A 433,982-nucleotide genomic window follows, 5' to 3' on the forward strand; every position below is an offset into this window, starting at 1 on the left:
TGCAACATTTGATGCAGACATTCCCAACACAGATCCTAAAAAAGTTATCCAAAGTGGCAATTACATTCCCGGAATTGCAAAAAACCAAGCCTTTGTATCTTTCGGCTGGTTGCCTGAGCAGGGCTTTAATGCAGGTGTCGATGTTCGATATATGGATAAAATCTATGTAGACGATCTCAATACAGATACTGCACCAAGTTATACAGTAACCAGTATGAATGTCGGTTATATCTGGAAAAACAACGATTGGAAAGTGCGTAGTTTTGCTCGAGTTGATAATTTATTCGATAAAAATTACGTCGGTTCAGTCATTGTGAATGATGGTAATAGTCGATTCTTTGAACCTGCTGATGGTATTAACTGGAGTGCAGGACTCAGTGTCACCAAACAGTTCTAATTCATTGGGAAAATAATTTATGTCTGCTCAACCAAAGTTATTTGAATCTATTCAATTTGGTTCACTCTCACTCAGCAATAAAATTATTATTGCGCCAATGTGTCAATATTCGGCAACAGATCAAGGTGAAGTGACCTATTGGCATGAACAGCAATGGGCAAATTACGCTTTGTCAGGTGCGAGCTTATGTATTATTGAAGCAACAGCGGTTCAAGCCGAAGGGCGGATCAGTTATGCCGATGTAGGACTTTGGAATGATACGCAACGGGATCAAATCAAAGCTTTACTCAATAAGGTAAAAAGTATTGCTCCAACACCTTTTGCTATTCAGCTTGCGCATGCAGGCCGTAAAGCTTCGACTGAAAAGCCTTGGTTGGTCAAGCAGGGGAAAGGTCAGATTGCGCCAGATCATGAACATGGATGGCAAACTGTATCAGCCAGTGATATTGCTTTTAGCCCGAATGATATTGCCCCGCATGAATTAACCATTGATGAAATTAAAATAATTATTCAAGACTTTGCACAAGCGGCGATTCGTGCTGTAGACGCTGGTTTTTCACTGATTGAAATTCATGCAGCGCATGGGTATTTACTGCATCAATTTATGTCGCCGTTGTCTAACCACCGAACTGATGAATATGGTGGAAGTTTTGAAAATCGTATTCGTTTTACACTAGAAGTTTTTCAAGCGATTCGAGCAGTTGTACCAACTGACTACCCTGTAGGTGTACGTATTTCTGCAACTGACTGGATGGATGCAGAAAATAGCTGGAATGTTGAATCAAGTATTGGCTTATCAAAAGCTTTAGCGCAACTTGGTGCTGTTTATATCCATGTATCCTCTGCGGGATTACATATTCAACAAGATATTAAAGTGGGTGCAAATTACCAAGTGCCTTTTGCAAATGCGATTAAAAAACAGGTGAATATTCCTGTAATTGCAGTAGGCTTAATTACCGAAGCTGAGCAAGCTGAACAGATCCTTCAACAAGGCGAAGCAGATGCAATTGCATTGGCAAGAGCGATTTTATATGACCCACGCTGGCCTTGGCATGCTGCAGCAAAATTGGGTGCGAAAATCTCGATTGCACCACAATATTTACGTTGTCAGCCGCATGGAATCAAAGATTTGTTCTCAGCATATTGATGGCATAACAGTTTTGATTCACTCATTATTCTTTAAACGTATTTAAACTGAATAAAGATATATTCTAGGATATATCTTTATTTGTATGATCTGGAAAAGGAACGGCTTGAATGATTTTTTCGGTAATTTTTCCAGTATTTTTCCTGCTATTTTTGGGTTTTATATCTGTCAAAATCCAATTGATCTCTAAAGAGCAAATTACTGCAATTGGTGCTTTTGTAATCAAAATTGCATTGCCTGCTTTATTACTTCATGCACTGGCTGCAAAAGATTTACATGAGATTTGGTATCCTGCTTATTTCTTTGTTTATGCAGGCGTCACTTTTAGTCTATTTATTTTGGCCTTTATTTTAGGGCAAAAGCTTTTTAACAACCATTTTACCCATGCTTCTGTATTTTCACTAGGCGCATCAATGTCCAATACTGGGTTACTGGGCGCAGCAATTTTGACTTTGCTGATGGGTAGTGAAGCCATGATTTATATTTCACTGATTGTGATCATTGAAAGCGTATTTCTTGTACCGCTGATGTTAACCTTGGCAGAAATAGGGCGACAAAGACAAGCCAATTTAGCCGCTATTTTAAAAACAACATTTCTGACTTTATTAAAAAACCCATTATTCTTGTCAGTGATGATTGGCATGAGCTGTGCGATCTTCGAAATTCAAATTCCACATGTATTAGACCAAGTATTTGCCTTGTTAGGTCAGACTGCCTCACCTTTAGCGTTATTTATTATTGGTGGCGGGATGGTTGGGATTACGATTCAATCACTTAATCTGCAAACTATTTATTTGGTGGTTTCTAAAAATATCTGTATGCCGATATTGGTTTATTTAGGCTTGACTCATTTAACCGATTTGGATCAAAAGATGATTTATGCAGGTACCTTGATTGCCGCTTTGCCTATGCCTTCTATATTTGGAATTTTTGGGCAAGTCTATGGTTTAAATGAAAAAGCACTGACACCATTGATGATTAGTACTTTATTGAGTTTTATTGTGGTGAGTGTTTTGATTGGTGTTTGGTGGTAAAAAAATACTCTCTTGCGAGAGTATTTTTTTAAGAGCTGCTTATTTTTTTGCTGGTGCTGCTGGAGCAGGTGTTTTGCCTTTTTCAGCAATCAGTTTGTTTACAACATCCAAAGACTCTTTTGCCTTAGGCACATTATTTTTAGCAAGTTCTGAGAAAATCTTTTGTGCTTCTGGTAGATTTTGATCAATGATATTGCCATTGGTCAGCATATTTCCGACAGCCATTAATGCTGGGATATATCCCTTTTTAGCTAAATCTTGGATTGATTTTAAACCTTGATTAACTGCTGCTGCATTCTTCTTCTTTAAACCATCGGTGATGTCATACAGCGCTTTCGCATGAATTGCAGGTGCAAAATCTTTTTTGACTAAAGGATCAAGTTTTTGTAAGCCAAGCTTGTCAGATGCGGGTGTGCCTTCAGCAAATAGTAAAACCGCAAGTTCCACTGTAGCATCATCAAATCCTTGAGCAGAGGACTTTTCTAAGTATTCACGAACTTTCTTTTCGTCTTTGGCTAAGCCCAATTGACCTACCGCATAGCTTTGCGCCAAGACATAACTTGCAACAGGATAGCCTTTTGCTGAAGCATCTTGATAATATTTCAAAGCTTTCTTATCGTCTTTGGTTGTGCCTTGTCCCGTTTGGGTTAAATAGCCTAAGTTATATAAGGCTTGCGCATTGCCAGCTTTTGCAAGACGCTCAAGTTCTTGATACGCTGCAGGATAGTTTTTTGCTTGAATCAGCTCTTGTGCTTTGACAAATGCAGGGTCAACGTTACTTTTAGCTGTATCTGCTGCAAATGCAGAAATACATGAAAAGCTGAGTAGTGTAGCGAATAGAATTTTTTTCATTTTGACGATATACCTTGTTTTAATTTCAACATAATTCCATTTATGGTGTGAGAACATTGTTGAGGACGTTTTTATCATAATTTGAAAATTATAAATGTAAACATGCCTATTGTATAAGTTAGTGTATTTAAATTTTAATTTATTTATAAATAAGAAAGAATTAAGGGTATTTTAACAACATTAAAGCCTAGAGAAATTTTTTATTCTCTAGGCTGTGGGCTGTTATTTTACTGCTTTGAGGAGTAATTCAATTTCGCCTGCTTCACGTGCGCCTGAAATACGGGTGCCATCTTGTAAGAAGAATGTTGGTGTACCATCGACTTCGAGTGATTTTGCTAAAGCAATATTTTTCTCAATTGGGTTCGTACATGACTTGTTTGAAGTCGGTTGTTTCTTATCAATTAAATAGTCTTCCCACGCTTGGTACTGGTTTTTAGAGCACCAGATTTGCTGTGAAATACTTTCAGCATTTGGATGTAAACGGGTAATTGGGTATAAAAATAAGTAAACGGTTAAGTTGTCGATATTTTTTAATTCTTTTTCAAGATGTTGGCAATATGGACAGTCAGGATCACTAAATACGTAGATTACACGTTCACCTTTACCTTTGACATGCTTAATGGCTTGTTTCAACGGTAATGATTTTACATCAATACTTTTTAGCGCTTGCATACGTTCTTCGGTCAGATTTTTTTGTTCTTTAAGATCAATTAAATTGCCGACAAAGAAATATTTTGCTTCTTCATTGGTATAAACAATACGCCCACCCATATAGACTTCATAAACATCTTTAATTGGTGAGTTTTGTACCGATTTCACCTGAATCTCAGGATATTTGTTTTTTAAGTTTTGCTGCAAAGTTTGAATATCTGCATGTGCAGAAGAAAAGCTAAAAAGACCCAAAGTCAGAAGAGATAACCAGATTTTCATGTTAAAGCTCAAAATAATAATGTGGATATTGTGCACTCAATAATGATCAAAAATATATTGAGATCATGTAATTGCCAATGTGATATTCAGTTGATACCACGCTTAATTTCGTATTGTATTCTGGATACCATGGCGTGTTAACTTATTTCTGAGTTGTTGGATATATTGATTTAATTCTACTTGTGAGTCACTCCGTAAGCGTAATTGCGTACTAAAATTAAAGATTCTGCTACGTTTTCCATTGCGCTGTAAAATTTGAAAGTGCCCAATATAACCGCCATTTGCTGTTGTCCTATGGGTACTAAATTCAACGCATGTGACCTGATCTAAAGGGTAAGAGGTCATCATCAAATTACTGACGATCAGTTTATGATTGCGTATATAAAATGGGGCAAAACTTAAATTAAACCGTTTAAATATCCACATCAGCATACTCAAAAAAGTTACGAAAATGATCGGAACAAACAAGCCCCAATATTTGTCTGAGTGGTTAGTTGTCTCTACTTCGAGCAATTCTGTGTGTTTGGCTTCAACCATCTTTTGCTCATCAATCCATTGTCGAATATCGTCAGTGCGTGGTTGCGTTCTCAGTAAATTTTGAATCGTTTGTGGGTCGCGAATATGATAAATCGTGGCCTTAACCAGTTGGCTATTTCCTAACTGATCAAAATAGTAAAACGCATTGCCATTTTTCCATACACTGCCATAGTTGTAATTTACATCCCCAAGTTTTTGCCATGAGGAATGAAGTTGTTCAGCTAATTTTAGAATATGGGTGGATTTGGAAGAGGCTGATCCTTTATTGCTGCGATATTCACTGGCTTGTAGATAGAGAAGCTGTGTGCCATCAGAAAAAATCAGCGGTGCGATTTCTTTAAATGCTTTGCCTAAAAATGGACTATCACCTACGCGACGCATTTTTTTCTTGTTCAGATCAAAATAATAAATCCCTGTGTCGTTGTAAAACAAAGCATGGTTAATGTGAGCGCCATGTTCGCTTAAGAGATGATAAGGCGCGTATTGCGGATCAAAGGCAAATTCGTTGACATAGACCATACCATCGACAGGATTGAGCAAATAATATTGGTTATTTAAACCGTCTATTTCAATACTATAAAGCTTTCCATTGTCTTTTAAATCGAGCAGGGTGTTGTTGTAATAGACGTTTTTTCCATCCGCTCGATAGGCATAGTTATGTTCACCTAAGACAAGTTTGAGTTGGTCTGGATTGGCTCCTGAAAGTAATTTCCCTTGAAAATAGGTGAATGTCCCATTACTTGCCGTATCATTTTCGGAATTGACACAATAAGGCAGATTGCCTGATCCAAGTTTAAAATAGGGGTAGAGATAACTTTGTGGTTTTGAACCTATGGCAAAATTTTGTTGCATGATTTGCCACACTTCTCGAAGCGCACTTAAATCCTTATTTCGTTCGGTGGAGGGGGAGCAATACCAAGTGTTTTTTCCAGCAGTAAAATAACCATCCCCAATAGTTTTCACCTGTTGAGGTTGCACACCTTTTAGGATGATATTGCCACAATAGACATGCAGTTTATCTGCACCTAGTTGTCGGTATTGGTAATCATCATTGGGTAAATAAAAACTTTGAACATCTGCTTCTGGGATCAAATAATCACCATTGCTGGGTACAGCGGCATAGATTTGGTTGTTATATTTTTCAAATATCCCAAGTTTTTCTGTAGTCGCCGTAAAAGGAATCTCATCTGAATTTGAGTCAGAAAATCTAAATATAAAACTAAAGCTGAATAGAAACGCGCATATCACCAAGATAAGCGTAAAGGTTTTAATGATAGAAAATACTTTTAGTGGATTCTGCATCATTTATTTTATTGTTAAATATTGATTGGATTGAGCTATGGCAATTTAAGGTTATTTTGTCATCATTTTAGTGATGAATTGTTCGTGTTGATTGATGACAAGGTCTTTATCATTTAAGGCAAATAGGGTTGCATGGTCTCTGTTAAAATTTCAATTAATTCTTCATCCATATAGTGATAATCGTCTGGAATATCCAATACCATGACTTTTTTATGCTGTAACTGGTTGGGGAATTTCTCTTTGATATTTTGTTTATGTTTTTGCTCCATGACAAAAATCATATCTGCCCACGCAATATCTTTGGCAGAAATACCATGTTTGGCGTGTTTACTTGTTCCCGCGGAACGTGTGGAAATGCCATAGCCCACTGCAAAGACACGCTCGGCAGTGGGACTACGCCATTGGTTACGACTACAAATAAAAAGGGTGTTCAATCAGCAGTCTTCCAAAAATCATATTGTGCTTGTTTTCGTCTTTTGGCAGAAGAAATACGTGGATATTCAATTCTTAATTGTTTCGAGCGAGATCTTTTTAACGATCTGTTCCAAAGTAATTTCCAGTCTTTTTCTGGTTTCCAAAGGGTTGAAGTATTTCTGCAATCTCGACCACGGTGTAAATAATTTACCTTACGTCTCCAAGCGCGATTGCGGTTTAATTCATTTTCAAAATATTGTTGTGTAATGTCCATAGATAAAACTCATGAGTTGATCGGGTTCAGCAGCCGCGATAACACATGATTGGGCTATTTTATAAGTATTTATCGGGGTAAACAAGCCGAATGATTTTGATAATGTTTATTTAGGGCCATTTTAAAGGCAATGAAAAGGGTATAATTCTGGCTAAATAGAACGTGTGAGTAGACGATGTTTATTAAAGGCATTAGACGTAATTATGACAAAGTCAGCCAAGATGACAGTATTGCTGATGAAGATAAGATAGATGCCTTGTTGATCAAACTGGGTGGTGAGTTTCTTGTCAGTAAGGATGACCGTGTTTATATTTTTGAAAAAGATGGTCAAACGGCCAAGTTTGATGCAAAACATGCACGGGCATTTCACTTTAAAGATTATTTGTGTAAAGACATGAATAAATTATTTCATGGGTTTTGATACTCCTTGAAAATTAGTGAACTGTTCAATTGGGCTATAAAAATGCTTTAAGCACTTGGATTAGCCCTCTATCGATGTATTGATGGTGGTTAGGGCTTTCTAAAGTAATAACTTTTGATGTTGTCATTGTTTATTTTTTTAAGTTTGGTTTTTTGATGCACTGTGTGCCGTAGAATGAGAGTGAATGCATTAATCCACTACAACAATACTTTCGGCGTTTGGCTAAAAACAATATAAAACAATGGTTTGTATCTAGATGGTTTTGTGTTTTTCTAACAAAATTATTTGACTATATACTCGTGCTTCAAGTTATATAATATAAAAAAGAAGGCTGTTTTTCCTAAGATTAATCGAGACGTATCTATGATTAAAGTACTGTCAATCTTATTCATAAGTTTAGTTTGTTCAATGGGGATTTTAGCCCAACAGCCAAATCTTGTGCCTCATCAGGTAAACTTAAAAAATGGGAAACGCTTTTCTTTAAATCTTCCCGCAAATTACGAAATTATTCCGGCGGCTGAGGGCTTAAAGCGAGTTCGTTTTTTTAGTAAAGCTCCCGATGGCAGAATGTTTGTAACAGATATGCACGATTTGACTGATAATAAAAAAGGCATTGTTTATATTTTGGATGAATGGAACCCTGAAACGGGAAAGTTTGGCAAAATTATTCCTTATATGACGGGGTTGAAGAACCCTAATTCAGTTCAATTTTATACAGATTCTTCCGGGCAAGATTGGTTGTATTTAGCGGAAACCAATCAACTTACCCGAAGAAAATTTACCAAAGGTGAAATTAAACCAACCGATAAAGCCGAAGTTTTAGTGACTTTTCCTGACTATGGTTTAAGTTATAAATATGGTGGTTGGCATCTAACGCGAACAATTGCTGTGGGTGGGAACGGGAAAATTTACGTTTCTGTCGGCTCAAGTTGCAATGCTTGTACCGAGAAAGAAAAAGTTCGGGCAACAGTATTAGAAATGAATCCCGATGGTTCGCAACAAAAGATTTTTGCTACAGGTTTACGCAACGCAGTCGGTTTGAAATGGGTTGGTAATTTTTTATTTGCCACCAATCAAGGTGTGGATCATTTGGGTAAAAATAAGCCTGATGAAACTTTTTATGCACTCAAACGTGATGCAGATTATGGTTGGGCTTCATGTTATTCGTCGAATGGTAAAATTTTGGCAGATCCAAAATTTAAACGTCCGTCAGGTTGCAAAAATGTATTGCCTCCTTATGCCTATTTCCCTGCGCATTCATCTGCACTTGGTTTTGACTATTTTGATCATCCCAATACAGACGACACCATCAAAAATTCTTTTTTAGTTGCTTTACATGGTTCTACCGATGCCACAATTGGTCATGGCTATAAAATTGTGATTATGCGTAAAGGGCAAAAACTACAGACGTTTATGGATGGTTTTTTAGTGGGCAAAAATGTCTATGGTCGCCCTTGTGATATTTATCGAGTAGATGAAAATTCATTTTATTTCTCTGATGATAAGAGTGGTGTGATTTATTATGTTCGGCAAAAAGCATCTTCCTAAATTTTCAACTTTTCTAAAAATTTAGGAGTTAGTAAAAAGAGCATGGCTGAGGATACAAAATTCAGGTGAAAGTAAAAATATAAATTGTCGATAAATCTTTGGAAGCAGTACTAGATCAGAAAGTATTCATCTATGAAAATGAAGCTAAAAAATTGTTATTGTTAAATTTGTTGTAATTGACTTAATCATTTAATTCTCTAAATAAACCTACAAGGTTGTAGGTTTATTATTGTAGACAATTTTGAGAAATTATTGCGGTCTCGCCACATCACCACTTAAGCTTTCAGGTAATGCTAAAACAGTCACATCTAACTCTTCTAAAGCATCAGGACGGGCAACCACAAGCGCAATATAACCATTTTCAAATGCTGCACTGTTTACTACTTGAACACCTTTATTCAATTGTTCAGCTTGAGCAGGGGCAGGACCTGTACCTTGAATGACATGTAACCATGCTTTTGGTTTTGCCTTAAACCAGAGGCGTGCAATCACTTCCTGACCAAGGTAACAGCCTTTGTCATAATTGATTCCTTCACGTTGGTGTAAGCGTAATTCTTGTGGTTGAAATACATGTTCAATTGCTTGATTTATATAAGCCTGACCAGTTTGAATTGCAGCAATTTCCCATACTGAAATATCGGTTTCTGTAGCAGAAAAATCTGTCGTTGAGCCGTTCAATGTTGGAAAAACTTGTCCAGTTTCTTCAAGCTTCATTTTAGAAAAAGCGCCGTATTTTTTAATATGTTTGGCAAATTCTTCGGCTTGATCTTGAGTCGTAACAATCTCTAAATGTTCAGGATTAATTTTTTTAAGCCATAAGCCAAAATGGATACGGCCTTTAAGATCACAAATCGCAGTGTATTGGGTGATATTTTCAGCCAAAGCTTCAACGTTTACAGTCACTTGACCTTGTAGAAATTTGATTGCATCAACACCAATCAAGGTAAATGAGGAGAAAGCTAGATCGCTCATGAATTGCTCGCTTATCTTAAATCTAATACTAAAGAATTAATCTTATTTTCCGCTATTTTTCAAAAAAAAGCAGATTTAGTGCAAATATTTTAATGAAGTTGTTACTAAATATTTCTAAAACCCCTGTTTTTATATCTAAGCTTATGAAATATAAACGATTTGGGAAATGGGTTTTCGACAGTGTACTATGCCAATCATTAGACACGCAGTACAAAATGATGCAAGAGGCACAAAACTAATGAATAACAACTATCGTAAACCACTGCAAGGTACCCAGCTCGAATACTTCGATGTGCGTCAAGCCGTAGAAGATATCCAGCAAGGCGCATATGCAAAACTTCCATACACTTCAAAAGTATTGGCTGAACAGCTGGTACGCCGTTGTGATCCAGCCATTCTCGAACAGTCTTTAAAAGAGCTGATTAACCGTAAACAAGACCATGATTTCCCTTGGTATCCAGCACGTGTGGTATGTCACGACATCCTAGGACAAACAGCATTAGTCGACCTTGCAGGTTTGCGTGATGCGATTGCAGACCAAGGCGGTGACCCTGCTAAAGTTAATCCTGTTGTACCAACGCAGTTGATCGTTGACCACTCTCTAGCAGTGGAATACGGTGGCTTTGACCCAGATGCATTTGAAAAAAACCGTGCTGTAGAAGACCGTCGTAATGAAGATCGTTTTCACTTTATTGAATGGACCAAAACAGCATTTGAAAATGTTGATGTGATCCCAGCAGGCAACGGCATCATGCACCAAATCAACTTGGAGAAAATGTCTCCAGTGATTCAAAATCGTGAAGGTGTTGCATTTCCAGATACTTGCGTTGGTACGGATTCACATACGCCACATACAGATGCATTGGGTGTAATTTCTATTGGTGTTGGTGGTTTGGAAGCTGAAAATGTCATGCTTGGTCGTGCATCTTGGATGCGCCTTCCAGACATTATCGGTGTGGAATTGGTGGGACAGCGCAAAGCTGGCATCACTGCCACAGATATCGTTTTAGCGCTGACAGAATTCTTGCGTAAAGAACGTGTAGTGGGTGCATATTTAGAATTCTTTGGTGAAGGCGCGGACAGTATGTCTGTGGGGGATCGCGCAACGATTTCCAATATGACTCCAGAATATGGCGCAACTGCGGCAATGTTCTATATCGACCAGAACACCATTGATTATTTAACCTTGACTGGTCGTGAATCTGACCAAATCAAATTGGTGGAAAGTTATGCCAAAGAAATTGGTCTTTGGGCATCGGATATGCAACAAGCAGAATATCCTCGCGTACTTCGTTTCGATCTTTCAACGGTAACACGTAATATTGCAGGTCCATCAAACCCACATGCACGTGTATCAACAGCAGATTTAAAAGAGAAAGGCATTGCAGGCGTAGTTGAAAACCGTACTGATGGTTTAATGCCTGATGGTGCAATCATTATTGCTGCGATTACCTCTTGTACCAATACCTCAAACCCTCGTAATACCGTTGCTGCGGGGTTGTTGGCACGTAAAGCAAATGAATTGGGCTTAGTACGTAAACCTTGGGTGAAATCGTCATTTGCACCAGGTTCTAAAGCTGCTGCACTTTATCTTGAAGAAGCTGGCGTACTCGAAGATTTAGAAAAGCTTGGTTTTGGTATTGTGGCTTATGCATGTACGACGTGTAACGGTATGTCTGGTGCTTTAGATCCAAAGATTCAGCAAGAAATTATTGACCGTGATTTATATGCCACTGCGGTACTTTCAGGTAACCGTAACTTTGATGGTCGTATCCATCCTTATGCAAAACAAGCATTTTTGGCTTCACCGCCATTGGTGGTGGCTTATGCAATTGCGGGCACAATTCGTTTTGATATTGAAACGGATTCATTGGGCAATGACAAAGACGGTAATCCAATTTACCTAAAAGACGTTTGGCCATCGGATGCTGAAATTGATGCATTGGTTAAACAATCTGTAAAACCTGAACAGTTCCGTAAAGTATATATCCCGATGTTTGATTTGGGTGTGACGGAAAAATCAGAAAGCCCATTATACGATTGGCGCCCGCAAAGTACTTATATCCGCCGTCCGCCGTATTGGGAAGGGGCTTTGGCTGCACCACGTACATTGTCAAATATGCGTCCACTTGCGATCTTGCCTGACAACATTACCACGGATCATTTATCACCATCGAATGCAATTATGATGGATTCGGCAGCAGGCGAATATCTGCATAAAATGGGTGTTCCTGAAGAAGACTTTAACTCGTATGCAACGCATCGTGGTGACCATTTGACCGCGCAACGTGCAACTTTTGCCAACCCAAAACTGTTTAATGAAATGGTGGTTCGTTCAGACGGTACCATCAAACAAGGTTCTAAAGCGCGTGTTGAGCCAGAAGGCGAAGTGATGCGTATGTGGGAAGCGATTGAGATTTATATGAATCGTAAGCAACCACTAATCATCATTGCTGGTAAGGATTATGGTCAAGGCTCTAGCCGTGACTGGGCTGCGAAAGGTGTTCGTCTTGCTGGGGTTGAAGCGATTGTGGCTGAAGGCTTTGAGCGTATCCACCGTACTAACCTTGTTGGTATGGGTGTTTTACCACTTGAGTTTAAAGCGGGTACTGACCGTAAAACCTTAAAGCTTGATGGTACTGAGCTGTATAGCGTGATTGGTAATATTGCACCACGTACAGACTTAACTTTGGTGATTGAGCGTGCCACGGTTGATGGTAAGAGTGAAGTGATTGAAGTTCCTGTAACTTGTCGTTTGGATACTGAAGAAGAAGTGCATGTGTATGAAGCGGGTGGGGTATTACAACGCTTTGCACAGGATTTCTTGGAAGGGCAAGTGGCTTAATTGAATTCTATTCTTTAAATCCTCCCCAACCCTCCTTTGAAAAAGGAGGAAGTTCTTCTCTTTTTAAAGATGAGAAGTATTACTTCGCAAGGGGGGGCGATTAAGGAAAAAAGGAATTGAAATTGTTGAAAAAAGACCCTACTGTTAAGTGGGGTTTTTATTAATAAATGGTATTAAAATGAAAGTTTTATTTTGTAATATTGGTTGGATGAAAAAGTATAATGGAATAGATGGAGATTCCTTAGAAAGGGGAGGAGCTTATAATGATAGTAAAACAGGTCATGAAGTTTGTAATTTTACTAACATGAAAGGCTATGTTTATGGGTATGTACGTTCATCTGGAAAAATTAATATTACCAATCTTGGTGCTAGTAAGGATAACCAGTATATTGAAGGAGTAACAGTTATTTGGACAGCAGGTCCTGAGAGTGGTGGAACAGTTATCGTTGGGTGGTATATAAATGCTACAGTATATAGAGATGAAACTTATTTTGAGTCTACCTCCGGATTACATAAGAAAAATAAAATAGAATTCTATCGAATTAAAGCTGATTTTGAAGATGCTTATCTTTTACCAGTTAATGAAAGAAAATTTCCAATTCCTAGGAGAGTAAAAGGAGGCATTGGGCAAAGTAATGTTTGGTATGCAAAAACATTGGAAGCACGACCTTTATTAAGAAAAGTTCAAAAATACATTGAAGAACGTTCTTCATTAGAAGAATTGCTTGATATCGATGATCTAGGAGCTAATGAAGGTAATTTTAGGATGAGAAAACATTTAATCCGAGAGAGAAACTCAAATATTATTAAACAGAAGAAGCAGAAAGTATTATCTATTTTGGGAAGATTAGAATGTGAAGTGTGTCATTTTGATTTCAAAAAAGAATATGGAGAAATAGGAGAGGAGTTTTGTGAAGTTCATCATTTAATACCACTAGGTCAAACAGGTGGTATAGTTGAAACTAAATTAGAGGACTTAGCTATTGTTTGTTCAAATTGTCATAGAATGTTACATAAAGGAAAGCCGTTATTTAAAATAGATGACCTAAAAAAAATAATAATTGATGCAAGGTTAAATAATTAAATGGTGTGAAGGAGAAAATGAAAGTCATACTTAAACGCTAAGTTATTTTCTTTTAATAGAACCGTCATTAATAAAGTGATAAATAATCAATATTATCAAATCATAGTATAAATACGATTTCTAAATCCTATGAAGAATAGAACTGGCTCAGTTTGAGAATGATTAGAAATAAATTAGATAGTGAGATTTTGTATGTCGTAGATTTTAAAATATTCATATGCCGCTTTTAATAAAAGTTTAGTCAATTAATAAGGCTTCGATTGTAATAATATATGACTCAAAATTAGGCGAAAATGGATCTAATGACATGTAAGAGTCTAAGCAAAAGTAGAATAAGTATAAGAAAAGCTTTTATGGAAAAGAATTCTTACGAGTTACTGGACTTAAAGTTGAAAATTGGGTCACAAAAACAATATAAAGTTTATGAAACTCTTCCTTGAAATCATTTCTTGCAAAAATGACACCATCATTTTTGGAAATAGACAGTAGACATACATCAAAATATGGTTATACTTTATTCACCATTTCTAAAACCTATGGAGAACAAAAATGGTTACTGCTGGCGAAAAACCCGGAACAGGCTTCTATTTTTGTGTCCAATGCGGACATCGCACTTACTTAGAAATTGGTACAGATCGTTTACCCCAGTGTACCAAATGCCTTGGCAATCAATTTAAAAAATAAGATTGCTAAGCCGCACAGATAAAACAGATACTCCCTGTTTTAAGCAAAAGCCCTATCCAGTGATAGGGCTTTTTGTTAATTTAATAATAGTTGAAAAGATAATGAGAAAAAGGCAGATAAATCATTATGGAAACAATCCTGAGTCTATGTATTGGCATTGGTTTAAGTGCCGCCTGCGGTTTTCGTGTATTTGTACCGTTATTGGTGATGAGTGTTGCATCACTGATGGGCTGGTTTGAGCCAATGAAAGGTTTTGAGTGGTTAGCGATACCATCGGTATGTATTGGCTTAGCTGTCGCAACCATTTGTGAAATTGGTGCGTACTATATTCCTTGGGTAGACAATGCTTTAGATACCATTGCAACGCCAGCAGCGATGGTGGCTGGAACATTGACCACCATGGCGGTCAGTACAGGTGAAATGTCACAGTTTGCGAGCTGGGCGGCTGCGATTATCGTTGGTGGTGGTACAGCAACAGCTGTACAAATGGGCACGGTTGCGGTTCGTGGTGTATCTACTGCAACGACAGGTGGAATAGCCAATCCTTTGGTGTCTACAGGTGAATGGATTGGGGCAATCGTGGTATCGGTATTATCACTTATCGTTCCTGTATTGGTGGTGATTGTTGGTATTATTTTGATGGTGCTAGCGGTTCGCTGGTTAAGAAAGAAAAAACAAGAAAGCGTTGTTCATCCATTGTAGTTAGTGTGTTTTAGCATTTGTGAAACAAGTGTTTATCAAGATTCAAAGAGGATAATGACTCAATTCAATTGGGTTGAGTCATTAAATTGGATTAAGTGTTTTCTGTTTTTTGACATAGGAAGTTGATTCACTCTAAATCGAATACAAAGACAAATTTCCCCAACAATAAATCAATAAAAGAGAGATTGATTTTTGCATCATAAAGGCATACTTTTATTATGGGATTAATAAAAACATCGTTTTTACGGATTTAATCTCAAGGTCTTTTTAAGAGTATTGGGGGAAACTTTTATGATGGACAAATTTATTATCAATGTAAATGCGCAAGCCAATGGTGTATATGAAGTACATAATGCAAGCAAAGCTTGTGAGCATTTACCTAAGGCGGAAAATCAAAATCTACTGGGTTTTTTTGCGACAAGTGAGTTGGCAATTAAACGAGCAAAGATGAATTGGCCTCGTGAAAAAATTAAGGGATGTGTTTGCTGTTGTTAAGAAGCTCATAGCCTTTAACCAGCACCAATTTTACCTGCTGTTCCATCTTTATGTGGTGGAACTGCATAACATTAAAAGGGATAGAACGTATATCTATTCAATTGAAATGTAAATTTTAAACGTCAATTGTTTGAAGTCACGACGAAAGCTTATGCTGACTCATTTTTTTAAATAACTTGAGAATTGAAAGATGCTGATACTTTTTACTGGTTGATATAAAAATAGAAAAATTAATAAAAACTTCATCAATAAATAATCTGATTTTTGTGATGAGTGTTTGATAAAAAGTAATAAATTTTAATGATTTAACATAAATATTTGTTTTAAAACAAAGATATAAATGCTATTAATAGCTCATAATATAAACATCACATGGATAGGTGAGAACAATGAGAAAGTTCGAGGTCGAGATCAATTTGCCTGCACAAGATATCGTATCATTTGAGGCAGAGGACATTGAGCAAATTCGTGCAAAATTTTATGCGATCAATTGGCGCCGTTTATTCCTGACACAGGGACAAGTTGAAAATTCTGATATTTCCTTTGCTGTACAGGACACGGAGACAGAACTTTATTTACATATCCAGTTAAATACACACTCGAGTAAAGCAGACCCTGTTTTTCAGATCGATAGCAATATCCAACTGGTTGTTGAAAGTAAAGAATTTTTGGGATTTTTAACGCGCAAAAAGAAATATGATGTGGTGTATAAAAACTTAAACCAAGCGCAAGTTTCAGATCAGCTCAGCTTATTCCTAAATGGGCAAATCGAAGAGATGACAGAACAATATCGACAATTGATGCATAAAAAAATGCTGCAAGAGCATCGTTTGGCATAATGACTAGAGATCGACATCTTTTATAAAAAGTAAGGAAGCTTGAGCTTCCTTATTGATCTGTAAAAAAAAGAATAAACGGGTTTGATTGTTTGCCCAAAAGATAAAATACACCTAGTGCATATAAAAATTAAATATAGTGATAAATTTTACAATTTGTAATTTAAAATCAATGATTAATTTATAATTTTTTGATTGGAGTCGTTATTAATTTTAAAGAGTGTTGTTACACTACAAATAGATTTTAAGGGTATGCGTTATAAAATAATGAACAAGTTTGAAATTCAAATTCAGTATCCTAATCACACCGATGAGCGTGAGATGGAGCAAGAGAGCGATTTAGACATTGCTGAGATATTGGCGAAATTTGAAAGTATCAGTTGGCGCCGTCAACGCGTTTTGCAATTACAATTGGATGGTCGAAACACTATTTTTACAGTGTTGAACTCAGTGTCAGAAGCATTTTTAAAAATTACATTAAATGCTTATGCAAAAAGTGAGGATTTTGAATTTAAGATAGAAAGCAATATCAAATTGATTTTTCAACAACGTGAATTATTTGGCTTGATGACACGGAAAAATAAAGAAGTATTTGCAATCAAACACAGTACGCTTGAACAGGTAAAAGCGAGTTTAACCGCATTTTTAAATCAGGATACCCAAGGCTTGGAAGATATTTTGCGTGATAGTAAAACAACCTCGCTAAAAGATGCGTCTTAAGTTAGTAGATTAAAGCGTGTGATCATTTAAATAGAATGACTAAAATGCAAATTTATAAATTAAATTTGCATTTTTTTTAGAATTTATGCAATAAAAAATCATTAAATAAGCTTTGTTGAAAAATTTTCTTTATTAAGTAACTTTTAAAGGAAAATTTTCCTAAAAAATAAAAAAATTAATCTATCTTAGGAAAATAATCCCGAGTCGATTTGGCTAATATTTATCTCAAGGATGTAAGGGATCGAAAAGAGTAGATTGCTGCCAGTTGCGTACAGCGTGAGTGCAGTACTTACCCACAAGGTCTCGATTCGGCTTAGGACGCTATAAACCATAAGTTTGTAGGCAATAGGATTAAAACTTACCAAGTTTTAATAGTTGAAGTAAACCAGAGTTGTTTTCCCACTCATCCTGAAAAATTCGATAAAAATAATGTGAAAATCTCAAATAAGACTCATCAATTAAGCCTATTCAAAAGTATTCAAAACATCAGAAAAATACATCAAAGCAAAATGATTTCATCACAGCATCACATTAAAATAAGTTCTATACTTTATTCAAATAATGACAGATATTGAAACCAAACAATGATAAAGAGTATTGCAATGAATGATAAAAATGAAAATCATATTTGCTTGATATGTAATCAAACTTTTTCACATGCGAATGTTGTTCCGCTCGGGGCTATACGTAAGGTTATTACTGAAGAAATTGCACGAGATTTTCCCAATTGGTCTGCGCAGGATTATATTTGTAAAGCAGATTTAACCAAATATCGTATGCAGTATGTGCAATCTTTGCTTCAATCGGAGCAGGGGGAGGTGTCAAACCTAGAGTATGAAGTGCTTAATAGTATGCAACAGCATGAATTAATAACAAAAAATACTGAAACACAACTCGAAAAAAAATGGACCATTGGGGAAAGGCTCGCAGATAAAATTGCGACTTTTGGCGGAAGTTGGACGTTTTTAATTTGTTTTATGCTTTTTTTAGTTGTTTGGATTTTATTAAACACAGTTGTGATCGTAAAACAACCTGCTGATCCTTATCCTTTTATTCTATTAAATCTTATTTTATCTTGTCTTGCTGCAGTACAAGCACCAATTATTATGATGAGCCAAAACCGTCAAGAAGCCAAAGACCGCTTACGCTCCCAAAATGATTATCAAGTCAATTTGAAAGCTGAATTAGAAATCCGTCATTTGCATGAAAAAATAGATCATTTACTCATTCACCAGTGGGATAAACTGGCAAAAATTCAGGAAATTCAATTGGATTTATTATCGGAAATGAATAAAAGAGAAATAAAAAAAGACGAGTGAAAGATTAAAAATACAGAAAAAGCTTTTGAGCGTTACGGCTCTTTGGGGTTTGCATCTTTGTTGATAAGAACAGAAATATATTCTCGATTTTTTAAATTAGTTTGCAATAAAAAATCATTTTAGAAATATAAAAGATAAAAAATCCTGAGATTGTGTTTGATTGCGGGAAATAATTCTAAATTTCACGAGAAAATCTTAATCTTAGGAAAATAATCCCGAGCCGATTTCGTTAATATTTATCTCAAGGATGTAAGGGATCGAAAAGAGTAGATTGCTACCAGTTACGTACAACGTGAGTGTAGTACTTACCCACAAGGTCTCGATTCGGCTTAGGACGCTATAAATCAAAAGTTTATAGGCAATAGGATTAAAACTTACAAAGTTTTAATAGTTGAAGTAAACCAGAGTTGTTTTCCCGCTCATCCTGAAAAATTCGATAAAAACTATATTTTACAATTCCATTTATTTGATCTCATTAACTTACCGACAAAGCAATTAACAAATTACCTATAAGAAGCTAAAAATCATCATATTCAAAACTTTACTTTATTGCATATTTTAACTATAAGTGACTCATTGACGTCTAAATTCGATTATTAAAATTAATTAAAACATCGATTTAATTGGATTTTTGAAGTGTTGTTGTTTTGGGTTCTGCAATTCAAGCTGTTGTAAAAGCTTGCTACTATTGGACAAAGGATGATGTCTAAATGATTAAACAATTGGAGACCTATCTGTTGATGAGTTCGATGGTTGTACGTCGTATTAGTTTGCTTTTTATCATCATCATTTTAGGTGCAATTGATCTGGCGACTGGCTATGAATACTCATTTGCAGTGTTTTATCTGATTCCTGTTTCTATTGCTGCTTGGTATGACAACAGGCATATCGCGATGATTACGGTTATTTTATCGGGGATTACTTGGTTATATGCTGACTATAGTGCAGGGCACCAGTATACAAATTCGATTATCCCTTTCTGGAATGCTTGTGTAAGGCTTGGCTTCTTTAGTGTTGTGGCTTTTTTATTGTTGAGAATAAAAAATAATTTGAATGAAATGACTTTAATGGCAATGAAAGATTCTCTGACATCGCTGAATAATACTCGTGCCTTTAATTTAGAGTATCAGGCACTAAAAAAGCGATATTGCAAAAAAGAACATACCTTAGCTGTCGCTATTATAGATTTAGATGGCTTTAAAGCGGTAAATGATACCTATGGACATAGCAAAGGTGATGATGTTTTAGTCGAGTTCGCTCATGTATTGCAAGCTGCGACACGCCATTCTGATGTGGTTGCTCGTATGGGAGGTGATGAATTTGTAGTGATCTTACAAGATACTGATTTAAAAGGAATCGAGGACTACGCAAAACGGCTTAGAAATAGTTTCTTATTTAGTGGCTTGAAGCATAAATTCGGTATCGATTTTAGTATGGGAATCCGTATTTACAATGAATTACCTGACAATGTTGATGATTCAACACATCAGGCAGATTTATTGATGTATCAGTCTAAAGCACAAGGTAAGTCACAAACAACAATTCATGCAATCTTATAAACAGTAGCCTTACAAGCAGTAATAAGGCTAAAGATTTTATTCCTTTATGCTATCAAGTGGATTCGGTTTTATTTCCCCATTGCTTAAATAACGGCTTTCAATATAGTTAACCTGTCAAAAAACGCATACACAAGAATATAATTTTTATTAATTAATTAAATAAATTATATGAAAAAATCAATTGTTTAATTATAAAAAAGCTTGCAATGCCACACCTTAAATTCAACGTTTAAATCCCTTTGCGTAGGCGATGCCTCACTTTTCAGAGATGAAAAGTGACAAAAATCTTTTGTTTGGCGAGGGGTACGTCCTGTACCCCCGCCCAACGGCGACATCCATGTCGCCCCGCGGTAGGATAACCATCTAGGATTCAAAAGTACAAAAAATGAATTGTTAACCAACAGTTTCTAAAAGTTCATACAAAACATAAGCTTAATTTCTGATCAATGACTTTATAGATATCACTTATATGAATAATTAAATGGTTTAAATATAGTGACTTTTGAGTATCCGAATACACTTCCAGTAAGCGGATACGTATCAATAGTCTATAAATATTTTACTTCTAATGTGGTGATCAAGGTTTCTAAGAGCAATAACACATCGGCTTTTTTGCGTGCATCAATAAAAAATACAGGTAAATTTAGATTACGTTCCATCAACCATTGACGGTATTGGTGCGTTGGCTTATTCATATCATCATCGATATGGGTGACTCCAATCACAATGTTTTCACCATATTGTTTAAAAATATTGAGGTAATATTCGAGTTCATCTAAGGGGGTTGCTAAGCTATGATCAATCAACAGAATCGTACCAATCGCGCCTTTGCATATCACGCCCCACATAAAGTCAAAGCGACCTTGTCCTGGTGTGCCATACAGCCCAACTTTACTGCCATCATCTAGGGTTACTTCGCCATAATCGATTCCCACGGTTGTGTTTAGTTTTTTATGGCTACGATCATCGGTGTTAAATGCTTCTGTTGCTAATACAGGTACTTCTGATAATGATTTAATTGCTTCAGTTTTACCTGCCCCCATTGAGCCTGCAAAAACAATTTTATACTTTTGAATAATCATCGTGTATTTATCCCTTAAAATTTAAATCGACTTTTTAATTTGTTAAAAAAGCTTTTTAAAATCCCTTTTTCTTCCGTTTGCTCAGTATTACTTGGTGTTTTATCAAATAGACTTTCTTTTGCTGAAATCAGTTCAGCGTTATGGATGGCTAAATTCGCAGCAACAAAGTGCTGGACGGTTGTGACTGGAATGTTGAGTTTGTCTGAGACGTGTTGAATCTCAGCTCCAGAAATAAAGCATGCACTTAGTTGTAACAGTAATTTCTTATCCAACTCATTGGGCTGAATCCAGAATTTGAGACGATAATATTTATCAGCCGCAGGTACGGTGATTAAATTGGGGTTTTTCCAAATTAGGTTAAATAACCAATTTTCTAAGTTGAATTGTCGTTTACGAGAAACTTTTATAAAGTCCGCAGTGACTGCCGCAGTGTAGTGTATCGAGCGATCTGTTTGGTATTCTTCACGGGTGGCTTCTAGCCATGCCAAATGTGCATGATGGTCGATAATCGCAATCGTGCCGAGATGATCATTTAAAATGACTTTGCGACTGTCGTGATGGAAAAGCGCTGCAAAAAAATCAATTTCTTTGATTTCAAGTTGATCCTCGGCTTCATCATCGGGAACTTGGCTAAGTTCCAGCTGTTCTGTTTCGGTCTTATGCAGTAATTTGATATTGACCCAGTTTTTCAATGTGAATTCGTCATAAATCGGGATGCAGAGTAAATTGTCTTCTGCACTTTCTTTATGCTCACTATGTTTTGAAATTTTTAAATAAGGAATATTTTTATTTTGGATAATATTCTGGATATTATTATTTTCAAAAAACTGCTCATTGATCAAAATACAATTTATATTTTGATCTGAAACACTTGTCCAATTTATACCAATATTGGTTGGTAAAATTTTTCTAAGTCTTATTTTAAGATCGTCAGAGGTGGTTAAACCTAAGCCTGAAATTGCGATATTGATACATTGATTGTTCATAATATCACTTATCTAATATTAAAAAATTAAAGTGTAAACTGTTTTTTAACGGTCGTAGTTAGTTTAAGTTAACGCTAGATTTGTTCTTTTTCCAGTAAAATCATTTTTTTAATGTTTAATTGCTTGGCATTTAATCAGTATATTTCTTACATTATTATCCTCCTGTGTAAACTGTTAATTTTTCTTAAAGTTTAGAGAGTTTCATAGCTTTAAATTAACATTAGTTATTATAAAAAATCTATCTTAAAGTTAAATAAATTGCTTAGTTATTTTTATCAATAAAAGCTTAACTTAATAGTGATTTGAATATTTATTATGATTATGCATATTTTATCATTTATAATATTATTACTGTGATTTTAATCACGTGAAATGATTAAAATTACTTAAGTATTTTTTACATGAAAAAAAGCGATCATTTTGATCGCTTTTTATAATTTTTAATTATCAAACTAAATTAAGCAAAAAGCTTCGTCGCTGCTTCAAAAAGAATATACAAAACCACAAGTGCTACCACAGGTTCTGCAATTTTAGCCCAAGTTGGGTTTGCCGTTTCGGTTACTACGACGTCTTGATGATCTGTATGAAGATCTGCTTTTTGAACATTGACCATTTGATTAAACTCCTTCATCGTTTCATCTAATGATATCTCTTCCTCGGGTACAGGTTGAGAGCCAATCAGTTCGGTTAGTTCGTTTGTTGACCAAACCCAATCTTTCGCCTGACCTGATAGGTGCTCAATTTGCCCAATCACCAATTCTCGAAGCCCTCGCTTACCTAAACTTCCAGCTGTTTCAAGTTGCTTTAATTCAGCAAGCTGTAGTTCAAGAATTTCCGTTGTTGCTGGTTCAAGTATAGATTTATCTAAACTGGATTTATTCTGAGTAGAGGTGGTGAGGTGTCGAGAAATTTCTTGGCTGTACAACTGATCTTGCGAAAGAATTTCTTGATACAACGCATCATCATCTTTACGCCATAGCGTAATGAGTTTACCCAACGTTAAAGCATTGAGTTCTTCAATATGTGCTATACGTTGAGCAGGCTCTAATTGAGATAATAGCTGAGGCTTTTGAATCTTTATCTGCTCAGCAAAGTATTGTACGAGATCAAAAGCCATTCAGTTCTCCTTGTTCTATTCTAAAATTCTTAAACTTGGTTTTTTCTTTGGTGTCTCAGTTTTAGTTTCTACTTCTTCACTAGTATTTGATTCTAAAACATCTTCATCTATTTGCACATTGGCATATTCATCTGGATCAAAGAATAATCCTTGTCCATTTTCGCGTGCATACAAGCCTAATACGGCATTTATAGGCACATAGATATCTTTAGATGCACCACTAAAACGAGCAGAGAAGGTAATTGCTTCATTGGTCATATTTAACATATGCACAGAATGTGGTGCGATGTTCAATACAATTTGCCCATCTTGTACAAATTGTTGTGGTACATCGGTGTAGGGTTTGGTTGCGTCAACAAGTAAGTATGGCGTTAAATTGTTGTCGCAAATCCATTCATATATTGCGCGTGCAAGGTATGGTCGAGTTGGGGTTAAGTTCAATTCTTGTTCAGACATTAAAAAATACTCTATTGATTTGCGATCTAGAATTTTGCCAAAAATTCACTATATCTGCTTTTCTCTTTAAAAGTCATCGACTTTAAAAAAGCAGGGCGGCTAAAAATCCGTTGGCAATATAATAAAATTGGACGAGATTGTTGTTTCGGTAGTTCAATTCCCATATGTTTTAACCGTATGAAAATTGGCGCTAACATGCAATCTAAAATTGTAAAGTTTTCAGACATAAAATAAGGATAATGTTGAAAAAGTGGGGTAAGGGATACCAAAGTATCTTTTAATTGTTTTTGTGCATTCTTTTTTGCAGTTTCATTAAGTGTGTCTGGGTGGCGTAGCATAATATCTGCAAGTTTAAGCCAATCTTGTTCAAAGCGCCAAATATACTGTCTTTGCTCTGCGCGTGGTGCTGGGGCATCCGCATAGAGTTTGTTTTGTCGATAACGGTCATCTAAGTATTCAGAAATAATACTGGTATTAAACAGCTTTAAATCATTTTCAATCAGCATAGGTAGTTGATTATATGGATTTAAACTGGCTAAATCTTCATCATCTTCTTCGACAATGATTAAGGTGTGTTTAATTTGTTTTTCTGCAAGAAGAAATCTAATCCAATGTGAACGAAAGTCATCCTCGTGGCTATACAACGTAATCCCTTGTTGAGGTGCATTTTCGACAGGCATATTCCAAAAACTAAGTGAAGTGAATAGAGTAGAATACTAAAAATAGACAATAAAATCATCTTAACTTTAATAAGCTTATGGTGGGTATTGCTATCAAGTAGATAGAAAACAAGGATAAACCTATGAATTTAATAAATAAGCACAGTAAATTGGCGTTGGTATTGCTGTTGATGATGGGTATTTCAAATACATATGCAAAGAAGCAATCTGTAGATGCGCAAATACAAGAGGCTGCTGCTGAAGCAACCGAAGCCGCTGGAGCGGAAGTGGCTGGAGCAGGGGCCTTATGTCGTGCAGATGAGGCCTGTGATGTTGCATCTGCTGCTTCTGAAGATGAAATGTATGGTGGGATCAAACAAGAATACGTTGTAAAGGGTTGTAAGGTGACGATCTATAACGATGGACCCGTGAAAATGGTCAATGTAAAGACCGATGAGCCGTGTAATGCACCGATCCCGAAAGATCATAAGTTTTCTAAGGAAACTCGAACTTATCAGGAAAATGGCTGTACGATTACAGAATCAAAAGCTGCTGATGGGATTTCTGACGCTGTCATGGACTGTTCTAAGCGAGATAAAACAAAATAACTTCGAATAGTTACCACATAAAAAAACCTCGGCAAATGCCGAGGTTTTTTGTCCGATTCGGTAAACGAATTAACGTTTAGAGAATTGAGGACGTTTACGAGCTTTACGTAAACCAAGTTTCTTACGTTCAACTTCACGAGCATCACGAGTAACGAAACCAGCTTGACGAAGAGCAGGTTTTAAAGTCTCGTCAGAAGCGATCAATGCACGAGTAATACCGTGACGGATAGCGCCTGCTTGACCACCGATACCACCACCAGCAACAGTGATGTAAAGGTCAAATTTTTCAGTAACTTCTAAAAGCTCAAGTGGTTGACGAACAACCATACGAGCAGTTTCACGACCGAAATACTGTTCAAGAGTGCGGTTGTTGATTACGAGTTTACCAGTACCAGCTGATAGGAAAACACGTGCAGTTGCGGTCTTACGGCGACCTGTACCATAGTTAGTAGCCATGTGCTGTATCCCTTAGATGTCCAAAACTTGTGGCTGTTGAGCAGTATGAGGATGCTCAGTACCAGCGTACACTTTCATTTTCTTGATCATCGCGTAACCAAGAGGACCTTTTGGCAACATGCCTTTTACAGCACGTTCGAAGATTTCTTCTGGTTTGTGAGCAACTAATTTTTCGAAATTAGTTTCACGAATACCACCAGGGAAACCAGTGTGGCGATAGTATTTCTTATCAAGTGATTTTTTACCAGTCACTTGTACTTGTTCAGCATTGATCACAACGATGTAGTCACCAGTGTCAACGTGAGGCGTATAAGAAGTTTTGTGTTTACCGCGTAAACGACGAGCGATTTCAGTCGCAAGGCGACCTAAAGTTTTGCCAGAAGCATCAACAACATACCAGTCGTGTTGAACTTCAGCTGGCTTAGCGCTGAGAGTTTTCATTAAACCACTACCTATTATAGTTGGTTTGGACTATGGAATCTGTCCAAACAAAAAGGAGTGCGAATTCTATCTGAAAAGAGTTAGAGTCGCAATTGAAATATTGAATTTCAAGCGCATCATTATATGGATAAACGTACCCAAAAGCAAAGCTTAGTTTGGATAAAATGTTGTAAGGTTTTCTGATTTATATTGGAATTGTGACAGGATTCATGAATAATTAAACTGATATAAAGAAAATAAGTCAGGCAAAAATGAAAATAATAAATTCAATAAAATTCGTTCTACTGCTATTCGGTATAGGTAACTTAAACCTGAGTTTTGCTCAAGCTGATTTGCAGGATCAGCAAGCCCAGTTCAATCAATTGAATTCAAAGAACATACTAGAAAATGAAAAAACATTGGGAAATGAAAAAATAAAACAAATCGGCAACACTAAGGAAGGAAAAGCAGCAAGAAAACAACAGCGAGAAGAACTGGATACGATTATAGATGCCAAATGGATGACGGTCGATTTTAGTGAAGAAATTCAATCCGCATATCCTTGCCAAGCGATTGGACTACTTATTCAAACGCAACATATCCCTATTGGTGAAGAAGTCGATGCGGTCGTGCAATGGAAGGATGATGACGATAAAAGCCGAAGTGGCGAATATACAGTCTATGGAAAAGTTGAACCTGACCAACGGGTTAGAATAATCTTTGATCAACATATTGACCCTGCCAAGTGTGGGAAAGAGGTTGAATCGAAGTTTGATTTCTCTGAGATTGATCAAGATCAAGATCAAGATCAAGATCAACCAGAAACTCGTCCAGCGACTAAAAGTCAGCTCTAAAGGATTCTAAGTTTCAATCATCTAAGTCTGATGAAATACAAAAATTATTTACAATGGTCTTATATAGGTGGTTTGAGACATTGTTTTTGGTTTTTTTACATGATTTAGTTAAATTCAATATAAAAATGAATTTGAATTAGAAATGATAATTTAGAACCGATGTATACTGTCTATGCAAGGTCTGTTAAAAGAGTTCTAGATGCTTCCTTTATATATAACCAGTGGTGAGCCTGCTGGCATTGGCCCAGATATTTGTTTAGATTTGGCAGATCGTATTGATGATCGTCCAGTTGTTGTATTGGCTGATATCAATATGTTGAGGGATCGTGCCAAAATTTTAAACAAAAGCGTTCAGCTTATTGAGTATCAAGGGCAGAGGGAGTGTTTGGCTCAAGGTCAGCTCTATGTGGAACATGTTCCTTTAGCCGTGGATGTTGTTTTAGGGATGTTAAACTCGCAAAACTCTGCATATGTGATCGAACAATTACGCCGAACTGCATACTATGCCATGCAAGGACTCAGTGTTGGGGTTGCTACAGCGCCAGTACAAAAGTCAATTATCAATGACGCAGGGATCCACTTCAGCGGTCATACGGAATATTACCAAGAGTTTGCTGGTGTGGAACGTGTGGTCATGATGCTTGCAACAAAAACATTAAGAGTTGCTTTAGTGACCACGCATTTACCACTGCGGGATGTTGCAGATGCGATTACCAAACAGCGTCTCCATCAGGTAATTGATATTCTTATTCATGATTTAAAAACAAAATTTAAAATTAATCATCCGCGTATTTTAGTGTGTGGCTTAAACCCGCATGCTGGAGAGGGTGGTTACTTAGGTCATGAAGAAATTGATACGATTAATCCTGTACTTGAAAGTTATCGAGGGCAAGGCATAGACATGAGTTTAAGTATGCCTGCTGATACTTTATTTACTGTGGATCATTTAAAAGGCACTGATGCTGTTTTGGCGATGTATCACGATCAGGGTTTACCTGTGTTAAAATCGCAGGGATTTGGCGAAGCCATTAATATTACTTTGGGTTTACCTTTTATTCGGACCTCAGTTGATCACGGTACTGCGCTCTCCCTTGCAGGTACAGGCCTTGCAAAAAGTTCAAGTTTGCATGTCGCTGTCGATTTAGCGCTTGATCTCGCTCGCTCGAATTAATTTGTAAACAACCTTATTTATCACGTTGGATTTTTTTTATGTATCAAATTAATGCCTTAAACCCTAAAGATGAAGGGCATCATACGCGTAAGCGTTTTGGACAAAACTTCTTACATGACCAACGTGTGATTGCCAAAATTGTTCGTTCTGTTGCCCCGCGATCAGGGGAAAATATTGTTGAAATTGGACCGGGTTTAGCCGCTTTAACTTCACCTTTAAATGGTGAATGTGACGCTTTGACTGTGCTAGAACTGGATCGTGACTTGGCAGCAGGCTTGCCGGGTCGAGTACCACATCCTGAACGCCTAACCATCATTGAAACTGATGCGTTAAAATATGATTTTACTGAATTATTTCAGGAAGGCCGTCCTTTACGTGTGGTCGGAAACCTACCTTATAATATTTCAACGCCTTTGCTTTTCCATCTCTTGGAATTTGGTGACAAAGTCAAAGACATGCATTTTATGTTGCAAAAAGAAGTGGTTGATCGTATTACCGCATCTCCAAACACTAAAGAATATGGGCGTTTGTCGGTGATGATTCAATACTTCTGCAAACCTACTTTCTTGTTTGAAGTGCCACCGGGATCATTCAATCCACCACCAAAAGTAACATCTGCGGTATTCCGTTTAGAACCTTATGCGACTAAACCAATTGTTGCTAAAAGTGAAAAAGCCTTGGCTCGTTTGGTATCGCATGTGTTTACCCAACGCCGAAAAACATTACGTAATAGCTTAAAAGGTATGTTGGTTGAAGATGGTTTTGAAAATGCTGGTGTAGATCCAATGGCACGCCCAGAAACCTTAACATTAGCTCAGTTTGTTGCATTATCTGACCAAATGGTGGCTTAAATGGCGCTGGAAAAAGTCAGATATAATTATGTGATTGGTGATGTACAAGGGTGTTTTGAAGCACTGAAAGCACTGCTCAAAGAAATTCAGTTCGATGCTGATCAAGATTTTATTTGGTTTGCGGGCGATTTAATCGCGCGTGGTGAAAATTCAGTGGGCGCATTACGCTTTATCAAAAAATTATGCGAACAATGCAATGCTGCGACAGTCCTTGGCAATCATGATTTAAATCTGCTGGCGGTTGCACGTGGGATCAAAAAACTCAAAGAAAAAGACCATATTGATGATGTTATCCATGCTTTAGAAAGTGATGAGTTGATTGATTGGTTGCGTAAACAGCCTTTGTGTTTATTTCCCAATGAAAAGACGATTTTGACCCATGCGGGTATCCCGAATATTTGGGATGCGGAAAAGACTGCCGCGTTGGCCAAAGAAGTAGAAGCAGTCTTAGCGCATGATGACTTTGCTGTGCTGGATTCATTTCTAAAAGAGATGTATGGCACTGAGCCAGATTTATGGGTTGATGATTTACAAGGTCATGCTCGCTTACGCTGTATTACCAATTATTTAACCCGTATGCGCCTGACTGATGCACAAGGTCGTTTAGAGTTTAGCTTTAAAGATGCTTTAGATGAGCCGATGCCAGCAGGTTTTCAGCCATGGTTTAAATTTGAATCTCAGACAGCAAAAACTCATCAGATCGTTTTTGGACATTGGGCAGCGTTGCAAGGTGAGCGCATCAATGCGCAAATCCAAAATGTCGATGGTGGTTGTGTTTGGGGGCATCAACTGCTGGCTTATCGACTAGAAGATCAAAAACTTTTTAGTGTCGATAATCCTGTTTTTTGATATGAATAAAAGCCACAACATGTGGCTTTTATTTTGGGCAATATCACAAGATTCAAGCATAGTGTCAATGCACCATTTTCAATGATTTTAATCTTTTAAATGGCGAATTTATCTATCAATTAAAAAGCAAATTATTCTTGTCGAATCCATGTCTGACTTCGACCAATCAGCGAAATACCAAGATAGCCACGTAAGGTCAGGCGGTTTCCACTTGCATTTAAGCGGGCTTTGCCATGATAAATTTTTCCTCCGCGAGGATCCAGAACTTCACCACCAATATAGTTGTTTGGATTGTTTGGATCAGCTTTTAACTTTTGTAAAATAGTTAAGCCAATAATGGGTTTATTGGTAAAGGGTGCTGGGCAATTGCGACATTGTGTTAAAGCAGTTTCGCCTGGTGCAGGAAAATCTTTAATGATTTTACCGACATAAGTATCATCTTTTAGTTTCTCGATTTGAATATGTGCACGAACATAACCTGTTTTATCATCAACAGTGCGCCATGTGCCAGTGATGTCAGCTGCATGTGTCCAGCTGATCATTCCCAGTAGCATACAACTGAAAATTCCTTTTTTCATAAGCATACCTATTTTCTTTTAAGTTTAAATGTTGTGATCAGTGAATAAAACCTTATTCACGAATCCAAGTTTGACTACGACCGAGTGCAGACACTCCCACATAACCTCTTAACATCAAGCGATTACCGTTTGAGTTGAGTTTGGCTTTCATGGAATAAATCTTACCTGTAAGTGGGTCAATAATTTTTCCACCGACATAATCTTCTTCACTGGTTTGTTTGAGATTTTTAAGAACATCCATACCTAAAATGGGCTTATTGGTATAAGGCGCTGGACAGTCTATACAGGTTTCTTTTGGAGTATAACCAGGACGTGGGGTAATTTTGATGATTTTACCGGTATATGTGCCATTGGCTTCTTTGCGTATTTCAAGCACAGCTTTAGATGAGCCAGTTTTATCATCGATATTTTTCCAAGTACCAGTGATATCTTTTGCCATACTGCTACAGCTTAAAATAGAAAATAATGTCCCTAAGATGAACTTATTAAACCTCATTTATTGATTCCTTATCAAAATGGGGGAAAGAATAGTTCATCTTAAGCTGAATAATTACTCTAGGCAATCATGTGAAAAGTAAACTAATTCACATTTATTTTATAAAAAGTATAAATGTTGGCAACCAGATGGCTGTGAACACCGCATTTACTGCCATTCCAAAGGCTGCATAACGACCTGCAACCGCGCCACGTTGCCAAGCTTGGGCCGTTCCGATGGCATGTGCAGCCAGTCCTAAAGCCAAGCCAGACGCACGTTCATCATTAATATTGCGTAAAATAATTGATGAAAATGCGGCTCCAATCACTCCTGATAAAATGACGATCAAAATCACTAATGTGACTGGTGAGTGCAATAAAGTTGCAATATTGATTGCAATTGGCGTAGTCACAGCACGTGTGGCAAAGGCCATGATGGTCGGTTCTGACATATGCAGTAAATAAGCCAAACTCATGGGTAATGCAACAGCGCTGATACTGGCAAACACCAAGATCCCGACAACAGATTTCAGTGGTAAATCATCATAACGCATTGCGGCTAATGGAATAGCCAATGCCACAGTGACATAACCGAGTAGGTGGCTAAATAGACCATTCATATCGGTATTGTATTTTTCATAAGGAATTTTAAAGATCATTAAAATTCCAATCACAAAAAACATGCCAATGACCAGAAGTGGAATTTGAGGAAAGCGTTTATTAATTGGTTTCGCTGCCAAATAGGCAATTAGCGTGATTAAGAATCCAGTGAGTACACTTAACATATAAGCCTCCTATAGCCACTTCTTCGCCATTTTTGCATAAATCCAGAGTGGAATCAGTGTGCTGACAAACATCACAACCAGAAATAAGGGGATCTCTTTTCCCATACTGACCAGCATGATTAATGAACCCGCACATATCGGTAGGAAAGCAAAGCCACTTTCTCTCATTAATTTATTATTGGTATCGACTAGACGGGCAGGGATTTTTTTGAATCTACGCCATAAAACCAACACAAACAGTAAGCTGAGTAGACCTGTTAAATTGCCCAATTCAGGATGATTAAATTGTGACATCACCAACACAGAAGCTTCACGAAAGAAGATGATAAGTCCTATTGTGAAGATCCATGCTTGCCAATCGATACCTTTTAACTGATCCATGTGTGTTTATTTATAAAAATTGATCTTTCACGTTTTAACCGATTTAGCGCTTTATTTCAAACTCTTCTAACGGCCTTTTAAATTGTTCTGCCTTATTTCCAAGGATTTCAACGAGCGGTAAATGTGCCTGATTGATGAGCTGTTCCAGTTTTTGTGGTGCCATGGCAACCACCAATTGTAAGTTGCCTTGATCATCATAATGCTCAGATTCGATGACGTTAAGATCGTAAAGTTGATTTTTTAACTTGCCATAAGCGGGTTTTAATTGCAGTTCAAAACGTTGAATTTGACCCATCAAACATTCATGTACCGCTTTACGTAACAGGTCTAAACCTTGTTGTGTATGGGCTGAAACATAAACACGCTCAGGTTGGTGCGGTTTGGCATAAACGATTTTGGCTTCTTCGCCGCTTTGATCGATCTTGTTATAAACTCTTAATATTGGAACATCTGCGCCAATTTCATTTAACACCGTTTCTACAGCATCAATCTGTTCCATAACATCTGGGCTACTCGAATCGATGATATGTAACAGTAAAGTGGCTTCTAAAGTTTCTTCCAAAGTTGCTTTAAAGGATTCGACTAAAGAATGAGCGAGATTGCGCACAAAACCAACAGTGTCTGCAAGAACAAGCGTACCAATACCATCCCAATCTAAACGGCGTAAGGTTGGGTCGAGTGTGGCAAATAATTGATCCGCTGCATAAACATCACTATTTGCCAAAATATTAAAAAGTGTTGATTTGCCTGCGTTGGTATAACCGACCAAAGATACGGTTGGAATATTGGCTTTTTGGCGTGCAGCACGGCCTTGAATTCGTGTTTTTCGGACTTTTTCCAGACGATCTTTAAGCTGTTCCATGCGGATGCGTAATAGCCGTCGATCTGTTTCAAGTAAGGTTTCACCAGGTCCACGTAGACCAATACCTCCTTTTTGACTGTCCAAATTGCTACGGCTGCGGACTAAACGTGATGAAAGGTGATCTAACTGAGCCAATTCAACTTGCAGCTTACCTTCATGGGTACGGGCACGCTGCGCAAAAATATCCAGAATCAAACCAGTACGGTCAATCACACGACATTTTAAAATACGTTCTAAATTACGTTCCTGAGCGGGTGACAGTGCTTGGTCGAAAATAACCAACTCGACTTCATCTGCCTCAACTTGTTCTGCAATTTCTTCTGCTTTACCTGAACCAATAAAGAATTTAGGATCGGGTTTAATCCGTTGTACGCTTAAATGCTCTAATATATCCGCGCCCGCAGATTTAGCCAGTAATCGAAATTCTTCTGCATCAAGATCTTCTAAGATTTGAACATTCACACTGACTAAAATGGTTTTTTCACCACCTTGATTTTGATCAAAGTATTCCACAGATTGTAAAACTCAGACATTAGATTAGAAAAATCATTCTAAAGGATATTCTGTGTGAAATCCTAAGCCATATGCAAAGTATTGCAATAAAATTATAAATATATGAATTTATAGTGAAATCTTAATTTGAGTTTTCCTGTTGTTTTAACGGGGAGTTAAAATTTAGTAAAAATCCATAGCTGCTTGATGGCGCGTAATTTTTGCCACAATTTAGCGTTGAGCTGATTTGGCTATTCATTTCGCACAGTAAATCAATCTTGTTGTCTTTAATGATGAATGCAAGTTGATTTAGATATGTATACAATAGTGTCAGTTTAATATGACATACATTTTGTTTAGTGAATATCTATGACTCAACAACAAGCAATCAAAAAGTCAAAATCATCGAAATTAAGTGCTTTATCTAAAGTCTTTTTGTACAGTAAAAAACTGGCATCAGGAACATCTGCTGTTGCAGAAGGCTTTTATCTGGTTTACCGCCATCAACTCTATAAAGATCCCAATAATCCTAAAAATACCCGTTATGTTCAGTATTTTTGTCGCCGTTTAAGTGAAGTATTTAATGTCGACGTGCGTGTACATGGCGATATTCCGCGTGAACCAGCATTGTGGGTGAGTAATCATATTTCATGGTTGGATATTGCTGTTTTAGGTTCAGGGGCGCGGGTATTCTTTTTAGCGAAAGCTGAAATTGAAAAATGGCCAGTTTTTGGCAATTTGGCTAAAGGTGGTGGAACCTTATTTATTAAACGTGGTTCAGGGGATTCGGTGCGTATCCGAGAGCAAATCGCTGAGTTCTTGAGTAAAGATATTCCAGTGTTGTTCTTTCCTGAAGCAACCACCACTGATGGTTCAAAAGTCAAAAAAGTACATGGTCGGATCTTAGGTGCAGCAATCGAAGCCAAGAAACCCGTACAAGTATGTGTGATTTGCTATGTAAATCAACAAGGGAAGTTAGATACCGTGGTACCTTTTATTGGCGAAACCACATTTGTTGAACATGTTCAAGCTGTGCTGGAAATGCCAAAGGTTGTGGCGCATCTCAAAACCTTTCCTGCGATTGCAACAGAAGGGCATACGGTTGAAAGTTTGACGCAACAAGTGCAAGTGATGATGCAAAAAGGTTTGGAAGATCTACAGAAAGAAGTCCTAACAGATTAACGATCTATTCAAAATGATGTCTCTGACTGTTTTGAATAGGCCAAGGGAAGCTGTCTGCGAGAGTGTGTAGGTTTATAAAACGTCTTTACTCAGCAGACAGAATATTTGTCACTGGAGCATAGTCATAACGAGGATTGTTCGAAAAAGAAAAAGTTAGGACGCCTGATTCCAGATTCAAAAATACAGTGAAGGCATTATTTTTTCTCAACGATATTGCCTCACTCATGCTCAACGTTTTTTAGATATTATACCGATCAATATTATTAACTTGACATAAATAAAATGGTTTTTGCTTTTTCCATCAGTCGATTTTACCTGACATCGCTATCGCGTTTGGCGGCATGGATGCCGCCGTTGGTCAAGGGTGATAAGGATATCCCCTTTGACCAACATGAGCAAAAACAAAGTACGGCTTTGTTTGCAGCGCAAGTTTTGGCATTGCCCGAGAAAAGTATAGCATCGCCTACGCAAATCGATCTAAACTTTTCTTAAAATATAAGGCAGTGAAAACACCATGTATTATGCAAATTTTCATGAATGGTCTTACTTTGCTTATTGAGTGCTTATACCATATATGTGAAACTATTCAGGATTACATAAAGCCCTCAATCGGCAACCAAGAAATCACCTTAATTCCTGCTTTTTGCCACCACTTCATTTTTGGCTCTTTTCTTAAAGTGACAATACCTTGAGGCGTTTCTTTGAGCCAGTTGATTTTATTCTGTGAATCTAAAACCAGCTTATAAGCATATTTTTTTAAATTATCGTCCATAGTTTTATGTACGGCAATTGCCAACGGTGGACTGTTGATAATGACCCCAATCTCAGTATTTAAGTTGGCTGAACGCGGGTCGAAATTAAATGAGCCAATAAACACTTGTTTATTATCTACAGCCATCAGTTTGGCATGCAAGCTAGAACGGCTTAAGCCTTTTAAGCTAACTTTGGCTTTCTTTGAGATTTCTTCTGAATTGGCATAGAGATTTTCTTCAGAAACGGCGGGCAGAAACTCATAAAGCTCGACCCCATTTTTTAATAAGTTATCTCGATATTTTGCATAAAATGCATGCACCAACGCGACATCATTGGCTTTAAATGAATTGGTCAGGACACGTACCTTGACGCCCTCATCTGCTAACTCGACCAGTTTCTTTGCGCCTTTTTTTTGCGGAACAAAATAAGCAGAAATCAGATCAACATTTTGAGTCGGGATATCTAAGCGTTTCACCATTTGGAAGTTAAGATGCTGTTCTTTTTTGGCCTTGGCCTGAATTTTATCAGGAGCATCTTTGACCACCTCTGCTTTGACCCAATCCAGTTGAATATTCTGATTGAGCCACTGATCAAAAGCATGGGTACGATTACTTAAATTCAAATAATTTTGAACCGTAATTTCTTGGTAATGGTGGGTCAATTGTTCTTTTAGACTGTCATAACGTAAGGTGTAGGTACTGTGATTGACAATATTTCTCACCGGATAAGCGTAGCTATGATTCCAGTATTCATCAAAGGAGTGGGTAATATCATCTACCGCTTGCCCCACCAACATCACATCTACATCTGAAAATTGGTAATTGTCACTGACGTTATAATATTGATTACTCATATTACGTCCACCAATTAATGAAATTTGATTGTCAGCAGTAAAGGTCTTGTTATGCATGCGACGATTGATACGTTTTAAATCCAGCACCATGTCGATGGGGCGAATACTTCTAAAACGATAAGGGTTAAAAAGTTTTACTTCAATGTTTGGGTGTTGATCTAAGGCGAGATAAACCCCTTCCATTTGTTTGGCATTATTATCATCAATCAGTAAACGAACTTTAACACCGCGATCTGCGGCTTCAATAATTTTGTATAAAGCCAATGAGCCAATTTTGTCATTGTCCCAAATGTAATATTGCAAATCTAACGTTTTTTGTGCTTTTTCAATCAAATTGATGCGTGCTGCGATCGCTTCTAGCGGATCATACAGCACGTGATAACCGGTTAACTCTGGGTTTTGCGCTTTTAATGGAGAAATAATTTGCGCCAAAGGGGTGTCTTTGGTTTCTATATCATAGGCATATTCGGGTGTAATATTTTCTTGTCGAGGAAGGGTTGAACAGGCAGAAAGGCTGAGTAATAGGCAAGAACCAATCATCACCCAAAATTTTGACACATGGTGATTGTGAGCTTTTTGCTGTAATTGGGTATTACGATTGATCGTTCTTTGCATAATATTTTCTAAGATTTCTCAGAGCTAGAGTATAATTGCCTGAGGATATATTGACAATTCGTCGATGTTTGCCGAAATGCAATCCATTTATGAAATGCCAATGTAGCCTTTTCAAAAGATAAATAAAGAGATGACAAGTACACGCGACTTGCGAGATTGAATATGTTTCCAACCCTAACTGTTACATCAATTTTTTATCTCTGCTTCATTGTGCTTGCGATATGGGGAATAAGCCAAGCATGGTTAAGTCAATCTAGAACTGAAACGATCCATCCTTTTAAGTCTTTCGTCCATTTACTGGCATTCTACCTGTCTTATTTATTAATTCCGTTGTTATTTTTTAGCATTTATGCAGGATATATCGGAAAATTCTCATTACATGAAAGTATTTTTATTTTCTTGCTCAGTGCATTGCTGATTTATGCACGCTTTATTGAACCACATCGAGTTCATGTTCAGCATATACAATATTCGTTGGGGCAGGAGAAAATCTTCACTCAACCGATTAAAGTTGCGTTGCTTGCAGATTTACACATTGGTCTGTTTTCTGGACATGAGCGTCAGCTTAAAACAATTGTCAAAAAAATTAATTTGGCTCAACCCGATTTTGTCGTGGTTGCAGGGGATTGGACCTATGAACCTGAAAATAAATTGGTTGAAGAACTGGCGATTTTAAAACAGATCGAAGCCCCGGTTTATTCAGTAAATGGTAATCATGATGAGCAGTATCCAGGACCACCGATTCAAGCCTTATTGGCCAGTGCCTTAGAGGCCAATAACGTCATGGATATTGAAGGTAAAATTGTTGAATTTGATGATTTTCGCTTAATCGGTGTCGGTGACTTATGGGCAGGCAAGGCTGATATGCGTTATATGCCCGATTTACCTCAAGACAAGCCGTGGTTAATTTTGTCACATAACCCCGATACGGTAGATATGGTGCCACAGTTGCCTACACGTCCGTTGATGCTGTCAGGGCATACTCATGGTGGGCAAGTTGAATTGCCGTGGTTGACCAGTTATGTGATGAAAAAAGTTTCTATTCTCGGTCATAAACGAGGCTTGTATCAGCATGAAAATGCCGATGTATTTGTCAGTGTCGGTACTGGTATGGTGGGTGTGCCTTTTCGGTTTAGAGTACCACCAACCATTGATATTATTGAGCTGAGTTAATTTTCGTACTAATCAATCATGTTTTAAAATAGTAAAAGGCTGCAATCCCAATCAAAACAAGAAACCCAATCAATAGCAGCATGCTGCTGGACTTATTCTGATGACTCAAGTCTTCCACCCCTGAGGTTTGAACCGAAGCGTGAGTAGGGTTTGTTGAATCATAAGATGAAGACTTTGCTTGTGATGAGGTATTTTGCGTCTGTCCTTGCATAAAATTTTCGGCAAATTTGGATAAAGCATCTGGTTGAGTCAAATCGATTTGGAATTGTTTTTTGATCTCTTGCCAGTCGGGATGTTGATCATTGATTTCAATGGTTTTACCATCCTGATTGGTCATTTTCACCGTACTTGATGAAAAGTTGAATTCGAAGGAGTTGCTTTCATTTTTTATATTCGGCATTTCGCCTGATAAAATTTGAGGGTTTGCTTTAAAAGCCTGAAGCGCATCTGATGATTCGTATAGGATGCGGACTAATTTTTTTGCTGCGGTTGGATCTAGTTGAAGTTGTGCAATAAGGAATTGTTCTGCTTGTTCTGTTCGATGGTGTTCAAGCAGATCAAGCAATGTTTGTAATTGTGTTTGATTCAATTGGTACATACGCACCTCGAATAATTTAAATGATGAGGACAATAGCGTTTAGTTGAATGGCTTTCTTTTGGCTGTTTTAAACTTTATTCGTCATCCTGCATTGCACATTCAATTTTATTGCCATGTTAAATTTTATCGCGGTGTTGCATCTTATTGCTTGATAAAAAATTGATAGGCAATCACAGCAACAATCGCAATCACAACAAGCATAACAATAGGTAAGCCTTTTTTCTTGGTTTGATCTTCAATACCGACAGGTTGGGTTGTTGCGCTGGATGGGCGGGGAATTGACTGAATATTATGTGTCGAATTGACAGCGCTATCACGTGCTTTGGCTTTCATTGCAGCAATGTAGGCAGCAGCCGAATCATATGTTTCACCTTGAGTAAAATGACGCATAATTTCATCCCAGTCAGGATGATGTTCATCAATCAACACTTTTTGATGATCTTGGTATAACACATAGATTTCACTAGTTTCAAAATTCGACTGAATTGCTTTATAGCGAGGATGCTGACTGTCATAAAAATCATTATCAAACTGAAACTGATTGATTGCTAAATTGGGATTTTCAGTGAGCTGTTCTACAAAATCTTTGGCATCTTTTAGCCCAAGGTTTGAATTTTCCATGACCAGTTTAATCGCTTCAATTTTACGATTTTGTTGGATCAGGGCAAGAATGTCTTGTTGAGGAATTTGCAAGTGTATATCACGGGAACTATCACTTTGAGCAGTATCTGCAAATGCGAAGTTGTATGCGTTTTCTGTCAGATTTTCTACATAATCCTTGGCTTCTTTCAAGCCTAAATCTGAATGGTCTTTGACCCATTTAACTGCTTCAACTTTACGACCTTGTTGAATCAGTAACAGAATTTCTTGTCGTTGTTGTGGGTTAAAGTTTGGCATCATGCACCTTTCATTATTGGTTTAATCATCAATGAATATTGATCAACAACAGACCCTAATCATAGAATTAATTCAATTTTTATTACAAATTGATGCCAAATAAAAGTAGTAATTTGTGTGCGAATAGGCAATATTTTAAAACTGTCATAAAACTTTGCTATTGTAAAAGTCATAATATTTATAACCTTAAAAGAGGGCTTGGCCATGACTCGTGATTTTGAAAAATTCCCAGAAGATGATAACGGTAATCTACTTTGGCAAATGCACGAAGATGGTGATGATTTAGAAGAGGTACATGAAATCGAGTTTTCTGTGTATTTTAAAACACAAGAACTCGCTGAAAAATGTGCAATCTATCTTTTACACGAAGAGCAAAAAATTTCACTGTATTTGGATGAAGAAGTGCAACCCAATGAATGGGTGATTACAGTTTATGTTCATCTGATTCCAGACTACGAAGATGTTGTTGATTTAGAGCAATGGTTTAGTAAAATTGCTGAGCAGTTTGAAGGTGAATATGATGGTTGGGGATGTACAACCTATATATTTGATGATGAAGATGATGAAGAATAACGGTCTTTAGATGACGCATATTGTTTTAAAAGCATATCCTTGTTGATGTGCTTTTTTTTTAAGTTTCAGACTACTCAAACCATACAAATGAAAGCTTTGTACAGCGCTAAACTTGCTTTTCAACAACAATAATAGTCAAGGATATGAGTATGAGTAATACGGTAAAGTTGCATCGCGTTTTTAGTGCACCACCAGAGCGAGTCTATAAAGCTTTCTTAGACCCAGATGCAATTGTAAAGTGGATGCCTCCGCATGGTTTTACAGCAAAACTTCATCAAATGGATGCAACGGTTGGTGGTTCTTATCGAATGTCATTTACCAATTTCTCTACAGGTACAATCCATTCATTTGGTGGAACTTATGCAGAGCTGATTCCCAACCAACGCATACGATATTTTGATCGATTTGATAATCCTGAACTCGCTGGCGAAATTGAAGTAATCATTGAAATAAAAGGTGTGCTTGTCGGAACGGAAGTCAATATTACCCAATCAGGTATCCCGAAAGTGATTCCTGTTGAGGCTTGTTATTTGGGTTGGCAAGAGTCTTTGCAATTACTTGGTCTCTTGGTCAATCCAACAATTCCAGATCAATAAACTCGTGTGAGTGACCTATAAACTATCGCTATAGATCTCTTTGGTATTTATATCATTCATCTATCATCCATTAAACGGGCAATACAATTCAATCATTGATTGCCTGAGTAAGCACCAAGCCTCGCCTATGTTTGCAGACGCAGACTAAGCTATGATGGGGGACAAGGTGTTTTTATGACCCCATTGTCACTTTACACAACCATATTTCTCATCATTTGGAATAATTTTAGAATAACTTCAGTTCGGAATAACAATGACGATTTATAGCAAACGAATTTATGATGCGGTTTCAGAAACAGATGGTCAACGAATTCTGGTTGATCGCTTGTGGCCACGTGGTATTAAAAAAGACGATGCTAAGATTGATTTATGGCCGAAAGAAATTACCCCGTCAAATGAACTCAGAAAATGGTATCACGAAGATAGCGAAAACCGTTGGGATGAGTTTCAACAACGTTATCGCGTTGAATTATCACAGGTTACAGTACAGTTAGAAGAACTTCGGAAACTTATAGCACACGGTCCTATAACCTTATTAACGGCGGCCAAAAATCAAGGGCGAAATCATGTCAGTGTTTTGCTGGATGTGTTAAATCATAAAGCCTAGTTTTAATGATCACGGTTGATTTTAAATTATTCCTTATATTTATTATGGTTTTTAAGTTGATGAAAAATCTTAAAATGCTATGATTGTGATTTGAACCGAAGTTGAGCTTATTATGTCTTTGCCACATTGTCCAAAATGTAATTCAGAATATACCTACCAAGATAGCGATTTATTGATTTGCCCAGAATGTAGCTATGAATGGAAAGATGGCGAGCAAGTAACAGCAGATGACAGCGTGACGATTAAAGATGCTGTTGGCAATATCTTGGCAGATGGCGATTCAGTGACAGTGATTAAAGACTTAAAAATTAAAGGTTCTTCTGCAGTGGTTAAGGTAGGAACCAAAGTCAAAAGTATTCGTTTACTGGTAGACAGTAATGATGGGCATGATATTGATTGTAAAATTGATGGTATTGGTCCCATGAAATTAAAGTCAGAATTTGTGAAAAAAGCTTAATTTTTTTGAGGTTCATCAATGATCACAGCAATTCAACTGTGATCATTTTTTTGTCTATATCATTTTTCTCGAATAATAATTTTTGAGGTTAGTTCTGCTTTGGAGCGAACGCCCAACTTTTTCATTAAATTTGCTTTATGCACTTCTATGGTCCGATGCGACAGCTCTAATTTTCGTGCAATTTCTTTACAAGTAAATCCATTGACAATCAATTGAGTAATTTCTGATTCACGTTTAGTCAGTTTTTGCTTAGAAGACAACACCTGATCTTTACGTTCAAAATGCCAGACCATCAATTTAAAGGGGTCTTCAGGTGTTAAGGTTTGCCCATGGGTATGTGTCCAAAAGATTTCGCCATTTTTGTGCTGCATAAAGCGCTGATCAGAATAGTAATGGCTTTTTTTTAACAATAAGCTTTGCAATGCATCATTCCCGACCTTTTCATAATCTTCAAGGCTAGGAAAAATTTTGACTATGGATTGCTCAATTAATTCGCCACGCTCATAGCCAAACAGATTGGCAAATGCAGCATTCATTTCCATCATGTGTCGATAACTTAATACAACAATCGGTGCAGGGCTAAAATCAAATGCGATTTTATTATAGTTCATAATAAGCATCCTTACTTAGTATAATAATGAATATAACGCGATAGCGAGAAATAACAAGTATTCGACCGTTGATTTTTTATAATAGGATGAAAACTAAATAGATTATTTTTGTGTTGTTATACATATAAATTTAGTGTTTTTAATAGTTTGTAATGGATCACATTTTTTATATTTAACTTTAGTCTATATTGGTAGGTTTTTGTATAAGTGATTGTATTTAATTTATTTATTGGATTTTAAAAACTACTTAAGTAATTAAGGGTGTTGACTGAAAAAAGCAATTGATTCACATTGATGATGAGAAGCACTCAGGTTATTTAGAATTTTTTATCAGGATAAATCAATATTAATCTTGGCTTCTTATTTTAAGTTATTTGTGTAAAAAGAATTAGATCACCTTAATAAATATAATCAGGATGGATTATCTCTAAGGTGATGAATGGATGACAATACTAAGAATTGGGCGAGGTAGCGATGGAGCATATACAAGGATCAGGTCCTCAACAACCGAAAAAGTCTTCACACCGTCTGGCGGGTATCTCCAGCATGGTTGGAACGACAATCGAGTGGTACGACTTTTTTATTTACGGTGCAGCCGCAGCATTAATTTTCAATAAACTGTTTTTCCCCAACCTTGATCCATTAACAGGTGTCTTGGCTGCGTTTGCCACCTACGCTGTTGGCTTTATTGGACGTCCGTTGGGAGGCATTATCTTTGGTCATTTTGGGGACAAAATTGGACGAAAAACCATGCTACTAACCACACTGATTATGATGGGGATTCCTACCGTTTTAATTGGTCTATTGCCAACCTATGAAAGTATTGGATATTGGGCGACATTTTTTCTGGTGATTTTGCGTTTTGTTCAAGGTATGGCAATGGGCGGCGAGTGGGGCGGTGCCGTGTTGATGGCTGTGGAGCATGCACCTGAAGGCGGTAAAGGCTTTTGGGGAAGTTTACCACAAGCAAGTGCTGGTGGTGGTTTAATGTTGGCCTCGATCGCATTGGGTTTAGTTTCACTTTTACCCGAAGCAAGTCTATTTAGTTGGGGCTGGCGTCTGCCTTTCCTTGCCAGCATTTTATTATTAGGTGTGGGTTGGTATATCCGTGTCAAAGTGCCTGAGTCACCAGATTTTGAAAAAGTAAAACAACAAGCACAAGAAGTTAAAGTTCCAGCAATGCAGGTCTTTAAAAATCATCCGCGCGAATTACTCACGATTATCTTTGCCCGTGCTGCTGAAAATGCATGGTTCTATATTGCCTCTACTTTTGCCTTAGCCTACACCACAACCAAGTTGGGTATTCCTCGCCAAGACATTTTGTTTGCAACGATTTGTGGTGCAGGCTTAATCATGGTGATGACGCCATTATGTGGACATCTATCCGACAAAGTTGGGCAGCGTAATATGTTTATGTTTGGTCTAGTGGTCCTTGCATTGTATTGCTATCCGTTCTTTAGCATGTTGGATACCAAGGACCCAGTCTTGGTATGGACCGCAATTGTTTTAGCAATCGGTGTGGTGTTCCCGATCATGTATGCGCCACAGTCTCAGTTATTTGCTCGACAGTTTCCTGCCGAAATTCGCTACAGTGGCATCTCGATTTCAGTTCAATTCGCAGGTGTATTAGGCGGTGGACTGGCACCATTGATTGCCACCAAATTACTAAGTATTGGTAATGGTAGTCCGCATTTGATTATTACCTACATCATGAGTATGGCGATTTTCGCAATCTTCTGTAGCTTCTTTATGAAGCGTGATGATCTTAGCCCCGCGAGACAGCGTAAATCAGTGAAAAGCAAATTGTCTGTTTAATGCAAAGTAGTGATTCAAAGCAAAGCATTGCAATCAATCATTCAATTTACCACGCTTAATTTTCAGGAATGAATATGAATATTTCCTTTATCGGTCTTGGGAATATGGGGCTTCCTCGCTAAAGCGGTCATGGAAAGACCGACTTCAGTAGCATTTTAAATTTAGTTTCAGTCGCAATGTGAAGGAAAAATCAGGATGAACACTTTGATCGGACATTATATTTCAGGTCGTCATATCACAGAAACTCAACATTCAGGCCCAGTATTTAATCCCTCTACAGGTGAAGAAATTGCGCGTTGTGCTTATGGCGATGCAACCGTGATTGATACTGCCGTAAAAGCTGCGACATCAGCAAATGCAAAAAAATGGGCAAAAGCTTCACATGCTACACGCTTGCAAGTTCTGTTTAAATTACGTGAATTAATGATTGCCAAAACAGCTGAATTGGCAGAAATCATTGGTCGTGAACATGGCAAAACCATTGCCGATGCAATCGGTGAAATTGGCCGTGCGATTGAAGGAATTGAATTTGCCTGTAATGCACCGCAGATTACAAAGGGTGAATATGCACGTAATGTTGCAGGCGACATCGATGTGTTCTCTGTACGGGTTCCTGTGGGTGTGGTGGGCTGTATTACCCCGTTTAATTTTCCCATCATGATTCCTGCTGTCATGATGGCCATGGCTGTTTCTGTGGGGAATTCAATAGTTTGGAAACCGTCTGAAAAAGTGCCTTCGGCTGCATTATTTTTTGCAGAGTTATGGAAAGAAGCCGGTCTTCCAGACGATGTATTTAATGTTGTACAAGGGGATAAAACAGCAGTCGATGCATTACTTGAACACCCTGAAATCGCAGCTGTGAGCTTTGTGGGTTCTACCCAGATTGGTGAATATGTTTATCAAAAAGGTACCTCACATAACAAACGTGTTGCAGCATTTACTGGTGGGAAAAATCACATGGTGGTGATGCCTGATGCCGATCTTGAAGCGGCTGCAAATGCCTTTGTTTCAGCAGGGTTTGGTTCAGCCAGTCAGCGTTGTATGGCGGTATCATTGTTGATTCCCGTAGGTGCTGAAACGGCAGATCACTTACGCCAACGTATCGTAGAAAAAATCAAAGCATTGAAAGTTGGAGCATACAATGATCCGACTGCAGATTTTGGTGCGGTGATTAGTGCGCAATCGCAACAATCTGTTTTAAAGGCAATTGATCAATGTATCGCAGATGGTGCTGAGTTGGTGGTGGATGGTCGTGATTTTAAACATTCAGAGTATGCCAACGGCTATTATATTGGTCCGACTTTATTTGATTATCTATCTATGGATATGGATTTTTATCAACAAGAAGTTTTTGGCCCAGCGCGAGGAATTTTACGCGTCAATAGTTTAGATGAGGCAATTGCTGTGACCAATAGCCATGAATATGGCAATGGTTCGGTGATTTTTACCCGTGATGGAAAGTCAGCACACCGCTTCTTTATGGAGGTTGAGTCCGGCATGATTGGTGTTAATGTGCCTGTACCACTCCCAGTGAGTTATTTTAACTTTGGTGGTTTGCGACGTTCAAAATTTGGTGAGTCGCATTTATATGGTCCAGATGCCGCTCGTTTCTATACCAAGTTAAAATCTGTTTCACAAAAATGGCCTGATCCTGAACAACAAGATCAAGCCATTTCTTTGGCATTTAAAATCACCTAATTGATTCCATTTCGATGATTAGCCAGCAGATGCTGGCTTTTTTAGCTGTGAGTGAAAGTGAGATATATTGAGTGTTGTGTTCTTTATAATGTTGCGCTATGAATAAACAATTTAGAAACATTGCATAGATCAAGGCCTCAAAGCTGCAAGTCGATTGCACTGTGCAGCTTTGTTCATCCTTTAAATATTATTGGCTTGCTGCAATTCCGATTTTTTTAACATTTAATCGTTGTGCGGCTGCCATCACCATTGCCACATCCTTATATTCAGTCAGTTTATCGGGCTGCACTTTAATCGGATCTTGATCTGATTTCTGTGCAACACCCGCAAATAAAACTTCTAGCGCTTGTTTATTTTCTACAGCTTGATCATTCCAAAAGATTTTACCTTGAGGGTCAATACGTAAGGTGACTGGCTCAGGTGGCTTCTCATTGGTCGGTGGTGGTGCGCCATTCGGCAAGTCAATATTGATCGCATTATTTGGAATTGGGATGGTGATAATAAACATAATCAACAACACCAACATCACATCAATAAGTGGTGTCATATTGACATCTAACATCACATCATCATCGTCTTTATTGGCACCTACATTCATACCCATAAACTGTTCCTTCTCCCGATTATGGTGCGGCAACAGGTGTCGTGACAAAAGCGATTTTGCCGATACCTGCTTGCTTAGTAGCACTAATGACTTCATCAATCGCTTCAAATTTTGTCACTTGATCACCACGAATATGTACCTCTGGCTGTGGGCGTTTTGCTGCCTCAGCCTGTAAACGGTTGATCAGTGTATTTTTATCTGCGATATACTTTTCGTTCCAAAAAATATCCCCCGCTTTATTGACGGCGATTTGTACATTAATCGGCTTGGTGACATATGGTGTATTTTTTTCCTCAGGCAACTTGACTGGAACCGTGTGAATGGCAACGGGGACGGTGATTAAAAATATAATCAGCAGAACCAGCATAATATCCACCAAAGGTGTGGTGTTAATCGCAGAAATTACATCATCTTCGTCATTGCCTGAATTGACTGTCATGCTCATAATAGATACCTCATTTATTTCGCATCACCACTGTTTTTGATCTCGCCACTGAGTAGAACAGTATGTAAGTCAGAACCAAAAGTACGTACATTATCCAATACTGCTTTATTACGGCGGGTGAGCCAGTTATAACCAAGTACCGCAGGCACGGCTACAGCAAGACCGATTGCAGTCATGATCAGTGCTTCGCCGACAGGTCCAGCAACTTTATCAATAGAGGCCTGACCCGAAATGCCAATTGCAGTAAGTGCATGATAGATTCCCCAAACTGTACCGAACAAACCAACGAATGGTGCGGTAGAACCGACAGTTGCAAGAAATGCTAAACCACCACTTAAATGACTTTGGATTTTATCAATTGCACGTTGAATCGACATTGTGACCCAAGTGTTAAAGTCGATACGTTCAAGTAGGTTTCCGCCATGTTTTTTGGTTGAGTTAATGCCTTTTTCAGCAATAAAACGGTAGGCACTTGCTTCGCCTAGTGTTCCCGCAGCGCCGTCAATTGATGCAGCATCCCAAAATTTGGCTTCAACTTCTTTACCTTGACGCTTAATTTTTGCCTGCTGAATAAACTTGGTCACCATGATGTACCACGTTCCAATCGACATCAGGACCAAGATAAATAAGGTTGATTTAGCCACAATATCACCTTCGCGCCATAGTGCTTCTAAACCGTAAGGGTTGTGAACAGCTTGTGTTGTTGCTGGTTTAGGTGGTGGTGTATGTGTTTCACTGGTTGTTGTATTGGTTGCCGTTACAGTCGCAGGCGTTGTAGTGGTTTCTTCTGCAAATACACTAGATACAGGCAGTAGGGTGCTTGCAGTCAAAATCCCAACAGAAGCAAATAGTCGTACAGATTTCAGCGTTTTATTCATCATTTATCTCCAAATTTTTATTTAATTGATTACTGCAATACAAATTCATAAGGTATGTCGTACCAAGAATCTTGAGGTTCACCATTCTTTAACGCAGGTTTAAAAGTACATAAGCTATAAGCTTTCGCAGCCGCTTTATCTAAGCTTTTACTCCCACTCGATTTTTTAACTTTGGCCTCTTTAACTTTTCCATCACTACCCACAAATACCGAAATAAGCACTTCACCTTGCTCTTCATTTTGTAAGGCTTCACGCGTGTACCCTGGTGCTTTACAACCCGCTTCTCCACTCAATACACCGCGTGTTTCACCTGCAGGTTTGGGTTTTGCAGGTTCAGGTTTTGCTGTCGTTTCTGGCTTTGGCGTCGGTGTCGGCTCAGGACTTTCTGAGGTTTTTGGCGTTGCTGTGGGTGTCGGTGTAGCCGTCTGCTTTGGTGTTGCTGTAGGTTTTTCCATTGGTTTTTCAGTCGGCTTTGGCTCTGGTGTTTTCAACACTTTCTGCACCAACTTTGGCAGTTCTGGTGGCTTTTCAATGGGTTTAGGTTTTTCTGGTTCAGGTTTTTTGTCCTGAATAATCAGTAATTCAACAGGTTCATCCGCTGGTTTTTCAACTGTCTTGGATAAACCCGTAATCAAGCCATAGAGAATGATTAGATGCAGTAAGATGACTGCTCCAATCCCGATCAGGCGTTTGGAAGAATTATTTTCTAATTCTGAAAAATTCTTGCCCATTGCTACTCCTGAAATGAGAGACAAACAATAAATAGTAAAAGAGAGACGATAAAAAAATTCTGTTCAATTCTTTTGTTTGGCTAAGTGAATGAATCAATTTCGCAAACACCATGACTTGATTAGGCCTAGACAATGTTTGCGAAATGCCCAATTAGAATTTATAAGTTGCTCTGACGTAATATGCGCGACCAGTTGGGTCTGCATAACTAGAGTCATAACCGTATTGGAAGTTATCAGTCACGTTGGACGCAGGCGGATCTTGGTCAAAGATATTTTTGATCCCACCAGTGAGTTCTAAGTTCTTGAATCCGCTATAAGTGCCCGCAATGTTATAGAGGATATAGTCGCTAACTCGATGGTTATCATATTTGGCTTCACCAATAGAATTTGAGTCTTTATAACCACGGCTAAACTGTTGCTCAAAGATCATTTTCCAGTTGTCGTAACTCCAATTGACATTGGCAACATGTTTCCAGCGGGAATAGACTTGTTGGTTATAATAGCTACCTGCACGGCTGATCCATTCACCGCCTTTCTCTTCTTGTTTGTCATATTTAATGACATAGGTCCCATCAATACCAAAACCAAAACGTCCTGTTTTAGTCACAGGCGTAAGATAGTTCAAACTTAAATCAACCCCTTGAGTTTTAATTCCACCCATATTGATCAAAGTGGTACTCACATATTTGATTCGTCCATCTGCATCTCGGACAAATAAGCTTGAATATTTACTTGGGTCAGCAAAAATAATTGAATCGGTAATCGTATCAATCAGATTGTCTACTTTGATGTTGTAGTAATCTGCTGTAAATACCAGATTTTTGATTGGCTCAAACACAAGTCCAGCAGTATAAGATGTTGACTCTTCAGCTTTTAAGTCGGGATTTCCACCTTGCATACGTTTAAATTGAACATTACATTCAGTTTGGTATTGTGGTGAAGTTGCAGTACCACCGGGGCAGAGCACAGGGTCATTGTATTTTGAACCTGTAAAGGTCTGACTTTGAGGTGAGTTGATGTCATATAAGCTTGGTGCACGGAAACCTGTGCTGTATGAGGTACGGAACATTAATTGCTTTAACGGTTCCCAACGTAAAGCGACTTTTGGATTGAAGGTATCGCCAAAATCACTATAGTCATCATAACGTGCTGCAAGCTGCGCTTCTAAATTGGCTAAAATCGGGATATGTAATTCAGTGAATACTGCAGAGATATCTCGATCACCCTTACTCACAGGTTTATCTGGATCTATACCGCTACTAGGTACTTGTCTGACGATCTCAGCATTAATTTTTTGATCCCAATTTTGTTTGGTAAAACTACCACCTAAGGCAAATCCAACCTCACCCGCGGGTAGTGTATAGATTGGACGAGATACAGTGACATCAAAAGAGGTTGAGTCTAAGCTGGCTTTATTAGTATCCCCATTGACTTCAAAAGATTTCCAAATATTAGCATCAGCGGAAGGGCCAAATGGATTGAGTGAACCGTCATTTAAAGCAGCTTGAACTTTACTTTGATTGAGGTAACCCGCATTAAAGCTATCGGTTGCTTCACTTTTTGCATAGGTTAAACCTGCATTGATATCCCAACCATAAGCTTCACCCTCAATTCCTGCAAATGCACGATGTGAGTCATTGGTTGTTTTGCCTGAACGGTTTCCACCTTGCGAACGCAGATAGAGTTGTAAATCTCCATCGCTGAGTCCAGTTACTGCGGGGACAATGCCTTTGCCAGGATAATATTGACTTGTCGAGGGTAATGTGACTGAACGGCTATATACATCAGGCGCGATCGAAGTGGTAACTTCGTTACGCGAGAAGATATATTCTCCAATCAGATTAAATTTATCTGAAAGTTTAAAGGTTCCACGGCCAAGTGCTGAAATTGTTTCAACTTCTGGGGTAATCCCAATCAGTGCTTGGGTATTGAGATAACATAATCCGCCATCGGCAGCGACATTAGGCGTGTTATTACAATTTGTATTGCCATATGGATTTGCCAAAATATTGTTTTTGGGATCAAAAATATTTGCTGGGAAGGCATTTGCTGAGCTGGCATCTAAACCGAGTTCAGGAATTACACCACCACGGCGACTGATCTTGCGGTCTTTTGCCATGATATTGTTGGTTTTGCGATAATCGACTACACCGTAAATGTTAAAGCCTTGTTCATCTAGATTGCCATAACCCCCAAAGATGGAAATATCTTGTTTATCACCACCACTGGCTTCGGGCTGAGTTGCACCCACACTGATGTTGAGACCTTCAAAAGATTTTTTGGTTATAAAATTGATGACACCACCAATTGCATCGGCGCCATAAACCGCAGATGCACCGTCACGGAGAACTTCGATACGTTCAACCATTGCCATTGGAATAATATTGAGGTTGGTGGTTGATGTACTAAACGGGCTATAAGCCAGACGACGACCATTCAATAAGACCAGGGTTTTATCTGTGCCTAATCCACGTAAATTGGCTGATGAACCCTCGGTATTACTTGCCCCCACATTTTGAGAGGTAGAAAAACCAGCTTGGTTGGAACTGACTTTGGTCAGTGCTTCTTCGACAGTGGTTACCCCTTGTTTGGCTAGATCTTCACCTTTAATAATCGTAATGGGGGAAGCACTTTGAGCTGCAACCCCTTTAATTGAAGACCCTGTAACGGTGACTTTGGCTACTTTTATTGGCTGTGTTGTTTCTTCAGTTTCTGCTGCATGCGCTAGCGATAGGCACATCATACTTAGACTAAGCGTACTTAATTTTAGTAACGTTTTCCCCATCGTTGGCGATCCCAAAGTGCAAACATTTTTGTTTACTTTCATATTTTCAGACATCCGTTTTTTTTTGTACTTAGCGATATTGCTGCATTGCTTTCTAGCAATTCAAGTGCCAACTATCTAATTATATGTTTTAAAAATATACAAAAAAATGATAAGAATTTACGTGACTAGTGTTTAATCTCCTTATTCATCCGTGACTTGATAGTAGAAAAATAAGTTTGGAAGTCGCCCTGATTAATGTTAATACAATATGAAGATGTGATTAAAAAGCACTCAATAGACTTTAGTTTTTCTTTATATTTGGTTGTTAATTAAAGAGTTTAACTATATTTAATGAGTGGTATAACTATTAATTATGGCTTTATTTTTGCTATTAATTATTTTAAATCAAAAGATTAAATGAGTATTTATAGTGTTTGATAAAATAAGTGATCAATTTTGGAACGTGCGTGTACTTAAATTGTGCATTATGAGTAGTTCTGATAAATGATATCTGAATTTAATATTTAGATTGGTGCTGAAGATGACGATAGGATGTCAGTCACAGATAATCATTGAATAAATGTGATTTTATTACGGTAAAAATAAACAAAATTTAGAAGGGATAAGTGTAGTGGCATGATATTCGCTTTGTATTTAATACTGTTATATCGTTCAATTTTTCACTATTGTTAATTTAACGTTCTGGTTCGGCACCAAAGCAGCAATCGACAGGATGATGGTGCTGCCAGTATTCTGTTTAAATAATTTGATGAATAAAAATACATAGGTGTGAATTTGGAATCCAAGCTTTTACAATTTGCGTTGTTGGTCGGTGCAATGGGTTGTGGGGAAATGGCGATTGCGAAAACGCCTGCACAACCGAATAAAATCCTGAATTTGGCTTTTGAAGCACCAGATGATGGTTTTGATATGGTGAAAACCTATAATTTCTACAGTGGAAATATTGCAGAGGCGATATTTGAACCCTTACTCAAATATGATTATCTGGCTCGTCCCGTGGTATTGGTGCCCAATACGGCACAAGCCTTGCCAAAAATAGAACAAGAGGGCAAGGTCTATACTTTTAAAATACAACCCGGTATTTATTTTACCGATGATCCTGCGTTCAAAGGCAAACGACGTGAGCTGACTGCCCAAGATTACATTTATTCGATTCAACGTGTGAGTGATCCGAAAAATCATTCGCCTACCTATTCTTTTATTGATGGCAAAATCCAAGGCTTAGAGCAAGTGGTTGCCAATGCGAAAAAGACAGGCAAGTTTAATTATGATGCGCCCATTTCAGGGCTTAAAGCTTTAGACAAATACACCCTACAATTCACCTTAACCCGTGCAGATTATAATTTCCCTTATATTTTGGCCTATGTCACTTTTAGCGGAACAGCGCGTGAAGTTGTTGAGTTTTATGGTGATCGTATCGGGCAGCATCCTGTAGGCACAGGCGCTTATCAACTGAGTAAATACGTACCACGCAGTAAAATTGAGCTGGTGGCAAACCCTGATTATCGTGGCTTTATTTGGAATTATAAATCGACAGGTACGGTATGGGATAACCAACTTGTCAAAGAGATGTCGGGTAAAAAAATGCCCCAAGTCGGTAAGGTTGTCGTGAGTATTATTGAGGAAGAACAGTCAAGGTGGTTGGCATTTAAGTCAGGTCAATTGGATTTTGACAAATTAACTTCAAATGCGGTTCCACAGGCTTTAAACGGCACACAATTAAAACCAGAACTTAAACAGCAGGGCATTCAACATTTTCCCAATAAAGACCCTGAAATCACCTATACCATGTTCAATATGAAAGATCCGATTGTGGGGGGGTATAGTCTAGATAAAATTGCACTACGCCGTGCTATTACCTTGGCATATAACCAACAGGAAGCGATTAAGCAACTATATAAAGGTCAAGCGGTTAGAGCTGAAATGCTGGTACCAGATGGGGTGCAAGGGCACAATGCTCAATATAGAAGTAGTGTTGCCTATAACCCGTTATTGGCCAATAAGTTACTGGATCGATTTGGTTATAAGAAAGGCAAAGATGGTTATCGAACTTTACCCAACGGGCAGCCGTTTACGCTGAAATATAATACTGAAAATAGCTCAAGCTCAGTCATTCATTCTGAGTTGTGGAAGAAAAACTTAGATGCTATTGGGGTGCGTGTTGAATTTAAGGTCAGTAATTTTGCCGATAATTTAAAAGAGGCCATGCAGTGTAAACATATGATTTGGGGTGGGGCATGGATTGCTGATTTTCCTGAAGGAGAAAATTTTGCCCAATTGCTTTATGGTCCAAACTCAGGCAAAGGAAATTTAAGTTGCTATCAATCCAAAGCTTATGATGCACTGTATCAGCAAGCGTTAACTTTACCGCCACAACAACGAACGCCATTTTATGAAAAAATCAGTCGGCAGATAGAGGCAGATAACCCTTGGATTATTCATAGTACCCGTATTCGCAATTGGCTGTTGCAACCACAAGTTCAAGGCTATAAAGCACATCCAATGATCAATACCGTTTGGCAATACCTTGATGTTCAGCCAGTTAAAAAATAACCAGATGAAGTTGAATAAAATGATGAAGGATGATTTAAAGCAAAAGTTAAAGCAGATTGGGGTCAGTGCATTCTTGGGCGGCATGCTCATGACAGGCACGCTGAATGTATTTGCCAAAAGCCCGGCGGATCCAAATAAAGTTTTACGTTATGTTTTCCCCGTTGCAGAAACGGGTTTTGATCCAGCAGGCACCCAAGATCTTTATTCTGCGCATGTGCATAATTCAATATTTGAAGGTTTATATACCTACGATTATTTAGCAACACCTGCCAAATTAGTACCCCGTACCGCGGTGAGTTTGCCTGAAGTCAGTGCTGATGGTTTAACCTATACTTTTAAAATTCAAAAAGGAATTTATTTTGCCAAAGATCCTGTATTTAAAGGCAAAGCCCGTGAATTAACCGCGCAAGACTATGTTTATTCTTATAAACGGTTGTTAGACCCAAGTTTGCATTCGCCCAATAGTTGGTTGTTTGATGACAAAATTCTAGGCATGGACAAAGTGCTTGAGCAAGCAAAAAAAACAGGCAAGTTTAATTATGATCTACCTGTTGCAGGGCTTCAGGCCACAGATCGTTATACTTTGGTGATTAAATTAAAACAAGTTGATCAAAACTTCCCAATGCTGCTGGCACATCAACCAGCTGGTGCCGTGGCACGAGAAGTGATTGAACACTATCGAGATCGGTCTGGTTTTGCCATGGCCCATCCTGTCGGAACAGGTCCCTATGTCTTGGCAAAATGGACACCTGGCTCACGGATTATCTTGAAAGCCAATCCAGATTATCGTGGTTATGTTTGGGATTTCAAAGCATCCACGCCAGAAGATCAAAAAATTGTCGATGCGATGAAAGGCAAAAAAATGCCGCAAATCGGTGTGGTCGATATTCAAGTGATGGAAGAATCACAATCACGCTGGTTATCATTTAGTAAAGATGAAACTGACTTATTTGTGTTGGATGGTGATCTCAGTGTTCAAGCCATCCAAGATGGTCAGCTTAAACCCGAACTTGCTAAAAAAGGTATTCAACTTTCCCGTATTGCCGATCCTTCAATTGATTATTATTACTGGAATATGCAAAACCCTGTTGTTGGTGGTTTGAGTAAAGAAAAAATTGCTTTACGCCGTGCCATGGCAATGGCCTTTTCACCTGATAATCAAATTAAGATTTTGATGAAGGGTGATGCACAACGCTTACAATACCCCATTCCTTATGGGGTGATTGGGCATGATCCAAACTATAAAACCAGTATTCCTTATTCCGTTAAAGCGGCCAATCTACTGTTAGATCGTTATCACTATAAGGTTGCTGCCGATGGCTGGCGTACCTTGCCGAATGGCAAACCCTTGCTGATTGAATTAACTGTTTATGGAAATAGTACACGTAGTCAGCAAAGTGCTGAATTTTGGAAAAAGACTTTAGACAATATCAAGGTCAAAATGACCACCAAATCCTTGCCTTTTGCGGAAGGTTTAAAAGCTGAAAAACAATGCAAAACCATGTTTAAGGGATCAGCTTGGATTGCCGACTATCCCGATGCCGATAACTTTATGCAGCTGTTTTATGGAAAGAATATCCATGCAACCAATAGTGCATGTATGAAAATTCCTGAATATGATCGCTTATATGAACAAACCCAAAAATTGAAACCGGGTCCTGAGCGTGATGCTTTATATCATAAGATGGCGCGAATATTAGAAGTGTATATGCCTGTACAAATGGCATCGACGCGTTATCGCAATGCTTTGGCGCAACCGCGTGTCATCGGCTTTAAAAAGCATCCGATTATTCCATCGGAATGGATGTATTTTGATATGAAAAAATAACCTCTATCAAAAGCTTAAAAATAAACAGATTGAAATTTGAAAATGAATAAATGAAAGATTGGAGAAAATGAAAATGAAGCGATTTAAATTAACCACACTCTGTATGTTATCCATGGGTATGGGGCAATGGGCCTTTGCAGAAACCGAACGCAGTACTTTACCCAAGTTTCAGGCCAAAGATATCCCGGCCCAATGTGATGCAAAAATTGCAGACGTTAAAACCAAGTTGGCTGAATTTGCCAAAGTTAAACTCAAAAATAATGCGCCTGCTGGAGCAGTATTGGCAAAGTGGGATCAAATTTTTGCAGAGTTTGAAGATTTTTATGGGCCAATTAATTTAGCCAGTAATGTTGACCCAAGCGCAGATTTACGTAAAGCCGCAGAAGATTGCGAAGTTAAAATCAGTCAGTTTCAAACTGAAGTGTATCAAGATGGAAAGCTTTATCAGCAAATTAAAAAAACCAAAGCCAGTGATGAGATTGACCGTAAATATCGCCAAGATATTTTAGATGGTTTTGAAGATACAGGGGTACAACTTCCCGCAGAAAAACAAGCACGTTTAAAAGTGATTTTAGATGAATTGACCAAGATTCAACAAGAATATGCCCGCAATATTCGAGATAATCCTGAAAAATTAGAATTTACCCCAGCCGAATTAAAAGGCTTACCAGAAAGCTATATTGCCAATCTAAAGAAAAATGAAAAAGGCAATTACCTGTTGGGTTTTGACTACCCAGAATACCGTCCTTTTATGGAGTTGGCAGACAGTGATGATGCGCGTAAACGTTATCAAATTGCTTATACCCGCCGTGGTACTGAAAAGAATTTAGTGTTGCTTAAACAAGCGATTGATTTACGGCATGAACTTGCACAATTATTCGGCAAAGCCAGTTATGCCGATTGGGCATTGAAAAATCGTATGGCCAAGAATCCTGAAACGGTCAATAAATTCCTCAATGAGGTACATAGTACGGTTGCGCCATTAGAGAAAAAAGAAGTGCAAACACTGCGTGAATTTAAAGCCAAGACCTTAAATATCCCAGTGGAAAAAGCGGAAATTAACCGTTGGAGTGAGGGCTATTGGAGCGAAAAATTACGCCAAGAAAAATACAAAATTGACCAAGAAAAAATGCGTGAATATTTCCCAACCCAAGCATCACAAGATTGGTTATTTGCAATTTCATCAAATCTATATGGGATTGAATTTAAGCCTGCCAAAGTTGATGTCTGGCAAGATGAAGTTGAATATTACGATGTCACAGATCGGAAAACAGGTCAGCTTTTAGGTGGTTTATATATCGATAAATTTCCACGTGAAGGAAAGTATGGTCATGCAGCGGTGTGGGGAGTTAAGGGTGGCAGTACCCTGACCCAGCGTAAACCGATTTCAGCCTTAGTCACCAACTTTAACCGCAAAGGTTTAAACAGTGATGAACTGGAAACTTTTGTGCATGAGTTTGGACATGCCTTACATGGAATTTTGTCAAACACCCGTTATGCCTCGCAATCTGGTACTTCAGTCGAGCGAGATTTTGTTGAAGCACCGTCACAGATGTATGAAGAATGGGCACGCCGTAAAGAAACGCTGTCGACCTTAGCCGATTATTGCAAACCAGCCTGTCCACGTGTCGATGATGAATTGATTGGCAAATTAAAAGCCGTGAAAAACTACGGTCGTGGCTTGTTCTATTCTCGTCAAACCTTATATGCACAATACGATATGGCACTGCATACCGCAGATGCTTTAAAAACCCAGCCTTTAGAAGTATGGAAAAAACTCGAAAATCAAACCGCCTTAGGGTATGTACCAACCACAGAATTCCCAGGGCAATTTGGTCATATTATGGGCGGATACCAAGTCGGCTATTATGGCTATATGTGGTCTGAAGTGATGGCCTTAGACATGCTTTCTGCTTTTGGCGATAACTTAAATAATCCAGAGGTTGGAGCACGTTATCGTAAAGCGATTTTGTCACAAGGTGGACAAAAGAAAGCAGAGCAGCTGGTGGTTGATTTCTTGGGCAGAGAACCGGATAACAAGGCATTCTTTCAAGAAATTACCGGTCAACGTGATTAAAAGGAATTAGAACTATGCTGGCATATATCACGCGCCGTATATGGCAAATGATTCCGACCATGTTGGGAGTCGTGTTGCTGATTTTCTTTCTATTTAACTGGGTGGGCGGAGATCCTGCTTATATCCTTGCTGGAAAAATGGCAAACCCTGAACAGATTGAAAATATTCGTCAGCAACTTGGGGTAGATCAACCATATTACGTTCAATTGTGGATTTTTATTAAGCAAATCCTGACTTTTGATTATGGCAATAGCTGGAGTACCGGGGAATCAGTTTCAAACATTATCCTGACCCGTTTAGGTCCATCGCTGACCATCATCATTCCACTGACAATTTTACAAACCGTGATTTCAATCATTCTGGCTTTGGCTGTTGCTTCAGTACGTGGTTCGTTGACGGATCGTATGGTGATGTTGTTATGTACCATTGGGATGTCGATCAGTATTTTGGTCTATATCATCGTATTTCAGTACGGTCTTGCCTATAAGCTGGGATGGTTCCCTGTACAAGGTTGGAGCGATAGTCTCAGTGAAAACCTATTGCAATACGCACTGCTGCCAATCTTAATCATGTTGGTGGTGAGTATTGCACCGACTTTACGTCTATACCGTAGCTTTGTCTTGGATGAAGTCAATCAGGACTATGTCCGTACTGCACGGGCAAAAGGGGTCGGTGAGGGACGTATTTTAGGCGTACATGTGCTGCGTAATGCATCTATTCCGATTATTACCGATGTGATGTCGAGCCTGCCAGCGTTATTGATTGGGGCATTTTTAATTGAGCGATTTTTTGGTATTCCGGGGATTGGGCGAGAAGTCATTATTGCAGTAGAACGAAGCGACTTTCCAGTGATTAAGGCAATCACGGTCTATGTTGCCGCTGCGACCATGATTTTTAACCTGATCGCTGATTTGATTTATAAAGTGGTTGATCCACGCGTACAGTTGAAGTAGGTGGGATGATGCTCGGAATTTTATCGAAAAAAGTAGACGCCCAAGAACAACAGACTTCTCCCGGTTTATGGCGATTGGCGATGCGACGTTTAAAAGCAGATCGTATTGCTATGCTGTCGTTATTGGTGTTGCTGTGTTATTTCATCATATTGGTACTCTCCATGACGGGTGTGATTGCATCAAATTGGAATAAAGAAGTAGCCGTGAGTTATGCGCCACCTACATTTATCGGGGCAGATCAGAATACGCAAGATTCTGCAAAAAAAGCCGCAACTGTAGAAGCTTTACCTGAAAATCCTGTTGACCCTTTAAAAGATGTGATCAAGGAGTTAAATACTGAAATTGCAACAGAACAAGCTTCAGGTGGCGCGATTGACTACTACGGTATTCAAGATCCGCTTGCAGAAGATATGAAAGCCATTGATCAGCAATTGGGTGGGCACTTACTTGATCAGCAAAGTGAACTCAAACAAACCTTGCCTTTTGGTGCGGATAAATGGGGACAGGATGTTGTACTAAAAACCATTAAAGGCGCAGAAACGTCAATTATTGTGGGCTTGGTCTCGGCGTTATTGGCCGTGGTAATCGGCACATTCTTAGGGGCAATTGCTGGTTACTTTGGTGGTTGGGTTGATGATGTTCTAAACTGGTTTTATAACATTTTTACCTCGATACCTTATCTATTGTTGGTATTGGCGATTGCCGCTGTATTGCAACAAAAAGGCATTCTTTCCATTGTTTTAATTCTTGGATTAACAGGTTGGACTGGGGTATTTCGTTTAATTCGTGCTGAATATATGAAACATAATTCACGCGAGTATGTGCTGGCAGCCAAAGCAATTGGTGTCAGTAATACCCGACGGATGTTTGTGCATATTTTCCCTAATGTAAGCCATATTGCTTTGGTTCAGATGTCGATCTTGGTGGTTGCATTTATTAAGTCTGAAGTGATTTTAAGCTTCTTGGGCTTTGGTGTACCTGTGGGGGTGGTGTCATGGGGCAGTATGTTGAATGAAGCGCAAAGTGAGCTGATTTTAGGTAAATGGTGGCAATTGGTGGCAGCCTCAGTAGCCATGGCCGTGCTTGTGACCGCATTTTCAATGTTTACAGATGCATTGCGTGATGCATTAGACCCTAAACTAAAATAAGGAGCTTAAAGATGTCAGAACAACAAGCGACACCTCCTGTGCTACTCAGTGTTGAAAATCTGAGTGTGAGTTTTAAGGGTGAAAATAAGCAATTTATTGAAACCGTAAAAGGTATTTCATTTCAGATTCCTGCCAATACCACTGTGGCCTTGGTTGGCGAATCTGGCAGTGGCAAATCCGTAACTTCATTGGCAACCATGGGTTTATTACCCAAAGGTCAATCTCGTATTGCTGAAAACAGTAAAATTATTTTTGAAGGCAAAGACTTACTCAGTTTAAGCAGTAAACAAATGCGTGCAATGTGTGGTAAAGACATTGCTATGATTTTTCAGGAACCGATGTCATCACTTAATCCTGTGTTTACAGTGGGTGATCAAATTGCTGAAATTATGCGTATTCATTTAAATATGGGGCGTAAACAAGCACGACAACGTACTTTAGAATTGCTCACTGAAGTGGGGATTCCATCCCCTGAAAGCAAGATTGATGCTTACCCCAGTCAACTGTCTGGTGGTCAACAGCAACGGGTCATGATTGCCATGGCAATCGCCTGTGAACCCAAATTACTGATTGCTGATGAGCCGACCACAGCATTAGATGTCACCATCCAAAAACAAATATTGGATTTGTTGGAGGCTTTACGTAAGCGCCGTCAAATGTCGATGTTGTTTATTACCCATGACTTGGCATTGGTGAGTGAAATTGCCGATGAAGTGATTGTGATGCGTCATGGTGAAATTCGTGAACAAGGTTTAGCAAAAGCTGTTTTAGAACAGCCACAAGATGCCTATACCAAAGCATTATTATTATGCCGTCCGCAACTTTCGCATCGTCCATATCGCTTACCAGTCATTAGTGATTTTATGCAAGCCCAAGATGTGCCAGTGACTGAGGCAGTGAGTTTGCCTGAGGTGGATTTTGCGGAGCGCAAGCGCGGCCTAGTTGGCGGTGAAGAAATTATTTTAGATGTGCGTGATTTAAAAAAATCATTTTTTAGCCGTAAAGGGCTATTTGGCAAAGATGAATTTCAGGCAGTCAAAGGGGCATCTTTCCAACTGGCGAAAGGGAAGACTTTAGGGCTCGTTGGGGAGTCTGGCTCAGGTAAAACCACCATTGGTTTATTGTTGATGCGTTTGCAGCAAGCTTCTGGCGGCCAAGCTTTATTTCAAGGTAAAGATATTTTGGCAATGTCTGAAAAAGAGTTTGCCCAGTATCAACGTAAGATTCAGATCATCTTTCAGAATCCCTATGCTTCACTTAATCCGCGTTTTACCGTGGGGCAAATTTTGATGGAGCCGATGCAAGTTCATAAAATTGGTGTAAATGATAATGAACGTAAAAAGATGGCTTTAGAATTACTGGAAAGAGTAAGCTTACCTGCGCAAGCCTTTGATCGTTATCCGCATGAGTTTTCTGGGGGGCAACGTCAACGTATTGCAATAGCACGCTGTTTAACCTTAAAACCTGAAATTTTAATCTGTGATGAATCGGTATCGGCACTTGATGTATCGGTTCAAGCACAAGTCCTAAACTTACTTCAAGATCTGCAAGATGAATTTGGCTTAAGTTATATTTTTATTTCACATGATTTATCTGTGGTGAAATATATTTCGGATCAAATTATGGTGATGAACCATGGTGATATTGTTGAAATCGCCAATTCGGATGAGTTATATCAATCACCACAACATGACTATACCAAACGCTTACTGAGTTCAATTCCACAAGGAACCAGACAGGTTGTCTAGATTTTTGCTATGTGAGAGCTGCTGGATTTAGTTGCTGCCAGTCCGTTAAGGATTTTAAATCTTCCTCTTTGCGAAGTTGATACTTCTCACCTTTGAAAAAGGAGGGGGTTTTGTATTACTAAAGTTAATTAATTTAGTCTCAGCTAGCTCTCCCTCTTTTTCTAAGTGGGAGAGCTACTGTTGTAGTAGCGTAAGGAGTATTTTTATTGATATATAACAAGATTAAACTGATGCGTTTTGTTTAGGATAAATATACTTGCGATAGATAGGCATAAGAATAGGCAGTAATAAAAAATGAAATAGGCTGGTTGCACAACTGATTAGAATAAAAGTGATTATATCAGGTGGTGAGTAAATCAGTATTATTACACCATAGACTGGAATAACAATCGGTAAGATTGAACAGACTGTATAGCTAAGAAATGGTCTGCGAATGGCTGTTTCTGAGCAAAGTAAATAGGCATAGCTCCACATCCATAGGCCATAAATTGAGCATAAAATGACAACCTGAAAAAGTGGGTAACCATAATCCTGTGGTTTCTTTCTAAGAAAATTGATCAGATACTCTGAATAAAACAGCCCTTGATATGCTATCGATATAGACGCAATAAACCAGATAAGAAATAAGGGAATGAGGATCAGGTATTTTTTATTCATATTGTTATTACCATATTAAGATCATATTGCTTAAAGGGTTTTACACTGTTTTGTTTACAGCACAAGCTGAGGCATAGCCTACAGTAATATATTTAAACCTTAATGCATGATGTAGCGCATAGTTTAAACAAAAAAAAGCCACTATTTAAAAATAGTGGCTTTTGCTCTTTAAGTCTATTTAGAACTCAGAACTTTTTAAAACCTTTTGTCACAACAAACGGTTTTTTCTTTTCAGGTTGTTCACTACGTTCTTGGCGATCTGAACGATCTAGACGCTCGTTTGGATTATAACGGCCTTCTGAACGATTACGGTTTTGTTGATTGCCATAACGGTTTTCAGAACGGTTGCTATTAAAACTATTACCACGGTTGTCCGTACGGTCATTGTTGTAGCTGTTGCCACCAGAACGTGCTTTATTAAAGCGGTTTTCAGAGCGTTCATTGCGATTGTCAGTACGGTTTTGACCATATTGGTTTGCACTTGGCTGAGCATCACGACGATCATTTTGATGGTTGTGAGCTTCTTCACCTTCACTATCACGACGTTGTTGACGCAGGAATCCACCACGACGCGCAGCCATAGGTTTGTCTTGCATACGTTCAGTACGACGTTTTGCCATACCAAATAAACCTGTACCTTGACGTGGTTTCAGTTCAACAGCTTTGGTTAAATTATCGATATCAGTTTTATCAAGTTCCATCCAACGACCTGTACGAAGTTCACGAGGCAAAATCACAGTACCGTAACGAGTACGGAGCAAGCGACTTACTTTTAGACCTTGTGATTCAAAAATACGGCGAACCTCACGGTTACGACCTTCTTTTACAACGACTTGGTACCAGCGATTGATCCCTTCACCACCAATTTCAGAGAAAGATTCAAATTTTGCTGGACCATCATCTAAAACAACGCCATTTGTCATGTTGTTTTTGAGTTGAGGCGTTACTTCACCCATGACTCGAACTGCATATTCACGTTCGATTTCATTTGAGGGATGCATTAAACGATTGGCAAGTTCACCATCATTTGTAAAAAGTAATAAACCTGTTGAGTTGATATCTAGACGACCCACCATCACCCAACGGTCATTGGAAATCGGGGGTAAGTGATCAAACACAGTCGGGCGAGATTCTGGATCATTACGAGAACAGATTTCACCTTCAGGTTTGTAGTAAATCAATACACGACGACGAATTTCGTCTTCAATTTGGAACTGAACTTTACGACCATCGATGCGAAGCTCATCACCTGGTTCAATACGTTCGCCCACTTGAGCAACCTGCCCATTGACACTTACACGACCAGCGGCAATGACCTCTTCCATATAACGGCGAGAGCCCAAACCCACTCGTGCGAGTACCTTTTGCAATTTTTCACTCATGACAGCATAACCTTAGAAATAATCATCAACAGTGCACCTATTTAAGACTTGGCAGCTTGCGCATCCAAAATCATAAAAGCTTCCTTGGCATCCTGTAGGGGAGGCAATTGATCTAAAGACACTAGACCAAAAGCATTTAAAAATTGTGGCGTTGTCACTAACAACGCGGGTCTACCTGGGAGTTCTCGGTAACCAGATTCTTTAATCCAGTTCCAATCAAACAAAGTCCTGAGTATTTGACTATTATTTGTAACCCCTCGTATTTGCTCAATATCAGCACGGGTTACTGGCTGATGATAAGCGATCACTGCAACTGTTTCTAACAGTGACGGCGATAATCGAGTTGGTCGATCTGGCCAAACTTGCGCAATCACGTTGCGGTATTTTGCCCGCACTTGAAAACGATAACCTTGAGCTGTTTCGACAAGTTCGATTGAACGACCATGTTGTAACACAGACAATTGCTGTAAATACTGTTGCAACTGTTGTTTAGAATACTGATTTTGAAATGCTTCTTTTAAGCGAGCAAGCGATACAGGGGCATCACTTGCAAAGATAATCGCTTCAAGTTGCATCAGAACTTCGTGATGTAATTCATCAACATTAAAGGCATTATTTTGATCAATGGTCATGCCGTTGCTCCTTGAATTGCAAGCGGGGCCTCAACACCAGAAGAAATAATTTGGACTTTTTGCTGACGGGACAGCTCCAAGATTGCCATAAATGTAACCACCATGCCCATTCGACCTTGGTTTGGCTTGAGTAATTCTTGGAAACTGAGAACTTCTCCAGATTCAATCATATATTCGATATAAGCAATGCGTTCTTCAAGTAATACAGGTTCTTGTTCAATCTTATGGGTTATGGGTTCAGGGCGGTTAAAAATGCAATACAAGGCATCTTTTAGCATCTCAACGTCATAACCTTCATACACTTTTGGAATATGACCAATCGCAACATGGGTCGCAAAAGTATCTCGGTCTAAAACAGGCATCTGGCCTAAACGTTCAGCTGCTTTTTTAATCCGTAAATAGGTTTCTAAGCGATCGATTAATTCCTGTTTTGGATCTTTTTCAATATGAATGGTTTTGGGTTTTGGCAATAACAAGCGAGATTTTAAATCTGCCAATAATGCTGCCATTACCATATAGTCAGCGGTTAACTCGATATTTAACGATTTCATACCGTCCATATAAGACAAGTATTGTGTTGCAATCGGGGCAATATCTAACTGTAAAAGATCGAAACCATTTTTTTGAATCAGATAAATTAAAAAGTCGAGTGGTCCTTCGAAATGTTCAAGCAGAATTTCGAATGCAGCAGGAGGAATATATAAATCCTCTGGAATTTCTTCTTGCCATTCATCCAATACACGGATGTTGGAAATGGATTCCATAGGATGCTGAGTTGCTTGAGTCATTACAGTTTATTAGCCACGCGAATTTTCAAAGGCATGTTTTATTCGTGTTACCACTCAATAGGTACAATAGGAGAGGGTGGTGACGAATTACAAAAAGATATTTGGCTTATTTTAATGGAAAAGTTAAGAGGAATACATTGTTTAATTATAAAAACCATAAAAAAACCTGAAAATAAATAGGGAATATTTCGTTTTGTAATGATTGAACTCGACTAAGTTACTCATTTTTATTGTAAATTTTTATATATTTTTAAGGAAAGATTTATCCATTTTTTAATCGCATAATGTGAAGTGGATCAACTTTATATACTGGGTGGGTTTGAATTGTTAGATTTTTTTACTTTCAATCGATTCTTTGCAAAATGATACTGACTCTATTATTACATGCTTAAAATTATAATTTTGCCCAAAATATTACGATGTTATTTAGTTGATTTTGGATATAAATGGATGGCGTATAAACATCTCAGCGAAAGCGTTTAAGACTATAAATATGAAATAAATTAACCAAAGATAAGTTGCATAGTCTTATATAAACCTCCCCTCTTATTTTTGTTTGGACTGTGTGGTGAATTTGTTCAAAATACAAATAAAGTAGTTGCTGAATAGATTGAATAATTTATAACCACATACTAAAATAAGTACAATAAATTGTACTCAAAATAAAAGGGGCGGCAATGAAAGTTGTAACTTATTCTGATCTCCGAAAGAACTTAGCAACTGTACTGGATGGGGTCATCGATGATCATTCTCCTGTATTGATTACTAGACAGAACAATCAAACGGCTGTATTGATTAGCTTAGATGATTTTAATGCCTATGAAGAAACAGCACATCTTCTTAAAAGCCCTGCGAATGCAAAGAGATTGCGTGACTCAATTGCCCAGATTGAAGCAGGTAAAACAATGAATCGAGAGCTGATTGAAGAATGATTCTAAGTTGGAGTGATCAAGCTTGGGATGATTACCTATACTGGCAATCTACAGATAAGCAAACACTAAAAAGAATTAATGCATTGATTAAAGACATTAAACGTTCACCCTTTGATGGAATTGGTAAACCTGAACCGCTCAAACATGATTTAGCAGGCTATTGGTCAAGGCGTATTGATCAAGAAAATCGCATCGTTTATAAGGTTACATCAGATTCAATTATCATTGCGATGTGTCGCTATCATTATAGTTAACTGTAAAATTAATAAAAAAATGTGTGACAGCATATGAAAATTTGAAGTTATTAAAATCTTTGAATAGGTGACTTTTACCCAACAGCCCCACAATAGAAAAAGTTAAATGATCAATCAAAATAATACTTTCGATCTTCATTTCTTCTTAATTCACTAAGCCAAGAAAAAAGCCAAATAGCAACCAACACAATACGGCGCAACATATTAGCAATCACATCAATTTGTTTATATACACTTTTAACAGCATTTTTGGTCACTCATCTATTGAGTTTTGATCAAACATCCCAGCCTCACAATCCATTTATTCATGTTACTCATCCCTAAACATGAATTTGGTTCACTTTTTTGTGAAATTATATCATTTTTATTCATGTACGGATTGCGGTATAAATTACACCAAGCGCTTCACGATAGACAAGATTATCGTTGATTCTGAATTGAGCGACCAAGTACAAGTCAGAAAATACGGGAAATACTATTGACTGGATAGATCCAAAGATAAATTGGATGGTTCAGAAAGAGCATGAAAAAAATTCAGGTTTATTTCAGAAATTAGGGTATCAGATCATCATGAGTAAAGATTTTACATTTACGATTAAGAGCATTAGTTTCGACGAAAACTATCATCCCTCTAATAATACGCGTATCACAACCAACTTTGCCAATTTAGCAAGAGGTGAGAGTCGCCATGACAATTTGCGTAATACCCTAACGATGATTGACAATCGTTTTAATGCCTTAGCGCATTGGGATAATCCTGAAGCAGATCGTTATTCTGTTGAGCTAGAAATCATTTCAGTTGATATTGATATCGAAGGCAACGGTGAGACTTTCCCTACGATTGAAATATTGAAAACCAATATTGTTGATCACAAAAATAATCAACGTATTGAAGGTATTGTGGGCAACAATTTTTCTTCTTATGTGCGTGATTATGATTTTAGTGTATTGCTGTTAGAACATAATAAAAATAAAGATCAATTTAGCCTACCAGAAAACTATGGTGAGCTTCATGGGAAGATTTTCAACGCATTTGTAAATTCAAATGCGTATAAAGAAAACTTTAAAAAGTCACCTGTGATTTGTCTTAGTGTTTCAAGTAGCAAGGTGTATCACCGTACTGCAAATGTGCATCCAGTATTGGGTGTTGAATATCTACAAGATGAATACTCATTAACAGATGAATACTTCGGAAAAATGGGTTTGCAGGTTCGCTATTTTATGCCGCCAAATAGTGTTGCGCCTTTAGCATTTTACTTCCGTGGTGATTTGTTGAGTGATTACACTAACCTTGAGTTGATCGGGACTATCAGTACCATGGAAACTTTCCAAAAGATTTACCGCCCTGAGATTTACAACGCGAATTCTGTGGCAGGTAAATCTTACCAACCAAGTTTAAAGCATCAGGATTATTCACTTACTCGTATTGTGTATGACCGAGAAGAGCGTGGTCAGTTGGCGATTAAGCAAGGCAAATTTACTGAAGAGCAGTTCATCAAGCCATACAAACATATCCTTGAGCAGTGGTCTGCAAATTACGTTGCTTAATTTACCTAGATAGACAAGATTATTGATTATGAAAATATTATTACCGACTTCAACTGCTGGCAGCCTACCAAAACCTTCTTGGCTTGCCGAGCCTGAAAAACTTTGGTCACCTTGGAAATTACAAGATGAGCAATTAATTGAAGGCAAACAAGATGCTTTACGCTTGTCATTGCAAGAGCAACAACACGCTGGGATCGATATTGTCAGTGATGGCGAACAAACCCGCCAACACTTTGTCACCACGTTTATTGAACATCTCAACGGTGTTGATTTTGAGAAACGTGAGACTGTACGCATTCGTAATCGCTATGATGCAAGCGTACCAACTGTTGTCGGTGCTGTGTCTCGTCAAAAGCCTGTTTTTGTTGATGATGCCAAGTTTTTACGTCAACAAACCAATCAGCCGATTAAATGGGCGTTGCCTGGTCCAATGACCATGATTGATACGCTGTATGATGCGCACTATAAAAGCCGTGAAAAACTTGCTTGGGAATTTGCCAAAATCCTCAATGAAGAAGCCAAAGAGTTAGAAGCTGCGGGTGTGGATATTATCCAATTTGATGAACCTGCATTTAATGTGTTTTTTGATGAAGTCAACGACTGGGGGGTTGCGACTTTAGAAAGAGCGCTTGAAGGGCTTAAATGTGAAACTGCGGTGCATATTTGCTATGGCTACGGCATCAAAGCCAATACAGATTGGAAAAAGACTTTAGGTTCAGAATGGCGTCAATATGAAGAAGCATTCCCTAAACTTCAACAATCTAAAATTGATATCGTGTCTTTAGAATGCCAAAACTCTCGTGTGCCAATGGATCTGATCGAATTGATCCGTGGTAAGAAAGTAATGGTTGGTGCTATTGATGTGGCAACCAATACCATTGAGACAGCAGAAGAAGTTGCCAACACATTACGAAAAGCACTTCAGTTTGTAGATGCAGATAAGCTTTATCCATCGACTAACTGTGGTATGGCTCCTTTATCTCGTGAAGTTGCAAGAGGCAAACTTAATGCCTTAAGTGCTGGTGCAGAAATCGTTCGTAAAGAACTTAGCCGCTAGTATTCAACGATATTGTGGTGTAAAAAGGGTGACCTGTTTGGGTGAATGGATATCCAAGACTCAACGGGAAACCCTAATCACAATTTAGAGAACATCAGTTCTACTGAGAAACTCATCCAGATGCAGTGCCTACATGACGGAATAGCAGGGTAATGCTAAATCTAAAAAAGTACGGTTCAATTTAGGAACAATGAAATGATTGAAGCAACAGACTTTAGAAATGCAATGTCTTTGTTGACCAGTGCAGTCAGTGTCATTACCACGACAGGTTTGTCTGGTCGTTACGGATTTACTGCGTCTGCCGTATGTAGTGTGACGGATTCGCCTCCGACTTTATTGGTCTGTATGAATAAAGCGGCGAGTTCGCATGTGCATTTTGTTGAAAATAAAATTTTAACTGTAAATGTTTTAAGCGCACATCATCAGCATATTTCTAAAGCGTTTTCGTCTAAATTAAGCCCAGAAGAACGATTTAAACATGGCGTTTGGACAGAATTAGAAACTGGCGCACCGGTTTTAGATGATGCTTTGGTGAATTTTGATTGCGAAATTGAGCAAATTCAAGAAGTTGGAACACATACGATTTTTATTTGTCGTATTGTGGCAATTCAAAAAAGTGAACATGATCAAAGCTTGGTTTATTTTAATCGTTCTTATCATCATGTTGGGCAGACCGAGGTTGCTTAAAGCCAGTTTGCTTTTGGCTTTGCATCTTATGCCAGAACTAAAAATAATAAGGCGTGTTGATCGGTTGAATTGATCAAATACGCTGGTTTAATATAATCATAATCAATTATTAATTGCTTGAAAAATAATAATAATTTTAATGTTTTACGCAAAATACAACATTGACACCCGAAAAATCTCCGATTATTCTTTGCTGGCTGGCCTACATTGCCAGTCGGTTTTGACAGACCGTTTTTCGACTGCATCAGAATTATTCCATCTGAGGGATAGTTTTGCATGTAAACTTCTCGTCCCCTCTCGTTGCGGTAGGGCGGGAGAGGGACACCTTCGGGTGTGCTGGGGTCGAACCAGTCTGTCAACCTTCTTTCGTTCTGCCACCATAATTTTTATACATTGGCAGAATTTTGAATTGTTCAGGAGTTGGCCATGTATTTTATTCGTACACCTTCAGATTAGTATTTAGCACGGTTTAACAGCCTTTGGGCTTTTAGGCATTGGTTGGTTATACCTAAAAAATATCAACAATAAAACTTGAGATACACTCTGCTTACCTTTTGAAGCCTTTGATGCTTCTTTGTTTATAACAAGATTGAGAGTGGTTTTATTTCATTAGAACAAAAAATATTTTATATGGAAAATATATGTCAAATTTATATATTTCATTTCGGGCTTTAAGGGTGCTCGACACCTCACGAAACCTCTTCAACACATACGGTTTTCATCATGTTGGGGTTAACCGTATTAGTGAGTCTGCCAAAATCACTAAAGCCACGTTTTATAAATACTTTCATTCTAAAGAACGTTTGATTGAAAGGAGTTTAACCTTTCAAAAAGACGCATTGAAAGAAGAAGTATTTGCGTTGATTTATAGACAGAGAGACTTTACTGTTTATGAAAAGCTTAAGCGAATTTTCTTTCTACACGCCAATGTAGAAGGGCTGTACCATTTGTTATTTAAGGCAATTTTTGAAATAAAAAGGTGTTATCCGAATGCCTATCAGATCGTGGTTGAGTATCGGCACTGGCTGATTGATGAAATTTATAAATTGCTTTTAACCAGTAATATAAATGCCTCAAAACAAGATGCACATATGTTCTTGTTTGTGATTGATGGGGCAATGGTTCAGCTTCAGGGTGAAAACAGTGTGAATGATCGGGAGAGGTTGGTGGGGTGTTTTTTGGATGGGTTGGGGTAGTGTTGTTTGGGGGGCTTGGCGATAGGGATCTCTAAATAATCTTGTATTGTGTAGAGCTAGTGGATCCTTCGTGGTCCGTTCTTATATGTGCTTTATTAAATTCTTGTCACAGCGTCTCCTTAATTTTTTCGAAAGTAAATCAGGTTCTATAATTCCATCCTTTAGACCAAGTTTGACTGATATTTGATGGCTTTTGCTACGGGTGGGCTTATGCTTGGCATTAAGAACTTGATATACTTGCTTTGGAGAAAAATATTTTCTCTAGTTTATTTATTAATATGTAATAATTTGATTTATAATGTTTTTTTAATTAATCTAGCGTTCTCATAAAAAATGTTTTACATAGATGTATGTCTATAAACGTTTATTTATATACAAGTTGATAGAGTATTAAGTTTGATTTGTTTTTTAACTTATTGTTTTTTAGTATTTTATATAATGTATTGAATTTATTAATGGAGTAAAATAATAGTAAGTCTTTATATATTTTAAGAATTTTACATGATAAAATTTATGCTATTTAGTTTACTTTATTTATATGATGATTGGCCTTGACCTATTTTCAGGTGCTGGTGGAATGTCCCTAGGCGCTATGCAGTGTGGTGTGAAAGTCAAATATGCTGTAGAGATTGATCTAGAGACAGCAACAACATTTAAAAATAATCATCCAGAAGTTGATGTTCTAAGAGCTGATATAGGGGATGTAGATCATAAATATTTTTCAGATTTGATTTTAAGGAATGAGCCTCTAATTATTTTTGGTGGTCCTCCATGTCAAGGATTCTCGACGTCTAATCAAAGAAATAGAAATAGCGATAATAGTAAAAATTGGCTTTTTTTAGAGTACTTACGGTTAGTTAAGGCCTTAATGCCTGAGTGGGTAATATTTGAAAATGTGAAAGGTATTTTAGAAACTGAAAAAGGGCTTTTTTTAAATTCTATTATTCAAGGTTTTGAAAGTTTAGGTTACGGAGTTCAGCATTTCGTACTTAACTCTGCAAATTTTGGTGTTCCTCAGATTAGGAATAGACTTTTTTTAGTCGCATCTTTACAAAAAAAAGAAATAAAAATTCCAGAACCCCAATCCCAAATAATAACAGTGGCAGAGGCATTAGCTGATTTACCAATTTTATTTAATGGAAATACAATTTGTGAGCAAAGGTATTCAGATGTAGCTATTTCATCTTATGCACAATTGATGAGAGGAAATAGTGAAATCTGTTTTAATAATTTAGTAACTAGAAATGCACAACATATAATTGAACGTTATAAATTTATTCCTCAAGGTGGAAATTGGGAAAATATTCCAAAAAAATTGATGGGCAATTATAAAGATGTTTCTCGATGTCATACTGGTATTTATAGAAGACTTAAAGATTCAGAACCATCTGTCGTAATTGGGAACTTTAGAAAAAATATGTTAATTCATCCTTGGTTTGATCGGGGATTGTCTGTTAGAGAGGCTGCAAGATTACAGTCATTTCCAGATAGTTTTATATTTAGTGGAACTATCGGGTCTCAACAGCAACAGGTGGGTAATGCAGTCCCCCCACTATTAGCAAAAGCAATCTTTGAACAAGTGATGAAATCTGAGTATCAATAATGTCGAATATCTTATTACCTTTAGAAAAAGAGTTACAAGAACTAGCAACTAATAAGAGTGATTCTTTTCCAAGAATGCCAGGGAATTACTTCACTCAATATAACGAACTTGTAAATCAACTAAAATTGAATTATTACCCAAAAATCGATGCTGGATTATCTTCAAACTCCCCTGATCATAGTTTCTATACAGCACATAATTCTGAACATTTTGATGAAGTTGTTCGATATGCTGGCGAGCTTGTATTTAAAAGCAATACTCCTGAAAATCTCAAATTACAACCTTATGAAATATATGCATTATTAGTTGCAATAAGAGTACATGATGCTGGTAATATTTTTGGAAGGGAAGAACATGAAAAAAAATGTTTTCATGTACTAAGAACCTGTAATGCTGGAGGTAATAATGATGTTGAAAAGAAGAAAATTGCCAGTATTGCTCAAGCTCATGGTGGCAGAAGTGCAGTAGGAGATAAGGATACTATAGGAGCATTGGACGAAAAAAATTCTATAGGCACTATTACTATTAGGCCTCGTTTACTTGCTGCTTTGGTTCGCTTTGCTGATGAAGTATGTGAAAATAGTAGTCGATCTACAGATTTAGCTGCTATACCAGAACAAAGTAAAATCTATCATGCGTATGCAGGGACAATTACTGCAAATAGTTTTGATGGAAAATGGGTGAATCTTGAGTTTATGATTCCACAAAAACTAGCGACTGAAACTTTAAATTTTTATAAATATAATTTTTTTAAAGATACTGAAGGGAAAGATTGTAAAGAAGAAGAAATAATAAAAGTATATTTATTGGATATAATTTTCGATAGATTAGAAAAAATGGACAGAGAAAGAAAATATTGTAATCGTTTTATGAAGGATGTTGTATATATTGAAGGTATTAGGGCGAAAATCGTAATAGTAGATGAGCATTTTGATATTATTAAATCTTTAAATCCTATTGAGCTAACAGAACAAGGTTATCCAGATGAAGAGGAAATATTAAAATCTTATCGAGAAAAATTTAATGGCCAAACTATTTCTCAGGAGTTATTAATTAAAGATGAATAAGAAAATATCAGAAATTGAGAAAAACCCATTTTCAGTTTCAACTCCAGAAAATTTATCGGCTCAGGAAATTGTGAGGTTATTTGTTCCCTATCCAGAGTTTGAGACATTACAAAATAGTGGTCATCAATTCCTTGATGGTCATCGAGGTAGTGGGAAAAGTATGATGTTACGAATGATGTGCCCTGATTGTCAGGCAATTATTCATAATGGAATAGATAATATTCCTTATTTTTCAATTTATATTTCCATTAAAAAAACAAATATCAATAATCCTGAATACGTAAGAATTGAAAATGAATTGGGTGGAATAGTTATTTCTGAACATCTACTTAGTTTAATCTTTATTTCTGAGTTATTTTTAAGCTTGAGAAGCTTTACCTCTCAAATAAATTCAGAAGACAATCAAAAAGAAAACTTAATTAATTTTATAAACAAAGATTTTAATCAAATATTACTTATGTCAGGATGGGAAGGAGAGATAAAAGTTAATTGTAATTTACCTGCACAAGAAATTTACAATGAGTCTATTAGTGTTTTAGATCGTATCTATGCTAAGACTATGCAATATATAAAAAGGAGGGCTTTTGTAAAAGATGATATTCCTTATACCGGTGTTTTATTTGGTTTTCAAGATACTTTACTTCCGTTAATTAAATTATTAAGAAACTATAATATATTGCCAAATGAGAAAATATATTTCCTAATAGATGATGCAGATAATTTAACTCTTCAACAAACACAAATTTTAAATACATGGGTTTCTTATAGGTCAACTGATTATATTTCTCTAAAAATATCTACTCAATTAAATTATAAAACTTATACAACAGTATCTGGTATATCTATTCAATCACCTCATGATTTTTCAAAAATTCAATTTACATCAATACTTACAGGCTCTAAAAAAGTTCGTTATCCTGAGTTAATAAAAAGAATAGTTGAAAAGAGACTTGATTTGTATGGTTTAAAAGGTATAAGTGCTGAGGAGTTTTTCCCTGTTGATGAAAAGCAAGAAAAAGGTGTTAGAGAAATCGGAGAGAAATTAAAGGCTGAATGGAATACTGAGGGACGAGGTTTTAGAGCAAATGATGATGTTTATAGATATGCTCGACCTGAATATATAAGGCAATTATCTGGTAACTCCAAACAGGGGCATAGATATAGTTATTCTGGATTTGAACAACTTGTACATATATCTTCTGGAATCATAAGATTTTTCCTAGAGCCAGCTGCTTATATGTTTGCCGAGCAGATTGAAAAAAACGGTGATAATAATCTTGTTAGTTTTATCGAGCCGTCTATTCAAGATGAAGTTATTAGAAAAGAGGCTAAAAAATTAGCTTTTGATAGTATGGATGAAATTGCTAGTGATAATCATTCATTGACAGACAATGAAGATCACTTAGTGAAAGTAAAAAAACTTCAAAATTTGATTTGGGGGTTGGGAGAAATATTTAAAGCTCATATCATGGATGCTAATGCATCGCAAAGAAGATTATTTTCTTTTACCATAAGTGGGGACTCGACTAGCTTAAAACCCATTCTAAAGTTAGGTGTAGAACATGGATATTTCTATACAGATGTACGTGGTTCTAGGGATGGTTTAGGTACTGAAGTTAAGTATGTTTTAACTAGAAGATTAGCAGCAGCTTTTAATTTAGATCCCATAGGGTTTTCGGGTGATAAGTCCTTATCTGCAAATAAGTTATTGGAGTTATGTGTTAATCCTAAAACATATACTTCCAGACTTAGAAAGGTAGGTATAGATGCGCTAGAAGAAAATGGTCAAATTTCTTTTTTTGAAGGTGAAAATTTTGAATAAAATACCATTACATGAGTTGCATACTAGATTGAAAACTAATCAAGGTATATTTATACAAGGTATAGGTTTTGATAAACGTTGTTTAACAATATTGCAAAATATTATTATCTCTCAATTTAGTACGATCATTGGCATACAAAATTTACATTCAAAATCAAAAAATTTAGAGCATGAATCTAAATTTTCAAAATTAGCAGGTGCAAAAGCACTACTAATTGGTGATAACAGTAAAAATGTAATCGATATAGTTGATGATTTATCAGATCAGTTTTCTAAACTGGATTTAATTGATAAAGAAATTTTTTTTGATATTACTTCTCTTTCACATGAGATTCTAGTTGTAATAGTTGGTTTATTGAATGAATTAGATCTATTGAAAAACACCAATTTTTTATATACTCAAGCGAACCAATATGGAGAATGGCTTAGTAAAGGAGTCAACCAGATACGCTCTATTTTAGGGTTTTCAGGTTTAATGTACCCTTCTAAAAAATTGCATTTAATAGTATTACTTGGTTTTGAATTGGAAAGAGCTGAATCTGTAATTAAATCTTATGAACCAGCTAAGTTAACTTTAGGTATTGGGCAGCGTGAGCAATCCATTTCAGATGAGATATTTGATATAAATAGTAAAACGAAAAAGGAAATCGAGAATTTGATATTTTCCTCAGGATTAGATATTGAAAATATTGAAAATATTGATTTTTCTTGTTTAGATCCAGGTTTAACTCGGGATCAATTATTAAATTATATAAATAGTTTAGATGATCGAGAGGAGTATAATATTATTATCGCACCTCTAAACAATAAGATATCTACATTGGGTGTTGCTCTTGCTGCGTTGAAAAATCAAGATTTGCAAATTTGTTATGCTGATGCAGAAGAATATAACTATGAAAATTATGCTATTAGTAACGATTGTATTTCTTTTTTTAAAATAATATAAAATAATTATATAAGATATTTTTGAATTTATACCTATCACGCCAGTAAAAAACCGCCATAAAAAGGCGGTTTTCTTTACTGAGTCGGGTATTAAACTTACCAGCTCAACGCACCACCAGTTTGATAATCAGTTACACGCGTTTCAAAGAAGTTCTTCTCTTTACGCAAGTCCATCATTTCAGACATCCACTGGAATGGGTTATTTACACCAGCAAACTGCTCAGGTAAACCTAACTGTGCCAAACGACGGTTACAGATGAATTTCAAATACTCTTCCATCATCGCTGCATTCATACCCAATACACCACGTGGCATTGTGTCACGCGCATATTCGATTTCAAGCATAGTACCTTCAAGAATCATCTGAATGATTTCTTCTTGGAATTCAGCAGTCCACAAGTTTGGATTTTCGATCTTGATTTGGTTAATCATGTCGATACCAAAGTTCAAGTGCATAGACTCATCACGTAAGATGTACTGGAATTGCTCAGCAACACCATTCATCTTGTTACGACGGCCCATAGACAAGATCTGACTGAAACCACAGTAGAAGAAGATCCCTTCAAGTACGCAATAGAATGCAATCAAGTTACGCAATAAGATTTGATCGTTTTCAGGTGTACCTGTTTGGAAGGTTGGATCACATAAAGACTGAGTATATTTCAAGCCCCAAGCCGCTTTACGAGCAACTGACGGAACTTCACGGTACATGTTGAAGACTTCACCTTCATCCATACCTAAAGATTCGATACAGTATTGGTAAGCATGCGTGTGAATCGCTTCTTCAAATGCTTGACGCAAGATATATTGACGGCATTCAGGATTGGTAATGTGACGGTAAATCGCCAACACCAAGTTGTTTGCAACCAAAGAATCCGCAGTAGAGAAGAAACCTAATGAACGCATCACGATGGTACGCTCATCTTCAGTTAAGCCATTTTCAGACTTCCAAAGTGCGATATCGTGGTTCATGTTGACTTCTTGCGGCATCCAGTGGTTTGCACACCCGTCTAGATACTTTTGCCAAGCCCACTCGTATTTGAACGGTACAAGTTGGTTTAAGTCAGCGCGACAGTTGATCATGGCTTTATCATCAACTTGTACACGTTGCGCACCCATTTCAAGCTCTTCTAAGCCAGGTGCAACATCTAACTTTTCTAAGGCGTGAGATGCTCTTGCCAACGAATCGGTTGGATTTGTTGATCTTGCTGTATAGGTTCCAGCGGATTGTGTAGTTGCCACATTCTGCGATGACTGCTTTGTATCAGATACCACTTGCGAATCAGTCGTTTTTTTCTGTTCGACGGGCGCAGGCTGGTGAGCTTGTGCAGCTTGTTTCTGTTCATCATCTTCAAAATCGTCCCAACTTAGGATAGACATCGTTGTTCTCTCTTCGTTGTTAATATCTATGTTCGACATCTCACAATGGAAGATGTCACTACTATACGCTTATTCTGTGCAAGCAAAATTAAGTTTTGCCGATAGTTGTTTTGTTCTTGTTCGAAAGAACAGATATCCACACTACTTATTTTGCTTACGCTTTTGCTGCTTACGGATGGCAAAGAATGCATAGACCGCAGGCACGTAAAAAACTAAAAAGGCTAAGATCAGCACGATTACGCCTAACTCATAGTTATGACTTAAATGGAACATTTCTTCGCCTTTTATAATTTCAGATTTTTTGAATCCCCCTAAATCCCCCTTTTTTTAAAGGGGGGACTTTATTCCCCTTGAGGATTGGGGAGGATTACTTACTGACAAGCTTCACAATCTGGATTGTCGATTGAACATGCTTGTGGTACTGGTGCTGCTTGAGCGAAACCATCTTCTTCAGCAGGCGCTTCAGGTTTAGTTTCTTGAGCAACCGCAGCCACTGGTGCAGCAACAGTTGTTGCTTTTACTGCGTTTAAAGCACCCGTGTTAATGGTTGATTTTTCCGCAGAGGTTGCACCTAATGCACGGAGGTAATAAGTGGTTTTAAGACCACGTAACCAAGCCATCTTATAAGTGATGTCTAGTTTCTTACCATTTGCACCAGCGATATAAAGGTTCAATGACTGTGCTTGGTCGATCCATTTTTGACGACGTGATGCAGCATCTACGATCCAACGTGTATCGACTTCAAATGCTGTCGCAAAAATTGCTTTTAACTCTTCAGGGATACGTGCAATTTTTTGTACTGAACCCTCGAAGTGTTTCAAGTCGTTAACCATCACAGAGTCCCAAAGACCACGATCTTTTAACGCACGTACCAAGTACGGGTTGATCACTGTAAATTCACCAGAAAGGTTAGATTTTACATAAAGGTTTTGGAATGTCGGTTCGATAGACTGTGAAACGCCACAAATGTTTGAAATGGTTGCTGTAGGTGCAATCGCCATCACATTTGAGTTACGCATACCGTCTTTTTGAACTTTAGTACGTAATGTATCCCAGTCCAAACGTTGAGTACGGTCAACTTCAAACATACGCTCTGGACGTGATTTTGCAACGATATCTAAAGAGTCGATTGGCAAGATACCTTGATCCCACAATGAACCTTTGAATGTTGAATACACACCACGTTCAACAGCAAGGTCGCTTGATGTTTGAATCGCGTAGTAGCTGATCACTTCCATTGATTCATCAGCAAAATCTACCGCTGCATCAGAACCATAACCCATACCCAATTCATATAAAGCATCTTGGAAGCCCATGATACCCATACCGACAGGGCGGTGTTTCATATTTGAATTACGTGCTTGTTCAACTGCGTAGTAGTTGATGTCAATTACGTTGTCGAGCATACGAACAGCAGTTTTAACTGTACGCGCTAATTTTTCACGGTCTAATGCGCCACCTTGAACGTGTTGTACAAGGTTGATTGAACCTAAGTTACATACTGCGATTTCATCTTTATTGGTATTTAAAGTGATTTCAGTACATAAGTTAGATGAATGCACTACACCTACGTGTTGTTGTGGTGAACGTAAGTTACATACGTCTTTGAATGTGATCCAAGGATGACCTGTTTCAAACAACATTGATAACATTTTGCGCCATAAGTCTTTCGCACGGATTTTCTTATGCAGCATGTTGTTTTCTTTTGCAATGCCTTCGTAGTAAGCATAGCGCTCAGCAAATTCACCGCCAGTTAAATCATGCAGATCAGGTGTTTCAGATGGCGTGAACAATGTCCACTCAGCATCTTCAATTACACGTTGCATAAACAAATCTGGAACCCAGTTAGCCGTGTTCATATCATGGGTACGACGACGGTCATCACCAGTGTTTTTACGAAGCTCTAGGAATTCTTCAATGTCCAAGTGCCAAGTTTCAAGGTATGCACATACTGCACCTTTACGTTTACCACCTTGGTTTACTGCAACCGCAGTATCGTTGGCAACTTTAAGGAAAGGTACAACACCTTGTGACTTACCATTGGTACCTTTGATATATGAGTTCAAGGCACGTACTGGTGTCCAGTCATTGCCTAAACCACCTGCCCATTTAGAAAGAAGGGCATTGTCACGCATCGCACCATAGATGTCGTATAGATCATCTTGAATGGTGGTTAAGTAACAGCTCGACAATTGTGGGCGTAACGTACCTGAGTTAAACAGTGTCGGTGTAGACGCCATATAATCGAAGCTAGACAATAAGTCATAGAATTCGATTGCACGGTCTTCACGCTGTTCTTCATTCAATGCAAGTCCCATTGAAACACGCATAAAGAACAATTGCGGAAGTTCGAAACGTACATCATTTGAATGAATGAAGTAACGGTCAAATAAAGTCTGTAAACCTAAATAGGTAAATTGGTTTGAGCGTTCTGGTTTGATCGCTGCTGCCAATTTCGCAAGGTCAAAGTTTAAAAGCTCAGGAGAGAGAAGCTCAAGCTCGATACCTTTATTTAAGTAAGTTTCGAGTGCATCGCCTTCAATAGTATCTGTAGCTAAACCTAAGAATTTTAAACCTGTCGCAACCAAGTCATCACGTAATAAACGTGCAGTTACATAAGTATAGTTTGGTTCTTGTTCGATACGGGTACGTGTTGCCATCATCATCGTGGTTGAGATGTCTGACTGTTTTACACCGTTATATAAGTTTTTAACTGTTTCATCGACAATGGCTTGAACATTGATGCCTTCTAAGCCTTCACTTGCTTTTTCAATCGTGGCTTGAAGTTTGCCCAAATCTAGAGGCTGAAGCTGACCGTTCGCATCTGTGATTTGTAAGGTTGGGTGATGATGAGCACCAGTTTGTTTACGTGCATCAGAACGTTGTTCACGATAGATTACATATGCACGTGCAACTTTTTGTTCGCCTGTACGCATAAGCGCCAATTCAACTTGGTCTTGAATTTCTTCAATGTGAATTGTTCCGCCAGAAGGTAAACGACGATTAAAAGTATTCATCACCATCTCTGTGAGCTGAGTGATGCGATCATGAATACGGCTTGAATCTGCACTTTGTTGACCTTCTACAGCCAAAAAAGCTTTACCAATTGCTACAGAGATTTTATCTGCATCAAAAGCGGCAACATCACCAGTGCGTTTAATCACTTGTAGTTGACCAGGGGTTGTAATGGCGTTCATTGTCAGCGTAGCTCCATTGTCATCATTGTTATGTTTATGGACCATTTGAATCGGACAAACTGCAAAATTTGTTGTCACGATGTTTGAGGACTAAACACAATACTTAGTGGTTTAATTTAATTTAGAACACAAGATACGGTAATTTTAAGGGTAGATCAATATTGACATTTCAAGAATATTTTATCCCTGGAAAGTAAATTTTTATTTGCATCTTTTTACCTCAAAGCGTCATTTTTGTTATATGCCTTATGAGACAAGCACATAGCATAGCAAATACTCCGCAGAGTGCTTATAGATAAGTGTGTGGATAACTCAAAAAACGATAAACTGATGAGACAGAATATGAACAATGAAATATTTTGTATAAAAATTAGTCCAGCTATTGATTGTCTTGAAGAAATTTAAAAATGATGTGTATTGATTTTATAAAACTGCCTACAATTCAATAGTTAATAAAAATATAACAAATTGATACGCTCATGTATCAGTTTGGTGAATGAGGTCTTGTTTACATTGTAAACGTGTGTATATTGCAAAACATAGTGTGTTGAATCTGCGAGATTTGTAGCAGACTCCAAAATCAAATATAGGGGCAAATAGATGAGCCAAGAAGAAAAGTTACCAAAGATTCTGATTGTTGAAGATGACGAGCGCCTAGCTCGCTTAACTCAGGAATACTTAATTCGCAATGGATTGGAAGTTGGGGTAGAGCCAGATGGTAACCGTGCGATTCGCCGCATCATTGCTGAACAACCAGACTTGGTTGTGTTGGATGTGATGTTGCCGGGTGCAGATGGTTTAACCGTTTGTCGTGAAGTTCGTCCACATTATCATCAACCGATTTTGATGTTGACTGCACGTACTGAAGATATGGACCAAGTTCTTGGTCTAGAAATGGGTGCAGACGACTATGTTGCTAAACCTGTTCAACCACGTGTATTGCTTGCGCGTATTCGTGCATTATTACGTCGTACAGACAAAGCGCCTGAAGATGAAGTTGCACAACGTATTGAATTTGACGATCTTGTGATCGACAATGGCGGTCGTTCAGTGACACTGAATGGTGAGTTGGTTGACTTCACCAGTGCTGAATATGATCTACTCTGGTTATTGGCATCGAATGCAGGCCGTATCTTATCGCGTGAAGACATCTTTGAACGTCTCCGTGGTATTGAATATGACGGTCAAGACCGTTCGATTGATGTACGTATTTCACGTATTCGTCCAAAAATTGGTGATGATCCTGAAAATCCGAAACGTATTAAAACTGTACGTAGTAAAGGTTATTTGTTTGTTAAAGAGACTGGTCTATAAACGATGGGTCAGTCATCTAAGATGCTTGTCCATCACAGGACAGGCATAAAGAAGGTTAGTTTGCGTGTCTAAACACAGTATATTTTTGCGCATCTATGCAGGATTAGTCATTCTTGTTGTGTTGGTTGCCTTGTTTGGATATTTACTTGTCCAAATAATTAATTATCAACGTGCGCAGGAATATCGTGAGTCTCTCACAGATGGAATTTCATTTGTGATCAGTGAAGGTGTGGCACGTCAGCAAACTGAACAGCAGCGCCTAGATTGGATTTCAGATGCGTCTGATCTATTAGAACTTCCCATTTATTATCTCGAAGCACGCAAAGTTGACTTATCTCGTACTGAAGAAAAACGTATAGAAAGTCAAAAAGCGGTGGTGCGTTATGATGCAGAACAAGGGATTGCCTATCTGGTGATAGGGATCAGAAATGACCCTAAACACTATTTATATATCAAAGTCGATCAAATTGGCGAACGCCAAATGAAGGCGCTTCCGGTATTTATTCTGGATTATTTGGTCTATTATCCCGGTCAAGAACAAGAATATCTTAAGAAAATTCAACAACATTTCTCTTATCATGTTGGTGTGGAAAAAATTTCTCAGCTCAATCTTGATTCCGAGCAAATTGGTCGTTTAAGGTCAGATCAAAGTGTGATTTTATGGCGTGACAGTGCAACTGTACGTGGTACCACCATTTCGATTGTTTCACCCTTACCAAACTCACCTACAGATGTGTTGGTGCTTGGCCCCGTTCCAATGTTTAACTGGATGCCAGTCAAATTGGCGGCCGGAATTACATTGCTGAGTATGTTCTTACTCTGTTTGGGGGTATATGGCTTGATTGTGCCGATGCAACGTAAGTTGAAACAGGTGAATGAAGCCTTGGATGTGATGAGAACAGGGGATATGTCGCAACGTGTACCTGTTGAGGGTTATGACGAAATGGCCAGTCTAGCCACCAGTTATAACAGTATGTCTGACCATATACAGCGTTTGATTGAAGCACAGCGTGAGTTAATGCGTGCGGTATCACATGAGTTACGTACACCTGTGGCGCGAATCCGTTTTGGTATGGAAATGCTGGCAGATGAAGATGACCATGAATATCGTTTGCAACAGGTCGAGATGATTGATAAAGACATCGAAGCGTTAAATACGCTGATTGATGAAATCATGACTTATGCGAAATTAGAGCAAGGTACACCTTCATTAGATTTTGAAAAAATTGTATTGATTGATGTATTAAAGCAAGTTGCGGTAGAAACTGAAGCATTAAAAACCCAAAAGATTATCCATCTCAATCCACTTTCATCTGATGTGATTGTGGATGCAGAACGTCGTTATTTACATCGAGTTGTGCAAAACTTGGTGGGAAATGCGATACGTTACTGCGATCATCAGGTCAATATTAGTGGTGGCGTCAATCACCAGACCAACATGGCCTATGTCTGTGTGGAAGATGATGGCCCCGGAATTCCAGAAGAAGACCGTAAACGTGTGTTTGAGGCATTTGCACGTTTAGATGATAGCCGTACCCGTGCTTCGGGTGGTTATGGTTTAGGGCTTTCAATTGTTAGTCGTATTGCGTATTGGTTTGGCGGGACGATTGAAGTCGATCAAAGCTCAGATTTGGGTGGTGCAAGATTTACCATGTCTTGGCCTGTAGAGCGTTTTAAAAAGAAAAAAGCTTAAGAAAATGTAAAGTGCGTAATTAACCTCTCTCATTTTTTATATAAAGGATATAGGCTTAGTCAGGCAGCCATCACACAAACTCAAATTGACAACAAAGGCTGAGATTGGAGATATCAAGCCCGAAAGAGACTCTGTAAATGGAGTATAATAGTCTAATGAAATTAGGCTATTACTGCACATCGGATTAGATTGATCAGTGAATGACTTGGCTAAAATGGATGGATAAAAAATTCAGCATATATAGAAACACCATTGATTGATAAAATAGCTTTTTTTTTCAAATCCCAGTTCGCACTTTTTGAGTCAAGCCTAATTTAATGATCACATGGATAACACTAGCTTCTATTAAATAGAAGACACTCACTTAACATGAGCGACAAATACGAATTGCTATGAAAAACAATACAAAAATTCACTCAAAAATGTTGGATGCCTTTATTTTGGATGATTTTGAGGCAATGAAAAAATTGATATCATCAGGTCTGGTAAGCGTAAATTCTGTCGATCCTAGGAGAAATTATTTGACCACTCCATTGATGCGAGCTTCCATGAGTGATGAGAATAATAATTTTCTGAAATGGCTTATAAAAAACGGGGCCAATATTAATCAAAAAGATAGTGCCGACTGGACAGCACTGCATTTTAGTTGCGAGTACAAATGCAAGAAAAATATAGAACTCCTCATCCAATCTGGAGCTTCTGTAAACGAGAAAAATAATACTGGAGCAACTCCGCTTCTAAGGTTGCTTGCCCAAAATGCAACAGAGAATTTAGAATTAGCAAAGATTCTTATAGATAATGGAGCAGATCCATATTTACAAAATAACTCAGGAGTTTCTCCAAAAGACATTGATCTTGATCTAATAAAAAGCTTGATTAAAATATGAATTGGCAGTCTCAAGTCTTATACATAGAAACAAAGTGCTTAATGATGATGCCTTTTGATCTATATTTTTAGAAGATTGGAATTACTCCATCCACGACAATGCGAGAAGTTGGGATCAGAAAATGACAAATGAAAATATTTTTCTAAGAGCATTTCCAATATATAAAGAATCAATGATAAAAATATTGACGCTTATGATTTCTGATGACTATGAGGAATTGGTAAAAAATAAACTGGCCTATCCATCAACGGCAAATGAATATAGAGTTGCTGTAAATGAATTTGCGCATTTAAGTGGATTTGTGAAAATGACACAAATCCCTGACGATGTACTGGAGGATACAGAGGTTTTTTCCCTCAAAGGAGATCGTGTTAATAAACATATAATTGAGGTCCAATTATGGTTTGATGATTTTGAATCAGATTTATATGCTGTTTTTTGTGCGCCAATAAATGCAGGTAAACTATTACATTTGTATGATATTCGCGTTATGTAAAAATAACGATATCTATCGGAACATCAAAACGTACTCTATTGTTGACCTTTCTAAGCATAATTACGCAGACCAAACTGAATAGCTTGAGCATTGATGTTAATCATATCCATTAAGGAAATTTGAATGGTGAACGCTAATTTTGATATTACTATTGATCATGCATTTAATGGAAATGGGCATCCTGCATTTATAATAAAAATTGCCAACCAATTTATTGAAATTAATATTTATATTTCAATTGACCAAGTGGAAGAATTGAAAAAAATAAAAACAGATTCTGTTGCTTATATACAGGCAGGAGAATCTGCCAACAGCCCAGTTCATTGGAAAAAAGGAGATGATGGCGAGATTTATATTTTGATCGGGGAGGATTGTGAATCTTGGGATATCGTATTAACCATCAGCATTGATTTAATTGCAGACATTATCACAGGTATTAATGATCTTATATAAAATTGAGTTTTTTAGAAGGTTTTGAAGTCACTACGAATGATCAGGGTTTATTTTTGCGTCTTCGTTTTCAAAGGCCATTGGCAGTGTTGGTCGATACTGTAGTCAGTAAACTGATCCATACCATCAACCTAGTACGGGATACTGGGTTCAAGTCATCAGCTTCGAGCACGACACCATGGGACAGCGATCCTGTTGGGTTTCGTGTAGTGTGGAATACTGGATGAATAAGAACAATGCGATTGTGGACTGAAGGCTTGGTTTCAAATAAAAAAACCACCGAAAATTTTCGGTGGTTTTTTATGTCTGGGTGTTGCTCAGTGTGGGTCTTATTGTTGAAGCGTCGCATCAGGAGCAATGATTGGCTTGCTGTCTCGCAATGCTTGTAATGCATCATGATTAAAGTCAATCAATAAGCTATTTTGTTCAGCGTCAATTTTATAACTGCTAATGATTTTTTGGTCACCTTGAATGGTATCAATACGATATTCATCTGCGATATTTAAAATCCCTTCTAGATTTGTCGTGGTTGCGGCAAGATCTTGGCGGAAAAGCTCATAAACATCTCTTAGATCAAAAATTGCATTTTGTGCATCAGCGTGTTTTTTGACGTAATTTTCAATATGACGAATCAGTAATTGTGCAAATAAAAAATAGTTTGGCTTGCTGCTGAATTCCATCTTGTTTTACCCCTAAATTATTGATTTAAAGTTGTTCATATTGAATAGCATATACATAAAAGTAGTTCAATGTGTATAGGCTCTGTAGACAATTCGTCTAAGTTTACGACAACGAACACCTTTTACTGCAATTGGGTGTTAAATATACAATTTGCTGATTTAAGTGGCGATAAGTTACTCATCTTTCAAACGGCTTTAGTTTGGGCCAGTTTAGGTGAGCTTGGCTGTGGTATGTGCGAAAAATGACATGATTGACGGTGCGGACTATTTCGAAAATTTAAATCAGAAAATCATAAGAGGGTACAAGGTAGGTCAAAAGTAGGCATTGAACATTTGGCGCTGGATGGTTTAAAGCGGGTTATTTCACTGAAACAAGTTGGTTTTGATAATAGTAAAGTATAAAAAATTATAAATAACTTTGTAATATTTAAAAATTATCACAATAAGATAATTTTTATCACTTGATTGATCTAATGTGACTATTTTACCACATAGAATGTAACAAAATATTTTAGATGGTAAATCCTTATATTTGTAGAAATTAGCCAATTAAATCGCAGAAAAGCATGGATAAATCGAAGCTTTTATTTGGACTGAATCAGATTAAGCTACTGATTTGTCATTTTTAATTCATGATTAAAAAATAAACTTCGGAAAAACTAATAAGAATAGGAATAGAAATTTGATAAAACGATAAGTCAGCGCTGTATCGCTGTGAATCAGGAAAAATTATAGCTTTTGTCTAAAAAATCATCCGAAAGACTTAGAGCTATTAACTAGCAACAGATGACATCAATCGGGTACAATTGACCAGATTTATTTTGTGTTTGGTGTATTTGCAAGGCCAATACATACATTCTTTGTTAAATAATAGGCCTGCCAGGAGTTATCCCCGCATGAGTGCCATTACTCCATACGATTGGGCAATCATTGCCTTCGTGATCGGCGTGACATTTTTATGTGTCTTTATGCTCACCGTTCCTTTGCTCCTTGGGGGTAAATCATGGGGACGTGCGAAGCAAGAGCAATTTGAATCAGGTGTGGTTAGTGCTGGTGGTGCACGTATCCGCTTGTCTGCGAAGTTCTACCTTGTTGCAATCTTCTTTGTTGTATTCGATTTGGAAGCCCTTTATTTATATGCATGGGCGACATCTGTACGTGAAGTAGGTTGGGTTGGGTTTTCAGCTGCAGCTGTATTTATTTTAGTTTTACTCGTTGGTTTGATTTATGAATTATCCACAGGTGCATTGAACTGGTCACCTTCAGATAAACGTAAAATCGCAGGGATTAAACCTAAAATTGGTTCACCAAATATGGACCTTGCAGAAATTACTCGCTTCAATTCAATTGAAGAGTTGGTGATGGATCCTACTGGAACTATTCCAGCTCAATCTTCTGGTCGTGTGAAAGATAAAACACCGACCATGTCTCTGAACAAGGAGTAACTCGGGAATGAAATATACTTTAACCCGTGCGAATCCAGAAGCTGAACAATATCCGCTTCAAGATCGTCAAATTGTGACAGATCCACTTGAAGAAGAAGTGAATAAAAATGTGTTCATGACTCGCTTAGAGGATGTGGTACACACAGCTGTAAACTGGGGCCGTAAAAACTCAATATGGCCTTTTAACTTTGGTACATCTTGCTGCTACGTTGAATATGCAACCACGTTAACCGGTGTGCATGACTTGTCGCGCTTTGGTGCCGAGGTTATTCGTGCTTCGCCACGTCAGGCAGATTTGATGATCGTTGCAGGGACTTGCTTTGTTAAAATGGCACCTGTAATTCAACGTTTGTATGAACAAATGCTTGAGCCTAAATGGGTGATTTCAATGGGTGCTTGTGCAAACTCTGGTGGTATGTACGACATCTATTCTGTTGTACAAGGTGTGGATAAAATCATTCCTGTTGACGTGTACGTTCCAGGTTGCCCACCACGTCCAGAAGCATTGATTCAAGCCTTGATGTTATTGCAAGACCAAATTCAATTAGAACGTCGTCCGCTCTCTGCGGTAATCGGTGATGATCTTCAGCCAGTGTATAAGCCAAAGATGATGCCAGAACGCGACCGTAAGAACGCTGAACGTATTGCAGTGAAAAACTTACGCTCTATGGATGAAATTGAGTAATTTTTTCTGATGAGTATTTGACATATCTGATGGATATGGTCATCAGGGAATTTGACAGAATTTGTATTAAATAGGAAGCCAAGCCAATGGCTGAAACTGAAATTGCTATGCCAGAATCGACTCCAGTTGATTCCCGCCCAGCATTTGCAATTGTAGAAGATCTCAAAGCCAAATTTGGCGAGAACTTTTACGTGCAACCGACGTTTGAAGATTTTCCGACGGTCTGGGTTGAGCGCGCACGTGTACAAGAAGTTCTAATGTACTTGCGTACAGTACCACGTCCTTATGTGATGCTGTTTGACTTATCTGCGGTCGATGAACGTTTGCGTAACAACCGTGATGGTTTACCTGCATCTGATTTCACAGTGTTCTATCACTTACTTTCATTAGAACGTAATAGTGATATTCGTATCAAAGTGGCGTTGAGTGAGAACGATATTAACGTTCCAACAGCGACCAATATTTGGCCAAATGCCAATTGGTACGAGCGTGAAGCTTACGATATGTTTGGGATCAATTTCGAAGGGCATCCAATGCTTCGTCGTATCTTGTTGCCAACCTATTGGGAAGGTCATCCACTACGTAAAGAATATTCTGCACGTGCGACTGAATATACACCGTACATGCAAGACAAGGCTAAACAAGATTTCGAACAAGAACATCTTCGTTTCGTTCCAGAAGATTGGGGTCTAACACGCGGTAACGCCGATGAAGACTTTATGTTCTTGAACTTAGGGCCTAACCATCCATCTGCGCATGGTGCATTCCGTGTAATTTTGCAGCTTGATGGCGAAGAAGTGAAAGATTGTGTGCCTGATATTGGCTATCACCACCGTGGTGTGGAAAAGATGGCTGAACGTCAAACTTGGCATTCATTTATTCCATATACAGACCGTGTTGACTACTTAGGTGGTTGTGCGCAAAACATGCCTTATGTCATGGGTGTGGAGCAACTTGCAGGGATTACCGTTCCTGATCGTGCACAATGTATCCGTGTCATGATGTCTGAATTATTCCGTATCAATAACCACTTGTTGTATATCGGTACTGCGATTCAGGATGCCGGTGGTATGACACCCGTATTCTATATGTTTGCGGATCGTCAAAAAATCTATGACGCAATTGAAGCGATCACAGGTTTCCGTATGCACCCAGCATGGTTCCGTATCGGCGGGACAGCACATGACCTTCCAAACAACTGGCAAAAACTGATTCGTGAAATTCTCGAATGGATGCCAAAACGTTTGAAGGAATATCATACTGCTGCACTGAAAAACTCAGTATTTGTGGGTCGTACCCGTAATGTTGCGCAATACGATGCTAAATCAGCATTGGCTTGGGGTGTAACAGGTACAGGTTTACGCGCGACAGGTATTGATTTTGATGTTCGTAAATATCGTCCATACAGTGGTTATGAAAATTACGACTTTGAAGTGCCGTTAGAGTATGAAGGCGATGCTTACGCGCGTGTAATGGTTCACTATCGCGAAATCGAAGAGTCGTTAAAAATCGTCAAACAGTGTTTGGATAATATGCCTTCTGGTCCTTATAAAGCGGATCATCCATTGGCAGTTCCACCACCAAAAGATAAGACTTTACAAGATATTGAAACTTTGATTACGCACTTCTTGAGCGTGTCATGGGGTCCTGTAATGCCAGCTGGTGAAGCCTCTGTAATGGCAGAAGTGGTGAAAGGTGCGTCTAACTATTACTTGACTTCAGATAAGTCAACCATGAGTTACCGTACCCGTATTCGTACGCCTACTTTCACCCACTTGCAGCAAATTCCTTCCGTGATTAACGGCAGTCTTGTATCTGACTTGATCATTTATTTAGCGACAATTGACGTCGTTATGGCTGACGTGGATCGCTAAGGGGTAAACGCATTATGATGATTTTGACTGATAAAAAGCCACGTGTGAATGTTGAAGGGATTCTGACCAGCGAAGAAATCCATGAAATTGAACATCACATGGGTCACTACCCATACCCACGCGCAGCGTCTTTGGATGCTTTAAAGTGTGTACAACGCCGTAATGGTTGGGTGGATGACGCGCAGTTACATGCAATTGCTCAATTATTGACAATTACAACTGCGGATTTAGAAGGTGTTGCAACATTCTATAACCGTATATACCGTCAGCCTGTAGGTCGTCACGTAATTTTATTATGTGATTCGATTGCATGTTTCTTGATGGGTGCGGAAACTTTAGCAGAAGCTTTCCAACGTGAACTGGGTATCCAATTTGGTCAAACGACAGCTGATGGTCGTTTTACTTTATTGCCGATCTGCTGTTTAGGGAACTGTGACAAAGGTCCAACCCTAATGATTGATGAAGATACACACGGTTTGGTTGAAGTGACTTCTGTGAAACAGTTATTGGAGAAGTATGTATGAATACCGAACCAAGACCAATTTATGGCGAAGGAAACCCTGAAACTCACCCATTAACATGGCGTTTGAGTAAGCAGGAATTTGTTCGTAGTGCTGATGACTATGAAGCTTTAGAAGGCTATGCAGGCTTTAAAAAAGCGCTTTCTATGCCACCTAAAGATGTTCTTGAAGTCATCAAAGCAGCGACTGTAAAAGGTCGTGGTGGTGCAGGTTTCCCAGCAGGGATTAAATGGTCATTGATGGCACCCAATGATGGTGGTCCTCGTTACCTAATCTGTAATGCCGATGAAATGGAACCGGGAACATTCAAAGACCGTTTGTTGATGGAAAAACTTCCACATCAATTGATCGAAGGGATGTTGATTGCAGGTTATACCCTCGAAGCAACTCAGGGTTATATCTTCATTCGCGGTGAATACATTGAAGCTGCACAATACTTAAATGAAGCTTTAGAACAAGTGCGTGCTAAAGGTTATTTGGGTGACAACATCTTAGGCACAGGTTGGAACTTTGACCTGCATGTGCATACTGGTGCGGGGCGTTATATCTGTGGTGAAGAAACTGCATTGATTAACTCACTCGAAGGTCGTCGTGCAAACCCACGTACTAAGCCGCCATTCCCGCAAGTTGCAGGTGCATGGGGCCGTCCGACCATCGTAAACAACGTAGAAACCTATAACAACTTGCCAGCAATTATGTTGCGTGGGCCTGAGTGGTATATCGGTTTGTCTGCGGGTAAATCTAAAGATCCAGGCACTAAAATTTATGGTGCATCAGGTAAAGTGACTTTCCCTGGTCTTTGGGAATTACCGTTTGGTACGACTGCACGTGAAGTGATTGAAGACTATGCTGGCGGTATGCGCGATGGTCTTAAACTGAAAGCATGGTTACCGGGTGGGGCATCGACTGACTTCTTGGCTGCTGAACACATTGATCTTCCAATGGATTCAGAAAGCATTATGAAAGCAGGTTCTCGTCTAGGTACATGTTTGTTAATGGTCGTTGATGAAACCCAGTGTATGGTTTCTGCAACGCGTAACTTAGAAGAATTCTTTGCACGTGAATCATGTGGATTCTGTACGCCATGCCGTGATGGTTTACCTTGGGCGGTCAAAGCACTTGTCGCAATTGAGAAAGGTGAAGGGAAGATGGAAGACATTCAACATCTTCAAGAACTGACTCGCAAATTGTGGATTGGTAAAACATTCTGTGCTCACGCACCAGGTGCGATGGAACCATTGATGGGTGCACTCAAATATTTCCGTAGCGAGTTTGAAGCTAAAGTGACAGATCGTCCTGTAGCCCAAGCCAGCCACGTAGAACAAGTTTAAGGAATTCGACTATGGCTACAATTCATGTCGATGGAAAATCGTATGAAGTCAATGGCTCGGAAAACTTGCTACAAGCATGTTTGAGTCTTGGCATCGACATCCCATATTTTTGTTGGCATCCAGCTTTAGGTTCTGTCGGTTCTTGCCGTCAATGTGCTGTTACTCAATATGCGAATCCAGAAGATACTCGTGGTCGCTTAGTAATGTCATGTATGACTCCTGCATCTGACAATACCTTTATTTCGATTGAAGACAAAGAAGCAAAAGATTTCCGTGAATCGATTGTGGAATTCTTAATGACCAACCACCCACACGACTGTCCAGTCTGTGAAGAGGGTGGTCACTGTCATTTACAAGATATGACAGTAATGACGCAACATGATCGTCGTCGTTATCGTTTTACCAAACGTACGCATCACAACCAAGAGTTGGGTTCTTTCATTGCACATGAGATGAACCGTTGTATCGCATGTTACCGTTGTGTTCGTTACTACAACGATTATGCCGGTGGTACAGACTTTGGTGTTTATGCCAATGCATCACGCGTCTACTTCGGTCGTCCAGAATCAGGCACTTTAGAGTCTGAATTCTCTGGTAACTTGACTGAAGTGTGCCCAACAGGTGTATTTACCGATAAAACCCATTCGGCACGTTATAACCGTAAGTGGGACATGCAGTATGCGCCAAGCGTATGCCAAGGCTGTTCTTCTGGTTGTAACATCTCTCCGGGTGAGCGTTATGGCGAATTACGTCGTGTAGAAAACCGTTTCAATGGTGACGTTAACCAATATTTCCTTTGCGATAAAGGTCGTTTTGGTACGGGTTATGTGAACCGTGAAGATCGTCCACGTCAGCCGCAATTCCGTGCTGCAACAGAAGTTAAAACTGTTTCTGTTGATGTGGCGCTGGATTCAGTGATTGAAAATGTTCAAGGCAAAAAGGTCTTGGGTATTGGTTCTCCACGTGCATCATTAGAATCAAACTACGCGTTGCGTGAGTTGGTTGGCCAAGAAAATTATTCAACAGGTCTTTCTCAAAAAGAACAGAACTTGGTTGAACTTGCTGCATCGATTATGCAAGCTGAGGGTGTTTATAACCCAAGTATGCGAGAAATCGAAAGCTATGATGCAGTCTTGATCTTGGGTGAAGACTTAACGCAAACTGCACCACGTATGGCATTGTCTGTTCGCCAAGCTGCGAAAAACAAAGCCAAACAAATGGCTGCAGACCGCCGTACCCAAGATTGGTTAGCTGAACCTGTAAAACGTATTGGTCAGGATGCAAATTCTCCAATCTATATCTTGGCTGCAACACAAACACGTTTAGCTGATATTGCTGAGGGTGAAGTTGTTGCTTCTCCAAACGATATTGCACGTTTAGGTTTTGCGATTGCTGCCGGTGTAAATGGTGATGCGATTCTTGGTTTAGATGATGATGCTAAAGCATTTGCACAAACCATTGCGGATACATTAAAAGCTGCGAAAAAACCATTAATCATCTCGGGTACTAGCTTACAAGATGCTGCCATCATGGAAGCTGCTGCACAAGTTGCACAAAACCTAGGTGAAAATGCAGGCTTAACATTGACAGTTCCAGAAGTGAACTCAATGGGTATGGCTTTGTTTGGTGGTTTAAGCCTAGAACAAGCATTTGCTCAAGATTATGAGTCAATCATTATCGTTGAAAATGATTTGTTCCGTCGTTTACCTGCTGTACAAGTTCAGGCTGCTCTAGACAAAGCGCAAAGCGTGATTGTGCTTGATCATTCTGAAACTGAAACCGTAAAAGCGGCGGATGTTGTCTTGTCTGCTGCAAGCTTTGCAGAAGGCGATGGGACAGTGGTCAGCCAAGAAGGTCGTGCGCAACGCTTCTATCAAGTTTATGACCCAAGCTATTACAAACCAGAATATGCCATCAAAGAATCTTGGCGCTGGTTACATGCCATTGAAACGGGTGTGAAAGGTAAAGCGATCTCGTGGACATTGTTGGATGACGTAATTGAGTCTGTGGTCAAAAATGTTCCAGTTCTTGAAGCAATTCAAGATGTCGCACCTGATGCGGGCTACCGTGTTCATGGCTTGAAAATTGCCCGTGAACCACGTCGTTACTCAGGTCGTACTGCAATGCGTGCACCATTAAACGTACATGAGCCGAAACAACCTGTTGATGTCGATTCCGCATTAACATTCTCTATGGAAGGTTATGTTGGACCGCAAAATGCATCGTCATTGGTTCCATTTGCATGGGCACCGGGTTGGAACTCACCACAAGCTTGGAACAAATACCAAGATGAAGTGGGTGGTCATCTTAAAGGTGGTGATTCAGGCGTTCGTTTATTTGATCGCTTAGTAAAACGTCCTGCACGTAGCTATGTGGCGCCAACTGCGGTTGTGGCAAATCCTGAGAGTTTCCGTCTGGTTCCAATGCATCATATTTTCGCTTCAGGTGAATTTACGATTAAAACGCCGGTGATGGAATCGCGTATTCCAGAAGCGACTTTTGCCGTGGGCGAGCAAGATGCAGCACGTTTAAATGTTCAAGATGGTCAACAACTGACAGTGAAAGCAGGCGAAACGACGATTAGTCTTCCTGTGCATGTGATTGAATATTTACCAACAGGTTATATCGGTTATCCAGTCGGCCAAGCACCAACAGTTTCACTTGCTGAACCTGTATCTGTAACGGTAGGAGTGTAATCATGAATGAATCTTTACGCGCACTACCGACATGGGCACAAGACTGGCCAATCGCTTATTCAGTGATTCAAGCCATCGTAATTTTGTTGGTTGTGGTTTTACTGGCCGCTTTGATGTCATTTATTGAACGTCGTTTGCTGGGCTTATGGCAAGACCGTTATGGACCAAACCGTGTTGGTCCTGGCGGGATGTTCCAGATCGTTGCCGACATGTTGAAAATCATGTTCAAAGAAGACTGGACACCAAAGTTTGTAGATAAGTTAACCTTCCGTTTAGCACCAGCAGTGGCAATGGCGACTGCAGTACTGTCATTCATGGTTATTCCTGTTTCACCTTACTTAGGTGTTTCAGACATGAGTATCGGTCTATTGTTCTTTATGGCAATGGCAGGTATTGCAGTATATGCGGTGTTATTTGGTGGTTGGGCATCTAACAACAAATATGCGTTATTGGGTGGTCTACGTTCAGCAGCACAAACCATTTCTTATGAAGTCTTTTTAGGGATTTCATTGATGGGTGTGGTGGCAATTGCAGGTTCATTTAACTTGCGTGACATCGTAGAAGCACAACGTGATGTATGGTTTGTGATTCCGCAATTCATTGGTTTCATGATCTTCGTGGTTGCGGGTGTTGCGGTAACACATCGTCATCCATTTGACCAACCAGAAGCTGAACAAGAATTGGCAGAAGGTTACCATGTCGAATATGGTGGTATGAAATGGGGGATGTTCTTCGTTGCTGAATACGTCAACATCATTCTAATTTCTGCACTGATCGTGACTTTATTCTTTGGCGGTTGGTTAGCACCATTTAATTTAAATATTCCATTCATTCCAGATGCGTTCTGGTTCATTGCGAAAACAGCATTCTTTGTAATGATGTTTGTCTTGGCACGTGGTTCTTTAATGCGTCCACGTTATGACCAAGTGATGAATTTTGGTTGGAAAGTGTGTTTACCACTTGCATTGGTCAACCTTTTGGTGACTGGTGCTGTGATTCTGATGAATCAGGCCTAGGACAGCAGGGAGTACAAAATGTATAAAATTCTAGCTGGCGTAGGATCAATTGTTCGTTCGTTGTGGATGGTGTTTAGCCATGTCACACGCAAACGCGATACGATTTTATATCCAGAAGTGCCAGCCGAACAAATCGTACCTCCACGCTACCGTGGTCGTATCGTATTAACACGTGACCCAGACGGTGAAGAGCGTTGCGTTGCGTGTAACTTATGTGCGGTTGCATGTCCTGTTGGTTGTATTTCATTGCAGAAAGCTGAAAAAGATGATGGACGTTGGTATCCAGAATTTTTCCGCATTAACTTCTCACGCTGCATTTTCTGCGGTATGTGTGAAGAAGCATGTCCAACAACTGCTATTCAGTTAACACCAGATTTTGAGTTAGGCGAATATGTCCGTCAGGATCTTGTTTATGAGAAAGAAAACTTACTCATTTCAGGACCAGGTAAATACCCAGACTACAATTTCTACCGTGTAAGTGGTATGGCAATTGATGGTAAAGAAAAAGGTCAAGCGCAACGTGAAAGTGCGCCTGTAGATGTACGGAGCTTATTACCATGATGTGGCCATTTTATTTAATGGCTCTCGTGGCCATTGTTTCGACGATTCGTGTTGTGACCAACACCAATCCAGTACATGCTTTATTAAGTTTGATCGTTTCTCTACTTGCTGTTGCTGGGATCTTCTTGATCATTGGTGCGCCATTTGCAGCTGCGCTTGAAGTGATTGTTTATGCGGGTGCGATCATGGTGTTGTTCGTATTCGTGGTCATGATGCTCAACCTTGGTCAACATACAGTTGATCAAGAACGTAAATGGTTGACTTCAGATGCTTGGGCTTATCCAGCACTCATGAGCTTCTTAGTGGGCTTATGTTTGGTTTGGGTATTAGGTTCAGACTATACCCAACATGGTGCAGTACTTGGAACTCAAGTGATTGGACCTAAAGCAATTGGTCAAGCACTCTTTACCCACTATTTATTATTGGTTGAAGTTGCCGCAATGTTATTGCTTGCAGCATTGGTTGCAGCATTCCACTTAGGCAAACGTGAACCGAGTGCAGCAGAGGATAAACAGTAATGGGCAACATTCCTTTAGAACATGGTTTGATCGTCGCAACTATCCTTTTTGCACTGGGTTTTTACGGTGTAATGGTGCGACGCAACCTATTATTTATGTTAATGAGCCTTGAGATCATGATGAATGCAGCAGCATTGGCATTCGTTGTGGCAGGAAGTGCATGGGCACAACCTGATGGTCAAATTATGTTTATTTTGATCCTCACACTTGCTGCGGCAGAGGCTTGTATCGGTCTAGCGATCGTCCTCCAGTTCTATCATCGCTTCCATCATCTGGATGTAGATGCTGCTAGTGAGATGCGCGGATGAGTTATTTATATTTAACGATTTTATTTCCGCTGATTGGCTTTGTACTTTTAGCGGCAGGACGTAATAAACTTCCTGAAAATGTAGCAGCAATTATTGGTGCGGGTTCTGTTGGCCTTTCTGCTTTATTTGCATTGATTGCAGGCATGGACTTTGTTAAGCAGGGTTCAGTTGCGCAAGCACAGCATTTATGGACTTGGTTCAATGTAGGCGGTTTTGCACCGGGTGTAAGTTTGCATCTTGACGGCTTGTCATTGTTAATGATGGGCATGGTGACAGGTGTAGGTTTCCTGATTCACATCTTTGCAACTTGGTACATGCGTGGTGAAGAAGACTTCGCACGTTTCTTCTCATACTTCAATTTATTCGTTGCAAGCATGTTGGTGCTTGTATTGGGTGACAACTTAGCGTTGTTATTCTTAGGTTGGGAAGGCGTAGGTCTGTGTTCTTACCTGTTGATTGGTTATTACTACCAAAACCCTGCAAATGGTTTTGCGGCAATTAAAGCATTTACAGTAACGCGTGTTGGTGATGTATTCTTACTGATCGCATTGTTCTTGCTTTACCAACAATTTGGTACTTTACACATCGGCACGATTGTTGCCAATGCTTCACAAGTTCTCGCACTTGATCATAACTTGGCATTGATCACGTCATTGATGTTGTTCTTGGGTGCAGCAGGTAAATCTGCGCAAATCCCATTACAAACATGGTTGGCAGATGCAATGGCTGGTCCGACACCAGTATCTGCATTGATCCATGCTGCAACAATGGTTACCGCTGGTATCTACTTATGTTGCCGTATGTTCTCTGTGTTTGAAATGACACCAGAAGTGATGCAGTTCATTTCGATTACGGGTGCTGTAACATTGTTGGTTGCTGGCTTTGCGGCTTTGGTTCAAACAGATATCAAACGTATTCTGGCTTACTCTACCATGAGTCAGCTCGGTTATATGTTTATGGCTGTGGGTGCAGAAGCGTATCAAGCAGGTCTGTTCCATATGCTTGCACATGCATTCTTTAAGGCATTATTGTTCTTGTCTTCTGGTGCTGTGATCTTGGCTTACCATCATGAACAAAACATCTTTAAAATGGGTGGTTTGTTCTACAAAAACAAATTCTTATTTGCTTGCTTCGCGATTGGTGGTGGTGCACTTGCTGCAATCCCATTTATCACGATCGGCTTCTTCTCAAAAGATGCAATCTTGGGTGCTGTTTGGGCGCAAGGTCAATCTGTCGCATTGTATAACTCATTGTATTGGGTTGGTGTTGCGGGTGCATTCTTAACTTCGATTTATACATTCCGTTTAATTTGGGTTGTATTCTTCGGTGAAGAAAAAACACATTATCACGAAATCAAAGGTGCAACGTATTGGGCGCCTTTAGGTATCTTGGCTGTTCTTTCAACAGGTTTGGCTTACTTCTTAAAAGCGCCAGTGATGAACATTTTAAATGCAGCACATATCCCTGCATTTGAAGTTTCTCAAGCGATTGAAGAAGGGATGCATGGTGCAGAACATCTTGCAGTCGGTATCGCATTGGTCGGTTTAGCTGTAGGCGTGGTGTTATTTGCTTTCGCTTATAAAGCGGTGCAAGGTTTTGCAGCCACTTCATTTGGTGCTGGACTTGCAAATATCTGCCGTAATGCATTTGGTTTCGATTCTTTATACAACCTTGTATTTGTTCAACCTTATTTACTCATTGCGAAAATTTTAGGTCGTGACCCAATTGATGGTTTATGGCTGGTATTACCTGCAATCGTAAATAGTGGGAATAAATTTACAAGTACCCGTCAAACAGGTTCATTACGTGAATATGCATCAAGTATGTCACTCGGTGTAGTGGTATTGCTGATGATCTTGATCGTGATTCAGGTAGTGGGGAAATAAGATGGAAATCACAAACAATTGGATTTTACCCGCACTGATTCTTGTACCTTTTATTGCAGGTTTCGCGTGTTGGTTGGTCGATAAACTTGATAAACATTTGCCACGTTATATCGCATTAGTCGGTATGCTCGTTACATTGGGCTTAACACTGATTTTGTGGAAACAAGGTGGCTTTAGCTATGAGTTGGGGGCGAAGACTCCAACTTGGGCAGCAGAATTTTATTTACCTTGGATTAAAACACTTGGTATTAACATTCATTTGGCTGTAGATGGTCTTTCATTGCTGATGGTGGGCTTGACTGCATTACTGGGTGTACTTGCAGTGGGCTGTTCATGGGGTGAAATTCAAAAGAATGTCGGCTTCTTCCACTTAAACCTGTTATGGTCTTTGGGTGGGGTAATCGGGGTTTTCCTTGCAATTGATATGTTCTTGTTCTTCTTCTTCTGGGAGATGATGCTAGTCCCTATCTACTTCTTGATCGCACTTTGGGGTCATAAAGGCGCAGACGGTAAATCACGTGTTTATGCTGCAACCAAGTTCTTTATCTATACCCAAGTCGCTGGCTTGATCATGCTCATTGGAATCTTAGGCTTAGTGGTCTACGGTTCTCAGATGTCAGGTACGATTAGCTTCGACTATAACTACTTACTTGCTGTTGCAAACACTTTAGATGCTCAGGCACCACATATTGCCTATGCATTGATGATCTGTTTCTTTATTGGTTTTGCGGTCAAGCTTCCAGTATTTCCATTACACGGTTGGTTACCAGATGCGCATGCGCAAGCACCTACAGCAGGTTCTGTAGACTTAGCGGGTATCTTGATTAAAACTGCTGCGTACGGTTTACTGCGCTTTGTATTGCCATTCTTCCCAGCAGCATCTGCACAATTTGCCGATATTGCGATTATTTTAGGTTTGATTGGTATTTTCTACGGCGCTTGGTGTGCTTTCCAGCAAACAGATATGAAACGCCTGCTTGCTTATACTTCTATTTCGCATATGGGTTTCGTATTACTTGCACTTTATGCCGGTAATATTCTGACATTCCAAGGCTTAATGATCATGATGTTGGCACATGGCTTGTCATCTGCTGCATTGTTCATTATGTGTGGTCAAGTGTATGAACGCTTACATACCCGTGACTTACGTTTGATGGGTGGTATTCGTGGTCAATTCCAGTATTTACCATTCTTCTTGATGTTCTTTGTCTCTGCGCTTGTGGGTATTCCAGGTCTAGGTAACTTTATTGGTGAATTCTTGATCTTAATGGGTTCATTCGCTAAGTTCCCAACATTTACCATCATTGCGGCGATTAGCTTGGTCTTTGCTGGTCTTTATGGTCTGATCCTGATCCACAAAGCTTTATTTGGTACGCCAAATGAAGAACAGAAAAAGCATTATGAAAGTCCATTAAAAGACTTGAATGTACGTGAAACAGTAATTCTATTGATCTGTGCATTTGGCTTATTATGGTTAGGTGTGTATCCACAAAGCTTCCTTGATATTTCTCACTCAAGTATGGCGTGGTTATCAAATAGCTATATTCCAGTTCAAGAAGTTGTTGATGCGGCACAACAAGTCGTATCTCAACAAAATGTGGAGATCCAATAGTCATGAACTTCACTATGTCATTTTCGGGTCTCATGCCTTTAGCACCAGTTTTTATTGTTGCTTTAACCGCTGTAGTGGTGATGATCCTAACCTCGATCAAGCGTAATCATAATTTGATTGCGACTGCATCGGTGGTGGGTTTAAACCTTGCTGCAATTGATATTTTATTCATGATGTTTGGTGGTTCATTTGCACCATCAAATGTGATGAACATGTTTGTGGTTGATCCATTTACATTGTTTTATCAATTTATTGCAGTAGTTGCTGCACTCGCATGCTGTACGTTATCTCACGCTTATATTGAAACGTATAAAGATAATCGTGAAGAGCTTTATATCTTGATGTTGATCTCTGTAACAGGGGCAATGTTAATGGTGGCAAGTTCTCACTATGCGTCGTTCTTTATTAGCTTAGAGCTTTTGTCAATTCCTGTGTATGGCTTATTGGCATATACGCATCAGCGTGGAAAATCGCTAGAAGCAGGCGTAAAGTATTTGGTACTTTCTGCAACCGCTTCAGCAATCTTGTTGATGGGTATGGCATACGTTTATGCTTATACAGGTACATTGTCATTTACTGATTTCCCTGGTTTGTATGGAAATCAGTTAGCACAAGTGCAACAAATTGCGTCTTTGGCTGACTTTATTGAACAGTTAAAAGGTTTCCTTGCTCAACCAATGATTTTGTTGGGTTCAGGATTAATCGTGATTGCGATTGCGTTTAAATTATCGTTGGCACCATTTCATAAATGGACACCAGATGTTTATCAAGGTGCGCCTGCGCCAATCGCGACCTATCTTGCAACTGTTGCTAAAGTTGCAACCATTGGTTTATTAGTACGATTTATTTTAAGTTCAGGTTTCATTCTTGTACCGTCTATCGTGACTGTATTAACTGTGATCGCTGTACTTTCGATTTTAGTCGGTAACTTCCTTGCATTACGTCAAGTCAACTTAAAACGAATTTTGGGTTATTCATCGATCGCCCATTTCGGTTATTTATTGATTGCTTTGATTAGTTTAGGTTATGCAAGTTTAGGCAGTGTAAGTGTCTATGTGGTGACTTATACCTTAACTACGATTGGTGCTTTTGGTGCTGTCGCGTTAATGTCGAGCCCATATAACAATGTTGATGAAGCTGAGTCGCTTGCAGATTACCGTGGTTTATTCTGGCGTCGTCCAGTACTGACTGCGACGTTAACAGTGATGATGCTTTCTCTTGCAGGGATTCCATTAACCGCTGGTTTTATCGGTAAGTTTATGGTGGTGATTGCTGCTGTAACCACAGAACATTGGTTCTTGGCTGCTATGGTCGTGGTGGGTAGTGGTATTGGTTTGTATTACTACTTACGTGTGATGATCGTGATGTATATGACTCCACCAGATAATCCTCGTATTGATGCGGTTGATCATTGGGGACAAAAAGTGGGTGGTTTGATGGTGCTCGGCGCTGCTGCTTTGGTATTGATTATTGGTGTTTATCCAGATCCAATCATCAACTTGGCGTTGAAATCAGAAATTTTATCTCCTTTACATTTCTTGATGAGCCAACAACACTAATCGCAATAAAATCCTGCTATTAACAAAAAAAGCCCTCATTCATTGAGGGCTTTTCTTATCTCTGATATAAAAAACATTTATAATAATGGAAATTTACTTTTATCCTTTTAGGTGTCCTCCCGTGTCTATTCAAGAAATTCGTCATCCACTTATTCGTCATAAATTAGGTTTATTACGCCGTGCTGACATTAGTACTAAGAATTTCCGTGAACTCGCTCAAGAAGTAACCATGCTTTTAACTTATGAAGCAACCAAAGATTTACCTGTGTGTGATCATGAGATTGATGGCTGGAATGGTAAAGTCACAGTAGACAGAATTGCGGGTAAAAAAATCACTGTAGTGCCAATTTTACGTGCTGGTATTGGCATGTTAGAAGGTTTTTTAAATCTTATCCCAAGTGCTAAAGTTTCAGTTCTCGGCTTAGAACGTGATGAAGAAACTTTGGAAGCACGTACTTATTATAAAAAATTGGTTCCAGATGTACAAAATCGTTTAGCCATGATTATTGACCCAATGTTGGCGACAGGTTCATCTTTGGTTGCTGCGATTGACGTGTTGAAAGCAAGTGGCTGTAAAGATATCCGTGTTATGGTTTTGGTTGCTGCGCCTGAAGGGATTAAACGTGTTGAAGCCGCACACCCTGATGTGACGATTTTTACTGCTTCAATTGATCAAGGTTTAAATGAACAAGGTTATATCGTGCCAGGTTTGGGTGATGCTGGAGATAAAATTTTTGGCAGTGTGCAAAAAGATTAAAATTTAGTATCATCGAAGGAGGCTATAGGGGCCTCCTTTTTAATGATAAGAGAATAAAAAATGTTTAGAAAAGGGACTGTTACCTTTTTCGATAATGATTTAAGGCAAGGTCTAATTGAATTAAATGATCATCAACAAATTGTTTTTAAATTAGAAGATTTTTCAAATCAGTTGCTTCTTCCTCAAATTGGTGAGCGGATTAAATGTGTCGTTTTAGAGCAAGATGGTGGTTTATTCGCCAAGTTTATCGTACGTTTAGATCATAAAAATTATGTGAATGATCAAAACAAGCCCTCCGTTCCACATCTTTATTCAGAAAATACCTATGAGCATATTAGAAATGTTCGCAAAGCGCTGAAAAAGAGAAGGGGATTAGCTGATGGCTTACAAAACCCTCAAACGAAAATTCACACCGAACAAGGCATTTTACCTGACGCTATTTCAGATATTGACTTGGTTGCACAACAACAAGACATCTTTGTGGAGCCCATTCAAACAACAATCAATGACCCAGTGCTTGAAGAATCGGACGGAGATTTAAATCAAGCCAAAGAGATTGAACCTGTAGCGCAAACACAAGTTGACCTTTCCATTAAAGTTATCCAGAATACTGAATTGCAAGACCAAACTCATACAGTTGCTAACATTAAACCTATTGAAGAAAGTGTTGCTGATACTGTTGTTGATGTGGGGGGAGTGGGTCGAAATATTGAAATCGCTGAGGGCAATCAGAGCGCAGTGTTGCTTAGATCCTTAGGGGTGATAGAAGATAGTCAAAATTTTAAAGGGGATGATTTATATTTTAACAGCCAAATTGATCGGCAGTTGCTTGAAAAGCATATGGATTTAACTGCATTTCAACATTTAATTCAAAAGTTGAAAGTTAAATTTTTATATTCCAAACGCAAACAAGCTGTCAAGAAAATTCGATCTGAAAAGCGCAAGACGTTGAACCCTTGGGTGGTGATCGTCGCGGTGGTGATATTCATTGCGGTAAGTTCTGTGATGTATGCAATGGATCGTTATAAGCAGTACAAAGTTGAGGCTGAAATGAGACTTCAACAATATCAACAAGAACAAAAGGACAAGATTAAACAGCAGAAACGAAAGGCATATTCACACTAAACATCTGAAACGAGTTGAATATATTTTACGATTCATACTTATTTTAAAAGAGAAGTTATATGTTTTATTTGGGGCAAATCATTGAATATCATCATGATAAAGGTTACGGACTTTTATTGGATCATAATTCAGCGCAATCTGTAATATTTTACATCGCTGATTTTCCAAAAGAAGGTGGTCAACCGAAAAAAGGGGAAACCATAAAATATGTAATCATCAATGCACATGGAACATTGAAAGCACATCAAATGATTCGTTTAGATGTTGCGATGAGTAATGACTTAAAAAATAAAAAGATCAATATTGATAAGCAAAAAAATATTTTAAGACGAAGTAAAAATGAAGGGCAGAAATTCGGTTTTATGTCTGTGGTGATTTTGGTGATTGTTTTTGGCTTCGTTTATTTTAGTTTTGCGACATGGAATCAATACCAAACCTATCAGGAAGAACAACATGCTAAATTTGCACTGTTAGAACAACAGCAGAAGCAAATCGTTGAGCAACAGCGCAAAGAGATTGGTTATGTCAAACCGGTAAAGTTTAGTGAAAAATCCCAAAATGCTTTAAACAGTCATCATCATTCAGTGCAAAAACAGAATGAAGCAGAATCGGTACAAAGCAACACCACTGTATTGACAACAGCATCAACGGAAAAATCACCTTATCAATGCGATGGTCGTACCCGTTGCAGCCAAATGACATCTTATGATGAGGCGGTATTTTTTATTAAAAATTGCCCCAATACACAAATGGATGGTAACCATGATGGTCGACCATGTGAACGGCAATTTGGTAAGTAGCTGTGCGAATCGAATAATTATAAAAAAAGCTCCAAGAGGAGCTTTGATTTTAACCATTTTCACAAAATTTTAGAAAGGCTCTTAAGCCCGGTCCTTGGTACTTTTGACGATGTACCAGCATATATAGTGGGCGAGCAAGTTGCCAGAATGGGGTATTTAAAATCACCAATTGCCCTTTGTCGAGCAAAGGCTGAATTGCCAATTTAGAAATACAGGACATTCCTAGACCACCAGCAACGATTTTTAAAATCGCTTCATTATGACCAAGGGTTAAGCGGATATTGGCATCTTCAAGATCTTTTAGAATGGCATTGTCAAAGACTTCACGTGTTCCAGAACCTTCTTCACGTAAAATCCATTCAACATGCTGGAAGTCAGACTGCTTTAATTCACGATGTAAATTTGCCAGTGGATGATTAGGCGAACAACATACTGCGAGTTCGTCATCGCGCCAGTGAATACATTGAAGTTGTGGTAGGAAGCATGAACCTTCAATCAATGCCAAATCGAGTTGGAATTGGTTGACCGCTTCAATCATTTGGCGGGTATTACCCACTTGGAGCTGTAAATGCGCTTGAGGTTGAACTTGTAAAAAGTTTGCCATTAAGTCGGGCATTAAATAATCACTGATGGTCAGTGTTGCACCAATCCGTAAATCAATACTTTGTAGTTCACCTTTGGCTGCTTGTTCAAAGGCTTCACAGCGACCTAAGATTTCTAAAGCTTGAGGAAGTAAGAAACGACCAAGATCATTAAGCTGTAAGCGCTTACCAAGACGATCGAAAAGCGGAGCACCCAGTCCATCTTCTAAATCTGCCAAAGCCATACTTGCCGCACTTTGAGTCAACCGAACCGCATCACTTGCTTTGGTCACGGTACCTTCTTGAGCGACAGCAACAAAAACCGCCAACTGGCGTAAAGTCATTCGCATAAGTAGAGCCTTAACATTTTAATATTCATAGATTATATAGTCATGCTACCATGAGGACTATGTTTCATGCCACGAAGAAATCATGTCAATTGAAAAATTTAGCATAGAAAAGGTTTTGTCTGTTCAGCGTTGGACCAATACACTTTTCAGTTTCACCATGACTCGACCTGCCCATTTTAAGTTTACCGCAGGGCAATTTGCTCGCATTGGTTTAAAAGTGGGTGATGATTTGGTGGTACGGGCATATTCCGTGGTTTCATCCCCATTTGATGAAACACTCGAATTTTTTTCAATCGTTGTTCCTGACGGTGCATTTACCTCAAATTTACAGCATCTACAAGTCGGTGATGCGCTTTATTTAGAAAAAATCCCCTATGGATTCTTAACTTTAGCACGTTATCAATTGCCGCTGCCTAAAGATTTGTGGTTGTTGGCAACAGGTACAGGTTTAGCACCCTTTATTTCGATGCTACAAGATTTTGAAACTTGGTCAAAGTACGAAAAAATTAATTTGGTGTATAGCGTAAGAACTGAATCTGAATTGGCTTATGTTGATCGGATCCAAGAGATTGCCCAGCTTTTTGGTGAGGGGCATACAGGCTTTAAATTTATCCCGATTGTTACGCGTGATCCCAATGCAGCCTTACATGATCGTTTACCGATTTTGATTGAAAATGGTGAATTGGAAAAAGCCGCTGATTTAAAATTCAATGCAGATACCACCCATGTCATGCTATGTGGGAATCCACAAATGGTAGATGACACCAAAGCCGCATTAAAAGCCCGTGGTTTAACGATGAATCGTCGCGGTGAAGGCAATATTGCTGTAGAGAATTATTGGTAAATCACTGGATAGGCATCAGCAATTTTATCAATCATTTTAGATGAGAGAAGCGGCTAAGCGTCTTCTCTTAAATTCTTTCATGTCAGAACCAAATACTTTTTAGCTTAAAGATGATTGCTGAGTGAGTGGTGCGTATGCTGTTAATCGCTCGGTTGAATAAGCTTTTGCATCAACACGTGTATCTTGATTGAGCATCAATTGTCTTAATAACTGTGCTGAAGCAGGTCCCATACATAAGCCATTACGGTAATGTCCAAAATTTGCCCATAAATTATTCAGTTCAGGCATTTTTCCAATATATGGAATGCCTGTTGGTGAACTTGGACGTAATCCTGCCCATTGCTTAACGATGGGGAAGTTTGCCAATTCAGGCACCATTTCGATACAGGCTTTATAAATATTTTGTTGTGTTTGTACATTTGGACGTTTATCAAATCCGATATGGTCCATGCTTGAACCGCATACGATATGACCATCTCGGCGTGGGATCAAATACATCACATTGTTCATACACATGGTGGGTAGCCAGTTTTCAGGGGTTTTAAATAACATCATTTGTCCCTGAACGGGTTCTACTGGGATCGAAAGCTGTAATTGTTCTGCCCAGCAATGTGACCATGCACCCGTTGCAATCACAAATTGGTCTGCGACAAAACGTTGTCCATTGGCACTTTCAACAGACTGAATTTTTTGATTTTGAATATTAAATTTTTCGATCCATGTATTTTCATACACTTCAACTTGAGGGTGTTGTTTGAGATAGCTGATCAGTGATTTAAGAAGTCGCGGATTTCTAACATTGGCTAAATGTGGAAAATAAATTGCATGTTGAAACTGTGCTGAAATATGGGGGTTGACGGTTTCAAGCTGCTCTCTTTGCAGGTATTCACAATGCTGCATCGGTTCTTGATGTTGGTCTTTATAATTCAATCCAAGCTCAAAATCTGCTTCGTCAAAAATTAACATTCCCGTGTCATGGATTTGAAAGTCTATCCCTGTTTTAGGTTGTAGTTTCTCATTCCATTGTTGGTAAAGTTGTTTGCCGTGTTGTGCCAGATGATTGACTTCATTGGGATATCTCCACGGATACATGGGTGACAGAATACCGCCACCCGCCCATGAAGCAGCATGTCCAGCATGTTGTTGATCGAACAGGGTGATGGTGCAGCCTTGTTCAACAAGCTCAAGCGCGCTGAGTAAGCCACTTACTCCAGCACCAATAATGGCGATATGCATTGTGTATTCTGTACCAATTTAGATTTTTAATCCCCACCTGCAAAAGCAATACTGCTTATCTTTTGAAAGAGGAGACTTTCCATTCACGACTGAATCAGTAATGGGCTCCTCCCTTTTTAAAAGGTGAGGAACCATGAGTTCAGTAAGGGAGGGATGATTTACTTCATCTCTTTTAATTGACGTGCTGCATCTTCTGCATAATAGGTCCAAATACCATCTGCACCTGCACGACGGAAGCACATTAAGGATTCCATAATCACGCTTTCAGATAACCAGCCATTTTGGATGGCTGCTGCAAGCATGGCATATTCACCACTGACTTGATAAACAAAGGTCGGGACACCAAAGGTATCTTTAACTTCACGTACCACATCCAGATACGGCATACCCGGTTTGACAATCACCATGTCCGCACCTTCTTGAATATCAAGGGCGATTTCATGCAGTGCTTCAGCACGATTACCGACATCCATTTGGTAGTTATACTTATTACCACCTTTTAGGTTGGATGATGAGCCAACTGCATCGCGGAAAGGGCCGTAGAAACTAGATGCGTATTTTGCAGAGTACGCCATGATGCTGGTATAAATAAAATCATTACTTTCTAAAGCTTGGCGGATTGCACCAATACGGCCGTCCATCATGTCACTTGGCGCGATCACATCTGCACCTGCTTCAGCATGGCTTAAGGCTTGTTTGATCAGGCATTGAACCGTTTCATCATTTAATACATAACCTGTATCGTCAATAATGCCGTCCTGACCATGTGTGGTATAAGGATCTAATGCACCATCCGTGATGAGTACCATCTCAGGCAGTTCTTTTTTTAACAAACGTAAAGTATTTTGAACTAACCCGTCTTCATGCCATGCAGCTTCAGCTGTTAAACTTTTGTCTTGTTGTGGTGTAACCGGAAATAAGGCAAGTTTTGATACACCAAGTTCTAATAGGGTTTCTGCTTTTTTCAACAATAAGTCTGCTGACAATCGTTGAACATTTGGCATACTTGGTACATCTTGGCTTTGGTTTTGTCCCGGAAGTACAAATACTGGATAAATGAGATGATCTGCCGTGAGTTGAGTCTCTCTTACCATTGCTCGAAGCTTATCGTTTTTACGGATACGGCGCATACGAGTAGCTGGAAAAGCAGGACGATTGAACGTATAAGTCATAACAATCTCGATGTTCAGTATTAAACTAGGCATATATTGTAGCCCTTTCATATATTTTTTGGGAAAAAGCTGAAAATTTTTCTCAATATTGGTTTCGAAATGATGATGAGTGATTCTTCTAAAACTGATTCTGCGCCTAGCGAATCGCAAAAAAAGTGGACTGGTAATTTACATTTAGGCGCGAAAGCAGATCTAAATGTGGTGCTTAACCAACTCACTAAAGCGTTTAATGGTTCGCCTTATTTTTCACATAACAATATGCAAATGCGTGTTGTTAATGATGAGATTGAAGGCTATATCGAAATGAAACCGTATTTGATTGGCAATGTCGCATTTCAAATTTTACATGGTGGTGTGGCCGCGACATTGCTGGATAGTATTGGTGGAATTGTGGCAATGGGGGAGCTGTATAAACGTGCAGAACCAGACCAATTGCCAGACACGTTAAAGAAAGTTTCTCGTTTAGCAACAGTTGATATGCGTGTGGATTATCTTGCACCTGGGCGCGGTGAATACTTTATTGCCAAAGCTGAAACCTTGAGAATGGGGCGTAAAGGTTGCACCATGCGTATGACGATGTTCAACAATGAAGGTAAGGCGATTGCAACAGCCATTGCTTCTTATGCCTATTGATCAAGCTGACTAAGTGTACTAATCAGTACACTTTTGTATTCATTGTGTCAATATAAGCCAGTAAAATACATATTTTGCTGGCTTATTTTTTCTTAAAAAAATATGAATATCAATAAGATTGACCTCTTTTGTAAAGATAAACTATAGAGTAATATTTTTATTCTCATAATATGATTTTTACCTGTAAAATTGGGCACCACAATTTTAAGAAGTTGACTTATTCAACCATCAAGCAACGTCATATAGATATGATTAAGCAGTTTTTCAGTTTATATCTCCAAAATGCAAAGATGTTTTGACAAGTCCAAGTAAGCTAGGAACATGCGATGACTGACGCGCAAACGACGAATGCCTCTCCAAATGATGAAAATCAAGCGCAAGCAGATTTGGAAGCCAAACAAAAACGTAAAAAAATGCTGAAGATTTTTGCCATTATTGTTGTTGTAGCTGCAATTCTATATGCAATTTGGGCTTTTATTTTTGGCAATATTGTTGAAACGGACAACGCCTATGTCGGTGCTGAAACTGCTGAAATCACCTCAATGGTCAGCGGACAAGTTGCTGAGGTTTTGGTCAGTGATACTCAACAAGTGAGAAAAGGCGATGTACTTGCGATTATTGATAATCGTGATGCAAAAATCGCTGTTGCAGAAGCTGAAGCGGCGTTGACCAAAGCCAAGCGTCAATATACACAAAGCTCGGCAAATAGCAGTTCATTGTCCTCACAGATTTTAGTCAGTGCAGATGATATTAACAGTGCCAAAGCACAAGTGGCGCAAGCCGATGTGGCGTATCAACAAGCACAGCAAGAATTTGCACGCCGTCAGCAGTTAAGCGCGACAGGTGCAATCTCTAAAGAAGAATTTAGCAAAGCACAAAGTGCTTTAAACAATGCCAAAGCAAATGTCGATGTGGCAAAAGCAGCATTGGCGCAAACAGAATCTAAGCGTAAAGCTGCACAAAGTAATTTAGATGCCAATGAAGCTTTAATTCGGGGGACCTCACAAAGTTCAACCCCTGACGTATTGGTGGCTCAAGCCAAACTTGATCAAGCACTTTTAGATTTACAACGTACAGAAATTAAAGCCCCGTTAGATGGTGTGATTGCCCGTCGTAGTATTCAAGTGGGGCAACGTATTGCACCTGGGACAAGTTTGATGAAAGTGGTGCCTTTGGCTGAACTTTATGTGGATGCAAACTTTAAAGAAAGTCAGTTGCAAAACGTGAAAGTTGGTCAGAAGGCAACCCTCACTTCAGACCTCTATGGCAAGAAAGTAGAGTATCACGGTACGGTGATCGGCTTTTCTGGTGGTACAGGTTCAGCATTTGCGTTGATTCCTGCACAAAATGCGACAGGTAACTGGATTAAAGTGGTTCAACGTCTACCTGTACGTATCAAACTCGATCCTAAAGAGTTGGCTGAGCATCCATTACGTGTGGGTTTATCCATGAATGCTGAGGTTGATACCTCTTCAGCGAAGTAATCACTTATGAATACAGCAACGTTTCAAAGTGAGCTTAAAGGTGGGCGTTTACTTCTTGCCGCCTTCTTTTTAGCACTTGCCAATTTTATGGTCGTACTGGATATGACCATTGCCAATGTTTCTGTGCCCCATATTACCGGAAGTTTAGCAGTATCAAGTTCTCAAGGGACTTGGGTGATTACCTCCTATGCCGTTGCTGAAGCCATCTGTGTACCTTTAACTGGTTGGCTTGCAGGACGTTTTGGTGCTGTTCGGGTATTTACCATCAGTCTGATTGGCTTTACCACATTTTCAATTCTTTGTGGCTTATCCAATAGCTTGGCGATGTTAGTGATCTGCCGTATCGGACAGGGTTTATTTGGTGGTCCAATCATGCCACTCAGTCAAACTTTGTTGATGCGTATTTTCCCACCCGAAAAGCATTCCCAAGCAATGGGGATGTGGGCAATGACGACGGTTGTTGGGCCGATTCTAGGCCCTATTTTAGGTGGTACGATCAGTGATAATTGGTCATGGCATTGGATTTTCTTTATCAATATTCCAGTGGGTGTGATTTGTGCTGTTGGGGTGATGCGCCTATTAAAAGTTGCTGAAACACCGATTGCTAAACTCCCGATTGATACCATTGGTCTAACGCTGCTGATCGTTTGGATTGGTGCATTACAGTTAATGCTCGATTTGGGGCATGAGCGGGATTGGTTTAATAACAGCTTTATTTGTATTTTGGCTGTGATTTTGGTGGTTGGATTTATTGCCTTTTTCATCTGGGAATATTATGAAAAACATCCTATCGTCAATATACAAATTTTCCGATACCGTGGTTTTACTATAGCAACAATCTCATTGGCCTTTGCCTTTGCCGCATTCTTTGGCAGTATTGTACTCATTCCACAATGGTTACAGATTAACTTGGGCTATACCGCATCTTGGGCAGGTTATCTGACTGCGACAATGGGCTTTGGTAGCTTGATGATGTCGCCTGTGGTTGCCAAACTTGCGACTAAATACGACCCGAGAGCTTTGTCGAGTTTTGGGCTGATGATTTTGGGTGGTGTCACATTAATGCGTTCATTTTGGACCAATGATGCTGACTTTATGGCGCTGGCGTTACCACAGATTATTCAAGGTTTTGCGGTACCGTTCTTCTTTATCCCACTGTCTAATATTGCTTTAGGTGTGGTACGTCCAGATGAAGTGGCTTCTGCTGCGGGTTTGATGAACTTTATGCGAACCATGGCAGGCGCAATTGGTGCATCTATTGCGGTGACCATTTGGGATGATCATACCAAGCTGGCACGCAGTGAAATCGTGTCGACCATGCATGTTGAGGAAACTCAACGTAACTTGGTCAACAGTGGCTTTAGTCCTGAAATGGCGTTGGGTACCATTTCTAACTTGGTGGATAAAGAGGCTTTAACGCTTTCGGTTAATCATGTATTTTTGATCTTTGCGATGATCTTTATTTTTGCAGGATTGATTATTTGGTTATGTCCAAAACCGAAAGGGAATGTCGGCGCAGGGCATGCACATTAGAATTTAAGTTGTATAGAAGCCTACTGAAAAGTGGGCTTTTTTATCGCTACAATGACAACAGATCAAGACTATTTTTTGCTATTTTATCTATTGATCAAGATCAGGGTATAATACAGCGATTGTGTACCGCGATGAGTAATATGTATGAAGCCTGAATTCCAGCAAGGAAAAATTAAACAATACGATGCCGATAGAGGCTTTGGCTTTATTGGTGGACTTGAACAAGATATTTTCTTTCATATTTCGGATTTTCCGCTTGCAGAGGGTGAGCCAAAGCGAAATGAAAGAGTTAAATTTATCGTTGTTGAAAATAACGGCAAGTTAAAAGCAACCAAAATTGAGCGTGTTGAAGATCAATCAGCAAAAGCCAAAAAGACCAGAATTGTTGAAAACAATAAGTCCATTACCAATAATTTGTTGTCTAATTTTAGAAAGTAATCAATGTTGAGAATTGAGGGCATTTGATTTAAATGCCTTGTATCTCTAAAAGACCAATTAAATTTAATGTTTTGCCAGCTATCTATTGGCATTTGTGTATGAACAGGATCAGAGTAAATAATTGGGCCATCCCATTTTGAATGATCCTAGGGATTATTGTGGATAGGGATTTCCCCTTAAATTCCTAAAATCATCTGATAGGGTTTAAACCCATCCAATACGACATTAGCAATCAAATCAATAAATGGTCCAGTATTATCATTCGCCATCCATTGATCTAACGCTTCATAGTAAGCTAATCGATTTTCTACAGTAATTACACTTGGTGGATAACCCGCTTTAAGCAATTCAAGGTTCATCAATAACCGAGATGTGCGACCATTTCCATCAACAAAGGGATGGATCGCTACGAAATCTGCATGAACTTTGGCTGCTCGTTCAACTGGGTGTAATTTATGAGCATCACGATTATACCAATCAATAAACTGAGCCATTTTGTCATTGAGCAATGTGTGGTCTGGTGGGGTAGTCGTAGCACCTGAGATTAAGACATTTTGTTGACGGTATCGCCCAGCATTTTCATCATCAATATTTTTTAAGATGAATTGATGAATATTACGAATTTGCCATTCTGAAAAGGGTTCTTGCCTTTTGATAATATCTTCAACATACAAAATTGCATCACGATGATTGATCGCTTCAAAATGCTCTCTTAATGCTTTACCACCTATCGTAATTCCTTCAAGGACAACCTTGGTTTCTAACAAGGTTAAAGTATTGCCTTCAATGGCATTGGAGTGATAAGTCCAACGTAATATGAGGTCTTCGTGTAGATTTTTGACAATTGTAGATGAAAGAGGTCGATGCTGATCTAATTTAGCTTTTAAATCATCAATGATCTCAAACATGTTTTATCTCTACAGACGAAATAAAATGATCATACATGAAAAAATGATTGCAATAAAATCTAACCGCTACCTCTATCATTCGCTGTATGGCGAGGAGAGCTATTGTAGGCATTAGAGTCGTTAATTAAAGTATGCTTTGGGTCATTTAATCATTATAAAATTCAATTGTTTAATATTTTTTTAATAAAGTGCTAAGGATTTAAGATCAACTTTTTCCTGAACGGAGGCATCTATCAAGCCTCTCAATTTATGCACAAGTCCCTCTTTAATAAAAAGGGACTGGCTCGTATTTTATAAAAGGGTTTCGGATTAAGAAACCGAATCATCCAAATTTGGTGCTAACCAACGCTTCGCTTCATCCAAAGTCCAATTCTTCCGCTTTGCATAATCTTCTAGCTGATCCAACGCAATTTTACCCACGTTAAAATATTCAGACTGTGGGTTGGCATAGTAGAAACCACTGACACTTGATGGTGGCCACATTGCAAAACTGCTGGTTAATTGGGTACCAATCTTATCTGTGGTGCCTAGCCAATCAAACAAAGACGCCTTTTCAGAATGCTCAGGGCAAGCTGGGTAGCCCGGTGCAGGACGAATACCGACATACTTCTCTTTGATTAATTCTTCATTAGAGAGTTGTTCATCTGCTTGATATCCCCAGAACTCTTTACGAATACGTTCATGCAAGTGTTCTGCAAACGCTTCAGCAAAACGATCACCCAAAGACTGAGCAAGAATGGCGGAGTAATCATCCCCTTTGGCTTTATACTCATGCGCCATTTCTTCCGCACCAAAAATTGAAACGGTAAAACCACCCAAGTAGTCTTCGGCTTGTGCTTTTGTTGCAACAAAATCAGCCAAAGACAAATTCGGTTTACCTGTGACTTTATCCGATTGCTGACGAATATGATGGAAGGTATGAGTTACAGATTGACCATCTTCGCTAAAGACCTCAACAGAGTCTGCGGCTGAACGGTTTGCAGGATAAATCCCAAAAACGGCACGCGCATCGAAACGTTTATTGTCAATAATGTCTTTTAGCATCGCCTGAGCTTGATTATATAAATCAGTTGCAGCTTCACCGACAATCTCATCGTGTAAAATTTTCGGGAATTTACCTGCCAGACTCCAAGAAATAAAGAATGGGGTCCAGTCAAAATATTCCACCAATGTATCAAGAGGATAATCGGTTAAGGTTTGCAAACCAATAAAGTTAGGTTTTACTGGTGGATTGGCGGCAAAGTCAATTTTTAGACCATTTTCAATGGATTCTGTATACGACAATTTAGCTGCTTTTGGTTGCTTATTGGCAATACGTTCACGTACTTTTTCATATTCAGCACGATGCTCATCGACAAATTTAGGCTTCATTTCAGGAGACAGCAGGGTGGTTGCAACACCCACCGCACGAGAAGCATCAGCAACATAGATCACTGCATCATTTGAGTATTGCGGATCAATTTTTACTGCAGTATGTGCTTTCGATGTGGTTGCACCACCAATCAACAGTGGGATTTTAAAGCCCTTGCGTTGCATTTCTTTTGCGACAAACACCATTTCATCAAGCGATGGGGTAATCAAACCTGATAAACCGATAATATCGACTTTTTCATCAATCGCAGTTTGTAAAATTTTCTCGCAAGACACCATGACACCAAGGTCAACAATGTCATAACCATTACACCCAAGTACAACACCGACAATGTTTTTACCAATATCGTGTACATCGCCTTTTACAGTCGCCATCAACACTTTACCTTTGGATTGGCTGCCTGTTTTTTCAGCTTCAATGTACGGGTTTAACCATGCTACAGCTTGTTTCATCACGCGTGCAGATTTGACCACTTGAGGTAAGAACATTTTACCTGAACCAAATAAGTCACCGACCACATTCATACCATCCATCAATGGACCTTCAATCACATCAAGTGGACGTTTGGACTTTAAACGGGCTTCTTCAGTATCTTCATCGATAAAGCTAGTAATCCCTTTGACCAATGCATATTCAAGACGCTTTTCAACAGGTTCATTACGCCATTCAAGGTTTTCAACCTGTTTTTGAGCAGCACTTTGACCACGGTACTGTTCAGCAACTTCAAGCAATTTTTCAGTTGCATCTTGACCGCTTTCACCTTGATTCTGATTGAGAATGACATCTTCAACAGCGGCTTTCAGCTCTTTCGGAATATCATCATAGATGGCCATCTGCCCCGCATTGACAATCCCCATGGTCATGCCTTGTTTGATGGCATAGTAAAGGAATACAGAGTGAATGGCTTCACGCACAGGTTCATTGCCACGGAAAGAGAATGATACGTTCGACACACCACCAGAAATCATGGCATGTGGTAAGTTTTGTTTAATCCAGCCTGTTGCTTCAATAAAGTCCACCGCATAGTTATTGTGCTCTTCAATCCCTGTTGCGACAGCAAAAACGTTCGGGTCAAAAATAATGTCTTCCGCAGGAAAACCGATTTCATTCACGAGCACATCATAAGAACGCTTACAGATTTCACGTTTACGTGTGGCAGTATCTGCCTGACCGGTTTCATCAAATGCCATCACAATGACTGCTGCACCATATTGACGGCATAAACGTGCTTTATGGACAAACTCGTCATAACCTTCTTTTAAGGAAATCGAGTTAACAACAGGTTTACCTTGTACACATTTTAAACCTGCTTCAATGATTTCCCATTTAGAGGAGTCAATCATGATTGGCACTTTAGAAATTTCAGGCTCAGATGCAACCAGATTTAAGAAATGTACCATCGCATTTTGCGAATCGAGCATTCCTTCATCCATATTGATGTCAATGATTTGCGCGCCTGAAACGACTTGTTGTAATGCAACATCAAGTGCTTCAGCAAAGTTTTCTTCACGGATTAAACGGAGAAATTTTTTAGAACCCGTGACATTGGTACGTTCACCGACATTGACGAACAATGAATCGTCATAAATATTAAATGGCTCTAAACCACTGAGGCGACATGCAGGCTTGATGTTAGGAATTTTACGTGGTGGTATGTCTTTGACCGCATTATAAATGGCACGAATATGGTCAGGTGTTGTACCACAACAGCCACCAGTGATATTGATCAAACCACTTTCAGCAAATTCTTTTAAGAAGGCTGCTGTTTCTTCTGGTGTTTCATCATAGCCACCAAATGCGTTCGGTAAGCCAGCGTTTGGATGCGCTGAAACAAAAACATCGGCAACATCTGATACAGTTTTGACATGTGGACGCATGGCATCTGCACCCAAGGCGCAGTTAAATCCAATCGACAATAAATCGCCGTGACGAACAGAGTTCCAGAATGCTTCTGCAGTTTGTCCTGTTAAGGTACGACCAGAAGCATCAGTAATTGTGCCTGAAATCATCAGCGGTAATTCACGGCCAAGCTGTTTAAAGACTTCTTTTACCGCAAAAATTGCTGCTTTACAGTTTAGTGTATCAAACACCGTTTCAATGAGAAGGATGTCTGCGCCACCTTCAATTAAAGCATGCGTGGCTTCAATATAATTTTCTTTGAGTTCATCAAAGGTAATGTTACGAAACGCGGGATCATTCACATTTGGTGAGATAGAACAGGTACGTGATGTTGGCCCCAATACCCCAGCAACAAAACGTGGTTTGTCAGGGGTTGAGTATTTTTCACAAGCAGCTTTGGCAAGGCGGGCTGCTTCAAAGTTAATCTCATGGACTAAATCTTCCATGTGATAGTCAGACATTGAAACCCGTGTGCCGTTAAAGCTATTGGTTTCAATAATGTCAGCACCAGCATCTAGGTAAGCTTCATGGATGCCTTGAATAATTTGTGGCTGAGTTAACACCAGAAGGTCATTGTTGCCTTTTAAATCAGATGCCCAGTCAGCAAAACGCTCACCACGGTAATCAGCTTCTTCCAGTTTATGGCGTTGGATCATAGTTCCCATTGCACCATCAATAATTAGGATGCGTTTGGCAAGAAGCTCTTTTAACGTGGTAAGCGTGGACATTAAAACTCTCAATAAAATCGGATTTTAAAAATAGCCGATATGTTATCAGAATGTAGACTTTCAAGGTACCAATCTTGACACACTTCCTGATGACAGATTTTTGATTTAGAAAATTTAAAAAAATTCAAATAATTCATTCTAAAAAATCATGCATTTAGAGGCATACATGATTTTTTTGCACAAGCGTAAAAAAATGTTGAAACCTTAAGTTTAAGTGTTAATTTAATCACATAATTTATTATAAATGTGAGATAAGAACATGAATAAGGTCTATAAAATCGTTTGGAATGAAGCTTTAGGCACTTGGTGTGCGATTTCAGAGGTATCCAAGACACGGGGTAAACGATCTTCTGCTAAAACAACTGTTGCAGGTGCGTTATTGGCAGTTTCAGCATTGACTATGTCGAGTATGGCAGGGGCGATAGTCGTGGGGCTCAGTAATAATGTGACGGATCTACAGAATAACAATGTTTTGGGAAATAATAATACGCTCCCCAATACCCAAAATACGACTGTATTGGGGAATAAAAATACAGCGACACAAAGTAATACTTTAGTTTTGGGGAACAATGTCACAAGTAATCAAGCCAACAGTGTGGTTTTAGGAAATGAATCTACAGATCGTGTAGCAACGACAGTAAATCAAGTCGCCATTAACGGTGAAGACTACACAGTTGCAGGTGCTGGTTCTGCAGCAAATGGTGTAGTGAGTGTGGGTAAAGTTGGTGGTGAGCGTCAAATCATCAATGTTGCTGCTGGTGAAATTAGCGCCAGCAGTACAGATGTAGTGAACGGTTCGCAGTTATATGCAACTCACAAAGCCATTGCTGATAGTCAAACCCATTATGTCAGTGTCAACGATGGTGGCACTCAAGGTAATAACTACAATAATGATGGAGCAACAGGTCTTAATGCGATCGCTGTGGGTGTAGGCGCTAAGGCGGTTGGTGAAAATGATATTGCTATCGGTTCTGGTGCGCAAGCAATGGGTGGTCGTGCCGTGGTAATCGGCCTCAATGCGGGAAGTGGAAATATTTCAGATGGAGATGCCAATGTATTGATTGGTCTGAATGCTGGCACTAACAATGATGGTCGCTGGAATACGAGCGTTGGTTCGAATAGTGGGGATAACACCAAAGGACAAAGAAATACAGCTTTAGGTGACTATGCTGGTCGTGATGTCACAGGGAATGGCAACATCGGATTGGGCGCAAGTGCGGGCGTAAAAGTTACAGGTGAAACTAATCTTGCTGCGGGTGCGTCGGCTGGAGGTAATGTAGAGGGAAGCCATAATACCGCTTTGGGTAGAACATCAGGTGTTGATGTAATTGGTAACTCAAATACTGCGACTGGACTGGACTCTGGCAGTATGGTTAGGGGAAGTAGTAACTCAGCTTATGGTCAAATGTCTGGGCGCAGTGTTACTGGCGATAGAAATGTGGCTATTGGTGTAAGTTCAGGCAGCAATATTTCAGGCAACTACAATGCTGCATTAGCTTATGGAGCAGGTAACAACGGTGTGGGAAATCTTAACACTGCTTTAGGCTTTACAGCGGGTAGTGAAGTCAACGGTGATTCCAATAGTGCAGTAGGTGATTCAGCAGGACAAAGAGTTATAGGTAACCAAAACACTGCTCAAGGTCGGGTGGCAGGCCAAGATATATTTGGTCACCAAAATACAGCAGTAGGTGCAGGAGCTGGTTCTAGTGTGGGTACCAAGACAAACGATAGTAATTATAACAGTGCTTTGGGTATTAATGCGGGGCGTAATGTCCAAGGTAACAGTAATCTTGCTCTTGGTGATACTGCGGGTAATAACGTTACGGGTAGTCGGAATGTCGCTTTGGGGCGAGCAGCGGGTCAAGGTCTAAACAATGTAGATGATGCCACTAGTTTGGGCAGTGGGGCTAAGGCTGCTGTTAGTAACAGTGTTGCTTTGGGTGCAAATAGTGAGGCGATCCGTGATGTAAACAGTGAAGTTGCTTATGTACCACTAGGTACTACGATTGTTGCAGCCAATGCGGCGGGTGGTGAAGTGTCAGTGGGGACGGTTGGAAAAGAACGCCGTATTACCAATGTTGCAGCGGCAAGCCAAGATACTGATGCAGTAAACCTATCACAACTTAAAGCAGCTCAGGCTGCGGCTTCTACTCATTATTTCAGTGTTAATGATGGCGGTACTCAAGGTAATAACTACAATAATGATGGTGCAACTGGAAAAAATGCTTTAGCTGTGGGTGTAGGTGCTAAGGCGGTTGGTGAGAACGCAATTGCCATTGGCAATGTCACTAGTGATGCTGCAAATAGTATTGCGATTGGGAATAATAATTCCCTAAGTAATAGCGCAAGTTCTAGTACGGCAATTGGTCACAATAACAATGTTACAGGTAATGAGGCTATAGCTTTAGGTGCTAACAATACTGTAAAAGATTTCTCCGGTGTTGCAGTCGGCAGTTATAACAATGCAGAGGGGTATCGTTCTATTGCGGTCGGTGCGGAGAATAAAACAAAAGGTCAATGGTCTTCTGCATTTGGTGTTTGGAATATAGCCGAGGGAGAGCGAGCTACAGTTTTAGGTGCCAATAATACAATCCAAGGTACTCGTGCGCTAGGTATGGGCGTCGCCAACGAGATTTCAAGTGCAAGTGAATATAGTTCAGCTGTTGGCGCATTTAATAAAATCACTGATAGCACGAAGTCTTTGACTGCGGGTTTTCGTAATACGGTGACTGGTGGTGATAAAAATAGTGTTCTCGGGAACGAAAATACACTGAATAATGCTAAGAATACGACTGTATTAGGCAATAAAAATACAGTTGCTCAAGATAATACTCAAGTCCTAGGTAACAATGTCACAACAACTCAAGCCAACAGTGTGGTCTTAGGTAACGCATCCACAGATCGTGCAGCGAGTGTTGTAGATAAAGTCACTATTAATGGCGATGATTATGCATTTGCAGGTGTAGGATCAACAGCCAATGGTGTTGTCAGTGTGGGTAAAGTCGGTGGTGAACGTCAAATCATCAATGTAGCTGCAGGTGAAATTAGTGCAAGTAGTACAGATGCCATTAACGGTTCACAATTGTATGCGACAAACCAAGCAATTGAAAAACTTTATGCTGGTGCAGGGGATACGACTCATTATGTCAGTATCAATGATGGTGGTACCCAAGGCGGGAATTATAATAATGATGGGGCAATAGGTAAAAATGCTGTAGCAGTAGGTGTGGGTGCGAGTGCAACTGGTGATGGTGCTACTGCGCTTGGCCTTAATTCCTCTGCCAAGAGTAAAGATGCGGTTGCGCTTGGAACGGATGCGCATGCCGAGTTGGAAGGTAGTGTTGCACTTGGTAAAGGCTCAGTTGCTAATACTGCAGCGGGTATCGCTGGCTTTGATCCATTGACAGGTTTTGGTTCTAGCAATACTGGGAGTACATGGCGAAGTAGTGCAGCAGCATTTTCCGTGGGGGATGTCTCAAGGGGAATCACTCGTCAAATTACTGGGGTAGCAGCGGGTACTGCAGATACAGACGCGGTCAATGTTGCACAATTAAAGGCTGCAATATCTAAAGCCAATGAAGCTAAGGGTTCTACAGAAACTGTAAGTGCAGGTAAAAATACTGAAGTAACGAAAACCACTAAGGCAGATGGCTCAACCGATTATCAAGTTGCAACCAAAGATGATGTCAGTTTTGATTCGGTCACGGTGGGTAATATTAAAGCTGATTCACAAAACAATACCATCAGTGGTTTGGCTGACGGTAAGGTGAGTGCTGATTCTGATCAAGCCATTAATGGTAGTCAATTACATGATACCGCTGAAAGCGTTGCAAATGCATTGGGCGGAAATGCAAAAGTTAATCCAGATGGAACGATCAAAACCAGTAATATTGGAAATACAGGTAAAGACAATGTGCATGATGCAATTGCTTCAATACATGGACAGGTTGCCGGTGCTAAAACCAGCGTGTCTGCAGGTAAGAACACTGTTGTAAACAGTAGTACCAATGCAGATGGTTCAAATAACTATCAAGTGGCTTTAGCAGAGGATATTCAGTTAAATTCTGTTACTGCGAATCAAGTCACAGCAAAGCAAGTTACAGCGAATAAGGTCAATGTGGGTAAAGTCACGATTGATGGGACAACCAATAAAGTCAGTGGTTTAGCAAATGGTGAAATTACCTCAACCTCTACGGATGCCATTAACGGTTCACAATTACACCAAACCAATAGCAGTGTGGCGCAACATTTAGGTGGCGGCTCAACACTGAACAAAGATGGTTCGATTGGTGCACCTACCTATAACGTTGCAGGGGGAACCTTCCATAATGTAGGGGATGCCTTGGGCGCTATAGATACTCGGGTAAGTAATCTGGAACAAGCTTTCTATGACACCAATAAAAATATGGATGACTTGCGTAACGATACTTATGCGGGTATCGCAGGTGCGATGGCGGTAGGTAACTTACCACAACCCACTGAAGCGGGTATGAGTATGGTTAGTGCGGGTGTCTCCGGTTACCGAGGTGAAACTGCAGTAGCAATCGGGGTGAGTGCCATTACTGACAGCAATAAGATCGTCTGGAAAATGGGTGCTTCTGCTGACAGCCGTAGCAATATTGGTGGTGCAGTGTCTATGGGCTATCAGTGGAAATAATTTTAATTAAACATAAGTATTCAATTTACATTCAGGATCAGCTTTCGAGATGATCTTAAGTCAAAAACTCAGTGTTTACAGAACACTGAGTTTTTTGTAATCATTTTATGTATTGATTGAAAACTAAATGGTGGATTGGCTTTTTAAAGCAAGTCTTTAAAAAAATGTAAGAAAAATTGCTTGGATAATCTCTTTATTTTTTGCACATTATTTGTCTAACACATACAATTCACAGCGATTTATTGCTGATGTTGGGTACTTTGGCGAAAGGCATATTGTTGGCGCTAAACTTGCATAGATTTGATAAATTGGGGTTATGGGAAAACATTTAAAAATAAACTTAAAAGCATGTTTGTTTTTTCATCAATTTGTCATAAATTTCATGAAAAATAGCAATGCCAAATGATGAATAGCTTAAATTGGTCTGAAATATTACAAATATTATTTCAGCCTGAAATATAATATTTTGTAAAAAATGTTTTGATTTTATTGGTGTAAGATACTAATTATAAATAATAAAGATATTAATTTTGTCGCTTATGTAGCGAAATACTGAAGTGAAATAATTATAAATTTCACTTCATATGACCTCTATTTGTCATATAATTGTCACAATTTAATTGAACAATAAGCGCATTCTAATATTCGCTAACTTTCTGCATGAATTCGAATTTACCTCCCGTCTCAGATTCTGCACAATCGTCTCAAGCTACTAAATCGACGAATGTCCATGTACCTACACCGAAATTTTTTATGCCGGTGTTTCTGACGATCATTATTGCTACCTTGATTTATATTGGGGTGCAAGTTAGTGCAGATTTAGCACATGTTCCACCGTTAAGCCTTTATTCAGTGATTCTTTTAGCGACAGCGTTATTTATCGCTTTGGGGTTTGAGTTTGTAAATGGTTTTCATGATACAGCCAATGCTGTAGCAACTGTGATCTATACCAATGCATTGCCTGCACCTGTAGCAGTGATGTGGGCAGGCTTTTGTAACTTCCTTGGGGTAATGGTTGCCAGTGGTGCAGTTGCGTATGGAATTATTGCCTTACTTCCTGTTGAATTGATCATGAATGTAGGCAGTGGCGCTGGTTTTGCTATGGTTTTTGCCATGCTGATTGCGGCGATTTTGTGGAATTTAGGGACTTGGTTCTTAGGTATTCCGGCATCGAGCTCTCATACCTTGATTGGCTCCATTTTGGGTGTAGGCATCATGAACTACATTTTGCACGCTTCAACGGGTGCAAGTGGAGTAGACATGGATCAAGTGCTTAAAGTGGGTAAAGCATTACTGTTTTCTCCTTTGATTGGTTTTGCATTTGCAGCAATTGTATTTTTGATTGTTAAAAAAATATTTAAAAAACAACTTGAGTTGTTCCAACCCCCTGAAGGCAATAAGCCACCACCACCTTTGATTCGTGCGATTTTGATTTTCACTTGTACCGGTGTAAGCTTTGCACATGGTTCAAATGACGGTCAAAAAGGTATGGGTTTAATCATGCTGATTTTGATTGGTATTGTGCCTTTGGCTTATTCGTTGAATAGAGGATTAGACCAACAGCATTTACAGTCATTCTCACAATTGTCTGGTCAAACTGCGACGGCAATTTATGCACAGCATGCTGATATTCCAGATGAACAAGCGCGTGTAACCATTACTAAATTTATCCAAACCAAAGAAATGAATCCCGAAGTTGTTCCTGCATTGGCCAGTTTGACTGATCATTTGGGCGAGCGTGTTGGTAAATTCGGTGATCTCAAAGATATCCCCGAGGCTGAAGTATCTTCATTACGTAATGATATGTACTTAAGCACCACAGCTTTTAAACGCTTGGATAAAGCGGATCAACTTCCAAAAATGGATGAAGCTCAAGGCAAAGTGGTAAAAGAGTATCGCAAAAACTTAGATTCTTTCCTTCAATATATTCCAAACTGGGTAAAAGTTGCTGTGGCATTGGCACTAGGTTTAGGAACAATGGTGGGATGGAAACGTATTGTGGTTACTGTGGGTGAGCGTATTGGTAAACATCATATGACCTATGGTCAAGGGATGTCTGCTGAACTTGTAGCAATGTCTACAATTGCTGCTGCAGATGGTTTTGGTTTACCTGTTTCAACCACACATGTACTGAACAGTGCGGTTGCGGGAACCATGGTTGCCAACAAAACTGGATTGAATTTTGCAACAGTCAAAACGATTCTTTCTGCATGGATTTTTACCTTACCTGCAACGATTTGTTTATCAGGCGGTTTATTCTGGTTATTTTTAAAAGTATTTTAATTTAAAAGCTAGAGATGGCGATTGTTTTAAAATTTGAATGATCGTTGTTGCTTGAATTAAAAAGAAAATGAGTGCACTCTGGTGCACTTTTTTTATTTGGATAATGAAATTTTAAATTATGAATAACACAATTTCACCATTGAAAAAAACTTATAAAAAAATTAAGGTGTGGTTGTAAATCAAACTTGAGAAAAATGAGCATGTATTTAAGAAAATCACTTTGTGCTGCTGTATTACTTGGAATGTCCTTACCTGTATTTGCACAGGGAATTGTATTAAATAATGAAGATCTTCGCACAGATTTGAACTGGTTAAATCAACAAGGTGTGATTCAAATCAGTACATCGACTTGGCCAATGAGTGGGGATGAAATTCAACGTGCCTTATCTCAAGCAAAAGTTTTAAACAATACTCAACAAAAAGTTATTGATTCAATTCAAAATGCACTAAAAGCAGATAATCAAACCGCAAAATTAGGTTTGTTTGCCGAAACTGATCAAAAAAATATTCCTCAAGCTTTTGGGGACAGCGCAAAAGCACAGTATGTGGGTTCATTAGAATTTAATGCAGGCGGTGAAAACTGGGATGCAAAGCTTCGTGTGAATGGTGAAAAAGATCCGCAAATTGACAATGGTCAAGATGTCAATGTAGAGGGCTCATACATTGCAGGGAAGTTATGGAATCAGTGGGTTATTGCGGGTCAAATCCCAACATATTGGGGGCCAGGACATGATGGTAGTTTGATTCGTGGTGATGCCAGCCGTCCTGTTTATGGTTTTACGGCGCAACGTGCTGAACAAAAAGCTTTTGAATCTAAATGGTTGTCTTGGATTGGCCCTTGGCAATATCAAGCATTTGCTGGGCAGTTGAATGATTATACGGCTGTGCCTGATGCGCGTTTAATGGGATTGCGCTTAACTGCTCAACCTTTACCTTATTTAGAAATCGGTGCATCACGTGCTTTCCAAATTGATGGAGAAGGTCAACCAGGAAGTGCAAAAGCTTATTGGAATGCTTTTATTGGGAAAGACAATGAGTGTGCAGATAGCACTTGTACAGGGGTGGGTAATCCATCCAACCAGCTTGCTGGATTTGATGCGCGTTTAAATCTTCAATCTTTGCTGAATGTTCCTATGAGTTTTTATGGGCAATATATTGGTGAAGATGAAGCGGGTTTACTACCATCTAAAAAAATGTATTTAGCTGGTGCTGACTATTCCTCAAGTTTTAAAAATTTGCCATACCAGCTGTATGTTGAATGGGCGAATACAGAAACAAATGGCGATCCATTAGGTGTTTCTTATAGTCACCATGTTTATAAAGATGGTTATTACCAACAAGGTTTCCCATTGGGACATGCAATGGGTGGTGATGGTGAAATGATTTCTGTTGGTGGTGATATTCGTTTTGATGTGATGAATCGTTTATCTGGCCGTGCACTGTATGCCAAAGTCAACCAATCTGCTGCTCTATTTGGTGATAAGCAAATCAACTTAGCATTCCCTGAAAAAGACAAAATTAAAGCGTTAGATTTAACTTGGACACATTATATTAAACCGACTATGCCATTAAAAATTAATGGTTGGGTCAGTGATTCTGATGTACATGGCAATGATGCAGGTGCTTCTGTAGGAATCGAAATTCCTTTAGATAAAGCATTATTCGGCCATTAAGCCCTGAGTTGTCAGACTGTACATATCTAATTTTAGGCATATACAGTTTGATGAGCTGGGACTAAGCTAAAATCGCTTCTTTAAAATTTTTACAAAAGAAGCGATTTTTAGTTTTTGATTGTTGGTTGAATTATTTGATATGCAGATCTTCAATTTTTTAAATGAATTACATCTAATAAGTTATGTTAATACCTTTTTATATTGGATAAATCCAGTTTTATTCGCAATACGATCATAAAGGTGTTGGGCGCTAATATTGGATTCTTGAGTGAGCCAATAAACACGGTCAAACTTTGTTGCGCAGAAATGATAACAATGCTCAATTAATTGCCGAGCTAAACCTCGATTCCTAAAAGCTTCATCCACAAATAAATCTTGTAGATAACAGTAGGGTAAATCTGTCCACATGCTCATATGTGTAATCAAATGTACAAAGCCAACCACCTGACCATTTACTTTGATGGCAAAACCAAACATATCAGTTTGTTCAGGATTTGTGATTCGCTTCCAAGATAATCTTATTTGTTCATCACTGAGTTGTGATTTATAAAATGTTAAATAGCCGTGCCAAAGTGGAAGCCATTGCTCAAAATCAATCTGTTCTAGTGCAATAATTTGTGTGGTCATGCCAATCTCTTGTTGTTGCTTATGATGTTTTTATATATGAATATAAAAAAACAAGCAAAAGGGTTGAGGTGTAAATCACTATAATGAATATAAATTTTAATATGTGTAATAAGTACACGTTTTTGTGAGCTGGTGCTGTCAATGCCTATATCTGAGGAAAGACTTACTCATCTAAAACAGCTTGAAGCTGAGAGTATTCATATCATCCGTGAAGTTGCTGCTGAGTTTGAAAATCCAGTGATGCTTTACTCAATCGGGAAAGACTCAGCTGTCATGCTGCATCTTGCTTTAAAAGCATTTTATCCTGCTAAACTTCCTTTCCCACTGTTGCATGTCGACACAGGCTGGAAGTTTAAGGACATGATTAAATTCCGTGACAACATGGCAAAAGAACATGGTTTTGATCTGATCGTGCATCAAAACAAAGAAGGTAAAGATGCTGGTGTAAATCCATTTGATTATGGTAGCTCAAAATATACCGATATTATGAAAACCCAAGGCTTAAAACAGGCATTGGATAAATATCAGTTTGATGCTGCATTTGGTGGTGCACGCCGTGATGAAGAAAAGTCACGTGCAAAAGAACGTGTTTATTCTTTCCGTGATGCTAAACATCGTTGGGATCCTAAAAACCAACGTCCAGAGCTTTGGAATCTTTATAACGGTAAAGTCAATAAAGGCGAGAGTATCCGTGTATTCCCATTGTCAAACTGGACTGAGTTAGACATTTGGCAATATATCTACCAAGAAAGTATTCCTTTGGTACCTTTGTATTTAGCAGCTGAACGTCCAGTTGTTGAGCGTAGTGGTACGTTGATCATGGTGGATGATGAACGTATGCGTTTAAAAGAAGGTGAAGTTCCACAAATGAAATCGGTACGTTTCCGTACTTTGGGCTGTTACCCGTTGACAGGTGCAGTTGAATCAACGGCAACAACATTGCCTGAAATTATCCAAGAAATGCTTTTAGCCACCAGCTCTGAACGTCAAGGTCGTATGATTGACCACGATGAAGCAGGTTCGATGGAAAAGAAAAAGCAAGAAGGCTATTTCTAAGTATTTTTTATATGAATCTTCCCCTAACCCCTCTTTATAAAAGAGGGGGGAACTCCAGCAAGAAAACGGAGGACTTAGGAGGATTTAAAGATATAGCAACCGATTTCAAAATATTGTGGAGCTTTGAGCAATGTCTCATCAATCAGAATTAATTAGCCAAGATATCTTGGCATATTTAAAACAGCACGAAAATAAAGACCTGTTAAGATTTTTGACTTGCGGTAATGTGGATGATGGTAAATCAACGTTAATTGGTCGTTTACTTTACGATTCAAAATTGATTTATGAAGATCAATTACAAGCAGTAACCCGTGATTCGAAAAAAGTGGGCACCACAGGTGATGCACCTGACTTGGCCTTGCTTGTCGATGGTTTACAAGCTGAACGTGAGCAAGGTATTACCATTGATGTGGCTTATCGTTATTTTTCTACTGAAAAGCGTAAGTTTATCATTGCTGATACCCCAGGGCATGAGCAATATACCCGTAACATGGCCACAGGCGCATCTACCGCAGATCTTGCAATCATCTTGATTGATGCTCGTTATGGCGTACAAACACAAACTCGCCGTCATACTTTTATTGCGAGCCTATTGGGTATTCGTAATATCGTAGTTGCGATTAACAAAATGGACTTGGTTGAATTCTCTGAAGCGCGTTTCAATGAAATTCAAGTTGAGTATAATAATTTTGTCAATCAATTGGCTGAGCGTAAACCTGCCAATATCATCTTCTCGCCAATTTCTGCATTGAATGGCGATAACGTTGTAAATAAATCCGCAAATACGCCGTGGTATCAAGGTAAAACCTTGATGGAAACATTGGAAACTGTTGAAATTACACATGATGTAAGCAAACATGAATTCCGTTTTCCTGTGCAATATGTGAACCGTCCTAACCTCGATTTCCGTGGTTTCTGCGGTACGATTGCTTTAGGTGAAGTGAAAGTTGGCGATGAAATTGTGGCTTTACCTTCAGGCAAGAAATCAACAGTGAAAGAAATAGTCACTTTTGATGGCAATTTAGCACATGCAATTGCTGGTCAAGCAGTGACTTTGACCTTGAATGATGAAATTGATATTTCGCGTGGTAATGTCTTGGTCAAAGCAGGTGAGCAACCGCTCATTTCACGTTCTGCTCGTGCGACAGTCGTATGGATGACTGATCAGCCTTTAGTGTTGGGCAAACTTTATAATGTGAAGTTTGGTACACAAACCATTCCGGCTAAGGTTGCGAAGATTAACTATCGTACCAATGTCAACACATTGGAAAAAATGCAAGTTGAACAGCTTGATTTAAATGCAATTGCAGATGTAACGATTGAGTTTGATGCACCAGTGGTATTTGACCGTTATCATGATAGTCGTTATACGGGTTCTTTTATCTTTATTGACCGTTTAAGTAATGTGACTGTTGGTGCGGGTATGGTTGAAGCTGCGGTTGAATGGACTGCACACAATGAACCTGTCACTGCTGAAGCACGTGCTGCACGTTTAGGTCAAAAACCGGCTGTGGTTGCTGTATCTGCTCAAGTACTTAAACATGCACAATCTCTTGAAAGCTTATTGATTCAACAAGGTGTTGTTGCGATTGCAAAAACAGGTTTATCAAGCGATCAAGTTGCATTGCTTCGTCAAACTGGTGTTGTGGTGGTGACGGATGTTGAACAGGGTGCTGATGTAGCATTTGCTCAAGAAGCAGTTGAAGAATTGGCTGAAAAAATTGTGGAATTGGTTCGTCTTTAAGAGATTGGATTGGTTGAGAGAAGCCCACCATAAGGTGGGTTTTTTATAGTAAGAATAATAAAAAATAAGTAAATATAATAATTCCATACGTAATTATACGAATAGAATTAACTAATTTTTTTTCTAAAGATGTGGTTGTTAAATAGTTATTCTTTTGAAGAAGAATCCACTCTTTATCAAAATTATTAACTCTCAGTTTTTTTTCTAAACTATTAATAATTTTAAATTTTGCACTATTCAATTTTCCATAGGATTCAATCATTTTTTCCCACAAAACTGTAATCAAAATAATGATGATATTTACAAAAAACATTAATATAATCGAATACTTATCAACACCTTGTTTTTGAATAAATGCTATTGATAAAGAAATTATAGCAGTTAATAGAGCTAGAAAAAGTGTGTGAACTTTAGATCGTTGTTCTGTGACTTTTTCAGAAGAGGTTACTAAAATTTTGTAACTTTCGAGTTTATTTTTAGCATTAAGCTCATTCTCATAACTAAGCGTATCAAGCAAATTTTTGGTAAGTTTGAAACAAGGATAGTTGTTAATAAATTTTTTATAGTCATCACTTTGACAAACATTGCCTAATTCAAGACCATAAATTGGAGTATCAAGAAGTTGGGCTTGGCTGATTTCCCATTGAATATTAAGATTAGAAAAAACATCAGTTGGACCAAGAATAATAAGAAAAAAATCACAAAACTCTACTTTTTTTATAACATTATTTTTCCAATCATTAGATAATGTATTTTCGCGATATATTTCAAATATTTTTTTATCAGAAATCGCTTCAAATTCATTTAATTTGAGATTTATTAGGAGTTCATCTGCATGGCTGCAAGCAATAAATATTTTCATGAGGTAGCTATGGAAAAAGGTTTTGAAGAAATTGAAAAAATTTATGATAGTAATATCAGTAGATTAGCATCAATACAACATGACGTTTGGGCTCATTGGCAAAGTTATCTTCATTCACAATGTGTGCTTAATGATGATGGTTCACTTACTATCCCGAAAGAACTCGTTGAACATTGGGAGAGACAAATTAAAACAGCTTATGAAGATTTAAGTTTAGAAGAAAGAGAGAGTGATGACAACCAAGTTAAAAAGTCCAAAAGCATTATTTTAACTATGCTTTTGGAAGCAAAAAAAATTAAATAATATTTTTATATAGCTTTAATTGCTTTTACAAGACTATCGCCACGCCATGGTACAATATAGTCTGCATTATCCTTAACTACTTTAGATGTTTTTTCTGAACCCCAAACCTCTATAGCGATAATTTTTTTTCCTAACTTTTTTGCAATTTGAATTTCAATCTGAATCCACTTACTATATGAAGCATAGACTCCAGCTAAAATAATTACGTTTTTACAATATCTTATCTTATTTTCTATAGCTAGATATAATTCTGTATCATTTTTGGCATTGTGGATGGGATCATTTTTAGGAACGCTAAAATCTTTAAAAGAAAATTCAGAATTTACTTGATTACGTAGTAAATTAACTACTGCTTCATAGTTTTTATCATAGCTCCAACTATGGCTAATAAAAAGATTATGACAAGACATTAAACATACCCCCTAAATTATTAATTATCTGATATATTTGGTCCTTTATTCAGAATTCAAGTAGGATATCGAAATAGATTTATTAAAAAAATTTCTTTTTTAAGGTTATTTTGTGTTGCTATAAACTAAATAAATCTTACTAAAAAAAATCAATATATTAAGTGGTTGGGATAGAAGTTGAAGATCATAAAACTATGATTAGGTAAGGAAATTTGATTGATAATTTAAATTTCCTTAGTAGTATAATTAATAAAGTTTAACTTAAAAAGCATGTTGCGTTTTTAAAGTCAAATACGCCCGTAAATCGTTTGGATAGCCGTGAATCAATTCTAAAAACAGCGCTTGATTACCTTGATATAAAGCACGAGTGGCTTCCTCATAATTTGGCATATTGCCTGACATTGCTGACATAAAACGATCAGTTGCCTGTTTTGCCAACATTTTATTACTTGCTGAATCGGGGTTATTTAACTCTTGGTCAATCAATTTTCGAATCACGGCAGATGCGCTAGAACTTTGTTGATCTAACCAATCCCAATGCTTTTGCTGCAAAGTGATTTCACGAGAAATCACCCCCAATTTAGGACGTCCAACTTTTTTAACCGCTTCAGGTTCAGCATAACGTTGCTGAATATCGGCTGTAGAGCCCATGATATTGACATCAATGGCTTGACCCGTTTGATCATTAAAAATCAACACAGGTGTGGAGGTGTTTTGTTGAGTCTTAATGGTTAATGCTACGTTTAACAAAGAATCAGTGATTAAACGCTCATTGCCAACAAAGGCAGTGTAGGTGTTTTTAGTATTCATTTTAAAACCTTTGAATATTTTTATCAGGGTAAAACTAATTTGTGTTTTAATATTATCAGGGTAAAATTGGATTAGCAAACAAAAAATGATCAATATGGTCTTTGATGCTTAAAAATAGCAATAAAAAAGCATGTAAATCTTTAAAAATTAAATGCTTACTTGCAAAAAATATAATGAGTTAAAGGCGATAATCTATTTTTAAACCATAAGCGAGTGCATGGTTATGTGTAATTAACAAATAGTTGGTTTTTTGATATTTGTTCTTACGTCTTTATCCGTTTGGTGCAATTTGTATAAACAATTGAAAACTATATTTTTGTAAGGATACTCACTCTATTTTGTAGACATTGGTGGCGAAATATTTGCACATGCACTGGTTTATGTTCAAATACAGAAAACATGAAAAGTAATGAATGGAATAGGAAAGAAAGTATGTCTACAAATAACATGCAACAGGTCATTATTACAGAACCCGGTGGTATAGAAAAACTGGCTTATGAAACGGTAGAAATTCCTCAACCCAAAGCAGATGAAGTTTTGGTTAAAGTCCATGCATTTGGGATTAATCGGCCCGATATTTTACAGCGTCAAGGCTTATATCCTATGCCAAAAGGGGTGACACCTGTTCCCGGTTTGGAAGTTGCTGGAGAAGTGATTGCAGTAGGAGAAAAAGTCACTTTATTCACAGTGGGGGATAAGGTTTGTGGACTGACCAACGGCGGTGGTTATGCAGAATATTGTGTCGTGCCAGAATCTCAAACCATTAATATTCCAGAAGCTGTAAGTTTTGTCCAAGCTGCAGCAATACCTGAAACCTTCTTTACCGTATGGGCCAATGTTTTTCAAATGGCGCATGCCAAAGCAGGTGAAACATTATTGGTACATGGTGGCTCAAGTGGTATTGGTACAACCGCGTTAATGTTAGCGCAATCATTAGGTTTGAAAAGCTTTGCAACTGTAGGTTCTGATGAGAAGATTCAAGCCATTCGCCATTTGACCGACGCGATTAATTATAAGACTCAAGACTTTGAACAGGTCATTCATGAAAAGACTCAAAATGAGGGGGTTGATATTATTCTTGACATGGTTGGGGCGCCTTATCTAGATCAAAATCTAAACCTACTCCGTAGAGATGGGCGTTTGGTTTATATCGCATTTTTGGGTGGCGCAAAGGCCAAAGAAGTAAAATTAGGGCAGATTATGATGAAACGCCTTACTATTACGGGTTCAACCATGCGTGCGCGTACAACTGCTGAAAAAGCTGAAATTGCTAAAGGTTTGATGGAACAAGTCGTTCCACTGTGGGCAAAAGGTGAATGTTTACCCATGATTTATAAAACATTTAAGTTTGATCAGATCCAAGCTGCGCATGCATGTATGGATACTGGTGAGCATGTTGGTAAAGTTGTGGTGGAAGTGATTTAAGATAAGTTTTTTCTATTTAACTTTGTAATTATACTATTTCTCTAAAACTTGATTCATATTATTAAAGAATTAGCACTGCCTCATCTTAGGTCGAAAAGTTTAAATTAATTTGTGTAGGCAATGCCTCACTTTTCAAGGATGAAAAGTGACAAAAATCCTTTGTTGAGCGAGGGGTACGTCCTGTACCCCCGCTCAACCGCGACATCCATGTCGCCACGCGATAGATACACCATGTATGATTGAATGATACAAAAAGGTTCAATTTATATTTAGTTCATTACATTGATTAGTATTCACAGGGCCGTTTAAATCCTCTTATAAAAATTTAAGCGACTTCTAAAATTAAATTTTATTCGGGTGGTTAAAAGCCTGCTAATACGATCTTACCAATGCTTTTACCTGACTCAATCAGTGTATGAGCTTGGGTTATATGCTCAACATTGATTTGACCGAGGTTTTGTCCCAAAGTGGTTTTGATTCTTTGATCATCTACTAATTTTGAAACTTTATTTAAAATATCACCTTGTCGGCTGAGATCTTTGGTTTGGAATGTAGAGCGGGTAAACATCGATTCCCAATGAACAGAAACAGACTTAACTTTAAACGGGTTAATGATAAAGTTTTCAGGATCATCAATTAAACCAAAATGACCTTGGGGTGCAATCAAGTTGGCAATGGCTTGTGTATATCGCCCTGTACCATTAATTGAAAAAATATAATGAGGTAGCCCAATATTCAAGTCTAGGATTTGCTGTTCTAAAGGTTGGCTATGATCCACAATATAATCTGCACCAATTTCAGTCAGCCATGCTTTAGATTCAGGGCGGGAAGCTGTGGCAATAACAGTAAATTCAGTTAGTACTTTTAACAATTGAACCGTAATAGACCCTACACCACCTGCAGCACCAATGACTAAAATCACAGGTTTTTCAACTTTTGTGTCTTGGATTTTTAAACGGTCAAATAACATTTCATATGCGGTGAGTGACGTTAAAGGTAAGGCTGCGGCTTCTGCATCACTCAATGATTTAGGTTTTAGTCCAACGATACGTTCATCGACCAATTGGAATTCAGCATAAGAACCTTGTCTTTGGTTTGAACCCGCATAAAAAACTTCATCACCCACTTTAAAATTTTGAACTTTTTCTCCGATTGCTTTCACGATCCCAACCGCATCATGACCCAAAATTTTCCAAGTATCATTGTCTGGCGAAGTGCGCTGTCGCATTTTGATATCGACTGGATTGATTGAAATGGCTTTGACCTCAATCAGTAAGTCATGACCTGTTGCAACTGGCTGTTCGATTTCGATTTCGGAAAAAACATTGGCTTCTGAAATTGCGAATGGTTTTTTATAAGCAACAGCTTTCATAAGGTTTCACTTTTTATTGGCATATCAAATCAATAGCAAAAAAATCCCAATTAAGAAAGCAAAAAATTGTCAGTTTATGCTTATTGATAAGATTTTATCGAATGGTCTTAATCAAGAAATTTGGACAGCAACAAGCGTATAGGTAAGATAAACAATTGCCAGCATGTGTAAAGCGGCAAAGTCAGCCAATTTTCATGATTCAAGGTGCGGTTAAATGGTTGTCGTCCCTTTTGATAAGACGCTGGAGTAATTCGGTAAGCAAATATGAGTAAACTCACTGCCAATATAAGGAAAAGAGGTTGTGGTTGTTGAGCAAAATAAAAATAGATAAGATACAAGGCGGAATAAAAACTGGTACAGGCCAGTAAGGCTAAAACAGACATTAAACTATCATCCTTTATTGTTATTTGATCAGTTCGAGATACATCGCAGCAGATTAACATTATCTCTGACTTAATTTTAAAATTGTGCGAAAATAGAGTTTCTATTTATTTTTGTTTTAGGACTCCCATGACAGATTCTTCTGCTTCATTAAGTGATATTGAAATTTTAGACATTCTTCAGTCGATGAAATCGGATGAACTGAATGTTGAAGCACAAAAAATCATTCGTGATGGTGGAAAAGCAGGGCGTCAAGAAGCACATAAACAGGCATTGGTTGCTTTACATCAAAGCTTTGAAGACAAACTTGTTGAAGCAGTGACTTTGGCTTTAAATTTAAATGAAGCACAAGCCAAGAAAATTCGTTATAAGAAAGATCGTGTTCGTATTTTAAAAGCAAAAGGTATCGATTATTTAGCCATTGATGGTGCAGAAACTGCTCAAGTGCTATCGCAAGTTGCTCAAGCGATTATTCGTGAAGATGCCACCGTGACGCGTGACCTACATAATATTTTCCCTTTCTGGAAAGAAGGCTGGCCAATGGTACAGTTCGATAGCGCCTATAAAATTTTAGAAGATGACATTTCAATTCATTATCAAGCGTTGCTCGATGTCTTGATTCATCCTTAATTGGATTTGATTGTAAATAAATCATTATTTTAAATAGATGATGATGAAAATAATCTATTTAAAATGAAAAAAAGCCGATATAAATATCGGCTTTTGTCCATTAGTGGAGTGTTGAATAGAGTGGGAATACACCGAGCAGCATGGCTGCAACCAGCATTACCAAGCAGGTCAGAATCGCCCATTTAATGGTGAACTTCTGATGCTGTCCAAATTCGATACCAGCCAATCCACATAATAAATAGGTAGAAGGAACCAATGGTGACAGTAAGTGCACAGGTTGGCCGACAATTGAAGCACGTGCCATTTCTACAGGTGTAATACCATAATGACTTGCTGCTTCTGAAAGGATCGGTAACACCCCATAATAGAAAGCATCATTCGACATAAAGAAGGTCAAAGGCATACTAATCACAGCAGTAATTGGTGCTAAGAAAGGCCCCATACTTTGTGGGATAATCGCCACCAATTCTTTCGACATCGCATCAACCATGCCTGTCCCTGAAAGAATCCCAGTAAAAATCCCTGCAGCAAAAATAATACCCACAACGTTTAGGGCACTACCTGCATGATGAGCAACCAAAGATTTTTGCATATCGACGTCTTTATAGTTCACCACCAATGCAATACAAAGTGCGATCATAAATAAGATCGGTAAAGGCAACACACCTTTCACCAAACAGATCATCAGTACGACGGTTAATAAGCCATTGAACCATCTTAAGTGTGCACGATTCGCTTCTGGATTACTTGAAATTTGAATGTCATCACCATGACTAACATCAAGTTCAATAATACCTAAGCGTTTACGTTCCATGCGACCATACATAAAACCGACAAAATAGAGCCAAAGAATTGCAGCCAGCATTGGTAAAACCATAGGCACAAAGATTTCACTCGCCTCTACATGCAGCGCACTTGCAGCACGTGCCGTTGGTCCACCCCAAGGGGTAAGGTTCATGATTCCGCTTGCCAGCATCATTAAACACGCCATAATCAGCGGGCTCATACCTAATTTTTTATAGAGCGGAAGCATTGCTGCCACACAAATCATGTAGGTGGTTGAACCATCACCATCAAGAGAGACGATGAGTGTCAGGGTAATAGTACCAATAACGACTTTAAGGGGATCACCTTTGACCAGCTTTAAGATGAACTTTACAGAAGGATCAAACAATCCCGTGTCAATCATGATGGCAAAATAGAGAATTGCAAAAAGTAGCATTACGCCTGTTGGTGCAAGTTTTTTCACACCATCAAGCATCATTTCACCGAGCTGTTTGATTTCTAAATGCCCAAGGCTGTCGAAATAGAAGCTAAGACCGTAAGCGATTAATGCAAATAAAATTGGAATAAGTGTGAGTGCTGCAAGCGCAGTCATTCGTCTAGACATGATTAAGTACATAAAGCACAAAATCATGCCCAAACCTAATACGGTTAGCATAGTTCGATCCTTGAATGAGACTTTTTTAACAGAAGTCTTTTAGTTTTTTAAGCAGAAGCATGCTAATAGTTATTTGATTAAATTAAAATATCCTTGTAGAAATACTGAATTCAGTACTATTTTTTAAATAAATAGAGTATTCAAAACAGATATTTAAAAATGAATATTATTTTTGCACCAAAATGGTTATAAATTATATATTATTGATTTATATGTTTATTATATTTTTTCTTTTTAATAATTGAGTTCATGTTAATTTTCATATTTTTAAAATTTATAAATCAAAAGCCCATAATCTAATCAAAGACGCTCTGAAAGTTTTAATATTGAAGCACTACTTTGCATAAAAAAAGCTTAGCAAGGTGATTGCTAAGCTTTAAATACGCTAAAGAAACTTACTGTGAAGAATCTTCTGAGCTTGATGGTTCTGCTTTTTCAAGTAATCGAGTGACCAGTAGCTGGTCAATTTTAAAATGATCTACATCGACCACTTCAAATTTATAACCACCAAAAATCACCGTGTCAGCTGGTTTAGGAATTTTTCTTAACTGATACATCATAAAACCTGCCAGTGTTTCATAGTTTTCTTCATCTGGCATTTCATCAATGGCTAAGGCATGCTTCATGTCTTCAATTGGAGTACTCCCATCGATCAACCATGAGTTGTTATCCCGTTTAATGATTTGTAGCTCTTCATCCATTGGTGTAACCCAGTCGCCCATCACAGTGATCATGATATCTGACAGGGTAATAACACCAACCACAAGCGCGTATTCATTAAATACTACCGCAAATTTTTCTTTGCTTGAGCGGAAGCGGTCAAGAAGTTCAGAAAGGGTCAATGAGTCAGGAATGGTTAATACTGTACGAATGGTTGATTCATGTAATTGATTAATTTTCTGATTATTCAGAATACGTACTAAAATATCTTTAGCATCTACATAGCCAATCACTTGGTCAATGGTTTCGTTACAAACCAGGAACTTTGAATAAGGGTATTCAGCTAGCTTTTGGCGGATACTTTCTTCTGGTTCTTTTAAAGTAAAAAACACCACGTTTTCACGTGGGGTCATACTAGATGGAACATTACGTTCTTCAAGTTCAAATACATTTTCAATAAAATGATGTTCTTGCTTTTGTAAAACACCTGCCTGAGCACCTGCATCCATCACCGCTGAAATATCATCAAAGGTAATGTTGTCTTCACGTGTTGTATTGACTTTAAACAAGCGGAACAACAAATTAGCCACCGCATTGATAAACCACGCTAAGGGTTTACAGACCACGATGAAGATCTGGATGGGATTAATGACTGAAACCGCAATTTTTTCCGGTGCAATCATTGCCATACGTTTTGGCATTAAATCGGCAAAAAGAATAAATAGTGAAGTGACTAAAGTAAATGAGAGGACAAAGCTAATGGTTTCTGTCCAATTTCCAACATAGAAACGCGAGACAAATTCAAGAAAATAAGGGCGAAAGGCACCTTCACCTAAAATACCGCCAAGAATAGCAACAGCATTTAAACCGATTTGGGATGCGGCAAAGAAATCGGCAGAGTTTTGCTGTAAGTCTAGGACTTTTTGTGCTCTCTCATCGCCAGATTCGGCAAGAATTTTGAGTTTAACTTTACGCGCACCTGCAAGGGCGATTTCAGTTAAAGATAAAAAACCAGCTCCTGCGATGAGGACAGCGATGATTAGGATATTCTGGAACAGGCTCACGAATCCACCTATGGATCATCATTATTATGAGATATTTTTAACACATAAAAGGGGGTGGTAGTGAGTAACACACTACCGATCTGGAATTAGTATAAGCTTGAAATGATAAGAATTTAAGAAAATTCCTATTAATATTGAGAAAAATGCGAATTATTTTGCATAAATTCACGATTTTCTTCTTCAATCATTTGACGTGCAACATAAAGAATCAATTGGCGTAACCAACGATGTGCAGGATGATGATGAAGTAACGGGCACCATGCCATTTTTAATTCAAATTCTGGAATATAAAAAGGCGGATCTTTAATGAGTAAATTTTGGCTTTTGGCTTGTAAACGGGCGATACGGGTTGGTAATGTTGCAATCAAATCGACATTTGAAGCCAACAATGCCGGCATTTGATAATGACGAGTAAAGACTGAAATTTTACGCTTTTGACCAATTCGCTCTAAAGCTTGATCAATCCAACCCAATCCTGCTTGTTTCTCAGGATTCACACCAAAACCGACCCCCATACCTGTTTTTGATACCCAGATATGTTGCGCATCTAAATAACTTTTAAGATTTAAATTACTCGAAGCGGGATGTTTGTTATTGAGTAGGCAAGAGAAACTGTCACGCCATACTAAAACTTGGTGAAAGCTTTGTGGGATTTCATTAAAACGGTTAATGGCTAAATCAACTTTACCTTGTTCCATGTCACGATATGACACGTCACTTGGTGTTAAAAAGTCGAGTACAACATTCGGTGCTTCTGAGCGCAAGGCTTTGACTAGACGAGGAACAAGTGTCGCTTCGGCATAATCAGAGGTCATAATACGGAATACACGGTTTGAAGTATAAGGTCGGAACTCAGTACGAGGTTCCAAAATCATCGATAAATCAGACAGTGCGTCACGGATGCGGGGTTGTAATTCTAAAGCACGTTCTGTTGGTGTCATACCTTCAGAAGAACGAATTAAAAGAGGGTCATTAAATAAATTACGAAGACGACGTAAAATATTACTCATTGCGGGTTGGGTAACACCAAGCTGTTCAGCAGCACGAGTCACATTTTTTTCACGTAAAAGAACGTCAAGGTAAATTAAGAGGTTGAGATCGACCCGCTCCAGATTCATAAAAAAAATACCGAAAATAAAATTTAGAAATCACAGGGGATTATGCCATAAGGAAATGCTTTTGTGTAAAAAGTAGATAAAAAAACAGCAGGCGATTTATTGTTGTAGAAGGATCAAGATTTATTGTCTTGGTTTAAAATTGAGATGCATGCTTGAATAAATCCTAATCTCCTCATTATACATCAAGACCAGCAGATTTTTGAGCAACAGCATTGTTTCTCAATGGATGAATTCGGCGATTATGCTTTGTGTGATTATTGATCATTCAGGGTATTTTTATATCAAAAAAATCCAGTTCTGGTTTTTTTGTTACAAGCTCAGACTTAAGTCTAATAGCGATAAAATCAGTAAATTGTCTGCTATTTAAGCAAAAAATAGATGATTGGGTTTTATATAAGGTTTTATAAATTAAAGAGTTAGAGATTTTTTATATAATTATAATACGACTTTGATCTACATATTTTTTAAATAAATACTGAAAATTAACTCAGAATATTGGATTAATTTGAGGAGTCAATCTAAGCTAAGACCATAACAACGAAGTGTTCTAAATCTGTACAAACAAATACCGAGTGGATTTAGCTCTTCGATTGATGAAATCCTAATATTATTACAGGAACATATCATGACTACATACCAAACAGCGATTGATGCAATCCGTGAATTAAAAGCAAAATTCGGAAGCACATGGCGCGATATTAGCCCAGAAGATGCTGCGCGTATGCAAATGCAAAACCAATTCAAAACTGGTTTAGATATCGCTAAATATACAGCTGCGATCATGCGTCGTGATATGGCTGAATATGATGCTGACTCTAGCAAATACACTCAATCTTTAGGTTGCTGGCATGGTTTCATTGCACAACAAAAAATGATTGCGAACAAAAAATATTTCGGTACTACAAGCAAACGTTATATCTACCTTTCTGGTTGGATGGTTGCTGCACTTCGTTCAGAATTCGGTCCACTTCCTGACCAATCTATGCACGAAAAAACTTCTGTACCTGCTTTAATCGCTGAAATCTATACATTCTTACGTCAAGCTGATGCGAAAGAACTTAACGATTTATTCCGTGCACTTAAAAAAGCAAACGAAGCTGGTGATACTGCTAAAGCTGCTGAAATCACTGCTCAAATCGACGGTTTCCAAACTCACGTTGTGCCAATTATTGCGGACATCGATGCTGGTTTCGGTAACGAAGAAGCGACTTATTTACTTGCACGTAAGATGATCGAAGCTGGTGCTTGTGCACTACAAATCGAAAACCAAGTATCTGATGCTAAACAATGTGGTCACCAAGCTGGTAAAGTAACAGTTCCACATGAAGACTTTATCTCTAAAATCCATGCATTACGTTATGCATTCTTAGAAATGGGTCTTGATGACGGTATCATCGTTGCGCGTACTGACTCTGAAGGCGCTGACTTGACTCAAAAAATCCCAGTGGTTAAAGAGCCAGGTGATATTGCTTCTCAATATATCAGCTACTTAGACACAACTGAAATTGACATTGCTGATGCTCAAGAAGATGAAATCTTGATTAAACGTGATGGTAAATTACACCGTCCTAAGCGTTTAGCTTCTGGCTTATATCAGTTCCGTGAAGGTACTCAAATTGACCGTGTTGTACTTGACTGTGTGTCTAGCTTACAAAACGGTGCAGATCTTCTTTGGATCGAAACTGCGACTCCAAACGTTGAAGAAATTGCACACATGGTTAACCGTGTACGTGAAACAGTTCCAAATGCGAAGCTTGTTTATAACAACAGCCCATCATTCAACTGGACTTTAAACTTCCGTCAACAAGCTTACGATCGTTGGGTTGCTGAAGGTAAAGACGTTTCTGCTTATGACCGTGCTAAATTAATGAGCGCTGAGTACGATGCTTCTGAATTGGCTGCTGATGCTGACTCGAAAATCCGTACATTCCAAGCAGATGCTTCTCGTGAAGCTGGTGTATTCCATCACTTGATTACACTTCCGACTTACCATACTGCTGCGCTTTCTACTCATGAGCTTGCACAAGGTTACTTCGGTACTGAAGGTATGTTGGCTTATGTTGCTGGCGTACAACGTAAAGAAATCCGTGGTGGTATCGCTTGTGTTAAACACCAAGCAATGGCGGGTTCTGACATCGGTGATGATCACAAAGAAATCTTCTCTGGTGACAATGCACTTAAAGCGCATGACGATGCTAAAAACACAATGAACCAATTCGCTGCTCACTAAGCACTGACTTGATTCGAAGAACCCAGCGTAAGCTGGGTTTTTTTATGGCAGCTGATTAAGTTAACTGTAGGATTTAGTTTACACAGCATATTGTTGTTTGAATTAAATAGAGGTCGATGATGTTAAAACATCGTTAAAGACTGAATCAAATAGCGGATTTTAGCAAAGTTTATTCATGTTGATGTGTATAAGTATTTAAATTATTGTATTCAATAGTGATGACGATACGTTAGAGCGCTTTGTGATATACATTGAGAAAAAGAGGGCTGTATAAAATAAAAATGCCCAATGAAATTCATCAGGCATTTATTGATTAACAATATTGAGTTGTATTGTGTTATTCGCGTATTTTAGTCGTTAAGCAAACTTTGCCAATACTTCTAAGAAACCTTCTTTTTGACGCGGATATTCTGCGATCACATCATGAATACGTTGACCTTCAGGATTGGTTGCATTGATGTCTCGACCATCAGCAACAAACTTGGTCAACAAACGCTCATAGTCAAATGGGCGCATATGTTTAAATGCATGATAAAGTACATGAAAATCTGTATTGGTACCTTCAGGAGGAAGTTGATCTAAATAGGCAAATACACGCTCGTCTGACCATTCTTCATTGAACGTTGCTGGCTGTGAAAGTGCCATAACAGCATCTCCTCAAAATAAAATAATTCTAAATCAAATGATTGATTTGCAGCATTATATAAACCTTACTGATCTTTTGTTTAATAAGGATAAATACAATATTTAGCTGAAAAAAATCTAAAATAAAAAGGGCAAAATATATTGCATGAGTAAAAGCAATGCTTTTTGACTCTGCCCTATATTTTGCCCTGAATCAATTCACTTGACTAATCAATAATGAAATTATCGTTCTTCAGGTAAATTGATATTCATTTCCAACATTTCAATGTTGGCTTCAGAACGAACTTGCATTTGAATATGCTGTTCATCCACACCACGGACATAACGATTAACCACTTGCATGATTTCTTTCTTCATTTGGTCAATCTTGTCTTGGCTTAAACGTTTGCCCAAACCGTTTTCAGAAGCAACAATAACTTTTAAGCGATCTTTAGCAGTTTGGGCGCTAGATGGTTTGTCATCATTGCTAAAAAGTTTACTCCAAAATCCTGCCATTTCTACGCTCCAAATAACCGTGCTAACCAACCCTTAGGTTTCACTGTAATATGTCGATAAGGACGTTCCTCACCCAAGAAACGCGCAACTAAATCATCATATGCTTGCCCAGCAGATGCTTCTTGGTAAAGAATGACGGGTTTACCTTCATTCGATGCCTGAAGTACGCTAGGGCACTCTGGAATGACGCCTAAAGTTGGTACACGTAAGATATCTTTTGAGATATCATCAATGGTCAACATTTCTTGTTTATCGGCACGTTCAGGGTTAAAACGCGTAATACATAAATGCTTACGAACACGCCCTTCGTTGTTTTCTACTTTTTTCGTCTTGCTGTCGAGCATACCAATAATACGGTCTGAATCTCGAACAGAAGAGATTTCTGGGTTTGTTACAATAATTGCCTCATCTGCATGATACATGGCTAAAATCGCGCCACGCTCGATCCCCGCAGGTGAGTCACAAATAATATAATCGAACTCTTGCGAAAGCTCATCGATTACACGAGCAACACCATCATCGCTCAACGCATCTTTATCACGGGTTTGTGATGCAGGTAAAATATAAAGATTTTCAATATCTTTATCACGAATCAATGCTTGTTGTAAGCGTGCTTCGTTATTAATGACATTAACAAAATCATACACCACGCGGCGTTCACAGCCCATGATCAAATCTAAATTACGCAAACCCACATCGAAATCAATCACAACAGTTTTATGACCACGTAGGGCTAATCCTGTTGCAAAAGATGCACTCGTCGTAGTTTTACCTACGCCACCTTTGCCTGATGTAACGACAACAATTTTGGCCACCGAATCCACTCCTGTTATGGTCATTTTACCCGATTAAACGAGTTTTATATGGTGTTAATTTATACCTTAAAATTGCAAAGCTTCAAACACTAGCTCTTGCTGGTCATTCAAGTAAATATGTACAGCCTTTTTAATGACATCTTGAGGAATGTCATCTGCTACACAATATGTTCCTGCAATAGAAACCAATTCGGCTTCTAGTGAATGACAAAAAATTCTTGCAATGGTGTTACCACCTGCACCTGCAATGACTCTACCACGAACACTGCCATAGATATGTATATTTCCTGAAGCAATCACTTCCGAACCACTGTTAATACCAGCATTCAGTATGATGTCCCCATGATCTTGAACCAGACATTGTCCAGTTCTTAAAATTTCATCATGGTATGAGGTTACATGACTCAATGTTTTAGGTGCATCTACGCTTGTATTTGGTGTTGCTACAGTAGGTGCTTTTACTGGAGTTTCAACCACTTGTTCTTTCGTCGGTTTAATCCGTTGCAATGGACGATCGGCAGGCAAGACTGGGAATTGAATTGCACGTGCTTGATCACCCAATAAACCATCAATCACAGCCATAGGCTGTAAATCTAGACTGATAATAAGTTGAATCAGGGCAATAAGCTCTTGTTCAACTGTAGTATCAATAATGACCAAAGCCCCTTGATAAGAGGTTTCACTCATCATTGAAGTTAATTGCTGGCGGATGGCATCATGATCATTAGTATCGAAGGTTAATCGGGTAAAATTAACCATTCTGCCTGTAATCCGTATATCAGCCATAATTATTCCTTAAAAGGCGTGTGACCTAAATTTTCTATCTAAGCGTCAAAAATTGTGAAATAGGGCAAATGCTAGAACATATTGAATGATTTCTCTAGCAAAGATACAAATATTTTCAATGAATTGCTTATTCTTTGAATCACTCATCTTTTACTTGATCATTTTTTTCTAATTCAAGCTGCCATTGTTTTACTTTCACTTGCTTCCTTAACGATTCTAAACTTTCATAGACTACAGATTCAACTAGTTCTTCAAGCTTCTGATTTTCAATATTTAACTGGCTTAATTTGGTTGAAATCAGTTGATAGGTCGCGTTTGGATTGTGTAAATTGCCTTCTGTAAAAGGTTCTACCAATCCTTGAGTAATATTCTCACCTAACTGTTGCCCAATATTTTGAATCTGATTTTCAATCATACTGCCGGCAATTGGGATCATGCGCAATAATTGAGTCAATTGCGGAGTGTCTTCAATGGCTTGACGTACAATCTGTCCAACATTATGGCTAATTACATGACTTTGTGCTTTTAATTCAGTGGCTAAAGACTCTTGTAAGACTTCCGCTAAGGTTTGTGCAAAACGCTCTCTATGATGGTCAATCAAATCATGAATGATTTTCTTATGACTGGAACTTGTATCTAATTCTTGTTTAATTCCATCAATGACTGTAATCACAACACGATCAGATAATTCTTCCATCAGCACTCGATAATAAAACAGCACACGTTTTAGAATGTTATCGGGAATAACCTTATAACCTAACTCATGAAAATGATAAGCAATAATACCGACGCGAATTAAACGTAAAAAACGTAAATAAGGAATAATTGCTAAAATTTCATACCAATGAATAAATGGAAAGAAAAACCAACGCGCATGGTGTTTGTTGATGATTGCGATGAGCCAGCGAATGCCTAATTCAATAATCAAAAAGGTAATAAACCAGCTTTCCGTTTTAATCACCCATGGGTGCAGATCTGTTTTGTAATACTGTAAAACTTGCGGTAAATGAATTTCATTGAAAAGCCAGTCACCAAAATTACTCATTAAAAAAGCATTGGCACATAAACAGAATAAATTAAAGATGATAATAAACATCATAAAGATGTCATAACCAAAAGCGATCCACCATCCTCGTGACATATCGTTTTTCGTTTCTGTACTATTTTCGAGTGGTGGAACTTGCTCTGTCATATCCATCCTATTCTGTGGTTTTTCTTCAATTGAAAGTTAGTGGTTATATTTTTGTTTTATGGTGCTAATCAGTTGATCTTTTTCAGTCCATAAATCATCAACCCAGTTTTGAAAGCGTTCGCGATATTCTGCATCATCTTCATAATTGCCGCCTAGTACCCATTCAGGAATCTCAATTTTACGCATATTGACTGCAATTCGAGGGACTTCGCCTAACCAAAACTCGCCATAACCGGGTGCACCATCTGGATACACAATGGTCATATCCACCAATGCATCAATCTTATCACCTAAGATACTTAAAGCGAGTGCAAGTCCACCAGCCTTAGGTTTAAGTAAATTGGTAAAAGGCGATTGTTGTTGAGCATGTTTTTCTGGGGTAAAGCGTGTTCCTTCAAGATAGTTGAGCAGCGTAAAAGGCTGGCTTAATAACTGTTCACAGGCTTTACGTGCTTCTTCCATATCACGTGTTTTCAGTTCAGGATTTTTTGCAATCTGTTCTTTTGTATGGCGTTTCATCATCGGAAAGCCGAGAATTTTAAAGGCTTGCCCGACAAATGGTATGAAAATAAGTTCCCATTTGGTGAAAAAGCGGGTGAGTGGCATGCGTGTTAGACCAAAATATTGGTTTACGGTGGTATCGACCCAACTTTGATGATTACAGGTCATCAAATAACGACCTTGCATATTTAAATCCAAGTTTTCATCAACGGTAATGTCCCATTGTGTTTCAGGAAGAACATGATCAATCAACCAATTATTGACGCTTAACCAACTATTGGTGATGTTGATATTGGTTTCATCCACCTTTTTTGACTTTTTAAATAATTTGGTCAAGCCTAAAGCTAAAACAGGCGGGCCGTGAAAAAAAGTACTACCAGTAATCACTGAGCCAACGGTTAAACCTTTCGTAATTTTTTTTAAAATAGGTTGCTTCTGCTGTTGAGATGACATAGAACAGTCCTAATGATTTATTGTGAGTGCCAGTTCAAGCGACTAGGATATTTTTTACTATCACGTTGCGGCCTTGGAAAATCATGTTAGTCTTGATTTAGCATAACTAGATTTCGGATTTGCTGCTTCGTATTCGCTCAAAAATATACATCGTTGTAAACATAGACGAATTGTCCACAGACTCTAAATATAGTCGTTACAATGCAATTAAAAAAGACACATTTAATGACTATGTATAAATTATGATGATCACATTTGTAAATTTCATTGTAAATATTACAAAATGTAAAAAAATACGTGATTGTTAACAAAACGCCTATAGTGGTGCTTTGTTTTTTATACCAAAATTAAGCTAACAAAAAACACAACTTGGAGGCATGCAATGCGTGCACTATTAATTACAACACTTACAGCAGGGGCTTTAGTACTTTCTGGCTGTCAAACAACTGGTAATAACATCGGTGGTATGGAGTACGACAAATCTGCTATTGGTGGTTTGATCGGTGCAGCAGCGGGCTATGGTTTGTCTCGTGGTAATGCAAACTCATCTGCACAAAACAATCGTGCAGCAGCAATTGGTGCGCTTTTAGGTGCGGGTACTGGTCTTTATTTAGACAATAAAGAGAAGAAATTACGCCAACAAATGCAGGGTACTGGTGTAGAAGTTAACCGTAATCCAGATGGTTCTGTTGCGTTAATTATGCCTGGTAGCATCACGTTTGATACCAACAAATCAACAATTAAGCCGAACTTCTACGGTACTTTAAATAAAGTTGCTCAAACTTTAATGGAAGATAACAAGAGTGTAATTCTTGTTACGGGTTATACAGATAATACGGGTAATGATTCAATCAATATTCCATTGTCTCAAAACCGTGCGTATTCAGTTGCAAACTACCTTAAAGGTAAAGGTGTAGCGAGCCGTATTGATACTCAAGGTTATGGCTCACAAAACCCAATCGCAGATAACTCAACTGCTGCGGGTCGTGAACAGAACCGTCGTGTTGAAATCAGCATTTATGCAGCAAACTAATATCTGACAAACTAAGAAATCGTAACAACAGTAACGTATTTTTTAGTTGAAGGCATTGAGTTGAAAGCATTGAAAAGGAGTCATGGTTCGCTATGATTCCTTTTTTTATGCTCCAAATTTTTATTTAAACCGCATCAATCTGTTTAAGGTTACGATTCAGATTTTTTATTATTAAAACCAGCGTTGATGCTATAAAGGTCTTTCTTCTTGCTGCTATTTGCTAGCCGTTATGCTGGCTTTTGGTTATGCTTTCGCCACTTGATCACCAGTCAACTGAATAACAACAACTCATAACAAAATAGAGTATTGAAACAAGAAGGTTTGAAACTAAAGCAGAATTTAACTGAAATTATTTTTATCTGGTTTTTATATTGGAAAAATTCAAATTAAGCATTTTGCAACTCTACTTTAGATGACTATAATCGAGCTCGAAGTTTTTAGAGGATGAACAATGTCGAAAGCAAGTCAACTGAATGACAAGCAACTTGAAGCCATGAAATATACTCAAGGACCCTTGTTAGTACTTGCAGGGGCGGGTTCAGGTAAAACCTCAGTAATTACAAGAAAAATTGCGTATTTGGTTCAACAGTGTGGGATTCCTGCACATCGAATTACCGCAATGACCTTTACCAATAAAGCTGCACGTGAAATGAAAGAACGTGTTGGTAAGTTGTTGGGCAAAGAAGAGGGCAAAGGGCTTTCGGTTTCAACCTTCCATACCTTTGGTTTAAATTTATTACGAATTGAGCTGAAAAATACTCCACTGAAAAATAACTTCTCAATCCTTGATGCCGATGACTGTAAGCGTATTCTTATGGATTTGATGCATCGTGATAATTTATCGGGCGCTGAAAGCAAAGAATTAATTGCTAAAGCCATGAAAAAGATTTCAGATTGGAAAAATGATTTGATTGTGCCTGAACAAGCACATACGACTTGTGAAACACCAGAAGATGTGCAATTTGCCCACTTGTATCAATTATATGAACGAAATTTACGTGCTTATAATGCCGTAGATTTTGATGATCTGATCGTGATGCCAACACGCCTCTTACAAGACAATGCAGAAGTTCGTGATCGTTGGCAAAACCGAGTTCGCTATCTACTTGTGGATGAGTATCAAGACACCAATACCGCGCAATATATTTTGGTAAAATTATTGGTCGGTGTGATGGGGCAGTTCACCGCTGTAGGTGATGATGACCAATCCATTTATGCATGGCGTGGTGCAAAGCCTGAAAATATGGCATTGCTCAAAGAAGATTTCCGCAATTTAAAAGTGATTAAGCTGGAGCAAAACTATCGCTCTACCAGTCGTATTTTAAAAGCCGCGAACCATGTCATTGAAAATAACCCACACATTTTTGATAAAAAGTTGTGGAGTGATAAAGGCCATGGTGAAGTCATTCGAATCATCACCTGTCGTAATGATGATGATGAATCTGAACGCGTAGTAAAAGACCTGCTCACGCATAAATTGATGAATGGCAAAAACTGGAAAGATTATGCGGTGTTGTATCGCGGAAATTTCCAAGCACGTGTATTGGAAACTCAGCTACGTCAAATGCAGATTCCATACAAGCTCTCTGGTGGTCAATCTTTCTTTGGTCGTGCAGAAATTAAAGATGTGATGAGCTACTTGCGTATCATCATCAACCCTGAAGATGACAGTGCTTTCCTTCGTATTATCAATACGCCTAAACGTGCGATTGGCCCAGTAACACTTGAAAAGTTAGGTCTTTTTGCCCAAGAAAATCATTTATCACTGTTGGCTGCGGCAAGTGATCAACGCTTAACTATGGTAATGCCGAAAAAGGCCACTACACAATTGGCTGAGTTTGCTGGCTTTATCAATGATTTCACTCGTGAATTGTTAGATGACGATGAACCTGTTCCTAAAATTCGTCAAATGATGAATGATGCAGGCTATATCGATTATTTACGTGAAACTGCTGCAACGCCTGCACAAGAAAAAACCAAGATTGATAATGTGGAGATGCTCTATACCAGTATTCAAAGCTTAATCAACCGTGCTGAAGATGTAGATGAAAAGAACATTGAAAGTGTGATTCGTAAAATGGTGTTGCTAGATATGCTTGAGCAACAACAGGAAGATGAAGACACCGATAAAGTTAACCTGCTGACATTACATGCATCTAAAGGTCTGGAATTTCCATTTGTTTATATTATGGGCTTAGAAGAAGAGCTTCTGCCACATAAGAACTCCATTGCCGCGGAAACGATTGAAGAGGAACGCCGTTTAATGTACGTGGGTATTACCCGTGCACAACAAGGTTTAACCTTAACTTTGGCTGAGCAGCGTAAAAATGGTGGGCAAATGAAACAAATGACCCCGAGCCGCTTCTTAGATGAATTACCACAAGATGAGTTGGATTGGTTAGGACGTAAGAAAAAATTAGCTGAAAATGTTGATCCTAAACAACAGGCACAGCAATATTTACAAAACTTAAAAGCGTTATTAAAACGTTAATTTTTTAAATCAGTTCTTTTATTTTTCTTTCGATTTGCTTTTAAACAGATCGGAAGACATTGAAGAACCTTTAACAGCTTTATTTAACCAAGGATTTCAATATGAAAGTTCAAGTAAAAGTACTTGATCAACGTTTAGGTCAAGAATGGCCAATGCCAACATACGCAACAACAGGTTCAGCGGGTTTGGACTTACGTGCATGTGTAGAGGAAGCGATTCAAATTGAACCTGGTCAAACTGTGCTAGTTAAAACAGGTATGGCCATTTATATTGAAGATACTAATTTTGCTGGTCTGGTTTTACCACGGTCGGGCTTGGGCCATAAGCATGGGATCGTATTGGGCAACTTGGTGGGCTTAATTGATTCAGATTATCAAGGCGAATTGATGGTTTCTGTTTGGAATCGAGGTCAAACCACCTTTACTTTAGAACCAGGTGAGCGTTTAGCACAGTATGTTTTGGTGCCTGTAGTTCAAGCGCAATTTGATATTGTAAATGAATTTGAAGCGACTGAACGTGGTGCTGGTGGTTTTGGTCACACTGGGAAGAACTAGATTTTTCTCATTATTTTAAAGCCTGATTTATCAGGCTTTTTTAATGTAATATTGAATTGTAACAAAAAGTATGTATAACGCTGTATATAAAATTGAATATATTATCAAGAGTTTTTTAGTATATTGCATTTGACCCGATATAAATATTCTCATATAAATGAATTGCTTGCTTATCATTAGAGCGATAAAGCTGACGAAATAAAGGGTTAAGCAAATAGAAGTTTTGCTTATGAAAAAGATGAATGATTTTCCTTTTCAGATTTTCCGCGCTTATGATATTCGTGGAAAAGTTGAAATGATGCCACCTGAATTGATTCAGGCAATCGCATATGCTTTAGTTGATCAACTGATTGAAAAGGGTCAATCAAAAATTACCTTGGGATACGATGCTCGATTAAGTAGTCCTGCGTATGCTCAAATTATCAAACAAGTATTTCAAAATAAAGACATTGAAGTGACTGAAATAGGTTGTTGTGCTACCCCACAATTGTACTTTGCTGCAAGAAATACGCAGGGCAATGGCATCATGGTCACAGCCAGTCATAATCCAAAAACTGACAATGGTATTAAATGGATTATGCAGTTTGAGCCACCGTCTCCTGAAATGATTCAAAACATAGGCATTCAAGCAAAAAATTATCTGCAAAGTCATCAGTTGCCATGGATTGATGCAAAATCTGTGATTCTAACTACGACTCATCAAATTAAATCTGAATTTTGTCTGTCCTATCAGTCTGCATTATTAAAAGATATTCATTTAACCCGACCGCTCAAAGTCGTGATTGATGGCTTAAACGGTTCAGCAGGATTTTGTGCCAATCTTGTTTTAAAAAAATTGGGTTGTGAGGTGATTGCATTACGTTGTAATGCTGATGGAAACTTCCCCGACCATGCACCGGATCCTTCACAAGCCACGCATTTAGAATTATTACGACAAAATGTACTTAATCATCAGGCAGACATTGGTATTGCTTTAGATGGTGATGGCGATCGTGTGGTTTTGTTGGATGAAAATGCCCATATTATTTCAGCGGATCGGCTTTTAGCATTGTTTGCCCAAATGTGTTTAAAAGATCATCCACAGCATGAAATTGTATTTGATGTGAAATGTTCATCTATGGTACGTCAAGTGGTTGAACGCTTGGGCGGTCAAGCCAAGATGATTCGGACTGGGAGTAGTTTTTTACGCAAATACATGTCGCAATCAAAAGGCCAAGCTGTCTTTGGTGGTGAGTACGCAGGTCATTATGTATTTAATGATGGGCGTGGACTTGGTTATGACGATGGTTTGTATGCGGCTTTACGTGTGATGGAATACTTATGTTGTTTTCCTCAAGCAACATTGTCTGAAATTTTAGCCTGTTATCCTGACCGTTTTTATACTGAAGATACTTATATCAGTACCCATCGTACTGATCCGAAAATTGTTTTGAATGAGATTGAACAGCTCAGTCAACAATTTGGTGCTGAGCTGAGTAAAATTGATGGTGTTCGCCTTGATTTTGAGCATGGTTTTGGCATTATTCGGGCATCAAATACAGGTGAATATTTTACCGTACGTTTTGATGCAGATTGTCCAAATTGTTTAAATGAAATTCGTCAGACATTTGCGTCTATGCTCAGTGATCGTTATCCTATGATCGCCCAAGATATTCTACAGGCACACTGATTTCTTGCATCATCCATATTCATCAGTCTAATTCCTACAGCTCACTAAGGAGAGGCGAATGCCACATCAGCATACTGGCATCGACAAAGCGCAAATATTGACAGAGGCTTTGCCATATATTCAACGATTTTCAGGTAAAACACTCGTTGTAAAATATGGCGGCAATGCAATGACTGATCCAGAGTTGGAAAGCTCATTTGCTCGCGATATCGTTTTACTCAAAACTGTAGGTTTAAATCCGATTGTCGTACATGGTGGTGGTCCACAAGTAGATTCATTGCTTAAACAGTTGGGCCGTGAGTCTGATCGTATTGATGGAATGCGGGTAACGGATCCTGCAACCATGGAAGTGGTCGAGATGGTTTTAGGCGGCAGTGTAAATAAATCTATCGTTAATCTGATTAATCAGCATGGTGGACGTGCCATTGGTTTAACGGGTAAAGACGGTAATTTATTGCGTGCTCAAAAGCTCTTGATGGAAAAGACACTTGCAGATGGTACAGTCACGCAAATTGACTTAGGTTTGGTCGGGGAAGTGACTGGGGTTAAAACTGACGTTTTAGAAATGTTTACCCAAAGTGATTTTATTCCAGTGATTGCGCCTTTAGGTGTAGATGAAGACGGTCAAACTTATAATATCAATGCAGACTTAGTCGCAGGTAAAGTGGCAGAAGCTTTAGGTGCGGAAAAATTGATTCTATTGACCAATATATCAGGTGTTTTAGATGAAAATAAAAACCTCCTAACGGGTCTTAGTACTCAAGAAGTCGATCGTCTCATTGAAACTGGGGTGATTTATGGGGGAATGATTCCTAAAGTGGGTTGTGCCTTAGATGCGGTTAAAGGTGGGGTTGTGAGTGCGCACATTGTAGATGGACGGGTACCTCATGCAACACTCTTAGAAATCTTTACCGATCATGGTGTAGGAACCTTAATTACCAATCGTGCCAAGCCTCAGAAATAATTTTTAATCAGTACATTATTTTTTTTAAATGCCAGTGTGAAAACATTGGCTTTTTTGTTTTACCGATTTTATTTCAAATTCACCATTCATAGCGTGTTTTTAAACGGTCATTTTTTCGTCATATAAGTGTCATCGGGATTGCCTAGTGTAAGTAAAAGCTCAAGGAGTCGAAAATATGTTCGCAAAATTAAATCAGTATCGTCAGAACTTCCAGAACTTAAATTTACCCTTACCAAAACCTAAAAAAGCACAATCACAATATAAATTTGAATGGGTTGAAGACCTGAAACAACTCAAAGAAGTACAAAAATTTCGTGCAGTACAATTCGCAGATCAGTTTGGCATTACATTTGAAAATGGATTAGATCAAGATTTATATGACCTTGATTGTGAGCATGCGGTATTACGTGATAAATGGAGCAATGAGATTGTTGCCTATACACGCCTGAAGTTGATTCAGGGGCATGAGCTTGCACGTAGTTATAGCGCACAAGAATTTGATGTTTCTCAACTTTCACATCTATCTAATATTGTGGAAATAGGCCGTACTTGTGTACATCCGCGTTATCGTAATGGACGTGCATTGTCGATGTTGTGGTTAAATTTGGTTCCGACAGTACTGTGGAAAATGAAGGCAAAACACTTAATGGGATGTGTCAGCATTCGTTTGGAAGACAATAAAGCACGTGCTTACTATACACATCAGCATTTGAAGAAAATGACTGCCAAACAGTCGATTGATATAAAGGCAAATCTCGCTTTTGAACCAAGTCATCCAGAGTATAGCTTTCCACAAGATGAACGAATTCCAAAGTTGTTTGATGTCTATTTGAAAATGAATGCGCGTTTATCGAAACAGGCATATCACGATGAAGCATTTAATTGTTTAGATTATTTTGTCTTTTTAGATGTCAATGAAATTGCCAAAAATTTTGTTTTAAACAAAATGGTTAATCGCTGAGTGCCCGAAAAATAAGGGGATTTAGAGTTTGATCCGCGAATAAGTACCCAATTATTCTGCTGATCTATGTTAAGTGATTGGTCTAATATGCATCTGTTTGCAGTTATTTTCAGTTATTGAGATTTGCAAGCAGATGCGTAGTCATGCACAATATTCTTATAAATAAAATGCTGTATGAATACACTATGTGCCAATTGCTTGGAATGAACTGCGCTGCTCCCACTGATATTACTTTCTCATTTCGTGGGTTTTCTCAACGTGCAGGAATAACCTCTGATCATTCTGATGGGTTTGGTATTGCCTTTTTTGAAGATAAAGCATGTCGTTTATTTGTCGACAATCAATCTGCAGTCTTGTCACCGATTGCTGAACTGGTACGTAACTATCCAATCAAATCACGGAATGTCATTGCGCATATTCGCAAAGCAACTCAAGGTAAAATTACCTTAGAAAACTCTCACCCCTTTATTCGTGAGTTATGGGGCAGACAGTGGATTTTTGCACACAATGGTGATTTACATAACTTTCATCCACATTTGTCGGGGCGTTTTACCCCTGTAGGCAGTACCGACAGTGAGCTGGCATTTTGTTATTTGCTTGAACAACTGGTTTTAAGATTTGGTTATTTTGAACCGAGTTTAAATGATGTATTTGCCTTGCTTGAAGAAATTTCACCTAAAATTGCAGAATATGGCACTTTTAATTTTTGCCTCTCCAATGGACAAGCATTGTTTAGTTATGCGACAACGAAGCTGCATTGGATTGTACGTGAGTATCCATTTACATATGCACGCTTAGTTGATATTGATGTTGATATTGATTTTAGTCAATTTACAACAAAAGAAGATCGTGTTGCCGTGATTACCACAGAGCCGTTAACTCAAAATGAAGTTTGGACCGCATACCAGCCTGGTGAGATGATTTTATTTAAAGATGGTCAAGTGATAAAAACAGCAACAACACATGTCGAAAGACTTGCTCGTGAGGCTGCTGATCCAAGTTTGGTTAGAGTCACCAAGGCAGATCAATATTAGTTTGATCTGAATGAATTCATGTGATGATTGGGGGAGGTATTATTCGCTAACTCCATGTTTTTTTAAATATAAATCATTGTAAAAATAAAAAATAATTCAATTTATCTAGCCCATTCAGGTTTTTATAGGTGCTTTTGCACCAACTATAGATGCAAGAATTATCTTAGATCGATAGTAATTTCTTTATCATTCATTTGCAGGCTTTTTCACGATATCCTGTAAAAATTACTTCGGATTATTTATTGTAAATCGCATTATTTTGAATGATCAAAGTCTCATATTCAATTGTCTAGGATCAGGTCATCTTTGAGACTTAACGGAATATTTTGATGTTGTTAAAGCAAAGAGAAGATAATGAAATAATAATGTTTAATTATATTTTATTGAAAAAAATGAGTAATAATATCGTTATAATTTTTTAAATATTAAAGATCTTTCATAAATCAAAAAATGATGATGTAGAGTGAATCATATTGGTATTGAAAGTTCCTTCTCGCTTTGGGAGAAGGCTAGGATGAGGGCACTTTTAGGTTGATTTATGGTTTTAAAAAGGACTTATGAAAGAAGTCTATTATATAAAATTGTCATGATAAAATTTATATTTCAACTCTTTTAAAAGTGGATCATGAAATAAGTGAAATTAAAATAGCACATATTAAATAATTTTCACTTGAATAAAGAAATTATTTAAAAATATAAAAAAATCACAAAAGAATATTTTTTCTTATTTTGCAAAAATGATTAAGTAATTTTATCACGAGTAATCGTATGAAAAAGAGCAAATAAAAATATCATTTGAGGTAGTTTTTTAAATTTTTTTTGATTACACAGGTATAATCATTTAATCATGCTAAATAATAAATATAGACAATCAATAAAATTATTTAAACTTAATAATTGGTTAAAAAATATCTTACTCTTTTAGTGCGGATTAAAATATTATCCAAGTATAAACAATAACTTAATTTATTTCATATTTTTTTTAATGAATCCCGACTAATACAGTTCATTTTTATTTAGAGAGATAGCCGTTAATATGGTTGCTGAAGGTCAAGACATTATTTTAAGGTGATCGTATGAAGATGAGATGGATTCCAGAATATAATACGGGTATCGATGTGATCGACGATCAACATAAACGGATTTTGGATTACATCAATGAAATTGATGAAATCGGTATGGCAACGGATCGCGCTCGTATTAAGCAAATTCTTGATAATATTATTGACTATACACAATCTCATTTTACCTTTGAAGAAAGCTTACAAGAAGAAGCGGGTTATAAATACCGTGTTCCTCATAAACGTGTACATGACTTATTTATTAAACGTATCGAAAGTTATCGTACCAGTTTTGAAGAAGGGCATTCTATAGAAAAAGAATTGCATGAGGTGTTGTCTAAATGGTTAATTAATCATATTCAACATGATGATGCAGATTATGTGGGGGCTGTAAAATTAAATATGATGGGGATCATTAAAGAAAACGAGAAGAAAAAAGGCAAAAATTGGTTTGCAAGATTTTTTTCATAATTTACAGGCATTTTATGATTGTGAAATTATGGGAATCACCAGCTCTCTAACTAAAAAAATTCAGAGGGGATAAAAAGAAATAACAAAGATTATAACAATATCTAGCGCAGCAAATCATCGAGGGGTGATTTGCTTTTTTCTTTTAAGCTTTGATTTTCAGCATCGACAAAGGCAAAATAGCAGAACTTTTTACGAAACACCTCATGCAGGATTATTCTATGTCACGATGGTTATCGCCGCTCATGGCATTTTGTTTATCATTTATAATTATCGCAGGCTTAGCTCCAAGTCTGGGTATTCAAATTGATCGACAAATTGATTTTTGGATATTGTGGTTAGTGTCAATGCTGGTGTTGGCATTGCCGATTACTTATTTAGAAGTTGCTTTAGCAAAGCGTTCTAAAACAACTGCACTCAATGCCTTGTCTAGCTTAACTCGTGATGCTGACGCATCTCAATCGTGGCGTATTGTGGGTTGGCTGGCTGTTATCTTTATTCCATTCTTAGCGGGCGGGATTTTATTCAATATTAGTCAAAGTACTGTGCAGATTGCGAATTTACCGATAGAAGGTCATTTGTTATTTGCAGGTGCCGCTGTAGTGGCTTTTGCTTTGTCTTTTGCACCTCGTCAAATTTTAGTGGGCTTGATCACGCTAGGCGTGCTGCTTTCTTTAATCCTTGCACAGGTTTTCGGTACACACTTATCCGCTTGGCATGTTACTCCTGTAGAGTTTAAAGAGTGGGGCAATGCAACGATTTTAGCCCTTGTAGCCACAGGTCTCGGTTTAGGCTTGTATTGGCAAACCAGCTTGTTGAATGTTCAACAGAATAATGAGGCATCTAAAACAGCTTTCCCGATTTGGATTGCGCAATTGGTTGCTGTGATTGCCTTTGGTTTTTTTGCAGCTTCAGCACAAATCCCTGCCTATACTTTATTATTTACTGCTGTCATTTCAGCCGCGTTATTATTACAACTAGGCAAAGAACAGTTAGCTCAACGCCAAGTCGCAATACTTATTCAATTTGTGGTGTTGTTGGTGGCATTGTTCATTTGGGCAATTCCTAACATTGCAGTGCTGTTTAATCCATTGCTGATGATTTGGGGCTTGGTCATTTGCTTGATTTATTCAATCTTTGTGGGTTGGATTATGAAAATCAGCCATCTGCGTAAAGCAATCAATTTTAGCTCAGAAGCGTTTTATAATATTTGGCGTATTGCGGTACGAATTGTTTTACCTTTGAGTATTGTGTTGGCATTGGTATCCTATATTGGACAGTTAATTTAAGGGTCAGGTGATTCTCGTGGCAAAGATTTGGGTGGCATATGCTGCCGAAAAGCAACAATTTCACATTGAGTTACAATTTTCTCAAGGCATGACGATTGCCGATGCAATTGCGCAAAGTGGATTGGCGCAACAAGTAGAATTGCCTGAAAATTTTAGTTTTGGTATTTTCGGAGTGAAAATAAAAGCACAATCGCATTTGCTACAAGCAGGTGATCGTGTTGAAATTTATAGAGCTTTAACGATTAATCCAAAAGATATCCGTCGCAATCGTGCAAAAGCAAATCCTGTCGGACGTTACTGCCGTGGCAATCGCTATCAACAATTGTTATTTAAATAAGGCGTTATTTACAATAATCGCTTTAAACAATTGAATGCATATGAAAAACCCCTCATTGAGGGGTTTCTTTTTATCGCAAAGTGTCTATAGTGGGGGCGCATTCAATATTGCTTCTTTAGAAGCAGGTAAACCAGGTTGAGACTCAGGAATGGTTTCTAAACCTTCAATTTTGTTTACGACACCTGATTGATCAAAATAAACCTTTAAATGTTGGCCATGTGCTGCGGGAATCTTCGCTTTTTTCGCGTAAGTTCCTGGGATATAGTTGTAAATGTAATCCCATCGTCCTGGATTCAATGGATCTGAGACTGTTGGGCTACCCAACAAGAATTGTACTTGTTGGTAGGTCATACCGACTTGAATTTTTGAAGCTTGAGCTTGGGTTAACGGTGTTCCCTGAGGAATATCGACTTTGTATACTCCAAATACAGAACAACCACCAAGTAAAGAAGCGACGAATAACGTCAGCATGATTTTTTGCATTTTGCTACACTATCCCAAATTAATTATGATGCAATTGATCCAAGGATAGATCATACTGCATCTCAACTCTGTTGCATATTCCAACTTAAAATTTGTTGAGAGACCTTTTTATATGCCTATTTCAAATCAAGATTTACGCAAAGCTGGACTTAAAGTTACCCTACCACGAATCAAGATTTTGGAATTATTAGAAAATTCAAGACAACACCACTTGAGCGCGGAAGACATTTATAAAACATTACTCGAACAAGGTGAAGATGTCGGTCTAGCGACCGTATATCGTGTGTTAACACAATTTGAAGCTGCTGGAATTATCCAGCGCCATCATTTCGAAAACAATCATTCTGTTTTTGAAATTATGCAAGAAGATCATCATGATCATTTGGTTTGTCAAAATTGTAACAAAGTCGTTGAATTTACTAATGAAACCATCGAGCATGAGCAACATTCGGTAGCTGAGAAACACGGCTTTCAATTGACTGGACATTCTTTGAATCTGTACGGTTATTGTGATGAACCTGCATGTCAGGAAGCTTATCGTAAGCGCTAGAATCACATAAATACAACAAATGAAGAGGGGGCTTAACCAAGCCCCCTCTTTTTATATCAGCTTATTTTTTACTTTTGAACTACTGTCCATCAAAGGTGAGTTTGCTATTTGAATTGAGTAGCTGTGCACCACCTTCTTCATCCAATTTGATTTGTAGACGTAAATCATTCGGAGAGTCGGCATGTTTAAGTGCGTCTTTATAGGTAATTTGTCCTGCTTTATAGAGGTCAAATAAAGCTTGGTCAAACGTCTGCATACCCAATTCACGAGAGCGCTTCATCAAATCCTTAATTTCATGTACATCACCTTTACGGATTAAGTCTGAAACTAAGGGTGAGTTAATAAGAATTTCAATTGCAGCACGACGAGAATTACCGTCTGGTGTTGGAATCAATTGCTGTGCAACCATGGCTTTGAGGTTAAGTGATAGATCCATAAACAACTGGCTATGACGGTCAGACTCAAAGAAGTGAATAATCCGGTCAATTGCTTGGTTGGCGTTGTTGGCATGCAGTGTGGCAAAGACTAAGTGACCTGTTTCAGCAAAAGCGATGGCATAGTCCATGGTTTCACGAGAGCGGATCTCACCAATTAAGATCACATCTGGTGCTTGACGCAAAGTATTCTTAAGCGCAATTTCAAAAGAATCTGTATCAATTCCGACTTCACGTTGAGTAATAATACATCCTGCATGTTCGTGTACAAATTCAATTGGGTCTTCAATGGTGATGATATGACCTTTAGAATTTTGATTACGATAACCAATGATGGATGCAAGCGAAGTTGATTTACCTGTCCCTGTTGCACCAACAAAGATAATGATCCCACGTTTGGTCATTGCGAGATCTTTAAGGATAGGTGGTAATTTAAGCTCATCCATGGTCGGAATTTGAGTTTCAATACGACGCAAAACCATTCCAGGCATATCACGTTGTTGAAAAGCGCTGACACGGAAACGCGCAGTTTTATCACGATTGGTAATGGCAAAGTTACATTCACGCGTCTCAGCAAATTCTTTACGCTGCTTTTCACTCATAATAGAGTTAAGCAATTGCATAATAATTTCGCCGTTTAACTTGGTTTTTACCACAGGAACAATTTGACCATTAATTTTCATTGATGGTTCAACATCAGCGGTAATAAATAAGTCTGATGCTTTTTGCTCAATCATCATGTTGAGCAAGTCATTAAAGTCCATCTTTTTTAAACCTCAATAATCCATTTTATAAGAATGATTCTGGTTGTTTTGCTACATTTCTTGCAACTTGAGGACTAATAACACCTTTAGCGACCAGTGTTTTTAAACTCTGATCCAATGTGGTCATACCATAGTTTGCACCGGTTTGAATTGCTGAATACATCTGTGCAACTTTGTTTTCACGAATCAAGTTACGAATTGCAGGAATACCGATCATGATTTCATGTGCTGCAACTCGTCCGCCACCATTCTTTTTCAGTAGGGTTTGTGAAATAACCGCTTGTAATGATTCTGATAACATGGCACGGACCATGTCTTTTTCTTCAGCAGGGAATACGTCAATCACACGGTCAATGGTTTTTGCCGCTGATGTGGTGTGTAGTGTGCCGAAAACCAAGTGACCTGTTTCTGCTGCTGTTAAAGCAAGGCGAATGGTTTCAAGGTCACGCATCTCACCAACTAAGATAATGTCAGGGTCTTCACGTAACGCAGAACGTAGCGCTTCATTAAAGCCATGTGTATCACGATGCACTTCACGTTGGTTGATGAGACACTTTTTAGATTGGTGTACAAATTCGATTGGATCTTCGACCGTTAAAATATGGTCATAGCGACTGTCGTTAATAAAGTCAATCATAGAGGCCAATGTGGTTGATTTACCAGAACCTGTTGGACCTGTTACAAGGATTAAACCACGGGGTAATTCACAAAGATCTTTAAAGATTTGTCCTAAACCTAAATCCTCCATGGTCAATACTTTGGAAGGAATGGTACGAAATACAGCACCCGCACCACGGTTTTGGTTGAATGCATTGACACGGAAACGGGCTATACCTGGAACTTCAAATGAGAAGTCAGTTTCTAATTGTTCTTCAAAATCACGACGTTGCTTATCATTCATGATGTCATAAACCAGTCTGTGAACTTCTTTATGTTCCAGTGCTGGTAAATTGATACGACGGACCTCACCATCGACACGAATCATCGGTGGCATACCTGCTGAAAGGTGTAAGTCAGATGCACCGTTTTTGACGGAAAACGCCAATAATTCTGTAATATCCATAATGTCCCCGAATAAAAACCTATTTGCTTAATTATTTTGTAGAATAATAAGGCCTTTCACTCAGCATAACCAACAATTTCATTGCTTGGAAGCTGAAATTTTTATGAAATGAGAACCTTGTCAATGAATGATCTAAATCAAGCCCGAAATCATGTACTCGCGCAAATTCAGCAGGCCTGTTTGGCTGCAAATCGAGATGTGAGTCAGGTACAGTTGTTGGCAGTTTCCAAAACACATCCAAGTACGTTATTAAAAGAAATGTATGCTACGGGGCAGCGTGCTTTTGGCGAGAATTATTTACAAGAAGCGCTCGAAAAAATTGAAGATTTAAAAGATTTAGAGATCGAATGGCATTTTATTGGTCATGTGCAGCGCAATAAAACCAAGCATCTTGCTGAAAAATTTGCGTGGGTGCATGGTGTTGATCGTTTTATCATTGCAGAGCGTCTCTCAAATCAACGAGAAGCGACTCAAGCGCCATTAAATATTTGCTTGCAAGTCAATATTGATGCACAAGACAGTAAAGACGGTTGTCAGCCGGATGAAGTTGCAGATCTGGTGAAACAAATCAGTCAATTAAAGAATTTAAAGTTACGTGGTTTAATGGTGATTCCTGCACCTGATCATCCGCAAGCATTTAGTGATGCAAAGCAATTGTTTGATCAGGTTAAAGTTCATCATGCGCATGCTGAAGATTGGGATACGTTAAGCATGGGGATGTCTGGAGATATGGTGGAAGCCATTGCCGCAGGGTCAACCATGGTACGTATTGGGACAGCTTTGTTTGGTGCGCGAGATTATTCAAATCAGCGTTAAAGGTTATAGCGAAATCGGCGCGAAGGCTGAGTTAATTTTCGCTGGGTTTAAGTTTATTTTAATTTAGATTTAATGCTGTAAACGTATAAGACATCAATAATTCTAATCCATTGAGATTGTTGATGACTATTTTTCATGTGCTTATTCTTGCCATCATACAAGGGTTTGCAGAACTGCTGCCTGTATCCAGTTCAGCACATGTAATTGTGGCTGAAAAATTGATGGGTTTTGACCCATCAGCGGCTGATATGACGTTTTTATTGGTGATGCTACATACAGGAACCATGTTTGCGGTCATTGTGTATTTTTGGAAGTCTTGGCGCACAACCTATTTTTCGTCATGGGATCGCTTTAAAAAACAAGCATGGTTTGTGATTGTTGCAACAGGCATCACGGGCGTACTCGGATTGGCACTGCAATCGATGATCAAACATGTTTTTTTTGCTGGGGCAAGCCACTTTGAAATTGAGCAATTGTTTAGCAACTCAAAATTAATGGCTGCTGCTTTAGCTTCTGCTGGTGTATTGATTATTTTATCCTCTCGATTAGATCGTGGACAGGTTGGTGATGTGACGATGAAAAGTGCGGCATGGATTGGCGCTGTTCAGGCTTTATGCTTGCCGTTTCGTGGTTTTTCACGTTCAGGTGCAACAATTTCAACAGGATTATTTTTAGGTGTTGCTCGCCAAAAAGCGGAAGAGTTTAGTTTTGCCTTGGCAGTGGTGTTAACCCCAGCGGTGATTGTAAAAGAGCTTTATCGATTGCTACATGCCGAGAATTTTCAAAATATCCATTTAGCTCAACTGCTTTTACCCAGTATGTTTGGGATGCTGTTTAGCTTTATTGCAGGTCTTGTTGCTTTAAAATGGCTATCGAGTTGGCTTGAACATGGTCGTTGGCATTTCTTTGGTATTTATTGTCTGATTTTCTCTGGTGTCGTTTTACTCATTGGTTAAATCTAAGCGTTCAATCCAGTATGAAAATATTGAACGCTATGGGTCATTTTTCCTATTAGTATTAGACTTCTTTGTTTAAGTCGAGTACAAAAATAATGCGGGATTATATGTATAGCGAATGATTTTTAAGAGTGATAGGGAAGTTTATGTCTGCATATTATCAATTGATTCAGCGTCAAATCGATAAACAGGGTGTAGTGACTGCACATTATCAATCGACACATCATGCTCAAGGGGCTTGGAATGCGCATGAGCAACATATGGCACCAGCGACAGGGGTTATTTGTGCTGAATTAGAGCAGTTTTCACCTCGAAATGATGTTCGAATTGGTCGAATAAGTTTAGATATTCTTGGATTAATTGCGGGTGGCGAATTTTATATTCGGACAAAAGTAATTCGAGCTGGCAAGACCATTGAACTGATTGAATCCGAAATGGTCACACAAGGTAAAATAAGTATTGTGGCGAGAACTTGGCGCATGATGACCAGCAATAGTCAAAGTGTTGCAGGTTTAGAGGATCAATCTATTGGAACGCCTGAACAGTTACCGATTTGGCATGAAATACGTCAGTGGCCTGGTGGATATATTCATTCGATTGAAGCAAGGACTGAGCAACGTCGACAGGGAGCAGGTATTGTATGGCTTAGCAATACTTTGGATATGGTTGAAGGTCAACCGACATCGTCATTTGTGAAGTTAATGGGAATGGTCGATACTGCAAATGGTGTCGTGGCGAGACAAACACCTCCTTTTAATTGGGGCTTTCCAAACTTAGATTTACAAATTCATTTATATCGTTTGCCCCAAGGTCAATGGTTAGGTTTAGAAACCGTACAACAGTATGGTGAAGATGGTATTGGTTTAACCAGTTCCGTCTTACATGATATTTATGGACCATTCGGACGTAGTGAACAGATTTTAACTCTAAGACCTGTACACGCTGAGTAGTTGCTAGTATGAAATCAAAAACTGTATTTCTACATACAGTTTTTGATTTGTGTTGATATTTATTCTTTTAAGAAATAAGTATATTTTTTACATTGGCTAAGATAAATCACTATAAAAAACAATTCTATGTGCAGGTAAAATGAAGCTGATGAGTATCCGTTTAAGCATTTGGAATTTACTTTAAGGCAAACTATTCGGTTTACTTTTTTAAAATATACTCAACAATTCTAGATGTAATATGATCGTCAATTTGACTATACTGATTTGAATAAGATTTAAAAACTGGAAATAGAATATGTATAAATCCAAGCTATTATTATGGTTATGTCTTTGTGCTTTAATCAGCGCTTGTAGTACTGCAAAATATTCTTCAACGCAGGATGCTACTTCACAAGAAATCGAATCTGCACCATCACCTAGCTCAGCAACAGCTAAAGCTGCACCAGCGCCTATTTCCAACCAAAATCGAGTAAAGTCAGAAGAGCGTTTGGGGACGAAATGGGGAGATGACGTAAGTTCATATGTGACTCAAGTTGATTTAAAACGTTTGAGTAGTAGCCCTATTGATGAAACTCAAATTCGTTATGCCAGTAAGCAATTTTCAGGACGCAGTATTAATAGCATTTCTTTAGCTGCTGGAAAAGTTAGCTTTTCTGTTGTGGATGATCGTGGGCGAATTTTACCGCTATATCGCGATGGCGAGCGTTATTATCTTTCTGCCCGTGATGGACAAAGCTATCAATTGCGTTATGCCAATACCAGTAGCCAAACCTTTGAAGTTGTTGCAAGTGTCGATGGCCTAGATGTTTTAAATGGAAGTAAAGCATCACGTTCAAATAGTGGTTATGTGTTAAGACCATATAGCTCATTTGCGATTGAAGGTTTTAGAAAGAGTAATTCATCTGTAGCTTCATTTATTTTTAGTAAACCAAATGATGCCTATGCTGCTAACTCTGCCAGTGGTTCTATTCAAAATACTGGTGTGATTGGTACAGTGGTGTATGAGTTAAAAGCCCCTAAATACGATCTACCCAAAAAATCTAAGGATACTTATGCGCCTGCACCAAATGCCTTTCCTGCGGATTAATTAAAAATATTAAGAAGTGAGAGGGATCACATTATCCCTCTCATTTTTTGAGATGTTATAATGTTACACAATTGCAATAATTTAAAAATAGCGCAGTCAAAACAGCTACGATATTATGACTTTGATAATAGGGGGCTGCTGACACTTCATAAATAGTTTGCGTTGTAGGCTAAAATTGAGCAGGCAAGGCATGAAAAGAAGAGAATAACAAGACTATTTTCAAGTTTCATAACGCAGACTGAGATAATTTTAGCCACAACCCTTTGGGACTAGAGTGTTTTTTGCCACTACGTTGTTACGAACTACTCATTTAGAGTGGCTAAATTTCGTATTTCGTGCCTAGTATCGCCTAAAAAACACTCGTTGTCGCAGACATAGAAGAAGTGTCAACAGCCCCCCTTAACGTTACTTATAAACTTTAAAATAGGTTTTATAATGAAAAATATAAATATATTTCTCTGCCTTTTGTTGTGTATTTTTCTAGCTGCATGTTCGAAAAAATCAGATGAAAGCGCATCACAATCCCAAACCGAAGCGACCAGTGCAGATGCTGCTGAAGCAGCCAACAATCAAGTTGCAGCTGATGAAAAGTTAGGCACAAAGTGGGGCGATGAAATTGATTCCCATGTGACTGAGGTGCAGTTAAAGCGTAAATCTGATTCACCTCTTACTGAAACAATCGTGCAATATGCAGATAAGAACTACAAAGGTAAAACGGTCAATTCAATTTCTATTGCTGCAGGAAAAGTGAGTTTTTCTGTTGTAGATGATCGTGGAAACCGAATTCCCATGTATCGTGTTGGACAAAGCTATTATTTGTCAGGGCGTGAAGGGCAAAGCTATCAACTTCAGTATGAAAATAACACAGCGAAAACTTTTGAAGTGGTTGCCAGTGTTGATGGTGTAGATGTTATTGATGGTAGTGAGGCGTCTCGAAGTAATTCTGGTTATGTCTTACATGCACATGATTCTTTGAAAATTGAAGGTTTCCGTAAGAGTGAATCTGCTGTTGCTTCCTTTACTTTTAGTAAGCCTAAAGATGCGTATGCTGCGAACTCAGAGAATGGTTCCATTCAGAATGCTGGTGTAATTGGTACGGTTTTATATGAGTTGGAAGCACCAGAAGATGAGGCTAAACCTGTGAATAAATATGCACCTCCACCAAATGCATTTCCCGCAGATCGATAAAGAATAAAGTAAAGAAGTGCTTATAAGCACTTCTTTTTTAATTGTTTGGAAGAATAATGAAAAATATTAAATATTTACTATCGATTCTATGTTTATTGGTTACATCTTTAATTCATGAAAATACAAGTGCAAATCCTGAGCTGAACAAAGCGATTGTTTCAGAGCAAAAGACTTATCAAGCGTTTAAGGAGGTTTTTGAATCCCTTGTTGCATCTCTCATGGATCCAATTGCGAATACGGCTCAAGATGATAATATAATGAGCGCACATAGGAGATGTGTTCATCAACAGCAAATCGTTAAAATGCTGTTGAATAATCAAAAGTATAAAGAGCAATTCGATCAAGAGTTTGCTGAAGATCAGCGTACATTTGATGAAGCTTTGAATGGTTTTAAAAATTCAGTGACTGCAATGAAACCTTATTGCGATAAGATACAAGCAGAATACGATAAAAATTTAAATTAAGAAGTGTGAGTTAAACACTAACTCACCACTTCAATCATACTTGCACCCGCCCCTAAAGGACGTACCTGAATTTGCACAGGAATACGTTCATGCATTTCCTGTATATGTGAAATCAATACAACTTTACGCCCTTGATTCTGCAATTGATCTAATGCATTCATGACCATATGTAAAGAAGATGCATCCAATGTTCCAAAACCTTCATCGATAAAGAGAGATTCAATTTTCATCGAACCTGATGCCATATTGGCAATTGCCAAAGACAAGGCAAGGGCAGTCAAGAATGACTCACCCCCTGAAAGTGAGGCAACAGAACGGGTTTCACCGTCCATATCATGGTCAATGATGGCAAGACTAAGTGAGTTATCTAACCGCTTTAAGGTATAACGTTGAGACAACATCGCCAATTGTTGGTTGGCGTGTTCGAGTAAAATATCCAGATTATACTGTTGTGCATAATCACGGAATTTCTTACCAGTTGCATCTCCCATTAAGCCTGAAATTTTGCCCCAGCGATGTTCTTCCTGTTGTACTTGTTGAATCTGATCAGCAAATTGCTTTTGCTTAGCAACATTTTGCTGATGCAATTCAAGTTTGAGTTTTAACTGATCGCGGATTTCAAATTGGGTTTTTAAAGCATTCACATTATCCAAAATCAATTGTTGTAGCTGTTCAAAATCAATATCGGGTTGATGGAGCTTATGTTCGATTAATTGCTCTTGTATGGTGTTAAGTGCTGAGTTGGCCTCATTTAACATTCGTTCAGCGTGTTGCAGTTGTTGGCGAATCTGTTGTTCTTGTACCGCCGTGATTTGAGCCAAGTGCTCAAAATCATCAGGCTGAAAAGCTGGATGTTGAGTGAGCCATTGCTGAATATCCTGATTCACTAGATTGAGGTTATTCTGATTGTGTTGTTGCTGGGCTGTGAGTTGTTCGAGCTGACTTTTTTCTTGCTCAAATTGATTACGTAATTGATTAAAGCTTTGCTTCTGTTGTTGGTAAAGTGTCTGAATTTTCTGGTAGTCATGGTCATACTGCGTTAACCATTCATTCGGTTTAACTTCGGTTAATCCTGTCATATTTTGAATGAGTTGATTTGCCAATTCTGTGTTTTGTTGCCCTTTCAGTTTTATCTCGTTCAAGCTATGGGCAGTTTCAGAAATTTGTTTGGTTGCATTCGCTATATTGAGTTGAGCTGTATTGAGTTGCTGTAGATATTGATCATGCTGTTTCGACAATAACTCAAGCTGTTCAAGCTGTTGTGTACGCGTATTTAATTGGCTCAAGATATGTTGTGCTGTGGTGATACTGTACTGTTGCCATGCATTTTTTTCACGATCAGCTAAGCAACGGACAATATGCTGCACTTGATTGTGTAGGTTATTGGCATTTTGCAATAGATGTTCAGTGTGTTGAATGCCTTGACTTAATTGTTGCTGAATTTTGATGCTTTGAATCCATTGCTTAGATTGTGCTTCCAATTGTTGAATATCAAACTGATATTGCTGGGTAAGTTGCTCCAATTGTTGCTTAATTTCAGATTGTGTCTGAGTTAAGTTCAGCGCGATTTGGGCTGATTGACCTTGTTCAATACACAGCTGTTGTATGACGGTTATTTTTTCAGTCACATTTTGAAGAGTGGTCTTAAGCTGTTGCTGTTCGACACTCAATTTGGTCAAGTTTTGTTGAGCCGCTTGCCAAAGGTTAAAGGTTTCTTGTTCTTTGAGCGTGGCTTGTTGTTCCTGTTGCTGTTGTAGTTCAAACAGTACTTTAGATACAGCAGAATCATCACGGTGATAGGGATGAGTTGTGCTTCCACAAACAACACAAGCTTGACCATCTACTAATTCAGCTCTTAAATGTTCTACATTTTCAGCATGTAATAAGCGTTGCTGTTGTAAAATCTCTTGCAGTTTTAAACGGGCTTGTTTCGCCGTTTGGAAATCTTGTTCAGTCTGTATTGTGGTTTTTTCAAGTTGTTGAAATTGCACTGAGCAACGTTTCAATCGGTCATTAAGCTGCTGAGATTCAATCTTTAATTCAAAAAACTGGGCTAATTTTTGTTGTAACGTCGCCAATTGGTTGAGTTGGCTCAGTTTAAATTCACGTTGTTGGCGCGTTTGTTCAAGCTGAGTTTCAAGTTGCTCCGCAGTTCCAAATTGATGAATTGAGTCTTGTAATTGTGTTTTTTGCTCAATTAACCTCGTTTCAGCCTGAGATACATTTCCTAATTGATTTTCAATAGATTGATAGTGCTGAATAAATTGAGTTAACTGTTGCACATGTGCAGTTAAACCTTTATCTAAACTTGAGAACTGCTGAGTGTCTGCAAGTTGCTGATCTAAAATATTTCGTTTTTCTGTAATCTGCTGAATATGATGTTCAAGTTGTTGTTGTTGATTGAGTAATGGGGTTTTAGACGATTCTAAATCATTTAATCTGGTCTGAATTTTCTTAAATTCGACTCCAATAAAATCCCGTTCCTGAATACATTTCCGTACTTCACTCAAAGACTCACGATGGGTGTTTTCAAAATTCTGCTGAACAGTTAAAGCACTTTCAGTTTGGATAAAACGGGTCTGTTCAGTGTCAAATTGAACCTGTAATGCATCAAAAAGCTGTTGTTGTTTTTGAATTTGTGGTGCGAGTTGCTGTTCTGTTTTTATCAGTTGTTGCTTTTGAAATATACTAGAGCGGATCTCTGAGAATATTTCTAAACGATTTAAACGTTCACGCTCAGGGATTAAGCCTTGTTGCGTTTGTAATTGTGTATCAAGCAACTGTTGCTTAACGACAATTTCATCATTCAGTTTTTGTTTACGCTCAAACCATTGCTGATGTTTTTCAAGTTGCGATTTTTCATCTTCAAGTTTTTTATAGTCTTGATTGATGTGTTGGAATTGTATGTGTAATTCAGCGGCATCTTCCTCAGAGAGAAGTTCAATATGGCCGAGAAGATTTTCTAATTCCTTACGTTTTGATGCCACCAATTTGGTTTTTTCATAGGCCAATTGGCCGACTTTTCCAAAAATGGATGAATTGGTTAAATACTCAAGTAATTCACCACGTTCATTGTCACGTGCTTTTAAAAAGGCTGTGACTTCGGATTGTGCCAAAAGAACTGCACGGGTAAATTGCTCAAAACTCAGTTGGGTAATTTTATAAATCGCTGATTCAACGGCTTTGGCTTTATCTGCTACTACTGTCCCATCGGTTAAGCATTTTAAATAGCGTTGGACACTTTGTAGTTTTCCATCTGCTTTTTCACGGGAACGTTTAAGTTCCCAGCGTGCCAAATAATGCTTTTGGTCTTGTGCCACAAAACATAATTCAGCAAAGCCGTGTGCGGTCACGCGGCGTAGTACAGTCAGTGGTGAGTTGGTTAAAAGTTCAGAGCCATCAACATCCTGTAATTTACCATCACTGTCTTTTAAACGTGGGATTTTATTAAACAGAGCAAGGCACATGGCATCCAAAATAGTTGATTTTCCTGCCCCTGTTTTTCCAACAATCGCCACTAAACCTGCTGAAGCTAAAGGTTCAGATTCAAAATCTATAAAATGTTCACCAGAAAGAGATGCGAGATTTTTGAGTCGTATAGATAAAATTTTCACGGCAAACTCCTATGCGTCATGTTCATTTTCAAGCGTTTTTTCGGCTTCTTGTAATAAGCTTAAAAAATCTTTCAAGACCGCATCATCATTGGCATAGCCATTTTTTTCCCAAAGTTGTTGAAAGAGTTTTTCTGGTGTCGGTGGTTCTAAATTGATTGAAGTAATTTCATCGCTATTTTTTTCTGATGCGAAGTATTGTCTTGATATGCGAACTAAGCGGTAACGGCTTTTGGGTAAGGCATCTTCAAATTGTTGACGCAAATTGGGCGGAGGTGGAACATCGGTGTGGTATTCAATATCGACATATTCACGCTGATCAATATTTTCAATTTCACCGCTTGCTAAGGCCTTTAATTTGGCTAAAACTTCATTCAATTCCCCTTTAATTTTATGCAGTTGTACACTACGGGGAATAAATATACTTTCAAATGAAACCCGTGACTCATCTGTTTTAAGCGGGTCAATATTAACATCGACAATTTGGTGTTTATAGTTGATTTCACTAAAGGATAAGGGAATAGGTGAACCACTATAACGGATATGTTCCTGACCAACTTTTTGCGGTTTATGTAAATGCCCGAGTGCAACATAATCAATGCTATCTTCAAACAATGTGGTAGAAAGTGCTTCCTCATTGCCAATGATAATAGGCCGTTCAGAATCAGAGGTTTCTCCACCTTGCATATGGGCATGTGACATTAGAATGAGTGCTTGATTATCTGTCTTTCTTTTTCGTGCTTCAGAAATCACCTGTTGATGTAAATAGGCAATGGCATTTTGACTGTTATTGGTTTGTTCATTAAAGCCAGTGATTTCGGCTGGGCGCAGAAATGGTAAACTTAGACACCAAGCAATAATATTTTTTTGTTCATCATAAATTGGAATCAGTAAACGATCTAAATCAATTTGACCAAGCTCGTTTTTATGAATCACACCGACTGTTTTAGCGTGATATTTTTCAAGCAGGGGCTCAACTTGTTCAATGCGATAACCTGAATCATGATTACCTGCAATCATTAAGGTTTGCATATGTGGAGCTAGCTGATGTGCATTGGCTAGGAATTGATAGAGCTGTTTTTGCGCAGCAGATGCAGGATTGATGACATCGAATATATCGCCTGCAATTAATAGGGCATGGGGTTGCTTTTCTTTGATTTGAGCTAATAACCACGCTAAAAATTGCTCATGTTCATACTGGCGAGAATGGTTATAGAAGAATTGTCCCAGATGCCAGTCTGAAGTATGAAGAAAGCGTACAGTCATTAGTTGGATAAGCCTTACAGAATTTAAAATTAAGGTAGCACAAATTGAATGCTTAAATCAGCTGTAAGGCCTTAATCACTTAATATGATCTGTATTTTTTATAAAAATTCTTAAAAAATATCCGCTATCTTTTAATCTCAACTGTTTCATGCAGCCGAAAATAGACTGGTTTTCTCAAACATTCATTTAGATTTTTAATCAATCAAGCTTATTTTGCATTGGGATCAACTTGGACTAATCCAAAGGTATTATGATCTGCATCTAAAAAATAACCTTGCCAACATTTATTGGGAATAGCAAATTTCTCCATTGCTACTTGTCCACCTAAAGCTAAAATTTTTTCAGCAGTTGTATCAAAATCTTCAACTTCAAAGGAACAGGTAAAGGCATTGGTTCCGCAATGGGTAGGTGGTGTTTGAGCTGGACGCTCCAATAAGCCACCATGTATGTTGGCTGTTTCAATTTGAAAATATTGAATGGGTAGACCTTCAATTTTGCTAAATTTCCAACCGAAAACTTCATGATAAAATTTAACTTCACGTTCAGGGTTTGAAGACTGAATTTCAAAGTAGCTTAGTGCGTTCATTGTTATTGTCCAATTTTAAATGTTTTGATTAAGATAATAGAGTTTGCAAAGTTGTGATGTATAAATATTGAAAATGAAAGAATGAGGCAATTAAAAGTGATGTGTTATGGATAAAGAAAAATTACATGAATTACGCGCAAAAATTACCATTTCAATCGCAGATGCTTGCGCTTTATTAAAACAATATGATGAGCTAGCACATTGCATACAAGTTTATCATCAGCAGAATATTGAAAAAATTTGTGCAGCAACAGATTGTGAGGCGGAGCTTGCACAAGAATATTATGATGATCCGAGATATCATCACAATCTTGAAAAAATCATTCAAAAAATTAATGAATTTAATCAGCGAACAATCAAATTAAGCATAGATGAAAATCCAAAATATGTTGATAAAGTGGGTTTCTTTATTTGGGCAGAAGATGAAAACTTAGAGAGCATACAAAATAAACGCAATAGAACTTATTTTATTCCGCAAGATGATTTTGCTTATGTCATTAAAATATTTAGATCTTTATTTCCATTGTTTAGCCCACTGAGAAATGAATTTGAGTGTAGTTTTGATCCTTGTTCAGATAACTATTTTGATCAAAATGCCATACAAGACATTATCTTAAAAATTAAAGATCTGCATTTTAACGATAGCAAAGTGATGAGTTTTTTAGAAAAACTGGTTTGTTGTTTAGAGGAAAAAACACAAATAGGGACTTATGTCGTTATTTTTGGAAATCAATAAATGAAATCGAAACGGTAGTTAGAAGTCGATGTGAAGTGATTTAGTGATGTCGATAAGTTAAGACAAAACTTTTAAGCTTATTTAAAATTTTATAACCAATAAAATCGTTAAAATTTGGATATTTAATTCGATAATACTCATTCCAATAGCTGACAATTCTACTTTGAGTCGTTTGGTCATATTTGGGATTTTGCAGCATAAATGCTGCAAAAAGTCCTTGATTATTTGCATCTAGAATCGGTTCAATGGGCTCTAAAATTTCTTGAACATATTCACCCAATAACTGAAAAATGAAAGGGATCATAAAACTTGTAAGGTCAGTTTTAAGGAGTCTTTCGAGCGCTCTTTGCCGAACAAAACCATTGTGATGGCGAGTAAGAATACACCATAGAATTTGACGTTGTGTTAAAGAAAAATTATGAAACTCAATACATTGTAACTGAGTTATATAGATCTTTGATGGTACAACGATATGTTCGTGATGAATCAACACTTCGCATTGAGCGCTTTCATGAATTTTTATTTTTTTACTTTCTAAGTATTTTGATATTACTAAAACATCATCTAATAGAGCTTTAGGAAAAGCTCGGATTAACTTTAGATGATTGCTCACAGATTTGCTGCTCTCAGTTATTTTAAAGTCGGTGCAAAATGAAAATCATAACTCTCAGAAATAGGAATAATTTTTTTATCCACTTGTTCGATATCCTTACCTTCTTTGGTAAATAACATGGGCATAAAACTAAAGACTTGGTTGCCATTGAGACTTTGAAGATCTGTCTGCCAGTTTTGCCAACGGAATACTTTATAAAACTGAGCAATATCTCCATTGAATGCCCAAGTCAAAAATTCTGAATAGCTCACATCAAGATTTTCCCATACCAATGTATCTGGGGCAAAATAGTAAATCTTTCCAATTGCTTCACCTAATTTTCCATTATTGATAGCAAAGTAACCCCCTAAAACATCATCAGCAATCAGTAGATAGGTTAGCTCCTGATCAGATTGATGAAACGTTTTATGATGATTCCATTCAGTAATACCACGATCTAATTTTGGATGTCCTGAAGCTAAAATTCTCAACCATCCATGATCAATCAGTATTCCACCTGTTTCATAAATAATTGAACCCATAGGTGAACGTGTTGTGACTTGAATGTTCAGTAACTCTTGTTCAGCTCTTAATTTGTTCTTGGGTAAAACTTCAATATGGTTGGTGGCTTGAGTCATCCATTCTTGTACCAATATCCAGCCTGAATCTTCAATATTGATTAATTGTTCTAAAGTTTTCATTGTTTGCTGTTATCCAAATAATACAAAGCGCTTAAGTGGTTTCCCTCGGGTACTCTAAAATTCGAGGAAAATGGAAATCATAACTTTGTAGTGCAAACTTATACAATTGAGCAGGACGTTTGCCCGCAATTTTAGTTTGGTTTGTTTCCTCAACTGCACCAGCTTCAATCATACGCCGTCTAAATGATTTCTTTTCTAGGCTTTGCCCTAAAATAATTTCATAAATCTGCTGTAGCTCAGTCAAAGTAAACAGTTGAGGCATCAAACTGACGGGTAAGGCAGTATAACGTGCCTTACTGCTTAAACGGTCAACAGCCATATCTAAAAGCTGTAAATGATCAAAAGCCAAGTCTAATTTTTTTGCCTTAGCAATTGAAACCCACTCGCTATATTCATTTTGTTCAGTGGCAATCTGTTGGAATGCTTTGAAATCAATCAGGGCAAAATATAAAGCTGTTACAGCCCATCCACGAGGATCACGTGTTGCATTGCCAACCGTTGCAACTTGTTCCAAATGCGGTGATTGAAGTCCAGTTTTTTCAACCAATTTACGATGTGCTGTTGTCATCAAATCTTGATCTTTAGACAAATCGACAAAACCACCTGGGAGTGCCCATTTATCTTTTTGTGGGAAATTAGAACGTTTAATCAATAAAACCTGTAGTTGACCCGCATCAACAGAAAAAATTGCCATATCCACTGTAAGTAATGGAGATTCATAATCCTTTTTATTATAGTTAGAGAGAAATTCCTGTTCAGAGTTAAAGGTCACTGTAAGGCTCGCTTAATTTTATTAAAGTAACGGATTGTGTTGGATTATTGCAGGGTGGAAGAGATTCGCCAAGTAGAAAATATGTTTAGCAAGAATGAGATGGACAATGGCGCAGCCTAAGCGTAGAAACCTTGCTATAAAAGCAAGGTTTCTACAAATGGTTGTTATAACTGATTTGCCAATCGCTCCCGAATTTCATTCAAACGACACGCTCGAATCAATTGCCCATTTTCAAACACCGTTTTTAACTCACCTTGTTGCTCTTGTTCCATGGTTTGCTGATCAAATAACACAAATCCGTCTTCAGTTTTTTCTACACGAAGTAAACCTTTGGCAGATTTCTTTATACCAGAATCAGTGATCGGATCTTTAAACAATTCACGTGGAACACCGTTGACTTGTCCCCAAGTGGCTTTAACTGCAAAACCAAATGTGTCACGTGTTAAATAGTTATAAGTATAACTACCGATGCCAAAGACCAGATTATTTGAAGCATAGCCCTTCGCTTCCAGCCCTTGAACAATATTTAAAGCACGTTCCAAAGTAATCGAGTCACCATAAATCAAACCAACACGCTCATTTAAAACTTTATAGCCTTGATCTGTTTCGGTTCCGCCAAAGATTTCCCATAAACATTGCACAGCGCCTTTATAAGCTGGACTTCCCATTTCAGCTTCAGGGTCACCGCAAATGATTTTTACAGGATCACCAGAGTCAGGACGAAAAACCAATTTAGCCAAACCTAAAGCATTTGGCTGACGAGCTAGAATTTCATCTTTTAGCTCCACAGTAAATTCTGTAATCACTCGCCAAAAATCCCAAGTATCCGATACGATACTGACCACACCTGATGGATAAAGCTCAGTGATTAAACGTCTAAAAGTTTCAATTTCGTTGTCTTCACTGCCCATACACATCACACTATGTTCGGTTGCTGGAACTGAAACACCTACAATGCCGTCTGCATCGTAATATTCTTCTGCATAATCAATCGCTGAAACTGCGTCTGTACCGATAAAGCTGGTTAAATGTCCTACACCATTTTGTGTGGCATCATAAATCCCACTCATGCCGCGACTACTAAAATCATGGCCTTGTACAGCAACGAAGTCTAAAGGTGCACCTGTTTTAATCGCATATGCTGTCAGTAAGCGTTTGTATTCAAATGCAATCGTTGCTGTCGTACAACTTTTCCATAATTCAGCACTGAGTACTGTTTCTAAGTAGTTGGTTAACCAAAAGAACTCAGGTAGGGTATTTACAATAGTGAGTACAGGTACTTTTATATTGACACGACTGCCTTCTTCTAGCGCCTTGATTCGGATTGGTAAATAGCCTAAGTCATATAAAGCTTCGATATGATCGACTGGTACTACGCCGTCACCCAATGCGTTATCCATTCTACGTTTATATCTAGCAATCACTTTTGCCTTATCTTGTTGGAAAAAACCTTCATTCCAAGTCTCAATCAAAAAGTGTTTGATAAAGCCTTGTAGGCCAAAGAACACGATTTTATCGTCGAAATCAGGCAACATTTTTGCTAAACGAGAAGAGCGTGGCGTGAAATTGGCATAAACATATTCTGTGCCAACAGGATACTGACGTCTGTGATCTGCTTTATAAAAGTCAATTGCATTCAGTGGATTGATTTTTAAGCTCATTCTTATTCTCCAAAATAATTAAAATGAATTGAAACGACTAAATGAAATGACGTTTAGATTTGGATGTTCAGTTTGTGGAAAGCTCGTCGTAGTAAAAATTTGATCAACCAATCCTTCAAATACGTGCATACCTTTACTAAAGATCCCGTGAGTTACATACAAAATCACATGTTGGCAATTTAATTTTTTTAACTCTTGTGCAATACCAATAAAAGTTGCACCACCATCACAAATATCGTCTGTGATCACAGCTGTTTTGCCCGTTAAATCAGTTGCATTGACTTGAGCATTCTGAATTTTTCCTGTGACGGCATCACGGTTTTTTTCACAGTAGACCATTTCGATTTCGTGATCTCTTAAGCTATTGATGACCTTGGCAATCGTTTTAGTCCGTTGTTTTGCACCTGCATCTGGACAGATTAAAACGGTGTCTTGAGCAATTAAAATGTCTTGTAACTTTGAATTTTGCAGAATGATTTCACTTGGTTGAACATTCTCAATTTCAAAAAAATGGGTGTTTTCATTTAAAAGCTTTTCAGTAACACAACTATGTGCATCCCAAACTTTGATTGATTTACGTTGTTGTGGAAATTGTTCAGTATTGATATTTAATAATTTTGTCATCAGTTCTAATGAGAATGCCTGTCCCATCGCACAGATTCGATCTTGGCGTGCGTATGGAAAATAGGGGATTTCTAAATCAATTTCTAAACCTTGATTGAGTAATACATTTTCAATTAACAAGTAATCCATCAAATCTTGCGTATTACTGATTTTGGCTTGAATCTGAATTTGCCCTTTCAACGTTTTTAACGTATCTGCTGAAATTTGAACATGTCGTTCACCACCCGCAAACTGAATATTTTGAATAGGGATAATATTGTTGTTTGAATCTTTGACTTGGATAGACATGTTGCTTATACCTATAAAGTGGCTTATAGCCAATACATATATAGTGTCATAAAGCCTATTTAATTATCAATATTACTTCACAAAAGTTTACAAATCTGAGTTTTAGATGCTTTTTGAATGGATTTTTATTTAAGTAATTGTTTTGTATTGTAATATTTAGTGTGTGAGAGCGTGCTGATTTTTAATGCTGTCTATCATTCCAGATTTAACAGGTTTAAATCCCTAGACATTTATTATGTAAGAAAAAGCAGGGGATCACTAAAAGACGATAGCTATATAAAGACAGCTACGATAAAAAGTCCTTACTATAAGAAATATGCACTTTAACAAGTTAGGGGATATGATTCAGTCGTTGAAATATTCTTGTTCAACAGATAGAGAACAAGAGATTTTTTAAAAATCAAAAAATGCTTATGTGGAGTAAATCATATTGGTATTGAAAGTTCCTTCTCCACCTTTAGGGAAGTTTAGGATGAGGAACTTTTATGTTGAACTCAGTTTTAAAAAGGGCTTTTGAAAGAAGCCGAATAAAAATATTTTAAAATGATTTAAATTATTGAAGGCAGTTAAATAAAGTCGCTCTAATCCAAGAACACGGTAAAGTTTTCTATAGGTTCACGCGGGGTAATAAATGTATTTACAATATGATCTGGATCGGCATAGCCCAATACAACAGCACAGACTAACTCCTCATCATCAGGCGCATTGAGTACCTCTAAGACAATACGATGAAAATGATTCCAAGCAGCTTGAGGACAACTGTCTATACCGCGAGCTTTGGCTGCAATCATGACATTTTGCACCATCATGGAAATATCCATTTTAGCGCCAGTTCCCATGATTTTATTTACAGTAAAATACAGCACAACAGGTGCATCAAAAAGCTGATAATTTCTTAAATGTTGTGCCGCCATTTTTTCTTTTTCGCTTTTTTGAATCGCCAAAAGCCCATACAGCCCCCAACCATTTTCACGACGACGATCAATAAATGGTGAAATCCAAGTGGTTGGGTAGTATGAAAAGCTCGCAGTATGCTGTTCGGCAAGTTCTGGTCGGGTAAATAATTCGATTTGAGCAGCACATACACGGTCAATCATTTCTTGCCGTTTGTTACCAGTGACGACATATACTTTCCACGGTTGGGTATTTGCTCCTGATGGCGCACGACAGGCAACTTTTAAAATATCTTTAATAATAGATAAATCGATAGGTTTATCCAAAAATGCACGTACTGAATGACGGCTTGTAATTGCTTGATCTATCACTTGAACCTGTTCTAAAAGCATAAAAGTCCTTTATTGGTCTAATTTTTCATCAAATAGACTATATACGATAGTCGTAGAGGCGTTATATTCATTTTTTGAAATTTTAGCTAAGCCTTAGATTATATAATGATTATAGAAATACTAATCTGAAAAAAGAATTGAAATTAAAGTATTATTCGATAAAACTGATTTAATAAAGGGGTTGAGTTACGCTAGATTACAAAGGTGTAAGAATTATACACAAATTGTTACTTTTGGGTTTTAACTTAGTTTCAACGCTTTCATAATTTAATAGCAAGCATATATGTGCAAAGTTTTTTTTATGTGGTGTTTGAGAAACTACTGAAGAAAACAAGAAAAATTGATTTTTTAGCAAAGTATTGGGGTTAAAAGATCAAATTGTACGGATGCACATCATAAATAAGGCTAGGAGTATTTCATGAGTCTATTCACAAATCGCAAGTCATTGATCGTCAAAAGTTTAGCATTAACAGTAACAGCTTTGATGGTAAATACAGCTCAAGCTGCTACTGACAGTCAAGAGATTCAACAATTACGTAATGAAGTTCAAGAATTAAAAGCACTTCTTCAACAGCAACAGCAGCAAGTAAGATTAGTTGAATCTAAAGTTCAAGCAGCACCATCTTCTTCTTCAGTTGGCTTAAAGTCTAAGTCTGGTGCAGATATCAATATTTATGGTTTTGTTCGTGGTGATGCGAACTATATCATTGAAGGCGGTGATGACGACTTCAACAAAATCAGTTCAACCAATGGCGAAGCGAAAGATAAACTCCGTGCTACAGCAAAAACAACACGAATCGGTTTAGATTTTAATACACCAGTAGGCGATGCTAAAGTTGGTGGTAAAGTTGAAGTTGACTTTGCAGGTAATGGCGTAAATGAAAACCTTCGTATTCGTCATGCTTATTTAACCTATAACAACTGGTTATTTGGTCAAACAACATCTAACTTCCTATCTAGCCATGCGCCAGAAATGATTGACTTTGCAACTAACGCAGGTGGCGGTACTACACGTATTCCACAAGTACGTTATGCATACAATTTGGCACCGACTACAAAATTATTAGTTGCTGCTGAAGAGGGTAATAGTACTGGAGTTACAGGTACAGCAGTTAAATATAGTCTTCCTGTGTTAACAGGTAAAATTACACAATCATATGCTGATGGCAACGGTAATGCATCTGCACGTGTTTTAGTGGAAAACTATAAAGATAACAATGTTGGCAAAGACAAGACTGGTTGGGGTGTTGCAGTTGGTACAGACTTTAAAGTTGCTGACCCTTTAAAACTTTTTGCTGATGCATCTTATGTGGTTGGTAATAGCAACTACTTATACGGAAGTAACAATGCATATTCTGTGGTAAATGGTGATATTGAACAGAATGAATTCACTGCGCTTCAAGTGGGTGGGACATATAAAATCTTACCTAACTTACGTTCAACTTTAGCGTATGGTGCATTATTTGCTGACAACGGTACAGATTTTGCCAAAGCAAACCAAACTGCAAATGAAAAAATTCAACAAGCTTGGTTAAACGTGATCTATTCTCCAGCGAAACCGATTGATTTAGGTATCGAGTATATCAACGGTAAGCGTGAAACTTTCGCGGGTCAATCTTATAAAGATAACCGTGTAGGTTTAATGGCGAAATACAATTTCTAATTCCAACTTAGAAATTTATTGATCCAAAAAGCCGAGGAATGATCCTCGGTTTTTTAATGCCTGAGTATTCATGTCAAAAATAATCATCAAATCAATATCATTTCAAATAATGAATAATATTGTAAAAACTTAAGACATTTGCTTAAAAAAATGCATAATTAACCCACTTTTTTTGTATGTTCATATTATCGTATAGATAAATGACATGTTTTGGCCTGTTCTTGTAAAGCGAATGACTTATGAGGACTGTATTTCTCATTGTTTGATGAAATGATCTTTTATCAATAATAGGAGTAACATCATGACCATTTTCTTTTCTAAATTTTTGCAGCATTGCAATTCTGTTTATATCTAATCGCTAATGTATTTATCGCGATAAGCCTTTTTGATTTTCAATGTTGAAAATCTGCGTTTTATTTTAATTTTTTGTTGTATATATCAGGCAATTAGGTAATCACTAAATCTGAGTGATTTTAAGTCTGTTACTATGGAATAGCATTTCTATATCTATACAACAAAAAAATCTAGCCAAAGAATGGACAATTACTTATGGAATTTTCTTTTAATGCCTTCTATACGTTGATTGCAGCGGTCATCGTATTGTTATTGGGTCGTTTCCTGGTCAATAAGATTGATTTTCTCCGTAAATATAATATTCCAGAACCTGTTGCTGGGGGACTTGTTGCCGCAATTTTATCTTTACTCATCCATAATTTCTGGGGCTATAGCATTACCACGAGTAGTGAATTACAAACCAGTTTCATGTTGGTATTTTTCGCTTCAATTGGTTTAAGTGCAAATTTTGCAAAATTAAAAGAAGGCGGTTTTGGTTTAGTCGTTTTTTTAATTTGTGTTGCCTCATTTATTGTCGTACAAGACTTTGTTGGGATTGGATTGGCAACGGCCATGGGTCTAGACCCGCTGATTGGTTTGATTGCGGGTTCAATTACCCTCACAGGTGGACATGGTACAGCAGGTGCTTGGGGTGAGATTCTAGAAACCCAGCATGGTATTCAAGGTGCATTAGCATTAGGTATGGCAAGTGCAACCTTTGGATTAATCATTGGCGGAATCATTGGTGGTCCATTGGCCAAGCTCCTGATTAACCGTTATCAGTTATCTAATCCAAAGACACAAAAAGAAGTGGATGAGACCAATCAGCAAGCCGTTTCTGATCTTGGTGAATATGTTCCCTTTGAATATCCACATCAAGTCCGTTTGATTACTGCAGATAATGCGATTACTACATTGGGACTTTTTGCAGCATGTTTGGCTTTTGCTGAATTTATGACAGGTTACAGTAAAGGACAATGGTTTGAGCTGCCAACATTTGTTTGGGCGCTCGCTGGCGGTGTTATTCTTCGAAATGTGCTTGAAGGCATTTTAAGAGTTAAAATGTTTGATCGTGCGATCGATGTGTTTGGTAATGCAGCACTGTCACTTTATCTAGCGATGGCTTTACTTTCATTAAAACTTTGGCAGTTAGCAGATTTAGCCGGCCCATTGGTGATTATTCTGAGTGCACAAACATTAACGATGGCTTTATATGCTGCTTTCGTGACATTCCGTGTAATGGGGAAAAATTACGATGCAGCGGTATTGGCTGCAGGGCATTGTGGTTTTGGTATGGGTGCAACACCAACAGCTGTTGCAAATATGCAGGCTATTACCAATATGTACGGTCCTTCACATAAAGCATTTTTGATTGTTCCGCTTTGTGGTGCTTTTTTTGTCGACTTAATTAATGCAACAGTGATTCAATTAATTCTAAAATTTATCGCTTAATTTTTAGATTTAAAAAGCCAGTGATATCACTGGCTTTTTAAATGAAATTCAGCAAGGCATAATGAATAAATAAAAGGCTAGGAATACTGATAAAAATTGAAATTTTAAGTTTTAAACTCAATAGCATTAAACTGGTTGTGAGGATATCTAATGGATTGCCCATGGTTTTTTGTAGCATGGGGACAATCACAGACAGGATAAATCCGACAACTGCGGCATTGATGAGCATTACAGAATTTTCAATATAACGATTCTCAAGTTGCTTAGACCAGTAAGGCAAAGCTAAAAAAACAAAGAAAAAAGAAGGTAGAAATATCAATAGTGTTGTTATGGCCGCATTAACAATGGGAAAAGTGGTAAGGGGTAAATATGCACCAAGATAACTGGCAAAGCTAAACAGTGGTCCTGGCATAAATTGCGCAAGTGTGTAACCTAATTCAAAATCTTGTTTACTGATTAGCCCTGTATTGACAAGGTCTTGGTGAAGCATAGGAAGAACCACATGGCCACCACCAAAGACCAAAGCGCCTGTTTTATAAAAACTAAAACTGGCTTGAAAGAGCAGCTTGTTGGAAAAAAGCATTGCCAAGCACAAGGCTAAAAAGATTGAAATAAAGCCAATCAACCAGATTGAATGAAGACGATGAGCGGTTGGTAAGGTATTAAAATTTATATGCTGTTTTTCGATAGCAAGATCATTTGAATCCTTTTGAATATATGCAAATCGCGTCATTAAAACGGCTAAACAACCAGTACCGAGAATAATCACAAGTTGTATCCAAGCATTGGAAAACAGCAGTAGCAACCCTGTACTAACAAGCATTAAGGAAAAATGCAGTTTGGTTTTACAATAGCTTTTAAACATCTGCAAAAAAGCAAAGACAATAATCGCCAAGATGATCGAGTGGATTGTTGAAAATAAGGCTAAATTAAAAACTGGATGCTGCTGAATGAATCGTGCTAAGCCAAACATTAGCAATGCTGAAGGAAGGGTAAACCCAATCCAAGCCACAATTGCGCCTAAATGTCGATGTTGTAAATAGCCGATAGCCATACCCATTTGACTACTACTTGGGCCTGGGAGTAATTGGGTGAGTGCAAGCAGTTGAGCATATTGCTGCTCATTTAACCAATGCTTTTTCTCTACAAAAGCCTGTTTAAAGTACACTAAATGTGCGGCTGGACCACCAAAGCTACTACAGCCTAATTTTAAAAAAATCCAAAAAATTTCAAAAAGTGTGGGCATATTTTTAGGATGATTTTAGACACTGATTTTTTATAATCTAATCGAAAATCATGACAGAATAAATAAATACAACAGCAAATCATTGCAAATTATGCTTAGATACATGCGAATTTAGATTGTGCCATGATCTGAGAGTATATGTCATTGTTAAATAAAACCTTAGCTACTTTGTTTTGTGGTTTATTGCTAACTGCATGCGCACATTCACCCGAAAAAAAATCTCAAGCCAGTAGCTTAGCAACCCAACAGGTTTTAGAAGCCACTTCACGATTGGACAATACTTTTTATCAATACAAACAATTGTCAAAGAAAAAGCCTGTGATTGCTTTGGTTTTAGGCAGTGGCGGCGCGCGTGGTTATGCCCACATTGGTGTAATCGAAGTGCTGGAACAACATGGTATTAAACCTGATTTTATTGTTGGAACAAGTGCGGGAAGTATCGTTGGTTCAATTTATGCCAGTGGGAAATCGCCTGAACAATTACGTCAAATTGCACTCAATATGAAAGTGGGTGATGTACGCGATTTTAAAATTGGGATGAAAGGTTTTTTTGACGGGCAAAAAGTTGAGGATTATGTCAATAAGCAAATCGATCAAATGCCTTTGGAAAAGATGAAAATCCCGATGTATGTGGTTGCTACAGAATTACAAAATGGTGAAAAAACAATTTTTAATTATGGCAATACTGGGCAAGCCGTGAGAGCTTCTGTATCTATTCCAAGCATGTTTATTCCCACCAAAATTAAAGGTAAGGAATATGTTGACGGTGGTTTGGTTAGTCCAGTACCCGTGAATATCGCCAAAGAATTAGGTGCAGATATCGTGATTGCAGTGGATATATTGGCACAACCTGTTAATACTGAAACCACGAATGTCTGGGGGCTGTTTAACCAAAATATCAATATCATGCAAAATCGATTAGCAGCAGAAGAATTAAAAAATGCAGATATTGTGATTCAGCCAGATTTACGCGAAAAAGCGCATATTTTTGATGTAAAAGGCCGTCAGGATACCATGCAAGCCGGAATCGATGCTGCCAATCAACGTATGCATGATCTAGATGTGGTTATTGCCAGTAAGAAAAGTCTTGAAACTGCTCAGCAGCAATATCAAGTTCAAAACTAAGATCAATCGTAATAGATCGATTTAAAAATATTATACTTTTATCACTGTATGATTATTTGAATAAGGATGATGTGCTATAGCGGTCATCTGTTTATTTAAATCTATGATGATTAAATTTGTTATGGGTAAAAAGTAAGAATTGTGACACTATCCCACAGTATTCTTGGAATCATCCCTGTAAACATTGATCATTGTTATCAAATTCAACACCAATTATCGGATCAGCAAAGACTTAGATATGGCAAGATTGCAGCACGAATATTGAAAAAAATAGAAAATGATTGATAAACCAATAAGATATACCTCAAATAAATGACTATAGTCATAATCATAAATTGAGAGAATGGTCAATTGCCGAATTAAACATGTTTTTTAGCTGAAAAGATATATAATAATAGACTTAAATCTCCTGCCAAAATAGAGTCTAGAATACGATGTCTCCATTAGATCAAATGATCCCAGCTACAGATGACCAGTCAGAATTAACCATGTCCGTTTTGATGACCCCAGATATGGCAAACTTTTCAGGTAATGTACACGGTGGAACCATCCTTAAGTTGCTTGATCAAGTCGCTTATGCATGTGCAAGTCGTTATTCTGGTAGCTATGTTGTGACACTTTCAGTCGATAAAGTGAATTTCAAAGAGCCTATTCATGTGGGTGAAATGGTCAGCTTCCTTGCCAGTGTCAACCATGTTGGTCGTACCTCCATGGAAATCGGGATTCGTGTTGAAGCACAAAATATTCAAAAACGTACAGTACGTCATACCAACAGTTGCTATTTCACCATGGTGGCCGTAGATGAAAATGGTAAGCCACAGCAAATTCCAGCTTTAAATCTGGATAATGATTGGAAACGCTGTCGTTTTGAAGCGGCTGAGCAACGTAAAGTGGCACGTTTACAAGAAAATCATCATCCTTCTTGCAGTATCTATAAAAAAGCTTCAAATGGTTAATTGATCGCATTGCCCCCTCGTTGCCAATGAGGGGGAGTTTTAGATATTAATATTAGATAGTCTCAAAATTTAAATGAAATGTAGTCAGCGTGATACGACCTTTTTGACAGCACTAAGCTTAAGGTATAGACGCTTAAACATAAATTCAAACCATAAAAATTTGATAAAGACAGAGCAGTACTTTTAATTGACTTTGTTAAGAACACGTCCATCTACAGTCATGGTCCATGTCCCATTGGCAGTTTGTTGCGGTGCTTGAGAAACTTTAAACTCAGTTGAAAGTGGTCCAATGCCAGCACTAAAGTTATTGCCTTCAAATTTAGAAATTGGGGCAGATACAGATGAACTTGAATTAGGTTGTTTATTGCTATATTCAACGCGGCCTTCAGGTGTAATCATCAAATTTACACTGCCATCCTCACTTTGCCACGTGCCTGAGTAGTTTTGCTTATCTGTCGGTAACGGTTTGCTACATGCAACAAGTAGGGTGCTGATGATGCCTAAACCGATCAGTTTTTTTAACATTTTAAATTCCTCGTTAGTCTTGATATGTCAGGTTTTAATTATAAATTTATCAATTTTACAAACTGATTTAAGTGCAAAATAGTATAGCTGAATTATTCAATAATTCGAATTAGAAAAGCACTCAGGAGGCATAATGGGCGTATGTACGAGTTATCTTAAAGATTAAAGATCAGAAAAATGAAGTTATTGGGTGACTTTAAATTTTTTTAAAAGTGCAATTTATATAAAAAATATTCTAAATTATTGGTTTGAATCAATCGCGATACTGTGGGTAAACCACATTTAATCTTTTCTGTAGTTTAGAGTCCTTATGAAAGGATGGAATTTATTTTTTCATAAGGTATTGATAATTATTTTATTTATTTTTTAGAAAGGAAGCACTTTGCTTTTGCATATAAATTAATCATAGTTAGCGATATTTTGATTATACTCAAAGCACGAAAAAATGGATTTAAAAACAATGAAACTTTATACCAATGCACATTCTCGTGGAAATACCATTTTGCCTTTATTAAAAGAATTAGATATCGAAGATCAAGTCGAAATTTTTCAAGTGGATTATAAAGACTTGAATCAGCCTGAATATTTGGCATTGAATCCGATGGCTAAGATTCCTTTTTTAGTGGATCAAGGTTCTGTCATTTCTGAGACGCCTGCAATCTTTGCATATTTAGCAGACAAATATATTGAGAAAGGTTTCGCACCCGCATTGAATGATCCCAAGCGTGGAGAATATTTAAAATGGTTATTCTTTTGCCACGGACCTTTGACTGAGTTTATGGATATTAAAAGCTTAGGTATTTCAACAGAACAAATTCAGGAACGGAGAAGAAGTCTAGGCTTTGGTACAGAAGAAACAATGTATAACTTTATTAAAATTGGGCTAAAGCAAGCAAATCCTTATTTGCTGGGGCATCAAATCTCTGCGGCTGATTTGTTTTTAGCATACTGGCTGATCTTCGCCATTTCTTTTAAAATTGTGCCATATCTAGACGAATTTAAGCCGTTTATACAGTTGATTCAACAGCGTGATACGGTAAAAGATGTAGCTTGGATTCAGGCCGTTTAGCGGAGTTTGTTCAGGGATGAATATGGTTTTAAAAATGGATTTTAAATTTATCTGGATGATTCGGAATAGTGACAATTTAAATATTATCGGTTGTTTTACAGATAAAGTAGCTGCTGAAAATACATTTATGATCATCAGCTTAAGTGAATAACATCAGAAAAAATAAAAAGACTAAATCGCAGCATGATCTAGTCTTTTTATTCAGATCGTCTTTTCAGACAACCCAATTGCTAACTCGGGAGGAGTATTAAATCTTATTGACCTGCTTGAGGAGCAGAAGTCGCTGGAGCTTCAGCAGCGCTTTCAGTCGCAGGTTGAGCTGTAGGTTGACCAGCAGCTTGAGTATCTTCAGCTGCAGCTGGTTGTTCTTGAGTTGATACAACAACTTGTTCAGCTTCAGTTGCAGCTGTATCAGTAGCAGCAAAAGTTGAGAAAGCAGTGAAAGCAAGTGTAGTAGCTAAAAGTGTTTTAACGAGTTTCATTTTGGCATCCTTAATTCATTGAATTGATCGTATAACGACCTGTGAGAGCGTCAGTTGTTAAATGCGTTGCTGATCACAGGGAGTAGTGTCATGCTAAGTGCAGATGAAAAAATGGGCAACCTAAGCAACAAAGCGTAACAGACAGGTTTACATGTTTAAAACAAATCATTGTATTATGTTGTTTTTTTGTGACTCATTGACTTTTACCAATAGGTAAAAATGTATGTAAATATGAAAAGTTGATTAAAAAATAGACTGCGCGGTTACTTACAATTAACATTCACGATGCAATTTTTATGAATGGGGTATTGGAGTTTTGGATTGTTTTTGTAATTTTAATTTAAAAAATAGATTTAAAACCTGAAACTATTGGCACATTTTCAGTAATAATAAGAAGCGCCGCGATACCCGTCAATTTCTTTCATTTAATCTGCTGAGTCGATCCTTTGAAGATTTTAAGCCAAAAAACAGTCAAAACTCATATTATTTCTGGTTTTTTAGGGGCTGGAAAGACCACCTTATTACAGCATTTGCTTCAACAGAAGCCAGAAAATGAAACGTGGGCGGTTCTGATGAATGAGTTTGGGCAGATTGGTGTAGATCAGCAATTGTTACCACAAGACTCAGGCTATGAAGTAAAAGAATTACTCGGTGGTTGTTTATGTTGTGCAGGACAATTGCCTATGCAAATTGCCTTGTCTCGATTGATTTATGATAAACAACCCGATCGACTATTTATAGAACCCACAGGCTTAGGTCATCCCGCTCAACTTTTGGCACAATTGACTGAACCACAATGGCAAGCGCAAATTGATATGCGTGCATTGGTGACAGTAATTGATGGGAGTCGCTTACATGATTCTGAATGGGTGAATCAAGAGCTTTATCAAGACCAGTTAAAAGCTGCACAAATTGTTGTGGTTTCACATGCAGATAGCATGTCTGCGTCTGATCATGAGGTATTAAACCAGTTTAAAAATGATTACTTTGCTTATATTCAAACTTGGGTATTGGCAGAGCAGGGCAAACTTGATATTCAACAGCTGGATCTATCCCATCAAGGGGTTGAGAGAAAAGTTGTACCGCTGATTCAAGTGCAAAAGCAATTTAACCCCGATGAAGTACTGCCTGTGGTTAAACAATTGCCTTATCACTATGTTGAAACGTCTAATGGATATACTGTTGCAGGTTGGAAATTTTCAAAGCGTTGGCAATTCGATTTTTATGACTTGTTAGATGTCTTGTGTGAGCAAAAAGACTGGTTGAGGATCAAAGGGATATTCAATACCAATCAAGGTTGGATGACATTTAATTTTAATCCCGAAAATTTGAATTATAAATCGGGTGAAGAAAGCTTGGATAATCGGATTGAACTCATTAGCCAGCACAATCGTGATTGGGAAAGTTTAGAAACGGCTTTGTTGAATTGTCGAATTGATCAGGCGGAAAAAACGCAGTAATCCTTTTGAAAATCTTATAGACTGTGCGCCATATTTAAGAACTTTTTGGAACTTTCATGGCATTAAAAGCAACAATTTATAAGGCTGATCTCAATATTGCCAATATGGATGTGCATCAATATGGTGATTATCAGTTCACGATGGCATTACATCCGTCTGAAACGATTGAACGCTTAATGGTGCGTGTATTGGCATATGCTCGTTTTGCAGATGAACGTTTGGAATTTACCAAAGATTTATTTGAAACTGATGAACCTGCTTTATGGGAAAAGGATTTAACCGGACAGTTGATTAAATGGATTGAAGTTGGTTTGCCTGACGAAGACAAAGTTAAAAAAGCGGCAGCACGTTGTAAAGAAGTGGCTGTCATCGCCTATGGTTCAGCCGTTGCAGAATGGTATAAAAGAAGTTCTAAACTCAAAACCTTGTCAAATGTTCAGGTATGGCAATTGTCTGAGGCGACGACAACTGCAATTCAAGCTTTATGTCAACGCACCATGCAATTGCAATTAAATGTTATGGATGGTGAGTGGACCTTGATTGGGGATGATGCTCAAGCTGTGATTGAATGGACTCAGTTACAGTAATGATTGTTCTTCAATAAAAAATTGACAAGAAAAGCAAGCGAATCGCTTGCTTTTTTTTGCTCAAATTTCGTATACCTAGAGGGATAAAAATAGTTATGTAGAAAATCAATGAATAATGACATCTACCATTTACTGATGGCTTTGGCGATTGGTGCGATTATTGGTGCAGAGCGTGAGTATCGCAGCAAGTCAGCAGGGTTACGTACCATGATTATGGTGAGTTTAGCATCCTGCTTATTCACCATACTTTCAATTAAAATTGGGGTACAAAATCCTGACCGTTTGGCAGCAAATATTCTGACGGGTTTGGGGTTTTTAGGTGCTGGGGTTATTTTTAAAGATGATAACCGAATTTCAGGGATTACCACTGCAACAACAATTTGGATGGTGGCTGCATTAGGTATGGCCGCTGGTGCAGGTTATGAATATTTAGCATTTGTTGGAACGCTACTGGTGCTGGTTGTTTTAGTATTTCTCGTCTATTTTCAAGAAAAAATTGAAGCGATTCATCAAGCTCGTAATTACAGGATTTTATGTGATTATCAACAAGAGACCTTAGATAAATATGAAGAATTGTTTAAGCAATATAATATGAAAATTTTACGTGGCGTACAAAATAAAACTGAAAAACAGATTGTTGGGCGCTGGGTGTTAATTGGATCTGCACAGAATCATAAAAAACTCACAAACTATTTGCTTTTAAATCAAGAAATTAAAGAGTTAAGTTTCTAAAATAAGAAAAAAGTGTGGTTGATTTATTCAATCCTTAATTCATCAAATTTTCAGCTTAGCGATTTAATCTAAGCAATTGCATAAAGTATTGGAGTAAACCGATGCGAGATCCTTATGAACGTGTTATCCATTTTAATCAGTCGCGAGATGAGCGATTTTTAGCAATTAAATATAAATTAATGGCGAGTAGTGCTTTCCGTTTTTTCCGTGGTTCATGTCATTTATATTATGAAGATTTGGCAAGCCAACAAACATGGAAAGATCAAACCATCACTTGGATTTGTGGTGATTTGCATGTCGAAAATTTTGGCAGTTATCGTAGTCGGCATCAGGTGGTTTATTTTGATTTAAATGATTTTGACGAGGCAATTTTGGCCCATCCAACGTGGGATGTGTCGCGTTTTATTTGTAGCATATTTTTAGCTGGCAAAGAGCTGAATATCGGCGACGATGATTTAAAAACGATTGCAGCACAACTGCTAGATGAGTATTTAAATGCACTTCGTATAGGAAAAGCTTATGCAGTAGAAAAAGAAACCGTCGATGGCATTTTAAAGAAATATATTGCAGCCGTTTCTGAACGTGATCCTGTGGCATTTATTGAAGCGCGTTGTTCTTTAGATAAAACAAGTGATCGACGCTATTTGGTGATTGATCAGAAAAAATATTTTAAAATAGAATCCAAAAGCTTATATACGTCGCTGATAAAAACATTTTCTGAGAATTTACAAAAACTCAATACGAAAAATCAATCAAATTTTCAAGTATTAGATGTCGCAGTACGCATTGCGGGAACAGGAAGTATCGGTTTAAATCGCTATGTATTTTTAGTTTATGATCGTGAAAATAAAACTTATACGTTATTCGATATGAAACAGGCCCAAGCTTCCTCTCTAAGCTTGTCACCATTTCTAAAAATAGAGCAACCAGAATGGGATGATCAAGCGCAACGCATTCAATTCATCCAAACACTCATGCAGTACCAAATCCCGGCTCAGTTATCACGGCTAGACTTTCAAGGACAAGCGTATATTGTCAAAGCATTACAACCCGAACAAGATAAAATTGATTTTAAACAGTGTGTAGATAAACCTAAAAAATTTACCGATGCCTGCTATAACATGGCCCGATTAATTGCTTATGCTCAATTGCGTTCGGCAGGGCGTAAAGGTTCTTCAACAGCAGATGAATTAATCAATTTTGCACAACAAGCAGAACTTTGGAAAACGCAATTGTTGAAATACACGTATAATTACGCCCAACAAGTTGAGCAAGATTATCAACGTTTTTGTAAAAGTTATGCTGAATATCGTACTGAACAAAAGACAGTGATAAGTAAAGCTTTGCACAAACCCGAATGATGAATAGGAATAATATATGTCAAATGAATTAAAAATTATCGACTTAAAAGTTGGTGAAGGTAAAGAAGCGGTAAAAGGTGCTTTGATTACAACTCATTATACTGGCTGGTTGGAAGATGGAACCAAGTTCGATTCTTCAATTGATCGTGGCAATTACTTTGAAACAGTGATTGGAACAGGGCGTGTAATCAAGGGCTGGGATCAAGGCATTATGGGGATGAAAGTGGGCGGTAAACGTAAATTGATCGTTCCTGCACACTTGGCGTATGGCGAGCGTAAAATGGGAAAAATTATTCCAGCAAACTCTAATCTGATTTTTGAAATTGAACTTTTTGATGTAAAAACGCGTGATTAAATCTGCGAAATGTCTGAGCTAATTTAGTCCTCAACATGGACGCAAAAATAGAGATCAATTGATCTCTATTTTTTTATGTCTAATGAAGCATCTATTGACTACACTGTCTTATGTTAGTGATGTTGAAAGAGTCTTTTTGATTTCTGTATATATTACTCAGATAAAAATATCATTCGAATCCGACTTTATGCGCTTATAATTTAGCTAATAGTGTGATTTTAAACACAATAGTTTTATTTTTTTGTTTGTTATTTGCTCAATACTTAACAATCATCTACAATACTTTTGTCTTAAAAGTGTTTAAATGTCATAAATAAATAATTCTGCTCAGAGTTATTTTTTAAGGTTCGTTTCAGTTTTATTCTTTTAAATCATCGTTGTAAAACCTCTGGTTCAATTCGTCTTGAAAAAGGATTTTAGTATTTCAATATTGATGTACTACGGACGGATTCAGATTTAAAACAATGATGATCGAGTATTTAAATATATGCTAAGCCGTTACTTTTCTCCTTCAGCGATGATATGCGTAACACTATTGTTTTCGTCCTTTTATAATAGTGCAATGGCAGAAGTAGACCAAGTTGCTACTGAAACTCCAATCGAGCATGAATTACCTAAAATTGATTTAAATACGCTGACGATTATTGGTTATCATGAAATTACGCCGAATCATGATGCTGTGATTCCAGATTATGCTGTGACCACGAAACAGTTTGAGCTGCATTTAGATTGGCTACAAAAAAATGGCTATAATTTTGTCAATGTAGACCAAATTATTAAAGCCAACGAAGGTAAATATAAACTACCCACCAAACCTGTATTGTTGACTGTAGATGATGGTTATCAATCTTTTTATCAATATGCATATCCAGTCATTAAACAACGTAAAATTCCTGTTGTACTCGCTGTCGTTGGCTCATGGTTAGAACCTAAAGCTAACGAAATGGTTCAATTTGGGGATGAAAAATTAGCACGTAAAAAACTTTTGACTTGGGATGAACTTAAAACCATGCAAAAGAGTGGCTATGTAGAAATTGGTAGCCACAGTTATAACTTACATCGTGGTATTTTAGGCAACCCGCAGGGCAACTCTGAGCCTGCCGCAGTCACACGCGAATACGATCCAAAAAGTAAAACCTATGAATCTGACAAAGTCTATGCAGATCGCATTTTTAGTGATTTGAAAAAAAATAATAAATTATTGCAATCACATGGTTTAAAAGCACCACGTGTGATGGTGTGGCCATATGGTCGTTATAATATGGAAGCGGTTGCTTTGGCTAAAAAAGTCGGTATGCCGATTACCATTAGCTTAGATGATGGTCCAGACCATATTGAAAAATCCTTAGGTCATTTGAACCGTATTCTTGTCGAAGGCAATATGACCACGGATTCTTTGGCACAAGAAATCCAAAGCCGTCAGATGAACTTTACTGACAATAACCGCCCACAAAAAGTCATGCATGTGGATTTAGACTATATCTATGATCCTGATGAAGCGCAGCAAGAGAAAAACTTAGGGCATCTGTTAGACCGTATTCGTGAAATGAATGTCACCACGGTATTCTTACAGGCGTTCGCTGATCCAGATGCGAATGGGTCAGCCGATATGGTGTATTTCCCAAATCGTTATCTGCCAATGCGTGCAGATTTGTTTAACCGTGTTGCATGGCAGATTCAAACGCGTACCCATGTGAGTCGTTTATATGCGTGGATGCCTTTGTTGGCTTGGGACTTACCTGCTTCAAATCCTGCATCTAAAGATGTGGTAGTGACTCAGCAAGCCAAAGACAGCGATCATTTAAATATGGGATATCATCGTTTAAGCCCATATTCACCAGAAGCACGCAAAGTAATTGAAGGCTTATATCAGGATTTAGCAAAATCGACGACGTTTGATGGCATCTTGTTCCATGATGATGCAACACTTTCAGATTATGAAGATGCTAGTCCAGAAGCGATTAAAGCCTATCAAAAAATTGGTTTACCAGCCGATTTAGAAGAAATTCGTAATGATGATGCAAAATTGCAAAAATGGACTGATTTTAAAACCAAGACCATTGATAACTTTGCAATGGATTTGGCACAAAAGGCGCGTTATTACCAACCATTCTTACTGACTGCACGTAACTTATATGCTCAAGTTGCACTTTCAGCATATTCGGAAAACTGGTATGCCCAGTCTTTAGAACAATCGATTAAAAATTATGACTTTACTGCAATTATGGCAATGCCGTATATGGAACAGGCGCCAGATGCAACTAAGTTTTATAAAGATTTAGTACAAAACGTGAAGAAACAGCCCAATGGGATTAAAAAGACGATTTTTGAGTTACAAGCAGTGAACTGGCGTAATAATCAAAAGATTCCAACTTCGGAAATTGCTCAAACGATTCAGTCTTTGTATCAACAAGGTGTGATGCATGTAGGTTACTACCCAGATGATCCAATTGAAGATCATCCAAATACTGCTGAAATGCGTAAAGTATTTGATTCTAAACCACAACGATTGGTTCCTTAAGGTCTGATATGAGTGCATTTCAACACCTGTGGCAATCCGTATTAAACTTTATCTTCTATTATCCATTATTTATGTCGTATCTATGGATGATAGGCGCTTTAATTTTCTATTGGAAAGAACGTAAAGAGCCGCCATATACTCAACCGCCAACATTGGAAGAATATCCTTTAGTTGCTGTGCTTGTGCCGTGTTTTAACGAACAAGACAATGCGGATGAGACCATTAGTCATGCATTGAAGTTGAATTATCCAAACTTTGAAGTCATTGCGATTAATGATGGGAGTTCTGACAATACTGCAGAAATCTTAAATGCGTTGGCATTGAAGTATGACAAGCTTCGCGTTGTACATTTGGCTGAAAACCAAGGTAAAGCCATGGCTTTACAAGCGGGCAGTTTGCTTACCGATGCTGAGTTTTTAATTGGTATTGACGGTGATGCGTTACTTGACCCATATGCTGCACAATGGATGATTCGTCATTTTCTCAATAATCCTACTGTTGCAGCGGTGACAGGTAATCCACGTATTCGTACTCGTTCGACTTTGCTTGGACGGATTCAAGTTGGCGAATTTTCTTCAATTGTCGGTATGATTAAACGTGCACAACGTACTTTTGGTCGTTTATTTACAGTTTCTGGTGTGATTACTGCATTTCGTAAAAGTGCTGTACATGAGGTGGGCTATTGGTCACCAAACATGTTGACAGAAGATATTGATATTACTTGGAAATTGCATCGCGCGGGTTGGGAAGTAAAGTTTGAACCGAATGCCTTGGTTTGGATTTTAATGCCAGAAACCTTTGATGGTCTATGGAAGCAACGCTTACGTTGGGCCATGGGTGGCGCTCAAGTTTTAATTAAGAATTTTGATGTATTATTTAAACCGAAGCTGAATTTTCTATGGCCCTTGATTATTGAGCTGATCCTCACCTTAGTCTGGTCATATTTAATGCTGATTATGGTGATTTTCTGGATTTTGCATTTGCTGCTACCGTATGCAGGATTCCCTGCAATGAGTTCTCCATTATTACCGATGGGAACAGGTATTTTACTCGGTACAACTTGTTTACTGCAGTTCGCAATCAGTAAGTGGATGGATAGTCGTTACGAATCGAGTTTAGTGAAAAACTACTATTGGATGATTTGGTATCCCTTTGTATTTTGGTTGATTACAGTAACGGCAAGCATTGTTGCATTCCCAAAAGTTCTTTTACGTGGAGAAAGTAAAAGAGCACGTTGGGTTAGCCCAGATCGTGGTATGCGACATGATGACTAACATTTTAGTCAGAATAAGTTTTGAGATACGAATATGAAAACAAACTCTTTAATTATTGATGTACGTAAGCAGTTACCGTGGCATCGTCGTTATTTCTCCACGACAATGACGGCTATGCTGTGGGCATTTTGGTTACTGCTTTGGAGACCTATTATCATCTTAGTGGGATATCTTTCACTTGAGAAACCGCAACTGGTACATTATTTCTTTAATGCTTTTGCAAAAGCATTAGAAAGCGGATTATTTGCGTTGATTGCTTGTGCGATTTCTTTGTGGTTATGGAGTAACTTTGTTCCAGCGAAGACCAAAAAGGAAGCAGAAGCTAAATCCACACAAGAATATGCCGAACATTTCAACCTGAATGTGGATGATCTTATACATTCTCGTCAGCAAAAAATCGCTACAGTTCATCATGATGCTGATGGTCGCATCACATATATTGACTAATGGCTTAGTCAGCAAAAGTCCCACAGGTTGGGGCTTTTGTTTTCACAGGGAAACATAGATGTCCGCAAAAATAAACTCGGCAGAAAGTATTCGAGGTTTAGCTTGTTTAGCTGTCGTATTTTCTCATCTTGCAATGAGTTTTTTTCCATTTTTACATCATTTTGATCCTAATGAGAAAACAGATTTGGCTTGGGTGTATGCTATACATCATTTGCCTTTTGGTTTTCTTTACTCAGGTGATGCTGCTGTTTTTGTATTTTTTGTTTTAAGTGGCTTTGTGCTCAGTTATGCGATCTTAAAAAGCCCTCAACAATTTCATACAAAGATTAAAAATATGATGATTAAACGTTATCCGCGTTTAATGATTCCAGCACTGACTTCATGTGTCATCATTTGGTTGGTCTTTAAAGTTATCCATATTGATAGTAGTCATGTGGGTGCTTGGTTACATGCATTTGCGATACAAGATTTTAGTTTTAAACATGCATTATATGAGGGAACTATTGGTGCATTTTTATTCTCAGAAAGTGATATAAATTGGGTGTTATGGACCATGACGATTGAGCTTATGGGGTCATTCGCATTATTTTTTCTACTCTATTTGTATCATTATAAACATATTGCTTTTTGGCTAGGCTCACTTTTAATTCCTTGTCTTGCATTTCTTTGGCGAGGGCAAGGCTTTAGTTTTGGGATTTCCAGTTTTATCATTGGTATCTATATTTATTTATATGCCAAGCCACTTTCAAATGTTGTAGCTATTCCTATGCTATTGATGGGCCTATATTTGGCGGGTGCACATAATACCAGTGCGGCCTATAGCTGGGTTCATCATATTTTAGGGGAGAATACTTATGATTATAGTAATTTCATCGCTGGGATTTTAATTGTTTATAGTGTGTTGATGAGTCCATTACTGTCTAAAGGCTTAGATCACCCGATTTTAGTCTGGTTAGGAAAGTTATCTTTTTCTATTTATCTATTACATCTAATGATGTTGTATTTAATCTGTATTCCACTATTTAACTTATTTTTAAGTTGGCATTGGAGTTATTCTGTCGCTGTAATCTGCTCAGGGTTAACTGCAATTGCAGTCACTTTGATTGCTGCAAATTTTTATAGTGATTATGTCGATCAGTTGGCTATTAAGGTCAGTAATAAAATTGCCGACAAGGTTTTAAATTAGTCCTTTAAAAACTCGCATACAATTTGCAAATATTATTTACAATTTAAGATGTATTGAGTTGTTTTTTAGGCATTAAAAAATTGATAAATATGGTGATTTAATCAAGTATGGGCGACTCATTTTTAGCATGGATCGCTTATATGCATCTGTTCAAATCCATTGTTATTTCATTGATCGCAATGAGCGTTCAATTTACCCAAGCAGCCCCACTAAATGCTCAGCAAGCATTGACTGATGCACCGCCAATGAGTTTGTTTGAATCGTGGAATACACCCATTGAGCCCTTTAAAATTTTTAATCATGTCTATTATGTCGGTACTGAAAATTTATCTTCGGTACTGTTTGATACGGGTGATGGTTTGGTTTTAATTGATAGTGGGATTGATCAGTCGGCAGTGCAGATTAAAGCCAATATTGAAAAATTGGGATTTAAAATCACAGATGTAAAATATCTACTCAATAGTCATGCGCGTCTAGATCAAGCTGGTGGTTTTGCCAAATTAAAACAATGGAGTGGTGCTCAATTGGTCGCAAGTGCTGCCAATGCCGAAATGCTAGAAAATGGCGGCGTGACTGATTTCGCTTTAGGTAAGCAATTGCCTTTTCCATCTGTAGCTGTAGATATCATCATCAAAGATGGGCAACAGTTAAAGCTCGGTCGTCAAATTTTTACAGCACATGCGACGCCAGGCCATTTACCAGGTGCAACCTCTTGGACGACAGATATCCGTTATCACTTTAAAACCTATAAAGTCATCTATGCCGACAGTTTATTTACGGGCGGTTATTATTTGTTAAACAATGACAATTATCCAAATCTAGTTTCAGACATACGTCACACATTTAAAACTTTGGATGCAATCCATGCAGATATTTTTCTTGCCAATAAAGCGGATCGTTTCCATATGAAGCAGAAATTAGCCAAATTGAATGCGGGTGATAAAAAAGCATTTATTGATCAGACAGGTTTACAAAACTATGTAGCGAAGGGGAGAGTTGAATTTGAACAACAAATACAGCAGCAACAACGCTTAGCGCAGTTTAAAACATTGCAATAATTACTTTAAAATAAAACATGCTATATGCGTTATATAGCGTGTTTTATTTTAAATATTAGGGTTTGTTGACATTTCATAAATGGCTTGCGTTGTAGGTTAAAATTGAGCAGGCAAGGCATGAAACGAAAAGAATAGCGAGACTATTTTCGAGTTTCATAACGAAGGCTGAGATAATTTTAGCCACAACCCTGAGCAAGAACAAAGCACTGCTTTGTTTGCAGCGCAAGGCGCAGTGGGGGACTAGTGTGTTTTTTGCCGCTACGTGTTACCTTGCGAAACGATGTTTCTCATTATTTAGAATGACTAAATTTCATATTTCCTGCCTAGTATCGCCTAAAAAACACACGTAGTCGCAAACGTAGACGAATTGTCAACAGACCCTAGTAGAATTCAGACAAAACTGATCATTTATTTTTAAATGATATATAACAGATAACGGCTTATCTTAAAATATAGAAAATTGAAATGAAAATACAATATATCAAACAGTTATTATTCATTTGTAGTGTCGTGATCACGTCATCTATATATGCACAAGAATTTCAACAACTCAATATTCAAACGCAGCTTGCAAAACAATGCCATCAAGATGATGAAGACATATTTTCACCTCAAACTTATCAATTGCGCTCGACAAAAGTCGTATTAAAAACTTATTCATGTACCAGTAAAAAGCAAGACCGAGAACAATATTATTCGGCCTATGGGATACAATTGGGCGCTAAAAAATCATTATATTTAGTCGATCAACTGGCGGATGCCAGTGGTTATGTTGGTGTTAAATCTGAACAAGTGGATGCAGATACCATTGTGTTTGACAATATGTATGAACGTGGCGGCGATTTAGTGATTGTGTGGATGCCAGATCTACAAAATATCTATCATGTGAAAGTTCATTATATGGCTTCAGATGAAGGTGGGGTAAAGCTGTATCGTAAAAATGATCAGATTTTTATTCAAAAAATTGCTTTAAAAGCGCTTAAAGATGATCAACCGATATATAAAAATATAGGAAAACCCGTAATACTCAAAAAGGTGCCAGGCAAAGGGATCGTATTTGCTTCAGATGATCTAAAAGCATTACAAAATTAAAATAAGAGATCTGGTTTATCTGTATAAAGAAAACAATTGTTACGTTTAAGCTGGGTATCTCTAGTGAGATAGTTATACAATTTACTGGGTAAACTATTAAAAAAACAATCAAAATACTCAGCTTTAAACTTAGCTTATGAGTCTGAACTGGGGCGTATTATATGCTTGAGATTACGCTATGTTGAAATTTATCATTGTCCTATTATTTCTGATCACGTTATATTTGTTATGGCGATGGGTTGCTAAACAAAAAATTAATGCAGCTTTTGAAGAACAACGACAAGCGTTATCTCAATTGGTTCAAAATCCTCAAGAAGAGCATGAACTGCCCGAAAAAACGAAGCTGATTAAACAGATGATTGCAGAAGAGCGACAAAAGACGGGTTCAGCGCCAGTAACAGCACCATTAAGTCCTACAGTTCAAGTAGAGCAGTCGACCGTACTTGAGGAGCAACATGCCCCCGCCAAGCCGATCACTGATGAAGACCAACGTTTATTTGATGCAGCGGCACAACTGTTTTTTGAACAAGCTTTACAGACCAAAGATTTTTCTCAAGCCGGGCATATTCAACATGATGTACTCAGTAAAATGCCGATGAATACCCAAAGTCAGATCGGTTCTTTTGATTTTGGCGAATGGTCTGTTTTTTGGAGCTATCATGAACAATCACTTGAATACTATGTCGGACGTTATGGGGTGTTCTATGCGCATGTTGATCATCAAGGCGTAGAACATAAAGCTGAATTTAAAGATTGTTATTGATTTTCTATTAGACTGTTTAACTCTTTTAGTCGAAATGTTGTGGAATTGATTTCACAATCTAAATGCGCAAATCCTGATGCTAATCCCAAAGCCCCATAAGTAAGACTTCCCATGAGTTCATTACATTGAGCATCACGATAATTAAGCCAAGCTTTTTGTGATTTTTCCAGTAATAATTTATTGTTATCATCGTATTGCAGATAAATGCGATCATATAGCTTATTTATTTTCGCTTTATTTATTTTTAATTGCTACTGCATACATTGATAAGCTTGTCGTTGATCTTGTTGATTACATTGCGCATAAGCGGTATTGAATAGGCTCATAAAAAGCAAAGCTAAAAAACTATATTTGATCTTTTTTATCATTTAATATTCACCAAGAAATTGCAAATCAGTCAAGTATTATAGAGCGAGTTGTTGAGAAATTCGCGCTTTGACTTGATTTAAATAGAACAGATCATTATTCAGTCGATACATTAAAATCGCACCCTCATAATCGGCCACACTTATTTTTGCCAAAATTTTTGCATCGGCTTGATCCATTTTTTGTTGAAATAATTGATACAAGGCATTTTGCCAATCTTGGAAAATTTCACGGATTTTTTCCAAGACTTCTAAAGAAATATGGCTTGCCTCTAAGGACAGTATCCCAACTAAACAGCCTTTTATTTCATAACTAAAAAAATGAACAGCTTTATCATGGATGATTTGAAATTGTTGATTTGCATCCACTACAGCAAAATCTTCGAGTTTAAACAACGATTGATTTAAATAAAGATGAGTGTGCGCTAAGATCTGCATCAGCAAGGCTTGTTTGTTGGGATAATAATAATAAAACGATGCTTTACTGAGTCCACATGCTTTTGCCAACATCTCCATACTTGTCCCTGCATAACCATGTGCTTTAAATTGCAAAGCACAGGTATTTAACATCTGTTCAGGTGTAAGTTTTTGTGGGCGCATAGATGACCTTGCTGCTTATGGGCTTAAAATTAATTGTGGATGAATGTCTCGAAAGTATTAAACATTTTATCCCAAATTGGCTCCGAACCTTGACGAAAATAGCCCATATGTCCAATCTGTTTTAAACCAAATTCGTCGGCAGATATGTTGATAAAGTGCATGGGCGCATTTTTATAATGTTGCATAAAAGCATAACGAGAATTTGGCAATGCCCAATCATCATCTAAAGCGGCCACTGCATAAATCGGCGTTTTAATCTGGGCATATTGTTCATGCAAATTTTGTTGCTCAGGATCTGCAAAAAAGTAAGTGGGATTTTTACACCATCTACGCCATTGCTGGTAGACCCCTTTAGGTAAATCTGCACCCATATTGAGTTTACTCCAAGGTAAGTAACCTGTAATTGCCACCATAGGTGGAAAGATAATGTTCCAAATTACCTGAACTTTAATTTTTTCTTTCAATGGCATATAGCCATGCCAGCCAGCACCTGTGCCAAAACAATACATTGCACTTACCTTGTCGTGATTCGGTGTCAAGCCTAAAGCTTGTCCGCCGTAAGAATGTCCAACTAAAAATAAGGGCATATCTCGTTTAAAACTGTAGTCAATTGCACCTGCTAAATCTAATGTTCCCCAATCCAGATATGACATTTTAAAACCTTTTAATTGCCGTGGCGCAGATTTGGCCACGCCACGATAATCAAAAGTGAGTACTTGATAACCCAATTGTGCGGCATATTCAGAGAAGCGGCGATAAAATGCTTGTGGGACACCTGTTGCACTGGAGACAACTATAGTTGCTTTGATTGTATTGACTGGCGTGTAAAGTACGCCAGCCAATACATAACCATCCAGTGCCTTAAAGCTGATGGCTTGGCTGGTAAAACTATTGCCATTCAAGTGTTGGACTTCAGTTGAGTACTTTAAATTTTGCATGATTGTTCCCACAGTTATAGATTATCGCCGTATATTGCTATGATTGGTTTATTTGCCTTTAAACTGTGGTGCTCGACGTTCAATCATTGCTCTTACACCTTCTTGTGCATCTTCTGAGGCAAGTAAAGGGTTAAGTAGATTTTGTAGGTTTGCAAATGCGACTTCAGGGCTTTGTAAAAAGGCTTGATGTGCCGAATGCAGTGCCGCTTGGACGGCAAGTGGTGCAGCCTTGGCAATACGTTCAGCCAGCTCTATGGCACGTGTTAACTGTTGGTTATCCTCAACAACCTCAGTGACTAAGTTCATTTCATAGGCTGTTTGTGCATAAAATAAATCACCAGTTAACACATATTTCATGGCTTTTGCCCAGCCAGCAGCTTGGACGAAACGTACTGTTGCACCACCAAACGGTAAGATACCGCGCTGTACTTCAATTTGGGTAAATTGAGTATTTTCATTGGCGACAACGATGTCAGAATTCAACATCAATTCAATACCAGCGGTATAACAATAGCCTTGTACTGCGGTTACCAATGGTTTAGTTCTTTGACGCCCAACAGTTCCCCAAGGATTCACAATATCATCGCTAAAATTAAAAACACCATCGGCTAATTTTGGTTGTAACTCAACCAAGTCCAATCCTGCGGTAAAATGATCACCATGTGCAAAGACCACCGCACAGCGTAGTTGTGGATTATTTTCATATTCAGTTAAAGCCAGTGATAGGTCGTGAATCATATGACTATCAAAAGCATTGCGTTTATCTGCACGATCTAAGCCAATTAAAAAAATATGACCACGAATTTCACGACTGACTTTTCCTTGTAGATTTGACATTTGTTGTTCTCTCATTGGTTGTTTTATAAGTTTTTAAACGATCGTTAGAAAACTGTCAATCATTTTAGAATGACTGAACCGTTTACATGGGTATAGCATATTTAAGGCATTAAAGGATCGCTGCATTGTGTATGTTATTTGGTGCTATGGGGAAATGCTTATGCTTTTTATTATGAATTTAATAAGATTTAAAAATGTGCTCGTACACTTAAATGCCCAGCTAAATTTATCACTGGGCATTTAATTTAAAGAGATTTAAACTTGAAGAATTACTTTTTAAATTTGGTTAAAAGCTTTTGCATCGGTAATTTATCACTGGCATATCCATAAATTGCAGCAAAAGGTAAGGCTGTGCGAGCAAGATAGGCGACACGCCATAAACCACCATGATTTGCGCCTTCCATCATCAATTCTAATGGATGCCCCATCTCAGTTTCTGGATTTGCAACAGACTTAGGATTTCTTAAGTCATGAATCCAAAGCGCTGCCATAATTGAATTAGTGGTTTCAGGGCGGAACGCTTCTACATCAAACAAACTTGCACCGTTAAACGCAGCTTTAAGCAACGGATTCTTGGTAACCGAATGTGTCGTCGTGGATGGTGCAATATTGATACTGACGTGTTGCCCTTGATGTCGTGCTAAAGTTGCACGCCACTGTTGGATACGTTTTGCCAAGGCATAATTAGGGCCTTGTTCAACCACCAGACAATCAGCAATCCCATAGAATTTACCATTGTCAGAGCTAATCAATTGTTGATCATGGTGCTTAAAGAATTGCTTTAAGGAAAGGGTTGCAATCCCTTTGCTGAGTACAGTTTCAAATTTTGATCTATGTTTGAACTTTTTGTTTGAACCTTCAATCACTTCTTCAGGTACTGCATAAACATCTGTAGGCGTACACATATACATCAGTGATGAATCATTCTTGTGTTCACTGACATGGCTCATAATCGTGTCCATTGCCATCGACACACGCACATGTTTTTCACCATCCAAATAAGCAATTGAGGCCAAATCTAACTTGTGCGGATTATCACAAAGCCATTGTGTAATTTCTGGAATTTGGGTCAGTAAATTTGCACCAAGTTTGCTTTTTAATTCGTCAATATCATGGCTGTTGACGATTTTTTGAAAACTAGGTGCGTACAGTGTAGCATTGCCATTTTCAATGGTTTTAAGAATTCGCTCCCAAACGCGTTCATTGGGTAGATCAACGGCAACAATATTGGCTTTCCATTTCGATAACCATGTTAATGGGCCAGCCTCTGAAGCTGCGCCAAATAAAACTAAGGTACGATCCGATAAATCAAACCATTCAGGATGTGAAATCACTTCTCTGAGTGCATCAGCATGGCTGGCTTCAATAATGCCAGTATCTTGCCACTTTTGAATTTGCTGATATAGCGCTTCGCCTTGTAGTTTTTGCCCATGATAGGGTACAAACCATTCAACGTCATCTTTTGAATGACCTTTAAAACTAATGCTTTGAATCTTGTCTAGTACAGGAACTGTACCAATATCTTTTAAAGAATAGCGTTGTCCATCTCTAAAGAAATCAAAGCTATGTTGGGCTTTGTGCAAACCTTGTTTGGCAATAGTGATGGCGTTATGACTTGAACGAATCCCATGTTCGACCAATGCCTTAAAATAAACTGGATAATTTTTACGCCAGTTTTTTTCATCTAAAGCTTGCTGTGCGCTGAGATGATCAACCAAGGAAAGTGCTTCCGCAATGATTTCTTTACCGACTTGCGAGCTGCTACTTTTTTGAGTCTTTGGATGAACTGGAAACTGTAAACCGTCAATTGAACTGGACATGCAAAATATCTCGTTTTATTTCATCATTAATATACAGATGTATACATTATCCATGCCATATTCAATATTTGGGTGGCATTTTCTGACAAAATTTAGATAAATTGGTCGTATAAATTGAATAAATTAGTGCTAAAAATGTCTTAAATTATGCTTAGTATTTCATTTATAAAAAGTTTCATTGGTGTCATTTTGTGCGTTTTAAAGCGCGATTTGTTGATAAGCTAAAATGCAGTAAATATCAATTTGTGTATGATTTATATTCATTTATTACGCGAATATTTTATGTTGAAATTTGCGTAGATTATATTTTTACATCTTTTTAAGTTAATTCCGACAATTTTAGTTGATTTTCACTCATTCAGCCTCATCTTCAGTTAAAATACCGACTTCAGCTTGAGGATAGAGTTATGTCGACTGAGAACACCAATACTGCGGTTGCAGAAGAAATTCCAAATTTATTGATTACTCCCAATGCGCAAGAGTATTTAAAAGATCTTTTGGAGAAGCAAAATACTCCAGGAATTGGCGTTCGTGTATTTGTTGAAAATCCAGGTACTCCACGTGCTGAATGTTGTATGGCATATAGTGCACCTGATGAAATTGCTCCAACAGATTACAAACAAGATTATCCTGATTTTCCAGCATTTATTGATACACCGTCGATTCCATATTTGAAAGATGCTGTAATTGATTACAATAAAGACCGTTTTGGTGGACAGCTTACTTTCCGTGCACCTAACTCGAAAGTACCACGTGTTGGTCCAGATGCGTCTATGGAAGAACGAATTACTTATATTCTTCAGGCAGAGATCAATCCAGGATTAGCAGGGCATGGCGGAAACTGTGCATTGGTAGAAGTGGTCGAAGATGAAGAACATGGTTTAACTGCGGTATTAAAATTCGGTGGTGGCTGTCAAGGCTGTTCCGCAATTGATGTAACGTTAAAACAAGGTGTAGAAACTACACTTAAAGAGCATATTCCTGAACTCGGACGTGTGGTCGATCAGACTGACCATAGTCAAGCAGAAGGTGCTTACTTCAAATAATCTGTATATCAATGTAGATATTTGATTGTTGTTTAAAACCTCCGAATTTCGGAGGTTTTTTTATGGATATCGCATAGCTAAACGTAAATTTTATATTTTAAATATTAATAAGCTTAAATGAAGCTTAAAAAATAGAATAAAAACTTAAAGATATACTTAAAAGTGACTAAATATTAAACGAATGGTTAATAAAAATGAGAATAATTCTTAATATTGTTTATAATGCTGTGGTGTTTTTATTACACATTGTATCTAAATCTTCATTATCTATTCTTTCTTAGCCTCTTTGGAATACCTTATGTCAACTAACCGTATCATCCAATCTGCGTTATCTCTCTCCATTATCACCGTTATGATGGGAACTGCCTATGCCGCAGAATCACCAGAAAACTCGAACAAAACCAATCCACAGTCTACAGAGTCAACCAAATTAGAGACGATTGTTGTCACTGCAAGTGGCTTTGAGCAAGAGGTGAAACAAGCAGCAGCATCTATTTCAGTTTTAACGCAAGAAGACATTAATAAAAAAGCATATAGAGATATAACGGATGCACTTAAAGATGTTCCTGGGGTCGTCGTCACAGGTGGTGGAAGTTCAAGTGATATTAGTATCCGTGGTATGGGAAGTGCTTATACAGTTTTTTTGATTGATGGCAAGAAGGTGAATACACGTTCAGTTCGACCAAATAGTGATAACTCGGGTATTGAGCAAGGTTGGATGCCAAGTATTGAAAGTATTGAACGTATTGAAGTGATCCGTGGTCCGATGTCAGGCTTATATGGTTCAGATGCCATGGGCGGTGTGATTAATATTATTACCAAAAAAGTCGCAGATACTTGGACAAGCTCGGTTAAATTGGATACGACACTACAAGAAAATAGAGATTCTGGGGATATCCATCAAGCAAACTTATATGTTTCTGGTCCTTTAATCCGTAATTTACTTGGCTTAAAGGCGAATGGAACATTCTCACAACGCAATGAAGATGACATTATTGGTGGCTATAATAAGCAACGTATACGTGCAGGTGGCGCAACACTGAGCTTGACGCCAAGTTCTGAACATACCATTGATTTAGAATATCAGCGATCCATTCAAAACCGTGATCAAACGGTAGGTAAAACAATCGCGAATGTACCAGGGCGAAATGGTAAGCTCCCAACAGACTCATATACAGATTATTATCGTACCGAATATAGTTTGACTCATCGTGGTGAAATTGGCGATTTAAAGACACATTCTTATATTCAACGTGAGGAAAATGAAAATCCATCCCGTAGTATGGAAGCAATCAATACAACGTTTAATACTTTGAACCAAATCAATTTAGGTTCTCATGCTTTGAGCTTCGGGGGAAGTTATTTAAAAGAAGAGCTTGAGGACTTTGGCAATCAGTTAGTTATTGGTGGATCAAAATTAACCAACTTAGATCGCTATAGTTGGGCATTATTTGCTGAGGATGCGTGGAATATTGTAGAGCCATTTACGGTAACTGCTTCATTACGCTATGATAAAGATGAAAAATTTGGTGATCATTTTAGCCCGAAAGTCTATGGTGTTTGGACCTTGAATGATAACTGGATTGTTAAAGGTGGGGTATCAACAGGTTATAAAACTCCGGCATTACGTGCCACTGTTGCAGGATGGGGACAAGCAACAGGTGGTGGTCAGTCGAGTGGTATGATTGTGGGGAATCCAGATTTAAAACCAGAAACAAGTATCAATTATGAAGCATCGATTAACTGGGATAATAATGACAATTTAGATGCAGGTTTTACCGTATTTAATAGTGAATTTAAAGATAAAATTACTGAAATTCGTACCTGTCAAGGAGACTCTGGAACTATGGGGTGTTCTTGGTTAGGACAACAATTCGACTTTGTCAGTCAACGTATTAATGTCGATAAAGCAAATATGCGTGGTATAGAGGCAACTCTAGGTTGGGCAATCACTCCAGATGTTCGTTGGGCAACAAATTATACATTTACGGATACTGAACAAAAGAGTGGAGCATTTAAAGGCCAACCTTTAAATGAAATGCCGAAACATATGTTTAATACAACATTCGATTGGCAAACAAATGATCAAGTCGGGATGTGGAGCCGTTTAAATGTAAGAAGTAAAACTTCTGACTATTTAAGTCGTACATCTATGGGGAAAGGTAGACCAGCGTATGCAATGATTGATGTCGGTCTAAACTATAAACCTTCCAATGTCTTACAGTTTAATGCTGGTATTTATAACTTATTTGATAAAAGCATAGATACTGCGACTTATAATTATGTATTGGATGGTCGCCGTTACAATTTGGGTTTAATTTATAAGTTCTAAAGCTCAATTAAATTGTATTAAATCTGTTTAGTCATGAAAAAGGCGCTTTATGCGCCTTTTTCAATATTGAGAATCTTTAAAGTTTTATCTGAATAATAAAATTTTTCCAGATAGATCCGTGCACGACTCTTTAAGTGTTGAGAAGCAACCATTTGTTGAATAACAGGTTCAAGTAACTGGTGTAATTGATTTTGAATCAACGCTTCATCAATATTGATATCACTTAAAATTAAATCAAAAGGGCGTTCTTCATTACGTACATACCAAGTCAGTACACCATCATGCACTTGTTTTTTTAAATAATCTGTTTGGCGAATATGTTCCCATATTTCATGACCCATACCTACAGTTTTAGGCAGGTCGTTAATTTCAACATAATTATGCAATACAGCAATCGGTATTTTTTTAATTTTATGCCATAAATTGGCTTGAAAATGATAAAGCTTATTGTCATCAAACTGTTGGTTAATGACTTGTTCACTCAATTGACTAATTTTAATAATATTTTTTTGCAGATAATGCTTAACTGTATCATCTAAATTCGTGTCGGTAACCGATTCTAAAACTGATTTTCCCATCTTCATAAAACGTCCCACACCAGGGACTTTTTTATTCATGACCGAATTATCAATATAGTCTTGGATAGAGTGATGGATTAGTTGGGTTAACATGCTTGAAAAGGCAGGATTATTGACAACACGTTTGATCAAAGCTTGGCGATGCCCCGATTTGCTTGCGACATATTGGGCAATTTTATCAATCGTGGTGACTGGAATAATATCTTCAATTAACGTTTCATCGTTACTTGGATGAATCAAGGCAAAACGAATATGTTCAGCGATTTGCTCGATGAGAAAGTTGTTTGCAGGTGTTGCTAAAATTTGCTTTGACAATAAATCATGAATTTGTGCAAAAGACCAAATTTGTTTTAAAGGCTGTTTTCTAAACCAGTGATAAAATTCAGTAAACTCAATTTTAATCGTATCAGCCTGTGAAAATTCTTGATCTAAAAAGTCAAGTTGGGCTTCGATCAATTGTTCAATAAGTTGATTTTTCATTTTTTGAACTCAATTTGTCCATGTGTTTGATCAGACAATGGGTTTTGCAAAGGTTGTACTTTGTTTAAAAAGCTTAAATAGTAATCCGCAACTCGTTCAGGTGCTTCAAGTAATGGCATGTGCCCAACACGTTGTAGAATAATCGGTGTTTCAGGGCGTTTTAATACCGATTTTAATTCATTTGCAACATCCACATTTACAATCTGATCTTGTTCACCCCAAAGGATCAGGGTGGGTGCTTCAATGTTTTTTAACATCGTGGTAAAAGTTGAAGGGGTATAAAGCCGATTGAGTGCGTCAATTTGATTGATGATTTTGGCTGTGTCTTGAGATTTAGCAATGAATAATTTTTCTTGTTCATCTTTAATTACACGAGCAGTAAAAGGGGGATTAAACATCACCTTTTTCATAACAAAATCTAAATCACCCTTTTGTGTGATTAATAATTGTTTGAGATAGATCGGGTTTCTTAAATAATTGGTATTTGTTGATTTAAAAATACCCCCTGTACTCATCAGGAACAAGCTTTTCGTATCAAATGGATACTGTGAAGCATAAAACATTGCAATGGTTCCACCCAATGAATGTCCTGCAATATTTAAATTATCTTGAATATGTGCAGCTTCAATAAAGCGTCTAAGTTGCTCAGTTACATTGGGTACAGATAAATCAAAATTGGCTGGAACCTGAGTACTTCCTGCTGAAGGCAAGTCTGGAATAATTACATGGTAATATGGGGTCAATGACTGTGCGATATCATTCCATGTATCACGGCTGCTGGCTAAACCGTGAATCAGTAAAACAGTTGGCTTATCTTTAGAACCGCCTTCACTATAAGACCAAATAACATCACCCACACGCAATGTTTTAGACGTTAATCCTGCCCAAGCACGTTCTTCTTGTACAATTTTTAAATAATCCACATATTCTGGTGTGGCAGCAGTTGCATTGTTATGACTACCTAAAAACAATACACCGATCGCAGTCAAACTTAACAATATGCTGTTTAAAAAATGAAGAATTTTTTTATGGGCCAGTTCAGACATGCAGAGGGTTCCGAGTAAAAGACTAGGCATTATATAAAGTAAAAATATTATTCATGATCATAATTTTTTCAACATTTGCCGAGAAAGTCTTATTTGTAAGTTTTTTGCCATAGTTTCAGTGTTCAACTCAACTAATATAGAGATTATTTTGTATTTTGGTTAAACAATTTTAATTAAACTGTGAATTATATCTATGTATTTTTAAAATTTAGGCCATTAACCGCTTCATAACAAAAATTGTAACAGAGTTTATTTTTAGTCAGTGACTTTCACATTTTGCGGCATTAAAATAATCACACTCTCCACACAATGGAACAAAGGACATGCTAACTGCTCAAGAAGCTTTAGAACGATTAAAACAGGGTAATGAACGTTTTGCACATGGTGAAACCAATCTGACTAAATTTTTGACGCATCAGCAACGATCTGAAATGATGGACAGCCAAGAGCCATTTGCCATTATTTTAGGTTGTTCAGACTCTCGTGTTCCAGCAGAAATGGTTTTTGACCAAGGTTTCGGTGATTTATTTGTGATTCGTGTTGCAGGTAATATTGTTGCGCCGTCGCAAGTGGGAAGTGTTGAATTTGCCGCAGATAGTTTTGGCTGTCCCTTGGTTGTTGTTTTAGGTCATAGTCATTGTGGTGCGATTCATTCAACGATTGAAGCGCTGAAGAACCCGAATACACCACCTTCTGCAAATCTTATGTCAATTGTAAATCGTGTTCGTCCTTCAGTTGAAATTTTAATGCAAACTGAGTTGAAAGATGACTTAGAAAAGCTATCAATGCATGCAGTAAAATCAAATGTTTTTGCTTCAGTTAATCAATTACGCCATGGTTCAGCTGTATTAGAAAACTTGATTGCCAAAGGTAAATTAAAAGTCGTTGGTGCTGAATATTCTTTGGAGACGGGTGAAGTTTCTTTTTATGATTTTTAATGTTTGAAATTGCCAACATAAAAAAATCCCACTTAAAGTGGGATTTTTTTATCAGTATAGATTCTTAGAATCTATAACCAATTTTTAAACCATAAGCGATAGCGTTGTTATCTTTAAACTCTGCGACATAACTGTCACCACCTGCTTGAGCACCTGTTTGTGCTTTTGCATCACCTAACCAGAAGTATTTAACACCACCAGCGATAAATGTTGCTGGTGTAGGGCTATATTGAACACCTAAGCCCACATTCCAATAACCTTCTGTTGGACCTAAAGTTGAAACTGGATTACCAGCACCTGAGTCCCAACCTACTGAAACGTTACCTGCCCATTGGTCATTGATTTTACGACCAACACCTGCAGTCACTGTATATTGATCGTCCGAGTATTCAACCAAATTAAATCCATTTGGACGGCCAACTAAACCACCAATCGTTTGAGAAACTTTACCGAATTTTAATGGTTGGATTGAAAAGTCTTTCCAATTTACCCAACGAAGATTCGCAAAAGCGACTGTATTTGCCATGATTCCCGTTTGTAAATCGATGTTAACAGACTGTGGCGTTGTAATCGTCGTTTTACCATTGGCAGCCGCAATTGCTTTTGCCGCAGCAGCGCCAGATTCACCAAGTAATGTCAATGCACCAAGTGTAGGAATCGATTCATTGATATTCACATCATGATCGATTTCAGAACGATAAGTTACTGATGCTTTTAATGCAATTTCTGGAATCTGATACGCAGCACCCGCTAACCAGCCCACACCGCCAGTTTCTTTGATGTTTGCATCATAGCCATTATATAAACTATATGCTTGACCACGCAGACTAACATTCCCTTTAATGGTTTGATAAACACCACCACCATAGAAGTTTAAGTTAGCGATGGGTTGAAAACCAAAAATCATTGAAATATTTTGGGTATCTACTTCAACTTTGGTATTACCTTTACCCAGTGTGTCATTCGCGGCCTTAATGCCTTGATCAACTCTACCTGTAATACCGTTTTTCACTACAGCATCAATACCCGCTTTATAGGTAGCGTCAGTGCTATATTTAGTTAAGGATTGTCGCAGTGCCTCTTGACCAGCTGGTGTGGTTAAGTCAACACCTTGTCCTTGTAATACTAAGCCAACACGTTGTTGTGAATTCATTCCAGCAAATGTAGAGTCGATTGTACTGTTACGAAGTGCAGTTAATCTTTCTGGAGGTAATACAGTATCGTGATCAGTTGAAACGAAAGCGTTTTGACCTGAATATGCTGCATCTGCGCCAAAGGGTTGGTCATATAAAAGACCAAATGAAACTTGATCTGTTAGTTGTAATTTAATAGCAGCAGATGGAAAATAATAATCATCTCCCATATCATTGATTTCACGATATGGTTTAGGCGTATCTCCTGCTTCTCGACCTTCAACAGTTGGATCTAAAACTGAAATACCAGCTTCAAAATAATTATTAGGTTGAAGGAATGCCGAAATAGATTGGCCTGAGCGATCCATTGCTGCGGCAAAAACACCAGTCATTGGCAAACTTGCAGCAATTATCGCGATTGATAAATGTTTTAATTTCATTTTAATTTTTCCCTAATATAATAAAATGAATACTTTGAAGTACTTAAGTTTTGAATGAGAAATAATTTTGATACTTAAATATACAACTCAAAGTTACTTCTATTTACAAAATAACATATAAAAAATAAGAGTAAATACTCTAGAGGGTGAATTAGTGAAAAAAAAATGAACTATGTAGTTTAGTTTGCAGAGAGAGAATTTAGAAAAAAATATAAAGATGAGATTATTTATAGAGATATTGAAAAAATTAAACTGAAAATAATAAAATATAGATATTGGGGGGACTTGATGGGATGCGCAAAATATAACCAGATGGTCAAAATAAAGCTGAGTTTATTCGGCAATAGAAGTGGCTCAATATTAAATTTTTGTAAAGAGAGAAATTCATTTTTTATTCTTGTTCAATTGTGCGCCCTGCGGGACTTGAACCCACGTCTGTCGCTTAGGAGGCAACTGCTCTATCCAGTTAAGCTAAGGGCACAATAAGCAAATAATTTACCGTATATGCATATGAAAAAAAAGCTATTATCGAAATAATAGCTTTGTGTTAGATTTATTTTTCTTCAGTCTTTATTTCATTTGGATTTAAAATATCAAACAGGACTAACATCAAGGTAATCCATACAGGAATCATCAACACGGATTCTTTAAATCCTTGATCCCACATGATATATAAAACAATACCAATAAAAATAATCACCACAAAATTACTAACAGGCGCCCAAAGTGCAGGGTATTTACTGGTTTGATTGGTCAAACGTAGAGCACGCTTAAACTTCAAATGCGTGAGTGTAATCATTAACCAGTTTAAAACTAAAGCACCAACCACCACATACATCAAATGACTTAAAGCATCTTCTGGTAAATAATAATTTAAAGGTACACAACCCAAAATTAAAAATGCAGAAAGTAATACTGATGGAATTGGTACACCATGCTTATTGGTTTTGGTAAAAATTTTAGGTGCATTGCCTTGTTTTGCTAAGCCATAAAGCATACGGCTATTGGCATACATCCCACTGTTATAAACAGATAATGCAGCAGTTAAGATAATAAAGTTAACCAGATGAGCTGCCCATGCAATCCCAATCATACTAAAGACCATAACGAATGGACTTTTATCTAAACCACCAAAATTTAACTGGTTCCAAGGCACCAAAGACAACAGAATAATCATCGAACCTACGTAAAAAATAAGAATACGTGGCACAACTTGATTAATCGCTTTAGGAATGGTTTTTTCTGGGTCTTTGGCTTCGGCCGCGGCCATACCAACTAATTCAATACCGCCAAAACCAAACATAAGGAAAGCCAGCATATAGAATAAGCCGTCAAATCCATTTGGAAAAAAGCCACCATGAGACCATAAGTTTGAAAAAGCGATCCCTGAACTTACATCTGCGGTCAGAACCAAATAAATACCAAATACAATCATTGCAACAATAGCAGTGACTTTAATGATAGATAACCAAAATTCGGATTCACCGTAAAATTTCACATTTCCTAAGTTGACCAGTGTAATCACAACGAAGAAAAACAGTACAGACACCCAGTTTGGAATTTCAGGCCACCAATAATTGATGTATTTGCCGACCGCAGTTAATTCTGTCATTGCAACTAGGATGTACAACATCCAATAGTTCCAACCAGTTAAAAAACCAGGAAATTTACCCCAATATTTATTGGCAAAATGGCTAAAAGAACCAGCCACGGGTTCATGTACTATCATTTCCCCAAGCTGACGCATAATTAAAAAAACGATCAAACCACCAATGGCATAACCCAAAATAATGGATGGCCCAGCTTTTTCGATCACATGTGCTGAACCTAAGAATAATCCTGTACCAATTGCACCGCCCATGGCAATCAATTGGATATGACGATTCTTAAGCCCACGCTGTAATTGTGTAGACTCGTTGCTCAATGTGTACAACTCTGTTTATGCGAATTTAATTATTGTAATAGATTGGTTACTTTTAGCCTAGTATGCGATAGATGTATGGAATGGAACTGTGAAGTCAAAAAATAATACATTTAATTTTTTTATTCATTTTCAATGAAATAAGCTTAATTATAAATTTTAACAGCAAGCTGAATCTGTCTAATATTTAAGCTTTATGACAAGATTTATTTAATACTTAAGTCAATCCGTCAGTATTTTACTCAAAAAAAGGGTAGTATAAAACTGAATGAAGATTCATTATTTGATACAACAAAGAGAATTGAAAGGAATACGATAAAATGAGCGCTGCACCTCAAATCAAAATCCCAGCAACCTATATGCGTGGTGGTACCAGTAAAGGTGTCTTCTTTAAACTCGATGATTTGCCTGAACGTGCACAAATAGCAGGACAAGCCCGTGATCAGTTATTACTCCGTGTGATCGGTAGTCCAGATCCTTATGGAAAACAGATTGATGGGATGGGCGGGGCGACTTCAAGTACCAGTAAAACAGTTATTTTAGCCAAGAGTTCACAACCAAAGCATGATGTTGACTATCTGTTTGGGCAAGTGTCTATTGATAAAGCATTTGTAGACTGGAGTGGCAACTGCGGTAATTTAACAGCTGCTGTCGGTTCATTTGCAATCAGTAATGGTTTGGTTACAGCTGATCGGATTCCGGAAAATGGTATTTGTACAGTTCGTATTTGGCAAGCCAATATTCATAAAACAATTATTGCCCATGTGCCTATTACTCAGGGACAAGTTCAAGAAACGGGTGATTTTGAATTGGATGGTGTCACTTTTCCAGCGGCAGAAGTCCAAATTGAATTTTTAGATCCTGCTGATGACGGGGAAGATGGTGGAGCAATGTTCCCTACAGGAAATGTTGTAGACAACTTAGAGGTTCCTGAAATTGGTACATTTCAAGCAACTTTGATCAATGCAGGTATTCCTACAATTTTCTTAAATGCCGAAGAGATTGGATACAACGGAACTGAATTACAAGACGATATTAATAGTGATGTAGCAGCATTAGCGCGTTTTGAAAAAATCCGTGCTTATGGTGCGGTAAAAATGGGTTTAATCCAAGACATTAGTGAAGCGGCTAATCGTCAACATACCCCAAAAGTGGCATTTGTATCCAAACCTAAAAGCTATACCTCTTCTAGTGGTAAACAGGTGAGCGAGACCGATACAGATTTATTGGTGCGTGCATTATCGATGGGTAAATTACATCATGCCATGATGGGAACAGCTGCGGTCGCGATTGGAACAGCTGCAGCAATTCCAAATACCTTGGTGAATTTGGCTGCTGGAGGCGGTGAACGGGAAGCAGTACGCTTTGGACATCCTTCTGGAACACTTCGCGTGGGTGCACAAGCGCTAAATGAAAAAGGGCAATGGGTTGTTAAGAAAGCCATCATGAGTCGTAGTGCACGCGTATTGATGGAGGGTTGGGTTCGAGTGCCAGCCGATAGTTTTTAATCGTTTTTATCTGCTTTCAAATAGCATTTAAGTGATTTGATCGTTGAAATTTTTAGAACCTTGCATCTGCAAGGTTTATTTTTTTGTGATTTGCATCAATAAAAGTACTAATTTTGTATTGTGTGTGGCAAAATAGTTACAGTATTTTATCATACTTACTTTATGTGATAGCAATTCTGATAATTTGCTGTTGTAAAAATTAATACATTGAATGCTGATTTCAATAGATTAAAAATTTATTGGCTTCGAGGTGGCGTATGGAACAAGAGTCTAAAAAACTACGAGATAGCCTTGAAGACATCAATGTTTTTGAATATTTACAAGATATCGATAAATTGCATCTGGTTTCTTTTATTTCACAAATTCCTTTACCCATCGCTTTATTTGATCAGGAAGCGCGGTTTTTAGGGGTAAATCAAAAATTTGCTGATATTTATGAAAGTGATGCGCTGTACTTGTTTGATAAGTTACTCAATACATTTTCGACCGTTGTTTATGCACATTTTAATGAGGCAATGCGTTATTTCTCAAAAAATAAGAATTATTTTGAACAAGAATTCTACGTCAAAGGAAAATTTTACCTTTCTTATTTTAAAGCAATACGTAACCAGTATGATGAGATTGAAACAGTCGTAGTCGTATGCTCGGATATAACGCGTTTGAAGCGTCGTGAAAATGTGCTTTTGCAAAATAATAAAAAATTGCACGATCATCTCTATTTAGATTTTGTCACAGGTTTGCAGAATGCTTTTGCTTTTGAGCATTACTTAAATAAAGTCTGGCAAAAAAGTCGTGACTCGCATTTGTCTTTTCTTAAAATTGATTTAGATAACTTTAAGCGATTTAATCAACTCAATAGCTATACTGCAGGTGATGAGGTTCTAATACAGCTAGGTTCTGTATTAAATGAAGCGATTGCTCAAACTGAAGAAGCAGAAATTTTTCGCTTAAATTCAGCAAGCTTTGTTATTGTGATTGAACATCTGACCGAGTGGGCAGTGGTGACGCTTGCAGAACGGCTTAAATTTGCAGTCACCAATGAAAAGATATTGTTTGGTAGTAATAATGAATATCTTACTGCATCTATAGGAATTTATCATTTAGATCCACACAACCAGCCAACTGAGGTGGATGTCTTACAAAAATTAGAGTTTGCAGTACGTTCTGCTAAGGAAAAAGGCCGAAACTCATTGTTTCTATTAAAAAATGAAATATAGATGTCTTACACTTATTCAAATGATTGGATTGGAATTAAAGGATGAGAATTATAGTGACTCATAGTAGAATGTTCTGACTCACCCAATTTACCAATGTATCTAAAACTACTGATTTTAGTTTTAGCGATTCGTACAAACCGAGGCAGATGTGACTTCTATTCCCAATGTTAATGCAGAAATTTTAAAACGAGCGCAAGTGCAAATTCAGCAAGATTTACAAGCTGCTTTAGATGCTTTTTCATTGCCAGAGCCATTAAAATCTGCAGTGCATCATACGGTGATGTTAGGTGGAAAACGAGTTAGACCTGCTTTAAGTTATGCAACTGCACAATTAAAACAAAATAATCCGAATTTTGCAGCCGTGCGTAGAGCTGCGGTTGCGATTGAGTTTATTCATTGCTATTCATTGGCACATGATGACTTGCCATGTATGGACAATGACTTGTTACGTCGCGGTCAGCCAACCTGTCATGTGGCTTTTGGTGAAGATACAGCGCTATTAGCTGGTGATATTTTGCAATCGATGGCATTTGAGGTATTAGGAAGCCGTCTATTCGATCAGGGTCAAGCTGTTGAACAGGGTATTATTCTTAAACAGATGCAAATTTTAGCCACAGCAAGTTCAAAAATGGTATGTGGTCAGGTTTTAGATTTACAGGCTGAAGGCAAACATGTTGATCAAGCACAGTTAGAAAATATCCATCGCAATAAAACAGGGGCTTTAATCCAAGCTGCAATTATGTTGTCTGCCGTGACAGTTTTTTCGGGTACAGATCAAGCCATTCCACAATTGCGTCAATATGGTCAAGCGATTGGTTTAGCATTTCAAGTGCAAGATGATATTTTAGATGTGGTGTCTGATACTGAATCTTTGGGCAAAACTGCGGGCAAAGACCAACAAGTAGATAAGTCAACCTATCCTGCCTTAATGGGCTTAGAAAATGCCAAAATTTATGCGCAACAATTACATGACCAGGCATTTAAAGCTTTAGCGTATTTTGGTGAGGATGCACAGGAATTGAACCAAATTTCGCAATTTTTGTTGGCAAGAAAAAGTTAATTTAATTGAGATCAAATATTTTTTTCATGATGAATGTCACTGAGTCAATTTCTGTCTCGGGAATATAAATTTCAACATCACTGGAATTATTCCATCTGAACGAATTAACCAACAGCTTTAGAGTTAATCGTCCATTCTCAAATGAATATTCGATGTCTCTGGTTTCAAATCCATATATTTGATCAGTATATTCAATATAAATACTGTTTGGACATTCTAGTTCATCCCGACATAGTGCTATATCTCGGTGGGTCATCCTCAAACCAAAAGGTAATAGAGCAAAGCCCATCATCTTCAAAATCTTCATCTATCTGTAGTTTATATAATTTCATTTTAATATCGATCTTTAAATCTCGAATGCTGATGCAAAGAGTGAATTTTAAGTAGCGCGAAATTTAACTATAGATGACGGAAAAACGGACAATTGTTCAGCCTTAAAACTTAAGCGGCATTTTTAAAATAAAAAATAGGCAACCGATCGGCTGCCTATTTTTGAACGTTTTTAAAATTGCAAAAATTAGTTTCTACCCATCACACCACGAATAGTATTCATAATATCTGCTGGGAGCACAACAGTTTTGGCATTATTTGATTTGGCCATGTCTTGCATTGCTTTGACATATTGCTCACCGAGTAAGTAGGCAACAGGGATTTCTTTATCACCCACAGCAGAGGTCACCATTTCAATGGCACGCTGTGAAGATTCAGCCAATACAACCTGAGCTTCCGCATCACGGCGAGAGGCTTCTAAACGTCCATCCGCTTCTAAAATAGCAGCCTGTTTTTCACCATCTGCTTTGGTCACAGTTGCACGACGTTGACGTTCCGCAGCAGCTTGGGCTTCCATCGCTGATTGCATGGTGTGTGATGGTTGAATGTCTTGAATTTCCACGGTTTTTAGTGTGATACCCCAGTCTGAGATATCATCAGAAATCGCCGCTTTTAATTTTGCTTTGATATGATCACGTGATGACAATGCATCATCTAGATCCATTTCACCGACGATTGAACGGAGTGAAGTTTGTACCAAATTTTGAATTGCCCAAGTGTAGTTTTCAATACCATACACCGCTTTTTCTGGTGTGGTTAAATTGATATAAGCCACAGCATTCATCACCAATACCGCGTTATCACGGGTGATGACTTCTTGTGATGGGATATCTAAAACAATATCTTTGGTGGTGACTTTATAAGCCACTTCATCCACATAAGGAATGACGAAGTTTAAACCTGGACTTAGTGTGGTGTGATATTTACCTAAACGTTGTACGATCCATTTATAACCCTGAGGAACAATACGTACGCCTTTGAAAATGGTCACAGCCACAAACAGAAATAAGACTAAAACAACAATAGAACCAAAACCCATTTAATTTTCCTCTTTATTCTTCATTATTAAGATGATGAATGTAGTTGTACCACTAAATCATTACCTAAAATATCAGTCACACGTACACGGTCACCTACTTGTACAGGCGATAAAGTACGGCAATTCCATTCATCAGAACCCAAAACAGGCATTGGAAAACGAACACGAATTTGATCATGGCTAAGCCCAATTTGAATGACCATACCCGTTTGACCAATGGTTGCTTCACGAGAAAGCCCAGCTTTGGTTTTATCTACAGATAGAGGTTTAATGAATTTAAACCACGCCACAGTACAAATGATGGATAAGATAATCCAGCATATGACTTGCAGGGTGAAACTCATACTTGGAAATAACCACAACAAAATACTGACCACAACTGCAGCGATACCAAACCATAAAGCAGCAAACGCTGGTAGCACCAGTTCAGATAGAATCAGCAATATGCCAAGTACAAACCAATGCCACGGTTCAAAAATAAAGTTCATACATCTACTCTAGTGATTATCATTGATATAGATGACGGATCATCTATATCAATGTAGCAGATCATTTAAGTGATGCATATAAAAACGTGATTATTCTCGTTTTCAATCATGCTTGATGATATGAACCCTATTGCGCTATTAAAATTTTGCTCGTGGTGCAGGTTTTAATGCAGCAGGTGTTTTCTTAAAGTTATTGATTGCGGTTTGAATGGCGATGATTTTGCCTTGGGCTGCTTTTTCACCTTCTAAAATCGCTTGGTTACTGGACTTAAGATCGAGTGTACCTAAGTGCCCAACTTTAGGTTGAATCACGATATTAGCCTGAGCCAACTCATTGTTAATACTTTGTTGTCCCATGATATTAATGGTTTGATCCAATAAGCCCCACATATTCATCGGTTGACTACCACTTGGACGTGCAGAAATATCGACTGCAATCACGATATCTGCCCCCATATCACGTGCAGTCTGTACTGGAATTGGGCTAACTAAACCGCCATCAACATATTTGGTATTGCCAATGGTTGCGGGTACAAAGACATTGGGAATGCTGCAAGAAGCGCGAACTGCTTGTCCTGCATTCCCTTTAATAAATTCTGCTTTTTTACCATTGTCTAAGCGTGTGGCAACTGCTGCAAAACGGATTGGAAATTGTTCAATCGGTTTATTGGCAACATTGCGGTTGACATAATCTTGTAGTTTTTGACCAAGAACAATACCTTGGCTATTTAAGGTTAAATCACGCAGATCAGATTCTTTTAGTTGCTGCGCAATTTGCTGCATTTGATAGGGTGTTTTACCGCTGGCATAGATACTGCCGACAAAACTTCCAGCACTGGTTCCAGTCACAATTTTAGGTTTGATTCCATGGGATTCTAAAACCTTGAGTACACCAATATGAGCGAAACCTTTTGCACCACCGCCACCTAAAGCAATCGCAATAACAGGCTCACGTGCTTTAATTACCGTGGTCTGAGTTGGTGTTTTAGTGGTTTTGTCACAGCCAACAAGGGCTAGACCCAATAAGCCTATAAAACCGAGTTGTTTAAAACGCATGGGGGTATTACTTTTGATCAAAATATATGTTGCACATCTGAACAGATTGTCTCTGTTTTTTCTAGCCATTTTTCAATAGTTTTTGTAAAGGGATCGATAATAATTTAGGCCTTTTAGGTGAAAAGTTACCTTTAAAACGCGATAAAATTTCTGTTAAATCTTGCTCATAATCTCCTGTAGGTTGCAAAGTGCCCAAACAGTGAATTCGCTTTTTCTCATAATCGAATGAAAAAATTACAATCGGTATATTGGCGCCCATTGCAATATGATAAAAACCACTTTTAATTTTTTCAGCTTTTTTCCGAGTACCTTCAGGTGCGATTGCAATCCAAATTTTATCTTGTTGTTGTATAACCTTAACAATCTGTTGAGTGAGTCCATGCGGTGAATCACGATGCACAGGAATCACGCCAATCCATTCAAAAAGTGCTTTGAGTGGTGGTTTAAACAAGCTATCTTTGCCAAAAATTGTGACTTTAACACCAATACCTAACATGGCCAGGAAAGCATATAAACCATCATAATTCGAAGTGTGTGGTGCAATAAATACCACTGCTTTGGGTAAGTTGGGAAATTCACCTTCAAATCCCCAGCCTTGAACTAAGTAAAGGTTTTTAAAGATGTTACGACTGGTGCTTGTACCACGTTGGGGTACTTGATCTGGTATGATCGGAAAGTTTTGTGACATTGTGTTTTTATATGACTGCTCTTGTATTGATTTTAGTTTTTTGCTTAATAGTAACTATCTGCAAAATGCAAATATTACAAAATTCGTAGATTAAAGCAATACATACAAGATCTAATTAGGCCCATTTATATTGACATCGTTCGAGCTTAGATTACATGCGAAACACCTATTTGTTGTTATTTTCACTGTATTGGGCGCAAGGTTTACCTGTAGGTTTTATGACCCATGCTTTACCAGTGATTTTACGTTCACAAGGGGTGTCTTTGGCACATATTGGTGGCTTTGGATTACTCATGGCGCCTTGGGCAATTAAAATTTTATGGGCGCCTTTTGTGGATAGCTTTGGACATCGTTCCAAAGGGCATTATCGAAGTTGGATTATTCCAACCCAAGTTTTAACCATCGCTATCCTGAGCATCTTATCTTTTTTACCGATTCAATCCCTGAATGAACCGATTTATTTATTATTGTTTTTTATGGCGTTGCTCTGTATGAACAGTATTGGTGCAACCCAAGATATCGCGACTGATGGTTTGGCGGTGAGTATTTTAAAAGGAGATCAGCAACATATCGGGAATATGTTTCAAGTCATTGGTTCTCGTTTAGGATTTATTGTCGGAGGCGGGGCAATTTTATGGGCAATGGACTGGCTAAGTTGGCAAAATACATTTTTGATTTTGGCAGGCATTGTGGCTTTAAATACAATTCCTATTTGGTTTTATCAAGAACCAGAACACTTGAAAAACACTGCTTCACCACATCTACGGAATGAAGCTGCAAAGCACTTTATTGAAAAATTTAAAACTTATTTAACTTATTTCTTTGTCAATAAAAAACTAAGAACATGGTTCTTTGTGCTTTGTACCATCAAAATAACCGATGGCTTTACCGGTCCCATTACCAAGCCTTTGTTGGTTGATCTTAACTTAAGTCTTTCTCAAATCGGCATTTATATCACTATGTTGGGAGCATTTTCTGCATTATTCGGTGCAGGTTTGGCCAGTTTATTGCTAAAAAAACTAAAGCGCCACCAAGCCTTAATCTTATTTTCTATTTTGAAATTGATCAGTTTAGCTGGATTTGTATGGTTAGCAGCTCAATATGAACAATCGTACTTTGTAGCGCCGTGGTTAATTTATTTGATCAACGCTTTAGAAGATATGTGTGCTGCAATGCTTCTAGTCGTGATCTTAACTTTAGTGATGCAATATAGTCGTCATGAACATGCAGGTACAGATTTCACTTTTCAGGTCTCTGTTATGGCAACAATCAGTGGGTTACTGTATACATTAAGTGGCGTGATTGGCGATCAATTGGGATATTTGAATTTTTTTAGTTTGATTTTAGTGATTGGTGTTTTTTGCCTAATCCCGATTATGTATTGGATTAAAAATATACAGTATACATAATATTGTGAGCTTGGGTTTGATAATGAGTATAATTACTATTGAGTATGTGGTGCGATAATTAGAAGTTTTTTGATCGAATGAAATAGATTAAATAATTTTTCTTAGGGATAGTTAAGATTATAATATATTGTCATGATGTAAAATAAATTGTTTGATTAGTGCGGTTTGACTTAATACATGAATCTCTTTGATTTAATGTGATTTCGCCCTTATTTTTTAATAAAAGTTTGATATGTTTTACATTGATTGGAAAATAATAAATTACTTTTTCGTCATTTTTTTACGTATAGAAATCAATTCGTGTATTATTCTTTTGTTGGATTTAGAATAACTTTAGCTCCAAATTATTAACTTTAAATGAATTGTTTTGAATGGAATAAGCAGTATTATAATCTACGGGCTATAAAATAATACTCATTTTTTTTGTGGATGCTTTATTTGATTTTAATTTTCTCAGATTATGAGAAATAGAAAGGCGATTACAATTAAGATCAGTGGTGCAATACGCTTGGGAAAGTGCTTTTTAAGTTCAGTTTAAGCTTCATTTTTTAACTTAACACCATTGAAAAGAGTATTGCCAAAGTAATGTCTAATTTAATACAGCGTATAAAACGACGTGAAGTCTCCATTTCCCTGACTGCTTTTAATTTTATTGTCGCAGTGTGGTTAGGCTTGTGCCTAAATTTTAGTTTTTTAAATAAGGTTCAGTCTCTAACGCCTTATCAGGGAATCAAAGCACAACTCTTTCTGATTGCGACAGGTTTTGTACTGATTGCTTTATATAATCTGTTATTACAAATTTTAGACTGGAAATGGACAGCAAAATTTTTTGCAATTGTCTTGGTCTTTATTGGTGGTTTTAGTGCTTATTTTGTCAATTCATTGGGTGTGGTGATTTCGCCTGATCAAATTCAGAATATGGTGCAAACAGATCCTAGTGAAGTGTCAGACTTACTTTCTTTGCAATTTTTTATCTGGACATTGGGATTTGTTGTTTTACCCATCATTCTTATTCTATGGATAAAAATTAAACCAGAAAAAATTGGCAAAATACTGTTATTTAAAAGCTTAAATATCGCAGGCTCTTTCGCTGTTATAGCAGCATTATTATTTGTTTTCTATGTGGATTATGCTGCTATATTTCGTGAGCATCGTGATTTAAAAGGTATGATTTCTCCGCAAAATACAGTGGCTTCAACACTGTCTTATTTCCATAAAAAAGCACCGAAAAAGAATTTACCTTTGATTCGTTATGGTGAAGATGCACATTTAGTCGATGATGTTGCTTTACAACATAAACCTAAACTGATGGTTTTGGTGGTCGGTGAAACCGCACGTGCAGAAAGCTTTTCATTAAATGGTTATACAAAGAATACCAATCCTGAATTGTCAAAACAGATCGGGCTAATTAATTTTTCTCAAGTCAGCTCTTGTGGTACTGCAACAGCAGTTTCAGTTCCATGTATGTTCTCAGGCATGCCGCGTAAAGATTATGATGAGCAACTTGCCAGTCATCGAGAAGGTTTGCTGGATATCGCACAACGAGCAGGCTATAAGGTGACATGGATTGATAATAACTCGGGTTGCAAAGGGACTTGTGATCGTGTTGAGAAATTTGTTATCCCTCAAGATTTAGAGAAAAAATGGTGTCAAGGTGGCGAATGTCAAGATGGTATTTTGGTAGACAGCTTAAACCTATATTTAAATCGATTACCAAAAGATGATAAGCAACCACATTTGATCGTATTACATCAAATGGGAAGTCATGGGCCTGCATATTATAAACGCGCACCAGATGAATTTAAAAAGTTCAAACCAACTTGTGAAACCAATGCAATACAAGGGTGTTCATCGACTGAATTGATTAATACCTATGATAATTCGATTGTCTATACAGATCATATTTTGAATCAATTGATTGAAACTTTAAAACAACAAGAAAACTATCGTGCAGGGTTTTGGTATTTATCTGACCATGGTGAGTCTACTGGTGAACGTGGTATGTATTTACATGGTGCACCTTATGCGATTGCGCCTACTCAACAAACCCATGTACCTATGCTGATGTGGTTCTCAGATGCGTGGAAATCTGTTGCTGCAAAACAAATCAATTGTTTAAATCAACAAAAAGGGGCAACATTGAGTCAAGATAATTTATTTCCAAGTCTTTTGAGTTTGCTAAATGTCCAAACTCAAGTTATAGATCAAAAAAATAATATGTTGCACCAGTGTGCTGTACGAAGCTGATTGAAAGGATATAAACCATGACCAAAATTTTGATGATAGAAGATGATTTTATGATTGCAGAATCATCTAAAACGTTATTGAAATATCAAGGCTTTGATGTGGAATGGGTAAATAATGGTTTGGATGGCCTAAAGCTTATTTCTGAGAAACAATTTGATTTGGTCTTACTTGATTTAGGCTTGCCCATGATGGATGGGATGCAGGTCTTAAAGCAAATTCGTCAACGTTCAAGCTTACCTGTGCTGATTATTTCAGCACGTGACCAATTACAAAATCGTGTTGAAGGTTTAAATCAAGGAGCAGATGATTATTTGATTAAGCCTTATGAGTTCGATGAACTGGTGGCTCGTATCCATGCTTTATTACGTCGTACAGGTGATACAGCGAAAGAAGTAACTGGAAGTGCTTCAAATCTGTTAAAAAATGGTGAAATTGTTTTAGATGTTGAACAGCATATCGCAACACTAAAAGGTGAAACGGTGGAGCTTTCAAATCGTGAATGGGCGATTCTCATTCCGTTAATGACCCATCCCAATAAAATATTTTCTAAGTCTAATTTAGAAGATAAATTGTATGCTTTTGATAGCGAAATCAACAGCAATACAATTGAAGTCTATGTACACCATATCCGATCGAAATTGGGTAAAGATATTATTCGTACAATTCGTGGGTTAGGTTATCGTTTGGGGCAACCACAAAAAGCGGAATGATATGGAAACTGCATTTTCCTTAAGAAAGCGTTTAATTCGTTATACCTCTATTTTTAGTATTTTACTCGGTTGCGTATTGGTTTTTTCAGCATATAAAATTTCTTTAGAAGAAATCAATGAAATTTTAGATGCACAAATGGTTTATCTAGCCGAGCGGGTGGAATTAAATCCAGGTCCCATTCAAAGCCATTTCGATATACACAAACGCTACCATGAAGAAGATTTATTCATAGATGTTTGGGCATATGCTGATCCTAGTCAAACACAAAATACGCCACATCATGTCATTGTTGAACCTAAACAAAAGGCTGGTTTCTATAGTCAAGATACAACGCATGGCACTTGGATTACTTATATCTTACCCACAGCTAATTATCAGATTCAGATCAGCCAGCAAGAAAAAGTCAGAGAGCATTTGGCTTTAGAGCTTGCAGGCAGTATGTTTCTTCCATATTTACTGATCATTCCATTTGCTTTGTTGGGCTTGGTATATATTATACGCCGCAGTTTAAAACCACTCGAGGACTTTAAATCCGAATTGGCAAAACGTGATTCAAACTCCTTGATCGCAATTCAAAATGCCCACTATCCAGAAGAATTACTGCCGACGATCCATGAAATGAATCATTTGTTTGAGCGAATTTCTGTTGCTCAACAAGAACAGCGACAATTTGTAGCAGATGCTGCACATGAGTTACGCACACCCATCACTGCATTGAATCTGCAAACTAAAATTTTGATGAGTCAGTTTCCTGAAGAGGAAAATCTACAAAATTTAAGCAAAGGTTTGGCACGGATGCAGCATTTGGTTACGCAACTTCTTGCCTTAGCAAAGCAAGATTCGTCATTAAGTCATGAAGTTCAGGTGACCCAATTTAAATTGAATGATGTGGCACTTAATTGTGTAGAACAGTTGATGAATCTTGCGATGGAAAAAGATATCGATCTTGGTTTTGTCCGTAATGAAACAGTGATTTTAAAAAGTGTAGAACATAGTATTCATTCAATCATTTTTAATTTAATTGATAACGCAATAAAATATACCCCTGTTTCAGGCATGATTAATATATCAGTGTTTGAAGATGTTCATGATTTTGCTTATGTTTTGATTGAAGACAGTGGTTTAGGAATTGACCCAGAGATGTACGATAAAGTCTTAAAACGTTTTTATCGCGTACATCATCACTTAGAAGTGGGTAGTGGTTTGGGATTGTCGATTGTGGATAAAGCGATTCAACATTTAGGTGGTGAACTGTCTTTATCCCGTAGTGAAGAATTGGGTGGACTCAGTGTCTTGGTCAAAATCCCGATTCAATGTAATATCAAAACTGAGAAGTAAAATGCTTGGAAAATGAATGATTCCATTTCTACATTAATGGAAGTGGTTCATTTTTCTTCATATATTGAAAAAATTCTAAACATTTTTGCATTTTACGACCATCACTGCCAAGTTTACCCAAATTAAAGTTTGCAACCCAGTTGAGTTTATTGCCTATACGGCAAATTTCGTTGTATTTTGATTTACTTGGATAAATTTCCCCAATAAAAATATCGCAAGCTTGAGCAAGCTCATCATCATTAAAACGGAATGCTGTTGAGAAAATAAAGCATAACCAATCTCGAATTTGACAGGTTTCTAAGTCCAGTACTTCCCCAGGATCGGTTTCAAAATCAATAAAAGTAAATGCTTTGTCTTTATTGACCAAAATATTCCGTGCAAAGGCTTCACTCAAATAACTGTCTTTGTGATGTACAGATTGAATGGCAAAGATTGCTTCGCGATAAAATTCTAGTTTTTTAGCCGTATTTCCTTCCATTTCTGCCAATGCCTGATCAAGTTGCATAACATCTTCGCCATGATCAGCAGCATCTTCAATCAATAGGCCTTGTGAACAATTGGCTAAAATTTGTGGCGTTGGAATACCAAGGGAATTTAATTCTGTCAGACGATGAACTTCACAATAAATCGATTTACTACCGCCATAATTTGGAATAGGAGTGAGTGCTTCAATATTGAGTATACGTGCAACCCATTTTAATGGGATATAAATCCAAGCCGAGTGGCGTTCAGAGGCTTTTTTAAGCCATACTTTACCATCACCCAACTGATAAGACTGAATATTCTGGTCTTGAATTTTAAGCGAATTGCGGAGAAATTTAGAAAAATTACTCATATTTTGCACGTATAAGATTACTAAATTGGCACAAGTATAAACAAAATATAATAATTTGTAAAAATTAAGATTGGTTTAATAATTTAATATTTAAATTATGACAAAAATGTAATTCTTTGAGTGATGCTTATAGCTGAGCATCACTTGGTTTGGCGTTTTAGATTGGAATAAAAATAGATGAGTGATCAAATAAACAAGAATAACCAGTAATTTGCTTTTAAATATCTGATGTATTTTTAGAGATGCATTTATAATAAAATAATGTTGTGCGATATATTTTCTATAGTTTTAGGATTGTTATCTGGTCAATTTTTTATAAAATATACGATACACAATTAAGTTAAAAGTAAAAATAATCCAGCCTGTCCAAAGGTTATGGCTAAGAAAATGCGCACCACGCATCATTTGCCCCCAACCTGTAATCAAACCAAGCACCAGACCTAAGACTAAGAAAAGATAAGCAATTTTAGAATTTGATTTTCTAAATACAAAAAAGCCAGTAAGCAGTGAAAAACCTGTGCTGGCATGGCCACCCGGAAAACAACCTCCATTGCTTGCAGAAAAATCCCATACATAGCCTAAAGTAGTTTGTTCTGTCATTGACCAAGGACAGGCATGTGCTGAATGGGATTTGAAAATGCCAATCAGTGCAGTGGATAAAACACTAATAAAAAATAAATAGCCCAATTGCCATTGATAGGTTTTTAATTTTGCAACTTTAAAAGACGCAATCCATGAAATCAAAACTGCAATATAAAAGGTAATGACAATATGTTTAAGTAGCTTGTGATTAATTTCAATAAGAAACCAATTGTTCTTGAGTGGAAAATGACCAGTGCTATCTATCCATGGCTGGATAAAATACATATCGATTGCACCACCAACAGGAAATACAAAGAACAGTATTAAAAATAGTATTCCTAGCAATAAACTTTTTTTTAGGAAGAATGTATTTATGTCGGAATACGGCATGAGGCGAGCCACTCAATATAATCATTTTAATCTGCGCTTATTAAAAAAAAACAACCTTAAATTAGACTTAATTGTTGAGTAATGAGTAGTCTTATTATTGGGTGGCAATACAGAAGAAAATATCTATGATTATTTTAAGATAGCTAATTTGAATTATTGTTTTAAAGGTCGAGTTATTCTATTTTAAAATTTTATGGTGAAAATTATTTTATTGTCATTTCTAGGCTATAAAAAAGCGGCTTTTCAGCCGCAAAATGTATAAAATTAAAACCAGACCTTGTAAAAGCTTAAAACATTGCATCTTCAGAGTTTGCAGAAATCTTGTGAATCGATAAATCTGCACCACGAAACTCTTCTTCTTGTGTTAAACGAATCCCCATAGTGGCTTTAAGCATACCATATACGGCAAATCCACCTGCTAAAGCCAGTAAAATGGCAAGTAGCGTACCTATCAGCTGAGATATCAAAGATACTCCACCGATTCCCCCCAACCACTGCTGACCAAATAGACCCACAGCAATACCACCAAACGCACCACAAACCCCATGTAATGGCCAAACTCCGAGTACATCATCAATCTTGAGTTTATTTTGTGTATAGGTAAACAGTTTAACAAACAGAAAACCTGCACAGATCCCGATAAATAAAGCGCCAATCGGATGAACCACATCAGAACCCGCACAAATTGCCACTAAACCTGCTAAGGGACCATTATGTAAAAAACCAGGGTCTTCTTTTCCAAAGAAATTTGCTGAGAGTGTGCCACCGACCATTGCCATGAGTGAGTTCATGGCAACTAAACCTGAGATTGCATCTAAGCGTTGAGCACTCATGACATTAAAGCCAAACCAGCCCACAATTAAGATCCAAGAACCGAGCGCTAAAAAAGGAATAGAAGAGGGTGGATGTGCACTGACGCGACCATCCTTTTTATAGCGGCCATTACGCGCACCAAGTAGTAATACTGCTGCAAGCGCAATCCAGCCGCCCATCGCATGCACCACAACAGAACCGGCAAAATCATGGAAGCTTGCACCAAACGTATCCGCTAACCACTTTTGTAGGCCGAGGTTACCATTCCATGCGATCCCTTCAAAAAAAGGATAAACCAGCGCTACTATAAACAGGGTTGCAATGGCTTGAGAACGCATTTTGGCACGTTCTGCAATGCCGCCAGAAACAATGGCGGGAATTGCTGCAGCAAAGGTCAAAAGGAAAAAACAACGCATCAAATTGTAGCCATGCTCAGTTGAAAGCGTAGCGCCTGTATGGAAAAAGTGTTGGCCATAGGCAATATAATAACCGACAAAGAAGTAGGCGATTGCTGAGATTGAAAAGTCAGTAATGATTTTACTAAGTGCATTGACTTGATTTTTATGGCGAACTGTTCCCAGCTCTAAAAAAGCAAAGCCTGCATGCATAGCGAGTACAAGCACTGCGCCAAGCAAGAGAAAGAGTAGATCAACGTTTTGCATATACGATTCTTTTTGGTGCTATTTGTCACAAATTGGTTCAAGTATAACCAACGATTTGAATCCGTGAAGTGTTTGGCTGTATGAAAAAATAGATCAACAAATTCAAAATATTATTAAGACTCGATATAAAGCAAAAGTATGCACTAAATTGGAATTTGTGCACTAACTTGATGCAATAAGATATTCTGACTTATTTTTAAGATATTGATAATTATTGATTTTTATTTATTTGAATTCATCTTAAACCTAGGTTGTCAAATTTTAGTCTAAAAATAAACCGATAAAATGTTTTAACTAAAATTAAAAAATAACTTAATGATCAATTTTTGGAAATACCCAGACTGCAAGCTTGATTTTTGTATTCGAAATGATTTCTTTGAAATTTTTGACCGTTCCATTTATACACAGCAAAGCATTTAGTTGAGTCATTGATGGCAATATCTGGCCAGCCATGCTTTCCTAAAGTTGATAGAAACTCAGGCGTCCCATGGCTGTTAAATATTCTCACCCATTGTTTATTGGTCTGTTGGGTAACAATATAAAATCCAATGCCTGTGTTTGCATAGCAACCAACACCACCATCGACTACAACAGCATCAGGACGACCATCTTTATTGAGGTCACCATAATAGGAGATATTGCCAAGGCTACAGCGGCTTTCCCAGCCAAGATTAGTTTTTTGAAACTTTGCACTTTTAAAAATTTGTGTTGCCGTTTCTTCAGGCACTTGCGGATCTGCAGCATAATTAAGCGAGGCCAAAAATAGTGATAGAACACCACTGCTGAATATTATTATATTTTTCATCATCATATTGATTGTTTTGTGATTGAATTGACATTATTTTAAAAATATGTATTTTTATCAAGTTTTTGTTGTCATGCTATTGTATTCATCTTCTGGTTTATTCAGCATCTTAGGGATATTTAACTTATATCATTATAAATTTCAAATGGTTGGTATGTTATTGTGTGAATTAATGAGTTGTAAATAAATGTTTAATATAAAATCAATTTACGATTAAACGATCAATGAAGTGTATAAAAATGATGGTGTCTAAAACATATTGCAATTTTTTAATGTATTTGATGGCGTTCTTTGGTTTCTGTCTTTTTACTGAATCAGTGAGTGCACAATCAAACCAATATAAAATCTATAAATCTAAACTGTTGCAGTGTGGTGAAGCAAATTTTCAAGTTATTTCACAATGTGATGATTCTAATGAGGGTACAGAGTCAGGTAGTGCAGGTCCTTTTCGAGCATCATGTTTATCTAGTCAATTAGCGGTAAACTGGAAAGGTCAGCAAAAGATACTGAATTTTCCCATGGCAACAACACAGCAGAAGAAAATATCAGCAAGCAAAGGCTATGTTTTAAAACCTGAGATCAAAGTAGGGGATTGGTCGCCACAGAGTTTAGCTTGTGGTCAAGCGGCTGGTATTTCGGGGCATTTTGTGGTGATTAATCAGGCAACCACCAACGATATTAATCACGAATATCACGGCAAAGGTTCATTGAGTGATGAACCCGTTTTACTGAATTTAAACGGGACTTTTACCAGTGAAACACTTAAAGCAAAAATCTATGCTTTGTTAAAGCAAGATCAAGTGAAGATTTTTAAAGTGATTGGTGCAAATGCAATTTTTGCGGATGAAAAATAGATTTAACAGAGATAAATCCGATTAATTTTGTCATCTGTTAAGAAAAAGGCAGATGCAGCACAGGTTTCTTCGAGGACATTGACTGAAACACCATCACCTTTAAACTTTAAATAATGTTTAGGGTCAATTTGTTCGTTAGCAAGAATATCGCCATTTTCGCCAAAGCGATATTCTTCATCGACATAGATATTTGTTTTAGGTGCGACTTCGAACTTAGCAAAAATATCTAAATCATCACCTTCTTCATTATTTTGATAGTAATAAACTTTATCACTGTCCGAAATACGGAATTCAAACAGATATTTCATGCCCTTTTTATTGGGATTCTTTAAGACTTGGAAAGCATCTCGTTTTCCATCTCCATCAAAATCGATGAGTAATGGCTTTTTGAGATATGTCGTATCGGTTGAATAACCTTGAGGGAGTGGTGTTGGATTATTGACGAGGTGGTCTGGCTCTGGCTGAGCAGGAATCACAATAGATTCTGCTTTGCTATGTGTTTGTTGTGACGTTTCTTGTTTGACTGGCTTAGTTTCAGTTGAAGTGTTGGGTTTCTCATCACATCCAATGAGAAAAATAAGGGTGATGCATAATAAAATTTTGTTTTTCATAGAATTTTAATCATTCAATCATTTTGAATGTTGAATATTCTATCTTAAAAATTGATTTTTTGATGCTCAATGTCCTAAATTGGAGATATAGTCGTGTGCTTTATCGCGTGCCAGTTTGCTGTTTATACTGATTCATCACCACAATGGGGAATATTTTGAACACATCAAATTCTGATCAAGCTTTGTCTGTCGTGATTACAGGGGGTACACGAGGAATTGGTTTTGCTTTGGCAGAAGCTTTTTTAAAGTTAGGTTGGTCTGTGATGATTTCGGCACGAAATGCACAGCAGTTAAATCAAGTTGTTGCAGATTTTGCGCAACGCTATGCACCGAATAGAATTTATGGGGTGGCCTGTGATGTGGCTCTATATGAAGATTTACACAATTTATGGGAAGAAACAGTTTTAAGGTTTGGTCAGGTCGATGTTTGGATTAACAATGCGGGTACCTGTAATGCAGCAAGGGCATTTACCGAGATTGCTAGCTCAGATTTGGAAAGTGTAATCAAAACCAATGTACTTGGAACAATGTTGGGTTCGCAAGTGGCTTTAAAAGGAATGATGCAGCAAGGTTTTGGGCAAATTTTTAATATGGAAGGTTGGGGCAGTCGTGGCGAGTGGAGTGCAGGGATGACGCCTTATGCAACCAGTAAACGAGCAGTTGCTTATCTGAATCATGCTTTAAATAAAGAAACCAAGAATAGTAATATTTTGATTGGGACACTCAGCCCCGGAATGGTGGCAACAGATTTATTGATTTCTTCTTGGCAACAAGGTGAAGTTAAAAACTGGCATAAAATGAAATGGTTATTTATGTTTGTAATTGACCCACCTGAGCAAGTGTGTGGTTATTTGGCGCAACGCATCAGTAAGAATAAGAAGAGCAATGCGCGTATTGTCTGGATGACACCATGGCGTTTGTTGCTTCGATTTTTCCAACCTTATTATTGGAAAAGGAATCCTGTACAGGGGACGGCTTTGGATCAGCTTAAGGAATAGTGGTTTGGATTTAAATTTGGAGTTTGAATAGAAAAATAACAATGAAAAAGCTTAATTCAGTATGACGCATTTATAAAATACAGAATAGTGCATGTATCTGTTTTAGGAAAAAATATAGGACTTGAACTTGGATAAGTATATTTCTTATAATCTAATAAGATTTGGTAGAAAATCTTAATAAAAATTTTACCAATATCACATCATGCTCTTCAGTTCAACAGCCTTTCATATAACCAGTAACTAGAGCATTTATAAATAGAGCATTCAGTTCTGAAAATATTTGAATAATTAAGGGGCTCTTATGTTTATTAAAAACGGTTTAACAATAATTAGTCTATGCGCTACAACAATACTTTGGGCAGGATCAGATTGGGATTATCAAAACCCTAAAGATTGGGCAAGTGCAAATCAACAATACCAAGCGTGTGCAGGAATAAATCAATCTCCAATTGATATTCGAGATACGGTGACTGCGAATTTACCACCATTGGAATTTAATTATCACACTACAGCAAAGTCTGTGCAAAATATTGGTCATACGATGCAGATCGAGTTTAACCAAGGTGCCAGTTTAGTCTTAGATGGGCAGACTTTTTTACTGGAACAATTTCATGTACATAGTCCAAGTGAAAACAATATTAATGGTCAAAGCTATCCCATGGAATTGCATTTAGTGCATGCTTCAGATAAAGGTGAATTGGCAGTTGTTGCATTAATGTTTCAACATGGATCGGAGAATAAAAAACTAAAACATATCTGGAATTCCTTGCCTAAAAAAGTGGGTGAAAGTAATCAGCTATATTCAGAAAATAAAGCAGGCAGCTATTTACCCAATAACTTAGAGTATTACCGTTTTAATGGTTCTTTAACAACGCCACCGTGTTCAGAAGGAGTCCGATGGGTGGTGCTTAAGGAAATTCAGCAAGCGTCGAATCAGCAAATTGAGTCTTTTATGGAGTTAATGGGACATCCAAATAATCGCCCAATACAACCGATTGGCGCGCGGTTGATTTTGGAGTAATTCAGGGTGAAAAGTAGATCTTTTGATCTACTTTTTTGATTATTTTTGTGGCACTTTCTCAGAAAAATTCTTTTTATTTTCTGGTTTTAAAGTTATTCGTTATTGAAATGATGATGTGTTGAATCGGAGTGGGGGGTACTGGTGAGTTTGTGGAATATCTGTATTGAATTGAAGGACACCTCTCCCTAACCCTCTCCTGAAAGGAGAGGGAACCTCTTTGTGTATCGAATAACTATTCAATTCTCAAAGAGTGTTTCTTCCACATTTTAGGGAAGATTGAGGTTGTGGAATTTATGCACACATTTTTAGTTACTTCTCTTTAACCCGCTGCTGAAAGGAGAGGGAGCTTCATTGTGTATCGAATAATTATTAAACTCTCAAAGAGTGTCTCTGCCACATTTTTGGGAAGATTGAGGTGGTGGAGTTTATGCAAATATTTTAAGTCATTTCTCTTTAATTCTCTGTTGAAAGGAGAGAAACCTATTGTGTATCAAATAACGATAAAATTAGTAATGAAAGTCCCCTCTACCCGTGGGAGAGGGCTAGGATGAGGGTAATTCTTGAAAAATTAGAGTGTATCAATTCGCTTTATTTTGCTAACTAGTCTTTAAGTAAAATGGATATGAAATTGTTGAATGTTGGTCGGAAAAACATCATCAATCGAATATTTCTAAATCACCTTTCATTATGAGCAAAATAAACCCTTCAAAACTATTACAAACTTTATTATGCATATTACAAATTTCATAAATGCCGAATTCATTGCCATGTTCATCTAGTTTTACTGCATATGCAGTCATCCAGAGTAAGAATTCTGAAAAGTTTGATTGATGAAGTGTTGTTTTAATTTTTGAATAACCATAATTATTCTACTCAAAAAAGAAGGAAGCTTAATTAAGCTTCCTTCTTTAGAGGCAAAATTGCAAGCTTCGCTTAAAGCGCTGCAATCTGCTCCATATTGGCTTTAATCTTGGCTAACTGATCCACAAATTCAGCAAGTTTAACCTTTTCACCTTCAACTACCGCAGCAGGTGCTTTAGCCACAAAGCCCTCATTTGCAAGTTTAGAAGCAATTTGGTCATGCTGTTTTTGAACCTTATCTAAGTCTTTTTGCAAACGACCCAGTTCTGCTTTTGGATCAATCAAGCCTTTCATTGGTACAAATACAGACACATGACCCACAACAGAAGATGAAGACAACGGTGGTTGCTCAGCATCAGTTAAGAAGGTAATACTTTCAACTTTAGCCAATGCTTTAAACAATGGTTCAATACGTGCAATCTGTGCTTTTTCAGCATCAGTCGCGTTTTGAAGCAATACAGGCAATAAACGTGCATTACCTAAGCCCATTTCGCCACGAATATTACGTACAGCACCAATCAAGCCTTGTAGCCCAAGCATATCTGCTTCTGCCTGTTCATTGATGCGTTCAGGGTTCGGAACAGGGTATGGCGCAAGCATGATGGTTTCACCACCAATACCAATCATTGGTGCAAGGGTTTGCCAAATTTCTTCAGTTAAGAATGGCATGATTGGATGCGCAAGACGTAAAGATGCTTCCATTACAGAAAGAAGGACACGACGAACTTCTGCTTTACGCTCAGTTGATATGTTTTCATCATTCAGGACTGGTTTGGTCAGTTCTACATACCAGTCACAGTATTCATTCCAGATGAACTCATAAATCGCTTGAGCAGCCAAATCTAAACGGTAAGTTGCAAATGCTTGTTGAACGGCAGCTTCCGCTTTTTGTAAACGGCTGACAATCCACTGTTCAGGCAGTTCCCAAAGATCTTGACGGATTTCCTGACCAATTGGCTGTTGTTCACAGTTCATCATCACGAAACGGGTTGCGTTCCAGATTTTGTTGGCAAAGTTACGATAGCCTTCAACACGTTTCATATCGAACTTAATGTCACGGCCTGTATTGGCAAGTGCGCAGAAAGTAAAACGAACCGCATCTGTACCGTAAGCTTGAATACCTTCAGGGAATTCTTTACGTGTAGATTTCTCAATTTTTGGTGCATCTTTAGGATTCATTAAACCAGTGGTACGTTTTTGTACTAAGGTTTCAAGATCTACACCATCAATTAAATCTAATGGGTCAAGTACGTTGCCTTTAGATTTAGACATTTTTTGACCTTCACCGTCACGAACCAAACCATGTACATACACAGTTTTAAATGGAACTTGCGGTGTACCATCTTCATTTTTCATGAAGTGCATGGTCATCATGATCATTCGGGCAACCCAGAAGAAAATGATGTCAAAACCAGTAACCAATACATCCGTTGGGTGGAATGTATTTAAGAAATAGTTTTCTTTATCTTTTGCTTCATCACCGGTCCAACCCAGTGTAGAGAAGGTCCAAAGACCTGAAGAGAACCATGTATCCAGTACATCTTCATCTTGGTTTAATTCAATATCAGCAGCGATATTGTTTTTTTCACGAACTTCTTCTTCAGAACGACCAACATATATGTTGCCTTCTGCATCGTACCAAGCTGGGATACGGTGACCCCACCACAATTGACGAGAAATACACCAGTCTTGAATGTTGTTCATCCAAGCCATATACATATTGCTGTATTGTTCAGGCACAAACTTAATATCGCCATCTTTTACTGCTTTGATTGCAGGCTCTGCAAGAGGCGCAATCTTGACATACCATTGGTCGGTCAATAATGGTTCAATGATCACACCTGAACGGTCACCACGTGGTGGTTTCAGCGTATAGGGTTGAATTTGGTCTAACCAACCTTCAGCTTCAGCTTGTGCAACCAATTTTTTACGTGCAGCAAAGCGCTCTAAACCAATATAATCAGCTGGTGCTGGGATGGTTTTAGAAATCGCTTCGCCAGCTTTTGCGATAAACTCAAAATCAGCTAAAACTTCGGCATTTTTGTTGAAAATGTTGATGATTGCGAGTTCACAACGTTTGCCCACTTCATAATCATTGAAGTCATGTGCAGGGGTGATTTTTACACAACCTGTACCGAATTCTTTATCAACATATTCATCTTTAACAATCGCAACTGCACGACCCGTAATTGGTAGGATAATATTTTTACCAACAAGGTGTGCATAACGTTCGTCATCTGGCGCAACTGCAACAGCAGTATCCCCCAGTAATGTTTCTGGACGTGTGGTTGCAACCACTAAATAATCATGACCGTCTTGAGTACGTAGTGATTTATCTTCAAAGAAGTATTTGAAGTGCCACAATGAACCTTGTTCTTCTTTATCTGATTCAACTTCTAGGTCAGAAAGTGCGGTTTGTAGTTTAGGGTCCCAGTTTACCAAGCGTTTGCCACGGTAAATCAAACCTTGTTCATGCAGTTTTACAAATACTTCTTTAACAGCATTTGAAAGGCCATCATCCATGGTGAAACGTTCACGTGACCAATCTACAGACGAGCCAAGACGACGAATTTGACGGGTAATTGTGCCGCCAGATTGTTCTTTCCATTCCCAAATTTTGTCGATGAACTTTTCACGACCTAAGTCATGACGACTAATGTCTTGAGCTGCTAATTGACGTTCAACCACCATTTGCGTTGCAATACCCGCATGGTCAGTACCTGGTTGCCATAAGGTATTTTTACCAGACATACGGTTGTAACGCGTCAAGGCATCCATGATGGCATTGTTAAAACCATGACCCATGTGCAAGCTACCCGTGACGTTCGGTGGCGGAATCATGATACAGAATGAATCGCCTTTACGAGACGGTTGGAAATAACCTTTCTCTTCCCAAGTCTTGTACCATTTTTTCTCGATCTCGGTAGGATCGTAGGTTGTAGCAATATTTTGCGCTGAATCAGTCATAGTAAAAACAGATCAAAAGTAAGTAAAAAATTGCATTCATTGTAGCAAATATTCATTAGGAATGTTGATTCCTGTTATGGCATATTTACCTTGAATTAAATGCAGCAATCAAAACATGAAAATACAAACTACATTTGTTGTTGTTATTAATCTTAAATATGACAAATGTTGGATATTATGGGGTTTTAACAGAGTCATATTTACAAATACGTGTTTTAGATATTTGATTTATTGAGAGTATTTGTGATTGATATTCAATAAATAGTAGGAGTTAAAGACAATGCAAGATATTTCAAGTTTTGCTAAGATCAAAATTGAATAGGACAAAACAACAAAAGGACCGATAACAATGCAGTATAAAATCGATTTATTGATTAAACAGCAGACGTACCAAGAGTTAAAAAGCATTACCCAAAGTTTAAATCATGGCGAAAAAAGTGATTTGGCAAAACAATTAGGTAATGTCTTTACGGAAATGTCATGCCAAGTGCTGGATCAAGTATTTGGTGCTTTGCTTGAAGAGCAACGGAATAACTCTGCGCTAGATGCGAATGGTCAGAAGAAACTGAAAGAAGCAGAACAAATTTTTACGCAGATTGAAGGGGCTTTTAAAAAATATATGCCTTGGTCGATTTCGTTGTTTAGTAATGATCGTTTAAAACCTGTGGCAAATCATATTCTTAAAAAGTTTGAAGATTCTGATGCAAGCCAAGTGGTGATGTACTATCAATTAGACAGTCATCTAGGTAAAGAAGCGACCAGCAATATTCAAAAGGTCATTCAAGGGGATACTAGTGCTTTGCCTGTGACACTAAAAAATTTGGTTAAAATTATTGACCTCGGTGTCTCAGAGTTTATTCGGGATCCTAAGACTTTGTTAAAATTTAACTTTGTGGTCGATAAAACCTTAAATGGTGTGATCAATATGATCACCAGTACAGGCTATAAGCGCTTAGAAAAAGTTGGTGATGAATACAATCCTCGCAATGTCGAAAAGGCGCAACATTATGCAGCGCACTTTAAAAAGTTTTTAGTTGAGGCTTAATCTCTAAAAGGGAGGTTTGATTGATTTGGTGCGCCACGTGGTCTAATATTTATTCACCATATTCAAGAGCATAATAAAATGGAAAGCTTAGAAGGAAAGGTGGTTTGGATTACAGGTGCATCTTCAGGGATTGGTAAAGCCTTGGCTGCTGAATGTGCTTTACAAGGTGCACAAGTGGTTTTAAGCGCAAGGCGTTTAGATGAACTTGAAAAAGTTCGTATAAGTCTTCTTAACCCAGATCATCATATTTCCGTGGCAATGGATATTACTGATGAAGCGCAAGTACGTCATGCTTATGAACAGGTCTTAGATGAAAAAGGGCGTATTGATTGGTTGATCAACAATGCGGGCTTAAGCCAAAGAGCATTGATTGCAGATACCAGTATGCAAACTGAACGTGCAATTATGGAAATTGATTACTTTTCTCAAGTGTTTTTGACCAAATTGGTTTTACCAACTTTTTTAGCTCAAAAATCTGGGCGAATTGCGTATATTTCTAGCGTTGCAGGCTTATTGGGAACGCAATATCGTGCATCTTACTCTGCTGCAAAAGCAGCGATCCATATGTGGGCAAACAGTTTACGCGCAGAAGTGGCACAAGATGGTGTTAATGTTTCTGTTATTTTCCCTGGTTTTGTGAAAACCAATGTATCTTTCAATGCCTTAAATGGTGCAGGGAAAGCACAGGCGCATCAGGATGAAGCCATTGAAAATGGTTTAGAAGCTGATGATTTTGCGCAAAAAACGGTTTCCGCGTTATTAAAAGGTCAAGAATATATTGTCGTGGGTGGGCGTAAAGAAAAATTGGGTGTGTTGGTTTCTCGTCTATCACCATCGACACTTTATAAAATGATTCGTAAGATGAAAGTAAAGTGATTAAAAATTAATAACTTTTGTATGTATTGATAAGGCGTTTATATATTGTATAAGCGCTTTTTCTTAATATGTTCCGTCTCTATCTATAAAAGCACAAAAAACCATGTTAAACCTAATGAAAATAATTTTTAAAATCATCAGTCTACAATTTATATTGATCAGTGCAGCTTATGCAAATATTTGTGATGATACTCAAGTTGTTGCGCAAATATTAAAGCAGGCAAAAATTGTAAAGGTTGAACAAGCTTTAATCGACTGTAAACTCGATCCTATCGATAATTCAAATATGATCATGGCTTATGCGCAATGGATTCCTGTAAAAGGTCATCCAGAAGAAGGGGATTATGCTTTAAATTTATTTAAGTTTAATCCAAAAAATTTAAAGCTTGTTTATCACTATGTTGTTGCAGAACGTATGGTTTCGGATGCAATTAGCTTAAATTCAATCCAGCTCGATACAGCAAATTATAAAGTCACTGATTCAAATCGAGCTTTGGGTTTAAGATTAAACTACTCAGGTCACTCACAACCCTTTCCTTTTTCTATGCAAGTGTTAAATTTATATGACTTAAAAAATAAAAAGCAAATCTTAGATAGTCTGATAGTTGAACGTGATCGGGCAGAAACGGATATGCAGTGTAATGCAGATATTGAAGAACGTGCTTCAACCTTAGTCATGCAGTCAACCCAAACCAAGAAATATACGGATATTTTGGTCAATAGCAAAATTAAACGCTACCAGATGCAAGTGATAAACGAAGATTGCCAAGAAGTTAATCATCACTCATCGCAACAACGGTTTGTTTTAAAATTTGATGGGAAAAAATATCAATTTCCTAAAAGTTTTAAAGATGAATATCAGTACTGATAGGCAATACTGTTAAGAATATCAATAAGATTATGTCATTGCAGCGTAAAGCTGACGATTAAACATTCATCTTCTGGTTAGCGAGCTAAAAGTTAGTCGTGAACTAAAAGATGAATGCTTTTAAAATAACAGGGTATTTAATGGCGATAAATGAAATATTTAATGTGTTTTATTGAAGTAGTTTAATAACAATTCAGCATTTTTGCCCCTTAATTGCCATGACATACAGCGTACTCCACCGCCCATATGACAGACCTGTGCGGAGTGAATTGGAATGACAGTTCGTTTGGTTAGACGACGAATTTGCTGTAATGCCAGTGCATCTTGTTTAATACCAAATTGCGGAAAATAAATACGCTCAGGCGTAACCAGCATATTGGTATATAAACCACAAGCTGAACCAAATTTCTCATCATAAATTTCACTACCATCATAAGGTGTGGTGATTTCATGAATTTTGATATCTGGAATACCGCGTTTTAAATCAATTTTTAACTGTTTGGCGTAGTCGGGGTCTTCAGGATAGGTGTTAATCACTAACGTATTCTGATCTATAAAGCTTACGACACCATCCGCATGTTCTAAACCACCTTGTTCATCTGCTTCAATAAATGCAATATGTTTAGCACCTGTCAAACGGATCAGTTGTGCTCTAGCTTGAGTTTCGGTTAAATGATTATCAGCTAAGAATTTGGTACTTAACACAACATTACCATAACCATCTTCAACCCAATTACCACCATCATTGAGCAGTTGGGTCTGGGTAAATTTTAAACCAGCCTTTTGGCTATAGGCTTTAAAGTCTGCTTGAACATCATCAGAAATGGCTTGAGCTTTTTTGGTTCCACCTTGTCCTGCTGCGGTATAACGAAAAAGAACAGGTTGATTTGGATTGGCGCTGCTAAAATCACGCATCCAAATATCTTGCATAGGCGCGATGGTGACATGCTGTTTACCCAGTGCTTTGACATAATCAGGGTAAAGTTGTTGATCGGTTAAGATCATCACATTGTCACCATTTTGGATAATTTTCTTTGCATAATCGACATGAAAATCAAAAATGTCATCGATTTTTTCTGCATAGTATTTATCCTGACTTTGTGGCGAAGCCAATACAATCAATTCCGCATTTATTGTGAATGGAAGCATAGACAGTAATCCAATACTTATTTTAAGTGCTAAAGCTTTCATGATATCTAACCTGTTCATGAAGTTAAGATTCTTTCATTTTTGTTATGATCAATGTATTTCATGATTTTTACATCACCAGAATACAAAATCAAACCGTCCAACAAAGATTGTGTATTCTAATGAAAAAATCATGATGATTATTTAAAAAGAGGAGGGAGATTAAGTTGCTGTTCCATAGGCAAATACTTCAACCATTCCACCTTGCATACCGAGTTCTGTGGTACTTAAACGTAAGCCCATAATATGCGTAGCTCCAATATTTTCAGCTTCCTGTTTTAATCTAACAATCGCCTCTCGACGTGCGCGATCGACGACACTCTCATAGGTGGTTAAACGACCACCAAAGAAGTTCTGAATTTGCGCAATAATATATTTAAAATAATCATGCGAAATCACCACATTACTACTGATAAGTTGCCCTTGCTTTTCAGAGACTTGGAACTTATTGGTATCAATACGAATATGAGCAAGCCGTTGTTCATTGTCTGTCAATTCTTTTAAATGCTTTTGTTCGATAAAACGTCCAAAACCCCAACCAATAAAAAACAGAACCAGTGTGAGCCCAATTTTAAAAATTAAACCATCCATCTGTTTCGCCTATTTTGAAAATGGATCAGGAAGTTGAGTTGTGGTCGGTTCAACAATGACCGCAGTACCATAGACAAAAAGTTCTGATGCACCTTGCGCAATATTAGAGGTGGAAAAACGGATTCCAACAATTGCATTGGCACCTAAACCATGTGCTTTTTCAATCATACGATTCATGGCTTCTTGGCGCGATTCTTCTAGTAACTCGGTATAGCCTTTGAGTTCACCACCGACAATATTTTTTAGACCAGCCATAAAGTCACGTCCAACATGTTTACTACGGACGGTACTTCCATAAACGACATCAAGCTGTTGCTTTATGACATGTGCTGGAACAGTTTCTAAATTACTGAGTTTCATTTTAAATATTCATTGATGATGTCTTGCTTCAAACATAGGAAATTATCCATCAAAAAGCAATAAAAAAAGCCCACCGAAGTGAGCTTTGATCATCAAACTGAGATTAACTGACTTTTTTATCTTTTGAATGATATTTCAATTCAGATGAAGAGGCCGGTTGTGCAATTTGATCCGCAGTGTTGGCTTTTAGACCACCACCAAGGGTTTTATAAACCTCTACCTGATTGTTTAAGTTCGCTTGCTCTAATAGCAATAAACCTTGTTCAGCAGAGTAAGACGTACGTTGAGCATCTAAAACAGTTAAGTAACTATCAATACCAGCACGGAAGCGGGCATTTGAAAGTTTATAGGTTGTATTGGTTGCATCAACTAAACGTTTTTGAGCAGAAAGACGATCACCAATATTTTGGCGAGTCGCTAATGCGTCATTCACTTCACGGAAAGCTGATTGAATTGATTTTTCATAGTCAGATAACGCAATTTGTTGATCTGTTTCTGAAATCTTAATGTTCGCTTTACGTGTGCCCCAATCCCATAACGGAATATCAAGACTAGGACCTAAAGACCAAACGAAAGCACCTGATTTAAATAAATCACTTAAATCAGTAGATGCATAACCTGCAGTACCCGTCAAACTGATGGTTGGGAATAAGCGCGCTTTCGCAGCACCGATATTTGCACCAGCAGCAGAAAGTTGGTATTCAGCCGCTTTGACGTCTGGACGGTTGTTCAGCAAGTCACTTGGTAAACCTGATGCGAACGCAGCATTTGAAGTAATACGCGTTACACGTTGTGTTGGCAATAAGTTGTCTGGAACTGATTGTCCAACAAGCAGATTTAGCAAGTTCTGAGCTTGTGCAATTTGAGTCTTATAATTGGCAACATCATTACGTGCAGTTTCAACAGAAATCTGAGCCTGACGAACAGGCACTTCACTGTCAATACCGACATCAAAACGTTTTTTGTTGAGGTTATAAGAGTCAAGCTGCGCTTTTAATGTTTGGTCAGCGAGCTTAAGTTGTGCACTGGCAAAAGAGTAATTTAGCCAAGCTTGCGCAACTTGACTAATTAAGCTGATTTGCGTTGCATCACGCGCACTTGCAGTCGATAAATAAGTATCAAGCGCATTGTCTTTTAAACTTTTTACTCGACCCCAGAAGTCTAACTCATAAGCAGTCACACCAAGGCCAACATTATAACGTGTTTGAGCACCTACACCTTGATCCTGACGTAACAGACCACCACTTGCACCAATCGTTGGTAGTTGATTGTTTTCAGTGATTTGATAGGCTTGTTGAGCACGTTGAATGTTCAATGTTGCTGTACGTAAATCACGGTTATTGGCTAAAGCAAGATCAAGTACTTGAAGTAAGCGTTGATCTGCAAAAAACTCTTTATAACCTTGTTCAGCAATAGATGTACCACCGTTATTTTGAATATAACCTGTTGGTATGTTCGCCTGAGCTACGGGTTCTGGGCCACGCATGCTTTGACACGCTGTCAAAGCAAGCGCAAGTGCAGATACCGCAATGCTACGACCTGAAATAGACCATACTTTTTGCATCACGATTTATGCTCCTGAATATTTTGATTTTTAGGTTTGTACTTAAAGATACTACGAATCCATACGAAGAACACAGGAATAAAGAAGATACCTAAAAGTGTTGAGCTAATTACACCACCCAATACACCATAACCGACTGAGTGTTGGCTACCAGCACCAGCGCCGCTTGATAAAGCAAGTGGCAATACACCGAAACCGAACGCTAAGGTTGTCATGATAATTGGACGTAAACGCATTTTTGCAGCATGCAATGTCGCTTCAAACAATTCTTCGCCTTGTTCTTGCAACTCTTTTGCAAACTCTACAATCAAAATCGCATTTTTTGCAGACAAACCGATGACTGCAACGATCGCCACTTGGAAGTAGATGTTAAATGATAAGTTAGGATCACCTTTGATGACCATGCCCAACCAAGTTAAGGTAAATGCACCAATAACACCTAATGGCACGACTAGCAATACTGAAACTGGAATTGACCAACTTTCATATAAAGCTGAAAGGCAAAGGAACACGATAAGCAATGAAAGAATTAAAAGCGGAACAGTTTGACTGCCAGATTCACGTTCTTCTAAAGACAGACCCGTCCATTCATAGTCGAAACCTGTTAAGCCCATAGACGGTAACTTACCAATAATTTCTTCCATAGCAAGCATCGCATCTCCCGAACTTACGCCCGGTGCTGGTGTACCTTGAATGTTTGCAGAAGCTACACCGTTATAACGCTCGAGACGAGGTGAACCATAAGTCCATTGGCCTGTTGCAAATGCAGAGAATGGAACCATGGTGCCGCTATTGTTACGGACATACCACTTGTTTAAATCTTCAGGCATCATGCGAGCGCTTGATTCACCTTGAACATAAACTTTTTTCACACGACCACGATCAACGAAGTCATTGATATAAGAACCACCCCATGCCATGCTCATGGTCGAATTAATATCCGCAATACTGACTCCCATTGCACCAGCTTGTGCTTGATCAATGTTGATTTGATATTGAGGGGTATCTTCTTGACCATTTGGACGAACACCAGCAAGACGTTTGTCTTGAGAAGCCATACCTAAAATAGCATTACGTGCAGCAATAAGTTTATCGTGACCTTGACCACTGGCATCTTTTAATTGGATGTCAAAACCTGATGAAACACCTAATTCTGGCATTGCTGGTAATTGCAATGGCATGATGTAGGATGCATCTTTGACGATCATATTCAGTGCCATACCGCGTTGAATAATGGCGCCAATTTGTGATTCAGGTGTAGTACGTTCACTCCAGTCTTTCAATTTAATGAAAGCTAAACCAGCATTTTGCCCGACACCTGTAAATGAGAAACCAGAAACTGTAAAAATAGTATCTACATTTGCTTTTTCCTTATTTAAGAAGTAATCGGTCATTGTTGTGATGACTTTATCTGTCCGTTCAAGGCTGGCACTTGGTGGTAACTGAACAAGTGTCATAACTACGCCTTGGTCTTCTTCTGGTAAGAAAGAAGAGGGGAGCATTTTGTACAGTCCAACTAAGGCAACAATCACAGCAATATAGATCGCACCAGAGAAGATCTTATGATGGGTCATACGATTGACACCACCTTGGTATTTCTCCGCTACTTTTTCAAAACTGCGGTTAAACCAACGGAAGAAACGCGCAAAAATGTTATTGCTTGGTTCTTGATTTGGATCATGCTGTTTTAACAATGTCGCACAAAGCGCAGGGGTAAAAGTTAAAGCAACGATTAAAGACAAAACCATTGCTGTAACGAGCGTGATCGAAAACTGACGGTAAATTACACCTGTAGTACCACCAAAGAATGCCATAGGTACAAATACAGCAGTCAATACGCTGGTAATACCCACCAAAGCACCTGAAATTTGTTTCATCGATTTTTCAGTGGCTTCAACTGGACCAGCATGTTCTTCTTGCATTACCCGTTCGACGTTCTCAACCACAACGATGGCATCATCGACCAATAGACCAATTGCCAGCACCATGGCGAACATGGTTAAAGTATTGATCGAGAAGCCGAAAATATTAATAACTGCAAATGTCCCAAGTACAACCACAGGAACTGCCATTGTTGGGATAATCGTTGCACGCCAGTTCTGTAAGAACAAGAACATCACGAAGAATACAAGAACGATTGCTTCAATTAATGTATGTACCACACTTTCAATTGAAAGCTTAATAAACGGTGTGGTGTCATAAGCAATTTTATCTTTTAAGCCTTCAGGGTAGTTTTTACGCAATTCAGTTAAGCGTTTTTCTACAGCAGCAGCTGTATCAAGTGCATTTGCACCTGTTGCCAATTTAATTGCTACACCGCCCGCAGGGTTACCATTAAATTTAGAATCGAATTGATAACTGTCTGAACCTAATTCTACACGTGCAACATCACCCAAACGAACTTGAGCACCAGAAGACGTGTTTTTTAGGAAGATGTTTTTAAATTGTTCAGGTGTTTGCAACATGCTTTGCGCATTGACAGTCGCATTGAGGATCTGACCTTGTACAGCTGGAGCACCACCCAATTGACCTACAGCCACTTGTGAGTTTTGTGCACGAATGGCAGCAGCAATATCACTTGGTGTAACTTGCAAACTGGTCATTTTAGCTGGGTCTAGCCAGATACGCATTGCATATTGACCACCAAAGACTTGAATTTCACCTACGCCTGCAACACGACTCAGTGGTTCAGAAATATTTGAGTTTACATAGTCTTTAATGTCAGCGCCAGAAAGGCTGCCATCTGGCGAATAAAATGCAAGTACTTGCATAAAGCTCGCGCCAGATTTGGTCACTTTTACGCCTTGACGTTGTACATCTTCAGGTAAAAGTGCAGTCGCTGACTGCAATTTGTTCTGTACTTGAACCTGTGCAATGTCTGGATCAATACCTTGTTCAAAATTCAGGTTGATTGATGCCTGACCATTACCCGCACTGTTCGATGAGATGTAACGTAAACCATCTAGACCATTCATTTGTTGTTCAATGATCTGCGTTACGGTGTTCTCAACAGTTTGTGCAGAAGCACCAGGATAAGTTGCAGCAATTGTCACTACAGGAGGAGCAATTGTTGGATACTGAGCAACAGGCATTTTTGTCAGCGTCAGGATACCCGCCAACATAATTACCAGTGCAATCACCCACGCAAAAATGGGGCGATGAATAAAAAATTGAGCCATATTCGTCTACCCCTTATGCATTTGAAGTAGCTTTTTGTTCACTGGATTTATTTTGTTGAACAGGTTGTGCTGCTGTACCTGGTTTAGCACCTGCTTGTGGTGCAGCCGCTTGAGGCTGATAAGGTTTAGCAACCACAGCTTGTTCTGGTTTTACTTTGGCAATACCATCAACAATCACTTTATCGCCAGTATTTAGGCCTTGAGTGACGATCCAATCTTTACCTTGAACACCTACAGTTGTTACAGGACGGCTTTCAACGACACCTTTTGCATTTACAAGCATCGCGATTGCTTGGCCAGTGGGTGTGCGTGTAATTGCTGCTTGTGGAACTAAGTAAGCATTTGGAATTACGCCTTGTACGATCTGCGCATTGGCAAACATACCTGGCAATAATAAATGATTAGGATTTGAGAAGACTGCGCGTAAAGTCACAGAACCAGTGCTTGGATCTACACTCGCATCAGAGAATGCAAGGTTTCCTTCCACACCGTAGTAGCTACCATCTTCAAGTTTTAAACGAACTTTGGTGTTATTGCTACGATCAATACTACCTTGACTTAACTGTTGGCGTAGACGTAATAACTCAGCACTTGATTGGCTGATGTCTACATAAATTGGGTCAAGTTGCTGAATCGTAACCAAAGCATTGGCTTGGTTTGCAGTCACCAAAGCACCAGCAGTGACTGAAGAACGACCAGATTGACCTGAAATAGGTGAACGAACAGTCGAATAACCTAGGTCAATTTGTGCATTTTTAACAGCAGCATTTGATGCTGCAATATCTGCTTCAGCAAGTTTGATTTGTGCAAGCAAATCATCAAACTCTTGCTTAGAAACAGCATTGATGCCGACAAGTTGACGATAACGATTTGCTTTAACCTGCAAGGCATTTAAGTTTGCTTGCTGACGTACTAAAGCTGCTTTTGCACTGTCTAAGTTTGCACGATTGATGCTCGAGTCAATCTCATAAAGAGGTTGGCCTTCACGAACAAAACTACCTTCCGTAAACAAACGTTTTAAAATCACACCATTTGTTTGTGGGCGAACGTCAGAGATTTGATACGCTGAAGTACGACCCGAAAGTTCAACACTTTGTTCTACGCTTTGTGGCTGAGCAACAATGACACCAACTTCAGTCGGCGGCATTTTTTGGGCAGCACCACCAGCTTGTTGTGCTGATTTAGGATCTTTGCTGCAGCCTACAAGTGCAATACTTGTTGCGAGAGCACAAGCAGTAAGGGCAGGAGCCCAAAGCTTTGCCGACATCATTATTCCACCTCGTTTAGATTCTTATCTAAAAATAATTTGTTCTGTCTTAACGTTTCTCGTGACAGTATGAGCCATAAAATTGCAGCCCATATGACACCTATACTCCATCCAGTGAGTACATCAGTTGGGAAATGTGCCCCTAGATAAATTCTAGAGCCCCCCATGCTTAGAAACCATAAAAAGCCCCCCAAGCTAATCCATTTAACTTGGCGATGCTTTTGAAATATAAACATAATCGAACAGCATACAATCGCTGCATAAATGCTGTGAGCACTAGGAAATGAAGCACCATAGGTTTGCACCATTTGGTAGATTTCATCGGGTCTAGGACGATTAACCAGATATTTGAGTATCCAACCAATCGCCGCAGCACCGAGCAGTCCAATACTGATCATCAGCACATTTGCATATTGTTTTAGGCGTATGAAATATAAATTACATAGCCCTGCAATCACGATCATTGACGGTAAGCCGCCCAGATAGGATAGGGTGAGTGCTAGACCATTCAAGACCTCTAAACGGTGTGAACTCATCCATACAACGCTTGAAAAATCAAACTGTTGTACCTGGTTAATGTTTAAACCAACACTCCCAATAAGTAAACCTATACAGCCAATAAGGAGCAATACGTAAGGCATAAGTTAACCTAGAGTATATAATTGCGTACGTTAAGTTTATTTAATCAACCGAAGTGTACTAGCCAGTACACTTTTTTTCAAGTGAGTAAATTTAGGTAATTTATACTAATTTCTTTTTGTGAAATAATTAACAATTTGCACAAAAAATAACAAAAATCCTAGTGATTTAGTTTGCTTTGTGAGTTTGCCTCATCTTCAAGTTGTAAGGGTTGTTTTGGCGGCCAGAAGAAATCTAAAGGACGGGTAGAAAAATGGGTAAATATGAGTTTTGCCAATGGTTTCCATTGCGAAAAACGAACTTGTCTTGCTCTGAGTGCTACAATAATGGTGAGCGTGAAGCTGACAAATAAGTTGGTCAAACCAATACACAACACGCCAAGGAAAGACACAATGATGAGGCCAATATCAGGTGAACCATTGATGGTCATTAAGCCTTGAATAAAGTTGGCAGCAGCAAACGCAATATGGCGAATATCTAATGGTAAACCTAAGATAAAACCAATGGTTCCCATACTTCCAAGCATGATCCCAAAGATAAAATTACCCGCTAAAGCGCCTAAGTTTCGCTCGATATAGTCTGCAAACTTGTCCAGTCTGGCTTGTCCCATCATTTTTTTCAATTTTATGTGAGCTTTTAAGCGAGGCCCGACTTTTCGATAGACTGACATATTGTCAAAATATCCAGCGATTAATCCCGATAAAAATAAACAAACACCTGCAATTGCTGCATGAGGAATTGCCAATGAGGTAAATGGATTTAGGCTGGCGAGTAAGGTTGTGGCTTTAGCATGCGTCAAAAGTGGTTCATGCATTGACAGTTGCCATAGATAGGTAATTAAGGCGGCAGTTGGAATCGCAATCGAAATATTTCCCAGAATTGCAATAAACTGGGTCCGGATAATATTAATAATCAGTCCAGCAAGTTCAGCAATTTGCGCTGTTTTTGAACCCTTTTGGTGCTGAACTGTTGATGCAAGTGCAGCCGCCGTCATCGCAGGCTGTTTGGTTGCTACAGTAAAGTGCAAAACATGGATCAGGATAAAGCCCAATGAATAATTCATACTGTAGAGAAAGGCATGCAAAAATGGCGCAAGGACTAAACGTGCAGTCAGTATTTTCAGGGTTGCCATGGTTGCAATAATCGCACCTGCGCCTGCAGCTGCTTTATACATGCCAAAGAAACCTTTTTTATCGGTACTTACATAATGTTCGCCTGTCTTACTGGCATTTTCAGTGACTTGTAGTGCGATTAACTCACTGTTGGTTTTAAGCAAATCACGCACACTGGTTTCACTATAGTGAGCATTGACTAAGTCAGTGAGCAATTCACCACAGAGCTGATAACGGATCTGATCATCTTCTACAAGAAGATTGAGTAAGAGTTCGATTCGATCAATACATTGTTCTAGTAACGAGAGTAGATAAGTCAGACTTAAACTCACCCCAATCCGTTTGATTGCTCGACGGATTTTTTGTACCACATCACGACATTGTTCAATCATGACCAACGCTTGGTCTGCATCAGGAGGAATACCCACAGCAAGCTCATCTTCATCGCGATGTTGTTTTTTATACGCTTCTATAAACTCAACAATTTCACGGTTTTGAACTAAAAAAGGCGATTCATATTCTTGAAGCTCAGGGTAGGCATTGATAAATTCAGGATATAAGCCAATACCACTGATTCGATAGGAAAGCACAGTAATGGCTTTGACAATATCGCGTTTAATTCCCAATTTATCGTTTTTATAACGATGACCTTGATTGAGTAATCGGAACAATTGTTCCCATTTCTTTTCACTGATATTTTCCAGCCAATATTTATCACTACGTTGGTGAAACACTTTGCCAACCAAATCTTTGAGATCTGATTCGTCTGTCAATAAAGGTAGAAAATGTGCGCCAATCCGTTGCCCAAGCTGATTCCAAAAGCCGTCTAAAGATAAAATCCCACTATCTGCATACAATCCTGCTTGTTTATAGTGATTGACCAGCTTGAGTAAGTAACCTTGAAATGCAGAAGATGCATTGGGTGTAGTGAGCAGTGCTTGAATTAAAGCATCAAATTTATTTTGACTTTCTTCTAAATTGTGGCTGTCACTGGGTCTGATACGATTGATTAACTCAATTAATATATCAGGATTGGGAACAACTTTTATGCCGTCAAGTTGTTCCTGCATAAGGAGGAAAAGATCATTAAATTGTATATGCATAAGCCTTGTTAAATTTTATTGAATTCGATGTAAGGCAAGTTGCGCTAAATTATACAATGCCTGGCGATACTCAGATTCAGGCAAATGATTCAAAGCTTGAATCGCAGCTTGAGTTTCTTCTGTGGCACGGCGACTACAATAATCTAAAGCACCTGAGCTCTGAACAATTTCAATCACACGATTTAAATCGCTTGTTCCACCAGTTGCGATACTTTTACGGATAATTTCGTGCTCTTCACCCTGAGTATTTGCTAAGGCAGAGATTAAAGGTAAAGTGGGTTTACCTTCCATTAAATCATCACCAATATTTTTACCTAATGTTTCAGCATCAGAGGTATAGTCTAAAATATCATCAATAATTTGAAAGGCATTGCCAAAATGACCTGCAAATAAACGTAATGGTTCACGATACTCAGGTTTCCCTGCAATGATGGCAGCACCTTCAGTTGCAAGTTCAAATAAACGAGAAGTTTTACCGTGAATAATATCTAAATAAGTTTGTTCAGTTGTTTCGGGTTGGTGCTGTGCTTGAAGCTGTAATACTTCACCTTCGGCAATTTCACAAGTGCCAGTCGAAAAGTCTTTGAGCAAGATCATATTGTCGAGATCAACCAGAAGATCAAAAGCTCGAGAAATCAGAAAATCACCCACCAACACCGCAGTTTGGTTGTTCCAAGTTGCGTTCGCAGTTGGACGACCACGACGTAAACCAGATTCATCTACAACATCATCATGTACCAATGTTGCGGTATGCAGCATTTCAATGATTGCTGCCAGTTTACGATAAGGGTCCATCTGTAGATCTGTTGCACCACATGCTTTTGCTGCAAGTAGGCACATGATTGGACGCATGCGTTTACCGCCAGCTTCAACAACATGTTTACTGACGGCCATCACTAAAGCAACTTTTGAGGTAATCCCTTCATTAATAAACTTGTCCATTGCAGCAAAGTCGGTTGCAACTGGAGCGAGAATATCTTGCTTAAAGTCGATGGTCATCGGGTGGGAGCCTCATGCAAATGCGTTATAAGTTGCTAGTGTAACAATTAACATGTCTGAATGTTGCTTTTGCAAGCAGACATCGTGCCTGAATCTTAATGATTTGTTCTTTCTTTGTCCAAAGATGAATAAAGCATTGAACATTCAATCGATCATTCTTTTGAGCTACATAGTAGCGGATTTGTTTTAAAAATCTATTTCAATTTTAGCTGTATCTTAAAAAAAAATTCATATTATCAAAGGGGAAATCTTAAAAAAACCATTATATGTAGATTATTTTCTATACAATGATAATATTTGCTGGAAATGACTTGTTGTTTAATTCATTATCACTTAAAATCTTTGCCCTTGAATAACCCCCAGTGGCGTTCGTCTTAAGATCGATATATTCCTTTATCGGCACGACGACACGGGTAAGTTGGAGTACATTATGTACGCAGTAATCCAAAGCGGTGGTAAACAGCACCGTGTTGTTGAGGGTGAAACCCTTAAAGTAGAATTGTTGAAAGCTGAAACTGGCGCGACTATTACATTTGATGATGTATTAATGGTTGTGAATGGCGAAAGCATTCAAATCGGTGCTCCAGTTGTAGCTGGCGCAAAAGTAACTGCAGAAGTGGTTGGTCACGGTCGTCATGACAAAATTCGTATTGTTAAAATGCGTCGTCGTAAGCACTACCGTAAACAACAAGGTCACCGTCAATGGTTTACCGAGTTGAAAATTACTACGATCGCAGGTTAATCACTAGGAGTATATAGACATGGCAACTAAAAAAGCCGGTGGTTCGACCAAAAACGGTCGTGATTCGAATCCTAAAATGTTAGGTGTTAAAATGTACGGTGGTCAAGCTGTGACTGCTGGTAACATTATCGTTCGTCAACGTGGTACAGAATTCCACGCTGGTACAAATGTTGGTATGGGTCGTGACCATACTTTATTTGCTACTGCTGACGGCGTAATCAAATTTGAAGTGAAAGGTCAATTTGGCCGTCGCTATGTATCTGTTGAAGCGTAAGCTTTAAGAGTGCAAAAAAGCCCGCTTTATTGCGGGTTTTTTTATCAGTTTTTTTTAGCATTAAAGAAAAAACCATCTTCATCATGATGAATAATTTTCAACATATTGCACCAATAACAATACAAAACTTCTTATTTTCTCAATTATTACTGACTCAATTTGGTTTAAGATAAGCAATCTAATAAATTACATTCTGTGCCAAATATTATTTGAATATTTTAATTGAGGTACAGACATAGAAAAGGTGAACATATGAATATGCTTCGTAAAACGATGGGTGCAGTGGCTATAAGTGCAGCGCTGTTTGCACCTGTAATGAGCACAACAGTTTTTGCAGCAACTGCTGCTTCGGAGCAACAAGCAACCGCAAATTTGGTTAAACAACTCAGTGGTGTAAAAAGCTTTACTGCAAATTTTGAGCAAACCACAAAAGCGACTCAAACAGGTAAAGTTGCACAGAAAAAGGGTTTAACCGCTCAGCATATGAATCAAACCTTTAAAGGTACAATGAAGGTTGAGCGTCCTGGTAAATTCTATTGGGAAACCACCACGCCCGCAAAACAGACTATTGTGACCGCAGGTCGTACAGTGTGGATTTATGATCCTGACTTACAGCAGGCTGTACGCCAAAGTTTAGATGAGCAGGTTGCCAATACACCAGCATTACTACTCAGTGGTAATACTGAGCAAATTCAAAAGGCTTATCGTATTACTCAGCCGAATGCAGGTAAAACTTACTATACCTTGTATCCAAAACAAAAAGATGGTGCTTTCCAAAGCTTGACGATTAGTTTTGGGGCGAAAAATGCACCGACTTTAATGATCTTGCAAGATTCTTTGGGTCAAACAACCACTGTGCGTTTTAACAATGTACAGGTCAATGCCGCTATCCCTGCATCTACCTTTAATTTTGTGCCGCCTAAAGGCACAGACATTATTGATCAATAAACGATTTTGATTGAATAGAAGAGCAACCGTAAGGTTGCTTTTTTTATGCCGATTAAACAGAACAGAGCAATAGACTTAGCCATGTAATACTAGCTACGAGCAAATAAAGTGGCTTTCAATACAAGATTATTCTATGCTCAAACAAGGGTTTGAATATAAAAACTGAGATGCTGTATGTATCGCAAGACACAATTGAAACTCAAACATTACCCAAAGATGACTGCGCAAAAGTCATTTTTGAATGTTTTGAGGCAAAAGTTAATCTGCATGATTGGGCGATTTTTAAGACGGCATCGTCGTGACGCAGAAGTCAATCTTTATCAGCAGAAGCTTTACCAGCCAGTTGAAGAAATTATCACAACCAACTTAAAAATATCAGGAATTATCCCACCGCATTTAAATGGTTTATTGTTAAGAATTGGCTCAAATCCGATTGATGTCGCAAAGCCGACATTATTTGAATGGTATCTTGGTCATGGAATGATTCACGCGCTCAAATTACAAGCGGGTAAAGCAATCTGGTTTAAAAGCAGTATGCTGGCCACAGATACGGTGCAGCAATATAAACAACAACCAGCAATAGGCGGCTTTCGCCGTGGTGCACATGATGTTGTAAATACCAACATTTTTAAACATGCAGGAAAACTTTGGGCGGTGATTGAAGCTGGCGCGTTTCCAATCTGCTTAGATGATGAGTTAAATGCAGAACGTTATCAGTTGTTTAATAGTGATGCTGATTTACCGTTTACCGCACATCCTCGTAAAGATGCTAAAACAGGGCACTTACATGCGATTAGTTATGATGCTTTAGATCGTAAAAATGCCTATTACCAAGTGATTGATCAGCATGGCGATTTAATTCATGTCACGCAAATTTTATTACAACATGGTCCCATGATTCATGATTGTCTCATTACACAACAAGAAGTTTTGGTTTTTGATTTTCCGCTTACTTTTTCAATGACGCGATTATTGCATGGTGCAAGTGTTCCCTATCAATGGAATAAACAGCATCAAGCACGTATTGGAATATTGCCTAAATATGCAAATGCTGAACAGATTCAGTGGATTGAGCTTGAACCATGTTTTGTTTTTCATGCAGCAAATGCTTTTCGTGATCATGAAAATAGAATTATTTTAGATGTTTTGGTACATCAGGACGATTTTGAACATTCCCAACACGCAGCTTATGAATTGCAACATGCACAGTTAGAACGTTGGCGCATTGATTTAAGCTTACAAACGCTACATAGAACTGTACTCGACTCTCGAATTCAAGAATTTCCGAAAATTGATGCGCGTTTTACTGGGGTCCCATATCGCTATTTATACACTTTGGGTTTTGCTGAAACTACATTGTTCAATTGTTTATATATTCATGATTTAGAAATGCAAACATTTGTGAGTTATGATTTTGGTATACAGTGGGCAATTGGTGAAGTTACTTTTGTGGCTAAGCATGAACACAGTGCAGAAGGGCATGGATATCTGATGGCCTATTTGCATCATGTAGAGGGGGAAGCAGCCAAAGCTGTTATTTTAAAAGTAAATGGACTAGAAATAGCTGAGCAGGCTGAAATTGATTTGGGCGTACATATACCACTGGGATTTCATTGTAATTGGGTTGAGAACCATGCAAATGTAGATTTCAATCAAAATGACAATGTTGGCGCTAATTTGAATAAAAGAGTTAGCACATAGGCTTAAACAACAAAATTTCAATAATTAACAATTATGAATATTAATTTAAAGGTTCTGGTTTTATGATAGGGCTATTACTAAATATGCTTTAAAGATATAGAAATGAAAGTAAATTTTAAAAGTGGTCTGATTTTTTTATCTCTTTTATCCAGTATGCTCATGGTTAGCGCATGCCAAGAAAAGCCAGCACCTCAAGCAGAACAAGCTGCAACAGCAACTCAACACGCGCAAATACCATTGATTCAAGCTAAGGTTGAACGCGTCAATGTGGTAAAAAAACAGTTTTGTGATGAAGATGGTTGTACGCAATATGATTTGCAAACTGTAAAAAGTAATGTGCCTTGGCTAGATGACTATTTTCTAAATCGTATTAAAAAAGATGTACCTGGCGCATTTGAGAAAGATCAAAATCATGCCCAAGCTGAAAGTGAAGCGCAATCTTCACCTAAAGGCTTAAATCAAAATTCAATTTATGTTCGTTTTATTTCACAACAAAATAATTTAGCCACTTTTGTGATCCAGACTTATACCTATGCAGCCGGTGCTGCTCATGGGATGTATCACAATGAATATGTGACATTCGATTTAAGCACGCAAAAGCGCCTCGCCCTAACAGATATTTTAAAACCAAACGTCGAAGCAAAAGTTGCTGAACAGCTTTATGATGCCAATGCGAACTGGTTGATTCAAAAGGATATTACGCGTGATAAATTGCAGTTAAGTGATAACTATTATTACGGTGTAAATGGTCTGGTTTTTGTTTATCCATTATATGAACTTACTTCTTATGCAGAAGGTATGCCTGAGTTAAAGCTGCCGTATCAAGTGGCAAAAGATTTGATTAAAGCCGAGTATTTACCAAGTCTACCTCAAGTCGAAGCGACTGTAGAAAAACCTGTTACACCTTAATTGTCTTCAAATCATACAATTCATGTATGTCTAATGCTCTGTCACTGTATTTTTTACAGTGAAGAGCTTACACTATAGTCAGTTTTTTTCTTACCCTTTAGATTGACTATGATCGACCCGAAATTAATCAGAAATAATATCGAGGCTGTAAACTTAGCCTTAGCCAAACGTGGTGTACAACTCAACGTTGAAGAATGGGCATCACTAGAAGCTCGCCGTAAAGAAATTCAGTCTAGAACTGAAAACTTACAGGCAGAGCGTAATTCGGGTGCGAAACAAGTTGGTCAAATCAAAAAATCTGGTGGCGATGCTTCAGAAATCATGGCACGTATGGGTGCGATTGGTGATGAAATTAAAGCCGCTGAAGTTGAATTGAATGAACTTCAAGCTGAATTAGAAGCAAAACTACTCTCAATCCCAAACATGCCACATGAGTCTGTGCCAGAAGGGAAAGATGAAAGTGATAATGTTGAAGTTTTAAAGTGGGGCACACCACGTCAATTTGATTTCGAAATCAAAGACCATACTGACCTTGGCGAAATGATGGGTGGGTTGGAGTTTGAAACTGCAACCAAGTTAACGGGCACACGTTTCAGCGTATTGAAAGGTCCATTGGCGCGTTTACAACGTGCATTGACCCAGTTCATGCTGGATACCCATACCTTGAAAAATGGTTATACCGAAGCTTATGTCCCTTATCTTGTTAATGCAGACTCATTGCGTGGTACAGGTCAACTGCCTAAATTTGAAGAAGATTTGTTTAAATTACAAGGCGAAAAAGAATACTATTTGATTCCAACCGCCGAAGTTCCAGTGACGAACTTTGTCCGTAATGAAATCATTGATGCTGACCGTTTACCGTTGAAATATGCTGCGCATACACCATGTTTCCGTAGTGAGGCAGGTTCTTATGGTCGTGATACGCGCGGTTTGATTCGTCAACACCAATTCGACAAAGTTGAAATGGTCCAAATCGTAAAACCTGAAGACTCAATGGATGCTTTGGAAGCATTGACAGGTCATGCAGAAGGGATCTTACAAGCTTTAGGCTTACCATATCGTAAAATCGTTTTATGTGGTGGTGATATGGGCTTTGGTGCGTGTAAAACTTATGATTTAGAAGTTTGGGTACCAAGCCAAGATACATATCGTGAGATTTCTTCTTGTTCAAATATGGGCGATTTCCAAGCACGCCGTATGATGGCGCGTTATCGTGCAGACCAAAAGAAAACTGAGCTGGTACATACTTTGAATGGTTCTGGTTTGGCTGTCGGTCGTACTTTATTGGCTGTGATGGAAAACTACCAACGTGCCGATGGCTCTATTGAAGTGCCAGAAGTGTTACGCCCGTACATGGCTGGTGCAACATTTATCGACTAAATATCGAAAACTCGATATTTGGTTCAGTTTTGTGCATAAATATTGCTTAGTACAATCAGATTTGAACTTTTGAGGAACACTGTGGAAATTTTCCCAATTTCATTAAAACTACAAGGGCAACCTTGTCTGATTGTGGGTGGTGGGCATATTGCTTACCGCAAAGCAGTATTACTTGCAAAAGCTGGTGCAGTGATTCATGTGGTTGCACCTGATATAGAGCAAAATCTTTTAGATATTGTCCATTCAACCCATGGGCAATATCATGCAGATAAATTTGACCGTCAAATTAGCCTAAGTAGCTATCGTTTGGTGATTGCTGCAACCAATGATAAAGCTGTCAATCAAGCTGTTTTTGAAGCTTGTGAAGATTTAAATGTGTTAGTCAACAGTGTTGATGATCCTCCACATTGTCGCTTTATGGTGCCTGCGATCATTGATCGTTCACCACTGGTGGTTTCAATTGCCACCAATGGTGCCTCTCCTGTTTTATCTCGCCAGATTCGTACTCAGCTTGAAGCGTCTATTCCTCATGGAATGGGTAAACTTGCTGATTTTTCTGGGAAATGGCGTAAAGCTGTTAAAGAACAGATTACTAATCCTGATGAACGTCGAATCTTTTGGGAAGATTTATATGCCAGCCCTTTAAAAGAGCAGGTGTTTAATGACAATCTCATAGAGGCAGATTGTCTAATTGAACAAGCTTTAACAAAATGGCAAAAACCAAAAGGTGAAGTTTATTTGGTGGGTGCAGGACCAGGTGATCCAGAGCTGTTAACCTTAAAAGCACTTAGATTGATGCAGCAAGCGGATGTGGTGATTTATGATCGCTTAGTGTCCCCCGCGATTTTAGAATTGTGTCGTCGTGATGCTGAAAAAATCTATGTGGGTAAAGCACGTTCAAATCATTCTGTGCCACAAGATGGGATTAATGCATTACTGGTCAAATATGCCACCGAAGGTAAACGTGTCTGCCGTCTAAAAGGTGGTGATCCGTTTATATTTGGTCGCGGTGGTGAAGAAATTCAAGAGCTTTTTGCGGCCAATATTACGTTCCAAGTTGTTCCGGGCATTACCGCCGCATCAGGGTGCTCAGCTTATGCTGGGATTCCGCTTACACATCGTGATTATGCACAAAGCGTCCGTTTTTTGACGGGACATTTAAAAGAAGGTTCACCAGAGCTACCCTGGAAGGAGCTGGTTTATGAAAATCAGACATTGGTTTTATATATGGGCTTGGTGGGACTAGAAAAAATTTGTGAAAATCTAATATCACATGGTCAACGTCCAAATATGCCAGTGGCTTTGATCTCCAAAGGGACAACCCCTGATCAAAAGGTGGTGGTTGGAACATTGGCAGATATTGCATCAAAAGTTGAAGAAAACCATATTCAAGCGCCTACTTTGACCATTATTGGTGAAGTGGTGAGTTTACGCGAACAGTTACAGTGGCAATAATATCTGCCTAAATTTTTCTTTAAAAAACAGACATGGTCTTTTTTAAAGGACTTAGGTTGTATTCTGATAAGTAGAGATCTCCCGTGATTCATGTTGTTTTATACGAGCCTGAAATTCCTGCAAATACAGGGAATATCATTCGTTTATGTGCCAATACAGGTGCACAATTACATTTAGTCAAGCCTCTAGGTTTTGAACTGGATGATAAAAAGTTGCGCCGTGCAGGATTGGATTATCATGAATGGGCACATATGAAAGTTTGGGAAAACTTTGCTGAATGTTTGGCACATTTAAAGGTGCAGGGAATTGATCTTGATGCGATTTATCCTTTAACCACCAAAGGCACTGAAACACCACATACCTCAGATTTAAACCGACCTGTGGCTTTATTGATGGGGCCAGAAACACGTGGTTTACCAGAAGATGTTCGTATGATGTTCCCTCAGTCGCATTGGATTCGTTTACCTATGGCACCGAATTCACGTAGTCTGAATTTATCGAATGCCACCGCAGTAATTCTATATGAAGCATGGCGTCAGCAAGGGTTTAAAGAGTTAAAATAAAAATCATAACCCATCGCATAGATGGGTTTTTATTCATATTCATTTATGATTGCCTTTTGGGAAGGAGCAGTGTGGTTATGGTTGTATAAGCGATCTCATCAGATTGGGATTTGCCTTTAAAATCAGTAATCCGAATATTTATCTTAATTTTTTGTCCTTTCTTTGCAATATACCAAATATTTGAGTGATTCTTTCTTCTATAACTATAGTCAAACCGCCTAATTATTCATACAAGTGATTTACATCAAGTCATTGATCATAAGTTTTTGTATTAACTTTTAGAAACTGTTGATTATCGATTCATTTTTTATACTTTTGAATTCTAGATGTTTATCCTATCGCGGGGCGACAGGGATGTCGCCGTTGGGCGGGGGTACAGGACGTACCCCTCGCCCAATAGAAGATTTTTGTCACTTTTCATCTCTGAAAAGTGAGGCACCGCCTACGCAAAGCTATTTAAACTTTGAATGTAAGGTGTGGCAATGCAAGGCAAGCTTTTTTATAATCAAATAATTTATTTTTCCATACAATTGATTTAATTAAAAATATTAATTAAGAGCAATTATATTCTTGTGTCTGAGTTTTTTGACAGGTTGCCTATATAACGTTCCTAAATAGTGTTGACAGCCTGTATCAGGCTGCACCCCAATGCTTGTACTTTCTTATTCAGACCTTAAAAAATCAGATTTTAACTATTTGTTTGCTTCTAAATAGGTCACCGTTTCAGATTTCGGTATACCTTTATAATCTGTGATTAAGATATTCAGTTTAATTTTTTGTCCTTTTTTAAATTCAGAGCGATTCGGGAAATCGCTTAAATTTTCTACTAAGACTCTGCCGATATAGTGTTGACAACCACTATCTGCTCGGCCAGCGGCTTGCGCTTTTTTTACAATACCTTTGATGTTGAGTGTTGCTTCCTCAACTTCACCTAAGCCATCTTTATTGATATATAGCGTACGTGTAGACGCGTTTTCTAAAAGTTTAACCTCTAAGTCACAAGAATTTTCATAGGATGCAAACGCACTATGGCTGAGGATTGCTAGGATAAAGAGCAGTGGAATTTTCATTATTTTGTCCTCTTTGCTATGTTTTTATTCAAATGACGCTGAGTTGATATCATGCTTACAACATAGCGAGCTGAGTATAAGTGATATTTAGAGTGTTGAGGTCTAGGCTTCCTGCAACAGTGCTGGCTCATTTTTTGCTTGAATGGCATCAAATTGTTTTTGAGCACGAATAACATGTTGCACATTGCCTTCAGCCCAGAGCTTAAATGATAAAGCAGTTTGAGCAAACTCAAAGCCTAGAGAGGTTAATGCATATTCAACACGAATTACATTGTTCTCATGAATTGTACGGGTGATAAATCCATCTCTTTCTAGAATTTTTAATTTCTGAGAAAGTACTTTAGGTGAGATGCCAGTTAAGTTTTTTTTCAGTTCGTTGAAGTGTTGAGAGTGCTGATGAAGTCGATAAATAATCATCAAAACCCACTTATCTGCAAATTTTTCAAAAAAAGATCTTGCCGGGCAGTTTGGATGAAAAATATTAAAATTGAATGCATTAGTCATCAATCTATACCTCAATTTGGAAAGTTATAACCAAGAAATGACCAGTTACCATGTAGTAACTAATTGATACTAGATTTCAAAAGTATATCATAAATTAATCAGGTCAATACAACTTCTGCTGATTGATAGCATTGATCGACCCTTTTATATTTATGAGCGTGGTTTTAATGAAAATAACAGATGCGGTCGTTTTTATTACGGGTGCAAATCGTGGTCTAGGTTTAGCACTTGCCCAGCAAGCGATACAACGTGGCGCCAAGAAAGTTTATGCAGGAATGCGTAATCTTCAAGATTTTAATCAACAGGGTATTATTCCGATTGTTGTAGATGTCACAGATTCCGTATCTATTCAAAAAGCTGTTGCAGAATGTGGTGATGTCAATCTATTAATCAACAATGCAGGTATTGCACGCTTAAATGAAAGCCCTGTAGATGCAAATATTGCAGCAGTGACACGGGCGGTTTTAGAAACCAATCTTTATGGTGTGATCAATACAACTCAGCAATTCTCTCCAATTTTAGCAAGCCATGCTGAAAGTTATATCGTTAATATTTTATCGGATGTGTCTTGGGAACCCAGCACGATGTTAGCTAGTTATGCGATTTCTAAAGCGGCAGCATGGTCATTTACCAATTCAACTCGGCAATGGTTAGCAAAAGCCAATGTTCATGTGATGGGGGTACATGTTGGTTTTATCGACACAGATTTAACCCAATCACTGGATATTGCCAAAATTTCTCCACATACAGTGGCGCAACATGTATTTGATGGAATTCAACAAAATGCCTTTGAAGTGTTGGTTGGGGAATCTACCCAACAACTCAAACAAGGTCTAACTGCAACCCCTCCAAGTTATATCAAACATTAATATACCTATCATCTCAATCAGAGGACTTATCATGTCAAAAATCGCTGTTGTTTATCATTCAGGTTATGGTCATACCAAAGTCATTGCAGAAACTTTTGCCTATGAAATTCAGGCAACGCTCATCGAAGTGGATCAAGAGGGCAATATTCAAGATCAGGATTGGGACACTTTAGATACTGCAGATGCAATCGTATTTGGTGCGCCAACTTACATGGGCGGTGTGCCTTGGCAATTTAAAAAATTTGCAGATGCATCTTCTAAGCGTTGGTTTACTCGTGCATGGGCAAATAAAGTTTTCGGTGGTTTTACCAACAGTGCAAGTTTGAATGGTGATAAGCAAGTCACGTTAATTTCTTTACATACCTTGGCTTCACAACATGGTGGTATTTGGGTCAGTCTTGGTTTGGCACCATCAAACACTAAAAGCGCTACACGTCAGGATGTGAACAGCTTAGGCGGTTCTGTCGGCTTATTGGTTCAATCACCTGCTGATGCCAGTACAGATGAGATTCCAAGCGGTGATTTAGAGACTGCAAAACAATATGCAAAACGAATCAAAGCGATAACGGAAAAATTTATTGCAGCATAATTGCAGTTGATATGACTAAAATAAGAAAGGCGCATAAAGCGCCTTTCTTATTTGATTACACCCACAATAATCAATTATTCATGTTCATTGTGTTGTGGTGCAGGGTAGCGGAAACCACGAGTTTTATAGGCTAAATAGGCAACACCTAATACAGCCCATGCAAGCCCGAGTTTTAATGCCATTTCATCAATTTCTAACCACATCAAGAACACGCTGGCAAAACCAAGAGATGGAATCACCACATAATTGATGATTTCTTTCAGTGATTTTGTTCTGCCGTCACGTAAGGCGTAACGTGAAATCACAGAGAAATTAACAAAACTAAATGCAGTTAAAGCACCAAAGCTAATTAAGTTGACAATATGTTCAAGGTCAAGAAAACCCGCTGATAACGCAACAACACCAACAATCAAAATATTATAAGTCGGGGTATGTAATTTTGGACTAATATGACCAAAAATCTTTTTGTTAATGACGCCATCACGACCCATTACATACATCAAACGGGATACCCCAGCGTGTGCAGAAATACCAGAAGCCAGTACAGCAATGACCGCAAAATACAATACTAACTTTTTAAATGCGATACCTGTAATTGCCGTTAAAATGGTTGCATTGCCAAGTGCTTCAAGCATCACAGGTTGAGATTCATCCAGCGGATTAAAGTAAAGATTGGCATTACTTGGGAAAAATAACTGAATAAAATAGGTACTAAAAATAAAGATAATACCCGCGATCAACGCTGTAGAGAAAATTGCTTTTGGTAAGGTTTTTTCAGCATCTTTGGTTTCTTCTGCAAGGGATGATAACGCATCAAAACCTGTGAAAGAGAAACAAAGAATCGTTGCACCACCGATTAATGCACCAATTGCAGTCATTTCACTCCAGAATGGAGCAAGTGACCATAATTCAGCTTTATCTGGGTTTAAGGTGCCATCTGCGTAAATACCCTGAGTTAATAGTAAGTAAACTTCATAAACAAAGTAGAAGATGATCGCAAGTTGCACCACTACAATGGTACTGTTAAATCGAGCAACAAAACGTGAACCAAACAAGTTGATCACAGTCATAATTGCCGTCAGTGCAATGACCCAGATCCAGTTATTCACATCTGGGAATAAGGCTCTTAAGTAAATATCAGCCAAAATGATGTTGACGAGTGGAGATAATAAATAATCTAACCAAGAAGACCAGCCAACCATAAAGCCGACATTCGGGTGAATCGATTTTTGCGCATAGGTATAAGCAGACCCTGACGAAGGGTAGCGCTTGATCATATGACCATAACTGATAGAGGTCAGAAGGATGGCAACAAGCGCAAAAATATAAGAAGTTGGAACATGTCCATGGCTTCCGTCTGACACTAAACCAAAGGTATCAAATAAGGTAAGTGGCTGAATATACGCTAGACCAATAATGATAATATGCCACAGCACAAGATTTTTTTTCAGTTTTGCTGTGGATTGAGTCCCAGAGATATCTGTCAACGGCGTTATCCTCTTAATCGTTGATCAAGGATCAGTCATATTTATAAGGATCGTTTGAGACGAACGATCCCCCCTAAGAATAAAACAAAAGTGCGCCAATCTACTCTAAAAGGTCACATTTGTCAGTAACTTTGTTGGCTTTTTTAGCAGAAAACGTGCCATCTTGATCAAAAAATAAGTGACTGCCCATTCTGCAAGATAAAAGCCCGATGTTTAGATAAACATCAGGCTATTTACTATCGGGGGCTGTCAACATTTCATCTGTAGACTACATCACTGCAAACATAGACTTAGTGCCAATAGCTCGCTCTATATTGTCGCAATTTTAGACAATTACCAAGCTTTTTCTAAGATTGACTTTAAATCTTTAAAGGTTGCTTCTTTCGGATTGAAAATAATTGAGCCGTCATTGAGCGCTTTTTCGGCAACTTCATCCAGCTGTGCTTGAGTAACTTTACCTGTTTCACTCAAGGTACGTGGAAGCTTAGTCAAATGATAGAGACGATCACGCATGGTATTTAACGTTTCTATGGCCTTATCCGCACGCTGGTTTGCAGGGGTCTGTGCGTAAATATCAGCACCAGCAAGTGGCAATAATAGATCGGCAATCTTGTCACCATTCACTTCCTTGTTGTATTCCAAAACATAAGGAAGAAAGAGATTCATACATAAGCCATGAGGCAAATGCGCTACTGCACCTAAAGCATGACCAAGAGAATGCACAATACCAACCATTGAATTAGAAAATGCAATGCCAGCCATTGTTGAAGCTTGAGCAAGTTCTAAGCGGCCTGTTGCATCACTAGGATGATCCAGTACATCAAATAAACTTGTACTGATCTTTTTGATGGCAGCAGTTGCATACGCATCGGAAATTGGATTGGCTGCAATACAGGTATAAGCTTCTACAGCATGTGTCATGGCATCCATCGCTGTCATTGCTGTCAGATGTGGCGGCAATGTTTGGGTCATACGTGGATCAAGAATCGCCGCATGCGGCATTAGGTAATTTGAGGCAAATGCCATTTTCACATTTTTTTGATTGTCTGATACGACCGCAGCCAAGGTCACTTCTGAGCCTGTACCTGATGTCGTAGGAATCACAAAAAAAGGTTTAAGTGGGCGAGGGAGGTTGTGTGCACCTGAATACTTAAGTAAATCATCGCCACCCTCGGAGACTAAAATATTGGCTGTTTTAGAGGTATCAATAACCGAACCGCCACCCACAGCAATAATCGCATCACAGTTATTTTCACGATACGCTTGTGCTGCAGCACGAACTGTTTCAAGGCTTGAATCAGGTGGAACATCATCAAAAATAATGCCAATTTCAATGTCAGTAGATTCAAATGCAGCTTCAAGAGGTGCTAAAAGGTGATTGGCACGCACACCTTTATCGGTGATGATCATTGGGCGTTTAGCGCCTAATGATGCAAGTTCGAAAGGAATATGTTCGAGTGCAGCATGACCAGCAATCACTTTTACAGGACAGAAAAATTCGTAATATGGTTTAGCCATGTGTTAAGCACTCCCTTTTAAATATGATTGGGCAACTTTAAGATAGATATTTGCAGCGCCCGCTAATTTTTCTTTTAAGCTTAATTCTGATGGATATTCTTTTACCGCGAGTTCAGCAACCAGTTTAGGTAAAATTAATGCTTCCATTTTATTCAGACAACGCACTAAACGGATGGCATGTGCCACATCTCCATCAGCGATCATACGGTCATTTGCAAAAGCTTGAGCTGTACTTTCCTGAAATGAAAAGACTAAAAAAGCATGATGAACATGTTTGAAAATAATCGATAGATCAGGCTTAACATCTAAAGATTTAACCAGTTCAAGCTGCTTGTTTTGATTGACTCTGGCAATAAATGAAGCGCCGTTTGGAAAAACTTTCATTGATAATGTAAAACCAACAGGGAGTACAGATACTTCATGTTTAATTTCATCATCAACTTGACTCGCCATGACCAAACCTCTGCCAATCACATCCATCATGAGTTTGACATAGGCTTGTTCTAAAGCGGGTTTGATAGATTTACTTGAAATCACTCGTTAGTCCCTTATATAAAATTGTACTTTTGTTTTAGAGTAATTACTCTAATTTGTTTTCAGATAAAAATAAAGCGATTTATTTGTGAATGACTTCATGGTCATTTGATTTTTTGTCGATAACTTCAATATCACTAAAGTTACCACTCTGTTGAAAATACTCAATCACATCTTTTGATAGTTGCTTGTAATCAGGATAATTTTTAATCAAATCGCAAACACGGACCATTTCCAAACCAGCATAACCACATGGGTTAATGGTATGGAAGCCATCTAAGTTACAATCAATATTTAATGCTAACCCGTGATAACTACGTCCTCTGCGGATTTTAAAGCCCAGTGAACCAATTTTACGTTCGTTGACATAAACACCTGGTGCATCAGCTTTGGCATAGGCATCGACATCATATTTCTTGAGCAGATTGATCATTAAGTGCTCTGCATAAGTGACCAATGTACGCACATTCCATTTCAAGCGATTTAAATCAAACATGAAATAAATCACCATTTGACCAGGACCATGCCAGGTAACTTGTCCACCACGATCTGATTGAACAACAGGGATATCACTGTGCATTAAAATATGTTCAGGTTTGCCTGCTTGTCCCTGAGTCAGTACGTCAGGATGTTGCAAGATCCAAAGCTGATCTGGAGAATTTTCATCACGTTGTTCAGTAAAAGATTTCATTTCCTGAAAACGCTCGGCATAAGGCGTTAAGTCTTGATATTGACGAATAATCAGATGTGGTTTTAGAACAGCATCGTTCACAGACAAGTGCCCTTAAAATATAGAAATCGCTTTAATTATAAAGAAATTTAGTTTGGAAAAGTGAAAGCAATTGCTGATCATTTGCAAATAAGCCAGCAGGGCATATTCCCCGATAAAATCAGGGTGAAAAAAAACACGCCATTGTGGCGTGTTTTTTAATTCATTTCAGCATTACAAGGCAGTACGAATATGTTCGCAAGCAGCAAGGTCAGCATACAAGGCATGCACTTGCTCAAGCTCTTCAAAACGTAATTGAGCTGTAATCGAATGATATTTACCAGTACGTGATGGTTGTACAACAAGTGTCGCTTCATTAAATTCAGGGAAATGTTTTACCAAAATTTCAACTACAGCACCACGTAATTCTTCACCCGCATTACCAATCAATTTAATTGGGTAATCCATTGGAAAAACCCAAAGATCTTCTTGTAATTCGCGAGATGGAGTGCGGTCTAACATTTTTTCACCTCTAATTTATCAACAATGCCTGCATAAGTGCAGGCATTGAGTTTCTCTTAAATACTTAATGGGGTTACTCGATTGATTTTCAAGTCCCGAAAGTATTCATAGATTAAACAAATTCAACTTAGTCATTTTCAAGGAACGAACGTAAGTGTTCTGAACGAGAAGGATGACGAAGTTTACGTAAAGCTTTGGCTTCAATCTGACGAATACGTTCACGTGTTACATCAAACTGTTTACCTACTTCTTCCAAAGTGTGGTCAGTCGGCATGTCGATACCAAAACGCATTTTTAAGACTTTTGCTTCACGTTCAGTTAAGTTTTCAAGTACTTCACGTGTTGCTTCTTTTAAGCCTTCTGAAGTCGCAGCATCGACTGGTGAAGTGATGTTGCTATCTTCAATGAAATCGCCAAGATGAGAATCTTCATCATCACCAATTGGCGTTTCCATAGAAATTGGCTCTTTAGCAATCTTAAGCACCTTACGAACTTTAACTTCGTCCATTTCTAGACGTTCACCTAATTCTTCAGGAGTCGGTTCACGACCCATTTCTTGAAGTAATTGGCGAGATACACGGTTGATCTTGTTAATCGTTTCGATCATATGTACAGGGATACGAATTGTACGTGCTTGGTCCGCGATTGAACGGGTAATCGCCTGACGAATCCACCATGTTGCATAGGTCGAGAACTTATAACCACGACGGTATTCAAACTTGTCTACCGCTTTCATCAAACCAATGTTACCTTCTTGAATTAAATCCAAGAATTGTAAACCACGGTTTGTGTATTTTTTCGCAATTGAAATTACCAAACGTAAGTTGGCTTCAACCATTTCTTTCTTGGCACGACGAGCTTTGGCTTCACCAATCGCCATACGTTTAGAAATGTCTTTAATTTCTTTAACGTTTAGATCAAGGTCTCTTTCAATATCAGCAATCTTTTGTTGGAATGCCAATACATCTGGACGAACTTTTTCTAAATAGCCTTTTAATTCAGCAGGTGCTTTTGCAATTTGTTCATCTAACCAAGCAGGATTTGATTCCTGACCCGGGAACGATGTACGGAACTGTGTACGATCCATACGACCACGACGAACTGCATAACGCATCACTTCACGTTCAGAGGTACGAATTTGTTCGTGCGTGCCACGAATCATCTCTGAAATGATGTCAAATAAACGCGGCGTAAATTTAAACATCATAAACACAGTTGCCAGTGCTTCCATTGCCTCAGTACCTTGAGTACTGTTACGGCCATGTTGCGCAATTGCAACTTTTGCACTGTTCCAAACTGCTTCTAGCTCTTCAAAACGCGCTTTTGCGATTTCAGGATCTGGACCAGATTCACCTTCAGAATCGTCATCACTTTCAGACTCTTCTTCTTCGTCTTCATCATCCAACTTCACTTCTTTAGTCGGTTTTGCAGAACTATCTTCTTCTTCAACGATTACTTCAGCTTCGTCTTCTAAAACTTCTGGAATCACTTCGTCAGATTCAGGATCTAAATAGCCTGATAAAATATCAGCAAGGCGACGTTCGCCAGTTTCATAATCTTTATATTCTTGTAAAACAACTTCTACAGCATTTGGCCAGTATGCAATTGAATGCAAAACGTCACGAATACCTTCTTCAATACGTTTGGCAATACTAATTTCGCCTTCACGTGTTAAAAGTTCAACGGTACCCATTTCACGCATATACATACGTACTGGGTCAGTGGTACGACCTGGCTCATTTTCTACAGAGGCAAGTACTGCAGCAGCTTCTTCTTCTGCAACTTCATCGCCAGCTTCGCTATTCCCTTCGAACATTGCATCGTCAGTTTCAGGTGCACGTTCATGAACTGGAATACCAACGTCTTGAAGCATTTGGATAATGTCTTCAATCTGTTCGCTTTCGGTGATCGAGTCTGGGAGATGATCGTTAACCTCAGCGTAGGTTAAGTAACCTTGTTCTTTGCCTCGGCTAATAAGAGCCGCTACTTGGGAAGTAGGGGAATGCATTTCGCTCATCTTTACTCTCTTCTCGTTGAATCTGTGGCAATGAAAAACCGTGCGTAATCGCACAATCTGTTAAAATATATCTTTGAATAGCTCGCATATTCCATCGGAAGAAATCAGCATAAAACTGTCCGATAAAATATTCAGAATTTAAATTCAATCAAATAGGTGGGGGTGAAATTGTTATTTTCAAGATCATCCCGTGCGATTTCTATTCAGAAAATGTCATAAAATAGTAAGACGCAGGGTGGATTATATCATTACATAAAATAGGGCTCGAAAAAAGCCCAAATTCGCATTTAAATGTAAAAAAAACGGAAAAAACTTGACAAGTTTTCTGAAGACAGATAAATAGCGCCTAGACCCATTCACTTTTTTTCATTATGAGGTAGTTTTAGTGTCTTCTACAGATTTTGAACTAGATGATAACTACGGTGATGATGATGTTAGTTTCGATGAGTCATCAAGCAAAATTAGCGCCAAAGAATCTTTAGAAAAGCGACGTTTGATCGATGATTTACTTGCTCAACGTCGTTTAGAAAAAGATTTAAAAGATTTTGATTATGACATTGATGATGACGATGATTTTGATGACGAAGATTAAAAATTCATTGGGCATGGCGTGGGAAAATGCTATGCTTAAATCTGATACAAATTTACTGGAAACAAAATGAGTGCTTTAGATTTAGACCTACTGAGTGATTATCTAGATGGTGACCAAAATGAATTTGGTCTAGATTTCGCAGCGACTCATGGTTTCTTGTGCGCAATTGCGGTTGGTCCTACTTTTGATAAATGGCTTGATGAGCTATTTGATAATAATCAAAAGAAAGTTCCAGCAGAAATCATTGTACAAATCAAAGCATGGCTTGAAGCGATTCGTCAAAACTTAGCCAATGAAGAAGGAATTACATTTCCTTTTGAAATTGAAGAAGCTGATGTTGAATCAAGCTTAGGCGACTGGAGTGTTGGCTTTGTCGATGCAATGTTCCTGAATGAAGAAGCTTGGTTTGCACCAGAATATGAAGATCAAGTTGTTGATCTCACACTACCAATGATGGTGTTCAGTGGTATTGATGATGAAGATCCTCAAATGGAATCTTTCCGCCGCAACGGCCAGTTAATGGACGAGATTGCTGAAGAAATTCCTGAAAATCTAAATGAAATTTATTTGATGTACCACACACCAAATTAATTTGCGCGTATAAAAAAAAGCATGCTCACTGAAAAGTGGCATGCTTTTTTTGTTGGTGATTTACGCCAATAGTTAAAACCGTGCAAATAATAGGCTACAACCTAAAATAAACAGTAAAAGGCCAATCACACGATTGGTCACCACTTGGCGATCTAAAATTTTATTTCGTATGCTGGGATGTGCACAAAATAAGGCAATCAAGCCAAACCAAACAAAATGACTCAGCGAAATAAACGCACCATAAGCAAAAAGCTGAATGGTCGAATTTCCTGTAGAAGTCATCAGCTGAGCAAATAAACTGATTACAAATAAAGTTGTTTTGGGATTTAGGCTATTGGTTAAAAAACCATGTTTAAACGCTTGCCAGCTACTGATACCAACACCAATTTCATCCAGTTTTATTTTTGCCTGAGTAAATGTTTTATAGCCAAGATAAATTAAATAAGCAGCGCCAATATATTGAATTGTTTGTAAAAGATAGGGCATATGATTTTTTAAAAAACCCAGGCCAAGTAGGCTATAACCCACATGTATCCAAACACCGCAAGCAATACCTAAAGCAGTGCTTAATCCAATATTTCGACCATATAAATAACTGTTTCGTGTCACGATAGCAAAATCAGCGCCAGGACTTATTACTGCCAAGCAGGTGATTAAGATCACAGCAATCATTTCATTCACTCATGTATCCTTTTTTACACAGTTTTAATTATTTTTATATTTTTCATATATTTGTATTGGGTTAAAGCGATAATATTTTGATGAAATGCATGATTTTTTGGAATGTATAGTGCTTGCCGTTGAATTCACTCAAATTTCTCAATCACTCGGAAGTTTTGCTCACATCGAATGTGTGGTGATTTTTTATGATCGCTGTGGTGTATTGTTTACGGTTGGGTGATTTTTATACAATGATGCTATTTATATATGGTGATCGTGTTTCAATTGGTCGGCATTAGTGAAACGGGGAGTATAAGAAAATATAAACAATAGGCTTCTTTTATAAATCCTGTTAAAACCCATAAATCAACAGATAGTGCCTCTCATCCTAGCTTTTCCTCAGCGAGAAAGAACTATCAAGCTTCATTTCGCATGATCATTTTGATTTATGAAAGCTCTAATGTCTTTGTGGTTATTTTTGGAATTCGCTGATTATTTGCCAGACAGCTAATGTTAAGAACATAGAGCTTGGCCAAGCAAATACAAATTTGTCTGCTTGACTCAATGCACACAAATCTCAATGTACACAAATAGTGTGTTTTAATTGAATGCTGGGAGCATAATAATTTTTAGCGTGCTTTTGATTTTTTATAGAAAAAATAAGCAACTAAAATTAAAACAATGATAATGATCACATAGCCCACGCGACTAAAAATTTGTTGCATGAGTTCTATATTGTTTCCAAAATAATAACCGACACATGCAAGAAAAGTGGTCCAGATAATTGTCCCTACGCTGCTATACAGCATAAATTTCCAAAAGGGCATATGACTCATGCCTGCAGGGATACTAATCAAAGAACGAACTGCGGGAACCATTCGCCCAAAGAAAACCACGCGATGTCCATATTTTTCAAACCAATCTAAAGCTTTTTTGACATCTTCTGATTTGATAAAAAGGTATTTACCATAGCGGTCAACCCAATTAAAAATGCTTTGATTTGGGATTTTTCGACCCACCCAATACAACAACGCTGCTGCAACCAATGAACCGATGCTGCCTGCGATAATCACACCCGATAATAATAATTGACCTTTAGATGCAGCAAACCCAGCTGATGGCATAATCACTTCTGAGGGAATCGGCGGGAAAACATTGTCTAAAAACATCAAAAGAGCAATACCAAAGTAACCAAGTTGCTCCATGATCGAAATAATCCAATCAGTCATTTTATATATAAAAATAGGGCGTTATAAACATGGTATGGTTTTCATTTATCAAAATATAGTGAGAATTTGTTGTGTTGTTAAAATATCTAAATAAAAACCGCAGCCAATAAGCTGCGGTTGAGTGAAGCATTTTAAAATTGATTGTGATTAAAGACGTTTGCGTTTTGCTGCAGTAATTTGTGATTGACGCATACGGAAACCTTCTTTTTGTTTCTCAGATGTTTTATCAATACAATATTTGCAAGAAACACCATGTTCATAACTTGGCAACTCGGCTTCTTCAGGAACAAGTGGCCAACCACATGCATGACATTTAATATTTTCGCCTTCTTCCATACCATGGGTCACCGCAGTACGACCATCAAATACGAAACATTCACCTTCCCACATACTTTCATCAGCAGGGGTTTCTTCAAGGTATTTTAAAATACCGCCTTTAAGATGATACACCTCGTTAAAACCTTCTTGAAGCAGTAGCGATGTTGACTTTTCACAACGAATACCGCCTGTACAGAACATCGCAATTTTCTTATCTTTATGCTGTTCAAGTTCTTTTTTTACGTATTCTGGAAATTCACGAAAGGTTTCTGTTTTAGGATCAATCGCGCCTTTAAAAGTACCCGCTTTATATTCATAATCATTACGTGTATCAATCAAAATCACGTCATCACGCGCAATCAGTTCGTTCCATTGTTTTGGATCAAGATAATGCCCAACAAGATCACGAGGTTTGACTTCTACACCTAAAGTTACGATTTCGTTCTTTAGCTTAATCTTCATTTTACGGAATGGCTTTTCATCACTATGTGATTCTTTATATTCCATGCTATTAAAGCCTTCATTCAATAAGAATTGATGAATGACATCAACCGCTTGACGATCGCCAGCAACAGTTCCGTTAATTCCTTCACCTGCAATAATGAGAGTACCGCAAAGGTTGATGGTTTTTACCAAGTCTAAAAGACGTTGTTGAAGATCAGCAGGATCTTGAACTTCTTTGAATTGATAAAGTGCTGCAACAACCCAACCAGAGGTCGCTTGCTGTTCTACAGGTGCAAGCTGTTCTACAGTAGCGTTCATGGAGTACTCCAAATATTTAAGATAGAATAAAATTTAAGGCGCATATTTTAGCGTGATTTACATGAATATGCGAGAAAACCCTAGTCTTTGTAGTGTTTTTTTATTCCCTGAAAAAAATATGGGTTTTTATACTAAATATAGTGCTTTAAAATATTTTATATACCATATATAGTATTGCGAAATGATTATTTCGTGCCGAAAAAGTGTGTCACATCGTTGATGTAAGGAGTAAATTTTGAGTAACGAACGTCGGATACCCACCTTAACGCCATGCGCTGGTCGTTGTTCAACGGTATTTGGTGATTCTGTTTGTCGTGGTTGCCGTCGTTTTAATCATGAAGTGATCCAATGGAATACATATGATTCAGCGCAACGTTTAGCCGTTTGGAAGAGGCTGGATGCACAGCTCGATCAAATTTTAATTCCGATGCTACCTTTTGCTGATTTAAGACATATTGAAGGTTTTATTTTGGGTAAACGTATACGAGTGATGGATTCTGCTTCTAAAGGGCGCAAGTTGTATCATGCATTAAAAATTTGTGAAAAAAATAAACATCTCGCAGAAGAGAGTGGTTTGGGAATTCAAGCGAAACAGGTAAAACCGCTTTGGGATGAGTTTGAACGTCGTGTATTGGCATTGGCCAATGCCAGTTATGATTTCGCATGGTTACGTGCAGACGGTATTCGTCAAAGTATTTTACATTTGGAAGATGTTTAAACTCAGTTTCTTCAATGATTTATTATTCATCAGCTTGATACTTTTGGCTATTTAATTTTAATCAGTGTCACTTATAAAAAATTAAAACAAAAACTGACGCTGTCATTTCATTGCACGTTAACCAAAACATCTAATCAATATTAAAAAGCCAGTCCATAGATTTGAACTGGCTTTTTAACTCTGTCTAAATATTAATGACTTAAAATATTTTCTTAGACATTGTGTTTTAAACGATACTGAACCAATTCTTCAATGGTAATCAGCGTTAAATGATGCGTTTGTGCATATGCTAAAACTTGAATGCCTGAAGCCATTGTTCCATCAGGATTGGTCACTTCACATAACACACCAGCGGGTTTTAAACCGGCTAAACGTGCCAAATCAATAGAACCTTCTGTATGTCCACGACGGGTTAATACACCACCATTACGACCACGCAATGGAAAAACATGACCAGGGCGATTCAGATCACTTGCGACAGCACCTGTTTTAATTGCAGCATGAATAGTGGTGGTACGGTCTTTTGCAGAAACGCCTGTTGTTACACCTTGTGCTGCTTCGATGGTAATGGTAAAAGCCGTTTTAAATTGACTTGAATTGTCCTGAACCATCGGTGGGAGTTCAAGGTGATCTGCTAGATCATCGGTAATGGTTAAGCAGACAATACCTGAACCATCACGAATCATACGTGCCATGGTTTCAACATTGAGGGTTTCTGCTGCAACAATTAAATCTGCTTCATTTTCACGATCAAAATCGTCCATGACCAAAACAGGTTTGCCTTGGCGCATATCTTCGATTGCTTGTTCGATACGTTGGTCTGCAGGGGATAGTGCAGAAAAGAAAATTTCGGGTTGAATTAAACTAGACATTGAAACGCTCTCGTAAAGTTAAAATACGGTTGAACATTTCAGGACATTTGAAATAGTGGCGTTACAAAACCTTTTCCAATAGCGAATATTGAATTTTTTAAGCTGTGACGTCGTCTTCTTTCATCCGGACTATACCGTCGGCTTTGGCATTTCACCAAATCTGCGAATCACAATTAAGCGTGATAAGCTCGTGGGCTGTTGGCTCAGGATTGAAAATCCGTCCAATTTACCACCGGTGGGGAATTACACCCCGCCCTGAAGCGATGTGCATTTATTATAGACACTTTTTTACTAAATGGATGCTTTTTTTTAGAATGATCAGTACTATAGATAGAACAATAGTTGCTATAGAAAATAATTAAACTTTTACATTTAAAAGAATATTTGTGGTCATAGTGATCAACAAATAGCAAAGCATAAAATAAGGAGACTCAGCTTGATCACGATTCAGCAAGATGTCTATTCATGGCGTAATGATGACTTTGTTAAACACTTACAGGTTTTAGGATTTGCTCTAATTGCAGTTAGTATTTTATATCTGACCGCTGCAAATTGGTTTATGTTGCCTCAGTTTTTTCAATTGGCAATTCCACAACTTTTTTTGTTACTCAGTGCTGTAGCCAGTATTTTTTTAGTTCAGCATGATTATTTAGTCCAGTGTTTGCATACAATAAGTGGCTTGATGATTGGTTTAAGTTTGGCTGTCATTGGTCAAATTTATCAAACAGGAGCAGATAGTTATTTACTATTTTTAATCTGGTCTATTTTATTACTGCCGTGGTTGTATCGTCCGAATATTGGTGTTTTTACATTGCTCTGTATTGTCAGCCAACTCACTTTATTTTTGTTTTTTAAACAAACATTTTGGGCTGATGAATATCCTGTCACATTTTTATTTAGCTTAAATCTCCTTTCATTATTTCAGTTTTATTTTTGTCTTCGTTGTTATCAAAAGCTGCGTTATCTCTTTGTTTTATGGTTTGGCATTCTTTCAATTTGGCATATGGTGCTATTTTTATATGGCGACAGTAATTTAGCATTCGCCACAGCCATGGTTTTTACATGGATAGACCTTAAGATCGCTTATTTAATATCATCATTTTTTCTACTTTCTGTCGCATTAACTTATTTTTATCGAAAAAGAGATCAGTTATGTAGTGTGCTTTCAGCAGTAGGTTTAGGGATTACGTTTACGCTGGTGATTTTCAAATGGATGAATAGTCTGTTTCGTGAATCCGAAGTGCTCGGATTATTTTCAATTGCACTAGTGGTTTTCGCTTGGTTTGCATTGATTACTTTTTTATTGATTAAGTTTATCCCACAAAACAAATTTAACAATATTCCTATTGCAGTGGGTGCATGGATTGCAGGTGTTTTATTGGCATCATTGATGCTGACATTTTGGGGCAATTTTTCCTTGATCATGGGGGCCATTTTTGTGGTATTGGCTGCCTTTATTTTAAGAAGCAAACAAGCTTTATTTTTAAGGCAGTTTGCTTATTGTATATGGGTCGCAGGGCAAAATGCTGTGATTTTCCACACGTTTGAATTAACTGACCAATTCTTTCCAATTTTCTTTATTCAATTTGCCATGCTGTGTCTCAGTTATTTTATTCGCAGCCATTGGTTCTTTATTTTTATCCAACTATTTGCCTTATATTTATCAGGTATTGCGTTGATTTGGGATTTAAACGTTCTGCTTGGATTACATCGTTTTGTTGAAAGCTTTTCATTTCTGCTCTTGCTAAGTTATGGGTTTTATCTCGTAATGATTTGGGTGCATCGTATTCAACCCAGTCAATATCAACGCAGTTTAGCATTGGCTAATTTATTGATTATCCTTTCATCTTTGGGTTTTTATACACTATTTGGACAATATGAATTAGAGAAAATTAGATACCTTCCTATTCTCAGCTTGGGGCTACCTATTTTGTGGTTGGCTTTGTTTATGGTGTTGAGGATTCGCAATCAATTTAGCTTGATTGCTCAATTGATTTTATTGGCTTTTGCTGCAGTACTGATATTTTATGGCTATTTTGAAATTTTTATTTGTATCACCATACTTTCATGGGCATTGTCACAGCACGATAAGATTGTCTATGGTTTTGCTTTAGTGACTTTGGCGTTAACCTTATGCTTTATTTACTACGCGTTGAATGTCAGCTTCCTTGTTAAAAGTCTAAATATTTTTAGCTCAGGATTAATTTTGTTAGTACTGACTTGGGTGCTGCATAAATTCCAATCAAAAGAGGGGATAAATACATGAAAAAATTCATTCCTCTTTGTCTTGCTTTAAGCTGTATTGTTCTTTTTCTAGGCATCATTTTTAAGAATGAACAGCATCTGAAGAATAGTCAGAGTATATATGTCGACTTACAACCTGTTGATCCACGTTCATTAATACAAGGTGATTATATGGTGCTGAGTTATCAACTTTACTTTGCACCGCAAAAGCAAAATCGGGGCGATCAGAACAATGTAGATCCAAGTGATAGTGATGAAAATCATATTTTTTCGGGGCATTATTTTGATCAAGTGATTGAAAATAAGCCTTCGGTTACGGCTTATGTTGAATTGGATCAACAGAAAAAGGTGGCACATACTTATTTTGAAAAACCTAAAGATGCGCAAACTGTAAAATTGATTTTGAAAAACCCTGATAATCGGCATAGATCACTTTATCCTGCATCCAATAGCTTTTTATTTGCAGAAGGTTTAGCTGAATGTTATCAGCAAGCAAAATATGCTGAGTTTAAGGTGGATCAGCAGGGCAATGCGATTCTTGCATCTTTACGAGGAGAGCATTTACAAGATCTGGAGTGTGAGAATAAACAACGTTGGCGTGATGGATTTCGTTCTGTAGATAAATCGTCATATGTAGAGTAAGCATAAAAAAACCCGCAACATTGCGGGTCTTGAATCATCTGCGTGCAATTATGCAACTTGAACAGGGATACAGTTTGCTGTGTGATTTACTGTATTGTCTGGATTTGCATATACAAGACGTGGTTTATGCGCATCAGCTTCAGCATTGGTAAAATCACCAAATGTGGCAATAATCATTAAATCACCAACATCAGCTTGAAGTGCAGCGCCACCATTGACTGAAATGATGCCTGAACCTTCTTCGCCACGAATCGCATAGGTTGTAAAGCGCTTACCATTAGTCACGTTCCACATATGAATTTCTTCATATTCACGGATACCAGCTAAATCCAAAAGAATACCGTCGATTGCACAAGAACCTTCATAATGTAATTCTGCTTGTGTAACAACACAACGATGGATTTTTGCTTTTAATAAACGAGATAGCATGATTTGCGTCTCCAGAGTAGCCCTTACAATTGTTATCTTGTGTTGAATCAACAATTTTCAATAGGGGGATGCATTTGAAAGCGCATTTTGCTCTTAAAAATGAATCATGGCAAGAAAAATTGTTGAACAAAGAACATAAAATTTAGGTTTAAATTATGCTTTATAAGCATTGATTTGATTCATTGCTTGCTGAATCTCACCATTAACCAATAATTTTGTTTTGCCTAAAGCATGGTGTATTGCATCATCCATTAAAGTCTGTTCACTGCTTGGTGCTTTACCAAGTACATGTCCTGAAACTTTTTCTTTAGCGCCGGGATGACCAATACCAATACGTAAGCGATGAAAATTAGAACCAATATGAGGAACAATGTCACGTAGACCATTGTGACCACCATGTCCACCGCCAGTTTTTAAACGAATGACGCCCGGATTCATATCCAGTTCATCATGAGCGATGAGAATTTCTTCTGGTTTAATTTGGTAGAATTTTGCAAAGGGAACAACACTTTGACCAGAAAGGTTCATAAATGTTGTGGGCAATAGTAGACGAACATCTTGTCCTTCAATATTACCGCGACCACTGATTCCTTTATACTTTGAATCAGTTTTTAATGTAATACCATATTGTTCTGCAAGGCGTTCGACGAACCAAAAGCCTGCATTATGGCGGGTTTGGGCATATTCAGAACCTGGATTACCCAAACCAATAATCAGTGAAAGTTTACTCACTCATTTACACCATTTAACACTTATGCGCGTTTAAAGTCAGCGTGCATTGGTGTGTTTTTAGCTGGGTGACGTTGTAAAGCTTGAATTTTAACGCTTTCAACTTTACCTTCGATGTTAAGATCGATAACTTCTTCAAAGAAAGAGTTGTTTTCTAAAGCTTTAACAAGCTCGCGAAGTTCTAAAGTAACCGCTACAGGTTCAGCAGAACCACCATAGATGATTGCTGGAACTTTATTTTGAAGACGAAGGCGGCGGCTCGAACCTTTCCCTTGAACTGCTTCTTCACGTGCTACTGCATTTAATACGAAGTTTGCCATGATGACATTTCCTCATTGAGTGTAATTGACTGAACTTTCGACCAGCCCAGTGATATAAAGCCCTACCAAAGAGTAGGGCTTTGAAAATTTGGCGCTATTATAGATAAGAATCGAACATTGCGCTAATAGATTCTTCGTTGTTAATACGACGAATTGTTTCAGCAACCATACTTGCTACTGAAACTTGGCGAATCTTACCAAGTTTTAATGCTTCATCTGAAAGTGGAATTGTGTCAGTAACAACCAATTCATCAATTACAGATTTGCTTAAATTTTCGAGTGCTTTACCTGATAGTACAGGGTGCGTTGCATAAGCAACCACTTTACGAGCACCAAAAGTTTTTAGTGCGTCGGCAGCTTTACACAAAGTACCAGCTGTATCAACCATGTCATCAACAATCACACAGTCACGATCACGTACATCACCAATCAAATGCATCACTTGTGATTCATTGGCTTTTTGACGACGTTTATCAATGATTGCAAGGTCGATATCACCCATTTGTTTTGCAACAGCACGTGCACGAACAACACCACCAACGTCAGGTGAAACCACCATCAAGTTATGATGTTGTTGTTGACGTAAGTCAGCAAGCAAAGCAGGTGTACCGTAGATGTTATCTACAGGAATATCAAAGAAACCTTGGATTTGGTCAGCATGCAAGTCGATCATTACAACACGGTCAATCCCCACAGTGGTGAGCATGTCTGCTACAACTTTTGCAGTAATTGGAACACGAGTTGAACGAGGACGACGGTCTTGGCGTGCATAACCGAAGTATGGAATTACAGCAGTAATACGACCAGCACTTGCACGACGCAAAGCATCTGCCATTACTAAGATTTCCATAAGGTTATCATTCGTAGGGGCACAAGTGGGCTGTACGATAAACACGTCTTTACCACGCACATTTTCAGTAATTTCGACAGTGATTTCACCATCAGAAAATTTACCTACAGCAGCAGCTCCCAGAGGGATGTGCAAATGGCTAACGACTTTTTGGGCGAATTGTGGATGCGCAGTTCCACTAAAAACGACAAGATTGGGCATGAAGCACCCTTGGCGGTTGGCAGATTTGAATTAGATGGCAGGGGCGGCTGGATTCGAACCAACGGATGCCGAGATCAAAACCCGGTGCCTTACCACTTGGCGACGCCCCTAATGCGGCAGAATTTTAGTGTTTTTGCATGTCTCTGTCAAGGTAAATCAACATTAAATACAAATTACTACGTTCTGTCTTTTTTGAGAAAATGGCAGGGGCGGCTGGATTCGAACCAACGGATGCCGAGATCAAAACCCGGTGCCTTACCACTTGGCGACGCCCCTAATTTGATGTTGTATTTAATGGCAGGGGCGGCTGGATTCGAACCAACGGATGCCGAGATCAAAACCCGGTGCCTTACCACTTGGCGACGCCCCTAAAATACAACGATCTACAGATGAAAAATGATGGCAGGGGCGGCTGGATTCGAACCAACGGATGCCGAGATCAAAACCCGGTGCCTTACCACTTGGCGACGCCCCTATCATTACACTGTAAAATGAGTGAGTGGTGATTCATTCAAACTGTTGACCAAATAGGCTTTGCAGGGTGAATGATTTAAAACATCATCAATCTTCATTTGTTCAGTGACTTCAACAAAAACACAAGCACCTGTACCTGTAAGCTTTGCTGTACCGAACTGATCTAAATACTGCATTGCTTCATCAACTTCAGGATATAAATTTCTTGCCAGTGGCTCAAAATCATTTCTAAAATTGGATGGCTTTAGCTGATAGGCGCAAAATTTAGTAGGCTTCGTATCTCTTGTCAATGTTTTTTGCGAAAAAAGTCGTTGAGTGCTGATAAAACAATCAGGTTTTAACACAATGTATTGTTTTTGATCTAAGTCTATGAATGTTAAGTGTTCACCTATACCTTCTGCCCAAGCATTACGACCATGAACAAAGATTGGAACATCTGCACCCAATTTAACCCCAAGCTCAGCCAGTTGTTCAGTATTTAAACCGCACTGCCAAAGTTGATTGACTACAATCAATGTGGTGGCAGCATTGGAAGAACCACCACCTAGACCTGCACCCATGGGAATATTCTTTTCGATACGAATTTTTAAACCAGTCGGCTGTGTAGCATAAGGTTTTAAAATTTGAATCGCTTTATAGATCAGATTATGTTCCAAATCGACGTTACTCAAACCTTCAAGACTGATTTCTGCTTGAGAATGTTCTGTTTGGGTGAATTCTAACCAGTCATACAAATCAATCAGCTGAAAAATACTTTGCAACTCGTGATAGCCATTTTCACGACGACCTGTGATATGCAAAAACAAATTTAATTTTGCTGGAGAGGGAACACGAATCATAGATTTCATTGTCTAAGGTATAGATTTAGCGATTTTGAATCACCATTGTAATACGGTTTTCCTGACCAGATTCAAGTTCTTGTTTTAAAATCAGCTTATTGGGCAAGCTCGCTTGATTGTTATAACTAAAATCTACAGTCCAGCCATCTTCAATGATTTGAGCAATACGTTGAGTATTATCTCGGGTGATTTGTGCATTTTCAGTGGCAGGGTAAGCTTGAACCCAATCGACAATATGGGTAATAGGTGCAGTCCAGCCTGTGGCTTTTTCAAGCAGTTCTTCTGGTGTTTCAGCCGAAATTGAACCTGTTTTAGCGCTGTTTAGAGTAACTTCCCCAGATTTTCCTTCAATAATGGTTTTGCCAATACCTAAGATCCCATTCAACTGGATATTAAAATCTTGTTGGTCTTGTGTCCATGTGTAGAACGCACTGCCAGACTGTTTTGGTGTTTTTACCCCAATTTTCCCTTCAAGATTAAATTGATTTGACGGTTTTTGTGGGGGTGCTGTGGCATCAGTGGGTGCTGTAAGCGTTGGTGTGGTTTGTGCTGGTTTTACGACTTGTTGACAACCTGTGAGGGTAAAAGCGGTTACAGCAGTTAGGGTACAAAAGATCTGTGGAATGTGACGCATACAAGTCATTAACTCTTTTTAATATGTTGCGGTAATATTAATGAATCTAATTGATTTAATTGAGGATCATTTGGGTGATTTTGTTTGAGTTGTTGTAACACTTCATTAAATTGAGCTAAGGCACCTTGCATATACAACGATTTTGCATATCGAATACCGATGTTTACACTATGACTCAAATTATAAGCTTTCGATAAAATGTTCGAGGCGGCATCAAAATCATTTTGCAAGAATGTGATATATCCCAGTGTATCTAAAATCGAGGCCTGATCTGGTGCAGAATCTAAGGCATGTTCAGCATACTTTCGCGCTTCATCTAAACGTCTATTTTGTAGTGCAAGCGTATAGGCATAAGCATTTAAATAAGCAGGATTATTTGGCTCTAAAGTTAAGAGTTGTTTCAATGCTTTATCAAGTAAATCACGATCTTCAAATGGATCAAGAAGCAGAATTTCTGAATAGAGAATTTCAGGATCATCAGGCAAGTTCTTCACTGCTTCAGTGAGTAATCTCAGCGCTGCTTTTTTATTGCCCATGCGTTTTAAAATCTCGGCTTGAGCCTGATATAAGAAACTTGCATGTTGTGGATAATTGACACGTTCTTGGGTTAAAAACCGCAAAGCATCATTCATCTTGTCTTGTCTTTCAAAAATCGAGACCAGATTACGGCGTGAAACCGTATATAAGTTTCCATCAACCAGCCGATAATAGGCTTTTGCCGTTTCATCATTTTGCTTTCGTTCAGCATTTACTGCCAAATAAAAATATGCTTCGTTTTGATAACGTGACGAGTAGCGTAACTCCACTAAATATTGTTCAGCTTGATCCAGCTTTTTTAAATCAATCGCAGTTAAACCTGCAATAAATAGGGCTTCTTCAGCATCTGGCCAAGCTTGAATAATCGATTCTAATTTGCTTAAGGCCAATTCAGATTGATGAATCTTGATCAGATATTTGACTTCTGCCAGACGGATATCATAGTTGTACTTGTTTTTACGGCTGCTTCGATCATACCAATTTAAAGTCGCTTCTTGGTCACCCAAAGCCTCTAATAAGTTGGCTTTCATCAGAATAAAGCCAGTCACTTTTGAACGTTTTTTTAACGCTTTATTGACGGTTTTTAAGGCTTGCTCGATTTCATCGTTTTGCGCTTCCAAACCAGCTATTAGAATTAAAACAGAAGGATTGTTTTTTTCTTTACTTGCTCTGAGCGTATTGAGCAGATTTTGACGATCTACTTCTGATTCTGGTGCAATTCCTTCTAAAATCTTTTCTAAATCAGCGTTGGGGTCAATATTGAGAATACTGTCCAGAGTCTCTGCTGCAAGCTCATATTCATGTGATTTGAGCGCGATATGCGCCAAATAAAATTTTGCAGGAACGTCCTCAGGTTCTTGTACAACCCAATGGGTGGCAATGTCTAAAGCTGCTTTTAAATCGTTTTGTTCAATTGCAACATTCAAGGCACGTTGCTTAATGGTGGTTGAATTACTACGAATTGCGAGCACAGTATAATTGTGTAAAGCAGTTGCAGTATCATTATAAGCCAATGAAAATTCAGCAATAATACTTTGTTTTAATGCATTAGTATTATATTTAGCATGATAAAATTCTCCAGATGCTCTAATATGAGCACTAGAAGCCATGCTACCAACCAGTAAGAATGTGGTAGAATATTGCTTAATTGTCATGCCGCTTAAGCGGTTGTTTATTTGACGCAATTTTTCCGAATCCAAGTATGCTTTTTATGACACCGTTATTGCACAATAGCACAAATTTAGCGAAATGATGATCTGATATGTCTTTCTTTGCATTGGGTGTCAACCATCAAACTGCTTCTGTTGAGCTACGTGAGCAAATCGCTTTTAATCCAGAACGATTAAAAGATTTATTTGCCGTAGAAAGCCTTCGCCAGAATTTGAATGATATGGTGGTGGTGTCAACATGTAACCGCACTGAAGTCTATGCCATGGCTGAAAATGCCGATATGGTATTAAATTGGCTCGCCCAAACCAATGGTATTGATGTAAAGCAATTGTCAAATCATGTATATCGTTATGAAAATACCGATGCAGTTTCGCACTTAATGCGGGTTGCCAGTGGTTTAGACTCGTTGATGCTGGGTGAACCGCAAATTCTTGGTCAAGTTAAAACAGCACTATCAATCGCAAAAGATGCTGAAATTGTCTCGCAAAATCTGAATCAAATATTTGAATATGCTTTTTATGCAGCCAAACGTGTACGTTCTGAAACGGCAGTCGGCAGTCATGCTGTCTCGATGGGATATGCTGTTGCTCAACTCGCATTGCAAGTGTTTAGTAAGCCTGAACAGCTTACCGTCATGGTGGTTGCTGCAGGTGAAATGAACAGCTTGGTGGCAAAACACTTGGCTGAAATGGGCGTTGCAAAAATCCTGATTTGTAATCGAAGCCGTGAACGGGCAGAGAAATTAGCACAAGAAATAGCGCATCGTGTTGAAGTGGAGATTATTCCATTTGATGAACTCACCACTCAGCTTTATCGTGCAGATGTAATTTCCAGTTGTACAGGCAGTTTGCATCAAGTCATTGCTTATGCAGATGTGAAATTCGCTTTAAAAAAACGTCGTTATCAACAAATGCTTATGGTCGATTTAGCTGTACCTCGTGATATAGATCCAAAAGTTGAAAGTTTGGATGGTGTGTATTTATACGGTGTGGATGATCTACAAAGTGTAATTGATGAAAATTTAGCACAACGACGTCAAGCTGCGGTTGAAGCAGAGGTTATGGTCAATCAACTGGTAACTCAGTTGGTGACACAGCAAAAAGTAAAAGATGCTGGTGGGACGATTCAACAGTTTCGTGAGCACGGTGAGGAACAACGCCAGATGGAGTTGTCGCATGCCTTAGAGCGTATTCAGGCAGGTGAGGATACGCAACATGTACTTGAGGATTTTGCACATCGTTTGACGCAAAAATTATTGCACCCATCTTCAATTTTGCTACGCCAAGCAGCACAGGATGAAGATCCTTCACATTTTGAATGGATGAAAGAAAATATTCAGGATATTTTTGAACAAGAAAGAAAACCAAAAGCGAAGTGATTATTTTTTAAAACGAATGTGATTTAATGTTTTTGCTTCACTAGCTATTATTGGTGTATATACTAGTGCGATTAAATTAGAATAATGAAATGAAGGCAATTAAAATGCTTAAAACTTTATATATTCATATTATTGTGTTTGTCAGTAGAATGCTTTGCAAAGCCTGTAAAAGACAGTGATGTATTATTGAACCAAGCCATCAAGGATCTACATAGCCTCTCTACGCAGGGTGGAATTATGGGGGTAATTGATTCAGTTGATCGATGCTATAAGAATCCCAAAAAACCTAAACTATATTGCTTTTATCTAGATTATTCAGGGCGGATATTTGATGCACTTATGGTCGAGAGTATAAATGCACACTCAGATTCTAATTACCCCACCAACGCGTTTTTTAGTGATGAAAACTTTAAAAAACGTATATTTATAAACCTATATAAGCCTTATGATTCCTCAATGGAAGAGGCCAATAGCCATATGAATTTTTTGTATTACAAAATAATCGATAAGCTCAATGAAGCGTTTATGGAAAATTAATGATGTACCAACTTTAAACTAATTTGTTTAGTCAGTTCATTGAGTTGTTTTCGTAAATTACGTGATTCACTCAATGAGGTTGGTGCTTTAAGCTTTAATTTTAAATATTTCTCTTGCAAGGCCAAAGAGTAATCTGAAGCCAATTTATCTGCCATTTCAGGCGCCTCAGCCAAAGCCTGAATATTGGTGCGTTGTATGATTTCAGAGAGTTCCAAATGATAAGCACCACATGCACCTAAAATATAATAGGTTGCAAGTTCCTGATCATCTGGTAGATCGTCAAAGACACGATCAAATACCGCTAAGATTTGCGCCAATAATTCATCTGGATGAATCAATGCACGTAATACTTCAAAGTGAATATATAAAAACGGATGTTGCATCAAAATCGCCACAGCAAAGTCTTCATCTTTGGTGCGAATATTAAATGACAACGAGGCATCTAAGCTGACTTGAGGTTGCCATTTTCGATTAAAACCTAACTTTTCTTTAAAAAACTGTCTTAATAAATAGCGGTAAGAACCTTGTTTAGGTAATAATTCAGTCAGTTGATTGAGTTCAGCCATCACCTGACTTTTACCTTCAGGTGTAGCAACATCATAGTTTTGACTCAATAAAGCAAAGACAAAATCCGATAATAAAGGGGATTGTTGCCATATCCGTTGAAACGTTTCAAAACCTTCTTTACGAATCAACGAATCTGGGTCATGTTCTTTGGGTAGAACAAAGAATTTAAGTTCACGACCATCATTCAATAAAGGCAGAGCAATTTCTAAGGTTCGGCGTGCTGCTTTTTGTCCAGCGGCATCACCATCAAACGCAATCGTGATTTGATTGTTCTGCTTAAATAAAATAGTTAAATGATCTGCATTACTTGCCGTACCTAATGTTGCTGTTGCACCAGAAATCCCGTTTTGTTGTAAGGCGATCACATCCATATAGCCTTCAACCATGAGCCAATTTTGCGCACGGTCTTTCCGACCTTCATACAAGCCGTAAAGCAGTTGGTTTTTATGGAAGACTTCAGAATCAGGTGAGTTAATATATTTCGGTTTGATTTCGTCATTCAATGCACGACCACCGAAACCGACGACACGACCTTTGTTGTCTCGAATCGGGAAAATCACCCGATCACGCAACAAATCGAAGTCACGACCACTATCACTGGTACGAATCAAACCCAGTAATTTTAAACCTTCAATATCTTGTGGGAAAGCTTTTTCTAAATGTTGCCAATCTTCTGGCGCATAGCCTAAGCGCCAATATTGGATTGTTTCGGCGCTTAAACCACGATGTTTAAAATAATTCTGCGCCACTTTACTGTTTGGTAATTGGCGTTCATAAAACTGCGCAATATTTTCTAACAGATCATAAAGGTTGCCATCTTGAGGGAGCTGATCAAAACCTACTGAGTCAAACTGGGTTGGATCGAAATGCTCAGGATCTGGATATTGGCTAAAGGCTTCAAAAGGATCAATTTCAAGGGGCTGAACAGAATCTGTTTTTTGCTCAACGGGTTTAGAATCGACTACTTTGTCTTCTACAGCTTTCACTGCTGGTTTAGGTTTGGATACTTCACGTTTATACGACAGTTTTTTATTGTCATGATTGTCTTTGGGAAGTTCGACACCTGCATGGCTGGAGAGTTCTTTCATGACATCGACAAAATTTCGATTATCAATATCCATTAAGAAGCGAATGGCATTGCCATTTGCCTGACAGCCAAAGCAGTGATAATACTGTTTATCACGGTAGACATGAAAAGAGGGTGACTTTTCCTGATGAAAAGGGCAACAGCCTGAATAGGTGCGACCAGTTTTTTTCAATTTCACACGTTGACCAATCAGATCGACAATATCTGTGCGATCCAAAATTTGATCTATCGTGTGCTGAGGAATAGCCATAAATTTAATGTCATGTATCGTTTAAACCAATTTAAAGTTTAACGTAGTTTTGAGTCTAAAAATATCTATGAATAAAAAAGACGGGTAAAAACCCGTCTTGATTTGTCGCAATCAATATTTATTTACGTTGTCCATCATACAAACTTTCATCTGCACGTGCTGGCTCTTTAGACACTTCACGATTTGGACGATCAAGTAAGCCAAAACTCACTTTATTTAACAGGCTTGATTTTTGTTCTGCTTGATCAGACGTTTCAGAACTCGCTTCTTGCGATACTTCTGCTTTATCACCGCGACCTAAAATACCTAATGTTGCACGGTTCCACCAGCTCGCTTCTTTGCGTGCTGCGCGGATATTCACTTCGCCATTGGATTTAACAAGGTTCGGATAGTTTTGCTTAAGCACGCCAATGTACTGTTGTGAGGTTTCTTTATCGCCCAACTTGTCATAACCATATGCCATTGTTGCTAAGGCTTCAGGAACTTGAGGTGTTTGAGGATAATGTTCAATGACCCATTGTGAACGTTCAATCGCAGCCAAATACGCTTTACGTTTAATATTGAAACGTGCAGTATTCATTTCACTTTCAGCCAATTCTTGCCCGATGTATTTCATCCGTTGTGCAGCATCAACTGAATATTGGCTTGAAGGATAGCGACGAATTAAGTCGACAAAATTTTGATAGGCAATTTTTAAATAACCTACATCACGATGTGCTTGTTTTAATGAGGTATAGCGAAGCAAACTGTCATAATTTTGCTCCATATTGGCTACGCCACGGACATAGTAGGCATAATCTAAATTCGGATGTTGAGGATTTAAACGAATAAAACGATCTGCCAGTGCAATTGTGCCTTCATAATCTTTTTGCTTAAATTTTGTGTAAAGCAATTCAAGCTGAGCTTGTTGTGCATATTGCCCAGTCGGGAAATAAGTATCCATTGCTTCTAACGCTTTTGCAGCATCGCCATATTGCCCACGGTCTAATGATTTTATCGCATTATTGTAATAAGTCTGCTCATTTGATTTCGGGCCTGTATCAACAACATCCTTCTTCGGATTGCTGCTACAGCCGACAAATGCAGTTGCTAAGCCTACAGTTAAAGCAAGCATTGTGACTTTATAACGTGGTAGCGACATAAAAATTCCTCTGTTTATACGGGCAATAGGCTACAATTGCGCTATTAAACCACTTTTGTCCGAATGAGCAAATGACTTCAGCACACTCTTCTAATTCTAATTTCCCAGAAAATGATTTCAATTTACTTGAAGATTCTGAGGATGCAGATAATCATAATTCTGCGCCAACTGCAACACGTTTATCGTTGCAATTTCAACTGGATGAAAGCTATTTAGGGCAACGTATTGACCAAGTCGCAGCACTGGTTTGGAACGAGTTTTCTCGTGAAAAACTCAAGCAGTGGATGAAAGAAGGTCATTTGTTGGTAAATGGTAACATTGTCAAGCCTAAGTATAAATGCGAAGGCAATGAACTTCTATGTTTAGATGTTGAATTGGAAGCACAAACCTCTGCACAACCTGAAAATATCCCTTTAAACATTGTTTATGAAGATGACGATATTATGGTCATCAATAAACCTGTTGGCATGGTTGTTCATCCTGGTGCGGGTAATCCAAATGGTACTTTGGTGAACGCCTTACTTTATCATTACCCAAAATCTGCCGAATTAACCCGTGCAGGTTTAGTACATCGTATTGATAAAGATACCAGCGGTTTATTGGTTGTTGCTAAAAATTTAGAAGCGCAATTTTCTTTAAGTAAACAATTGGCTAAAAAAACAGTTTACCGTGTATATGACTTGATTTGTTATGGTCATATTATTGCAGGTGGAACGATTGATGAGCCGATTAAACGTCATCCTGTTGATCGTGTAAAAATGGCTATTTTACCCGGTGGTCGTGATGCTGTGACGCATTACAATGTTAAAGAACGTTTTCAACATTTCACCCGTGTACAAGCGCAACTTGAAACAGGGCGTACTCATCAAATCCGGATTCATTTCACCTATATTGGTTATCCATTAGTGGGTGATCCAGTCTATGTTAGCCGAGTTAAAGTTCCAGCAGGTGCTTCTGAAAAGTTGAGTGGTGCATTGCGTAACTTTAAACGCCAAGCTTTACATGCCTCTAAATTGGGCCTAGTTCACCCACGTACACAAGAAGAAATGATGTTTGAGGCGCCTTGGTCAGACGATTTTGTTGAGTTGGTTGAAGTTTTACGCTCTGAAAACAAAGCCTATTAATTGATTTACATGATAAAACTGCTCAATGAGAGCAGTTTTATCCATTGATTTAGTTAGCACAAGCATCTTTTGTACCTGTAGGAAAAGTATTGGTAAATTTTGATTTATCCGTGACCAATTCTAATGACATGGTTTTATTTAGGTATGGAGAGTTGGCTTCAAAACCACTGAATAGTGCTTGAGGTTGAAAAGTTAATGACTTAATTTTTGAATTAATCGTAGCCACATAACCTAAATTTTGTTTATTTAAAATAAATCCAATTTGATTGGCATTTTGATTGATATACACCCCTACATTTTGTGTAGCTGAAGCATCGTAAGGTTGTAGATAAGCATAGGTAATATCATTTTGATTTGTGATAGGATTCTTTTGCATCACCCAAATCAATAACGGTTTCTTATAATTCTGTATTGCTGAATTATTTCCATACATAATGGCGATAACACCCATGGTTTGATTGTTTTGATCAAACATTAATAAATTCATCCCTTTGCCGATATTATTAGTTCCTGTTAATTCATTTGAAATCGTATCAATATTAAATTCCAATCCAACAATCCCCGTATTTGCAATCGGGAGTGTTCCTGTCGCAATATTATTGCTGGAGCTGAAATTACTATGGGTTGCTGAATATGTGATTTGGTTGGGTGCATTCAGTATTTTATAAGCAACTTTTTGACCTGATACAGTAGGAAATTTTTGTGCTGCTGGATTAGCAGGTTCAGGCAAAAATCCTTCTAAATCATAACGACAGAGTGCAAATCCTTGCGTGCTGATAACACTCAGACTCAATAAAACAGCAAGCTTTAATTTTTTTATGGTTTATCCTTATTTTTAAGTTTTAATTAATACTATTGAATTTGATTAAAAAAACAACACTATATTAAGTTGAAATGTTTAGTTTTGTTAATCAATAAAATGGACGAGAAGATTGGTTTTGGATTGAGTAAATTTGTTATAGTTATTGAGTCGTGAAAATGATTTGAATAGGAAAATGAGTCATATGCAATTTGTTCAAGGATTACCTCAAGGTGTATATGCAGGTCAGACACATATATTTCACCCAAAGACTTTGCCATCTGTACAGCCTGAGCTTGAAGGTTTTAATTTGGCATTGCATGTAAATGACGATCCTCAACGGGTACAACAACACCGTATGATTTTATTGGATGAATTCGCAGAATTAGGTGTTAGTAAAATCACATGGATGACGCAAACCCACAGCACAATATGCCATACCATCAATGAAGAAATGACTTTTAGCGCATTGGAGGGGGATGGTTTGGTCACACAGACTCAGGGGCATGCTTTGATGATGATGACCGCTGATTGTTTACCCGTTGTATTAGGCAATGCCGCAGGCACAGAGGTTGCCAATCTACATGCAGGTTGGCGCGGTTTAGCAGGGGGAATAATTGAAAATACCATTGCCAATATGAAGTCTCCACCTACTTGGGCTTGGTTGGGTGCAGCAATCAGCCAGCCTTGTTTTGAAATTGGTGCAGAAGTCAAAGCTGCTTTTTGTTCTAAATATGCTGAACTAGACACTGCATTTATAGAGGGTGAGCAAGCAGGTAAGCACTATGCGGATTTGTATGCGATTGCGCGTTATATTCTTAAACAACATGGGGTGAATGTGGTTACAGGAGGAGATCAGTGTTCTTATCGTCAAGATCAGGATTTCTATTCTTATCGTCGCCATGCAAAAACAGGGCGTATGGCTACTTTTGTATTTATTCGAAATTAAATCTTTATTTTTAAATAGATTTATCGTTGTTTTAAGCGTTATGTCATAGGTTTTCTGAAGATTACAAGAATTGTTTAAAAATGAATTGATGTTAAACTTGACCAAATTTGTTTGTTTTCAATTGATATGTCTTTATCTGCTAAATCTATCGCGATCGTTTACCACAGTCCATTTGGTCATACTGCAAAAGTTGCGAATTATATTGCACAAGGTGCAGAGAAGATCGGTGTAACTGTTCATCAAATGGATATTGAGCATATTGATTGGGATATTTTAGATCAAGCGAATGCCATAATTTTTGGCTCACCGACCTATATGGGAAGTGTTACAGGTCCATTTAAAATGTTTATGGACTCTACATCTAAACGTTGGAAAAATCGTGATTGGCAGGGCAAACTAGCTGCTGCATTTACCAATTCAGGTGGTTTAAGTGGCGATAAGCTATCTGTACTGCAACAGATTAATATCTTTGCAATGCAGCATGGTATGTTATGGTCTGGACTCCCTTTAATGCCTACAGGTGTTAAACCCACAGATTTAAACCGTATGGCGGGTTATTTAGGGTTAATGACACAATCAGATAATGCACCTGTTGAAATTACACCGCCTTCTGGTGACTTGCAAACCGCAATATGGTTTGGAGAGTATATTGCGTTACTCATAAATAAAATTACGCCGTAGTTGTTCGATGTAATTACATAAAAAAACAAAAAACATCATAAATAAAAAGCCTTTAGAATCATTGTAAAAGTTGAATTATTGAGTGAAATGTTTTGTTAATTGAAGGCTAAACTGTGTTTTGCCTTTTTTTTATTGTCGTTTTCATATAATTTTTACCAATAAGAAAAAATCTGAGAAGATGATATGGATATTAAAGATAGAAAAACAATTAAAATCATAAGGATGTTTTTAACTTATGGTCTGTTGTTTTCTCCAGTTTATTGTTTTGCAAACTCTTTTCAATCTGAAGGATTAACTGAATTAAATGACGCAGAGCTTTCTAAAGTTAGTGGTCAAGCTCTGATGAGTTTAAGCTATATTGCACCTAATGATTCCGTTAATAAAATGCAAGGGCAAGGTATCGGTTTTTATAAACTTGGACTCGAAGCTGATCTTGAATTAAATGCCAATATTAAAAAATTGCAGCTCGGTTGTGGTGGGGTAAATGGGGCGGGCGGTTGTGACATTGATATTGATAATTTGAGTCTTTCAGGTATAGCAGATACCCGAGAAGGACGTGTAGGTTCAAGTGCAAAATTGACCAATCCATTTATAGAGTTTGCGATAAAAAATCCCAATTCTGCGTCAACACGAGAAGTAGTTGGCCTACGATTAAGTGCTGAAAAAGCATTAGGTTTGTTAACAGCAGGTACTGAAAACTCAGATTTGCCAAATGGTATTAATAGCCTGAGTGGTGCTTTAAAAATTAAAGCAACAACAGGCAGTGCAAATACGACTGCACGGAATTTACAATATGCTGATACAAATATGTCGATTAAAGGGAACATTAAATTAGGTATTCTTCCGACAGCAAGTTTTCAGACAAATGACTATAATCTAGGATTGCAATCGACTGGCGCTACATTGGCTGTTAATGGGAAAACTTTATACGGCAATCGTATGACGAGTGCTCTTTTGACTGGAACAGCTAAAATTGATGAACTATTTTTTAGAGGTTCAATCAAACCAATTCTTGCAGGTATAGATTTATCATTTTTAACATTGAATGCGAGTGGTAGCATATCGGGTTTAACTGCAAATTTAGATATTAATCAAAGCTTGGGATATATTCATAAGCTACAATTGAATAATCCATTTTCTTTATCATTACAACAACAGTCTGTGTGGTGGCCAAATGCTGAAATTGCTGCTCAAAGAGGGTGGTGGTTAGCGATTGAAGATGAAATTGATATTGGTAAAGTCACGCCATCAAATACGATTGATGTAACCAATGATGTTTTAAAACAAGTTGTACCAAGTTTAAATGAATATCTTGCTAAATCTGAGAATACTGTGAAATGTCCAGGTTTAATTGGCTTATCTTGTATTGCGAGTGAGGTGGCAATTGGGCAAATTAATTTATCAGGTTCAAATCCACTATATTTCCCGATTAATGATTTGAAATTGGCGACTCAAGATTTTGCGCCTAACTGTTATGGCAATTTAAAATTCTGTTAAATCTTTGAGACTAAAGAAAGCCTCCAGATGGAGGTTTTTTTATTGGGTATAGCTTGATATGCGTTATATCGCAAGAGTCAATAATCCACTTGTTGAAAACGTATTATGCATTGGTGACTTCTGATCTGCTTTGGACGGATTATTGTTATATTATTAAGTATAAATATATAATTGTTAAAATTAGTTACATAAGTAAATATCAATAAAAAGTCTTTAGAATCATTAAGAAAGTAATCTTGGTTTGCATAATTGTTAGAGTTTTGAGATATTTAATTCACTTTTTTATTTGCTTTATTTATATTTTAGTATATTTTAGTATATTTTTTATGCATAATAAAATGAGATAAGCTGATATGGATATCAACTATAATAGAATGATTGATAAGAAAATCATTAAAGTCGTAAAAAATGTCGTAATTTATGCTGGATTGTTTTCTTCAATGCATTGTTTTGCAAATTCTCTTTACTTGGAGAGTTTAACTCAATTGAATGACTCTGAGCTTTCTGATGTTCATGGTCAGGCACTGATGAGCTTGGGTTATATTGCCCCAAATGACTCAGTCAATAAGATGCAGGGGCAAGGCGTTGGTTTTTATAAACTAGGACTAGAGGCCGAACTTGAATTGAATGCTAACATTAAAAAGTTACAGCTCGGTTGTGGTGGGGTAAACGGGGCGGGTGGTTGCGACATTGATATTGATAATTTGAGTCTTTCTGGTTTGGCTAATACGCGTGAAGGGCGTGTGGGTTCAAGTGCAAAATTAACCAACCCATTTGTAGAGTTTGCGATAAAGGATCCCAATTCTGCATCGACAAGAGAGGTTGTTGGCCTACGTTTAAGTGCTGAAAAAGTTTTGGGTTTGTTAACAACAGGGATAGAGAATTCTGATACACCCAATGGAATAAATAGTTTAAGTGGTGCAATAAAAATTAAGTCAACAACTGGAACTGGCGTTACAGCAGCAAGATCAATGACTTCTAATGATACTGGAATGGGAATTAATGGCCGAATTCAGCTTTTAGGTGCACTTGTCCAACCAAGTTTTAATACAAATGACTATAATCTTCAGTTGCAATCAACCAAAGCAAATTTATTGATCAATGGTACAACTTTAACTGGAACGCGTTTAACTTCTGCAAAACTAACAGGAACCGCGCTTATCGATAATTTAAACTTTGGTGGAAATATTAATGCAAGAGTGAATCTGCCAATAATTTCGTGGATTCCTTTGAGTATCAATGCAAACGGCTATATATCAGGCTTAAGGGCTAATTTGGATATTGAAGAAGATCTTGGATATATTCATAAACTCCCTTTAAACAATCCATTTTCTTTGTCCCTACAATCAACCAAGGTTCACTGGCCTGGAGCTGAATATGCTGCGAATCGGGGATGGTGGTTAGCCATAGAAGATGAAATTGATATTGGGAAAATTACACCTAAAAATCAGATTGATGTAACCAATGATATTCTTAAACAAGTTGTACCAAATATTAGTAATTATTTGACGAACAAGCCACCGAATTGCCCATTAGCATCTTGTTTAATTGCTGGGCTGAATATTGGTGAAGTAAATTTATCATCGGCAAACCCCCTGTATTTCCCAATTAAGGATCTACCATTAGCAACCCAAGACTTTGCTCCCAACTGCTATGGTTCGTTAAAATTCTGTTAAAAAGATGTCTAAAAGAAAAAGCCTCCATTTCGGAGGTTTTTCGTATATCAAACAGATTATTTATGCATGATTCGTGATTTATCACGTTGCCAGTCGCGATCTTTTTCAGTGGCACGTTTGTCATGTAACTGCTTACCTTTTACCAAAGCAATCTCGAGTTTAGCCAAATGGCCTTTCCAGTAACAGGCTAAAGGTACGCAGGTATAACCTTTTTGATTGACAGCACCCAGTAGCTTTTCAAGTTCACGGCGCGAGAGCAACAGTTTACGGGTACGTGTCGCTTCAGGGACTACGTGAGTAGATGCTGAAAGTAAAGGTTGAATTTGAGCACCGAAGAGAAATGCTTCATTATTTTTAAAGGTGATATAGCTTTCAGTAATGGTCATCCGCCCAGCACGTAATGACTTGACTTCCCAACCTTGTAAAGAAAGCCCAGCTTCAAATTTTTCTTCAATAAAATAATCGTGGCGTGCACGTTTATTTTGTGCAATCGTCCCACTATTATTTTTTTTAACGACAATGTTTTTCGACATAATACAAATATTCCAAGAATAGCCTTATTTTGCCTCAAACTTGGCTTCAGGTGAAGTCATTTCACAATTAAAGCCAAAGCTAAATCAAAAGAGGTTATTCGCTAATATTTAAGTTTTTGTTAAACTATAGCCCTACATAACAAACTAGAGTACAAATGGATGTCTAAAACTCGTGTCATCTATCCAGGAACTTTTGATCCAATTACCAATGGTCATGTTGATTTAGTCGCACGTGCTTCACGAATGTTTGATGAAGTTGTGGTCGCAATTGCAATTGGGCATCATAAAAATCCAGTCTTTAGTTTGGAAGAGCGTGTAGAGTTAGCAAAGATATCACTCAAACATTTACCCAATGTAGAGTTTGTCGGTTTTGATGGGTTATTGGTCAATTTTGCACGTGAACAACATGCTACAGCAGTGTTACGTGGCTTAAGAGCTGTTTCAGATTTTGAATATGAATTTCAGCTTGCGAATATGAATCGTCAGCTTGATCATGATTTTGAAACAGTATTTTTAACACCATCAGAGCAATTTTCATTTATTTCTTCGACGATGGTTCGAGAAATAGCACGATTGAAAGGCGATGTGGCAAAGTTTGTTCCTCAATGCGTTGTCGAAGCCTTCCATCGTAAACATCAACAAGGTTGGTAGCGTGTCTTTAATTATCACTGATGAATGTATCAATTGTGATGTATGCGAGCCTGTATGTCCAAATGATGCCATTTTTATGGGGGAGGAGATTTATGAAATCCGTCCTAACCTATGTACAGAATGCGTCGGGCATTTTGATCAGCCACAGTGTGCGCTTTTCTGTCCAGTCGACTGTATTCCGCTCGATCCGAACCATGTAGAGAGCCAAGACGACTTGATGGAAAAGTATAAAAAACTAATTGCTCAAAAAAGCGCAAGCAATTAGCCGAGAAATTTGTTAGGATACGCCCCGAAGTGAGCCAGACGATCGCTGCTGTGGAGATCTCCGTGATTGAAGCAGGGGAGGAAAGTCCGGGCTTCATAGGGCAAGGTGCCAGGTAACGCCTGGGCGGTGTGAACCGACGGAAAGTGCAGCAGAGAGTAGACCGCCTTCAATAACGTTTCTTTTCGGAGAAATGGAAGGTAAGGGTGAAAGGGTGCGGTAAGAGCGCACCGCATGGCTGGTAACAGTTCATGGCATGGTAAACCCCACCGGAAGCAAGACCAAATAGGGATCCTATAGGCATGGCCCATGCTGGATCCGGGTAGGTCGCTTGAGCGTATGAGTGATCATGCGCCTAGAGGAATGATCGTTCTAGACAGAACCCGGCTTATCGGCTCACTTCGATGAATTTTATTTTAATTAGTGCTTGACGTAACATTGTTTACAGCAGATAATGCGCGCACAGTTTTAGGCTATGTAGCTCAGTTGGTTAGAGCACCGCACTCATAATGCGGGGGTCACAGGTTCAAGTCCCGTCATAGCCACCATTTTTATAGACCACGTTTCCAAAAACGTGGTCTTTTTTTATCTACAGGATTTAAACTTTAACAGCGAGACTTGGTCTTGTTTAAAAACCAAGGTTCAGCGCTGTACTCTCCCCAATATAACTTAAGCTACTTTTAGGCGTCTTTTTATAATCATAAAGCGTTGTTTTTGATAATTTAGCCAAGCCAAATTGATAAGAAAAGTTAAATTGCACCTGAGTGATGTGGTATTGCGTTAACATCTCAGCGTGTTGTTGATTAATCTTTTCTAGCAATGTTTCGGCACGATCAAGGTCATCCAGATAATCTGGATGATTCACATTTAAAATTAAAACCTGATTTGTGGATTCCGCTTCTCCGATATACGTATGGCGACTTTCAACTTGAGCATTTTTAATGTCATCGGAAATCAAACGAAAATCATTGGCTGACATTGCTTTGCTTTGGAAATACCCCCATAAATTGACAGAAAAAATCACAATCGTTAATAGCGCAATGATGTAGTAATGAATACGCCATACAGATTGGTGTGGAATATTGGATTGAGCGTTTCTGAGGATTTGAGTTTCACTGAGCAGATCGTGCAGAGATTGTTGGCTATTTCCATTAAAAATAGCCAAGTAGAAACAGGCAAAGACGATACTTTGAAAAAATGCCACAAGCAGACTGAGTGAAAGATGCTGAGTTGAATATGTTTGTAAATAACCAGCAAAGCAAAATGGAATGATAAAAATACTTGATCTAACCAGAGAATGTATAAATGGAATTGAAGCACCATTTAAGTCTTTTACCCTAATTTTACCCAGGATTTTCCCAATGGTTTTACCATTACCTATCTGGCTGTTAAAAGCAGCAAAATAAAATAGACAGAGGAGCGTACCGATACATTGGAAAATAAAAGGAGAATTTTCAAAATATGGGTAGAGTATTTTGCCCATCACTAAACAGGCTACGCCGACGGTAATACAGTCGATGATAAATGCAAATATTCGAGGAAATATAGGGGCGGCTTTTTGAGTTTCAATAGTAATTTCAGACATGGTTTTGGTTTAATTAAGTTTATGAAAATATTAATAATTAATGTAAATCCAATATATTATAATTTTTTTAATGAAAAATAACCAGAAAAATATAGTTGAGCTATCACGCTTTTTAGCAAGATGTATTGAACTTTGAGTTATTTATAAATTGGCGATTTATAGATGATTTATAAATTTTAGGCATAAAAAACCAGCTTATCGCTGGGTTCTTTATTGCACCATTTTAATAAGACTTAAAATGGTGCCCGAGGCCAGACTCGAACTGGCACGCTTTGTGGGCGGGGGATTTTAAATCCCCTGTGTCTACCGATTTCACCACTCGGGCATGTGCGCAATAATAAAGGACAGTTTTTCTCTTGGCAAGCGTATTTATGTCGATTTGCTTTCTTTTCAATCAATTCATGTGCTTATGTTTGAAAATAAAGCATTTTAAGCCGTTGAATGGGTATTTTGTCATGATTTTTTCATCAATTTGAGATTAAAGCGAAATATTAAGCCTTTAAATTAATTGGATAAAAAAACTTAGAGGAAACCAACTTCAATGCCAAACTCAATTTCACGCCGTGAACTTATTCAAAAGTCATTAGCCAGTTTTGGGGCATTATCTATACCAGTGTCGTTGACTGCTTGTGGGAGTGATAACAACGATTCAACATCTCCTACAACAAAAGTTGAATTTTTACATGGTGTTGCCAGTGGCGACCCATTAAAAGATCGTGTGATTTTGTGGACGCGTATTACGCCGCAGGATACGTCTTTGCGTTTAGAAGTGGTTTGGGAAATTGCCACAGATGATAAATTTACGCAAGTGATCAATACTGGAAAAGTACAAACAGCATCAGCTCAGGATTTTACTGTTAAAGTTGATGCAGACAAGCTTAAGTCTGGGCAAACTTATTATTATCGTTTTAAATTTGGTTCGGTGATTTCGCCAGTAGGGCGTACCAAAACATTACCTGAAACCACCAGTTCGGTGCAGTTTGCGGTGTGTTCATGTTCAAACTATCCTGCTGGCTATTTCTATGTATATAAGGAAATGGCCAAACAAGAGGTCGATGCGATCATCCATTTGGGGGATTACATCTATGAATATGGTAAAGATGGATATGCCACAGAAGAGGCAGTAAAGCTGGGTCGTACCCTCGCTGCTGACAATGATAAAGAAATTATCAAGTTGGATGATTACCGTAAGCGTTATGCGCTTTACCATACTGACAGCGATTTACAGGCCGCACATGCACGTCATCCTTTTATCGTGATTTGGGACGACCATGAACTGGCAAATGACGCATGGAAAGACGGTGCAGAAAACCATCAAGCCAATGAGGGTAATTTCTTAGACCGTAAATTGGCAGCTTTACAAGCCTATTTTGAATGGATGCCGATTCGTCCTGTATCTGCAACAGATCATTTGAATATTTATCGCCAATTTGACTTTGGTTCATTGGTACAATTGACCATGTTAGATACCCGTATTTTGGCACGTGATAAGCAACTCGATTATGCCAATTATATGACGGCTTCGGGCTTGGATATTGCTAAGTTTCAGGCAGATTTAACCAGTACTACGCGTACACTGATGGGTTATACCCAACGTGAGTGGCTACAAAAGAAACTGGCACAATCTACAGCGACTTGGAATGTATTGGGTCAGCAAGTGTTGATGGCAAAAATGTTAATCCCTGCTGAATTGCTATTGTCTTTATCTGCAATTACCAGTGGAAATGTCACAGCCGAAACTTTGGCAAAAATGAATCAGCAGATCATCGAGTTAGTTACTTTAAAAGTTCGTTTGAAAAGTGGTGATCCAACATTAACCGCCGCAGAAAAAGCTCGTGTAACTACAGTAGCACCCTATAATTTAGATGCTTGGGATGGCTACTATGCAGAACGTGAAATTTTATATGGCACACTTAAAACATTAAATAAGAAAGTTGTGGTGTTGGCAGGGGATACCCATAATGCATGGTCTGCTGACTTGCATACTCAAGCGGGTGATTTTGTTGGGGTTGAATTGGCAACCAGTTCGGTCTCTTCACCTGGGATGGAAAAGTATTTAAGTATTCCTTTGGCACAGTTACAACAATTTGAAATGGCCTTCACCACGCTCATTGATGAATTGAATTACACCAATTTAAATCAGCGAGGGTATTTAAAAGTCAGCTTTACAGTACAACAGGTACAAGCGGATTGGATTTTCTTAAATAGCATCAAGGAAAAAACCTATACGGTGGATACGGCTCGTGCCCATCAAGTGGTTTTAAATAACAATTTGGTTGATGTAAAGACTGTTCAGAAAAGTGCATAAATTTTCAAGCCTAAAAAAGCCGAGTTTAGATCACTCGGCTTTTTTAACGCTATAGATGGATTACATCATGCTGTCCATATAGGCATCTAAATCTTCATATTTATAGGTTTTACACATTTCATTTTCATATTTTAATAGTTCTAAATGTAATTCTAAAAAGGTGACTAAGCGCTTTTGATAAAATTGATATTTCTCAGAATCTTTGCCTAAGAATCGCATTTTGAATTTGGCTTTCTTGGCTTGTTTATAAGCCCATAAACAGCTTTTTCGAATTTGTTGTAATTGGTAATATTCAGTGTCTTTGGTGCTATCTCTAAATAAATTTTCTTTATAAAATTTGACAAAACCAAAGCTCATTGCAAAGAAAAATAACAGGCCTTGCAGCAGGGTGCTTTCTATAAAATAAAGATTGAGTGCTTGCAGGACGATCAGTACCGCAAGCTTAAGCGGAATATTATTGAGTTGTTGGTATAAATGTGTCGAACTGTGTTTTATTTGTTTGATAATGATCGGAACAATAATCATAAAAAATAACATAATCGCTAAAGCGGCAATGCCATTGGCTTGAAAGCTATCGAATTGAGGAAAATGATTTGCAATATACTGACCTAAACTAAAATAGATGCTGCAAAAAATCATAATCGACAAAATCCAAGGAATAAATTCCTTTGCTTCATCTAAAAGCCCTTTGGTTTTAATTTGACTATAAAATAGAAAGTTGCGCTTAAATGCTTGTGGGTATTGTTGTTGTAATTGATTTAAATAGAGGGAAACTTGCTTGTTTTGAATCATATAGGCTTCGCTTATCTAAATTTCACTTTGGATATTAACATAAAAAACAATATAAAATTTTAGGCATAAAAAAACCAGCTTATCGCTGGGTTCTTTATTGCACCATTTTAACAAGAATTAAAATGGTGCCCGAGGCCAGACTCGAACTGGCACGCTTTGTGGGCGGGGGATTTTAAATCCCCTGTGTCTACCGATTTCACCACTCGGGCTTTACAAGATTGGAGGCGGAGGTCGGAATCGAACCGGCGTACACGGAGTTGCAGTCCGCTGCATGACCACTCTGCCACCCCGCCATGTCTTGGTGATGCACATATTAGCAATCTTTGAAAAAAAAACAATACTATAATTCATGCATATGCACATAAATTCAGCATATGAAAGAAAATTGTCTAAATAATCATGTATTATTTGCAAAATTGATTCATATCTACTTTGGAGATGTGCCGTGGCATTGGTATTGGATGGTCGCGCATTAGCGAAACAAATTGAAGCAGACTTGTTGACTCGTGTTGAAGCTATAAAAGCAAAAACAGGTCGTACCCCAATTTTAGCGACTATTTTAGTGGGTGATGATGGTGCATCTGCGACGTATGTGCGCATGAAAGGAAATGCTTGCCGTCGTGTTGGTATGGATTCTTTAAAAGTAGAGTTAGGTAAAGAAACCACAACTGAACAATTATTGGCTGAAATTGAAAAATTAAATGCCAATCCTGATGTTCACGGTATTTTGCTCCAACATCCTGTGCCTGAACAAATTGATGAACGTGCTTGCTTTGATGCCATTTCACTTGAAAAAGATGTAGATGGGGTAACTTGCTTAGGTTTTGGTCGTATGGCAATGGGTGAGGCTGCTTATGGTTCGGCAACACCTGCAGGTATCATGACGATTCTTCAAGAAAACAAGATTGAAATCGCTGGCAAGCATGCAGTTGTGGTAGGGCGTTCGGCTATTTTAGGTAAGCCGATGGCAATGATGCTACTTCAGGCCAATGCAACAGTGACAATCTGCCATTCTCGTACACAAAATCTTGCTGAATTGGTAAAACAGGCTGATATTGTTGTTGGTGCAGTCGGTAAAGCTGAATTAATCCAAAAAGACTGGATTAAGCAAGGTGCTGTTGTGGTTGATGCTGGATTCCATCCTCGTGACGGTGGTGGTGTAGGTGATATCCAATTGGTCGGTATTGAAGATGTCGCTTCCGCTTATACACCAGTTCCAGGTGGCGTAGGTCCGATGACGATCACAACGTTGATTCGTCAAACTGTGGAAGCAGCTGAAAAAGCGTTAGCTTGAGCCCTGTTTTATTCTGGGCACAGTGAAAGCCATGCATTCACTGTGCTTAAATTCAGCCTATATTTACACAGCAATGTTTATTTTCAGTAAAAGTAGGCAATATTGTCATTAGTTTAATGGTCATTGGCTTAACGCGTTTAAGATGTACTTTTAAGTAGCTGTATCTGAGACTTAACAAGAAGTATCGTCTTGAACCTTAGCACATGATGTTACTGTCTATCGAATATGAGGAAGAAGCTGTATTTCCTCAATATCAAAATAATAATTTTGGTCATATTTTGCATGAGCTGTACTTATCAATTTCCTAAAGCCCCACAACATTTACTTGATGCTTTGCATGAAGTAATTCCTCAATGCGAATTATTGGCACAGCAGTTGCCTGAAAGCCCAATTTCGTTATGGTTGATTCCACCTGTTTTTCCAACAGATCGTTTGGATGATGAGGTAATTCGTCGTATTTGGAATGATACACCGTATTGGATTTTTTGCTGGGCTTCAGGTTTAGCAATGGCACAATGGTTGATTGCAGAGCCACAGCATGTAAAAGATAAAGTGGTACTGGATTTTGGTGCTGGGTCAGGCGTTGTCGCAATTGCAGCCAAAATGGCAGGTGCAAAACGTGTCATCTGTTGTGATATCGACCCGATAAGTTTGGATGCTTGTCGTGAAAATGCCTTGCTCAATGATGTAGAGCTTGAGTATCTAGATGATTTATATAAAGCCGAACAGGTTGATGTCTTATTGGCTGCAGATGTTTTATATGATCAATCTAACCGTTTCTTCTTGGATGAGTTTTTAAAATTTGCACCAGAAGTATGGGTGGCAGATAGCCGAGTGAAAAACTTTAGTCATCCAAATTACCAAAAATTGGATGAACGAAGTGCAACCACTTGGCCTGATTTAGATGAAGCCAAAGAATTTAGAAATGTGAGTTTTTATAAGACGCTATGACAGCGTCTTATTTTATTCTGCGATACACATAGCTAAAATCAAGAACAGGTATAACGTACCACATGTAAAGTGCTTGGACGGGTATCTAAGGCTTGGCGTGTTGCATAATCTTCACTGTTATTTAGGCTTGGCGTGTTGGAAAGCCCAAAAGATGTACGGCTATGTCCAAGTTGAACACCAGCCTGACCTTTTGCTATTTGCGGATTGATAATTTCATTGGTACTTAATACAGAAATTTTATAGTTTTTGTTTGCACCCAACACTTTTTGACATGCGCGCTGTAATTTATCTACATCCAAATCACGATCTGCACGACCTGAAAGGGTATACGCCAGTGTCGCACTATCTGCTGTTTGATTTTCAATTTGATAACCGGTTACGCCATTGTATTGACGAGGGGTTGTTTGACATGCAGATAAAGCTAAAACGATTAATCCTAAACCTGCATAAGTGATTTTTTTCATCTTTTAAAGTCCTAGCTTTTTGAATTATTTTTAGTATGCCATAGCTTTGCAATTTTCACGATAAGTGAATTGCTTAAATAAAAAAGCTGTTTTAAATGAATTAGATTGCAAAGTTTATTTTGAATTAATCATCCGTAATCAGGCTATGTTTTTTGGTATCTTTCATAAACACATAGGTGATTAGAGATAAACCGATCATAAAGGTAATGTAATAGAAGAAATAGTTTTCATGCCCAGCATTTTTAAAGCTTAGTGCAACTAATTCAGCCGTACCGCCAAATACAGTGTTGGCAAGTGCATAAGGTAAGGCTACACCTAAAGCACGAATATGCGGTGGAAATAATTCAGCTTTTACAACCGCATTAATGGCTGTATATCCAGTCACAATGACCATACCACTCATACATAAGAAGAAAGCCGTTTTAGGGTCCGTTGTCGAGCCTAAACCATTGAAAATAGGAACGGTAAATAGCACACCGAGTATACCAAAAGTGATCATAATTGGTTTACGGCCAATTTTGTCTGAAAGTGCACCGACTGCAGGTTGAATCAACATAAAAATAAAGATTGCGGCTGTGGTAATTTCAGTTGCGGTGGTTTTTTCAAAGCCAGAAGTGTTGACTAAGTATTTTTGTAAATAAGTCGTAAATGTATTAAAGGCTAAGGTACCGCCCGCAGTCAGCATAATGACTGTAAATGCTTGTTTAGGATACTTGGTGAATAAGGCCAAAGCACCAGATGTTTCACCGCCATTTTTAGCTTGTTGTTGTGCTTGTTTAGATGATTCTGTTTCAACCAGACCACGACGAATCCAGAACACAACAATTGCAAGTAATGCACCGATAAAGAAAGGAACACGCCATCCCCATGCATGTAAGGCATCTTCAGAAAGATTATGTTGCAGGATAATCAGTACACAGAGTGCCAGTAATTGACCTGAAATCAGGGTGACATATTGGAAACTTGAGAAAAATCCGCGGTGATTTTTACCCGCCATTTCAGTTAAATAAGTGGCACTTGAGCCATACTCACCACCAACACTTAAACCTTGTAATAAGCGTGCAAATAAAAGTAGTGCGGGAGCAAACATTCCGACTGAATCATAAGATGGCGCACAAGCAATGATTAATGAGCCAATACACATCAATGAAACAGAAAGTGTTAAACCCGCTTTACGACCTTTACGGTCAGCATAAACGCCCATGATCCATGCGCCGATCGGACGCATTAAAAAACCTAAAGCAAAAACTGCAGCAGCTTGGAGAAGTTTGACCGTTTCATTACCTTCTGGAAAGAACACAGGGGCAAAATAGAGGGTAAATGCGGCATAGACATACCAATCATACCATTCGACTAAATTACCAGCTGAACCACCAAGTATAGATTTGAAACGAGTTTTTCTATCAAGTTGCGAAGTGGCAACTTGAGGAGATGAATTGGACAAGGCAATTCTCCAAAAGAATATGCAAAATACAGCCTGTTTAACTTTCATTTTGGATGAAAATCAAAGCAGAAAAATCAAACAGAGAGAATTTCAGTCAGTAAGACGAGGGAGATACAAATAATTACAATGCTCGTTATACGCTTGAATGAAAGCAGACCTTATTAGACTTTGGTCTTAGCTGTGTTGAGGGTTTATTGTTGATCCAGAATGAGAAATTCTAGAAATAAATGAATAATTTTTTTAAAACAGCTATTTAATTTGAAATATTTTATAAATTATAAGAATTTAGCTTAAAATTAAAGCATATTTGCTTGCATCTAAATGTATGAAATGTACACAATTTAATAAGCTGAGTTGGATGAATTTAAAAATTTAATCTAGTCGTACAGTAAGCAGTCATGCTATTTATAGCAGCTAAATGTTCATTTTTGAAAATAAAACAATAAGGTTTCACATCTATGGACTTGATGATTCGACAACAGCAAACATTAGCATTGGTTAAGGCTCGGGGCTACGTCAGTATTGATGAGATTGCACAGCATTTTGCAGTTACCCCACAAACTGTACGGCGGGATATCAATCAATTGGCAGATGCCGGACTATTACGTCGTTATCATGGTGGCGCTGCGGTAGACTCTAGTGTCACCAATACCGCATATAGTCAACGGGTCAGCCATAATTTAGCGGCAAAACAGCGCATTGCAACAGCTGTTGCAAACGCAGTTCCAGACCATGCATCTTTGTTTATCAATATTGGTACTACAACCGAAGCTATTGCCCATGCTCTATTGCAACATCGCGGTTTAAAAGTGATTACCAATAATTTAAATGTGGCGAAAATTTTGAGTATGAATGATGATTTTGAAGTACTGATTGCCAGCGGAAAAGTACGCCCCGATGGTGGTGTGATAGGACAAGCCACCTCTGAATTTTTTAAACAGTTTAAAGTTGATTATGCCCTGATTGGTATCAGTGGGATTGATGAAGATGGAACCATGCTCGATTTCGATTTTCAAGAAGTGTCTGTCTCGCAAGAAATTATTTTAGGTGCTCGGCAGGTATTTTTAGCAGCAGATGAGAGCAAGTTTGGTCGTCATGCAATGATGCGCTTAGGCCATCTTTCTGAAATAGATCGGCTTTTTACCAATAAAGAGCCCACTGAAAATTATTTAAAACAAATTCATGCAGCAGAAGTGGCTTTAACTGTGGTTTAGGCTAATTTAAAAACCCATAGTGAAAATATGATAAACGTGAAATTGATCATTTTTTGATAGACATTGATTAAAAAACTATCTATTATTTTCTTAAATGAAAACAAACGAAAATATATTTTCAAAAATGATTGTGAATATATGCAAATGATCAAAGGTGGTGGCGTTTATGACACAAATCAATGAGCAACAAACGTATTATGATATTGCTGTAATTGGTGGTGGAATAAATGGTGTTGGTATTGCCAATGATGCTGCAGGGCGCGGTTTATCTGTGTTCTTGTGTGAAAAAGATGATCTAGCTAGTCATACCTCGTCTGCAAGCAGTAAGTTGATCCATGGTGGTCTGCGTTATTTGGAACATAAAGAATTTCGCTTAGTGCGAGAAGCGTTGGCTGAGCGAGAAGTCTTACTGGCAAAAGCACCACATATCATTCGTCCTATGCGTTTTATCATGCCACATCAACCTCATTTGCGTCCTGCTTGGCTGATTCGTACGGGGCTGTTTTTATATGACCATTTGGGCAAAAGAGAGAAGCTTGCAGGTTCACATTTGGTTGAATTTGATCCTTATACTAGCCCACTAAAAACAGAGATCACACGCGGATTTGAATACTCAGATTGTGCTGTAGATGATTCACGCTTAGTGATTTTAAATGCGATGCAAGCACGTGAAAAAAATGCCACTGTGGTTACGCAAACACGCTGTATTTCAGCACAGCGTGAAGATGGTTTATGGAGTATCCAGTTTGAAAATGAGCAGGGCATTTATCAGATACAAGCGAAGGCTTTGGTCAATGCTGCGGGGCCTTGGGTTGCACAATTTATTAAGCAAGAGCTTCAGTTAAAATCGCAATATGGAATTCGCCTCATTCAAGGCAGTCATATTATTGTGCCGAAAATATATGACGGTGATAAAGCCTTTATTATGCAAAATGATGATCAACGTATCGTGTTTGCAATTCCTTATCTCAATCAATACACCATGATTGGTACAACTGATCGTGAATATTTAGCAGATCCGAATAATGTTGAAATTAGTCAGCAAGAGATTGATTATCTGCTTGATGTATCCAATGATCATTTTAAAGTGCAACTGACTCAAGCCGATATTATTCAGACATTCTCAGGGGTGCGCCCATTGTGTGATGATGAATCTGATAATCCAGCCGCAATCACCCGTGACTATACTTTGGCTTTATCGCAAGATCATGAAAATTATGCACCCTTACTTTCTGTGTTTGGTGGCAAGTTAACCACCTATCGACGCTTGGCTGAATCTGCCCTGGAGCATTTGCAGAAGTTCTTCCCTAACACTGGGAAAGCTTGGACTGAAAAATCCTTACTGCCGGGTGCTGAAAATTTAGTTTCGGTTGATGGATTGGTTTTAGAAATTCAAAATAAAATCAAAGGGCTTGATCATGAAACTGCAAGCCGTTGGGCACATGCCTATGGAACTTATACATGGAAATTTTTAAATCATTCGACATCTGTTCATGAACTTGGTCAAGATTTTGGCCATGGTTTATATGCCCAAGAGGTCGATTATTTGGTTGACCAAGAGTGGGCGATCACCAGTCAGGATATTTTAAAGCGCCGTAGCAAGTTATATTTAAAATTTACCGAAGCTGAAATTCAAGCATTGGATGAATATTTACTTGAATTGCATGAACGCCGCTTACAGAAAGATGTTGCCTAAGCAAAAGTGGAAAATATATAGCTTTGCACAAGAGTCGTTATGACCAATCAAAGGTATATAAAACGCGTCGGGTTTCAGGTTGGTAGTACATTAAAATCCAATCTGCCCCATGTGAACAATATTCCCAGCCAGCAACAGCTGCAATAAAATAATAACGCTTGCCATCACGGTCATAAATATGAACTTCTTGATCATCGCGGTCTGCGTTGATGTAGCGTAAATCAAAATGTTCATCAATTGGATAAGTCCAGTTTCCACCGCCACATTCACCCCCTAATTGGTCAAGTAAGGTTGTTGCAGAATCATTTTGATATTCAATGCGTGATGTTGAAATGACTTTTCCAGTTTCGGCAAAGCGCTGTTTAAGCTGCAAGTAATCTTCATGCATTTCTTTATGATGGGTTTTTAGATCGGTCTCGCAATCAGGATTTTCTAAAGCAAAATATCTTTTGTTTGCTAACCATTCATATTGATTTTGTTGATTTAATTGCATAATAAACCAATTTTCATTGGCAAATGCATCAGAAAATTCTGTGGTATCACTTCCGATATAGCATTCATAAGGTTCAATCGGATTGAGCAAATGAATTTTTCCTTGCCATGCTGGATTGATTGCAGATAAATCAATTGAAATAAGTGGAAGTAAATGCTGAGCTAGAAATAGACTTGAAGGGGCGAAGACGACTTCGTGGTCAGGTAGCAGGGTTAGATAAGGTTGAGTTGTGGTAATGTTTTTAATTGCTGTCATTGCGCTTATTTTTAGATATTGAATGATTGCATTAAATCACAAAAAAGACCGAACACGTCGGTCTTTTTGCTCGGCTTAGTCAGTCAGCCATAAAGCGCCTAACTTTTCATCCCACTCACTTGGGGTGATGACCATACGACCTGCATTGGGGGTTAAAGTAATCTCACTAAAGAAAACATCGTCTTGAGATAATAAGAAATCGATTCGGCTATAACCATATTTAAAACAAAGGTCTTCTGACAGTTGAAGCATTGTATTTAATTTTTGTGGTCGTGCTAAACAGCTTGGCGTATTACTTTTTAGATCAACGGTAAAGGGTTGCAGCACCCAAGATGTGTCATACATATTTGAATAATCCACGCCTTGGCTGTCTTGTACATCGACTTCAATATATCGAGGCTGACCTTCAAAACAATGAACACGGCATGTTGTAATGGTCAGCTTATTGTCTTGATCAACTAACAAATCAATATGTTGTTCGGCCAAAATTAGAGGAACAATATCTTTGTAATGCCATTCTCGTTTTCTAAAATACATATTTTGTTTAAGGTGGTGATTGAGTTTGTGCTGCGCTTTTTTGATATCAAATTGCGCTTTATCATTACAAACAATTGCACTGCCACTGTCATGATTGCATTTTAAAACAAACTTGTTAGGAAGTTGATTAAAGTCAATTTCCTCAAAGCACTTATATACACCAATCAGTGGAACAAAATGGGAACAACAAATTTTCTCTGCAAGCATTTCGCGTACAGCAAATTTATCTGCTAATTTCGTATGTAAAGGTGCTCTTTCATAGATCATTCTGGCGGTGACTTTTTCATTGAAACTTTTAGGCTGATCAAAGTTCGGGGTATAACCCAATTTAGCAATAAATCTTTTGGTGAGATAACGTCTATCTGAGACAAATTTGGCTCTAATAACTTTTGCCGAATAAATAATATTTTCTAACATGATTAAAAAAAATCAATAAAATAAAGTAATGTTTGAATTATAGAGAAAATATGAATTTTGTACATGGAAACAGTAATCATTTGTATTTTTATTACATAATTGTAATGAATATCAAAGCAATAAAGTGAACTGTATCACACTAAGCAAAAAAAAGACCGCTATTTAGCGGTCTTTTTGTATGTCTTAATTTTTAGCGATTAAGCAGATTTTTTAACAGCCTCTAAAAGCTCATTTTGACGAGTTTTAAGTGCAGCTGGTAAGCGCTCACCAAGTTTATCAAATAACTCAGTGTGGCTCTCAATCTCTTTGATCCATTGATCTTTGTTTTGAGAAGTCACAAGATTAAATTGATCTTTAGTGAAGTCAGAACCTGTCCAGTTCAATTGCTCATAAGTTGGAACAAAACCAATCGGTGTTTCCACTGCTTCAGCACGACCTTCACAACGGTCAATGATCCACTCAAGCACACGCATGTTTTGACCAAAACCTGGCCATACAAAGTTGCCTTCAGCATCGCGACGGAACCAGTTTACGTTGTAAATGCCAGGAAGTTTATTGCCTGCAGCTTTCGCTTTCGCACCAACTTCTTCACCCATTTCTAACCAATGAGAGAAATAGTCAGCCATGTTATAGCCAGCAAATGGAAGCATTGCAAATGGGTCACGGCGTACAACACCTTGTTGACCTACTGCAGCTGCAGTTGTTTCAGAACCCATCGTTGCTGCTTTATAAACACCATCAACCCAGTCAAAAGCTTCTGAGATTAAAGGTACTGTATCTGCACGACGACCACCGAAGATGAACGCAGAAATTGGTACGCCAGCTGGATTTTCCCAGTCAGCATCAATAGAAGGGCATTGACCCGCTGCAACGGTGAAACGCGCATTTGGATGTGCTGCTTTTTCACCAGCAACATGCGGTTGGCCTTTCCAGTTGGTCAAGTTAGCAGGCGCTTCTTTGGTTAAACCTTCCCACCATACGTCGCCATCTTCTGTTACAGCAACGTTTGTATAGATGACATCTTTGTGAAGTGTCGCCATACAGTTTGGATTTGTTTTGATGTTTGTACCAGGTGCGACACCAAAGAAACCAGCTTCAGGGTTGATTGCATATAAGCGACCATCTTCACCTGGTTTGATCCAAGCAATATCGTCACCTACAGTTTCAATTTTCCAACCTTCATAACCTGCAGGTGGAATCAACATCGCAAAGTTAGTTTTACCACATGCAGATGGGAATGCTGCTGCAATATAGTGTTTCTCACCTTGTGGATTGGTTACACCAAGGATCAACATGTGTTCAGCTAACCAGCCTTGTTGACGACCCATAGATGATGCAATACGTAAAGCAAGGCATTTTTTACCCAATAATGCGTTACCGCCGTATCCTGAACCGTAAGACCAGATCTCACGCGTTTCTGGATAATGCACGATATATTTTTCTGGGTTACAAGGCCATGCAACATCTTTTTGACCTTCAGCCAGTGGAGCGCCAACAGTATGTACGCAAGGAACATAATCGCCATCAGTGCCTAGTACGTCATAAACAGCTTTACCCATACGAGCCATTTTACGCATACTTACAGCAACATAAGGAGAATCTGTAATTTCGATACCAATGTGAGCAATGTGAGAACCTAATGGACCCATAGAGAATGGAACCACGTACATGGTACGTCCTTGCATTGCGCCATCAAACAAACCGTTAAGGCGAGTACGCATCTCAGCAGGAGCTTCCCAGTTGTTTGTCGCACCAGCATCTTCTTGTTTTTCAGAGCAGATGTATGTACGACCTTCAACACGCGCTACGTCAGACGGATCAGAATTCGCTAAATAAGAACCAGGATGTTTTTCTTGGTTCAACGCTTGCATAGTGCCGTTAGCGATCATCAAGTCGATATAACGTTGATTCTCTTCTTCGCTTCCGTCACACCATTCAATTTTTGCAGGTTTAGTTAATTTAGCAATTTCTTCAACCCATGCAATGAGCTTGGGATGACGAACGAATTCTGGTGCGTTCACTTGGGTCATGGTGAGGCCTATCTAAAATATGTACAATTTTGTGTACAAATAATAATCTGAATGAAGGGATACTACATTCAAATTTAAGTATGAAAAAAAGTGGTGGTATTAAAACATATATTCATAAAAAAAATAAGACTAAAGGCTTAAAAGATACCAATGCTCGAATTTTCACTAAGTGTTTGATTTGTATTATCTAACATGGATTATTGTTTGATTTTTATTGGTATTTTTAAATAGAATGTAGGGTATTTTAATTGTAAATAATAATAGTTTACAATAAGTTGAAATTATAAGATTTACTAAATTAATTATTGATTTAATAAATGGGCATAATTCGAATTTTACATAAAGGTGCTTTTATTTGTTTAGAAAATCGACGAAATTAGTGCAAATACTTCAAAATAATCAAGCTTATGGACACAGAACTCAAGCCTCTTTCAATGATTTACAATGAAAAGTCAGGTTTTCATGCCAATCAGAAAGATGATATTTATGAAAAACTCATGACCATCTGGACCTCACATGGTTTTGAAATTCAAGTTTTTGATATTGGTTCAGAGCCTGATATAAAAACCCTGATGCAAAAAATCTTTCAACGTCATGCACAATACTCAGATTGTGGTGTCATTGTCGCTGCTGGTGGTGATGGTACGTTGAATGCAGTCGCCTCGCAAATGTTAAAGCAAAAAATTCCTATGGGAATACTACCTTTGGGTACTTTTAATTATGTGGCGCGTGTTCTACATATTCCTTTGAATATTTTAGAGGCAGCCAATGTGATTGCCACAGGGGAGCCGCGCGCCTCACATGTGGCCTGTATCAATGATCAAATTTATTTAAATAATGCCAGTTTAGGTCTATATCCTTTGTTTATTAAAAAACGCGAAGAATATAATCGTCGGTTTGGACGCTTTCCTTTAAATGCGTATACGTCTGGTTTGGATGTCCTGATTCGTGATCGTAAAGAACTCAAATTAGAGATCGAAGTAGATGGGCAAAAGTATCCTGTAAAAACACCACTGATTTTTTTTGGTAATAATCAACTGCAATTAAAAGAATTAAATTTAAAAATTTCGAAATGTGCAGAGGTGGGGGAGATTGCCGGTGTGGTGATCGCCAAAGGAGATAAAGCCACTTTATTTAAAACCTTGTTTCAAACCATTCGTGGAAAATTGGAAAACGCTTCCGATGTGTATAGTTTTGGTGCACAAAAAGTCATTGTCTATTCAAAAAAGCCTAAACTGACCGTTGCTGTCGATGGAGAAATTGTTTCAATGATGACCCCGTTAACCTTACACGTAGAAAAAAATGCTTTAAAAATTATGGTGCCGCATGTTATTGCATCTGTCTGATCTACATTTTGGTACTGAGCGTCCAGAGTGTATACGGGCGATTCAAAAGTTTTGTGCTGTGCATAAACCAGAAGTGGTTGTGGTGAGCGGTGATTTAACTCAACGTGCTAAATTTAAAGAATTCTATGCATGTAAGCAGTTTTTAGAATCACTAAACATCCCTTATTTTGTGGTGCCTGGCAACCATGATATTCCTTTGTATCATGTTTGGAATCGTGCCTTTAGACCATTTGGCTTATATCAACTGTTCTTTGGCAGTTTAGAACGCACCTTATTTACAGAGCAGTTTTATCTAATTGGCATGAACAGTATTCGTCGCCGTTATCATACACGCGGACATATTTCATTTGAGCAAATTCAAAATGTAAATCAGTTGTTGACCAATGCACCAAAAAATAAATTAAAAATAATCGTTAGTCATCAACCTTTTTATACCTCAAATGAAGACCATCACTTAAAAGATTGTCCGGCTTTAGGGCAGTTTGCCATTAAAGAATGGGGACAACATCAACTGTATGCTTTATTGCACGGTCATTTGCATTTAGTTGCGGTCTATGACCTGAATCAAGCCTTTGCGCTAAATTTAAAACAACCAGTTTATGAGGTTCATGCGGGTACAGCAGTTTCTCGACGTTTGCATAAAAATATACCCAATAGCTTTAATGTGATTCACCAAGATGGGCGCTTTGAACATTATTTTTTTGATGAACAATTACAGGAATTTATTGCCAAAACTGCGGTAAAAAATTCTGAATTAGACATGATTTGATACAAAAGAAGAAAAAACATACAAATTAAATAAATTTTTTTTCGTTTTCCCCTTGAAGCGTTTATTTCCATCCCCACAAATGTGACATACAAATATTTTGTCGATGACCTAGGAATAAGAAGTCATCTTCGCTGAGTAATCAATGACATTTTAAAATGTCTATGGAGTTAGAAATGAGCAAGATTCGTCCTTTACATGACAACGTTGTGATCCGCCGTGTTGAAAAAGAAACTAAAACAGCAGGTGGTTTGATTTTAAGTACTTCTGCAGCTGAACAGCCTGCTCAAGGTGAAATTCTTGCTGTAGGTAATGGCAAAATCACTGATAACGGTGTACGCGCTTTAGACGTTAAAGTTGGCGATAACGTACTGTTTGGTGCTTATGCAGGTACTAAAGTTAAAGTTGATGGTGAAGAACTTCTTGTGATGAAAGAATCTGACATTTTAGCGGTATTGGAAGGTTAATCTTCTGCTGTTGAGATGGGTTTTCATCCAAACATATTGGTCAAAATTTAAAATTTATAAAGATATCTGGAGTTTAGTATGTCAGCTAAAGACGTAAAATTTGGTGATTCAGCGCGTTCAAAAATGATCGCGGGTGTAAACGTACTTGCAGATGCAGTAAAAGTAACTTTAGGCCCTAAAGGTCGTAACGTGGTTATTGATCGTTCTTTCGGTGCACCACACATCACTAAAGATGGTGTAACTGTTGCTAAAGAAATTTCTTTAAAAGACAAATTCGAAAACATGGGTGCGCAATTGGTTCGTGAAGTTTCTTCAAAAACCAATGATATCGCAGGTGATGGTACAACAACTGCAACTGTACTTGCTCAAGCGATTTTAAATGAAGGGATCAAATCAGTTACTGCGGGTATGAACCCAATGGATTTGAAACGTGGTATCGACCTTGCTGTTAGAGCTGTTGTTGAAAATATCAAAGCAACTGCTAAACCAGCTTCTGATACTAAAGCAATTGAACAAGTCGGTTCGATTTCTGCAAACTCTGATGAAACAGTTGGTAAGTTGATTGCGCAAGCAATGGAACGCGTTGGTAAAGAAGGCGTGATTACTGTTGAAGAAGGTTCAGGCTTTGAAGATGCGCTTGATGTTGTAGAAGGTATGCAGTTTGATCGTGGTTATATCAGCCCATACTTTGCAAATAAACAAGATACTTTGACTGCTGAACTTGAAAATCCATTCATTCTTCTTGTTGATAAGAAAATTGGTAATATCCGTGAATTGATTACAGTTTTAGAAGCTGTTGCAAAAACAGGTAAACCATTACTGATCATCGCTGAAGATGTTGAGGGTGAAGCACTTGCAACACTGGTTGTAAACAACATGCGCGGTATCATCAAAGTATGTGCGGTTAAAGCACCTGGTTTTGGTGATCGTCGTAAAGCAATGCTTCAAGATATCGCGATCTTGACAGGCGCTACTGTGATTTCTGAAGAAGTGGGCATGTCTTTAGAACAAGCAACGCTTCAAGATTTAGGTACTGCACATAAAATCACGATTTCTAAAGAAAATACTGTGATTGTTGATGGTGCTGGTGATGCAAATCAAATTGCTGAACGTGTAACTCAAATTCGTGCTCAAATCGAAGAATCAACATCTGAATACGATAAAGAAAAACTTCAAGAGCGCGTAGCTAAACTCGCTGGCGGTGTTGCCGTAATCAAAATTGGTGCTGCAACTGAAGTTGAAATGAAAGAGAAGAAAGACCGTGTAGACGATGCGCTTCATGCAACGCGTGCTGCGGTTGAAGAAGGTGTTGTTGCAGGTGGTGGTGTTGCGTTGGTACGTGCAGCTAAAGTACTTGACGGCCTTGTTGGTGCAAATGATGACCAAACTGTAGGTGTGAACATCCTTCGTCGTGCGATTGAAGCGCCACTTCGTCAAATCGTGTCTAACGCTGGCGATGAACCATCAGTTGTGATCAATGCAGTGAAGAGCGGTGAAGGTAACTTTGGTTACAATGCTGCAACTTCACAATATGGCGATATGTTAGAAATGGGTATCCTTGACCCTGCTAAAGTAACGCGTTCTGCTCTTGAGCACGCTGCATCTGTTGCTGGTTTGATGTTAACAACTGAATGTATGATTACTGATATCCCAGAAGACAAACCTGCTATGCCTGATATGGGCGGCATGGGTGGTATGGGCGGAATGATGTAATATCGTTTCGAACTTAGATCATAAAAAATCCTCGCTTTATGCGAGGATTTTTTATGCAAGTTGTTTCATTCTTGTCTTTTTGTGTGTTTTTTATTATGCTTTTGTACTGTTCGGTAAATATAAATACAACACGAAAACTGAGGAGAACTAAAATGAAAAGATTAATCTTCATTATTGCAATCAGCCAGATGCTAACAGGATGTTTAAGTATCATGGGGCAAAGACTCGAAACAAGAAATGATTTGATGCAGTCTTGGGTGGGGAGTACAGAAGAAAAACTGATCAGTAAATGGGGACCACCGTATAGAAGCTATGCACTCCCAAATGGTGCAAAAATTATTTCATATAATGATGGCTGGAATGCGTGTACAAGGAAATTTATGCTTGAACAAGGTAAGGTCACCAAATGGGGATATAGTAATTGTTCTATGCAACTCAATCGACCTGACAAAATTGACAAGAATATTCCAATTCCAAAACCTTCTCTTTAATCAATTCTTTATAGAAATAATTTTAAGCTAAAAGTGCGTTGTTCGAGTTAAAATATTGCGGTGCTTAGACTGAATTAGCGCAGCAAAGCAAAATTAGGCTGTTATCAATTTTTATGAATTGACATTTTACCTGCGGTGGAATGTCAATATTCTTTCTAATTTTTCTTAAAAGAATACTTAGCTAAAAAGATTATTTGATCTAAAAATAATAACTTATCTAAAAAGAATAATGACCCAGGTAAAGAAAATAATTGCTTGAGCTACGAACTGTGCAGCACTTCCCATATCTTTAGCATTTTTTGACAGTGGATGGCGTTCTAAAGAAACACGATCAACCACAGCTTCTAATGCTGAATTAAACAATTCTACAATGATTGCCAATAAGCACACAGCAATCATCACGGCCTGTTCAACAGAAGAGACATCGACGAAAAAAGTAATTGGAATTAAAACGACATTAATCCAAACAATTTGACGGAAAGCAGCTTCATTTTGATATGCAGCTTTAAATCCTGCTAAAGAATAGCCTGTTGCATTGAGAATGCGTTTGAAACCCGTCGTACCCTTAAATGGAGAATAATCACTCATAAATCAAAGCAGCTAAAGTTTTTAAGTAGTGTATTATTCTAAACTTAAATTGGGATTAATTTTAAACAAAAAACACCAAGTTTAGAAAAAATTAAGCAAACATTTGAATCGTTTGCTTAATTTTTTTAATGAACTGAGTATTACTTGCTATTTGGATTGGCTTTCCAGTACGCATCCAAAGCTTTACGACCTAAACCAGGATCATCGGTAAATACACCATCTACACCAGCTTTAAAATACATCTCATATTCTTTGTTTGCGCCAGCTTCACAACGCTTGGCTGCATCTGCTTCAGCTGTACTACATTTTAAATTGCTGGCAAGGAAGTTATTTTCAGGACGGAAAGTATATGGATGGACTTTTAAATTCACCGCATGCGCATCGGTAACGAAAGAAGAGGGTGCAGTATAGCTATCATTAAAAATATACGGTTTCCATGGTCCAACACCATCGGCATATTTGGCGACGTCTTTTAAACCTTGTGCTGTTGCCATATCGCCATAGGTGGTTTTAATCCCTTGAGCGGCATAATCTGCTGGACTGATTTTCTTATCATCATAAAGCTGAATGATTTTGGCATGCTTTAAGCTTTTATGCGCTGTCAATTGCTCCTTAAAATACTTTAAATTATTGACTTCAAAAGACTGTAGATAAATCGGTGCAATTTCACGGCTATATTGGTACTTTGCCAAAGTCTTCAGCAATGGGTCTTCCATGGCTAAATTTAATTTTTGAAAATATGTTGGGTGCTTGGTTTCGATGTAGAGCCCAACCACTTTACCGGTTTTTTTATAATTCTTTTCCGCCAGTTCAATAATTTGCTCAAGGGTAGGGATATTTAACTGATCATTGTATTGGGTATTGTTTGGGCGTAATGCTGGAATACGCTCGCGGGCTTTAAGTTGATTTAACTCACTTAAAGTAAAGTCTTCTGTAAACCATCCCGTTAATGATGTCCCATCGATGATTTTTGTTTTCTTGCGATCTGCAAATTGGCTGAATGTGCTGACATTGGTTGTGCCACCAATTTCATTTTCATGACGTGCAACCAATACGCCATCTTTGGTCGATACCAAATCTGGCTCAATAAAATCAGCACCATCATCAATGGCTTTTTGATAACTCTCAAGGGTATGTTCAGGGCGTAAAGCACTCGCCCCTCGGTGACCAACAATAATGATTTTAGGTTCTTTATATTCTGGTGTGACGTTTTCTGATTTTTTATCGTCATCATTACAAGCGGTTAATAGCGCCATAATACTGATCATTAACCCAGTATTTTTAATCATATTTTTCTCAAATTCTTATATGGAAACTGTGCATAGCTTATGTTATTAAATTGACACTGTGATGACATCAAGATGAAAAATTAATGAAATACTTTTGGTTGATTGATGCCTAGAAGAAAAAAATTCTTCATAGTTTCTTCATATTTAAACTTATCATTCGCTTTTCTGTTATTTTTCCTTGAGTTTTTAGTTTAAGTCACAGAATATCCATATAAAGTCGATTTAATTGCTACAACAACTTTACCTCAATCCTTTGACGCAGAACCTACTCTGATGCTCTCAAAATTTTTTATTCAACGTCCTATTTTTGCCTGTGTACTTGCAATTATTGTCATGGCTTTAGGCGTATTTTCAGTCTTGAATTTACCGATAGAGCGATATCCAGATATTGCTCCGCCAAGGATTACAGTTTCTACAACCTATACAGGTGCAGATGCTGAAACTGTTGAAGAGAGTGTTACTCAGGTTTTAGAGCAGCAAATTAAAGGGATCGACAACCTGCTGTATTTTAGTTCGAGCAGTGACTCATCGGGTCGTGCCAGAATTAGTATCAGTTTTGAAAACGGAACGGATCCAGATACCGCACAAGTCCAAGTCCAAAATAGTATCAATGGTGTACTCAACCGCTTACCAGATGATGTACAGCGTCAAGGTGTAACGGTGAATAAATCACTTGGCGATACCTTTATGGTGGTGGGCTTGTATGATGAAACAGGTAAAAGTAACAATATCGAATTAGGTGACTATTTATCTGATCATATAGAACAAGAAATATCACGGATTGAAGGGATTGGTGAAGTTGATGTTTTCGGCTCTCAATACGCCATGCGAATTTGGCTGAATCCGAATTTACTGCGTCAATATCAATTGATGCCGAGTGATATTCGTACAGCAATAGAAGCACAGAATACACAGGTTGCTGCTGGTGGTGTCGGGGATTTACCTGTAACCGCTGACCAATATTTAAATGCAAAAGTTACCGCAGGTTCACGTTTAAGAACAGTCGACGAATTTAAAAATATTATTGTTAAATCCAATACCGATGGTAGCTATATCTATTTAAAAGATGTGGCGCGTATTGAATTGGGTGCAGAAAATTATCAGTCGTTTAATACCATTAATGGTTACCCTTCATCGGGCATGGGGATTTCTTTATCTTCAGGTGCAAACGCTTTAGCAACCTCTGCATTAATTAAAGCCGAATTGGCAAAGATTTCTGAAAAACTGCCACAAGGCTATAAAATTGTTTATCCACGAGATAACACGCCGTTTGTACAAGAATCGATTAAAGAGGTGGTCAAAACTTTATTAGAAGCCATCGTATTGGTGGTTCTGGTCATGTTTATTTTCCTACAAAGCTGGCGTGCTACGCTGGTTCCAACCATTACTGTACCAATTGTGATTTTAGGGACCTTTGCGGTACTCAATGTGCTCGGTATGAGTATTAATACATTGACTTTATTTGCCTTGGTGTTGGCAATTGGTCTACTGGTCGATGATGCTATTGTGGTGGTGGAAAATGTTGAACGTTTGATGCATGAGCAGGGCTTAACTGCAAAACAGGCATCTATCGAGTCTATGCAGGAAATGACAGGAGCTTTGATTGGGATTACCGTGGTTTTGACGGCGGTATTTATTCCGATGGCGTTCTTTACAGGTTCGACAGGTGTAATTTATCGTCAATTCTCCATCACCTTAGTAGCGGCAATGGCCTTGTCATTGTTGGTTGCATTGATCCTAACCCCAGCACTCTGTGCCATTATTTTAAAACCCAATCCTAAACCTATGCGTTGGGCCACTTGGTTTAATCTTAAACTCGAAAATCTAAGACAAGGTTATATTCGCCTGATTCAAAAGACCTTAAATTTGAAATGGGTAATTTTGACGATTTTTGTGGCTTTGATTGCTGTATTTTCACTGATCTATCGGGCTTTACCCACCAGTTTTATTCCAAGTGAAGATCAGGGCATGTTGAGTGTACAGTTCCGTTTAGCTGATGGTGCACCGATGTCGAGTAGTCAGGTGGTTGGGGAAAATATTCGAAAATATTTCCTTGAGCATGAAAAACAAAATGTTGATATTGTCTTGATTCGTTATGGGCGTAATTTTTCAGGTACAGGGCAAAATTTAGGAACAGGCTTTGTGGCGTTAAAGCATTGGGATGATCGCTCAGGTACACAAAATTCTGCGCAAGCAATTCGTGAACGTGCGACAAAGTATTTTAGTCAAGATCGCAATGCTCGGATTACAGTCAGTTTGCCTGCTTCTGTAAATGGTTTGGGGGATAGTGATAGTTTAGAATTTTGGATTCAGGATATTAACGGTCAAGGACGGAAATATTTAGACCAACAATTCACAACATTGCAGGCACAAGCCAAACAGTTCCAATCCTTTGAAAATCTGGATAAAAAATCCAATCCCGATAAATCTAAGTTAAAAGTTGATGTTAATCAAAAATTGGCATTGGCAAATGGGCTGAGTCAAACCGCGATTAACAATACTTTGTCAGCAGCATGGGGTGGCTCTTATGTGAATGACTTTATTGATCGTGGACGAATTAAACGGGTGATGATGCAGGGCGATGCAGAGTTTCGTTCTAAGCCTGAAGATCTACAAGTATGGACGGTGCGTAATGCACAAAACCAAATGGTGCCATTTAGCAATTTCGCAACAACGCGCTGGGAAGGTGGGCCAGATGTGGTGAATCGTTTCCAAGGTTATACCGCCTTGCAAATGGAAGCCAATGCAGCGGCACATACCAGTTCGGGTCAAGCCATGAAAGATATTCAGACCTTGATCAGTCAACAAGATGGAATTGATGTTGCATGGAGTGGCTTGTCATTTGAAGAACAAAAATCAAGTAGCCAAGCAGGGTTACTGTATTTGATTTCGATCGGCTTTATTTTCCTTTGCCTCGCAGCCTTATATGAAAGCTGGTCGATTCCAACTGCTGTGATTGCGGCAATTCCTTTGGGGATTGGAGGCAATATTATTTTTAGTAAATTGGCGGGTTTTCCAAACGATATTTACTTTCAAATTGCATTGCTGACCACAATTGGTTTGTCGTGTAAAAATGCGATTTTGATTGTTGAGTTTGCGGCACTATCACAGGAAAAAGGTAAAACAGCGATTGCTGCTGCATTAGAAGGCGCAGGGTTGCGGTTACGTCCAATTCTGATGACATCCTTGGCCTTTGGTGCGGGGATTATTCCATTGGTTGTTGCATTTGGTGCAGGTGCTGCCAGCCGTCAAGAAATAGGGGTAAGCGTATTGGGTGGGGTGGTCTTCGGAACAGTTTTAGTTTTGCTGTTTATCCCATTTATGTATGTGCTGGTTCGTTCAATTTTTAAATCAAAAGTACCCTCTGAGTAAGGGTGTTGATTGATGAGTTTTGCTTGCTCAATGTTCTTTGATGAAGATTGAGCAAGCTTCAAGTCATCCAGAATTTTTAAAATATGTTTCACAACAAAAAACATCTTTATTTTCGTGGGATTGCAGTCCAACATGTGGCAAAAGTTTGATGGAATTTGGATCATCCTATGCAATTTTCTTTGGCGCTCGTTTCAGAAATAGAAAAAGCCATTCAAAACCATCAATTTGATCTCATTGAAAAACAATTTGAACAAATCAATGACGCCGATATCGCAAAAATTTTGGCAGACTTATCTTTAAATGAACAGCTGACATTGGTGGAGTATTTGCCCAATGCTGCCTATATTCTTGAGTTTTTATCACTCGAACAACAACTTAAAATTTCTGAACATTTACCAAAACAGATACTGGTCAATATCATTTCTGAGATGCACTCGGACGATCGTACAGATTTATTTAAGTACTTGCCTTATGCATTACAGCAAGCTGTTTATGCCGATTTAAGCCCTGAAATACAACAGCAGATCCAACATTTAGCCAGATACCCAGAAGAGTCTGCTGGTGCAATCATGAGTTCAGATTATGTGACATTGTCACCTGATTTGAACATGACACAAGCCATCAAGCAGATCAGGGCAATTGCCACAGATCGTGAAACGGTCTATTTGATTTATGTGGTCAATGCACAAGGCAAGTTACTTGGGGTTGTGTCCTTACGTGAAATTATTCTTGCTGAGCCCGAGCAAACCATTGCTGAAGTCATGAGTACGGATTTGATTGTTGGGGACGTTAATGAAGACCAAGAAAACATTGCAGAGAAGCTGCATTATTATGACTTTATTGCGCTGCCAATTGTTGATGAGCAACAAAGGCTTTTAGGTATTGTTACTTATGATGATGCCATGGATGTCGTAACAGAAGAAGCCACAGAAGACTTTTTAAAATCCAGTGCAGTCTCATCGTCTCCTAAAATGAGTATTAAGACAGCGCCGATTCATTACCTGTATAAAAAACGGGTATTTTGGTTGGTGATTTTGGTTTTTGGCAGCTTATTGTCTGGATTCGGGATTGCGCATTTTGAAGATATTATCGCAAAGAATATTGTGCTGGTATTCTTTTTGCCGCTTTTGGTCGGGAGTGGCGGGAATGCTGGCTCACAATCGGCCACGTTAATGGTACGGGCATTGGCAACGGGTGATGTACATTTAAAAGATTGGATGTATCTGATTGGGCGTGAAAGCTTGGTCGGTTTATGTTTGGGCGGAACAATGGCAATTGCTGTGTCCATTCTTGGCTACTTTAGAGGCGATGCAATGGTCGCTTTGGTTTTAGCTTTAAGTATGATGGGTATAGTATTGATGGGTTGCTTAATAGGAATGAGTCTGCCATTTATACTGAATCGTTTAAAACTGGATCCAGCAAGTGCTTCGGCACCCTTAGTAACTTCGATTTGCGATGCAACAGGCGTTATCGTTTACTTATGTATTGCATCGATTATTTTATAAGACATGGCTGAATGGTAAGCTTTAAAAATGCTTGACTGATCATGTTTAATCAGCAATGTCTTTTCTTAAATCTCGACAACTGGGAATATCGGTATAGCGATATACCTGATAACCTGCTTGTTCTAACATCTCGTCACGTTGTGCATCGATATGTTCTTTGCCAAGGTGACTGGGATCATCAAGTTCAATAATAGCAATCACTTCAAGCTGTTTGTCGAGTAGGACAAAGTCGGTCACTTTGCGATTGAATTTGGAACGCAATTTAAATTGATTACAATCAATTAATGCGCTAAACGCGACTTGTGCAAGTACATGATGTTGTGGAAAGGCTTCATTTAAACGGAAAAACATTTTCTGTTCAAAAGGGGTGATCACACGTTTTGCATAATAATGTTTATTTCGAAATAAATACTGACCAAAGCTGGCAAGCAATAAAGCAATGGTTGCGATACTGCCAATCAATAAAAATAAAATTTGATGTAAATCGAGAGACATAAGCGATCGGTATCGTATAGACAAGAAAAAACCCACTCAATCATGAGTGGGTTTTTAAAATTTGGCTCTCCAACCTGGGCTCGAACCAGGGACCTGCGGATTAACAGTCCGTCGCTCTACCGACTGAGCTATTGGAGAATCTGGAACGCATTTTAGGGATGAAATGGGAATGGGTCAAGGAAAAATTGTTAAATTCATCATAAAAAAGCATTATTTGCTAAATATTTGATCATTCTGAATAAAAGTAAATCTGAATAAAAGCAAAGTTGTTTTAAGCGTTCTAAAATTTAGGTGTAAGCCGAAAAGCGCTTAAATCTTTTCTTTATAGAAAATAAAGATATAAAAAAGCCCACTTCATTATGAGTGGGCTTTTTAGAATCTGGCTCTTCCACCTGGGCTCGAACCAGGGACCTGCGGATTAACAGTCCGTCGCTCTACCGACTGAGCTATGGAAGAATAGATGGCTCTCCAACCTGGGCTCGAACCAGGGACCTGCGGATTAACAGTCCGTCGCTCTACCGACTGAGCTATTGGAGAATCTGATGCGCATTTTATGGATGAAAGCCAAAGTGGTCAAGTGAAATGATAAGAAAAAAGGCTTAAATGTTTTTTTATTGTCCGAATTTAAAGAGTTTGTATATATATTGATTATTTTTAAAGTTTTCCAGCTCTTTAATCGAGATCAAATGATTATAAGTGGTTAAATTTTATTGCAGTTGCAGAAGAGTGCATAGGATCTGAATGGCGCTAAGCATCGCATAACTATAAAAAATTTTTATTGGATCTGCTTTTACTGTGTAACTAGGATTGATCATATTTGAATTGAAAAAAATTAAATCGCATAAAAAAGCCATTCTAAAAAGAATGGCCTTTTTACAAAAATAAAATGCTGAGATCTTATTTTTCAACACCAGCTGCTTGACCGGCATATTTCGCGTTTGCATAGTCCCAGTTTACAAGGCTTTCTAAGAAAGTCGAAATGTATTTAGGACGAGCATTACGGAAGTCGATGTAATAAGCATGTTCCCAAACGTCAATTGTAAGTACTGCTACTTTGCCATGTGCAAGTGGAGTATCTGCATTTGAAGTTTTAAGAATAGAAAGCTCGCCATTTACTTTATCAGCAACTAACCAAGCCCAACCTGAACCGAATTGAGTTGTTGCAGCAGCAGCGAATTCTTCAGCGAATTTTTCGTAAGAACCGAAAGCTTCATCAATTTTAGCAGCTAAAGCGCCAGTTGCTTTACCGCCACCGTTTTTAGCCATACAGTTCCAGTAGAATGTGTGGTTCCAAACTTGTGCAGCGTTGTTGAATACACCTGCTTTAGAAGCATCGCCAGCAACAGCAATAATGATCTCTTCTAAAGTTTTACCTTCAAGATCAGTACCCTTGATTAAGTTGTTTAAGTTTACAACATAAGTATTGTGGTGCTTGTCATGATGGAATTCTAAAGTTTCTTTGCTGATGTGCGGCGCAAGATCTTCATAGCCGTATGGTAAAGCAGGTAAAGTAATGGTTGTCATGTTTTAAATTCCTTGCATTTAGCTGGGTTTTAACATTAAGTGGCTTTATTGTAATGGATTCTTTCAACAATTGTGCAAGATGTTAAATAACAATACACAATTTATTTCGATTTAATACGTATATAGAAAATCTAAAAAGTACATCGCATTTTTATGGAAAAGTGTCTAATCGGCAGAGCAATATTTGCCAAAAAATACGCTACTTTTTTTAGGATAGCGCTTAAATCGGGTTGTTGAGTTCGAAATAAATAGCATCAATATTGAACTGTTCAGCGATCGCTTGAGCAAGTTGTTGAACACCATAGCGCTCTGTTGCATGGTGACCACATGCATAGTAATGCACATCTAACTCTTTGGCTTCATAAAAAGTACGCTCGCTGACTTCACCTGAAATATAGGCATCACAATTCATCGCTGCCGCTTTGCCAATAAAATCCTGTGCTCCACCTGTACAGAAGCCGACTTTTTGAATCAATGATTTTTCTGCATTGAGATGAATAGTATCAAAGCCTAATTTTTCAGTAAGAATGTGTTTAAAATCTTCTGGTGAGATCTGGTTTTTTAAATAACCAATATTACCAATCGGATTGCGTTCGCTTGGGTCTAAAGCTTCAATGTTTTCCAGCCCAAGGATTTTGGCAATCATTGCATTATTCCCCAGAGTTGGATGCGAATCCAAGGGGAGGTGGTATCCAACAAGTGAAATATCATTTTGGATTAATGCTTTGATTCGTTTGCCACGCATGCCTGTGATTGGATAGGGTTCACCTTTCCAGAAATAGCCATGATGAACCAAGAGCAGATCTGCTTGTTGTGCAATCGCTGCGTCAATCGCATCCTGTGATGCGGTGACTGCACACAGGATTTTTTTTACTTCAGATCGTCCTTCGATTTGTAATCCATTGGGTGCGTAATCTTTAAATTCATGTGATTTTAAGGTTTGATCACACCACTGGATGATATCTTTGAGTAAAGCCATGAATAACCTTTATTTAAATGAAGTGTGTTAAGAACATCAAAACATATTTTAAATTGTAACTAAAGCTGAACAAAACTCTTTGTGTTTTTTATGTTTCTTGATTGATTTGCTTTACAATATACAAATTGCTTTTGCATCAATGAATTAAAAAATTCTTAGAGGAATAAAAACGTGCGGCGTTCATTTACTTGGCTCCCTTGGGTTTTACTGATACTGGTTATTATTTGTTTTGTGGTTTGGCAAAAACTTCAACAGCCCAAAGCACCGATTGCTGCTGATGGTGTGAAGATGCCTGCTGAGAAAGTTGAGCCTTTGGTCAATACATCTCGAACGGGTGGTGTAGTGTCCTATAGTGCTGCTGTTAAGGTTGCAGCACCAGCAGTGGTCAATATTTTTACCACTCAAAAAGTAAAACAAAATCATCCATTGCTCAATGATCCTGCGTTTAGAGAGTTCTTTGGAAATCAGATCCCTGAACAAAATCAAAACCAGAATGAAAACAGTTTAGGTTCTGGAGTGATTGTGCGTCCAGATGGTTATATTTTGACAAATAACCATGTGATTGCTCAAGCAGATCAAATCGTTGTTGCCTTGCAAGATGGTCGCCGTGCAGAAGCCACTGTAATCGGAACGGATCCTGATACAGATTTGGCTGTGATCAAAATTGAATTGAAAGAATTACCTGTCTTGCCATTTAAATTGAGTGGCAATGAAGTCGGTGATGTTGTGTTGGCAATAGGAAACCCCTTTGGTGTCGGGCAAACGGTAACGCAGGGGATTATCTCTGCGACAGGTCGTTCTGATCTCGGTATCAATACTTACGAAGACTTTATTCAGACTGATGCAGCCATTAACCCAGGTAATTCGGGTGGTGCATTGATTGATGTGGCTGGGAATTTGATTGGTGTTAATACTGCAATCTTCTCACAGTCAGGTGGTTCGTTGGGGATTGGCTTTGCCATTCCTGCCAAAATCTGTCAGCAAATTTTAAATTCGATTTTAAAAGATGGTCGTGTGATTCGTGGATGGATGGGCATTAGCTTAGTTCCCCCAACGCAAGCGGATGTATTACAACCGCGTCAACCAGGTGTTGTGGTTGCTGATGTATTGAAAAAAGGTCCTGCGGCGGAAGCGGGGATTAAAGTGGGCGATCGTATTGTTAAAGTGAATAATGAAGATATTACTTCAACCTCACATTTAATTAATTATGTTGCGCTCCAAGCACCGAATACCGATATTCAAGTTGAAGTCATCCGTGGCGAACAAACCGTCAATCTCACGGTTAAAGTGGGTGAGCGTAAAGTTCAAAGTGCTGACTCACAATTTATCCCTTTACCACGACGTTAAATATCGCGAAAATTTTAGCCCTGATGAATCAGGGCTTTTTTATTTGAGATTACGTATTTGAATGACTTTATCAATGTTGGCGAATAGAGTGTTCGTAGTTGTTGATTCATATCGGTAAGCGATAACGACTGCATGTATGATTAAATGAATTAAAAAAGCAAAAACAGTTTAGGGTATATATGTTGAATGTTCACTTACCAAAATTTCCACCAAGCTTTATCAGGCCAATTGGCACAAGGATTAGGTAATAGGCTATGGATTGCACCAACTTCTTCATCTGAGAGCTTTGCATCTTTATTTTTATCTAAGAATTTAAATAATTTAATGTTTTTATCTTTGCCTTGAAACTGTCTGTCATCTGGCCATGGGAGTGGATCAAAGTCTTTGACTTTTAAGAACTCATTGAGTTCAAAGGTATCATTCTTATTTAAATCATAGGTCTTATGAAACTTCTCCCAGTCTAAAGAAGCTGGATCACAGGCAAAGCTAAAGCTTGAAAGTGCGCTGCAACTGAGAATTAGACTATAGATTATTTTATTCATTTGTTTTATCCCATTTTTTTAATTAGCTTTGATTATAAAGACAAAGTGATTTTAAACGAATGGTTGCATCTCAACAAAACTATTTCCGTCTTGATTCAATCTATTCGATAGAAAATCATCAATATCTACTGTATTTTTAAAACAAAAAAAACAGTGCCGAAGCACTGTTTTTATTGCAATAAAATGCTATTCAATTAACTTTCTTGTTGAATTCCAGCAACTAACCAATCTTGAGTAGACCCTGCTGGTTTAACAAAGTGCCATACTTCTGAGAACGGTACAGGTTGACTATTTAAGTCTTCGCTGACAGTGCCAGTAAAACGAACACTCACCACGTATTGTCCATTTTCTGTTGCACTATCCAATACCAATGCATTTAAGTTTGAAAACTCAGCCACATCTTGATCTTGGTTTGCCATGATATCGCTGTACATTGACTGATAAAGATCAGCTGTTAAATAGCGTTGAATTTCAGCAATATTGCTCACTGAGTTCATTGACTGAATATGGTTAAAGCGTTGACGAGCAACACGTAAGAAAGCAGCAGGTTCAGTTCCATCTGGAAGTTGATTGCCACTTTGCATTGACGCTGCGCCAAACGATGCTTGTGTTGCAGTACCACCATTGACAGACTGACCAAAAATATTGGTCGCGTCGTTTGAACTACGTGCCGTATTGTTTTGCCCAAATGGCGCAGATGTTGGACCTGTGCTATTTGGTGCATATGGGTTATTGCTGGCTAATTTTTTTTTTGCGCCGAATTTACGGAACAAGAAGAATGCAGCACCTGCGATCAGGATTAACCAGATCCAGCTTGGAATTCCACCTTTTTTCTCTTCTTGTTGAGCAGCTGCTTGTTGTTTCGCTAATTCAGCATCATTGGTTTGTGCTTGGGCATTACCATTATGATCATCAGCCATTGCATTTGCCGCAATCGCACCTACTGCTGCACCTGCAACACCAGCAGCAACCATTTTACCTACACCAGAACCTGATTTTTGTTGACCAGGTTGAGCAGGCGTTGGTTGTTGAGCAGGCGTAACTTGTCGAGGTTGAGAATAAGACTGACTTGAACTCGAAGAACGGCTCATGCCATGGCTTTTACCACCACCTGCACGTTTTGCTTCAGCCAAAGGTGCTACAGCCAAAGTTGCCATTAAAATACCTGCGACCAAGCCGCGCTGTCGAACTTCCATTGAATCTACCTATATTAAAAAATATGTTGATGAATATGAGTGCAAGCACATTACTGTAATTGCTTTTCATAGTTCTCTTTATGCAGTCTTTTTAAGAGAATTTCAATGTTTTTAAGATTTATTTGCACATATATTCACATAAACATAACGAATATATTGCTGGGCTTTTAAAGTCCAATACGGATTTTCTAATCTATTGAAATAATTAAAACTATCAATTTAAAAAGGCTTTTATCATATCGGTGGAATTGTGCTGTGATATATAAATTTAGTGTGGCAATTTATGTTAAAAATTCTCATGATTTAATGGATAATTTATAGCGTGTAGTACCCAGCCTTTACCTTTAAATTATTTGAATAAATATCGATCGATCAATCCGTTATAAAAATGATTAAAGCAAAACTGTTGTTTTAACTTTAGTCAGAGATTTAATTTTTATTGGATCTGTGAGGGTTCATTTAATGAGGGAGAAGAGGCAAATTTTATTTAAGCCATCTAACAAAGCAAGCTTACTTCCTTGTAAAGCTTGGTCCTATTTTATAAATGGGATGCTTAGACTTCATCACTCAATTGCATGGCTTCTGTTAATGCTTCATGCAGTCGAGCCACTGCAATAATTTGTACACCTGCAATAGGCTTTTGTGGTGCATTGCCTCTAGGTACGATGATGTATTTAAAACCATGTTTTATGGCTTCTTTTAAGCGTTCTTGTCCATTGGGAACAGGGCGTATTTCACCCGATAATCCCACTTCACCAAACACAGCCAATTGTTGTGGTAAAGCTTTAGAGCGTAAACTTGAAGCACAGGCCAAAAGTACCGCAAGATCAGAGCCTGTTTCGGTAATTTTTAAGCCACCCACGACATTGACATAAACGTCCTGTCCAGAGGTCTGTACACCACCATGACGATGCATGACCGCAAGCAACATATTTAAGCGGTTTTGTTCTAAACCCAGCGCGACCCGTCGTGGTTGTCCATGTGCGTCATCAACCAGTGCTTGAACTTCAACCAATAATGGACGTGTACCTTCACGACTGATCATCACCACTGAACCGGGAATCGCTTCATCATAACGACTTAAAAAGATGGCAGACGGATTGGCGACTTCTTTTAAGCCCTTATCTGTCATGCCAAATACACCAAGTTCATTGACTGCACCAAAACGGTTTTTGACAGCACGAATCATACGGTAACGGGAGTCAGATTGCCCTTCAAAATACAGTACGCAATCGACCATATGTTCAAGCACACGTGGACCTGCCAAGGCACCTTCTTTGGTGACATGACCAACAAGAAATAACGCTGTACCACTATTTTTTGCAAATCGAGTCAATAGTGCTGCTGACTCACGAATTTGCGAAACACCGCCGGGAGCAGATTGTAAGGTTTCGGTATATAAGGTTTGGATTGAGTCAAGAATGGCAACAGCAGGGCGCAATTGTGCGAGGGTATCACAAATTCGTTCTACACACGTCTCTGCCATAACTTGTAATTTATCGGTAGCTAAGTCAAGGCGATTGGCACGTAAAGCCACTTGTGAAAGTGATTCTTCCCCTGTGACATAGAGTGCTGAATTCTTCGCAGCAGCCATATGTGTTGCGGTTTGCAACAGAATCGTTGATTTACCAATACCGGGGTCACCCCCGATTAGGACGACAGAACCTGTGACTAAACCACCACCAAGTACTCGGTCAAACTCGCCTATACCCGTAGCTAAACGTGTTTCATTGGACACGGTAATCTGGTTAAGCAAGGTGACATTGGCCGCTTGTCCTGCATACCCACCGCCCATAGGTTTGGCACGATGTGATACGACAGGTTCAATTCGCACTTCAGTCAGAGAATTCCATTCACCACAGTCTGAACATTGACCTGCCCATTTTGGATGGTCTGTACCACATTGTTCGCAACGATAAACAGTTTTGACTTTGCCCATTTTGAGTGCGTTCACCTTTTGAATGATGTGCTGAATGTACCAATAGCGCCATTGAAATACAATTTTTTGCTTAACATCTCGCCAAAAACTATTTTGGCACGTAAACTGCAAATCGAAGGAACGGTAAAAATAAGAAAGGTAAGGGATAGTCGTTTGACTATTAAATAAGCTAAAAGATGAAAAAACTTAGATATTTTAAGTATTCATTGAAAAAGGCTTTTTTATTTTTTTTGTTTTAAGCTACTTTTGTACAACGAAATCTGAGAGAAGAATATAACAATGTCAAATGAAAACCTCAGTTCTTCTGCGGAAACAGGTGAACTAGCAAGAAGTTTATCGAATCGTCATCTACAATTAATTGCAATTGGTGGTGCGATTGGTACAGGCTTATTTATGGGTTCAGGGAAGACGATCAGTCTTGCGGGACCATCCATATTATTTATTTACATGATCATTGGTTTGATGGTTTTTTTCGTCATGCGTGCGCTTGGTGAACTGTTACTTTCAAACTTGCAATACAAGTCATTTATTGATTTTTCAACAGATTTGATCGGACCATGGGCCGGCTATTTTGTCGGATGGACTTATTGGCTGTGCTGGATCACTATTGGTATCGCAGATTTATCTGCAATTATCTATTACTTACAGTTCTTCAATAATGGGGTGCCCTTTACCCCAACTGAAGGGGCAATGATCAGTGTTGCCGCAATCTTCTTTATTTTAGGGTTGAACTTAGTCACAGTAAAACTGTTTGGTGAATTGGAATTCTGGTTTGCACTGATCAAAATTATTGCCATTGTGGTGTTAATTTTGGTGGGTTTCTGGATGATTTTTACTGGCTTTACTTCGGCGGCAACAGGTCAAGTGGCGTCATTTACTCATCTTTGGGATCATGGGGGAATGTTCCCGAAAGGCTTTGAGGGATTCTTAGCAGGCTTCCAAATTGCCATATTTGCTTTTGTCGGTGTTGAGCTTGTTGGTACCACCGCAGCAGAAACCAAAGATCCAGAGAAGAACTTACCTAAAGCAGTTAACTCAATTCCAATCCGTATTATTTTCTTCTATGTATTGGCGTTAGTGATTGTTATGTCAGTTACACCATGGAATATGATTGATCCTAAAGTTAGCCCATTTGTGAACTTGTTTAGTCAAGCGGGAATTGCTGCGGCTGCAATCATTATGAACTTGGTGGTCCTTTCTTCTGTAATGTCTTCAATGAACAGTGGTGTATTCTCAACAAGTCGTATGCTGTTTGGTCTTTCTCGCGAAGATCAAGGTCCTAAAGCATTTGGTCTGTTAAATAAACGCGCAGTTCCAGCGAATGCTTTGTATTTCTCTGGTGTATGTCTATTGGGTGGTGCGGCATTACAATATTTCGTTCCAAACACAGTCGAAGCATTTACTTTAGCAACTACGCTGTCCACGATCTTGTTTATCTTGGTATGGATCATTATTTTGTGGAGTTACTTGGTGTACTACAAAACACGCCCAGAACTTCATGCAAAATCAGTGTTTAAATTACCTGGTGGACCGATTACTTGTTATATCGTGATCATTTTCTTTGTTGGTACGATTGGTATTCTTGCATTAGAACCAGATACAATGAAATCATTGATGGTCAGTCCGATCTGGCTCATTATCCTTGCGATTGGTTATTTCTGTTTTTATAAGAAAAAATAGTCATTAACGATTTCAATGATATTGATAAGAAAACGTCAGTAATTTACTGGCGTTTTTTTTATTCTCATTTTAAGCTTTAAGGCTTCCGCTTTGGTCTATATTTTAGATTCAAGGTATAAGGTATACTGACGAAAATTTTGGAAATAGGTGAACAAATGCGTTTTGCAATTTGTGGCATCGGTTTAGTTTTAGCAAGTGTGGTGTTGGTGGGTTGTGGTCAATCAGGCAATTTGCAGTTGGCAAACAGTCAAGACTATGACAAACGTGCCAAATATTTGCTCTATTCAAAAGATGCCAATAAAGCTGCCCAAAGCAAGGCAAAAGTGCAAGATCAGACAGCCATTGCAGATCAATCTGTGCCAGCGTCTCAAGCCACTTCAAACTAAACCTAATTACACTTTCATTGAAAGGATAGATTCATGAGTTTCTCCCGCATTCATGGGGTATTGCATGCAGAGCAATGTTCTTTAGATCAACTCGCGCAGCAATATGGCACACCGCTTTATGTTTATTCAAAGGCAACTTTTGAAAAGCATTATTTGGATATGGATCAGGCATTTAGCTTTATCGATCATCAAATTTGTTTTGCGGTGAAGTCAAACTCAAATCTTGCGGTATTGAATTTATTGGCAAAATTAGGCTCAGGCTTTGATATTGTCACAGGTGGTGAGCTTGCGCGAGTCCTTGCCGCAGGTGGAGATGCTACAAAAATCGTATTCTCAGGTTTAGGCAAACAAGAAGCAGATATTCAAAAAGCACTAGAAGTGGGGATTGCATGCTTCAATGTGGAATCTCATGCTGAGCTTGATCGTATCCAGAAAGTTGCGGCAGGTTTAGGTAAAAAAGCTCCGATTTCGTTACGGGTAAACCCAGATGTAGATGCGAAAACCCATCCTTATATTTCGACAGGTCTAAAAGAAAATAAATTTGGTATTCCATCAGATTCAGTTTTTGAAACCTATCAATATGCGGCGTCTTTACCCAACCTTGATGTGATTGGGATCGATTGTCACATTGGTTCGCAATTAACAGAAACACAACCTTTCGTAGATGCGCTTGACCGCGTCATTATGATGATTGCAAAATTAAAAGAATTGGGCATCCAGCTGAAACACATCGATATTGGTGGCGGTTTAGGGGTGACCTATAAAGATGAAACACCGCCAAGTGTTGCAGAATATGCCAACGCAATGCGTCCAGCTTTAGAGAAATTAGGCTTAAAAGTCTATATGGAACCGGGGCGGAGTATTTCAGCAAATGCTGGAGTATTGGTGACGAAAGTTGATTTGTTAAAACCAACCAATCATCGTAATTTCGCAATTATTGATGCTGCAATGAATGACTTGATTCGTCCATCACTTTACCAAGCGTGGATGGACATTCAAGCTGTGGTATCGCGTACAGATATTGAAGCGAAAACTTGGGATATCGTGGGTGCCATTTGTGAAACAGGAGATTTTCTCGGTAAAGAACGTGAACTTGCCATTCAGGAAAATGACAATCTTGCTGTTTTAGGCGCAGGTGCGTATGGTTTTGTTATGAGTTCAAATTATAACAGCCGTGGTCGTGCTGCTGAAGTCATGGTCGATGCTGACCAATCGTATGTGATTCGTAAGCGAGAAACCATTGAATCACTTTGGGAAAATGAAAGCTTATTGCCTTAAGGAGCCATTTTAAATGTTATTAGAATTTACCAAAATGCATGGTCTGGGCAATGACTTTATGGTGGTTGATTTAATCAGCCAGCGTGCATTTTTTGATGCAATGACCATTCGCCGTTTGGCTGATCGTCATTTCGGGATTGGTTTTGATCAACTGTTAATTGTTGAACCACCAGATTTTCCCAATGTTGATTTTAAATACCGTATTTTCAATGCTGATGGTTCAGAAGTAGAGCAATGCGGCAATGGCGTACGTTGTTTTGCACGGTTTGTTTATGAACGTCAGTTGACCAATAAAAAACGTTTTAAAGTTCAAACCAGCGCTGGTATTGTTGAACCTGAGTTGGGTGAAAATGGTTGGGTGCGTGTCAACATGGGCTATCCAAAATTTTTACCCAATGAGATTCCATTTCTTGCAGAAGAACCAGATGCATTGTATGACATTGCATTGCAAGATAATGAATTGCTGACCATTGATGTGGTCAATATGGGCAATCCACATGCAGTGACAATCGTTCCCGATGTTTTAACTGCAGATGTTGCCAAAATTGGTCCTCAAGTGGAAGCACATGCACGTTTTCCGCAACGAGTAAATGCAGGCTTTATGCAAATTGTTGATGAAAAGCATGCGCGCTTACGTGTATTCGAACGTGGTGTGGGCGAAACGATGGCATGTGGTACAGGCGCTTGTGCAGCCGCAGTCTCTGGAATGCGTCGTGGCTTACTTGCCAATAATGTCGAAATTGAGTTGGCTGGTGGTAAATTACAAATTGAATGGAAGGAAGGCGATGTGGTTTGGATGACAGGGCCGACTGCAACCGTTTATGAAGGTCGTTTAGATTTACGTTATTTCCAAGGTTGATCTGCTTTATTTTACAGCTTAGCGCAAAGCCCTGAATTAATTTCAGGGCTTTTTTATCTCTAACGGCTTAGTTTTTGGATTAAAAAATATAAAATAAGTGTTTATACTGTTTAAAGATCTCAATAAATAATCACAAGGAAAAATAAATAATGGCAATAGATCGTATTGATTGGCATGGCGAATCCGCAGAGCAAGCAGGCTTTCCATATGAAAATGGTGGGACACATATTGGAATTTATTTAGCTTGGATTATCAATAACCAATTGGAAGGTGAGTTTCACCAAGAAGAAAGTGCCGATGAATTAGAACAAGTACGTACACGTCAAATGACTGGACGACAGTTTTTGATCAATATGTGTGATGAAAAATTTTGGGAAGAAGATTTAAATGAACAAGGCTTTGAATTTACCCAAGCCTATTATGAGAGTCATGAATATTTTAAAGATTATGATGAAATCTTAGTTGATGCTAAAGGTTTGACAGATACCTATGCTGTGGATGATACATGGGATAATTATGATTTGATGGCAGTCGTGATTAGTCAAAAATATGCACAATGGCAGCAGAACCGGTCATAAATCTATACGCTTTAAGTCAATAGATCGTTTTTCTGGGATAAGCTTTTGTAATCAGCCCTAATTTACCCATAAAAAAACACAGTCCAAAATGGGTAGGACTGTGTTTTAACGTTGATCTGTCTGGAGACCAAATCGACGTTAAGTAACCACACTTACAGCGTGCATACTTGTATAATTTATATATGAGGATGTTCGTATAATTTTCAACCAGTTTAGTTGCCAATTTTAAATTAGCAGCAGTCGTTGAGTTCACTCACGATTAATTCATTGAGTGAATACCAAACATATTGCCTTCAGTATCAATGGCTAAAACAATATGCCCATGAGGCCCAATCGACATTTTTGTTTGATGAACTTGACCACCAGCGGCTGCTACTCGGGCTTCTTCAGTGGCACAATGTTCACTACTGAAATAGACAATTGTACTGTTTCCACCAGCAGAAATGCCTTCCATTTTAACCAATGAGCCTGTTGCACCGTATTGGCTCATATCCGATGGAAATGTCCACATTTCCACCGATGAATCGTTTGGATCACTGAGTAAACTCAGCTCAACACCAATCACCGTTTGATAAAATAATTTAGCTCGTGCCATATCATTGACATAGATTTCGAACCAACACACTGGATTTGACATAAACGTGTCCTTTTATTTTGCTGTTATCGGTTTTATGACCATATATGGCTGTATTTATAAGCTTAAGGGCAGTTGAGCCTTTAAACTCTATTTTTAGACTTTATTGTGATTAGCTTATGACAAACTTAACTCAAGAGCAGCTGTATTTTGTAAATAAGTTTATTTTTTAATCAACATTTCAAGAAAAACTTAAAGAAACAATAGATTATAAAGATAAAAAAGAACGCCGAAGCGTTCTCTTTTTCGATCATTGGATCAATGACGTGCAGCTTTTTTGCCTTCATCAACCGCTTTAACAATTGGTGCTTTGACCAATGGCGTAGGTTGTTCAACCAAAGCAAGTGGAAGAATCTCATCGATGCTTTTCACTGCTTTAATTTCCAAACCATCTTTCACGTTCTGAGGAATTTCAGCTAAGTCACGAACGTTTTCTTGTGGGATAAACACCAGTTTAACGCCACCACGATGAGCTGCTAAAAGTTTCTCTTTTAAGCCACCAATACGCATTGCTCGGCCACCTAAGCTGGTTTCACCTGTCATTGCAATATCAGGACGAATTGCAATCCCGGTGAATGCCGAAACCAGAGCAGTGGTTAATGCCAAACCTGCAGATGGTCCATCTTTTGGTGTCGCACCTTCAGGTAAGTGAACGTGTACGTCAGTTTCTTCAAAACGAGAAGCTTCAATACCCAATTCATCAGCACGTGTACGAACCACAGTCATTGCCGCAGTAATCGATTCCTTCATTACATCGCCGAGTGAACCCGTGGTAATAAATTTACCTTTACCTTTTACAGCTGCAACTTCAATGGTTAGTAACTCACCACCGACAGAAGTCCATGCCAAGCCATTTACACGACCCACTTGAGCTTCTTCTTCCGCCATACCGTAATCAAACTTATGCACACCTAAATATTCAGGTAAGTTTTCAGCAGTGACATCAATATGTAAGTTTTTCGCTTTCTTACTGACTGATTCTTTCACCACTTTACGTGCAATCTTCGATACTTCACGTTCAAGGCTACGTACACCAGCTTCACGGGTATAACGACGTACAATGTCACGAATCGCTTCTTCATGAACAGTCAATTCTTTGCCACGCAAACCATTGTTCTTGATTGCTTTTGGAACAAGGTAACGATCTGCAATATTGACTTTTTCATCTTCGGTATAACCCGGCAAACGAATTACTTCCATACGGTCTAATAAAGCCTCAGGAATATTCATGCTGTTTGCAGTACAGATAAACATCACTTCAGACAAGTCAAGATCAAGATCTAAGTAGTGATCGTTAAACTTGTTGTTCTGTGATGGATCAAGTACTTCAAGCAGGGCAGAAGCTGGATCACCACGATAATCCTGTGCCATTTTGTCCACTTCGTCGAGCAAGAACAGTGGGTTTTTAACGCCAACTTTGGTCAACGACTGCACAATTTTACCCGGCATCGCGCCAATATAGGTACGACGATGACCACGAATTTCTGCTTCGTCACGGACACCACCGAGTGCCATACGAACAAATTCACGACCAGTTGCTTTGGCAATTGACTCCCCGAGTGAGGTTTTACCAACACCAGGAGGACCAACTAAACAAAGGATTGGACCACGAAGTTTTTTCACGCGTGATTGCACCGCAAGGTATTCAACAATACGTTCTTTAACTTCATCCAAACCATAGTGGTCTGTATCTAAAATTTCCTGAGCCTTGGCTAAGTTAATGCTGACTTTGCTGGCTTTATTCCAAGGCGTATCTAAAATCGCCTCGATATAGTTGCGTACAACAGCAGCCTCACTTGACGCAGGTTGCATGGCTTTGAGTTTACGGAATTCATTTTCAGCTTTTTTACGTACATGTTCAGGTAAATCAGCTTCCGCTAAACGTTTTTCAATTTCAGCAACATCATCTTCCGCACCACCATTCATATCGGAAAGTTCACGCTGAATGACTTTCATCTTCTCATTGAGGAAGTATTCGCGTTGGTTCTTTTCCATTTGGCGTTTTACAGAGTCATGCAATGTTTGCTCAATCTGTTGTTCTTCAGATTGTTGCAATAAATAAGTCATTAGCTCTTGTAAGTGTGCTTCAAACTCATCGTGCTCTAGGAATTTTTGTTTTACATCGATATTTAAAGGTACACGGGTTGCAACAAAGAACAACAATTGTAATAAATCGTCGATTTTATTTGCTGCTGCAATCAATTCACGTGCATTACGTAATTTGGCTTCTGCATACTGTGAAAACAGTGCACGTAATTCTTCTACACGTGTTGCTTGAGTATCTTTATCTACAGATATGGTCATTGGGCTTAATGCATGTTCAGCCGATAAGTATTCATCATTGTCGATGATTTCAACCAGCTTAGAACGATGTAAGCCTTCAATCAGTACCTTGATACAGTTTTCATCATTTTCATGATTCACAACTTGTACAATCTTTGCGACGGTACCATATTGATATAAGTTGTCGTGATCAATTTCTTCTGTAAGCGAATCTTTTTGCGCAACTACAAATACTAAATTGTCACTGTTACGAGCCACATCAACTGCATTGATCGATTTTTCACGACCCACAAATAGCGCAATTTGCATATGTGGGTACACAACCACGTCACGCAACGCTAAAAGCGGTAATACACTTGGAACCTGTGGCTCTAAGTTTTCTTGATTCATAATAATCTCAGACATGGGCACTCCTAATGAGTGACAACGGTGTTGCCATGTTTTTTATAGTGATGTGTATTTCAAAAATTACAAGGGCTTTGCCAAATAAAAAGTTTAAAAAATCGCAACTATTTGATTAACAAATAAACCTATTTGTATTTATTGGTCAATTTAACGGCGAAAATAATAGGTTTTTGCTGGGGTAATTAGGCTGTCTAAGTGCTGATCCCACGGATTTCTTTTAAGCTCGTGGGTGAGTAACTGGAAATCATGGGCTAAACCAAGCCGATGTGGGCGGTGTGTAGCTGATGCAAGCGTTCGATCATAGAAACCGCCTCCCATGCCCATACGGCTACCTTTTAAATCACAGGCCAATAAAGGCATGACCACCAGATCGAGTATTGAAATATGTTTAGCCCGACTTGCCATAGGTTCTAACATCCCAAGACGATGTAAAGAAAAGCGTCGATTGCGAAACTGCCGATTTGATATTTTGACCCAAACCAGTTTTTTGTTCATATTGCAGATCATGGGCAAATACACGGTTTTTCCAATCGCACAGCAATATTCGATAAGCAATTTGGTTTGAATTTCACCAAAAGCATCTAAATATAATCCGATTTTCTGCGCATTCAAAAAATGGCGATGGCGTAGCATCTGTTTAAAGCATTGCCGTTCAATCGTTGTGTGTTGATTACGGGTCAGCTTTTGTCGTTGTTGTCTTAAAGATCTACGCAGTTGTGAATTTTGATCCATGTTCTGAATGCTAAAACTAAACTGTTGCCAGTATACAATGAATTGATAAACAGCATTTATAAGGAAATGATCAAGATGTTATTTTGATTATCTTTTATTCATCAGAGTTTGCGATAAATGGGTGGTTTTAAGCTATTATTCTAATCGTTTGATAAAACAAGATTAAATATTGATGTTCTACATTTTAATTCCAGAGTATCTATTCTGACAAATGTAGGATTTTGCTCAGTCAATTGCAAATGAAAGCACTTCAATTAGGCTGAGAAGAAATTCACGTGAGTGATGATTATGGATAAGCACGAAAATAAACAGGAAAACACCATGCAAAGTCAGCTAAAACAACAATCTCATACCTTGTCACGACGGTTTGTTATCTCAATGCTCGCATTGGCAAGCAGTTTACCGCTGATGAGCTATGCCGCTCCAGCAGCACCAAAATTGGATCTTGAGTTATCTGCACATTCAAAAAATAAAATTAAGACCTTAATGAATGATCCAAAAGTTTGGCAACAGATTCCCAAAACAGTCACGCTGTGTGTGTATTCTCCTGATGGCGCCAATAGTGAAGCTTTTGAACAAGCGACCAGTTATATCAGTGAATTGCCACGAATTACACAGATTGCTAAGGAATTTGGGGTGGATATGAAAATTACCCGTCCAACCAAATTGTCGATGCATATTGATTTAAATTATCCAAAATTAAAGAAAACCGCATCTACGGATATTAATTTAAGAGTTTATACCGATGAGCGTGTATTGACTGAAGATTTCCGCAGTAAACGCTGTGATGGTGCTGGAATCAGTAACATTCGTGCACGTCAGTTTAATCCGTTTGTTGGCAGTATTGATGCCATTGGGGCAGTACAAAACTATAAGCAATTAACCACCGTGATCCAGTTACTAGCACGGCCTGAGTACGATGCAAAAATGGTCAATCGTGATTATGAAGTGGTGGGGATTGTTCCTTTAGGTGCTGCGTATATCATGGTCAATGATCGTCGTATTGATACTTTATCAAAAGCAGCAGGGAAAAAAGTGGCGGTCATGAACTTTGACGGTACTCAAAAGAAGTTGGTGCAAAATGTTGGTGCACAACCTGTTTCTGTTGATTTATTAACCGTGGGTGGAAAGTTTAATAACAAAGAAGTCGATATTATGGCGGGGCCTGCTTTGTTATTTAAGCCGTTAGAATTGAAAAAGGGCATGACCGATAAAAATGGCAATGTGGTCGGTGGCATTATTCGCTTTCCTTTGATACAGGTGACAGGCACATTAATCATGCATCGGAATAAGTTCCCCGCAGGTATGGGACCAATCGCACGAGAAATGATTTCTAAACAGCTCAGCCCCGCATTTCAGTTTGTCGATAAACTAGAGCGAGAAGTTCCGGATAAATATTGGTTTGATATTCGTGAAGCAGATAAACCGGGCTATATCAAGATTATGCGTGAAGCACGTATTCAGATGACCAAAGAAGGCTTCTATGACCCAACAATGATGAAAATTTTGAAAAAGGTTCGATGTGGTCAAACCCCAAGTAGTTTTGAATGTGCTTTAAATGATGAATGATTGGGTTTTGCTCTTGTTTTGATGATGGATTAAGTCAAAAGCAAAATTACAAACAGCTGATGTTTTTGATTTGAATTAAAAGTTAAAGGAGCAAAATGATAGTTTATTTTGCTCCTTTTTTATTGCAAAGTTTAGGCAATGCTTTACTACTCTGTTAGATTAAATCCAAGATAAAGAAGATTAAAATTAAGATTTAAATGATGTTAAAAAAACCATTCAAACTCTTGTTACTGACAGTGTTGTTTTGCGTTAATTCGATATATGCCGCAGAGTATCAGACAGGAGATATTATTTTTCATAGCTCTAAATCAACACAAAGTCTTGTGATCCAAAAAGCCACCCATTCGCCATATAGCCACATGGGAATGATCGTAATGAAACAAGGTCAAGCTTTGGTTTTGGAGGCGATTCAGCCTGTGAAATATACGCCGCTTCAACAATGGATCAATCGTGGTGTAAATAAAGCCTATGTCGTAAAGCGTTATCAACCTCAATTGACTGCTGAGCAACAACACAAGTTAGTCAAACAGGCCGAGACTTATTTAAATAAACCCTATGATGTTTATTTTGAATGGAATGATGACGCAATTTATTGCTCTGAAATTGTATGGAAAGCTTATCAATATGCTTTAGGAATAGAATTGGCGCCCTTGGAAAAATTACAAAGTTTTGATCTCACAGATCGAAGTGTTAAAGCACTTATGCAACAACGCTATGGACAGCATATTCCATTGCGAGAAACTGTGATTGCGCCAAGTGCAATTTTTAATTCAAAGAAATTGAAAATGGTTGACTCGGTTGCTGGCTTGAATTGATTGAAAATATAGCAGACATAAAAAAACCTGAGTCATGATGCTCAGGTTTTTTATAAGAAGCGGTATATACATACATTCTTGAATGTGGCGACCCTACGGGGATTCGAACCCCGGTTACCGCCGTGAAAGGGCGATGTCCTAGGCCTCTAGACGATAGGGTCAATAAATTGAGGCAGACACTTGAAACTAAACCATTAAATTAATGGCGACCCTACGGGGATTCGAACCCCGGTTACCGCCGTGAAAGGGCGATGTCCTAGGCCTCTAGACGATAGGGTCGTTTCAGAGGTGGGCGTATATTAGGGCGAATACCGGCAGGTGTCAAACTTTTTTCCACAATAAAAACTGAAATTGCGTTTATATGGATAAAAACAAAGCAATATGAGCAAAGTGGTTAAAATTAAGACCATTATTACGGCTTGGGGTACAGAATGGGATCTAAAATATTTTGAATCACCGCAGGATGTTGTAAATAGCCTGCGATTTGATGAGGAGTATGAATAAACGTTGAAATCGCGGTATTTAAAATTGCGGGTTGAAAGTCAAAGGGTGCATTGATCAACGGAAAAGCGGTTAAAAAATCATCTGGTGAATAGAAATTATGCCAATCACCATTTAGACAATTTGGTCTTTTGATTGGTGGTGTTAGTTTAGATTGAATCACTTTAAAGGCGAGTGGTGAGCCTAAGGTAATAAAGCGTTGTATCTGGTAGTTTGCTTGCAGCTGTTGTAACAGATTATAGGCAATCACGGTTCCTAACGAATGCGCAACAATAATATGCGGTTGATCGGGTTCTAAGCTGGCCAGTATCCGTTGATGCACTTCATCCATAAACTGAGGATTGGCGAGGTATAAATAAGTTTCGATCAGAAATTTATGAATCAGACTTTCATGAAGTTTTGGAAAATTATTTAAAATTAAAGAGAACTCTTTAAGCGCCTTATCTTTTAACAATTGCGAAGCCAAATACAAGCGTTTAGACAGTTTTAAGTCATGCTCAGGCATGAAGTAGGGCAGTATTGGAATTGCGGGAGCGACATTTAAAGTTGTCGTGGCTGGCGTTGTTGTATGTTTATGAAAGTGGAAGTTTACCCATGATTTAGGCAGAAAGCTTTCTAAGTCAAAGCGATTGCTTAATTGGTGTTTGCTGATTAAATCGCCATAAAAAGCCAAGCGAATATCTAATTGTGCGGTTGAAATAGGCAGTTTAAGTTCATCGATTCCCTGTTGAAGAATATCAACCCAATGTTGCTTTAAACTCTCAGCATTATAATTCTGCTGGTTCATACCATGAATAAAAATAATCTTCATTGGGGGTTTTATAGATTGTTATGTTTAGCTATTAAATTACGAGTTTAAACTGATTTTGACTATCTATGAATGTACAAAAAGTGTAGCCAATGGCTACACTTTTTGTTTAGGCATGATCAGTTAGATCTTGTTTAGGGTTGTGATTGATCTTTATATAAAAATGCGTAGCTGATATAGCAAATGGCAATAAAGATTAAACAACAAATAAAGCCAACCACCATCTCAGGGTCAAATACCATACTGATACAGGTAATTAAACAGAAGATAAAACCTAAGATCGGCACAATTGGAAACAATGGCGCAGCAAAGCCTAATTCAGCTTTGGTATGACCTTGTTTGTACCATTGACGTCTAAAATTAAACTGGCTCAGACAAATACTCATCCACACCACAACCATGGTAAACGCAGCCACACCCAACAAGTTTTTAAAAATAGTTTCAGGTGCAAATTGCTCTGAAAGCAGACCAGGTAATGCACCGAACATGGTGACAATCACCGCAATATATGGAATACCGCGTGCATTGACCCTAGAAAATAATGCTGGAAGCTGTTTCTTGGCTGAGAGCGACCACATCATACGTGACGCTGCAAATAGCCCTGAGTTAGCCGCAGACAACAATGCAGTGATGATCACAAAACGGATAATGTCTTCTGCGTATGGAATACCAATATGATCAAATACGGTAACAAATGGGCTGCTACTGACCCCTTCAGCATGTAATCCTGCCATTTGGTGAGGTAGCAATGCACTAATGACAATGATCGTACCAACAAAGAAAATCAATAAACGCCAAATAGCAGTATTGATGGCTTTAGGCACATTTTTCGCAGGATCTTCAGTTTCACCCGCAGCAACGCCAATCAACTCCGTACCAGAGAAGGCAAAGTTCACGATTAACATGGTGGTGAAGATTGGGAATAGACCTTGTGGGAACCAGCCTTCATCGGTCAAATTACTAAATAATGGTGCTGAAGTATGTCCCTGATAATTTAAAATCCCAAAAATTGCCAAGAGACCAAAAAGAATAAAAGCGATTACCGTGATGACTTTAACCAAAGAGAGCCAGAACTCAGATTCGGCAAACCATTTGGTTGAGCTCATATTTAAGCCAAACACGATTGCTGCAAAAATCAGGGTCCATAACCACATCGAGATATGCGGAAACCATTCTTGCATTAACAAAGCCGCAGCAGTAAATTCAGTGCCTAGTGTTGCTGACCATGTTAGCCAATACAGCCAAGTAACGGTGTATCCTGTACCTGGACCAATGTATCGTTGTGCATAAGTACCAAACGAACCAGACTCAGGCATATGAACCGCAAGTTCACCTAAGCACAGCATCACCATATAGGCAATTACACCGCCGAGGATGTAAGAGATAATGGCACCAATCGGACCGGTTTGTGAGATTACTTCACCAGAACCTAAAAAAAGCCCTGTACCGATTGCACCACCAAGCGAAATCATCACCAAGTGACGAGTACTCATTGCTCGTTTGAGTGGTGAAGAATTAGATGATACCTGAGCATCATTTTGATTTGGTGATGACTGCATAAGCTTCAGATGGAAATAAAACAAGAAGCGCGCTATTTTAGCCCAATTCATAAATAGTGCAATGATTGAGTGTTGCTAATGCTCAATAAGCAATACTATAAATCACCGTGATTTTATGGTTTTTATAAATGAATATTTAAATCAATTATTTATATTTAACTCTGCTCTGATTATTTTAAATTAAAAATCCAGATTATTGATGAAAAAACAATCTTTTAAATATGAGGGGGTGGTAGTTTTTAACTGCTTTAAAATATGATAGATATAAAAAAGCCTGAGTCGTATTGCTCAGGCTTTTTTACGAGAAAGTTTTATGTTGGAAACAATCTCAAATATGGCGACCCTACGGGGATTCGAACCCCGGTTACCGCCGTGAAAGGGCGATGTCCTAGGCCTCTAGACGATAGGGTCGTAATGAGGTGATGCGTATATTAAGGATAAAAGATATTTTTGTCAAAATGGATTTATCGAAAAAGCGTCTAACTGATGAATCTATAAGCGAATCATCATGTATTTGTTTTTAATTTAGCCATAAAGCTATTTTTTGTTTTTTAGAAGAATCCAAATCAAATAAAAACGGCTTGATTCATATATGAATCACTTAAAAATTATGCTGTTGGTTAAAAGTCCAAAATAGAAAAGCCCATATGAATACGGGCTGATCAGTGATTTACAATGCGACTTAATTTTTCTGATGATAAAGCCAGTAATAAGTTGCATAACATACTGCCATAAACACTAAACAACCAATAAAGCCAGAAAGCATTTCCGGATCTGCTGCCATACTTAAACCGGTTGCGGTACAAGTGATAAAGCCAAGAATTGGTACAACGGGATACCATGGCGTTTTAAATTTTAAATCAGCCAGTGTTTTACCGCTGGCCAGCCATTTACGACGGAAATTAAACTGACTCCAGCAAATACTCATCCACACGATAACCATGGTAAATGCTGCCACACCGAGTAAGTTTTTAAAGATGACATCTGCGCCAAATTGCTCCGACAGTAAACCGGGTAAACCCCCAATCATGGTCACAAAAATTGCAACAACAGGGGTACCTGATTTGGTCAGTTTGGAAAAAACTCGAGGTAATTGTTTTTGAATTGAAAGCGCCCACATCATACGAGATGCAGCATATAGGCCTGAATTTGCAGTGGACAAAAGTGCTGTAATGATCACAAAACGCATGATGTCTTCTGCGTAAGGAATTCCAATCAAGTTAAAAACAGAAACAAAGGGACTATTACTGATCCCTTCACCATGCGCGGCTAGGCCAGCATCTTGATAGGGCAATAATGAACTGATGACAATAATGGTGCCGACAAAGAAAATCATTAACCGCCAAACCGCAGCATGAATTGCTTTTGGGACATTTTTTTCAGGATTTTCAGTTTCACCAGCCGCAATCCCAATCATCTCAGTACCATTAAAGGCAAAATTTACAATCAGCATGGTGGCAAAAATAGGAAATAAACCATTGGGTAACCAACCATGTGCGGTTAAATTACTGAATAAGGGTGCAGTTTCATGACCATGAAAGGGGATTAACCCAAATATTGCGGTTAGGCCGAGTAAGATAAATACCAATACCGTTGCAACTTTAACAAAAGACAACCAAAACTCTGACTCTGCAAAAAAGCGTGTTGAGGTTAGATTGGAAATCAAGACGGCAACAATAAAGACCAAGGTCCATAACCAGATGGAGGTTGTTGGAAACCATTCCTGCATCAGCATGGCTGCCGCTGTAAATTCAGTCCCCAAGGTGGCAGACCAGCCAAGCCAGTACATCCACGACACCATGTAACCTGTACCCGGTCCAATATTTTTAGCTGCAAAAGCACCAAAAGATCCAGTCACAGGTTGATTGACCGCAAGTTCGCCTAAGCACAGCATTACCATATAGGCAATTAAACCACCGATAATATAGGCAATCACTGCACCAATCGGCCCAGCTTGTGCAATCACTTCACCTGAACTTAAAAATAAGCCAGTACCAATCGCACCGCCTAATGACAACATGATCAGGTGGCGTTTGGTCATGGATCTTTTTAAGACAATAGTTTGCCCATCAGCGACAGTGTGCTGATTCGATTGATCAGGTGATTGCATATTTGATGTCATTGAACTTTAAAGAGATATTTTAGATTAAAATGCCAAAATTGACAAAATAAAATAAACCATCAGCTTCTAAAGTCTAAAGAAAAGGGATGAAATAAAATAATTGAATCAAGAAGATCAAAAAAAGAGAAAGAAATTATAAAAATAATTAGATGGCGACCCTACGGGGATTCGAACCCCGGTTACCGCCGTGAAAGGGCGATGTCCTAGGCCTCTAGACGATAGGGTCGTTTAGAAGATGGCGATATCTTATTGATCCGCCACCAAATTGTCAAGTAAGTGAGGTGCGAGTTTGTTCAAAATATAGCAAAACAGTTCAGCCGTCTTTTGAGTATCGTACAAGGCCGAGTGAGCCTCTTTACCATCGAACTCGATTCCAGCTTGAATACATGATTTAGCCAAAACAGTTTGACCAAACATGACCGCACTTAAAGTCACAGTATCAAATACAGAAAAACTATGAAAAGGGTTTTGATTTTTACTGCCAGTTCGCGCAATTGCAGCTCTTAGGAAGCCTAAATCAAAGTGGGCATTGTGTCCGACCAAGACCGCATGGGTACAATGTTGCTGACGACGCACTTCATTAACCGCCTTAAAAATACGCTTTAATGCTGTTTTCTCATCTTCAGCCATTGCCATACGCATTGGATTAAATGGATCTACACCAATAAAATCCAAAGAACGACGATCTAAATTTGCACCTTCAAAAGGATTGATGTGTGCATGATGTGCTTCACCTGGAACAAATTTTCCTTCAGCATCATACACAATGGGGATGCATGCGATTTCAAGCAATGCATCGGTATCTGCATTAAAACCTGCTGTTTCAACGTCAACCACAACGGGTAAAAAACCACGAAAGCGTTGTCCAATCACAGGTAATGTTTCAGTTGTCACACCTTTCTCCATTGGATGGTTTTTCCAGCATAAAGTGGAATAATGTGTTCACCATCCAAATAATCTAAACTTTCAGGGATTACCTGATCTTCTTTCACAAGGGTAATCTTATTTGTGTTGCGAGGCAAACCATAGAAGTCAGCACCAAACATACTAGCAAAACCTTCTAGGCGTTCGATTTTGTTGACTTGATCAAAAGCCTGAGCATAAAGCTCAATTGCTGTAGGTGCACTATAGCAACCTGCACAACCACATGCATTTTCTTTGGCATTTTTAGAATGTGGCGCACTGTCAGTACCCAAGAAAAACTTAGGGCTACCGCTTGTGGCAACTTCAAGTAGAGTTTGTTGATGAGTTTGACGCTTTAAAATCGGTAAACAATAAAAGTGCGGTTTTATACCACCGACCAACATATCATTACGGTTAAACAGTAAATGTTGTGGTGTGATCGTCGCAGCAACATTGCGATCTTGTTCAAGCACAAAATGCGCGGCTTCACTGGTGGTAATATGTTCTAACACCAATTTTAATTGCGGAAATTGTTTAAGTAACGGTGAAAGTACTTCGTCTAAAAAGCGTTTTTCACGGTCAAAAATATCTACATGCTGATGAGTAACTTCACCATGTAATAGTAATGGCACTTGATGTTCTTCAAGCTGTTCAATCACTGCATAGACTTTACGAATGTCACTGACACCATTATCCGAGTTGGTTGTTGCACCAGCAGGATAGAGTTTAATTGCATTGACGAATTGAGACTCTTTGATTTTGCGAACTTCATCTGGAGAAGTATGGTCGGTAAAATACAGTACCATACGTGGGTCAAAATCAACCCCTTCAGGGACATGTGCCATAATACGGTCACGATAAGCATTCGCTTCATCTACAGTTTTCACAGGTGGAACGAGGTTCGGCATACAAATCGCACGGGCAAATTGTTTGGCTAGATCTGGAACTGTACGTTTTAAGGCAAGACCATCACGCAGGTGGGCATGCCAGTCATCTGGCTGAAGCAAAGTGATCGTATTCAAGGCAATTCTTACTGACAAAATAAATGAGATGATAATCTATAACACTTTAAAATGATAACAGCTATTTCTAATCAATAATTCAAATTAAATGATTAAAAACAAATCTAAAGCTTATATTTTGTTCGGATTGGTCATGTGTGTGTCATGATTGAGTGCTAATGCTGAATAGAAAATCTACAACTGTATAACATAGCAATGATTTTCAATTGCTTAATTTGAATTTATTTTAAAATTACCGTTTTTAAATGATTAAATAGTCAAAATGTACTATTGCATATTTTTCTTAAAAAATGATAATAAAGTCATACAAAGATAAACTTCCAGCATACATAATTTTCATTTTATGAATAAACACGCTATTGATCTTATACAATTGTGTTTAAAGCCTTGAGAATATAAATGATCGTTCAAGGTGTGTGTGACGTCGCTTTTATTGTTTGAGATCAGTATACTATGTGTCTGTAATACAATAGTTTATTAGATAAGTACATCAATTATAATATTGAGTTAATAGAGAGCTTTATATGGGCAAGTTTCTGCCAAACCTGATTTGCATCATGTGTCTTGTGGGTTTAAATATTCAAAGTCAAATTTTTGCCAAACAAAATGTTAAAGCTGATAAAAGTCAAGAAGCGATAAAAGCGGACTTAAAACAAGATTGGTCAGTCAATAGTATCAATACCGCCAATTGGTCTGAAAATATTGGCAGAGGGCAATTCCCCGTTTATGCCCGTGCACAAGTGATGCTCAATAATTTACATGCTTCGCCAGGGCCAATCGATGGTAAAAGTGGCAAGAACTTTTTAAAAGCACTTGCTGCGTATCAACAGATTAAAAGTTTACCGATTAGTGGTGAACTGGATAAACAGACTTGGGACAGTTTGTTAAAAAATCAAAAATCCGCTGCGTTTGGAACTTATCAAATTACTGCAGCGGATATTAAAGGGCCTTATGCCAAATCAATTCCGCGAAATTATGCCCAACAAGCAAAAATGCCGGGTCTGTATTACACCCGTGTGACTGAAATGTTAGGTGAAAAGTTTCATATTGATGAAGACTTTCTTAAACAACTCAATCCAAAAGCTAACTTTAAAAAAGTAGGCGAAACCATCAATGTACCGATTGTACGCAATGATTTGCCTGAAGGTGTGGCCTTAATTATTGCACATAAGCCTGCTCGACAACTTTATTTATACAATAGTGCAAATCAAATGATTGCATCTTTTCCTGCCACAATTGGGGGTTCTGGTACACCATCCCCGAAAGGGACGCACAAGGTCATTAAAGTTGCCGCAAACCCTGTCTATGGTTATAACCCGAAAAACTTTGTTCAAGGGAGCAACCGTCAAAAGCTGGCATTACCGCCTGGTCCAAATGGTCCTGTTGGCAATATGTGGATTGCTTTAAGTAAACCGACATTTGGTATTCATGGTACGCCGAATCCTTCATTAATTTCAAAGACCGCTTCTCATGGTTGTATTCGTTTGACCAATTGGGATGCCAATGATTTAGGTCGTAAGGTTCAACCGGGGACTGTGGTTAAGTTCTTAGATTAATCCCGTTGTATATCCGAAAAGGCTGAGTAGTTTAAAAGAGCGCTCAGCCTTTTTTATTGTATTGATAAGATTTTGCTACTGTAAATATTAAACTTATACACAACATACTGAATTTATTGGTTATGATCAATTTAACTTCACCATGTCAAAAAAATTGAAATCTTTATGGGTACAGAAAAAAAATTATCTACTCAAGAAGTCATTAGACTTGAACGAGATTTGGCTAAATTTGCCAATATGATGGATTCAGTGGTGCGTATTCCATTTACCAAACAAGGGGTAGGGGCAGATGCAGCACTCAGTACCATACCGATTGCTGGTGATGTCGCGGGTTTTGTGTTGACCTGTTATGCGGTTTATAAAGCCAAACAGATTGGCGTGCCTCAAGCAAAGCTCAACGGGGTATTAAAATTGGCTGTGATTGACGGCGTTGTGGGGTGTATACCGATCGCTGGAACTTTATTTGATATTTTTATTCGGCCCAGTCGTAGAGCTTTAGACGTTGTACATGACCATATTCAAGAAGAATATCAAATTTATAGCGATGATCATGTGGTTCATCCATTTTTACATGAGAAGCTAGAACAAAAGCAACAGCATTCAGCATTTTGGCGTAATCCTGTCATTGCTTGGATTTGGATTCATATTCCCGATATTTTAGGCTTGATTGTTTTGATCCTGATTGGACTTGCAATGTGGTTTGGCGTAAATATGTTATGGGATTGGTATCAAAACTATCGTGCATAGATTCCAACATTGAATTGATTTGGAAATGTAGATATTAAAATACAGAGGTGATCATGCAAGATTATATTTCGGCAAACCTTCCTGCTATTGATTTTGATCATACTCGTAAATTTTATGCATTCTTAGGTTTTCAGTGTGATTATCAGTCCGCAGAATGGATGATCTTAAGTAAGGACAGTTTGCTGGTTGAGTTTTTCCATCACCCCAATTTAAATCCAAAAGAATCATGGTTTAGTGCCTGCTTAAGAACACATGTCTTACAAGATCTGTTTCATTTTTGGAAAGGCTTAGATTGGGCACAATTCCCAGAAGCACGAATAACAGAAATCCAGTATCTCGAAGAAATTGATATGTTTTGTGTGATTGATCCGAATGGAAGTTTAATCCGTTGTATCCAATTAGATTAATTCCTCAAATTGGTATTGGTATTGGTATTGGTATTGGTATTGAAAGAAAGATAGTAAATAAATAAGAAAGATAGCAATTGCAGGTTAAATATCGAACAAGCAAAAATTAAGAATATGATGTACCCATAAACAAAGCCTCCATATTGGAGGCTTTGTTTTTCTATTAGATCACTGCGATTGAGCGAGCGTGTATAGATTAAGGCAAATTAAGTTGACGTAAAGCGGCAACACGTTGCTCGATGCTTGGGTGAGTTTGGAATAAAGCAGCCAAACTAAAACCTTGCTCTTTACCTTCTGCGATCGCAAAAGCTTTCATTTCTTTTGGCATTTGATCTGGCATTTCAGATTCAGCCTGTAGACGCAATAAAGCGGAAATCATGGCTTCTTTACCTGCAAGTTGAGCACCAGCTTCATCTGCACGGTATTCACGATAGCGAGAGAACCACATTACGATTGCCGAAGCCAATATACCGAAGACGATATCAAGCACGATGGTAATTGCAAAATAAGCCAATCCAGGCGCTTCACCATCTTGACGACCAAAGACATTACGGTCAATAAAATCACCAACCACACGGGCAAAGAACATTACAAAGGCGTTCACTACACCTTGAATAAGGGATAATGTGACCATGTCACCATTGGCAACGTGACCAATCTCATGCGCAAGTACGGCACGCAATTCATCTTTGTTCATGCGTTCGAGCAAACCTGTTGAAACCGATACCAGCGCATCGTTTTTGTTCCAACCTGTAGCAAATGCATTGGATTGATAAGATGGGAAAATACCAACATCTGGCATTTGAATACCAGCACGTTGTGAAAGTTGAGCAACCTCTTGTAATAACCAAACTTCGGCTTGGTTACGAGGAGCATTCGGGTCGATTAATTCAGTACCTGTGGTTTTTAGCGCCATCCATTTGGACATAAATAGGGAGATTAAAGAACCTACCATACCAAACACTAAACAGATGACCATCAGGTTGCCTAATTTAAGACCGCCAGCGCCGTAGTAACTACCAACACCTAATAATGATAGGATAATGCCAGCTACAACCAGTACCGCGAGGTTGGTTAGCAAAAACAAACCAATCCGCATCATGGAGAGAATCCTCTTATAAATAATAAATAATATGACGTATTAAATAAATCATGAAATTCAATATGAGGTTTAGATGATTAAAATTCAAGAATAATGGGAAAAATCTAGCGGGCAAAAAATAACAACTTCAAATGAAATGGATAGTGGATAAGCAATTTATTTAAAAAAATAGGCAAGTTAAAAAAAGATTCTCTGTATTAGAGAAAACATTATTTTTTTCAGCAATTTGTTGAAAATATGTAATTGCACAAATTAAGTGCATTATTTTCTATTTTAGCAACATAATTTTGGGGATATTAAGCGCTTAAGTGATTAGTTGCCAATGGTGATTTGTGCTGTCGCACTGGCATGTGCTGTTGAATAAGAACCCGCAGGAGCATCTGTGTAAGTCCCATCAGAAGCAATAATAATTGGTCGAGAACTATATTTTACGGGTTGAATATTTGAACTGTTGCTGATTTGTGGTGTCGGCTCGACTTGATTGGAGAAATCATTTTGATTTGATTGGGCAATGATCTGTCCAGTACTGGTTGAAGTGCCAAGATTATTTGCAGATAAATTTAAACCACCAGCATATAGGTTGTTTAAACGACTGGTGACACGTTTGACATAGTCTTGGGTTTCACGGAAGGGAGGAATACCGCCGTATTTGTCGACATTCCCTTCACCCGCATTATAAGCCGCTAAAGCTAAACTGGTATTGCCATTAAAGCGTTTCATTAACCAACTGAGATATTTGGCACCACCAAAAATATTTTGCTGTGGATCATAAGAATTAGACACATTGAAGCGACGAGCCGTTGCAGGCATCAGTTGCATTAAGCCTTGTGCACCGACAGGAGAACGGGCATTGGTATTAAAGCCAGACTCAGTATGCATTACTGCTTTGATTAAGCCTTCAGACACACCATGCGTCTGCGCAGCTTGGCGGATAATACTGTCAAAAGAGTTTTTACTTTTACTATAACTTGGCAGTACTGCAGATTCTGAGCTGCCCCAGTTGCTATAACTGTGAATATTACTGTCTTTATAATAAGTCACTTTGACTTTTTGCAGTGAACGATCCGAATTTTTGCGATTGGTCAGCAAGGTTGTCCCATTTTGGTCTTTGTAGAAATAAATTTGACCTGCAAATGTTTGCGATGTAAATGAAGCAAAGCTCATACACCCTAAAATAGACACTAGTGAACCCGTAATTAATTTTTTCATTTTGTAGTAATTAAAATATTTCCCCAATTTTTGGGAGTTTAACAAAGTTATTGAACAAGAAAAACTATGAATTGAGTTTTAACAATACAATCGCGAAAAAGCAAGTGCTATTTGTTGGCATATTAATCAAAAAAAATTTTATATTTTTTTTAAAATATATTTATTGACTATGCTAAACAATTGAAAAATATATATAAAACATAATGGTTAAAAAATGATCAATCTGAAGAGAATGCCCATCATTGCGTGAGAAAACTTTGTCAAGCCCCAAACAATCCACAATTTTATCCACAGGTTTTGTGGAAAACTGTGGAAAAGTCCAAAAGATAAGCACTTCGGCTAAAAAATGAACTGAGCCGTCTATTTTAAATGTGGAAATACGACAGGAAGATGACCAGATAAAAATTGATGCAAAATAAAAAAATCTTTAGATGCGGTTAACGTTCAAATCAGATAAAATTGCCCAGTATTTTTTTATGGGTTTATCTCGTCTATGTACTCGCCAGTTGAGTCCGAACAAGGATTTAATTTTAAACCAGAGCTTCCAACAAGTTCAGCTTATTATCGTCTTTTGAAAAAACTTCGTCGTCAAGTCGGCCATGCAATTCGTGACTTTAAAATGATTGAGGAAGGCGATAAGGTAATGGTCTGTGTTTCTGGTGGGAAAGACAGTTACACCTTGCTTGATATTTTGTTGCAATTTAAACGTATTGCACCGATCAACTTTGATGTTGTCGCAGTGAACTTGGATCAAAAGCAACCTGGTTTTCCTGAGGATGTGTTACCGAAATATTTGGAAGAAAATAATATTCCTTATTATATTTTGGAAAAAGACACCTATAGCATCACCAAACGTTTGACACCTGAAGGGAAAACTTACTGTGCAGTGTGTTCACGTTTACGCCGTGGTTCACTCTACGGTTTTGCGCAAGAGATTGGTGCGACCAAAGTGGCATTGGGTCATCATCGCGATGATATCATTGCAACGTTCTTCTTAAATCTATTCCATGGTGGTAGCTTAAAAGCGATGCCGCCAAAATTATTGTCTTCGGATAAAAAGAACATTTTGATTCGCCCTTTGGCTTATGTCGAAGAAAAAGACATCATCAAATATGCTGAAATTCGTAAATTCCCGATTATTCCATGTAACTTATGTGGTTCTCAGGAAAACTTACAACGCGCCATGTTAAACGACATGCTACGTGGTTGGGATAAACAATATCCAAAACGTTTGCACAGTATTTTTGGTGCATTACAGAATGTTTCACCATCACAATTGGCTGATCGTGATTTATTTGATTTTGAAAAATTGGATGAAGAACGTGAATTCGATATGAAATGTGATACGGAAGAAATGAAAAAACGTTTAGATGTTGTAAATCTTAGTTTTGCAGCAGATTGATCTTTTTTGCCAATTAAATGAACGAATCGGGCATTCATATTGAGATGAGTGCCTGATTTAAAAAAATAAAACGATAAAACCGATAAAACATGAACAGTCCGTACAAAAAACTTTAGCCCAAATTGAAATTATCATGCTATAACATTGGGCAAGCAAAACTGCTTCAACCTGATGTTGTCTGGATAGATAACACAATAAATTGAATAAATAATTTGAGGAATGAACATGCCTGCATTTTTAACTGATGATTGGTTTGCAAATGTTGAAAAATTAACTGCTGAAGCAGGTGATTTAAACTTACCACCAGCACTTTCAGGTTTAGCAATTAATTTGGTTGTTGCAGATGCAGATGGCAACACAGAGCTTGCTTTAGACGGCGGAAAAATCGTCAAAGGTAGTTCTGCAAATGCGAAAACAACATTGAACATGGATGCTGAAACACTTCGTAAAGTATTCTTAGAATTTGATATGGCTGCTGCAATGCAAGCATTTATGACAGGCAAAATCAAAGTTCAAGGTGATATGTCTCAATTGATGGCTTTACAAACAGCGAAGCCAAGCCAAGAGCAAAAAGATTTATTTAAGAAAGTATTAGAGCAAACTGCTTAATCCTTTTAAAATAAAAAAGCTTACCCGAGAGTAAGCTTTTTTATTGCCTGATTTTTACAAATCCAAGCGATTTAAAATACAGATTAAATTTCTAGTAATCGAGGTGTGGTCTTAATGTGTTCTAAATAAGCCCGAATACGTGTGACATACTGTACCGCTTGTTTATAACGACCATTACTTGCTTGATTACGTGTCAAATAATTATAAAGATTCATCCAGTCATTGGGATCTTTACCTTGTGCTTTGATGCGCTTTTGAATACCTTCAACTGCACCAGGGCCCATATTGTATGCAACCAAAGCATACCAGTGACGATCTGGATTACGAATATAAGAATAACGACTCAACATCATATCAAAATATTTTGCGCCGCCTTGAATACTCTGAGCGGGGTCACTACGATTACTAACACCCATTTCTTTGGCTGTGGTATTGGTCAACATCATCAAACCACGGACACCTGTGGGAGAAACAGAGTCTGGTTTTAAATATGATTCTTGATAACCAATTGCAGCAAGCAGGTGCCAATCTAAGCCATATTGCTGTGCAGAGCGCTTAAAGCTGGCTTTATAAATCGGTAGACGAGAACTTAAGTCACGTTGAATCACGTTCCAATCGTCTTTCTTGACGACATTACGATTATAAAATGAGGCAAGTTGCTGGGTTGAACCATTTTGTTTGCTTTGGCAAATGAAACCACTTGCTGTTGCTGTTAATGGATCTTCAGCTTGTTTAAATACCCAATTTAATTCTGGGTTTAAACCATTACTTTTTAAACTGTTAAAATCACCACAGCTTGCTGAAAATGAGGTTAAACGTTCTGCTTCGATGCTTTGCATATTTGCGGTGGTAATCGCAAAATTCGCCTTACCTTGAGCAACCATTTTCAATGCTGTTGCATTGTCAGAAACAGTTTTAAGCTCAAGTTTAACGTTTAAACTTTCAGCATAGTTATGGGCTAAGTCATAGCCGAAGCCATGCTTATAGTCTCCATCCTTAAACACGATGCTTGGATTGGAAACCGCAACTACAGTCAATTTACTCGAATTAACTACAGCATTGTATTGATTGTTCTTACTCGCATTAATACTAAAAGGAATTAATGCAGTGGATAAAACTAAAGTTTTGATTGGCAGCGCACGAAAAAATGAGTTAAGGCTAAGCCTCGACCCAGAGGTTGAACTACTGTGCATGTTGTCTCCGCTACAAGTAATTTATTGCCCTAAAAAGTAATAAGCACAAAAACGCTTAAAAACTTCTTATAGTTGGTAAATTCAATAAGGGTGGGCAGTCATGAACGTCATTCAAAAAATGACATGTGGGATAGAAAGATTTTGCAGAAAAACTACAAAATTAAAAAAATAAACTCATAAAACATGTGCGCATAATATAGGCGGTTTTTGGATCTGTCAAACTTTGTATGAAAAATGATCAATTTAAAATATTTAAGATAATGATTTTTAAAGGAATATTTTTTTAAAAATTGTAGGAATTTTAAAACTGAAATACGCTGCCAAAAACTGTAAGCAAATGTTCCAAATGTAAGTTAAGAATTACCACTTTTAAAAGGTTTTCTGATTGAATTTTATGTCTGAATTTAAATAGGAAAAAAACGATTTTATTGCTTTTTAAAACTTAAAATGCGCTATTTTTGAGCTGACATCTTTACGCTATTGGCTGTAGACTGTAGCAACATTTTTTAAAAAATAAGTATCAAGTGCATATGTATTTTAAATGGTTTTAAATCATGAAATCTAATTTAATTACCCGTTCAGGGCATGATCTGTTGGTTGCCGAGTTACAACATCTCTGGCGCGAAGAGCGACCTGAAATTACCAAGAAAGTGACATGGGCTGCCAGTCTGGGTGACCGTTCTGAAAATGCTGATTACCAGTATAATAAGCAGCTACTTCGAAAAATCGATCGTCGTGTACGTTATTTAGGGAAGCGTTTAGAAGAATTACGAATTATCGATTTTTCTCCAGAACAAGCAGGTAAAGTGTATTTTGGTGCTTGGGTTGAAATTGAAAATGATGAAGGTGAACAAAAAACCATACGTCTGGTTGGGGTAGATGAAATTTATGATCATCATCCGCAACATGTCTCAATTGATTCACCGATGGCAAGAGCTTTACTGTCTAAACAAGTTGATGATGAGGCAGAAGTGGATACACCATCAGGGAAAAAACGTTGGTATATCAATTCAATTCGTTATGAATAGCTTGAATATTCATCAAATTAGCGAGATTTGACTTTATTTTGTACATTTGATTGAAGAAATACTGAAAAAGATTTGCCAAGTTGCAATTTTATTTATATGATAGCCGCCATTGGAAGCGTGGCAGAGCGGTTTAATGCACCGGTCTTGAAAACCGACGAGGGTGTGAGTCCTCCGTGAGTTCGAATCTCACCGCTTCCGCCACATTGAAGTTTCTGACACTGTTTAACACCATATAAGTATTTGACTTACAAGGTTAAAGTTGGAAACAAGCGGTATAGCAAGCTATGACACAGTACGTCAATGAGCGGTTATAAAGTAGTAAAAAATGCAGTAAGATAATCTCTTACTGCATTTTTTTTGGTTTATACGTTATGACTGCTCGTGGAATCAATAAACTGACTGCTTTACAGGTAAAAAAAGCAAAAGCAAATCCTGATAAAATGTATAAGCTTCCCGATGGAGGAAATCTTTACTTACGTATTGACTCTAGTGGCAGCAAATACTGGATTTTTAATTATACCCGTCCATATATTGGTAAACGCAATGATTTATCTCTAGGGACGTATCCAGAAGTCACCTTAGAAGAAGCACGAAATGTCCGTGATGAATATAAGAAATTGATCAAACAGGGGATTGATCCAGCAACAGTACGTTTCGAGACTAAAAATCAAAAATTGAAAGAAGCTGAACATACGTTTCGTATAGTTAGTGCAGAATGGCTTAAAAAACGTGAATTAGAAGGTAAGCAAGACGAGGAAACACTTCGGCGATTAAATCATGATGCGTTTCCATACATTGGAGATATTAGTTTTCCTCAGCTCACATTAGAAGTATTAGAAATCAAAGTATTCCAGCGTATTATAGAGCGTGGTGCGTTATCGGTTGCCAAACGATTGAAGTCAGATTTGAACCAAATCTTTAAATCGGCCAGAAAAAAGAAGCTGATCCAATATAACCCAATAGAAGATATTGAATTACCTAATCCACAGGGTAGGAATTTTGCTGCGGTGACAGAGGAACAAGACTTAGCTCCAATGCTGAATAAAATTTGGAACTATTCAAAATTACATGCACGTTGCTTAATCACAACACAGGTTGCGTTAAAGCTTTCTGTATTAACCTTCCAACGACCAGGAGAAATCCGAAAACTTAAAAAGTCTTATTACTACTCTGAAGAGCGATGCTTTAAATTTATAGCCAGTAAAACCAAGCAACAGCATGTAGTTCCATTGTCTGATCAAGCATTTGAATTAGTCGAGTCAATCATTGGTCTGTACCCACATAGTGAATATCTATTTGTAGGGCGTGATGCAAAGACCTATCTATCAGATAATACTATTAATACAGCATTGAAACGTTTAGGGTATGGAGGCAAGCAAACAGCGCATGGTTTAAGAGCAACAGCACGAACTATGCTTGATGAGATTTTAGAACAGCGTGTGGACTTTATTGAGCATCAATTGGCGCATAAGGTAAAAGACAATAATGGTACAGCTTACAACCGTACCAAGTTCTTGAATAATCGTCGGGATATGATGCAAGAATGGGCGAATTATTTAGAATCTTTGCTCGAAGTATAAACGTTAAGATATAGATAAGTATAGTTTTCACTTATTATATTGAATAAGACTCAAATTACACCAAGGCGACCAGTAACGATGTTCTATATCAAATCACTCCTTTGTGAACAAGGTGAGCCTGGTATTATATTTATGGTCTGAAATTTATTGAATAAGTAGATTCGATGCAAAATTTGATGAGGATATTTTAATGGTGGATGTTGAAACAACATTACCCCTAAATGTCACTATTACATGTAAAGGATTTCTAGACGATGATACTGCAAATCGGGCTGGCTATGGTTTACTTGATCTAACTAGGGAATTAGGAAAAAATATTGATTTATTGATACTTTCTGTAATGACGATCGCATATGATGATATTCAATATAAGAATTCAATTAAAGAAGTTAATCCAAGTTTTTCACCATCTGAACCTATCGGAACTTCAATTGTGTTGTTGCCAAATTGCTCAGAAAGCGTTTGAAGCTGTTTAAAATCAATAAAATCACGTCATATCGGGATTACATGGGCAGAAGCAGCAGATGCCGCATTAATTGCATCCTCAGCTCGTGAAGCTGGTGGTCAAAATGTCTACTATGTTGGATACAACAAAGACATGACCGTTGAATTTATTCAGGCTGTTGCAAGGTGGGCAAAAGCCTATGATTTTGTAGCTGCTGAGATTGAAGAAGGAATTTGGGAGGACGGTGATAAACATATTCAAACATTTATCATTCGCTTCCCAAACTCAGGTTTGCGTGTTGAAGCACTCACCAGTCGCCCAAGCAACTTACGTGGTAGACAAGGTGTTTTAATTCTTGATGAAGCTGCCTTCCACGACGATTTAAGAGAATCGATCAAAGCTGCAATGGGATTCTTGATTTGGGGCGGTAAGGTTCGAATTATCAGTACTTATGATGGTGAAGATAATCCATTTAATGAATTGATCAAGGAAATTCGAGCAGGTAAACGTAAAGTCCATCGAACAACATTTGCTGAAGCTGTTGAGCAAGGCTTATCTAAACGTGTATGTATGCGTAAAGGGATCGAATATTATCCTGAAGCAGAAAAAGTTTGGGTTGCTGATATATAGTTTCTATGGTGATGGCTCAGCTGAAGAATTAGATGTCATACCTAGTAAAGGCGATGGCAAATGGTTAAGCCAAGCTTTACTGGATGAACGTAAAAAAGATGATGTGCCTGTCATTAGATTCACTGCACCTGAAGGGTGGGATAACTTCGAGCAAGTCAGTGAAGATACTCGTAATACTGAAGTTTTAGAATTCTTCAATGAAAACCTTAAATCATTACTAGAAAAATTAAATCCAAAGATTAAAAGTTATTATGGTCTAGACTTTGTCCGTAAGAAAAACGCCTGTTCATTTTGGCTTTTAGCTTAAGAATAAAACATGAAAAAGACCTGTCCTTTTATTTTTGAAATGTTTAAAACGCCTTATAAGCAACAAGAAGAATTTTTAAAGTTGATTGTGACAATGTTACCCAACTTTAGTAAAGGCGCACATGATGCTGGCGGTAATAGTGGTTTCTTAGGTGAAGCAATGCAAGTCATATTTGGTGACCGCATTTAAGCAATCATGCTGACTGATTCGTGGTATAGAGAATACACACCACATTTTAAAGCAGCACTTGAAGATGGTGATATTGTTAATATGCCAGCGGATCAGAACATTATAGAAGATCATCGGGCTTTCTTCATGATCAAAGGTGTTGCTCGTATTCCCGCAACTGGATCAAACAGCAATTATAAAGACCGTCACAGTGATAGTGGTATTGCACATTTATTGGCAGATTATGCAAGCAAGAATCCAAGTGTGCCAATTGAATTTATTGCACTTCCTTCCCATGAGCAAATAGAAATGAACCCCGATGATTTTGATTGGGTCAGTGATGTTGGGTGTTTTTAATAAACTCTGTTGTACTTACCTTGGAATATATGATCAATTTGTTCCATATATTCTAAGGCTAAAAACAGCTTTTGACTTTCATATTGATTGGATAGGAAATAATCAATAATTCCATTGGCGTTTACAGATACATCAATAATCTGAATTGTAGGATCGTAATCTTGTAGTTTACTTATCTCAAAGTTAATTTGGTTTAGTAAAGCTTTTTTTTCAATAGATTGCATATATATTGCTCATAAATATTCAAAGGTATTAAGTACGTATTATTCAATTTTTTTGAAAATAACAAATGGATCATTGTCTTCTAAATTATAAGAAAAGCAATATTTATTATTTTCTAAATCACTAAACTCAATTTTTATAATCTCATTACTAAATATTGCATCACTTTGATTAGGTAGAGTATAGAATTTTACTTGAGTTACTTCAGAAGAGCTCATATCACTGATATTTAAAATATGGCGAGTTTCATAGGTATTTTTTAAGATATTCCATACTGGTGATATTATTGTAATATTTTTAATTGGGACGTTTAAGTTTCTAAATTCTAGAAGAAAGTAGTTTGTGATAGATGAGTTATTTAGATTTTTTCGAAGATCAGAGCCGCTTAAACTTAATCGTGGGTATGCTAAATACGCCTTCTCTTGAAGTACACTTTCAAACTGTTTCTCAGCAAGTGAAAACATATTTTGCTGGGCTTGTACAGATTTCTGCATCTCATCAACCTGTTGCTTCAGTGTGTCATTTGAAATACGCAACTCTTCCGCTTGCATTATTAATGCTTTAGTATTCTGTTTAAGCTCAACACCTTGTTGTTTATAACCTAGGTATAAAAATAAAAAAGCGAGTGGTGCAAATGTTCCTGCTAAAAAATCACCAAGTTCATTTGATGACAACATAAAGTTTTCACCATCACTACAAATAAAAAAACCTGTATAAATGACTATAAATAATAGGTAAATTGCAACAAACCAAAAAGCCCATTCTTTGTAGAAAGGTGGATTTTCGTTTTCTTGATTAGGTTCTGACATGGAATCATTTCCGTCTTATTAGAAAGTTATAAAAATAAATAATAAAACGAGGCGACGAACCTTGTTAGAGCAAAATTCGCCCCTTTGGTAATTGTACTACCGCAGGCAAAACTTCGTTACCCTGTACAGGATGAATAGAGGCTATCAGAAAATGAAAAGCTTTTGCAGTAGGTGAAATAATGAAAACCAAACCAATTGTTCCTTGGATGGATGGAAAACGTAGTCTTGTGTTGCAACTGATTCAAAAAATGCCTGAACACCAATGCTATGTAGAGCTATTTGCTGGTGGTGCAGCACTGTTTTTTATGCGTGAGCAACCCTCAAAAGTAGAGATTATTAATGATGTAAATGGCGAGTTGGTGAATTTATATAGGGTTGTGCAACACCATCTTGAAGAATTTATACGTTAATTCAAATGGGCAATTGTTAGCCGTCAGATGTTTGAATGGTTGAAAGTAGCCAGTACAGATTTAATGACAGATATTCAACGTGCAGCGCGGTTTTATTATCTTCAGCATACAGCATTTGGAGCTAAAAATTCAGGTCAGTCATTTGGTACAGCAACTACAGCAAAGCAACCCAGTTTTATGCGTATTGAAGATCAATTGACCGAAGCATATTACAGGCTCTCAGGTGTTACGGTTGAAAACTAAGTTGGGATGAATGTTTGTTGAAGTATGACCGACCTCATAGTTTTATGTATGCTGATCCACCTTATTGGAAATTGGCTGGCTATGGTGTTGAGTTTGGATGGGATCATTAATTAAAGATGGCTAAATTAATGAAAACCTGTCAAAGCAAAGTCATGTTGTCAATCAATGATCATCCCGACATTCGAGATGCGTTTGCTGGTCTCAAAATCAGTACCACAAAAATTAATTACACTGTAGGTAATTTTGGCCCTGGCCAGGAACAAAAACAGGAATTAATCATAACAAATTACAAAGCGGTGGCTTTTATAGATTTATAAAAGCCTTTTCTGTGGTTTAAGTCAGATTCTGCAACAATGAAGCATGGTTGGATGGAAATGGGCTTAAATCGCAAAAAAATAAGGAATACGACTGGTGATGTCGCTCTGTGCTTGCCTCAATAAAAAGAATAATAGATAAATGTTAAACTAATAAGTTGAAATAGGTTTAAAATGAAATTAGATTTAAAAAAATATCCACTTTATTTTGTGATTGAAATAATTCTCAGTGTACTTAGTAGCTTGATCATTATGACATTGAGTTACTTGGTGGATGGTGAAAAAGGCCTCATACGTTTGTTTGATGGCATTGATGATCAATTTAAACCAATAAATTTGATAAATATTGGAATACTTTCAGTGATTGGCGTTTTCCTTTGGATATTTAACTATTTTTTTAATCACAATGCTAAATTACTATTTAATAAAATATCTAATGGCTTATTTGATATAGGAATTAACCTTTTAAGACTTGGAGGGGGTGTACTTATCTCTTATCCAATTATTCATATTTGTGTTGCAGGCTATACAAATCAATTAATCAGTTTTTGGTTAATTGGATTTTGTTGTATTGCAGAAGCGGCTTTTTTCTCTTTAGCTAAAGATAGCATTGATAAAAAAAGAAATAGAGAAATTACACAACGTAATTGAATGGAAAGACTTCCGCCTGATCATATCAAATAAATAAACCCATGATGATGCAAAATCCACTTTGTATTTGCATCTCATGGCTAAGAAAAACTCAAATTCTGAAAAACCTGATTTAACGGCACTTGAAACCACTCAAACTGCTGAAGTCACTTGGCTGACAAATCAGTGGCAAGCCCATCCCGTTGTAGGCATGACACCACAACGTTTACACCAGCTACTCACAGGCGCAGAATAAGGCAATCTTCAAGCTCAAGCTGATTTGTTTAGTGACATGGAAGAGCAAGACGGTCATATCTTCAGTGAGATGGATAAACGAAAAAAAGTGTCAATGGATTATCGTGGTCTGTCGTCCCGCCCCGCAATGCCAATGATGTCGAGCGTAAAATTGCAGTTGAAGTCAATGAGTGGCTTGATGACATTAAAGACTTTGAAATGTTTTTATTCGATGCGTTGGATGCTGTAGGTCATGGTTTTAGTGCACAAGAAATCATTTGACAACGACTTGGCAAAATATGGATTCCTAAGAGTTTTAATCATGTTTTACCTCGCCATTTTTTAACACCAAATAACTAGCCGAAAGTTTTGCGTTTAGATGATGGCACAACTGAAGGCGCAGATTTTTTGGATTTTGGCTGGGTTGTATATCGCCATAAAGCCAAATCTGGCTATATTGCCCGTTCGGGATAACATAGCGTTTTATCGTGGCCGTTTCTGTTTAAAAATTATGACATCCGTGATGTCATGGAGTTTTTAGAGACTTATGGTTTGCCAAATAAAATCGGTAAATATCCAGCGGGTGCAAAAGATCAAGAAAAAATGACATTGCTACGTGCGATCATGATGATCGGACGGAATGCAGGCAGCATTATTCCGAATGGGATGACGATTAAAATTGGCGATAGCTTTGCTGTTCCAATTCAATTTTATGATAAGCAAACGGGTAAAGGTTTTGCCATTCCTGATAATGCATTACTAACTGCCAAAATTATTAATTCATCAAAACAAGTCATTGCAGAGCCAATTGTCACTATTGATCTTGATCAAGTTAAAAATGCAGGATTCATTCTATTAGAAGTTGCACCAGCTCTTACACAAAGTTGGAAAGCTGGTTCAGCACAACTAGATATTAAATTAGATTTAAACAGTCAAATTCGCCATTCTCAAACCATTCAATTTTTGATTGAAGCGAGTATCACATGAACAATATTGGTCTTAGAGTTTTTTGGACAAATAGTCCGCTGCCAATTCAGGAAAAGATTCAAAAACCTGATGTGATATTAGATATGCATTTTGGTAATGTTCTAATTAGTAATACTGGCACAGTGAATGCACCCGTTCGTTCGGTAAATTCAAAAATAGGTCATGTTGTAATCAATTACTGTTAAAGAACAGCTATCAATTGAGATAAAACAAGTCAAAGCACTTACAGAAATAAACTAGCTTAATTTATCTACAAAAAGTAGACATAAATGACTTTGAATTTACTCAAGACCAAGTAGAACTAAATCGGTTAGCAATTTTAAGCAAAGCTGATATCCACGCAATGGCTCAACTTACATTACTTTTAAATACGAAAGCAGATCAATCTTATGTACAGCAACAAATAGCAAACTTAGTTGGCTCTGCACCTGAATCGCTAGACACAATTTATGAACTTGCATCAGCCTTGCAGAATAACAGTGGATTAATTGAAGGCTTAAATCAATCTGTAGCAAATCGAATTCGTTTTGATGTTGCAACACAAGCTTTAACTGAAATTCAAAAACAAAATGCTCGTATGAATATAGGTGCAGAAAAATTTGGCACAGCACAGCAACTGATTAGCGAAATAACTGCACAAAAGATAGGTGCAGCAACTGCAGCCCAAGGCGCTAAGGCTGATACAGCCCTTCAAAGTACAGACGTTGCTCCTGTTGCCTTGAGTGGTTTCTTTAGCAGTTTGACAGGTCAGAATAAGATATTTGAAGTTGTTCACACTGCTTATGCAGAAGGATCAAATTCTGTTATTGCTGCAACCGATTCGCTCGGAGTAATGTTGGGGAAATTACAAGCTCAGATCTTGAGTAACGGCTCAAATGATATTGAGTGGGTTAAAGCAGAACATGTAGGGGTTTTATCAGAAGGTTTTATACCTTATGCCACGCTACAATCAAGACGAGTTGATTTAGAGTTTGCGGCAATAAATGGGATGTCATACATGAGAGGTGGTTGTGAGCTAACCATCGTACTTAATGCCTCTAAAAGTATAATAAGTTTAAATCCTGAATATTACGTTAGAAGCTATTTTTATAATAACGTTGCAAAAATAACAGCTCAACCGAATTGCTATTATAGAGTCAATCCAGCAATCGAAAATGCCTTCGTAATTTTGTCAACTGGTATTGTTCTAACCATTGAATATATCCCATTTAGTGCCCAATCATTACGATGGTGGAATAATCACGAAAACGTTGAGAAAATTGGTAATTGGCTCATTGGTGGACAAGTTGGTTTAGTTTGTTTTGGATATCTAATAACCCCTTAAATATTGAAAAATCATTTCACAGGCTGAAATGATTTTTAGTCCTAATTATCTCAAAATAATTGTTAAATTATCTCGGCGCGCATCAATGGAGACTACATTTACTTTATGTTCAGATCTTATGAAATTTTCAAGCTATGTAATAGGAATTCTTAGAGGGCAAAATTTAAATATTGAGAGTTTCCCTATTTTGCGCTTCTAAAAGAAAGTTGGTTTTTCCCTTATTTTCAAAAGTTAGACCTCATCATCTTGGAAAATATCTATATTAGTATGGATAATAAAAATTATGATTTTACCCTTTTTGAACATATTGCTAATTTATTAGATGAGATTTGTCTCAAAGTCGGCCTTATTACACAACCTGATGGTGAGAAAGTTTTTGTTCGGTTAACATAAGCAGCTTATAAAAAGGCGGTATTAGATTTAGCACTTTAAAGTCAATATTTGATATAGAATTAACTATATGATATTGATAACTATATAAATCAAAAATTCTTTACTATGATGAAGTATATCCAACTTAATCGGAAATTTTCCGAACTCTCCACAGGCTCAGACTCTAATTCAATAAATACAGATTATTCCTTGAGTTTGGGAATGGATACAGGACTAACATGGAAGAGCTTAGTATCTGAATACCGATGCGTAATTTTAGCTGAAGCTGGAGCAGGTAAAACTAAAGAATTTGAAGAATGTGCTCAAAACCTTAAAAGAGAGGGTAAATTTTCTTTTTTTATTCGAATTGAAGATATTGATAGTGAATTCATAGAATCATTTGAAGTGGGTGATGAAAACTCTTTTGAGTCTTGGTTATCTTCTACTGATGAAGCATGGTTTTTTTTAGATTCGGTCGATGAAGCAAGATTGGATGATCCGCGTAAATTTCACAAAGCAATAAAAAAATTTGCAAAAAAAATTCAGTCAGCATCTCATAGAGCTCATATTTATATATCTAGTAGACCATATAGTTGGAGATATAAAGAGGATGAGGATTTTTTAAATATAGAATTATTTCTAGGATTACAAAGTGATCAAAAGAAAAGCTCACTAAAGGTTCTTATTCTGTGTCCATTAGATGAACATGATTTATATCATTTCTGTCAATGCCGTTCTGTATCTAATATTGCTAATTTAGTAGGTGAAATTAAGAGATTTGATCTTCTGAATTTAGCTGAAAGACCCTTTGATTTAGATAATATTATTGAAAAGTGGAATAATCAAGGAGCATTAGGATCACGTTCAGAACTTATTCAATATAATATTGAACAACGTCTTAAAGATTCACATACACAAGATAGAAAATTAGCTTCTGTACCTTTTTCAAAGCTTTTTGAAGGTGCACAACGTCTTGCGGCAGCAGTGATGTTGACACATTTAGCAAATATCAGAGTTCCCCAATCTAAGCAACATAAGGAAAGTATATCAGCATCAAATATTCTACCTGAATGGACCGAAAGCGAGATATGTAGATTATTAGAATCAGGTATTTTTAATGACATTATTTATGATGCTGTAAGATTTAGGCATCGTGATATTCGTGAGTTTCTTGCAGCAGGTTGGTTCGCGAAATTATTGAAAAGTGATAATCGTCTAGCAGTAGAAAGTCTTTTCTTTCGTGAACAATTTGGCGAAAAGATTGTTACGCCAGCACTTCGAAGTATATTACCTTGGCTAATTTTACATGATGAAAAGATTTGTCAAAGTTTATTGGATATTCAACCTGAAATCACATTCGAAAATGGAGATCCATCCAAGTTAACTTTAAGTATCAAAAGACAAATTTTTAATAAATTTATAAAACGAATTTCAAAAAATTTGGATGATCGCTCAATTAGAGACAATGATTCTATTGCAAAAATTACAACAAAAGATTTAGAAAGTGATGTTCATTCACTCATTCAAACCTACTTTGAAAATGATGATGTAATTTTTTTTCTTAGCAGAATGGTCTGGCAAGGTCATCTAAAAAGTTGTATTCCACTATTAAAACCTATTGCTTTAGATCTCAGCCGAAATATGTATTCACGACAAGTCTCCATCAGAGCAATCATGTCTTGTGCCACTAAATACGAAAAAATTGAACTTTGGACAAAAATAAATGAAAACGATGAGATATTAAATAAAAAACTTATTACTGAACTGATCAGCGATGTTGATCCGGATCAAGAATTAATTAAACTATTGTTAATATCAATAAGACATTCCAAAGAATCTGAAAAATATGAATATAGTGGTTTAGATTCAGCTCTAGAGAAGTTTGCAGAAAAGTGTAATGATGAATTGTCTTATCAACTTTTAGAGGGGATTGCAGAGTTATTCGCTGTAGAGCCTTATTATGAGAAAAAACTGTGTCAAATTTCTAAGAAATACGCGTGGCTATTAAAAATAGCCTTTCGAATTATTGAAAAATGGGTAGAAAGTCGTAATCCATTAGTCTTGAAAACTATAGTAATTGATATTTTGATAAATGCAGGAGCTATGGATACCTATGGTTATACCGAACGTTACAATAAAGAAGAAGGAAAAAAACTAAGGGGATTAATTCCTTTGTGGGAGGAGTTAAATGATGCTCTCTATTGGCGAACTATAAAATTGGCAAGGCAATATCATTGGGAAAAAAAGCAAGAAACGCTAACAAATGATTGGTCTGTAGGTTATTTTGGACACTTTTGGAAATTTGATGTAAGTAGTATCGACAGGTTATTAAATTATATAGATTCAAAAGAGTTGATGGATGATAAATTAATTGTTCTTAATCGAGCATTTGCTATTTATTCTTCTGAAAATGAAAAATTTTGTTTATTTAGAAAAATTAGTAATGCATGCAAAAACTATGAGTTTTTATCTAATCAATTAGAGGATTTAATCTCTCCTGTACTCACCGAAACTCAAATCCAGCATGAAAAAAAGGAAGAGCATAGGAAATTAGAATACAAAAAGGAAATGTTAAAACACGAGGAAGATAGGCTCAAATGGATTGTATCGTTACAAAAAGATCCAAATCAATTAGTTAATTCACTTAATTTTTTGGAGGGTGAACTAACAAAGAATCATTATTGGCTAATGCGAGAGTTTGCATCAGGAAAAATTTCAGACAACCATGAAAATTTTTCACATTGGGAACTTTTAATTCCTGATTTCGGAGAAGTTGTAGCAAAGACATATCGTGATGCTGCTGTTAAGTTTTGGAAAATTTATAAGCCCCAAGTACATTCTGAAGAGAATTTATTAAAGAACAGTACTTCTTATGCTGTAATTTTGGGATTAGCTGGTTTAGAAATTGAATTTAATGAAAATGAAGATCTATTTACTGAGTTAAATAAAGATGAGATTAAGCATGCACTTCGATATACCACTTGGCAATTGAATGGATTTCCAATTTGGCTTGAAAAACTGCATAAAATCGATCCTAAAAGCGTTATTGATAAAATTATGAGTGAGGTTATTTGGGAACTTGAGACTTCTATCTCAGATGCTGAGCAATACTATAGCTATATCTTACATGACCTTTTTTATCATGCGCCATGGCTACATGCAGATTTAGCTCTTCCAATTTTTCAGTGGTTAAGTAGTAATAGCAAAGATTTACATCGTGATACGAATAAATATGCGTTAAATATATTATTAAATTCTGATATCAAAAAAGATAGTTATTATAAATTAGCTCAACAGAAAGTTACTGAAAGCAAAAAAAATGGGGATAAAGCGTGGTGGTTTTCCCTATTGATAGATAGCGATCCTGAAGAAGGAATACCTCTTTTTACTGAATGGATTGAACAGTTAAATTCTATTGATGCTACATACGCAGCACAAGTATTTATTTGCCATCTGATAGGAGGCCGAAATTCTATTAATGGTAAGGCTGGACAGGATGAGATCAAAAAGGTCAAGCATTTAACGGCTCTTTATATATTGATGCATCAATTTATAAAACTTAAGGAAGACATACATAGAGCTGGAATGGAAGTTTACTCCCCTGGACTTAGGGATAAGGCACAAGATGCCAGAGATCTACTTTTTAAATATTTAAGAGAAACGCCTTGCGCAGAGAGTTACTATGCAATTAAAGGCTTAATAGATGAACATACTAGTGAAGAGCGCCAAATTTGGCTATGTAAAACATCCTATAGTATTGCTTTATCATGTGGTGATATAGAGCCTTGGAGTGAAGAACAAATTTTACAGTTTGAATTCTCATCTGAAATATATCCAAAAAACCATAAAGAACTCTTCAACCTAGCAATACTAAGAATAAATGAGCTTAAAGATTGGCTAGAAAATGGGGATGACAGTCCATGGCAAACATGGCAAAGAGCTGAGCAAGAAACAGAGATGAGGAATTTAATTGCTGGTCATTTAAGAGGCAACGCTCAAAATAAATATACGATTACACAAGAAAATGAATTGGCAAATAGTCAACGTACAGATATTCGATTAGAAAACTCAAATGTAAGAAGTCCTGTACCTATAGAGTTGAAAATTCTTGATAAAAGTTGGAGTGGTAAAAATCTTTGTGAGCGATTAAGAAATCAGTTAGTTGGGGATTATCTGCGGGAGGTTAGTGCAGGGTGCGGTATATTTTTACTAGTTTCCCAAAAAACCAATAAAACGTGGGATATTAATGGAAAGAACGTAAGCTTAAATCAACTAGAACAAACACTTCAAAATTATTGGTATAGCATAGCTCAAGAGTGGGGAGGTATAGATTCTATTAAGGTTGTGGTCATTGACCTGAATAAGCGGAAATCAGTTTCGGCTACATAATATTTTGTGTTGATGTAGAGAGAACAGCAGCGTGTTAAGTGTGCCAGATCACATTTATCGCTAATTGCCTAAGAAATAGATATTGATAAACGATTGACCACAAATAAGGTAGGCCTTTAATAACCTGTCACAAGACAGGCTATTTCAGTTTATGTTGCTTTAATCTATTTCCGTTCAAGCCATTCAATGATTTGGCTTTCAGCCCAAGTGGGCATACTTGCAGTTAAATAGGTCGGTTCTGGGAAGTCACCACGGCGGATCATCTTCCAAAAGGTCGATTCTGCGATATTCAACAAACCCTTTGCTGCTGGTTTATACGATAATCGACGATGGCGACCACTACGATCAATGTAATCCTTTGCTGGGCGCTCAGGATAGTTGACTAAGTCTTTTACACGATAGCGCTTTTCAATCATATCTTTGTACCTATTCAATCAGCATTCTTTGCTGATACAGATACCGCTGAGATTTATTGCCTTCTCGACGGTATCAAGTTATTCGGGTGATCCTTTGTCTGCTGGGGTATTGCTGTATATAAATGGCTCTTCGGCTCGAAAGAACACCTCAAAAGAAGGTTTGCTATCAAAAATCCGAACATAGTGGTCTGTACCAATAAAATAAGCCTTCAAAATCTGAAGCCGTTTACCAATATTGATTTGATTGACGTTGTAAAAAATTGGCGTCATCACATTTGGTAGGGAGGCCCATGCCGAATGAATAAATCCAGTCTGGTCGATGAATTGATTTAGACTTTGATAAATTATGGTTTCTTCAAAAGGAATGAAATCACTTGTTTTTCTGGCAACAAATAAAAATAAGTTAAGATTCACCTGTTGAAAATTAGTGGCTTCCCATTTACCAACAATAGCCAGAATATTTGCCTTTTTAGTGTTATGAGCAACTGCAACGATCTCTTGAATATGATGATCAAATAGCAAATAAGTTCTGTTTAGATCCTCATGACTAATTTTGCTAACATCATTGATTAAAGTCATACGATAAACATCAAAAGAGCGTGCCATTCCCAACAGCTTGGTCATGAAGTCTTCATAAAGCCAATGTCCTTTTCTTTGCTCTCGTGTCCAAGCATTTTCTAGACTTTTATGTTTCTGAGTCAAAGTAAGCATTTTGTAATGCGCCATATACATATCAACAGCAACTTCAAAGTTGGGATGTAAATGATCGATCATCGGCAACTGATGCTGTTCTATAAGATCCTTTTGCAATTGAATCTTTGGAGCAAGTTGAATACAGGGAACTGTGCCAAGAGTATATGGGTTTGATTTCATTCCGTTCAGGACGGCACAGAATCTGAGCCCAAAAGGAAGTAATTGCAAATTCGGGGCATCACCAAAACTTCGCATCACTTTGAAAATCTTGCTAGATTTTTTGCTTACCATCTCTGCTCCTAGGGCATCAATCTCACTCAGTGTAGCTTGATGGGGTGTTGCCAAGGATAAAGAGCCAGGCATAGGTAGGTGTTGTGGATTCAGTGTCGATAGGAAGTGCTCGGCATAAAATAATTCGAATTTATCCATTAGCACTTCCCCTTATAAAACTTTTTGACAGAATCAAAAGTTAGGGATGCACACTTTTTCTCCCGTGGTCTACCAAGCCCTGATTGTTCTTTAGGAGCTACACTTTTTTGGATGGTGCGAAAGCAGGCGAGTGGTCCAAAAAGAAAATATTGATCAGCCTTCGTTAAATAGGCCAAACAACGACACAAATTATGAATTTTCTCATGATCGTCATAAGAGATCTTTCCTGTACAAGGATATTTATAATCTGAACTGTTCCGATTGCAATTATGATAAGAACCTCTGCCATTGGTTAACTTGACCCAATGTTGACCGATATCCTCAGCCCACTTCACGTCTTTTTGATGAACGTGCCCATCCAGTAGAAGGATACAATGCACATGCTGCCCCTTGTACGACCCATGCTCAAATTTCAGGCAATATCCAATGATTTCTTTCAGCACAGGATCAGAACGGAAATCACCAAGCAACCGTTCTACATCTGCTTTAATGGTCATGAGGCAATGTGCATTGTGCCTAGAGCCATTAAAGTCTGGAGAGGTATTGATGAGTTCGGAAATATCAAATTTATAGTAGAGGTCTAAACGAAGCACCAGCACTTTGCTGTAGGTATTTAAATATTTACCCAGCCATTTAATACAGCTACGGTAATTCTTACGGCAGGACTTTCTACGCTTTCTGAGCTCACTTTTAGTCTCAGAACCCAACATATTTTCTCGAATACGATTGATGAATTGATTGAGCTGTTGAATCATTTCGATATGATAAGGCTCTAAAGGTACACCAAGAGGCGGTAGGAACTGCAACAATGGTGTGTCTGGATAAGCGGTTCTAGCTGCGATAAAACTGAAAATCTCACTTCCCACTTTAAAATGTCCTGACTCAAATAGCATACCTTGATCAAAGGAGCTTTGATGTGCTTCAAACCAAAGTGAAAATTGATGAGTGACAACTTCACCTTTAGCAGTCTTTTTCTTCTGAAGTACAATTGCAGGCGTTGCGTTTTCAGCGCAATCGATCGCTAGGCGAGCAATAGCAATCATCGAAGAGTATTGATGATCATCTGGCGTCCTCAGAGGACAGGCTACATTATCGAAGGACATAAGCTCGAATAAGTCTACCTCACGCTCATCAAGTAATTCATGATCTGCTAGCTCAAAACACCCTGCACTTGAGAGGGCTTTAGAAAGCGGGTTAACGGGATGGTTCATATAATTTCCTCTAAACAGAAATTTAGGCAATAGAGTGCCTGCATTGATGATTTCAAAAATCTTCAATCGCGATTAATTTAAGAGGACATCCAACGATTCGAGTTATTGGGTACGAGAAAATACTAGACGCGATTCATATAAATGCGTCATTGATTTTCTAGCGAGATTGGGCTAGTTTATATAATCTACAATGTTTGAGTTCATTTGCGTGAATCACTCATTCATAAGATAGATAAATAAATTAAGAATGAGTCTGGTCGACTGGAATCTCACTGACTCAATTCTTTCTCTAATTAAATATAAATATTATTAATAATACACTTATATAAATATTACTAATTACACTTATATAAATATTACTAATTAGAATAATAACCCGAACTCTCAAATATCAATAAATCGAAAATCCATATGGATATCCATTTTGCTTTCACTCATATGTTGCATTGATCACTTCAATAGTTAGTAACTCCATTTAGATAAAAAGTGTCTTTTTGATGATCGGGGATTAGAAGGTCCAAGTATCAGTTCTCCACAGCAGATCATCATGAAGAGCATGTAGCTTATGATCACAAGTATACCGCGATAAAATACTGATGTTTCTTTTAGCAAAATCTATTAAAATTTGGCTAGCGTCATATTTTTATTGTTGATTTATAATAGATAAATATTATAAAAAAGATGAAGAATATTTTTATTTACATACAATCTAAATGGGCAGTGATTTGATGTTGTTCATGGTAGATAAGTATGAGTTTACAAAAATATTGACGTAGGTTTGAAATGTGTCAGATTATAAATATACTAAATGTGATGAGTGTTTTATTACACAAGGATAATTCTATATTAAGATATTGAAAATTAATTGAAAAAAGCTATTTATTTGGCTGTGGGTACTAACTTTGAATGAGGTGTTTAAGTGGATAGAGTTATTCCAAGCATAGAGGAACTGAATCAATTAGAACGTCATCTCTATGTTCAGGCATTTTATTGCTTTGGTGTTGGAGTAGATCAGGAAATTTATACTGAGATTGAAAAGCGAGAGATTTTAGAAAAGTTGAGTAAAGGAGTGGAGGCTACTAAATATGCAATATGTACCAATAGCATTCTATTAGCTGAAATAATGAATACACTTCATCAATTGCAAGAGAATATAGATAAAACAACTGACTCAGATCAAGAGGTTGGAACATTAAAATTATTATTAAATCAATATAGTGATGCCTTTAGTGAATTATATGGATTACCCAGTGTTTTTATAGAACGAGTGAAGGGGATAAAGGGAATCAATAAGCGTAAGTCTAATTATCTAAATAGAAAATATGAAATTTTTTACGAAATCTTAAGACAAGAAGTTAAAGTACATGGTAAGTTTAAAAATACTAAACAGGCAGTTGAACATGTGATAGATAGGGTTGAGCTTGCCTTTAAAGAATTTGATGATCATTATGCTTTAGAAAGAATAACTGAAATAAAGAGAAAAATTGAAGAAGAAGAACAAGCCATTAAAAAGTTTCAAATATCAAAGTCTCCAGCTTTTCCTATAAGACGACCTGCATCGTCTAAGAAAAGAGTTGAAATGTTTAAGTCTGATTTACATAAATGGACTAAAGCTTTAAAAAATAAAAAATTATATTCTGAATTTTCAGGTATTTTTTTGCTTAAATCAGATGACTACCTTGATGAAATATTAGCGAGAAATCTTAGGAAGCAGAAAATTCTTCATGATCAAGTGGTTGAGGAAAAGCAAAAAATATAAATTAGGTTATTTGTCATTTAAAATGACTGATATAATCCACGATTGTATTGGTTTGGATTTTAAATTGACTAAGGGCTAGGATTTGAAAAGACTCACCAGATTTATAGATTTTTATGTCAGGCTTATGACCAATTTGCACACTACATTCTCCAGCGATGATTTCAATACGTTTAGTAAGATGAGTCTTAAATGTTAGGGGGTTTTCGGATGGAAGAATTACACCTAAAGTTTTTTTAGTTCCATCTTTTAAAACAATAACATGGCTGATCGATGCGCCATTAAAATGGACATTGGCTTTCTTTTTTACTGAAATAAAATCAAATTGCTCTGTCACAGATTACTTCCTAAATTTTTATAATCGATTGAGCCTATTTTAATAAATAGCATTCACTCATTTCAATATTTTAAAACTAGTAAAATTTAAAACAGTTTAAAGTTGATCTGCACTTTCATTGTGGCGTGTAGAGTAACCAATCTATATCTGTACATATTGACACGCTAAATCGCGCAGATTATTCTTTGCGTGCTGGCCTACATTGCCAGTTGGTCGTCGCGGACCATTCTTAGGAGTATTAAAGTTTTACTTTTAGTACTCAGCCCCTCGTGCCCCCTCTCTACGGTGGAACGGGAGGGGGACACCTTCGGGTGTGCTGGCCCTAAGACCAGTCCGCGAACCCTTTCTCGTTCTGCCACCATAAATCTAAAATGCTTTGGCAGAATTCCGATAGATAAAGGAGTTCGCTATGCTTACTAATTCAATTATAAATTTCTTTTTTTCATCTCAATATTTGCTTGTGTTTGATTCCAGCACATAGCCTCTTTCGCTGATTTTTCTAAAAAACTTGATGACGATCAATATAAATCATGAACTTGGCTACTGCCCAGAATAAGTCACGTCTGTGCATTATTAAAAAAATGATTGATTTAAATCCAATCTCAAATAAAGAAATTTCAAATATACATTACCTCATTGAAGCCACAACGCTCTAAGCGCAGGCATTAAAAACACAAGTATATATGGGAGGATAGAATGAAATTAAAACTCATTTTTTCATTGTCAGGCAGCGTATTGTTGACCGCCTGTAGCAGTGCTTTTGAATCAGAATTTAAGGATGGCTGCCGTAACTTTGGTGGCAATCGTAGTTTCTGTTCATGTAGTTATAACAATGTAGAACAACATTATGGTGAAGATCGACTTAAGCAGATCAAGAACCCCATGCAATTTCCTGAAGATTGGGAAGATCAAGTACAACAAGCAGGTTTAGCCTGTATGTCTGAATTGAACTAGGAGGGGTTAAACATGAGAAATCTAATGATCACTTATCTGCTGATCATGTTGGGCTATTGGTTCAAATTGATCTGGACTTTACCTGCGGGCTATTCCAAAGCCTATCTATTGGGCAGAGCCTTCGTCTGGCCTTTTACTTTTTTAGAATGGCTATTTTCTTAAAACTTATCAAGAAGCATAACAATGACAAATACAACACAAGCAATTGCGACAAAACCCTACTGGAAAATCATCAGCGTATTGTTGGTTTTGGTCATAATCGGTGCTTATCTATTGAACCAACATCTACAACGTAAAGCAGAGCTACAGTTAGCGCAACTGGCTATAGAACAGACCAAAGCCCAAAAAACTCAAACTGCTGATGTGACCCAAGCTTCATCTGAACCCGCCGAACAAGCTTTACCTGAAGATGCAACAACACAAACTAAGCATTTAGGCCCTAGTGAAGATGACGTTGCTGGTGCGGTCGCAGCAGTGGAAGAGGCCAAAGCCTCGCAAAACTCAGCGACTGAGCATTTAACCATGCAAATCGATTCTGAATATCATGAAGGAAAAACCTTAAGTTCGAATGCTGCAAAGTACGGTTTAAAGCCAATCAAAACTGCACCAGCCGATCTTAAGGCAACCGTTTCAAGTATTGATCAGATGTTAGCATTACATCTCATCGATGTTTGGGGACGATCTAGCCCAGATCAGGTGGCTAAGCGTGTTGAAGGTTGGAGTCAGCAGGGTAACAACATTACTTATCATGCAGCATGGGACTCAGATCGTTATCAATGTACCTGGTATGTGGTGAGTTGGAACCAAAGCAACAATCAGGTTTTAAGTGAAGGCTACCAACCTTGTTTTTAAACAATTTGATTTTTTAGAAATTGAATTTTAAAACACCTTTATATCTATTTAGAAATAGGAATATCACGATGAAAAATCTCAAAATCATCAGCTGTGCTTTAATCAGCTTATTTTTAACAACAGCAGTAATGGCAAAGACAGAGCAAATCACTTTAAAAAAAGATCTAGGATTTGGTGAAGAAGCGGTCATTTTTCCGACCACCAAAGGTGAGGTGATCCTTAATCGTTATGCACTTTCTGCAACAGTTGCCAATCAAATCAAGCCCTATAAAAAAGGACAATGTTTAGAAATCCAGTCTCAATATGGATTCTTTAAAGATACTGGGGATGGGCAATATATCCAGAATATCCGACCATGTAGAAGTCCATCTGCTTTGGCTGTACCTAAAGTCAATCGATAAGCTATACACGTTTAAATCTAAATCAAATCAACCCTAAAAACCACGAGCTGATGCTCGTGGTTTTTTTATGTCTATTTCTTCATGAATCAAGGAAAAAACACCATGCAGCAATGCCCCTATTGCCATTCACCGCATGTGCAATTACTCAGGCAAAGTCAACAATCACAACCCAAGCCCCATTTAACTTTCTCATCCTGTTCACCTATGTCCCTAGCGACAGTAGGTATGCAAATCTCTAAACGGCTGGGGATTAATCCCTTTGTTGGTGGTTTTATTGGTTTAGCCGCGGGAGGGATGTTTTTACTTTACATCCAACAGCAAGACAATTTGATCACCCTACATTACCAGTGTGAACAATGTCAGGAACACTTCGAAATTCAACACACTGAATGAATCTAACAGCCAACAACAATCTCACTCTGAAATATTCACATTGAATTGATTCAATTCATTATTCACTTTAAATGAAGGAAAAACATTATGGCACATCAACTTGAACAAATGGCTTATGTTGGTCAAACCCCTTGGCATGGTTTAGGTAATCAACTTAGCCCAAATCAACCCATGGAAGTCTGGGCAAAACAAGCTGGTATGGACTGGCAGATTGAAAGTTCCAATGTCAGTTATATGGCAGAAAATCATAAAGGGCAAAATCTTATTCTTCCTCACGATGAGCAACGGGTTCTATATCGATCAGATACTCATGCACCTTTATCGGTGGTCAGTCAGCGTTATCAAGAAGTCCAGCCTAAACAAATTTTAGAATTCTATCGTGACCTCACTGAGCAATCCGGCTTTGAATTAGAAACAGCAGGCGTCCTCAAAGGTGGTAAGAAATTCTGGGCATTGGCGAGAACAGGGCAAAGTACTGCACTAAAAGGTAAAGATGTCAGCAATGGTTATATTCTCTTAGCCACGGCTTGTGATGGTACGCTCGCCACGACTGCACAATTTACTTCAATTCGTGTGGTGTGTAATAACACCTTAGCCATTGCACTAAAAGGTCAAGATGCATGTCGAGGTGTGGTCAAAGTTCCACACAGTACCAAGTTCGATGCAGACAAGATCAAACAACAGTTGAGTATTTCTGTACGGGCATGGGATGAACATATGTATCAAATGAAACAGCTGAGTCAACGAAAAGTCACTCAACAAGAAGCAGCTGTATATTTCGATGCCGTGTTTAATAACAGTAGTCTGAGTATCGCTGAACAAGATGAACGTTTTATTCAATATTACAGACAAGTTGCCAATAGCGCAGATGCCAATAAAACTGAACCGAATGGACGAGCCATGTCAAAAGTCATGACCATGTTTAATGGGCATGGACGAGGGGCAGAGCTATCCTCAGCCAAAGATACTGCCTACGGTCTGTTATGCAGTATCACGGAATTTGCTGACCATGAACGTCGAGCCATGAGCCAAGATCATCGTCTGGACTCAGCATGGTTTGGTGCAGGTGCAGGCTTAAAGCAACGAGGGCTAGAACAAGCCTTAAGGATGATTGCTTAAAACAGATATCTAGATTTTATTTAAACAATATCGCCATCACGCTGAGAATTTGATGACAGATGACAGCATTGAGTACAAATTTAAGATTGGGGATTTAGTGGTTTTACTTTACCCCATTCAGGATGTGCAGGTGAGGACAGTGGATGAAATACACCAGATGCAACAAGATGACTATGAGAAAGCGAGACTTGAAGCCCAAATATATGGTGAGTTGATAGGTGGTGCTGGTATAGGTGCAGTTGGGAAGAAAGCGACTACTGAAACGGGTAAAGCCTTGCAAGAAGTCGTTAAAAGCGTCGATGATCATTTAACACCAAAACCAGCTACTGTAGCTGGGACACCAGATGTCAATGGTGGAGCAACTACCATGACTGGAAAGCCTGATGCAAATGGAGGTGTAGGAAAATCTGAAGTTATTGGGGCGACTATGGCTGCGGGTTATGATCAGCCTCAAAATCCTCAAGGTTTTTATGATCCTCAAGGACAACGTGCGGATTTAGAAGCTGCATATGGAACTGATAATGTTAAATCTACTACAGTTGCAAATGATCCAATTCAGCGTGTGAATTCTAATATTGATAAAGGAATCGAAGTTATATATGACTCATATGGAAATAAAGCGGTAAAAGTTGAATACAAAGATCCATTAACTGGGGAAGTCAAATTTGCAAATGCTGCATACGATGATAGAAAGCTTCCTGTTTTTGATGATTATGCAAAATATACAACAAAAATAGAAAAACCTATTGGCTACGAGTCTATGTCTAATAGAGCTCGGCGAAAAAAGGAAATGGAATTAGCTACTTTAGATTTAAAATCTAAAATAGAATCAGGAACGATTAATCGTAATCAATTTACAAGTACACAACTATCTGATATCTATAAAGGATCAGATAAAATTGAAGGTTATACTTGGCATCACAATTCACAAGCTGCTCCAAATAACTTCCAGTTGTTGCCTGAAAAGATTCATAATGCAATTAATCATATCGGTGAAGGTGCTTTGAGCGGTGGAAAATAATATGGATGACTTGAGTATTCAGTATGATTTTGGGCATACTGATTTAAAACTAATTAATCACTTTGAACGTAAGATGAAAATTAGTTTACCTAATAGTTTTGTGAAGTTATTATCCAAACATAATGGTGTTAAATTTTTAAATAATTCTTTCAATTATACGGATCTAGAAGGAAACTTTGAGGAATCCAGTGTCAGTTTTTGTTGTTTCGGCAATGTTTCTTCAACAAATATAGATGATTTTCAGGATTTTGATATTTATGGATATGAAAATATTGTAACTTTTGGACTAAACGGGGGGGGGGATTATATAGCCTTTGACTATCGCCAAAATCCAACCACTGATAATCCATCAATAGTTATCATGTATCATGATGAATATATTAAAGATGCAAAAGGCGATGATAAAATGCGTGTTATAAAAATAGCAGATAGTTTTGATGATTTTTTAAAATTGTTGCATGAGTAGTGGATATTAATAAAAAGGGCTGTTATTCGCTTAACAGCTCTCATATTTGAATCTGTAGAGAAATAAAATATAAAAATTAATTTAAAGATGATAAATAATAAATATTTAAATTTATAAAAAATTATTCTAACTCATTAAGACTAGACAAAGTTTTCGTAGAGTTTGTTATAGATGGTAAAAAGCTAGATCTTGTAATGTTTGAGAATAAAGCTAGTGGAGGTATAAAATGAACAAGCAGATTGAAATTTTAAATGATATTGTTAAATATATAGATATCAATAGTATCGTGAATTATGATTCATTCATTTTTGAATATAAGTTCAATCCTGAAGAGGGATGGGCAAATTTTCACTTAGATTATTGCAAAGATAATCAGAGTTATTTAGCTAGTATACAGGACTTTGGTTTTTCAACTTTAGAAAATTTAAGTAAGAAACTTCATGATGAAATGCAATCACATACAGGTGGTGATTGGAGAAAGTTTATATTAACTGTAGATGAGCAAGGTAAAGCTAAAACGCAGTTTATTTATGAAATACAGTCATGTATGGATGATTTTAATGATTAATGTTAAAAACCTCTAAAATTTTAGAGGTTTTTTTAAAAGTTAATTTTCGGAAATTAAGTGGATAGATTTAGAATTTGGTAAACATTAAATCAAGAGTTTATACATTAAACCTCTTTCATAAATCAAAAAACGCTCATATTTTTGTTCATTATTCATCCTGTAAAATTTCTGCTTTTCAAGCATAATTTGTGTATGAAATATCTCGACTCTAAAAAGCTTTTTGATTCTCAGTTTACCCTTATAACGATAAAATCCAAGTGGCTCATGGGCTAGTTTGAAAAGTTGTAACCATTTTTTGAACGATATCTAATCACAGCAATTGGTGTGCCAAGGTTCTGGAAAAAACACCTTGAAGTTGATAATCCAAGCACCTGTTTACCGATTGTTCTTTACGTAAATGTTAAAAGAAAAATTGATCGTAATTTAGACATTAGAAGATTTTTTTTTTATACTTAATTCAATTGTTTAAAAATACTATTAGAGATTTCTTGATGAAAATTGAAATATGTGTGCCAAGTTCTGCCACAACTAAAGAGAGAGGGGATTTACTAGAAACTTTAAGTAGAGAAATGCTTGAGATTCAAAACTTCAAAGTAGAAGAAGAAGTTAAAAAGACTGGAATGGAGTTAGATTTGCTATGTAAACATAATGTTGCGGACAGAACAATCTATGTTGAATGTAAAGCTTATCGAGACGGGAAAATTGATGCTCCTATTATTAGGCAACTAATGGGTACTATCGTCTTACAAGGATATTCAGAAGGTTGGTTAATTAGTACTAGTGAATTGGGTAAAGAAGCTAAAGGGATTGAGGATGAATTAGCATCAAAAGGCTTAGCTGGAAAGTTAGTCATTTATACACCTAGAAAAATTATTGATTCTCTATTAGCTTCAAAAATTATAAATCCTCCTCCTCAAGCACAATTAATACAATATTTGCCTGAAGAGAATATAGGAGAATGGAGTTTACTAATCACACCTTATGGTAAGTTCTGGGCTGTTACAATTCTGGAGGGAGGAATGCCTTCTAAAGTAGTTTGCTATCATGCTAAATCCTTAAGTTTAGTTGATGACCAAGCTCTTTTAGATAATATTGCTTCGACGGACTCAAGCTTATCAAAATTAGATTTCTCGAAAATAATATTATTAACAAAGAAGGAGAAAAAGTTAAGTTTAGAAGAGAGCCTAATTGAAGTTGTTGAAGTCCAAAAAGGTGATGATTGGAACGACTATCGTCCTGCTAGACCTGAAGACTTTGTAGGGAGAACTAAAGATATTAATGATATCTTTGATTTTTTTAAAAAAATTAAAGAAAAGGAAACAACTAGACGTTGTTTTGCTATTACAGGAAATTCAGGGTTAGGCAAAAGCTCATTAATCATAAAATTGCTTGAGAAAGCAGAAAATAGACATCAAAAGCACAAAGTTTATATATGTGCTGTAGATGTTCGAGCTGCTAAATCATCAGAATATATTTATGCTGCATTGCTTAAAACGTTAAAGAATGCTCAAAAAAAGGGATTTGGTGATCCTGAAATTAATATTTTGATTACAAATGCTAGTCATCCGTTAGATTCGGAGTCGATTACTGAATATTTAGAAAGTGTGGATAAGGCTAATCAAATAATAGTCTTAGTATTTGATCAGTTTGAAGAATTGTTTAGTAAACCAGATCTATCTGATCTATTTACTAATACTTCTAATATGTTAATGGATGCTACTAGTTTACAATTTAATTTTTGTATTGGCTTTGCATGGAAGACAGATAGTACTACACATACGGAAAATCCTGCATATTTTTTCTGGCATAAACTTTCCGAATACCGTATGGTAAGGAAATTAAGCCCATTCTCTGATAGAGAATCTCATACTGTGATTAGTAAGTTTGAGGATGTGATTGGTCAAAAATTAGATGGTGATTTAAAACATAATTTAACAGTATCAAGTCAAGGGTATCCGTGGCTATTAAAAAAATTATGCATCCATTTATATGACAAATTAGAACAAGGTGCTAAACAGGAAGATTTGTTAGAAAATAAATTAGATATCGCTAGTTTATTTTCGGATGATTTAAGTGAACTAAGTATATCTGAACAAAAAGCACTAAGATTTGTTGCAACAAAAGCACCTGTAGACTTGATAGAAACTATTGAAATTTGTACTGATGAGATAGTTCAAAGTTTATTACATAAAAGATTAATTGTTAAAAGTGGCAATAGGCTAAATCTCTATTGGGATATTTTCCGAGAATTTGTTCTGACAGGAAATGTTCCAATTATCGCTCTTAGATATTTACCATCACATGATTTTTCAACAATTTGGAATGTTGTGAAATATTTATCTAAGTCACCTGTAACTATTCATTCTTTACAAGAAAAGACAAATTTTTCTGAAGGTACAATTCAAAATGTCGGAACTGATATTTTACTTTTTGGATTAGCTACACGAGAAAACTCTCAATATGTTCTATCTGAAGATTTATTAGAGGATGGAAATACTCAAGAAAATCTACTGAATATAATTAGAGAAAAATTTAAAAAACATATTATTACCTTACATTTGAAAGATTTACCTAGCGGAACTTTTTTAACAATTACTAGTATTATTGATTTAATGAAAGAAACATATTCAGAGAATAAGTACGCTGATAAAACTTGGCGATTATATGCTATTAGACTTATACGTTGGTTAGAATTAACGGGTTTTTTACAACCAACAACAGAACCGAATACATGGATTTACCGAGATCTAGGCAGTTCAAAAACTTCCGTTATGAATAGAAGACGTACTTCTAATTTCTTTGTTCCTAGAATTTCACCTCAATTGTTTATTTCAATTTATAGTGAGATAGTAGGTAAAAGTCTTCAACAGTTGCCGAATGATAGTAAGACAAATAAAACAGTAGAGATTTTGAGAAAGTTTGAGTTGGTAGATAATGATCGGGTGATAGAGATCGATGATTTTGATTCAATTCTTTATGCTAAGGCTAGTTCAGAATTTAGTATACAAGCTATATTGGAAATAAAAGATTTGTATTCAACTGACAAATTATCAGGGCAAAATTTAGGTATTCTATTGAAAGAAAAATATGATCTGAAATGGACGGATGTTACAACGCAGCATTCAGGTAATAAGCTAAATAGCTGGGCTAAATGGATTAAAACCTATGAGATGAAAAATGAATAGAAATTTTGAATAACAAGAAAATTAAGAACATCGGTTTCGTTCAATTTCTGATTTTTATCCATAAATTTCTTATTTATATCTAGGGCTTAAATCTTTTGAGGAATTTTTAGTTGAGTTTATGTTAAGTCAATAATAAAAATATTTAACAAGTTACAGTATCAAAGTTGCAATATGTGAAAAATAAAAAAATAGCCTTGCTTCACTATACCGTTACTCAAGCTCTCGCCACATTCTCCAGATGTGGCTTTTTTTATGCTCAAATTCAGCTTTTACGATTTTATCATACAGGAATATTTGCAACGAATAGCAATACTCAAATTCAAAACACTTTAAAACATCTACCGCTACAGCCTTATTTCCTCAATGAGACCGCCCCAACAAACGGCTACGAAAGACCAAAACACCTGTAGCGAGACGACTTGCCAACACGAAATAGATAAATTATCAGCAATCGCTAAAATTTCGAAAACAGAGAATTGGGACTAGTGATGGAGCTACTGTATTTAGATTGAGTCTATATAAATGTTGAAATTGGGGATAATCAAGAGTGGTTGGATACGGCAAAATCGAGAATGAAAGTACGGGTTATTTATCAGTTGTACCAAGTGAAATAATTTGAAACTTTTTGAAGGTTATTACTTGACATAAAAGAATAAACAAGATTAAAGTTTAGCATTACTAATTTCCACATCATATTGATTTAATGATCAATTTACATGTTACATAAATTTTAGTATTCTGACCTACTTATAGCTGTGGTGGTATTATGAGACAGGTCATAGTCAATAGAAAAAGCCTAAATCTTAAGTCAATATTTTACTTACTTAAATCGACTGTTTTTGCATATCATCTTATTAACAGTACAAAAGATAATACTTGGGGTTTTAAAATTAATAGTTGAGGGCTTTGTGGAACAAGATAATCAAACATTTTTTGAACAAGAGTTTGTTAGATTAGTGAATTTATATTGGGAAAAGTACTTTGCTAATACAGAATTCAGTGCTAAATATGAAGAATCAAAAGAAAAATTTATTAATGATATAGTAAAAACAAAAAATATTACTATATTTAGAGCTAATTTAAGTCATATTCCTAGTGCAAAACTTGAAAATCTACCTCTAGAAGCAAAGAGGATGCTAGTTTATTCTGGATTAGTATTGTATGAGAGGTTCCTAATAAGTGAATTTAAAACTGCTCAAAAAATAAAAATTAATGGCATAAATTTAGCATTTGCAGCTTTAAGAGCCTCTGCTGCAAAAATTTTAAAAGTAGTTTTTAAAGGTAATGATATAGCCTCAGGTCAGACTTCAATTGCAGCACCTCTTCCTCAAACTTTTATTCCTTACGTAAAAAAGAATACAGATCAAGGTTGGGTGGTTGTGAAGCGTTCTTTATATTTAGTAGCACAAGAATATATCGACTGTCTAGGTGATTATTGTTCTAGGAATCTTCATAATAAATTCATTAATCAAATGAAGGCGGATATATCCCGCAATAAATTTGAAGATATAGATGAAGATATGATTAATGAAATCTTAGAAGTGATCCATACAGAGTTGGGTGCTCCATTGGTTTATTTTGTTGACCCGATTCATGATAAAGAGGTTTTTAATTTATTAACTAAATATAAAGAAAAAATTTTTCAAATATTTGGTATACAAGTCATAGAATGGCATCGTAGTGATGAATCTATTGTTGGGGCAACAGATTCAATGTTACGGATTGTTAGAATTGTTTTTCCACAGCAAGAGGAGTCTACCTTGAGTAATAATAAATTAAGTGCCGATATTGTATTGTTAACTGTCAATGATAATGAAACAGAGGCAGTCCATAATGAATTTAATGTATTAGGTTCCATAAATATTAGGGGGCGTACATATTGGGATCTAGGGGAAATTAATGGGTGTAGAGTATTTCATACACTTACTGATATGGGTGATCATGGAGCAGCTGAAGGAAGTAACCATGCTATTAAAAATTTAAATCCTATACTATTGATAGGAGTTGGAATTGCTTGGGGAGCGGATTCTAGTAAAATGAATATAGGTGACATTTTAATATCTAAAACTCTTATTGATGCAGCACATGAGAAAATTGGACCAAATCAAATAATCTCCAGAGGAGAAGTAAATAAGATAGATAAAAATATTTGGCAAAATATAAAAGCTGCACATGTTGAATGGAAAAGGAATGGGAAAGATCAGTTAAAGATTCATATGGGTGAAATGTTAAGTAGGCCTACTTTGATAGATAATTCTAAAGTGAAACAAGAATGGTTGAACCGTTATCCTGAAGCTATTGGTGGAGAGATGGAGGGACGGGGTATTGTTTTAGCTGCAAATGAGCATAAATGTGATTGGTTAATTGTTAAAGCAATTTGTGATTGGGGAGAAGACAAAAATAAAGAAGGAGAAGATAGTAAAGAGCAAAATCAAAAGTTAGCTGCTAATAAAGCAACATCGTTCCTAAAGTATGTGATTGAAGTTGCTATAGGAGCATATACAATCGATAAGCGTGATCAGTCGGTAGGATAATATTATGAGTGAAAAAATAGCAATTGAATTTACTAATCTAGTCAAGGACGGAGATATTACTAGTGTTTTTAAAGATAATATTCCAACATATCATCATTGGTCACAACGAGAGATAGATGCGATAACTTTGGCACTAGCCACAGAAAGACCCTTATTAGTAAGAGGGGAGCCTGGTACAGGTAAAACACAATTAGCAAGTGCTGCAGCTACAGTTTTAGAATGGATGCTTCATATACAAGTAATTAATGCAAGAACTGAAGCTGCTGATCTATTTTATCATTATGATGCACTGAATCGATTAGCTGATGCTCAAATGCTTAAAACGGGTCAAGAACTCCCATCTTATGAAAATTATATGAGACCAGGCGTACTATGGAAAGCATTAAATTGGAAAAACTCATTGACACTAAAAAAAGCTTTAAATTCTTCAAGTTTAGATAATGAGCCTAAAGGTCATATTGTTTTAATTGATGAAATTGATAAGGCTGATACTGATCTTGCTAATTCCTTATTAGAGATATTTGGTAGCCGTAGTTTTCATCATCCTTTTTCTCATGAGTTGATTAATGTAGAAACAAATAAAGCTTTTCCTATTATTATCATTACAACAAATGAAGATCGTAAACTTCCAGATCCTTTTGTTAGACGCTGTATTGTTTTAGATATGAATTTACCTGAAGATGATGAAGCATATAGTGAAGCACTTTATTTAATTGCTAATTCACATTTTGGTGATAAATGCCCTAATGGTCCTAGTTTTAAAAAGGAAGTCATTGATAAGGCCCTTGATCTTTTAAAGAATGATCGTATTGGGTTTAAACAGAATCATCTGGCTCCTCCAACTGCAGCTGAATTACTAGATTTACTCTATGGAATTAAAAAATTGGAACCTGATATAAATAATACGGATATACAGTTGAAATGGATCGAAAAATTAAGTCAATATTCTTTTAGAAAGCATGTAATTGATGTACCACATGAGTTAAAGCAGAGAAGTCAAAATAGAAATTAAAGATAGTTGATAAGGTTAAACTGATTAAAATGAAAAAAGGAAAAGTTGGGTGGGCAGATTTATTAGAAATAATAAGTCTAACCGCTGATGAAAATCAGCATAAAAGATGTGCTGATTTTTTGGGTTTTACGTTTAAAAATCAAGTTAATTTTTCAGTTGACTTTAATGTGGATACTCCAATTATAGATTTTGATTTAGAAAGGGTGAAGAAAAATAATATTACGATAGAAAAATTGAGGGCTCCAATTTATGGTGTGTTGGAACATAAAAAACCTAATATTGTAAATAATTATAAATTAAGCCATAAAAATGAATCAAAAAATTCAGTTTTATTAGAAAAAGATTGTGAACCAAGATGTAGTTCTCCAGAAAATATAATTCTCTGGAAATCAATGTGTAATAAGGGTTTGTTGTGGCCAGCATTAAAAAAAATTATAGAAAAAGATTATTATTCGGATATTGATATTGATAAATTAATTAAAAAAATAGGTCTAGGCGAATGTGTTACTAAGTTTAATTACATTAAAAAAAAGACTGTTTCGAAATCTGTAGTAATTATTATTGATAGAGCCAAGCATTTAAAACCTTATCAAAAGGATATTATGGAAGCATTTGAAATTATTAAGCGTATAGTTGGTTATGAAGTAAAGTGGTGTTTTGTGGATGGGACACCTAATAATATTTTAGGATCATCTTCGTTTAATTTTTCATCATATCCTTCTGGTGCTAATGTATTAGTTTTTAGTGATTGTGGTGAGTTGATTGAAAAAAATTATCCACATATTAAAAATGAATGGAAACTTTATTTTTATCATTTGAATATTAAAAATAATATAATATCGTTATTGTCTCCCCAAAAATATACTAGTAATAAGTGGCAGGTAAATCAACATTTAATATTTGATGAAAGTATTGTTAGGTTAAAGTCAGTTGAGTATGATTTAAATAAAAGTTTATTAGTCCTTGGTCTTAAGTATTTGAAGGTTTTAGCTTCTATATCAGTTGTTATGGACTTTAATTTGTTAAGATCCTTGCGTTTAGCCTTACCATATAGTATGTCATTACCTGAGTTAGAAGCAATTTATTTGCAAGATAATGAAGTGGCAACTAGTATTAGTCCAATAATAACTCCAGGAGTGGTTGCAAAATTACGAAGAGATTTTTCAAAATTAGATATAAATATACAAAGAAATATTTTAATGATATTAACTAAACACCATAAAATTCTCCCTCAATCTATTGAAATGACTGAAATACTATTATGGGAAGCACATAGTTTTTCAGAAGCAAGGGGTAAGGAGGAAAGAGCATTAATTGTAATGGCAAAAGAGTGGTTTGAAAAGCTTAAAAAAGATATGCATATTAATAAGAGTGATAGTAATTTAAATTTTTTTGTTAACTCTACTCTATCTATTATAATGAAAGATGATAAATTTAATATTTTAAATAAAGAATTGTTAGTTTTAATGTGGTCACTCGATAACGAGCGATTAAAGAAGGAAATATTACCAAAGGGAATAGATGAGTCTGATGTAAATTATTCAGAAAATAACATTCAACTAAATTTTTGTTGGATAATAAAAAATAAAAATTATTTGTGCTTACAGTCATATTCACCTGATATTAAAACATCAGAATTACTAATAGTTACGTTATCCCCATGCAGGTGGGTAAGGTTTGAATCAGAAAATGATACCGAAGTAGTTAATATAACATCAAATAAAATTAAATTTGATTATAATAAAAAATTTGAAAAATTAACTTTAACTACAAGTGCTGGTGAGATTGTCGATATTGGAAATATTAGTCCAAAATGGTTAGGTATTGAAACTGGCCAAAATAATGATGAAACTTATGCTATTTTACCTATTTTTGGTGAGTATGTAGGAAGAAAGTTAAGTTTGAAAAATATTGAGGAATGGAAGTTTAATATAATTTTTCCGAAAAATAACTTTTCTTTCCATGGTATGAAATTAGAAGCAAAACATGGTATTGATACATACGGTATTTACGTTGATTTATACATTGAAAATGTCATTCAGCGTATGAGATGGATAACACCTGGGCGTTTTTTAATGGGTGCTTTAGAAAGCCCCCATAACATTGAACACTTATCTCATGAAGTAATTCTTACAGAAGGCTATTGGCTTGCAGATACCGCATGTACACAAGAGTTATGGGGATTAGTAATGGGATATAACCCAAGTAAGTTCAATCATAATAAAAATAATCCCGTTGAGTCAGTTACTTGGATAGAAGTACAAGGTTTTTTAGAGAAAATTAATAATATATTCGGATTTTCTAATTTCTTTAATTTACCATCAGAAGCTGAATGGGAATACGCCTGTCGAGCAATGACAAATACTAATTTTTCTTGGGGCGATGATCTAAATATTTTAAATGCTAATTATGATGGAGAAAAGCCATTTAGATCTGGTGAAAAAGGTAGTTTTTTAAGAGAAACAAGAGTTGTTAAATATTATCAACAAAATCCATGGGGACTCTGGCAAATGCATGGGAATGTTTGGGAGTGGTGTTTAGACACAAGTTATACACCATATAAAAATGTAACAATACCTAGAGTAGATCCAATATCAAATAATGAAAAGGTGACACATCGAATTATCCGGGGAGGAGGATGGAATGATAGGGGGGAGAATTTAACTTCTTTTTATAGAGGTTATGCGCCAAAAGAAAATAAAGAGTCTTTTATAGGTTTTCGTTTATTGTTTACATGTAAACAATAACTTATTTCATTATTAATTTTAAGTTTATATTTTGATGGGAGGTGTTTGTGATTGATGAGTTTAGCTATGAAGAATATTTTAATATTGGCCTCGATTCATTTTATAATAAAAAATATGAATATGCGGATTTTTGTTTTAAGAAAGTGTTAGAGCAAGATTTTATTAATAATGAATCTAATAAACTAATTGTAATATATGAGAAACTAGGTCAAATAGCTCAAAAAAATAAAAAATATTTGGATGCAAAAAACTGGTATTTAAAAGGTTTGGATTTAACAGAAAGTTATTATAATGAAAATGAAATTTTTAATTTTATTAACTTGCTTGCTGAGCTTGAGTTTAAAAATGATAATTTTGAAAAATCTAGATTTTGGTTTGAGAAGATAGTTAGGAAATTCCATTATCTAGAGAATGAAAAAATTGAATATTTTACAAGTATAAAATTAGCAAAGATATCAGAAAAACTTGATAATTTTGTCGAAGCTAAACATTGGTATGAAAGATTGTTGCTTGATAATATTGGTGAGGAAGAGAGTGCATTTCTTAATAAAGAGTTAGGTAGAGTTTGTTTTTTATCTAAAGAAATAGATAAATCTATTGATTTTTTTAATAAAGCTTTAGATTTATATATGCGACTTAAGGATAACAAAGAAGTTGCCGATATTTATTATCAATTGGGTCTGATAGAAAGGAGTAAAGATAATTTTGAAACTTCTCGGAAATTTTATTTTAAAGCATTAGATTTTTATGAGATTTGTAATGATTTTAGAAAGGTTTCAGATATATATGTTGAAATAGGAGACCTTTGTAAAGAAAATTTAAAATATGAACATTCCAAAGATTGGTATGAAAAAGCCTTAATTATTAGAAGAGAGTTAGGTACGGTTAGAATTGTTAAAAAAATTTATTTAAGATTGATACAGCTATTTAAAATTCAAGGTCGGATTGATGATGAAAATAGTTATTTTGAAAAAATGAATAAAGAGATTTCATTTTTTTTGATTGAAAAAAATAATAGTTTAAGTGAGTATTTAAGTAATGAGAATCTAAGCTTTTCACAATTAATGCCTAATATTTTTCCACCATCATGGGCAAAAGCGTGGGGAGATGATTGGTATGGAATTTGGGCTGATTTAAATATTTTTGGTATAGTACAGCGCATGCGTTGGATACCTAGAAAAGATACTGTAATAATAAAATCTTTTGGAAAAAAAATGAATATAGAATCTGAATTACTTACCCAGAAAAATATTAATAGAAAAGGGTTTTGGCTTGCCGATACTGTTTGTACTAGAAACTTATGGAATATTGTTATGGGGTGGGAAAAGCGTCATTTAAAAGCCGAAGATGATCTTATCCCAATAGATAAATATAAAGTATTAGACATGAGATATTTTTTTCAAAACTTAAATCAATTATTAATTGAGCATTTTAGTTTTGATACAGATGCTTGTGCTGAACTCCCAAATGAAGAAGAATGGATTTATGCATGCCGAGCAGGTACACAAACATTATTTTGGTGGGGTGATGATATAAATGAAAAGAATGCTAATTTCAGTACTAAGTCTAAATTTCAAAAGTTATTACCTGTTAAATCTTTTAAACCTAATCCATGGGGGCTATGGCAAATGCATGGTAATGTAATTGAATTATGTTTTAAAACAATCGGTAGTAGGAATCTCAATAAATCTCTAAGTCTAAGCAATCTTGTAGGTAAAGGGGGAGGGAATAATTCTATTCAGGATGAGTTATACGTGGATTCTAGATTTTTTTTAAAGAAAGAACAATTAGAATTGAAAAATAGTAATGTGGTGGGTTTTCGTTTTCTTATCAGAGAAGAGTTTTAAAAATTGAAGAAATTATAGTTGTTTCATAGATATCTAATTTTACTTTTTAGGTGGGATTTTATATAGATTATATTTGTGTTAATGTATTACAGTTTAGCTTATTAAAATTGTTGGAGCTGTAAGAAATTACTATATACATTAAAATTTATATATGTTGAAATTTTCATAGTGAAAATTAAATTTAGAGTTAATTTTAACTTTGAAATCTGTTTCCAATGAGATGAAAGTTAGTAAATTTGACTATTGTTGATGTACTCTCATAGGTTGTTAAAGAGTTACTAATGATCTTAAGTAACTGAACTTTTAAAATAAAATATTATAGTTTTAATGCTAATTAGAATGATTTGAACGGTAATCAGAAGCTTATAATCTCAAGTATTTAGAGGAAATTAGTTATAGTGCAAAGACCAGTTTTTAATATCTAATTTTTCTCTTGATTATTGTATCTTAATATATTTATATGACAGTATTTAGCCCAATCACTCATTAAACCTCTACGTTTTTCAAGATAAGCCCCACGTAAATATGCAGCTTTAACTTCATCGGGTAGTTTGTGAGCGAGTACATGCTCGCAAACCTCTCGTGAATAATCTGTCTTATCAGCAGCCCAGTCACGGAATGTAAAACGAAAACCATGTGTGGTAATCACTCGATTTTGTTTTGGATCAATATAGCCTAAGCCATTTTTTATATAGCTCCTCATGCATACGGTTGATTAATGCAGTCAGAGACATATCAGAAAGCATGCCATCACCACGAGATGTAGGGAAGATGAAGCCTTGTGATATTGTGGGAATAGACTCCAATGATTTAATTGCTGTTCTGAAAGTGAAACAAGATGTTCTTTCTCTGTATTGATATTTTAATATATTCATTTCGTTTTAATATTGGTTAAGACGCGGTATAGTGGTTTTAATTTTCATCTTATTGTTGTAGTAGGAGTTCGAAAGACAGGCTTTCTATAAAACGGGAATCGAACTCTAAGATGTGTAAATATATGGGATGTAGTGTCGAAACAACTAGAAACAAAGAAAACATGAAGTAGTAAAAATAGTAGTAAAATATTTTGTATAATATTTTTTATTATTAAATATTAGTAATTTATGTCTTAAATTTGACTGGCACCGCTTCCGCCAAATATTTAAAAAGACCCTTAAATTGTTAAGGGTCTTTTTTTTGCTTTGATTTTATTTCACGTCTCCTATATAAATTTTGGATTGAATAGAGCAGAATTAGAATGGATTGGATAGATTTAGACTCCAGTTTAATTCTCTGTTTTATAATTAACTTTTTGAATCTAATTCCTGAACTTTTATCACTGAAATTGCTTCTTCTATTTTTATTTTAATATCTCCATATAGCTTGTCTCATTTGGGCTTAATCAAATGGCTTAATATCAGATGGTAAGGCTGCTTTAGTAATGCAAGTTTTGAGATGAGTTAAATTAAAGCAATATTCGATACCTTAATTATTTAGCTATAATTCTTTTTACACTTTTTCTTTTAAAAATAAACGCTTCACACAATAATCTAGACTTAGGTAGCGCCCACCGCCCAACACAATTAATGCTAACAGCATGACTAAGTAGGTTACGGCAAACTCAATACCATTATTTAAGATGACAAATGATCCACTTGAGGTTAACCAATCATAATTTCCACACGTTTCTAAGATTTGACGCGCCTTTTCTAACTTTTCAGTTGAAGCGAGGACTTGAGCACTAGCAAATGGAGCATTGGAATCAGCAATTGCTTGCCATCCATTTGGTAAATGTACTGTAACGATGGCAACAAGCATGGTGATAATGAGTGGAATGCTAATTAAGCGGGTCAAGAAACCAAGGGCTAATAGAATTGCTCCTATAATTTCAACTGAAGTAGCAAGGGTTGCTAACAGCATCGGGAATGGTAAACCTAAGCCCCAATCTGTATTACCAAACCATTCCACTGTTTGTTGAAAATGCACAAGTTTGTTTGTACCTGCCATCCAGAATATAGGGACTAAATAAAGTCTCAGTGTAAGTGCTGCGATACCATCACCATGTTTTATGAGACTACAAAATATTTGGTATTTTTTTGATAAAGCATAAATAAAATTGTTCACGATAATTTCACACCGACTGCGATTGAATAGTAATTAGTCGGGTGATAACTGTGTTTCTTACACAATTTTTAATTTGGACTGTAATAAATGGCAGTTTAAGTCGTCTAACTATATGTACCTGAGTACAACACGGTAAATTATCTTAAAGGAATAGAACAATGAACAAACTCAACTCAATCACATCAGTTGCAGCACTGCTAGCTTTATCTGTAGCTGGTGTAACTCAAGTATCAGCAGCCCCAACAACGCATGCGACAGAAACCCATGCGAAGAAAGCCAGTGATGCAAAATGTGGTGAAGCCAAGTGTGGATCGAACAAAATGACGAAATCACAAAAAGCGGCTGAAGCAAAATGTGGTGCTGATAAAAAAGTAGCAGATGGTAAATGTGGTGCAACGAAGAAAGCAACGGATGCGAAATGTGGTGCTGATAAAAAAGTTGCTGATGGCAAGTGTGGTAGTAAATAGTCAATCAGTTAAAGAATGATGTCGCTATGAATCACATAGACGGCATCATTTCCAAAGTTGGAGTATCACCATGGTTAATTTGGCTGGTGTAGGGCTTGGGCTAAGAAGGGATTTTATTGATGAGTTTCTAAGTGCTAAAAAAGTGCCAGACTTTATTGAAATCGCGCCTGAAAATTGGATAGGTTTTGGTGGTCGGCATGCAAAGTTATTAGCTCGGTGTGTAGAAAAAGCACCTTTAATCTGTCATGGGCTGTCTTTATCCGTTGGTGGGCCACATCCACTCAATTTAGAATTTATTCAAAAAATTAAAGGGTTTTTAGAAGATTATCATATCCCGATTTATTCCGAGCATTTAAGTTATACCCATGATCGTGGCTACTTATACGACTTGATGCCAATTCCAATGACTGAGGCGGCAGTTAAATATGTAGCCGAACGTATTTTACGTGTCCAAGATATTTTAGGTAAAAGGCTGGTGATCGAAAATGTCTCAACCTATTTGATGCCAAATGCTGAAATGAGTGAGGCCGATTTTGTATCTGAAGTGCTTCAGCAGGCGGACTGCGAGTTATTACTCGATGTGAATAACGTCTATGTAAACAGTATAAACCATAGCAGTGATGGGTATGCCTTTATTCGAGCAATGCCAAAAGAACGGATTCGTTATATACATATTGCTGGGCATGAACAAGTTGAACAAAATCTATTGATTGATACGCATGGTACTGAAGTATGCGATTCCGTCTGGCAATTATTACATTATACTTATCAAGTGTGTGGTGTAAAACCAACATTACTTGAGCGTGATTTTAATATTCCGTCATGGCAAGAGTTACAAGATGAAATGACGAGAATTAAAACAATTCAGCAGCAGGAGGGCAGTGATGAAAACAGCACAAATATCTTTCCAAGCTACGCAGCAGCAATTTTGTAATTGGATTCGCTTTCCTCAATCTGAGTTATCAAAAGCTCTTCCTGCGGAACGAATGCAGATTTATCGAGATTTACTTTTTAATAATGTTTGTTCTTTTATTGACTTGGTCTTTCCTATTACTCGTGCAATATTGCCTGCGATACAGTGGCAAAAGTTATTAACAGAGTTTTTTCAAAAAGCGCAATGTGAATCACCGTTTTATAATGATATTTCGCTACAATTTAGAGAGTATCTGACAGATTGTCAGCATCCCAGCTTACATGAATACCCCTGGTTAGCTGAGCTATTACAGTTTGAATGGCTTGAACTCTATCTAGATACATTTCAAATTGAAAAAAAACTCCTTACTCGGCAGAGTGAATGGCAGTTAAATACTCAAGTCTGGGTGCTCGTTTATCAATATCCAGTCTACCAATGGTCATCAAGCACGATCATTGCTGAAGTTGAGCCTATGCCTAGTGTTATATTGGTTTGGCGAAATGATCAAGATAATATCTGCGTAGAAAGCTTATCTGTTTTATTCGCTGCGGTGATTGAACAACTCAATCAACAAGAGTTAGTTGAACAAGATATTAGAAGTTTAATAAAAGCGACGTTTCCTGATTTTTCTAGCGTTCAGATTCAAACCCAGATCGATGAGTTAAAAGTACTATTAATTCGATTGAAATTGTTAGATCTACCCCATACAAATGATGAGGAAAATGGATGAGCGTAGAGCCTGAAAATGCGAATCAAGAAATATTACAACAACTACAAAATCCAGCCTTTGTAATAGAGTTACGACAACAAATGCTGAAGTTCGCAATTCTACAACTGTCATCATTACAGCAGGCTGAAGATGCTGTTCAAGAAGCATTAATGAGCGCATTTCAACATATTGATTCTTTTACTGGCCGAGCAGCTTTTAAAACGTGGGTTTTTGCGATTTTAAAAAACAAGATTTTTGATTTAATTCGGCAAAAATCTCGTTTAATGACGATGAGTGAATTGTTTAATGATGAGGACAGTGAACAAAGTATAGATGCATTATTTGATGCTTCTGGGCATTGGAATAAATATGAAGTACCTCAAGTATGGCCCAGTCCAGAAGAAATATTGGAGCAACAAGATTTTTGGATTATTTTTGATGCCTGTTTGAATCATTTACCAGCCAAATATGCACAAGTTTTCATGCTTAGAGAAATGATTGAACTAAGTTCAGATGAAATTTGTGAAAAGCTAGGACTGACTGTGACTAATTTAAATGTGCTCATGTATAGAAGTCGAACAAGATTGCGTGAATGTTTAGAAAATAAATGGTTATTGAAGGATGATTGCTCATGTTAACCTGTCGTCAAGCCACCCAGTTATTATCTGAAAGATTAGATCGAACACTTCAATTTCGAGAGCAGGGCAATTTACAAATTCATTTATTGCTTTGCCGTTCATGCCGCCGCTATGGAAAACAAGTTAAAACACTAAGTCAGCTCTCTAAAGCATTTAAAAATATTGATGATGGTAAGTAGGTAGCGAGACTCTTTAATATAAAGTTGCTTGCGCTCAAGGTGCTGTGAATAAGGTAAACAAGCCGTTATTTCGAGCTTTCATAAATTTGATTTATTTTTTTATGATCAGCATCAGTTTAAAAATTTGTTTTATTCTTTGAATCTACAGCTAAGTTAATAATTTTATCATATCAAGTTGATTGTTTTTTGTTCATGATGTTTTGTTCGCAGCCTTATAGGGTATCTTATTAAAGTGAATATAAAAGGTCTAAAAACTGATGTTGCTAGCTCCATTCACTTGTCAGTACCATTAAAAAAAATTATTTACTTCACATAAATTTCATTTCGAATTGATTAAACTCTTTCATACAAAATCTGATGATTAGAAAATTAGGATCAGTCTATGTTGAATCGTGTTATGCAATGGATAGACAGTTGGTCCAAACCGGTTCAGGCACAGACCATTTCACCTGATAATAAAAAAATTCAATGGGTGCGTATTATTCCTTTTATCCTTCTGCATCTTGCATGTCTGGCGGTTTTTTACGTAGGGATATCCTGGTTTGCCCTTGCTTTTATGTTGATGTTTTATCTGATTCGGATGTTTTCAATTACTGCATTTTTCCATCGATATTTATCCCACAAGACTTTTAAAACTTATCGAGTCGTTCAATTTATTTTTGTATTGATTGGAACAATGAGTGCCCAGCGTGGGCCTTTGTGGTGGGCAGCGCATCACCGTTATCATCATCGATTTACGGATACAGCACAGGATCCACACTCGTCTACACATGGCTTTTGGTACAGTCATGTAGGGTGGTTTTTAAATGATTATAATTTTGCCACGCGTAAAGAAGTGATTAAAGATTGGCTCAAATATCCTGAACTAGTTTGGTTGGATCGTTTTAGTTTGATCATTGTGCTTCTGACTGCATTAGCAATTTATGCTTTAGGTGAATGGCTCGCGGTCGTGTATCCATCACTTGCAACAACTGGTTTACAGCTGTTGGTTTGGGGATTCGTCGTTTCAACCGTTTTATTAATTCACGCGACGTTATGTATTAACTCTCTGGCACATTTATATGGAAGTCGAGATTTTGAAACAGAAGATCAAAGTCGGAATAACTTATTTTTATCCATTATTACTTTGGGCGAGGGATGGCATAACAACCACCATTTTTATGCGGGGAGCGCACGCCAAGGTTTTTATTGGTGGCAAATTGATATTACCTACTATGTTTTAAAAATTATGTCTTGGGTCGGTTTGGTCTGGGAATTAAAGCCAATTCCTGCACGAGTGTATGAGGTCAGTAAAATTGCTCAATCAGCAAGTAAAGTAAACATATTTATTAAAACAAAGACCAAGAAAAGTTAAACTGGGGAATCTTCATGAAAATTGCGATTATTGGTTCAGGTGTTTCCGGATTGTATGCCGCATGGAAACTTTCAAAACATCATCAGGTAACTGTATTTGAGAAAAATAATTATTTTGGAGGACATACTGATACTCACGACTTGATGATTGATGAGCAAAAACTTGCTATCGATAGCGGTTTTATCGTATTCAATAATTACAATTATCCATTGTTTAGCCAAATGATCACCGAGTTAGGGGTAAAAGTACAAAACAGTGATATGAGTTTTTCAGTCAACAATCTGGTCACTGGGTTACAATATAATCCGTCGAAAAAAATTTCTTTGCTGAGTAGACCACAAAACTTTTTAAATTCTAATTTTAGAGCCATGCTCTCTGATCTTTTTAAATTTTATGCCGCAAATAAAGACGTCATTGTGGATGAGCATGATACGACATTGAGTATTGAAGACTATTTAAATCAAAACGCTTATTCCGATGCTTTTCGCCGAGAGCATTTATATCCAATGTGCGGGGCATTATGGTCATGTCCAATTGATCAAGTGGGAAAAATTCCTTATAAATTCGTTGTGAGCTTTTTTCAACATCATCGCATGTTACAGCTTAGAGATCGTCCACAATGGCAAACCGTCAAAGGTGGTTCTGCACGTTATGTTCAAGCCATCCAGCAGCAGTCAGCAAATATTGAGTTTAAAAAACTGGCGGTAATCGGTGTGTCTCGCTTAGCTGATCAAGTGATTGTGCAAACAGAATGTGATACACAGCAATTTGACTGGGTGGTTTTGGCTAGTCATGCCGATGATAGCCTAAAGTTATTAAATGATCCTACCGCACAAGAGCAAGAGGTGTTGTCTAATTTTACTTATCAAGATAACAAAATGGTGCTACATCGTGATTTGACTATTATGCCAAAGTGTAAATCTCAATGGGCGAGTTGGCATGTGCATGTTACTGCAGATCAAGCTAACTTTGATAGGCGAAGTTCGAAGTCCACGGTTCATTACGCGTTTACTTATTGGATGAACAAACTACAAAACTTATCCTGTCAAACACAAATATTTGCCACGTTAAATCCTAACTTTCAAATTGATCCAAAGCAAATTTTAGTCGAACGTGATTATCGCCATCCTGTATTTAATGCCCAAGCTATAGAAGCGCAACAACGCTGGTCAGATATTAATGGCCAAAATCGAACATCATTTTGCGGTGCTTATTGGGGCTGGGGTTTCCATGAGGATGGGGTACGCAGTGCTGCTCAAGTAGTAGAGCAATTAGAAAAACATATGGCTGATGTGATTTAGGAGTAGGCAATGTTGATGACTAAACTCGCTGTAGCCCCTGTAGTGATACGGCATCGACGCTATTTGCCTAAGTCACATAAATTTGAAGCTCAGTTGAATTATTTATGGTTTGATCCAGATCAAATCCTATCGATTACCCAGCAATCTTATTTATGGTCATCTAGCCGATGGAATCTGCTTAAACTTGATCCAAATGATTTTTTAATCGAAGAACACGGTTCAATTCGGCAAAAAATTCAAAAAATAATATTAAAACAAGCCAATAGTTTAGTGGCTTTAGATACGCAGATTCGAGTTTTAGCGTTACCACGGACTTTAGGTTTTCGTTTTAACTCAGTGGTATTTTATTTTATTTTTGATGCCAATGAAAAGCCGCTGTTTATTCTGAGTGAAATAACCAATACGCCTTGGGATGAACGTAAAGTATATGTGCATGATTGCCGTAACAACGTAGTACAACATTCGCAGTTTAGCAGTTATCAATTCAAGTTTAAAAAATCATTTCATGTCTCGCCTTTTATGCCAATGGACATGAATTACCTGTGGAATTTTAATTTTTCTACTCAGCAAAATGTCATTCATATGCAGCTTTTTCAACAGGATGTACTGCAATTTGACGCGACTATGCGATTTATATTAGTGCCCATCACAGTTTCTTCACAGCAGCATCGATATGCTATTTATAGTGTCTTTGAACCTTTCAAAATGATGGCAGGAATTTATCTGAATGCTTTTCGCTTATGGAAGAAAAAAGTACCATTTTATCGACATCCTAAAAAAGACAAAGGAAAAACAATGCCATGAAAGCACTTATTTCCACTGAACAAGACTCACTGCCTTTGGTTTTACAAAGTTTATTAAAGCTACGTCATGGTCAAATTATATTTCAAGGGGTGTGGAATGGTTTTGTCGGCGACAATATGGAGTTAATTGCGGTTGTTCAGGTCCATGATAAAAAACTGGTGGAATTGATTTTTAAGCATGGCGTATTAGGTGCCGCCGAAGGCTATATTCGAGGTTATTGGAGTACTGATCATTTGGTTGAGATGGTTCAAATTTTGGCACGTAATCGTGATCTTTTGGATACGCTAAATCAAAATATTATTGCTCAGGCGAGTCAATTTTTTTTAAAAGCTTGGTATAAAAAACGCAGGAACTCAATTGACGGCAGCCGTAAAAATATTGCAGATCATTATGACCTGAGCAATGATTTCTTTAAATTATTTCTAGATCCATCAATGATGTATTCCAGTGCTGTGTTTAAAGATGCTGAAATGACTTTGGAACAGGCTTCTGAGTATAAAAAAGAATTGATTTGTCAAAAATTACAACTAAAGCCGATGGATCATTTGGTCGAAATTGGGAGTGGTTGGGGCGGTTTTGCCCTTTATGCTGCACAAAACTATGGTTGTAAAGTGACTACGATTACTATTTCACAAGCGCAATATGATGAAGCAGTAGCCCGGATTCAAGCAGCAGGTTTAGCACATCGGGTAGAGGTGCAATTAAAAGATTATCGCTTACTGGAAGGTAAATTCGACAAACTTGTTTCCATTGAAATGATTGAAGCTGTAGGTGAGCAATATTTATCAACCTATTTTAAACAATGTCGCAATTTGTTGAAGCCGCAAGGGCTAGGACTGATTCAAGCGATTACCATTGAAGATGCGCGTTATAAAAAAGCCTTAAAAACTGTGGATTATATTAAACGTTATATTTTCCCTGGCAGCTTTATTCCGTGCATCAGTGTATTAACTCAAACTGCATCTGAACAAAAATTGCGTTTAAAACATTTAGAAGATATTGGGCAAAGTTATGCACAAACGCTACATCTTTGGCGGAAAAACTTTTTAGCTGCCCGTGAACAGGTTCTAGCGCTTGGATTTGATGAAAAATTTATTCGGATGTGGGATTTTTATTTGTGCTATTGCGAGGGTGGTTTTAAAGAAGGAGTGATTAGTGATGTGCATATGTTGTTTGAAGCCAACGTTTATTAACTTTTAAGCATCCAAATGCCAAGGAGTGAGCAAAATGTTACTCAAGTTGTTGTTACTTGATGTCGTGATTATGCTGATATGCTGGCTCATCGTGACCTATAACAGTCGTGCTGGTTTAGTCGATGTTGCATGGAGTTTCTGTATTACGCTGAATGTCATCATTGCAGCATTTTTGCTGAATACAGCACCCTTAGCTGTACGTATCTTTATTGGGCTTGCTAGTAGCATTTGGTTCTTACGTCTGACTTGGCATTTATTACGCCGTTACTTGCATGAAATAGAAGAAGACCGTCGTTATGCCAATATGCGTCGTGCAATGGGACAATTTAAACATTTAGGCTTTTTGTGCTTTTTTATGTTTCAAGCAGGACTGGCGCTTTTGTTTTCCTACCCGATGCTGTCCTTACTGAGTTTCCCCGCAATACAGTGGAATGAATGGACGAATTGGGCGCTGATCGTTGCGATAATCATTATGCTACTGGCTTTCATTGGTGAAAGCACTGCTGATCAACAGCTGTATCATTTTAAACAGAACCCAGATCATCGCGGTCAAACCATGGATCAAGGTTTATGGAAGTATTCACGGCATCCGAATTATTTTTTTGAATGGTTACATTGGTTTGCTTACCCCATTTTAGGTTTGGCCGCAGGGCTTTATCTGTTATGGATTTATCCATTACTGATGTGGGCATTTTTATATTACATCACAGGTATTCCGTTTAGCGAACAACAAGCATTACGTCATCGTGGTCAAAATTACCGAGATTATCAACAACGAACGTCAATGTTTATTCCGTGGCAACCTAAAGAGTAGATCACAACATGGATTTTATTATTCAGCAGTCTTTAAAACTGGTCGAAAGTGGATTGGTTCCAGATCAGGCGATACGTGCAGCGATACGGAGCTTAAGTAAAAAGCGCTTAATTCAAGAAGGTCGTTATGATCCTGAACAGGGCAGCAAGCGTTATATGGATGTCCTCCGTATGCTAAAGCGCAGTGAAATTGCGATTGAAACTGATAAAGCCAACCAACAGCATTATGAGCTTCCCACTGAGTTTTTTCAGGCAGTACTGGGTAAACGCTTAAAATATAGTGCGAGTTTATTTAGCGATGCTCAAACGAGTTTGGACGAAGCTGAAGAGTTAGCCTTAGCAGGTTATTGTGAACGGGCACAATTAAAAGATGGTCAACACATTTTAGAAGTTGGTTGTGGTTGGGGATCTTTAAGTTTATGGATGGCAGAGCATTATCCAAATGCAAAGATAACTGTTGTATCGAACTCTTCAACGCAACGTGCCTATATTCAACAACAAGCCAAACAACGACAGTTCAATCATTTGACGGTCATCACTTGCGATGTCAATGTGTTAGAACTTGAAGGTGGCTCATTTGATCGCGTGGTGTCGGTGGAAATGTTTGAGCATGTGCGTAATTATCAAAAGCTATTTGAAAAAATAAATACGTGGCTTAAACCTGATGGATTATTGTGGTGTCATATTTTTTGCCATCGATTTTTGCATTATCCATTTGAAATTAAAAATGAATATGATTGGATGTCGAAATACTTTTTTAGTGGTGGATTGATGCCGTCTGCGTCAACTTTCTTACATTTTCAAGATCACTTGCAGTTAGAACAGCATTGGCAGTGGTCAGGTATGCAGTATGAAAGAACGGCCAATGCCTGGCTTGAAAATATGGATCGGAACCAACAACGTTTAAAACCATTATTTGAAAAGACCTATGGCAAAGATGCAGCAGCTTGGTGGCAACGTTGGCGAATCTTCTTTATGGCTTGTGCTGAACTGTTTGGTTTTGAACAAGGCCAAGAATGGGTCATTGGTCACTTTTTGTTTCATAAGAAAGCCGTATAATCTAAATTGAATCTGTTGTTCAGTGGGTCATACAAGGGATATATTTATGCTGAGGCTTTTTAAGAGCAACCGTGCTCATCCCTTGGGTGAAGTCTTTAATCGTTATTACTGGTTGCAAATTGGATTGATCGCTTTGTCGATTGTGATTGGTATTGCATGTAGTGCATGGGTGATTAAAGGCACATTATTGAAAACTGCGCTTGAACAGGAAATGGAGCATTATTGGATGCGTATAGAGCATAATCCAAATGCAGATTTGCCTGACACCAAAAATTTATATGGATATCGCTGGAATAATGTGACCCCCACTAGCTTTCAAAACATACATTTAAAACCAGGAGTTGGCCGTCATTTTGTGGATGGTAAAGAACGTATGACCGTCTATGGAGAGCGTAATGGACAGCATGTTCTTTTGGTTTTTGGTGAAAGTAATGTCAATAAACTGATATGGTTGTTTGGTTTAGCACCGTTAATGCTGAGTTTGTTTGTACTTTATAGTGTGTTGTGGTGGTGGAATCGGCGTGCGCGCCGTTATTTTTCTCCGATCACTCGACTTGCCAATGCTTTAGAAAACATCGATTGGGAACATCAGAACAAAGAAGCATCACCTTTTAAGGACATCAGTACTGATGCAAATATGGAAGCAGAATATTTAAAACAAGCATTAGAGAAATATCATCAGGTTTTGAATGAATTTATTAATCGTGAACGTGAGTTTAGCAGTGATGTCAGTCATGAACTACGGACACCTTTAACAGTTCTAAAAGGTAATGTTCAAATTTGCCAAGCCCGTTATGGTGATAACAAAGCCTTTATTCGTCTGGGTAATACCATTGAAGACATGCAGTTACTGGTTGATACCTTATTGGCAATTGCGCGTAATACCACCAATACGCTCACTCCAGAATATAGATCAATCTTCAATATATTACATGAATTACAAGTTGATTTAGAAAGTGTGGGTCAGGTCAAAGGAATACAGATTAATCTTCAACAAGATCCGAATGAACAGACACGGCTACTGTATCCATCTATGACAAAAATGGTTTTTGGTAATATTTTACGTAATGCCTTAAATTATTCTCAAGGTTCAGAAATTGATATTATTGTGCAAAAAAATAAGGTCCTGATTGCCGATAATGGTATAGGCATCAATTTACCCAATAACGTTAAAGTACGCGAGTTATCTTGCCCTCAATTAAAGTTACAAACCAAAGGGCATGGTATTGGACTACAATTAGTACAGAAATTGTCTAAGCAATTGGGTTGGCGTGTGGAGTTGTTTGATCGTCAATATTATTTAACTATTCACAATGATATTACTTTAATGCCTTCCACGGGATTAGTCGTGGTGGTTTATCTTAACTAAGTGAGTCTAGTTCAAGCGAAATTTTTAAGCCAACACCTGACACTGTATGAATCAATTTCTGATTAAAAGGCTTATCAACCATTTTACGTAAATTATAAATATGGCTGCGCAGTGCATCACTTTCAGGCTCTGTATCACCCCATAATTCTATTACAATTTCTTGTTTAGTAATGACTTTAGGTGAGTTTCTCATCAATAACTTCAAGAGCTTAAATTGAATTGGTGGAAGTTCAATATTTTGACCAGCACGGCTAATAGTTTGTCGTGCACTATCTAAAATTAGGTCGTGAATTTGTAATTGGCTATTAGAAACTTCACCCATTGATCTTTTAATCAAAGCTCGAACTCGCATAACCAATTCGTTAAAGTCGAATGGTTTGACCAAATAATCATCGGTACCTGAAGTAAAACCTTTCATTTTGTCATCTAAGGTATCACGTGCTGTGAGCATTAGTACAGGGATGTCTAAGCCTTGTTCTTTCCTTAACCAATGACAGAGATCGTAACCTGAGCCATCAGGTAAATTAATATCCAATAACAGAATGTGATAAGGATTGTGTTTTAATAAATTTCGAGCTGTGTCTAAATTACGGGCATGATCTATTACAAAACCATGTGTCTCTAAAAACTCACAGAGGGTAGATGCTAATTCGTAATGGTCTTCGACCATAAGGATAAAATGCTTTGTCATTACAATAACTTTATGTCGTTAATTTAAGAGCTGTTGTTTCAATTTAGCATTAAAAGGCTGTGAACCTAACCAAATTTTAAAATATTGATTGGCATGATCATTTTGGATATGACCTAATGTTTTCTGATTCAGTAAAAGTGTCAATGTGTGGGACGAATGGACGTAGCTTAAAGTGTATAAATCGCCATTTTTAACTGGTTTATAAAGCTGTGTAATTTGGTTCAGGGGAGATGTCTCTTTAAAATCAGGAATATTTTTCTTTAAAAAATGTGTGGCTGCACGTTTAAATGCCCATTCTGGGATATCTTGAGTATAAGAAAAATTCATTTGAATACTTTGCATATCCCAGGCTTTTTTACAAGACTCTGCAAAGTAGCTTACTTGACCGACTTGTTTTTTCCCGATTAAAAGGGCAGCTGTTGCACATTGTTGTACAGATGCAGCATGAATTGTTGACGTGCTGACGGATAAACCAGTCATACACGCAACACTTAAGATGATTTTTTGAATGCTAATAACCATGAATAAGCACCTCCTACATAAGGCAATTGACGATATAGGCCATTTGCAGGATCCCAAAAGTCTTGTTGAAAAATAATTTGATTATCTTTATTTACTTTAATTTCACTAATACCATATGACGCCATTTTTCTTTGCACACCAAAAATTTTGAACTCATAAGCCATATACCAATGTATATATGCAGAGTCTTGCTGATGGGTAGTATTTAATAATTTTACTTTGACATTGCTAACACGCTTATTCATACCTTTGAAATGTTCTAGTAAATTTTGTCGTGATGAGAACTGGGAAAGTGTGTCATTGATAAAAAAGTGCTCTGCATATAGAGAACTGGCTTTATTTATGAATTCTGGTGTACCTAAAGTATTGAAGGTAGATATGAAATGAGTGCCAATCTCTAATGCTTGGGTTTCTGTCAATGTCATACCCGTAATATTATTTCTGGCGGAACTATAATCTGAGGAATAACTTGGAATGCTTTTACATCCTGATAAACACATCAGTGCCAACATAGAGGCAAAGATTTTTTTTGGGTTTTTCATGATCATTATCCATTTTGAATTTTATTTAATACTGTAGATAAATCAGTGTGAACGAGATGTGAAGTTGGATAAAAAATTATCATTTTTGCCACATTAAAGTAGTCAGAGACATGTCTGAAAGCATTCCAGCACCACGAATATTTGTTATAGAACACCGCTTCCGCCAAATATTTAAAAGACCCTTAAATTGTTAAGGGTCTTTTTTTTTGCTTTGATTTTATTTCACGTCTCCTATATAAATTTTGGATTGAAATAGAACAGATCAGATTGATTTAGATGATCATCATGTTGAATCTCTTTTCACAGGCGAGGGCAATAACCCAAAAATTTACATTCATTTATAATTATTCCATTTAAATTCAGCATTGATAAAATAAGTACGTTCCAGACCATTTAAACCACTATACGCAGCTCTATAGGTAGTATTGCCCAGGTTACGGATCCCTGCACTTAAATTGACATATTTATGATTAAAACCCGCATACAGGCTACCGATGGTATAGGAATCAAAGCCGCCTTTTTGTATGACTTGAGGTTCATTAAATACGGTCTGAATTTTGCCTTTCACCCATGGCTGTAACGGCAATTGGCTAAAGGTATATTTATAATGGCTGTTAATATCAATTGGATGTGCCGCAGCTTGCACAAAAACATCCTCAGAATCAATCTTATTAAAACTGCCTGAAATCCCGAAATCATGCACTTCATCCATATAATTGGCACTGAATTCCATGCCCCAATTATTGACTTGGTTGGCATTATAATATTGAGTGGTATCTTGGAAAAAGTCAGATTCACGATCATTAAAATCGCCTGTCGCGATATTGCATTTACCGATGCGAATACAACTTTCCAACCCAGCCCGATCAATAACTCTACGATTGGTTTTTGTCCAAATATATTGGTCAAAGTCGCTATAAAACACACTGGTATTTAACGCCCAATGATCATTGAGGTATTTCCAAGCAACTTCGGCATGGTAGCCTTCTTCAGGTTGTAAAGCTAAACCTCCACCCAAAAAGCCACCAAATGTATAGCGTTCATACAAATCAGGTGCACGAAAAGTACGGCTGATGTTGGCGGAAATATTCTGAGTATCGGTGAGGTGATATTGTGCTCCAAGCGCCCATGTTGGCTCGAATATGGTTTTTTCAGGGGTAATTCCCGAAATACCGATGAGTTGCGAGGCAAGTTCAGCATTTGCGCCTGGCAGTAATTTTTGTCGGGTTGCCCAATAATTGGCGCGTACTCCTGCAAAACCTGTCCATGTGCCAAAGTCATATTCTAGATTGGTAAAACCTGCATAATAATCTTGTTCAGAATACACCGCAGTGACGGCTTTATCTAAAACAGCTTCAAGACCAAAACTGGCTTGTAATTGATGCCAGTTTAAAAATAGATTGGCATTAAAATTATCACTGTCTAAGGTTTCGGTATAACCGCCTTCTTGTTGGCGTTCTAATAAGGACTGTTTGTTATATTTAAATGAGAAGTTATTAAAAATACCCAGATTGTCTTTACGATAAGTGATGGATTTTGATTCACGCTCTTTGCGTGCCAGCAGCATCACCATTGCATCTTGCATGGTACTCCCATGTGCTGATGCAATATCTTTGCCGATCCATTGGTCATAATCGAGATCAATTTGGCTATCTGTAGCAAATTTTCCTGATAATTTGGCACTCAGTGATTCGGCGTCATAACCCAAATCTTTGACGGTTACTGTGCTATTCACTGCATTTAATGCATTGGTTTTACTAATCGCATATTTTTTATCAGCATCACCACGGACCCGATAGTCATTGGACGATTCTTTGGTATAAGTGACCTTTGCACCAAAATTATCCATGCCTGCGTTTAGACTGGTGGTGGAACTGGTTTTGTCATAACCCTCATCATAAGCGAATTTTTGACTGACCCCGATGCCTTGACTCATTTGTACAGGTTTGGTCTTGACGATAATGACACCACCTGATGCACCCGGGTCGTAAATCACCGCAGGACTACCTTTTACCACTTCAATCATTTCAACGTTGTTAATATCCACCTGATTGATTTCACCAGAACCTGAATGGTCTAAACCTTGATTGGCGATTTTGATGCCATCAACAACACTGACCACGCGTTGCCCAGTCAGACCACGAATTTTTACATTTTTACCGAAAGCCCCAGTTTCGGTAATGGAAACACCCGGAATATCCCGAATCGCTTCTTTGACATCGGCTAAGCCTTCCTGCTGAATTTTTTCCTGACTGATGATCTGTTTGGAATAGGGTTTGTTAAACATTTCTTGTTGATTTTGTCGCTCTGCCTTGAGGACTTTTTCTGCTGTGACTTCAATGACAGGCAGTTTAGTGGGTTGTTCATCAATTATGTCGGTATCTTTATTATTTTCTGCTGCATAGAGTTGATAGAAAGGAGAGTATCCACTAGCAATACACATGGTCAATAATAGATATCGTGGGAGAAAGGGAGGTGTGTGCATGACAGAAATCCAGTCAAAATAAACGCAGGGTTGCTGCCCCATCTTAAGAATAGAAACAGCAACCGGATTGAATAAGCTATGTATAGATTAGTCAGTGATCCAAGAACCATTAATATGATTAACTTTTTTCAATGATTTTTCTTTTTCTGAGAAGCCACTAGTCAGTATAGGAACACCAGCATGACTACCTGTCATATGCAAGCCAAATAGACCACCAATCCCAGCCAAAGTGTTATTACCTGAAGCGTCGGCTGTGACATTGGTAATTCCACCCTCTAGATCCTTAATGTTACCCATGAGTTTGCCCGTGGTGGCATTGACAATGCTACCGACTGTGTCAGCTGTATCCGTTGCCTGATTGGCGCGTTTATTCCATAACAATACATTGCCTTCATAAACACCATTGGCACGGAATGCAGTGCGTTCAAAGTACATGCGGCCAAACGTTGGGGTGACGCTGGTTTTGCTGGCTGTTGGCGCATTGAGTGGTAATTTATAAACGTTATAAACACGGGTTTCTGTGGCAGTTGGATTGGTCTCATTGACATAGACATAATCACCTACGGCCACCGCAGGTACCCGCATTGAAGTAAAGTATGGAATATCCTGATCAATGACAGCATTATCCAATGCTGTTTTTGTGGTTGTGGTTGCTGTATTTAACCAGCCTTGTTGATAGTTGAGGTTCATCTTGTCTTTAGATGGCTTGGCCGCTTCGACAAATAAATAGCCATTTTTGACCACAGTTAGGTTCAGATTATATGACAAAGCCACATTGCCTGAATTATTGGCTAAATCCGTACCAGTGCCATTATCATAAATTTTGCTTGCGCTGGTGCCTGTTAATTTAAGAATCTCGGCATTTTTATAGACATAGGCTTCACGAAATACTTGATGGGTGAACACGGCATTTTGTGTATCAAGGTTATAATTAATCAATAAATAACCAGTATTACCTTCTGCTAAATTATCGACTACATTTGGCATGTTAAAGAAATTACTAAAGATACCTGCGCCACCATGTCCGCCACCAAATTTAATTTGATGATGTTCAGGATTATAATTGGCAGGATATTCGGCACCTGTTACATTCACTATACTTTTTGCAGCCTTATCATAAGCATAAAGTGTTTTTACACCTTCTTTTGCCAAATAAATATGGGTATCGTTTTGTGCTAAGAAGTAGTATTGACCTGTCCCGCCACTAATATCAGTACAGGTGATTAAATCAACGGTACAGCTTTGTAAACGCGCAGCTTCATTACTTGCGGTTGGGTAGCTTCCTTTAACATAGGCAGCACTATAGTTGACCAATACCGAATCAGTTTTACCTGTCGTGTTATTGACAACCGGCTTAATGGTACGACCTTGTGTTACTTTGCCATCTGATAAACGTACAGTGATGTAGGCATTTTTAATATTGTCAGACAGCTCGCCTCTAAAAATATCGGGTAGTTTGGCAAAAGTACGCAATTGCACATAGGAGTTATTAATATCAGTTTCATTGAGATACATGGTTTGTGTATCACCAATCGCCTTCATTTCTGCAGTTTTTAATGCTGCTGGTAATGCTGCACTACTAAAAATGGTGGCTTGACTGTTTGGATTGCTTGCATCAAAACGTTTTAGAATATTGTCGGTATAGAATGTATATTCAGTTGCTGTTGTTGTACCAGCTGGTGTGTAAGTTCGTTTTTCTTTAGATGCATTTGGGTCAAGGAAAATACCATATTCACGCTTTTTATAAACCGTTTTATCGCCATCTTTTGCAGCACTCATCACAAAGACACGATTACCTAAAATCACGTTGTTGATGCTGCTGTAAGAGTCCTGTTTGTCATTATTAGGGTCATAACGGACAATTTGAGAGTTACCAGTATCTGGGTTGGTGACTTTGTAGAATTGATAATCAAACACCGATTCAATTTGAGTATTAATCGTAATGCTCAGATCTGTGCTAAGTGAACCATCACTGACACTTACTACAAGTGTATCTGCACCAACCACATTGCCTGCAATATAAGTGATCACACCTGTTTTACTGTCAATGCTTGCAGTGCCTAATTTTGGCGCAGTTTTAATGCTATAGGTAAGCGCGTTGTTTTCAGCATCTTTTGCCGTTACGCTAATTTTTTTACTGTCTAGGGTTTGTACGGTCACTGGGCTGATCGCATCAATTGTGGGTGCAGTATTGGTCGGTTTGCTGTCTCCACCACTACCACCGCCACCACAACCTGTAAGAATGGTACAGATTGAACTGGCAATCAGGGTTTTATGACCTATTTTCATTTTAGATAACAACATTGCTTTATCCTTTGCTTGATAAAAAAATGGACAATCATCGTGGCTAGAAAGGACAATGCTTTGTTGGCTATATGATAATGATAATTATTTACATTAAAATACTAATCTAATACAAAAACAGAGTCAACATAATAATTCTGTTTAGCATATTGATATTTATTGTGAATTGATGAAATGTCTTTTAATTAGATTCGTATGGTGCAAATTTTTTAAGCGTGGAAAATTTTTATTGCCGTCATACAAGTACTTTAAGATGAGACGATATTTCGCAAGCCTTCACTCACAAAATATGCCCAATTTAGCTAATTTAAATTATTGTATAGTCACTAATTTTTTGACTACTTCTTCGCCTACTTCACGTGGTGATTGAGGATTTTGACCTGTAATAATACGGTCATCGACAATGACATAAGAGGTAAATGGAAAAAATCCTTGAGAATATTTTGCACCTTTTGATTTCAACTGATTTTCAAGAAAAAAGGGCACTTGTTTTTTCATCCCTGAAAGCAATTCTTCACGATTTGAAAATCCTGTCACTTTACGGTTTGCAATGAGCGCTTTGCCTTGTTCATCTTTTAGGGAAAGTATACCTGCCACACCATGACATACCGCGGATACCACACCACCTTGACGATAAATTTGTTCAGCTAGTGCGGTTAATTCAGAATTATTTGGAAAGTCCCACATCACGCCATGACCACCAGTAAAATAAATTGCTTTATAGTCAGACGCTTTTACCTCACTTGGCTGTAAGGTGTTATTTAACCGCAACATAAATGCAGGATCGGCTAAATAAGCGCGTGCTTGTTTATCCATATAGATCCATTTTTGACTACGCTCATCCAGTGGCACTGGACCCCCTTTAGGGCTAATAAAATCCATTTGGTAACCCGCTTTATGCGCAACGTCATAGAAATGTGTGAGCTCAGTTACCCATAGCCCTGTAGTATCTTCACGTGAAGGGTATTTGTCATGATTGGTCATCACAACCAATATTTTTCCTTTAGATCCTGACGAAGATGGGTTCGAAATTGATTTTGAACTGCTGTTATCATTCGCAGATGCAAAAGGCACTGAAAATAATGCTGCTAAAATAACCAATAACTGTTGAATTATACGATGCTTAATAACCCAAGTATTTGTCATCATGATTTCCTGTGAGTTGTTTCATGGTGAGTATAAGGTTGAAGTAAGCTTTAAGGTAAAGCCTGTTTTTTAATCTTTTGTCTATTTTAGATGAATGGCATTTTACCCATAAAGTGCTGACTCTGGGCATCATTCAGCATTTGCTTTTATTAGATCTTTTGCAAGTGCGATCAAATCTATATTCATCATTTTAAATTTGAGTTGCGGTTTTTTGTGCATGAATTTTAATCACAATTCAATTTGAATTAAAAAACAAATAACCCTATTGACCTTAAAGTCCACTTTAAACATAGCATGAACTCAATGCTGAATTAGAGTGAAAGCGATGTTGAAATTTTTTAATTTAAATCGAACAACGCAAACACTTTTTATGGGTTTTGCATTCGCACATTCTGCTTTTGCAGCAAATGATCTTACACCAAACAATCAGCTCAGTAACATCTCACATTCACAAGAGTATACAGCGATGCAAAATATAAATACTGTAACGACCAATCGAGTTAATGCAAAGCATCCAACCACTCAATATCCAAATGCAAAAGCGTTTGTAGAGGTTGAATTTGGACCGCATAAGGTACAGGTTCCTAAAGGTGGTTTTTATGACCGATTCCATATGCAACCAAATTTAGATGAGGTCGCAAAAGAATCTGGTGTTGGCAATATAGATTTCTTTAGAAAGATTCCTAAGCAACTGGTTGAAACACGTATAGGTCAAGTGTGGTCGCCAAACTATTATTATAAAACCAGCAATGTTCAACTGTTGATGCTTGCACCATTAGATAAGTTAACAGCAAAGTTGCCTGCTAAAGTTGAACCCTTAAGCCCAATACCTGGCTATGGATTGGTCTCACTTACTTTTTTTGCCTATGATGTCTGTGATAACGATCCTTATGATGAAGTATCTGTTGCTGTTGTGGTTCGCAGTCCTCATGCAAAAGGCGCCAATATTTCAGAGTTAATCAAATCTGCACGTACACGCGATTATTATGGTTATGTCCTTGCGCTTCCTGTCGATACTGAAATTGCACGTGTACGTGGTGTTTACGGTTATGATTTACCCAAGTGGCTCACTGCAATTGATTTAAAAATAGCTGATCAGGTCCAAGCGCATTTGTATGATACTCAAGGCAATCTCGACATCAGCCTCTCTGCGCCAACACCAAAACTTAAAACTGTAAAAAATCAATCACAGCAAGAAAAGAAAACCATGCTGAATCAGGTTGATGGTATTTGGTATCGTTCATACGTTCAGTCAAATAACCAAAAATTTGCTCAAAAATTATTTCCAAAACATGTTGAGTTAAATCGTTATGGTGGCCCAGTCAGTCAATTATTGGATCAACTCGGTGCTAAAAAAATCTTACGAATGGATGTGATCAAAGATGCTCAGTTGGCACTACATATGCCAACACCGATTGCTGAATGGAATAAATAAGTAGAACAATACTTATGTCATAAAACGCTCAATCAATTTCATTGGGCACTTTAATATTCTCGTGACATCTATATCATCCACTCCAGCATCCTTATGTTTTACCTGCTACAAAGAATAATCAATCTAAGCTTGAGGCTTATCCAACACAATTCTATTGAATAAGCCCATGTAAAATCATTAATCAATATCAGGATGCTGCTTGGCGAGATGATCACGCTTTTCTTGCAACTCTTCGATTTTTTGATCAATTTTTTCGATTTTTTGCTCAATATTTCCATGATATTGTTCGAGAAGTTCTTCAGCCTCTTCTGTATCAACAGCCATTGGTTTTGCACCTTTGAGCGGTAAGTTGGCTGTTTCTTTAAGATAAATCGCAGTAATCACCCCAAAGCAACCACAAATCACCAGATAATAGGCAGGCACCATAATATTCTGAGTGGTTTCAACCAATGCTGCTGTGATGGTCGGGGTTAAACCTGCAATTACCACAGAAATATTAAACGCGATTGCAAGTGCACTATAACGAATTTCAGTTGGAAACAATGCGGGTAGGGTAGAAGCCATTATTCCAATCAACATATTCAGTGAAAGTGCCAACATCAACAGACCCAAGAAAATTAAGTAAACATTGTTTGTGGCAAGCAATATAAAGGCAGGGTATGACAAGACAATCAGGGCAATGCTGCCTGCAAAGACAAATGGGCGACGGCCAATTTTGTCACTGAGCATACCTACAAACGGCTGTACAAAGAGCATTCCAACCATTACGGCAATAATAATCAGAACGCCGTGATTTTCTGAATAGCCTAAGTTATGTGAGAAATAACTTGGTAAATAGGTGAGTAGCATGTAGTAGGTGACATTGGTACATAGTACGAGTCCAACACAAACCAGTAGACTGCGTTTATGTTCACGGAAAATTTGTTTAAAACCGACTTTTTGCGGTTTTTTCGATTGTGACTGTTCTTCAGCATGTGCCTGAAAGGTTGGTGTCTCATCTAAAGAGTGACGTAAATATAAGCCAATCAGTCCCAGCGGTAGCGCTAAATAAAAAGGAATACGCCAGCCCCAATCGACAAAGGCAGCTTCGCCCATGGAAAAGCTGATCATTGAAACGACGCCCGCACCAACAACAAAACCTAAAATCGAACCAAAATCCAGCCAGCTTCCCATGAAACCGCGCTTTCGATCTGGAGAATATTCCGCTACAAATATTGCTGCTCCAGCATATTCACCTCCGACCGAAAAGCCTTGAGCAATTTTTACAATGAGCAGCAAAATAGGGGCCCAAATCCCTATACTTTCATAAGATGGAATCAAACCAATACCAAAGGTACTGACCGACATGATAATAATGGTGATGGCCAGAATTTTTTGACGACCGTATTTATCGCCTAAATGCCCGAAAAATAATCCACCCAAAGGTCGAAATATAAAGGGTATAGAAAAGGTGGCAAGGGCCGCAATCATTTGTATACTGGGTGATGAATTGGGGAAAAAGACTTTACCTAATACATAAGCGACATAGCCATACACACCAAAATCAAACCATTCGATGGCATTCCCTAAAGCTGCGGCTTTAATGGCTTTTTTAGTCTTATCATAATCAATAATTTCGACATCATCGATTTCAAGTGGTTTGATTTTTCTTTTATACATAAATGGCTTAATCCTAATGAATGACAGTGTTAAAAAACCTCTTTAAAACACAATCAAAAAAATTCATCATGAGCAGAAATGATTAAAAAATATAACGCTAGGTTACATTTAAGATTTCAATGTCATAGAATTTTAATAAATATCAATTGATTATAATTTTAGTTTTTTTGTGAATTTTATGTGTTGGGTAATCATGAACAAAATGTATGAGATCTGATGCAATTATGTAATAAGTTTAACGTATATAAATCAATCAAAAGGCTTGAGAATAACAGTTGTGTCTCCTGTAGCTAAATTTGTTTTAACCATACTTAAAAATAAATTGAATGATTAAAAATTTTGAGATTAAAGAAGAAGTGTAGGTATGATGACTAAAGCAATGGATAGGCATTGATCCTCACAATTCAGCAAAACACATCAAAAAATTATTTTACATAAAACTTCTACTTATACAGTCGAATTATAAAAAATCCGGATTTTTGACAACCTGTAATAGTTGAGGATTATCGATTGGAATTGAGAATATCACTCCATTGGTACTTTGAACAAAAACAATATGGTCTTTAATAATCGTCTTACAAAAAGGGTTACTATTCTCCAAAAACAAAAACCACACTAACTCATTTTTTAAAAACAGACCGACCACACCATCCCCACCAAAACTACCCTCACCATATCTTATCTGATAGTCTGCATAACTAATCTGCCCCATATAATCAAAATCAATAAGATCCGCTTTCTTCACTTCGTCATCAAAGAAATTTAATTTCCTTACGATATCCACAGTTGCGTTATTCTTGTTTCTATAATCGAGAACAAATATTTCTCCATTGTGCAGAAAAATTCCATTTATAAATGGACATTGAAAATTATTGAATATCTCTATTCGTTTCATATATGCAAGTCCTTGACTCGTTGCTGAACCCCGTTTGTGTAAGTCCTGATTATATTTTTTGTAAAAATAAGCGACTGAATCTTAATAAAATTTACAATTTTAATGATTAGTTAGACAAAGTATCCCCTTGTTGAGAAGTACAATTTTAGCAAAGTAAGCCCTTTTTTTGATTTTGTTTCCTGATTTTGTTTTATGGAAAGCCATTATGTTTTCAAATTATATCCATCCATTTGTTTTGTTTTTCTCATTACTCAATCCGTTTTTAATGAGTATCTATATGATCGGGATGATTCGCCATACTGAAACCCATGTATTCAATAAAGGTTTAGCCCAAGGTGCCTTGATTGCTTATGTGGTTTTTATGCTTTTTGCATGGGGTGGTGAAGCCATTTTTAGTACTTATTTAAATGTTCGTTTTGAGTCATTTCAGATTTTTGGCGGATTAATATTCTTAGTGATTGGCTATCGCTTTGTATTTCAAGGCGCAGATACCATTGGAGAAATGAGAGGAACACCTGCGCATTTGGCCAGTACCATGGCGATGCCATTTATGATTGGCCCTGGCACAATCAGTGCGGCTGTCGTAACAGGAGCGAGTATGTCTTTACTCGAATCCGCTGTGTTGATTGCTTTTACCTTATTTATTAGCTGTGGCATTTTAATGATCATGAAGTATGGGCATGACCATTTACGTTATAGCCATGCAAAATATATTGATCGCTATTTTGATATTGTTGGACGTTTATCTGCCTTGTTAATCGGCACAATTGCAATTGATATGATCGCAACTGGGGTTATTGGTTTGCTTGAAAAGTATTAATAATAATTTGTTTATATTCATTTTTTGAGGTAATTATCAAATAAATATGGTGACATGATTTATGCTGAGGTGAGGGATACACATCAGGCCATGTCAAAGTTTATTCAGTAATATCATCGAGAAATCTTCGTCTTAGCCTTTCAGATTGAAAGGCTTTGCATTTCAGAGCTTTGTCTAACAAAACGAATTTGAATTAGAAAATAATGGAGGAATGTAGAGATATATGTTGTTTTTATGTGAAATATAACGATAATGATTTTTATTTAGATTAAGAGTTTTGTTTCGTGAATAAATGGATTTCTCAAAATCGAATCTTTGCTAAAAGTGCAATTTATCTTGCACTTTATAGTTGTTGGATTGGGACAGCTTATGCTGCGACAGAAGCAACAACAGAACAAACAAATGCTTTACCCATGATCGTTGTCACAGCAGAAAACAATTCAGAAAATAACTACACTAAAAAGAATGCCAGTACATCGACTAAACTCGATTTGAGTATAAAAGAAACCCCTCAATCGGTTTCAGTGATTACCCGCAAACAAATCGAAGATATGGGTGCGACAAATTTGGGTGATGCACTTTTAAATACAACAGGGATTTTGCTAACAGGGGATAATACGGAGAGGACCAACTTTTCTATCCGAGGCTTTAATGTTGGAGATGGCTGGAATTCAAATATATTGCAATATGATGGTGTTGCTGTAAATGCAAGTAATGTCACCTCCTCTAAACCAGATATGGCAACTATTGAAAGTATTGAAGTATTACGAGGGGCAGCAGGGTTAATGCAAGGTTCAGGAGAACCGTCTGGTGCAATTAATCTTATTCGTAAAAAGCCAACAGAAGTTTTTCAGGCGAGTGGCGCTGTCAGTTATGGTTCATGGAACACTGTACGTGGAGAAATGGATATGTCTGGTCCATTGAATCAATCTGGAAGTGTGCGTGGTCGTTTAGTGGTGGCAGGTCAAGATGGTGATTCATTTATGAAATCTGTTACTCGTGATTCTAATGTTTTGTATGGAATCGTGAGCAGTGATTTAACTGAAAATACGCTATTGAATATTGGATATTCACGCCAAGGTGAACATGCTGTTCCCGTCAATACAATTCCTAACTATTTCAATGGAACCAAAATAGGCATCGATAATTCCAACTGTGGTTGCGATTACAGAGATTTTTGGGATAAAACCAATACACAAGCTTTCTTAGATATAAGCCATAAATTTAATAATGGATGGGAAGTAAAAGCCAGCTATATGAAGGCAAACTATGCCATGGATATGGCATTTACTTCATTGAGCGTGGCTCCAAAAACCACAAGTGCTGATAATGCTTTAGCAACTGTTTATAAGTACGGATATAACTATGAGCAAAAATTAGATATTTATGATTTTTTTGCAAAAGGGACATATCAATTATTCGGTCGTGAGCATGACTTGGTATTTGGTGCAAATCACAGTAAAAGTAATATTACTGGGGCTTGGACAAGTTGGGACCAAGTGCTTGAAGATTATAGTTTAGTTGGCGGAGGGGAAACACCGACACGTGACTATTTATACGTCAATATTAAAAATTACAGTCCTTATCAGTTACCTTATATCGCACCACGTTATCAAAATACCAGCGCTGATCAGGTACGCCAGACAGGATACTACCTCACCACTCGTTTAAATATTATTGATCCGTTCAAAGTTATTGCAGGTGTGCGCCAAAGTAATTATGAAAGTGTCAATGAATATAAGAAATCAAATATTTTAACACCATACTTTGGGCTTACTTATGCTATCAATGATGCATTGACTGCATATGCGAGTTATACCGATACCTTTGTTGTGCAAAATGTCAAAGATCGTAATGAGACATTACTTGATCCAGTACAGGGTAATGTTTATGAAATTGGGTTAAAAGCAGGGCTTTGGGATGATCGTTTAATTGCATCAGTTGCAGGATTTAAAACCAACCAAATTAATCGCTCAATACGAGATGAAAGCACCAAAGGCCAATGCCCATTTAATGGTGGCGAGGCTTATTGTAATGTTGCATCGGGTGAGGTGATCAGTAAAGGGATTGAAACTGAGATTCGTGGTGAAATTATACCCAATCTTAATTTGAGTTTTGGCTACACATACAATACAACGGAATATGCGAACGACCCTACAAATCAAGGTTTGGTTTTTAATGAGGATACGCCTGAACATATTGCACGTTTATTTGCGACCTATAAATTTGCTAATAATTTAATCCTAGGCGGTGGTGCAAATTATCAAAGTACTTGGAAAGTGGGTCGCTATAGCGAACATCCTTATAGTCAGCCTGGATATACGATTGCTAACTTGGTGGCGAGCTATCCACTAAGTGATAAAGTGAATATTGCATTAAATATCAATAATATTTTTGACAAAGAATATTATTCACAAATTTATAGTGATGGAACTATTCGCTTTGGTAATCCTCGAAATGCGACGCTCACCTTACGCGCAAAATTTTAAATCAATCGAAGGATGGCTGATATTTTCAGCCATTCGCTAAAATAACAATCCCAATTCACTCCCTAAAATGTACTCAAAACCTCAACAAATTTTCTGAATTAATTTTTATAATTTTATAGACGACTGGTCTATTATTGATTTATAGTGTGTACATGAAACGATCAGATAAAAGTGAAGCGACTCGCCAACATATCTTAAATACCAGTTTTAAGCTGGTATTACATAAAGGTTTTGTTGGAGTCGGCTTACAGGAAATTTTAACGACTTGTGGTGTACCCAAAGGTTCGTTCTATTATTACTTCTCTTCAAAAGAAGCATTTGGTTGTGCACTTTTACAGCAATATCTTGCTGATTATAAAGTGAAAATCGATCAATTGATTCTACAAGAAGAGCGGAGTGCTTATGCGCGCTTAGTTGCGCTTTGGCAAGCATGGATTGATGATCCATGTCATAACGATGGTGGCTGGGCTGAGAATTGTCTGATTGTAAAACTTGCCGCAGAGGTCTCTGACTTATCGGAAGATATGCGTCAGATTTTAAATTTTGGTGTAACCAAGCTGACAGAACGCATTGCAAATTTACTCAGTGATGGGCAACAGGATGGCTCAATTCCACAACATATTGAGCCTGAGAAAATGGCACAAACCATGTATCAACTCTGGTTAGGCGCAGCTTTATTGGCGAAACTAGCACAGAACAAACAGCCACTTTATCTGGCTTTAGAAACCACACAGCAATTACTAAAACCTATATAGGAACAACAAATGAAAAGTATTATTCATCAAGTTTTTGGCGAACCTGTCGACGTATTAGCAGCAGCAGAAATGCCAAAACCCGAGCCTAAAGCAGGTGAAGTTCGTATTAAAATGATTTTATCTCCGATGCATAACCATGACATTTGGACGGTGAGAGGCAATTATGGTTATAAACCAACACTTCCTGCGATCGGAGGAAGTGAAGCGGTTGGTGTGATTGATGCAGTTGGTGAAGGTGTTGATGCGGTATCTGTCGGGCAACGTGTTGCAGTTGCAGCAGTTCACGGCAGTTGGGCTGAATACTTTATTGCACCTGCACATGGTGTCGTGCCTTTAATTGATGCAATAGATGATGAAACTGCTGCTCAATTGATTGGTATGCCGATTAGTGCACTGATGCTGTTAGATTTCATTGATTTAAAACAAGATCAGTGGCTTATCCAAAATACAGCCAATGGTGCTGTGGGTAAAACTGTTGCAATGATTGCGCATGCTCGCGGTCAAAAAGTTATTCATTTAGTTCGCCGTAGTGATGCAATTGCAGAAATGAATGGCTTAGGTATTCAAAATGTAGTGGCGACTGATCAAGCGGATTGGAAAGATCAAGTAAAAGCGATACATGCAGATCAACCTTTAATCGCTGGGGTAGATTCGATTGGCGGTAAAGCCAGTGGTGAAATGTTGGCCTTACTTAGTGAAAATAGTGTTTTGGTATCATTTGGTAGTATGACGGGTGAACTGATGCAAATTTCATCAGGCGATCTTATTTTTAAACAAGCGACAGTTAAAGGCTTCTGGGCAAGTGTAGTCAATAAACAATTGTCTGCGGAACGAAAAAAAGAGTTAATTGTAGAATTGGTGACTTTAGCTGCTCAGAAAAAATTAATATTGCCTGTTGAAGGCGTATTTAGTTTTGATCAAATTCAACAAGCTGCTGCCAAAGCAACCCAAGGTGCACGTCAAGGCAAAGTGTTATTAAAACCATAAAGGTATTTGACATAGATCAGTTGCAAGACTGATCTATCAGCGTTTTTAAAATAAGGAAAAAAGCGATGATTGGACAAATTTTAATTGCCTTAATTGCACTACTACATGTGTATATTTTAGTTTTAGAGATGTTCTTATGGGACAAACCATACGGTTTAAAAGCATTTGGGAATACGCCTGAAAAAGCACAACTCACTAAAGTCATGGCACAAAATCAAGGTTTATATAATGGCTTTTTAGCAGCTGGCTTATTTTGGTCTTTATGTGCACCTACAATTTACGCCTTATCGTTAGCGAATTTCTTTTTAGGCTGTGTATTGGTTGCTGGAATTTATGGCGGCCTAACAGCAAGTAAGAAAATTATTTATATACAAGCAGTTCCAGCAGCATTGGCATTACTTATGGTGAATTTGAATTACTAAAGCAAGAGGGAAGCCTCGCTTTAATTTTTTTCAAAAAATATTTTGATGAAAATAGCAGTATTAAGGTGTTTGTTTTAACCAATCAACTTAGGTGTGGATAGAAGATGCTTAAGCTGGCAACTTGAGTCAATCTTCACACGATAAATCTCTTTATATTCTGTATAGTAACCTGTTAAGAATTACTTATATTTCAGGTTTATTATTGAGTTTTAAACGAATATAAACTTAGCTTATTCATCATTTTTTAACTTTACTCAATCAGATTTGTTTGGGTTCCCAAATGGTTATAATCAAAATTAAAACCAAGAATTATTGTTATAAAAAAATTGAAATTAAATTTATATTTAATGCTTTTTTTAAATTAAAATTTTTTAATTTTCTATTTATTATTAGGTTATATTGAGTTGTTGATCATATTAGCCAACTTTTTGAAATTCTTCAAATGTAAAAATAGTATAGTTTTCCTGTTTTAATTCTAGTATTCCATCTTTATATATTTAGATCGGATTTGTATAATTATTATATTTTATCAAAAATCATGGCATGAAATTGTAACTTGTGTTGATATTTTATTTTTAGCTATAAAATTTTTTTGCTTATTTTTTTAGTTTTTATCAATTTTTTGTTAATTTTTTTTAATAGTTATAATTTTATATATAAAATTTTTTTTAAAATTTATTGCATTATTATTTTTAAATAGATTAATTGTAGATCTGTATTTTTATAAAAATAACTATCACATAATAAATATTATGTTTTTGTTTGATTTGTATTTTTTGAATGATTTTTTATTTATAAAATTTAATTTGGTTAATTGGTTTTAATTTTATTTGATTAACTTCTCATAAAATATAAAAATAATCTATTATTTTGTATTTTTATTCTTATTGATCTGAAATGTAGATGATTAAGATATTTTTTTGTTTAAATTACAATTGGTTTTATTTTTTTTCGTAGATTAACATATTTTTTGCTTGGTGCAATACAGTAAATATTAATTAAAGCGAATGTTGGTAATAAGTCGACTTTAATATGTAATTTAATGATAATCATGCATTTAGCTTATGCTGGTTGTGTATTTAATTAAATGTAATTAAATACTTAACTTTGAAATGTTATAAAGTTGATGATAAAAAATATACACGAACTTCGAATGAAAAAATTTTCATCAACCTATTGAGCTGTGGAAAACTCTACGAATAAGTAGTGGGTGTGCATGATGAAGATCTACGAAATGATTTTTCATAAAGGAATGGGTGAAAACTCTCATTTTTTTTATACTGTAAATAATCAGGTATCACGTCAGCATTTTATTCGAATGCTTCGGAAAGAAATTGATGGCGAACTGAATGGTTTTAAACAGAGTTGTATGGAAGATCATAAAAATGATCTTGCATGGCTCTATGAGGAGGTGAGTAGAGAAAGCCATTTTTATTTAGATATCATGGAAAATGATTTTCTTCATAATTCTGTTGCTGCATTAGGTTTGCATATTTCATTGAGTGTTGAGGAGCAAGATGTAATGGAGTTACAAGAGGGAAATGAGTTTTTATAAATTGATTTTAATTAGTAAAACTTAAATTGTGAGATTTTAATCTCCCGTTCATTATTTTTCGATTAGCATCCGACAATGCTATATCGTCAGCCCATTCTTCCCCCCGAAATTGAATGGGCTTTTTTTTTGACATTATTTTTATAAAAGGAAGATTTATAAATAAATAATTTTTTATTATCAGTAGAATTATCATGTTTTTATCGTGTATTTTTATGTGTTTTAATCTTTAATATAATTTAATTCACACCATTTGATAAATTTATTTTTAAAAAACAAAATATTATATTGAAGATTTAGTATTTCTGAGTCTGTTTATTGAACACCGACTTTATCACATGCAATTATGTAAAAGCTTTCACACTTCTCGTGTGAAAGTTAATAAATAATACATAATCATGGGATTTAATATGAATATTTTTACAAAGCTAACGCTTACTACATTGTTAAGCATTGGGTATATCGCGACTACACAAGCAGCGGTGACTGGTCAAGTTGATGTCAAGCTAAATGTTTCAACAGGTTGTACTGTTGAAGGTTCTACTGTGAATGGAAATATCAACAAGTTTGGTGAATTAGATTTCGGTAAAACTTCTGGTACTTGGACCAATACCCTTACAGCTCAAGTTGCTTCATCAGCAACGAGTGGCCATTTAAACGTAAAATGTGACGGTACAACGCCTGTTAACTTTACTGTTGCAATTGATGGTGGTCTACGCGCTGATCGTAGTCTAAAACATACAACTGCTGCGGATACGGTCAACTATAACGTTTATCGTGATGCAGCACGTACCAATCCATATGCCATTAATACAAATCAGACTTTCACTGCTGCGGTAGGTGTGGCTCAAGATGTACCAATCTTTGGTGCAATTGCTGCAAATAGCGGCACTGCAAAAGCACAAGGTGATTATGCAGACACTTTATTGGTGACCGTTAATTTCTAATCAGTATACGTAACAGTGAACAGGCTTGTTGTTAAACAAGCCTGTTTTTAGGAGGAACGTATGCATTTGTTGCTTAAACAATGCGTGGGATTGTTGGCTTGTAGTCTTGTTTCGTCATTCGTTGGAGCTGCACAGTTGGCAGCCAAATTAAATGTACAGATTGAACTGGAGTCATCCTGTGAGATTAATAATCAATCTGTGAGTAATGGAACAAATGGCTTGAATTTCGGTCAACTGAATTTCGGAGAAACCACAGCTGCATTTAATCAGGTGATAGAGACCAGCTTAAGTCAGGGTTCTACATCAGGTTTGACCATCCAATGCCTTGGCAATGCCCCAATAAAAGTTACCTTTGGTGCAGGTCAGAATGACAGTAAGGTTCCAGCACCTTTTGGCGCAAATTATTTTCGTGCAATCAGTAATGGCACAGATTTCCTTGCCTACAACATCTTATATGGAACTGCTCGGGAAGCGTTAAGGCCCAATCAAATCATTACTTTGACCAATAATGGTCAGCCGCAAACGCTTAATCTCATGGGGCAAACTGTTAATAATGGTCGGTCAGTCTCGCTTGGGCAATATACCGACACTATTCCAATTACCATTGAATTTTAAAGAACAAAATCATGAAAAGAATAGGTTTAAGTGTTCTGCTGATGTTGGTTGTGCAGTGGGTCTATGCTGAAACACAAGCAACTTTTAAAGTCCAAGCAACCATTGCAAATGGATGTGGGCTAAGCAATATCGAACAGCGACTTGATTTTGGTCGTCATCCTGTTGTGGCGCAGGGGCAATTAAAAGGATCCGTCATCAATACTGCGCAAAGCTGGAATATTCAGTGTACTGCACGTTTGCCTGTACAGGTCATGTTGAATGGTGGTGATCACTTTTCAAATAACTTTCGACGGATGAAACATGCCCAGCAGAATGAGTTTGTACCTTATCAGCTTTATCAGGACAGTAGTTTGCAAGGTGAATATGCCAGTGGCAGTACTTACTCACTGACAAAATACCGGTTCAAAATTTTCACGACTTTCGGGAATTAAATTAACTCCGACTTCAGAGCAAATGGCTTTTGGCAAAACCGCCTTTGGTTATGTGTTGGCAAACAGCACCATGAAGTTTGATTTAGACAACAAACTACTCAATAGCCTGAGTGGTCAAACCAGTTTGTACGGGGTTGACAGTTCAGGAGTGAAACAGGAATTGGTTGAAATTAAAAAAGAAGGAGGGGGGTAAATGGGTTATTTATCAGGGTTACACACCCCTTCTTTTTTATGTATAAGCCTGACATTGATATTGGTTGCGAATATCCCATTGCTGAGCTGTAACGTGTATGCAAATGGTTTACCCCCGCCACCGCGAGATGTTTTAGAAGTAAATAGCTTATTTAAGCTCTATCTGGACTTGGTGATCAATCAATATTCGACGCGACAGGTGATACCGGTCATTGTCAAAGGTGATCATTATTTTATCCAGCAGTCGAAACTGGATGAGTTGCAGATTAAGCTGCCTGCGGATGCACTACAGCAACAGTCAGAAAAAAACCTGACTGATCTGGATGTATTTACTTTGGGCTTTTCGGGCAAAGCTTTGGATTGGGTCAGCCTCAATCAGATCCCCGAATTGAAGTATGAGTACAATTCAGCGCAACAGTATTTTAGTCTAGATCTTCCTGCCAGCTGGATGCCAGTGCAGATACGCGGCTTGGATTCTTGGTATCAACCTGAAACAGCACAGTCGGGTATTGGTCTATTAAATAACTATGACTTTTATACCTACCGCCCAGAGAATGGTGGCTATAGCAGTACACTCTTTACAGAACAACGCTTTTTCTCGCCTTATGGCGTACTGAGAAACTCAGGGGTTTATAGCAAAACTGATTTTGACTCATCCACTCAGAATGGTGATGGCTACCACCGCTATGATACGACTTGGCAATATGATGACCCCGTCAGCGTACTCTCATTTTTAGCGGGTGATGTAATTACGGGAAGTAAAAACGCTTGGGGAAGTTCCCTGCGTTTAGGTGGATTACAGTTACAACGTAATTTTGGTACCCGTCCAGATTTGATTACCTATCCTTTACCTCAGTTTAAAGGACAAGCGGCCTTACCGAGCACTGTGGACTTATTGATCAATGGACAGAAAGCCAATTCAACCGATGTGCAATCAGGTCCCTTCATTTTGAATAATGTTCCATTTATCAATGGTAAAGGC

Annotated in this window: 381 protein-coding genes, 17 tRNA genes, 1 other RNA gene, 9 pseudogenes and 1 riboswitch (1 of these 409 only partly in view); of the genes and pseudogenes, 230 read left to right on the forward strand and 178 right to left on the reverse strand. The window is 37.7% G+C overall.

Annotated elements, in window-relative coordinates; genetic code table 11:
- The 3 genes from M2R48_RS03590 to M2R48_RS03600 all read left to right on the forward strand — a co-directional run.
- Window positions 1–397, forward strand: the 3' portion of a protein-coding gene (locus M2R48_RS03590; protein WP_262085125.1) for a TonB-dependent receptor. It extends 1,742 nt beyond the left edge of the window; 397 of the gene's 2,139 nt are visible here — the last part of the coding sequence; its start codon lies off the left edge, out of view; the stop codon is at window positions 395–397.
- Window positions 398–416: 19 nt separating this feature from the next.
- Entirely contained in the window at window positions 417–1,544 is a 1,128-nt protein-coding gene (locus M2R48_RS03595; protein WP_262085126.1) for an NADH:flavin oxidoreductase/NADH oxidase, read from the forward strand.
- Window positions 1,545–1,654: 110 nt separating this feature from the next.
- Window positions 1,655–2,578, forward strand: a complete 924-nt coding sequence (locus M2R48_RS03600; RefSeq protein ID WP_262085127.1) for an AEC family transporter — start codon at window positions 1,655–1,657, stop codon at window positions 2,576–2,578.
- A gap of 39 nt (window positions 2,579–2,617) precedes the next feature.
- Here M2R48_RS03600 and M2R48_RS03605 read toward each other — a convergent pair whose 3' ends face one another.
- The 5 genes from M2R48_RS03605 to M2R48_RS03625 all read right to left on the reverse strand — a co-directional run bounded on the left by M2R48_RS03605 (window position 2,618) and on the right by M2R48_RS03625 (window position 6,887).
- Window positions 2,618–3,430, reverse strand: coding sequence for a tetratricopeptide repeat protein (locus tag M2R48_RS03605; RefSeq protein ID WP_209826796.1), 813 nt, complete (start codon window positions 3,428–3,430; stop codon window positions 2,618–2,620).
- Between the two features lie 222 nt (window positions 3,431–3,652).
- The gene (locus M2R48_RS03610) at window positions 3,653–4,360 is read right to left on the reverse strand and encodes a DsbC family protein (RefSeq protein ID WP_262085128.1); all 708 of its coding nucleotides are present in this window, start codon (window positions 4,358–4,360) and stop codon (window positions 3,653–3,655) included.
- A 102-nt stretch (window positions 4,361–4,462) separates the two neighbouring features.
- Window positions 4,463–6,202: a DKNYY domain-containing protein gene (locus M2R48_RS03615; RefSeq protein ID WP_262085129.1), complete on the reverse strand. Its 1,740-nt coding sequence runs from the start codon at window positions 6,200–6,202 to the stop codon at window positions 4,463–4,465.
- Window positions 6,203–6,312: 110 nt separating this feature from the next.
- Window positions 6,313–6,633 carry a low molecular weight protein tyrosine phosphatase family protein gene (locus tag M2R48_RS03620; protein WP_262085130.1) on the reverse strand — a complete coding sequence of 107 codons (321 nt, stop codon included), beginning with the start codon at window positions 6,631–6,633 and terminating at the stop codon, window positions 6,313–6,315.
- Complete coding sequence (locus tag M2R48_RS03625; protein ID WP_262085132.1) at window positions 6,630–6,887, reverse strand: hypothetical protein; 258 nt, start codon at window positions 6,885–6,887, stop codon at window positions 6,630–6,632. The genes M2R48_RS03620 and M2R48_RS03625 overlap by 4 nt, the downstream gene beginning before the upstream one ends.
- Window positions 6,888–7,062: 175 nt before the next feature.
- Here M2R48_RS03625 and M2R48_RS03630 point away from each other — a divergent pair, with 175 nt between their 5' ends.
- Together M2R48_RS03630 and M2R48_RS03635 are read left to right on the forward strand one after the other, a co-directional pair.
- Window positions 7,063–7,308, forward strand: coding sequence for a hypothetical protein (locus M2R48_RS03630; RefSeq protein ID WP_004722984.1), 246 nt, complete (start codon window positions 7,063–7,065; stop codon window positions 7,306–7,308).
- 363 nt (window positions 7,309–7,671) lie between these two features.
- A complete protein-coding gene (locus tag M2R48_RS03635; RefSeq protein WP_262085133.1) occupies window positions 7,672–8,856 on the forward strand; it encodes a PQQ-dependent sugar dehydrogenase in 1,185 nt (394 codons plus the stop codon).
- 249 nt (window positions 8,857–9,105) lie between these two features.
- Here M2R48_RS03635 and M2R48_RS03640 read toward each other — a convergent pair whose 3' ends face one another.
- Complete coding sequence (locus M2R48_RS03640) at window positions 9,106–9,828, reverse strand: YgfZ/GcvT domain-containing protein (RefSeq protein ID WP_224964831.1); 723 nt, start codon at window positions 9,826–9,828, stop codon at window positions 9,106–9,108.
- A gap of 238 nt (window positions 9,829–10,066) precedes the next feature.
- On the opposite strand from M2R48_RS03640, the gene acnD reads away from it, so the two are divergent.
- The 9 genes from acnD (at window position 10,067) to M2R48_RS03685 (ending at window position 20,072) form a co-directional block, all read left to right on the forward strand.
- Complete coding sequence (gene acnD, locus M2R48_RS03645) at window positions 10,067–12,673, forward strand: Fe/S-dependent 2-methylisocitrate dehydratase AcnD (RefSeq protein WP_262085134.1); 2,607 nt, start codon at window positions 10,067–10,069, stop codon at window positions 12,671–12,673.
- 178 nt (window positions 12,674–12,851) lie between these two features.
- The gene (locus tag M2R48_RS03650; protein ID WP_262085135.1) at window positions 12,852–13,757 is read left to right on the forward strand and encodes an HNH endonuclease; all 906 of its coding nucleotides are present in this window, start codon (window positions 12,852–12,854) and stop codon (window positions 13,755–13,757) included.
- A gap of 549 nt (window positions 13,758–14,306) precedes the next feature.
- A complete protein-coding gene (locus M2R48_RS03655) occupies window positions 14,307–14,441 on the forward strand; it encodes a zinc ribbon-containing protein (protein WP_004722968.1) in 135 nt (44 codons plus the stop codon).
- 126 nt (window positions 14,442–14,567) lie between these two features.
- A complete protein-coding gene (locus M2R48_RS03660) occupies window positions 14,568–15,143 on the forward strand; it encodes a DUF4126 domain-containing protein (RefSeq protein ID WP_151956807.1) in 576 nt (191 codons plus the stop codon).
- Window positions 15,144–15,434: 291 nt separating this feature from the next.
- Window positions 15,435–15,638, forward strand: coding sequence for a hypothetical protein (locus M2R48_RS03665; RefSeq protein ID WP_081407350.1), 204 nt, complete (start codon window positions 15,435–15,437; stop codon window positions 15,636–15,638).
- 389 nt (window positions 15,639–16,027) lie between these two features.
- Complete coding sequence (locus M2R48_RS03670) at window positions 16,028–16,477, forward strand: hypothetical protein (protein WP_004819197.1); 450 nt, start codon at window positions 16,028–16,030, stop codon at window positions 16,475–16,477.
- Between the two features lie 249 nt (window positions 16,478–16,726).
- Window positions 16,727–17,194, forward strand: a complete 468-nt coding sequence (locus tag M2R48_RS03675; RefSeq protein WP_004819199.1) for a hypothetical protein — start codon at window positions 16,727–16,729, stop codon at window positions 17,192–17,194.
- A gap of 602 nt (window positions 17,195–17,796) precedes the next feature.
- Entirely contained in the window at window positions 17,797–18,513 is a 717-nt protein-coding gene (locus M2R48_RS03680) for a DUF1003 domain-containing protein (RefSeq protein ID WP_004819201.1), read from the forward strand.
- Between the two features lie 710 nt (window positions 18,514–19,223).
- Complete coding sequence (locus M2R48_RS03685; protein ID WP_262085136.1) at window positions 19,224–20,072, forward strand: GGDEF domain-containing protein; 849 nt, start codon at window positions 19,224–19,226, stop codon at window positions 20,070–20,072.
- Between the two features lie 548 nt (window positions 20,073–20,620).
- Here M2R48_RS03685 and M2R48_RS03690 read toward each other — a convergent pair.
- From M2R48_RS03690 to M2R48_RS03710, 5 genes are all read right to left on the reverse strand, one after another.
- The gene (locus tag M2R48_RS03690) at window positions 20,621–21,154 is read right to left on the reverse strand and encodes a GTP-binding protein (RefSeq protein WP_004722957.1); all 534 of its coding nucleotides are present in this window, start codon (window positions 21,152–21,154) and stop codon (window positions 20,621–20,623) included.
- Between the two features lie 14 nt (window positions 21,155–21,168).
- Window positions 21,169–22,140, reverse strand: a complete 972-nt coding sequence (locus M2R48_RS03695) for a hypothetical protein (RefSeq protein ID WP_262085137.1) — start codon at window positions 22,138–22,140, stop codon at window positions 21,169–21,171.
- A gap of 457 nt (window positions 22,141–22,597) precedes the next feature.
- Complete coding sequence (locus tag M2R48_RS03700) at window positions 22,598–23,257, reverse strand: hypothetical protein (protein ID WP_004819206.1); 660 nt, start codon at window positions 23,255–23,257, stop codon at window positions 22,598–22,600.
- Window positions 23,258–23,272: 15 nt separating this feature from the next.
- Window positions 23,273–23,713 (reverse strand): ClpXP protease specificity-enhancing factor, encoded by a 441-nt coding sequence (locus tag M2R48_RS03705; RefSeq protein WP_239046407.1) that lies wholly within the window; start codon window positions 23,711–23,713, stop codon window positions 23,273–23,275.
- A 26-nt stretch (window positions 23,714–23,739) separates the two neighbouring features.
- Window positions 23,740–24,393 carry a glutathione S-transferase N-terminal domain-containing protein gene (locus M2R48_RS03710; protein ID WP_262085138.1) on the reverse strand — a complete coding sequence of 218 codons (654 nt, stop codon included), beginning with the start codon at window positions 24,391–24,393 and terminating at the stop codon, window positions 23,740–23,742.
- 170 nt (window positions 24,394–24,563) lie between these two features.
- Here M2R48_RS03710 and M2R48_RS03715 point away from each other — a divergent pair.
- A pseudogene (locus tag M2R48_RS03715) lies at window positions 24,564–24,872 on the forward strand (hypothetical protein); the annotation flags it as partial.
- 177 nt (window positions 24,873–25,049) lie between these two features.
- Here M2R48_RS03715 and rpsI read toward each other — a convergent pair.
- Both rpsI and rplM read right to left on the reverse strand, forming a co-directional pair.
- Window positions 25,050–25,436 carry a 30S ribosomal protein S9 gene (gene rpsI / locus M2R48_RS03720; RefSeq protein WP_004647927.1) on the reverse strand — a complete coding sequence of 129 codons (387 nt, stop codon included), beginning with the start codon at window positions 25,434–25,436 and terminating at the stop codon, window positions 25,050–25,052.
- 12 nt (window positions 25,437–25,448) lie between these two features.
- Entirely contained in the window at window positions 25,449–25,877 is a 429-nt protein-coding gene (gene rplM / locus M2R48_RS03725; RefSeq protein WP_004722943.1) for a 50S ribosomal protein L13, read from the reverse strand.
- A gap of 251 nt (window positions 25,878–26,128) precedes the next feature.
- Between rplM and M2R48_RS03730 the strand changes: the two genes are divergently transcribed.
- The 4 genes from M2R48_RS03730 to M2R48_RS03745 all read left to right on the forward strand — a co-directional run bounded on the left by M2R48_RS03730 (window position 26,129) and on the right by M2R48_RS03745 (window position 29,581).
- Window positions 26,129–26,710 carry a hypothetical protein gene (locus M2R48_RS03730; protein WP_262085139.1) on the forward strand — a complete coding sequence of 194 codons (582 nt, stop codon included), beginning with the start codon at window positions 26,129–26,131 and terminating at the stop codon, window positions 26,708–26,710.
- Window positions 26,711–26,909: 199 nt separating this feature from the next.
- A complete protein-coding gene (gene pdxA, locus M2R48_RS03735) occupies window positions 26,910–27,881 on the forward strand; it encodes a 4-hydroxythreonine-4-phosphate dehydrogenase PdxA (RefSeq protein WP_262085140.1) in 972 nt (323 codons plus the stop codon).
- A gap of 38 nt (window positions 27,882–27,919) precedes the next feature.
- Window positions 27,920–28,732 (forward strand): 16S rRNA (adenine(1518)-N(6)/adenine(1519)-N(6))-dimethyltransferase RsmA, encoded by an 813-nt coding sequence (gene rsmA, locus M2R48_RS03740; protein ID WP_004722938.1) that lies wholly within the window; start codon window positions 27,920–27,922, stop codon window positions 28,730–28,732.
- Window positions 28,733–29,581, forward strand: a complete 849-nt coding sequence (locus M2R48_RS03745; protein WP_262085142.1) for a symmetrical bis(5'-nucleosyl)-tetraphosphatase — start codon at window positions 28,733–28,735, stop codon at window positions 29,579–29,581.
- A 131-nt stretch (window positions 29,582–29,712) separates the two neighbouring features.
- On the opposite strand, the gene M2R48_RS03750 is transcribed toward M2R48_RS03745, so the two are convergent.
- From M2R48_RS03750 to hflX, 5 genes are all read right to left on the reverse strand, one after another.
- Entirely contained in the window at window positions 29,713–30,159 is a 447-nt protein-coding gene (locus tag M2R48_RS03750; RefSeq protein ID WP_056514750.1) for a DUF2147 domain-containing protein, read from the reverse strand.
- Window positions 30,160–30,211: 52 nt separating this feature from the next.
- Complete coding sequence (locus M2R48_RS03755; protein WP_151802719.1) at window positions 30,212–30,655, reverse strand: DUF2147 domain-containing protein; 444 nt, start codon at window positions 30,653–30,655, stop codon at window positions 30,212–30,214.
- A gap of 94 nt (window positions 30,656–30,749) precedes the next feature.
- Window positions 30,750–31,418, reverse strand: coding sequence for an LrgB family protein (locus M2R48_RS03760; protein ID WP_004722933.1), 669 nt, complete (start codon window positions 31,416–31,418; stop codon window positions 30,750–30,752).
- Window positions 31,419–31,427: 9 nt separating this feature from the next.
- A complete protein-coding gene (locus M2R48_RS03765) occupies window positions 31,428–31,799 on the reverse strand; it encodes a hypothetical protein (RefSeq protein ID WP_034610058.1) in 372 nt (123 codons plus the stop codon).
- A 43-nt stretch (window positions 31,800–31,842) separates the two neighbouring features.
- Window positions 31,843–33,174: a ribosome rescue GTPase HflX gene (hflX, locus tag M2R48_RS03770; protein WP_262085144.1), complete on the reverse strand. Its 1,332-nt coding sequence runs from the start codon at window positions 33,172–33,174 to the stop codon at window positions 31,843–31,845.
- A 348-nt stretch (window positions 33,175–33,522) separates the two neighbouring features.
- Between hflX and M2R48_RS03775 the strand changes: the two genes are divergently transcribed.
- Together M2R48_RS03775 and M2R48_RS03780 are read left to right on the forward strand one after the other, a co-directional pair.
- Window positions 33,523–34,335: a lysophospholipid acyltransferase family protein gene (locus tag M2R48_RS03775; RefSeq protein WP_262085145.1), complete on the forward strand. Its 813-nt coding sequence runs from the start codon at window positions 33,523–33,525 to the stop codon at window positions 34,333–34,335.
- Window positions 34,336–34,680: 345 nt separating this feature from the next.
- Window positions 34,681–34,827 carry a hypothetical protein gene (locus tag M2R48_RS03780; protein ID WP_262085146.1) on the forward strand — a complete coding sequence of 49 codons (147 nt, stop codon included), beginning with the start codon at window positions 34,681–34,683 and terminating at the stop codon, window positions 34,825–34,827.
- A 100-nt stretch (window positions 34,828–34,927) separates the two neighbouring features.
- Here the strand turns inward: M2R48_RS03780 and M2R48_RS03785 are convergent, their stop codons facing one another.
- Window positions 34,928–36,556 (reverse strand): phospholipase D family protein, encoded by a 1,629-nt coding sequence (locus tag M2R48_RS03785; protein WP_262085147.1) that lies wholly within the window; start codon window positions 36,554–36,556, stop codon window positions 34,928–34,930.
- A gap of 162 nt (window positions 36,557–36,718) precedes the next feature.
- On the opposite strand from M2R48_RS03785, the gene M2R48_RS03790 reads away from it, so the two are divergent.
- A complete protein-coding gene (locus tag M2R48_RS03790) occupies window positions 36,719–37,729 on the forward strand; it encodes a metallophosphoesterase (RefSeq protein WP_262085148.1) in 1,011 nt (336 codons plus the stop codon).
- 16 nt (window positions 37,730–37,745) lie between these two features.
- Here M2R48_RS03790 and M2R48_RS03795 read toward each other — a convergent pair whose 3' ends face one another.
- Both M2R48_RS03795 and M2R48_RS03800 read right to left on the reverse strand, forming a co-directional pair.
- Entirely contained in the window at window positions 37,746–38,327 is a 582-nt protein-coding gene (locus tag M2R48_RS03795; RefSeq protein WP_262085150.1) for a DUF4366 domain-containing protein, read from the reverse strand.
- Window positions 38,328–38,468: 141 nt separating this feature from the next.
- Window positions 38,469–39,227 carry a ribosomal protein L7/L12 gene (locus M2R48_RS03800; RefSeq protein WP_262085151.1) on the reverse strand — a complete coding sequence of 253 codons (759 nt, stop codon included), beginning with the start codon at window positions 39,225–39,227 and terminating at the stop codon, window positions 38,469–38,471.
- 201 nt (window positions 39,228–39,428) lie between these two features.
- On the opposite strand from M2R48_RS03800, the gene M2R48_RS03805 reads away from it, so the two are divergent.
- The 4 genes from M2R48_RS03805 to M2R48_RS03820 all read left to right on the forward strand — a co-directional run bounded on the left by M2R48_RS03805 (window position 39,429) and on the right by M2R48_RS03820 (window position 41,457).
- Window positions 39,429–39,797: a ribonuclease E inhibitor RraB gene (locus M2R48_RS03805; RefSeq protein WP_004722917.1), complete on the forward strand. Its 369-nt coding sequence runs from the start codon at window positions 39,429–39,431 to the stop codon at window positions 39,795–39,797.
- 149 nt (window positions 39,798–39,946) lie between these two features.
- Window positions 39,947–40,393, forward strand: a complete 447-nt coding sequence (locus M2R48_RS03810; RefSeq protein WP_004722915.1) for an SRPBCC family protein — start codon at window positions 39,947–39,949, stop codon at window positions 40,391–40,393.
- A gap of 253 nt (window positions 40,394–40,646) precedes the next feature.
- A complete protein-coding gene (locus M2R48_RS03815) occupies window positions 40,647–41,000 on the forward strand; it encodes a DUF488 domain-containing protein (RefSeq protein WP_262085152.1) in 354 nt (117 codons plus the stop codon).
- Window positions 41,001–41,112: 112 nt separating this feature from the next.
- The gene (locus M2R48_RS03820; RefSeq protein ID WP_034610071.1) at window positions 41,113–41,457 is read left to right on the forward strand and encodes a zinc ribbon domain-containing protein YjdM; all 345 of its coding nucleotides are present in this window, start codon (window positions 41,113–41,115) and stop codon (window positions 41,455–41,457) included.
- Between the two features lie 59 nt (window positions 41,458–41,516).
- On the opposite strand, the gene M2R48_RS03825 is transcribed toward M2R48_RS03820, so the two are convergent.
- On the reverse strand, window positions 41,517–42,068 hold the full coding sequence (locus tag M2R48_RS03825) for a LuxR C-terminal-related transcriptional regulator (protein WP_004722910.1): 552 nt from the start codon (window positions 42,066–42,068) through the stop codon (window positions 41,517–41,519).
- Window positions 42,069–42,542: 474 nt separating this feature from the next.
- Between M2R48_RS03825 and M2R48_RS03830 the strand changes: the two genes are divergently transcribed.
- Together M2R48_RS03830 and M2R48_RS03835 are read left to right on the forward strand one after the other, a co-directional pair.
- Entirely contained in the window at window positions 42,543–43,883 is a 1,341-nt protein-coding gene (locus M2R48_RS03830; protein ID WP_034610073.1) for an MFS transporter, read from the forward strand.
- Window positions 43,884–44,078: 195 nt separating this feature from the next.
- Window positions 44,079–45,581 carry a CoA-acylating methylmalonate-semialdehyde dehydrogenase gene (locus tag M2R48_RS03835; protein WP_262085153.1) on the forward strand — a complete coding sequence of 501 codons (1,503 nt, stop codon included), beginning with the start codon at window positions 44,079–44,081 and terminating at the stop codon, window positions 45,579–45,581.
- A gap of 187 nt (window positions 45,582–45,768) precedes the next feature.
- Here M2R48_RS03835 and M2R48_RS03840 read toward each other — a convergent pair whose 3' ends face one another.
- The 5 genes from M2R48_RS03840 to M2R48_RS03860 form a co-directional block, all read right to left on the reverse strand.
- Window positions 45,769–46,185, reverse strand: a complete 417-nt coding sequence (locus M2R48_RS03840; protein WP_004722903.1) for an ExbD/TolR family protein — start codon at window positions 46,183–46,185, stop codon at window positions 45,769–45,771.
- A gap of 19 nt (window positions 46,186–46,204) precedes the next feature.
- Window positions 46,205–46,630, reverse strand: coding sequence for an ExbD/TolR family protein (locus tag M2R48_RS03845; protein ID WP_262085154.1), 426 nt, complete (start codon window positions 46,628–46,630; stop codon window positions 46,205–46,207).
- Between the two features lie 14 nt (window positions 46,631–46,644).
- Window positions 46,645–47,511: a MotA/TolQ/ExbB proton channel family protein gene (locus M2R48_RS03850; RefSeq protein ID WP_262085155.1), complete on the reverse strand. Its 867-nt coding sequence runs from the start codon at window positions 47,509–47,511 to the stop codon at window positions 46,645–46,647.
- A gap of 26 nt (window positions 47,512–47,537) precedes the next feature.
- Window positions 47,538–48,239 carry an energy transducer TonB gene (locus tag M2R48_RS03855; protein ID WP_262085156.1) on the reverse strand — a complete coding sequence of 234 codons (702 nt, stop codon included), beginning with the start codon at window positions 48,237–48,239 and terminating at the stop codon, window positions 47,538–47,540.
- A 151-nt stretch (window positions 48,240–48,390) separates the two neighbouring features.
- The gene (locus M2R48_RS03860; RefSeq protein WP_262085157.1) at window positions 48,391–51,066 is read right to left on the reverse strand and encodes a TonB-dependent receptor; all 2,676 of its coding nucleotides are present in this window, start codon (window positions 51,064–51,066) and stop codon (window positions 48,391–48,393) included.
- Between the two features lie 723 nt (window positions 51,067–51,789).
- Between M2R48_RS03860 and M2R48_RS03865 the strand changes: the two genes are divergently transcribed.
- The 6 genes from M2R48_RS03865 to M2R48_RS03890 all read left to right on the forward strand — a co-directional run bounded on the left by M2R48_RS03865 (window position 51,790) and on the right by M2R48_RS03890 (window position 61,334).
- Window positions 51,790–53,580, forward strand: coding sequence for an ABC transporter substrate-binding protein (locus M2R48_RS03865; protein ID WP_262087437.1), 1,791 nt, complete (start codon window positions 51,790–51,792; stop codon window positions 53,578–53,580).
- Window positions 53,581–53,599: 19 nt separating this feature from the next.
- Window positions 53,600–55,408: an ABC transporter substrate-binding protein gene (locus M2R48_RS03870; protein WP_410004154.1), complete on the forward strand. Its 1,809-nt coding sequence runs from the start codon at window positions 53,600–53,602 to the stop codon at window positions 55,406–55,408.
- A gap of 67 nt (window positions 55,409–55,475) precedes the next feature.
- Window positions 55,476–57,485: a M3 family metallopeptidase gene (locus M2R48_RS03875; protein WP_262085158.1), complete on the forward strand. Its 2,010-nt coding sequence runs from the start codon at window positions 55,476–55,478 to the stop codon at window positions 57,483–57,485.
- A gap of 14 nt (window positions 57,486–57,499) precedes the next feature.
- Window positions 57,500–58,438: an ABC transporter permease gene (locus M2R48_RS03880; protein ID WP_004722891.1), complete on the forward strand. Its 939-nt coding sequence runs from the start codon at window positions 57,500–57,502 to the stop codon at window positions 58,436–58,438.
- Between the two features lie 8 nt (window positions 58,439–58,446).
- Window positions 58,447–59,586, forward strand: a complete 1,140-nt coding sequence (locus M2R48_RS03885) for an ABC transporter permease (protein ID WP_096733280.1) — start codon at window positions 58,447–58,449, stop codon at window positions 59,584–59,586.
- Between the two features lie 11 nt (window positions 59,587–59,597).
- A complete protein-coding gene (locus tag M2R48_RS03890) occupies window positions 59,598–61,334 on the forward strand; it encodes an ABC transporter ATP-binding protein (protein ID WP_262085160.1) in 1,737 nt (578 codons plus the stop codon).
- A 1,151-nt stretch (window positions 61,335–62,485) separates the two neighbouring features.
- Here the strand turns inward: M2R48_RS03890 and rluB are convergent.
- From rluB to M2R48_RS03905, 3 genes and pseudogenes are all read right to left on the reverse strand, one after another.
- Window positions 62,486–63,373: pseudogene (rluB, locus tag M2R48_RS03895) on the reverse strand (23S rRNA pseudouridine(2605) synthase RluB); the annotation flags it as partial.
- Window positions 63,374–63,414: 41 nt separating this feature from the next.
- Window positions 63,415–64,005 carry an SMC-Scp complex subunit ScpB gene (scpB, locus tag M2R48_RS03900; protein ID WP_004722881.1) on the reverse strand — a complete coding sequence of 197 codons (591 nt, stop codon included), beginning with the start codon at window positions 64,003–64,005 and terminating at the stop codon, window positions 63,415–63,417.
- Window positions 64,002–64,793: a segregation and condensation protein A gene (locus M2R48_RS03905; RefSeq protein ID WP_262085162.1), complete on the reverse strand. Its 792-nt coding sequence runs from the start codon at window positions 64,791–64,793 to the stop codon at window positions 64,002–64,004. The genes scpB and M2R48_RS03905 overlap by 4 nt, the downstream gene beginning before the upstream one ends.
- A gap of 677 nt (window positions 64,794–65,470) precedes the next feature.
- Here M2R48_RS03905 and M2R48_RS03910 point away from each other — a divergent pair.
- The 6 genes from M2R48_RS03910 to M2R48_RS03935 all read left to right on the forward strand — a co-directional run bounded on the left by M2R48_RS03910 (window position 65,471) and on the right by M2R48_RS03935 (window position 70,467).
- Window positions 65,471–65,725, forward strand: a complete 255-nt coding sequence (locus tag M2R48_RS03910; protein WP_234622515.1) for a type II toxin-antitoxin system Phd/YefM family antitoxin — start codon at window positions 65,471–65,473, stop codon at window positions 65,723–65,725.
- The gene (locus M2R48_RS03915) at window positions 65,722–65,979 is read left to right on the forward strand and encodes a Txe/YoeB family addiction module toxin (RefSeq protein WP_234622516.1); all 258 of its coding nucleotides are present in this window, start codon (window positions 65,722–65,724) and stop codon (window positions 65,977–65,979) included. Before M2R48_RS03910 ends, M2R48_RS03915 begins: the two co-directional genes overlap by 4 nt.
- A gap of 570 nt (window positions 65,980–66,549) precedes the next feature.
- Entirely contained in the window at window positions 66,550–67,527 is a 978-nt protein-coding gene (locus tag M2R48_RS03920) for a DUF1852 domain-containing protein (RefSeq protein WP_034610135.1), read from the forward strand.
- 28 nt (window positions 67,528–67,555) lie between these two features.
- A complete protein-coding gene (locus M2R48_RS03925) occupies window positions 67,556–68,584 on the forward strand; it encodes a methionine synthase (protein ID WP_004819267.1) in 1,029 nt (342 codons plus the stop codon).
- Between the two features lie 195 nt (window positions 68,585–68,779).
- The gene (locus M2R48_RS03930) at window positions 68,780–69,271 is read left to right on the forward strand and encodes a flavin reductase (RefSeq protein WP_262085163.1); all 492 of its coding nucleotides are present in this window, start codon (window positions 68,780–68,782) and stop codon (window positions 69,269–69,271) included.
- A gap of 641 nt (window positions 69,272–69,912) precedes the next feature.
- Window positions 69,913–70,467 carry a TetR/AcrR family transcriptional regulator gene (locus M2R48_RS03935; RefSeq protein ID WP_262085165.1) on the forward strand — a complete coding sequence of 185 codons (555 nt, stop codon included), beginning with the start codon at window positions 69,913–69,915 and terminating at the stop codon, window positions 70,465–70,467.
- A 106-nt stretch (window positions 70,468–70,573) separates the two neighbouring features.
- On the opposite strand, the pseudogene M2R48_RS21605 reads toward M2R48_RS03935, so the two are convergent.
- Window positions 70,574–70,719, reverse strand: a pseudogene (locus M2R48_RS21605) (DNA-binding protein); the annotation flags it as partial.
- 289 nt (window positions 70,720–71,008) lie between these two features.
- Here M2R48_RS21605 and M2R48_RS03940 point away from each other — a divergent pair.
- From M2R48_RS03940 to M2R48_RS03955, 4 genes are read left to right on the forward strand one after another with little or no spacing between them, the layout of a single operon-like run.
- The gene (locus tag M2R48_RS03940) at window positions 71,009–72,070 is read left to right on the forward strand and encodes a DNA cytosine methyltransferase (protein WP_262087440.1); all 1,062 of its coding nucleotides are present in this window, start codon (window positions 71,009–71,011) and stop codon (window positions 72,068–72,070) included.
- Window positions 72,070–73,137 carry a hypothetical protein gene (locus tag M2R48_RS03945; RefSeq protein ID WP_262085166.1) on the forward strand — a complete coding sequence of 356 codons (1,068 nt, stop codon included), beginning with the start codon at window positions 72,070–72,072 and terminating at the stop codon, window positions 73,135–73,137. Before M2R48_RS03940 ends, M2R48_RS03945 begins: the two co-directional genes overlap by 1 nt.
- Window positions 73,130–74,959: a hypothetical protein gene (locus tag M2R48_RS03950; RefSeq protein WP_262085167.1), complete on the forward strand. Its 1,830-nt coding sequence runs from the start codon at window positions 73,130–73,132 to the stop codon at window positions 74,957–74,959. The genes M2R48_RS03945 and M2R48_RS03950 overlap by 8 nt, the downstream gene beginning before the upstream one ends.
- Window positions 74,952–75,905: a hypothetical protein gene (locus tag M2R48_RS03955; protein WP_262085168.1), complete on the forward strand. Its 954-nt coding sequence runs from the start codon at window positions 74,952–74,954 to the stop codon at window positions 75,903–75,905. Before M2R48_RS03950 ends, M2R48_RS03955 begins: the two co-directional genes overlap by 8 nt.
- A 95-nt stretch (window positions 75,906–76,000) precedes the next feature.
- On the opposite strand, the gene M2R48_RS03960 is transcribed toward M2R48_RS03955, so the two are convergent.
- The 3 genes from M2R48_RS03960 to M2R48_RS03970 all read right to left on the reverse strand — a co-directional run bounded on the left by M2R48_RS03960 (window position 76,001) and on the right by M2R48_RS03970 (window position 80,526).
- The gene (locus M2R48_RS03960) at window positions 76,001–77,284 is read right to left on the reverse strand and encodes a ribonucleotide-diphosphate reductase subunit beta (RefSeq protein ID WP_004722861.1); all 1,284 of its coding nucleotides are present in this window, start codon (window positions 77,282–77,284) and stop codon (window positions 76,001–76,003) included.
- A 141-nt stretch (window positions 77,285–77,425) separates the two neighbouring features.
- Window positions 77,426–77,557 (reverse strand): preprotein translocase subunit YajC, encoded by a 132-nt coding sequence (locus M2R48_RS03965; protein WP_004722859.1) that lies wholly within the window; start codon window positions 77,555–77,557, stop codon window positions 77,426–77,428.
- 98 nt (window positions 77,558–77,655) lie between these two features.
- A complete protein-coding gene (locus M2R48_RS03970; protein WP_081407422.1) occupies window positions 77,656–80,526 on the reverse strand; it encodes a ribonucleoside-diphosphate reductase subunit alpha in 2,871 nt (956 codons plus the stop codon).
- Window positions 80,527–81,081: 555 nt separating this feature from the next.
- Between M2R48_RS03970 and bfmR the strand changes: the two genes are divergently transcribed.
- The 6 genes from bfmR (at window position 81,082) to M2R48_RS04000 (ending at window position 85,548) form a co-directional block, all read left to right on the forward strand.
- Window positions 81,082–81,795 carry a response regulator transcription factor BfmR gene (gene bfmR / locus M2R48_RS03975; RefSeq protein WP_004722855.1) on the forward strand — a complete coding sequence of 238 codons (714 nt, stop codon included), beginning with the start codon at window positions 81,082–81,084 and terminating at the stop codon, window positions 81,793–81,795.
- Window positions 81,796–81,859: 64 nt separating this feature from the next.
- Window positions 81,860–83,488 carry a sensor histidine kinase BfmS gene (gene bfmS, locus M2R48_RS03980; RefSeq protein ID WP_004722852.1) on the forward strand — a complete coding sequence of 543 codons (1,629 nt, stop codon included), beginning with the start codon at window positions 81,860–81,862 and terminating at the stop codon, window positions 83,486–83,488.
- A 392-nt stretch (window positions 83,489–83,880) separates the two neighbouring features.
- Window positions 83,881–84,375 (forward strand): ankyrin repeat domain-containing protein, encoded by a 495-nt coding sequence (locus M2R48_RS03985; protein ID WP_035370867.1) that lies wholly within the window; start codon window positions 83,881–83,883, stop codon window positions 84,373–84,375.
- 121 nt (window positions 84,376–84,496) lie between these two features.
- Entirely contained in the window at window positions 84,497–84,871 is a 375-nt protein-coding gene (locus tag M2R48_RS03990; protein ID WP_262085169.1) for a hypothetical protein, read from the forward strand.
- A 123-nt stretch (window positions 84,872–84,994) separates the two neighbouring features.
- The gene (locus M2R48_RS03995) at window positions 84,995–85,324 is read left to right on the forward strand and encodes a hypothetical protein (RefSeq protein WP_262085170.1); all 330 of its coding nucleotides are present in this window, start codon (window positions 84,995–84,997) and stop codon (window positions 85,322–85,324) included.
- Between the two features lie 53 nt (window positions 85,325–85,377).
- On the forward strand, window positions 85,378–85,548 hold the full coding sequence (locus tag M2R48_RS04000; RefSeq protein WP_262085171.1) for a hypothetical protein: 171 nt from the start codon (window positions 85,378–85,380) through the stop codon (window positions 85,546–85,548).
- Between the two features lie 102 nt (window positions 85,549–85,650).
- Here the strand turns inward: M2R48_RS04000 and M2R48_RS04005 are convergent, their stop codons facing one another.
- A complete protein-coding gene (locus M2R48_RS04005; protein WP_004722847.1) occupies window positions 85,651–86,001 on the reverse strand; it encodes a hypothetical protein in 351 nt (116 codons plus the stop codon).
- 896 nt (window positions 86,002–86,897) lie between these two features.
- Here M2R48_RS04005 and M2R48_RS04010 point away from each other — a divergent pair.
- The 16 genes from M2R48_RS04010 (at window position 86,898) to M2R48_RS04085 (ending at window position 104,695) form a co-directional block, all read left to right on the forward strand.
- Complete coding sequence (locus M2R48_RS04010) at window positions 86,898–87,446, forward strand: NADH-quinone oxidoreductase subunit A (RefSeq protein ID WP_004722844.1); 549 nt, start codon at window positions 86,898–86,900, stop codon at window positions 87,444–87,446.
- Window positions 87,447–87,453: 7 nt separating this feature from the next.
- Window positions 87,454–88,131, forward strand: coding sequence for a NuoB/complex I 20 kDa subunit family protein (locus M2R48_RS04015; protein WP_004722842.1), 678 nt, complete (start codon window positions 87,454–87,456; stop codon window positions 88,129–88,131).
- A gap of 86 nt (window positions 88,132–88,217) precedes the next feature.
- Window positions 88,218–90,005, forward strand: a complete 1,788-nt coding sequence (nuoC, locus tag M2R48_RS04020; RefSeq protein WP_004722840.1) for an NADH-quinone oxidoreductase subunit C/D — start codon at window positions 88,218–88,220, stop codon at window positions 90,003–90,005.
- A 14-nt stretch (window positions 90,006–90,019) separates the two neighbouring features.
- Entirely contained in the window at window positions 90,020–90,529 is a 510-nt protein-coding gene (gene nuoE / locus M2R48_RS04025) for an NADH-quinone oxidoreductase subunit NuoE (RefSeq protein ID WP_004722839.1), read from the forward strand.
- Window positions 90,526–91,857 carry an NADH-quinone oxidoreductase subunit NuoF gene (gene nuoF, locus M2R48_RS04030; protein ID WP_004722838.1) on the forward strand — a complete coding sequence of 444 codons (1,332 nt, stop codon included), beginning with the start codon at window positions 90,526–90,528 and terminating at the stop codon, window positions 91,855–91,857. The genes nuoE and nuoF overlap by 4 nt, the downstream gene beginning before the upstream one ends.
- Window positions 91,858–91,868: 11 nt before the next feature.
- On the forward strand, window positions 91,869–94,553 hold the full coding sequence (nuoG, locus tag M2R48_RS04035) for an NADH-quinone oxidoreductase subunit NuoG (RefSeq protein WP_151956538.1): 2,685 nt from the start codon (window positions 91,869–91,871) through the stop codon (window positions 94,551–94,553).
- A 2-nt stretch (window positions 94,554–94,555) separates the two neighbouring features.
- Window positions 94,556–95,569, forward strand: coding sequence for an NADH-quinone oxidoreductase subunit NuoH (gene nuoH, locus M2R48_RS04040; RefSeq protein ID WP_004819331.1), 1,014 nt, complete (start codon window positions 94,556–94,558; stop codon window positions 95,567–95,569).
- 18 nt (window positions 95,570–95,587) lie between these two features.
- Window positions 95,588–96,130: an NADH-quinone oxidoreductase subunit NuoI gene (gene nuoI, locus M2R48_RS04045; RefSeq protein WP_004722835.1), complete on the forward strand. Its 543-nt coding sequence runs from the start codon at window positions 95,588–95,590 to the stop codon at window positions 96,128–96,130.
- Window positions 96,130–96,648 (forward strand): NADH-quinone oxidoreductase subunit J, encoded by a 519-nt coding sequence (gene nuoJ, locus M2R48_RS04050; RefSeq protein WP_171066894.1) that lies wholly within the window; start codon window positions 96,130–96,132, stop codon window positions 96,646–96,648. Before nuoI ends, nuoJ begins: the two co-directional genes overlap by 1 nt.
- Complete coding sequence (gene nuoK / locus M2R48_RS04055) at window positions 96,648–96,956, forward strand: NADH-quinone oxidoreductase subunit NuoK (RefSeq protein ID WP_004722831.1); 309 nt, start codon at window positions 96,648–96,650, stop codon at window positions 96,954–96,956. Before nuoJ ends, nuoK begins: the two co-directional genes overlap by 1 nt.
- The gene (nuoL, locus tag M2R48_RS04060) at window positions 96,953–98,842 is read left to right on the forward strand and encodes an NADH-quinone oxidoreductase subunit L (RefSeq protein ID WP_004722828.1); all 1,890 of its coding nucleotides are present in this window, start codon (window positions 96,953–96,955) and stop codon (window positions 98,840–98,842) included. The genes nuoK and nuoL overlap by 4 nt, the downstream gene beginning before the upstream one ends.
- Window positions 98,843–98,849: 7 nt before the next feature.
- Window positions 98,850–100,454, forward strand: coding sequence for an NADH-quinone oxidoreductase subunit M (gene nuoM, locus M2R48_RS04065; RefSeq protein ID WP_171066895.1), 1,605 nt, complete (start codon window positions 98,850–98,852; stop codon window positions 100,452–100,454).
- Window positions 100,455–100,456: 2 nt separating this feature from the next.
- Window positions 100,457–102,013, forward strand: coding sequence for an NADH-quinone oxidoreductase subunit NuoN (gene nuoN, locus M2R48_RS04070; RefSeq protein ID WP_004819337.1), 1,557 nt, complete (start codon window positions 100,457–100,459; stop codon window positions 102,011–102,013).
- 121 nt (window positions 102,014–102,134) lie between these two features.
- Window positions 102,135–102,770: a uracil phosphoribosyltransferase gene (gene upp, locus M2R48_RS04075; protein WP_004722821.1), complete on the forward strand. Its 636-nt coding sequence runs from the start codon at window positions 102,135–102,137 to the stop codon at window positions 102,768–102,770.
- Between the two features lie 60 nt (window positions 102,771–102,830).
- Window positions 102,831–103,895, forward strand: a complete 1,065-nt coding sequence (locus tag M2R48_RS04080; protein WP_262085172.1) for a hypothetical protein — start codon at window positions 102,831–102,833, stop codon at window positions 103,893–103,895.
- A 59-nt stretch (window positions 103,896–103,954) separates the two neighbouring features.
- Entirely contained in the window at window positions 103,955–104,695 is a 741-nt protein-coding gene (locus M2R48_RS04085) for an excalibur calcium-binding domain-containing protein (protein WP_262085173.1), read from the forward strand.
- A 49-nt stretch (window positions 104,696–104,744) separates the two neighbouring features.
- Here M2R48_RS04085 and gigC read toward each other — a convergent pair whose 3' ends face one another.
- Complete coding sequence (gigC, locus tag M2R48_RS04090; RefSeq protein ID WP_004722815.1) at window positions 104,745–105,626, reverse strand: LysR family transcriptional regulator GigC; 882 nt, start codon at window positions 105,624–105,626, stop codon at window positions 104,745–104,747.
- Window positions 105,627–105,708: 82 nt separating this feature from the next.
- Here gigC and M2R48_RS04095 point away from each other — a divergent pair, with 82 nt between their 5' ends.
- The gene (locus M2R48_RS04095; protein ID WP_034611069.1) at window positions 105,709–106,470 is read left to right on the forward strand and encodes a ferredoxin--NADP reductase; all 762 of its coding nucleotides are present in this window, start codon (window positions 105,709–105,711) and stop codon (window positions 106,468–106,470) included.
- 99 nt (window positions 106,471–106,569) lie between these two features.
- Here M2R48_RS04095 and thiO read toward each other — a convergent pair whose 3' ends face one another.
- Window positions 106,570–107,706, reverse strand: coding sequence for a glycine oxidase ThiO (gene thiO, locus M2R48_RS04100; RefSeq protein WP_262085174.1), 1,137 nt, complete (start codon window positions 107,704–107,706; stop codon window positions 106,570–106,572).
- A 158-nt stretch (window positions 107,707–107,864) separates the two neighbouring features.
- Window positions 107,865–108,878 (reverse strand): porphobilinogen synthase, encoded by a 1,014-nt coding sequence (gene hemB / locus M2R48_RS04105; protein ID WP_016539219.1) that lies wholly within the window; start codon window positions 108,876–108,878, stop codon window positions 107,865–107,867.
- Between the two features lie 99 nt (window positions 108,879–108,977).
- Here hemB and M2R48_RS04110 point away from each other — a divergent pair, with 99 nt between their 5' ends.
- The 4 genes from M2R48_RS04110 (at window position 108,978) to M2R48_RS04125 (ending at window position 112,966) form a co-directional block, all read left to right on the forward strand.
- The gene (locus M2R48_RS04110; protein WP_004722808.1) at window positions 108,978–109,511 is read left to right on the forward strand and encodes a thioesterase family protein; all 534 of its coding nucleotides are present in this window, start codon (window positions 108,978–108,980) and stop codon (window positions 109,509–109,511) included.
- A 326-nt stretch (window positions 109,512–109,837) separates the two neighbouring features.
- Window positions 109,838–110,995, forward strand: a complete 1,158-nt coding sequence (locus M2R48_RS04115; RefSeq protein ID WP_004722805.1) for an HlyD family efflux transporter periplasmic adaptor subunit — start codon at window positions 109,838–109,840, stop codon at window positions 110,993–110,995.
- 6 nt (window positions 110,996–111,001) lie between these two features.
- On the forward strand, window positions 111,002–112,528 hold the full coding sequence (locus M2R48_RS04120) for a DHA2 family efflux MFS transporter permease subunit (RefSeq protein ID WP_262085175.1): 1,527 nt from the start codon (window positions 111,002–111,004) through the stop codon (window positions 112,526–112,528).
- Between the two features lie 144 nt (window positions 112,529–112,672).
- The gene (locus tag M2R48_RS04125; protein ID WP_004819352.1) at window positions 112,673–112,966 is read left to right on the forward strand and encodes a cold-shock protein; all 294 of its coding nucleotides are present in this window, start codon (window positions 112,673–112,675) and stop codon (window positions 112,964–112,966) included.
- A gap of 176 nt (window positions 112,967–113,142) precedes the next feature.
- Here M2R48_RS04125 and M2R48_RS04130 read toward each other — a convergent pair whose 3' ends face one another.
- Complete coding sequence (locus tag M2R48_RS04130; protein ID WP_262085176.1) at window positions 113,143–113,874, reverse strand: Fic family protein; 732 nt, start codon at window positions 113,872–113,874, stop codon at window positions 113,143–113,145.
- 309 nt (window positions 113,875–114,183) lie between these two features.
- Window positions 114,184–117,873 carry a methionine synthase gene (gene metH / locus M2R48_RS04135; RefSeq protein ID WP_262085177.1) on the reverse strand — a complete coding sequence of 1,230 codons (3,690 nt, stop codon included), beginning with the start codon at window positions 117,871–117,873 and terminating at the stop codon, window positions 114,184–114,186.
- A gap of 259 nt (window positions 117,874–118,132) precedes the next feature.
- Here metH and M2R48_RS04140 point away from each other — a divergent pair, with 259 nt between their 5' ends.
- The 3 genes from M2R48_RS04140 (at window position 118,133) to M2R48_RS04150 (ending at window position 126,486) form a co-directional block, all read left to right on the forward strand.
- Complete coding sequence (locus tag M2R48_RS04140; RefSeq protein ID WP_262085178.1) at window positions 118,133–122,530, forward strand: YadA-like family protein; 4,398 nt, start codon at window positions 118,133–118,135, stop codon at window positions 122,528–122,530.
- A 660-nt stretch (window positions 122,531–123,190) separates the two neighbouring features.
- Window positions 123,191–124,813, forward strand: a complete 1,623-nt coding sequence (locus M2R48_RS04145; RefSeq protein ID WP_262085179.1) for an inorganic phosphate transporter — start codon at window positions 123,191–123,193, stop codon at window positions 124,811–124,813.
- A 200-nt stretch (window positions 124,814–125,013) separates the two neighbouring features.
- Window positions 125,014–126,486, forward strand: a complete 1,473-nt coding sequence (locus M2R48_RS04150) for a capsule assembly Wzi family protein (protein ID WP_262087441.1) — start codon at window positions 125,014–125,016, stop codon at window positions 126,484–126,486.
- Window positions 126,487–126,666: 180 nt separating this feature from the next.
- On the opposite strand, the gene M2R48_RS04155 is transcribed toward M2R48_RS04150, so the two are convergent.
- Window positions 126,667–127,113, reverse strand: a complete 447-nt coding sequence (locus tag M2R48_RS04155) for a GNAT family N-acetyltransferase (protein ID WP_262085180.1) — start codon at window positions 127,111–127,113, stop codon at window positions 126,667–126,669.
- A 147-nt stretch (window positions 127,114–127,260) separates the two neighbouring features.
- Here M2R48_RS04155 and cysD point away from each other — a divergent pair, with 147 nt between their 5' ends.
- Entirely contained in the window at window positions 127,261–128,169 is a 909-nt protein-coding gene (gene cysD / locus M2R48_RS04160) for a sulfate adenylyltransferase subunit CysD (protein WP_171066897.1), read from the forward strand.
- 130 nt (window positions 128,170–128,299) lie between these two features.
- Window positions 128,300–129,913: a sulfate adenylyltransferase subunit CysN gene (gene cysN, locus M2R48_RS04165; protein ID WP_262085181.1), complete on the forward strand. Its 1,614-nt coding sequence runs from the start codon at window positions 128,300–128,302 to the stop codon at window positions 129,911–129,913.
- Window positions 129,914–129,956: 43 nt separating this feature from the next.
- Here the strand turns inward: cysN and M2R48_RS04170 are convergent, their stop codons facing one another.
- Window positions 129,957–130,775, reverse strand: a complete 819-nt coding sequence (locus tag M2R48_RS04170; protein WP_262085182.1) for a hypothetical protein — start codon at window positions 130,773–130,775, stop codon at window positions 129,957–129,959.
- Between M2R48_RS04170 and M2R48_RS04175 the strand changes: the two genes are divergently transcribed.
- Complete coding sequence (locus M2R48_RS04175) at window positions 130,749–131,078, forward strand: hypothetical protein (RefSeq protein WP_262085183.1); 330 nt, start codon at window positions 130,749–130,751, stop codon at window positions 131,076–131,078. The two genes, M2R48_RS04170 and M2R48_RS04175, sit on opposite strands and share 27 nt — an antisense overlap.
- Window positions 131,079–131,083: 5 nt before the next feature.
- Here M2R48_RS04175 and M2R48_RS04180 read toward each other — a convergent pair whose 3' ends face one another.
- Together M2R48_RS04180 and M2R48_RS04185 are read right to left on the reverse strand one after the other, a co-directional pair.
- Complete coding sequence (locus tag M2R48_RS04180; protein WP_262085185.1) at window positions 131,084–131,488, reverse strand: TIR domain-containing protein; 405 nt, start codon at window positions 131,486–131,488, stop codon at window positions 131,084–131,086.
- 261 nt (window positions 131,489–131,749) lie between these two features.
- A complete protein-coding gene (locus M2R48_RS04185) occupies window positions 131,750–132,298 on the reverse strand; it encodes a DUF2239 family protein (protein ID WP_262085186.1) in 549 nt (182 codons plus the stop codon).
- Between the two features lie 432 nt (window positions 132,299–132,730).
- Between M2R48_RS04185 and M2R48_RS04190 the strand changes: the two genes are divergently transcribed.
- Window positions 132,731–133,723: an NAD(P)H-quinone oxidoreductase gene (locus M2R48_RS04190; protein WP_262085187.1), complete on the forward strand. Its 993-nt coding sequence runs from the start codon at window positions 132,731–132,733 to the stop codon at window positions 133,721–133,723.
- A 361-nt stretch (window positions 133,724–134,084) separates the two neighbouring features.
- On the opposite strand, the gene M2R48_RS04195 is transcribed toward M2R48_RS04190, so the two are convergent.
- Together M2R48_RS04195 and M2R48_RS04200 are read right to left on the reverse strand one after the other, a co-directional pair.
- On the reverse strand, window positions 134,085–135,095 hold the full coding sequence (locus tag M2R48_RS04195; protein WP_096733339.1) for a zinc-binding alcohol dehydrogenase family protein: 1,011 nt from the start codon (window positions 135,093–135,095) through the stop codon (window positions 134,085–134,087).
- A gap of 107 nt (window positions 135,096–135,202) precedes the next feature.
- Window positions 135,203–135,478 carry a hypothetical protein gene (locus tag M2R48_RS04200; protein WP_262085188.1) on the reverse strand — a complete coding sequence of 92 codons (276 nt, stop codon included), beginning with the start codon at window positions 135,476–135,478 and terminating at the stop codon, window positions 135,203–135,205.
- Window positions 135,479–135,605: 127 nt separating this feature from the next.
- Here M2R48_RS04200 and M2R48_RS04205 point away from each other — a divergent pair, with 127 nt between their 5' ends.
- Window positions 135,606–136,106, forward strand: a complete 501-nt coding sequence (locus tag M2R48_RS04205) for a hypothetical protein (protein WP_004819381.1) — start codon at window positions 135,606–135,608, stop codon at window positions 136,104–136,106.
- A gap of 100 nt (window positions 136,107–136,206) precedes the next feature.
- Here M2R48_RS04205 and M2R48_RS04210 read toward each other — a convergent pair whose 3' ends face one another.
- From M2R48_RS04210 to M2R48_RS04220, 3 genes are all read right to left on the reverse strand, one after another.
- On the reverse strand, window positions 136,207–137,547 hold the full coding sequence (locus M2R48_RS04210; protein WP_004722773.1) for a CitMHS family transporter: 1,341 nt from the start codon (window positions 137,545–137,547) through the stop codon (window positions 136,207–136,209).
- A 395-nt stretch (window positions 137,548–137,942) separates the two neighbouring features.
- On the reverse strand, window positions 137,943–139,271 hold the full coding sequence (locus M2R48_RS04215; RefSeq protein ID WP_034610998.1) for a hemolysin family protein: 1,329 nt from the start codon (window positions 139,269–139,271) through the stop codon (window positions 137,943–137,945).
- 128 nt (window positions 139,272–139,399) lie between these two features.
- Window positions 139,400–140,389: a LysR family transcriptional regulator gene (locus tag M2R48_RS04220; protein WP_004722769.1), complete on the reverse strand. Its 990-nt coding sequence runs from the start codon at window positions 140,387–140,389 to the stop codon at window positions 139,400–139,402.
- Window positions 140,390–141,014: 625 nt separating this feature from the next.
- Here M2R48_RS04220 and M2R48_RS04225 point away from each other — a divergent pair.
- Window positions 141,015–142,619 (forward strand): isocitrate lyase, encoded by a 1,605-nt coding sequence (locus M2R48_RS04225; protein ID WP_004722767.1) that lies wholly within the window; start codon window positions 141,015–141,017, stop codon window positions 142,617–142,619.
- 357 nt (window positions 142,620–142,976) lie between these two features.
- Here M2R48_RS04225 and M2R48_RS04230 read toward each other — a convergent pair whose 3' ends face one another.
- The 6 genes from M2R48_RS04230 to M2R48_RS04255 form a co-directional block, all read right to left on the reverse strand.
- Window positions 142,977–143,264: a PA4642 family protein gene (locus M2R48_RS04230; RefSeq protein ID WP_151956520.1), complete on the reverse strand. Its 288-nt coding sequence runs from the start codon at window positions 143,262–143,264 to the stop codon at window positions 142,977–142,979.
- Window positions 143,265–143,486: 222 nt separating this feature from the next.
- Window positions 143,487–143,759: a cell division topological specificity factor MinE gene (gene minE / locus M2R48_RS04235; RefSeq protein WP_004722763.1), complete on the reverse strand. Its 273-nt coding sequence runs from the start codon at window positions 143,757–143,759 to the stop codon at window positions 143,487–143,489.
- A 2-nt stretch (window positions 143,760–143,761) separates the two neighbouring features.
- A complete protein-coding gene (minD, locus tag M2R48_RS04240) occupies window positions 143,762–144,574 on the reverse strand; it encodes a septum site-determining protein MinD (protein ID WP_004722761.1) in 813 nt (270 codons plus the stop codon).
- A gap of 66 nt (window positions 144,575–144,640) precedes the next feature.
- Entirely contained in the window at window positions 144,641–145,360 is a 720-nt protein-coding gene (gene minC / locus M2R48_RS04245; protein WP_262085189.1) for a septum site-determining protein MinC, read from the reverse strand.
- A gap of 139 nt (window positions 145,361–145,499) precedes the next feature.
- Window positions 145,500–146,552, reverse strand: coding sequence for a preprotein translocase subunit SecA (locus M2R48_RS04250; protein ID WP_410004155.1), 1,053 nt, complete (start codon window positions 146,550–146,552; stop codon window positions 145,500–145,502).
- Window positions 146,553–146,588: 36 nt separating this feature from the next.
- Window positions 146,589–147,506 carry an acyltransferase gene (locus tag M2R48_RS04255; RefSeq protein WP_004722754.1) on the reverse strand — a complete coding sequence of 306 codons (918 nt, stop codon included), beginning with the start codon at window positions 147,504–147,506 and terminating at the stop codon, window positions 146,589–146,591.
- 382 nt (window positions 147,507–147,888) lie between these two features.
- On the opposite strand from M2R48_RS04255, the gene M2R48_RS04260 reads away from it, so the two are divergent.
- The 10 genes from M2R48_RS04260 to M2R48_RS04305 all read left to right on the forward strand — a co-directional run bounded on the left by M2R48_RS04260 (window position 147,889) and on the right by M2R48_RS04305 (window position 159,367).
- Entirely contained in the window at window positions 147,889–148,539 is a 651-nt protein-coding gene (locus M2R48_RS04260) for an OmpA family protein (protein ID WP_004722751.1), read from the forward strand.
- Between the two features lie 451 nt (window positions 148,540–148,990).
- Window positions 148,991–151,030 carry a UvrD-helicase domain-containing protein gene (locus M2R48_RS04265; protein WP_004722749.1) on the forward strand — a complete coding sequence of 680 codons (2,040 nt, stop codon included), beginning with the start codon at window positions 148,991–148,993 and terminating at the stop codon, window positions 151,028–151,030.
- Between the two features lie 101 nt (window positions 151,031–151,131).
- On the forward strand, window positions 151,132–151,584 hold the full coding sequence (gene dut / locus M2R48_RS04270; RefSeq protein WP_056514627.1) for a dUTP diphosphatase: 453 nt from the start codon (window positions 151,132–151,134) through the stop codon (window positions 151,582–151,584).
- A gap of 229 nt (window positions 151,585–151,813) precedes the next feature.
- Window positions 151,814–153,253 carry a phosphomannomutase/phosphoglucomutase gene (locus M2R48_RS04275; RefSeq protein WP_262085190.1) on the forward strand — a complete coding sequence of 480 codons (1,440 nt, stop codon included), beginning with the start codon at window positions 151,814–151,816 and terminating at the stop codon, window positions 153,251–153,253.
- 58 nt (window positions 153,254–153,311) lie between these two features.
- On the forward strand, window positions 153,312–154,217 hold the full coding sequence (argB, locus tag M2R48_RS04280) for an acetylglutamate kinase (protein ID WP_004722746.1): 906 nt from the start codon (window positions 153,312–153,314) through the stop codon (window positions 154,215–154,217).
- Between the two features lie 175 nt (window positions 154,218–154,392).
- Complete coding sequence (locus M2R48_RS04285) at window positions 154,393–155,178, forward strand: GNAT family N-acetyltransferase (protein ID WP_004819394.1); 786 nt, start codon at window positions 154,393–154,395, stop codon at window positions 155,176–155,178.
- Between the two features lie 185 nt (window positions 155,179–155,363).
- Window positions 155,364–156,212, forward strand: coding sequence for a class II glutamine amidotransferase (locus M2R48_RS04290; RefSeq protein ID WP_016539214.1), 849 nt, complete (start codon window positions 155,364–155,366; stop codon window positions 156,210–156,212).
- A gap of 1,076 nt (window positions 156,213–157,288) precedes the next feature.
- Entirely contained in the window at window positions 157,289–157,744 is a 456-nt protein-coding gene (locus M2R48_RS04295) for a bacteriohemerythrin (RefSeq protein ID WP_004819397.1), read from the forward strand.
- Window positions 157,745–157,947: 203 nt separating this feature from the next.
- Window positions 157,948–159,030, forward strand: a complete 1,083-nt coding sequence (locus M2R48_RS04300) for a hypothetical protein (protein ID WP_262085191.1) — start codon at window positions 157,948–157,950, stop codon at window positions 159,028–159,030.
- A gap of 16 nt (window positions 159,031–159,046) precedes the next feature.
- Window positions 159,047–159,367: an RnfH family protein gene (locus tag M2R48_RS04305; RefSeq protein ID WP_004722741.1), complete on the forward strand. Its 321-nt coding sequence runs from the start codon at window positions 159,047–159,049 to the stop codon at window positions 159,365–159,367.
- A gap of 84 nt (window positions 159,368–159,451) precedes the next feature.
- Here M2R48_RS04305 and M2R48_RS04310 read toward each other — a convergent pair whose 3' ends face one another.
- Window positions 159,452–159,850 carry an outer membrane protein assembly factor BamE gene (locus M2R48_RS04310; protein ID WP_004722739.1) on the reverse strand — a complete coding sequence of 133 codons (399 nt, stop codon included), beginning with the start codon at window positions 159,848–159,850 and terminating at the stop codon, window positions 159,452–159,454.
- Window positions 159,851–159,962: 112 nt separating this feature from the next.
- Between M2R48_RS04310 and fur the strand changes: the two genes are divergently transcribed.
- Complete coding sequence (gene fur, locus M2R48_RS04315; protein WP_004722737.1) at window positions 159,963–160,400, forward strand: ferric iron uptake transcriptional regulator; 438 nt, start codon at window positions 159,963–159,965, stop codon at window positions 160,398–160,400.
- A 79-nt stretch (window positions 160,401–160,479) separates the two neighbouring features.
- On the opposite strand, the gene M2R48_RS04320 is transcribed toward fur, so the two are convergent.
- Both M2R48_RS04320 and M2R48_RS04325 read right to left on the reverse strand, forming a co-directional pair.
- Window positions 160,480–161,598 (reverse strand): PilT/PilU family type 4a pilus ATPase, encoded by a 1,119-nt coding sequence (locus tag M2R48_RS04320; RefSeq protein WP_004722736.1) that lies wholly within the window; start codon window positions 161,596–161,598, stop codon window positions 160,480–160,482.
- 25 nt (window positions 161,599–161,623) lie between these two features.
- The gene (locus tag M2R48_RS04325) at window positions 161,624–162,661 is read right to left on the reverse strand and encodes a type IV pilus twitching motility protein PilT (protein ID WP_004722735.1); all 1,038 of its coding nucleotides are present in this window, start codon (window positions 162,659–162,661) and stop codon (window positions 161,624–161,626) included.
- A 123-nt stretch (window positions 162,662–162,784) separates the two neighbouring features.
- On the opposite strand from M2R48_RS04325, the gene M2R48_RS04330 reads away from it, so the two are divergent.
- From M2R48_RS04330 to M2R48_RS04355, 6 genes are all read left to right on the forward strand, one after another.
- A complete protein-coding gene (locus tag M2R48_RS04330; RefSeq protein ID WP_262085193.1) occupies window positions 162,785–163,477 on the forward strand; it encodes a YggS family pyridoxal phosphate-dependent enzyme in 693 nt (230 codons plus the stop codon).
- A 122-nt stretch (window positions 163,478–163,599) separates the two neighbouring features.
- Entirely contained in the window at window positions 163,600–164,433 is an 834-nt protein-coding gene (locus tag M2R48_RS04335) for an undecaprenyl-diphosphate phosphatase (RefSeq protein WP_262085194.1), read from the forward strand.
- Window positions 164,434–164,579: 146 nt separating this feature from the next.
- Entirely contained in the window at window positions 164,580–165,383 is an 804-nt protein-coding gene (locus tag M2R48_RS04340) for a thioesterase family protein (RefSeq protein ID WP_262085195.1), read from the forward strand.
- Between the two features lie 295 nt (window positions 165,384–165,678).
- Window positions 165,679–166,470: a hypothetical protein gene (locus M2R48_RS04345; protein WP_262085196.1), complete on the forward strand. Its 792-nt coding sequence runs from the start codon at window positions 165,679–165,681 to the stop codon at window positions 166,468–166,470.
- Window positions 166,471–166,905: 435 nt separating this feature from the next.
- Complete coding sequence (locus M2R48_RS04350) at window positions 166,906–167,658, forward strand: hypothetical protein (RefSeq protein ID WP_262085197.1); 753 nt, start codon at window positions 166,906–166,908, stop codon at window positions 167,656–167,658.
- A 56-nt stretch (window positions 167,659–167,714) separates the two neighbouring features.
- A complete protein-coding gene (locus M2R48_RS04355; RefSeq protein WP_262085198.1) occupies window positions 167,715–168,122 on the forward strand; it encodes a hypothetical protein in 408 nt (135 codons plus the stop codon).
- A 17-nt stretch (window positions 168,123–168,139) separates the two neighbouring features.
- Here M2R48_RS04355 and M2R48_RS04360 read toward each other — a convergent pair whose 3' ends face one another.
- From M2R48_RS04360 to M2R48_RS04370, 3 genes are all read right to left on the reverse strand, one after another.
- Window positions 168,140–171,736 carry an AAA family ATPase gene (locus tag M2R48_RS04360; RefSeq protein ID WP_262085199.1) on the reverse strand — a complete coding sequence of 1,199 codons (3,597 nt, stop codon included), beginning with the start codon at window positions 171,734–171,736 and terminating at the stop codon, window positions 168,140–168,142.
- Between the two features lie 9 nt (window positions 171,737–171,745).
- Window positions 171,746–172,999 (reverse strand): exonuclease SbcCD subunit D, encoded by a 1,254-nt coding sequence (locus M2R48_RS04365; RefSeq protein WP_262085200.1) that lies wholly within the window; start codon window positions 172,997–172,999, stop codon window positions 171,746–171,748.
- A 208-nt stretch (window positions 173,000–173,207) separates the two neighbouring features.
- Window positions 173,208–173,585, reverse strand: a complete 378-nt coding sequence (locus tag M2R48_RS04370) for a VOC family protein (RefSeq protein WP_262085201.1) — start codon at window positions 173,583–173,585, stop codon at window positions 173,208–173,210.
- A 106-nt stretch (window positions 173,586–173,691) separates the two neighbouring features.
- Between M2R48_RS04370 and M2R48_RS04375 the strand changes: the two genes are divergently transcribed.
- A complete protein-coding gene (locus tag M2R48_RS04375; protein ID WP_262085202.1) occupies window positions 173,692–174,321 on the forward strand; it encodes a hypothetical protein in 630 nt (209 codons plus the stop codon).
- Between the two features lie 40 nt (window positions 174,322–174,361).
- Here the strand turns inward: M2R48_RS04375 and M2R48_RS04380 are convergent, their stop codons facing one another.
- From M2R48_RS04380 to M2R48_RS04405, 6 genes are all read right to left on the reverse strand, one after another.
- Window positions 174,362–174,934 (reverse strand): hypothetical protein, encoded by a 573-nt coding sequence (locus M2R48_RS04380; protein ID WP_262085204.1) that lies wholly within the window; start codon window positions 174,932–174,934, stop codon window positions 174,362–174,364.
- 17 nt (window positions 174,935–174,951) lie between these two features.
- The gene (locus M2R48_RS04385; protein WP_262085205.1) at window positions 174,952–175,614 is read right to left on the reverse strand and encodes a DUF2625 domain-containing protein; all 663 of its coding nucleotides are present in this window, start codon (window positions 175,612–175,614) and stop codon (window positions 174,952–174,954) included.
- 31 nt (window positions 175,615–175,645) lie between these two features.
- Window positions 175,646–176,386 (reverse strand): NUDIX hydrolase, encoded by a 741-nt coding sequence (locus M2R48_RS04390; RefSeq protein ID WP_262085206.1) that lies wholly within the window; start codon window positions 176,384–176,386, stop codon window positions 175,646–175,648.
- A gap of 164 nt (window positions 176,387–176,550) precedes the next feature.
- Window positions 176,551–178,047 carry a nicotinate phosphoribosyltransferase gene (locus M2R48_RS04395; RefSeq protein ID WP_262085207.1) on the reverse strand — a complete coding sequence of 499 codons (1,497 nt, stop codon included), beginning with the start codon at window positions 178,045–178,047 and terminating at the stop codon, window positions 176,551–176,553.
- A gap of 18 nt (window positions 178,048–178,065) precedes the next feature.
- Window positions 178,066–178,959, reverse strand: a complete 894-nt coding sequence (locus M2R48_RS04400) for a phosphoribosyltransferase family protein (RefSeq protein WP_262085208.1) — start codon at window positions 178,957–178,959, stop codon at window positions 178,066–178,068.
- Window positions 178,960–179,540: 581 nt separating this feature from the next.
- Window positions 179,541–180,245 (reverse strand): nitroreductase, encoded by a 705-nt coding sequence (locus tag M2R48_RS04405; RefSeq protein ID WP_262085209.1) that lies wholly within the window; start codon window positions 180,243–180,245, stop codon window positions 179,541–179,543.
- A gap of 418 nt (window positions 180,246–180,663) precedes the next feature.
- On the opposite strand from M2R48_RS04405, the gene M2R48_RS04410 reads away from it, so the two are divergent.
- Both M2R48_RS04410 and gltS read left to right on the forward strand, forming a co-directional pair.
- A complete protein-coding gene (locus M2R48_RS04410; RefSeq protein ID WP_034610928.1) occupies window positions 180,664–181,908 on the forward strand; it encodes a DcaP family trimeric outer membrane transporter in 1,245 nt (414 codons plus the stop codon).
- A gap of 549 nt (window positions 181,909–182,457) precedes the next feature.
- Window positions 182,458–183,693: a sodium/glutamate symporter gene (gltS, locus tag M2R48_RS04415; protein ID WP_004819437.1), complete on the forward strand. Its 1,236-nt coding sequence runs from the start codon at window positions 182,458–182,460 to the stop codon at window positions 183,691–183,693.
- A 37-nt stretch (window positions 183,694–183,730) separates the two neighbouring features.
- On the opposite strand, the gene chrA is transcribed toward gltS, so the two are convergent.
- Window positions 183,731–184,939: a chromate efflux transporter gene (gene chrA / locus M2R48_RS04420; protein WP_262085210.1), complete on the reverse strand. Its 1,209-nt coding sequence runs from the start codon at window positions 184,937–184,939 to the stop codon at window positions 183,731–183,733.
- Between the two features lie 138 nt (window positions 184,940–185,077).
- On the opposite strand from chrA, the gene M2R48_RS04425 reads away from it, so the two are divergent.
- A complete protein-coding gene (locus tag M2R48_RS04425) occupies window positions 185,078–186,064 on the forward strand; it encodes a patatin-like phospholipase family protein (RefSeq protein ID WP_262085211.1) in 987 nt (328 codons plus the stop codon).
- 434 nt (window positions 186,065–186,498) lie between these two features.
- A complete protein-coding gene (locus M2R48_RS04430) occupies window positions 186,499–187,020 on the forward strand; it encodes an acyl-CoA thioesterase (RefSeq protein ID WP_004722691.1) in 522 nt (173 codons plus the stop codon).
- A 183-nt stretch (window positions 187,021–187,203) separates the two neighbouring features.
- Here the strand turns inward: M2R48_RS04430 and M2R48_RS04435 are convergent, their stop codons facing one another.
- Window positions 187,204–187,545: a hypothetical protein gene (locus tag M2R48_RS04435; RefSeq protein WP_262085212.1), complete on the reverse strand. Its 342-nt coding sequence runs from the start codon at window positions 187,543–187,545 to the stop codon at window positions 187,204–187,206.
- A 460-nt stretch (window positions 187,546–188,005) separates the two neighbouring features.
- On the opposite strand from M2R48_RS04435, the gene M2R48_RS04440 reads away from it, so the two are divergent.
- On the forward strand, window positions 188,006–188,614 hold the full coding sequence (locus M2R48_RS04440) for a glutathione S-transferase family protein (RefSeq protein WP_262085213.1): 609 nt from the start codon (window positions 188,006–188,008) through the stop codon (window positions 188,612–188,614).
- A gap of 254 nt (window positions 188,615–188,868) precedes the next feature.
- Here M2R48_RS04440 and M2R48_RS04445 read toward each other — a convergent pair whose 3' ends face one another.
- Window positions 188,869–189,096: a hypothetical protein gene (locus M2R48_RS04445; protein ID WP_004722685.1), complete on the reverse strand. Its 228-nt coding sequence runs from the start codon at window positions 189,094–189,096 to the stop codon at window positions 188,869–188,871.
- 446 nt (window positions 189,097–189,542) lie between these two features.
- On the opposite strand from M2R48_RS04445, the gene M2R48_RS04450 reads away from it, so the two are divergent.
- From M2R48_RS04450 to M2R48_RS04505, 12 genes are all read left to right on the forward strand, one after another.
- Window positions 189,543–190,556, forward strand: a complete 1,014-nt coding sequence (locus tag M2R48_RS04450) for a CobW family GTP-binding protein (RefSeq protein WP_262085214.1) — start codon at window positions 189,543–189,545, stop codon at window positions 190,554–190,556.
- Between the two features lie 56 nt (window positions 190,557–190,612).
- A complete protein-coding gene (locus M2R48_RS04455; RefSeq protein WP_004722682.1) occupies window positions 190,613–191,143 on the forward strand; it encodes a YaeQ family protein in 531 nt (176 codons plus the stop codon).
- A gap of 108 nt (window positions 191,144–191,251) precedes the next feature.
- Window positions 191,252–191,875: an MgtC/SapB family protein gene (locus tag M2R48_RS04460; protein WP_262085215.1), complete on the forward strand. Its 624-nt coding sequence runs from the start codon at window positions 191,252–191,254 to the stop codon at window positions 191,873–191,875.
- A 101-nt stretch (window positions 191,876–191,976) separates the two neighbouring features.
- Window positions 191,977–193,236 (forward strand): DUF2252 domain-containing protein, encoded by a 1,260-nt coding sequence (locus M2R48_RS04465; protein WP_262085216.1) that lies wholly within the window; start codon window positions 191,977–191,979, stop codon window positions 193,234–193,236.
- Window positions 193,237–193,252: 16 nt separating this feature from the next.
- Window positions 193,253–193,591 carry an FKBP-type peptidyl-prolyl cis-trans isomerase gene (locus tag M2R48_RS04470; protein ID WP_262085217.1) on the forward strand — a complete coding sequence of 113 codons (339 nt, stop codon included), beginning with the start codon at window positions 193,253–193,255 and terminating at the stop codon, window positions 193,589–193,591.
- A gap of 487 nt (window positions 193,592–194,078) precedes the next feature.
- Window positions 194,079–196,112: a poly-beta-1,6-N-acetyl-D-glucosamine N-deacetylase PgaB gene (pgaB, locus tag M2R48_RS04475; protein ID WP_004819455.1), complete on the forward strand. Its 2,034-nt coding sequence runs from the start codon at window positions 194,079–194,081 to the stop codon at window positions 196,110–196,112.
- 8 nt (window positions 196,113–196,120) lie between these two features.
- Window positions 196,121–197,386 carry a poly-beta-1,6-N-acetyl-D-glucosamine synthase gene (gene pgaC, locus M2R48_RS04480; protein ID WP_004819456.1) on the forward strand — a complete coding sequence of 422 codons (1,266 nt, stop codon included), beginning with the start codon at window positions 196,121–196,123 and terminating at the stop codon, window positions 197,384–197,386.
- A gap of 33 nt (window positions 197,387–197,419) precedes the next feature.
- A complete protein-coding gene (pgaD, locus tag M2R48_RS04485) occupies window positions 197,420–197,833 on the forward strand; it encodes a poly-beta-1,6-N-acetyl-D-glucosamine biosynthesis protein PgaD (RefSeq protein WP_262085218.1) in 414 nt (137 codons plus the stop codon).
- Window positions 197,834–197,891: 58 nt separating this feature from the next.
- Window positions 197,892–199,019 carry an acyltransferase family protein gene (locus M2R48_RS04490; protein WP_262085219.1) on the forward strand — a complete coding sequence of 376 codons (1,128 nt, stop codon included), beginning with the start codon at window positions 197,892–197,894 and terminating at the stop codon, window positions 199,017–199,019.
- Window positions 199,020–199,159: 140 nt separating this feature from the next.
- The gene (locus tag M2R48_RS04495; RefSeq protein ID WP_262085220.1) at window positions 199,160–200,077 is read left to right on the forward strand and encodes an HARLDQ motif MBL-fold protein; all 918 of its coding nucleotides are present in this window, start codon (window positions 199,160–199,162) and stop codon (window positions 200,075–200,077) included.
- 465 nt (window positions 200,078–200,542) lie between these two features.
- Complete coding sequence (locus M2R48_RS04500; protein WP_262085221.1) at window positions 200,543–201,169, forward strand: hypothetical protein; 627 nt, start codon at window positions 200,543–200,545, stop codon at window positions 201,167–201,169.
- A 178-nt stretch (window positions 201,170–201,347) separates the two neighbouring features.
- Window positions 201,348–201,932, forward strand: coding sequence for a hypothetical protein (locus tag M2R48_RS04505; protein ID WP_262085222.1), 585 nt, complete (start codon window positions 201,348–201,350; stop codon window positions 201,930–201,932).
- Here the strand turns inward: M2R48_RS04505 and M2R48_RS04510 are convergent.
- The 5 genes from M2R48_RS04510 to M2R48_RS04530 all read right to left on the reverse strand — a co-directional run bounded on the left by M2R48_RS04510 (window position 201,926) and on the right by M2R48_RS04530 (window position 206,492).
- Window positions 201,926–202,174 carry a lysozyme inhibitor LprI family protein gene (locus M2R48_RS04510; RefSeq protein WP_315972852.1) on the reverse strand — a complete coding sequence of 83 codons (249 nt, stop codon included), beginning with the start codon at window positions 202,172–202,174 and terminating at the stop codon, window positions 201,926–201,928. The two genes, M2R48_RS04505 and M2R48_RS04510, sit on opposite strands and share 7 nt — an antisense overlap.
- A gap of 162 nt (window positions 202,175–202,336) precedes the next feature.
- Window positions 202,337–202,897: a TetR/AcrR family transcriptional regulator gene (locus tag M2R48_RS04515; protein ID WP_262085223.1), complete on the reverse strand. Its 561-nt coding sequence runs from the start codon at window positions 202,895–202,897 to the stop codon at window positions 202,337–202,339.
- A gap of 29 nt (window positions 202,898–202,926) precedes the next feature.
- Window positions 202,927–203,835, reverse strand: a complete 909-nt coding sequence (locus M2R48_RS04520; RefSeq protein WP_262085224.1) for an alpha/beta fold hydrolase — start codon at window positions 203,833–203,835, stop codon at window positions 202,927–202,929.
- Between the two features lie 48 nt (window positions 203,836–203,883).
- Complete coding sequence (locus M2R48_RS04525; RefSeq protein WP_262085225.1) at window positions 203,884–204,672, reverse strand: crotonase/enoyl-CoA hydratase family protein; 789 nt, start codon at window positions 204,670–204,672, stop codon at window positions 203,884–203,886.
- A 269-nt stretch (window positions 204,673–204,941) separates the two neighbouring features.
- Window positions 204,942–206,492: a hypothetical protein gene (locus tag M2R48_RS04530; protein WP_262085226.1), complete on the reverse strand. Its 1,551-nt coding sequence runs from the start codon at window positions 206,490–206,492 to the stop codon at window positions 204,942–204,944.
- A gap of 407 nt (window positions 206,493–206,899) precedes the next feature.
- Between M2R48_RS04530 and nfuA the strand changes: the two genes are divergently transcribed.
- A complete protein-coding gene (gene nfuA / locus M2R48_RS04535) occupies window positions 206,900–207,538 on the forward strand; it encodes a Fe-S biogenesis protein NfuA (protein ID WP_004819478.1) in 639 nt (212 codons plus the stop codon).
- A 298-nt stretch (window positions 207,539–207,836) separates the two neighbouring features.
- Entirely contained in the window at window positions 207,837–209,870 is a 2,034-nt protein-coding gene (locus tag M2R48_RS04540; RefSeq protein ID WP_262085227.1) for a ligand-gated channel protein, read from the forward strand.
- 47 nt (window positions 209,871–209,917) lie between these two features.
- Here the strand turns inward: M2R48_RS04540 and M2R48_RS04545 are convergent, their stop codons facing one another.
- Both M2R48_RS04545 and M2R48_RS04550 read right to left on the reverse strand, forming a co-directional pair.
- A complete protein-coding gene (locus tag M2R48_RS04545; RefSeq protein WP_262085228.1) occupies window positions 209,918–210,928 on the reverse strand; it encodes a hypothetical protein in 1,011 nt (336 codons plus the stop codon).
- Window positions 210,925–211,974: an alpha/beta fold hydrolase gene (locus M2R48_RS04550; protein ID WP_262085229.1), complete on the reverse strand. Its 1,050-nt coding sequence runs from the start codon at window positions 211,972–211,974 to the stop codon at window positions 210,925–210,927. Before M2R48_RS04550 ends, M2R48_RS04545 begins: the two co-directional genes overlap by 4 nt.
- A 323-nt stretch (window positions 211,975–212,297) precedes the next feature.
- Here M2R48_RS04550 and M2R48_RS04555 point away from each other — a divergent pair, with 323 nt between their 5' ends.
- Window positions 212,298–212,912 (forward strand): carbonic anhydrase, encoded by a 615-nt coding sequence (locus M2R48_RS04555; RefSeq protein ID WP_004722639.1) that lies wholly within the window; start codon window positions 212,298–212,300, stop codon window positions 212,910–212,912.
- 64 nt (window positions 212,913–212,976) lie between these two features.
- On the opposite strand, the gene M2R48_RS04560 is transcribed toward M2R48_RS04555, so the two are convergent.
- The 3 genes from M2R48_RS04560 to M2R48_RS04570 form a co-directional block, all read right to left on the reverse strand.
- Complete coding sequence (locus M2R48_RS04560; RefSeq protein WP_262085230.1) at window positions 212,977–214,485, reverse strand: long-chain fatty acid transporter; 1,509 nt, start codon at window positions 214,483–214,485, stop codon at window positions 212,977–212,979.
- A 408-nt stretch (window positions 214,486–214,893) separates the two neighbouring features.
- Window positions 214,894–214,966, reverse strand: a tRNA-Arg gene (locus tag M2R48_RS04565).
- A 72-nt stretch (window positions 214,967–215,038) separates the two neighbouring features.
- Entirely contained in the window at window positions 215,039–216,409 is a 1,371-nt protein-coding gene (locus tag M2R48_RS04570; RefSeq protein WP_034616126.1) for an amino acid permease, read from the reverse strand.
- A gap of 317 nt (window positions 216,410–216,726) precedes the next feature.
- Here M2R48_RS04570 and prpF point away from each other — a divergent pair, with 317 nt between their 5' ends.
- From prpF to M2R48_RS04585, 3 genes are all read left to right on the forward strand, one after another.
- A complete protein-coding gene (gene prpF, locus M2R48_RS04575) occupies window positions 216,727–217,914 on the forward strand; it encodes a 2-methylaconitate cis-trans isomerase PrpF (protein ID WP_262085231.1) in 1,188 nt (395 codons plus the stop codon).
- 257 nt (window positions 217,915–218,171) lie between these two features.
- Entirely contained in the window at window positions 218,172–219,131 is a 960-nt protein-coding gene (locus tag M2R48_RS04580) for a GGDEF domain-containing protein (protein ID WP_262085232.1), read from the forward strand.
- A gap of 148 nt (window positions 219,132–219,279) precedes the next feature.
- Entirely contained in the window at window positions 219,280–220,191 is a 912-nt protein-coding gene (locus tag M2R48_RS04585; protein ID WP_004819495.1) for a polyprenyl synthetase family protein, read from the forward strand.
- Between the two features lie 517 nt (window positions 220,192–220,708).
- Here the strand turns inward: M2R48_RS04585 and M2R48_RS04590 are convergent.
- The 4 genes from M2R48_RS04590 to M2R48_RS04605 all read right to left on the reverse strand — a co-directional run bounded on the left by M2R48_RS04590 (window position 220,709) and on the right by M2R48_RS04605 (window position 223,792).
- Window positions 220,709–221,560: an SPFH domain-containing protein gene (locus M2R48_RS04590; protein WP_004722624.1), complete on the reverse strand. Its 852-nt coding sequence runs from the start codon at window positions 221,558–221,560 to the stop codon at window positions 220,709–220,711.
- A gap of 26 nt (window positions 221,561–221,586) precedes the next feature.
- Window positions 221,587–222,048 (reverse strand): NfeD family protein, encoded by a 462-nt coding sequence (locus M2R48_RS04595; protein WP_262085233.1) that lies wholly within the window; start codon window positions 222,046–222,048, stop codon window positions 221,587–221,589.
- A 138-nt stretch (window positions 222,049–222,186) separates the two neighbouring features.
- Window positions 222,187–223,104, reverse strand: a complete 918-nt coding sequence (locus M2R48_RS04600) for a patatin-like phospholipase family protein (protein WP_262085234.1) — start codon at window positions 223,102–223,104, stop codon at window positions 222,187–222,189.
- A 61-nt stretch (window positions 223,105–223,165) separates the two neighbouring features.
- Window positions 223,166–223,792, reverse strand: a complete 627-nt coding sequence (locus M2R48_RS04605) for a 1-acyl-sn-glycerol-3-phosphate acyltransferase (RefSeq protein ID WP_262085235.1) — start codon at window positions 223,790–223,792, stop codon at window positions 223,166–223,168.
- A gap of 155 nt (window positions 223,793–223,947) precedes the next feature.
- On the opposite strand from M2R48_RS04605, the gene M2R48_RS04610 reads away from it, so the two are divergent.
- From M2R48_RS04610 to M2R48_RS04625, 4 genes are all read left to right on the forward strand, one after another.
- The gene (locus M2R48_RS04610) at window positions 223,948–225,201 is read left to right on the forward strand and encodes an MFS transporter (RefSeq protein ID WP_262085236.1); all 1,254 of its coding nucleotides are present in this window, start codon (window positions 223,948–223,950) and stop codon (window positions 225,199–225,201) included.
- Between the two features lie 585 nt (window positions 225,202–225,786).
- Window positions 225,787–227,448, forward strand: coding sequence for a phosphoethanolamine transferase (locus M2R48_RS04615; protein WP_262085237.1), 1,662 nt, complete (start codon window positions 225,787–225,789; stop codon window positions 227,446–227,448).
- 17 nt (window positions 227,449–227,465) lie between these two features.
- Window positions 227,466–228,158, forward strand: coding sequence for a DNA-binding response regulator PmrA (locus M2R48_RS04620; protein WP_056514455.1), 693 nt, complete (start codon window positions 227,466–227,468; stop codon window positions 228,156–228,158).
- Window position 228,159: 1 nt separating this feature from the next.
- A complete protein-coding gene (locus tag M2R48_RS04625) occupies window positions 228,160–229,497 on the forward strand; it encodes an ATP-binding protein (RefSeq protein WP_262085238.1) in 1,338 nt (445 codons plus the stop codon).
- A gap of 28 nt (window positions 229,498–229,525) precedes the next feature.
- On the opposite strand, the gene M2R48_RS04630 is transcribed toward M2R48_RS04625, so the two are convergent.
- The 4 genes from M2R48_RS04630 to M2R48_RS04645 all read right to left on the reverse strand — a co-directional run bounded on the left by M2R48_RS04630 (window position 229,526) and on the right by M2R48_RS04645 (window position 233,590).
- Window positions 229,526–230,332, reverse strand: a complete 807-nt coding sequence (locus M2R48_RS04630; RefSeq protein ID WP_262085239.1) for a lipopolysaccharide kinase InaA family protein — start codon at window positions 230,330–230,332, stop codon at window positions 229,526–229,528.
- A 297-nt stretch (window positions 230,333–230,629) separates the two neighbouring features.
- Complete coding sequence (locus M2R48_RS04635) at window positions 230,630–231,304, reverse strand: phosphatase PAP2 family protein (protein WP_262085240.1); 675 nt, start codon at window positions 231,302–231,304, stop codon at window positions 230,630–230,632.
- A gap of 287 nt (window positions 231,305–231,591) precedes the next feature.
- A complete protein-coding gene (locus M2R48_RS04640; protein ID WP_244015292.1) occupies window positions 231,592–232,779 on the reverse strand; it encodes an ammonium transporter in 1,188 nt (395 codons plus the stop codon).
- A 319-nt stretch (window positions 232,780–233,098) separates the two neighbouring features.
- The gene (locus tag M2R48_RS04645) at window positions 233,099–233,590 is read right to left on the reverse strand and encodes a hypothetical protein (RefSeq protein WP_262085241.1); all 492 of its coding nucleotides are present in this window, start codon (window positions 233,588–233,590) and stop codon (window positions 233,099–233,101) included.
- Between the two features lie 233 nt (window positions 233,591–233,823).
- Here M2R48_RS04645 and M2R48_RS04650 point away from each other — a divergent pair, with 233 nt between their 5' ends.
- A complete protein-coding gene (locus M2R48_RS04650) occupies window positions 233,824–234,438 on the forward strand; it encodes a hypothetical protein (protein WP_410004174.1) in 615 nt (204 codons plus the stop codon).
- A gap of 2 nt (window positions 234,439–234,440) precedes the next feature.
- Here the strand turns inward: M2R48_RS04650 and M2R48_RS04655 are convergent, their stop codons facing one another.
- Window positions 234,441–235,049: a hypothetical protein gene (locus tag M2R48_RS04655; RefSeq protein WP_262085242.1), complete on the reverse strand. Its 609-nt coding sequence runs from the start codon at window positions 235,047–235,049 to the stop codon at window positions 234,441–234,443.
- Between the two features lie 143 nt (window positions 235,050–235,192).
- On the opposite strand from M2R48_RS04655, the gene M2R48_RS04660 reads away from it, so the two are divergent.
- Window positions 235,193–236,047, forward strand: coding sequence for an SDR family NAD(P)-dependent oxidoreductase (locus M2R48_RS04660; RefSeq protein WP_262085243.1), 855 nt, complete (start codon window positions 235,193–235,195; stop codon window positions 236,045–236,047).
- A 301-nt stretch (window positions 236,048–236,348) separates the two neighbouring features.
- A complete protein-coding gene (locus M2R48_RS04665; RefSeq protein WP_262085244.1) occupies window positions 236,349–237,068 on the forward strand; it encodes a carbonic anhydrase in 720 nt (239 codons plus the stop codon).
- Window positions 237,069–238,001: 933 nt separating this feature from the next.
- On the opposite strand, the gene M2R48_RS04670 is transcribed toward M2R48_RS04665, so the two are convergent.
- Window positions 238,002–240,896, reverse strand: coding sequence for a valine--tRNA ligase (locus M2R48_RS04670; RefSeq protein ID WP_262085245.1), 2,895 nt, complete (start codon window positions 240,894–240,896; stop codon window positions 238,002–238,004).
- Between the two features lie 349 nt (window positions 240,897–241,245).
- On the opposite strand from M2R48_RS04670, the gene M2R48_RS04675 reads away from it, so the two are divergent.
- From M2R48_RS04675 to M2R48_RS04685, 3 genes are all read left to right on the forward strand, one after another.
- A complete protein-coding gene (locus M2R48_RS04675; RefSeq protein WP_239046331.1) occupies window positions 241,246–241,941 on the forward strand; it encodes a hypothetical protein in 696 nt (231 codons plus the stop codon).
- A 78-nt stretch (window positions 241,942–242,019) separates the two neighbouring features.
- The gene (locus M2R48_RS04680; protein ID WP_262085246.1) at window positions 242,020–242,817 is read left to right on the forward strand and encodes an SDR family NAD(P)-dependent oxidoreductase; all 798 of its coding nucleotides are present in this window, start codon (window positions 242,020–242,022) and stop codon (window positions 242,815–242,817) included.
- Window positions 242,818–242,920: 103 nt separating this feature from the next.
- On the forward strand, window positions 242,921–243,685 hold the full coding sequence (locus tag M2R48_RS04685) for a hypothetical protein (protein WP_315972837.1): 765 nt from the start codon (window positions 242,921–242,923) through the stop codon (window positions 243,683–243,685).
- 159 nt (window positions 243,686–243,844) lie between these two features.
- Here M2R48_RS04685 and M2R48_RS04690 read toward each other — a convergent pair whose 3' ends face one another.
- The 9 genes from M2R48_RS04690 to sdsA all read right to left on the reverse strand — a co-directional run bounded on the left by M2R48_RS04690 (window position 243,845) and on the right by sdsA (window position 255,687).
- Window positions 243,845–244,876 carry an agmatine deiminase family protein gene (locus M2R48_RS04690; protein WP_262085248.1) on the reverse strand — a complete coding sequence of 344 codons (1,032 nt, stop codon included), beginning with the start codon at window positions 244,874–244,876 and terminating at the stop codon, window positions 243,845–243,847.
- Window positions 244,877–245,035: 159 nt separating this feature from the next.
- On the reverse strand, window positions 245,036–245,464 hold the full coding sequence (locus M2R48_RS04695) for a YbjQ family protein (protein ID WP_239046328.1): 429 nt from the start codon (window positions 245,462–245,464) through the stop codon (window positions 245,036–245,038).
- Between the two features lie 9 nt (window positions 245,465–245,473).
- Window positions 245,474–245,824 (reverse strand): YbjQ family protein, encoded by a 351-nt coding sequence (locus M2R48_RS04700; protein ID WP_004819546.1) that lies wholly within the window; start codon window positions 245,822–245,824, stop codon window positions 245,474–245,476.
- Between the two features lie 103 nt (window positions 245,825–245,927).
- Window positions 245,928–247,388, reverse strand: coding sequence for a multidrug efflux RND transporter AdeIJK outer membrane channel subunit AdeK (adeK, locus tag M2R48_RS04705; RefSeq protein ID WP_004722574.1), 1,461 nt, complete (start codon window positions 247,386–247,388; stop codon window positions 245,928–245,930).
- Complete coding sequence (locus tag M2R48_RS04710; protein ID WP_262085249.1) at window positions 247,388–250,567, reverse strand: efflux RND transporter permease subunit; 3,180 nt, start codon at window positions 250,565–250,567, stop codon at window positions 247,388–247,390. The genes adeK and M2R48_RS04710 overlap by 1 nt, the downstream gene beginning before the upstream one ends.
- 13 nt (window positions 250,568–250,580) lie before the next feature.
- On the reverse strand, window positions 250,581–251,837 hold the full coding sequence (locus M2R48_RS04715) for an efflux RND transporter periplasmic adaptor subunit (RefSeq protein WP_035371662.1): 1,257 nt from the start codon (window positions 251,835–251,837) through the stop codon (window positions 250,581–250,583).
- Window positions 251,837–252,475 carry a phosphatase PAP2 family protein gene (locus tag M2R48_RS04720; protein WP_004819553.1) on the reverse strand — a complete coding sequence of 213 codons (639 nt, stop codon included), beginning with the start codon at window positions 252,473–252,475 and terminating at the stop codon, window positions 251,837–251,839. Before M2R48_RS04720 ends, M2R48_RS04715 begins: the two co-directional genes overlap by 1 nt.
- A gap of 158 nt (window positions 252,476–252,633) precedes the next feature.
- Window positions 252,634–254,688, reverse strand: a complete 2,055-nt coding sequence (locus tag M2R48_RS04725) for a site-specific recombinase (protein ID WP_262085250.1) — start codon at window positions 254,686–254,688, stop codon at window positions 252,634–252,636.
- A gap of 15 nt (window positions 254,689–254,703) precedes the next feature.
- Window positions 254,704–255,687 carry an All-trans-nonaprenyl-diphosphate synthase gene (gene sdsA, locus M2R48_RS04730; protein WP_244015307.1) on the reverse strand — a complete coding sequence of 328 codons (984 nt, stop codon included), beginning with the start codon at window positions 255,685–255,687 and terminating at the stop codon, window positions 254,704–254,706.
- A 430-nt stretch (window positions 255,688–256,117) separates the two neighbouring features.
- On the opposite strand from sdsA, the gene rplU reads away from it, so the two are divergent.
- From rplU to M2R48_RS04770, 8 genes are all read left to right on the forward strand, one after another.
- Window positions 256,118–256,429, forward strand: coding sequence for a 50S ribosomal protein L21 (gene rplU / locus M2R48_RS04735; protein WP_004722561.1), 312 nt, complete (start codon window positions 256,118–256,120; stop codon window positions 256,427–256,429).
- A gap of 19 nt (window positions 256,430–256,448) precedes the next feature.
- Window positions 256,449–256,703 carry a 50S ribosomal protein L27 gene (rpmA, locus tag M2R48_RS04740; RefSeq protein WP_004722560.1) on the forward strand — a complete coding sequence of 85 codons (255 nt, stop codon included), beginning with the start codon at window positions 256,449–256,451 and terminating at the stop codon, window positions 256,701–256,703.
- A gap of 252 nt (window positions 256,704–256,955) precedes the next feature.
- Window positions 256,956–257,651: an outer membrane lipoprotein chaperone LolA gene (lolA, locus tag M2R48_RS04745; protein ID WP_004722558.1), complete on the forward strand. Its 696-nt coding sequence runs from the start codon at window positions 256,956–256,958 to the stop codon at window positions 257,649–257,651.
- A 174-nt stretch (window positions 257,652–257,825) separates the two neighbouring features.
- A complete protein-coding gene (locus tag M2R48_RS04750; RefSeq protein WP_262085251.1) occupies window positions 257,826–259,352 on the forward strand; it encodes a carotenoid oxygenase family protein in 1,527 nt (508 codons plus the stop codon).
- Between the two features lie 102 nt (window positions 259,353–259,454).
- Window positions 259,455–260,261: an RsiV family protein gene (locus tag M2R48_RS04755; protein WP_262085252.1), complete on the forward strand. Its 807-nt coding sequence runs from the start codon at window positions 259,455–259,457 to the stop codon at window positions 260,259–260,261.
- A gap of 108 nt (window positions 260,262–260,369) precedes the next feature.
- Window positions 260,370–261,641 carry a serine--tRNA ligase gene (gene serS / locus M2R48_RS04760; protein ID WP_004722550.1) on the forward strand — a complete coding sequence of 424 codons (1,272 nt, stop codon included), beginning with the start codon at window positions 260,370–260,372 and terminating at the stop codon, window positions 261,639–261,641.
- Window positions 261,642–261,722: 81 nt separating this feature from the next.
- A complete protein-coding gene (gene cysG, locus M2R48_RS04765) occupies window positions 261,723–263,096 on the forward strand; it encodes a siroheme synthase CysG (RefSeq protein WP_262085253.1) in 1,374 nt (457 codons plus the stop codon).
- Window positions 263,097–263,179: 83 nt separating this feature from the next.
- Window positions 263,180–263,659 (forward strand): tRNA (cytidine(34)-2'-O)-methyltransferase, encoded by a 480-nt coding sequence (locus M2R48_RS04770; RefSeq protein WP_004819563.1) that lies wholly within the window; start codon window positions 263,180–263,182, stop codon window positions 263,657–263,659.
- Between the two features lie 692 nt (window positions 263,660–264,351).
- On the opposite strand, the gene M2R48_RS04775 is transcribed toward M2R48_RS04770, so the two are convergent.
- Both M2R48_RS04775 and M2R48_RS04780 read right to left on the reverse strand, forming a co-directional pair.
- A complete protein-coding gene (locus M2R48_RS04775) occupies window positions 264,352–264,729 on the reverse strand; it encodes a hypothetical protein (RefSeq protein ID WP_262085254.1) in 378 nt (125 codons plus the stop codon).
- A 102-nt stretch (window positions 264,730–264,831) separates the two neighbouring features.
- Window positions 264,832–265,233 (reverse strand): winged helix-turn-helix transcriptional regulator, encoded by a 402-nt coding sequence (locus M2R48_RS04780; protein ID WP_004722540.1) that lies wholly within the window; start codon window positions 265,231–265,233, stop codon window positions 264,832–264,834.
- Window positions 265,234–265,400: 167 nt separating this feature from the next.
- On the opposite strand from M2R48_RS04780, the gene M2R48_RS04785 reads away from it, so the two are divergent.
- Both M2R48_RS04785 and M2R48_RS04790 read left to right on the forward strand, forming a co-directional pair.
- Complete coding sequence (locus M2R48_RS04785) at window positions 265,401–266,102, forward strand: SDR family NAD(P)-dependent oxidoreductase (protein ID WP_262085255.1); 702 nt, start codon at window positions 265,401–265,403, stop codon at window positions 266,100–266,102.
- Window positions 266,103–266,133: 31 nt separating this feature from the next.
- Window positions 266,134–266,691, forward strand: coding sequence for a flavodoxin family protein (locus M2R48_RS04790; RefSeq protein WP_262085256.1), 558 nt, complete (start codon window positions 266,134–266,136; stop codon window positions 266,689–266,691).
- Window positions 266,692–266,765: 74 nt separating this feature from the next.
- Here the strand turns inward: M2R48_RS04790 and M2R48_RS04795 are convergent, their stop codons facing one another.
- From M2R48_RS04795 to rpoD, 6 genes are all read right to left on the reverse strand, one after another.
- Entirely contained in the window at window positions 266,766–268,178 is a 1,413-nt protein-coding gene (locus M2R48_RS04795; RefSeq protein ID WP_004722537.1) for an APC family permease, read from the reverse strand.
- Between the two features lie 333 nt (window positions 268,179–268,511).
- Window positions 268,512–269,696, reverse strand: a complete 1,185-nt coding sequence (locus M2R48_RS04800) for an iron-containing alcohol dehydrogenase (protein ID WP_262085257.1) — start codon at window positions 269,694–269,696, stop codon at window positions 268,512–268,514.
- Between the two features lie 3 nt (window positions 269,697–269,699).
- Complete coding sequence (locus tag M2R48_RS04805; protein ID WP_004819586.1) at window positions 269,700–270,233, reverse strand: hypothetical protein; 534 nt, start codon at window positions 270,231–270,233, stop codon at window positions 269,700–269,702.
- A gap of 79 nt (window positions 270,234–270,312) precedes the next feature.
- On the reverse strand, window positions 270,313–271,002 hold the full coding sequence (gene lipB / locus M2R48_RS04810; protein ID WP_262085258.1) for a lipoyl(octanoyl) transferase LipB: 690 nt from the start codon (window positions 271,000–271,002) through the stop codon (window positions 270,313–270,315).
- 171 nt (window positions 271,003–271,173) lie between these two features.
- The gene (locus M2R48_RS04815) at window positions 271,174–271,461 is read right to left on the reverse strand and encodes a YbeD family protein (protein WP_004722529.1); all 288 of its coding nucleotides are present in this window, start codon (window positions 271,459–271,461) and stop codon (window positions 271,174–271,176) included.
- Window positions 271,462–271,588: 127 nt separating this feature from the next.
- Complete coding sequence (gene rpoD / locus M2R48_RS04820; RefSeq protein WP_262085260.1) at window positions 271,589–273,532, reverse strand: RNA polymerase sigma factor RpoD; 1,944 nt, start codon at window positions 273,530–273,532, stop codon at window positions 271,589–271,591.
- Between the two features lie 331 nt (window positions 273,533–273,863).
- On the opposite strand from rpoD, the gene M2R48_RS04825 reads away from it, so the two are divergent.
- Together M2R48_RS04825 and M2R48_RS04830 are read left to right on the forward strand one after the other, a co-directional pair.
- A complete protein-coding gene (locus M2R48_RS04825) occupies window positions 273,864–274,070 on the forward strand; it encodes a PA3496 family putative envelope integrity protein (RefSeq protein WP_004722524.1) in 207 nt (68 codons plus the stop codon).
- A 66-nt stretch (window positions 274,071–274,136) separates the two neighbouring features.
- Entirely contained in the window at window positions 274,137–274,661 is a 525-nt protein-coding gene (locus M2R48_RS04830) for a YecA family protein (protein WP_004722523.1), read from the forward strand.
- 72 nt (window positions 274,662–274,733) lie between these two features.
- Here the strand turns inward: M2R48_RS04830 and M2R48_RS04835 are convergent, their stop codons facing one another.
- The 3 genes from M2R48_RS04835 to M2R48_RS04845 all read right to left on the reverse strand — a co-directional run bounded on the left by M2R48_RS04835 (window position 274,734) and on the right by M2R48_RS04845 (window position 277,630).
- Window positions 274,734–275,342 (reverse strand): LysE family translocator, encoded by a 609-nt coding sequence (locus tag M2R48_RS04835; protein WP_262085261.1) that lies wholly within the window; start codon window positions 275,340–275,342, stop codon window positions 274,734–274,736.
- Window positions 275,343–275,950: 608 nt separating this feature from the next.
- Complete coding sequence (locus tag M2R48_RS04840) at window positions 275,951–276,526, reverse strand: DedA family protein (RefSeq protein ID WP_262087446.1); 576 nt, start codon at window positions 276,524–276,526, stop codon at window positions 275,951–275,953.
- 171 nt (window positions 276,527–276,697) lie between these two features.
- The gene (locus M2R48_RS04845; protein WP_262085262.1) at window positions 276,698–277,630 is read right to left on the reverse strand and encodes a rhodanese-related sulfurtransferase; all 933 of its coding nucleotides are present in this window, start codon (window positions 277,628–277,630) and stop codon (window positions 276,698–276,700) included.
- Between the two features lie 235 nt (window positions 277,631–277,865).
- Between M2R48_RS04845 and M2R48_RS04850 the strand changes: the two genes are divergently transcribed.
- Window positions 277,866–278,348, forward strand: a complete 483-nt coding sequence (locus tag M2R48_RS04850) for a DUF1289 domain-containing protein (RefSeq protein WP_004722515.1) — start codon at window positions 277,866–277,868, stop codon at window positions 278,346–278,348.
- Between the two features lie 212 nt (window positions 278,349–278,560).
- On the opposite strand, the gene ribB is transcribed toward M2R48_RS04850, so the two are convergent.
- Window positions 278,561–279,220, reverse strand: a complete 660-nt coding sequence (ribB, locus tag M2R48_RS04855; protein ID WP_004819596.1) for a 3,4-dihydroxy-2-butanone-4-phosphate synthase — start codon at window positions 279,218–279,220, stop codon at window positions 278,561–278,563.
- Window positions 279,221–279,328: 108 nt separating this feature from the next.
- Window positions 279,329–279,486, reverse strand: a riboswitch (FMN riboswitch).
- Between the two features lie 170 nt (window positions 279,487–279,656).
- On the opposite strand from ribB, the gene M2R48_RS04860 reads away from it, so the two are divergent.
- Both M2R48_RS04860 and M2R48_RS04865 read left to right on the forward strand, forming a co-directional pair.
- Complete coding sequence (locus tag M2R48_RS04860; RefSeq protein WP_262085263.1) at window positions 279,657–281,486, forward strand: DUF2157 domain-containing protein; 1,830 nt, start codon at window positions 279,657–279,659, stop codon at window positions 281,484–281,486.
- Entirely contained in the window at window positions 281,483–282,106 is a 624-nt protein-coding gene (locus M2R48_RS04865) for a GDYXXLXY domain-containing protein (RefSeq protein WP_262085265.1), read from the forward strand. Before M2R48_RS04860 ends, M2R48_RS04865 begins: the two co-directional genes overlap by 4 nt.
- A gap of 48 nt (window positions 282,107–282,154) precedes the next feature.
- Here M2R48_RS04865 and panD read toward each other — a convergent pair whose 3' ends face one another.
- The 11 genes from panD to M2R48_RS04920 all read right to left on the reverse strand — a co-directional run bounded on the left by panD (window position 282,155) and on the right by M2R48_RS04920 (window position 288,273).
- Complete coding sequence (gene panD / locus M2R48_RS04870) at window positions 282,155–282,535, reverse strand: aspartate 1-decarboxylase (RefSeq protein ID WP_004722504.1); 381 nt, start codon at window positions 282,533–282,535, stop codon at window positions 282,155–282,157.
- Between the two features lie 153 nt (window positions 282,536–282,688).
- The gene (gene pth / locus M2R48_RS04875) at window positions 282,689–283,267 is read right to left on the reverse strand and encodes an aminoacyl-tRNA hydrolase (protein WP_004722502.1); all 579 of its coding nucleotides are present in this window, start codon (window positions 283,265–283,267) and stop codon (window positions 282,689–282,691) included.
- Window positions 283,268–283,287: 20 nt separating this feature from the next.
- Complete coding sequence (gene rplY, locus M2R48_RS04880; protein WP_004722499.1) at window positions 283,288–283,584, reverse strand: 50S ribosomal protein L25; 297 nt, start codon at window positions 283,582–283,584, stop codon at window positions 283,288–283,290.
- A gap of 97 nt (window positions 283,585–283,681) precedes the next feature.
- Complete coding sequence (locus M2R48_RS04885) at window positions 283,682–284,635, reverse strand: ribose-phosphate pyrophosphokinase (RefSeq protein WP_004722497.1); 954 nt, start codon at window positions 284,633–284,635, stop codon at window positions 283,682–283,684.
- Between the two features lie 35 nt (window positions 284,636–284,670).
- Window positions 284,671–284,745, reverse strand: a tRNA-Gln gene (locus M2R48_RS04890).
- 91 nt (window positions 284,746–284,836) lie between these two features.
- Window positions 284,837–284,911 (reverse strand) — tRNA-Gln (locus M2R48_RS04895).
- A 19-nt stretch (window positions 284,912–284,930) separates the two neighbouring features.
- Window positions 284,931–285,005 (reverse strand) — tRNA-Gln (locus tag M2R48_RS04900).
- Between the two features lie 30 nt (window positions 285,006–285,035).
- Window positions 285,036–285,110: transfer RNA gene (locus tag M2R48_RS04905), tRNA-Gln, on the reverse strand.
- A 4-nt stretch (window positions 285,111–285,114) separates the two neighbouring features.
- On the reverse strand, window positions 285,115–285,948 hold the full coding sequence (gene ispE, locus M2R48_RS04910; RefSeq protein ID WP_262085266.1) for a 4-(cytidine 5'-diphospho)-2-C-methyl-D-erythritol kinase: 834 nt from the start codon (window positions 285,946–285,948) through the stop codon (window positions 285,115–285,117).
- A 25-nt stretch (window positions 285,949–285,973) separates the two neighbouring features.
- Entirely contained in the window at window positions 285,974–286,582 is a 609-nt protein-coding gene (lolB, locus tag M2R48_RS04915) for a lipoprotein insertase outer membrane protein LolB (protein ID WP_262085267.1), read from the reverse strand.
- An 8-nt stretch (window positions 286,583–286,590) separates the two neighbouring features.
- Window positions 286,591–288,273, reverse strand: a complete 1,683-nt coding sequence (locus tag M2R48_RS04920) for a tetratricopeptide repeat protein (RefSeq protein ID WP_004819617.1) — start codon at window positions 288,271–288,273, stop codon at window positions 286,591–286,593.
- A 107-nt stretch (window positions 288,274–288,380) separates the two neighbouring features.
- On the opposite strand from M2R48_RS04920, the gene hemA reads away from it, so the two are divergent.
- A complete protein-coding gene (gene hemA / locus M2R48_RS04925; RefSeq protein ID WP_004819618.1) occupies window positions 288,381–289,667 on the forward strand; it encodes a glutamyl-tRNA reductase in 1,287 nt (428 codons plus the stop codon).
- A gap of 533 nt (window positions 289,668–290,200) precedes the next feature.
- Here hemA and M2R48_RS04930 read toward each other — a convergent pair.
- Both M2R48_RS04930 and M2R48_RS04935 read right to left on the reverse strand, forming a co-directional pair.
- Window positions 290,201–292,108: a DNA primase gene (locus M2R48_RS04930; RefSeq protein WP_262085268.1), complete on the reverse strand. Its 1,908-nt coding sequence runs from the start codon at window positions 292,106–292,108 to the stop codon at window positions 290,201–290,203.
- Between the two features lie 118 nt (window positions 292,109–292,226).
- On the reverse strand, window positions 292,227–293,249 hold the full coding sequence (locus M2R48_RS04935; protein ID WP_004819623.1) for an outer membrane protein assembly factor BamD: 1,023 nt from the start codon (window positions 293,247–293,249) through the stop codon (window positions 292,227–292,229).
- 71 nt (window positions 293,250–293,320) lie between these two features.
- Here M2R48_RS04935 and rluD point away from each other — a divergent pair, with 71 nt between their 5' ends.
- The gene (gene rluD, locus M2R48_RS04940; protein ID WP_262085269.1) at window positions 293,321–294,373 is read left to right on the forward strand and encodes a 23S rRNA pseudouridine(1911/1915/1917) synthase RluD; all 1,053 of its coding nucleotides are present in this window, start codon (window positions 293,321–293,323) and stop codon (window positions 294,371–294,373) included.
- 49 nt (window positions 294,374–294,422) lie between these two features.
- Here the strand turns inward: rluD and M2R48_RS04945 are convergent, their stop codons facing one another.
- Window positions 294,423–295,166, reverse strand: a complete 744-nt coding sequence (locus tag M2R48_RS04945) for a DUF4882 domain-containing protein (protein WP_262085270.1) — start codon at window positions 295,164–295,166, stop codon at window positions 294,423–294,425.
- 211 nt (window positions 295,167–295,377) lie between these two features.
- Between M2R48_RS04945 and pgeF the strand changes: the two genes are divergently transcribed.
- From pgeF to M2R48_RS04965, 4 genes are all read left to right on the forward strand, one after another.
- Entirely contained in the window at window positions 295,378–296,121 is a 744-nt protein-coding gene (gene pgeF, locus M2R48_RS04950; protein WP_262085271.1) for a peptidoglycan editing factor PgeF, read from the forward strand.
- A 126-nt stretch (window positions 296,122–296,247) separates the two neighbouring features.
- Complete coding sequence (locus tag M2R48_RS04955; protein ID WP_262085272.1) at window positions 296,248–296,802, forward strand: flavodoxin family protein; 555 nt, start codon at window positions 296,248–296,250, stop codon at window positions 296,800–296,802.
- A 183-nt stretch (window positions 296,803–296,985) separates the two neighbouring features.
- Window positions 296,986–298,299, forward strand: coding sequence for a hypothetical protein (locus M2R48_RS04960; RefSeq protein ID WP_209826677.1), 1,314 nt, complete (start codon window positions 296,986–296,988; stop codon window positions 298,297–298,299).
- A 353-nt stretch (window positions 298,300–298,652) separates the two neighbouring features.
- Window positions 298,653–299,975, forward strand: a complete 1,323-nt coding sequence (locus M2R48_RS04965; RefSeq protein ID WP_262085273.1) for a hypothetical protein — start codon at window positions 298,653–298,655, stop codon at window positions 299,973–299,975.
- 56 nt (window positions 299,976–300,031) lie between these two features.
- On the opposite strand, the gene smpB is transcribed toward M2R48_RS04965, so the two are convergent.
- Window positions 300,032–300,508, reverse strand: coding sequence for an SsrA-binding protein SmpB (gene smpB, locus M2R48_RS04970; protein ID WP_004722477.1), 477 nt, complete (start codon window positions 300,506–300,508; stop codon window positions 300,032–300,034).
- Window positions 300,509–300,667: 159 nt separating this feature from the next.
- Here smpB and coaD point away from each other — a divergent pair, with 159 nt between their 5' ends.
- From coaD to M2R48_RS04990, 4 genes are all read left to right on the forward strand, one after another.
- Window positions 300,668–301,159, forward strand: a complete 492-nt coding sequence (gene coaD / locus M2R48_RS04975; RefSeq protein WP_004722475.1) for a pantetheine-phosphate adenylyltransferase — start codon at window positions 300,668–300,670, stop codon at window positions 301,157–301,159.
- Between the two features lies 1 nt (window position 301,160).
- Window positions 301,161–301,424, forward strand: coding sequence for a YfhL family 4Fe-4S dicluster ferredoxin (locus tag M2R48_RS04980; RefSeq protein ID WP_262085275.1), 264 nt, complete (start codon window positions 301,161–301,163; stop codon window positions 301,422–301,424).
- Between the two features lie 26 nt (window positions 301,425–301,450).
- An RNA gene (gene rnpB, locus M2R48_RS04985) (RNase P RNA component class A) lies at window positions 301,451–301,828 on the forward strand.
- Between the two features lie 64 nt (window positions 301,829–301,892).
- A tRNA-Met gene (locus M2R48_RS04990) sits at window positions 301,893–301,969 on the forward strand.
- 80 nt (window positions 301,970–302,049) lie between these two features.
- On the opposite strand, the gene M2R48_RS04995 is transcribed toward M2R48_RS04990, so the two are convergent.
- Together M2R48_RS04995 and M2R48_RS05000 are read right to left on the reverse strand one after the other, a co-directional pair.
- Window positions 302,050–303,006, reverse strand: a complete 957-nt coding sequence (locus M2R48_RS04995; RefSeq protein ID WP_262085276.1) for an RDD family protein — start codon at window positions 303,004–303,006, stop codon at window positions 302,050–302,052.
- A 239-nt stretch (window positions 303,007–303,245) separates the two neighbouring features.
- A tRNA-Leu gene (locus M2R48_RS05000) sits at window positions 303,246–303,331 on the reverse strand.
- A 216-nt stretch (window positions 303,332–303,547) separates the two neighbouring features.
- Between M2R48_RS05000 and M2R48_RS05005 the strand changes: the two genes are divergently transcribed.
- Entirely contained in the window at window positions 303,548–305,314 is a 1,767-nt protein-coding gene (locus M2R48_RS05005; protein WP_262085277.1) for an alkaline phosphatase D family protein, read from the forward strand.
- 60 nt (window positions 305,315–305,374) lie between these two features.
- Here M2R48_RS05005 and M2R48_RS05010 read toward each other — a convergent pair whose 3' ends face one another.
- From M2R48_RS05010 to M2R48_RS05020, 3 genes are all read right to left on the reverse strand, one after another.
- Window positions 305,375–306,106, reverse strand: coding sequence for a hypothetical protein (locus tag M2R48_RS05010; RefSeq protein WP_056514323.1), 732 nt, complete (start codon window positions 306,104–306,106; stop codon window positions 305,375–305,377).
- 123 nt (window positions 306,107–306,229) lie between these two features.
- A tRNA-Leu gene (locus tag M2R48_RS05015) sits at window positions 306,230–306,315 on the reverse strand.
- 10 nt (window positions 306,316–306,325) lie between these two features.
- Window positions 306,326–306,399, reverse strand: a tRNA-Cys gene (locus M2R48_RS05020).
- A gap of 152 nt (window positions 306,400–306,551) precedes the next feature.
- On the opposite strand from M2R48_RS05020, the gene folD reads away from it, so the two are divergent.
- Both folD and M2R48_RS05030 read left to right on the forward strand, forming a co-directional pair.
- Entirely contained in the window at window positions 306,552–307,400 is an 849-nt protein-coding gene (folD, locus tag M2R48_RS05025; protein WP_004819653.1) for a bifunctional methylenetetrahydrofolate dehydrogenase/methenyltetrahydrofolate cyclohydrolase FolD, read from the forward strand.
- 282 nt (window positions 307,401–307,682) lie between these two features.
- A complete protein-coding gene (locus tag M2R48_RS05030; protein WP_004819654.1) occupies window positions 307,683–308,351 on the forward strand; it encodes a class I SAM-dependent methyltransferase in 669 nt (222 codons plus the stop codon).
- Between the two features lie 38 nt (window positions 308,352–308,389).
- Here M2R48_RS05030 and M2R48_RS05035 read toward each other — a convergent pair whose 3' ends face one another.
- Complete coding sequence (locus M2R48_RS05035; RefSeq protein WP_262085278.1) at window positions 308,390–308,815, reverse strand: hypothetical protein; 426 nt, start codon at window positions 308,813–308,815, stop codon at window positions 308,390–308,392.
- Window positions 308,816–308,939: 124 nt separating this feature from the next.
- Window positions 308,940–310,259, reverse strand: coding sequence for an MFS transporter (locus M2R48_RS05040; RefSeq protein ID WP_262085279.1), 1,320 nt, complete (start codon window positions 310,257–310,259; stop codon window positions 308,940–308,942).
- Between the two features lie 458 nt (window positions 310,260–310,717).
- On the opposite strand from M2R48_RS05040, the gene M2R48_RS05045 reads away from it, so the two are divergent.
- Both M2R48_RS05045 and glpD read left to right on the forward strand, forming a co-directional pair.
- Complete coding sequence (locus M2R48_RS05045) at window positions 310,718–311,473, forward strand: DeoR/GlpR family DNA-binding transcription regulator (protein ID WP_262085281.1); 756 nt, start codon at window positions 310,718–310,720, stop codon at window positions 311,471–311,473.
- Window positions 311,474–311,639: 166 nt separating this feature from the next.
- Window positions 311,640–313,169: a glycerol-3-phosphate dehydrogenase gene (gene glpD / locus M2R48_RS05050; protein ID WP_262085283.1), complete on the forward strand. Its 1,530-nt coding sequence runs from the start codon at window positions 311,640–311,642 to the stop codon at window positions 313,167–313,169.
- A 37-nt stretch (window positions 313,170–313,206) separates the two neighbouring features.
- On the opposite strand, the gene M2R48_RS05055 is transcribed toward glpD, so the two are convergent.
- The 3 genes from M2R48_RS05055 to M2R48_RS05065 all read right to left on the reverse strand — a co-directional run bounded on the left by M2R48_RS05055 (window position 313,207) and on the right by M2R48_RS05065 (window position 316,901).
- Entirely contained in the window at window positions 313,207–313,917 is a 711-nt protein-coding gene (locus M2R48_RS05055) for a hypothetical protein (RefSeq protein WP_262085284.1), read from the reverse strand.
- A gap of 75 nt (window positions 313,918–313,992) precedes the next feature.
- Window positions 313,993–314,871 carry an ATP-grasp fold amidoligase family protein gene (locus M2R48_RS05060; protein ID WP_262085285.1) on the reverse strand — a complete coding sequence of 293 codons (879 nt, stop codon included), beginning with the start codon at window positions 314,869–314,871 and terminating at the stop codon, window positions 313,993–313,995.
- A gap of 197 nt (window positions 314,872–315,068) precedes the next feature.
- A complete protein-coding gene (locus tag M2R48_RS05065) occupies window positions 315,069–316,901 on the reverse strand; it encodes a phosphoenolpyruvate carboxykinase (GTP) (RefSeq protein ID WP_004722449.1) in 1,833 nt (610 codons plus the stop codon).
- Between the two features lie 407 nt (window positions 316,902–317,308).
- On the opposite strand from M2R48_RS05065, the gene M2R48_RS05070 reads away from it, so the two are divergent.
- The 5 genes from M2R48_RS05070 to M2R48_RS05090 all read left to right on the forward strand — a co-directional run bounded on the left by M2R48_RS05070 (window position 317,309) and on the right by M2R48_RS05090 (window position 321,684).
- Window positions 317,309–318,247: a diacylglycerol/lipid kinase family protein gene (locus tag M2R48_RS05070; RefSeq protein WP_262085286.1), complete on the forward strand. Its 939-nt coding sequence runs from the start codon at window positions 317,309–317,311 to the stop codon at window positions 318,245–318,247.
- Window positions 318,228–319,016: a metallophosphoesterase family protein gene (locus M2R48_RS05075; RefSeq protein WP_262085287.1), complete on the forward strand. Its 789-nt coding sequence runs from the start codon at window positions 318,228–318,230 to the stop codon at window positions 319,014–319,016. Before M2R48_RS05070 ends, M2R48_RS05075 begins: the two co-directional genes overlap by 20 nt.
- 173 nt (window positions 319,017–319,189) lie before the next feature.
- Window positions 319,190–319,480 carry a co-chaperone GroES gene (gene groES, locus M2R48_RS05080; RefSeq protein ID WP_004722444.1) on the forward strand — a complete coding sequence of 97 codons (291 nt, stop codon included), beginning with the start codon at window positions 319,190–319,192 and terminating at the stop codon, window positions 319,478–319,480.
- Between the two features lie 78 nt (window positions 319,481–319,558).
- Window positions 319,559–321,193, forward strand: a complete 1,635-nt coding sequence (gene groL, locus M2R48_RS05085; protein WP_004819670.1) for a chaperonin GroEL — start codon at window positions 319,559–319,561, stop codon at window positions 321,191–321,193.
- A 152-nt stretch (window positions 321,194–321,345) separates the two neighbouring features.
- Complete coding sequence (locus M2R48_RS05090; RefSeq protein WP_262085288.1) at window positions 321,346–321,684, forward strand: hypothetical protein; 339 nt, start codon at window positions 321,346–321,348, stop codon at window positions 321,682–321,684.
- 213 nt (window positions 321,685–321,897) lie between these two features.
- On the opposite strand, the gene M2R48_RS05095 is transcribed toward M2R48_RS05090, so the two are convergent.
- Window positions 321,898–322,272 (reverse strand): diacylglycerol kinase, encoded by a 375-nt coding sequence (locus M2R48_RS05095; protein ID WP_262085291.1) that lies wholly within the window; start codon window positions 322,270–322,272, stop codon window positions 321,898–321,900.
- Window positions 322,273–322,412: 140 nt separating this feature from the next.
- On the reverse strand, window positions 322,413–323,561 hold the full coding sequence (locus M2R48_RS05100) for a glycerophosphodiester phosphodiesterase (RefSeq protein ID WP_262085292.1): 1,149 nt from the start codon (window positions 323,559–323,561) through the stop codon (window positions 322,413–322,415).
- A 273-nt stretch (window positions 323,562–323,834) separates the two neighbouring features.
- Here M2R48_RS05100 and M2R48_RS05105 point away from each other — a divergent pair, with 273 nt between their 5' ends.
- Window positions 323,835–326,933 carry a multidrug efflux RND transporter permease subunit gene (locus M2R48_RS05105; RefSeq protein ID WP_262085294.1) on the forward strand — a complete coding sequence of 1,033 codons (3,099 nt, stop codon included), beginning with the start codon at window positions 323,835–323,837 and terminating at the stop codon, window positions 326,931–326,933.
- 167 nt (window positions 326,934–327,100) lie between these two features.
- Entirely contained in the window at window positions 327,101–328,438 is a 1,338-nt protein-coding gene (mgtE, locus tag M2R48_RS05110; protein ID WP_262085295.1) for a magnesium transporter, read from the forward strand.
- A gap of 45 nt (window positions 328,439–328,483) precedes the next feature.
- Here mgtE and M2R48_RS05115 read toward each other — a convergent pair whose 3' ends face one another.
- The 6 genes from M2R48_RS05115 to M2R48_RS05140 all read right to left on the reverse strand — a co-directional run bounded on the left by M2R48_RS05115 (window position 328,484) and on the right by M2R48_RS05140 (window position 331,436).
- Window positions 328,484–328,933 carry a DUF2726 domain-containing protein gene (locus M2R48_RS05115; RefSeq protein ID WP_262085296.1) on the reverse strand — a complete coding sequence of 150 codons (450 nt, stop codon included), beginning with the start codon at window positions 328,931–328,933 and terminating at the stop codon, window positions 328,484–328,486.
- A gap of 62 nt (window positions 328,934–328,995) precedes the next feature.
- Window positions 328,996–329,071, reverse strand: a tRNA-Asn gene (locus tag M2R48_RS05120).
- 242 nt (window positions 329,072–329,313) lie between these two features.
- Window positions 329,314–329,389, reverse strand: a tRNA-Asn gene (locus M2R48_RS05125).
- 5 nt (window positions 329,390–329,394) lie between these two features.
- Window positions 329,395–329,470: transfer RNA gene (locus M2R48_RS05130), tRNA-Asn, on the reverse strand.
- Between the two features lie 360 nt (window positions 329,471–329,830).
- Window positions 329,831–330,457, reverse strand: a complete 627-nt coding sequence (locus M2R48_RS05135; RefSeq protein WP_262085297.1) for a superoxide dismutase — start codon at window positions 330,455–330,457, stop codon at window positions 329,831–329,833.
- A 220-nt stretch (window positions 330,458–330,677) separates the two neighbouring features.
- Window positions 330,678–331,436 carry a Nif3-like dinuclear metal center hexameric protein gene (locus M2R48_RS05140; RefSeq protein ID WP_262085298.1) on the reverse strand — a complete coding sequence of 253 codons (759 nt, stop codon included), beginning with the start codon at window positions 331,434–331,436 and terminating at the stop codon, window positions 330,678–330,680.
- A 171-nt stretch (window positions 331,437–331,607) separates the two neighbouring features.
- On the opposite strand from M2R48_RS05140, the gene M2R48_RS05145 reads away from it, so the two are divergent.
- Window positions 331,608–332,783 (forward strand): S1C family serine protease, encoded by a 1,176-nt coding sequence (locus M2R48_RS05145; RefSeq protein ID WP_004722420.1) that lies wholly within the window; start codon window positions 331,608–331,610, stop codon window positions 332,781–332,783.
- A gap of 194 nt (window positions 332,784–332,977) precedes the next feature.
- Here the strand turns inward: M2R48_RS05145 and M2R48_RS05150 are convergent, their stop codons facing one another.
- The 3 genes from M2R48_RS05150 to radA form a co-directional block, all read right to left on the reverse strand.
- On the reverse strand, window positions 332,978–333,325 hold the full coding sequence (locus tag M2R48_RS05150) for an EF-hand domain-containing protein (protein WP_239046229.1): 348 nt from the start codon (window positions 333,323–333,325) through the stop codon (window positions 332,978–332,980).
- A 194-nt stretch (window positions 333,326–333,519) separates the two neighbouring features.
- Window positions 333,520–334,521 carry a Tim44 domain-containing protein gene (locus M2R48_RS05155; RefSeq protein ID WP_262085299.1) on the reverse strand — a complete coding sequence of 334 codons (1,002 nt, stop codon included), beginning with the start codon at window positions 334,519–334,521 and terminating at the stop codon, window positions 333,520–333,522.
- A gap of 553 nt (window positions 334,522–335,074) precedes the next feature.
- On the reverse strand, window positions 335,075–336,460 hold the full coding sequence (radA, locus tag M2R48_RS05160) for a DNA repair protein RadA (RefSeq protein ID WP_004722416.1): 1,386 nt from the start codon (window positions 336,458–336,460) through the stop codon (window positions 335,075–335,077).
- Between the two features lie 279 nt (window positions 336,461–336,739).
- Here radA and M2R48_RS05165 point away from each other — a divergent pair, with 279 nt between their 5' ends.
- The 5 genes from M2R48_RS05165 to M2R48_RS05185 all read left to right on the forward strand — a co-directional run bounded on the left by M2R48_RS05165 (window position 336,740) and on the right by M2R48_RS05185 (window position 341,241).
- On the forward strand, window positions 336,740–338,140 hold the full coding sequence (locus M2R48_RS05165; RefSeq protein ID WP_004819689.1) for an amino acid permease: 1,401 nt from the start codon (window positions 336,740–336,742) through the stop codon (window positions 338,138–338,140).
- 155 nt (window positions 338,141–338,295) lie between these two features.
- A complete protein-coding gene (locus M2R48_RS05170; RefSeq protein ID WP_262085301.1) occupies window positions 338,296–338,526 on the forward strand; it encodes a hypothetical protein in 231 nt (76 codons plus the stop codon).
- A gap of 33 nt (window positions 338,527–338,559) precedes the next feature.
- On the forward strand, window positions 338,560–339,804 hold the full coding sequence (lysA, locus tag M2R48_RS05175; protein WP_262085302.1) for a diaminopimelate decarboxylase: 1,245 nt from the start codon (window positions 338,560–338,562) through the stop codon (window positions 339,802–339,804).
- A 13-nt stretch (window positions 339,805–339,817) separates the two neighbouring features.
- Window positions 339,818–340,663: a diaminopimelate epimerase gene (gene dapF / locus M2R48_RS05180; RefSeq protein WP_004722412.1), complete on the forward strand. Its 846-nt coding sequence runs from the start codon at window positions 339,818–339,820 to the stop codon at window positions 340,661–340,663.
- A 149-nt stretch (window positions 340,664–340,812) separates the two neighbouring features.
- A complete protein-coding gene (locus M2R48_RS05185) occupies window positions 340,813–341,241 on the forward strand; it encodes a hypothetical protein (RefSeq protein WP_262085303.1) in 429 nt (142 codons plus the stop codon).
- A 259-nt stretch (window positions 341,242–341,500) separates the two neighbouring features.
- On the opposite strand, the gene M2R48_RS05190 is transcribed toward M2R48_RS05185, so the two are convergent.
- The 3 genes from M2R48_RS05190 to M2R48_RS05200 form a co-directional block, all read right to left on the reverse strand.
- Window positions 341,501–341,878: a VOC family protein gene (locus M2R48_RS05190; RefSeq protein WP_262085304.1), complete on the reverse strand. Its 378-nt coding sequence runs from the start codon at window positions 341,876–341,878 to the stop codon at window positions 341,501–341,503.
- A gap of 255 nt (window positions 341,879–342,133) precedes the next feature.
- The gene (lon, locus tag M2R48_RS05195; protein WP_004722406.1) at window positions 342,134–344,563 is read right to left on the reverse strand and encodes an endopeptidase La; all 2,430 of its coding nucleotides are present in this window, start codon (window positions 344,561–344,563) and stop codon (window positions 342,134–342,136) included.
- Window positions 344,564–344,710: 147 nt separating this feature from the next.
- The gene (locus M2R48_RS05200; RefSeq protein WP_262085305.1) at window positions 344,711–345,295 is read right to left on the reverse strand and encodes a 5-formyltetrahydrofolate cyclo-ligase; all 585 of its coding nucleotides are present in this window, start codon (window positions 345,293–345,295) and stop codon (window positions 344,711–344,713) included.
- A 378-nt stretch (window positions 345,296–345,673) separates the two neighbouring features.
- Here M2R48_RS05200 and M2R48_RS05205 point away from each other — a divergent pair, with 378 nt between their 5' ends.
- Together M2R48_RS05205 and M2R48_RS05210 are read left to right on the forward strand one after the other, a co-directional pair.
- Window positions 345,674–346,864: a putative solute-binding protein gene (locus M2R48_RS05205; RefSeq protein WP_224965497.1), complete on the forward strand. Its 1,191-nt coding sequence runs from the start codon at window positions 345,674–345,676 to the stop codon at window positions 346,862–346,864.
- A gap of 200 nt (window positions 346,865–347,064) precedes the next feature.
- Window positions 347,065–347,679 (forward strand): YiiX family permuted papain-like enzyme, encoded by a 615-nt coding sequence (locus M2R48_RS05210; protein ID WP_262087448.1) that lies wholly within the window; start codon window positions 347,065–347,067, stop codon window positions 347,677–347,679.
- 85 nt (window positions 347,680–347,764) lie between these two features.
- Here the strand turns inward: M2R48_RS05210 and M2R48_RS05215 are convergent.
- The 9 genes from M2R48_RS05215 to pyrC form a co-directional block, all read right to left on the reverse strand.
- Window positions 347,765–347,840: transfer RNA gene (locus M2R48_RS05215), tRNA-Glu, on the reverse strand.
- 42 nt (window positions 347,841–347,882) lie between these two features.
- Window positions 347,883–347,958, reverse strand: a tRNA-Glu gene (locus M2R48_RS05220).
- A gap of 133 nt (window positions 347,959–348,091) precedes the next feature.
- Entirely contained in the window at window positions 348,092–348,991 is a 900-nt protein-coding gene (locus tag M2R48_RS05225; RefSeq protein ID WP_034618379.1) for a hypothetical protein, read from the reverse strand.
- A 131-nt stretch (window positions 348,992–349,122) separates the two neighbouring features.
- A complete protein-coding gene (locus M2R48_RS05230) occupies window positions 349,123–350,547 on the reverse strand; it encodes an amino acid permease (RefSeq protein WP_034618380.1) in 1,425 nt (474 codons plus the stop codon).
- Window positions 350,548–350,882: 335 nt separating this feature from the next.
- Window positions 350,883–350,958, reverse strand: a tRNA-Glu gene (locus M2R48_RS05235).
- A 271-nt stretch (window positions 350,959–351,229) separates the two neighbouring features.
- Window positions 351,230–352,657: an amino acid permease gene (locus tag M2R48_RS05240; protein ID WP_262085306.1), complete on the reverse strand. Its 1,428-nt coding sequence runs from the start codon at window positions 352,655–352,657 to the stop codon at window positions 351,230–351,232.
- Window positions 352,658–352,819: 162 nt separating this feature from the next.
- Window positions 352,820–352,895, reverse strand: a tRNA-Glu gene (locus M2R48_RS05245).
- 20 nt (window positions 352,896–352,915) lie between these two features.
- Window positions 352,916–353,575 carry a ribonuclease T gene (rnt, locus tag M2R48_RS05250; RefSeq protein WP_004722393.1) on the reverse strand — a complete coding sequence of 220 codons (660 nt, stop codon included), beginning with the start codon at window positions 353,573–353,575 and terminating at the stop codon, window positions 352,916–352,918.
- Window positions 353,560–354,594: a dihydroorotase gene (gene pyrC, locus M2R48_RS05255; RefSeq protein ID WP_096733465.1), complete on the reverse strand. Its 1,035-nt coding sequence runs from the start codon at window positions 354,592–354,594 to the stop codon at window positions 353,560–353,562. The genes rnt and pyrC overlap by 16 nt, the downstream gene beginning before the upstream one ends.
- Window positions 354,595–355,118: 524 nt before the next feature.
- On the opposite strand from pyrC, the gene M2R48_RS05260 reads away from it, so the two are divergent.
- From M2R48_RS05260 to M2R48_RS05270, 3 genes are all read left to right on the forward strand, one after another.
- Window positions 355,119–356,150 carry a L,D-transpeptidase gene (locus M2R48_RS05260; RefSeq protein WP_262085308.1) on the forward strand — a complete coding sequence of 344 codons (1,032 nt, stop codon included), beginning with the start codon at window positions 355,119–355,121 and terminating at the stop codon, window positions 356,148–356,150.
- 165 nt (window positions 356,151–356,315) lie between these two features.
- Window positions 356,316–356,897, forward strand: a complete 582-nt coding sequence (locus M2R48_RS05265; protein WP_262085309.1) for a DUF4112 domain-containing protein — start codon at window positions 356,316–356,318, stop codon at window positions 356,895–356,897.
- A gap of 53 nt (window positions 356,898–356,950) precedes the next feature.
- Window positions 356,951–357,304, forward strand: a complete 354-nt coding sequence (locus tag M2R48_RS05270) for a bleomycin resistance protein (protein WP_262085310.1) — start codon at window positions 356,951–356,953, stop codon at window positions 357,302–357,304.
- 196 nt (window positions 357,305–357,500) lie between these two features.
- Here M2R48_RS05270 and htpX read toward each other — a convergent pair whose 3' ends face one another.
- Both htpX and M2R48_RS05280 read right to left on the reverse strand, forming a co-directional pair.
- Window positions 357,501–358,406, reverse strand: coding sequence for a protease HtpX (gene htpX / locus M2R48_RS05275; protein WP_004819720.1), 906 nt, complete (start codon window positions 358,404–358,406; stop codon window positions 357,501–357,503).
- Window positions 358,407–358,718: 312 nt separating this feature from the next.
- Window positions 358,719–359,570 carry a lytic transglycosylase domain-containing protein gene (locus M2R48_RS05280; protein ID WP_373868814.1) on the reverse strand — a complete coding sequence of 284 codons (852 nt, stop codon included), beginning with the start codon at window positions 359,568–359,570 and terminating at the stop codon, window positions 358,719–358,721.
- Between the two features lie 538 nt (window positions 359,571–360,108).
- Between M2R48_RS05280 and ttcA the strand changes: the two genes are divergently transcribed.
- Window positions 360,109–361,017: a tRNA 2-thiocytidine(32) synthetase TtcA gene (ttcA, locus tag M2R48_RS05285; protein ID WP_004722379.1), complete on the forward strand. Its 909-nt coding sequence runs from the start codon at window positions 360,109–360,111 to the stop codon at window positions 361,015–361,017.
- Between the two features lie 225 nt (window positions 361,018–361,242).
- The gene (locus M2R48_RS05290) at window positions 361,243–361,626 is read left to right on the forward strand and encodes an SCP2 sterol-binding domain-containing protein (protein WP_004722377.1); all 384 of its coding nucleotides are present in this window, start codon (window positions 361,243–361,245) and stop codon (window positions 361,624–361,626) included.
- Window positions 361,627–361,709: 83 nt separating this feature from the next.
- On the opposite strand, the gene M2R48_RS05295 is transcribed toward M2R48_RS05290, so the two are convergent.
- Window positions 361,710–362,819: a transglycosylase SLT domain-containing protein gene (locus M2R48_RS05295; protein ID WP_004722376.1), complete on the reverse strand. Its 1,110-nt coding sequence runs from the start codon at window positions 362,817–362,819 to the stop codon at window positions 361,710–361,712.
- Window positions 362,820–363,373: 554 nt separating this feature from the next.
- Between M2R48_RS05295 and greB the strand changes: the two genes are divergently transcribed.
- From greB to M2R48_RS21570, 5 genes and pseudogenes are all read left to right on the forward strand, one after another.
- A complete protein-coding gene (gene greB / locus M2R48_RS05300) occupies window positions 363,374–363,847 on the forward strand; it encodes a transcription elongation factor GreB (protein ID WP_004722375.1) in 474 nt (157 codons plus the stop codon).
- A gap of 111 nt (window positions 363,848–363,958) precedes the next feature.
- Window positions 363,959–364,048: transfer RNA gene (locus M2R48_RS05305), tRNA-Ser, on the forward strand.
- Window positions 364,049–364,218: 170 nt separating this feature from the next.
- Entirely contained in the window at window positions 364,219–365,427 is a 1,209-nt protein-coding gene (locus M2R48_RS05310; RefSeq protein ID WP_262085311.1) for a tyrosine-type recombinase/integrase, read from the forward strand.
- Window positions 365,428–365,617: 190 nt separating this feature from the next.
- A complete protein-coding gene (locus tag M2R48_RS05315; protein ID WP_262085312.1) occupies window positions 365,618–365,893 on the forward strand; it encodes a hypothetical protein in 276 nt (91 codons plus the stop codon).
- Between the two features lie 18 nt (window positions 365,894–365,911).
- A pseudogene (locus tag M2R48_RS21570) lies at window positions 365,912–367,334 on the forward strand (hypothetical protein); the annotation flags it as partial.
- Here the strand turns inward: M2R48_RS21570 and M2R48_RS05340 are convergent.
- Window positions 367,331–367,558, reverse strand: a complete 228-nt coding sequence (locus M2R48_RS05340; RefSeq protein WP_262085318.1) for a hypothetical protein — start codon at window positions 367,556–367,558, stop codon at window positions 367,331–367,333. The pseudogene M2R48_RS21570 and the gene M2R48_RS05340 overlap by 4 nt on opposite strands.
- A gap of 39 nt (window positions 367,559–367,597) precedes the next feature.
- Window positions 367,598–368,365, reverse strand: coding sequence for a hypothetical protein (locus tag M2R48_RS05345; protein ID WP_262085319.1), 768 nt, complete (start codon window positions 368,363–368,365; stop codon window positions 367,598–367,600).
- Between the two features lie 179 nt (window positions 368,366–368,544).
- Between M2R48_RS05345 and M2R48_RS05350 the strand changes: the two are divergent.
- The 5 genes and pseudogenes from M2R48_RS05350 (at window position 368,545) to M2R48_RS05370 (ending at window position 377,268) form a co-directional block, all read left to right on the forward strand.
- Window positions 368,545–369,335, forward strand: a pseudogene (locus tag M2R48_RS05350) (DNA adenine methylase).
- A gap of 171 nt (window positions 369,336–369,506) precedes the next feature.
- Window positions 369,507–369,983 carry a hypothetical protein gene (locus M2R48_RS05355; protein ID WP_262085320.1) on the forward strand — a complete coding sequence of 159 codons (477 nt, stop codon included), beginning with the start codon at window positions 369,507–369,509 and terminating at the stop codon, window positions 369,981–369,983.
- Window positions 369,984–370,059: 76 nt separating this feature from the next.
- A pseudogene (locus M2R48_RS05360) lies at window positions 370,060–370,871 on the forward strand (DUF935 family protein); the annotation flags it as partial.
- Window positions 370,872–371,526: 655 nt separating this feature from the next.
- Complete coding sequence (locus tag M2R48_RS05365) at window positions 371,527–372,507, forward strand: hypothetical protein (protein ID WP_262085321.1); 981 nt, start codon at window positions 371,527–371,529, stop codon at window positions 372,505–372,507.
- 594 nt (window positions 372,508–373,101) lie between these two features.
- Complete coding sequence (locus tag M2R48_RS05370; RefSeq protein ID WP_315972838.1) at window positions 373,102–377,268, forward strand: hypothetical protein; 4,167 nt, start codon at window positions 373,102–373,104, stop codon at window positions 377,266–377,268.
- A gap of 164 nt (window positions 377,269–377,432) precedes the next feature.
- On the opposite strand, the gene M2R48_RS05375 is transcribed toward M2R48_RS05370, so the two are convergent.
- The 3 genes from M2R48_RS05375 to M2R48_RS05385 all read right to left on the reverse strand — a co-directional run bounded on the left by M2R48_RS05375 (window position 377,433) and on the right by M2R48_RS05385 (window position 380,017).
- Entirely contained in the window at window positions 377,433–377,684 is a 252-nt protein-coding gene (locus M2R48_RS05375) for a helix-turn-helix transcriptional regulator (RefSeq protein ID WP_262085322.1), read from the reverse strand.
- A 78-nt stretch (window positions 377,685–377,762) separates the two neighbouring features.
- Complete coding sequence (locus M2R48_RS05380; RefSeq protein ID WP_262085323.1) at window positions 377,763–378,806, reverse strand: hypothetical protein; 1,044 nt, start codon at window positions 378,804–378,806, stop codon at window positions 377,763–377,765.
- A complete protein-coding gene (locus M2R48_RS05385) occupies window positions 378,806–380,017 on the reverse strand; it encodes an inovirus Gp2 family protein (RefSeq protein ID WP_262085324.1) in 1,212 nt (403 codons plus the stop codon). Before M2R48_RS05385 ends, M2R48_RS05380 begins: the two co-directional genes overlap by 1 nt.
- A 919-nt stretch (window positions 380,018–380,936) precedes the next feature.
- On the opposite strand from M2R48_RS05385, the gene M2R48_RS05390 reads away from it, so the two are divergent.
- Window positions 380,937–381,776: a hypothetical protein gene (locus M2R48_RS05390; protein WP_262085325.1), complete on the forward strand. Its 840-nt coding sequence runs from the start codon at window positions 380,937–380,939 to the stop codon at window positions 381,774–381,776.
- Window positions 381,777–381,789: 13 nt separating this feature from the next.
- On the opposite strand, the gene M2R48_RS05395 is transcribed toward M2R48_RS05390, so the two are convergent.
- Entirely contained in the window at window positions 381,790–382,110 is a 321-nt protein-coding gene (locus M2R48_RS05395; protein ID WP_262085327.1) for a pyrimidine/purine nucleoside phosphorylase, read from the reverse strand.
- Between the two features lie 696 nt (window positions 382,111–382,806).
- On the opposite strand from M2R48_RS05395, the gene M2R48_RS05400 reads away from it, so the two are divergent.
- The 14 genes from M2R48_RS05400 (at window position 382,807) to M2R48_RS05465 (ending at window position 399,209) form a co-directional block, all read left to right on the forward strand.
- Window positions 382,807–383,064 carry a hypothetical protein gene (locus M2R48_RS05400; RefSeq protein ID WP_262085328.1) on the forward strand — a complete coding sequence of 86 codons (258 nt, stop codon included), beginning with the start codon at window positions 382,807–382,809 and terminating at the stop codon, window positions 383,062–383,064.
- Window positions 383,065–383,076: 12 nt separating this feature from the next.
- Window positions 383,077–383,226 carry a hypothetical protein gene (locus M2R48_RS05405; RefSeq protein ID WP_262085329.1) on the forward strand — a complete coding sequence of 50 codons (150 nt, stop codon included), beginning with the start codon at window positions 383,077–383,079 and terminating at the stop codon, window positions 383,224–383,226.
- A 21-nt stretch (window positions 383,227–383,247) separates the two neighbouring features.
- The gene (locus tag M2R48_RS05410) at window positions 383,248–383,916 is read left to right on the forward strand and encodes a hypothetical protein (RefSeq protein WP_262085330.1); all 669 of its coding nucleotides are present in this window, start codon (window positions 383,248–383,250) and stop codon (window positions 383,914–383,916) included.
- 68 nt (window positions 383,917–383,984) lie between these two features.
- Window positions 383,985–384,317: a hypothetical protein gene (locus tag M2R48_RS05415; protein ID WP_262085331.1), complete on the forward strand. Its 333-nt coding sequence runs from the start codon at window positions 383,985–383,987 to the stop codon at window positions 384,315–384,317.
- A gap of 102 nt (window positions 384,318–384,419) precedes the next feature.
- The gene (locus M2R48_RS05420; protein WP_262087450.1) at window positions 384,420–384,710 is read left to right on the forward strand and encodes a hypothetical protein; all 291 of its coding nucleotides are present in this window, start codon (window positions 384,420–384,422) and stop codon (window positions 384,708–384,710) included.
- A gap of 87 nt (window positions 384,711–384,797) precedes the next feature.
- Entirely contained in the window at window positions 384,798–385,829 is a 1,032-nt protein-coding gene (locus M2R48_RS05425; RefSeq protein ID WP_262085332.1) for a DUF932 domain-containing protein, read from the forward strand.
- A 52-nt stretch (window positions 385,830–385,881) separates the two neighbouring features.
- Window positions 385,882–386,850, forward strand: coding sequence for an HNH endonuclease (locus M2R48_RS05430; RefSeq protein ID WP_262085334.1), 969 nt, complete (start codon window positions 385,882–385,884; stop codon window positions 386,848–386,850).
- A gap of 1 nt (window position 386,851) precedes the next feature.
- The gene (locus M2R48_RS05435) at window positions 386,852–387,316 is read left to right on the forward strand and encodes an SMI1/KNR4 family protein (protein WP_262085335.1); all 465 of its coding nucleotides are present in this window, start codon (window positions 386,852–386,854) and stop codon (window positions 387,314–387,316) included.
- A gap of 226 nt (window positions 387,317–387,542) precedes the next feature.
- On the forward strand, window positions 387,543–387,884 hold the full coding sequence (locus M2R48_RS05440) for a hypothetical protein (protein ID WP_262085336.1): 342 nt from the start codon (window positions 387,543–387,545) through the stop codon (window positions 387,882–387,884).
- 491 nt (window positions 387,885–388,375) lie between these two features.
- Window positions 388,376–391,069: a restriction endonuclease gene (locus tag M2R48_RS05445; protein ID WP_262085337.1), complete on the forward strand. Its 2,694-nt coding sequence runs from the start codon at window positions 388,376–388,378 to the stop codon at window positions 391,067–391,069.
- Between the two features lie 908 nt (window positions 391,070–391,977).
- Window positions 391,978–393,603 (forward strand): hypothetical protein, encoded by a 1,626-nt coding sequence (locus tag M2R48_RS05450; protein WP_262085338.1) that lies wholly within the window; start codon window positions 391,978–391,980, stop codon window positions 393,601–393,603.
- Between the two features lie 4 nt (window positions 393,604–393,607).
- Complete coding sequence (locus M2R48_RS05455) at window positions 393,608–394,615, forward strand: AAA family ATPase (protein ID WP_262085340.1); 1,008 nt, start codon at window positions 393,608–393,610, stop codon at window positions 394,613–394,615.
- A gap of 29 nt (window positions 394,616–394,644) precedes the next feature.
- The gene (locus M2R48_RS05460) at window positions 394,645–397,362 is read left to right on the forward strand and encodes a formylglycine-generating enzyme family protein (RefSeq protein WP_262085342.1); all 2,718 of its coding nucleotides are present in this window, start codon (window positions 394,645–394,647) and stop codon (window positions 397,360–397,362) included.
- Between the two features lie 47 nt (window positions 397,363–397,409).
- On the forward strand, window positions 397,410–399,209 hold the full coding sequence (locus M2R48_RS05465; protein WP_262085343.1) for a tetratricopeptide repeat protein: 1,800 nt from the start codon (window positions 397,410–397,412) through the stop codon (window positions 399,207–399,209).
- A gap of 421 nt (window positions 399,210–399,630) precedes the next feature.
- Here the strand turns inward: M2R48_RS05465 and M2R48_RS05470 are convergent.
- Both M2R48_RS05470 and M2R48_RS05475 read right to left on the reverse strand, forming a co-directional pair.
- Window positions 399,631–400,068 (reverse strand): annotated as a pseudogene (locus tag M2R48_RS05470) (tyrosine-type recombinase/integrase); the annotation flags it as partial.
- A gap of 629 nt (window positions 400,069–400,697) precedes the next feature.
- On the reverse strand, window positions 400,698–401,312 hold the full coding sequence (locus M2R48_RS05475; RefSeq protein WP_034617837.1) for a DoxX family protein: 615 nt from the start codon (window positions 401,310–401,312) through the stop codon (window positions 400,698–400,700).
- 158 nt (window positions 401,313–401,470) lie between these two features.
- On the opposite strand from M2R48_RS05475, the gene M2R48_RS05480 reads away from it, so the two are divergent.
- The 12 genes from M2R48_RS05480 to M2R48_RS05535 all read left to right on the forward strand — a co-directional run bounded on the left by M2R48_RS05480 (window position 401,471) and on the right by M2R48_RS05535 (window position 412,111).
- Window positions 401,471–401,779, forward strand: coding sequence for a hypothetical protein (locus M2R48_RS05480; RefSeq protein ID WP_004819727.1), 309 nt, complete (start codon window positions 401,471–401,473; stop codon window positions 401,777–401,779).
- 70 nt (window positions 401,780–401,849) lie between these two features.
- The gene (locus M2R48_RS05485) at window positions 401,850–402,713 is read left to right on the forward strand and encodes a DUF692 domain-containing protein (RefSeq protein ID WP_004819728.1); all 864 of its coding nucleotides are present in this window, start codon (window positions 401,850–401,852) and stop codon (window positions 402,711–402,713) included.
- Window positions 402,664–403,422 carry a DUF2063 domain-containing protein gene (locus M2R48_RS05490; RefSeq protein WP_004819731.1) on the forward strand — a complete coding sequence of 253 codons (759 nt, stop codon included), beginning with the start codon at window positions 402,664–402,666 and terminating at the stop codon, window positions 403,420–403,422. Before M2R48_RS05485 ends, M2R48_RS05490 begins: the two co-directional genes overlap by 50 nt.
- Window positions 403,419–404,039, forward strand: a complete 621-nt coding sequence (locus tag M2R48_RS05495; protein WP_004819732.1) for an RNA polymerase factor sigma-70 — start codon at window positions 403,419–403,421, stop codon at window positions 404,037–404,039. Before M2R48_RS05490 ends, M2R48_RS05495 begins: the two co-directional genes overlap by 4 nt.
- Window positions 404,033–404,218: a zf-HC2 domain-containing protein gene (locus M2R48_RS05500; protein ID WP_004819735.1), complete on the forward strand. Its 186-nt coding sequence runs from the start codon at window positions 404,033–404,035 to the stop codon at window positions 404,216–404,218. Before M2R48_RS05495 ends, M2R48_RS05500 begins: the two co-directional genes overlap by 7 nt.
- A 382-nt stretch (window positions 404,219–404,600) precedes the next feature.
- Window positions 404,601–405,572 (forward strand): acyl-CoA desaturase, encoded by a 972-nt coding sequence (locus M2R48_RS05505; RefSeq protein WP_004819737.1) that lies wholly within the window; start codon window positions 404,601–404,603, stop codon window positions 405,570–405,572.
- A 14-nt stretch (window positions 405,573–405,586) separates the two neighbouring features.
- Window positions 405,587–406,873, forward strand: a complete 1,287-nt coding sequence (locus tag M2R48_RS05510; RefSeq protein WP_004819742.1) for an NAD(P)/FAD-dependent oxidoreductase — start codon at window positions 405,587–405,589, stop codon at window positions 406,871–406,873.
- Window positions 406,874–406,882: 9 nt separating this feature from the next.
- On the forward strand, window positions 406,883–407,677 hold the full coding sequence (locus tag M2R48_RS05515; RefSeq protein ID WP_004819743.1) for a DUF1365 domain-containing protein: 795 nt from the start codon (window positions 406,883–406,885) through the stop codon (window positions 407,675–407,677).
- On the forward strand, window positions 407,674–408,870 hold the full coding sequence (locus M2R48_RS05520) for an SAM-dependent methyltransferase (protein ID WP_004819745.1): 1,197 nt from the start codon (window positions 407,674–407,676) through the stop codon (window positions 408,868–408,870). The genes M2R48_RS05515 and M2R48_RS05520 overlap by 4 nt, the downstream gene beginning before the upstream one ends.
- A 34-nt stretch (window positions 408,871–408,904) precedes the next feature.
- Window positions 408,905–409,684 carry a DUF1295 domain-containing protein gene (locus tag M2R48_RS05525; RefSeq protein WP_004819746.1) on the forward strand — a complete coding sequence of 260 codons (780 nt, stop codon included), beginning with the start codon at window positions 408,905–408,907 and terminating at the stop codon, window positions 409,682–409,684.
- An 8-nt stretch (window positions 409,685–409,692) separates the two neighbouring features.
- Window positions 409,693–410,742, forward strand: a complete 1,050-nt coding sequence (locus M2R48_RS05530) for an SAM-dependent methyltransferase (RefSeq protein WP_004819750.1) — start codon at window positions 409,693–409,695, stop codon at window positions 410,740–410,742.
- A 46-nt stretch (window positions 410,743–410,788) separates the two neighbouring features.
- Window positions 410,789–412,111, forward strand: coding sequence for a sensor histidine kinase (locus M2R48_RS05535; protein WP_004819752.1), 1,323 nt, complete (start codon window positions 410,789–410,791; stop codon window positions 412,109–412,111).
- Here the strand turns inward: M2R48_RS05535 and M2R48_RS05540 are convergent.
- The 6 genes from M2R48_RS05540 to M2R48_RS05565 all read right to left on the reverse strand — a co-directional run bounded on the left by M2R48_RS05540 (window position 412,104) and on the right by M2R48_RS05565 (window position 419,801).
- On the reverse strand, window positions 412,104–412,802 hold the full coding sequence (locus M2R48_RS05540; protein WP_034617843.1) for a response regulator transcription factor: 699 nt from the start codon (window positions 412,800–412,802) through the stop codon (window positions 412,104–412,106). The two genes, M2R48_RS05535 and M2R48_RS05540, sit on opposite strands and share 8 nt — an antisense overlap.
- A gap of 18 nt (window positions 412,803–412,820) precedes the next feature.
- A complete protein-coding gene (locus M2R48_RS05545; RefSeq protein ID WP_004819755.1) occupies window positions 412,821–413,324 on the reverse strand; it encodes a chalcone isomerase family protein in 504 nt (167 codons plus the stop codon).
- Window positions 413,294–413,866, reverse strand: a complete 573-nt coding sequence (locus M2R48_RS05550; protein ID WP_262085344.1) for a nuclear transport factor 2 family protein — start codon at window positions 413,864–413,866, stop codon at window positions 413,294–413,296. The genes M2R48_RS05545 and M2R48_RS05550 overlap by 31 nt, the downstream gene beginning before the upstream one ends.
- A 334-nt stretch (window positions 413,867–414,200) precedes the next feature.
- A complete protein-coding gene (locus M2R48_RS05555; protein WP_262085345.1) occupies window positions 414,201–416,351 on the reverse strand; it encodes a TonB-dependent receptor plug domain-containing protein in 2,151 nt (716 codons plus the stop codon).
- 87 nt (window positions 416,352–416,438) lie between these two features.
- The gene (locus tag M2R48_RS05560) at window positions 416,439–418,655 is read right to left on the reverse strand and encodes an Ig-like domain-containing protein (RefSeq protein WP_262085346.1); all 2,217 of its coding nucleotides are present in this window, start codon (window positions 418,653–418,655) and stop codon (window positions 416,439–416,441) included.
- Window positions 418,656–418,967: 312 nt separating this feature from the next.
- Complete coding sequence (locus M2R48_RS05565) at window positions 418,968–419,801, reverse strand: type 1 glutamine amidotransferase domain-containing protein (RefSeq protein WP_262087451.1); 834 nt, start codon at window positions 419,799–419,801, stop codon at window positions 418,968–418,970.
- 466 nt (window positions 419,802–420,267) lie between these two features.
- On the opposite strand from M2R48_RS05565, the gene M2R48_RS05570 reads away from it, so the two are divergent.
- The gene (locus tag M2R48_RS05570) at window positions 420,268–421,236 is read left to right on the forward strand and encodes an acetoacetate decarboxylase (RefSeq protein WP_410004175.1); all 969 of its coding nucleotides are present in this window, start codon (window positions 420,268–420,270) and stop codon (window positions 421,234–421,236) included.
- Between the two features lie 177 nt (window positions 421,237–421,413).
- Here the strand turns inward: M2R48_RS05570 and proP are convergent, their stop codons facing one another.
- A complete protein-coding gene (gene proP / locus M2R48_RS05575; protein WP_004722280.1) occupies window positions 421,414–422,895 on the reverse strand; it encodes a glycine betaine/L-proline transporter ProP in 1,482 nt (493 codons plus the stop codon).
- Between the two features lie 460 nt (window positions 422,896–423,355).
- Window positions 423,356–423,790 (reverse strand): hypothetical protein, encoded by a 435-nt coding sequence (locus M2R48_RS05580; RefSeq protein ID WP_262085348.1) that lies wholly within the window; start codon window positions 423,788–423,790, stop codon window positions 423,356–423,358.
- A 205-nt stretch (window positions 423,791–423,995) separates the two neighbouring features.
- Between M2R48_RS05580 and M2R48_RS05585 the strand changes: the two genes are divergently transcribed.
- The 11 genes and pseudogenes from M2R48_RS05585 to M2R48_RS05635 form a co-directional block, all read left to right on the forward strand.
- A complete protein-coding gene (locus M2R48_RS05585; protein ID WP_034615920.1) occupies window positions 423,996–424,610 on the forward strand; it encodes a MarC family protein in 615 nt (204 codons plus the stop codon).
- Window positions 424,611–424,894: 284 nt separating this feature from the next.
- Window positions 424,895–427,099 carry a TonB-dependent siderophore receptor gene (locus tag M2R48_RS05590; RefSeq protein WP_262085349.1) on the forward strand — a complete coding sequence of 735 codons (2,205 nt, stop codon included), beginning with the start codon at window positions 424,895–424,897 and terminating at the stop codon, window positions 427,097–427,099.
- Between the two features lie 152 nt (window positions 427,100–427,251).
- Entirely contained in the window at window positions 427,252–427,854 is a 603-nt protein-coding gene (locus M2R48_RS05595) for a TetR/AcrR family transcriptional regulator (protein WP_262085351.1), read from the forward strand.
- Between the two features lie 9 nt (window positions 427,855–427,863).
- Window positions 427,864–428,841: a zinc-binding dehydrogenase gene (locus M2R48_RS05600; protein ID WP_262085352.1), complete on the forward strand. Its 978-nt coding sequence runs from the start codon at window positions 427,864–427,866 to the stop codon at window positions 428,839–428,841.
- Between the two features lie 65 nt (window positions 428,842–428,906).
- Complete coding sequence (locus M2R48_RS05605; RefSeq protein ID WP_262085353.1) at window positions 428,907–429,263, forward strand: DUF1304 domain-containing protein; 357 nt, start codon at window positions 428,907–428,909, stop codon at window positions 429,261–429,263.
- Window positions 429,264–430,479: 1,216 nt separating this feature from the next.
- On the forward strand, window positions 430,480–430,818 hold the full coding sequence (locus M2R48_RS05610) for a hypothetical protein (protein ID WP_262085354.1): 339 nt from the start codon (window positions 430,480–430,482) through the stop codon (window positions 430,816–430,818).
- A gap of 407 nt (window positions 430,819–431,225) precedes the next feature.
- Window positions 431,226–431,762, forward strand: a complete 537-nt coding sequence (locus tag M2R48_RS05615; RefSeq protein ID WP_262085355.1) for a spore coat U domain-containing protein — start codon at window positions 431,226–431,228, stop codon at window positions 431,760–431,762.
- 60 nt (window positions 431,763–431,822) lie between these two features.
- Entirely contained in the window at window positions 431,823–432,377 is a 555-nt protein-coding gene (locus M2R48_RS05620; RefSeq protein WP_262085356.1) for a spore coat U domain-containing protein, read from the forward strand.
- Between the two features lie 11 nt (window positions 432,378–432,388).
- Window positions 432,389–432,808 (forward strand): spore coat U domain-containing protein, encoded by a 420-nt coding sequence (locus M2R48_RS05625; RefSeq protein ID WP_262085357.1) that lies wholly within the window; start codon window positions 432,389–432,391, stop codon window positions 432,806–432,808.
- A pseudogene (locus M2R48_RS05630) lies at window positions 432,768–433,001 on the forward strand (molecular chaperone); the annotation flags it as partial. The gene M2R48_RS05625 and the pseudogene M2R48_RS05630, both read left to right, overlap by 41 nt.
- A pseudogene (locus M2R48_RS05635) lies at window positions 433,002–433,982 on the forward strand (fimbrial biogenesis outer membrane usher protein); the annotation flags it as partial.

It is taken from the genome of Acinetobacter sp. I-MWF (assembly GCF_025433935.1).
Classification (GTDB): Bacteria; Pseudomonadota; Gammaproteobacteria; order Pseudomonadales; family Moraxellaceae; genus Acinetobacter; species Acinetobacter guillouiae.

Coding starts and splice junctions, on each gene's coding strand:
- M2R48_RS03595 (WP_262085126.1), top strand. CDS start 417: ATGTCTGCTCAACCAAAGTTATTTGAATCTATTCAATTTGGTTCACTC.
- M2R48_RS03600 (WP_262085127.1), top strand. CDS start 1,655: ATGATTTTTTCGGTAATTTTTCCAGTATTTTTCCTGCTATTTTTGGGT.
- M2R48_RS03605 (WP_209826796.1), bottom strand. CDS start 3,430: ATGAAAAAAATTCTATTCGCTACACTACTCAGCTTTTCATGTATTTCT.
- M2R48_RS03610 (WP_262085128.1), bottom strand. CDS start 4,360: ATGAAAATCTGGTTATCTCTTCTGACTTTGGGTCTTTTTAGCTTTTCT.
- M2R48_RS03615 (WP_262085129.1), bottom strand. CDS start 6,202: ATGATGCAGAATCCACTAAAAGTATTTTCTATCATTAAAACCTTTACG.
- M2R48_RS03625 (WP_262085132.1), bottom strand. CDS start 6,887: ATGGACATTACACAACAATATTTTGAAAATGAATTAAACCGCAATCGC.
- M2R48_RS03630 (WP_004722984.1), top strand. CDS start 7,063: ATGTTTATTAAAGGCATTAGACGTAATTATGACAAAGTCAGCCAAGAT.
- M2R48_RS03635 (WP_262085133.1), top strand. CDS start 7,672: ATGATTAAAGTACTGTCAATCTTATTCATAAGTTTAGTTTGTTCAATG.
- M2R48_RS03640 (WP_224964831.1), bottom strand. CDS start 9,828: ATGAGCGATCTAGCTTTCTCCTCATTTACCTTGATTGGTGTTGATGCA.
- acnD (WP_262085134.1), top strand. CDS start 10,067: ATGAATAACAACTATCGTAAACCACTGCAAGGTACCCAGCTCGAATAC.
- M2R48_RS03650 (WP_262085135.1), top strand. CDS start 12,852: ATGAAAGTTTTATTTTGTAATATTGGTTGGATGAAAAAGTATAATGGA.
- M2R48_RS03655 (WP_004722968.1), top strand. CDS start 14,307: ATGGTTACTGCTGGCGAAAAACCCGGAACAGGCTTCTATTTTTGTGTC.
- M2R48_RS03660 (WP_151956807.1), top strand. CDS start 14,568: ATGGAAACAATCCTGAGTCTATGTATTGGCATTGGTTTAAGTGCCGCC.
- M2R48_RS03665 (WP_081407350.1), top strand. CDS start 15,435: ATGATGGACAAATTTATTATCAATGTAAATGCGCAAGCCAATGGTGTA.
- M2R48_RS03670 (WP_004819197.1), top strand. CDS start 16,028: ATGAGAAAGTTCGAGGTCGAGATCAATTTGCCTGCACAAGATATCGTA.
- M2R48_RS03675 (WP_004819199.1), top strand. CDS start 16,727: ATGCGTTATAAAATAATGAACAAGTTTGAAATTCAAATTCAGTATCCT.
- M2R48_RS03680 (WP_004819201.1), top strand. CDS start 17,797: ATGAATGATAAAAATGAAAATCATATTTGCTTGATATGTAATCAAACT.
- M2R48_RS03685 (WP_262085136.1), top strand. CDS start 19,224: ATGATTAAACAATTGGAGACCTATCTGTTGATGAGTTCGATGGTTGTA.
- M2R48_RS03690 (WP_004722957.1), bottom strand. CDS start 21,154: ATGATTATTCAAAAGTATAAAATTGTTTTTGCAGGCTCAATGGGGGCA.
- M2R48_RS03695 (WP_262085137.1), bottom strand. CDS start 22,140: ATGAACAATCAATGTATCAATATCGCAATTTCAGGCTTAGGTTTAACC.
- M2R48_RS03700 (WP_004819206.1), bottom strand. CDS start 23,257: ATGGCTTTTGATCTCGTACAATACTTTGCTGAGCAGATAAAGATTCAA.
- M2R48_RS03705 (WP_239046407.1), bottom strand. CDS start 23,713: ATGTCTGAACAAGAATTGAACTTAACCCCAACTCGACCATACCTTGCA.
- M2R48_RS03710 (WP_262085138.1), bottom strand. CDS start 24,393: ATGCCTGTCGAAAATGCACCTCAACAAGGGATTACGTTGTATAGCCAC.
- rpsI (WP_004647927.1), bottom strand. CDS start 25,436: ATGGCTACTAACTATGGTACAGGTCGCCGTAAGACCGCAACTGCACGT.
- rplM (WP_004722943.1), bottom strand. CDS start 25,877: ATGAAAACTCTCAGCGCTAAGCCAGCTGAAGTTCAACACGACTGGTAT.
- M2R48_RS03730 (WP_262085139.1), top strand. CDS start 26,129: ATGAAAATAATAAATTCAATAAAATTCGTTCTACTGCTATTCGGTATA.
- pdxA (WP_262085140.1), top strand. CDS start 26,910: ATGCTTCCTTTATATATAACCAGTGGTGAGCCTGCTGGCATTGGCCCA.
- rsmA (WP_004722938.1), top strand. CDS start 27,920: ATGTATCAAATTAATGCCTTAAACCCTAAAGATGAAGGGCATCATACG.
- M2R48_RS03745 (WP_262085142.1), top strand. CDS start 28,733: ATGGCGCTGGAAAAAGTCAGATATAATTATGTGATTGGTGATGTACAA.
- M2R48_RS03750 (WP_056514750.1), bottom strand. CDS start 30,159: ATGAAAAAAGGAATTTTCAGTTGTATGCTACTGGGAATGATCAGCTGG.
- M2R48_RS03755 (WP_151802719.1), bottom strand. CDS start 30,655: ATGAGGTTTAATAAGTTCATCTTAGGGACATTATTTTCTATTTTAAGC.
- M2R48_RS03760 (WP_004722933.1), bottom strand. CDS start 31,418: ATGTTAAGTGTACTCACTGGATTCTTAATCACGCTAATTGCCTATTTG.
- M2R48_RS03765 (WP_034610058.1), bottom strand. CDS start 31,799: ATGGATCAGTTAAAAGGTATCGATTGGCAAGCATGGATCTTCACAATA.
- M2R48_RS03775 (WP_262085145.1), top strand. CDS start 33,523: ATGACTCAACAACAAGCAATCAAAAAGTCAAAATCATCGAAATTAAGT.
- M2R48_RS03780 (WP_262085146.1), top strand. CDS start 34,681: ATGCCGCCGTTGGTCAAGGGTGATAAGGATATCCCCTTTGACCAACAT.
- M2R48_RS03785 (WP_262085147.1), bottom strand. CDS start 36,556: ATGCAAAGAACGATCAATCGTAATACCCAATTACAGCAAAAAGCTCAC.
- M2R48_RS03790 (WP_262085148.1), top strand. CDS start 36,719: ATGTTTCCAACCCTAACTGTTACATCAATTTTTTATCTCTGCTTCATT.
- M2R48_RS03795 (WP_262085150.1), bottom strand. CDS start 38,327: ATGTACCAATTGAATCAAACACAATTACAAACATTGCTTGATCTGCTT.
- M2R48_RS03800 (WP_262085151.1), bottom strand. CDS start 39,227: ATGATGCCAAACTTTAACCCACAACAACGACAAGAAATTCTGTTACTG.
- M2R48_RS03805 (WP_004722917.1), top strand. CDS start 39,429: ATGACTCGTGATTTTGAAAAATTCCCAGAAGATGATAACGGTAATCTA.
- M2R48_RS03810 (WP_004722915.1), top strand. CDS start 39,947: ATGAGTAATACGGTAAAGTTGCATCGCGTTTTTAGTGCACCACCAGAG.
- M2R48_RS03815 (WP_262085152.1), top strand. CDS start 40,647: ATGACGATTTATAGCAAACGAATTTATGATGCGGTTTCAGAAACAGAT.
- M2R48_RS03820 (WP_034610071.1), top strand. CDS start 41,113: ATGTCTTTGCCACATTGTCCAAAATGTAATTCAGAATATACCTACCAA.
- M2R48_RS03825 (WP_004722910.1), bottom strand. CDS start 42,068: ATGAACTATAATAAAATCGCATTTGATTTTAGCCCTGCACCGATTGTT.
- M2R48_RS03830 (WP_034610073.1), top strand. CDS start 42,543: ATGGAGCATATACAAGGATCAGGTCCTCAACAACCGAAAAAGTCTTCA.
- M2R48_RS03835 (WP_262085153.1), top strand. CDS start 44,079: ATGAACACTTTGATCGGACATTATATTTCAGGTCGTCATATCACAGAA.
- M2R48_RS03840 (WP_004722903.1), bottom strand. CDS start 46,185: ATGGGTATGAATGTAGGTGCCAATAAAGACGATGATGATGTGATGTTA.
- M2R48_RS03845 (WP_262085154.1), bottom strand. CDS start 46,630: ATGAGCATGACAGTCAATTCAGGCAATGACGAAGATGATGTAATTTCT.
- M2R48_RS03850 (WP_262085155.1), bottom strand. CDS start 47,511: ATGATGAATAAAACGCTGAAATCTGTACGACTATTTGCTTCTGTTGGG.
- M2R48_RS03855 (WP_262085156.1), bottom strand. CDS start 48,239: ATGGGCAAGAATTTTTCAGAATTAGAAAATAATTCTTCCAAACGCCTG.
- M2R48_RS03860 (WP_262085157.1), bottom strand. CDS start 51,066: ATGAAAGTAAACAAAAATGTTTGCACTTTGGGATCGCCAACGATGGGG.
- M2R48_RS03870 (WP_410004154.1), top strand. CDS start 53,600: ATGATGAAGGATGATTTAAAGCAAAAGTTAAAGCAGATTGGGGTCAGT.
- M2R48_RS03875 (WP_262085158.1), top strand. CDS start 55,476: ATGAAAATGAAGCGATTTAAATTAACCACACTCTGTATGTTATCCATG.
- M2R48_RS03880 (WP_004722891.1), top strand. CDS start 57,500: ATGCTGGCATATATCACGCGCCGTATATGGCAAATGATTCCGACCATG.
- M2R48_RS03885 (WP_096733280.1), top strand. CDS start 58,447: ATGCTCGGAATTTTATCGAAAAAAGTAGACGCCCAAGAACAACAGACT.
- M2R48_RS03890 (WP_262085160.1), top strand. CDS start 59,598: ATGTCAGAACAACAAGCGACACCTCCTGTGCTACTCAGTGTTGAAAAT.
- scpB (WP_004722881.1), bottom strand. CDS start 64,005: ATGACCATTGATCAAAATAATGCCTTTAATGTTGATGAATTACATCAC.
- M2R48_RS03905 (WP_262085162.1), bottom strand. CDS start 64,793: ATGACTCAAGCAACTCAGCATCCTATGGAATCCATTTCCAACATCCGT.
- M2R48_RS03910 (WP_234622515.1), top strand. CDS start 65,471: ATGAAAGTTGTAACTTATTCTGATCTCCGAAAGAACTTAGCAACTGTA.
- M2R48_RS03915 (WP_234622516.1), top strand. CDS start 65,722: ATGATTCTAAGTTGGAGTGATCAAGCTTGGGATGATTACCTATACTGG.
- M2R48_RS03920 (WP_034610135.1), top strand. CDS start 66,550: ATGAGTAAAGATTTTACATTTACGATTAAGAGCATTAGTTTCGACGAA.
- M2R48_RS03925 (WP_004819267.1), top strand. CDS start 67,556: ATGAAAATATTATTACCGACTTCAACTGCTGGCAGCCTACCAAAACCT.
- M2R48_RS03930 (WP_262085163.1), top strand. CDS start 68,780: ATGATTGAAGCAACAGACTTTAGAAATGCAATGTCTTTGTTGACCAGT.
- M2R48_RS03935 (WP_262085165.1), top strand. CDS start 69,913: ATGTCAAATTTATATATTTCATTTCGGGCTTTAAGGGTGCTCGACACC.
- M2R48_RS03940 (WP_262087440.1), top strand. CDS start 71,009: ATGATTGGCCTTGACCTATTTTCAGGTGCTGGTGGAATGTCCCTAGGC.
- M2R48_RS03945 (WP_262085166.1), top strand. CDS start 72,070: ATGTCGAATATCTTATTACCTTTAGAAAAAGAGTTACAAGAACTAGCA.
- M2R48_RS03950 (WP_262085167.1), top strand. CDS start 73,130: ATGAATAAGAAAATATCAGAAATTGAGAAAAACCCATTTTCAGTTTCA.
- M2R48_RS03960 (WP_004722861.1), bottom strand. CDS start 77,284: ATGTCTATCCTAAGTTGGGACGATTTTGAAGATGATGAACAGAAACAA.
- M2R48_RS03965 (WP_004722859.1), bottom strand. CDS start 77,557: ATGTTCCATTTAAGTCATAACTATGAGTTAGGCGTAATCGTGCTGATC.
- M2R48_RS03970 (WP_081407422.1), bottom strand. CDS start 80,526: ATGGTCCATAAACATAACAATGATGACAATGGAGCTACGCTGACAATG.
- bfmR (WP_004722855.1), top strand. CDS start 81,082: ATGAGCCAAGAAGAAAAGTTACCAAAGATTCTGATTGTTGAAGATGAC.
- M2R48_RS03985 (WP_035370867.1), top strand. CDS start 83,881: ATGAAAAACAATACAAAAATTCACTCAAAAATGTTGGATGCCTTTATT.
- M2R48_RS03990 (WP_262085169.1), top strand. CDS start 84,497: ATGACAAATGAAAATATTTTTCTAAGAGCATTTCCAATATATAAAGAA.
- M2R48_RS03995 (WP_262085170.1), top strand. CDS start 84,995: ATGGTGAACGCTAATTTTGATATTACTATTGATCATGCATTTAATGGA.
- M2R48_RS04005 (WP_004722847.1), bottom strand. CDS start 86,001: ATGGAATTCAGCAGCAAGCCAAACTATTTTTTATTTGCACAATTACTG.
- M2R48_RS04010 (WP_004722844.1), top strand. CDS start 86,898: ATGAGTGCCATTACTCCATACGATTGGGCAATCATTGCCTTCGTGATC.
- M2R48_RS04015 (WP_004722842.1), top strand. CDS start 87,454: ATGAAATATACTTTAACCCGTGCGAATCCAGAAGCTGAACAATATCCG.
- nuoC (WP_004722840.1), top strand. CDS start 88,218: ATGGCTGAAACTGAAATTGCTATGCCAGAATCGACTCCAGTTGATTCC.
- nuoE (WP_004722839.1), top strand. CDS start 90,020: ATGATGATTTTGACTGATAAAAAGCCACGTGTGAATGTTGAAGGGATT.
- nuoF (WP_004722838.1), top strand. CDS start 90,526: ATGAATACCGAACCAAGACCAATTTATGGCGAAGGAAACCCTGAAACT.
- nuoG (WP_151956538.1), top strand. CDS start 91,869: ATGGCTACAATTCATGTCGATGGAAAATCGTATGAAGTCAATGGCTCG.
- nuoH (WP_004819331.1), top strand. CDS start 94,556: ATGAATGAATCTTTACGCGCACTACCGACATGGGCACAAGACTGGCCA.
- nuoI (WP_004722835.1), top strand. CDS start 95,588: ATGTATAAAATTCTAGCTGGCGTAGGATCAATTGTTCGTTCGTTGTGG.
- nuoJ (WP_171066894.1), top strand. CDS start 96,130: ATGTGGCCATTTTATTTAATGGCTCTCGTGGCCATTGTTTCGACGATT.
- nuoK (WP_004722831.1), top strand. CDS start 96,648: ATGGGCAACATTCCTTTAGAACATGGTTTGATCGTCGCAACTATCCTT.
- nuoL (WP_004722828.1), top strand. CDS start 96,953: ATGAGTTATTTATATTTAACGATTTTATTTCCGCTGATTGGCTTTGTA.
- nuoN (WP_004819337.1), top strand. CDS start 100,457: ATGAACTTCACTATGTCATTTTCGGGTCTCATGCCTTTAGCACCAGTT.
- M2R48_RS04080 (WP_262085172.1), top strand. CDS start 102,831: ATGTTTAGAAAAGGGACTGTTACCTTTTTCGATAATGATTTAAGGCAA.
- M2R48_RS04085 (WP_262085173.1), top strand. CDS start 103,955: ATGTTTTATTTGGGGCAAATCATTGAATATCATCATGATAAAGGTTAC.
- gigC (WP_004722815.1), bottom strand. CDS start 105,626: ATGCGAATGACTTTACGCCAGTTGGCGGTTTTTGTTGCTGTCGCTCAA.
- M2R48_RS04095 (WP_034611069.1), top strand. CDS start 105,709: ATGTCAATTGAAAAATTTAGCATAGAAAAGGTTTTGTCTGTTCAGCGT.
- thiO (WP_262085174.1), bottom strand. CDS start 107,706: ATGCATATCGCCATTATTGGTGCTGGAGTAAGTGGCTTACTCAGCGCG.
- hemB (WP_016539219.1), bottom strand. CDS start 108,878: ATGACTTATACGTTCAATCGTCCTGCTTTTCCAGCTACTCGTATGCGC.
- M2R48_RS04110 (WP_004722808.1), top strand. CDS start 108,978: ATGATGATGAGTGATTCTTCTAAAACTGATTCTGCGCCTAGCGAATCG.
- M2R48_RS04115 (WP_004722805.1), top strand. CDS start 109,838: ATGACTGACGCGCAAACGACGAATGCCTCTCCAAATGATGAAAATCAA.
- M2R48_RS04120 (WP_262085175.1), top strand. CDS start 111,002: ATGAATACAGCAACGTTTCAAAGTGAGCTTAAAGGTGGGCGTTTACTT.
- M2R48_RS04125 (WP_004819352.1), top strand. CDS start 112,673: ATGAAGCCTGAATTCCAGCAAGGAAAAATTAAACAATACGATGCCGAT.
- M2R48_RS04130 (WP_262085176.1), bottom strand. CDS start 113,874: ATGTTTGAGATCATTGATGATTTAAAAGCTAAATTAGATCAGCATCGA.
- metH (WP_262085177.1), bottom strand. CDS start 117,873: ATGTCCACGCTTACCACGTTAAAAGAGCTTCTTGCCAAACGCATCCTA.
- M2R48_RS04140 (WP_262085178.1), top strand. CDS start 118,133: ATGAATAAGGTCTATAAAATCGTTTGGAATGAAGCTTTAGGCACTTGG.
- M2R48_RS04145 (WP_262085179.1), top strand. CDS start 123,191: ATGAATTCGAATTTACCTCCCGTCTCAGATTCTGCACAATCGTCTCAA.
- M2R48_RS04150 (WP_262087441.1), top strand. CDS start 125,014: ATGTATTTAAGAAAATCACTTTGTGCTGCTGTATTACTTGGAATGTCC.
- M2R48_RS04155 (WP_262085180.1), bottom strand. CDS start 127,113: ATGACCACACAAATTATTGCACTAGAACAGATTGATTTTGAGCAATGG.
- cysN (WP_262085181.1), top strand. CDS start 128,300: ATGTCTCATCAATCAGAATTAATTAGCCAAGATATCTTGGCATATTTA.
- M2R48_RS04175 (WP_262085183.1), top strand. CDS start 130,749: ATGGCTGCAAGCAATAAATATTTTCATGAGGTAGCTATGGAAAAAGGT.
- M2R48_RS04170 (WP_262085182.1), bottom strand. CDS start 130,775: ATGAAAATATTTATTGCTTGCAGCCATGCAGATGAACTCCTAATAAAT.
- M2R48_RS04180 (WP_262085185.1), bottom strand. CDS start 131,488: ATGTCTTGTCATAATCTTTTTATTAGCCATAGTTGGAGCTATGATAAA.
- M2R48_RS04185 (WP_262085186.1), bottom strand. CDS start 132,298: ATGAATACTAAAAACACCTACACTGCCTTTGTTGGCAATGAGCGTTTA.
- M2R48_RS04190 (WP_262085187.1), top strand. CDS start 132,731: ATGTCTACAAATAACATGCAACAGGTCATTATTACAGAACCCGGTGGT.
- M2R48_RS04195 (WP_096733339.1), bottom strand. CDS start 135,095: ATGAAAGCTGTTGCTTATAAAAAACCATTCGCAATTTCAGAAGCCAAT.
- M2R48_RS04200 (WP_262085188.1), bottom strand. CDS start 135,478: ATGTCTGTTTTAGCCTTACTGGCCTGTACCAGTTTTTATTCCGCCTTG.
- M2R48_RS04205 (WP_004819381.1), top strand. CDS start 135,606: ATGACAGATTCTTCTGCTTCATTAAGTGATATTGAAATTTTAGACATT.
- M2R48_RS04210 (WP_004722773.1), bottom strand. CDS start 137,547: ATGCTAACCGTATTAGGTTTGGGCATGATTTTGTGCTTTATGTACTTA.
- M2R48_RS04220 (WP_004722769.1), bottom strand. CDS start 140,389: ATGAATCTGGAGCGGGTCGATCTCAACCTCTTAATTTACCTTGACGTT.
- M2R48_RS04225 (WP_004722767.1), top strand. CDS start 141,015: ATGACTACATACCAAACAGCGATTGATGCAATCCGTGAATTAAAAGCA.
- M2R48_RS04230 (WP_151956520.1), bottom strand. CDS start 143,264: ATGGCACTTTCACAGCCAGCAACGTTCAATGAAGAATGGTCAGACGAG.
- minE (WP_004722763.1), bottom strand. CDS start 143,759: ATGGCAGGATTTTGGAGTAAACTTTTTAGCAATGATGACAAACCATCT.
- minC (WP_262085189.1), bottom strand. CDS start 145,360: ATGGCTGATATACGGATTACAGGCAGAATGGTTAATTTTACCCGATTA.
- M2R48_RS04250 (WP_410004155.1), bottom strand. CDS start 146,552: ATGACAGAGCAAGTTCCACCACTCGAAAATAGTACAGAAACGAAAAAC.
- M2R48_RS04255 (WP_004722754.1), bottom strand. CDS start 147,506: ATGTCATCTCAACAGCAGAAGCAACCTATTTTAAAAAAAATTACGAAA.
- M2R48_RS04260 (WP_004722751.1), top strand. CDS start 147,889: ATGCGTGCACTATTAATTACAACACTTACAGCAGGGGCTTTAGTACTT.
- M2R48_RS04265 (WP_004722749.1), top strand. CDS start 148,991: ATGTCGAAAGCAAGTCAACTGAATGACAAGCAACTTGAAGCCATGAAA.
- dut (WP_056514627.1), top strand. CDS start 151,132: ATGAAAGTTCAAGTAAAAGTACTTGATCAACGTTTAGGTCAAGAATGG.
- M2R48_RS04275 (WP_262085190.1), top strand. CDS start 151,814: ATGAAAAAGATGAATGATTTTCCTTTTCAGATTTTCCGCGCTTATGAT.
- argB (WP_004722746.1), top strand. CDS start 153,312: ATGCCACATCAGCATACTGGCATCGACAAAGCGCAAATATTGACAGAG.
- M2R48_RS04285 (WP_004819394.1), top strand. CDS start 154,393: ATGTTCGCAAAATTAAATCAGTATCGTCAGAACTTCCAGAACTTAAAT.
- M2R48_RS04290 (WP_016539214.1), top strand. CDS start 155,364: ATGTGCCAATTGCTTGGAATGAACTGCGCTGCTCCCACTGATATTACT.
- M2R48_RS04295 (WP_004819397.1), top strand. CDS start 157,289: ATGAAGATGAGATGGATTCCAGAATATAATACGGGTATCGATGTGATC.
- M2R48_RS04300 (WP_262085191.1), top strand. CDS start 157,948: ATGCAGGATTATTCTATGTCACGATGGTTATCGCCGCTCATGGCATTT.
- M2R48_RS04310 (WP_004722739.1), bottom strand. CDS start 159,850: ATGCAAAAAATCATGCTGACGTTATTCGTCGCTTCTTTACTTGGTGGT.
- fur (WP_004722737.1), top strand. CDS start 159,963: ATGCCTATTTCAAATCAAGATTTACGCAAAGCTGGACTTAAAGTTACC.
- M2R48_RS04320 (WP_004722736.1), bottom strand. CDS start 161,598: ATGGACTTTAATGACTTGCTCAACATGATGATTGAGCAAAAAGCATCA.
- M2R48_RS04325 (WP_004722735.1), bottom strand. CDS start 162,661: ATGGATATTACAGAATTATTGGCGTTTTCCGTCAAAAACGGTGCATCT.
- M2R48_RS04330 (WP_262085193.1), top strand. CDS start 162,785: ATGAATGATCTAAATCAAGCCCGAAATCATGTACTCGCGCAAATTCAG.
- M2R48_RS04335 (WP_262085194.1), top strand. CDS start 163,600: ATGACTATTTTTCATGTGCTTATTCTTGCCATCATACAAGGGTTTGCA.
- M2R48_RS04340 (WP_262085195.1), top strand. CDS start 164,580: ATGTCTGCATATTATCAATTGATTCAGCGTCAAATCGATAAACAGGGT.
- M2R48_RS04345 (WP_262085196.1), top strand. CDS start 165,679: ATGTATAAATCCAAGCTATTATTATGGTTATGTCTTTGTGCTTTAATC.
- M2R48_RS04350 (WP_262085197.1), top strand. CDS start 166,906: ATGAAAAATATAAATATATTTCTCTGCCTTTTGTTGTGTATTTTTCTA.
- M2R48_RS04355 (WP_262085198.1), top strand. CDS start 167,715: ATGAAAAATATTAAATATTTACTATCGATTCTATGTTTATTGGTTACA.
- M2R48_RS04365 (WP_262085200.1), bottom strand. CDS start 172,999: ATGACTGTACGCTTTCTTCATACTTCAGACTGGCATCTGGGACAATTC.
- M2R48_RS04370 (WP_262085201.1), bottom strand. CDS start 173,585: ATGAACGCACTAAGCTACTTTGAAATTCAGTCTTCAAACCCTGAACGT.
- M2R48_RS04375 (WP_262085202.1), top strand. CDS start 173,692: ATGGATAAAGAAAAATTACATGAATTACGCGCAAAAATTACCATTTCA.
- M2R48_RS04385 (WP_262085205.1), bottom strand. CDS start 175,614: ATGAAAACTTTAGAACAATTAATCAATATTGAAGATTCAGGCTGGATA.
- M2R48_RS04395 (WP_262085207.1), bottom strand. CDS start 178,047: ATGAGCTTAAAAATCAATCCACTGAATGCAATTGACTTTTATAAAGCA.
- M2R48_RS04400 (WP_262085208.1), bottom strand. CDS start 178,959: ATGTCTATCCAAGTCAAAGATTCAAACAACAATATTATCCCTATTCAA.
- M2R48_RS04405 (WP_262085209.1), bottom strand. CDS start 180,245: ATGCTTTTAGAACAGGTTCAAGTGATAGATCAAGCAATTACAAGCCGT.
- M2R48_RS04410 (WP_034610928.1), top strand. CDS start 180,664: ATGAGTCTATTCACAAATCGCAAGTCATTGATCGTCAAAAGTTTAGCA.
- gltS (WP_004819437.1), top strand. CDS start 182,458: ATGGAATTTTCTTTTAATGCCTTCTATACGTTGATTGCAGCGGTCATC.
- chrA (WP_262085210.1), bottom strand. CDS start 184,939: ATGCCCACACTTTTTGAAATTTTTTGGATTTTTTTAAAATTAGGCTGT.
- M2R48_RS04425 (WP_262085211.1), top strand. CDS start 185,078: ATGTCATTGTTAAATAAAACCTTAGCTACTTTGTTTTGTGGTTTATTG.
- M2R48_RS04430 (WP_004722691.1), top strand. CDS start 186,499: ATGTCTCCATTAGATCAAATGATCCCAGCTACAGATGACCAGTCAGAA.
- M2R48_RS04435 (WP_262085212.1), bottom strand. CDS start 187,545: ATGTTAAAAAAACTGATCGGTTTAGGCATCATCAGCACCCTACTTGTT.
- M2R48_RS04440 (WP_262085213.1), top strand. CDS start 188,006: ATGAAACTTTATACCAATGCACATTCTCGTGGAAATACCATTTTGCCT.
- M2R48_RS04445 (WP_004722685.1), bottom strand. CDS start 189,096: ATGAAACTCGTTAAAACACTTTTAGCTACTACACTTGCTTTCACTGCT.
- M2R48_RS04455 (WP_004722682.1), top strand. CDS start 190,613: ATGGCATTAAAAGCAACAATTTATAAGGCTGATCTCAATATTGCCAAT.
- M2R48_RS04460 (WP_262085215.1), top strand. CDS start 191,252: ATGAATAATGACATCTACCATTTACTGATGGCTTTGGCGATTGGTGCG.
- M2R48_RS04465 (WP_262085216.1), top strand. CDS start 191,977: ATGCGAGATCCTTATGAACGTGTTATCCATTTTAATCAGTCGCGAGAT.
- M2R48_RS04470 (WP_262085217.1), top strand. CDS start 193,253: ATGTCAAATGAATTAAAAATTATCGACTTAAAAGTTGGTGAAGGTAAA.
- pgaB (WP_004819455.1), top strand. CDS start 194,079: ATGCTAAGCCGTTACTTTTCTCCTTCAGCGATGATATGCGTAACACTA.
- pgaC (WP_004819456.1), top strand. CDS start 196,121: ATGAGTGCATTTCAACACCTGTGGCAATCCGTATTAAACTTTATCTTC.
- pgaD (WP_262085218.1), top strand. CDS start 197,420: ATGAAAACAAACTCTTTAATTATTGATGTACGTAAGCAGTTACCGTGG.
- M2R48_RS04490 (WP_262085219.1), top strand. CDS start 197,892: ATGTCCGCAAAAATAAACTCGGCAGAAAGTATTCGAGGTTTAGCTTGT.
- M2R48_RS04495 (WP_262085220.1), top strand. CDS start 199,160: ATGCATCTGTTCAAATCCATTGTTATTTCATTGATCGCAATGAGCGTT.
- M2R48_RS04500 (WP_262085221.1), top strand. CDS start 200,543: ATGAAAATACAATATATCAAACAGTTATTATTCATTTGTAGTGTCGTG.
- M2R48_RS04505 (WP_262085222.1), top strand. CDS start 201,348: ATGTTGAAATTTATCATTGTCCTATTATTTCTGATCACGTTATATTTG.
- M2R48_RS04515 (WP_262085223.1), bottom strand. CDS start 202,897: ATGCGCCCACAAAAACTTACACCTGAACAGATGTTAAATACCTGTGCT.
- M2R48_RS04520 (WP_262085224.1), bottom strand. CDS start 203,835: ATGCAAAATTTAAAGTACTCAACTGAAGTCCAACACTTGAATGGCAAT.
- M2R48_RS04525 (WP_262085225.1), bottom strand. CDS start 204,672: ATGTCAAATCTACAAGGAAAAGTCAGTCGTGAAATTCGTGGTCATATT.
- M2R48_RS04530 (WP_262085226.1), bottom strand. CDS start 206,492: ATGTCCAGTTCAATTGACGGTTTACAGTTTCCAGTTCATCCAAAGACT.
- nfuA (WP_004819478.1), top strand. CDS start 206,900: ATGTCGACTGAGAACACCAATACTGCGGTTGCAGAAGAAATTCCAAAT.
- M2R48_RS04540 (WP_262085227.1), top strand. CDS start 207,837: ATGTCAACTAACCGTATCATCCAATCTGCGTTATCTCTCTCCATTATC.
- M2R48_RS04545 (WP_262085228.1), bottom strand. CDS start 210,928: ATGAAAAATCAACTTATTGAACAATTGATCGAAGCCCAACTTGACTTT.
- M2R48_RS04550 (WP_262085229.1), bottom strand. CDS start 211,974: ATGTCTGAACTGGCCCATAAAAAAATTCTTCATTTTTTAAACAGCATA.
- M2R48_RS04555 (WP_004722639.1), top strand. CDS start 212,298: ATGCTAACTGCTCAAGAAGCTTTAGAACGATTAAAACAGGGTAATGAA.
- M2R48_RS04560 (WP_262085230.1), bottom strand. CDS start 214,485: ATGAAATTAAAACATTTATCAATCGCGATAATTGCTGCAAGTTTGCCA.
- prpF (WP_262085231.1), top strand. CDS start 216,727: ATGAGCGCTGCACCTCAAATCAAAATCCCAGCAACCTATATGCGTGGT.
- M2R48_RS04580 (WP_262085232.1), top strand. CDS start 218,172: ATGGAACAAGAGTCTAAAAAACTACGAGATAGCCTTGAAGACATCAAT.
- M2R48_RS04590 (WP_004722624.1), bottom strand. CDS start 221,560: ATGGGTTTTGGTTCTATTGTTGTTTTAGTCTTATTTCTGTTTGTGGCT.
- M2R48_RS04595 (WP_262085233.1), bottom strand. CDS start 222,048: ATGAACTTTATTTTTGAACCGTGGCATTGGTTTGTACTTGGCATATTG.
- M2R48_RS04600 (WP_262085234.1), bottom strand. CDS start 223,104: ATGCGTTTTAAACAACTCGGTTTTATAGGCTTATTGGGTCTAGCCCTT.
- M2R48_RS04605 (WP_262085235.1), bottom strand. CDS start 223,792: ATGTCACAAAACTTTCCGATCATACCAGATCAAGTACCCCAACGTGGT.
- M2R48_RS04610 (WP_262085236.1), top strand. CDS start 223,948: ATGCGAAACACCTATTTGTTGTTATTTTCACTGTATTGGGCGCAAGGT.
- M2R48_RS04615 (WP_262085237.1), top strand. CDS start 225,787: ATGTCTAATTTAATACAGCGTATAAAACGACGTGAAGTCTCCATTTCC.
- M2R48_RS04620 (WP_056514455.1), top strand. CDS start 227,466: ATGACCAAAATTTTGATGATAGAAGATGATTTTATGATTGCAGAATCA.
- M2R48_RS04625 (WP_262085238.1), top strand. CDS start 228,160: ATGGAAACTGCATTTTCCTTAAGAAAGCGTTTAATTCGTTATACCTCT.
- M2R48_RS04630 (WP_262085239.1), bottom strand. CDS start 230,332: ATGAGTAATTTTTCTAAATTTCTCCGCAATTCGCTTAAAATTCAAGAC.
- M2R48_RS04635 (WP_262085240.1), bottom strand. CDS start 231,304: ATGCCGTATTCCGACATAAATACATTCTTCCTAAAAAAAAGTTTATTG.
- M2R48_RS04640 (WP_244015292.1), bottom strand. CDS start 232,779: ATGCAAAACGTTGATCTACTCTTTCTCTTGCTTGGCGCAGTGCTTGTA.
- M2R48_RS04645 (WP_262085241.1), bottom strand. CDS start 233,590: ATGATGATGAAAAATATAATAATATTCAGCAGTGGTGTTCTATCACTA.
- M2R48_RS04650 (WP_410004174.1), top strand. CDS start 233,824: ATGATGGTGTCTAAAACATATTGCAATTTTTTAATGTATTTGATGGCG.
- M2R48_RS04655 (WP_262085242.1), bottom strand. CDS start 235,049: ATGAAAAACAAAATTTTATTATGCATCACCCTTATTTTTCTCATTGGA.
- M2R48_RS04660 (WP_262085243.1), top strand. CDS start 235,193: ATGGGGAATATTTTGAACACATCAAATTCTGATCAAGCTTTGTCTGTC.
- M2R48_RS04665 (WP_262085244.1), top strand. CDS start 236,349: ATGTTTATTAAAAACGGTTTAACAATAATTAGTCTATGCGCTACAACA.
- M2R48_RS04670 (WP_262085245.1), bottom strand. CDS start 240,896: ATGACTGATTCAGCGCAAAATATTGCTACAACCTACGATCCTACCGAG.
- M2R48_RS04675 (WP_239046331.1), top strand. CDS start 241,246: ATGCAGTATAAAATCGATTTATTGATTAAACAGCAGACGTACCAAGAG.
- M2R48_RS04680 (WP_262085246.1), top strand. CDS start 242,020: ATGGAAAGCTTAGAAGGAAAGGTGGTTTGGATTACAGGTGCATCTTCA.
- M2R48_RS04685 (WP_315972837.1), top strand. CDS start 242,921: ATGTTAAACCTAATGAAAATAATTTTTAAAATCATCAGTCTACAATTT.
- M2R48_RS04690 (WP_262085248.1), bottom strand. CDS start 244,876: ATGAAAGCTTTAGCACTTAAAATAAGTATTGGATTACTGTCTATGCTT.
- M2R48_RS04695 (WP_239046328.1), bottom strand. CDS start 245,464: ATGGATGGTTTAATTTTTAAAATTGGGCTCACACTGGTTCTGTTTTTT.
- M2R48_RS04700 (WP_004819546.1), bottom strand. CDS start 245,824: ATGAAACTCAGTAATTTAGAAACTGTTCCAGCACATGTCATAAAGCAA.
- adeK (WP_004722574.1), bottom strand. CDS start 247,388: ATGCAAAAAGTATGGTCTATTTCAGGTCGTAGCATTGCGGTATCTGCA.
- M2R48_RS04710 (WP_262085249.1), bottom strand. CDS start 250,567: ATGGCTCAATTTTTTATTCATCGCCCCATTTTTGCGTGGGTGATTGCA.
- M2R48_RS04715 (WP_035371662.1), bottom strand. CDS start 251,837: ATGATGTCGGCAAAGCTTTGGGCTCCTGCCCTTACTGCTTGTGCTCTC.
- M2R48_RS04720 (WP_004819553.1), bottom strand. CDS start 252,475: ATGCCTTACGTATTGCTCCTTATTGGCTGTATAGGTTTACTTATTGGG.
- M2R48_RS04725 (WP_262085250.1), bottom strand. CDS start 254,688: ATGCATATACAATTTAATGATCTTTTCCTCCTTATGCAGGAACAACTT.
- sdsA (WP_244015307.1), bottom strand. CDS start 255,687: ATGACCATCGACTTTAAGCAAGATATTCTCGCTCCAGTTGCAACCGAC.
- rplU (WP_004722561.1), top strand. CDS start 256,118: ATGTACGCAGTAATCCAAAGCGGTGGTAAACAGCACCGTGTTGTTGAG.
- rpmA (WP_004722560.1), top strand. CDS start 256,449: ATGGCAACTAAAAAAGCCGGTGGTTCGACCAAAAACGGTCGTGATTCG.
- lolA (WP_004722558.1), top strand. CDS start 256,956: ATGAATATGCTTCGTAAAACGATGGGTGCAGTGGCTATAAGTGCAGCG.
- M2R48_RS04750 (WP_262085251.1), top strand. CDS start 257,826: ATGTATCGCAAGACACAATTGAAACTCAAACATTACCCAAAGATGACT.
- M2R48_RS04755 (WP_262085252.1), top strand. CDS start 259,455: ATGAAAGTAAATTTTAAAAGTGGTCTGATTTTTTTATCTCTTTTATCC.
- serS (WP_004722550.1), top strand. CDS start 260,370: ATGATCGACCCGAAATTAATCAGAAATAATATCGAGGCTGTAAACTTA.
- M2R48_RS04775 (WP_262085254.1), bottom strand. CDS start 264,729: ATGAAAATTCCACTGCTCTTTATCCTAGCAATCCTCAGCCATAGTGCG.
- M2R48_RS04780 (WP_004722540.1), bottom strand. CDS start 265,233: ATGACTAATGCATTCAATTTTAATATTTTTCATCCAAACTGCCCGGCA.
- M2R48_RS04785 (WP_262085255.1), top strand. CDS start 265,401: ATGAAAATAACAGATGCGGTCGTTTTTATTACGGGTGCAAATCGTGGT.
- M2R48_RS04790 (WP_262085256.1), top strand. CDS start 266,134: ATGTCAAAAATCGCTGTTGTTTATCATTCAGGTTATGGTCATACCAAA.
- M2R48_RS04800 (WP_262085257.1), bottom strand. CDS start 269,696: ATGGCTAAACCATATTACGAATTTTTCTGTCCTGTAAAAGTGATTGCT.
- M2R48_RS04815 (WP_004722529.1), bottom strand. CDS start 271,461: ATGTTAGACCGCACTCCATCTCGCGAATTACAAGAAGATCTTTGGGTT.
- M2R48_RS04830 (WP_004722523.1), top strand. CDS start 274,137: ATGAGTGCTTTAGATTTAGACCTACTGAGTGATTATCTAGATGGTGAC.
- M2R48_RS04840 (WP_262087446.1), bottom strand. CDS start 276,526: ATGGAGCAACTTGGTTACTTTGGTATTGCTCTTTTGATGTTTTTAGAC.
- M2R48_RS04845 (WP_262085262.1), bottom strand. CDS start 277,630: ATGAACGCTACTGTAGAACAGCTTGCACCTGTAGAACAGCAAGCGACC.
- ribB (WP_004819596.1), bottom strand. CDS start 279,220: ATGTCTAGTTTAATTCAACCCGAAATTTTCTTTTCTGCACTATCCCCT.
- M2R48_RS04865 (WP_262085265.1), top strand. CDS start 281,483: ATGAAAAAATTCATTCCTCTTTGTCTTGCTTTAAGCTGTATTGTTCTT.
- panD (WP_004722504.1), bottom strand. CDS start 282,535: ATGCTATCTCGTTTATTAAAAGCAAAAATCCATCGTTGTGTTGTTACA.
- rplY (WP_004722499.1), bottom strand. CDS start 283,584: ATGGCAAACTTCGTATTAAATGCAGTAGCACGTGAAGAAGCAGTTCAA.
- M2R48_RS04885 (WP_004722497.1), bottom strand. CDS start 284,635: ATGCCCAATCTTGTCGTTTTTAGTGGAACTGCGCATCCACAATTCGCC.
- ispE (WP_262085266.1), bottom strand. CDS start 285,948: ATGATTCGTGTTCCCTCTCCAGCAAAATTAAATTTGTTTTTGCATATC.
- lolB (WP_262085267.1), bottom strand. CDS start 286,582: ATGCGTCACATTCCACAGATCTTTTGTACCCTAACTGCTGTAACCGCT.
- M2R48_RS04920 (WP_004819617.1), bottom strand. CDS start 288,273: ATGACAATTAAGCAATATTCTACCACATTCTTACTGGTTGGTAGCATG.
- hemA (WP_004819618.1), top strand. CDS start 288,381: ATGTCTTTCTTTGCATTGGGTGTCAACCATCAAACTGCTTCTGTTGAG.
- M2R48_RS04930 (WP_262085268.1), bottom strand. CDS start 292,108: ATGGCTATTCCTCAGCACACGATAGATCAAATTTTGGATCGCACAGAT.
- M2R48_RS04935 (WP_004819623.1), bottom strand. CDS start 293,249: ATGTCGCTACCACGTTATAAAGTCACAATGCTTGCTTTAACTGTAGGC.
- rluD (WP_262085269.1), top strand. CDS start 293,321: ATGACTTCAGCACACTCTTCTAATTCTAATTTCCCAGAAAATGATTTC.
- pgeF (WP_262085271.1), top strand. CDS start 295,378: ATGCAATTTGTTCAAGGATTACCTCAAGGTGTATATGCAGGTCAGACA.
- M2R48_RS04955 (WP_262085272.1), top strand. CDS start 296,248: ATGTCTTTATCTGCTAAATCTATCGCGATCGTTTACCACAGTCCATTT.
- M2R48_RS04960 (WP_209826677.1), top strand. CDS start 296,986: ATGGATATTAAAGATAGAAAAACAATTAAAATCATAAGGATGTTTTTA.
- M2R48_RS04965 (WP_262085273.1), top strand. CDS start 298,653: ATGGATATCAACTATAATAGAATGATTGATAAGAAAATCATTAAAGTC.
- smpB (WP_004722477.1), bottom strand. CDS start 300,508: ATGTCGAAAAACATTGTCGTTAAAAAAAATAATAGTGGGACGATTGCA.
- coaD (WP_004722475.1), top strand. CDS start 300,668: ATGTCTAAAACTCGTGTCATCTATCCAGGAACTTTTGATCCAATTACC.
- M2R48_RS04995 (WP_262085276.1), bottom strand. CDS start 303,006: ATGTCTGAAATTACTATTGAAACTCAAAAAGCCGCCCCTATATTTCCT.
- M2R48_RS05005 (WP_262085277.1), top strand. CDS start 303,548: ATGCCAAACTCAATTTCACGCCGTGAACTTATTCAAAAGTCATTAGCC.
- M2R48_RS05010 (WP_056514323.1), bottom strand. CDS start 306,106: ATGATTCAAAACAAGCAAGTTTCCCTCTATTTAAATCAATTACAACAA.
- M2R48_RS05030 (WP_004819654.1), top strand. CDS start 307,683: ATGAGCTGTACTTATCAATTTCCTAAAGCCCCACAACATTTACTTGAT.
- M2R48_RS05035 (WP_262085278.1), bottom strand. CDS start 308,815: ATGAAAAAAATCACTTATGCAGGTTTAGGATTAATCGTTTTAGCTTTA.
- M2R48_RS05045 (WP_262085281.1), top strand. CDS start 310,718: ATGGACTTGATGATTCGACAACAGCAAACATTAGCATTGGTTAAGGCT.
- glpD (WP_262085283.1), top strand. CDS start 311,640: ATGACACAAATCAATGAGCAACAAACGTATTATGATATTGCTGTAATT.
- M2R48_RS05055 (WP_262085284.1), bottom strand. CDS start 313,917: ATGACAGCAATTAAAAACATTACCACAACTCAACCTTATCTAACCCTG.
- M2R48_RS05060 (WP_262085285.1), bottom strand. CDS start 314,871: ATGTTAGAAAATATTATTTATTCGGCAAAAGTTATTAGAGCCAAATTT.
- M2R48_RS05065 (WP_004722449.1), bottom strand. CDS start 316,901: ATGACCCAAGTGAACGCACCAGAATTCGTTCGTCATCCCAAGCTCATT.
- M2R48_RS05070 (WP_262085286.1), top strand. CDS start 317,309: ATGGACACAGAACTCAAGCCTCTTTCAATGATTTACAATGAAAAGTCA.
- M2R48_RS05075 (WP_262085287.1), top strand. CDS start 318,228: ATGTTATTGCATCTGTCTGATCTACATTTTGGTACTGAGCGTCCAGAG.
- groES (WP_004722444.1), top strand. CDS start 319,190: ATGAGCAAGATTCGTCCTTTACATGACAACGTTGTGATCCGCCGTGTT.
- groL (WP_004819670.1), top strand. CDS start 319,559: ATGTCAGCTAAAGACGTAAAATTTGGTGATTCAGCGCGTTCAAAAATG.
- M2R48_RS05090 (WP_262085288.1), top strand. CDS start 321,346: ATGAAAAGATTAATCTTCATTATTGCAATCAGCCAGATGCTAACAGGA.
- M2R48_RS05095 (WP_262085291.1), bottom strand. CDS start 322,272: ATGAGTGATTATTCTCCATTTAAGGGTACGACGGGTTTCAAACGCATT.
- M2R48_RS05100 (WP_262085292.1), bottom strand. CDS start 323,561: ATGATTAAAAATACTGGGTTAATGATCAGTATTATGGCGCTATTAACC.
- M2R48_RS05105 (WP_262085294.1), top strand. CDS start 323,835: ATGCTCTCAAAATTTTTTATTCAACGTCCTATTTTTGCCTGTGTACTT.
- mgtE (WP_262085295.1), top strand. CDS start 327,101: ATGCAATTTTCTTTGGCGCTCGTTTCAGAAATAGAAAAAGCCATTCAA.
- M2R48_RS05115 (WP_262085296.1), bottom strand. CDS start 328,933: ATGTCTCTCGATTTACATCAAATTTTATTTTTATTGATTGGCAGTATC.
- M2R48_RS05135 (WP_262085297.1), bottom strand. CDS start 330,457: ATGACAACCATTACTTTACCTGCTTTACCATACGGCTATGAAGATCTT.
- M2R48_RS05140 (WP_262085298.1), bottom strand. CDS start 331,436: ATGGCTTTACTCAAAGATATCATCCAGTGGTGTGATCAAACCTTAAAA.
- M2R48_RS05150 (WP_239046229.1), bottom strand. CDS start 333,325: ATGAATAAAATAATCTATAGTCTAATTCTCAGTTGCAGCGCACTTTCA.
- M2R48_RS05155 (WP_262085299.1), bottom strand. CDS start 334,521: ATGGAAGTTCGACAGCGCGGCTTGGTCGCAGGTATTTTAATGGCAACT.
- radA (WP_004722416.1), bottom strand. CDS start 336,460: ATGGGCAAAGTCAAAACTGTTTATCGTTGCGAACAATGTGGTACAGAC.
- M2R48_RS05165 (WP_004819689.1), top strand. CDS start 336,740: ATGTCAAATGAAAACCTCAGTTCTTCTGCGGAAACAGGTGAACTAGCA.
- M2R48_RS05170 (WP_262085301.1), top strand. CDS start 338,296: ATGCGTTTTGCAATTTGTGGCATCGGTTTAGTTTTAGCAAGTGTGGTG.
- lysA (WP_262085302.1), top strand. CDS start 338,560: ATGAGTTTCTCCCGCATTCATGGGGTATTGCATGCAGAGCAATGTTCT.
- dapF (WP_004722412.1), top strand. CDS start 339,818: ATGTTATTAGAATTTACCAAAATGCATGGTCTGGGCAATGACTTTATG.
- M2R48_RS05185 (WP_262085303.1), top strand. CDS start 340,813: ATGGCAATAGATCGTATTGATTGGCATGGCGAATCCGCAGAGCAAGCA.
- M2R48_RS05190 (WP_262085304.1), bottom strand. CDS start 341,878: ATGTCAAATCCAGTGTGTTGGTTCGAAATCTATGTCAATGATATGGCA.
- lon (WP_004722406.1), bottom strand. CDS start 344,563: ATGTCTGAGATTATTATGAATCAAGAAAACTTAGAGCCACAGGTTCCA.
- M2R48_RS05200 (WP_262085305.1), bottom strand. CDS start 345,295: ATGGATCAAAATTCACAACTGCGTAGATCTTTAAGACAACAACGACAA.
- M2R48_RS05205 (WP_224965497.1), top strand. CDS start 345,674: ATGCTCGCATTGGCAAGCAGTTTACCGCTGATGAGCTATGCCGCTCCA.
- M2R48_RS05210 (WP_262087448.1), top strand. CDS start 347,065: ATGTTAAAAAAACCATTCAAACTCTTGTTACTGACAGTGTTGTTTTGC.
- M2R48_RS05225 (WP_034618379.1), bottom strand. CDS start 348,991: ATGAAGATTATTTTTATTCATGGTATGAACCAGCAGAATTATAATGCT.
- M2R48_RS05230 (WP_034618380.1), bottom strand. CDS start 350,547: ATGCAGTCATCACCAAATCAAAATGATGCTCAGGTATCATCTAATTCT.
- M2R48_RS05240 (WP_262085306.1), bottom strand. CDS start 352,657: ATGCAATCACCTGATCAATCGAATCAGCACACTGTCGCTGATGGGCAA.
- rnt (WP_004722393.1), bottom strand. CDS start 353,575: ATGGAGAAAGGTGTGACAACTGAAACATTACCTGTGATTGGACAACGC.
- M2R48_RS05260 (WP_262085308.1), top strand. CDS start 355,119: ATGGGCAAGTTTCTGCCAAACCTGATTTGCATCATGTGTCTTGTGGGT.
- M2R48_RS05265 (WP_262085309.1), top strand. CDS start 356,316: ATGGGTACAGAAAAAAAATTATCTACTCAAGAAGTCATTAGACTTGAA.
- M2R48_RS05270 (WP_262085310.1), top strand. CDS start 356,951: ATGCAAGATTATATTTCGGCAAACCTTCCTGCTATTGATTTTGATCAT.
- htpX (WP_004819720.1), bottom strand. CDS start 358,406: ATGATGCGGATTGGTTTGTTTTTGCTAACCAACCTCGCGGTACTGGTT.
- M2R48_RS05280 (WP_373868814.1), bottom strand. CDS start 359,570: ATGAGCTTTGCTTCATTTACATCGCAAACATTTGCAGGTCAAATTTAT.
- ttcA (WP_004722379.1), top strand. CDS start 360,109: ATGTACTCGCCAGTTGAGTCCGAACAAGGATTTAATTTTAAACCAGAG.
- M2R48_RS05290 (WP_004722377.1), top strand. CDS start 361,243: ATGCCTGCATTTTTAACTGATGATTGGTTTGCAAATGTTGAAAAATTA.
- M2R48_RS05295 (WP_004722376.1), bottom strand. CDS start 362,819: ATGCACAGTAGTTCAACCTCTGGGTCGAGGCTTAGCCTTAACTCATTT.
- greB (WP_004722375.1), top strand. CDS start 363,374: ATGAAATCTAATTTAATTACCCGTTCAGGGCATGATCTGTTGGTTGCC.
- M2R48_RS05310 (WP_262085311.1), top strand. CDS start 364,219: ATGACTGCTCGTGGAATCAATAAACTGACTGCTTTACAGGTAAAAAAA.
- M2R48_RS05315 (WP_262085312.1), top strand. CDS start 365,618: ATGGTGGATGTTGAAACAACATTACCCCTAAATGTCACTATTACATGT.
- M2R48_RS05340 (WP_262085318.1), bottom strand. CDS start 367,558: ATGCAATCTATTGAAAAAAAAGCTTTACTAAACCAAATTAACTTTGAG.
- M2R48_RS05345 (WP_262085319.1), bottom strand. CDS start 368,365: ATGTCAGAACCTAATCAAGAAAACGAAAATCCACCTTTCTACAAAGAA.
- M2R48_RS05355 (WP_262085320.1), top strand. CDS start 369,507: ATGAAATTAGATTTAAAAAAATATCCACTTTATTTTGTGATTGAAATA.
- M2R48_RS05365 (WP_262085321.1), top strand. CDS start 371,527: ATGGCTCAACTTACATTACTTTTAAATACGAAAGCAGATCAATCTTAT.
- M2R48_RS05370 (WP_315972838.1), top strand. CDS start 373,102: ATGGATACAGGACTAACATGGAAGAGCTTAGTATCTGAATACCGATGC.
- M2R48_RS05375 (WP_262085322.1), bottom strand. CDS start 377,684: ATGATTGAAAAGCGCTATCGTGTAAAAGACTTAGTCAACTATCCTGAG.
- M2R48_RS05380 (WP_262085323.1), bottom strand. CDS start 378,806: ATGGATAAATTCGAATTATTTTATGCCGAGCACTTCCTATCGACACTG.
- M2R48_RS05385 (WP_262085324.1), bottom strand. CDS start 380,017: ATGAACCATCCCGTTAACCCGCTTTCTAAAGCCCTCTCAAGTGCAGGG.
- M2R48_RS05400 (WP_262085328.1), top strand. CDS start 382,807: ATGAAATTAAAACTCATTTTTTCATTGTCAGGCAGCGTATTGTTGACC.
- M2R48_RS05405 (WP_262085329.1), top strand. CDS start 383,077: ATGAGAAATCTAATGATCACTTATCTGCTGATCATGTTGGGCTATTGG.
- M2R48_RS05410 (WP_262085330.1), top strand. CDS start 383,248: ATGACAAATACAACACAAGCAATTGCGACAAAACCCTACTGGAAAATC.
- M2R48_RS05415 (WP_262085331.1), top strand. CDS start 383,985: ATGAAAAATCTCAAAATCATCAGCTGTGCTTTAATCAGCTTATTTTTA.
- M2R48_RS05420 (WP_262087450.1), top strand. CDS start 384,420: ATGCAGCAATGCCCCTATTGCCATTCACCGCATGTGCAATTACTCAGG.
- M2R48_RS05425 (WP_262085332.1), top strand. CDS start 384,798: ATGGCACATCAACTTGAACAAATGGCTTATGTTGGTCAAACCCCTTGG.
- M2R48_RS05430 (WP_262085334.1), top strand. CDS start 385,882: ATGACAGATGACAGCATTGAGTACAAATTTAAGATTGGGGATTTAGTG.
- M2R48_RS05435 (WP_262085335.1), top strand. CDS start 386,852: ATGGATGACTTGAGTATTCAGTATGATTTTGGGCATACTGATTTAAAA.
- M2R48_RS05440 (WP_262085336.1), top strand. CDS start 387,543: ATGAACAAGCAGATTGAAATTTTAAATGATATTGTTAAATATATAGAT.
- M2R48_RS05445 (WP_262085337.1), top strand. CDS start 388,376: ATGAAAATTGAAATATGTGTGCCAAGTTCTGCCACAACTAAAGAGAGA.
- M2R48_RS05455 (WP_262085340.1), top strand. CDS start 393,608: ATGAGTGAAAAAATAGCAATTGAATTTACTAATCTAGTCAAGGACGGA.
- M2R48_RS05460 (WP_262085342.1), top strand. CDS start 394,645: ATGAAAAAAGGAAAAGTTGGGTGGGCAGATTTATTAGAAATAATAAGT.
- M2R48_RS05480 (WP_004819727.1), top strand. CDS start 401,471: ATGAACAAACTCAACTCAATCACATCAGTTGCAGCACTGCTAGCTTTA.
- M2R48_RS05485 (WP_004819728.1), top strand. CDS start 401,850: ATGGTTAATTTGGCTGGTGTAGGGCTTGGGCTAAGAAGGGATTTTATT.
- M2R48_RS05490 (WP_004819731.1), top strand. CDS start 402,664: ATGAAAACAGCACAAATATCTTTCCAAGCTACGCAGCAGCAATTTTGT.
- M2R48_RS05495 (WP_004819732.1), top strand. CDS start 403,419: ATGAGCGTAGAGCCTGAAAATGCGAATCAAGAAATATTACAACAACTA.
- M2R48_RS05500 (WP_004819735.1), top strand. CDS start 404,033: ATGTTAACCTGTCGTCAAGCCACCCAGTTATTATCTGAAAGATTAGAT.
- M2R48_RS05505 (WP_004819737.1), top strand. CDS start 404,601: ATGTTGAATCGTGTTATGCAATGGATAGACAGTTGGTCCAAACCGGTT.
- M2R48_RS05510 (WP_004819742.1), top strand. CDS start 405,587: ATGAAAATTGCGATTATTGGTTCAGGTGTTTCCGGATTGTATGCCGCA.
- M2R48_RS05515 (WP_004819743.1), top strand. CDS start 406,883: ATGTTGATGACTAAACTCGCTGTAGCCCCTGTAGTGATACGGCATCGA.
- M2R48_RS05520 (WP_004819745.1), top strand. CDS start 407,674: ATGAAAGCACTTATTTCCACTGAACAAGACTCACTGCCTTTGGTTTTA.
- M2R48_RS05525 (WP_004819746.1), top strand. CDS start 408,905: ATGTTACTCAAGTTGTTGTTACTTGATGTCGTGATTATGCTGATATGC.
- M2R48_RS05530 (WP_004819750.1), top strand. CDS start 409,693: ATGGATTTTATTATTCAGCAGTCTTTAAAACTGGTCGAAAGTGGATTG.
- M2R48_RS05535 (WP_004819752.1), top strand. CDS start 410,789: ATGCTGAGGCTTTTTAAGAGCAACCGTGCTCATCCCTTGGGTGAAGTC.
- M2R48_RS05540 (WP_034617843.1), bottom strand. CDS start 412,802: ATGACAAAGCATTTTATCCTTATGGTCGAAGACCATTACGAATTAGCA.
- M2R48_RS05545 (WP_004819755.1), bottom strand. CDS start 413,324: ATGGTTATTAGCATTCAAAAAATCATCTTAAGTGTTGCGTGTATGACT.
- M2R48_RS05550 (WP_262085344.1), bottom strand. CDS start 413,866: ATGAAAAACCCAAAAAAAATCTTTGCCTCTATGTTGGCACTGATGTGT.
- M2R48_RS05555 (WP_262085345.1), bottom strand. CDS start 416,351: ATGCACACACCTCCCTTTCTCCCACGATATCTATTATTGACCATGTGT.
- M2R48_RS05560 (WP_262085346.1), bottom strand. CDS start 418,655: ATGTTGTTATCTAAAATGAAAATAGGTCATAAAACCCTGATTGCCAGT.
- M2R48_RS05565 (WP_262087451.1), bottom strand. CDS start 419,801: ATGACAAATACTTGGGTTATTAAGCATCGTATAATTCAACAGTTATTG.
- M2R48_RS05570 (WP_410004175.1), top strand. CDS start 420,268: ATGCAAAATATAAATACTGTAACGACCAATCGAGTTAATGCAAAGCAT.
- proP (WP_004722280.1), bottom strand. CDS start 422,895: ATGTATAAAAGAAAAATCAAACCACTTGAAATCGATGATGTCGAAATT.
- M2R48_RS05580 (WP_262085348.1), bottom strand. CDS start 423,790: ATGAAACGAATAGAGATATTCAATAATTTTCAATGTCCATTTATAAAT.
- M2R48_RS05585 (WP_034615920.1), top strand. CDS start 423,996: ATGTTTTCAAATTATATCCATCCATTTGTTTTGTTTTTCTCATTACTC.
- M2R48_RS05595 (WP_262085351.1), top strand. CDS start 427,252: ATGAAACGATCAGATAAAAGTGAAGCGACTCGCCAACATATCTTAAAT.
- M2R48_RS05600 (WP_262085352.1), top strand. CDS start 427,864: ATGAAAAGTATTATTCATCAAGTTTTTGGCGAACCTGTCGACGTATTA.
- M2R48_RS05605 (WP_262085353.1), top strand. CDS start 428,907: ATGATTGGACAAATTTTAATTGCCTTAATTGCACTACTACATGTGTAT.
- M2R48_RS05610 (WP_262085354.1), top strand. CDS start 430,480: ATGATGAAGATCTACGAAATGATTTTTCATAAAGGAATGGGTGAAAAC.
- M2R48_RS05615 (WP_262085355.1), top strand. CDS start 431,226: ATGAATATTTTTACAAAGCTAACGCTTACTACATTGTTAAGCATTGGG.
- M2R48_RS05620 (WP_262085356.1), top strand. CDS start 431,823: ATGCATTTGTTGCTTAAACAATGCGTGGGATTGTTGGCTTGTAGTCTT.
- M2R48_RS05625 (WP_262085357.1), top strand. CDS start 432,389: ATGAAAAGAATAGGTTTAAGTGTTCTGCTGATGTTGGTTGTGCAGTGG.